Annotated in this window: 406 protein-coding genes, 4 pseudogenes and 1 riboswitch (1 of these 411 only partly in view); of the genes and pseudogenes, 267 read left to right on the top strand and 143 right to left on the bottom strand. The window is 42.8% G+C overall.

Features of this window, described 5'->3' with window-relative positions; all coding sequences use genetic code 11:
• Window positions 1-83: the 5' end (the start) of a TrkH family potassium uptake protein gene (locus ACEN2L_RS08005; RefSeq protein WP_306023856.1), read on the bottom strand. It extends 1,369 nt beyond the left edge of the window; the window shows 83 of its 1,452 coding nt (coding positions 1-83); its start codon is at window positions 81-83; the stop codon falls past the left edge of the window.
• Between the two features lie 283 nt (window positions 84-366).
• Between ACEN2L_RS08005 and ACEN2L_RS08000 the strand changes: the two genes are divergently transcribed.
• The 3 genes from ACEN2L_RS08000 (at window position 367) to polA (ending at window position 6,321) form a co-directional block, all read left to right on the top strand.
• Complete coding sequence (locus ACEN2L_RS08000) at window positions 367-1,707, top strand: M16 family metallopeptidase (RefSeq protein ID WP_441743065.1); 1,341 nt, start codon at window positions 367-369, stop codon at window positions 1,705-1,707.
• The gene (locus ACEN2L_RS07995) at window positions 1,697-3,076 is read left to right on the top strand and encodes a M16 family metallopeptidase (protein ID WP_441743096.1); all 1,380 of its coding nucleotides are present in this window, start codon (window positions 1,697-1,699) and stop codon (window positions 3,074-3,076) included. Before ACEN2L_RS08000 ends, ACEN2L_RS07995 begins: the two co-directional genes overlap by 11 nt.
• A 482-nt stretch (window positions 3,077-3,558) precedes the next feature.
• Window positions 3,559-6,321 (top strand): DNA polymerase I, encoded by a 2,763-nt coding sequence (polA, locus tag ACEN2L_RS07990; protein ID WP_441743063.1) that lies wholly within the window; start codon window positions 3,559-3,561, stop codon window positions 6,319-6,321.
• Window positions 6,322-6,725: 404 nt separating this feature from the next.
• On the opposite strand, the gene yihA is transcribed toward polA, so the two are convergent.
• Window positions 6,726-7,343, bottom strand: a complete 618-nt coding sequence (gene yihA, locus ACEN2L_RS07985; protein ID WP_306023858.1) for a ribosome biogenesis GTP-binding protein YihA/YsxC — start codon at window positions 7,341-7,343, stop codon at window positions 6,726-6,728.
• Window positions 7,344-7,545: 202 nt separating this feature from the next.
• Between yihA and ACEN2L_RS07980 the strand changes: the two genes are divergently transcribed.
• The 6 genes from ACEN2L_RS07980 (at window position 7,546) to ACEN2L_RS07955 (ending at window position 13,327) form a co-directional block, all read left to right on the top strand.
• Window positions 7,546-8,169, top strand: a complete 624-nt coding sequence (locus tag ACEN2L_RS07980; RefSeq protein ID WP_306023859.1) for a c-type cytochrome — start codon at window positions 7,546-7,548, stop codon at window positions 8,167-8,169.
• A 500-nt stretch (window positions 8,170-8,669) separates the two neighbouring features.
• Entirely contained in the window at window positions 8,670-9,197 is a 528-nt protein-coding gene (yihI, locus tag ACEN2L_RS07975; RefSeq protein ID WP_441743061.1) for a Der GTPase-activating protein YihI, read from the top strand.
• An 18-nt stretch (window positions 9,198-9,215) separates the two neighbouring features.
• Window positions 9,216-9,656, top strand: coding sequence for a DUF2489 domain-containing protein (locus tag ACEN2L_RS07970; protein WP_441743060.1), 441 nt, complete (start codon window positions 9,216-9,218; stop codon window positions 9,654-9,656).
• Between the two features lie 224 nt (window positions 9,657-9,880).
• The gene (gene glyQ / locus ACEN2L_RS07965) at window positions 9,881-10,786 is read left to right on the top strand and encodes a glycine--tRNA ligase subunit alpha (RefSeq protein WP_306023861.1); all 906 of its coding nucleotides are present in this window, start codon (window positions 9,881-9,883) and stop codon (window positions 10,784-10,786) included.
• A gap of 2 nt (window positions 10,787-10,788) precedes the next feature.
• Complete coding sequence (gene glyS / locus ACEN2L_RS07960) at window positions 10,789-12,855, top strand: glycine--tRNA ligase subunit beta (protein WP_441743057.1); 2,067 nt, start codon at window positions 10,789-10,791, stop codon at window positions 12,853-12,855.
• 22 nt (window positions 12,856-12,877) lie between these two features.
• Complete coding sequence (locus tag ACEN2L_RS07955; RefSeq protein ID WP_441743055.1) at window positions 12,878-13,327, top strand: hypothetical protein; 450 nt, start codon at window positions 12,878-12,880, stop codon at window positions 13,325-13,327.
• Window positions 13,328-13,402: 75 nt separating this feature from the next.
• Here ACEN2L_RS07955 and ACEN2L_RS07950 read toward each other — a convergent pair.
• From ACEN2L_RS07950 to dnaA, 5 genes and pseudogenes are all read right to left on the bottom strand, one after another.
• Window positions 13,403-14,493 (bottom strand): annotated as a pseudogene (locus tag ACEN2L_RS07950) (integrase core domain-containing protein); the annotation flags it as partial.
• Between the two features lie 135 nt (window positions 14,494-14,628).
• A complete protein-coding gene (gene gyrB / locus ACEN2L_RS07945; protein WP_306022361.1) occupies window positions 14,629-17,049 on the bottom strand; it encodes a DNA topoisomerase (ATP-hydrolyzing) subunit B in 2,421 nt (806 codons plus the stop codon).
• A 4-nt stretch (window positions 17,050-17,053) separates the two neighbouring features.
• Window positions 17,054-18,151, bottom strand: a complete 1,098-nt coding sequence (gene recF, locus ACEN2L_RS07940; RefSeq protein WP_441743053.1) for a DNA replication/repair protein RecF — start codon at window positions 18,149-18,151, stop codon at window positions 17,054-17,056.
• Between the two features lie 27 nt (window positions 18,152-18,178).
• The gene (gene dnaN / locus ACEN2L_RS07935; protein WP_306022359.1) at window positions 18,179-19,285 is read right to left on the bottom strand and encodes a DNA polymerase III subunit beta; all 1,107 of its coding nucleotides are present in this window, start codon (window positions 19,283-19,285) and stop codon (window positions 18,179-18,181) included.
• 18 nt (window positions 19,286-19,303) lie between these two features.
• A complete protein-coding gene (dnaA, locus tag ACEN2L_RS07930) occupies window positions 19,304-20,692 on the bottom strand; it encodes a chromosomal replication initiator protein DnaA (RefSeq protein ID WP_441743051.1) in 1,389 nt (462 codons plus the stop codon).
• A gap of 532 nt (window positions 20,693-21,224) precedes the next feature.
• Here dnaA and rpmH point away from each other — a divergent pair.
• The 23 genes from rpmH (at window position 21,225) to ACEN2L_RS07815 (ending at window position 40,442) form a co-directional block, all read left to right on the top strand.
• Window positions 21,225-21,359 (top strand): 50S ribosomal protein L34, encoded by a 135-nt coding sequence (rpmH, locus tag ACEN2L_RS07925; protein WP_007615483.1) that lies wholly within the window; start codon window positions 21,225-21,227, stop codon window positions 21,357-21,359.
• A gap of 14 nt (window positions 21,360-21,373) precedes the next feature.
• On the top strand, window positions 21,374-21,727 hold the full coding sequence (rnpA, locus tag ACEN2L_RS07920; RefSeq protein ID WP_306022357.1) for a ribonuclease P protein component: 354 nt from the start codon (window positions 21,374-21,376) through the stop codon (window positions 21,725-21,727).
• Window positions 21,697-21,945, top strand: a complete 249-nt coding sequence (gene yidD, locus ACEN2L_RS07915; RefSeq protein ID WP_441743048.1) for a membrane protein insertion efficiency factor YidD — start codon at window positions 21,697-21,699, stop codon at window positions 21,943-21,945. Before rnpA ends, yidD begins: the two co-directional genes overlap by 31 nt.
• Window positions 21,946-22,046: 101 nt before the next feature.
• Window positions 22,047-23,687, top strand: coding sequence for a membrane protein insertase YidC (yidC, locus tag ACEN2L_RS07910; protein ID WP_441743046.1), 1,641 nt, complete (start codon window positions 22,047-22,049; stop codon window positions 23,685-23,687).
• Window positions 23,688-23,800: 113 nt separating this feature from the next.
• Complete coding sequence (locus ACEN2L_RS07905) at window positions 23,801-24,283, top strand: YajQ family cyclic di-GMP-binding protein (protein WP_441743044.1); 483 nt, start codon at window positions 23,801-23,803, stop codon at window positions 24,281-24,283.
• 8 nt (window positions 24,284-24,291) lie between these two features.
• A complete protein-coding gene (mnmE, locus tag ACEN2L_RS07900) occupies window positions 24,292-25,674 on the top strand; it encodes a tRNA uridine-5-carboxymethylaminomethyl(34) synthesis GTPase MnmE (protein ID WP_441743043.1) in 1,383 nt (460 codons plus the stop codon).
• 76 nt (window positions 25,675-25,750) lie between these two features.
• A complete protein-coding gene (gene mioC, locus ACEN2L_RS07895; protein ID WP_441743041.1) occupies window positions 25,751-26,194 on the top strand; it encodes an FMN-binding protein MioC in 444 nt (147 codons plus the stop codon).
• A gap of 19 nt (window positions 26,195-26,213) precedes the next feature.
• On the top strand, window positions 26,214-26,879 hold the full coding sequence (locus tag ACEN2L_RS07890; protein WP_441743039.1) for a DnaT-like ssDNA-binding domain-containing protein: 666 nt from the start codon (window positions 26,214-26,216) through the stop codon (window positions 26,877-26,879).
• A gap of 39 nt (window positions 26,880-26,918) precedes the next feature.
• Window positions 26,919-27,737, top strand: a complete 819-nt coding sequence (locus tag ACEN2L_RS07885; RefSeq protein WP_306022350.1) for an ATP-binding protein — start codon at window positions 26,919-26,921, stop codon at window positions 27,735-27,737.
• Between the two features lie 574 nt (window positions 27,738-28,311).
• On the top strand, window positions 28,312-30,225 hold the full coding sequence (gene mnmG / locus ACEN2L_RS07880) for a tRNA uridine-5-carboxymethylaminomethyl(34) synthesis enzyme MnmG (RefSeq protein WP_441743037.1): 1,914 nt from the start codon (window positions 28,312-28,314) through the stop codon (window positions 30,223-30,225).
• Window positions 30,225-30,863: a 16S rRNA (guanine(527)-N(7))-methyltransferase RsmG gene (gene rsmG, locus ACEN2L_RS07875; RefSeq protein ID WP_441743035.1), complete on the top strand. Its 639-nt coding sequence runs from the start codon at window positions 30,225-30,227 to the stop codon at window positions 30,861-30,863. Before mnmG ends, rsmG begins: the two co-directional genes overlap by 1 nt.
• Before the next feature lie 69 nt (window positions 30,864-30,932).
• Window positions 30,933-31,721 carry a ParA family protein gene (locus tag ACEN2L_RS07870; protein ID WP_306022347.1) on the top strand — a complete coding sequence of 263 codons (789 nt, stop codon included), beginning with the start codon at window positions 30,933-30,935 and terminating at the stop codon, window positions 31,719-31,721.
• Window positions 31,722-31,761: 40 nt separating this feature from the next.
• Window positions 31,762-32,622 (top strand): ParB/RepB/Spo0J family partition protein, encoded by an 861-nt coding sequence (locus ACEN2L_RS07865; protein WP_441743033.1) that lies wholly within the window; start codon window positions 31,762-31,764, stop codon window positions 32,620-32,622.
• Between the two features lie 161 nt (window positions 32,623-32,783).
• Window positions 32,784-33,191: an ATP synthase subunit I gene (locus ACEN2L_RS07860; protein ID WP_441743031.1), complete on the top strand. Its 408-nt coding sequence runs from the start codon at window positions 32,784-32,786 to the stop codon at window positions 33,189-33,191.
• Between the two features lie 45 nt (window positions 33,192-33,236).
• Window positions 33,237-34,049 (top strand): F0F1 ATP synthase subunit A, encoded by an 813-nt coding sequence (atpB, locus tag ACEN2L_RS07855; RefSeq protein WP_306022344.1) that lies wholly within the window; start codon window positions 33,237-33,239, stop codon window positions 34,047-34,049.
• A gap of 133 nt (window positions 34,050-34,182) precedes the next feature.
• Entirely contained in the window at window positions 34,183-34,431 is a 249-nt protein-coding gene (atpE, locus tag ACEN2L_RS07850) for a F0F1 ATP synthase subunit C (RefSeq protein ID WP_008842484.1), read from the top strand.
• A 39-nt stretch (window positions 34,432-34,470) separates the two neighbouring features.
• A complete protein-coding gene (gene atpF, locus ACEN2L_RS07845; RefSeq protein WP_306022343.1) occupies window positions 34,471-34,941 on the top strand; it encodes a F0F1 ATP synthase subunit B in 471 nt (156 codons plus the stop codon).
• 14 nt (window positions 34,942-34,955) lie between these two features.
• On the top strand, window positions 34,956-35,489 hold the full coding sequence (gene atpH / locus ACEN2L_RS07840) for a F0F1 ATP synthase subunit delta (RefSeq protein ID WP_306022342.1): 534 nt from the start codon (window positions 34,956-34,958) through the stop codon (window positions 35,487-35,489).
• A gap of 12 nt (window positions 35,490-35,501) precedes the next feature.
• Window positions 35,502-37,043, top strand: a complete 1,542-nt coding sequence (gene atpA / locus ACEN2L_RS07835; protein WP_306022341.1) for a F0F1 ATP synthase subunit alpha — start codon at window positions 35,502-35,504, stop codon at window positions 37,041-37,043.
• 61 nt (window positions 37,044-37,104) lie between these two features.
• The gene (gene atpG / locus ACEN2L_RS07830) at window positions 37,105-37,965 is read left to right on the top strand and encodes a F0F1 ATP synthase subunit gamma (RefSeq protein WP_306022340.1); all 861 of its coding nucleotides are present in this window, start codon (window positions 37,105-37,107) and stop codon (window positions 37,963-37,965) included.
• Window positions 37,966-37,996: 31 nt separating this feature from the next.
• Entirely contained in the window at window positions 37,997-39,382 is a 1,386-nt protein-coding gene (gene atpD, locus ACEN2L_RS07825) for a F0F1 ATP synthase subunit beta (RefSeq protein ID WP_306022339.1), read from the top strand.
• A gap of 46 nt (window positions 39,383-39,428) precedes the next feature.
• Entirely contained in the window at window positions 39,429-39,845 is a 417-nt protein-coding gene (locus ACEN2L_RS07820) for a F0F1 ATP synthase subunit epsilon (RefSeq protein WP_306022338.1), read from the top strand.
• A gap of 252 nt (window positions 39,846-40,097) precedes the next feature.
• Window positions 40,098-40,442, top strand: a complete 345-nt coding sequence (locus tag ACEN2L_RS07815; protein WP_441743027.1) for a hypothetical protein — start codon at window positions 40,098-40,100, stop codon at window positions 40,440-40,442.
• A gap of 3 nt (window positions 40,443-40,445) precedes the next feature.
• Here ACEN2L_RS07815 and ACEN2L_RS07810 read toward each other — a convergent pair whose 3' ends face one another.
• Window positions 40,446-43,511 (bottom strand): ATP-binding protein, encoded by a 3,066-nt coding sequence (locus ACEN2L_RS07810; RefSeq protein ID WP_441743025.1) that lies wholly within the window; start codon window positions 43,509-43,511, stop codon window positions 40,446-40,448.
• 276 nt (window positions 43,512-43,787) lie between these two features.
• On the opposite strand from ACEN2L_RS07810, the gene ACEN2L_RS07805 reads away from it, so the two are divergent.
• Entirely contained in the window at window positions 43,788-44,135 is a 348-nt protein-coding gene (locus ACEN2L_RS07805) for an MGMT family protein (protein ID WP_441743024.1), read from the top strand.
• Window positions 44,136-44,166: 31 nt separating this feature from the next.
• On the opposite strand, the gene ACEN2L_RS07800 is transcribed toward ACEN2L_RS07805, so the two are convergent.
• Window positions 44,167-44,349, bottom strand: a complete 183-nt coding sequence (locus ACEN2L_RS07800; RefSeq protein WP_306022334.1) for a hypothetical protein — start codon at window positions 44,347-44,349, stop codon at window positions 44,167-44,169.
• A 369-nt stretch (window positions 44,350-44,718) separates the two neighbouring features.
• The gene (locus ACEN2L_RS07795; protein WP_306022333.1) at window positions 44,719-45,582 is read right to left on the bottom strand and encodes a YicC/YloC family endoribonuclease; all 864 of its coding nucleotides are present in this window, start codon (window positions 45,580-45,582) and stop codon (window positions 44,719-44,721) included.
• Between the two features lie 141 nt (window positions 45,583-45,723).
• Here ACEN2L_RS07795 and rph point away from each other — a divergent pair, with 141 nt between their 5' ends.
• From rph to tusA, 3 genes are read left to right on the top strand one after another with little or no spacing between them, the layout of a single operon-like run.
• Window positions 45,724-46,437 carry a ribonuclease PH gene (gene rph, locus ACEN2L_RS07790; RefSeq protein WP_306022332.1) on the top strand — a complete coding sequence of 238 codons (714 nt, stop codon included), beginning with the start codon at window positions 45,724-45,726 and terminating at the stop codon, window positions 46,435-46,437.
• Window positions 46,438-46,466: 29 nt separating this feature from the next.
• The gene (gene pyrE / locus ACEN2L_RS07785; RefSeq protein WP_306022331.1) at window positions 46,467-47,108 is read left to right on the top strand and encodes an orotate phosphoribosyltransferase; all 642 of its coding nucleotides are present in this window, start codon (window positions 46,467-46,469) and stop codon (window positions 47,106-47,108) included.
• Between the two features lie 5 nt (window positions 47,109-47,113).
• The gene (gene tusA / locus ACEN2L_RS07780; RefSeq protein WP_306022330.1) at window positions 47,114-47,368 is read left to right on the top strand and encodes a sulfurtransferase TusA; all 255 of its coding nucleotides are present in this window, start codon (window positions 47,114-47,116) and stop codon (window positions 47,366-47,368) included.
• A gap of 12 nt (window positions 47,369-47,380) precedes the next feature.
• Here the strand turns inward: tusA and ACEN2L_RS07775 are convergent, their stop codons facing one another.
• The 4 genes from ACEN2L_RS07775 to ACEN2L_RS07760 form a co-directional block, all read right to left on the bottom strand.
• On the bottom strand, window positions 47,381-47,563 hold the full coding sequence (locus ACEN2L_RS07775) for a hypothetical protein (protein ID WP_306022329.1): 183 nt from the start codon (window positions 47,561-47,563) through the stop codon (window positions 47,381-47,383).
• A 21-nt stretch (window positions 47,564-47,584) separates the two neighbouring features.
• The gene (locus ACEN2L_RS07770; protein ID WP_441743020.1) at window positions 47,585-48,034 is read right to left on the bottom strand and encodes a hypothetical protein; all 450 of its coding nucleotides are present in this window, start codon (window positions 48,032-48,034) and stop codon (window positions 47,585-47,587) included.
• 86 nt (window positions 48,035-48,120) lie between these two features.
• Window positions 48,121-48,669 (bottom strand): DUF1285 domain-containing protein, encoded by a 549-nt coding sequence (locus ACEN2L_RS07765; RefSeq protein ID WP_441743018.1) that lies wholly within the window; start codon window positions 48,667-48,669, stop codon window positions 48,121-48,123.
• A gap of 2 nt (window positions 48,670-48,671) precedes the next feature.
• Window positions 48,672-49,490, bottom strand: a complete 819-nt coding sequence (locus tag ACEN2L_RS07760) for a DUF3014 domain-containing protein (protein WP_441743017.1) — start codon at window positions 49,488-49,490, stop codon at window positions 48,672-48,674.
• Window positions 49,491-49,731: 241 nt separating this feature from the next.
• On the opposite strand from ACEN2L_RS07760, the gene ACEN2L_RS07755 reads away from it, so the two are divergent.
• From ACEN2L_RS07755 to ACEN2L_RS07745, 3 genes are all read left to right on the top strand, one after another.
• Window positions 49,732-50,970: a sterol desaturase family protein gene (locus ACEN2L_RS07755; RefSeq protein ID WP_441743015.1), complete on the top strand. Its 1,239-nt coding sequence runs from the start codon at window positions 49,732-49,734 to the stop codon at window positions 50,968-50,970.
• 24 nt (window positions 50,971-50,994) lie between these two features.
• Complete coding sequence (locus ACEN2L_RS07750; RefSeq protein ID WP_441743013.1) at window positions 50,995-51,336, top strand: DUF6482 family protein; 342 nt, start codon at window positions 50,995-50,997, stop codon at window positions 51,334-51,336.
• Between the two features lie 95 nt (window positions 51,337-51,431).
• On the top strand, window positions 51,432-51,899 hold the full coding sequence (locus ACEN2L_RS07745) for a CreA family protein (RefSeq protein ID WP_306022323.1): 468 nt from the start codon (window positions 51,432-51,434) through the stop codon (window positions 51,897-51,899).
• On the opposite strand, the gene ACEN2L_RS07740 is transcribed toward ACEN2L_RS07745, so the two are convergent.
• The 3 genes from ACEN2L_RS07740 to ACEN2L_RS07730 all read right to left on the bottom strand — a co-directional run bounded on the left by ACEN2L_RS07740 (window position 51,896) and on the right by ACEN2L_RS07730 (window position 55,117).
• Complete coding sequence (locus tag ACEN2L_RS07740; RefSeq protein WP_306022322.1) at window positions 51,896-52,018, bottom strand: hypothetical protein; 123 nt, start codon at window positions 52,016-52,018, stop codon at window positions 51,896-51,898. The two genes, ACEN2L_RS07745 and ACEN2L_RS07740, sit on opposite strands and share 4 nt — an antisense overlap.
• A gap of 88 nt (window positions 52,019-52,106) precedes the next feature.
• Window positions 52,107-52,622, bottom strand: a complete 516-nt coding sequence (locus ACEN2L_RS07735) for a DUF6702 family protein (protein ID WP_372340915.1) — start codon at window positions 52,620-52,622, stop codon at window positions 52,107-52,109.
• Window positions 52,623-52,627: 5 nt separating this feature from the next.
• Window positions 52,628-55,117 carry a M1 family metallopeptidase gene (locus tag ACEN2L_RS07730; protein ID WP_441743011.1) on the bottom strand — a complete coding sequence of 830 codons (2,490 nt, stop codon included), beginning with the start codon at window positions 55,115-55,117 and terminating at the stop codon, window positions 52,628-52,630.
• A gap of 272 nt (window positions 55,118-55,389) precedes the next feature.
• Here ACEN2L_RS07730 and proB point away from each other — a divergent pair, with 272 nt between their 5' ends.
• From proB to ACEN2L_RS07705, 5 genes are all read left to right on the top strand, one after another.
• Complete coding sequence (gene proB, locus ACEN2L_RS07725) at window positions 55,390-56,484, top strand: glutamate 5-kinase (protein WP_306022320.1); 1,095 nt, start codon at window positions 55,390-55,392, stop codon at window positions 56,482-56,484.
• Window positions 56,485-56,556: 72 nt separating this feature from the next.
• On the top strand, window positions 56,557-57,807 hold the full coding sequence (locus tag ACEN2L_RS07720) for a glutamate-5-semialdehyde dehydrogenase (protein WP_441743008.1): 1,251 nt from the start codon (window positions 56,557-56,559) through the stop codon (window positions 57,805-57,807).
• 14 nt (window positions 57,808-57,821) lie between these two features.
• Complete coding sequence (locus ACEN2L_RS07715) at window positions 57,822-58,298, top strand: HAD family hydrolase (RefSeq protein WP_306022318.1); 477 nt, start codon at window positions 57,822-57,824, stop codon at window positions 58,296-58,298.
• The gene (locus ACEN2L_RS07710; RefSeq protein ID WP_306022317.1) at window positions 58,295-58,702 is read left to right on the top strand and encodes a GFA family protein; all 408 of its coding nucleotides are present in this window, start codon (window positions 58,295-58,297) and stop codon (window positions 58,700-58,702) included. Before ACEN2L_RS07715 ends, ACEN2L_RS07710 begins: the two co-directional genes overlap by 4 nt.
• Before the next feature lie 45 nt (window positions 58,703-58,747).
• A complete protein-coding gene (locus tag ACEN2L_RS07705; RefSeq protein ID WP_441743006.1) occupies window positions 58,748-59,125 on the top strand; it encodes a hypothetical protein in 378 nt (125 codons plus the stop codon).
• 37 nt (window positions 59,126-59,162) lie between these two features.
• On the opposite strand, the gene ACEN2L_RS07700 is transcribed toward ACEN2L_RS07705, so the two are convergent.
• Together ACEN2L_RS07700 and ACEN2L_RS07695 are read right to left on the bottom strand one after the other, a co-directional pair.
• The gene (locus ACEN2L_RS07700; protein ID WP_441743004.1) at window positions 59,163-60,464 is read right to left on the bottom strand and encodes an amidohydrolase family protein; all 1,302 of its coding nucleotides are present in this window, start codon (window positions 60,462-60,464) and stop codon (window positions 59,163-59,165) included.
• A gap of 35 nt (window positions 60,465-60,499) precedes the next feature.
• Window positions 60,500-61,960 carry a M20 family peptidase gene (locus tag ACEN2L_RS07695; RefSeq protein ID WP_441743002.1) on the bottom strand — a complete coding sequence of 487 codons (1,461 nt, stop codon included), beginning with the start codon at window positions 61,958-61,960 and terminating at the stop codon, window positions 60,500-60,502.
• 171 nt (window positions 61,961-62,131) lie between these two features.
• Here ACEN2L_RS07695 and ACEN2L_RS07690 point away from each other — a divergent pair, with 171 nt between their 5' ends.
• Complete coding sequence (locus tag ACEN2L_RS07690) at window positions 62,132-63,031, top strand: DMT family transporter (protein ID WP_306021992.1); 900 nt, start codon at window positions 62,132-62,134, stop codon at window positions 63,029-63,031.
• Here the strand turns inward: ACEN2L_RS07690 and ACEN2L_RS07685 are convergent.
• A complete protein-coding gene (locus ACEN2L_RS07685) occupies window positions 63,026-63,298 on the bottom strand; it encodes a hypothetical protein (RefSeq protein ID WP_306021991.1) in 273 nt (90 codons plus the stop codon). The two genes, ACEN2L_RS07690 and ACEN2L_RS07685, sit on opposite strands and share 6 nt — an antisense overlap.
• 212 nt (window positions 63,299-63,510) lie before the next feature.
• Between ACEN2L_RS07685 and ACEN2L_RS07680 the strand changes: the two genes are divergently transcribed.
• From ACEN2L_RS07680 to ACEN2L_RS07650, 7 genes are all read left to right on the top strand, one after another.
• The gene (locus ACEN2L_RS07680; protein WP_306021990.1) at window positions 63,511-64,011 is read left to right on the top strand and encodes an RNA polymerase sigma factor; all 501 of its coding nucleotides are present in this window, start codon (window positions 63,511-63,513) and stop codon (window positions 64,009-64,011) included.
• Window positions 64,001-64,612: a hypothetical protein gene (locus ACEN2L_RS07675; protein WP_441742999.1), complete on the top strand. Its 612-nt coding sequence runs from the start codon at window positions 64,001-64,003 to the stop codon at window positions 64,610-64,612. The genes ACEN2L_RS07680 and ACEN2L_RS07675 overlap by 11 nt, the downstream gene beginning before the upstream one ends.
• An 83-nt stretch (window positions 64,613-64,695) precedes the next feature.
• Entirely contained in the window at window positions 64,696-65,640 is a 945-nt protein-coding gene (locus ACEN2L_RS07670; RefSeq protein WP_441742998.1) for a sodium-dependent bicarbonate transport family permease, read from the top strand.
• A gap of 63 nt (window positions 65,641-65,703) precedes the next feature.
• Entirely contained in the window at window positions 65,704-66,294 is a 591-nt protein-coding gene (gene can, locus ACEN2L_RS07665; protein ID WP_306021987.1) for a carbonate dehydratase, read from the top strand.
• The gene (locus ACEN2L_RS07660; protein ID WP_441742996.1) at window positions 66,287-66,763 is read left to right on the top strand and encodes a histidine phosphatase family protein; all 477 of its coding nucleotides are present in this window, start codon (window positions 66,287-66,289) and stop codon (window positions 66,761-66,763) included. The genes can and ACEN2L_RS07660 overlap by 8 nt, the downstream gene beginning before the upstream one ends.
• A gap of 65 nt (window positions 66,764-66,828) precedes the next feature.
• Window positions 66,829-68,760, top strand: a complete 1,932-nt coding sequence (locus ACEN2L_RS07655; RefSeq protein WP_441742994.1) for an alpha/beta hydrolase family protein — start codon at window positions 66,829-66,831, stop codon at window positions 68,758-68,760.
• 197 nt (window positions 68,761-68,957) lie between these two features.
• On the top strand, window positions 68,958-70,178 hold the full coding sequence (locus tag ACEN2L_RS07650; RefSeq protein WP_306021984.1) for a multidrug effflux MFS transporter: 1,221 nt from the start codon (window positions 68,958-68,960) through the stop codon (window positions 70,176-70,178).
• Window positions 70,179-70,207: 29 nt separating this feature from the next.
• Here the strand turns inward: ACEN2L_RS07650 and ACEN2L_RS07645 are convergent, their stop codons facing one another.
• Window positions 70,208-71,779 carry an alpha-N-arabinofuranosidase gene (locus tag ACEN2L_RS07645; protein ID WP_441742992.1) on the bottom strand — a complete coding sequence of 524 codons (1,572 nt, stop codon included), beginning with the start codon at window positions 71,777-71,779 and terminating at the stop codon, window positions 70,208-70,210.
• A gap of 259 nt (window positions 71,780-72,038) precedes the next feature.
• Here ACEN2L_RS07645 and ACEN2L_RS07640 point away from each other — a divergent pair, with 259 nt between their 5' ends.
• Window positions 72,039-72,683 carry an OmpA family protein gene (locus tag ACEN2L_RS07640; RefSeq protein WP_441742990.1) on the top strand — a complete coding sequence of 215 codons (645 nt, stop codon included), beginning with the start codon at window positions 72,039-72,041 and terminating at the stop codon, window positions 72,681-72,683.
• Between the two features lie 78 nt (window positions 72,684-72,761).
• Here the strand turns inward: ACEN2L_RS07640 and ACEN2L_RS07635 are convergent, their stop codons facing one another.
• Window positions 72,762-73,094: a hypothetical protein gene (locus ACEN2L_RS07635; protein ID WP_306021981.1), complete on the bottom strand. Its 333-nt coding sequence runs from the start codon at window positions 73,092-73,094 to the stop codon at window positions 72,762-72,764.
• Between the two features lie 341 nt (window positions 73,095-73,435).
• Window positions 73,436-74,911 carry a ketol-acid reductoisomerase gene (gene ilvC / locus ACEN2L_RS07630; protein ID WP_306021980.1) on the bottom strand — a complete coding sequence of 492 codons (1,476 nt, stop codon included), beginning with the start codon at window positions 74,909-74,911 and terminating at the stop codon, window positions 73,436-73,438.
• 123 nt (window positions 74,912-75,034) lie between these two features.
• Between ilvC and ilvY the strand changes: the two genes are divergently transcribed.
• A complete protein-coding gene (gene ilvY, locus ACEN2L_RS07625) occupies window positions 75,035-75,919 on the top strand; it encodes an HTH-type transcriptional activator IlvY (RefSeq protein WP_441742988.1) in 885 nt (294 codons plus the stop codon).
• 136 nt (window positions 75,920-76,055) lie between these two features.
• Window positions 76,056-76,481: a hypothetical protein gene (locus ACEN2L_RS07620; protein WP_441742986.1), complete on the top strand. Its 426-nt coding sequence runs from the start codon at window positions 76,056-76,058 to the stop codon at window positions 76,479-76,481.
• A gap of 6 nt (window positions 76,482-76,487) precedes the next feature.
• Here ACEN2L_RS07620 and ACEN2L_RS07615 read toward each other — a convergent pair whose 3' ends face one another.
• Both ACEN2L_RS07615 and ACEN2L_RS07610 read right to left on the bottom strand, forming a co-directional pair.
• Window positions 76,488-77,369, bottom strand: a complete 882-nt coding sequence (locus ACEN2L_RS07615) for a carbon-nitrogen hydrolase family protein (protein ID WP_441742984.1) — start codon at window positions 77,367-77,369, stop codon at window positions 76,488-76,490.
• On the bottom strand, window positions 77,366-77,551 hold the full coding sequence (locus ACEN2L_RS07610; RefSeq protein WP_441742982.1) for a hypothetical protein: 186 nt from the start codon (window positions 77,549-77,551) through the stop codon (window positions 77,366-77,368). The genes ACEN2L_RS07615 and ACEN2L_RS07610 overlap by 4 nt, the downstream gene beginning before the upstream one ends.
• A gap of 668 nt (window positions 77,552-78,219) precedes the next feature.
• Here ACEN2L_RS07610 and ACEN2L_RS07605 point away from each other — a divergent pair.
• Complete coding sequence (locus tag ACEN2L_RS07605) at window positions 78,220-79,683, top strand: carbon starvation CstA family protein (protein ID WP_441742980.1); 1,464 nt, start codon at window positions 78,220-78,222, stop codon at window positions 79,681-79,683.
• A gap of 30 nt (window positions 79,684-79,713) precedes the next feature.
• On the opposite strand, the gene ACEN2L_RS07600 is transcribed toward ACEN2L_RS07605, so the two are convergent.
• The 4 genes from ACEN2L_RS07600 to ACEN2L_RS07585 form a co-directional block, all read right to left on the bottom strand.
• On the bottom strand, window positions 79,714-81,228 hold the full coding sequence (locus ACEN2L_RS07600) for a YifB family Mg chelatase-like AAA ATPase (RefSeq protein ID WP_441742978.1): 1,515 nt from the start codon (window positions 81,226-81,228) through the stop codon (window positions 79,714-79,716).
• Between the two features lie 74 nt (window positions 81,229-81,302).
• Window positions 81,303-82,520 carry an ABC transporter permease gene (locus tag ACEN2L_RS07595; protein ID WP_441742976.1) on the bottom strand — a complete coding sequence of 406 codons (1,218 nt, stop codon included), beginning with the start codon at window positions 82,518-82,520 and terminating at the stop codon, window positions 81,303-81,305.
• Window positions 82,510-83,442, bottom strand: a complete 933-nt coding sequence (locus tag ACEN2L_RS07590) for an ABC transporter ATP-binding protein (RefSeq protein WP_441742974.1) — start codon at window positions 83,440-83,442, stop codon at window positions 82,510-82,512. Before ACEN2L_RS07590 ends, ACEN2L_RS07595 begins: the two co-directional genes overlap by 11 nt.
• Before the next feature lie 105 nt (window positions 83,443-83,547).
• Window positions 83,548-84,171, bottom strand: a complete 624-nt coding sequence (locus ACEN2L_RS07585) for a trimeric intracellular cation channel family protein (protein WP_441742972.1) — start codon at window positions 84,169-84,171, stop codon at window positions 83,548-83,550.
• A 422-nt stretch (window positions 84,172-84,593) separates the two neighbouring features.
• Between ACEN2L_RS07585 and ilvD the strand changes: the two genes are divergently transcribed.
• The 3 genes from ilvD to ACEN2L_RS07570 are packed head-to-tail and all read left to right on the top strand — an operon-like array spanning window position 84,594 to window position 88,933.
• Window positions 84,594-86,441: a dihydroxy-acid dehydratase gene (gene ilvD / locus ACEN2L_RS07580; protein WP_441742970.1), complete on the top strand. Its 1,848-nt coding sequence runs from the start codon at window positions 84,594-84,596 to the stop codon at window positions 86,439-86,441.
• Complete coding sequence (ilvA, locus tag ACEN2L_RS07575) at window positions 86,442-87,989, top strand: threonine ammonia-lyase, biosynthetic (RefSeq protein ID WP_306021969.1); 1,548 nt, start codon at window positions 86,442-86,444, stop codon at window positions 87,987-87,989.
• A 23-nt stretch (window positions 87,990-88,012) separates the two neighbouring features.
• The gene (locus tag ACEN2L_RS07570; RefSeq protein WP_441742968.1) at window positions 88,013-88,933 is read left to right on the top strand and encodes a glutaminase; all 921 of its coding nucleotides are present in this window, start codon (window positions 88,013-88,015) and stop codon (window positions 88,931-88,933) included.
• 21 nt (window positions 88,934-88,954) lie between these two features.
• On the opposite strand, the gene ACEN2L_RS07565 is transcribed toward ACEN2L_RS07570, so the two are convergent.
• The 6 genes from ACEN2L_RS07565 to ACEN2L_RS07540 all read right to left on the bottom strand — a co-directional run bounded on the left by ACEN2L_RS07565 (window position 88,955) and on the right by ACEN2L_RS07540 (window position 95,508).
• Complete coding sequence (locus tag ACEN2L_RS07565) at window positions 88,955-89,407, bottom strand: BLUF domain-containing protein (protein ID WP_441742967.1); 453 nt, start codon at window positions 89,405-89,407, stop codon at window positions 88,955-88,957.
• Window positions 89,404-91,308: a putative bifunctional diguanylate cyclase/phosphodiesterase gene (locus ACEN2L_RS07560; RefSeq protein ID WP_441742965.1), complete on the bottom strand. Its 1,905-nt coding sequence runs from the start codon at window positions 91,306-91,308 to the stop codon at window positions 89,404-89,406. Before ACEN2L_RS07560 ends, ACEN2L_RS07565 begins: the two co-directional genes overlap by 4 nt.
• 3 nt (window positions 91,309-91,311) lie before the next feature.
• A complete protein-coding gene (locus ACEN2L_RS07555) occupies window positions 91,312-92,442 on the bottom strand; it encodes an FIST signal transduction protein (RefSeq protein WP_441742963.1) in 1,131 nt (376 codons plus the stop codon).
• 288 nt (window positions 92,443-92,730) lie between these two features.
• Window positions 92,731-93,732, bottom strand: coding sequence for a pectinesterase family protein (locus ACEN2L_RS07550; RefSeq protein WP_441742961.1), 1,002 nt, complete (start codon window positions 93,730-93,732; stop codon window positions 92,731-92,733).
• A 70-nt stretch (window positions 93,733-93,802) separates the two neighbouring features.
• The gene (locus ACEN2L_RS07545; RefSeq protein WP_441742959.1) at window positions 93,803-95,341 is read right to left on the bottom strand and encodes a phage tail sheath family protein; all 1,539 of its coding nucleotides are present in this window, start codon (window positions 95,339-95,341) and stop codon (window positions 93,803-93,805) included.
• Complete coding sequence (locus ACEN2L_RS07540) at window positions 95,326-95,508, bottom strand: hypothetical protein (protein WP_441742957.1); 183 nt, start codon at window positions 95,506-95,508, stop codon at window positions 95,326-95,328. Before ACEN2L_RS07540 ends, ACEN2L_RS07545 begins: the two co-directional genes overlap by 16 nt.
• Window positions 95,509-95,605: 97 nt before the next feature.
• On the opposite strand from ACEN2L_RS07540, the gene ACEN2L_RS07535 reads away from it, so the two are divergent.
• Window positions 95,606-97,711 carry a hypothetical protein gene (locus ACEN2L_RS07535; RefSeq protein WP_441742955.1) on the top strand — a complete coding sequence of 702 codons (2,106 nt, stop codon included), beginning with the start codon at window positions 95,606-95,608 and terminating at the stop codon, window positions 97,709-97,711.
• Window positions 97,712-97,788: 77 nt separating this feature from the next.
• Here ACEN2L_RS07535 and ACEN2L_RS07530 read toward each other — a convergent pair whose 3' ends face one another.
• Complete coding sequence (locus tag ACEN2L_RS07530) at window positions 97,789-99,477, bottom strand: RluA family pseudouridine synthase (RefSeq protein WP_441742953.1); 1,689 nt, start codon at window positions 99,475-99,477, stop codon at window positions 97,789-97,791.
• 6 nt (window positions 99,478-99,483) lie between these two features.
• Window positions 99,484-100,929 (bottom strand): molybdate ABC transporter ATP-binding protein ModF, encoded by a 1,446-nt coding sequence (modF, locus tag ACEN2L_RS07525; protein ID WP_441742952.1) that lies wholly within the window; start codon window positions 100,927-100,929, stop codon window positions 99,484-99,486.
• A gap of 161 nt (window positions 100,930-101,090) precedes the next feature.
• Between modF and dmeF the strand changes: the two genes are divergently transcribed.
• On the top strand, window positions 101,091-102,074 hold the full coding sequence (gene dmeF, locus ACEN2L_RS07520) for a CDF family Co(II)/Ni(II) efflux transporter DmeF (protein WP_441742950.1): 984 nt from the start codon (window positions 101,091-101,093) through the stop codon (window positions 102,072-102,074).
• Window positions 102,075-102,080: 6 nt separating this feature from the next.
• On the opposite strand, the gene plsB is transcribed toward dmeF, so the two are convergent.
• Both plsB and ACEN2L_RS07510 read right to left on the bottom strand, forming a co-directional pair.
• A complete protein-coding gene (gene plsB / locus ACEN2L_RS07515; RefSeq protein WP_441742948.1) occupies window positions 102,081-104,516 on the bottom strand; it encodes a glycerol-3-phosphate 1-O-acyltransferase PlsB in 2,436 nt (811 codons plus the stop codon).
• A 135-nt stretch (window positions 104,517-104,651) separates the two neighbouring features.
• Complete coding sequence (locus ACEN2L_RS07510; protein WP_441742946.1) at window positions 104,652-106,580, bottom strand: sialate O-acetylesterase; 1,929 nt, start codon at window positions 106,578-106,580, stop codon at window positions 104,652-104,654.
• A gap of 468 nt (window positions 106,581-107,048) precedes the next feature.
• Between ACEN2L_RS07510 and lexA the strand changes: the two genes are divergently transcribed.
• The 5 genes from lexA to ACEN2L_RS07485 all read left to right on the top strand — a co-directional run bounded on the left by lexA (window position 107,049) and on the right by ACEN2L_RS07485 (window position 112,309).
• Window positions 107,049-107,672 (top strand): transcriptional repressor LexA, encoded by a 624-nt coding sequence (gene lexA, locus ACEN2L_RS07505; protein ID WP_441742944.1) that lies wholly within the window; start codon window positions 107,049-107,051, stop codon window positions 107,670-107,672.
• A gap of 395 nt (window positions 107,673-108,067) precedes the next feature.
• On the top strand, window positions 108,068-109,222 hold the full coding sequence (gene coxB, locus ACEN2L_RS07500) for a cytochrome c oxidase subunit II (RefSeq protein WP_441742943.1): 1,155 nt from the start codon (window positions 108,068-108,070) through the stop codon (window positions 109,220-109,222).
• Between the two features lie 12 nt (window positions 109,223-109,234).
• Window positions 109,235-110,833 carry a cytochrome c oxidase subunit I gene (gene ctaD, locus ACEN2L_RS07495; RefSeq protein WP_441742941.1) on the top strand — a complete coding sequence of 533 codons (1,599 nt, stop codon included), beginning with the start codon at window positions 109,235-109,237 and terminating at the stop codon, window positions 110,831-110,833.
• A 24-nt stretch (window positions 110,834-110,857) separates the two neighbouring features.
• Window positions 110,858-111,415 carry a cytochrome c oxidase assembly protein gene (locus tag ACEN2L_RS07490; RefSeq protein WP_306021072.1) on the top strand — a complete coding sequence of 186 codons (558 nt, stop codon included), beginning with the start codon at window positions 110,858-110,860 and terminating at the stop codon, window positions 111,413-111,415.
• A gap of 12 nt (window positions 111,416-111,427) precedes the next feature.
• Window positions 111,428-112,309: a cytochrome c oxidase subunit 3 gene (locus tag ACEN2L_RS07485; protein ID WP_306021054.1), complete on the top strand. Its 882-nt coding sequence runs from the start codon at window positions 111,428-111,430 to the stop codon at window positions 112,307-112,309.
• A gap of 43 nt (window positions 112,310-112,352) precedes the next feature.
• On the opposite strand, the gene ACEN2L_RS07480 is transcribed toward ACEN2L_RS07485, so the two are convergent.
• Entirely contained in the window at window positions 112,353-112,565 is a 213-nt protein-coding gene (locus tag ACEN2L_RS07480) for a DUF2909 domain-containing protein (protein WP_441742938.1), read from the bottom strand.
• Window positions 112,566-112,606: 41 nt separating this feature from the next.
• Here ACEN2L_RS07480 and ACEN2L_RS07475 point away from each other — a divergent pair, with 41 nt between their 5' ends.
• The 6 genes from ACEN2L_RS07475 to ACEN2L_RS07450 are packed head-to-tail and all read left to right on the top strand — an operon-like array spanning window position 112,607 to window position 117,063.
• Window positions 112,607-113,323 carry an SURF1 family protein gene (locus ACEN2L_RS07475; protein WP_441742936.1) on the top strand — a complete coding sequence of 239 codons (717 nt, stop codon included), beginning with the start codon at window positions 112,607-112,609 and terminating at the stop codon, window positions 113,321-113,323.
• On the top strand, window positions 113,320-113,889 hold the full coding sequence (locus tag ACEN2L_RS07470; RefSeq protein ID WP_441742935.1) for a hypothetical protein: 570 nt from the start codon (window positions 113,320-113,322) through the stop codon (window positions 113,887-113,889). The genes ACEN2L_RS07475 and ACEN2L_RS07470 overlap by 4 nt, the downstream gene beginning before the upstream one ends.
• An 11-nt stretch (window positions 113,890-113,900) precedes the next feature.
• Window positions 113,901-114,878, top strand: coding sequence for a COX15/CtaA family protein (locus tag ACEN2L_RS07465; protein WP_306021058.1), 978 nt, complete (start codon window positions 113,901-113,903; stop codon window positions 114,876-114,878).
• Window positions 114,879-114,887: 9 nt separating this feature from the next.
• On the top strand, window positions 114,888-115,799 hold the full coding sequence (gene cyoE, locus ACEN2L_RS07460) for a heme o synthase (RefSeq protein ID WP_306021059.1): 912 nt from the start codon (window positions 114,888-114,890) through the stop codon (window positions 115,797-115,799).
• A gap of 2 nt (window positions 115,800-115,801) precedes the next feature.
• On the top strand, window positions 115,802-116,437 hold the full coding sequence (locus ACEN2L_RS07455) for an SCO family protein (RefSeq protein WP_441742932.1): 636 nt from the start codon (window positions 115,802-115,804) through the stop codon (window positions 116,435-116,437).
• 11 nt (window positions 116,438-116,448) lie between these two features.
• Entirely contained in the window at window positions 116,449-117,063 is a 615-nt protein-coding gene (locus ACEN2L_RS07450; RefSeq protein ID WP_441742930.1) for a GNAT family N-acetyltransferase, read from the top strand.
• Here the strand turns inward: ACEN2L_RS07450 and ACEN2L_RS07445 are convergent.
• Entirely contained in the window at window positions 117,055-118,110 is a 1,056-nt protein-coding gene (locus ACEN2L_RS07445; RefSeq protein WP_441742928.1) for a polysaccharide deacetylase family protein, read from the bottom strand. The two genes, ACEN2L_RS07450 and ACEN2L_RS07445, sit on opposite strands and share 9 nt — an antisense overlap.
• Window positions 118,111-118,211: 101 nt before the next feature.
• On the opposite strand from ACEN2L_RS07445, the gene ACEN2L_RS07440 reads away from it, so the two are divergent.
• The gene (locus tag ACEN2L_RS07440) at window positions 118,212-119,474 is read left to right on the top strand and encodes an MATE family efflux transporter (protein WP_441742926.1); all 1,263 of its coding nucleotides are present in this window, start codon (window positions 118,212-118,214) and stop codon (window positions 119,472-119,474) included.
• Here ACEN2L_RS07440 and ACEN2L_RS07435 read toward each other — a convergent pair.
• Together ACEN2L_RS07435 and nfuA are read right to left on the bottom strand one after the other, a co-directional pair.
• Window positions 119,437-119,700: a hypothetical protein gene (locus ACEN2L_RS07435; protein ID WP_306021064.1), complete on the bottom strand. Its 264-nt coding sequence runs from the start codon at window positions 119,698-119,700 to the stop codon at window positions 119,437-119,439. The two genes, ACEN2L_RS07440 and ACEN2L_RS07435, sit on opposite strands and share 38 nt — an antisense overlap.
• 14 nt (window positions 119,701-119,714) lie before the next feature.
• On the bottom strand, window positions 119,715-120,293 hold the full coding sequence (nfuA, locus tag ACEN2L_RS07430) for a Fe-S biogenesis protein NfuA (protein WP_306021065.1): 579 nt from the start codon (window positions 120,291-120,293) through the stop codon (window positions 119,715-119,717).
• Between the two features lie 156 nt (window positions 120,294-120,449).
• On the opposite strand from nfuA, the gene ACEN2L_RS07425 reads away from it, so the two are divergent.
• Entirely contained in the window at window positions 120,450-122,996 is a 2,547-nt protein-coding gene (locus ACEN2L_RS07425) for a M14 metallopeptidase family protein (protein WP_441742923.1), read from the top strand.
• Here ACEN2L_RS07425 and ACEN2L_RS07420 read toward each other — a convergent pair.
• Window positions 122,993-123,670: a ComF family protein gene (locus ACEN2L_RS07420; RefSeq protein ID WP_441742921.1), complete on the bottom strand. Its 678-nt coding sequence runs from the start codon at window positions 123,668-123,670 to the stop codon at window positions 122,993-122,995. The two genes, ACEN2L_RS07425 and ACEN2L_RS07420, sit on opposite strands and share 4 nt — an antisense overlap.
• Before the next feature lie 61 nt (window positions 123,671-123,731).
• Between ACEN2L_RS07420 and bioH the strand changes: the two genes are divergently transcribed.
• The 3 genes from bioH to ACEN2L_RS07405 are packed head-to-tail and all read left to right on the top strand — an operon-like array spanning window position 123,732 to window position 125,909.
• Window positions 123,732-124,508, top strand: a complete 777-nt coding sequence (gene bioH, locus ACEN2L_RS07415) for a pimeloyl-ACP methyl ester esterase BioH (RefSeq protein WP_441742919.1) — start codon at window positions 123,732-123,734, stop codon at window positions 124,506-124,508.
• A gap of 60 nt (window positions 124,509-124,568) precedes the next feature.
• On the top strand, window positions 124,569-124,904 hold the full coding sequence (locus ACEN2L_RS07410; RefSeq protein WP_441742918.1) for a hypothetical protein: 336 nt from the start codon (window positions 124,569-124,571) through the stop codon (window positions 124,902-124,904).
• Window positions 124,905-124,922: 18 nt separating this feature from the next.
• Window positions 124,923-125,909: a putative metalloprotease CJM1_0395 family protein gene (locus ACEN2L_RS07405; RefSeq protein ID WP_441742917.1), complete on the top strand. Its 987-nt coding sequence runs from the start codon at window positions 124,923-124,925 to the stop codon at window positions 125,907-125,909.
• Window positions 125,910-125,984: 75 nt separating this feature from the next.
• Here the strand turns inward: ACEN2L_RS07405 and ACEN2L_RS07400 are convergent, their stop codons facing one another.
• The 3 genes from ACEN2L_RS07400 to fkpA all read right to left on the bottom strand — a co-directional run bounded on the left by ACEN2L_RS07400 (window position 125,985) and on the right by fkpA (window position 130,491).
• Window positions 125,985-128,315 carry a Tex family protein gene (locus ACEN2L_RS07400; protein WP_441742915.1) on the bottom strand — a complete coding sequence of 777 codons (2,331 nt, stop codon included), beginning with the start codon at window positions 128,313-128,315 and terminating at the stop codon, window positions 125,985-125,987.
• 389 nt (window positions 128,316-128,704) lie between these two features.
• On the bottom strand, window positions 128,705-129,190 hold the full coding sequence (gene greB, locus ACEN2L_RS07395; protein ID WP_441742913.1) for a transcription elongation factor GreB: 486 nt from the start codon (window positions 129,188-129,190) through the stop codon (window positions 128,705-128,707).
• A gap of 548 nt (window positions 129,191-129,738) precedes the next feature.
• Window positions 129,739-130,491 carry an FKBP-type peptidyl-prolyl cis-trans isomerase gene (gene fkpA / locus ACEN2L_RS07390; RefSeq protein ID WP_306021589.1) on the bottom strand — a complete coding sequence of 251 codons (753 nt, stop codon included), beginning with the start codon at window positions 130,489-130,491 and terminating at the stop codon, window positions 129,739-129,741.
• A gap of 104 nt (window positions 130,492-130,595) precedes the next feature.
• Here fkpA and ACEN2L_RS07385 point away from each other — a divergent pair, with 104 nt between their 5' ends.
• The 3 genes from ACEN2L_RS07385 to ACEN2L_RS07375 all read left to right on the top strand — a co-directional run bounded on the left by ACEN2L_RS07385 (window position 130,596) and on the right by ACEN2L_RS07375 (window position 132,807).
• On the top strand, window positions 130,596-131,582 hold the full coding sequence (locus tag ACEN2L_RS07385; protein ID WP_441742910.1) for a WD40 repeat domain-containing protein: 987 nt from the start codon (window positions 130,596-130,598) through the stop codon (window positions 131,580-131,582).
• A 1-nt stretch (window position 131,583) separates the two neighbouring features.
• Window positions 131,584-131,796 carry a SlyX family protein gene (locus ACEN2L_RS07380; protein ID WP_306021590.1) on the top strand — a complete coding sequence of 71 codons (213 nt, stop codon included), beginning with the start codon at window positions 131,584-131,586 and terminating at the stop codon, window positions 131,794-131,796.
• A 72-nt stretch (window positions 131,797-131,868) separates the two neighbouring features.
• Window positions 131,869-132,807, top strand: a complete 939-nt coding sequence (locus ACEN2L_RS07375; protein ID WP_441742908.1) for an AEC family transporter — start codon at window positions 131,869-131,871, stop codon at window positions 132,805-132,807.
• Window positions 132,808-133,039: 232 nt separating this feature from the next.
• Here the strand turns inward: ACEN2L_RS07375 and ACEN2L_RS07370 are convergent, their stop codons facing one another.
• Window positions 133,040-133,246 carry a YheV family putative zinc ribbon protein gene (locus ACEN2L_RS07370; protein WP_441742906.1) on the bottom strand — a complete coding sequence of 69 codons (207 nt, stop codon included), beginning with the start codon at window positions 133,244-133,246 and terminating at the stop codon, window positions 133,040-133,042.
• 79 nt (window positions 133,247-133,325) lie between these two features.
• Here ACEN2L_RS07370 and ACEN2L_RS07365 point away from each other — a divergent pair, with 79 nt between their 5' ends.
• From ACEN2L_RS07365 to ACEN2L_RS07355, 3 genes are read left to right on the top strand one after another with little or no spacing between them, the layout of a single operon-like run.
• Window positions 133,326-135,230 carry an ATP-binding cassette domain-containing protein gene (locus ACEN2L_RS07365; RefSeq protein ID WP_441742904.1) on the top strand — a complete coding sequence of 635 codons (1,905 nt, stop codon included), beginning with the start codon at window positions 133,326-133,328 and terminating at the stop codon, window positions 135,228-135,230.
• 17 nt (window positions 135,231-135,247) lie between these two features.
• Window positions 135,248-136,297, top strand: a complete 1,050-nt coding sequence (locus tag ACEN2L_RS07360; RefSeq protein WP_441742902.1) for a hydrolase — start codon at window positions 135,248-135,250, stop codon at window positions 136,295-136,297.
• Between the two features lie 35 nt (window positions 136,298-136,332).
• Window positions 136,333-136,527 carry a YheU family protein gene (locus ACEN2L_RS07355; RefSeq protein WP_441742901.1) on the top strand — a complete coding sequence of 65 codons (195 nt, stop codon included), beginning with the start codon at window positions 136,333-136,335 and terminating at the stop codon, window positions 136,525-136,527.
• Here ACEN2L_RS07355 and ACEN2L_RS07350 read toward each other — a convergent pair.
• Genes ACEN2L_RS07350 through nudE form a run of 3 tightly spaced genes read right to left on the bottom strand, consistent with a single transcriptional unit; the run spans window position 136,524 to window position 138,501 of the window.
• On the bottom strand, window positions 136,524-137,105 hold the full coding sequence (locus tag ACEN2L_RS07350) for a YceI family protein (protein WP_441742899.1): 582 nt from the start codon (window positions 137,103-137,105) through the stop codon (window positions 136,524-136,526). The genes ACEN2L_RS07355 and ACEN2L_RS07350 overlap by 4 nt on opposite strands.
• Window positions 137,102-137,938 carry a 3'(2'),5'-bisphosphate nucleotidase CysQ gene (cysQ, locus tag ACEN2L_RS07345; protein WP_306023333.1) on the bottom strand — a complete coding sequence of 279 codons (837 nt, stop codon included), beginning with the start codon at window positions 137,936-137,938 and terminating at the stop codon, window positions 137,102-137,104. Before cysQ ends, ACEN2L_RS07350 begins: the two co-directional genes overlap by 4 nt.
• Window positions 137,938-138,501 (bottom strand): ADP compounds hydrolase NudE, encoded by a 564-nt coding sequence (nudE, locus tag ACEN2L_RS07340; RefSeq protein WP_306023332.1) that lies wholly within the window; start codon window positions 138,499-138,501, stop codon window positions 137,938-137,940. Before nudE ends, cysQ begins: the two co-directional genes overlap by 1 nt.
• Before the next feature lie 100 nt (window positions 138,502-138,601).
• Here nudE and yrfG point away from each other — a divergent pair, with 100 nt between their 5' ends.
• On the top strand, window positions 138,602-139,282 hold the full coding sequence (yrfG, locus tag ACEN2L_RS07335; protein ID WP_441742897.1) for a GMP/IMP nucleotidase: 681 nt from the start codon (window positions 138,602-138,604) through the stop codon (window positions 139,280-139,282).
• A gap of 1 nt (window position 139,283) precedes the next feature.
• On the opposite strand, the gene ACEN2L_RS07330 is transcribed toward yrfG, so the two are convergent.
• A complete protein-coding gene (locus ACEN2L_RS07330; protein WP_441742895.1) occupies window positions 139,284-140,204 on the bottom strand; it encodes a GGDEF domain-containing response regulator in 921 nt (306 codons plus the stop codon).
• A 201-nt stretch (window positions 140,205-140,405) separates the two neighbouring features.
• On the opposite strand from ACEN2L_RS07330, the gene ACEN2L_RS07325 reads away from it, so the two are divergent.
• The gene (locus tag ACEN2L_RS07325) at window positions 140,406-141,509 is read left to right on the top strand and encodes a zinc-binding metallopeptidase family protein (RefSeq protein WP_306023330.1); all 1,104 of its coding nucleotides are present in this window, start codon (window positions 140,406-140,408) and stop codon (window positions 141,507-141,509) included.
• Window positions 141,510-141,511: 2 nt separating this feature from the next.
• Here ACEN2L_RS07325 and ACEN2L_RS07320 read toward each other — a convergent pair whose 3' ends face one another.
• Window positions 141,512-142,258 (bottom strand): peptidase, encoded by a 747-nt coding sequence (locus ACEN2L_RS07320; protein WP_306023329.1) that lies wholly within the window; start codon window positions 142,256-142,258, stop codon window positions 141,512-141,514.
• A 178-nt stretch (window positions 142,259-142,436) separates the two neighbouring features.
• Here ACEN2L_RS07320 and ACEN2L_RS07315 point away from each other — a divergent pair, with 178 nt between their 5' ends.
• The 9 genes from ACEN2L_RS07315 to ACEN2L_RS07275 all read left to right on the top strand — a co-directional run bounded on the left by ACEN2L_RS07315 (window position 142,437) and on the right by ACEN2L_RS07275 (window position 154,777).
• Complete coding sequence (locus ACEN2L_RS07315) at window positions 142,437-143,891, top strand: circularly permuted type 2 ATP-grasp protein (protein WP_306023328.1); 1,455 nt, start codon at window positions 142,437-142,439, stop codon at window positions 143,889-143,891.
• A 2-nt stretch (window positions 143,892-143,893) separates the two neighbouring features.
• Window positions 143,894-144,826, top strand: coding sequence for an alpha-E domain-containing protein (locus ACEN2L_RS07310; protein ID WP_441742892.1), 933 nt, complete (start codon window positions 143,894-143,896; stop codon window positions 144,824-144,826).
• A 27-nt stretch (window positions 144,827-144,853) separates the two neighbouring features.
• The gene (gene gss, locus ACEN2L_RS07305; protein WP_441742890.1) at window positions 144,854-146,743 is read left to right on the top strand and encodes a bifunctional glutathionylspermidine amidase/synthase; all 1,890 of its coding nucleotides are present in this window, start codon (window positions 144,854-144,856) and stop codon (window positions 146,741-146,743) included.
• A gap of 6 nt (window positions 146,744-146,749) precedes the next feature.
• On the top strand, window positions 146,750-147,847 hold the full coding sequence (locus tag ACEN2L_RS07300; RefSeq protein WP_441742889.1) for a hypothetical protein: 1,098 nt from the start codon (window positions 146,750-146,752) through the stop codon (window positions 147,845-147,847).
• Window positions 147,848-147,922: 75 nt separating this feature from the next.
• Window positions 147,923-148,792: a transglutaminase family protein gene (locus tag ACEN2L_RS07295; protein ID WP_441742887.1), complete on the top strand. Its 870-nt coding sequence runs from the start codon at window positions 147,923-147,925 to the stop codon at window positions 148,790-148,792.
• 18 nt (window positions 148,793-148,810) lie between these two features.
• Window positions 148,811-151,030 carry a transglutaminase family protein gene (locus ACEN2L_RS07290; RefSeq protein ID WP_441742885.1) on the top strand — a complete coding sequence of 740 codons (2,220 nt, stop codon included), beginning with the start codon at window positions 148,811-148,813 and terminating at the stop codon, window positions 151,028-151,030.
• A 116-nt stretch (window positions 151,031-151,146) separates the two neighbouring features.
• Window positions 151,147-152,847, top strand: a complete 1,701-nt coding sequence (gene dld / locus ACEN2L_RS07285) for a D-lactate dehydrogenase (RefSeq protein ID WP_441742883.1) — start codon at window positions 151,147-151,149, stop codon at window positions 152,845-152,847.
• Window positions 152,848-152,905: 58 nt separating this feature from the next.
• Window positions 152,906-153,775 carry a mechanosensitive ion channel family protein gene (locus tag ACEN2L_RS07280; protein WP_306023322.1) on the top strand — a complete coding sequence of 290 codons (870 nt, stop codon included), beginning with the start codon at window positions 152,906-152,908 and terminating at the stop codon, window positions 153,773-153,775.
• 201 nt (window positions 153,776-153,976) lie between these two features.
• On the top strand, window positions 153,977-154,777 hold the full coding sequence (locus tag ACEN2L_RS07275; protein WP_441742881.1) for a substrate-binding periplasmic protein: 801 nt from the start codon (window positions 153,977-153,979) through the stop codon (window positions 154,775-154,777).
• Between the two features lie 5 nt (window positions 154,778-154,782).
• Here ACEN2L_RS07275 and ACEN2L_RS07270 read toward each other — a convergent pair whose 3' ends face one another.
• The 4 genes from ACEN2L_RS07270 to ACEN2L_RS07255 all read right to left on the bottom strand — a co-directional run bounded on the left by ACEN2L_RS07270 (window position 154,783) and on the right by ACEN2L_RS07255 (window position 159,995).
• Entirely contained in the window at window positions 154,783-156,438 is a 1,656-nt protein-coding gene (locus ACEN2L_RS07270) for a response regulator (protein ID WP_306023320.1), read from the bottom strand.
• 312 nt (window positions 156,439-156,750) lie between these two features.
• A complete protein-coding gene (locus ACEN2L_RS07265) occupies window positions 156,751-157,530 on the bottom strand; it encodes a L,D-transpeptidase family protein (protein ID WP_441742879.1) in 780 nt (259 codons plus the stop codon).
• Window positions 157,518-158,621 carry a dipeptide epimerase gene (locus tag ACEN2L_RS07260; RefSeq protein ID WP_441742877.1) on the bottom strand — a complete coding sequence of 368 codons (1,104 nt, stop codon included), beginning with the start codon at window positions 158,619-158,621 and terminating at the stop codon, window positions 157,518-157,520. The genes ACEN2L_RS07265 and ACEN2L_RS07260 overlap by 13 nt, the downstream gene beginning before the upstream one ends.
• A 6-nt stretch (window positions 158,622-158,627) precedes the next feature.
• A complete protein-coding gene (locus ACEN2L_RS07255) occupies window positions 158,628-159,995 on the bottom strand; it encodes a C40 family peptidase (RefSeq protein ID WP_441742875.1) in 1,368 nt (455 codons plus the stop codon).
• A 480-nt stretch (window positions 159,996-160,475) separates the two neighbouring features.
• Here ACEN2L_RS07255 and ACEN2L_RS07250 point away from each other — a divergent pair, with 480 nt between their 5' ends.
• From ACEN2L_RS07250 to ACEN2L_RS07235, 4 genes are all read left to right on the top strand, one after another.
• Window positions 160,476-161,636: a DUF819 family protein gene (locus ACEN2L_RS07250; protein ID WP_441742873.1), complete on the top strand. Its 1,161-nt coding sequence runs from the start codon at window positions 160,476-160,478 to the stop codon at window positions 161,634-161,636.
• An 86-nt stretch (window positions 161,637-161,722) separates the two neighbouring features.
• Window positions 161,723-162,505: a hypothetical protein gene (locus ACEN2L_RS07245; protein WP_441742871.1), complete on the top strand. Its 783-nt coding sequence runs from the start codon at window positions 161,723-161,725 to the stop codon at window positions 162,503-162,505.
• A gap of 92 nt (window positions 162,506-162,597) precedes the next feature.
• Window positions 162,598-163,119: a hypothetical protein gene (locus tag ACEN2L_RS07240; RefSeq protein ID WP_306023314.1), complete on the top strand. Its 522-nt coding sequence runs from the start codon at window positions 162,598-162,600 to the stop codon at window positions 163,117-163,119.
• A 206-nt stretch (window positions 163,120-163,325) separates the two neighbouring features.
• Window positions 163,326-164,201 carry a hypothetical protein gene (locus ACEN2L_RS07235; RefSeq protein WP_441742869.1) on the top strand — a complete coding sequence of 292 codons (876 nt, stop codon included), beginning with the start codon at window positions 163,326-163,328 and terminating at the stop codon, window positions 164,199-164,201.
• 8 nt (window positions 164,202-164,209) lie between these two features.
• Here the strand turns inward: ACEN2L_RS07235 and ACEN2L_RS07230 are convergent, their stop codons facing one another.
• Window positions 164,210-165,778, bottom strand: coding sequence for a serine hydrolase (locus ACEN2L_RS07230; RefSeq protein ID WP_441742867.1), 1,569 nt, complete (start codon window positions 165,776-165,778; stop codon window positions 164,210-164,212).
• A 9-nt stretch (window positions 165,779-165,787) separates the two neighbouring features.
• The gene (pbp4b, locus tag ACEN2L_RS07225) at window positions 165,788-168,280 is read right to left on the bottom strand and encodes a penicillin binding protein PBP4B (RefSeq protein ID WP_441742865.1); all 2,493 of its coding nucleotides are present in this window, start codon (window positions 168,278-168,280) and stop codon (window positions 165,788-165,790) included.
• Window positions 168,281-168,642: 362 nt separating this feature from the next.
• On the opposite strand from pbp4b, the gene ACEN2L_RS07220 reads away from it, so the two are divergent.
• The 3 genes from ACEN2L_RS07220 (at window position 168,643) to ACEN2L_RS07210 (ending at window position 174,642) form a co-directional block, all read left to right on the top strand.
• Entirely contained in the window at window positions 168,643-171,654 is a 3,012-nt protein-coding gene (locus ACEN2L_RS07220; protein WP_441742863.1) for a carboxypeptidase regulatory-like domain-containing protein, read from the top strand.
• Window positions 171,655-171,744: 90 nt separating this feature from the next.
• Window positions 171,745-173,613 (top strand): glycoside hydrolase family 3 protein, encoded by a 1,869-nt coding sequence (locus ACEN2L_RS07215; protein ID WP_441742861.1) that lies wholly within the window; start codon window positions 171,745-171,747, stop codon window positions 173,611-173,613.
• A gap of 180 nt (window positions 173,614-173,793) precedes the next feature.
• Window positions 173,794-174,642 (top strand): MurR/RpiR family transcriptional regulator, encoded by an 849-nt coding sequence (locus ACEN2L_RS07210; protein ID WP_441742859.1) that lies wholly within the window; start codon window positions 173,794-173,796, stop codon window positions 174,640-174,642.
• Here the strand turns inward: ACEN2L_RS07210 and ACEN2L_RS07205 are convergent.
• From ACEN2L_RS07205 to ACEN2L_RS07190, 4 genes are all read right to left on the bottom strand, one after another.
• Window positions 174,639-175,829 (bottom strand): exo-beta-N-acetylmuramidase NamZ family protein, encoded by a 1,191-nt coding sequence (locus ACEN2L_RS07205; protein WP_441742857.1) that lies wholly within the window; start codon window positions 175,827-175,829, stop codon window positions 174,639-174,641. The genes ACEN2L_RS07210 and ACEN2L_RS07205 overlap by 4 nt on opposite strands.
• Window positions 175,830-175,836: 7 nt before the next feature.
• Entirely contained in the window at window positions 175,837-176,757 is a 921-nt protein-coding gene (gene murQ, locus ACEN2L_RS07200) for an N-acetylmuramic acid 6-phosphate etherase (protein WP_441742855.1), read from the bottom strand.
• Between the two features lie 67 nt (window positions 176,758-176,824).
• Window positions 176,825-178,417, bottom strand: coding sequence for a sodium:solute symporter (locus tag ACEN2L_RS07195; protein ID WP_441742853.1), 1,593 nt, complete (start codon window positions 178,415-178,417; stop codon window positions 176,825-176,827).
• A 120-nt stretch (window positions 178,418-178,537) separates the two neighbouring features.
• Entirely contained in the window at window positions 178,538-179,914 is a 1,377-nt protein-coding gene (locus ACEN2L_RS07190; RefSeq protein WP_441742852.1) for a Na+/H+ antiporter NhaC family protein, read from the bottom strand.
• Window positions 179,915-180,243: 329 nt separating this feature from the next.
• Here ACEN2L_RS07190 and ACEN2L_RS07185 point away from each other — a divergent pair, with 329 nt between their 5' ends.
• Window positions 180,244-180,387, top strand: a complete 144-nt coding sequence (locus ACEN2L_RS07185; RefSeq protein WP_441742850.1) for a hypothetical protein — start codon at window positions 180,244-180,246, stop codon at window positions 180,385-180,387.
• A gap of 137 nt (window positions 180,388-180,524) precedes the next feature.
• Complete coding sequence (locus tag ACEN2L_RS07180; RefSeq protein ID WP_306022051.1) at window positions 180,525-180,824, top strand: hypothetical protein; 300 nt, start codon at window positions 180,525-180,527, stop codon at window positions 180,822-180,824.
• Window positions 180,825-180,859: 35 nt separating this feature from the next.
• Here ACEN2L_RS07180 and ACEN2L_RS07175 read toward each other — a convergent pair whose 3' ends face one another.
• Together ACEN2L_RS07175 and ACEN2L_RS07170 are read right to left on the bottom strand one after the other, a co-directional pair.
• Window positions 180,860-181,321, bottom strand: coding sequence for a thioesterase family protein (locus tag ACEN2L_RS07175; protein ID WP_441742849.1), 462 nt, complete (start codon window positions 181,319-181,321; stop codon window positions 180,860-180,862).
• 2 nt (window positions 181,322-181,323) lie between these two features.
• Window positions 181,324-181,947, bottom strand: a complete 624-nt coding sequence (locus ACEN2L_RS07170) for a MarC family protein (RefSeq protein WP_441742847.1) — start codon at window positions 181,945-181,947, stop codon at window positions 181,324-181,326.
• A 209-nt stretch (window positions 181,948-182,156) separates the two neighbouring features.
• Between ACEN2L_RS07170 and recQ the strand changes: the two genes are divergently transcribed.
• Window positions 182,157-183,959 (top strand): DNA helicase RecQ, encoded by a 1,803-nt coding sequence (gene recQ / locus ACEN2L_RS07165; protein WP_441742845.1) that lies wholly within the window; start codon window positions 182,157-182,159, stop codon window positions 183,957-183,959.
• A gap of 5 nt (window positions 183,960-183,964) precedes the next feature.
• Here recQ and ACEN2L_RS07160 read toward each other — a convergent pair whose 3' ends face one another.
• A complete protein-coding gene (locus tag ACEN2L_RS07160) occupies window positions 183,965-184,576 on the bottom strand; it encodes a uracil-DNA glycosylase family protein (RefSeq protein WP_441742843.1) in 612 nt (203 codons plus the stop codon).
• A 241-nt stretch (window positions 184,577-184,817) separates the two neighbouring features.
• On the opposite strand from ACEN2L_RS07160, the gene dnaB reads away from it, so the two are divergent.
• On the top strand, window positions 184,818-186,209 hold the full coding sequence (gene dnaB, locus ACEN2L_RS07155; protein ID WP_441742841.1) for a replicative DNA helicase: 1,392 nt from the start codon (window positions 184,818-184,820) through the stop codon (window positions 186,207-186,209).
• Window positions 186,210-186,368: 159 nt separating this feature from the next.
• On the opposite strand, the gene ACEN2L_RS07150 is transcribed toward dnaB, so the two are convergent.
• The 3 genes from ACEN2L_RS07150 to ACEN2L_RS07140 all read right to left on the bottom strand — a co-directional run bounded on the left by ACEN2L_RS07150 (window position 186,369) and on the right by ACEN2L_RS07140 (window position 188,807).
• A complete protein-coding gene (locus ACEN2L_RS07150; RefSeq protein ID WP_441742840.1) occupies window positions 186,369-187,547 on the bottom strand; it encodes an OmpA family protein in 1,179 nt (392 codons plus the stop codon).
• 307 nt (window positions 187,548-187,854) lie between these two features.
• Window positions 187,855-188,319, bottom strand: coding sequence for a chemotaxis protein CheX (locus ACEN2L_RS07145; protein ID WP_306023581.1), 465 nt, complete (start codon window positions 188,317-188,319; stop codon window positions 187,855-187,857).
• 53 nt (window positions 188,320-188,372) lie between these two features.
• Window positions 188,373-188,807, bottom strand: a complete 435-nt coding sequence (locus ACEN2L_RS07140) for a transcriptional repressor (RefSeq protein ID WP_306023580.1) — start codon at window positions 188,805-188,807, stop codon at window positions 188,373-188,375.
• Window positions 188,808-189,123: 316 nt separating this feature from the next.
• On the opposite strand from ACEN2L_RS07140, the gene nudC reads away from it, so the two are divergent.
• Both nudC and hemE read left to right on the top strand, forming a co-directional pair.
• The gene (nudC, locus tag ACEN2L_RS07135) at window positions 189,124-189,954 is read left to right on the top strand and encodes an NAD(+) diphosphatase (protein WP_306023579.1); all 831 of its coding nucleotides are present in this window, start codon (window positions 189,124-189,126) and stop codon (window positions 189,952-189,954) included.
• Window positions 189,955-190,189: 235 nt separating this feature from the next.
• Window positions 190,190-191,260 (top strand): uroporphyrinogen decarboxylase, encoded by a 1,071-nt coding sequence (gene hemE / locus ACEN2L_RS07130; RefSeq protein ID WP_441742837.1) that lies wholly within the window; start codon window positions 190,190-190,192, stop codon window positions 191,258-191,260.
• A 5-nt stretch (window positions 191,261-191,265) separates the two neighbouring features.
• Here the strand turns inward: hemE and ACEN2L_RS07125 are convergent, their stop codons facing one another.
• The 3 genes from ACEN2L_RS07125 to mpl are packed head-to-tail and all read right to left on the bottom strand — an operon-like array spanning window position 191,266 to window position 193,978.
• A complete protein-coding gene (locus tag ACEN2L_RS07125) occupies window positions 191,266-191,763 on the bottom strand; it encodes a GNAT family N-acetyltransferase (protein WP_306023577.1) in 498 nt (165 codons plus the stop codon).
• 35 nt (window positions 191,764-191,798) lie between these two features.
• Window positions 191,799-192,575 (bottom strand): S1/P1 nuclease, encoded by a 777-nt coding sequence (locus ACEN2L_RS07120; protein WP_441742834.1) that lies wholly within the window; start codon window positions 192,573-192,575, stop codon window positions 191,799-191,801.
• A gap of 38 nt (window positions 192,576-192,613) precedes the next feature.
• Complete coding sequence (gene mpl / locus ACEN2L_RS07115; RefSeq protein ID WP_306023575.1) at window positions 192,614-193,978, bottom strand: UDP-N-acetylmuramate:L-alanyl-gamma-D-glutamyl-meso-diaminopimelate ligase; 1,365 nt, start codon at window positions 193,976-193,978, stop codon at window positions 192,614-192,616.
• 243 nt (window positions 193,979-194,221) lie between these two features.
• Between mpl and ACEN2L_RS07110 the strand changes: the two genes are divergently transcribed.
• The 4 genes from ACEN2L_RS07110 (at window position 194,222) to ACEN2L_RS07095 (ending at window position 198,392) form a co-directional block, all read left to right on the top strand.
• Entirely contained in the window at window positions 194,222-195,190 is a 969-nt protein-coding gene (locus ACEN2L_RS07110) for a class 1 fructose-bisphosphatase (RefSeq protein WP_306023574.1), read from the top strand.
• Between the two features lie 234 nt (window positions 195,191-195,424).
• Complete coding sequence (gene ppa, locus ACEN2L_RS07105) at window positions 195,425-195,958, top strand: inorganic diphosphatase (RefSeq protein WP_306023573.1); 534 nt, start codon at window positions 195,425-195,427, stop codon at window positions 195,956-195,958.
• A gap of 221 nt (window positions 195,959-196,179) precedes the next feature.
• On the top strand, window positions 196,180-196,638 hold the full coding sequence (locus ACEN2L_RS07100) for a DUF3299 domain-containing protein (RefSeq protein ID WP_306022877.1): 459 nt from the start codon (window positions 196,180-196,182) through the stop codon (window positions 196,636-196,638).
• 134 nt (window positions 196,639-196,772) lie between these two features.
• A complete protein-coding gene (locus ACEN2L_RS07095; protein ID WP_306022876.1) occupies window positions 196,773-198,392 on the top strand; it encodes a methyl-accepting chemotaxis protein in 1,620 nt (539 codons plus the stop codon).
• A gap of 114 nt (window positions 198,393-198,506) precedes the next feature.
• On the opposite strand, the gene ACEN2L_RS07090 is transcribed toward ACEN2L_RS07095, so the two are convergent.
• Both ACEN2L_RS07090 and uvrA read right to left on the bottom strand, forming a co-directional pair.
• Complete coding sequence (locus ACEN2L_RS07090; protein ID WP_441742831.1) at window positions 198,507-198,899, bottom strand: acyl-CoA thioesterase; 393 nt, start codon at window positions 198,897-198,899, stop codon at window positions 198,507-198,509.
• Window positions 198,900-198,901: 2 nt separating this feature from the next.
• On the bottom strand, window positions 198,902-201,736 hold the full coding sequence (gene uvrA / locus ACEN2L_RS07085) for an excinuclease ABC subunit UvrA (protein WP_441742829.1): 2,835 nt from the start codon (window positions 201,734-201,736) through the stop codon (window positions 198,902-198,904).
• Between the two features lie 198 nt (window positions 201,737-201,934).
• On the opposite strand from uvrA, the gene ACEN2L_RS07080 reads away from it, so the two are divergent.
• The 5 genes from ACEN2L_RS07080 to ACEN2L_RS07060 all read left to right on the top strand — a co-directional run bounded on the left by ACEN2L_RS07080 (window position 201,935) and on the right by ACEN2L_RS07060 (window position 207,270).
• On the top strand, window positions 201,935-203,278 hold the full coding sequence (locus tag ACEN2L_RS07080) for an MFS transporter (RefSeq protein ID WP_441742828.1): 1,344 nt from the start codon (window positions 201,935-201,937) through the stop codon (window positions 203,276-203,278).
• A gap of 11 nt (window positions 203,279-203,289) precedes the next feature.
• A complete protein-coding gene (gene ssb, locus ACEN2L_RS07075) occupies window positions 203,290-203,859 on the top strand; it encodes a single-stranded DNA-binding protein (protein ID WP_441742826.1) in 570 nt (189 codons plus the stop codon).
• A 188-nt stretch (window positions 203,860-204,047) separates the two neighbouring features.
• Complete coding sequence (locus ACEN2L_RS07070; protein WP_441742824.1) at window positions 204,048-204,794, top strand: glycosyltransferase family 2 protein; 747 nt, start codon at window positions 204,048-204,050, stop codon at window positions 204,792-204,794.
• Window positions 204,775-205,497 (top strand): TVP38/TMEM64 family protein, encoded by a 723-nt coding sequence (locus tag ACEN2L_RS07065; RefSeq protein ID WP_306022871.1) that lies wholly within the window; start codon window positions 204,775-204,777, stop codon window positions 205,495-205,497. The genes ACEN2L_RS07070 and ACEN2L_RS07065 overlap by 20 nt, the downstream gene beginning before the upstream one ends.
• Window positions 205,498-205,536: 39 nt before the next feature.
• The gene (locus ACEN2L_RS07060; RefSeq protein WP_441742822.1) at window positions 205,537-207,270 is read left to right on the top strand and encodes an ArnT family glycosyltransferase; all 1,734 of its coding nucleotides are present in this window, start codon (window positions 205,537-205,539) and stop codon (window positions 207,268-207,270) included.
• 48 nt (window positions 207,271-207,318) lie between these two features.
• On the opposite strand, the gene ACEN2L_RS07055 is transcribed toward ACEN2L_RS07060, so the two are convergent.
• Both ACEN2L_RS07055 and ACEN2L_RS07050 read right to left on the bottom strand, forming a co-directional pair.
• On the bottom strand, window positions 207,319-208,968 hold the full coding sequence (locus ACEN2L_RS07055) for a phosphoethanolamine transferase (RefSeq protein ID WP_441742820.1): 1,650 nt from the start codon (window positions 208,966-208,968) through the stop codon (window positions 207,319-207,321).
• Window positions 208,969-209,057: 89 nt separating this feature from the next.
• Window positions 209,058-209,810, bottom strand: a complete 753-nt coding sequence (locus ACEN2L_RS07050; RefSeq protein ID WP_441742819.1) for a helix-turn-helix domain-containing protein — start codon at window positions 209,808-209,810, stop codon at window positions 209,058-209,060.
• A gap of 318 nt (window positions 209,811-210,128) precedes the next feature.
• Here ACEN2L_RS07050 and pilM point away from each other — a divergent pair, with 318 nt between their 5' ends.
• The 26 genes from pilM (at window position 210,129) to ACEN2L_RS06920 (ending at window position 240,281) form a co-directional block, all read left to right on the top strand.
• Complete coding sequence (pilM, locus tag ACEN2L_RS07045; protein WP_441742817.1) at window positions 210,129-211,061, top strand: type IV pilus biogenesis protein PilM; 933 nt, start codon at window positions 210,129-210,131, stop codon at window positions 211,059-211,061.
• A complete protein-coding gene (locus ACEN2L_RS07040) occupies window positions 211,058-211,678 on the top strand; it encodes a PilN domain-containing protein (RefSeq protein WP_441742815.1) in 621 nt (206 codons plus the stop codon). Before pilM ends, ACEN2L_RS07040 begins: the two co-directional genes overlap by 4 nt.
• The gene (gene gspM, locus ACEN2L_RS07035) at window positions 211,671-212,339 is read left to right on the top strand and encodes a type II secretion system protein GspM (protein WP_306022549.1); all 669 of its coding nucleotides are present in this window, start codon (window positions 211,671-211,673) and stop codon (window positions 212,337-212,339) included. Before ACEN2L_RS07040 ends, gspM (ACEN2L_RS07035) begins: the two co-directional genes overlap by 8 nt.
• Window positions 212,340-212,708 (top strand): hypothetical protein, encoded by a 369-nt coding sequence (locus ACEN2L_RS07030; protein WP_441742813.1) that lies wholly within the window; start codon window positions 212,340-212,342, stop codon window positions 212,706-212,708.
• Window positions 212,698-214,353 carry a pilus (MSHA type) biogenesis protein MshL gene (mshL, locus tag ACEN2L_RS07025; RefSeq protein WP_441742811.1) on the top strand — a complete coding sequence of 552 codons (1,656 nt, stop codon included), beginning with the start codon at window positions 212,698-212,700 and terminating at the stop codon, window positions 214,351-214,353. The genes ACEN2L_RS07030 and mshL overlap by 11 nt, the downstream gene beginning before the upstream one ends.
• Before the next feature lie 2 nt (window positions 214,354-214,355).
• The gene (locus ACEN2L_RS07020) at window positions 214,356-215,258 is read left to right on the top strand and encodes an ExeA family protein (protein WP_306022552.1); all 903 of its coding nucleotides are present in this window, start codon (window positions 214,356-214,358) and stop codon (window positions 215,256-215,258) included.
• Window positions 215,258-216,358 carry a tetratricopeptide repeat protein gene (locus tag ACEN2L_RS07015; RefSeq protein ID WP_441742809.1) on the top strand — a complete coding sequence of 367 codons (1,101 nt, stop codon included), beginning with the start codon at window positions 215,258-215,260 and terminating at the stop codon, window positions 216,356-216,358. Before ACEN2L_RS07020 ends, ACEN2L_RS07015 begins: the two co-directional genes overlap by 1 nt.
• Window positions 216,355-218,226, top strand: coding sequence for a GspE/PulE family protein (locus tag ACEN2L_RS07010; RefSeq protein ID WP_441742807.1), 1,872 nt, complete (start codon window positions 216,355-216,357; stop codon window positions 218,224-218,226). The genes ACEN2L_RS07015 and ACEN2L_RS07010 overlap by 4 nt, the downstream gene beginning before the upstream one ends.
• On the top strand, window positions 218,213-219,433 hold the full coding sequence (locus tag ACEN2L_RS07005; RefSeq protein ID WP_441742805.1) for a type II secretion system F family protein: 1,221 nt from the start codon (window positions 218,213-218,215) through the stop codon (window positions 219,431-219,433). Before ACEN2L_RS07010 ends, ACEN2L_RS07005 begins: the two co-directional genes overlap by 14 nt.
• 4 nt (window positions 219,434-219,437) lie before the next feature.
• Window positions 219,438-219,962, top strand: a complete 525-nt coding sequence (locus ACEN2L_RS07000; RefSeq protein WP_441742803.1) for a hypothetical protein — start codon at window positions 219,438-219,440, stop codon at window positions 219,960-219,962.
• A gap of 37 nt (window positions 219,963-219,999) precedes the next feature.
• Entirely contained in the window at window positions 220,000-220,635 is a 636-nt protein-coding gene (locus ACEN2L_RS06995) for a type II secretion system protein (protein WP_441742801.1), read from the top strand.
• Between the two features lie 113 nt (window positions 220,636-220,748).
• Window positions 220,749-221,267, top strand: coding sequence for a prepilin-type N-terminal cleavage/methylation domain-containing protein (locus ACEN2L_RS06990; RefSeq protein ID WP_441742799.1), 519 nt, complete (start codon window positions 220,749-220,751; stop codon window positions 221,265-221,267).
• 82 nt (window positions 221,268-221,349) lie between these two features.
• Entirely contained in the window at window positions 221,350-221,892 is a 543-nt protein-coding gene (locus ACEN2L_RS06985) for a type II secretion system protein (protein WP_441742797.1), read from the top strand.
• Window positions 221,882-222,463, top strand: coding sequence for a type IV pilus modification PilV family protein (locus tag ACEN2L_RS06980; protein WP_441742795.1), 582 nt, complete (start codon window positions 221,882-221,884; stop codon window positions 222,461-222,463). Before ACEN2L_RS06985 ends, ACEN2L_RS06980 begins: the two co-directional genes overlap by 11 nt.
• Window positions 222,463-223,344: a PulJ/GspJ family protein gene (locus tag ACEN2L_RS06975; RefSeq protein WP_441742793.1), complete on the top strand. Its 882-nt coding sequence runs from the start codon at window positions 222,463-222,465 to the stop codon at window positions 223,342-223,344. The genes ACEN2L_RS06980 and ACEN2L_RS06975 overlap by 1 nt, the downstream gene beginning before the upstream one ends.
• Window positions 223,334-223,771, top strand: coding sequence for a hypothetical protein (locus ACEN2L_RS06970; protein WP_441742792.1), 438 nt, complete (start codon window positions 223,334-223,336; stop codon window positions 223,769-223,771). The genes ACEN2L_RS06975 and ACEN2L_RS06970 overlap by 11 nt, the downstream gene beginning before the upstream one ends.
• A gap of 17 nt (window positions 223,772-223,788) precedes the next feature.
• Window positions 223,789-228,000, top strand: coding sequence for a DUF6701 domain-containing protein (locus ACEN2L_RS06965; RefSeq protein WP_441742791.1), 4,212 nt, complete (start codon window positions 223,789-223,791; stop codon window positions 227,998-228,000).
• A gap of 313 nt (window positions 228,001-228,313) precedes the next feature.
• On the top strand, window positions 228,314-229,357 hold the full coding sequence (locus ACEN2L_RS06960) for a rod shape-determining protein (protein WP_068373934.1): 1,044 nt from the start codon (window positions 228,314-228,316) through the stop codon (window positions 229,355-229,357).
• A gap of 60 nt (window positions 229,358-229,417) precedes the next feature.
• Window positions 229,418-230,278, top strand: coding sequence for a rod shape-determining protein MreC (gene mreC / locus ACEN2L_RS06955; protein WP_306020871.1), 861 nt, complete (start codon window positions 229,418-229,420; stop codon window positions 230,276-230,278).
• Window positions 230,278-230,754, top strand: coding sequence for a rod shape-determining protein MreD (gene mreD / locus ACEN2L_RS06950; RefSeq protein WP_306020872.1), 477 nt, complete (start codon window positions 230,278-230,280; stop codon window positions 230,752-230,754). Before mreC ends, mreD begins: the two co-directional genes overlap by 1 nt.
• 7 nt (window positions 230,755-230,761) lie before the next feature.
• The gene (locus ACEN2L_RS06945) at window positions 230,762-231,325 is read left to right on the top strand and encodes a Maf family protein (protein WP_441742788.1); all 564 of its coding nucleotides are present in this window, start codon (window positions 230,762-230,764) and stop codon (window positions 231,323-231,325) included.
• Window positions 231,322-232,785, top strand: coding sequence for a ribonuclease G (gene rng, locus ACEN2L_RS06940; RefSeq protein WP_306020874.1), 1,464 nt, complete (start codon window positions 231,322-231,324; stop codon window positions 232,783-232,785). The genes ACEN2L_RS06945 and rng overlap by 4 nt, the downstream gene beginning before the upstream one ends.
• Before the next feature lie 18 nt (window positions 232,786-232,803).
• On the top strand, window positions 232,804-236,691 hold the full coding sequence (locus ACEN2L_RS06935) for a YhdP family protein (protein WP_441742786.1): 3,888 nt from the start codon (window positions 232,804-232,806) through the stop codon (window positions 236,689-236,691).
• On the top strand, window positions 236,684-237,511 hold the full coding sequence (locus ACEN2L_RS06930; RefSeq protein WP_441742784.1) for a carbon-nitrogen hydrolase family protein: 828 nt from the start codon (window positions 236,684-236,686) through the stop codon (window positions 237,509-237,511). Before ACEN2L_RS06935 ends, ACEN2L_RS06930 begins: the two co-directional genes overlap by 8 nt.
• Window positions 237,504-238,946, top strand: a complete 1,443-nt coding sequence (gene tldD, locus ACEN2L_RS06925; RefSeq protein WP_306020879.1) for a metalloprotease TldD — start codon at window positions 237,504-237,506, stop codon at window positions 238,944-238,946. Before ACEN2L_RS06930 ends, tldD begins: the two co-directional genes overlap by 8 nt.
• A gap of 285 nt (window positions 238,947-239,231) precedes the next feature.
• Window positions 239,232-240,281, top strand: coding sequence for a phospholipase A (locus tag ACEN2L_RS06920; RefSeq protein WP_441742782.1), 1,050 nt, complete (start codon window positions 239,232-239,234; stop codon window positions 240,279-240,281).
• Window positions 240,282-240,311: 30 nt separating this feature from the next.
• Here the strand turns inward: ACEN2L_RS06920 and ACEN2L_RS06915 are convergent, their stop codons facing one another.
• Both ACEN2L_RS06915 and yjgA read right to left on the bottom strand, forming a co-directional pair.
• Window positions 240,312-242,120, bottom strand: coding sequence for a hypothetical protein (locus ACEN2L_RS06915; protein ID WP_441742780.1), 1,809 nt, complete (start codon window positions 242,118-242,120; stop codon window positions 240,312-240,314).
• Window positions 242,121-242,125: 5 nt separating this feature from the next.
• The gene (gene yjgA / locus ACEN2L_RS06910; protein ID WP_306022249.1) at window positions 242,126-242,665 is read right to left on the bottom strand and encodes a ribosome biogenesis factor YjgA; all 540 of its coding nucleotides are present in this window, start codon (window positions 242,663-242,665) and stop codon (window positions 242,126-242,128) included.
• 79 nt (window positions 242,666-242,744) lie between these two features.
• Here yjgA and pmbA point away from each other — a divergent pair, with 79 nt between their 5' ends.
• Window positions 242,745-244,070, top strand: coding sequence for a metalloprotease PmbA (pmbA, locus tag ACEN2L_RS06905; protein WP_441742778.1), 1,326 nt, complete (start codon window positions 242,745-242,747; stop codon window positions 244,068-244,070).
• Window positions 244,071-244,330: 260 nt separating this feature from the next.
• Here pmbA and ACEN2L_RS06900 read toward each other — a convergent pair whose 3' ends face one another.
• Together ACEN2L_RS06900 and ACEN2L_RS06895 are read right to left on the bottom strand one after the other, a co-directional pair.
• The gene (locus ACEN2L_RS06900; protein WP_441742777.1) at window positions 244,331-246,265 is read right to left on the bottom strand and encodes a S9 family peptidase; all 1,935 of its coding nucleotides are present in this window, start codon (window positions 246,263-246,265) and stop codon (window positions 244,331-244,333) included.
• Between the two features lie 101 nt (window positions 246,266-246,366).
• Entirely contained in the window at window positions 246,367-247,482 is a 1,116-nt protein-coding gene (locus ACEN2L_RS06895; RefSeq protein ID WP_441742775.1) for a hypothetical protein, read from the bottom strand.
• A gap of 195 nt (window positions 247,483-247,677) precedes the next feature.
• On the opposite strand from ACEN2L_RS06895, the gene ACEN2L_RS06890 reads away from it, so the two are divergent.
• Window positions 247,678-248,505, top strand: a complete 828-nt coding sequence (locus ACEN2L_RS06890; protein ID WP_441742773.1) for a hypothetical protein — start codon at window positions 247,678-247,680, stop codon at window positions 248,503-248,505.
• A gap of 120 nt (window positions 248,506-248,625) precedes the next feature.
• On the opposite strand, the gene ACEN2L_RS06885 is transcribed toward ACEN2L_RS06890, so the two are convergent.
• Complete coding sequence (locus ACEN2L_RS06885; RefSeq protein ID WP_306022254.1) at window positions 248,626-249,084, bottom strand: NfeD family protein; 459 nt, start codon at window positions 249,082-249,084, stop codon at window positions 248,626-248,628.
• Window positions 249,085-249,087: 3 nt separating this feature from the next.
• Complete coding sequence (locus ACEN2L_RS06880; RefSeq protein WP_306022255.1) at window positions 249,088-250,026, bottom strand: SPFH domain-containing protein; 939 nt, start codon at window positions 250,024-250,026, stop codon at window positions 249,088-249,090.
• A 424-nt stretch (window positions 250,027-250,450) separates the two neighbouring features.
• Between ACEN2L_RS06880 and ACEN2L_RS06875 the strand changes: the two genes are divergently transcribed.
• On the top strand, window positions 250,451-251,185 hold the full coding sequence (locus ACEN2L_RS06875) for a substrate-binding periplasmic protein (protein WP_441742770.1): 735 nt from the start codon (window positions 250,451-250,453) through the stop codon (window positions 251,183-251,185).
• 50 nt (window positions 251,186-251,235) lie between these two features.
• Here ACEN2L_RS06875 and pepQ read toward each other — a convergent pair whose 3' ends face one another.
• Both pepQ and ACEN2L_RS06865 read right to left on the bottom strand, forming a co-directional pair.
• The gene (gene pepQ, locus ACEN2L_RS06870; RefSeq protein WP_441742768.1) at window positions 251,236-252,555 is read right to left on the bottom strand and encodes a Xaa-Pro dipeptidase; all 1,320 of its coding nucleotides are present in this window, start codon (window positions 252,553-252,555) and stop codon (window positions 251,236-251,238) included.
• A 175-nt stretch (window positions 252,556-252,730) separates the two neighbouring features.
• Window positions 252,731-253,855 (bottom strand): S-(hydroxymethyl)glutathione dehydrogenase/class III alcohol dehydrogenase, encoded by a 1,125-nt coding sequence (locus tag ACEN2L_RS06865; RefSeq protein WP_441742767.1) that lies wholly within the window; start codon window positions 253,853-253,855, stop codon window positions 252,731-252,733.
• 158 nt (window positions 253,856-254,013) lie between these two features.
• On the opposite strand from ACEN2L_RS06865, the gene ACEN2L_RS06860 reads away from it, so the two are divergent.
• On the top strand, window positions 254,014-254,880 hold the full coding sequence (locus tag ACEN2L_RS06860) for a LysR family transcriptional regulator (RefSeq protein WP_441742765.1): 867 nt from the start codon (window positions 254,014-254,016) through the stop codon (window positions 254,878-254,880).
• Window positions 254,881-254,903: 23 nt separating this feature from the next.
• On the opposite strand, the gene ACEN2L_RS06855 is transcribed toward ACEN2L_RS06860, so the two are convergent.
• From ACEN2L_RS06855 to ACEN2L_RS06845, 3 genes are all read right to left on the bottom strand, one after another.
• Window positions 254,904-255,671 (bottom strand): substrate-binding periplasmic protein, encoded by a 768-nt coding sequence (locus ACEN2L_RS06855; protein WP_441742763.1) that lies wholly within the window; start codon window positions 255,669-255,671, stop codon window positions 254,904-254,906.
• Between the two features lie 245 nt (window positions 255,672-255,916).
• Window positions 255,917-256,798 carry a universal stress protein gene (locus ACEN2L_RS06850; RefSeq protein ID WP_441742761.1) on the bottom strand — a complete coding sequence of 294 codons (882 nt, stop codon included), beginning with the start codon at window positions 256,796-256,798 and terminating at the stop codon, window positions 255,917-255,919.
• Window positions 256,799-256,918: 120 nt separating this feature from the next.
• Window positions 256,919-258,895 (bottom strand): transglycosylase SLT domain-containing protein, encoded by a 1,977-nt coding sequence (locus ACEN2L_RS06845; protein WP_441742759.1) that lies wholly within the window; start codon window positions 258,893-258,895, stop codon window positions 256,919-256,921.
• 242 nt (window positions 258,896-259,137) lie between these two features.
• On the opposite strand from ACEN2L_RS06845, the gene fadB reads away from it, so the two are divergent.
• The 5 genes from fadB (at window position 259,138) to ACEN2L_RS06820 (ending at window position 266,360) form a co-directional block, all read left to right on the top strand.
• Entirely contained in the window at window positions 259,138-261,306 is a 2,169-nt protein-coding gene (gene fadB, locus ACEN2L_RS06840) for a fatty acid oxidation complex subunit alpha FadB (RefSeq protein ID WP_441742757.1), read from the top strand.
• Window positions 261,307-261,327: 21 nt separating this feature from the next.
• Window positions 261,328-262,491, top strand: a complete 1,164-nt coding sequence (gene fadA / locus ACEN2L_RS06835) for an acetyl-CoA C-acyltransferase FadA (protein WP_306022668.1) — start codon at window positions 261,328-261,330, stop codon at window positions 262,489-262,491.
• Window positions 262,492-262,671: 180 nt separating this feature from the next.
• Complete coding sequence (locus ACEN2L_RS06830) at window positions 262,672-263,379, top strand: hypothetical protein (protein ID WP_441742755.1); 708 nt, start codon at window positions 262,672-262,674, stop codon at window positions 263,377-263,379.
• A 90-nt stretch (window positions 263,380-263,469) separates the two neighbouring features.
• The gene (locus ACEN2L_RS06825) at window positions 263,470-264,336 is read left to right on the top strand and encodes an ADP-polyphosphate phosphotransferase (RefSeq protein ID WP_441742753.1); all 867 of its coding nucleotides are present in this window, start codon (window positions 263,470-263,472) and stop codon (window positions 264,334-264,336) included.
• Between the two features lie 119 nt (window positions 264,337-264,455).
• Window positions 264,456-266,360: a putative bifunctional diguanylate cyclase/phosphodiesterase gene (locus ACEN2L_RS06820; RefSeq protein ID WP_441742751.1), complete on the top strand. Its 1,905-nt coding sequence runs from the start codon at window positions 264,456-264,458 to the stop codon at window positions 266,358-266,360.
• Window positions 266,361-266,367: 7 nt separating this feature from the next.
• Here the strand turns inward: ACEN2L_RS06820 and ACEN2L_RS06815 are convergent, their stop codons facing one another.
• Together ACEN2L_RS06815 and ACEN2L_RS06810 are read right to left on the bottom strand one after the other, a co-directional pair.
• Window positions 266,368-267,261 carry a dienelactone hydrolase family protein gene (locus ACEN2L_RS06815; RefSeq protein ID WP_441742749.1) on the bottom strand — a complete coding sequence of 298 codons (894 nt, stop codon included), beginning with the start codon at window positions 267,259-267,261 and terminating at the stop codon, window positions 266,368-266,370.
• 49 nt (window positions 267,262-267,310) lie between these two features.
• Window positions 267,311-267,760, bottom strand: a complete 450-nt coding sequence (locus tag ACEN2L_RS06810; RefSeq protein ID WP_441742747.1) for a DUF4174 domain-containing protein — start codon at window positions 267,758-267,760, stop codon at window positions 267,311-267,313.
• Window positions 267,761-268,179: 419 nt separating this feature from the next.
• On the opposite strand from ACEN2L_RS06810, the gene ACEN2L_RS06805 reads away from it, so the two are divergent.
• Together ACEN2L_RS06805 and ACEN2L_RS06800 are read left to right on the top strand one after the other, a co-directional pair.
• Window positions 268,180-269,922 (top strand): GGDEF domain-containing protein, encoded by a 1,743-nt coding sequence (locus tag ACEN2L_RS06805; RefSeq protein ID WP_441742745.1) that lies wholly within the window; start codon window positions 268,180-268,182, stop codon window positions 269,920-269,922.
• Window positions 269,923-270,258: 336 nt separating this feature from the next.
• A complete protein-coding gene (locus tag ACEN2L_RS06800) occupies window positions 270,259-270,933 on the top strand; it encodes a YitT family protein (RefSeq protein ID WP_306023546.1) in 675 nt (224 codons plus the stop codon).
• A gap of 55 nt (window positions 270,934-270,988) precedes the next feature.
• Here ACEN2L_RS06800 and ACEN2L_RS06795 read toward each other — a convergent pair whose 3' ends face one another.
• Together ACEN2L_RS06795 and ACEN2L_RS06790 are read right to left on the bottom strand one after the other, a co-directional pair.
• Entirely contained in the window at window positions 270,989-271,459 is a 471-nt protein-coding gene (locus ACEN2L_RS06795) for a Dps family protein (RefSeq protein ID WP_306023547.1), read from the bottom strand.
• Between the two features lie 301 nt (window positions 271,460-271,760).
• Window positions 271,761-272,153, bottom strand: a complete 393-nt coding sequence (locus ACEN2L_RS06790) for a hypothetical protein (protein ID WP_441742743.1) — start codon at window positions 272,151-272,153, stop codon at window positions 271,761-271,763.
• 286 nt (window positions 272,154-272,439) lie between these two features.
• On the opposite strand from ACEN2L_RS06790, the gene ACEN2L_RS06785 reads away from it, so the two are divergent.
• Window positions 272,440-273,666, top strand: coding sequence for a threonine/serine ThrE exporter family protein (locus tag ACEN2L_RS06785; RefSeq protein WP_441742741.1), 1,227 nt, complete (start codon window positions 272,440-272,442; stop codon window positions 273,664-273,666).
• A 90-nt stretch (window positions 273,667-273,756) separates the two neighbouring features.
• Here the strand turns inward: ACEN2L_RS06785 and ACEN2L_RS06780 are convergent, their stop codons facing one another.
• Both ACEN2L_RS06780 and ACEN2L_RS06775 read right to left on the bottom strand, forming a co-directional pair.
• Window positions 273,757-274,203 (bottom strand): VOC family protein, encoded by a 447-nt coding sequence (locus ACEN2L_RS06780; protein WP_441742739.1) that lies wholly within the window; start codon window positions 274,201-274,203, stop codon window positions 273,757-273,759.
• Between the two features lie 30 nt (window positions 274,204-274,233).
• Window positions 274,234-275,610 (bottom strand): aldehyde dehydrogenase family protein, encoded by a 1,377-nt coding sequence (locus tag ACEN2L_RS06775; protein WP_441742737.1) that lies wholly within the window; start codon window positions 275,608-275,610, stop codon window positions 274,234-274,236.
• Window positions 275,611-275,911: 301 nt separating this feature from the next.
• On the opposite strand from ACEN2L_RS06775, the gene ACEN2L_RS06770 reads away from it, so the two are divergent.
• Window positions 275,912-277,546 carry a methyl-accepting chemotaxis protein gene (locus ACEN2L_RS06770; protein WP_441742735.1) on the top strand — a complete coding sequence of 545 codons (1,635 nt, stop codon included), beginning with the start codon at window positions 275,912-275,914 and terminating at the stop codon, window positions 277,544-277,546.
• 45 nt (window positions 277,547-277,591) lie between these two features.
• Here ACEN2L_RS06770 and ACEN2L_RS06765 read toward each other — a convergent pair whose 3' ends face one another.
• A complete protein-coding gene (locus ACEN2L_RS06765) occupies window positions 277,592-278,653 on the bottom strand; it encodes an energy transducer TonB (protein WP_441742733.1) in 1,062 nt (353 codons plus the stop codon).
• A gap of 164 nt (window positions 278,654-278,817) precedes the next feature.
• A riboswitch (cyclic di-GMP riboswitch) is annotated at window positions 278,818-278,921 on the top strand.
• On the opposite strand from ACEN2L_RS06765, the gene ACEN2L_RS06760 reads away from it, so the two are divergent.
• From ACEN2L_RS06760 to ACEN2L_RS06725, 8 genes are all read left to right on the top strand, one after another.
• A complete protein-coding gene (locus ACEN2L_RS06760; protein ID WP_441742731.1) occupies window positions 278,880-279,716 on the top strand; it encodes an AAA family ATPase in 837 nt (278 codons plus the stop codon). It overlaps the preceding riboswitch by 42 nt.
• Window positions 279,676-279,963 (top strand): ribbon-helix-helix domain-containing protein, encoded by a 288-nt coding sequence (locus ACEN2L_RS06755; RefSeq protein WP_441742730.1) that lies wholly within the window; start codon window positions 279,676-279,678, stop codon window positions 279,961-279,963. Before ACEN2L_RS06760 ends, ACEN2L_RS06755 begins: the two co-directional genes overlap by 41 nt.
• Window positions 279,964-280,053: 90 nt before the next feature.
• Entirely contained in the window at window positions 280,054-281,895 is a 1,842-nt protein-coding gene (locus tag ACEN2L_RS06750) for a GNAT family N-acetyltransferase (protein WP_441742728.1), read from the top strand.
• On the top strand, window positions 281,892-282,809 hold the full coding sequence (locus ACEN2L_RS06745) for a histone deacetylase family protein (protein ID WP_441742726.1): 918 nt from the start codon (window positions 281,892-281,894) through the stop codon (window positions 282,807-282,809). The genes ACEN2L_RS06750 and ACEN2L_RS06745 overlap by 4 nt, the downstream gene beginning before the upstream one ends.
• A gap of 108 nt (window positions 282,810-282,917) precedes the next feature.
• The gene (locus ACEN2L_RS06740) at window positions 282,918-283,949 is read left to right on the top strand and encodes a sensor histidine kinase (protein WP_441742724.1); all 1,032 of its coding nucleotides are present in this window, start codon (window positions 282,918-282,920) and stop codon (window positions 283,947-283,949) included.
• Complete coding sequence (locus tag ACEN2L_RS06735; RefSeq protein WP_441742722.1) at window positions 283,942-284,625, top strand: response regulator transcription factor; 684 nt, start codon at window positions 283,942-283,944, stop codon at window positions 284,623-284,625. Before ACEN2L_RS06740 ends, ACEN2L_RS06735 begins: the two co-directional genes overlap by 8 nt.
• A 56-nt stretch (window positions 284,626-284,681) precedes the next feature.
• Window positions 284,682-285,335, top strand: coding sequence for a potassium channel family protein (locus tag ACEN2L_RS06730; protein ID WP_441742720.1), 654 nt, complete (start codon window positions 284,682-284,684; stop codon window positions 285,333-285,335).
• 5 nt (window positions 285,336-285,340) lie between these two features.
• Complete coding sequence (locus tag ACEN2L_RS06725) at window positions 285,341-286,705, top strand: TrkH family potassium uptake protein (protein WP_441742718.1); 1,365 nt, start codon at window positions 285,341-285,343, stop codon at window positions 286,703-286,705.
• 73 nt (window positions 286,706-286,778) lie between these two features.
• Here ACEN2L_RS06725 and ACEN2L_RS06720 read toward each other — a convergent pair whose 3' ends face one another.
• A complete protein-coding gene (locus ACEN2L_RS06720; protein WP_441742716.1) occupies window positions 286,779-289,049 on the bottom strand; it encodes a putative Ig domain-containing protein in 2,271 nt (756 codons plus the stop codon).
• 427 nt (window positions 289,050-289,476) lie between these two features.
• On the opposite strand from ACEN2L_RS06720, the gene ACEN2L_RS06715 reads away from it, so the two are divergent.
• On the top strand, window positions 289,477-290,748 hold the full coding sequence (locus ACEN2L_RS06715; RefSeq protein WP_441742714.1) for an NRAMP family divalent metal transporter: 1,272 nt from the start codon (window positions 289,477-289,479) through the stop codon (window positions 290,746-290,748).
• Between the two features lie 153 nt (window positions 290,749-290,901).
• A complete protein-coding gene (locus tag ACEN2L_RS06710; protein ID WP_441742712.1) occupies window positions 290,902-291,609 on the top strand; it encodes a hypothetical protein in 708 nt (235 codons plus the stop codon).
• Window positions 291,610-291,685: 76 nt separating this feature from the next.
• Here ACEN2L_RS06710 and ACEN2L_RS06705 read toward each other — a convergent pair whose 3' ends face one another.
• Entirely contained in the window at window positions 291,686-293,026 is a 1,341-nt protein-coding gene (locus ACEN2L_RS06705) for an adenylosuccinate synthase (RefSeq protein WP_441742710.1), read from the bottom strand.
• 56 nt (window positions 293,027-293,082) lie between these two features.
• Window positions 293,083-293,271: a DUF2065 domain-containing protein gene (locus ACEN2L_RS06700; RefSeq protein WP_441742708.1), complete on the bottom strand. Its 189-nt coding sequence runs from the start codon at window positions 293,269-293,271 to the stop codon at window positions 293,083-293,085.
• Window positions 293,272-293,465: 194 nt separating this feature from the next.
• On the opposite strand from ACEN2L_RS06700, the gene ACEN2L_RS06695 reads away from it, so the two are divergent.
• On the top strand, window positions 293,466-294,536 hold the full coding sequence (locus tag ACEN2L_RS06695; protein ID WP_441742706.1) for a GGDEF domain-containing protein: 1,071 nt from the start codon (window positions 293,466-293,468) through the stop codon (window positions 294,534-294,536).
• Between the two features lie 29 nt (window positions 294,537-294,565).
• Here ACEN2L_RS06695 and ACEN2L_RS06690 read toward each other — a convergent pair whose 3' ends face one another.
• The 4 genes from ACEN2L_RS06690 to ACEN2L_RS06675 all read right to left on the bottom strand — a co-directional run bounded on the left by ACEN2L_RS06690 (window position 294,566) and on the right by ACEN2L_RS06675 (window position 298,300).
• The gene (locus ACEN2L_RS06690; protein WP_441742704.1) at window positions 294,566-296,050 is read right to left on the bottom strand and encodes an ATP-binding protein; all 1,485 of its coding nucleotides are present in this window, start codon (window positions 296,048-296,050) and stop codon (window positions 294,566-294,568) included.
• Window positions 296,047-296,769, bottom strand: a complete 723-nt coding sequence (locus ACEN2L_RS06685; protein ID WP_441742702.1) for a winged helix-turn-helix domain-containing protein — start codon at window positions 296,767-296,769, stop codon at window positions 296,047-296,049. The genes ACEN2L_RS06690 and ACEN2L_RS06685 overlap by 4 nt, the downstream gene beginning before the upstream one ends.
• A gap of 90 nt (window positions 296,770-296,859) precedes the next feature.
• Window positions 296,860-297,585, bottom strand: coding sequence for a spondin domain-containing protein (locus ACEN2L_RS06680; protein WP_441742701.1), 726 nt, complete (start codon window positions 297,583-297,585; stop codon window positions 296,860-296,862).
• A 10-nt stretch (window positions 297,586-297,595) separates the two neighbouring features.
• Entirely contained in the window at window positions 297,596-298,300 is a 705-nt protein-coding gene (locus tag ACEN2L_RS06675) for a spondin domain-containing protein (RefSeq protein WP_441742699.1), read from the bottom strand.
• A 252-nt stretch (window positions 298,301-298,552) separates the two neighbouring features.
• Here ACEN2L_RS06675 and ACEN2L_RS06670 point away from each other — a divergent pair, with 252 nt between their 5' ends.
• Entirely contained in the window at window positions 298,553-300,688 is a 2,136-nt protein-coding gene (locus ACEN2L_RS06670; RefSeq protein WP_441742697.1) for an alpha-glucuronidase family glycosyl hydrolase, read from the top strand.
• Window positions 300,689-301,206: 518 nt separating this feature from the next.
• On the opposite strand, the gene sodC is transcribed toward ACEN2L_RS06670, so the two are convergent.
• The gene (gene sodC, locus ACEN2L_RS06665) at window positions 301,207-301,743 is read right to left on the bottom strand and encodes a superoxide dismutase [Cu-Zn] SodC (protein WP_441742695.1); all 537 of its coding nucleotides are present in this window, start codon (window positions 301,741-301,743) and stop codon (window positions 301,207-301,209) included.
• A gap of 365 nt (window positions 301,744-302,108) precedes the next feature.
• Between sodC and ACEN2L_RS06660 the strand changes: the two genes are divergently transcribed.
• From ACEN2L_RS06660 to ACEN2L_RS06650, 3 genes are all read left to right on the top strand, one after another.
• A complete protein-coding gene (locus ACEN2L_RS06660) occupies window positions 302,109-303,155 on the top strand; it encodes a serine hydrolase domain-containing protein (protein WP_441742693.1) in 1,047 nt (348 codons plus the stop codon).
• Window positions 303,121-303,867 (top strand): RluA family pseudouridine synthase, encoded by a 747-nt coding sequence (locus tag ACEN2L_RS06655; RefSeq protein ID WP_441742691.1) that lies wholly within the window; start codon window positions 303,121-303,123, stop codon window positions 303,865-303,867. The genes ACEN2L_RS06660 and ACEN2L_RS06655 overlap by 35 nt, the downstream gene beginning before the upstream one ends.
• A 358-nt stretch (window positions 303,868-304,225) precedes the next feature.
• Window positions 304,226-306,217: a methyl-accepting chemotaxis protein gene (locus tag ACEN2L_RS06650; RefSeq protein ID WP_441742689.1), complete on the top strand. Its 1,992-nt coding sequence runs from the start codon at window positions 304,226-304,228 to the stop codon at window positions 306,215-306,217.
• 67 nt (window positions 306,218-306,284) lie between these two features.
• Here ACEN2L_RS06650 and ACEN2L_RS06645 read toward each other — a convergent pair whose 3' ends face one another.
• Entirely contained in the window at window positions 306,285-307,043 is a 759-nt protein-coding gene (locus tag ACEN2L_RS06645) for a hypothetical protein (protein ID WP_441742687.1), read from the bottom strand.
• Between the two features lie 300 nt (window positions 307,044-307,343).
• Between ACEN2L_RS06645 and ACEN2L_RS06640 the strand changes: the two genes are divergently transcribed.
• The 11 genes from ACEN2L_RS06640 (at window position 307,344) to ACEN2L_RS06590 (ending at window position 323,411) form a co-directional block, all read left to right on the top strand.
• Window positions 307,344-308,213, top strand: a complete 870-nt coding sequence (locus tag ACEN2L_RS06640) for an alpha/beta hydrolase (protein WP_441742685.1) — start codon at window positions 307,344-307,346, stop codon at window positions 308,211-308,213.
• A gap of 139 nt (window positions 308,214-308,352) precedes the next feature.
• Window positions 308,353-309,738 (top strand): FGGY-family carbohydrate kinase, encoded by a 1,386-nt coding sequence (locus ACEN2L_RS06635; protein ID WP_441742683.1) that lies wholly within the window; start codon window positions 308,353-308,355, stop codon window positions 309,736-309,738.
• A 243-nt stretch (window positions 309,739-309,981) separates the two neighbouring features.
• Complete coding sequence (locus ACEN2L_RS06630; RefSeq protein ID WP_441742682.1) at window positions 309,982-310,767, top strand: DeoR/GlpR family DNA-binding transcription regulator; 786 nt, start codon at window positions 309,982-309,984, stop codon at window positions 310,765-310,767.
• Between the two features lie 312 nt (window positions 310,768-311,079).
• Window positions 311,080-313,272, top strand: a complete 2,193-nt coding sequence (locus ACEN2L_RS06625; RefSeq protein WP_441742680.1) for a bifunctional rhamnulose-1-phosphate aldolase/short-chain dehydrogenase — start codon at window positions 311,080-311,082, stop codon at window positions 313,270-313,272.
• A 16-nt stretch (window positions 313,273-313,288) separates the two neighbouring features.
• Window positions 313,289-314,578 (top strand): L-rhamnose catabolism isomerase, encoded by a 1,290-nt coding sequence (rhaI, locus tag ACEN2L_RS06620; protein ID WP_441742678.1) that lies wholly within the window; start codon window positions 313,289-313,291, stop codon window positions 314,576-314,578.
• Between the two features lie 75 nt (window positions 314,579-314,653).
• Entirely contained in the window at window positions 314,654-315,610 is a 957-nt protein-coding gene (locus ACEN2L_RS06615) for a glycoside hydrolase family 43 protein (RefSeq protein WP_441742676.1), read from the top strand.
• Between the two features lie 6 nt (window positions 315,611-315,616).
• Window positions 315,617-318,106, top strand: a complete 2,490-nt coding sequence (locus ACEN2L_RS06610; protein WP_441742674.1) for a glycosyl hydrolase 115 family protein — start codon at window positions 315,617-315,619, stop codon at window positions 318,104-318,106.
• Between the two features lie 253 nt (window positions 318,107-318,359).
• A complete protein-coding gene (locus ACEN2L_RS06605) occupies window positions 318,360-318,956 on the top strand; it encodes a class I SAM-dependent methyltransferase (protein ID WP_441742672.1) in 597 nt (198 codons plus the stop codon).
• 11 nt (window positions 318,957-318,967) lie between these two features.
• On the top strand, window positions 318,968-320,488 hold the full coding sequence (locus tag ACEN2L_RS06600; protein ID WP_441742671.1) for a S24 family peptidase: 1,521 nt from the start codon (window positions 318,968-318,970) through the stop codon (window positions 320,486-320,488).
• 464 nt (window positions 320,489-320,952) lie between these two features.
• The gene (locus ACEN2L_RS06595; protein ID WP_441742669.1) at window positions 320,953-322,497 is read left to right on the top strand and encodes a rhamnogalacturonan acetylesterase; all 1,545 of its coding nucleotides are present in this window, start codon (window positions 320,953-320,955) and stop codon (window positions 322,495-322,497) included.
• 71 nt (window positions 322,498-322,568) lie between these two features.
• Window positions 322,569-323,411 (top strand): sugar phosphate isomerase/epimerase family protein, encoded by an 843-nt coding sequence (locus tag ACEN2L_RS06590; protein WP_441742667.1) that lies wholly within the window; start codon window positions 322,569-322,571, stop codon window positions 323,409-323,411.
• Between the two features lie 31 nt (window positions 323,412-323,442).
• On the opposite strand, the gene ACEN2L_RS06585 is transcribed toward ACEN2L_RS06590, so the two are convergent.
• Complete coding sequence (locus tag ACEN2L_RS06585; protein WP_441742665.1) at window positions 323,443-323,574, bottom strand: hypothetical protein; 132 nt, start codon at window positions 323,572-323,574, stop codon at window positions 323,443-323,445.
• A gap of 163 nt (window positions 323,575-323,737) precedes the next feature.
• Between ACEN2L_RS06585 and ACEN2L_RS06580 the strand changes: the two genes are divergently transcribed.
• From ACEN2L_RS06580 to ACEN2L_RS06550, 7 genes are all read left to right on the top strand, one after another.
• Window positions 323,738-326,725 (top strand): TonB-dependent receptor, encoded by a 2,988-nt coding sequence (locus ACEN2L_RS06580; protein ID WP_441742663.1) that lies wholly within the window; start codon window positions 323,738-323,740, stop codon window positions 326,723-326,725.
• A 115-nt stretch (window positions 326,726-326,840) separates the two neighbouring features.
• Window positions 326,841-327,944 (top strand): glycoside hydrolase family 43 protein, encoded by a 1,104-nt coding sequence (locus ACEN2L_RS06575; protein WP_441742661.1) that lies wholly within the window; start codon window positions 326,841-326,843, stop codon window positions 327,942-327,944.
• Window positions 327,945-328,009: 65 nt separating this feature from the next.
• Window positions 328,010-330,160 (top strand): beta-galactosidase, encoded by a 2,151-nt coding sequence (locus tag ACEN2L_RS06570; protein ID WP_441742660.1) that lies wholly within the window; start codon window positions 328,010-328,012, stop codon window positions 330,158-330,160.
• 4 nt (window positions 330,161-330,164) lie between these two features.
• On the top strand, window positions 330,165-330,479 hold the full coding sequence (gene rhaM, locus ACEN2L_RS06565; protein WP_441742658.1) for an L-rhamnose mutarotase: 315 nt from the start codon (window positions 330,165-330,167) through the stop codon (window positions 330,477-330,479).
• Between the two features lie 162 nt (window positions 330,480-330,641).
• The gene (locus ACEN2L_RS06560) at window positions 330,642-332,150 is read left to right on the top strand and encodes a tetratricopeptide repeat protein (protein ID WP_441742656.1); all 1,509 of its coding nucleotides are present in this window, start codon (window positions 330,642-330,644) and stop codon (window positions 332,148-332,150) included.
• Between the two features lie 76 nt (window positions 332,151-332,226).
• Window positions 332,227-333,522, top strand: coding sequence for a rhamnogalacturonan acetylesterase (locus ACEN2L_RS06555; protein WP_441742654.1), 1,296 nt, complete (start codon window positions 332,227-332,229; stop codon window positions 333,520-333,522).
• 23 nt (window positions 333,523-333,545) lie between these two features.
• Complete coding sequence (locus tag ACEN2L_RS06550) at window positions 333,546-334,856, top strand: glycoside hydrolase family 28 protein (protein ID WP_441742652.1); 1,311 nt, start codon at window positions 333,546-333,548, stop codon at window positions 334,854-334,856.
• Between the two features lie 69 nt (window positions 334,857-334,925).
• Here ACEN2L_RS06550 and ACEN2L_RS06545 read toward each other — a convergent pair whose 3' ends face one another.
• Window positions 334,926-335,987, bottom strand: a complete 1,062-nt coding sequence (locus ACEN2L_RS06545) for a CNNM domain-containing protein (protein WP_441742650.1) — start codon at window positions 335,985-335,987, stop codon at window positions 334,926-334,928.
• A 230-nt stretch (window positions 335,988-336,217) separates the two neighbouring features.
• Window positions 336,218-336,964, bottom strand: a complete 747-nt coding sequence (locus ACEN2L_RS06540) for a DUF1961 family protein (RefSeq protein ID WP_441742648.1) — start codon at window positions 336,962-336,964, stop codon at window positions 336,218-336,220.
• 365 nt (window positions 336,965-337,329) lie between these two features.
• On the opposite strand from ACEN2L_RS06540, the gene ACEN2L_RS06535 reads away from it, so the two are divergent.
• The 5 genes from ACEN2L_RS06535 (at window position 337,330) to ACEN2L_RS06515 (ending at window position 345,868) form a co-directional block, all read left to right on the top strand.
• Window positions 337,330-340,035, top strand: a complete 2,706-nt coding sequence (locus ACEN2L_RS06535; protein ID WP_441742646.1) for an exo-rhamnogalacturonan lyase family protein — start codon at window positions 337,330-337,332, stop codon at window positions 340,033-340,035.
• Window positions 340,036-340,166: 131 nt separating this feature from the next.
• Complete coding sequence (gene lldD / locus ACEN2L_RS06530) at window positions 340,167-341,306, top strand: FMN-dependent L-lactate dehydrogenase LldD (RefSeq protein WP_441742644.1); 1,140 nt, start codon at window positions 340,167-340,169, stop codon at window positions 341,304-341,306.
• Between the two features lie 477 nt (window positions 341,307-341,783).
• Window positions 341,784-342,890, top strand: a complete 1,107-nt coding sequence (gene bglB / locus ACEN2L_RS06525; protein WP_306024386.1) for a beta-galactosidase BglB — start codon at window positions 341,784-341,786, stop codon at window positions 342,888-342,890.
• 42 nt (window positions 342,891-342,932) lie between these two features.
• The gene (locus tag ACEN2L_RS06520) at window positions 342,933-344,513 is read left to right on the top strand and encodes an MFS transporter (RefSeq protein WP_306024384.1); all 1,581 of its coding nucleotides are present in this window, start codon (window positions 342,933-342,935) and stop codon (window positions 344,511-344,513) included.
• The gene (locus tag ACEN2L_RS06515; protein ID WP_441742641.1) at window positions 344,513-345,868 is read left to right on the top strand and encodes an oligogalacturonate lyase family protein; all 1,356 of its coding nucleotides are present in this window, start codon (window positions 344,513-344,515) and stop codon (window positions 345,866-345,868) included. The genes ACEN2L_RS06520 and ACEN2L_RS06515 overlap by 1 nt, the downstream gene beginning before the upstream one ends.
• Before the next feature lie 36 nt (window positions 345,869-345,904).
• On the opposite strand, the gene ACEN2L_RS06510 is transcribed toward ACEN2L_RS06515, so the two are convergent.
• From ACEN2L_RS06510 to ACEN2L_RS06490, 5 genes and pseudogenes are all read right to left on the bottom strand, one after another.
• Entirely contained in the window at window positions 345,905-346,828 is a 924-nt protein-coding gene (locus tag ACEN2L_RS06510; RefSeq protein WP_441742639.1) for a DMT family transporter, read from the bottom strand.
• 104 nt (window positions 346,829-346,932) lie between these two features.
• Window positions 346,933-347,640 carry a helix-turn-helix domain-containing protein gene (locus ACEN2L_RS06505; RefSeq protein ID WP_441742637.1) on the bottom strand — a complete coding sequence of 236 codons (708 nt, stop codon included), beginning with the start codon at window positions 347,638-347,640 and terminating at the stop codon, window positions 346,933-346,935.
• A gap of 436 nt (window positions 347,641-348,076) precedes the next feature.
• A pseudogene (gene rsgA / locus ACEN2L_RS06500) lies at window positions 348,077-348,886 on the bottom strand (ribosome small subunit-dependent GTPase A); the annotation flags it as partial.
• A 45-nt stretch (window positions 348,887-348,931) separates the two neighbouring features.
• Window positions 348,932-349,135: a hypothetical protein gene (locus ACEN2L_RS06495; RefSeq protein WP_441742635.1), complete on the bottom strand. Its 204-nt coding sequence runs from the start codon at window positions 349,133-349,135 to the stop codon at window positions 348,932-348,934.
• Window positions 349,136-349,399: 264 nt separating this feature from the next.
• Complete coding sequence (locus ACEN2L_RS06490) at window positions 349,400-350,245, bottom strand: tetratricopeptide repeat protein (RefSeq protein ID WP_441742633.1); 846 nt, start codon at window positions 350,243-350,245, stop codon at window positions 349,400-349,402.
• A gap of 191 nt (window positions 350,246-350,436) precedes the next feature.
• Here ACEN2L_RS06490 and ACEN2L_RS06485 point away from each other — a divergent pair, with 191 nt between their 5' ends.
• From ACEN2L_RS06485 to purD, 7 genes are all read left to right on the top strand, one after another.
• Window positions 350,437-350,868: a hypothetical protein gene (locus ACEN2L_RS06485; RefSeq protein WP_441742631.1), complete on the top strand. Its 432-nt coding sequence runs from the start codon at window positions 350,437-350,439 to the stop codon at window positions 350,866-350,868.
• Window positions 350,865-351,170 (top strand): Mpo1-like protein, encoded by a 306-nt coding sequence (locus ACEN2L_RS06480; RefSeq protein WP_441742629.1) that lies wholly within the window; start codon window positions 350,865-350,867, stop codon window positions 351,168-351,170. The genes ACEN2L_RS06485 and ACEN2L_RS06480 overlap by 4 nt, the downstream gene beginning before the upstream one ends.
• 211 nt (window positions 351,171-351,381) lie before the next feature.
• Window positions 351,382-352,416 carry a tRNA dihydrouridine synthase DusB gene (dusB, locus tag ACEN2L_RS06475; protein ID WP_441742627.1) on the top strand — a complete coding sequence of 345 codons (1,035 nt, stop codon included), beginning with the start codon at window positions 351,382-351,384 and terminating at the stop codon, window positions 352,414-352,416.
• A gap of 28 nt (window positions 352,417-352,444) precedes the next feature.
• Window positions 352,445-352,738 carry a DNA-binding transcriptional regulator Fis gene (fis, locus tag ACEN2L_RS06470; RefSeq protein ID WP_306024374.1) on the top strand — a complete coding sequence of 98 codons (294 nt, stop codon included), beginning with the start codon at window positions 352,445-352,447 and terminating at the stop codon, window positions 352,736-352,738.
• Window positions 352,739-352,867: 129 nt separating this feature from the next.
• Window positions 352,868-354,475: a bifunctional phosphoribosylaminoimidazolecarboxamide formyltransferase/IMP cyclohydrolase gene (gene purH / locus ACEN2L_RS06465; protein WP_441742625.1), complete on the top strand. Its 1,608-nt coding sequence runs from the start codon at window positions 352,868-352,870 to the stop codon at window positions 354,473-354,475.
• A gap of 119 nt (window positions 354,476-354,594) precedes the next feature.
• Window positions 354,595-355,431: a class I SAM-dependent methyltransferase gene (locus ACEN2L_RS06460; RefSeq protein WP_441742623.1), complete on the top strand. Its 837-nt coding sequence runs from the start codon at window positions 354,595-354,597 to the stop codon at window positions 355,429-355,431.
• Window positions 355,432-355,443: 12 nt separating this feature from the next.
• A complete protein-coding gene (gene purD / locus ACEN2L_RS06455) occupies window positions 355,444-356,727 on the top strand; it encodes a phosphoribosylamine--glycine ligase (RefSeq protein ID WP_441742621.1) in 1,284 nt (427 codons plus the stop codon).
• Window positions 356,728-356,880: 153 nt separating this feature from the next.
• Here purD and ACEN2L_RS06450 read toward each other — a convergent pair whose 3' ends face one another.
• The 4 genes from ACEN2L_RS06450 to ACEN2L_RS06435 all read right to left on the bottom strand — a co-directional run bounded on the left by ACEN2L_RS06450 (window position 356,881) and on the right by ACEN2L_RS06435 (window position 366,811).
• The gene (locus ACEN2L_RS06450; protein ID WP_441742619.1) at window positions 356,881-358,524 is read right to left on the bottom strand and encodes a sensor domain-containing diguanylate cyclase; all 1,644 of its coding nucleotides are present in this window, start codon (window positions 358,522-358,524) and stop codon (window positions 356,881-356,883) included.
• Between the two features lie 500 nt (window positions 358,525-359,024).
• Entirely contained in the window at window positions 359,025-364,094 is a 5,070-nt protein-coding gene (locus ACEN2L_RS06445; protein WP_441742618.1) for a DNA repair ATPase, read from the bottom strand.
• A 35-nt stretch (window positions 364,095-364,129) separates the two neighbouring features.
• A complete protein-coding gene (locus tag ACEN2L_RS06440) occupies window positions 364,130-366,133 on the bottom strand; it encodes a flotillin family protein (RefSeq protein ID WP_441742616.1) in 2,004 nt (667 codons plus the stop codon).
• A 33-nt stretch (window positions 366,134-366,166) separates the two neighbouring features.
• The gene (locus ACEN2L_RS06435; protein ID WP_306024366.1) at window positions 366,167-366,811 is read right to left on the bottom strand and encodes an OB-fold-containig protein; all 645 of its coding nucleotides are present in this window, start codon (window positions 366,809-366,811) and stop codon (window positions 366,167-366,169) included.
• Window positions 366,812-367,059: 248 nt separating this feature from the next.
• Between ACEN2L_RS06435 and ACEN2L_RS06430 the strand changes: the two genes are divergently transcribed.
• Window positions 367,060-367,962, top strand: coding sequence for a phosphoribulokinase (locus ACEN2L_RS06430; protein WP_306024365.1), 903 nt, complete (start codon window positions 367,060-367,062; stop codon window positions 367,960-367,962).
• Window positions 367,963-367,992: 30 nt separating this feature from the next.
• Complete coding sequence (locus tag ACEN2L_RS06425) at window positions 367,993-368,973, top strand: Gfo/Idh/MocA family protein (protein WP_441742613.1); 981 nt, start codon at window positions 367,993-367,995, stop codon at window positions 368,971-368,973.
• 80 nt (window positions 368,974-369,053) lie between these two features.
• Here ACEN2L_RS06425 and soxR read toward each other — a convergent pair whose 3' ends face one another.
• Entirely contained in the window at window positions 369,054-369,506 is a 453-nt protein-coding gene (soxR, locus tag ACEN2L_RS06420) for a redox-sensitive transcriptional activator SoxR (protein WP_441742611.1), read from the bottom strand.
• Between the two features lie 220 nt (window positions 369,507-369,726).
• On the opposite strand from soxR, the gene ACEN2L_RS06415 reads away from it, so the two are divergent.
• The 4 genes from ACEN2L_RS06415 (at window position 369,727) to ACEN2L_RS06400 (ending at window position 372,996) form a co-directional block, all read left to right on the top strand.
• Complete coding sequence (locus ACEN2L_RS06415; RefSeq protein WP_441742609.1) at window positions 369,727-370,143, top strand: VOC family protein; 417 nt, start codon at window positions 369,727-369,729, stop codon at window positions 370,141-370,143.
• A gap of 119 nt (window positions 370,144-370,262) precedes the next feature.
• Complete coding sequence (gene ompR, locus ACEN2L_RS06410; RefSeq protein ID WP_306024358.1) at window positions 370,263-370,988, top strand: osmolarity response regulator transcription factor OmpR; 726 nt, start codon at window positions 370,263-370,265, stop codon at window positions 370,986-370,988.
• Window positions 370,989-371,006: 18 nt separating this feature from the next.
• On the top strand, window positions 371,007-372,311 hold the full coding sequence (gene envZ / locus ACEN2L_RS06405) for a two-component system sensor histidine kinase EnvZ (protein ID WP_441742607.1): 1,305 nt from the start codon (window positions 371,007-371,009) through the stop codon (window positions 372,309-372,311).
• A 103-nt stretch (window positions 372,312-372,414) separates the two neighbouring features.
• The gene (locus ACEN2L_RS06400; RefSeq protein WP_441742605.1) at window positions 372,415-372,996 is read left to right on the top strand and encodes a hypothetical protein; all 582 of its coding nucleotides are present in this window, start codon (window positions 372,415-372,417) and stop codon (window positions 372,994-372,996) included.
• Window positions 372,997-373,067: 71 nt separating this feature from the next.
• Here ACEN2L_RS06400 and hslO read toward each other — a convergent pair whose 3' ends face one another.
• Together hslO and ACEN2L_RS06390 are read right to left on the bottom strand one after the other, a co-directional pair.
• Window positions 373,068-373,961: an Hsp33 family molecular chaperone HslO gene (gene hslO / locus ACEN2L_RS06395; protein ID WP_441742604.1), complete on the bottom strand. Its 894-nt coding sequence runs from the start codon at window positions 373,959-373,961 to the stop codon at window positions 373,068-373,070.
• A gap of 46 nt (window positions 373,962-374,007) precedes the next feature.
• A complete protein-coding gene (locus tag ACEN2L_RS06390) occupies window positions 374,008-374,406 on the bottom strand; it encodes an RNA-binding S4 domain-containing protein (RefSeq protein WP_441742602.1) in 399 nt (132 codons plus the stop codon).
• 125 nt (window positions 374,407-374,531) lie between these two features.
• Here ACEN2L_RS06390 and gspC point away from each other — a divergent pair, with 125 nt between their 5' ends.
• The 13 genes from gspC (at window position 374,532) to ACEN2L_RS06325 (ending at window position 386,328) form a co-directional block, all read left to right on the top strand.
• A complete protein-coding gene (gene gspC, locus ACEN2L_RS06385) occupies window positions 374,532-375,467 on the top strand; it encodes a type II secretion system protein GspC (protein WP_441742600.1) in 936 nt (311 codons plus the stop codon).
• Window positions 375,464-377,503, top strand: a complete 2,040-nt coding sequence (gene gspD / locus ACEN2L_RS06380; protein ID WP_306021618.1) for a type II secretion system secretin GspD — start codon at window positions 375,464-375,466, stop codon at window positions 377,501-377,503. The genes gspC and gspD overlap by 4 nt, the downstream gene beginning before the upstream one ends.
• Before the next feature lies 1 nt (window position 377,504).
• On the top strand, window positions 377,505-379,067 hold the full coding sequence (gene gspE / locus ACEN2L_RS06375; RefSeq protein WP_306021617.1) for a type II secretion system ATPase GspE: 1,563 nt from the start codon (window positions 377,505-377,507) through the stop codon (window positions 379,065-379,067).
• Window positions 379,068-380,288 (top strand): type II secretion system inner membrane protein GspF, encoded by a 1,221-nt coding sequence (gspF, locus tag ACEN2L_RS06370; protein WP_306021616.1) that lies wholly within the window; start codon window positions 379,068-379,070, stop codon window positions 380,286-380,288.
• Window positions 380,285-380,719, top strand: a complete 435-nt coding sequence (gene gspG, locus ACEN2L_RS06365; protein ID WP_306021615.1) for a type II secretion system major pseudopilin GspG — start codon at window positions 380,285-380,287, stop codon at window positions 380,717-380,719. Before gspF ends, gspG begins: the two co-directional genes overlap by 4 nt.
• A 49-nt stretch (window positions 380,720-380,768) precedes the next feature.
• A complete protein-coding gene (gene gspH / locus ACEN2L_RS06360) occupies window positions 380,769-381,395 on the top strand; it encodes a type II secretion system minor pseudopilin GspH (RefSeq protein ID WP_441742596.1) in 627 nt (208 codons plus the stop codon).
• Entirely contained in the window at window positions 381,385-381,774 is a 390-nt protein-coding gene (gspI, locus tag ACEN2L_RS06355) for a type II secretion system minor pseudopilin GspI (RefSeq protein WP_441742594.1), read from the top strand. The genes gspH and gspI overlap by 11 nt, the downstream gene beginning before the upstream one ends.
• On the top strand, window positions 381,771-382,391 hold the full coding sequence (gene gspJ / locus ACEN2L_RS06350) for a type II secretion system minor pseudopilin GspJ (protein ID WP_441742592.1): 621 nt from the start codon (window positions 381,771-381,773) through the stop codon (window positions 382,389-382,391). Before gspI ends, gspJ begins: the two co-directional genes overlap by 4 nt.
• Window positions 382,388-383,383, top strand: a complete 996-nt coding sequence (gene gspK, locus ACEN2L_RS06345) for a type II secretion system minor pseudopilin GspK (protein ID WP_441742590.1) — start codon at window positions 382,388-382,390, stop codon at window positions 383,381-383,383. The genes gspJ and gspK overlap by 4 nt, the downstream gene beginning before the upstream one ends.
• A gap of 39 nt (window positions 383,384-383,422) precedes the next feature.
• Window positions 383,423-384,628, top strand: a complete 1,206-nt coding sequence (gspL, locus tag ACEN2L_RS06340; RefSeq protein ID WP_441742588.1) for a type II secretion system protein GspL — start codon at window positions 383,423-383,425, stop codon at window positions 384,626-384,628.
• Between the two features lies 1 nt (window position 384,629).
• On the top strand, window positions 384,630-385,109 hold the full coding sequence (gspM, locus tag ACEN2L_RS06335; RefSeq protein WP_441742586.1) for a type II secretion system protein GspM: 480 nt from the start codon (window positions 384,630-384,632) through the stop codon (window positions 385,107-385,109).
• Window positions 385,106-385,849 (top strand): type II secretion system protein N, encoded by a 744-nt coding sequence (locus tag ACEN2L_RS06330; RefSeq protein ID WP_441742584.1) that lies wholly within the window; start codon window positions 385,106-385,108, stop codon window positions 385,847-385,849. Before gspM (ACEN2L_RS06335) ends, ACEN2L_RS06330 begins: the two co-directional genes overlap by 4 nt.
• 239 nt (window positions 385,850-386,088) lie before the next feature.
• Window positions 386,089-386,328, top strand: a complete 240-nt coding sequence (locus ACEN2L_RS06325) for a hypothetical protein (protein ID WP_306021607.1) — start codon at window positions 386,089-386,091, stop codon at window positions 386,326-386,328.
• 51 nt (window positions 386,329-386,379) lie between these two features.
• On the opposite strand, the gene ACEN2L_RS06320 is transcribed toward ACEN2L_RS06325, so the two are convergent.
• From ACEN2L_RS06320 to ACEN2L_RS06310, 3 genes are read right to left on the bottom strand one after another with little or no spacing between them, the layout of a single operon-like run.
• Window positions 386,380-386,763 (bottom strand): diacylglycerol kinase, encoded by a 384-nt coding sequence (locus tag ACEN2L_RS06320; protein WP_441742582.1) that lies wholly within the window; start codon window positions 386,761-386,763, stop codon window positions 386,380-386,382.
• Window positions 386,764-386,792: 29 nt separating this feature from the next.
• The gene (locus tag ACEN2L_RS06315) at window positions 386,793-388,445 is read right to left on the bottom strand and encodes a hypothetical protein (protein WP_441742580.1); all 1,653 of its coding nucleotides are present in this window, start codon (window positions 388,443-388,445) and stop codon (window positions 386,793-386,795) included.
• A 2-nt stretch (window positions 388,446-388,447) separates the two neighbouring features.
• On the bottom strand, window positions 388,448-389,200 hold the full coding sequence (locus tag ACEN2L_RS06310) for a phosphatase PAP2 family protein (RefSeq protein WP_441742578.1): 753 nt from the start codon (window positions 389,198-389,200) through the stop codon (window positions 388,448-388,450).
• 216 nt (window positions 389,201-389,416) lie between these two features.
• On the opposite strand from ACEN2L_RS06310, the pseudogene ACEN2L_RS06305 reads away from it, so the two are divergent.
• The 7 genes and pseudogenes from ACEN2L_RS06305 to ACEN2L_RS06275 all read left to right on the top strand — a co-directional run.
• A pseudogene (locus ACEN2L_RS06305) lies at window positions 389,417-389,626 on the top strand (hypothetical protein); the annotation flags it as partial.
• A 108-nt stretch (window positions 389,627-389,734) separates the two neighbouring features.
• Window positions 389,735-390,241, top strand: a complete 507-nt coding sequence (locus ACEN2L_RS06300) for a DUF1993 domain-containing protein (protein ID WP_306021603.1) — start codon at window positions 389,735-389,737, stop codon at window positions 390,239-390,241.
• 62 nt (window positions 390,242-390,303) lie between these two features.
• A complete protein-coding gene (locus ACEN2L_RS06295) occupies window positions 390,304-390,537 on the top strand; it encodes a hypothetical protein (RefSeq protein ID WP_441742576.1) in 234 nt (77 codons plus the stop codon).
• A gap of 73 nt (window positions 390,538-390,610) precedes the next feature.
• The gene (locus ACEN2L_RS06290) at window positions 390,611-390,982 is read left to right on the top strand and encodes a YajD family HNH nuclease (RefSeq protein ID WP_441742574.1); all 372 of its coding nucleotides are present in this window, start codon (window positions 390,611-390,613) and stop codon (window positions 390,980-390,982) included.
• A 164-nt stretch (window positions 390,983-391,146) separates the two neighbouring features.
• Window positions 391,147-392,004, top strand: a complete 858-nt coding sequence (locus tag ACEN2L_RS06285; protein WP_441742572.1) for a response regulator — start codon at window positions 391,147-391,149, stop codon at window positions 392,002-392,004.
• Between the two features lie 129 nt (window positions 392,005-392,133).
• Complete coding sequence (locus ACEN2L_RS06280; RefSeq protein ID WP_441742570.1) at window positions 392,134-392,979, top strand: hypothetical protein; 846 nt, start codon at window positions 392,134-392,136, stop codon at window positions 392,977-392,979.
• Window positions 392,980-393,065: 86 nt separating this feature from the next.
• On the top strand, window positions 393,066-393,950 hold the full coding sequence (locus ACEN2L_RS06275) for a hypothetical protein (protein ID WP_441742568.1): 885 nt from the start codon (window positions 393,066-393,068) through the stop codon (window positions 393,948-393,950).
• Window positions 393,951-394,420: 470 nt separating this feature from the next.
• On the opposite strand, the gene ACEN2L_RS06270 is transcribed toward ACEN2L_RS06275, so the two are convergent.
• Together ACEN2L_RS06270 and ACEN2L_RS06265 are read right to left on the bottom strand one after the other, a co-directional pair.
• A complete protein-coding gene (locus ACEN2L_RS06270; RefSeq protein WP_441742566.1) occupies window positions 394,421-397,591 on the bottom strand; it encodes a M1 family aminopeptidase in 3,171 nt (1,056 codons plus the stop codon).
• Window positions 397,578-398,447 carry an ABC transporter ATP-binding protein gene (locus ACEN2L_RS06265; protein WP_441742564.1) on the bottom strand — a complete coding sequence of 290 codons (870 nt, stop codon included), beginning with the start codon at window positions 398,445-398,447 and terminating at the stop codon, window positions 397,578-397,580. The genes ACEN2L_RS06270 and ACEN2L_RS06265 overlap by 14 nt, the downstream gene beginning before the upstream one ends.
• Window positions 398,448-398,667: 220 nt before the next feature.
• On the opposite strand from ACEN2L_RS06265, the gene ACEN2L_RS06260 reads away from it, so the two are divergent.
• Window positions 398,668-400,179 carry a sensor histidine kinase gene (locus tag ACEN2L_RS06260; protein WP_441742562.1) on the top strand — a complete coding sequence of 504 codons (1,512 nt, stop codon included), beginning with the start codon at window positions 398,668-398,670 and terminating at the stop codon, window positions 400,177-400,179.
• Window positions 400,164-400,841: a LytR/AlgR family response regulator transcription factor gene (locus tag ACEN2L_RS06255; protein WP_441742560.1), complete on the top strand. Its 678-nt coding sequence runs from the start codon at window positions 400,164-400,166 to the stop codon at window positions 400,839-400,841. The genes ACEN2L_RS06260 and ACEN2L_RS06255 overlap by 16 nt, the downstream gene beginning before the upstream one ends.
• A 120-nt stretch (window positions 400,842-400,961) precedes the next feature.
• Here ACEN2L_RS06255 and ACEN2L_RS06250 read toward each other — a convergent pair whose 3' ends face one another.
• Genes ACEN2L_RS06250 through ACEN2L_RS06235 form a run of 4 tightly spaced genes read right to left on the bottom strand, consistent with a single transcriptional unit; the run spans window position 400,962 to window position 402,980 of the window.
• The gene (locus tag ACEN2L_RS06250; protein ID WP_306022746.1) at window positions 400,962-401,273 is read right to left on the bottom strand and encodes a cupin; all 312 of its coding nucleotides are present in this window, start codon (window positions 401,271-401,273) and stop codon (window positions 400,962-400,964) included.
• A 59-nt stretch (window positions 401,274-401,332) separates the two neighbouring features.
• Window positions 401,333-401,752, bottom strand: a complete 420-nt coding sequence (gene yiaA, locus ACEN2L_RS06245; protein WP_441742558.1) for an inner membrane protein YiaA — start codon at window positions 401,750-401,752, stop codon at window positions 401,333-401,335.
• A gap of 52 nt (window positions 401,753-401,804) precedes the next feature.
• On the bottom strand, window positions 401,805-402,617 hold the full coding sequence (locus ACEN2L_RS06240; RefSeq protein WP_441742556.1) for a DUF2145 domain-containing protein: 813 nt from the start codon (window positions 402,615-402,617) through the stop codon (window positions 401,805-401,807).
• Between the two features lie 3 nt (window positions 402,618-402,620).
• Window positions 402,621-402,980 (bottom strand): hypothetical protein, encoded by a 360-nt coding sequence (locus ACEN2L_RS06235; protein WP_306022743.1) that lies wholly within the window; start codon window positions 402,978-402,980, stop codon window positions 402,621-402,623.
• Between the two features lie 135 nt (window positions 402,981-403,115).
• Between ACEN2L_RS06235 and ACEN2L_RS06230 the strand changes: the two genes are divergently transcribed.
• Window positions 403,116-403,862 (top strand): helix-turn-helix domain-containing protein, encoded by a 747-nt coding sequence (locus tag ACEN2L_RS06230; protein WP_306022742.1) that lies wholly within the window; start codon window positions 403,116-403,118, stop codon window positions 403,860-403,862.
• Window positions 403,863-403,968: 106 nt separating this feature from the next.
• A complete protein-coding gene (locus ACEN2L_RS06225; protein WP_441742553.1) occupies window positions 403,969-404,439 on the top strand; it encodes a hypothetical protein in 471 nt (156 codons plus the stop codon).
• 65 nt (window positions 404,440-404,504) lie between these two features.
• Here the strand turns inward: ACEN2L_RS06225 and ACEN2L_RS06220 are convergent, their stop codons facing one another.
• On the bottom strand, window positions 404,505-404,930 hold the full coding sequence (locus ACEN2L_RS06220) for a methyl-accepting chemotaxis protein (RefSeq protein ID WP_441743095.1): 426 nt from the start codon (window positions 404,928-404,930) through the stop codon (window positions 404,505-404,507).
• 105 nt (window positions 404,931-405,035) lie between these two features.
• Window positions 405,036-405,800 (bottom strand): annotated as a pseudogene (locus ACEN2L_RS06215) (PAS domain-containing protein); the annotation flags it as partial.
• A 475-nt stretch (window positions 405,801-406,275) separates the two neighbouring features.
• Between ACEN2L_RS06215 and ACEN2L_RS06210 the strand changes: the two are divergent.
• Together ACEN2L_RS06210 and ACEN2L_RS06205 are read left to right on the top strand one after the other, a co-directional pair.
• Window positions 406,276-406,734: a pyridoxamine 5'-phosphate oxidase family protein gene (locus ACEN2L_RS06210; RefSeq protein WP_441742551.1), complete on the top strand. Its 459-nt coding sequence runs from the start codon at window positions 406,276-406,278 to the stop codon at window positions 406,732-406,734.
• A 148-nt stretch (window positions 406,735-406,882) separates the two neighbouring features.
• The gene (locus ACEN2L_RS06205; RefSeq protein WP_441742549.1) at window positions 406,883-408,109 is read left to right on the top strand and encodes a mechanosensitive ion channel family protein; all 1,227 of its coding nucleotides are present in this window, start codon (window positions 406,883-406,885) and stop codon (window positions 408,107-408,109) included.
• Window positions 408,110-408,191: 82 nt separating this feature from the next.
• On the opposite strand, the gene chrA is transcribed toward ACEN2L_RS06205, so the two are convergent.
• Window positions 408,192-409,379 (bottom strand): chromate efflux transporter, encoded by a 1,188-nt coding sequence (chrA, locus tag ACEN2L_RS06200; RefSeq protein WP_441742547.1) that lies wholly within the window; start codon window positions 409,377-409,379, stop codon window positions 408,192-408,194.
• A gap of 26 nt (window positions 409,380-409,405) precedes the next feature.
• Window positions 409,406-411,295 carry a glycoside hydrolase family 13 protein gene (locus ACEN2L_RS06195; RefSeq protein ID WP_441742546.1) on the bottom strand — a complete coding sequence of 630 codons (1,890 nt, stop codon included), beginning with the start codon at window positions 411,293-411,295 and terminating at the stop codon, window positions 409,406-409,408.
• A gap of 235 nt (window positions 411,296-411,530) precedes the next feature.
• Between ACEN2L_RS06195 and ACEN2L_RS06190 the strand changes: the two genes are divergently transcribed.
• From ACEN2L_RS06190 to ACEN2L_RS06175, 4 genes are all read left to right on the top strand, one after another.
• Complete coding sequence (locus tag ACEN2L_RS06190) at window positions 411,531-412,385, top strand: YSC84-related protein (RefSeq protein WP_441742544.1); 855 nt, start codon at window positions 411,531-411,533, stop codon at window positions 412,383-412,385.
• Between the two features lie 182 nt (window positions 412,386-412,567).
• Window positions 412,568-413,461 carry an acyltransferase gene (locus tag ACEN2L_RS06185; protein ID WP_441742543.1) on the top strand — a complete coding sequence of 298 codons (894 nt, stop codon included), beginning with the start codon at window positions 412,568-412,570 and terminating at the stop codon, window positions 413,459-413,461.
• 1 nt (window position 413,462) lies between these two features.
• Window positions 413,463-414,368 (top strand): acyltransferase, encoded by a 906-nt coding sequence (locus tag ACEN2L_RS06180; protein WP_441742541.1) that lies wholly within the window; start codon window positions 413,463-413,465, stop codon window positions 414,366-414,368.
• Window positions 414,358-415,599 (top strand): mechanosensitive ion channel family protein, encoded by a 1,242-nt coding sequence (locus ACEN2L_RS06175; protein ID WP_441742539.1) that lies wholly within the window; start codon window positions 414,358-414,360, stop codon window positions 415,597-415,599. The genes ACEN2L_RS06180 and ACEN2L_RS06175 overlap by 11 nt, the downstream gene beginning before the upstream one ends.
• A 14-nt stretch (window positions 415,600-415,613) precedes the next feature.
• Here the strand turns inward: ACEN2L_RS06175 and ACEN2L_RS06170 are convergent, their stop codons facing one another.
• Window positions 415,614-415,811 (bottom strand): hypothetical protein, encoded by a 198-nt coding sequence (locus ACEN2L_RS06170; RefSeq protein WP_306022733.1) that lies wholly within the window; start codon window positions 415,809-415,811, stop codon window positions 415,614-415,616.
• Between the two features lie 296 nt (window positions 415,812-416,107).
• On the opposite strand from ACEN2L_RS06170, the gene ACEN2L_RS06165 reads away from it, so the two are divergent.
• Both ACEN2L_RS06165 and ACEN2L_RS06160 read left to right on the top strand, forming a co-directional pair.
• Window positions 416,108-416,893 (top strand): DUF2884 family protein, encoded by a 786-nt coding sequence (locus tag ACEN2L_RS06165; RefSeq protein ID WP_441742537.1) that lies wholly within the window; start codon window positions 416,108-416,110, stop codon window positions 416,891-416,893.
• Window positions 416,894-416,927: 34 nt separating this feature from the next.
• Window positions 416,928-417,743, top strand: coding sequence for an SDR family oxidoreductase (locus tag ACEN2L_RS06160; protein WP_441742535.1), 816 nt, complete (start codon window positions 416,928-416,930; stop codon window positions 417,741-417,743).
• A gap of 69 nt (window positions 417,744-417,812) precedes the next feature.
• Here ACEN2L_RS06160 and ACEN2L_RS06155 read toward each other — a convergent pair whose 3' ends face one another.
• The 3 genes from ACEN2L_RS06155 to ACEN2L_RS06145 form a co-directional block, all read right to left on the bottom strand.
• Entirely contained in the window at window positions 417,813-419,234 is a 1,422-nt protein-coding gene (locus ACEN2L_RS06155; RefSeq protein WP_306022730.1) for a sodium-dependent transporter, read from the bottom strand.
• A gap of 112 nt (window positions 419,235-419,346) precedes the next feature.
• The gene (locus ACEN2L_RS06150) at window positions 419,347-420,090 is read right to left on the bottom strand and encodes an SDR family NAD(P)-dependent oxidoreductase (protein ID WP_441742532.1); all 744 of its coding nucleotides are present in this window, start codon (window positions 420,088-420,090) and stop codon (window positions 419,347-419,349) included.
• Entirely contained in the window at window positions 420,087-420,509 is a 423-nt protein-coding gene (locus ACEN2L_RS06145; protein WP_441742530.1) for a thiol-disulfide oxidoreductase DCC family protein, read from the bottom strand. The genes ACEN2L_RS06150 and ACEN2L_RS06145 overlap by 4 nt, the downstream gene beginning before the upstream one ends.
• A 309-nt stretch (window positions 420,510-420,818) precedes the next feature.
• Here ACEN2L_RS06145 and msrA point away from each other — a divergent pair, with 309 nt between their 5' ends.
• A complete protein-coding gene (msrA, locus tag ACEN2L_RS06140; protein ID WP_306022727.1) occupies window positions 420,819-421,364 on the top strand; it encodes a peptide-methionine (S)-S-oxide reductase MsrA in 546 nt (181 codons plus the stop codon).
• Between the two features lie 62 nt (window positions 421,365-421,426).
• Here the strand turns inward: msrA and ACEN2L_RS06135 are convergent, their stop codons facing one another.
• Both ACEN2L_RS06135 and ACEN2L_RS06130 read right to left on the bottom strand, forming a co-directional pair.
• Entirely contained in the window at window positions 421,427-422,554 is a 1,128-nt protein-coding gene (locus tag ACEN2L_RS06135; protein ID WP_441742528.1) for a hypothetical protein, read from the bottom strand.
• 271 nt (window positions 422,555-422,825) lie between these two features.
• Complete coding sequence (locus ACEN2L_RS06130; protein WP_441742526.1) at window positions 422,826-426,053, bottom strand: glycoside hydrolase family 2 TIM barrel-domain containing protein; 3,228 nt, start codon at window positions 426,051-426,053, stop codon at window positions 422,826-422,828.
• Window positions 426,054-426,196: 143 nt separating this feature from the next.
• Between ACEN2L_RS06130 and ACEN2L_RS06125 the strand changes: the two genes are divergently transcribed.
• The 4 genes from ACEN2L_RS06125 (at window position 426,197) to ACEN2L_RS06110 (ending at window position 428,295) form a co-directional block, all read left to right on the top strand.
• The gene (locus tag ACEN2L_RS06125) at window positions 426,197-426,451 is read left to right on the top strand and encodes a hypothetical protein (protein ID WP_441742524.1); all 255 of its coding nucleotides are present in this window, start codon (window positions 426,197-426,199) and stop codon (window positions 426,449-426,451) included.
• Entirely contained in the window at window positions 426,435-426,977 is a 543-nt protein-coding gene (gene fldB, locus ACEN2L_RS06120; protein ID WP_306022724.1) for a flavodoxin FldB, read from the top strand. The genes ACEN2L_RS06125 and fldB overlap by 17 nt, the downstream gene beginning before the upstream one ends.
• Window positions 426,978-426,983: 6 nt before the next feature.
• Window positions 426,984-427,772: a CLCA_X family protein gene (locus tag ACEN2L_RS06115; RefSeq protein WP_441742522.1), complete on the top strand. Its 789-nt coding sequence runs from the start codon at window positions 426,984-426,986 to the stop codon at window positions 427,770-427,772.
• Window positions 427,773-427,887: 115 nt separating this feature from the next.
• Window positions 427,888-428,295: an ExbD/TolR family protein gene (locus ACEN2L_RS06110; protein ID WP_306022722.1), complete on the top strand. Its 408-nt coding sequence runs from the start codon at window positions 427,888-427,890 to the stop codon at window positions 428,293-428,295.
• Between the two features lie 79 nt (window positions 428,296-428,374).
• On the opposite strand, the gene rraA is transcribed toward ACEN2L_RS06110, so the two are convergent.
• Complete coding sequence (gene rraA / locus ACEN2L_RS06105; RefSeq protein ID WP_306022721.1) at window positions 428,375-428,860, bottom strand: ribonuclease E activity regulator RraA; 486 nt, start codon at window positions 428,858-428,860, stop codon at window positions 428,375-428,377.
• Window positions 428,861-429,203: 343 nt separating this feature from the next.
• Between rraA and lptM the strand changes: the two genes are divergently transcribed.
• The 7 genes from lptM to ACEN2L_RS06070 all read left to right on the top strand — a co-directional run bounded on the left by lptM (window position 429,204) and on the right by ACEN2L_RS06070 (window position 436,758).
• Window positions 429,204-429,356: an LPS translocon maturation chaperone LptM gene (gene lptM, locus ACEN2L_RS06100; protein ID WP_441742520.1), complete on the top strand. Its 153-nt coding sequence runs from the start codon at window positions 429,204-429,206 to the stop codon at window positions 429,354-429,356.
• 1 nt (window position 429,357) lies between these two features.
• Window positions 429,358-430,608, top strand: a complete 1,251-nt coding sequence (gene lysA / locus ACEN2L_RS06095; RefSeq protein WP_441742518.1) for a diaminopimelate decarboxylase — start codon at window positions 429,358-429,360, stop codon at window positions 430,606-430,608.
• Window positions 430,609-430,770: 162 nt separating this feature from the next.
• Window positions 430,771-431,601 (top strand): diaminopimelate epimerase, encoded by an 831-nt coding sequence (gene dapF, locus ACEN2L_RS06090; protein ID WP_306022718.1) that lies wholly within the window; start codon window positions 430,771-430,773, stop codon window positions 431,599-431,601.
• Complete coding sequence (locus ACEN2L_RS06085; protein ID WP_306022717.1) at window positions 431,598-432,293, top strand: DUF484 family protein; 696 nt, start codon at window positions 431,598-431,600, stop codon at window positions 432,291-432,293. The genes dapF and ACEN2L_RS06085 overlap by 4 nt, the downstream gene beginning before the upstream one ends.
• A gap of 80 nt (window positions 432,294-432,373) precedes the next feature.
• Window positions 432,374-433,105, top strand: coding sequence for an HAD-IA family hydrolase (locus ACEN2L_RS06080; protein WP_441742516.1), 732 nt, complete (start codon window positions 432,374-432,376; stop codon window positions 433,103-433,105).
• Window positions 433,106-433,240: 135 nt separating this feature from the next.
• Window positions 433,241-435,409: a DNA helicase II gene (gene uvrD, locus ACEN2L_RS06075; protein WP_306022715.1), complete on the top strand. Its 2,169-nt coding sequence runs from the start codon at window positions 433,241-433,243 to the stop codon at window positions 435,407-435,409.
• Between the two features lie 104 nt (window positions 435,410-435,513).
• The gene (locus tag ACEN2L_RS06070; RefSeq protein ID WP_306022714.1) at window positions 435,514-436,758 is read left to right on the top strand and encodes a diguanylate cyclase; all 1,245 of its coding nucleotides are present in this window, start codon (window positions 435,514-435,516) and stop codon (window positions 436,756-436,758) included.
• Between the two features lie 6 nt (window positions 436,759-436,764).
• Here the strand turns inward: ACEN2L_RS06070 and rarD are convergent, their stop codons facing one another.
• Complete coding sequence (gene rarD, locus ACEN2L_RS06065; RefSeq protein ID WP_441743093.1) at window positions 436,765-437,658, bottom strand: EamA family transporter RarD; 894 nt, start codon at window positions 437,656-437,658, stop codon at window positions 436,765-436,767.
• Between the two features lie 217 nt (window positions 437,659-437,875).
• Here rarD and ACEN2L_RS06060 point away from each other — a divergent pair, with 217 nt between their 5' ends.
• The 13 genes from ACEN2L_RS06060 to ACEN2L_RS06000 all read left to right on the top strand — a co-directional run bounded on the left by ACEN2L_RS06060 (window position 437,876) and on the right by ACEN2L_RS06000 (window position 452,021).
• Window positions 437,876-438,805 carry a phospholipase A gene (locus ACEN2L_RS06060; protein WP_441742513.1) on the top strand — a complete coding sequence of 310 codons (930 nt, stop codon included), beginning with the start codon at window positions 437,876-437,878 and terminating at the stop codon, window positions 438,803-438,805.
• Between the two features lie 142 nt (window positions 438,806-438,947).
• Entirely contained in the window at window positions 438,948-441,833 is a 2,886-nt protein-coding gene (locus ACEN2L_RS06055) for a M16 family metallopeptidase (protein ID WP_441742511.1), read from the top strand.
• A 171-nt stretch (window positions 441,834-442,004) separates the two neighbouring features.
• Window positions 442,005-443,009 (top strand): tRNA dihydrouridine(20/20a) synthase DusA, encoded by a 1,005-nt coding sequence (gene dusA, locus ACEN2L_RS06050; RefSeq protein ID WP_441742509.1) that lies wholly within the window; start codon window positions 442,005-442,007, stop codon window positions 443,007-443,009.
• A 226-nt stretch (window positions 443,010-443,235) separates the two neighbouring features.
• Window positions 443,236-443,511: a hypothetical protein gene (locus ACEN2L_RS06045; protein ID WP_306021410.1), complete on the top strand. Its 276-nt coding sequence runs from the start codon at window positions 443,236-443,238 to the stop codon at window positions 443,509-443,511.
• Window positions 443,512-444,088: 577 nt separating this feature from the next.
• Window positions 444,089-444,748 carry a PspA/IM30 family protein gene (locus ACEN2L_RS06040; protein ID WP_306021409.1) on the top strand — a complete coding sequence of 220 codons (660 nt, stop codon included), beginning with the start codon at window positions 444,089-444,091 and terminating at the stop codon, window positions 444,746-444,748.
• 71 nt (window positions 444,749-444,819) lie between these two features.
• A complete protein-coding gene (locus tag ACEN2L_RS06035) occupies window positions 444,820-445,020 on the top strand; it encodes a PspC domain-containing protein (RefSeq protein ID WP_441742507.1) in 201 nt (66 codons plus the stop codon).
• 8 nt (window positions 445,021-445,028) lie between these two features.
• Window positions 445,029-445,373: a hypothetical protein gene (locus ACEN2L_RS06030; RefSeq protein WP_441742505.1), complete on the top strand. Its 345-nt coding sequence runs from the start codon at window positions 445,029-445,031 to the stop codon at window positions 445,371-445,373.
• Window positions 445,374-445,460: 87 nt separating this feature from the next.
• Entirely contained in the window at window positions 445,461-445,874 is a 414-nt protein-coding gene (locus ACEN2L_RS06025; RefSeq protein WP_441742504.1) for a copper chaperone PCu(A)C, read from the top strand.
• 20 nt (window positions 445,875-445,894) lie between these two features.
• Entirely contained in the window at window positions 445,895-446,887 is a 993-nt protein-coding gene (locus ACEN2L_RS06020) for a DUF2333 family protein (protein WP_441742502.1), read from the top strand.
• Window positions 446,888-446,891: 4 nt separating this feature from the next.
• Window positions 446,892-447,650, top strand: coding sequence for a TIGR04219 family outer membrane beta-barrel protein (locus tag ACEN2L_RS06015; protein WP_441742500.1), 759 nt, complete (start codon window positions 446,892-446,894; stop codon window positions 447,648-447,650).
• A 99-nt stretch (window positions 447,651-447,749) separates the two neighbouring features.
• Entirely contained in the window at window positions 447,750-449,558 is a 1,809-nt protein-coding gene (locus ACEN2L_RS06010) for an assimilatory sulfite reductase (NADPH) flavoprotein subunit (protein WP_441742498.1), read from the top strand.
• On the top strand, window positions 449,558-451,288 hold the full coding sequence (cysI, locus tag ACEN2L_RS06005) for an assimilatory sulfite reductase (NADPH) hemoprotein subunit (RefSeq protein WP_306021402.1): 1,731 nt from the start codon (window positions 449,558-449,560) through the stop codon (window positions 451,286-451,288). Before ACEN2L_RS06010 ends, cysI begins: the two co-directional genes overlap by 1 nt.
• Window positions 451,278-452,021, top strand: coding sequence for a phosphoadenylyl-sulfate reductase (locus tag ACEN2L_RS06000; protein ID WP_441742496.1), 744 nt, complete (start codon window positions 451,278-451,280; stop codon window positions 452,019-452,021). The genes cysI and ACEN2L_RS06000 overlap by 11 nt, the downstream gene beginning before the upstream one ends.
• A 41-nt stretch (window positions 452,022-452,062) precedes the next feature.
• Here the strand turns inward: ACEN2L_RS06000 and ACEN2L_RS05995 are convergent, their stop codons facing one another.
• Window positions 452,063-452,962, bottom strand: a complete 900-nt coding sequence (locus ACEN2L_RS05995) for a TIGR03899 family protein (RefSeq protein ID WP_441742494.1) — start codon at window positions 452,960-452,962, stop codon at window positions 452,063-452,065.
• A gap of 208 nt (window positions 452,963-453,170) precedes the next feature.
• Here ACEN2L_RS05995 and ACEN2L_RS05990 point away from each other — a divergent pair, with 208 nt between their 5' ends.
• Window positions 453,171-455,405: a bifunctional diguanylate cyclase/phosphodiesterase gene (locus ACEN2L_RS05990; protein WP_306021400.1), complete on the top strand. Its 2,235-nt coding sequence runs from the start codon at window positions 453,171-453,173 to the stop codon at window positions 455,403-455,405.
• Window positions 455,406-455,659: 254 nt separating this feature from the next.
• The gene (locus ACEN2L_RS05985; protein ID WP_441742492.1) at window positions 455,660-455,974 is read left to right on the top strand and encodes a hypothetical protein; all 315 of its coding nucleotides are present in this window, start codon (window positions 455,660-455,662) and stop codon (window positions 455,972-455,974) included.
• 61 nt (window positions 455,975-456,035) lie between these two features.
• Here ACEN2L_RS05985 and ACEN2L_RS05980 read toward each other — a convergent pair whose 3' ends face one another.
• On the bottom strand, window positions 456,036-457,178 hold the full coding sequence (locus ACEN2L_RS05980; protein ID WP_306021398.1) for an acyl-CoA desaturase: 1,143 nt from the start codon (window positions 457,176-457,178) through the stop codon (window positions 456,036-456,038).
• 152 nt (window positions 457,179-457,330) lie between these two features.
• Between ACEN2L_RS05980 and fabR the strand changes: the two genes are divergently transcribed.
• Window positions 457,331-457,930, top strand: a complete 600-nt coding sequence (gene fabR, locus ACEN2L_RS05975; RefSeq protein ID WP_306021397.1) for an HTH-type transcriptional repressor FabR — start codon at window positions 457,331-457,333, stop codon at window positions 457,928-457,930.
• Here the strand turns inward: fabR and trmA are convergent.
• Window positions 457,927-459,027: a tRNA (uridine(54)-C5)-methyltransferase TrmA gene (trmA, locus tag ACEN2L_RS05970; protein WP_441742490.1), complete on the bottom strand. Its 1,101-nt coding sequence runs from the start codon at window positions 459,025-459,027 to the stop codon at window positions 457,927-457,929. The two genes, fabR and trmA, sit on opposite strands and share 4 nt — an antisense overlap.
• 152 nt (window positions 459,028-459,179) lie before the next feature.
• On the opposite strand from trmA, the gene ACEN2L_RS05965 reads away from it, so the two are divergent.
• Window positions 459,180-460,586 (top strand): DUF5610 domain-containing protein, encoded by a 1,407-nt coding sequence (locus ACEN2L_RS05965; protein WP_441742488.1) that lies wholly within the window; start codon window positions 459,180-459,182, stop codon window positions 460,584-460,586.
• Window positions 460,587-460,656: 70 nt separating this feature from the next.
• Here ACEN2L_RS05965 and ACEN2L_RS05960 read toward each other — a convergent pair whose 3' ends face one another.
• Entirely contained in the window at window positions 460,657-461,112 is a 456-nt protein-coding gene (locus tag ACEN2L_RS05960) for an RNA recognition motif domain-containing protein (RefSeq protein WP_441742487.1), read from the bottom strand.
• Window positions 461,113-461,373 lie beyond the last annotated feature (261 nt).

The following is a 461,373-nucleotide window of genomic DNA, read 5'->3' as shown; positions in this document are numbered from 1 at the left end:
GAAACGATAGCCGGCGGTATCATCGTCACACTGAACAGTGCGACTAATAAGCCAAGAATTCTGACAATGGTGCGGTATTGCATAGTTTAAATTAAACCCACAGCTGTATTTCAATACTATGAACGAACAAGTAAAGAGAGTTTATTGCTAAAGCATCTGTAAATCATTGATTTATTCATCATATTATTAAATAAGCTTAACCTTATACAACATCATGCATATACAACGCTGTTTTATGCTGTTCTTTTATGGGTAAGGATAGGTCAAATAATTTGAAACATATTTGTCCGCGTTTATCTTAGGAGTTTCTTTGTGTACACACACTAAATAGCTACACTGCCCCATGGATAAAAAAGAGAATTTCAAATGAAAAACATGGTACAGGGGTTTTTATGCTCACTCATATTTTACTCGCTCTCAAGTAGCGCGATTACGCAAGTTGAAGACGTACAACAATTTACCCTGAAAAACGGTATGAAAATTATTGTCTTAGAGGACCAATCGATCCCTAATGCTAATATGTATCTTTTTTGGCGAGTAGGCTCACGCAATGAATACCCAGGCATTACCGGACTATCACACTTTTTTGAACATATGATGTTCAATGGGGCTAAAAAATATGGCCCCAAACAGTTTGATCAAGCCATGGAAGCCGCCGGCGGTGCTAACAACGCATATACCACAGAAAACTCAACGGTCTATACGAACTGGTTTCCAAGTGAATCAATGGAGTTGATGTTTGATTTAGAAGCAGATCGCATAGAAAATTTAAGTATTGATGCTGACGTTGTTGAAAGTGAAAGAGGTGTAGTAACTTCTGAGCGCTCAACTGGCTTAGAAAATTCAAATTTTCGAGTAATAAGCGAACAAGTAAAAGCGGCTGCGTTTAGAGCGCACCCTTATAGCTGGTCAGTTATTGGTCATGAGTCCGATATCGCAAATTGGAAATTACAAGATCTGGTGAATTACCACAAAACATATTATGCGCCAAACAACGCTACGGTTGTGGTTGTAGGAGCGGTTAAGCTTAGTGAAGTCGAAAAATTGGCTAAACAATATTTTGAACCAATTCCTGCACAAACACCTCCTCGAGAAGTTCATACTGTTGAACCTCAACAAACAGGAGAGAGAAGGGTTTACGTGCAAAAATCATCGGTTTCAACGCCAAATATAGTATTAGTTTATCATGTTCCAGAGACGCAAAACCCCGACTATTATCCCCTATCCATTCTAAATAGCATTCTAAGTGGTGGGAACAGCTCTCGCTTAGTTGCATCTCTAGTATATAATTCAAAAGTTGCAAGCGAAGTGTTCACTTACTTACCTATGTCAATAGATCCTAATTTATTTTACGTGAGTGCAGTGGCAGCGCCGGGAGTATCAAGCAGTGAATTAGAAAAAGTGTTGATCAATGAAATCAATACTGTCATCAAAAAAGGAATAAGTGAGCAAGAATTACAAAAGGTGAAAAACCAAGCCTTAGTTGATTTTTATAGAGAAATGGCAACCATAAACGGTAAAGCCAATACCATAGGTAGCTATGACTTTTATTTTGGCGATTATAAAAAGCTTTTCGATGTACCTGCGCAGTTATCCAAAGTGAGCGTTGAAGATATACAACGAGTCGCAGCCAAGTATTTGACAAAAGCTAACCGTACAACAGGCATATTAGCATCAGAGGAAGATAGCAGTGAAAATGACCTTTAAATCCATTCTCCTAACCGTTTTTACTGTATTCAATGCAACAGCATTTTCAGCTGAATTCATCCTGCCTAAATACCAGAAAGTTGTGTTAAAAAATGGCTTAACTATTTATTTGATGGAGCAACATGAAGTTCCTTTGATCGACGTTTACATGGTAGTAAAGGCAGGCGCTACAGTCGATACAAAGCCGGGTTTGGCAATAGTTACCGCAGAAAACTTGTTGCTTGGCACAAACAACCTATCTCGCTCTGAGTTTGAGCAAAAAGTTGAATTTGTTGGTACTCAAATTGATTCTGGGGCGTATCAAGAATATTCATTTATTAGTGCTTCAATGGCCAAGACAGACCAAAACTTAATTATGCCCTTATTAAAAGATGCACTTTTAGCCCCGGCTTTTAATGACAACGAATTTATAGCTCAAAAGGAACGGCTAATATCGAATTTAGAGCGCAAAAAAGAAAGTCCTAGAGCAGTAATTGGTGGCTATTTTAATGCGTTACTATTCAACAATACGCCTTATGCAAACGATGTTGACGGAGACCCACTTTCAATCGAACAAATGAAGGTATCAGACTTGCGGCAATTTCATAAAGATTGGTACACGCCTAACAACACTGCGATTGTTGTTGCTGGTGATTTTCAAACGCAAGAAATGGTAAAGGTCTTAACGGGACTATTTGGCCAATGGCGAGGAACCCATAAAGAAATAGCTACTACGTTTACACTTACCCCACCCACTCGCGCAAATGTATTGCTGGTTAACAAGGACGATGCAACCGAAAGCACATTTATGATTGGTGGCCTTGGTATACCGCGTGACAATAAAGACTTTGTAGCTATCTCAGTGGTTAATACCGTTTTAGGAGGACGATTTACGAGTTGGTTAAATGACGAGCTTCGCGTCAACAGTGGATTGACATATGGGGCAAGAAGCCGCTTCGATACCCTTTCACAAGGTGGCAGTTTTGCCATTTCTACGTTTACCAAAACAAGTACAACTTTAGAAGCAATTGATTTGGCCTTAAGTACTTACGCTCGATTGTGGGAAAAAGGAATTGACCTTAAAACCCTAGAGTCAGCTAAATCTTACGTAAAGGGTCAGTTTCCACCCCGTTATGAGACATCACGTGATTTAGCTATGCTGTTGGCAGAAATGTTTGTTTACGACTTTAATGAGGATTACATCAATACCTTTGCTCAACAAGTTAACCTGCTCACTCCAGAGCGTAGTAGACAAATTATCTCTCAGTACTTTCCAAAAGATCATTTGCAGTTTGTTGTCATTGGCAAAGCAGAATTGCTAAAAGATCAGTTAAATCGCTACGGAAATGTTAGTCAAATCGATATTAAATTTGATAAATCCCCTAAGTAATATTTGTCAACGTGGCCATAATTATTGTGGCCACTTTTTTATGTAGGCAATTTAAAAATCGGTCTTCTGATCTGAGTTTTAAAAAATCTTGGTTCAAACCTAGCTGCAGCCTGCACCGAAAATGACTTATACTTTTTACAGGTATAACAACTAAAGTTTATTATAAATTTGTATGAAAAAAGTACTTTAACTAATCCTCTTTTGTGTGTATCTTCATCAACCTGATTTTTAACTTAGTTATTTTCCTCGTAAAGTTATCCACAAATCAGTCAAATAAAACTTGACCTTCAATAAAAATAAACAAACCTTTATTTTTAAAGGTCTGAACTGCTAATAAAATAAGATTTTTCAGCGTAATTTTCATTTCGAATCGCATTAATAAACAGAGTTATCCACAAGCAAGCTGAAACGCAGCATAGATGATCACGCCTCCTTGTGGCACACTATATTCAGGCATTACAATCACTTCGAGCATACCTAAAATGGCATCAGAACAAATCTTACCTAAGCGCTCTCCACTTATTCTAGTGGACGGCTCATCCTATTTATTTCGGGCTTATCACGTTCCATATTTGCAAGCTTTAAAAACATCCTATGGCCAACCCACTGGAGCCATTACTGGTGTTTTAAATATGATAAAAAGTTTGCAAAAAGATTATCCAAACGGAAATGTCGTTGTTGTATTTGATGCCAAAGGAAAAACCTTCAGAAATGATTTGTACCCCGAATATAAGGCCAATCGTCCGCCAATGCCTGATGACCTCAGGTCACAAATCGAACCATTGCATAACATCATAAAAGCTATGGGACTTCCACTGTTAGTCATTGATGGCGTAGAGGCGGATGACGTCATAGGCACATTAGCAAACCAAGCCACTCAGCAATCAATAGAAACCATTATTTCTACCGGTGATAAAGACATGGCTCAATTAGTGAGCCCACACGTCACACTAATTAATACCATGACAAATCAAAAACTTGATGAAGCGGGTGTAGTAGAAAAGTTCGGCGTTGCTCCAAATCAAATTATCGACTACTTAGCGTTAATGGGCGACAAAGTCGACAATATTCCTGGCGTCGACAAATGTGGGCCCAAAACAGCGGTCAAGTGGCTGATTGAATTTGGCAACTTACAAAATGTCATCAACAACGCTGATTTAGTGAAAGGCAAAGTAGGTGAAAATTTGCGAGCTGCAGCAGATAAACTGCCACTATCCTACGAGTTAGCTACCATAAAATTAGATGTAGAACTGCCCTTTTTGGCCGATGAGCTATGTGCTGCACCTCAGGATACTGAATCCTTGATAGCACTCAGTACGCAATACGAGTTAAAACGCTTATTAAATGATGTACAACGGCCCAGCAACACTTCAAATGATAAGACCGACAGTGTATTAAACACCGAAGAATTACCCCCAGAAACAAATGTCAGCAAAGACAAGTACCAGACCATTTTATCGATGTCAGCACTTAAAGCATGGCTAGATAAACTGAACAGTTGTGAATTATTCGCATTCGATACCGAGACAACTAGCTTGAATTATATGGAGGCTGAATTAGTCGGCATGTCTTTTTGTATTGAAGAAGGAGAAGCCGCCTATTTGCCATTAGCGCACAATTATCCTGATGCACCGGAGCAGCTAGACCTACAAGAAGTATTAGCGCTTTTTAAACCCTTGTTAGAAAATCCTACTATCAAAAAAGTAGGTCAACATCTTAAGTATGATAAAAACGTGTTGGCAAATTACGACATTGAATTAGCAGGTATTGCTTTTGATACAATGTTGGAATCCTACGTGCTCAATAGTGTGGGTTCTAGGCATGACATGGACACCCTCGCAGCTAAATACCTAGATCATCAAACCGTGCATTTTGAAGATATTGCCGGGAAAGGCGCGAAGCAGATTGGTTTTAATCTCGTTAATTTAGAGCAAGCCTCGCCTTACGCTGCAGAAGACGCCGACGTAACATTGCGACTTCACAACGTATTGTGGAAGAAGTTATCTGCCGAAACTTCATTGGTGGAAGTGTTAGAAAAAGTAGAGATCCCCCTACTATCGGTGTTAGCTAAGATGGAGCAGTTTGGTGTTTTAATAGATAGTCAAAAGTTAGGTCAGCAAACTCAAGACTTAGCGACTCGAATTATACAATTAGAAAAAGAAGTACACGAACTGGCGGGGCAATCATTCAACCTTGGCTCAACTAAGCAGCTACAAGAAATCTTGTATACTAAAATGAATTTACCCGTTCTGAAGAAAACACCAAAAGGAGCCCCTTCAACTTCGGAAGAAGTACTTCAAGAGCTCGCCCTAGATTATCCTTTACCGAAATTATTGATGGAGTTTCGCGGCTTAACAAAGTTGAAGAACACCTATACAGATAAGTTACCTAAAATGATTAATGCCAGAACAGGTAGAGTGCATACATCTTACCATCAAGCAGTTGCTGCTACAGGCCGTTTATCATCCACTGAGCCTAACTTACAGAACATACCCATCAGAACAGAAGAAGGTCGTCGCGTAAGACAAGCTTTCATCGCGCGTCCCGGCTACAAAATAGTCGCTGCAGATTATTCACAAATCGAATTAAGAATAATGGCGCATTTGTCTAAAGACTCAGGGTTAATTAGTGCATTCGCCGCAGGTACAGATATACATTCTGCTACTGCAGCTGAAGTTTTTAGTGTGCCATTAGAAAAAGTTACAACAGAGCAACGACGTAATGCTAAAGCCATTAATTTTGGTTTGATATATGGGATGTCAGCATTTGGCCTATCCCGTCAGTTAAATATTTCTCGTCAAGACGCACAAAAATACATGAACCTATATTTTGAGCGATATCCGGGTGTATTGAAATACATGGATGAAACGAGGCTGGTCGCTAAAGAGCAAGGTTATGTCGAAACAGTTTTCGGTAGACGCTTGTATCTTCCTGAAATCAACTCAAGCAATGTGATGCAACGAAAAGGGGCGGAACGTGCAGCGATCAATGCACCGATGCAGGGTACAGCCGCGGATGTAATAAAAAAAGCGATGCTTTGTGTTGATAAATGGATTAGTACCTTAGCTAAAGACGAAGTAAGAATGATTATGCAAGTACACGACGAACTCGTTTTTGAAATAAAACAACAAGAATTAGAAATGTATCGGACAAAAATAATCGAGCTAATGGAACAAGCAGTAGTCTTAGATGTGCCATTAACTGTAGAAGCTGGTATAGGTGAAAACTGGGATGAGGCACATTAGCGGTTGGTTATGAAAATTGGTAACTGACCCTCTTTTTTGTAATTAAATTACAAAAAAACATTGGAATTGGTTTCATATTTGAATAAACTTCGCTCTGTAGGGTACAGAGGTTGGAGTTTCCAATCCTTTGATTTGACCTCGGCAAATTGCCGAGGTTTTTTTTGTTAAAAATTTGTGATGCAGTTGAACTTATTGCAAATCAAGTACTCTGATTAATTAGTTTATGTGTGTCCCTATGTGTTTTGCCCCATATTTTATGGGGCTTTTTTTTGTTCAACACTTTTAATGAATAAAAAATAAAAATCTTGAACCTTTTACTTTTAGCACACTCTGAATTAATGGTTTTATGTGTTTTCTCAAAGTCCCTTAGCCCTGCACTTTTGCGGGGCTTTTTTTGAGCGCAATTATTGCGGGACCTGTATTTTGGCTGGATAAGCAAACCAATCATTTAACTTGTTTTCTAAGGTTTCCAAACCAATTCCATTGAGTGATGAAAATACTTCAACACTTACATCACCACAAAATGCCAGAGCGGCTTCTCGAACCATCAAGAGCTGATTTTTACGATTTCCAGACTTAAGTTTGTCTGCTTTAGTTAATAATGCCAACACGGGAATTTGAGCAGCAACTGCCCAGTGTATAAGATCTTGATCAGAGTCTTTAAAAGGATGACGGATATCCATCAAAACAATAATGCCTTTTAGGCTTTCTCGTTTTTGCAAATATTCTCCTAGGGATTGTTGCCATTTTTCTTTTATTGCCATCGGTACTTTGGCGTAACCGTACCCAGGTAAATCTATTAGTCTCCTATTTTCGTCTAATTCAAAAACATTAATTAATTGCGTTCTTCCTGGGGTTTTACTTGTTCTTGCCAGTGCTTTTTGGCGAGTTAACCTGTTTAACGCGCTTGATTTACCGGCATTTGATCTACCTGCAAATGCGACTTCAATTCCTTCATCTTTGCCTAGATGTCGAATATCAGGTGCACTGATACTAAATTTTGCATGACTATAATGGCTCACAACGCGATCCCTATTGGTACTTATACGTAATAACTTTGAAATTTTTGAAAGTATATCAGTAAAACTAAGATATTCTTTGTCTGTAGCGGCACATTTAATCTAACTTAAATTGTGGAAGTTATTTTACTGGCGCTGTAAATGTGTAAAATAAGGCCATGTTAAAAAAGAATAGCCAGCTAATCAAAAGCTTAATGAGAAAATTATGAAACAACTAAGTCTGCTAATCTGTTTGGTATTTGGTGTCAGTGGTGCATCACTAGCGCAAGGTAGTGCTGAGGAAGGTAAAAACAAGTCAGTGGCATGCGGTGCTTGCCATGGAGCTGATGGCAATAGCATGATTGATATGAACCCTAAGTTAGCAGGACAGCATGCCGACTATTTAGTGAAACAATTAAAAGAGTTCAAGTTGGCCAGTCAAACTGGCGGTAAAGAAGGCCGCAACAACGCAGTTATGAACGGAATGGCTGCCGCCTTAAGTGAGCAAGACATGTATGATATTGCTGCTTATTTTTCTAGCCAAAAAGCAACGCCAGGAGAAGCGCCTGAAGACGTGATAGAAGCTGGTCAAAAGCTTTATCGTGGCGGTGACACTGCACGTGGAGTAACGGCTTGTATTGCGTGCCACGGCCCGCGCGGAGATGGGATGAGTTTGGCCGGGTTTCCTGATATTAGCGGCCAGCATGCTACTTATCTAAAAACTCAGTTAGAGTATTTCCGTTCAGGAGAGAGAAACAATTCACACAACGGAATGATGGGTGACATAGCAAAACGTTTAACCGATCAAGATATTGAAGTATTGTCGAAGTATATTGCTGGACTATATTAAACGTAAAAGGTGATATTAAAAAAAGCGACTAAGAGTCGCTTTTTTTAATATCTAAATATTTCTTGAATGTCATTATGTAAACTTTCAATTGTAAATAGATTGTAATTTTTTGTTAATACTGTATTCTGCTGGACGATTAAAACAACAGGGACAACAAACGATTTCGTTTGTCACGGAAGAAAACAGAAATGGTCAAAGACCATTCGGATTTGCTACCTCCTCCAGGGAGTTACAGGGACTACTAATAAAGAGTCAGGAAGACCTTAAAAGACTGATAACTTTGTTAATTATAATAAAAAGTAAAGCGCAGTCGAATTCATTAACTACCTTAATGAATTATTATTGGGAGATGTGTCAGCTGACACTATTATCAAAAAAAGGCGATGGTATAAAAACCATCGCCTTTTTTCTAATTATCAAGTACTCATACGACTATATAGGCGCAGCAACGTAAATTTTAGGTTAGAATAGCGGCATTAAATATACTGTGGTTAAGTTCTATGGCTAGAAAAAAGAAATCTCGTAAGATTGGGCAAATAGGTGTTCGAAAAACCCCTGATTTTAAACGAGTAGAAAAAGACAAACGTATTAAAAAATCCCTCGGTAAACCAGCAGGAAACCGTAACAGTTTGGTTGATCCTGCAAAAGACTCCAACAAAATAAAAGCTAATAGAGATCCCCGTCTTGGTAGCAAGAAACCAGTGGACCTTTATGCCTCTGCAGAAGAAATTACCAGAATTAAAGCTAAACCGGTTATCCGTCATTTTTCACCTGAGAGCGAACTGGCTCAAATTGAAAGTGATGAAAAACTGGCGCAGCTTATTAACGAACTCGATGCCGGAAAAATTTTAGAAAAGTCGGAACAAGCCTACGTCAATGTAAATCTTACTAGGCATAAAGAGTTATGTAAGATTTTAGGTATCGATGAAGATGAGAGTGATGTAGAGCGGGCAACTTTGCCGTTTGACGAAGATGTTCTCTATGATATGTTCGAAAAAATAGATGTAAATAAACTCAATAATTTTTAAGTAGTAAGTGTTTCAGTGATGACCTTTTTAATATTAATTTTAATGCTTGTTATTGTAACGGCTATGGCATTTTATGCAGGCCGTTTGCTTTATAAGCTGCGTGCGCAGAACAAATTAAAAGAGGCAAGAAGAAAAGAACGGCTTACCAATATAATTGAAAGCATAAATACAATTGCCGCCGCTATGGCTCAACAACAATGTAATTTATCAGAAGGTAGTATCAGGTTATATCACTTACTTGAAGCCCTACCCGTTTTAAATAAACCGAATTACGCAGACATTTACACCGGCGTTTATGCCTTGTTTGAACAAGTGAAAGACTTGCCTTCTCATGAGGAAAGAAAGCAACTATCAACAGACGAACGCAAAGTGCAGGACACGTTCAGGGAAGAGTGTGAAGCGAGGTTAGAAACAACTATCTTAAAAGATGTCGCTCAACTAAAACAATTTTCTATATGAGTAAATGAACACCTGGCTCTTTTGCTCATCGTTCAGAACTTCGACAGCACTTTCTAGTTGTTCTTTTTCTTTATATTGTCTGACTTTGCAGTCATTAGAATCTTAGTTTTTAAGTAAATTTCCTATAATTTGTCAGTTAATTAAGCTAATGACCTACATTCGAGAATATACAGAAGGTATACTTATCGCCATTTTTTAGTTTAGATAGAGATTGGCAGAGGAAGATGCAGAAATTTGACTGTAAAACGTTTCAGGGCCTAATTTTAGCCCTTCAGGATTATTGGGCAAGGCAAGGTTGTGTCATTATTCAACCATTAGATATGGAGGTTGGAGCGGGTACGTTTCATCCTATGACATTTTTGCGCTCTATTGGCCCGGAACCGATGAGCAGTGCTTATGTGCAACCATGTCGCCGACCTACTGATGGCCGCTATGGTGAGAACCCTAACCGCCTTCAACATTACTACCAATTTCAAGTTATGCTCAAACCCTCTCCGGATAATATTCAAGACCTGTATTTAAAATCTCTTGAAGAATTGGGATTTGATCCTTTGGTAAATGATATCCGCTTTGTTGAAGACAACTGGGAGTCCCCTACTTTAGGTGCGTGGGGCTTGGGCTGGGAAGTTTGGTTAAATGGTATGGAAATCACCCAATTTACCTATTTTCAACAAGTTGGTGGAATCGAGTGCTCTCCTGTCACAGGTGAAATAACTTACGGTTTAGAACGCTTAGCTATGTATATCCAAGGGGTCGATAGTATTTACGATCTTATCTGGACAAACGGACCGATGGGCACAGTGACCTATGGTGATATCTTTTTACAAAATGAAATAGAGCAATCAACCTACAATTTTGAACACGCTGATGTAGAAGCAATGTTTGCAAATTTCGATCAATATGAAAAAGCCAGTCAACAGCTGATTGCAGAAAATCTTCCCTTACCTGCCTATGAACAGGTTATGAAAGCGTCTCACGTCTTTAATCTACTTGACGCTAGACATGCCATTTCAGTAACAGAACGTCAACGGTATATATTAAGGGTCAGAGCCCTTTCTAAAGCTTGTGCAGAATCCTATTTTAAGGCACGAGAATCTTTAGGTTTCCCATTGTGCAAAAAGGACAATTAGTAATGAATTTTGAAAATCTACTGATCGAAATAGGTACCGAAGAGTTACCTCCTAAGTCGTTGATTAAATTAGCAAGTAATTTTGCACAAGGGATTGAAAGTTCACTCAAAGAAGCTGACATTGATTATTCCGACGTCATTTGGTTTGCAACTCCTCGCCGATTAGCTGTGAATGTTAAGCAGCTAGCTTCAATGCAAAAAGACAGATTGATTGAAAAACGGGGACCAGCGGTAACAGCAGCGTTTGACAGTGAAGGTAACGCAACGCCTGCGGCATTAGGATGGGCAAGATCTAATAATGTAAATATTGAAGACGTGGGTCGTTTAAAGACAGACAAAGGTGAATGGTTATTTTATCAAGGTTCTGAGAAAGGCCAATCGATTACTCAGTTATTACCAGGCATTGTAGAAGCAGCACTCATTAGTCTACCCATCCCTAAACCAATGCGTTGGGGCAGTAATAGCATTCAATTTATTAGGCCAATTCATACTATTACGATGTTATTTGGTTCTGAACTCGTAGCAGGTAATGTGTTTGGCATTGACTCTTCTCGTATGGTCTTAGGCCACCGCTTTTTAGGTGATAAGCGCTTTTCGTTGGCACACGCTGATGAGTACTTAACGCAACTAAAACGTCATTTCGTACTAGCAGATTATGTAGAACGAAAAGAGTATATTCGTAAGGAAGTTAACGCGCTCGCCGCGTCAGAAAACGCAACTGCAGATATGAACGAAGACTTGCTTGATGAAGTAACAGCCTTAGTTGAGTGGCCTGTAGCAATGACAGCAAGTTTTGATGAATCATTCTTGGAAGTGCCTAAAGAAGCTCTGATATATACCATGAAAGGTGATCAAAAATATTTTCCGTTAATTGACGATAATGGATTATTGCTTGCTCGTTTTATATTTATTAGTAATATTGAAACCAAGTATCCTGACTTAATTGTTAGTGGTAATGAAAAAGTAATTCGCCCTCGCCTTGCTGATGCGCAGTTTTTTTATGCGTCTGATAAAAAACACACGTTAGAATCTAGATTGGCGAGCTTAGATACTATCTTGTTTCAAAAGCAACTCGGCACCTTACTCGATAAGTCGAAACGTATATCGACCTTATCCGGCTTAATAGCTAAAACCTTACATCAAGATGAAGTATCTGCAAGTCGCGCTGGTTTACTCAGTAAAACAGATTTAATGACTAATATGGTGATGGAGTTCCCTGATGTACAAGGCATCATGGGTATGTACTACGCGAAACTAGATGGGGAATCAGTTGAAGTAGCTAATGCCCTAAATGAACAATATAAACCTCGTTTTTCTGGTGATTCACTTCCCTTAACACCAATCAGCATAGCGGTAGCGTTGGCCGATAAAATCGACACCTTAGTGGGTATTTTTGGTATTGGCCAGATACCCAAAGGCGACAAAGATCCGTTTGCTCTTCGCCGCGCCGCGATAGGTGTTTTGAGGATAATTATCGAAAGCAAGTTAGCCCTAGATCTGAATGACCTAGTAGAGAATTCTATTGCAGCATTTGGCGATAAGGTTAAAACGCAAGATTTGAAAACAAACGTTGTTGATTTTATTCTAGCTCGATTTAAGGCATTGTATTTAGAACAAGGTATCGGTGTTGATGTTATTCAGGCGGTTTTAGAAATTCGTCCTACTTATCCAGCAGAATTTGCAGCTAGAATTGAAGCAATTAATCAATTTAAGACAAATGACGCTGCAGAAGCGTTAGCAGCAGCGAATAAGAGGGTTGCTAATATTTTAGCTAAAAACCCTATTTCCGCAGCCAATACAATAAATATTGATTTGTTGACTGAAGATGCTGAAGTTCGCTTAGTTGAGGCGCTCAATACCGCTCAGACAGAAGTCGAAGGTTTTACAGATGCATCTGACTATACCAATGCATTAAATGTCTTAGCGACGCTTAGAGGGCCTATTGATAGCTTTTTCGATAGTGTAATGGTTATGGTTGATGACCCGGCAGTACGTATGAATAGACTGAGTATTTTATTAAAGCTCAGGAGCTTATTTTTAACATGCGGTGATATTTCATTACTCAGTTAGAAAATATACAGGAGTGTTAGTCATGAGGATTATTCATCGTTATCTAAAGCTTGCGGTAGTCGGCTTGATGTTGTCAGGTTGTGCTTCCAATGTTATTCCGACATTTAGTGATACACCCGATTACAGCAGTTTATATTTGCGGGGTGTCTTCACTTGGTGGGAAGCTGATGAAAAATATAAATTGGTTGAAATCAGTAACAACAAGTACGCAACATCGATTAGATTAATTGCTGACGGTCAACCTTATGACTTTAGGTTTGCTGATAGTAATTGGTCACCAAATCTGAATTGTGGGTATTTAAAAGCGAATTCAGATCAGATAGTTAAGCTTGGACAAAGCGTTAAAGCTAATTGCGAATCTAAAGATGAAAACTTTAGATTCACCCCTACAGAAACGGGATTATATCAATTCAGTATTGATTTTAGCGGGTATGGTTCACCTATTGTACAAATTTCACTGAAGGATAATTAAAGTAGAATGTCAGGCTTGTGTAGCTATGAGCTAAATTAATCTTTTATTGGCTCGCCCTGTAATAAGTTGACGGTTTTAAGCCAGCGTTTTTCGCTGGCTTTTTATTATATGCACTTCGCTAGGTGTTTTCATCTCTAAACTCAAGTTCGGCCTCTTCTCATTTTAGTTACTTATCGATTCTCTAACCAATATTTGTAACTCACTAAAAGTATTGCATTGATAGAGTAAGAACTCCTGTTTAAGTATCCCGTTTATTCTTTCGACTAGTTCATTTTGACTGCAATCATATCCATCTGTTATTGACGGCTTAGTATTATTTGCCTCAAGGACTGATTGATATAATGCTGAAAAGTATTGCAATCCTCGGTCAGAATGGTCAATTGCACCATGGTCATAGAGTCTATTTTCGATTGCCATATGCCGCGCCTTAAACACATCTGTCACCTTCATTTGATTGCACATGAGTTATATCGCTGACGAAGACTTCGTCAGGTTTGATAGGCCGTTTATTTTTGAGTAAGTTAGGGTATTTTTCATCCAATGTTAACTGACGTGGTTTTAAGATAATTCTTCATAGGCTCCACCAACAGGCTTTCCTAACCTAAATAAGTGAACAGTCCATCTCTACCTAGCTTGATGTCGTGCTCCATTAATTTGGGCTGATGAATTAATACAGTTTTGTGTACCCACTTGAGGCATGTATTGACGTCAATTCATGACTCACTCTTTAATAGGGCTTAATATTACTCACTTAACATCCATTCTTGATGTCGTTTGATAAACAGATTGTCGAGAAAAGTCGGATAGCCGGCACGCTGAAGCCAAGCTTATGTCATTTTTTGCTTGGTTTGCCAAACGTATCAGATAAGAATTTTTTCTTAAGCCCGCTCCATATTATTCTTTGTCCATGATATCAAGCACTTGGTTTTTTAATTTTTCATGTTGGAGTTCACGCTCTACACGCTTAATTTTTCGGGCGGGAGTTTCTGTTGATTTAGTCATAAGTGGATGCTGAAATGGCTTCGAGCAGACCAATTTTCCATGTTTCCTAAGGCAGATTAAAACAATACTTCATCCTTCTATTCCAAAGTGTTTTTAAGCTTGCTTAATGATAAGAGCTCTACGACTCTCAATTTAAAGCCTAAAAAGTAAGTTCGTTGTGAGCGTCAAGCGCTTCTAATGCTTGATGTTTCCATAAAGAAATCCTCTTTCTGTCAACGTGTTTTAAGATGGGGCATATATAAAAAAAGGCGCTATATTTTATAGCGCCTTCTTTAACCAATTTAAATAGAGAACTAAAACTATACGTCTAAGTTAGCTACCTTTAGAGCATTTTCTTCAATAAATGCTCTTCTAGGTTCAACATGATCTCCCATTAAAGTGGTAAACAAGAGGTCGGCGCCTATGGCATCTTCAACAGTAACTTGTAACATACGACGATTCATAGGATCCATTGTGGTTTCCCACAACTGACTTGGATTCATCTCTCCCAGTCCTTTATAGCGTTGAATATATTGGCCACGCTTAGACTCAGCCATTAACCAGTCTATCGCATCAACAAATGAACTTATTGATTTGGTTTTTTCACCGCGCTTAACATAACCGCCCTCTTCAATGAGCCCATTTATCGATATGTTTAACTCCTTAATACGTTTGTATTCTGTAGAGTCTACAAATTCCTGGTCAAGCACGTACTCTGTATCAATACCATGTAAACGAATGATGATGGTGAGGTAATAATTATTTCTTTCACTGTTATGCCTAATTTCAAAAGAATACGTAGCACCATCTATTTCATCTGAGGTTAAGCTACTTACAAATTCTTCAGCAAAAGTCGTTAATTTACTTTGATTCGATAGGTCTTCAATATCTAATACACCGCTGTAAACTAATTTATTGAGAATTACTTTAGGAATTAATCGGCTCATCCGTGTAATCATGATGACTGCTGTTTGATATTGAGCGACTAATTTTTCTAAAGCGACACCAGTAATAGATGGCGCGTGATCATTAACATGAATAGAAGCATCGTCGAGTGCAATTGAAGTCAAATACTTAGTTAGTGATTCATCATCTTTCAAATACTGCTCTTGTTTACCTTTTTTAGCCTTATATAAAGGAGGTTGTGCGATATAGATATATCCGCGCTCAATTAGCTCAGGCATTTGACGATAAAAGAAAGTCAGTAACAAGGTTCTAATATGCGAACCATCAACATCGGCATCCGTCATTATGATAATTTTGTGATAACGTAGTTTATCGGGGTTATATTCGTCTCGACCTATACCACAACCTAATGCAGTAATTAATGTTGCTACTTCTTGAGAAGACAACATTTTATCAAAACGAGCTTTTTCAACGTTAAGAATTTTACCTTTTAATGGCAATATAGCTTGGTTCTTACGGTTGCGCCCTTGTTTAGCCGATCCACCGGCTGAGTCACCTTCCACGATATATAATTCAGACAAAGCAGGATCTTTTTCTTGGCAGTCAGCGAGCTTTCCGGGTAGACCAGCTAAGTCTAAGGCACCTTTTCTGCGAGTCATCTCTCTTGCTTTACGCGCGGCTTCCCTAGCCCGTGCTGCGTCAATTATTTTACCCACTATAATTTTACTTTCAGTAGGATTTTCTAAAAGAAATTCTTGAAGTTTTTCACCCATAACTGTTTCTACAGCAGGCCTGACTTCAGAAGATACTAATTTATCTTTGGTCTGCGAAGAAAATTTAGGATCAGGGACTTTAACCGAAACTACTGCAGTTAAACCTTCTCTAGCATCATCGCCAGTTGTCGTTGTTTTTGCTTTTTTCGCAATAGCTTCTTTTTCCATGTAGGTATTTAGAGTTCTCGTTAACGCACCTCTAAATCCTGCTAAATGGCTACCACCATCACGTTGAGGAATGTTATTGGTAAAACAAAATACATTTTCTTGGAAGCTATCATTCCATTGCATGGCAACTTCAACGGTTATGCCATCATCTCTTTCAGAGTTAAAATGAAATACTTTTTGATGAATGGGTGTTTTGTTCTGATTTAAGTATTCAACAAAGGCTCGTATACCGCCTTCATATTCAAACTTGTCTTTTTTACCATCGCGTTCATCTTCTAAAATAATACAAATGCCTGAATTTAAGAAAGATAGCTCTCTTAATCTTTTTGCCAATATATCGTAATGAAATAGAACGTTAGTAAAGGTATTTTCACTCGGCCAAAACCTAACACTCGTTCCGTTGCTTTGTGAGTCACCAATTATAGTTAATGGTTTTTGCGGGATACCATGTTGATATTCTTGTTCATGCAATTTGCCCGCGCGACGAATTTGTAACATCAATTTCTTTGAAAGAGCGTTTACAACTGAAACTCCTACACCGTGTAGACCCCCAGAAACTTTATAAGAGTTATCATCAAACTTACCGCCAGCATGTAACACTGTCATGATAACTTCCGCAGCAGAAACACCTTCTTCTTCATGCATTTCTGTGGGTATGCCCCTACCATCATCTCTAACTGAAACGGAGCCATCGGTATGGATTTTGACATTTATGTTTTTACAATGTCCGGCAAGCGCTTCATCAATTGAGTTATCTACAACCTCGAATACCATATGATGCAGACCAGTTCCATCATCTGTATCGCCGATATACATACCTGGTCTTTTTCTAACTGCATCAAGTCCTTTTAAAACTTTTATACTTGATGAATCATAAACATTTTCTTGCGCCATTTGATTAAATCTCCTCTATCACTTGGCCATGTTCCACGTGAAACAATTTTTTATCTCTGTATTGAGCTAAATAGCCCAATTGATTTTTATCTATTGCAGTAACAAACAATTGAGAACCAGTATTAATTAAGCTATTAATAAATAGTTGTTGTTTATCTGTGTCTAATTCGGCACCCACATCATCTAGCAAAAAAACAACTGACTTCTCGTTTTTTGAGAACAGATACTGAGCCTGGGCTATCTGCATGGCCGCTACTAACATTCTCAATTGACCGCGAGATAACACTTCGTTTGCGGCTACACTATTTATTTTTATTCTTATGTCGGCTTTATGAAAACCAGAACTGACGAAACCAGTTCTTTTGTCTCTTTCTCTATTTTTGTAAATTGATTCTTTTAGACTTAAGTCTTTCTCCCAGCCTTTATAGTAAGAAAAATCAAAGATAAATTCGGGCAAAAATTCTCGTAAATTATACTGAATAAAAGAAAGAAATTCACCTGACATCAACTCTGTGCGCAAAGAACTTAGTCTTTCACCTACAAGGCATAACTGTTCAATCCAATAATCCTGTTCAGTATTAAGGTTCTCTGAGTATCGCTTATCTTTTAATATGGCATTGAGTTGTAAAAGACATCTGCGATAAATGGCAAACTCTTTAGCAAAACCAGGTTCCACGTGAAACAATACCCAATCAAGATATTTTCTTCTCAGTTTAGGAGAACCGATAATTAGCTCTGAGCTTTGTGGAGTGAATATTTGTACAGGCAATAAACTAACTAATTCAACAGCTGATTTTGTTTTTGCACCATCAATACTAACAGTACAAGAATTGTCTAATTTTCTACTCAGACCGAGCTTATAAATGCTCTCCTTTGCACTCACTATACCGAAGACAGTGAATCCCTCACTGCCCTGTTGAATAACATTTTTATGTGTATTGGTTCTAAAAGAACGGGCAAAACCAAGATAATGAATCGCTTCTAAAACAGAAGACTTACCACTACCATTCGCACCGAAAAATACATTTAAATTTTCTGCAGGGACAATAGAAAGTTCGTTTATATTACGAAAGCTGTTTACCTGGACTAAGTCCAGCTTCATAAACTTTTACTTACCATCACTTTTAGATTACAGCCTCATCGGCATAATGACATACAATGCAGAGTCATCATTTGCATCTTCGATCAAAGCACTGCTATTAGAATCTGCTAAGGTAATTTTTACCTGATTACAATTAGTTAAACCATTCATTACGTCAATAAGATAAGCTACATTGAAACCTATTTCCAACTTATCCCCGTCGTAATCAACATCAACAATTTCTTCAGCCTCTTCTTGCTCTGGGTTATTGGCAGTAATCTTAAGTTCACTACTAGACAGATTTAATCGTACACCCTTAAACTTTTCATTAGACAAAATAGCAGCTCTGGAAAAAGCATGTTTTAAAACGTCCTTGCTCGCTTCGATATTTTTATCACCGTCTTTAGGCAGTACCCTTCTGTAATCAGGAAAACGACCGTCAACCAACTTACTGGTGAATATAAAATCAGTAGAGAAAATGCGAATGTGATTTGAACCAACTTGAACCTTAACGCGTTTATCACTGTCTTCGATAAGTCGCGAAATTTCTAATACACCTTTGCGAGGAATGATTACTTGTCTATTTTGAAGTGGTGAGCTCGTGTATTCTAAACGGCATAATGCGAGGCGATGACCATCAGTTGCCACAGTACGAATAACTGTACCTTCAGTTTCCAAGGACATACCGTTTAAATAATAACGGACATCCTGTTGAGCCATACAAAAATGAGTACTGTCAATTAAGCGTTTTAAAGAACTTTGAGAGATCTCAAACTCAAGCTCACCTTGCCAATCTTCTAAATTCGGATAGTCAGCAGCAGAAAGGGTAGATAAGCTGTATTTACTTCGCCCAGAGCGAATTAGTGCTTTGTTGCCCTCTACAATAAATTCAATCTCGCAATTGTCAGACAAACCCTTGCATATATCGACTAGCTTTTTAGCTGGTACAGTTATTTCACCCTCTGAAAAATCACCTGTTAACGTGACATTTGAAATTAACTCTACCTCTAAATCCGTACCCGTTAGCCAAAGTGAACTATCACTAACTTTAATTAGTATATTTGATAATATAGGTAACGTATGGCGACGCTCTACTGCACCGGATACCAGTTGTAGAGGCTGTAAGAAGTTTTCCCTGCTGATGCTAAATTTCATCTTATTACTCGTGAATTTTTATGAAGATAATGTACGAATTAGATTTTGATAGTCTTCTTTTATATCATGACTTTCTTCGCGTAGCTGAACTATTTTACGACACGCATGTAAGACTGTCGTGTGGTCTCTTCCGCCAAAAGCATCACCTATTTCAGGCAAACTATGATTGGTTAATTCTTTTGATAACGCCATCGCCATCTGTCTAGGCCGAGCCACACTTCTATTACGTCGCTTAGACAATATATCAGCCATTTTAATTTTGTAATACTCAGCAACTGTTTTCTGAATATTATCTATTGTGACTAATTTTTCTTGTAAGGCTAACAAATCTCGTAAGGCTTCTCTTACAAAATCAATAGTAATTGGTCTACCTGTAAAGTTCGCATTTGCTATTACACGATTTAAAGCACCTTCTAATTCTCTTACATTTGAACGTAAACGTTTAGCAATAAAGAAGGCAACTTCATCTGGTAAAAATATTTTATTTTCGACCGCTTTTCTTTTAAGTATTGCCACTCGAGTTTCTAATTCTGGAGGCTCAATAGCGATGGTTAATCCCCAACCGAACCGAGACTTTAATCGGTCTTCAACACCTACTATTTCTTTAGGATATCGGTCAGAGGTTAAAATAATTTGCTGATTACCTTCAAGTAAGGCATTAAAAGTATGGAAAAACTCTTCTTGAGAACGCTCTTTATTCGCAAAAAATTGAATGTCATCAATTAGTAATGCATCAACAGAACGGTAATAACGTTTAAATTCTTCTATCGCATTGTTCTGCAATGCTTTAACCATATCTTGGACAAAACGCTCTGAATGCATGTATACAACCGTCGCATCTTTCTTTTTATCGATGATGCCATTACCTACAGCATGTAATAAATGTGTTTTACCTAAACCTGTGCCGCCATAAATAAATAATGGGTTGTAAGCACCACCGGGATTATCAGCTACTTGTTGTGCCGCAGCTCTAGCTAACTGGTTAGACTTACCTTCTACAAAATTTTCAAATTTATAAGTTAGATTAACATTACTTTTATGTACATTGGCTTGTACTGCTGCTGGCTGTATTTCTTTACTTTGAACATTGTTATAAGCGTTATTTGGTTTATTGCCCATATCATCATTACGTACAAATGCCGAACTAGTACCTCGGGTGAAAGCACTGTCACTACGCTTAACCTCAAAACGCAGCTGTGGAGCATCACCCCCACAAAATTCAGTAAACAAAGAATTAATTTGAGTAAAATATTTATCTCTAACCCAATCAAGCACAAAACGGTTTGGTGCAAACAGCGTCAAATGAGAATCTTTTTGCTCTGCTTGAAGTGGTCTTATCCACATACTGAATTGTTGAATAGGTAAATCTTGCTGCAGCCTTTCTAGGCATTGATTCCATAGTGACATCTAAAAAAAGACCCCAGCCCAATAAATACGTGGACTATTTAAAAGAGATACGAATATCGTGATAAAAAAGAAAAAAATCTTGTCGTTTGTTTTTTAAGCGCTAATTGCATCGGCGACTAATAAGCTGTGAATTATCCCGCTATTCATACACCAAGCGCAACAAAGAATTCAAAATTTAATAGAATATAAAAACACTGTGGTATAACACTCTGTTTAGTATATCTTTTTTATGCTTTTTTCAGACCAAAATTAACGAATCAATAAAACAAATTTAAACCCGCTGTAAATTAAAAAACGGCAACATATATAAAATTACTTAAATAATTAGTATTAGTCTGTGGATAATTATCGCTTTTTCAGTCATTTATGACGTTTTTTCAAAAGCTTCAAAATGTTAAGCCCTCATTAACTCATTAAATACTCAATGTTTGATTGACAAAGGTATAAGTGATCTCTATTATTCAGCGTCATTTTTGAGCACTACACTGTGTGTGTTCGAATTTACATCAACCTTATGTATCAGGACTAGGCCATGAAAAGAACTTTTCAACCAAGCAACTTAAAGCGTAAGCGTTCACACGGTTTTCGTGCCCGTATGGCGACTAAAAATGGCCGCAAGGTTATAGCTAATCGCCGTGCTAAAGGCCGTGCTCGTTTATCTGCTTAATTTAATTATCCAAGGTGGGTGAAAATCATTTTTCTCGGGAGCTAAGACTACTTACTCCCACCCACTTTGAATATGTGTTCAACAACGCTATTCCCTCTGTTTCACCCCAACTTACTTTACTCGCTCGCAAAAATGAAAGTGCAGTACCTCGTTTAGGCATTACTATATCCAAAAAACGCGTCAAGCTAGCGCATGACAGAAATAGACTTAAGCGGATTATTAGAGAAAGCTTCAGACTGCAGAGACAATCGTTACCAAGTATTGATATAGTGGTGGTAGGTAAGAGTGGATTAGATAAACTATCTAATCAAGAGCTGTTTTCTTTACTGAATAAGTTATGGAAAAAATTAGCACAGCGTTGCGCGTAATACCAATAGGGCTAATTAAAAGTTATCAGCTTTTAATTTCTCCAATGCTTGGTCCTCATTGTAGATTCCATCCTAGTTGTTCACATTATGCTATTGAAGCAATAAATGAACATGGAATGGTTAACGGTATCTGGCTAAGCATGAAAAGAATTTCTAGATGTCATCCTATGAATGATGGCGGGTACGATCCCGTGCCCAAAAAAAATAGTGATAAATAATAAACTGCCCTTATTAAAGGAAGGTTAATTTTAAATTTAATTCGACGTGGTTTGTTTTTAAAAAGTCACAAATATCAATGAGTAGTTAATTAGAGTACTTTATGGAATCCCAACGCAGCTTTTTGTTAATTGGCCTAGCAATGGTCAGCTTTCTATTGTGGCAACAGTGGCAAATTGATTACGGCCCTAAACCTGTTGAACAAACGACCCCTTCTACGGTTCAAACCGATGGTAACGGTGCAGTAGTCACAAACAGTGACGCCCCTCAAGTAACTTCACCAGAACAAATGGGTGTTGCAAATACGACGACTATCAGCGAAAAAGTCATTTCAGTGACTACCGACACCTTATTACTTGAAATTGATACCAAAGGTGGAGACGTGATTTCTGCTAATTTAGCCGATTTCCCACTGACCCAAGGCTCTTCTGAATCCTACAGCTTACTTAGGCCAAGTGGTGAGCATTTATATGTTGCTCAAAGTGGTTTAGTCGGTCGTGATGGTACTGACAGTAAAACACGTCCAGTTTACTCCGCTGAACAAGACAGCTACACCTTAACTGGTGATAGTTTAACAATACCACTTACTTACACTACACCAGATGGCATGACGGTTGTTAAAACCTTTAGTTTTATTAAAGGTAGTCATCAGATACATGTAAGTTATGGTATTACCAACAATACATCGTCTAGCAAACAGGTCCAACAGTTTGGCCAATTAAAACAGAGCATGGTTGAAGGTGAAGGCAGTATGTTTATGCCGACCTACCGAGGCGGCGCGTATTCAACAGAAGAAGACCAATATAAAAAGTATTCTTTTGATGATATTACAGACAAAAAATTAAACAAAACCACAAAAGCTGGTTGGGCCGCCATGATTGAACATTATTTTGTGTCAGCCTGGGTACCCCCTCAAGATGAAACAAATTCGCTTTACAGTGCTGTTAGGCAAAATACGAATGCCGTAATTGGTTTTACCGGACAAGTAACAACAATAGAGCCAGGCCAAACGACTGAAATCAGTAGTATTTTATACCTTGGTCCAAAAGATCAAGATACCTTAGCTGGCATTGCCCGCGGTTTAGATTTAACTGTTGATTATGGCTTTTTATGGATGATATCAAAGTACCTTTTTGCGTTACTGCAAATTATCCATAACATCGTTGGCAACTGGGGCTATGCCATCATCATTATTACCATTATTGTTAAGGGCAGCATGTACTGGCTGACTAAAAAGCAATACGAATCAATGGCAAAAATGCGTGCACTTAAACCTAAAATGGATGCCTTAAAAGAACGCTTTGGTGATGACAGGCAGAAAATGCAGCAAGCCATGATGGAGCTGTATAAAAAAGATAAAGTAAATCCTATGGGCGGTTGCTTACCTTTGTTGCTCCAAATGCCAATATTCTTAGCCTTGTACTGGGTATTATTAGAAAGTGTAGAGTTACGTCACGCAGACTTTATTTTTTGGATCACTGACTTAAGTGCAAAAGACCCCTACTTTGTTTTGCCAATTTTAACGGGCATATCAATGTACTTATTGCAAAAACTTCAGCCAATGACAATGACAGACCCTATGCAACAAAAAATAATGCAGTTTATGCCCGTAGCCATGAGCTTATTCTTCTTTATTTTCCCAGCAGGTTTAGTTCTGTACTGGTTAATCAGTAACGTCATTACTTTAGTTCAAGCTAAGTTTATTTATGCCTCAATGGAAAAACGAGGCTTACAAACTAAATAAGAAATAGATAAATAAATATTATCAGGCCCGTTGCATATCGATTAATAAGATATAAAACGGGCTTTTTTTTGCTTACAATAAGCGTACTGTATCTTTAATCAATAGGACCAAGTATGCCCTCTTTTGACATCGTTTCAGAAATAGATCTCGTTGAATTAAAAAACGCGGTTGATAATGCAAACAGAGAAATTACAACACGCTTCGATTTTAGAGGCGTTGATGCTAGCTTCGAACTTAAAGAAAGTATCGTAACTATGGTAGCTGACAATGATTTTCAATTGCGTCAAATGTTGGATATTTTGCGTGGTACCTGTGTAAAAAGGGGTGTAGATACGGCCGCTTTTGAAGAAAAAGACGTGCAACACATTGGTAGAATATACAAACAAGCCATCGCTTTTAAACAGGGAATTGAGCAAGCAACAAGTAAGAAAATAATCAAACTGATTAAAGAAGCGAAAATAAAGGTTCAAGCTTCAATTCAAGGTGAACAAGTTAGAGTCACAGGTAAAAAACGAGATGATCTTCAACAGGTGATGGCTTTAGCTAAGGGTGCAGACTTAGATCAACCCGTGCAATTTACCAACTTTAGAGATTGATTTAAGTCGTGCCTAACTCAACTACAGCTTTCGATACAGAGACCATTGTTGCCCAAGCGACGGCCCCAGGACGAGGAGGAGTGGGGATACTAAGAATATCAGGACATCTTGCTAAATCAGTAGCCCAACATGTATTGGGTAAACTACCAGAAACAAGAAAAGCTGAATATTTGAGTTTCAAAGATCAGGATGGTCAACTCATCGATCAAGGCATAGCCTTGTTTTTTAAAGCCCCTAATTCGTTCACTGGCGAAGACGTACTTGAATTGCAAGGCCATGGCGGTCAAGTTGTGCTCGATATGTTATTACAAGCAATCCTTAAATTAGGCAATATTCGTATTGCCAGACCGGGTGAGTTCAGCGAAAGAGCCTTCTTAAATGACAAACTGGACTTGGCACAAGCTGAAGCGATAGCCGATTTAATAGATGCCAGCTCTGAGCAAGCAGCAAAGGGTGCATTACGATCATTGCAAGGCCAATTTTCACAACAAATTCATCAACTTGTTGAACAAGTCATTCATTTACGCATGTACGTAGAAGCTGCTATTGATTTTCCTGAAGAAGAAATTGATTTTTTAAGTGATGGCAAAATTCAGGCTGATTTATCTGCCATTATTAGTTCATTCGAACAATTAAGACGGCAAACGAAACAAGGCACCTTATTACGAGAAGGCATGCGGGTCGTTATTGCTGGTAAGCCTAATGCCGGAAAATCTAGTTTACTTAATGCCCTCGCCGGCCGTGAAGCAGCAATTGTTACAGATATCGCAGGCACAACTCGAGATGTACTTAAAGAACACATACATATAGATGGTATGCCCCTTCATATTATTGATACCGCAGGTTTACGTGATAGCCCTGATAAGGTTGAAAAAATAGGCATTGAAAGGGCGTGGCTTGAAATAGAACAGGCAGATCGTGTTCTGTTTATGCTCGATAGTACGGATACCCTCCACACTCATCCACAGTTAATTTGGCCAGAATTTTTTCAAAAAATTCCTAGCAATATTGGACTTACTGTCATTCGTAATAAAATTGATTTAACCGGTGAAGCGGTAGGTATTAACGAAGAAGGCGAGTATCCGGTCATATCGATTTCAGCAAATGATGGTAATGGAATTTCGTTACTCACAGGACACCTAAAAGCCTGTATGGGTTTTAACAGCAACAATGAAGGACAGTTTATCGCTCGACGTCGCCACTTAGATGCCATTGAGCGAGCAGCAGAGCATTTGTACCTTGGAAAACAGCAGCTTGAGGAACATCTAGCGGGTGAACTATTAGCAGAAGAATTGCGCTTAACTCAAGATCAGCTTAATCAAATCACCGGAGAATTTAGCTCAGATGATTTGTTAGGTAAGATTTTTTCTTCTTTTTGTATCGGCAAGTAATTATATCTACACCAACATAGTGCCTGCACTTCAAGCAAGGTACAATTAACCAAACAGAGTGTAAGAAGACAAAATAATGGCAAGGTTTGACATCATTGTAGGGAGTGTATTAGGTGCTAGCGAATATGTCGCTGATGCCTTGGCTGAGACATTAAAAGAGCACAGTCACAGTTCACTCATCCATCTCGTCCCAAATTATGCGGATATTGCTAAAGACAGCATTTGGTTAATTTGTACCTCTACGCATGGAGCTGGTGACTTACCCGATAATATCCAGCATTTTGCTACACAAATCAGTGAGCAAGATTTAAACGGGCTCTCCTTTTTGGTGGTTGGTTTAGGCGATAGTAGTTACGATACTTTTTGCAATGGCGCTTACACGCTTGAACAAACATTAATTCAATCAGGTGCCAAATTACTTATTCCTGCACTGCATATTGATGTTTTAACCCATCCCATTCCTGAGGAAGTCGCTATTGAGTGGTTAAATAATATGTTGCCTTCACTAGCATTGTCCTAATGCACATTATAATTACGCAATGAATATTAACCAAGCTGAACAAAGTGCTTTAGAGCAAGCACTCAGTAATGAAGCCAGAGTGCTATATTTATTGGGCTTGAAGGGTTCTGTAAATAATAAAACCGGAATAACTCAAGCTCTAAATTATAAAAATTTAATAAAACTGCTGAATGCAAAAGAAGAAAAATTTACCCTTGGTCGGCAAATAAATAGTTTAATAAAAGAATTACTCAATGTCGGCCTTGTCAGCTTCAAAAGCGAAGTAGAGTTAAATCATAGCTTCAATGGTAAAGTACTGTTGCTACCTTTGATGTTAATAGCACCAGATGATTATGCAAAAATGCACATTGAATGGCAAAGCATGCATACTAGTTGGCAACCAAATGAAAATTTACTCGCTGACTTAGCTAAGTTAATGGGTATTATTGATTATCGCTATTCTGAAGAAGAATTAGGCGAGTTTATCTCCTATTGGCTAAGTCGGCCTGAAAGTCATTTTAGCCAATTTCAATGGACGCAAAAGTTTGTTTTTAATTTAAAGCGAAAACGTTTAGCCCATGGGACTAAAAATGTGCATAAAGTAGGTCAGCAATTGGTACCAGTGAAAGCTGGAATAGTGGCCGACGACAATGCCAAGAAGTTAGTTGAAAAATACAGTAAAACTAGCAATATAAAATCTAACTAAATGCCCTTTTAACCCATTAAATTTTGGATTGTAAATTCTGTGGATAATATCAAGAATAAAATTCAGCAATTAGGTAAAGCATTAGGCCGTCAGTATATCCCTGATAAATATACCGACTACCAATCTTTGCGGACAGAGTACGAAGCGTTAGCCAATCGAGATGTTAGGTTAATGCAACAAGAAAGTAAAAAGCATCGTATCCAGTCTATTCAGGGACGCTCAGATTTAAACTCCAGTTGGACCTTTGCAAATCTAATTGAAGACAGTGAAGACGTTATTGAAGCCGTTAGCATTGCCAAGTCTTTTATTGCTGCTCATGAGGACATCAATTGGCGAAGAAGTGGTTCGCATATGATGATATTTTATGGCGACTACGGCCGTGGAAAATCTCATACTGCAGGAGCCATTGCTCACGAACTCATAGAAAAGTTCGAGATATCTGTATTGTATCGACAGCTATCAAGCATCCTAGAAATGCGCTTTTTTTCATATGACTACAATGCACAAGATAATGTTGCACAAAAATTTCGAGAAATTAACCAAGAACTCTTGGACGTTGACTTATTAATACTCGATGAAGTTTGTGTAAATGAAACCACACTGAAAAAAAATGCGCAAAGTTGGCTTGGTAATTTGTTACGACAAAGACTTGCTAATCACAAAAATTGCATATTAATTACCAACCATAACTTAGCTGAATTAGAACAAGCCTTAGGCAGTTATTGTTTCGAATCAATTAAAGAATATGATACTTACAAAGTTAAGTTTTCTGGTCCCAGCCGTCGAAAAGAGATTATACCTACCCAAGTAGAATCTAAACCAGCTTACAGTGGATACAGACCCAATCAAGTAAGATAATGATCGGTGATCACTGTTAACACGCTAGTATGCTAGCTAATACTGATCACTGATCCCTTCAGTTACATGCACCCTCCTTAAATTTTTTAAGTCAAACCTCGCTGTCATAAGGCTTTACAGTCGTGTGAACTGCGATCATACTTTTAATACTACATCAGCAAATTTGATCAGACGATCACAGTTTACTCACAGCTAGATCACCGCTTATAAAATTATGTGTATAAAAGTATGTATAACACCTTAATAAGCAGTACATATACACTTAATACAATTACTTATAATCTTCATTGTGGATAAAACTACTGGTTACACCCAGTGTATACCGCGTTGATCAAGCTTTACACACACACTTACATGCTAATTAAGTAATTGATTTTAAAAACATATAATGTCTTATCCACAGAAAATCGCTTTACTAATAGTAGTAGTAATAAGTAAAGATCAAATAGATCATATAAAGATTAAAGATGATCGGATCGTTACTTTGAATATTTTTTAAGCATTTCAAAAAAGACTTTTTACATATAGAATACGCGCCCGTTTTGAGTGGGTGAATATTACCAAGAGGCATATCATGTTTTATCAGCAACAATTTGACGTCATCGTTGTAGGTGGAGGCCACGCAGGCACTGAAGCTGCGTTAGCATCTGCTCGCATGGGTGTCAGTACATTATTGTTAACCCACAATATTGAAACATTAGGACAAATGTCATGTAATCCAGCAATTGGTGGGATCGGCAAAGGGCATTTAGTCAAAGAAATTGATGCTTTAGGTGGTGCAATGGCACTGGCGACGGATCAGGCTGGGATCCAATTTCGTACTTTAAATTCAAGTAAAGGGCCTGCAGTAAGAGCAACTCGAGCTCAAGCAGATCGGGCTTTGTACCGAAAAAGCATCAGACACATGTTAGAAAATCAAGCTAATCTCACCTTGTTTCAGCAGTCTTGTGATGATCTGATTGTGGAAAATGATCAGGTTGTTGGCGTTGTTACCCAGATGGGCCTTAAGTTTAAGGCGAAGTCAGTAGTGCTTACCGTGGGAACCTTTCTTGGTGGAACAATTCATATTGGAATGAATAATTACAAGGGAGGTAGAGCAGGTGATCCACCTTCGATCGCACTCGCAGATCGTTTACGTGCTCTACCCTTTCGGGTTGATCGTTTGAAAACAGGCACCCCTGCAAGATTAGACGCAAGAACTTTAGATTTTACTGCTATGCAAGAACAACATGGCGATGACCCCATCCCGGTTTTTTCATTTTTAGGAAAAACCAGTGATCATCCACGACAAGTGCCTTGTTATATTACTTATACAAACGAACGTACTCATGAAATAATTCGTGGCGGTCTTGACCGTTCTCCCATGTATACCGGTGTTATCGAGGGAATAGGCCCACGGTACTGTCCGTCAATTGAAGATAAAATTCACCGTTTTGCAGACAAAGATTCTCATCAAATATTTGTTGAACCAGAAGGTTTAGATAGCATTGAAATTTACCCAAATGGAATTTCAACTAGTCTCCCCTTTGATGTTCAAATGAATTTGGTTCGGTCAATCAAAGGTTTTGAAAATGCGCACATCATTCGCCCAGGTTATGCGATCGAATATGATTTCTTTGATCCTCGGGATCTGAAACAGAGTTTAGAGACCAAGTTTATCAAAGGTTTATTTTTTGCGGGACAAATCAATGGAACAACAGGTTATGAAGAAGCAGGCGCTCAGGGCCTCGTAGCCGGTGCTAACGCAGCTTTATCAAGTCAGGATAAAGATTCGTTCACTTTACGCCGTGATGAAGCTTACATGGGCGTATTAATCGATGATCTGGCCACCATGGGGACCAAAGAGCCTTATCGAATGTTCACTAGCCGTGCTGAATATCGTTTATTGCTTCGTGAAGACAATGCTGACATGCGTTTGACGGCGTTAGGTCGCAAAATAGGTTTAGTTGATGATCATCGCTGGCAAGTATTTAATGAAAAACTTGAAGCAATAGAATTAGAAAGCCAGCGTTTGCGATCAACTTGGATCCACCCTCATCATCCAGCTGTCAATGAATTAAACCAAGTATTGAAAAACCCGGTTACTCGTGAGAATACCTTGGAAGATTTAATTCGACGTCCTGAAATGACGTATCAACGTTTAATGGAAATCGAATCTTTGGGTCCACAAATAGCCAATATTCAAGCCGCTGAACAAGTTGAAATTCAAATTAAATATGCGGGATATATCGAACGTCAAAAAGAAGAAATTGCTAAGACGCTACGAAATGAAGATACCCTCATTCCCTTAGATTTTGACTATAAAGTAATATCAGGTTTAAGTAACGAAGTCGTGGCAAAATTAACAAACGCTAGACCAGAGACCATCGGCAAAGCAGGACGTATATCTGGCGTTACCCCAGCAGCCGTTTCTTTGTTGCTTGTGTATTTGAAAAAACACGGCCTACTTGTTGGCAGTTTAAACAGTAAAAGTAGAATTTCAGCCTAATGGAAGTGTTAAAAGAACATTTAATAGCACAACTCAATACTGTGTTAAAAGACAGCGACATTCAGCCAAATGTTGAACAAGTCGAAAAGTTAGTTGCTTATGTATTGCTGATGCATAAATGGAATAAGGCTTATAACCTCACCTCTGTTCGAGAGCCTGAGCAAATGTTAATCAAACATATCGTCGATTCTATTGTGGTTGCCCCCTTCTTGACCGAAGACAATTATATTGATGTTGGTACAGGACCAGGTTTACCCGGTATTCCATTAGCCATTATGTGTCCTGAAAAATATTTTGTGTTACTTGATAGCTTAGGTAAACGAGTGCGTTTTATGAAACAGGTTGCCTATGAACTTAAGTTAAATAATATTGAGCCAATTCAAAGTCGAGTAGAAGATTATCAACCCCTTATACACATACAAGGTGTAATCAGCAGAGCTTTCGCTTCATTAAAAGATATGTTGCACTGGTGTCAGCATCTGGTAGATTCGCAAGGTGTATTTTTAGCTCTTAAAGGGCAATTACCGAGGGACGAGCTTAAAGAAATTGGTGATGATTTTAACATCACGGAGATTATCGCATTAAGCGTACCGAATTTAGTAGGCGAGCGGCATATTATAAAAATTCAAAAAAAATAATCTCATCGGTTTTATTTTAAGTTTATCAGTCAACGTTGTAGTTAATTAAAAAGTTAGTGGAAAACTATTTTGGGTAAAATCATTGCAATTGCTAATCAAAAAGGTGGGGTTGGTAAAACCACGACCGCTGTGAATGTTGCCGCGTCTATGGCTGCAACTAAACGCAAAGTTTTGCTTATTGATTTAGACCCTCAAGGCAATGCGACCATGGGGAGCGGTATTGATAAGTATGCCGTCGAAAACACCTGTTACGAGCTGCTGATTGAAGAAAAACCCATCGAAGAAGTGTTAATTAAAGAAACCTCTGGTAAATATCACTTAATCGCAGGTAATAGTGATATCACCGCTGCTGAAATTAAATTGATGGAAGTCTTTGCACGAGAAGTTCGATTAAGAAATGCATTGGCTTGCGTTAAAAATTATTATGACTTTATTTTTATTGACTGCCCACCCTCATTAAATCAACTAACGGTTAATGCTATGGCGGCAGCAGACTCTGTTTTGGTTCCAATGCAATGTGAATACTATGCGCTTGAGGGACTTACGGCCTTAATGGATACCATTAAAAAGTTGGCGTCTGTGGTAAATCCCGAATTAAAAATCGAAGGTGTACTACGAACCATGTATGATCCTCGTAATCGATTGGCCAATGACGTATCTGAGCAACTTAAGCGACATTTTGGTGAACAAGTATATCGAACTGTTATTCCACGTAATGTCAGATTGGCCGAAGCGCCTAGCTTTGGGACTCCCGCCATGTACTATGACAAATCATCAACAGGTGCTAAAGCCTACTTAGCTTTAGCCGGTGAGATTCTTCGTCGTAGTAAAGCAAATGTATCAACAAAGGTAAGCTAATTTAGCTGCTAAGTTGTCAATAAATAGAATAGAGGAATCTATGTCGGTTAAAAAACGAGGTTTAGGTCGTGGCCTTGATGCGCTATTAGCAACCAGTCAATCATCTAATAATCAATCCCCTGAACAAGAAGGTGAATTACGTAAGATCCCTGTAGAATTTTTACAGCCAGGAAAATATCAACCCCGAAAGGATATGTCTTCAGACGCCTTAGAGGATTTAGCTGCCTCGATTCGTTCACAAGGTGTTATTCAACCGATTGTTGTGCGGCAAATCAGTGAGCAAAAGTATGAAATTATCGCTGGAGAGCGTCGCTGGCGTGCATCACAAATAGCACGTCTAGATGTGATCCCTTGTTTAATTAAAGATGTTCCTGATGAAGCTGCCGTCGCTATCGCATTGATCGAAAATATACAGCGAGAAGACCTAAATGCGATGGAAGAAGCACAAGCATTAGACCGTTTGATGGTTGAATTTGAATTAACTCATCAAGAAGTGGCAACTGCGGTAGGAAAATCTCGAACCACGGTAACCAATTTACTACGACTCAATAATTTAAATGAAGATGTAAAGTTATTGCTTGAACATGGTGATATTGAGATGGGCCATGCCCGTGCGCTGTTGTCTTTGCAAGGTGAACAGCAAAATGAAGCTGCGCAAATTGTGTCTGGTAAAGGATTGACCGTTAGAGATACTGAAAATTTGGTTAGGCGACTTCTTGAACCGGTCAAACCGAAAGAGCAGACAAAACCGGATCCTGATGTTCAGCGTTTAGAAACTAGCTTATCAGAAAACCTAGGGGCTCCAGTGAGCATTGCTCATAATGCTAAAGGAAAGGGTAAACTGGTGATTAACTTCTCAAGTTTAGATCAACTTGATGGTATTTTAAGCCACATAAAATAAAAAGTGACTCAATTTAAGTTTTCCTTAAGCTAAGTTAAGTTGTAAGTTGCTTAGTAATTATCCAATCACCCTAACAAAACAGGTATAGATGTTGTAAATTGGCGCCAGTAAAGTATACTTTTGGCGCTTTTTGTTAAGGTTTATTTGTTAAGAGGGATCAAATGGCAGTTAGTTTGGTCCTAGAAGGGCAGAAGCTTGCTAGAAAAGTCATTATTTATCAAAGTATTCTAGCCATAGTTATAGCTCTTTTTTTTACCTTTTATGGTGGTAAAAATAGCGGTTTATCAGCAGCTTATGGTGCTGTTTCGGTTATTTTACCCAGTATGATTTATGCATACTTTGCCTTCAGATATGCCGGTGCTAGACAAAATAAACTAGTAGTGCGGAGTTTTAACAAAGGTAGCAAAATAAAATTTATCTTAACCATTGTTTTATTTGTTTTTATTTATCGATGGCAAAATGTCGATATTATGGCTCTCATGGTGAGCTTCACCATCGTATTATTAGGGCAATGGCCCATTATTATTTTAGTAAGTCGCGTTAAAAAAACACGAGTAGTTGAGCGATAACGAGACCGAAGTACCGTTTTTTAACTTTAAAATTTGGATGGAAAAATGGCAGGAACAAGTGGCGAACAAACCATTAGTGGTTATATTCAGCATCACTTGACTAATGCTGCTGTCGGTGAAGGTTTTTGGACTTTTCACATTGACACGCTGGCTTGGTCTGTGATTTTGGGATTTGTATTTATACTGAGCTTTCGCGCAGTAGCAAAAAAAGCAACAACGGGTGTGCCAAGTAAATGGCAAGCTTGCGTTGAGCTAGTGGTTGAATTTGTTGACAACACCGTTAAGAGTACTTACCACGGCAAAAGTGCATTAATAGCCCCTTTAGCGTTAACCATTTTTGTTTGGGTTTTGCTAATGAACTTGATGGACTTAATCCCGGTTGATTTTCTACCAACTGCTGCAGCGCTAATTGCTGGTGAGTCGATGGAAACAATTGCCTCTGGTCAATCTCATGTATACATGAAAGTAGTACCGACCACTGACGTTAACATGACATTTGCTCTGTCTTTAGGCGTATTCGCGTTAATGATTTTTTACTCAATAAAAATTAAAGGCTTTGGCGGCTTCATGAAAGAGTTGTACGCCCACCCTTTCAATACACCATGGTTGTATTGGTTTAACTTTATACTAGAGCTTGTTTCTCTAATTGCTAAACCCTTGTCTTTGTCTTTGCGTTTATTCGGTAACCTGTATGCTGGCGAACTTATATTTATTCTTATCGCAGGCACCATTGGTTTATGGCAATTGCCTTTACACTTTATTTGGGCAGCGTTCCACTTACTGGTTATTCCTTTACAAGCCTTTATATTCATGATGTTGACTATCGTGTATCTAAGTCTTGCTAGTGAAGAACACTAATTACCATTTAATTTATATGACAAGAGTCACCTCAAATACTGGCTGTTTGAGGGTCGGCACGGACGCCTTGCAAACTTTTTTACGTGTTATTTTTTAAACTTTAACTTTAACTTCAACTCAAAGGTGAAAATCTATGGAAATCTTAGGTAATTTATATATCGCAGTAGGCATTTTGATTGGTCTATGTGCACTAGGTCCGGCAATCGGATTTGGTATACTAGGTGGCAAGTTCCTTGAATCTGCTGCTCGTCAACCAGAACTTGCTCCTACCCTACAAGTAAAGATGTTTATCGTAGCGGGTCTTATTGACGCTATCGCGATGATCGGTGTGGCTATTGCCCTTTTCCTATTATTCGTTGAAAGCGCCAAGTTTGCTGTATAAGCACCTTACTACCCATTAACGAATAGAGGAGGAGCGGTTTTGAATATCAATGCCACTCTACTTGGCGAATTAATAGCATTTATATTCTTCGTGTGGTTCTGCATGAAGTTTGTATGGCCTCCCATTATGGGCGCTATTGAAGAACGCCAACAAAAAATAGCAGACGGCTTAGCTGCGTCAGAACGAGGTGAACAAGATCTCGAACTAGCACAGCATAAAGCGGCTGAACAGTTAAAAGAAGCCAAAGTGCAAGCGGCTGAAATTATTGAGCAGGCCAAAAAGCGTGGGTCACAAATTGTTGACGAAGAAACGCAACGTGGTCACTCCGAACGCGAAAAAATTATCGCGCAAGGATACTCTGAGGTAGAAGCGGAACGTAATCGTGTTAAAGAAGATTTGCGCAAGCAAGTTGGTTTGTTAGCGATTGCCGGAGCAGAACGAATCTTAGAGCGTGAAATTGATGCAGCAGCACAAAGTGACATAGTTGAAAAACTTGTCGCTGAGCTATAAGGGGTACATGAGCTATGTCTGAATTGACTACCATTGCTCGCCCTTATGCCCAAGCAGCGTTTGAATATGCCGTTGAACACAAGGCGGTAAGTCATTGGCAAGACATGCTTATGTTTGCCTCTGAAGTAGCTAAAGACGAAAGCATCAAGGGTCTGTTGACCGGTGCAGTTGCTGCTCAGAAATTGGCTGAAATATTTAATGGCGTATGTGGCGAACAACTCGACAAACAGGGTCAAAACTTAATTCAAGTTTTGGCTGAAAACAGACGTCTAGATGCGTTACCAGAAATATTTGAATTGTTTAATCAGCTCAAAGCTGACCTAGATAAAGAAATTGATGTTGAACTTGTGTCAGCAACAAAGCTTTTGAAAGCACAACAAACTTCTATTGGTAATGCATTAGAAAAACGTCTAGCACGTAAAGTTAAGCTGAATTGTAGCGTGGATCCTACACTGATTGCCGGTGCTATTATTAAAGCCGGTGATACAGTTATTGATGGTTCACTACGAAGTAAATTAAACCGTCTCGCAGACGCGTTACAAGCATAGCGGGGAAAGAGCATGCAACTGAATTCCACTGAAATTGCAGAACTGATTAAACAACGAATTGATCAGTTTCAAGTAGTAAGTGAAGCTCGTAATGAAGGTACCATTGTTGGTGTAACCGACGGTATCATCCGTATTCATGGCCTTGCAGATGTTATGCAAGGAGAAATGATTGAGCTTCCTGGTAATCGTTACGCTATCGCATTAAACCTAGAGAGAGATTCTGTAGGTGCGGTAGTTATGGGTCCCTATGCGGATCTTCAAGAAGGCACTAAAGTTAAATCTTCAGGCCGCATATTAGAAGTACCTGTAGGACCTAAATTATTAGGTCGTGTAGTTAATACACTAGGTGCCCCTATTGATGGTAAAGGCGCGATTGAAGCAGATGGTTTTGAACCAGTAGAAAAAATCGCACCTGGCGTTATCGAACGTCAATCTGTAGACCAACCCATTCAGACAGGTTATAAATCTGTTGATGCTATGATCCCTGTTGGTCGTGGTCAGCGTGAGTTAGTTATCGGTGACCGCCAAACAGGTAAAACTGCTTTAGCAATCGATGCCATCATCAATCAAAAAGATTCTGGTGTTAAATGTATTTATGTCGCAATAGGCCAAAAGGCGTCAACAATTGCTAACGTAGTACGTAAATTAGAAGAGCATGGTGCCCTAGCCCATACTATTGTTGTTGCCGCATCTGCTTCAGAATCTGCCGCATTACAATACTTAGCGCCTTATTCTGGTTGTACTATGGGTGAATACTTCCGCGATCGTGGTGAAGATGCGCTAATCGTATATGATGATTTGTCTAAGCAAGCAGTTGCTTATCGTCAGATCTCGTTACTATTACGTCGTCCACCAGGTCGTGAAGCGTATCCTGGTGACGTATTTTATTTACACTCTCGCTTACTGGAGCGTGCAGCACGTGTTAATGAAAAATACGTAGAACGTTACACTAAAGGTGAAGTAACAGGTAAAACTGGTTCTTTAACGGCCTTACCTATTATTGAAACACAAGCCGGTGACGTATCAGCTTTCGTACCCACTAACGTAATATCTATCACTGACGGTCAGATTTTCTTAGAAACTGACTTGTTTAACTCAGGCATTCGTCCTGCAGTTAACGCAGGTATTTCGGTATCTCGTGTTGGTGGTGCAGCTCAAACTAAAATCATCAAAAAACTAGGTGGCGGTATACGTTTAGCCTTGGCTCAGTATCGTGAATTAGCAGCTTTCTCGCAGTTCGCTTCTGACCTTGATGACGCTACTCGTGCTCAATTAGAACACGGTGAGCGAGTAATGGAATTAATGAAACAAAACCAATACGCACCACTTTCGGTGGGTGATATGGGGGTTTCTTTATTCGCTGTTGAAAAAGGGTATTTGAAGGATATCGAACTAGGAAAAATCCTAGATTTTGAAGCTGCCTTACACTCTTACATGAACAGTGAATATGCTGAGCTTATGGGAAATCTTAATAAAACTGGTAATTTCAATGGTGAAATTGAAGCCACATTAAGTGAAGCTTTAACTAAATTTAAAGCAACGCAAACGTGGTAGTCAATTGTTGCTTCTGTGCCTAGCTCAGAAGCAACTCAGTTGAATAATCGGAGATAGAACTATGGCCAGCGGTAAAGAGATAAAAGGTAAGATCGGCAGTATTAAAAATACGCAAAAGATCACCAGCGCTATGGAAATGGTTGCCGCTTCTAAAATGAAAAAGGCACAAGACCGGATGGCTTCAAGTCGTCCTTATGCTGAGAATATTCGCAGCGTAATTGGTCACTTAGCCAATGCGAACCTTGAATATCGCCATCCTTACTTGGAAGAACGCGAAGTAAAACGCGTGGGTTATATTGTCATTTCAACCGATCGTGGATTGTGTGGTGGATTAAACACCAATGAATTCAAATTGGTTATTAAAGATGCAAAGAAATGGCGTGATCAAGGTGTGCAGGTAGATTTTGCAGCACTAGGCTCTAAGGCTTGTGCCTTTTTCAATCGATTTGGAGGTAGTGTAGTTGCTGCTGAATCTGGTATTGGAGATGCTCCTACAGTCAAAGATATTATTGGCTTAGTGCGAATCATGTTGTCGGCATTTAACGAAGGTAAAATCGATCGCTTGTTTTTGGTATTCAATAAATTTGTAAATACCATGAGCCAGGCGCCGCAGATTGAGCAATTGTTGCCTTTGCCTAAATCAGATGAGAAAGCGTTACAACATCGTTGGGATTATATTTATGAGCCCGATCCAAAACCTATTTTAGATAGATTACTGGTTCGTTTCGTAGAATCCCAAGTATATCAGGGCGTAGTTGAAAACTCTGCGTCTGAGCAGGCCGCTCGTATGGTTGCTATGAAAGCTGCAACAGATAATGCGGGTGATATTATTGAAGACTTGCAGTTGATATATAACAAAGCTCGTCAAGCAGCAATCACTCAAGAAATCAGTGAAATTGTTGCTGGTGCGGCAGCGGTGTAGGCAAAGATTTACGAATTTAAGAGGAATTAACATGAGTCAAGGTAAGGTCGTCCAAATCATTGGCGCCGTTGTGGATATCGAATTTCCACAGGATTCGGTTCCAAAAATATATGACGCATTGCGTATCACAGAAGGTGATTTGCAAGGTTTGACCCTAGAAGTGCAACAACAACTAGGTGGTGGCGTTGTTAGAACAATCGCCATGGGTACTACTGATGGTTTACGTCGTGGTCTTGCGGTTGTGAACACTGGTGAATCAATTATGGTTCCAGTGGGTAAAGCAACCTTAGGTCGTATTATGGACGTATTAGGTAACCCTATTGATGAAGCAGGTCCCATCGGTGAAGAAGAGCGTATGTCTATTCACCGAGCAGCGCCTACTTATGAAGAGCAATCAAACTCGACTGAACTACTTGAAACAGGCATCAAAGTTATCGACTTAGTTTGTCCGTTCGCTAAGGGTGGTAAAGTGGGCTTGTTCGGTGGTGCCGGTGTGGGTAAAACCGTAAACATGATGGAGCTTATTCGTAACATCGCTATCGAACACAGTGGTTATTCTGTATTTGCTGGTGTAGGTGAGCGTACTCGTGAAGGTAACGATTTCTATCATGAAATGAACGAATCCAACGTACTTGATAAAGTATCATTGGTTTATGGTCAAATGAATGAGCCTCCTGGCAACCGTTTGCGCGTAGCATTAACTGGTTTAACCATGGCCGAGAAATTCCGTGATGAAGGCCGTGATGTATTGTTCTTCGTAGATAACATCTACCGTTATACCCTCGCTGGAACAGAAGTATCAGCATTGTTAGGTCGTATGCCGTCAGCGGTAGGGTATCAGCCTACTCTTGCAGAAGAGATGGGTGTACTTCAAGAGCGTATCGCATCAACCAAAACAGGTTCAATTACCTCTGTTCAGGCGGTATATGTACCAGCGGATGACTTAACGGATCCATCACCTGCTACGACCTTTGCTCACTTAGATGCAACTGTAGTATTGTCGCGTGATATCGCCTCTTTAGGTATTTATCCAGCGGTTGACCCTTTGGCTTCTACTTCACGTCAACTTGATCCACTTGTTATTGGACAAGAGCATTATAGTACAGCACGTGGTGTACAGTCAGTATTACAACGCTATAAAGAGCTTAAAGATATTATTGCGATTTTGGGAATGGATGAATTGTCTGAAGAAGACAGATTGTCGGTATCAAGAGCGCGTAAAATTCAGCGGTTCTTGTCTCAACCTTTCTTCGTAGCCGAGGTATTTACTGGTTCTCCTGGTAAGTATGTCTCTTTGAAAGATACTATCAACGGTTTTAAAGGCATTCTAGAAGGTTCATATGATCACCTTCCAGAACAAGCTTTTTACATGGTAGGTTCGATAGAAGAAGCCTCTGAAAAAGCGAAAAAGATGTAAAACGTATCCTTAGATACGTTTTTACTCAATCAGATCGGGAGGTTCAATGGACGCTATGACAGTACAACTAGATGTAGTAAGCGCTGAAGATAGTATTTTTTCAGGCTTAGTCGAGTCTATTCAAGTCACTGGTAGTGAAGGTGAACTAGGAGTAAATCCTGGCCACGCACCTTTATTAACTACCTTGAAACCTGGTATGGTTCGTTTAGTAAAGCAATTCGGTGTAGAAGAAATGATCTACATCGCTGGTGGTGTGCTTGAAGTTCAACCTGGCCATATCACTGTATTAGCTGATACCGCGATACGTGCTGAAGACTTGGACGAACAAGCGGCTATCGAAGCTAAAAAACGTGCAGAAGAGCATATTGCTAACCCAAGTGCTGATTTTAATTATGCTGAGGCAGCTATTGAGTTAGCTGAAGCAATCGCGCAGTTACGATTAATTCAAAAACTACGTAAATAATTAAAGTCACTGAGCTTACTCATACATTGTTTCATGTGAAACCCGACTTATGTCGGGTTTTTTGTTTCTAGCATAACGAATGCTCACTTACAATTTTTACGGTAATTCTCTGCCCTTAGGTATTAATAAACATGTCTCATGTATGCGAAGATTAATGACCTAATAAGAACAAATTTTATCTAAATTTAAGAGTAAATTTGTGATATTTACTTTAAGGTAATAGCTAGGCCATAACAGACAGGACGTACTTTTATGAAGATAAAATATTTCTCTTTTCCTACCTTGATTATATTTAGCGGCATTCTTAGTGTTTTTTCCTGTACCAAAACAGACCAACATACAATCGAGAGGATAAACTATTGGGACAAGCAGGCTGAAATTATGATTTTGGTTGGGCCTGATAAAACCAAAGTGTTTGAGTGGGTTTATGCGCTTGATAAAGAAGCGACTTATACTGGTGATGAACTACATGCAAATGTAGAAAAGCTTCACCCAGACAATCAGCGACCTCAATGTATACGATTGTCGATCGAGTTTGATGAGAACGACAGGGTTAAAGACCATGTGGTCACCTTGGTTAAAGACTGTACACCCTAAGTATTACGTCCTATTTTTAGCACTTGTTGAAACAAGGAAGTTCCTTAGTGCTCTGAATTGATTATCTAGTTCGATAACGAGTAAGGTGGATTTCGCATTATCGACAATGTCATTTTTTAATAGAGTTTCTAACTCTTCTAAGGTGACTTTCGCGGCATACAAACCACATTGATCGAGTTTATATTTGAGTTCCGTTATCGCTATTAAAGTACTGCTGACAGCACCCTCAGTTAAGCTTAGTTGAAAATGACTGAGATAGTTGTCAATGTCGTTGCTCAATTGACTTAAGGCCTTTAAGAGCTGCTCTATGCTGTTACTGTGATTGGTGATACCAAGAGGTATATCAACTAAAGGTAAATCAATACATTGCCGAGTTAAACGCATAATTCTCGGTAATTCTCGGGTTACAGCTAACTCATCTTCTTGTGTAGCACTATATTCCAATTCAGCGTATTCTTTTCCGAGTAAATCAAAGCCAAAAGAACTGGCTGAACCACTTATTCTATGAGCCAAAAGCTGAATTTTTTTAATATCTTTTGTTTTCCGAGCTGCCTCAAACTTACTTAACTGTATTCTTAAATCGTTTTGATAATCTCGGGTTAACGCCAACATGTCATTGCGGTTTATTAAAGGTTGCACTGAGTTAGATATAGATAAATATCGACTTAGTACGTCGATAAACTGCGTTCTAGATATCGGCTTGGCTAAATGATCATTAAAACCTAATCGCAAATAATACTGAACTTCATGATTCATACTATTTGCAGTTAACGCTACGACTGGGGTTATATTCCCCAATGCTTTGATTTTTTGAAGAGCAACTAATCCGTCCATTTTGGGCATATGGATATCTAACAAAATAAGGTCAAATTTTTGATGAAAAAGTGCTTCTAGAACTTGTTCGCCATTTTCAACATCAACAACACTGATATTCATGCGTTTTAACATAATAGTGATTAACTCACGATTATTAGCATGATCGTCGGCTAACAGTACTCGTGTGCCGTTGAAGTCAGGTAAGTTATCGGGAGCAGACTTACCCTCAGGCTTAGCGAGACAAATTTCACCTACTGATGAAATCCATATGGTATTTAGGGTTTCACGTAGCGTAAACGACAAGGTAAAACTAGAACCTTTTCGAGGTGCACTTTTTACCTGAATGTCACCCCCTAAGCCTAATGCCAGCCGTTTAGATATACTTAAACCAAGGCCGGTTCCACCTAAACGACGATTAATCGAAACATCAGCCTGGGTAAAGGGTTCAAAAAGTTTATCTAAATGTGACGGTGCTATACCCTCCCCAGAATCACTAATAATAATAACTAAAGCTTGCTCTTCAGTTTTTACCGTTAAACCAACGAAGCCATGCTCGGTAAATTTTATCGCATTATTGGTTAAATTAAATAAAATCTGCTTCAGCCGGGTTGGATCGATCAAAATTTCCGAGGGAAGTGGAAACTGATAGTCAATGTGAAATGCTAAACCTTTGTCTCGAGCTCGTGTTCCTACAACCGACTCTATTTGTCCTAATATAGAAAAAAGCGAGGTAGGAATAAATTCAAAGTCTAACTTATTAGCCTCAATTTTACTGAGATCTAAAATATCATTGATAACACTGAGTAAATGACTGCCATTGTCGCCAATAATCTTTATCACCCTGTCTTGTTCGGCTTTATCAATATCGCCCAATAATATCCCATCTGAATAGCCAATGATTGAAGTTAATGGGGTACGTATCTCATGGCTCATTGAAGCCAAGAAACGTCCTTTGGCTAAACTTGCCTCGACTAATTCAATATTGCTTTGCTCAAGCTCCTTATTCAGTTGTTTAAGTTCGTTTGTCCTTTGTTCAACTGTTTTTTCAAGGTTTAGTGTTAAGTCTAAATTTTGAATAGCCACTTCTCTTACCTTTACCGATATAGCAAAAGCAAACAGCAAGGTTTCAAGACTATTTCCTATTAAACCCATTAAATAGATATTTAAGTTGTATGAAGGTAATACGCCTAGGTTGATAAAGTTACCAACAGCATTAGGCGCTAAAACAGCCAATAAAGCACAGGTAAAGTAACACGCTGTTATTGATCCTCTGTACCAGGCTATTGCCCCTACATATAAGCCTATAAACATAACAACAGAGGTCGATACAGAGGCTAAATATAATCCGATTCCTGGATTGTAGGCGGCAATAAATACTGTTGGAATACAAAGTAATGCCACGGCCTTCAATATAAATGCCGTTTTAGCAGAGGTTTCGTGCATTTTGAGTAACTGAATAAAAAATAAACTATAGAAAACAGCTCCCAGTATAAAACTAGACATCAGCAATGCGGTTGAAACGCCTAAGCCAAGATGCTCAGGTAGACCAAAAATACTCGCCCAGCCGAGAGCAAAACAAAAGGTTGCAAGCGCGTAGTTGAGATATTGATACTGTCTTACCACAAAGAATATGAAAAAATTATAAACTGCTAATGCCATACACACGCCCAAACACAGCAACATGATGACGTTTTCAATATTAAATTGTTGACTCAATTCCTTTAAAGCTCTGATTTGGATTTTGATAGGAGCAAAAAAATACTCGCTTTTAAATAGCATGAGCACGGTTATGCTGTGCCCCTTATCTAAGGTAATAGGAACGCCATAGTGAAAATCTTGTGAATTTAATTCAAGCTGCCCTGTTGAGATTGTTTGGGCCTCTGAATTGAAGGGGAAATGGTTAAAAATAGAGACGTTTATGTGTTCAACAACTGAGCCAAAAGGGTAAATGAACCAAGCGGTTTGGTCGCCATCATTAACTAATGTAAATACTGTTAAATAAGTATCCCCAAGAGCGTTTGTCTTTTTATGTGGCTCTAATCGGCTGAGTAATCTGTTAAGTTCTGGTAGTGATGTGGGTGTTGAATGTTTTTCAGAATTAACACTGTAAAAAGGTAAACGATCACTGATATCCGTTTGCCCAATTTCAGATAAATTGAAGTGGGGGACAGATTGATTGCCAGCGTAGCAAACCGTAAAAATACTAAAAAAAACAGTCGAAAAAACCAAAAAATAAAAGCGAAAAAAAGTCAAAAAACACCAACATCAGTCTAGCTATAGTGTTTATACCCACAACTTGTTTTTGTGTAACACAGAAAAGTTATGTTAAAACTACGCGGATCCAAAATAATGGCTCAAGCATGCCATAAGCAAGGCTAATTTCAAAAAGAATATAAGAGATTTTTTCTTACCTAATTCGCCGCGTTATTAATAGCGCAAAATACTAAAAATTATCGCAAAAAATGTTTGATCTAACTGATTGTTATTAGTAAGTTTTTTCCCTTGATCTACAGAAGGTAACGCGGCGAAATGGTAAACGCGAGCAGCAAATATAATAAAATATGGCTAACGGTGCAGTGTATTCCTTTTGGTACAGTTGCGACCTATGGGCAAATCGCTGATTTAGCAGGCTTACCTGGTAGCGCTCGTTTGGTGGGAAAAGCATTAGGACTTGCACCTAAAAATCTCAAAGTAAACTGGCACCGAGTTCTACGCTCAAACGGACAAATTGCTTTTCCTTCGGGGTCTTCTGATGCTGATACTCAGCGCGACTTGCTACTTGAAGAAAATCTTGCCGTTATAAACTACCGAGTTAATCTCAAGGTTTTTCAATGGCAACCAAATCTGACTGAGATGCTTATTAAACTACGTTTTTAAATCGGTGTTAGCGTCATTAAGCAAATTTTATTTAACGGCTCTCTGCCTGTTTTAAAATGAGTCTAACTTGATCCGTTGTCACATCGGAGGGGCATACTCCCTTACTTACCAAAGCGACCCTGACCCCCTCGGGATCCTGATTAAAAAACTCAGCGCTGTTTTTTTGTAAATAACGACAAAGTTGGTTTTGCAAATTTCGTGTTAAACAAGACATATTATCACCTTAAACATCAAGGAAATTATTCCCACAGCTAAAAAACTAGACTTACTAAACAGGTCTTGCATAAATCAATCCAAAAAATTAAATTGATATATTTCAACATATTAATATTACATTGCCTTTTTAAACTGGCTGCATGTAAATTATTTTGACATTGTTCTTAGTAAAACTTACTGGCTAGTTAGATATAGCAATCCTGACGGCCGTTTAATTCATTACTAGATGTTGGTGTGTACAAAAAACATTCAATGTACTTGTTGTATCGTAAGATTCTTTGACAAGTGAGGTGGTTTATTCATTGCCAACGAAATGTTTTGGTAGGAGATTCAGGCGCTTCTAAATTAGAAGCGCCATAAACCTTTATTATTCAATATTTGCGATCTGCTCGCGCATTTGTTCGATTAGTACTTTTAATTCAACTGCTGATTGGGTGATATCGCTATTGATTGATTTCGAACCCAGAGTGTTAGATTCTCGATTAAATTCTTGCATCATAAAATCCAAGCGACGGCCTACCGCCCCGCCCTTTTTCAGTATTTTATGGGTTTCACCTATGTGTGAATTTAAGCGGTCGAGCTCTTCAGCAACGTCCACTTTTTGCGCGAGCATAATCATCTCTTGTTCTATCCGGCTAGGGTCTAGATCAATTTTTGCTTCTTCAAAGCGTGTTAGTATTTTTTCTCGTTGCCATTTAATGACCTCGGGCATGTGAGCTGTCACTTTAACGACTTCAGCGCTGATATTGTCTAAACGCTGTTCAATAAGGGCTTTTAGATTGCTACCTTCAGTCGCTCGGCTTGCAATAAAGTCTTGCAAGGTAAGATCAAATTCAGCCAATATTTCGGCTTGAATAGCATCCATATCGGTTTCTTCTGCAGCTATAACACCAGGCCATCTCAGCACGTCCACAGGGTTAACCCCACTTGTTTGCCCTTGATTTTGCACCCATTCTGCTGCTTGCATAATTTGTTTGGCTAGATCTTCGTTAATACTCAGCTTACCAACGGCGGCATCATTGGCGATAAAGCGGAGCGAACACTCTATTTTACCGCGCTGGAGCTTTGCTCTGAAACGTTCTCGGAGCAGCGGTTCCATGCTTTTGAATTGTTCAGGTAATCTGAAAAAGGTTTCTAAAAATCGTTGATTAACAGAGCGGATTTCCCATACGGCAGTGCCCCACTTTGCTTTGCACTCTCGGCGAGCGAAAGCGGTCATACTATAAATCATGATAATTCCCTACAACTTAGATGGTGGCATTATAACCTTGTTGTTTGCTTTAGCAGCAAATAATACTCAAGGCTGTATTTTTTCACCCACCCAAGACGCTTTATGGGTATAATTCGCTTAATTATCTAAATGGAGTTCCACATGCGTCCAAGTGGCAGAACAGCAAGTCAAATTCGTCCCGTAACCATCACTCGTCATTACACCTGTCACGCTGAAGGCTCTGTTTTAATTGAGTTTGGCAATACTAAAGTTTTGTGCAATGCCTCTGTAACCGAAGGGGTACCGCGTTTTATGAAAGGCCAAGGAAAGGGATGGGTCACTGCAGAATATAGTATGTTACCAAGAGCCACACATACCCGCTCAGATCGCGAGGCGGCCCGCGGCAAACAAGGTGGCCGTACCCTTGAAATCCAACGTTTAATCGCTCGTTCTTTGCGTGCTGCAGTAGATCTGAAGCTATTAGGTGAAAACACCATCGTGGTTGATTGTGATGTTATTCAGGCTGACGGTGGAACTCGTACGGCTTCAATCACCGGTGCGTGTGTTGCGTTAGTTGATGCACTAACTTGGATGCGCAGCAAAGGTATTATTAAAACCAATCCAATTAAACATATGATCGCAGCACTTTCGGTAGGTATCTACAAAGGTAACGCGGTGGCTGATCTTGAGTATATCGAAGATTCAGATGCTGAAACCGACATGAATATCGTGATGACAGACACAGGTAAACTCATTGAAGTGCAAGGTACGGCTGAAGCAGAACCTTTTAGTTTTGATGAACTTCAAGAAATGTTGGAGCTGGCTAAACAAGGCTTGCGTGAATTATTTGATGAGCAAAAGTCTGCACTTAACTGAGTGAACGAGAACTAAAAGTAGGAGTTGGTATGCAGGATTATCAGCGCGATTTTATTGAATTTGCCGTAGCGCGAAGTGTCTTAAAATTTGGTCAATTTATTTTGAAGTCTGGGCGAACCAGCCCCTATTTTTTTAATGCTGGCCTGTTTAATACCGGTGGAGATTTAGCCAAGCTTGGTCAGTTTTATGCTCAGGCTCTACAGCGCTCAGGGATTGAATATGACGTACTATTTGGCCCTGCATATAAAGGTATTCCGATTGCCACCACAACGGCAGTGGCCTTGGCGGATAAGCATGGTGTTGATGTTCCTTACTGCTTCAATCGAAAAGAGGCGAAAACTCACGGTGAAGGTGGCAATTTAGTTGGGAGTCCATTGGTGGGTAAAATCATGCTGGTGGATGATGTCATCACTGCGGGTACGGCGATTAGGGAGTCTATGCAACTCATTGCTGCAAACAATGCTCAACTAGCCGGTGTATTGATTGCTCTTGACCGTCAGGAGCGAGGTCAGGGCGAGTTATCTGCTATTCAAGAGGTGGAGCGCGACTTTGCAACCAAAGTGGTGAGTATTATAAGTTTGGATGATTTGATTAGCTATTTAGCCGACCGTCCCGATTTGGATGAGCATTTAATTAACATTAAACAGTACCGCCAAACCTACGGTATTTAAGTTTTATGCTTGAAGTAAATACTAGGTTTTCTAATACAGATTTTCAACTTGATGCTACCGGCTTGCGTTGCCCAGAGCCGGTAATGATGGTTCGCTTAAAAATTCGTGAAATGTCAGTTGGACAAACGCTGTTAGTGATTGCCGATGATCACTCAACTACCCGCGATGTTCCGAGTTTTTGCCGTTTTATGGAACATCAGCTAATTGCCACCGATATCAAGCAAAGTCCTTACCGTTATGTTATTCAAAAAGGTCGCTAAGCGGCCTTTTATCTAAACCTTCACCGCTTCTAACAGTAGGTTAAGTAAAATGTGTTTGTGTTGATGATTCTGACAATGCAAATCTTCGGCGCATAGCTTTTGCTGTTGAAGCAATTTGGCTAACACTGCAACCTTAATTTGAATATCTAGAAAATCATCTTGCTCAAGTTGCTGAGCGTTGTTCAACGTAGACATGATCAATCCCCCATATGCACGTTAGTGGCGCATGCGAGCCTCATAACTTAGATTAAAGCGCGATGAAGATACTTCCATACCTTTCGCTAAAGCCTGAATACAATCTGTAATACAAGCCTGTATATCTGACTGCTGCTGATAAAGGCTGAGCTCGGGAATTAAGCGTTGTTGGGCTGACTGAAAAGCTTGCCGACTCAGCCCAAGTTCTCCTAATTTATGCCATGTATCACCTAACAAAACGGCGCAAGAAGTAAAAGTAATCACTGCTGTTGCTTGATTTTTAGTTGATGTATTTAGCACTATTTCTGCGGTTTCAAAAGCGCAGCCTAAGTAAGGTAGAGCTTGTGACCACAAACCCTGCTCTCGATACCACTGCCCAGTATCTTGAGTATCAGACAAATGTGCAATAGCAGCTTTCGGGTTAGATTGCAGCCAGTGGCGATGATTGGGGCATAAAAAGCGAGTCGTCATAATAGTTCTCCTTGGTTAAATTTAATCTAACGCAAATGAGAATCATTATCAATAACTGTTTTTGTTTTTATGTCTTCCCGTTCAGACTAAGTGCATTTCCCTAAACTGAAGGATTGTCCATCGCTTTCAATGACTAAATGGACATCGTTGTCGATGAGGGTTTCTTTACCCAACTGAGCAAGTTGGTAAAAGACGTTTTGATGTAATCTGGCCCATAAATTTCTTCTCACCAGTGCATAAGGTAAAAGCTCGTTATTGACTCTATCGTACATTAGTTTTATTGGATGACTTGACCCGAGTACAAAGCTGTCTTCAAGATTTGTGGTAAAAATGATGTCGCCACTTTGTTGTTGCCATTGAGTGATCAAAAATGGGCTATCAATAACTTTAATACCTACTTTTTCAACCGGTGTAACGAGAAAATAATTGTTGTTTTCTCGTTTTATCACACTGGCAAACATTTTGACTAAGGCGGGTCGAGAAATAGGTGTTCCCATGTAATGCCAGCTTCCGTCATGCTTAACTTCCATGTCAATATCACCACAAAAGGGAGGATCCCATTTTTCTACAGGTGGCAATTTGGCATCCTGAGTGGCTATTTCATGTTGCAACTTTGCAAGGTCAAAATCAGCCATTTTTACAGTGCCTCTTTAATTTCTCGCAATTTTGCTTTTATTCTGCGCATATTTTCTGGCCCGGTACGCAACAATTGTTTTTGCGGTGCTGTTAAAGCCTCTAACTGAGGATCAGCAAATTTTAACATCACGCTGTCATTGTATACTTCAACAGGTACTGGCACCTCAGGCGTATCGAGTAACACGTTAATGGCCTCGGCCAATTTATCGTTAAAATTCTCTGATGGACCGCTAATCTCAGCAAAAATACTATCTAATGCCGGTTTGTATTCAGCGTACAACTCCAATAGTGAAGTACTGTCTATTGAAGTGAGAGCGTCAACATAAGGGGTGTAGCGCTTGTAACTAGCGGGATCGATCCATTGTTTATCAGCTTGTTGAAAGGTTCGGAATGGCTTGTCTGGTTGAACTAAAACCCGATTGTTCGCCGCTATCGTTTCATCCGCTAAGGTATAGGTCATAACAACAAATCTTTTTAATAAAGCGTCGTCAACAATTAAGCGGGCCAATGAATCATAGTCAGATAATTGCAGCAATTTTGTTTTTACCGTGCCGTCACTTGTATCCAATGGTTTTGGCTCAGGGATGGGCAATGGCTCGGGTTCATCTTCCTGCACGACTGGTTCGTCATCAACTGTCACTATTTGAGGCGTTTCTTCAATCTGACGTTCGGGCTCGACTTGCACCATGGCGGGAGGCGTCACTTCAGAAATCACTGGCTCTGGCTCAGAAGGCCAAAAAATAACAACTAAAATGACAACTATTACAATCGCCCCAATCGCAAAATGAGGTACTAATGATTTACCATTTTCGGTTTCCATGATGTCTCCTTTCATGTTCAATTGTTGAAAAATTGAATATCTAGACTACTTAAAATCACTACAAAATGATATGGCAAGTTCACTTAGATTTGGTTCCAATTATTTCCAAGTCTTTTAAAAAACACCATCGATAATCGTTAACGTATTGTTAACATTGCGCTGGACGCTTTTTGTTAGTCAGCATAAACTGCTTAAGTTGCTAGTATGGACTACTTGGTCATAAGCGTAGTTAGGTGTAGAAATGAATTATATTTTATATGCAGTGCCGTTTTTCTTTCTGCTGATAGGGGTAGAGCTCCTATTAGAGAAAGTGAGGCAAACACATTATTACCGAATAAACGATGCGATTGTTAGCCTCAGTGCCGGTGTACTAAGTCGCATGTTGGACATAGTTAAAGCGATGGTTCCCTTTACAATTTATGTAGTAATTTATGAAAATTATGCACTGCTGACACTCCCTGATACCTTCATAATCTGGCTCTCGGTTTTTGTTCTATACGACTTTTGTTACTACTGGAACCATCGTTTTGGTCACGAAATAAGCTTGTTATGGGCAGCCCATGTTGTTCATCACTCCAGTGAAGAATATAACCTGACGACGGCATTAAGGCAGTCAAGTAGCAGTTTTTTGAGTTGGGTTTTTTATCTACCTTTAGCCATTATTGGGGTCGAACCCTTATTATTAATCTCTGTCGGAGCACTTAATCTTATTTATCAATTCTGGGTTCACACGCGGCATGTGCCGAAACTAGGTTGGTTTGAGTTGATATTTGTTAGCCCTTCAAATCATCGTGTTCATCACGCGCAAAACGCTGTGTATATTGATAAGAACTATGGTGGTGTGTTCATTCTGTGGGATCGGCTATTTGGTACATTTCAAGAAGAGTTGGCAACGGATCCTGTTATCTTTGGTATCCGAGGTTCGTTAAAAAGTTGGAATCCCTTGTATGCTAATGTGCAGGTCTATGCACAGCTTTGTCGAGACAGTTGGCACACCAAAAAATTGTCTGATAAGTGTCGAGTATGGTTTGGTCGAACTGGCTGGCGGCCTGCTGATGTGAGCCAAGCCTTTCCTATTGTTAAGACTGACTTAAAGCAATTTCAAAAATTTGATATTAGTATTTCACTGTTAAGCAAGATCTATTGTTTAGTTCAACATAGCTTAACTACGTGTATCGGATTACTGTTGCTATTGAATATCAACTCCTTAGCCACGTATCAGCAGATTGGAATAGTATTTTGGGTGTTGTTTGCTAGTTTTTCTGTGGGAATGATTTTAGAAAATAGAGCTTGGGCACCTTGGTTGGAATGGCTTAAGCATTTGTCTTTGCTTTCGGCGCTCTTTGTATATGTATTACCCTTTTGGATAATGTTGGGCCTCATTTTTAGTTTGCTAACCAGTGTGATTATGTTGGCATGGCTGCAATTTACTTACACGCGCACTCAACATGTGATGTCAACTGAAGCGCAAATGCAGTGATCGTTCTGGCGTAAAATGAGGTATATGAATTACCATCAAACGTCTGGTTTATCTATGCAAGAGTCTAAATTTCAATTATCAGAACTAGTACCACACACTACTGTTATCGATAAATTAACTGTACTGTCTTACGAGATGAATTTGTATTTTGTAAGACTACAGATTGCCGAGCAAAATGGTTTGGTTTTTAATAACGCCAGTCCTATGCGTTTTCATAGTTCACAACATATTCGTGATGTATTTGAACCTTACACAGTTGTGAAGGCAGAAATGCGGCATGACTCTCCCTATGATGAGATGATCGGTAATCCTGAATCTGTTCAATACTTAGGTACATTGCCTTTCTCCATGGAGCAGCCATATTAATCAATTACCAAACCCTTATCTTATTGTGTGCAAGGACATAAAATCGCTTTAGTATGGTAGCCTATGCCGATGCAAAGCGAACATCGAGGGAATATATGATGAAAAAATTAATACTGCTTGGTTTTATGAGTCTGTTAAGTGCGTGTGATAGTAATGAGGTAGGTGATATCTCTTTAGGTATATTTACTACCCAAGATATTAAGCTTGATATTATGGTTGATCCAATTGTAACAGGCGTTACCTGTCATATTGCTAGTATTGAAGCTGATTTAAGCTTGTCTGACCCTTCAGATAGTTCAATTTCTTGCCGTCAAACAGGTGAAATTACCGCTGAGATGATAAAAGCTATCGACTTGTCTGACAGCGGCGAAATTGTGTTCAAAAAATCAAAGAGTATCTTTTTTAAGAATATGAAAATTCGTCGAGTTTTTGATTCCAGATCACAAACTTTAATGTATGTGTCTTATTCAACCAAAGAAACATCAGGCAGTTTCAAACACAGCTTGTCAACGGTTCCGTTGTGGGGGACTCAAGCGTATAACGTCCTACCAAAAGCTGACTAGCGATTTAACTTAGTGTTGTGAATAAACAAATATGCATAGTAACAACACATAGAACAAACAATGCCAATACCGAGTATTGAGCCCCAAGCAACGGGGTCGTGCAAAATAAGATCTAACATGATAACTCTCCTTAAATGAGTTTTTACAGTTCAAGGAGAGTGTAATTGTTTCCTCATTTTACGATCTTGATTCAGATCAAATTCGCATTTAATGATCTTGTTTAGCACCAAATTCCACACTCAAAAGTTCCACCGAGTCGCTAAAAGTTAAGGTTTGAATATCCCCCTTTCCTTCGACATTAATGGTGTTAACTTGCAGTGGCCAGATATCTCTTAGCGCATCATTGCGAATAATCATGTTAGTGAGTTGGGTTGGTTGTTCGGTTTCTTGGTATACCCAAAAAAACTTTCCGTCTTTTTCGAAGCCAACCAACTTTAAAGGGAGCGGTGTATTTTTACTGTTAAATAAATAGAAGCGTTTACTGACATAGTCGCTAAACTGCTGCTGAGTCTCTTTTGAGTCAAGAATATCTGCACCTTTGCCAAATATTTCTTTTACTGCATGTTCGGCATCATGAATGTCAAAACGATGCATGATTTCAATGTTATTACTTCTAGGATTAAACAGTACTGTACTGATGGCGGTTTTCTGTTGATGCGCATAAACAGAAGACGCTGCAACTAGCAGCGTCCCCCAAATTAGCGCTAAGCACTTATTTTTCACAATTATTATTGCTCAACTGCTTCTGCTTTAGATTGATCATCGTTTTTTTCCTCATCTTTTTTCAGCTCAGTTTTAATGTCTTGCATGATGTCGCGAGCCACTTTACTGGTGCTTTTCTTCGATTTATACGCTTCGATACGAGAAGGTATAATTTGACGAGGATAGTGGTTATTATTTACGTTCACGTCTGCGGTTTCCCAGCGAGGGTCAACGGTTACACTAACCAATTCTTTTTCTTTATCCGTAATAATTAACTTGCTCACTGATTTAGCCGAGCGACGCCAAATTTCAGCTGGAATATACTGATTTTCTTTTGTTCCATCAGCAAAGGTTAGCTCCAGTATAATCGGCATAACCAAACCACCAAGATTAGAAAAATCCATTACGTAGTAATTTTTATCTTCTTTTACTGCACGTTCAAAGGCTTCACGTTCCCATGGTTTTAAGTCCTTGAGAAATTTCTGATAGCTGTTGCGCTCTTTGTTAGTCACAGTAAACCGATCGTTGTCATCGTAGAAATCTTTTAAATCGGCAAAACGGTCAACCCAAAGTTCAATACCTTCAGCTTTATTGCGCTCGTCGGTTAACGACATAGGTTTGTCTAATTCTTGTTGACGTTCACGAGCAAAGTCGATGTCAGGATCTTTTGTATCAAGACGCAATTTGTAAACATTGTCTAATGAAATATCAACATGATCGGTGGTGTAAAACCAGCCACGCCAAAACCAATCTAAATCAACACCAGAGGCTTCTTCCATGGTACGGAAGAAATCTGAAGGCGTTGGACGTTTAAACTTCCAACGTTGAGCGTATTCTTTAAAGGCAAAATCAAACAACTCACGACCTAGGATGGTTTCACGCAATATATTAAGCGCTGCGGCAGGTTTGGTGTAGGCATTAGGGCCAAGTCTTAATACGCTGTCTGATTGCGTCATAATCGGTACTTGAACACTGCCTTTCATATAATCAACGATATCGCGAGGTTCAACACCCCAAGGAATTGTAGGATCCCATTCGCGACCCGCTACACCATCTAAAAAGCTGTTAATTCCTTCATCCATCCAAGTCCATTGACGTTCATCTGAGTTAACTGTCATTGGAAAATAAATATGACCAACTTCATGAATAACAACGCCAATTAAAAAGCGTTTTTCAGACTGAGAATACGTACGTGAACCATCTTTTTGTAATTCAGTACGTGGACCATTAAAGGTAATCATCGGATATTCCATACCACCCACAGGGCCATTGACTGACTGTGCAACCGGATAAGGATAATCAAAAGAGAAGCGTGAATAGACCTCTAAGGTATGTACGATGGATTCAGTAGAATATTTTTTCCATAGATCGCCGCCTTCCTTTGGATAAAAAGACATCGCCATTACAAGAGGCTGATCAGAGCCTCCTTGCGCATAGCCTTTGGCATCCCACATAAATTTACGCGATGATGCCCACGAAAAATCACGAACGTTTTTCGCGTTAAACTTCCACGTTTTTTGCTTGTCAGTGCCTTCTTTCTCGTTTTCTAAGGCTTCTTCTTCAGTTACCACAAAAACGATACGGTCTGCTTTTTCAGCCTCTTTTAAGCGTTTACGTTGTGTTGAGGTTAATACGCTACTAGCATTTTCTAAGGTACCTGTTGAGCTGACAATGTGATCAGCTGGAACGGTCATCTCTACCTCAAAATCACCAAATTCTAAGGTAAATTCGCCCCGCCCTAAAAACTCTTTATTGGTCCATGCTTCATAGTCTGTGTAAGCGTGTAGACGAGGATACCATTGCGCTAACAAGAAAATGTCATTACCGCCTTCTCGCTCGTCATCAGGAAAATGCTCGTAACCCGCGCGAGCCGATACCGCGTCTTCTTCGACGATGTTAAAACCAAATTCGATAACAAAATCAAACTCTTTTCCAGTTCTTAACGGTTGGGGCAAATCAACACGCATGTTAGTGCCAACAATCACGTAGTGCAGACTTTTTCCTGATTTGTCTTTTACTGATTTAATGTTGTAACCCAATTCATGGTCATCAATAAAATGTTGACGTCGAATAGCCCCTAAGCTCAATTGTGCGGGTTTATCGTTGCTTGCTGATTGCGTTGCTGGACCTCGGTTACCGATACCGCCAAAGGTATTGGTTTTTGACGCCATAGAATCGGGACGGTAAACATTTTGATCAAGTTGCAACCACAAATACTTCAAGGTATCGGGTGAATTGTTGTGGTAAGTAATGGTTTCTACCCCATCAAGTCGGCGCTTTTCTTCGTCTAACGTGACTTTAATGTTGTAGTCAACACGTTGTTGCCAGTATTTATGGCCAGGTTCACCCGCTGCATTCCGATAGACGTTTGGCGTGGGAAGTACTTCATCTAGCTGACGAAATTTGTCTTCAAAATCACCCTTGGTCTGTTGGATAGCGGCGTGCGATGCAAAAGAACCCAAGGCTGAAACGGTTATTACCGACAGCACTGTTACTCTTAAGAATTTATTGAACATGTTGTTCCCTGATAAGTCGTTATAATTTTTGTTCAGACGAGGCGCGGCCATAATCTGATAGCGATCACCTTACTATAAATTTAAATAGCTGTCAGTGGCATGGTTTTTCGGTCGAAAGCCCTATTTTTAAGACTGATTGCATCTCTATTCCTGATATATGTCTTAATTTGTTCAAATGAGTCAGTATTTTCCACCATAGCTTATAACAACTAGGCCTTGTTTAATGGGCGGTTTATCGTAATCTCAGCGCATAAATTTTATTGGAGACAATCATGCCCCCCTTTGAGTGGAAACGTGCAGTAATAAAAGTTGGTAGTAGCCTCATTGCCCCAGATAATCAGTGCAGCACGCTTTATTTAGCCGCCATAGCGCGTTTCATTAGTGAGAGTCGGAAAAAGGGTAAAGAAGTGATTTTGGTGTCATCAGGCAGTGTGGCAGCTGGAAGAGGTAAAATCGCCCATAAACACCGGCCGTCTATCGCTGAAAAACAAGCGATGGCGGCTATCGGCCAAATGCAGATGATGGCCAATTGGGCCTCGATGTTTGACTTTGATTGTGCACAAATTTTGCTGACTGCTGACGATTTACACAATCGAACTCGTTATGTGAATATTAAGAATACTTTGCGCGAATTGTTGAAAAATCAGGCTTTGCCCATAGTTAATGAAAACGATACTGTTGCAACAGCCGAGCTAAAAGTCGGCGATAATGATAACCTAGCAGCTTATACAGCTTTAGTTGCTGAAGCTGATACCTTGATTATTTGCTCAGATATTGATGGTTTATACGATGCTGATCCGCGGAGTAATCCACAAGCAAAACTGATAAAAGAAGTGCGTGATATTACGCCTGAAATTTATCAAATCGCTGGTGGCGCAGGCAGTAGTGTTGGTACGGGGGGGATGCGTACTAAGATTCAAGCTGCTGAAAAATGCGTTAAAAGTGGTATTCAAACCCTAATTGTAAATGGCCGAAACGCAGCTGTTTTTGACGAATTAGCCGCTAACAAATTGCCAGGTACTTTATTTGTACCTAATCAAAGTCGAGAGCGAGCTCGCGATGCCTGGCTCAAGCATAGCCTTAAGACCAAGGGTAGTATCATCATTGATGAAGGCGCTAAGCAGGCTTTGATAAACAAAGGAGCATCATTATTGCCCTCAGGTATCATTGGCGTTGCAGGCAATTTTGTGGCGGGTGAAGCCGTCAATATAGAGTGCAATCAAGTGGTAGTAGCAAAAGGTCTGGTGTTATATAACGCCGCAGATCTGGCCAGTATTAAAGGCCTCAAGAGCAGTTTAATTGAAACAACGCTTGGGTACTCAGTCGGTGAAGCAGCCGTTCATAGAGATGACCTTGTGTTGATATAAGGTGAAATCCACCAGCTGCTCACCTCAAATAATGATCTTGTTGGACAAAAGATCGATAAATAAGGAAACAATATGTCATTTTCTATTTCTCATTCAGCTGCTTTAGCAAAAAAAGCGGCTCGTCAGGTTGCTAATTTATCAGCAGTCCAAAAAAATGCTTTATTGACCGATATCGCTCACTCACTCATTGAACAAACGTCTCAAATATTAGCCGCCAATGACATTGATTTACGTGATGGTAAAACCAACGGTTTAGACAGTGCTATGTTAGACCGCCTAAGCCTGTCTCCTGAGCGTATTAAAGACATTGCTAGTGCCGTTTTAGAAATCGCAGCACAAGCCGATCCTGTAGGGGCAATCTCGAACATTCAACGCATGCCCAGCGGTATCCAAGTGGGTAAAATGCGTATTCCTTTGGGCGTCATTGCGATGATCTATGAATCACGCCCTAATGTAACCATTGATGCCGCGGCGCTGTGTTTAAAAGCGGGTAATGCGGTAATTTTACGAGGCGGTAAAGAAGCATTACATTCTAATTTAGCCCTCGCAGAGTCTATTAAACTAGCACTAGAAAAACACGGTTTAGATCCAGCTGCGGTAGTGGTTGTGCCTGATACCGATCGTAAAGTGATGAACGAACTCATGACCCTCAATCAATATGTTGATTTAATAATCCCCCGAGGTGGTGAAGGCTTGATTCGATTTGTCAGTGAAAACAGTCGAATTCCTGTTATTCAGCATTTTAAAGGCGTATGCCACTTGTATGTTGACGATGCGGCAGATGAGAGCAAAGCGCTTAGTTTATTGGAAAATGGTAAAACTCAGCGCACCAGCGCGTGTAATTCATTAGAAACCTTATTAGTACACAAAGACATTTCTGCGAGCTACTTACCTAAAGCCGCGAATTTATTGGCACAACATGGGGTAAAAGTGCATGCTTGTGAACGCAGCCTCGGCTATTTTGAAGGTGCCAGCGCAGCCACTGAAGACGATTGGCATGCAGAATATTTGGCCATGGAAATTGCTATTCGGGTAGTAGACGATTTTGAGCAAGCCATAGAGCACATTGAGGATTATGGTTCAGGCCATACTGAAGTTATCGCAACGCAAGACTACTCCAAAGCTCAAACTTTTATTCGACGTATTAACTCAGCAGTGGTGATGACGAACGCCTCTTCTCGTTTTTCTGATGGTGGGCAATTAGGTTTAGGCGCAGAAATTGGGATATCCACCAGCAAGCTGCATGCTTATGGGCCAATGGGAGCGGAATCACTTACTACAGAGAAGTTTATTGTAATGGGCGAAGGTGAAGTACGCGCTTAATACATCGACGCAACATGACAACAAAGCACTATCTGTTTGATTGGGGTAATACCCTTATGGTGGATAACCCCAATTATTCAGGGCCAATGTGTGACTGGCCTCGTCTAGATGTTATCGCCGGTGCTAAAACTTATGTAGAGAGGCTGTCTCAACAAGGTCGATGCCACTTAGCGACTAACGCTCGTGATTCCGGGCTAAACCAAATTCGGCAAGCCCTACAAAAAGCCGGTTTAAATGCGTATATTGATCAGGTGTTTTGCTATGAAAATTTAGGCTGTGGCAAAAACGACACTCATTATTTTCATGCAATTCTTAGGCACCTCGATGTAACCGCATCTGACGTCACCATGATTGGCGACTCATTAGAAAATGATATTTATCCTGCCTTGTCGGCAGGTTTAAAAGCCCTTTGGTACAATCCGCATCGACATCCGATTCCTATTGCGCTAGCCTCACATGTTCACTTTGGGGAAGTTGGTGCGTTTATATGAGTAATACTCTTGCTGGAAGCTGTTTATGCGGCACAGTTACATTCAGTTTAAAGAACGAGTTTAAGTGTTTTTATTTATGTCACTGCCGACAATGTCAAAAAATAACTGGCTCAGCTCATGTCGCACACTTATTCACTCAGCCTGATAACATTCAATGGTTTAGCGGCGAAGAAAATATCACACGTTATGATGATCCCAAACGCAGCTTTAGCAAGGTGTTTTGTGCACAATGCGGCTGTGGTCTGCCCTTTGTGAATAAAAGTGGCAACGCACTCATCGTGCCTGCAGGCGTTTTGGATGACCAACCCACAATAACGCCAAGCCATAATATCTTTTGGGCCGAAAGAGCTGCTTGGTACGATGCAGCTTTATTGGCAAAGCATTGTGTTGGCTTTCCAGAATGAGTTAGGCTAAGGACTTAGCCTAACCAAATAGAGAAAATTACAACAATGCAGAAAAAACTCGCCTTACATAACTCCTTTGACTGGCTAATGGCGCTTCTATCCTGTGTAGGAGCTGTGGCCGTGTTGCAGACCTTTATTATTGGTAAGCACTATATTATTCCCACTGTTATTTTAGTACTCACGGTATTATTTGGAAATCTTGCGTGGTTCGGTTTGCACAAACGTAAGTGGGCTAATTTAGTTAATTTTTGGATTGGCTTTCTACTGACGGCACACTGCTTTTTTGCTTTATTTTGGTCAGTAAAGTACCGAGCCATACTAGGTGATCAATTTGAGTTAGTCTTTGTGCCGCTGACCTTAGTCCTGTGTGGCTTAACGTGGCTGTATGCTAATCACAATAGATTGTTTGAACAGCCGCGTTAACTTGCAGACGGTTGTATAAACCTCGCCTGCTAAGGCTTTATTTTTTTACAAAAACCTTGCCGTCTTTCATAACGAAATCCACATCAAGCAGTTGTTTGATATCGTCTATTGGTGAGCCATCAGTGGCAATCATATCGGCTTGTTTGCCCACCTCCAGAGTGCCTATTTTGTCTGTCATTCCTATTAGGTCAGCTGCGTTGATGGTGGCTGATTTTAAGATATCCACATTGTTCATACCCGCCTCTGCCATGAGCACGGCTTCATAGGCATTAGTGCCGTGTTGTGACACACCGCTGTCTGTCCCAAAGGCTATTTTTACTCCAGCTTTATAGGCTCTAGCAAGGTTACCCTGCATATCACCTCCGACCTTAATGGCTTTATCTTTAATGGCGGGGCTCATAAAGTCGGAGTTTTGCGCCATTTCAACTACGGTATAACCAGCCAGTAAAGTCGGCACTAAATAGGCGCCGGTTTTCTTAAACAATCTAAAAGCTTTTTCACCTGCGTAACTGCCGTGTTCAATACTATCAACACCTGCTTCAAGGGCAGCGATAATACCATCTTCTTGGTGAGCGTGGCTGGCCACTTTGCGACCCATGCGTTTAGCGGCTAACACCACTTCTTTTAGCTCATCCATCTCCATTTGTTGGCCAGTACCTGTTGCGCGATCAGTGAGTACACCGCCGGTAGAGGTGATTTTAATTAAATCAGCGCCATATTTAATTGCATTTCGCGTGGCTCGCCGACAGTCATAGGGGCCGTCACACACTGTTGGTTGGGTATACAGCTCCATAAGTTCAGGCTTAACACCACTTACATCAGCGTGGCCGCCAGTGATGCCAACACCACCCGCTGCAATGATGCGGGGGCCTTCCACCCAGCCATTATTGATGGCATCACGCATGGCGTACATTTCTTGGCTCATTGAGCCTACATCGCGCACGGTAGTAAAACCAGCTTTGAGGGTGCGCATGGCAAACATCAGAGACCGCATTTCGACAAGCTGATCTGACATTTTTAAGCTTTCGCTGTCATTTTTAGGACCCAATTCAAATTGTAAATGCACATGCATGTCCATTAGCCCGGGCATAACAAAGCGATCTTTTAAATCAATAAATTCAACATTTTCGCCAAATGACTCAGGCGCTTGATATCCCTGAATAATTTGTTTAATCACGCTATCTTCAATCACCATGGTTTGTTGGGTGCTGACGGATTTGCCTGGTTCGGCAAGCAGTTTGCCGATATGCAGTACTTTGGTGTTGGCGAGGGTGACGAAATGGATAAGGCAGCTAACAAGAAATAGCCCCAAGGTGAGTCCTTTTTTACGAATATTCATTTGATTTCCTGTTTAGCGTCTTTTGAAAACTACCCTTAGCCTTCGGCGGCCTGTTTTACTATAGCGTAATAAAATTGAATCGCTTGCAAATAGTCTTTTACGCTAATCTGTTCATTTACGCCGTGAAACTGTTTTAGCGTTGTAGGGTTTAAACTGACCATCATAAAGCGATATATATTGTCTGATAGCCCCTGAAAATGACGAGAATCTGTTGCACCCAGTACAAGGTAAGGTGCGACTAAAATCTGGTCATCTAGCCGTCTTATTGTGCTTTCTATAAGCTTAAATCCTAAGGATTCTGTAGATGAAACTGTTGATGCTTCGTTTGCCAATTGTGCCTCTAATTGCACTAAAGGGTTGTCGATCACCTCTTCTAGATGCTGACGAATACTGTCGATTGTGTCACCTGGTAATATTCTGAAGTTGACTACCGCGCTGGCAACGGTGGGTAATACGTTAGATTTATTACTCCCTTGTAGCATGGTCACTGCCGTTGTAGTACGCACGCCTGCAGCTGAACTGGTTTTCGACAATAAGATTTTTTCAACTAGTGGTGAGAGTAGCCATAAGTTGGCTAATGGTAGTCGGCTTGAAAGCGGTGTAGCAAAACCAATATGGGCAAACATTAATTCAAAAAAATCGAGCTTGGTCGAAAAAGGATTATTTTCAATGTTAACAATGGCTTGGGCTACTATACCCGCTGCTGTGTGCTCGGGTGGTTGCGAGGAATGGCCTCCTTCACCTTGAACGCTTAGTTCAAAGTTAACAAACCCTTTTTCAGCAATACCCACCAAGGCGACCGGCTGAGAGGGGCCGGGTATAATGCCATCGGTTACTACTCCTCCTTCATCGAGGATAAATTCAAAACGAACGTTCTGTTCGGCAAAATACCGTGCTACGGCTTTTGCGCCTTCTCCGCCCGCTTCTTCATCATGGCCAAAGGCAAAATAGATACTGCGCTGTGGTTGAATGCCCTCTGAAATTAAACGTTCCATGGCTTCCATTAATGCAACAACACTGACTTTGTCATCAATGGTGCCACGGCCCCAAATCACGTCATCAACTATTTTTCCGCTAAATGGAGGCTGTTGCCACTGAGCTAAACTGGCTTCTTCAATGGGTACCACATCCATATGCCCCATAAATAAGGCCGGTTGTAGTTGTTGGTTTTGACCTTTTAAATGGTAAACAATACTGTAATTATCAATTCGAGTTTGTTCGGTGTGCTGAGTAACTAGTGGGAACGATGTTGCAAGATAATCATGAAATGCCGCAAACGCCTGATGGTCAAACTGACTACGGTCGTCATACGAGATCGTTTTAATTTGAATTGCTTGGCTAAATCTTTCAAGCACCGCAGATTGGTTTAGCTCGATGGGCTCAAGTGGCTGACTAACCTGATACTGCTGATTAGCAAAGTGAGTATTCGCGCGGTAAAGCAACACCGCTGCGACGATAATCAATAAAATAAGGATGATCGAAAAAAATTTTTTCATAGGGAGTAAATCAGCGAGCTAACGGACCGTGATGGCAGTATAGCCAAAGCAAGGAGCAAAAGACTAGCAAGCATTATCGGATGCAAAGGAGGAATTAGCGAAAGGCAGATAGTCAGCACACTTAGCAATTTGTTACTCTACAATCCTTTTTGAAGTAGGGGTTTGGGCGCCGTGTCTAATACAAGTTTATTCACTATTGTTGTGCTTATTTGGGGCTCAACGTGGTTAGCAATTACTTTTCAATTTGGAGAAATCGATCCGATTTTATCTGTGGGCTTACGCTTTTCTTTCGCGGCGGTAATCCTCGGCACTTATTGTTTTTTTAAAAAGTTATCCTTACGGCTTCCTCTGCACATTCACTTTAAAATGGCCTTAGCTGGCTTGTGTCTGTATGCCTTGGATTACACGATGTTGTACCAAAGTCAGCAATATATCATCAGTGCGATTGTGGCTGTAATGAGTTCCTGTATGGTGTACATCAATGTGGTGTTACGCCGTGTTTTGTTGAAAAAGCCCATGCGCAGCGAAGTGATTGTTGGCGCTACCTGCGGCTTAGTGGGCATAGGCTTGATATTTAAACCTGAGTTTGCCCTTATTAGTGCTGACCGTTTGTTGTTATTAGGTATTGGTTTTGCGTTTGTTTCTTTCTTCTTTGCCGGTCTTGGCAATGTCATTTCTGAACGCATTCTCGACCACGGCACCCCTGTAATCCAAATGAACTTTTGGGCGATGAGTTATGGTGTGTTATGCATTTTCGCTTTTGCTTTTTCACAAGATATTGTTTGGAGTATTCCCCGAAATCCTCACTACTATTTTTCGATGCTGTACTTATCTTTATTCGGTTCAGTATTGGCTTTTGGGGCATATATGAAACTGCTCAGACAAATGGGATCTGATAAAGCGGCCTATGTAGTATTAGTCTACCCTATTGTTGCCTTGATATTGTCGACCTTTTTTGAAGGCTATCAATGGCATATAGAGTCAGTTTTTGGGGTGTGTATCGTATTGTTTGGCAACGCAATAGCCATGGGTAAAATCCCTTTACCCATGCTGCATTCAAAACTCTCATAAATTGTTTATTTTTTTATTAAGCTCATAGGCTGGCTCAGTAACAATTTTTTCTAAGGTTTGGATACGTTCTTTAAGTTGACTGATTGTCAGCTCGTTTTCTAGGGTATTTTTAGTTAATGCTGAGGCTTTAGATGGACTAAATGGGTTATCTACAGTGCCATTTATCCACTTACTGAATTGCCAACCTTTGGCATGATCTAGCCAAGCAACAAGTAAAGACATCGCCAACACACCTGATATTATTACGATAATTCCGAGTACGCTCATATTTATTTCCTGTATCAGTAAAGAGTTAAGTTCTGCTTGAAAGTCTCTATACATGTGGCCATAGATCTATGCTGGCGCTCCATACTTACAGAGGACTTAAATGTGGTAGTCAGTTTGTATGATTTTTTATTACACAACGATGTAAGTTTTTTTATTGATGGTTGACTAAGGCTTTACACCCTAATGAACAAGTCGGAAAAGTAGGAAACGGTTTGAGTCAGGATTTTAATTCAATATTAAGCGAATATGGCGCTTTGCTGAGTCGTGTGGCTACAAGTTACGAAGCAAACCATCATTTACGCCAAGAGCTGCTGCAAGAAATATCCTTAGCTGTGTGGCAATCTTTGCGCACTTTCAAAGGGGATAGCAGCCTTAAAACCTATATATTACGCGTGGCACACAACCGTGCAATTAGTCATGTTGCATATCATATTAAAACACCAAAAAGCGCCAGCTATTGTGAAATGACACAAGCTAGTCCCAGTCCTACGGCAAGTTCTGAAACCACGATGGCACAACAGCAACAAGTCACAACTCTGCTCAACGAAGTGCGGAAGCTCCCTATTCAAACTCGTCAAATTGTCACCCTTTCGATGGAAGGCCTGAGCTATCAGGACATCGCTGAGGTGTGCGGTATTAAAGTTACTAACGTTGGCGTGATATTAAATCGAAGTAAGAAAGTATTGCTAGAGGCGATAAAACATGAACAGTAAAAATGAAACTCATGATGAAACCGATATATTGAGTTCGATGTGGCAACAACAGCAAACCGAGGTAGTGGGGCTCGGCTCTGTTAAACAGAAATGGCGAAAAGTGCAGTATAAACAACGTTTGTATTTTGTTTTTGATCTTATCGGTGTGCTTTTTATGTTAGGTGCATTTTATATTGCGTTCGACAAATTGGGCGTGTTTGCCAAAACATGGATGGCGATTCTGACCTTTTTTGCAGGTGTTACCGCGGTATACTTTAGCTATTTACGGCGTTTTGCCTTAAGTTGGTCAAATCTTATTACCGAATCATTTATCGAACAGTTGAAAAAACAGCTTATGAGCAATATAAAAATTGCTAAATTTAATCGCGATTTATCGCTTTGGATGGTACTCGCAATCGTTATATTTTATGCCGGTATGTTTTATGTTGATGACGTGTCATTGGCTGTCGTGGCAAAAAAAGGCGTAATATCGCTGGCTATCTTGGCTGCTTTTACCCCTCTTTTTTGGATTTGGGCCGACAGACGAGCAAAACGATTTAGTAGGGAGTTAGCTGCGCTTGAACAAGCCTTATTAGAGCCAGACTCCGAAACACTCTTATAAAAACATTGCAGCTATTGAAAGCTGCAAAATAGGCTTTATTCTGTAGGCACTTTATTGCACATATAAAATGGAAGCCGCGGTTTATGCCTGATATTGTTGTGATGTTTTTTCTGCTAGGCCTTATTGCGGGCCTAGTGCGATCTGACCTTAAAGTGCCAAAAGCGGCCTATGACACCATGAGCTTATTGCTCATGTTAACCATAGGGTTAAAAGGTGGCATGGCTTTACATGGTAACTTGCATTGGCAATTGGTTCCTGAGTTGTTCATGGTAGGCGCGATAGGTGCCGTGATTCCTTTGGTGTTGTTCCCGTTTTTGACCAAGATAATTCGGCTTTCTTTGGCTGATAGTGCCAGTATCGCTGCCCACTATGGCTCAGTAAGCGCGGGTACCTTTGCTGTTGCCCTCGCCTATATAGAAGCTAATCAGCTTGACACTGCCGCGCAGGTTACTCTGTATTTAGTATTGCTTGAATTACCCGCAATCGTAGTAGGTTTGCTGTTATATCGTCGTTATTCTCAAGCTCAAGCGAGCGGAACTGCCATGACCAATTTATGGCATGAATCCTTTACTAATCGCGGTGTTATTTTGTTGCTTGGCGGTGTGGTGATCGGGTTTATGTATGGTTATCAAACAGGCTCTGAGGTAACTGAGTTATTTACCGGCGCTTTTAAAGCGGTTCTGGCCATCTTTTTATTGGAAATGGGCTTAGTTGCGGCTGAAACATTAAGGCCTCTGCCTGTTCAACATTGGCGTTTGTTGATGTTCGCCTTAATTGCGCCAACGTTACTGGCATTCGTGGGTATTGGTGCTGGGATCGTTTTAGGCTTATCTGAAGGCACTATCGTTATCCTCGCGAGTTTGTTGGCCAGTGCGTCTTATATTGCGGCCCCTGCGGCTATAAAAAGCAGTATCAAGGAGGCGGATATAGGCTTAGCGATGCTGGCTTCTTTAGGTGTAACATTTCCATTTAATGTGATTTTAGGTATTAGTTTTTATCATCAAATTATTAACTGGTTACTTCATTAGGCATATGGTTGGACTTGTTCAAATAATGTGTTTCTTTATACTGCGCGCTCACTGTGAGGGTATATGAACGAAATTAATCAACTGCTTGAAAATAATAAAAATTGGTCAGAGTCGACAAATGAAGCCGATCCCGGTTTTTTTGACCGTTTAGCTAAGCGGCAAAAGCCAGAATATTTATGGATCGGTTGTTCTGACAGCCGTGTTCCCGCTAATCAAATTGTTGGATTAATTCCGGGTGATATCTTTGTTCATCGGAATGTGGCTAACCTGGTTGTGCATACAGACTTCAACTGTCTGTCGGTGCTGCAATATGCGGTAGACGTTTTAAAAGTGAAGCATGTCATTGTATGTGGGCATTATGGATGTGGTGGTATTGATGCTGCGCTGCAAGATCAGCAGTTAGGACTAATTGATAATTGGTTGGGGCATATCAAAGATATCGCCTATAAACATCGAGCCGAGCTGGCCGACCTCAGCGCTCATGACAAATCCGCTCGTTTATGTGAATTAAATGTACTAGAACAAGCCGCCAACGTCCGGCGTAGCAATATTGTAAAAGATGCCATTAAGCGAGGCCAAGATTTAACCATTCACAGCTGGATTTACAGTTTGCGGAATGGCCGTTTAAAAGATTTAGCGAAAATAAATGACTAAGATTTTAATTTTATGCCTGCTGTTTTGTCATTCCCTCAGCAGCTTTGCTGAGGAACAAACATGGTATTTTATTCGTCATTTTGAAAAATTAAGTGGTGATGACCCCCAGCTATCTGAATTAGGTAAACAACGCGCAGAAGCCCTAGTGCAGGCTCTCAACAATAAACCAATTAGTCACATCTATTCCACGGCGTATAATCGTACCTTGGACTCTGTCAGCCCTTTGGCTGTAGATAGAGGCTTGAGCCCTATACTTTATGACCCCACTCAATTGGCTCAGTTAGCCCAGCAGTTAGCGCAACGCAATCATGTTATTGTGGTTGGACACAGTAATACCACTGGGCAACTTATCAGGCTTATGGGCGGCGTGATAGATAACTTGACTGAGCAAGACTACGGTCAATTATTTGTTCTATCTAAGGTGCACGGTAAACTTGAACTGCAGAGTCAAATTTTGCGCGCAAAGTAGGTTCTTGTCGTTAAATTTTGGTGGTACACTTCAGGTTAATATAATGTAAATATTGGAATGTTAGTATGACAAGGAGTGTTAGCAACCTTTGTTTTTTCAGTGCCTTAATTTTTTTAAACAGCGTTTTTTCTGCAGAGCTACCACTCAGTAGCTTTAGTCAATTACCCAGTGTGAGTGGGCTTGATTTATCGCCCAATGGTAGTCAAATAGCCTTTATTGAAAATATTCAAAATCCAGAAATATCGCTTTTAACAACCTTAAATTTAGAAACGGGAGACAAAAAGCGCTTAGTTAAGTCTGACAATGAAGACGTAAAGATAAATTGGTTTCAGTGGGCCAATGAAAAAACCATTATTGTAAGTATCGGCTATGCCAGCAAAACCCGCTCAGTGGCGTTTAAAGAAACTCGTTTATTGGCTATTGATGTCGACGAGAAAGACATTAAGCCTCGTAATCTAATTAGAGCTAACTCAAAAAGTGAGCATGTATCGCAATTTCAAGATGAGGTTGTCTCTTTTTTGCCTGGTGATCCTGATCACATTTTGGTCGCAATAGATTTAGATATACCTAACCTCCCCTCTGTGTATAAGTTAAATATCTATAGCCGCAGAAAAACCCGGATAGAACGCGGTAAAATGGATGTGATAGATTGGACGGCTGATAGGCAGGGTAACTTGCGCTTGGGTAAAGCATTAGATTATAAAACCGGTGAAGCTTCGTTTCGAATTAAAATCGGTGACGATCAAACCTGGCATAAAATGTTCGAATATAATGCCCTAGAAGAGCCTGGAATTAGGCCTTTAGGCTTTGCTAACGATCCCAATATTTTGTATTACAAAGCCTACAACGACGACAAACTTGCCTTGTACAAAATTGATTTAACGACAAAGCTTAGTACCTTGGTTTTTGCAGACCCTGATTATGATTTTGATGGCTCACTGATTTATTCACGAAAAAGTAATGATGTGATAGGCATTCGTCATTCTAATAGTGACGGGGGGAGAATTTACTGGGATGAAAACTACGATAAGTTTCAAAAAGCCATTAATGCTGCAATGCCTGATACCAGCAATTATCTGGTTGATTTTAGCGATGACGAAAATATTTACACGATTTATTCAGAAAATGATTTTACGCCGGGGGCGTATTTTATTGGTGATCGAAAGGAAAGAACTATCCATTTAGCTTTTGAACAATATCCTTCCCTGCCGATTGATAAGCTCAGCGAACACAACTTAGTGACTTATGCCACGCGGGATGGCACAAAAATAGAAGGCTATTTGACCTTGCCTAAAAATACCGAAGGGCCAATTGCTACTATTTTGCATCCACATGGTGGTCCTGGTGCAAGAGAATATGATGGCTTTGACTACTGGACATCCTATTTTGCTGATCGAGGGTATGCGGTGTTTAGACCCAACTTTCGAGGTTCCACTGGTTATGGTCGGCAGTTTGCTGAAAGCCAAATGCAGGCTTGGGGTTTAACCATGCAAGACGATTTAACGGATGCGGCAAATTGGCTGGTGGAGCAAAAAATAGCTGATCCAACGAAGATGTGCATAGTCGGCGCCAGTTACGGTGGTTATGCCGCTATCATGGCCGCGATAAAAACACCTGATTTATTTCAATGTGCAGTGAGTTTTGCCGGCGTAATGGATTTGGACATGTTGGTTAGCAAAAGCCGGTATTTTTTAAATAAAAAGTTTATTAGAAAGCAAATTGGTGAAGATGAAGACGATCTTGAAGCGCGATCTCCTTATTACCATGCTGATAAAATTAAAATCCCCATTTTATTGATGCATGGTGAAGATGATCGCGTCGTTGATGTCAGGCAAAGTCGAGAAATGGCTGAGGAGCTAGAAGATCTTGACGCTAACGTGAAATACGTTGAACTTAAAAGCGGTGACCATTATTTGTCGATTCAACGAAATAGACATCGTGTATTTGCAGAGATGGACACTTTTTTAAAAAAATACCTTAATCCTACAACCCATTAACACCCTTCGAATCGCAGGCTAGTCTGGCTAAGACTGGCCTTTTTTTCGGCATAGATAATAAAAACACTAAAAATAGTTTCGAACCACGGATTATATACGTGTTTAGCCAGCAATAAATTTATACCGAAAGTAAATAAAGTGATGAGACCTAAAGTTCGAAGGTGATAGAATTTGCCCTCAAGAAAAGGGCTATATTCATGTCATCCACCGTAGAAGTAAAAAAGAAAAAAATTAAACCTGCCTTAGGTTTAATCGAGTTTGTGTCGTTAATGGCACTGATGACCTCCCTCGTTGCACTAAGCATTGATGCCATGCTGCCAGCACTCGACCAAATAGGTCGAGATCTCGCTATTGTTGATCCTCAGCAAACCCATTTAATTGTCTCGTTGTTTTTCATTGGTATGGGTTTTGGTCAGCTCTATTATGGTCCTGTGTCAGACGACAAAGGTCGTCGTTATGCCATCATTTCAGGTTTGATTATTTTTGCTATCGGCTCGGTGGTATGTATGTTTGCCGAGACATTAACCGTCATGTTGATAGGCCGAGTAATTCAGGCATTTGGTGTTTCGGGGCCGCGTATCGCTGCCTTGGCCGTCATCCGAGATCAATATGAGGGTGATGCCATGGCGCGTGTTATGTCGTTCATCATGATGGTCTTTATTTTAGTGCCTATGCTTGCTCCTAGTTTTGGCCAAGCTATTTTATTTATGTTTTCTTGGCATCATATTTTTTCTTCATTTTTGGTCATTGGTTTATTAACCGGTATTTGGTTTTTTATTCGCCAACCTGAAACCCTACCAAAAGAAAAGCGCAAACCCTTTAGTTGGCGACAACTTTGGATCTCAAGTAAGTTTATTTTGACCCATAAGTTAGTGATGTTTTATACCATTGCTATGGGGTTGATTTTTGGGGGGTTTTTGGCCTATATCAGTGCTTCACAAACCTTATTTCAGCATGTCTATGACACAGGGGAGATGTTTCCCTTGTATTTCGCTTTATTGGCTTTCTCGATTGGTTTAGCGTCGTTTATCAATGGCACCTTAGTGATGCGACTCGGTATGCGATTACTCTGTAATTGGGCGATGTTTGGCTGGTTGTTATTTTCAGTATTGCTCACTATTTTGTGCTTTATTTATGAGGGAATACCTCCGTTGTGGCAATTTGTTTCAGTATTATTTTGTGCATTTTTCTGTATTGGCATTTTGTTTGGCAATGTTAATTCAATGGCGATGCAGCCACTCGGCGATATGGCGGGACTTGGGGCGGCGATTATTGGCTCGCTTAGTAGCTTGTTCTCTGTACCAACTGCCGTATTAGTTGGCAGTTTTATAAACGATACCATAACGCCGGTTGCCATCGGTTTTGTGGTTTTTGGCGCCTTATCATTGAGTTTTTACTGGTTTGCAGAGCATAAATAAAGCCCCCTCGGATGAGGGGCTGAGTGCTATTACAGTTTACCTAGATTTAAAACAATGAGTGATTTTGCAGGTATGGTAATGGTGGTTTTTCCCTTGGTAACTGCGACAATGAACATAGTGGGGGCAATGTTGTTTGGTTGCTCAAAGGTGTTGTGAGTATCCATCTTATCGCCAGTTAACATCCAACCTTCAGCTTGTTTGATATTCTGGAGTTTGAGCATCATTTCGTTGCTTACACTGGTATTGACCAATGATAAGTAGGTATTGCCATCTTTTGCTTTCGCGGCGGAAGCGCTAAGAGCAGGAATGCTCTCATCGTCAAACTGATATCTAGGCGTGGCACTTAAGCTGACAGGAAGCGATACGGCATCTTGAAAGGGAATGTGCATTTTGAAAGCGTAATACGTCGGCGTTAATACCATTTTTTCTTTATCAGTTAAGATCATCGCTTGTAATACATTTACCATTTGAGCAATGTTCGTCATTTGTACTCGGTCTGCATATCGATTAAATATATGAATGTTCAGACCGGTGAGTACGGCGTCTCTAAGCGTGTTTTGCTGATATAAAAAACCTGGATTTGTACCCTTATCTACGTCATACCATGTGCCCCATTCATCCACATAAAAGCCGATTTTTTTCTCAGGGTCAAATTTGTCCATGATGGCGACATTAGCTTGAATAAAGTCTTCAATTTTTAAGGTATTATATAAAGTTGAAAACCACTCTTGCTCAGAAAAACCGGTCGCTGAGCCTTTGACGTCCCACTTGCCGGTAGGCAAGGTATAATAATGGTGGCTTATGGCGTCCATGCGCAAACTCCAAGACGGCTTCACCTTTTCAAGCAGGGTTTCTGTCCAGATAGTTTGTGTGTCAGTGCCGCCACTGGCGATTATTTTCGGAAAATTGTCAGTTGGAGCCTTCAGAAAGCCAGCATACTGTTTAAAAAGATCGCTGTAATAGTCAGGCGTCATATTACCCCCACAGCCCCATGCTTCGTTGCCGATAGCAAAATAGTCAACTTTAAATGGCTTAGGATGGCCGTTAGCGCGTCTTTGTGCCACTAAGGTAGTATCAGCATCAGATGTCATGTAATGCAGCCACTCAGCCATTTCTCGCGCAGTACCAGTGCCGAGGTTGCCGTTTACATAGGTTTCTGCGCCAAGCATTTCAGCTAACGCAAAAAATTCATGAGTTCCAAAGGCATTATCTTCAATCACCCCACCCCAGTTACTGTTCACTGTTTTCGGTCTTGATTCACGTGGGCCGATGCCATCTTGCCAATGATATTCATCAGCAAAACATCCCCCTGGCCAACGCAACAGTGGAACTTGTAAGTCTTTTAACGCCTGCAACACATCTAATCGATAACCCTCTTTGTTGGGTATATACGAATTTTTACCGACCCAGATACCCTCGTAAATTCCTCTGCCAAGATGCTCCATAAATTGGCCATAAATGTTCTTGTTTAGTTCGCTGCCGGGCTTTGTAATATCAACGCTGATATCGACAACGTCTTCTTTTGCAGTCGCACTTAAGGTCAGTAGTGAGGCTGATAATATAAGGAGCTGTTTGACTTTCGTGGTTATTCTCATCTTCATGCTTTATTTCCTAATCGAGCGTTCGCGTTGTTGTAATCATCGCTTGGAGATTAAGATTAACGTTAAAAAATTGTTACTAAAAGCGGCTAATTTAGCTATGCCTTTACTAAATTTGGTCTGGGAAAATTGCAATCATCTGTTTTGGAACAGTTCGTGCAGTGCTTGCTATGTTCATCTCTGGTTCAGTTAATTAATCAGATACTAATTTCATAAATATTGTTCTTCATAAAGGAGCAATGCGGTTTTATCAGGAGCAAACATGATTAAGCAAGTTAATACAAAGTTGGCAATGGCGTTTGGACTCAGTGCCTTTCTTTTAACTGGGTGTGCAAACACCGCAACGAATACTCAAAAGGGCGTTGGCATCGGTGCAGTAGTAGGGGCTCTGATCGGTAAGGGCACGGGTGATAACGATAAAAGCCGCTACGCATGGGGCGCAGTAGTAGGGGCAATAGCAGGTGGAGCGATTGGTCAATACATGGATAAGCAAGAAAAAGAGTTTCGTGACGAGTTAGCTGACTCTGGTGTTGAGGTGGTGAGAGACGGAGATAACCTTAAACTTTTAATGCCAGGAAATATCACCTTTGAAACGGGCAAAGCCAATATTTCGAGTAGTTTTTATCCGGTTTTAAACGATGTGGCATTGGTAATTAATAAGTATGAAAAAACTACACTGCAGGTGGTAGGACATACAGATAATGTGGGCAGTGATAGTCAGAATCAGTTGCTATCGGAATACAGGGCATCGGCCGTAAAAGGTTACTTAACGGAACATGGTGTAGATAGTAGACGAGTATCGACCTTAGGTATGGGGGAATATCAACCGGCAGCAAGTAACGATACGGACTCAGGCAGACAAAAAAATCGTCGAGTAGAATTGACGATTATGCCCTTACAAAGTTAATCATGGGTTTGGCGCTGTGCTGCAGTCAACCGTATTTCAGTAAGTTGTCATGGCGCCGTTTTACTGCCCGCTACTTGATTATTTTACTAGCCGAATAGTGGGTTTTTGAACTTGGTTTTCAACGATGTCTACCGTCTTAGAGGTCTTAGTACCATTTTTAAAACGATCGTAACTAATATGTTTCATGCCCATTAACTCACAGAATCGATATATGGTCATGAAGTCTTCTTTAGTGAGCTCTTCATTATCAATAGATAAATGAGAATCTATGTAAACTTGTTCGCCATTGGCGGTGAGATTTGCTACTGCTGAGTAGGGTTCGCCATGTTTTCGCACCTTGAGGGCTCTGACCATTTTGACTTCGAAAATCCAGTCATCTAACTGGCATATGCGGTCTAGTGTCTTTTTCATTATTTACCTATATTTTTGAAGGTGTCTAGTGGTGGCCTTAAGGGCGGTAGCAATCTATGCGCCAATCAAGCAAGGTCAATGAACTCGGTATTTTTAGTTGGTATAATTACTCAAACCGTTGCATTTTGGTATCAGATGTCGCTGTGCTTGCTAAATAATATCGAAAATCCATATTTGATTCAGTGAAATCCGGCGATCAAACTTAAAATAAGCCTAAATTGTAACCTAAAACTGTCGCACATGGGCAACTAAGGCAAAATGTCAAAAAAAAGCCCAGCCAATTTGGCTGGGCAAGAGGGCTTGTAACAAGCACCTTTACGACAGAAATCGTCTCAAATTGGTTACACTATGGCTTTCATATCAGTCATATAGCCACGTAAGGTAGCACCGATGGTTTCTACACCGTGCTCACGAATCGCCTTATTGACTTCAACCAACTTTTTATTGTCCACGCTGTTAGATGCAACAGCATAGGCCTTGCCAATTAACTCAGTGCCAATTTTGGGCATTAACTTTTCCTTTAAGATAGGTAAGGCCGCATTTGCAAATAAATAGTTACCATATTCAGCGGTATCAGAAATAACCACGTTCATCTCATATAAACGCTTACGTGCAATGGTATTCGAGATCAAAGGTGTTTCGTGCAATGACTCATAATAAGCTGACTCTGGTAGGATTCCGGCTTCGACCATCGTATCGAATGCCATTTCAACACCCGCTTTAATCATCGCGACTAAAAAGACGCCATGGTCAAAATACTCTTGCTCTTCAATTTTGCCATTGAACTGAGGGGCATTTTCAAAACCTGTTTGGCCGGTTTCTTCACGCCACTTTAATAAGTTTGCATCGCCATTCGCCCAATCTTCCATCATTGTACGAGAAAATTCGCCGCTGATAATGTCGTCTTGGTGCTTGCCAAAAAGCGGACCAAGTAGCACTTTTAACTCTTCAGCTAATTCAAAGGCTTTTAACTTGGCAGGATTAGATAACCTGTCCATCATGTTAGTGACGCCACCGATTTTTAACGCTTCGGTGACCGTTTCTAAACCGTGTTGGATAAGTTCACCAGCGTAGGCTGGATCAATACCTTCATCGACCATAAGGTCGTAGCCTAAAATAGCCGCGACTTGCTGCATACCACACAAGATGGTTTGCTCACCCATTAGGTCAGATTTTACTTCGGCAACAAAAGACGACTCTAATACACCAGCTCGGTCACCGCCGGTTGCAGACGCTAGAGCTTTAGCAATATCCCAACCTTGACCTTGTGGGTCATTTTCTGGATGTACCGCAATTAGCGTAGGAACGCCAAAACCACGTTTATATTCTTCACGTACTTCAGTACCCGGGCACTTAGGTGCACACATCACTACTGTAATGTCACTACGAATTTTTTGGCCTTCTTCAACAATATTAAAACCGTGCGAATAACCCAACGTAGACCCTTTTTTCATTAAAGGCATGATGGCTTCAACTACACTTGAATGTTGCTTATCAGGCGTCAGGTTATAAACGATATCCGCACTAGGAATCAGTTCTTGATAGGTGCCTACCGTGAAACCATTGCTGGTTGCGCGTTGAAAAGAATCACGTTTTTCGTCAATAGCGGCTTGGCGAAGCGTATAAGACACATCTAAGCCAGAATCGCGCATGTTCAAACCCTGGTTTAAACCTTGAGCACCACAACCGACGATAACAATTTTTTTGCCTTTTAAAAAATCACAGCCATTTGCAAACTCAGCGCGCTGCATAAAACGGCAACGACCTAATTGGTCAAGTTGCTGACGTAAAGATAATGTATTGAAATAATTAGCCATTGTATAAACCCTTAAATTCTTTTGCGCTGTTTGCGCTAATTGCGTACAAGTCAGTGACGATCTTGTGATGGCAGAATAGTAGCGAATATGGCATATTGTTTAAAATGATATATTTGCAACGTCATGTTGCAAAATTTGCAACGAAAGGGTTTTATGGATATTCGCAGCTTAGAACTGTTTCAACATCTGGCCACTAGCTTACATTTTGCTAAGACCTCTGATGCCTTGTTTGTTAGTCCTTCTACCCTGAGTCGAGCCATACAACGGCTTGAAGACGAGTGTGGAACGGCGCTTTTTGTGCGCGATAATCGTAGCGTCAAAATCACTGCCGCAGGACTTAAGCTGCTTAACTTTAGTCAACAAACCCTTAGTGAATGGAAAAAGGTAAAGTGGGAATTACAACAAGATCATCAATTGTTGCAAGGAGAGCTTAGCTTGTTTTGCTCGGTGACGGCCAGCTATAGTCACCTACCCAAGCTGGTGAATAATTTCAGACATAAATACCCCAGAGTTGAAATTCACTTATCAACAGGTGATCCTGCGTTGTCAGTTGCCAAGGTCATGCAACAAGAGACAGACGCCGCTATTGCGATTTACACCCCAGACTTTCCTGTGGAGCTCCATTTTTTACCGCTTGAAGATGTGCCACTGGTATTGATAGCACCTAAAGATACTTTGTTACAGCATTTGCATCAGGTGGATTGGCGCAAACATTCGATGATATTGCCTGAATCAGGACCAACTAAACGAATCGTGCATCATTGGTTTGCTGAAAAAGGGATTCGCCCCAGAGTTTACGCCACGGTGGGAGGCAATGAAGCCATAGTCAGCATGGTTGCATTGGGTTGTGGCTTGGGGATCGTGCCGCAAGTTGTATTGGATAATTCGGTGGTAGCCAACAAGGTAAATCGCATTGAAATCCCTGACATTGAACCTTATAAGCTTGGTTTGTGTTGTTTACAAAAGCGGGCTGCAGAACCGGCTATACAGGCCCTATTTAGCTGCTAACTTACCCCAACGTTGGACAAGCTTAGTCTTACTGCCCTTATCGTTTTTTACATTTCGCACATTAATCTTTGACTAATATCCTGTTGCCTTGCAAAAATAGCGCTTAACTTCATCCAACATGGGTTGTTTTTTTTGCATGAAAAAATCTATGCCAGCCTTAGTGCCTATTTTGGTGGGGATCGTGCTTTTTCCGATTGTGTTATTTGCTGGTTTTTCTTTTTGGAAAACGAATACCTATGAAGATGCCTTAGCAATTTTAGCTCGTCTTACTGTCCCTCAAAAAGTGGAGATACTCGATACGTGCAATGCACTGATGGCTACTATTGAGTCGTCAAAAAAGATGATTGAAAAATCCCCCTTTGCATTTATGTCTATCGATTTTATTCGGCTCAGCCATAAAACCTGCGAAGTGTTCTTGTATAAAGGTCCCGGAAAGGGCGTGGGATTTGTTGTCAAACAACAAGCAGAGCAAAACCCCGGATTTTATTGGTTTAATGATTATGAAAGTTGGGATCGTCATCCAGTTGAATTACAAAACCTTCCTTCTACACTACCTAAATGATGTAGCTTAACTGGCCAATTTAGCTGCATGTTGTTTATTCCAGTCTCGGTGGTTAAGCACTTGGCCTTGCTGGCGAATATGGGATAGCTCAGCCAAATCTATCTCAGCGTTTAGCCATTGGGCTGAATTATCTTTAATTTGCAGCAAAATTCCATTTTCAGGAAATCCACGGTCGACAGGGGTATAGATGCTGGCATTACCAGTATTGCAGTCAACGGCAGGAGACCACTCTGCCCGGCCAACAGTAGGCGAATGCAAGACATAACATTGGTTTTCAAGGGCTCGAGCTTGGCTACCTATGCGTACTCGATGAAATCCTGCCAATCCGTCGGTGCAACTTGGTACTAACAATAAGTCAGCGCCCGCAGACACTTGTTGTTGCGCATATAGCGGAAACTCGGAGTCATAACAAATGTTGACTCCGACTTTACCAATATCAGTACTGAACACTTTAAGTTCATCGCCTGGATTAATAATCCATTGCTCATTTTCAAAACGCGTCATCATTAATTTATCTTGATAGCCAATTAAACCATCCGGTCCGAAGAGATTCGCCCTATTGCGAAACGTTTTATTCGCTAAAAGTACCGGAAAGCTGCTGGCAAGAACGATGCAGTTATAGCGCTTTGCTAACTCAATATAGCAAGCTTGATAATCTTGATAGAGGCCTTGCATCGCATACAGTTGCTGACTTAAATCACTATAAACGGTTTCATCAAAGAGTGATGCAAGCTCCATACTGCCATACTCTGGGAACACTAATAACTGTGCGTTTTGGGTGTAAGCTTGTTGAAACCAACTTTCCAGTTTGCTCGTAAATTGGTCAAAATGCGTAAAAAAACTAATATCATATTGAGCAACAGCAACCTTACATTTTTTTTTGATCATGTTTTCATCCAATAAGCCAGAAAATTAGGGTTTTCAATGGTTTTACCCATCTCTCGCCAAACGAAGCTCGTGATTATCTCAGTTATTTTCTGGTAATCCTGACCGCGATATTGAGGAAAGCGAACGGCTTCGCCACAGTAAAATACTGTTTCTGTGGCATAAGCACCATTCATCAGAGCCATTGGTACCTCTTCTGTACGCCAATGTATGGGTATTTCGGTCTATGCTCCACGATTTTTCTATCATCCTTGATCATAACAACAGGCCTTGCTGTGCAGTAAAATGGGATGATACATAGCGTGACTCACAAGTAAGCGCCCCTAGATACAAATAAGGGCATTCAAAAATCATCTATATTTTTAAAGCGGCTAGCTCGGGTACATACTGTTGTGCACATCTTCCATTCATTGACTTTGTGCTGATCATGACTCTCCAAAAGTTGGCCCTCCTAGGCTATTTCACCCTCTAAGTTATCTTCACAACGTTATCCTTGTTATCTGCTTGCATTAACAAGCAACCAATACAGGGACCTTGTGTAAGGAGTATTTTATCTACTTTCTACTGCTAATAGTTAGAAAGCAACAAATATGCCTGAACAGATAATTATGCGGGTTTTGTACAAATGGCTTTCCTGAAACACAGGCTCTCCCAACAAACTGATAGTGAAGCCTCTAATAAAATGACAAGACACTTAAGCCTAAAAAGTGGCTGTAAGTCACTACTATTGTGCATGCCAGTCAAATTTGTTGCTATCTGTTGTTGGTAAAGCGCTTCTGTTAATCTAGCGGCGTAAATTAAAGACAATCCTAGACACTTGTTTAAATAAGTACGCACAGAGATACCTAACATTATGATCATCTTCTTTATCTGTATTACTATTTTGCTCATTGGTTATAAATTTTACAGTCCTTTTGTTGAAAAACAGGCGGGTATTGACCCAAATGCTATCACCCCGCAATCACGTTTTAACGAGGGGGTTGATTATGTTGCTATTCATCCTGTCAGAGCCTTTTTGATTCAGTTTTTAAATATTGCCGGTGTTGGGCCGATTTTCGGTCCCATCCTAGGGGCACTTTATGGTCCGGTTGCATTAGTATGGATTGTATTGGGCAATGTATTAGGTGGAGCCGTTCACGACTATTTTTCCGGTGTAATGAGCATCAAAGAAAATGGAAAAAGTTTACCTGAAATAGCCGGGCACTATTACAACGTGGTATTCAAAGGACTAATGTTGGTTTTTACCGCGATGTTGCTGTTTTTTGTCGGCGTGGTATTTATCATGAGTCCGGCGGGTCTGCTGAGTAACCTTGACTCATTTGAAGGTACGATTCTGGCGAACAATACCTTTTGGGTCTTAGTGATTTTGGCATATTACTTTTTAGCCACTTTGTTACCCATCGATAAAATCATCACCAAGTTTTATCCAATCTTTGGTTTGTTGATGATAGTTATGACCAGTATGATCGCCATAGCCTTACTGTTAGATGCACCACATCTTCCCCTTGCTGGCGATTTTTGGGCCTATTTTGAAAGCGAGCACGCCCATGACTTTTTAGCGCCAAATCCCGACGGTTTGCCCACTTGGCCGCTGTTATTTATCACAATAACCTGTGGCGCGATCAGTGGTTTTCACTCTACTCAAGCGCCGATCATTGCACGTTGTTTAACTAACGAAAAATACGTACGTCCAGTCTATTACGGCGCCATGATGTGTGAAGGTATTGTTGCTTGTGTGTGGGCTTTGGCAGGGATTGCTGCGTTTCCAGAAGGATATGCGGGCCTTAAAGCCATGTTAGATATTGGTGGGCCGGGCTTGGTCGTTAACCATATTGCAAACAGCTATTTGGGGCTGTTTGGTGGCATAATGGCTATTATAGCCGTTGCGGTTTTCCCCATTACATCTGGTGATACCGCCTTTCGTTCACTGCGCTTGACCTTAGTAGACGCCTTTAATATTCCACAAAGTATCCGTAACCGTTTGTTATTGTCTATCCCGATTTTGACCATCGCTTTTCTGATGACCAAACTAGATTTTACGCTTATTTGGCGCTACTTTGCTTTTTCAAATATGTTGTTATCCACCAGCGTGTTGTGGCTTGCCACTAAATATGTATTTGATCGCGGAAGCTTTCATTGGATTGTGAGTATTCCTGCGGTAATCGCCTCTGCTATTACTCTGTCATACATCATGACAGCGGCAATTGGCTTTAATTTGTCCAGTGAATTAGGCAAACCTATTGGCGTCGTTGTTGCGGTAATTGGCTTCGTTGGATTGGTATTTTTTCATAAAAAAACATCGGCGAGTCTGAAGTAGGTCGCCTCTCAACCTTGAGGCTTTAATTGCTTAGTTATTCGCCAATTGGGCCAACATTCTATCAAAGGCCCGATAATGCAAGGCTTCTGCTAAATGTGGGCGTTGTATATGCGGGCTATTCGCTAAATCAGCAATACTGCGCGCCACCTTTAGTACGCGGTGATAGGTGCGCAGTGATAAACCAAGTTTTTCTACAGCCCGCTGTAAAAAGAGTTGATCTTCAGTGCTAAGTTTGCAGTGTATGTCTACTTCTTTGCTCCCTAATTGAGCATTGGTTTTTCCCGCTCTAAACAGTTGCTGCTGGCGTGCAGCGAATACTCGCTGGCGGACTTCACGGCTGCTTTCACCTCGTTGTTTTACTTGTTCTGAAAAATCATTAGCGGGCAATTTGGGCACATCAACTTGTAAGTCTATTCGGTCTAAAAAAGGCCCTGAAATACGGTTTAAATACCGTAATACTTGGTCTGATGTTGAGCGGCCATCATTAAGGCTGCCTGTGGGGCTCGGATTCATAGCTGCGACAAGCTGAAATTGCGCCGGAAATTGCGCTTGCCGTGCTGCTCGTGAAATTGACACGGTGCCTGATTCAAGGGGTTCGCGCAGCACGTCGAGTACCTTTCTATCAAACTCAGGTAATTCGTCTAAAAAGAGTACGCCATGATGGGCTAGGGATATTTCACCTGGGCGTGGAATGCTGCCGCCACCTACTAAAGCTACCGCAGAGCTAGTGTGGTGGGGATGGCGAAAAGGGCGCTGCTTCCATGTCGCAGGGTCAACCGGTTTACCCACAATTGAATGTATGGCCGCACTGGCGAGTGCTTCCTCGTCGCTCATGGGTGGCAGTATGGTAATCAAGCGACTGGCTAACATGGTTTTGCCAGTACCAGGTGGCCCAGTAAACAATAAATTATGCGCCCCCGCTGCAGCGATTTCTAAGGCGCGTTTGGCGGTACTTTGGCCTACGACATCTTGTAAATCGTTGTCGTACTGTGCCTCTTGTGTTGCAGTATTAACTTGAAAGTAAGCAAGGGGTTTTTGCCCCATAATGTGGTTAAACACATCCACTAGCTGATGTGCTCCAATGATTTTAGCGTCTTTAATCAGTGAGGCTTCAGCGGCGTTATCAATAGGTAATATGGCATGACGTTTCGCTTGAGAGCAGGCATAAGCAAAGGGTAATGCACCACTGACCGCACGAATTTCACCAGATAAAGCTAGCTCGCCGACCAGCTCTAATTGCTGCAGTTGCGCAGCGGGTAATTGATAAGTAGCGGCAATAATACCAATAGCAATGGCAAGATCAAAGCGTCCTCCATCTTTGGGTAAGTCAGCAGGGGCAAGGTTAACGGTGATACGTTTAGCCGGAAATTCAAAGCCAGAGTTAACGAGTGCGCTGCGTACCCGATCTTTTGCTTCTCGTACCGACGCCTCTGGTAACCCGACTAAATTGAAACAGGGTAGGCCATTAGCTAAATGCACTTCTACATTAATAAGGGGGGCGTCGATGCCAACACTGGCTCGCGAAAAGACAAGGGCTAAGGACATAAGCAACTCCATTTGCAGGCACACACTGTAGGGATAAGGCTAGCCAATCCTTGGCAAAATGCGAATTTAAAGCTTTAGCCGGTCGAACGATCGCTAATCGTCCAGCTCATCATTTGTTTCATTGATGGCTCTTTACCATACATGTTCATGCCCATTTTAAAGAGTCTGCCCGCGGCGCCCCTCAGCCACAGGTTTAACATGAGTAACATGGCACATGATAAGAGTGGTTGCCACAGTGGTACGTCAAGTACCGACATTCTCACTGGCATAGCCGCAAAAGATGTCAGCGGAAAATAACTCAAAAACTGCAAGGCCCAGCCTGATGGGCTATCCATGACCAAAAAAGTTAAAATAATCGGCACTAAGGGTAATAACATGATGCTGGTTTTGGCGCTGTGATTTGGATCGTCGATGGCAGCAGCAATAGCTGCCATGAAGGCTGTACACAAGTAAATCCCGCAGAGTGAAAATAAGGCAAACCAGGGCAGCATTGCCCAGTCGATAACACGCATATCAATGCTATTTCCACCGATAATGACAGAGAAAAAGGCATAGCCCAATAAACCAGTAAGTGCGGCGCTGGTCATGGCTTTTATCGCGTGCAACATTTGTCCGAGGATCTTGCCATCAATCCAAGTTTGTGGACTCATGCAGGCATAAAGCTGTTCAGTAACCCGCTGTTGTTTTTCTCCCGTAACACTGGCAAACAGTTGGCCAAATGAGGTAAACATGCCTGCCAGTAGTAATACTAAAATACCCACTGCGGTGGCACTGCTGGTTTTTTCATCTGATTTGATACGTTCATCTAAATAGCTGAAATCAAAACGTGCTGGCGCGTTTAATACGGCTAACTGTTTTTCTTGTAAACCTAAGCGAGTGGCGAAGTTGAGAGTGTAGTGTTTTATGAGTTGCTGTTGCAGTTGTTCAAGCCACGCCTGTTTATCTTGGCTGTAGATACTCACTTGTTTACTGCCGTCAGCAAGGTCCTGTTCAATGAGTATAGCGTCCCAATTTTGTTGCTCGCTTAACTCGATTTTTAGCGTCTGTAAATCGAGACTGGTATGAATAAACTGAAAGTTATCAGTGTTTTGCGGCAGGTTGATATGCTCAGATACGGCAATGCGATACATGTCCTGGGTGTCGTCTTTAACCTGTTGCCATACAAAAACCAGTAGCCCGATACCAAGCATAATGAGTTTTGAAACCAGTTCTTGTTTCCATTTAAAAAAATGGGTGAATTCCCAAGACGTAACCAACCATGTTTGCGCCCATTTACTTGGTTTATTTATCACTGTTGGCTTCTCCATGGTTAGCAATCGCTGATAGATATAGCTGGTGAAGATCTAATTTTTCACTGTGCAAACTGACTAGCTCGCCAAGTCCAGGCAAAATGAGCAACAGGTCGTTTAAAACATGTTGATTACTCAAATTAATACGTAAAGTGTGTGAATCGATTAACTGATATGCAGAGTCTTCAAGTAAGCTGGTGATACGCTTTTCATCTATGTTTTCAGAAAATTTTGCGGTTAATACGCCTGACACCTTAGCCTGTTGGCGGATGGCATGTAGTGTGCCGTAAAAAACGCACTGGCCCTTATTGAGTAGCAACATTCTATCAGCTAGCTTTTCCACCATGGCCATTTGATGAGCGCTAAGTATAACGGTCATACCTTTGGCTTTTAATTCAGCCAAAAATTGTACAACCTTTTCTTGATTAATGGGGTCGAGCCCTGAAAATGGCTCATCCAATATGACCCAACTAGGTTGATGAATGACCGCGGTAATTAACTGTACTTTTTGTTGATTACCTTTGGATAAGGATTTTAGCTGTGCGTCGATACGATCTAATAAATCAAAGCGTTCTAACCAATACTTAGCTTCTTTAATGGCGGCCATTTTATCTACCCCATTGAGTTGGGCAAAATAGACAATGTTTTTGAGCACTGACTTTTCGGGGTATAAGCCACGATCTTCTGGTAAATAGCCTAAGGCGTGAGAAGGGATATAGGGATAATAGCGATTGCTTATGCTGACTTTAATTTGTCCGGAGTCGGCTTGGGTAAAACCACTCAGCATGCGGATCAGTGATGACTTGCCAGCCCCATTTGGCCCTAATAGTGCAAATATCTCGCCTTTTTTAACACCAAACGATAATCGATTAATCGCCTGCACCTGAGCGTACTGTTTACAGATTTGCTGAACTTCAAGTTCCATTTGCTATCCTCTTTTTAAATGACGGCATTGATTGAGACCAAGATAGATCGCAATACTCCATAGTCAGCATTATTCGAAATTTATTACATGCAAGGGCAATAGTACTTATTCTACTTTGTCATGAGCTTGGAAAACGGGCAAATGCCAATGCCATTTCATGGCGCCAAGACGAAAAATAAGCGTAATGGCAAAACCGGTACTTAAGCACAAAACCGGGCTCAAATTTAATGACATCGCACCCATGTAGCAGGCGCCGCCAAGAATGCAGGCAGTGGCGTATAATTCGCCTTTTAGCACCAGAGGGATTTCACGACAAATAACATCACGAATTAAACCACCGAATACTCCGGTCATGGTACCCAGCGCAATGGCAATAAGCGGCGATGCGCCGTAAGTCAGCGCTTTTTGCAAACCCATCACGTTAAAAAAAGCTAAACCAATAGCATCGGCAAATAACAGATAGCCTAAGGGGAAGGTATTTTTAGTACGTAACCAAATAATGGTAATCAGGGCTGCCGCGAGTATGGCGTAAAAGAAACTGGGATCTTGAACCCAGAACACCGGTAAATCGAGTATCATGTCGCGCAATGTGCCACCACCAATGGCCGTTACAGATGCAAGAACAACAACTCCAAAACCATCCATATTCTTTTTATAGGCCATCAATGTGCCTGATACAGCAAAAACGGCAACGCCGACTAAGTCTACCCAATGTAACCACGTGATCATATTAACCCCACCTCTTTGCGGCGCTCATCATACGCGCTTAGATTAATGTGTGGCAAGTCACGGGTATAATTGGCCATTTTGAATATATACTCCTTCAAAAAAGCATATAACAGAGCTTGCTTGCTAGTTTAGGTTCGTGTTACCAATACATGCAGTGACGATTTATTATTTTTAAAGCCCTATACCCAGCTCTCAGGAGTGCGATCTTGTGCCCAACTTATTCATAACAGCGTGGCTGAGAATAGTAGTTGTGATTATTTCATTGCGGGGATAGTGCTGACATAAAGGTTAGCTAACTAGACCCCCGCACCACCGTCCGGGGGTTTTTTATTGGTGGGCATTATCCGCACCACCAATAAAAATTCTAAAGGTTTTTAGGCAGATATTACTGCTTCCATTACAGATTATAAAAGGTGTCAAACATGCCAAAGTTACGTTCAGCAACCTCCACCCAAGGCAGAAATATGGCTGGTGCCAGAGCCTTATGGCGCGCCACGGGTATGACTGATAAAGATTTCACTAAACCGATTATTGCGGTGTCTAATTCTTTTACTCAGTTTGTGCCGGGCCATGTTCACTTAAAAGATATGGGACAATTGGTTGCGCGCAGTATTGAGGCGGCGGGCGGTGTGGCAAAAGAATTTAACACCATCGCTGTAGATGACGGTATTGCCATGGGCCACAGCGGTATGTTGTACAGTTTGCCTTCTCGCGAAATTATTGCCGATGCCGTGGAGTATATGGTTAACGCTCATTGCGCTGATGCCATCGTATGTATCTCGAACTGTGACAAGATTACTCCGGGGATGTTGATGGCCTCAATGCGCCTGAACGTGCCAGTAATATTTGTATCAGGTGGTCCAATGGAAGCGGGTAAAACCAAGCTATCTGACAAAATTATCAAACTTGATCTGGTTGATGCCATGGTAGCGGGTGTTGATAGTAATGTATCAGATGAAGAAAGTGGTGAGGTAGAGCGTTCAGCTTGTCCTACTTGTGGCTCATGTTCTGGTATGTTTACCGCCAATTCCATGAACTGTTTAACCGAAGCTTTAGGTTTGTCTTTGCCCGGCAATGGTTCAATGTTAGCCACCCATGCCGACCGCGAAAGTTTGTTTATTAAAGCAGGTCAACAAATTGTTGAGCTGTGTAAACGTTATTATGAACAGGATGATGAAAGCGTATTACCTCGCAACATCGCTAATTTTAAAGCCTTTGAAAACGCGATGACACTCGATATTGCCATGGGCGGCTCAACCAATACCATTTTACACTTGTTAGCTGCTGCGATTGAAGGTGAAGTGCCCTTTACCCTTGAAGATATCGACCGTTTATCGCGCAAAGTACCACACCTATGTAAGGTTGCGCCTTCTACACCACTTTATCATATGGAAGACGTACACCGTGCGGGTGGCGTGTTGGGTATATTAAATGAGTTGAACAAAGCGGGTTTATTGCATGGCGACAGCATGCATGTACTGGGTAAAACCATGGGCGAAGTGATCAGTGAATGGGATATAACTAATCCGGCCAATGAGCACGCCTTAACTTTTTACCGAGCGGGCCCTGCTGGCATTCGCACTACCAAAGCCTTTAGCCAAGATTGCCGTTACCCGACTGCCGATACAGACCGCGAAAATGGCTGTATTCGCGACCGAGCACATGCCTTCAGCGAAGAAGGTGGTTTGGCTGTTTTATTTGGTAATATTGCTGAAGACGGCTGTATTGTTAAAACGGCAGGCGTGGATGAGTCAATCCACAAGTTTACCGGGCGTGCGCGTATATATGAAAGTCAAGATGAGGCCGTTAGCGCTATTTTAGGTGATCAGGTGGTAGCAGGTGACGTGGTCGTTATTCGTTACGAAGGTCCTAAAGGCGGCCCTGGTATGCAAGAAATGCTGTACCCAACAACCTATCTTAAAGCCAAAGGCTTGGGCAAGAAGTGTGCGCTGATCACCGACGGGCGTTTTTCGGGTGGTACCTCAGGTTTGTCTATTGGACATTGTTCACCAGAAGCCGCAAGTGGTGGTGGCATCGGCTTAATAGAAGAAGGTGATAATATTATCATTGATATTCCTGCTCGTTTTATCGGCGTGGATATTTCAGATGAGGTATTGCAACAACGCCGTGAAAAAATGAATGCCAGCGACAAACCATGGAAGCCTCTTAATCGTGAGCGCAAGGTCAGCTTAGCCCTGAAAGCTTATGCCTTATTGGCCACTAGCGCTGATAAAGGCGCAGTGCGTAATGCTGCGATGTTGGAAGATTAAATGAGTCTGTCAGCCAACGATTATTTAAAACGCATCTTATTGGCACCCGTTTATGATGTGGCAGTCAAAAGTGATTTGGTCAAACTTGATAAGTTGTCGGCTACTTTAGGCAATGAAATTTGGTTAAAGCGTGAAGATCAACAACCCGTTAAGTCATTTAAATTACGCGGTGCCTACAACAAGTTAGCCAGCTTATCTGATGAGCAGTTGCAGGCTGGCGTGGTGGCTGCCTCTGCCGGTAACCACGCGCAAGGAGTGGCTTACTCGGCACAACGGAAAAAAATACAAGCGCATATTGTGATGCCAGAAACCACGCCTGACATCAAGGTAGATGCAGTGCGTAGTTTCGGCGGTGAGTATGCCAATGTGATTTTGCATGGCACCAGCTTTGACCAAGCCAAAGATGAAGCCCTACGCTTATCGCAAGTCCATGGGTATACCATGGTGGCCCCCTTTGATGATGAAGATGTTATCACTGGGCAAGGCACCATTGGTCGTGAACTCCTCGAGCAAAACCCTCATATCGATACCCTATTTATCGCGGTAGGTGGTGGTGGTTTGGCAGCGGGTATCTCGGTATTTTTGAAGCAACTTAAGCCCGATCTAAAAATTATTGCCGTAGAATCAGACGAATCCGCTTGTTTGCAAGCCGCTATCAAAGCGGGTAAGCCTGTGCCATTGCCCTCTGTAGGCATCTTTGCAGATGGCGTGGCAGTAAAAACCATCGGAACTGAGCCTTTTCGTTTATGCCAACAATACATCGATGAGGTGATCACGGTTTCTACTGATGAAATTTGTGCGGCAATTAAAGATATTTTTGATGACACCCGCGTGATAGCTGAACCTGCAGGCGCATTGTCGATTGCTGGTATTCGTAAATATTTACAGCAAAATCCGATGCAAGGGCATACCTTCGGCGGTATTTTGTGTGGCGCTAATATTAACTTTCATACCTTGCGTTATGTGTCTGAACGCTGCGAGTTAGGCGAGCAAAAAGAAGCGGTATTTGCGGTTAAAATTCCAGAGCGTGCTGGTGCGTTCAAGCAGTTTTGTGAGTTATTAGGTGGTCGTATCATTACCGAATTTAATTACCGCTATGCTACCGAGGGCGAGGCCCATATCTTTGTGGGTATTAAGTTGCGTGGTGGTAGGGCAGAGTTCAAAGAATTAAGCACGACATTGGCTCAGCATGACTACCAATGTTTTGATCTGAGTGAAAACGAGATGGCTAAGTTGCACGTGCGTTATATGGTGGGTGGTCGCCCAGCACATTTGCAAAACGAACATATTTTTTCATTTGAATTTCCAGAATACCCCGGCGCCCTGATGAAGTTTTTAAATACCTTGGGTGAAACGTGGAACATTACCTTGTTTCATTATCGCAATCATGGCGCAGCCGCGGGCTTAGTGTTGTGTGGTTTTGAAATTCCACCTGAGCAACGTACTGATTTTGATCAACACTTAGCCGCGCTAAATTATCAACACGAAGAGCAAACCCATAATCCGGCCTATCGTTTCTTTTTATCTGATTTGAAAGGTGTGTTTTAGTTAAGTGTCATCCGGAGTTGTCTGTGCAAACTATTATAGATGATATCGCTGCGCAGATGGCTTTGGTGCCTAACAAGGGCACTGTCGCATCCTATATTCCGCAGCTTGCAAGTGTTAACCCAGACCAGTTCGCCATTAGTATCGCCCTGACAAATGGCGAGGTTTACCACGCGGGCTGCGCACACACCCTATTCTCCATACAAAGTGTTTCTAAAGTTTTTACTCTTACCTTAGCACTAGGCAAACTAGGGGAGCGGGTTTGGCAACGCGTTGGTCGTGAACCCTCAGGTGACCCGTTTAATTCCATTGTGCAACTGGAACACGAGCACGGTAAACCCCGAAACCCTTTCATTAACGCTGGCGCCATCGCGATTGCTGATGCCATTATGCAGGGCCATCAACCCAAAGAAACCTTGGCTGAAATTATACAATTTGTGCGTTTTTTAGCGAATGATGACAGCATTGCCATTGATGAAAAAGTGGCGCGCTCAGAGTTAGAAACCGGTGACCGAAACGCCTCTTTAGCACATTTTATGGCGTCTTTCGGTCATTTTAAAAACCCAGTTGATGCGGTGCTCGGCACGTACTTTCATCATTGCTCTATCGCCATGAATACTCAGCAACTTGCCACAGCGGGTTTGTTTTTGGCTAATAACGGCATCAATCCACATACGGGTTATGCCGTTGTGTCACCAAATCGTGCGAAGCGCATCAACTCATTGATGTTGATGTGCGGTCATTATGATGGTTCGGGTGAGTTTGCATTTAGAGTGGGTTTACCGGGTAAAAGTGGCGTGGGCGGTGGTATATTGGTTATTGCACCGGGTAAAGCATCAATAGCGGTGTGGTCGCCTGGACTTGATGCAATTGGCAACAGTAAGTTAGGCACTCATGCCCTTGAGATATTGGCGCAAAAGACCGGATGGTCAATCTTCGGTGAGTAGTTACTCGATTAGCTGGATGGCCTAATTAGTGTTGGTTTGTCTAAAGTAATCGAGTAATTCTAAGGCAAAGTTTTTATGTTCAACAAAGTGATTAATATTTGCATCTTGGTGCATGAATTCTGAGAAGCCTTGCACCTCGGGCATAGGCACATCATCGAGTAATTTAAATCCCATTTGCCAATCAGCAAAGCAGCGTTTGCTGATTGGTCGATACGCTAACTGATACACTTGGTCATGGCGTTGGTCTTGTTTGATTTTGTCGAACAATAGATTAATCGCTTTTTCAGGGCCTTCTATGGCTTGAATAAAATTGCCTTTATTGTTGTATAGCAGCAAACCAGAAATATCGTTTATGTAATTATTTTTTCGCGCGATTTTGAGGATTTCAATAAGATCTTGGTGAGTAAAGTCGACACTGGCGACACTGACATACACTAATTCAACTAATGGTGGTGTTGTTTCGAGCTTATTCATAACATATCACCTAATTCAGTGTGTAGCTTAGGTAAAAGTGGCGTTGCTGCTTCTGGCATCATTGGCTTGTGTAAGAAAAACCCCTGGCCGATGTTACATTTATGAGCCGTCACATAGTCCAACATAAACTGGTCTTCAATTCCTTCTGCAATAACACTTAATCCCAAATTATGACCAATATCAATAATGGTTTTAGCGATAGTTGATGATTGCGCATTGGACTGAATGTCTTGTAAAAACGCCTTGTCGACTTTTAAATAATGCAGCGGTAAAAACTGTAAGTAGCTAAAGGAAGAGTAACCCTTACCAAAGTCATCTAAAGCGAAGGTAATGCCAAGCTTATTTAACATCAGCATCGTCTCTTTAATACTGTCTTTGTCTTCCATAAAAATAGACTCGGTCAACTCAATAATGAGCTGGCTACCCTCAATATTAAAACGTTCTAGGCTGTCGATAAGATGCTTAATGAGTATTTCGCTTTGAAACTCTAAGCTGCTTAAATTTATCGACACTGTCGTCTTACAAATATCCAATTGATTCCATTTAGCAATTTGCTGACAAGTTTTTGTAATCACCATTTGGCCGATGTCAGTAATTAAGCCCGTCTGCTCTGCTATCGCAATAAAAACATCAGGAGATACTCGGTCGCCATTTGGCCGTTGCCATCTGCACAGGGCCTCAAGACTACTTATTTGCATACTCGCTAAATCTACCTTGGGTTGGTATTCCAAGTGCAGTTCGCCGTTGCTGACAGCCTTGCGTAAGGCTTGTTCGATGGCTAGCTGTTGCAGTGCATTACTTTCAACTTCGTGGCTGTAAAAATGCAGGCCATTTTTTCCGGCTGCTTTTGATTGGTACATGGCTAAGTCAGCCTTTCGAATCAGGGCCGATGCGTTATCGTCATCGCTTGGGTAGACGGCGATACCAATACTGGCAGTGACGTAGTGCTGGCGTGTAGCAATATCAAAAGGCATTTTTAACAAGGCTAGGATATCTTGACAGATGGAGGTCACGGCGTTTTCGGACTGGATGTTTTCGAGTAAAATAACAAACTCGTCGCCGCCCTGGCGCGAAAGTGTATCTTGCTCTCTTAGTCTCGTTTGCAGTCGCCGCACAACTTCTTGCAACAATTTATCGCCTGCTTCATGACCTTCGCTATCGTTAACCTTTTTAAAATTGTCGAGATCAAGAAACAATATCGCTAATTTATTTTTCTCTCTTTTAGCAATCGCGAGGGAATGTTTAATCCGATCAAGTAGTAGGGCACGATTAGGTAAGCCAGTTAAGCTGTCGTGATAAGCTTGATACTGGATGGTGGCTTCGTGTTGTTTTTGCAGCGTAACGTCGTGAAAGCACCATACACGGCCAGTGAGTTTCCCTTCTTGAATTTGGGGTAAAGAGCGAAAACTAAAATATCGAGTATCACGCATTGCTAGGGTGCCCGATAAATCTTTTAACGGGTCTTCTTTGAGTTCTTCTACCAGCAATAAGAGCTGATCTCTGTCTTGCAAATAATCTAAAAAGGCTTTCCAGGTGGTGACTTCTGTCAAATTAATGTCGTTAAAAAAGGCCTTACCCATACTGTTAAACGAAATCAACTCTCCTTCTAAATCATACACTAAGACTATTTCGCCAGTTGAATCAAAGGTGGCTTGCAATAAACCGAGTGAGTGTTTGAGTTGAGCTTGCACGTGTTCCATGGACGCAAGTTGGTTTTTTAGGGTTTCATTGCGTTCATTTAGCTCATTTGAGGTCAAAAATAATGAGCGCTCAAGCATTTTGAGGGTTTGTTCGTTTTGACTATAGGCATCGGATATGGATTGCAACAAAACATTATTTTCTGTTTCAAATGCCTCATCTTTTAGTGTGCGCTTAAGTTGTCGCTGTAACAATTTATGCATAGGTTAGTTTTCTGAAAAAAGCGTGATAGTCATGGTCTGATTGTGCAAACCACAGCGGCCAATCGCCTTAATAGGCGATATTTCTCCGTAAGAATAAAACCCGCTAAAAGCGCAATTTGAAGGAAAGGTGTCTTCAATAATCTCCAACTCCTCTTCCACTCGCTGGCCCAGAACCAATCGTCGTCCAACGCAGCTAATGAGGATGGCGAGTTCTGGTTTAATTTGTTCGTTTGACGATAACGCTTGCTTGGCGGCCATTTGAGCGCCATCGATTAAGTCTTCATAATTAGATTGCATTAATTGACAGCTTGAGCCCTCTGGCATATTGCCAGCAAAAACCATGCTTTTGCTTTCTTCGTCGATCGATAGAATAGTGCGAACAAGTTGCTCTGACTCTCCCTCTAATTGCAGTGCTAAAGGATAAAGTAAGGCTGAGGCGGGTAAACCGTCAGCAAATTCACCTAAAAAGTTTTTGTATAAATCTAAAGCGGGTTGATTGTCTATCTCCAACAGTACATTGGCTTGTGACTTCGTTATGATGCGTTTAGGACCGAAGGGATGCCAGCCACCTAAGTTGCCATGCCCTATGTTTAGGTTGTCACCGTAGAACCCAGCCACCACAACTAAACCGTTTTCAACTCTATCGTTATGCCACACGGTAGTTTGTTCAAATTTGTCACCGTCACCAGCTAATCCGCCTGTTGCGGTAACGCCTTCAGGTAAATGACGCTGCAAACCATCGACTAATTCGCTACCATTAACTAACTGACCATCACTAACAATAAAAACATGCTTTAGCCCGTCATCGGGTAATTGGCAGAGTAAGTGGCTAATAAGGTCATCGGAATTTTTGTAGTTCCCAATCGCGTCACTAACCACGTGTATGTTTGAACTAGAAAATTCCACTGCGGTTAAGCAAATGCTGTTGTCAAAAATAAGGTTGCCTTGGATTTCTCCACTTGTTGTACAGCCAATAATTTGCGCCTGAGGGAAAGCGCTTTTTAACTCTTGGCGAAAGTCATCAGATGACATGGCATTATGATCACCGAAAGCCAGCAACCACTGGGCTTTAGCGCTTTGTGGCAAGGGTGAATGCCAGTGTTGATTTTGATATACAGATTGAAAAATTTTCAAGCAAGCTCACCTCATTTAGTTAGTATCTCACGTTATTTTGCCAAGAATAACAAACTCCAGATCTAGGCTTTTTATCTTGTACCTAACCGGTCAATACTCACTTTTAAAGCGCTAAGTACTGCTTAATAGTAGCTAAACTACCTCGTTAGTCTATCTAAATATTGCTAATAATTGAGTGGGAGTCTTGAGCTTTTAATTCGTCAATCTGGGCTATTAATAATGAAACTGCAGCAAACAAGATTAGCACGTTTCGAGTCGCTTAGATTTGTAAACGTTATCCAAGCAAGGCTATTTTTTATACCAACTTGGATGATGAGGTGAGGCCAGTAGAGTCGACAATTGATATTGCTTGGCTTGTTCACGCGTTAATTGATGTGCCCAATTCACCCGACCTTTGGGGTTTGCGCCTGGGCCATGATTATTAAATTCTGCGTAGTAGCTATTACGATGAGCGGCTTGATTGCTCCAATCATCCCACCCTTTAGGCGTGATATGCGAACCAAAATCAGAGTTTATGAATACTGTTTTAGCAAAGGTGCGCCAAGGGCGACCTAAATACACCTCGTTTACCCCCTCTTTAGCGGTTAAACGACAGTTTAAAAACACCAAACCGATGTCATTATGCGCCACCGTCGAGGCCGCAGTAATAAAAGAATTACTCAGAGATTTTATTTCGCAGTGATCAAATACTGCTGTGGCGTTGCCAAAAATAAAATCAGTGGTGCCTTCAATATAACAATCCTTAAAGTACTGACGAGTGTTTTCACCGCTGACATACACCGTATCTTGATGGCCTAATAAACGCGTTTGGTAAAAACTTGCGCGGTCTGCAGTAACAGCAAGAGCGATAGCCTGTCCTACCGGACCGGCCGTATTGCGTATCGTGAGGTTGCGGGCATGAAAGTCATTGCCGTCTACCTGTAAGGTTGCCGTATGGAAGGTACTGTTGCGGCCTTTAGCGATTTTATTAAAGTGATCATCAAAACTGATGATGGTATTTTCGGCGCTTTCGCCAATCAGGTTTACACGAGGATTCCATTCATAGACATGCACTTTTTCTTGGTAGAGGCCGTTTTTAATATTAATGGTGATGGGTTTATCAGGAAACGTTTTGCTAGCATCAATTGCAGCTTGAATAGACCTGAAATCACCGCTGCCATCTTGTGCAACAGTCATATGATAGCGAATGTTTTCTGCACTAATTGAAAATGAAAATACATAGACACTGAGAAAAATAGCAAGGGTGTGGCGCATACTCAAACCGACTGAATAAAACCCTAAGGCTAGCATTGGTGATACTTAACCACCAAGGCCGTTAGCGGTTTAGTTCAAATAGCAAGCATTGCCGCCTAAACATTACTTAACTGGCTGATACGGTTTGGATGATCTTAAGTAAGGTAAATTCAGCTGGTTTGCGCATAGAGATGCCAAGTTCAACGATTAAGTGACCTTTTTGAATATCGGTGTAGGTCATGGTCTGATTGATGCCTACTCTAACAAAATAAGCGTCGTCAGGCTTGGCGCCTGCTAAAGCACCTGTCCGCCAAAGTTGCATGAGGTAGTTGTCTATCATGGTACGAGCAGTAGTCCATAGGTTGTGATCATTAGGCTCTTGTGCCAGGCCTTTTAAAGCCTCTTCAATAGATTTTTCGATCATATTCATGGTGCGCCTGATATTGATATAGCGCCATTCATTGTCATTACCTGCAAGGGTTCTCGCCCCCCAAATCAGCACACCCTGACCGATAAAGTAGCGGATAGCATTCACTGACTTACCCGACGGCGTGACTGTCATGTCTTGTTGAAGTTGATTATTCACCAACTGGCATGGACTAATAACTGAGGTTAGCGAAATATTGGCCGGAGCTTTCCATACCCCTGTGCTTAAGTCAGTGAAGACATAAGCCCCACACACCGCGCCACTTGGCGGCAAAAGGCTCAGTTTTTCAGCCATAGTGGTGAATAACGCCTGATAAAATGGGCTAGCACTAAGTAGCATTTGATGTGCTTTTTGAGTTTGAGCGCTCTGTTTTTGTTTGTGAGGGTCAAGGCCGTTTTCTGGCAACATATCAATTATCCCTTGGACGTATTGCCGCATGATGTGCTGTTTTTTGTCTCGTTGTGAATACTGTATATTTAGCTCCGCAAATAACAATGTTTTTAGCTTGGCTATAGCTTTAATAGCAGTGAAATGAAGGTCGTTGGCGCCAACTATGCTGGTATTTATCCAAGGATAATAGGCGGCTGCATAACTGAGATTTTGGCTGCCTATGTTGTGGCAAAACGAATCGATACAGTCGTTTTGATTGGCTCGATTTGATGCTAAATAGCCTTGATAAATATCTACGATAGCAAAGCGTTTAGCAGATTTTTGAGAGCAATGGCTGAGCAGGGCGTGTTGCACTGCCGTGCAGTCATTTTGATTATCTAAGGCTACCGCGTCAGGTATTAACACAATCGATGCTGGTATATCGTGAGTGATAGCCTTTAATCCATTTAGCAGCGAGTTTGGGCTTATGTTTGCACCATAGTGACCTACAGAAACCACGTAACATGTGCTACCACCATTGTTAAAAAATAAGACGATGCTGCGATACAGTAAAAAATTTTGACTGCATTGATTCAGGCTGTAACCCTTATTTGCTAGGGTTAGATCAGGAACCTGAGCCCCTTGCGTGGTATCGATGTCAAATTGGTGGAGGGCATCACCCCCAAAAAAGCGTTCGAATTCAGGCAGTGAGTTGATTTTAGTGGGTACGTTCAGTAGAGAAAGGCCGTTTAATTTCTGTCGCTCTGTATAACCAATAAAGATCGCAATATGACTTGAAGCTGAAACGATGTGTGGCGGCAGACGAGGGGTTTCGTTGATGAAAACCCCAGGCGTTAAATATTCTGGCATTGTCCTATCCTTTTGAGCTGAATGAGCAGCTGAACGTGTAAATTTTCGTTTGCGAAAACCACCATAAATCCGTGTATATAGCCTAGTTCATAGTCAATTAAGTGCCATACAAAGCCATTTTTTTTGACATTTTTAAGGTTGTTAAATTTATTTTCATTTTTTTGCATCCAGTCACCTACCTGAGTCGTTTGGCTTTTTGAAAGGCAGCGTTAGTGCAGTTCGTCTGCTGGTACTACTCACTTAATTTGTAATTGGAGAGGAATAATGAAAACAACTAAAAATCAAGGGTCTATGCCCCTTACAGCAACATTTTTAAGGACTTTGTTAGGTGTGTCGATTGCATTTGCACTAACGGCTTGTAACGGTGACGATGGCGATATGGGGGCACCCGGCATGAACGGTCAAGATGGGATGAATGGCCAAGATGGCGCAAATGGCAGCCCGTCTTTTTCGCCAGCAACCTTCTTTATATCGAATAATGGGGCAGACAATGCTGGAACAGTCAGTGTCGTGGACCAAAACGCAGGCCTGTTAAAAACCCTAAGCTCTGCAAACAACGAAGGTATCGACTTAGATCCTTTATCTAATTTGGTTCACGCAGGGGATAGCAGTTTAGGCAGTGTGAGAACCCTATGTCATGTAGCCAGTCGTAGTGATGGTGCAATGTATCAAGCCAATACTGATCGCGATATTACTGGGGCAGCGACAGGCCTGACTAACCCCAAAGGTATTGAGGTTGTGCAAGGTGCTGGACTGATTTTGATTGCTGATTTTAATGGTATGCGTATCAGTGTATTTGGCTCGGCCGCCGCAGGTAATGTTGCCCCACTTGCTGAAACGATGACAACGGCGAAACCATGGGATTTAAGTTATGACGAAATTAATGACCGTCTATTTGTTGCTCTTACTGACGGTACGGTAGCGGTTTACGACGACTATGTTGCTGGTGGTTTTATGGCGATGCCTGCACGGGTCATCACTCCGAGTGATGAAACGCAAATGGCAATGTCTGTAAATATTCACGGTATTGTTTATGACCGCTCAAGGGATAAATTAGTGTTGAGTGATGTGGGTGATGCGGCGTCAGCCAGCGATGGAGCTATTTATGTCATCGGTAACGCCTCTAGTGTTGACGGTAATGTCACGGTAGAACGCTCAATTTCTGGCGCTTCAACCCTATTAGGTAACCCAGTCGATATCGTCTTGTCTGGCAGTGATTTACGAGTTGCTGAAAAATCAAACGATGCTATTTTAGTCTTTTCAAACATATTTTCTGGACCAAGCGGTGATGTGGCTCCTTCTCTCGTGACTCCTGCCACTAAGCCAGAGTCTCTGGTAGAAATGTCTGCTTCAATGACCTATTCAGATGTATCAGATATCTGGGAAGCAAACACCACATTGCGAGGTGTTGCCGTGAGCAGCAACCCAAGTTCAGCTAGTGCCACTACGGGTATGGTAGGACGTTTTAGCTCAGCGCTAAATGCGCAGCTCACTCGTTTTGACCATGGCATTAGCATTGAAAGCGTGACCTTCGATTTAGCAGGTGACAGCTACACTACCTTTGACGATACAACTACAGCAATGGGCGGCATCGCTATTGCGAACCGAGTCGCAACCCTTAGAGATGATGAAAGCTACACCCCTTCTCGTGACCGCATGATTGCAGGTGCTAGCACGGGTTTAATCGCACCAAAAGGATTAGATGTGTCTTCCGAAAAAGGCCTGATTTTTGTAGCTGAGAATAATGCTACCTCACCAGGGATCTTAATCTTTTCAAGTTGTGCTGCTGGCGACATAAGCCCACTACTAAGCTTGGTTCCATCAGGTTCTGCCCGCCCTTGGGATGTGGATTATGATACCTTGACTGACAAAGCGTTTGTCGCTCTAACCAATGGCACAGTGGCGGTATTCGACCAAGTGAGCGCTAAAATTGCTGCAGGTACCACCACTATTAGCGGTGAAGATCGCTTAATTACACCAGCCGTATCAGGAGTCGCGATAGCGGCACCGACTAATATTCATGGTATTGATTATGATCCTGCGAGTGATTCATTGATTTTATCGGATGTAGGCAGTGCAGCAGATGCCACTGACGGCAAGCTGTACGTATTACCTGCGGCGAAAGCGGCCTCTGGTTTAACCGATGTTGCAGTGAATATTGCCGGTGCTAATTCGATGTTGGGTAATCCAGTGGATATTATGTTTGATGGTAAAAACCTATTCGTAGCAGAGAAATCAAATGGATTAGTCATGCGTTTCGACAACATCTTAGTTAGTGCAGGTGGTGATGTCAGTCCAGACGTAAGTATTGCCTACCCAGCGCCGGAGTCAGTTGCCATTATTCCGACTTACCTCTATCGCACTGAATAAGCGGTTTACGCAATCATTTTCGTAAATGGGCAGCATTAGCTGCCCGTTTTTTTGTCTGTTGTTAGGGTAAGCAACCGCTAAAATTCAGCTGCCACATTAAATGACATGGTTTTGTTGCTCAGGGGATGATTCAGGGTTAACTGCTCTGCATGTAAGTGTAGGCGATTAGCTAAAGTCCCATAAAGATCATCGCCTACAATAGGCATATTAAGACCTAAGGGATGAGCGCAATGTACCCGCAATTGATGCGTGCGTCCGGTATGTGGTTTTAAGCGGACTTTGGTTTGTTGCCTAACGTGATCTCGGCTAAGCACTTGCCACTCGGTCAAAGCCGGTTTGCCGTACTCCTGACAAACGAGCTGGCGCGGCCTGTCATATAAGTCGCCTCTTAGGGGCAGTTCAATCACGCCATCATCCTGTTGCACTATTCCTGTAACCAAGGCGATGTAGGATTTTTCAATTGTGCGCTGAATAAATTGCCGTTGTAACGATTTGTGTGCTTGTGGGTTAAGGGCAATGACCATTAAACCAGAAGTTGACATATCTAATCGGTGCACAATCAATGACCCCGTTGCCTGCGGATATTGGGTTTTCATGCGGGCATAGACTGAGTCATGCACGTCTTTGCCGGGTACCGATAAAAACTCAGCGGGTTTATTGATGATCACCATGTCTTCATCTTGGTAGATCAGGTCAAGGTGTTTTCCTTCGCCTTGATTTACTAACATGGGATTGGGGTCGAGTGCCATGCCCTCTAACATATGGGCTAGTATGGGCTGGCACTTGCCTAAACAAGCGGGATAATGATGTTTATGCTGCCTGATTTCAGACTTAGGTGAGGCGCCCCACCAAAATTCCGCCAACGCCAAAGGCTGCATTTGGTGTTTAAAGGCATATTGCAATAACTTAGGTGCAGCGCACTCACCTGCTCCGGCTGGCGGCGTGCGCAAAGCGGTTTGACTAAAAATTTCTTGCAAACTAAGGCTCTTACCTTGCGCATTTAAAAATTGATATTGTGCAAATATTTGTTGTTGCAGCGCCGCCGACGCTTGTTTACGCTGGTTTTTAAGATCAACGAGGGGTAAGTGTAACTCATCATATTTAGCTTGGGCGTGAGCCAGTTTTCCGTCCCATTCTAAGGTCACGGCTTTAAGCTGTAGTTTATCGCTGATGCTTTGCTGATTAAGCTGGTGCTGGAGTGCTGCAAAGGCCTCGCTCGATAGCGCATTTTGTCCTGCCATACGCTGCGCTTTGCGCATTTGGCGCTGAACTATCATATCTGCTCGCTGCGTGGCGATGTGCTCATCTCGAGCCGCTTTAGCCGCGGCCAACCGGTGTTTTAATAAGATTAAATCTGAATTATTTTCATGGGCGTGTATCTGTTCATTGAGCTGATTGATATGCACTTGCTGGGTAAGAAAAAAATTATCTTGTACCAACAAATCAAATACCGGAGGTACAAAGCCATCAATGTGATTTTGTTCGGCTAATTTCCCAGAGAATGCTGCTAAGTATCCCAATTCCCCTTGCTGATTGTTAACCAATAACACACCAAACATTTTGCCGATGATGTTATTCGGATCGTCAGTTAATCCAAAGTTATGTTGCCAGGTTTGCGGTGCGCTGAGTCGTTGTTGCAGCTCATCAGCGGCGATAATACACAGCGGATGGGGTTGATAATAAAATGGAAACGTAAAACGCTCCGGCAAAGCGATGCCATCGATAGCCTGACTAAATTTAATAAAACAGGTGGGTTCAAGCGACATAACAAATTAGGCCTGAAAGTCGGTCATACACAGATGATGTTCAATACTGGGTATTGCATCTTCTTGATGATGATTAACGTACAGTAATGTCGTGTTGCCTTCGCGGGCGAGTAAGTCAATCAAGGCTAATACTTTTATGCGATTAATATCATCTAAGCCATTGCAGGGTTCATCTAAGATCAGCAACGCGGGGTGTTTTACCATCGCGCGGGCGATTAAAGCCATGCGTTGATCACCAAAAGACAGTTGCAAAAAGGGGGTGTTTTCAAGATGAGTGAGCGACATCAAGGCTAACCATTGCTGTGCCAGCGCTTTTTGTTTGGGACTTGGGGTTTGGTATAACCCGATGCTGTCGTAGAAGCCAGACAAAATGACCTGTAACAGCGAGCAATTAACCCGATAGTCTAAATGCAAGGCATTCGACATGTAGCCAATGTATTGTTTAATCTGCCAAATACTCTCGCCACTACCACGTTTAAAACCAAATACGTGAATGTCATTTACGTAACATTGGGGATGGTCGCCGGTAATTAAATTCAGTAAACAGGTTTTGCCTGAACCATTGGGGCCAGTGATCTGCCAATGTTGGTTTGGTCTAATGGTCCAGTTCAGTCCTTGAAAAACGATGTGATCGCCATAACTGACTTTGACCTGAGTCAGTTTGACTAAGGGCGCAGAAGCATCAAGTGGGTGCGGGGCAAAACGCTCTTCATCGCGTGAGGGTAAGCTCAAATCACTTTGCTGCATGTGCCGCACTTGTTCAATATGGCGAATGGTTTCGCTTAAGCTACTATTACTCGATGATTGCCACTGGATCTCACCTGCCTGCATTAATACCACTTGTTGGCAGTACCTTGGTACTTCGCTTAGTCGATTTAATACAAAGACCAAGGTGGTGTGCTCGGCCAGGGTATTAAACAAGACTGATAATTCATGGCAGGCTTGCTGATCTAAACCGTCCCACGGCTCATCGAGTATCAACAACTGCGCTTTACTGAGTATGGCTTTGGCCAGCAGCAACTTACGGGTTTCTCCGGTCGAAAGCGCGCGAAATGGTCTTTTCAGCATGGTATTGAGTGAAAACAGTGAGAGTACATGTTCAAGCAAAGCGGGATCTTGATAAGGCAAATCAAGGCCTTCAAATAAGATTTCTTCTACTGAGCTGGGGATGGGGATGATATCGAGTATATCGCTGCAGTCTTTTTGGCGCTCAGCCGCGATCAAGGCCTGTTGTTGCTCAACCGACACCCACGCATGAGGTGCGTTCACTGCTCGTTCGCCACTGACATATTCGCCCTGCCCAGCAAGACATGCCGCTAAGGCTGATTTGCCGCTGCCATTGGCACCTAAGATAACCGTATGTTGTAAGGCCTTAATCGTGAGGTACTTGATGTGTAATGAGAAATGTTCAGCAAAGATGCATTGGTATTGTGCGAGAGTAACAAGAGACATAGGACGAAAAAAGACTGACGGATTTGTTGACGATTCTAGCAGAATTACAGATGAAATGATTTTATCAAAACGCTAAATAGTCATTTAATTTCTGTAGCAACTTGCCGCGTACTCGAGCCTCGATTAAGGTGGCAGGTATGACAGCCTGACACGAATTTACTATGCAAGCCGAACAACATTCGCACTTACAACACGATCACACATTTGAGCAAGATAAAAAACGCGCTGGTGAAAATCGCTCCATTTTGGTCATTGCGATTACCGTGGTAATGATGTTGGTAGAAATTATCGGCGGCATTGTATTTGGCTCTATGGCCTTGCTGGCAGATGGTTTGCATATGGGCTCACATGCGGTAGCCCTAACTATTACGGTATTTGCTTATATTTATGCGCGGCGCAATGCTAAAAATCGAAAATTTAGTTTTGGCACAGGCAAAGTGAATGCCTTGGGTGGTTATTCAGGGGCGATTTTACTTGGTTTGTTTGCGGTGTTTATGGCGGTTGAGAGTGTGCATCGTTTACTCAACCCGGTAGAGATTGTGTTTAATCAAGCCATATTGGTGGCCATTGCCGGTTTAGTGGTTAACGGTATTTGCGTATTTATATTGGGCGGCGATGAACATGATCATCACCACGGTCACTCTCACTCTGATGACCATGGGGAACATCACAGGCATGGCCATGCTCATAAACCAACTTCAGTGGCACACTCCCATGATCACAATCTTAAATCTGCTTACCTGCATGTGATAGCCGATGCGCTGACCTCGGTGTTAGCGATTGTGGCACTGCTTGCTGCTAAATACTTTGGTTGGGTATGGATGGACCCTATTATGGGGATAGTGGGTGGTTTGCTGGTAGCGCGTTGGTCAATTGGTTTATTAAAAGAAACCAGTAATGTACTCCTAGATCATCAAGCGGCCACACCGCTTACGCAGCAAGTGACATCTTTTATAGAAGAAGACGGCGACAGCCAGATCACCGACTTACATGTTTGGTCTATCGGCCCCAATATTTATTCTGCGGCGATATCGGTGGTGACTCATCAACTGAAAACCGCTACCGAATACAAGTCGCAATTACCTGATGATCTGGGGCTGGTGCATGTAACGATTGAAGTTCAGCACTGCACGCAAGCCCATTGATATGCATTATATTTGTTGAATACGCTGCGCAATTTCAGGTGAAATTAAACTGATCACGTCTAATCGCAAGGCCTCGCTAACATCACAATGTTGCAATTGGCCTTCTTCGTTGCTTTGTACAAGGTGATTTTCTTTTAAGGCATTGATAAAGGTGCCCAGTACATTTTTATCAAAAAACTCCGGTGAGCTAATGCCATGTAACGAGGATAAACGCTGAGCAAATTGCTGGCTGCGTTTTTCTAACACGGCGCGGCTCATCGAACCCTCACGCTCAAGCAAGGTGAGTACCACGGCGTAACGATGTAAGGTTTCTTGAATACTGCGATTGAGTAACCACGCTGAATAATAGGCCTTACTACTTGGTGCTGGTGGAGTCAGTTGGTCATCCAGGTTGCTGAGCAAGCCCATATCTAACATGCTTTCAATAAGTGAATCTGAATAGTCGATGGCGTGTTCAAGAGACATATAAATAAATAATTCGCGTTGCAACAATGGGTAGAGCTTAGCAATGAGCTGCTTTATATCGCTGCGGCTGATACTGTGGCGTGCAAAAATTATGGCGGTGATTAAGCCCGGCATCGCGAATAAATGCAGAATGTTGTTGCGATAATACGTCAGCGGTACTGCGTTTTTATCCCTTAGGCTAATGATGCGCCCAAAGGTATCTTCACTGACTTCAAATTTTTTCAGCTTCAGGGTGTTTTCCAACAGCTGTTTGGCACTGATATCTGGAATGGTAGACACCTCGCTGTAGGGCGACTTCGCCAACAGAGTAAGTAGATGTTCGATGGCAAGCAGTAACTCATCCTCTGTCATGGCGTGTTTTTTGGCAGACAATAAACAAATTGCACACAATGACATGCCGCTAATGGCTGCAGCTTGGTTGATGCGCTCCATCACATTATTTGCCAAATCGTTTACCACCGGAGTCAACCACTGCGGTTTTTTATCGGGCTCAGCTTGTTGCAGTTCTCGCCAGTTGGTCACGTTTTTATCTAAGTAATTGCTGAGGTTAATTGGGTCGCCAAAGTTGAGATAACCGTAGCCATAGTTTTTTAATTTACGGATAGCAGAAAATATGTGAAAGATAGACTCTTTCTTTTTGGCAGAGCCCGTGAGCTCTTGCAAATAGCTTGAGACTTCCATGACATGTTCGTAACCAATGTACACAGGTACGATACTAACGGGTCGATTAATCCCTTTTATGAGCCCTTGTAAGGTCATGGCGAGCATACCTGTTTTAGGTGGCAATAAACGCCCGGTGCGACTGCGCCCGCCTTCGGGATAATACTTAACCGAATAGCCTTTGTTAAATAGCAACTCAAGGTATTCGCGAAATACCGCAGTGTACAATTTGTTGCCAGCAAAACTGCGGCGCAAAAAAAACGCCCCGGCTTTACGCAGTACTCCGCCTATTGGCCAGAAGTTAAGGTTAATGCCTGCTGCAATATGTGGGGTAACAAGGCCTTCGTGATAGATGACATAGGTCAGCAACAAATAATCCATATGACTACGATGGCAAGGCACATAGATAATCTCGTGGCCATTTTGCGCTAAGGTACGTACTTTTTGTGCGTGTTGTACTTCTATGCCGTTATAAATTTTATTCCAAATTTTTGTCAGTACTCGATCGCCTAAGCGAATTAAGCCTTCTCGGTAATCACCGGCTATCTCATCGATATATTTTTTTGCTTGGGTCTGCGCGCTTTGATAAGTGATATTTTTACTGGTGGCTTCATCATTAATGGCCGAACGCACTGACTGCGAACCGAGTACGGTGTTGTACAGTTCTTGTTTTTCAAGCAAATAAGGACCGGTAATGCCTTGGCGCCTGCGATGAAAGTGCGTACCAGCCAAGCGAATAAGCTTGTGGGCGAGTTCGGCATCTGTGCCCGGTAAATCGGCCATCGATCGGGATGAAACGGCTTTGCTATAACAAACAAAGTTGTCTCGGCCTAAAAACAACACAATAAAAAATTTGCGTAACCAACTGGGCGATACTTGATTAGCAATAACGTCTGACCAACCTGAAAACTTTTTACCTGGTGCTCTACCCCAAAAGATTGAAACAGGTACGATTTGGATATCAAGGGCGGGATCGAGGCGATGAAGTTGAAATAAATGGGTAAATTGTTGAGCAATATCGGTGTTTTTTACTTTTCGCGTTAATACTGATTTTGGTTCGAGTAAAAATAAACAGGATCGATGCTGCTCACCTGCGATGGCGATACGGCTATTGGGCTTGGGCAAATTAAGCGATTCAGCCGACATACTCAGGGCAATTTGATCGGTAGCTGAGTGGCTGCGTAATAAATAAAGAATAGGCTTGGTCGGATCAATACCAAGCTCTTGGGCTAAATCCGAGGGGATAGTGTTGGCTTTAACCAGCCATTTTACCGGTATTGAAATCAGAACCAGCAACAAGTTATGCAGCCATGCCATTCAAACCAATCCTTAATGTATATGTGAAAAAAGACGGAGAATATTACCATGCTACATTATTTATTGCGTGGTTCTACTGATGCATTCGATTGCAAACGCTCAAAGCCTGAGCAAATCAAGCGGCCAAGCCATCGCTTACAATGGGTTTGTACTCACTTTTTCATCAAAAGGCACTGCCGGTAGTTGTTCGCTATTGTACAAAGCCGCATCCGGATTATCACCCCACGCATAGCGAACTCTTACCGGCTGTTTGATATTAGGGCTTGAAAGACGAATTTTATCATTAATCAAAGCAGCGTTGGCCCATTCAAAGTGGCCGTCTGCACCAGCAATCGCAAAGCTGTGGTCATCAGTGCTTTTAAGAACTAAACCATCAGCAATATGTTTAAAGCCTAGCAGTAAATCATTATTTTGGACCTGTATTGATGCGACTTCAGGTCCTTGGTAAACCACGTCTTCGCCTAAAGCCAATGCTCGTGCTGCCAACGCTAGGCGCTTACCTACGGTCTTTTTATTGGTTGGGTGAATGTCGTTCCACTCGCCAATATCAATGGTGACTGCCATCGCGGTGTTGGGTTCGCTGAGGGTTTGGCTTTGGGCTTGGCGTAATTGTGCCCAAGCACTGTCAATTGGTTTCGCTTGTTTCTCCATAAAATTGGCTAGCTGAGCAAAAATAAAGGGAAAGTCACCTTGGCCCCACTTTGTGCGCCAATCTTGAATCATGGTGCTGAATTTTGTGTGGTAATCATGCCACTGCCCTACGTTAGACTCACCCTGAAACCAAATGACGCCTTTAATGGGCAAATGGGTAAGGGGTGCGGTTAGGCCGTTATACAAACCCATGGGCTTCCAACGAATAAACGTACCACCTGCTAAAGGTGGCATTACAGCAGCGGTTTTTACCTTCCAGTCGCCCGCGATATCAATATGCTGTTGGTCTGTACCCAACCAATAAGGTTTATCAGCGACAAATTCGCTGCGCCCGCTGTTAGCAATTACACGCACAGCAAGGGTGTTTTGACCCTCTTTAAGTAAGTCTTTTGGAATTGAATAACGCCGAGGTGGATATTGATAGGTAGTGTTACCCACCTTGATGCCATTGATGTAGGCTTCATCTGCATCAACGATTCGACCTAAACGTAAGGTATTGGCGTTGGCGACTTGCTCGGCAGTGAGTGTGATGGTTTTGCGAAACCACCAAACACCGTTGAAGTTCTCTCCTTCTGTCAGCAGTCTTTTACCTGGAATGGTGAATTTATCCCACTCACTGTCGTCAAGTTCAGGACTATACCAAGGAGTGCTTGCCACTAAGCCTTGGTCTTTTTTATTCAATTCAGTGTACCAACGTCCATCCTTGGCCTTATCGGCGGCGGTAATTGTGGCAATTAGCTCATCGTCTCGAAAGCGTATGCCTTCGGCAAGTGATTCGGGGAATTTTTGTAAGGCTTCTTCACTCATCCATGCTTCCACCGGTGAGCCGCCCAATGCATTGTTTAATATACCAATGGCAACGCCATTATGTTTGTACAGCGCTTTAGCGAAATACAGGGCAACAGCAGATACGTCGCTGATATTGTCTTGTGTAACAGGCGCCCAAGAGCCTGAAGCAAAGTCTTCTTGCGGCGTTTTAAAATTATATATTTGCGGTATTTTAAACTGGCGTATTAAGGGGTAGTCAGCGTCGGCAATATCCGCAGGGTAATCTTCTGCGACCCGTCTCATGGGTAATTCCATATTGGATTGGCCCGAGGCCAGCCAAACATCACCGAAATACACGTCTTTGATGGTGAGGCGATTATTCGCGATGATGTCGAGTTGATAAGGGCCACTGGCAGCTTGGGCTGGTAAACTGATTTGCCACTTCCCCTTATTACCTATGGAATTTCCAATAGGTTTTCCGTTTAGTTTAACTAAAACAGACTCGCCATCATCAGCATAACCCCAAATAGGAATAGTGATATCGCGTTGCAACACCATATGATCGCTAATGAGTTTGGGTACGCTAACATCAGCAACGGCGCACTGACTAACAATAATACACAGAACAAGTAGTGGTCTTAGCATGTGACTCTCACTCGATTATTTTTAAGCAGTCTATCACTGTCTATCGGAGGCTGAGCCAGACTGATAATAATGATTAGTGTTTTGGAAGATTTCGTAAATGGTCGGTGGATTATTTTTGATAAAAATTATCAGGTCAAAATCAGTGCTCACAGCCTTTTGCAATAATCAAATAATGACCTAAGTTCAGCGTTTGATTTGAAGACTATGTTGAAACTTTTTTTGCCCGTTTAAGGTTTGGCTTTTCCTTTGTGTTAAGTGTCTCGGTGTTTAGAGTGTGGATAGATATATCTTTACTGTGTATGGCGTGATACTCGCTTTTGTAGTCATCTCGTCTTACAAGATTAATTTATCAGCCGATTAATCACGCCGGATTTTTTAAAAATAACCCGGATCCCACAAACGCAAGTATTGAGATCCACAAGTAACTGTATATACTGACAGTTCACTGTATAGAAAAACAGGCTGTTTATGCGTCCACTAACATCGCGACAAGAAGAAGTTTTACAACTTATTAAAGACACTATGCAAGCAACGGGAATGCCGCCTACTCGCGCAGAGATTGCACTTAAACTGGGGTTTAAGTCTGCCAATGCTGCCGAAGAGCATTTAAAGGCATTAGCCCGAAAAGGTGTGATCGATATTTTGCCCGGCACATCCCGTGGTATTAAGGTGAATGTTCCTTTAGACGAACAGCTTGAAGAGTTGGGTTTGCCTTTGATTGGTCGTGTGGCAGCTGGAGAACCGATTTTAGCGGCCGAGCATATAGAAGGGCATTATCGTGTAGACCCAGGTTTGTTTAAACCCAGCGCTGACTTTTTATTGAGAGTAAGCGGCATGAGTATGAAAGACATTGGTATTCTTGATGGTGACTTATTGGCGGTGCATCGCACCACTGACGTACACAATGGCCAAGTCGTTGTAGCTCGCGTTGAGGATGATGTAACAGTAAAGCGGCTTGAGAAAAAAGGCCGACAAGTGCTATTACATGCTGAAAACGATGCTTTTGCGCCAATTAAAGTGGATTTGGCCAGCCAAGCCTTTGCTATTGAAGGAATTGCGGTAGGTGTTATCCGCAGTTCTGATTGGATGTAAGAGACAGCGTATTGAGTGGCTAAATAAACAGTTTGTTATAGTTTTAGCTGCTTTTTTAGCTCTTTGGTTGACCTCGACATAATTTGACTAAGTTTAGGTCAACGGACTTTTCTTTTGGTTTTCAAACAGATCAACATAATAAACCCTCCTTCCTTGCACTATTTTTAAGCAATACGCATATTTTAACAAAATAATGTTCAAAAAACACCCTGTTGAATAACTTTTGAACAAAAAAGCTAGACTATTGCTCATAAAATAAGTAATTCTTATCATTCTATTAACAATCCAGTAACAGCCGCTTGTCTTATAATTGTTTAAAAAGTGCTACGTACTTGGCTTTTTAAACTATTAAGTAAATGGAATAAAAACAATAGGTTTGGCAGATGGGGTGTCGTGTGAAGAGAACTTTATCCAAAATGAGCTTGGTATTTGCTAACGTTTTAGCTTTACCTGCATTAGCAGAATCCGCCACAAAGGTTGAACAATACCAACTTAACTTAACTAAAGGTGTGACAGACATAAGCGAAAAAGTGTATGACCTGCACATGCTGATGTTTATTATATGCGTGGTTATCGCCGCTGGTGTATTCGGTGCGATGTTCTGGGCTATGTGGTTTCATCGAAAATCTAAAGGGGCGAAGCCCGCTAACTTTCATGAAAGCATCAAAGTTGAAATTGCTTGGACTGTTATTCCCTTCATCATACTCATTGTTATGGCTGTGCCCGCTGCTAAATTGCTTATCGATATGGAAGATGCAAACCAACCTGATTTAACTATTCAGGTCACCGGTTCTCAATGGAAATGGCACTATAAGTACATGGACGATGGGGTTGAATACTTTTCAAAACTAGCCACTCAGCCAGAACAAATTCAAGGCAAATTCGAGAAGGGTCATAATTATTTACTCGAAGTTGACCGCCCTCTTGTTATTCCTATTGATAAGAAAGTTCGTTTTTTGATTACTTCAGATGACGTCATCCATGCGTGGTGGGTGCCTGATTTTGCGGTAAAACAAGATGCCAATCCTGGATTTATTAATGACGCATGGGCAAAGGTGAATGAACCGGGGATCTATCGCGGTCAATGTGCTGAGCTATGCGGTAAAGACCATGGTTTTATGCCCATTGTGGTTATTGCTAAAACGCAAGCTGATTATGAGAGCTGGATAGGTGAGCAAAAAGATATCATTGCAAAAGCCAAAGCGGAAGAGCAACGCCTGCTGTCGATGAATATGACGATGGATGAAGCAATGACGACGGGTGAAAAGGTTTACATGGCCAATTGCGCAGCTTGCCATATGCCAAATGGCGAAGGCTTACCGGGCGTGTTTCCGGCTTTGAAAGGCAGTCAAATAGCCTTAAAAGATCAACCTGCTCATATCGATCGTGTCGTGTTCGGTGTAGCAGGCACAGCCATGCAAGCGTATGCAAAACAATTATCGATGACCGATATGGCGGCGGTGATTACCTATGAACGTAACGCATGGGGTAATAACACCAATGATCTCGTTCAAGCCAAAGACATTAACGCCGCGATAAACGGTAAATAGGAGGAGATGGATATGAACACAACCACCAGTGAACATCATCATGAGAGCCACGACCATCATGAGCATCATATTCCTAAGGGCATTAAGCGATGGTTGTATACCACTAATCACAAAGACATAGGCACACTTTATTTGTGGTTTGCGTTTATTATGTTTTTAACCGGCGGGGCAATGGCTATGGTCATTCGCGCTGAGCTATTCCAACCTGGTCTACAAATCGTTGAACCTAACTTTTTTAACCAAATGACCACCGTTCACGGCCTGATAATGGTGTTTGGTGCGGTTATGCCGGCTTTTACTGGCTTAGCTAATTGGTTAATACCTATGATGATTGGTGCGCCGGATATGGCTCTACCACGCATGAATAACTGGAGTTTTTGGATCCTCCCTTTTGCTTTTATTATTTTATTGTCATCGTTATTCATGGAAGGCGGCGGCCCCGCCTTTGGTTGGACGTTTTACGCCCCACTATCAACCACTTACAGTAATGACACTACCGCTTTATTTGTATTTTCGGTGCATATTATGGGCGCCTCATCCATCATGGGCGCCATTAACGTTATTGTGACTATTTTCAACATGCGTGCCCCTGGCATGACGTGGATGAAAATGCCGCTGTTTGTTTGGACCTGGTTAATCACCGCCTTTTTACTGATAGCCGTCATGCCAGTATTAGCTGGCGCGGTGACCATGGTGTTAACCGATAAGTTTTTTGGTACAAGCTTTTTTGATGCGGCCGGTGGTGGTGATCCCGTGATGTTCCAACATATATTTTGGTTTTTTGGTCATCCGGAAGTGTACATTATGATTTTGCCAGCTTTTGGCATTATCTCGCAAATTGTACCGACCTTTTCGCGCAAACCCCTCTTTGGTTATGCCTCAATGGTGTACGCCACAACGTCAATAGCGTTGTTGTCGTTTATTGTTTGGGCTCACCACATGTTTACCACGGGCATGCCAGTGTTTGCCGAGATGTTCTTTATGTTAGCCACCATGCTGATATCTGTACCGACCGGGGTAAAAGTCTTTAACTGGGTGGCAACTATGTGGCGAGGTTCACTAAGTTTTGAAGTGCCCATGTTGTTTGCGCTCGCGTTTATCGTGTTGTTTACCATTGGCGGGCTGTCCGGTCTCATGTTAGCCATCACGCCCGTAGACTTCCAATATCATGATACCTATTTTGTGGTAGCTCACTTCCATTATGTTCTGGTGACTGGGGCGATATTCTCAATTATGGCAGCGGTTTATTACTGGCTGCCTAAATGGACCGGCAAGATGTTTGATATCACCTTAGCTAAATGGCACTTTTGGTGTTCATTAGTCTCCGTCAATGTCTTGTTTTTCCCTATGCACTTTGTGGGTTTAGCGGGTATGCCGCGTCGTATACCTGATTATGCTTTGCAGTTTGCTGACTTTAATAAATGGATCAGTATTGGTGGTTTTGCCTTTGGTTTATCACAACTCATTTTCTTGGCATTGTTAATTAAAGCGTGCCGTAAAAAGGGTGAGCCTGTATCAGCGCAAGTATGGGAAGGTGCAGAAGGTTTAGAGTGGGAAATTCCTTCTCCAGCCCCTTATCACACCTTTGAAACTCCACCCGTTGTTAAATAAACCAGACAAGAAGAGTGGCACGTGATGACCGATCAAACCAAACAGAACAAAAGTTTAATCCTTAAGTTATTGGCCATCGTGCTTGGTATGTTTGGTTTTGGCTTCGCCCTAGTGCCACTTTATGACGTCTTTTGTGATTTAACTGGTCTTAACGGCAAGACGTCTAATACTGCAGCGGTGTACGAGGCGGTGGATATTGATGAAAGTCGATATGTCACTGTTGAGTTTATTACTCGGATCAATACGGGCATGTCGTGGCAGTTTGAAGTAGAGACCCAGCAGGTCAAAGTGCATCCTGGAGAGATGAATCAGGTTAATTTTAGCGCTAAAAATCCTGGCGCTAGAGCGATTGTTGGACAAGCGGTGCCTTCTGTTTCGCCGGGCACAGCCGCGATATATTTAAATAAAACAGAATGTTTTTGCTTTGAACAACAAATTTTGCAGGCCGGTGAAAAAATCATTATGCCAATGCGTTTTTACGTTGATCCGCAAATTCCCAAAGATATGACCTATTTTACTGTGCAATATACCCTCTATGACGTGACAACTGCTGAACAGCAAGTTGCTCTTAATCGCGGGTAAAAGGAGAGCAAGATGTCAGAAAAAGAATATGAAAAATACTATGTTCCTGCCCAAAGTCCTTGGCCGTTCATGGGAGCCTGCGCTTTATTTTTATTAGCTGTTGGTGCGGGTAACGTAGTCATTGAAACGACTCGTGGCAAAGAAGGGTTTGGCAGTTATATCTTGATCGCTGGTTTTGCAACCTTAGTGTTTATGCTGTTTGGTTGGTTTAGAAATCAGATACATGAGTCAATGTCGGGTTTGTATAGCGAGCAGTTAGGGCGTTCATATCGACAAGGTATGGCGTGGTTTATCTTTTCTGAAGTGATGTTTTTTGCGGCGTTCTTTGGTGCCTTGTTTTATGCCAGAGCAATCGCAGTACCTTGGCTAGGTGGTGCCTCAAATAATCAAATGACAAACGAGGTACTGTGGCCTTCTTTTCAAGCGATGTGGCCTTTAGTTGAGACCCCAGGTGGTATTACCACAGAAGCCATGCCTTGGACAGGTTTGCCCTTATACAACACCATTATATTGTTGGCGTCTTCGGTTACTTGTCATATGGCTCATGTGGCGCTCGAAAAAGGCAAACGTCAGCAAATCCTTGGTTGGCTTGGGCTTACGGTGTTGTTGGGCTGCTTGTTCGTGTTTATGCAAGTGGAAGAGTATATCCACGCCTACACTGAAATGGGTTTAACCCTACAGTCCGGCGTTTATGGTAATACCTTTTTCATGTTGACCGGTTTTCATGGCTTCCACGTTACCGTCGGTACTTTAATCTTACTCATTTTATGGTTGAGAGTCGCCAAAGGTCACTTCACTAAGGAGAATCATTTTGCATTTCAAGCGGGTAGTTGGTACTGGCATTTTGTGGACGTAGTGTGGGTAATGCTATTTTTCTTTGTTTATATTCTTTAACAGAAATAAGCTCAGGGGGTAAGCGGCGCTTGGTCCTTGGGCTTTAATATGGCCGAGGGTTCGGCGTAATGAGGCCAGTGGCTATCGCAACTAAAATCAAACTGATAATGATGACCGAAGCAATGAGTCTGCGCCCAATATACTTTGACATTGGCGGGCTATCGGGGTCGTTTTTTAACATGACAACCATCGCTTTAAATAAATTGAACACCATGAACAGTACTAATCCTGCTATGAGTATTTTAATCAATAACATCTTGCCGACCCCATCTCTGAACGTAGAGTTAAGGTAAAGCGGTGACACGACATTCACGCTTACCTATTTTCTCTACCTTAGTCACTTTTTTGGCCGTTGTCATTATGTTTGCATTGGGTCTTTGGCAGTTACAACGAGCAGATGAAAAAAAGCAAAGATTAATGGCAATTGAACAAGCAGCTGTTTCAGCGCCCTTAACCCTTAGTGCCGCCAAAGAACTACAAAAAGCTGCTCGGGATTATCCCATTCAATTATCAGGACTTGCTGACGAGCAGCGATATTTTTTGTTGGATAACAAAATACAACAGGGAAAAGTGGGTTATGAGGTGGTGGTGCCAGTGACAACTTTACAAGGTCGTGTATTGGTTAATTTTGGTTGGGTAGCTGCGCCACGTCTGCGGGCAGAATTACCTGATGTAAAGTTGCCCATAATTGAGGATGAGTATAGTGGTAGGGTATCGATGCCTTTGAATAACAGTTTAGTCAAAGAAACAGCGCGTTTTAATCAGCAGTGGCCAAAGGTTATGCAACAAATGGATATTGCCTTAATGGCGCAACATTATCAGCAAGACTTTTTGCCTTTTGTGGTCTTACTTGACCCACAAGAAAATGTGCCGTATCTGCGCAATTGGCAGCCAGTTGTCATGCCCCCGGAAAAACATGTTGCCTACGCCATACAGTGGTTCTTACTGGCTTTTGCCGCCCTTATCACTTTTGTTTTCGCTCAACGTCGAAAAATAACCAGAGAAACTCAATGACTGAAACTCCAAAAATAAAAAATAAAGGCCTCATTTTTCTTTTTATCGCTGTTTTTGCCTTACCAGTGGTATTGGCAAAATTTGCTCTTGAATATAATTGGTTTAACCAAGCTGCCACCAATAAAGGTCAATTATTAGCACCAAGCTTAGATATGACGCAATGGCACTCTGCTGATTACCCACCGAGTTGGAAATTTTTATATGTCATACCGAGTGAATGCCTTAATGAATGTCAAAATGCCATTTATAGTCTTAATCAGCTTTGGAGCGCCTTAGGGAAAGAGCAAGATAGAGTGGAATCTGTTGTGGTGGCAATGCCGAGCAGCGATTCAGCTGCACTGGGTAAAGTTGCCGAATATAAAAATATTCGGATTATTCACTCAGATGAACAAAGTGTTAACCAAGTGTTTAAAGATGTTAAAACTAATGGTATTTTCATTGTAGACACCTTAGACAACATTATTTTACGTTATCAAACACAGAACGACCAACAGCAAGCAGTACTCCACAGTCGAGATATCTTAGCTGATATGCGAAAAGTACTTAAATTGTCGCGTATTGGTTAGAGGGTAAGCTAATGAAGAAGCTAGTTTTTATCAGTATACTGCTCGCTGCGGTGGTAATAATATTGGGTGCATACGCTCGATTAACTGATGCTGGCTTGGGGTGTCCTGATTGGCCCGGCTGTTATGGGCATTTAAGTTTAGCGAACACCTCAAAACACATCGAAACAGCTCAACAACATTTTCCAGACCGCCCTTACGAGGCTCACAAAGCAAGAAACGAAATGGTGCATCGCTATTTTGCTAGTGGGTTAGGGTTTGTCATTCTGGTTATCTTTATTATCAGTGTTTGGCAAAGGCGTCATGGTGTGCCGCTTAAATTACCCTTTTTTCTACTTTGTTTGGTGTGCTTCCAAGGTGCATTGGGGATGTGGACGGTTACACTTAATTTATTGCCTGTGGTGGTGATGGGTCATCTACTTGGTGGCTTCAGCGTTCTGAGCTGCCTATTTTTATTGTATTTACGTTTAACGCCTTATCGTATACCTGGTGGCGATCATCGCATGCGCTCGTTTGGTAAGTTTACGCTGTTCGCCATCTTTGTGGCGACCTGCCAAATAGCACTGGGCGGCTGGACATCAGCCAATTATGCCGCCTTAGCGTGCACAGAGTTACCGCTGTGTGAGGGGGATTGGTATGCGAGGCTCGATTTTGCTGGCGCTTTTAGTGTTCCTCATGCGGATAATTACGAATACGGCGTGCATGACTATGATGAACGTATGACGATGCATATCATGCATAGACTGGGCGCCATCATCACGTTTATTTATCTGAGTTGGATGGCGCTGGGTCTATACAAAGCTGCGACCGCTAATTTAATCAAGCGACTTTGCATTTTGTTAATGTTGATACTAGGAGTGCAAGTGATTCTGGGTGTAAGTAATGTGGTATTTAGTTTGCCCATTGCCGTTGCTGTTATGCATAACTTTGTAGCAGCTTGTTTACTACTAGTGTTGGTGACCTTGAGTTACACGCTGTATCGAAAAACATAGGAGAGAGCAATGGATAAAGCATTAGCAACCGGACAAGCAAAAAATACCGCTTCATTGCTGAGTACTTGGCATGATTATTACGAAATGACTAAGCCAAAAGTAGTGATGTTACTTTTGCTTACTGCATTAGTGGGGATGTGTTTGGCAAGTGAGACGTGGATAAGCTGGCAGATTTTGGTTGCTGGCTTGACTGGGATCGGCTTTTTGTCGTCAGCCGCAGCAGTGGTAAATCATGTTGTTGATCGGCGTATCGACAGCCAAATGGCCCGAACTTTTAATCGCCCGATGCCTAAGGGTAAAGTCACTCCACAAAAAGCGCTGATATTTGCAGCAACGTTGAGTGTACTAGGGTTTTTGATTTTAGAGTTGTGGGTGAACCGTTTAACGGCCTTATTAACACTGGCCAGTTTGGTAGGTTACGCGGTGGTATACACCATGTATTTGAAGCGAGCCACTCCACAAAATATTGTGATAGGTGGTTTAGCCGGAGCAGCGCCCCCTTTGTTGGGTTGGGCTAGCGTGACCGGTCAAATTAACCCTGAAGCGTTGTTGTTAGTGTTGATTATTTTTACTTGGACTCCGCCGCACTTTTGGGCTTTGGCTATTCATCGTGAAAAAGATTACGCGCGGGCACAAGTGCCTATGTTGCCTGTGACTCACGGTATCGAATTTACTAAAACCTCTATTTTGTTATATACCGTGTTGTTAGGCGTCGTGTGTTTACTGCCATACCTAATTGGCATGACGGGTCTAATCTATCTGATCGGCTCATCCCTACTCAATGTAGGTTTTTTGTATTATGCGTGGAAACTCAAATTTGCCAGTACCGATGAAACCGCGATGCAAACCTTTAAGTTTTCTATTATTCATTTGATGGTATTGTTTGTCGTACTACTTGTTGACCATTACCTTAAATTTTAATTATGACTAGATTACAAGCAGGTCTCGTTGCCTTTATCGCCTTAGTTATCGGTATTGTTGCGGCCCTAACCATTAGCCCAAAACAAAGCGCTGAAGAGCAATATTTGAGTCGCTATCCTCAGCCTAGAGCCCTACCGGATTTTCAGCTAACAGATAACCTTGGCCAATCCTTTACTTCAGCTCAGCTCAAAGATCATTGGAGTTTGGTGTTTGTTGGTTATACCTTTTGCCCCGATGTTTGCCCAACTACTTTAGCTGATCTTGTTAGGGTGTACCCACAATTGAAAGCCATGTCGAGTGATTATCCAATCCAAGTGGTGTTTTTATCGGTGGATCCAAAACGCGATACGCCAGAACGTTTAGATGAATATGTTAATTTTTTTGACCCTGAATTTATTGGTGTAAGTGGTGATCACAAGTATTTATTTCCTTTGGTTAAAGCCATGGGCATGATGTATTCCATGAGCGATAGCACGGATAATCCCAATTATTTGGTGGATCATAGCTCGTCAGTGGTATTAGTGAATCCTCAAGCACAAGTTATTGGTCGTTTTAAGGCGAAGTTTGAACCTGGTAAGATAGCCCTCAGTGATAGCCAATTGATCTTGGCTGATATGGCAATTGTGACCCGTCATTAAGGTTGGCTTTTATGCTTGTGCGCCGAGCAATCCAGAGCGATAGCCAAATACTCAGTGAATTGATATTTGCTTCAGGCGGGCAAAGCTTAGCGGCTATGTTTAATATTGCTCCTCAGTTCAATAGCCAAGGTTTTTTACGCCATGCCTTATGCCAAGGTGGTGGTCAGTTTGGTTTTGCTAATCATTGGGTAGGTGAGCTAGACGGTGCAGTTGTCGCCTGTATTTCAGCGTGGCACACCGAGTTAGGCAATGCCTTCCACCAAGCCAGTCTACAAAGCGTTATTCAGTATTATGGCACTGAACATAGCATGAAGGTACTAAGCCGCAGTATGGTTGTACAAGACTTTATTCCTAAGCCTCAATGTCATCAATTGTGTATCGGTCATTTAGCGGTATTACCCCCTTATCAAAGGCAAGGTTTTGCCACTTATTTGCTAAATGACATGAGTGAAAAAGCCAAAGCCTTAGGTAAATCAGAAATTACCTTAGATGTTCCTGTCAGTAATCATCAAGCGATTCAATTTTACCAGTCCCTTGGTTTCACTTTAGGACAACGCTCAATTGAAAGTGATGCCATGAAAGCCCTAGGCTTCGCTCAACATTTACATTTGTTTAAATCAATCTAACCACTGTCCATCTGCTGTAGGTACAAACCAAGGCTGCGAAAACCAGTAGTAGCGCCCCGACTCTTTTATACTGGGTGCGGTGCAGTTGACGCGTTGACGTCCGGCTTTTTGCTGCGCTTTAAAAGGAACCGTGACCGTGTTTTTTGTGAAGCTAAGCTTTACCGTTTTATCAGCGACAAAACAGCTCAGTTGACTCAATCGCAAGTCTTCGGTGCTCACATCAAATATCAGGTCAATGTCAGGGATAGGTAAGGTGATCAAAGGCTCGTCAGGTGTAATATTGTTAACAGGCATGGCGAGGCTATCTAATTTGGTTTTTAGACTATTAATATTGCTATAGATACCAGCCGCAGGATAACGCGGCAATGCACCAAAGTCGCTGTAACTGGCAACTGCACCAGAAATTTGTGCAAAAGCCACGTAACCTTGTTGGCGTAACGCTTGTTTGAGAGGGACATTAAACTCGCCATAGGGATAAGCGAAATATTTTAAGCTGTAGCCAAGTTGCTGCGCTAAGGTTTGCTCTGCTTGATTAATGTTGTCCATCACTCTACTAAGCCATGCTTCATCACTCTCGCCAGGTAATCTACCTAACATATGCTCGTGGGTGTTGCCATGATTAGCGAAGGTCGCACCTTCTTGGGCCATTTTTTTAATCTGTGCCCAGCTTAACTGGTAGTTGGCTTTGCCTATTAAAGGCGGGTTAATAAACACCGTGTAAGGAAAACCAAATTCTTTTAGTAAAGGATGTGCCTGCTCAAAAATATTGTCATAACCATCATCAAAGGTAATTACAACGCTCTTGTCCGGTAAGCTTTTGCCTTGTGTAATCGCTTTGATGACCGTTTCTAATGGCAGTACCTGATGATGGGCAGACAAGTATTCTAAGTGTTGTCTAAATACCTTAGGAGAAACAGAGGTCACCGCAGGTGTTTGTTCAGAAACATGGTGATAGAGTAAGATCACCGCATTGTCTTTGGCCTCAATGTCGTGTGCAAAGAACACAGATACAAGTAACAGTAAGTGCCACAAACCCTTGTTAATCATGAAGTAATCCAATCTGTCTGAAAGTGAGTTAATCGGTGTCCAGTCTATCAAAATTTTTTAAACCCAGCTTACATCAGTCGATACTTTTTATCGCAGGGCCAATGATATTAAGTAATTTGACTACACCTATAATGGGCTTAGTGGATACTGCTGTACTTGGGCATTTAGACTCGACCTACTATTTAGCGGGGGCTTCAGTTTCTGCCTTGTTTATTACTCAGCTTTATTGGCTTTGTGGTTTTTTACGTATGACCAGTACGGGCTTAAGCGGCCAAGCATTGGGTGAAAACGACGTAGCCAAGGCAAACAAAACCTTAGTACAAGGTTTGTATTTAAGTGTATTGCTGGCAGTTGCGATTTTGTTCACACAAAATCTGTGGCTGAAGTTGGTGGTATTACTCGCCAACGCACAGCCGGCGGTAGTGGATGTAATTCAAGATTATTTTTCCGTGCGTATTTGGGGCGCGCCCGCCGCTTTAGCAAACCTCGTATTGATAGGGTGGTTAATTGGCCAGCAACGTGCCGGTGTAGTGATGTGGATCCAAATTCTTGGTAATTTGATTAACGCGGTATTAAGTGTTTATTTGGTGGTGTATTGGCAACTCGATGTGCGAGGAGTCGCGCTTGCAACCATTATTGCAGAATATGCCATTATGGGTTTAAGCCTACGAGCATCCAAAAATATAGTTGGACAACTGAGCTTCGAACCAAGCTGGTTTAAATTAACCTCGCTACGCCAATTACTCGCCTTGAATGGCCACTCCTTTGTGCGCAATATCACCTTGCAGCTTTGCTTAGCATTTTTGGTGTTTCAAGGCATGCGGTATGGCGCCACGAGCGCTGCCATTAACGCCATCCTTTTACAGTTTTTTAGTCTTATTGCCCTTGGGTTAGACGGCGTGGCGTATAGCGCTGAAGCGTTGGTGGGCGAGCAACTAGGTAAAAAAAGCGCTACTGGCATTGCACGAGTAACCAGTCAAAGCCTGGTGTGGTCATTGGTATTCGCCATGGGCTATAGCGCGGTATTTTATGTTTTTGGTAATGATATTATTGCCATGCTGACTACCCACACCGACCTACAAATGGCTGCCAGCCCTTATCTACCTATCATCGCACTACTGCCTTTATTTGCTCACTGGTGTTTTTTACTCGATGGGGTATTTATCGGTTTGACCCGCGCTAGAGCCATGCAGAATTCAATGTTAATCAGTGCTATAGGTATCTATGTACCCTTGTGGTTATTATTTAGTTATCAACAAAATCAAGGAATGTGGTTGGCTTTATTAGGATTTTTATTAGCCAGAGGCATGACCTTGGGGGCCTATTTTATTTATCTGTATCGAATAAAGAAGCTGGTGGTTTAGCTTTATTAAAACTGCCAGTAAGTCGAAATACTAAAATACCTAGGTAACCCCGTGCTGCAACTAGGCCACCAACGACTAACAACAGAAGTCCTGGCACTTGCAACCAGATCCAATCCTGAGCACCAACTAGAATCAATATTGCTCCAGCGGTAAATATGCCAAGACCGAGTTTAAACTCGGTCCAGCGTCTAGGTGTGTCATTTGCAAAACGGTGTAGCCAATTCAACAGCAATATCCTAGTTAATAATAAGAGTGCTCACCGGCTTGGTGCTCTGTTGCATCCTTGACGCCTGTTAGTTCACCAGAGAACTTGGCTAACATTTGCTTTTCAATACCGTCTTTAAGGGTCACATCAACCATTGAGCAACCATTACAACCACCACCAAATTGCAAAATAGCCACTTTGTCTTTGGTCACTTCTATCAAGGACACTTTACCGCCATGACTCGCCAACTGAGGATTAATTTCAGACTCGATCATATAGCCGATACGCTCGATTAACGGTGCGTCATCTTCTACTTTGCGTGCTTTAGCGTTGGGTGCTTTAAGGGTTAATTGTGAACCCATTTGGTCAGTAGTGAAGTCAATTTCTGCGCCCTCTAAAAATGGTGCGCTTTCTAGGTCAACGACGGCGTCAAAGCCGTTAAACTCTAAAGTGGTATCGCTGGACTCCACTGCATCAGGTGGACAGTACGATACACCACACTCAGCACTTGGCGTACCTGGATTGACCACAAATACTCGAATATTTGTACCTGCTTCCTGCTTTTCGAGCAATTTACAAAAATGCGCTTGTGCGGTTTCAGAAATAGAAATCATTGTTTTACCTACAGTCTTTACTTTGCTTAATATCATAACAAATATTACTTGAGTAAAACACTCAAGTAATAGCTTTTCCTTATGTTAATTTTTGCTAAAACATGCGACTCTTTTACCTTATGCAATACGATATCTAGATTTATTGGATTTTACTCTATGTCTTATGTATTTAACTTATTGTTTTTAAGTCTTATTTTCTTGAGTCAAAGCAGTTCTGCCGTTCAAGATAAGGACTACTTACCAGCCGATACGACTTATCTTCCGGCGGTGACAACGCCTACACAAGCGCTCGGCAGCGAAGTTGGCGAATGGCATGTACGTCATGATCAGTTAGTAAGCTATATGCGCACCTTAGCAGCGCAATCTGAGCGGGTAAGCTTAGTTGACATAGGCCGAACACATGAAAATAGACCTTTAGTTTTACTGGCCTTTACCTCAGCCGCCAATCAACAAAACTTAGCGAATCTTCAAGCTGAGCATATTGCTAGTCTTAACGGAAAGTCGGTATCGAATAGTCCCCTCATAATATGGATGGGTTACAGCGTGCACGGTAATGAGTCGTCGGGCAGCAATGCTGCCCTATTAATAGCTTATTACCTAGCGGCCGGGCAAAACGAGCAAATAGAGCAATTGTTAAAGGATAATATCGTTTTGCTTGACCCTAGTCTTAATCCTGATGGTTTAAGCCGATTTGCTCAATGGGCAAATATGCACAAGAGTCGACATTTAGTGACCGATCCGCAAAATCGTGAGCATCAAGAAGCGTGGCCGTCATCGCGTACTAATCATTACTGGTTTGATTTGAATCGCGATTGGTTATTGCAGGTTCATCCAGAATCAAAAGCTCGAGTTGCGCAATTTCATCAATGGCGGCCTCACGTGTTAACAGACTTTCATGAAATGGGCTCTGACAGCACCTTTTTCTTCCAACCAGGTATTCCTAGTCGCAAAAATCCTTGGACTCCTCAAGAAAATGTTGAGTTGACCGATGCCCTGGGGCAGTTTCATGCGCGCGCTCTGGACAAAAATAAACAACTGTATTTTACCCAAGAAAGTTACGATGACTTTTATTACGGTAAAGGCTCTACTTACCCTGACGCCCTTGGCAGTATTGGTATTTTATTCGAGCAAGCCAGTAGCCGAGGTCATTTGCGTGACACTGCCAACGGCGTGCTATCTTTTGCTGATACTATTCAAAACCAGGTCACGACGTCTATCTCGACCTTTGCAGGCGCTTTGGCTAATAAAGATGGGCTGTTGGCCTATCAACAAGCTTTTGATAACAACACCCTTAAGTTAAGCAAAAAAGACGCACTGACCGGCTATGTGGTCCAAGAAGCCCGAGATTACACTCGCATGCAGGATTTTTTAACCGTGTTACAGGCGCATCACATTGATTACAGGCCTTTAAAGCGTGATATCGAGGTAGATGATGTACCTTTTAAAGCCGTCAGCAGTGTATTTATCCCTGTGCAGCAAGCCCAATATCGTTTAATCAAATCACTATTTTCTACCCGTAAAAGTTTTGATGACAATACGTTTTATGATGTATCCAACTGGAATTTAGCCTTGGCCTTTAATCTGCAGTACGCGCCGGTTGAATCGAAAGTTGATTTTGATACAAACCGAAATTTCACTGGCAAAACGTTCCAATCAGAATTGCTTGATAAAGCTTACGCCTATGCCTTTTCGTGGGATGACTCTAGTGCAGCGACCTTACTTAGTCGCTTACTAAAAGCCAAGGTTAAAGTTCAGGTGGCGGGCTCGCCATTTGTTGCGCAAACGAGTCAAGGTGCAGTAAATTTCACTGCTGGCAGTGTGGTGATCCCTAGTGCTTTTGCACAGCCAGAAAACTTGATCGGATTACTGCAGGACATGAGTCAAGATTTGCCGATAACCTTATGGAGTATTGATTCTGGTTTGACCAAGCAGGGGATCGATTTAGGTAGTCGACAGATGCATAATTTGAGTTTACCAAAAGTGCTGTTGGTGGGCGGCAAAGAAACCTCACAATATGAAGCGGGTGAGGTATGGCATCATTTTGATCAGCAACTAGAATTGCCTCTGACTATTGTTGACTTAGATAGATTAGCAAGCCTTGATTTGACTAATTACAGTCATATTATTTGGGTGAATGGCACCTACAAAAATGTCAGTGAAACCAATGTGAAATCTTTAAGTTCATGGCTTAAAGATGGTGGGGTGTTGATTGGTCAAAAAAATGCTGTGGCGTGGTTTGCTGATAAAGGTTGGTTAAAAGCCCGTACTAAAACAGCCAGTGATATTGCCCTTGCCTTTGATAGTAAAGGATTACAATACTCCGATTTAGAATCATTCAGTGCTAAGCAGCGCATTGCAGGTGCTGTTTTTACGACCAATTTAGACGTCAGCCATCCTCTTGCTTTTGGCTTTGAGCGCGAGGCTTTGCCTATGTTTAAAAACAGTAATCAGATTTTACTAAGGCCAGATGCCCCTTTTATCACTGTAGCTAAGTACACTGACAAACCCCTTACGGCTGGGTATGCGGCGCCTGAACTGCAAGACCTCGTAGCTAACAGTGCGGCTATTGTTGCCCATCAAGTTGGCAAAGGTCGGGTGATCGCTTTCAATGACAATATGAATTTTAGAGGCACATGGCAAGGAACCAGTCGATTGTTTACCAATGCGATTTTTATGGCGAGTTTTATTAATGTGCCTGGTTAGTGCACTAAGGTGACACAAATGCTCCAAATATCGATCTTTAACTGAGGAAACGTGTTTTTTAAACACCGATAAGCAGCATTTGCTGTTGCCCCTGTGGTGGTGACATCGTCAAATAGCGCGATATGATCGATATTCGCTAACTGTGAAAATCCCGAAGATGAAATTTGAAAGGCCTGACGTATATTCACTTTTCGTTGTGCGGCTGATAATTTAGTTTGTGCAAGGGTCGCATTTTTTCTGGTCAAGACTGAGTGTAAACTGGGTACCGAGGTTAACTGACTTATATGGCGGCAGATTTCTACACTTTGATTGTATTTTCGCCATAAAAAACGATTTTTGTGTAAGGGAATTGGCAGAATAGCCTTGGGTAAAACAAAGTGTGTATTGACATTATGTTTAACAAACAGCTCAGCCAAAGCGCGTGCGTTGGGTAACTTAGCGCCAAATTTTAATGCTGTTAGCAACTTAGAAATGGGCCACTGGTAGTCACAAACAGCATATAGCGTTTTAAACTCAACCTGTGCCAAGCCCTTTGCCACATTGGGTAAAAGCATCAGGTTTTTATCCGTGCCGGGTGGCTGTAATGTAACTAAATCTTGTTGGCAATAAGTGCAAATCAAACGCTTACTTAATTGCCGACAAATGAGACAATCTTGCATGATTAATGACTGCATTACCTATCTGCCTTTTGTAAAATGCTTTCCCTTTAACCACAAGCATAGAAGAAAAATCACATTGAACTTAGTTTCTACAACAGTGGGTCATGGCCCGAACTTAGTATTACTGCACGGCTGGGGCTTAAATAGCGGGGTGTGGCAGCCTGTGATTGATGAATTAATTGAACACTTTACGGTGACGACAATTGATTTACCTGGTTTTGGTTTAAATCACGACAAAGTTCCTTCACCTTATACCCTCGAAAATGTGGCGAGTTGTGTGATTGAGGAAATACCTGAAAATTCTATCTTATTAGGATGGTCATTAGGGGGATTAGTGGCCCAGCAAATAGCCTTAAGCGCTGCGCACAGAATAGATCAACTTGTTTTGCTTGCAACGAGTCCTTGTTTTATTGCTGGCAATGATTGGCCTGGTATAAAGCCGCAAATATTAGATAATTTTAAACAACAATTACTTGAAAATCAGGGTGCCACTATAGGTCGTTTTTTGGCTATACAGGCTATGGGTAGCCCGAGTGCTAAAAAGGATATAAAAGTAATTAAAGCACAAGTAGAAGCCTACCCCGCTGCAAACCCTCAAGCTTTGAGTGCAGGGCTAACGCTACTTGCTACGAGTGATCTTAGGGCTAGGCTGATTGATTTACTTATGCCTTGCCAGCTGTTACTTGGACGATTGGATAGTTTAGTGCCAATTAAAGTCGCCCAGCATATCGCCAAATTCATGCCTTCAATATCGATAAGCGTTTTTGAACATTCCTCCCATGCCCCGTTTATCTCCGAACAGTCGTCTTTTGTTGATTTTATGCTCAATTACTTGAACAAAGATACCGGTTAAGCTTTGCAAAAAGCGCGAAATGGTTAATAATTAGTCGCATGAGGCTGGGGGGCCACAAAGATGTCTGTTAATTTCAGTAGTAATGTAAATGCCGCGATCGTGAATGGCCAGCTTGGTTTATCGCGTGCGTCTGCTGGTCTCTCACAAAATGCCTTGAACATCGCTCAATTGTCTACCCAATCTCAGTCTCAGTCATCTCAAAGCCCCCAAGAATTTTTAGCTAATGCAGTCAAAACTCAGCTTGGCACCATAAAGCAAACTCTACCCCCTATAGCCGGTGGAATAAGCTCTGAGTTGGTTGGCTTATCGGTCAATAGTATTAATGCACAAGCGTCTGCCAAAGTGCTCGATACGGCCAATGATTCAATTGGCACTATCCTTGATATTCTGGCTTAAATTTAGTCGTCATTAACGATGAATATCTTCCCACCCATTCCCACCACCATTACCTTTAATACCGGTACTGTTAATAACGAAGCAGCACGCAGAGACAACACACTCAAAGACACAATACCTGCGTCTACGCAAAGTGAAGGAAGCAGTGCAGAGAAAGGCCTTGGTTCTGAGTTTGATCGTGCTAGAACCCCTGGGCAGGCTCCTGGGCCCTTAACATATGAAAAACCCCAGCTGGCGCAAAGTCAGGTCTTTGATGGTCAGCAAGCGGGACAAAACAAAGATAATGGCAGTGACGAAAGTGCAGGTCGTGAGGATGCCGAAAGCCGTCAAAGGGAACAGCAGCAAGCCGAAGACAAGCAAATTCAAGAATTAAAACAACGAGATCTTGAAGTCAAAGCGCATGAGCAGGCTCACGCCGCCATGGGTGGTCAACATGCTGATTCGCCTAAATATGAGTATCAAACGGGCCCTGATGGTCGTCAATATGCGGTTGATGGTGAGGTGTCGATTAATATTTCTGAGGGTTCAACTCCCGAAGAAACAGTGCGTAAGATGCAACAAATTAAGGCTGCGGCACTGGCACCCACAGAACCCTCACCACAAGATTTACGGGTCGCTGCTGAAGCCACCCAAAAATCCGTTGAAGCACGTAATGAGATAGCGAAAGAAAAAGCCGAGCAAGCCAAGCCAGTACTTGAACAAAATCAAGGTATTACTGCGCAATCGACTATTTCAAGTGAGAGTGCACAAAAAGCCACTACTCAGCCGCCAACGTTGGACGAAACGGCTAAGGGTATCGATATTAGTGCTCCTACTCGCTCTCTTGAAAAAGGCAGTGAGGAACTGAGTAATACATCTGTTGAAGAAGATATAGCCTTAGCTGAACAAGCGACATTGGCCTATGCTAATCGTGATGAGAAAATGGTACGTCGCCTAGCCGTGATTGATAGTTTTTATCAGCAAGCAACGATGCCTAAAGAGCAAGGTTTTAGGCAAATAGCCTGAAGCTGAATATATTTTTATCGACAAAACGCCCATGTTCATTGGGCGTTTTTGTATCCTAGCTTAAACTATCAAGACTTATTTTTTCTTTGCTTTAGCAAAGGCATCAGCAAAAGCATTTCCCATTAATGGGTTAGCTGGTGCCTGTTGGCGAGATTGCTGCTGTTGGCCAGGCCTTTTCCCTTGACCTTCTTTTTTACCCATTGGTCTTTGCTGCTCTTTCGAAGGAGGGGTTTGATTGGGGATATCATCCAAACGCATCGTAAAAGAGACGCGTTTTCTCGCTACGTCGACTTCCATCACTTTGACTTTAACAATGTCGCCAGCTTTAACAATTTCTCTTGGATCTGAGATGAATTTATTCGTCATTGCGCTGATATGGACTAAACCGTCTTGATGTACGCCAACGTCGACAAAAGCGCCAAAGTTAGCCACATTACTTACCACGCCCTCTAACACCATACCCACTGTTAAATCGCTTAATGAGTGCACGTTTTCATTAAAGTTAGCTGTTTTAAATTCAGGACGAGGGTCTCGTCCTGGTTTAGTTAATTCGCTAATTATATCGGTGACCGTGGGTAGACCAAATTTGTCAGTAACAAACTCTTCTGGCTTGAGCATTCTGAGCAGTGCGGCATTACCAACAATATCGTTTACGGCTACGGCAGAACGTTGCACGATATTTTGCACAATGGGATAGGCTTCAGGATGCACAGCCGAAGCATCTAAGGGATCAGAACCATTCATAATCCGTAAAAAGCCCGCCGCTTGCTCATAGGCTTTTGGCCCAAGACGCTCAACATCTAACAAACTCTTTCTGGTTTGAAAGGCGCCATTTTTGTCACGAAACTGCACAATGTTATTTGCTAACGTTTTATTCAAACCAGATACATGGCTTAACAACGCGATAGAAGCAGTATTGACATCAACACCCACCGCATTTACACAGTCTTCAATAACAGTATTTAGCGACTTACCTAAGTTGCTCTGGCTGACATCATGTTGATATTGACCAACACCTATAGCTTTGGGTTCGATTTTTACGAGTTCTGCCAACGGATCTTGTAAACGTCTGGCAATTGATACTGCACCGCGCAATGAAACGTCTAAACCAGGTAGTTCATTAGAGGCCAGTTCTGAAGCTGAATATACTGATGCACCTGCTTCACTAACAACTATTTTGCTAACCCCAAGTTCTGGGTGGGCTTTTATCATTTCAGCAACGAGTTTATCGGTTTCTCTAGAACCAGTACCGTTACCAATGCTGATTAATTTCACTTTGTGTTGTTGACACAAAACCGCCAAGGTACGTAAAGATTTATCCCATTGGTTTTGTGGTACGTGAGGAAATATGGTGCTAGTAGCCAACACTTTGCCTGTTTCATCAACAATAGCTACTTTCACCCCGGTTCTTAGGCCGGGATCGAGCCCCATGGTTATTTTGGCGCCTGCTGGAGCAGCCATTAATAAATCATTTAGGTTTTTAGCAAATACGCTGATGGCATCGTGTTCGGCTTTTTCACGTAAGGTGCCAAACAATTCATTTTCCATGTGCAACATGATTTTTACCCGCCATGTCCACTGCACAACGCTAGCAAACCAGGCATCACTTGCTAATCCGTTAAATTTTAGGCCCAAATAGTCAGCAATAATTTGCTCGCAATAAGAGCTTTTCTGCCCTTCTTCTTTTTGCGGGTCTGCGTCTAAGTTGACTTGCAATATACCTTCATTGCGGCCTCTGAACATTGCTAATGCACGATGTGAAGGCGTATTAATAAGCAGTTCTGAGTGAGAAAAGTAATCACTGTATTTGCTGCCATCTTGCTCTTTACCTTTGACTATTTGGCTTTTGATATGAGCATTTTTAGTCAGGTATTGACGGATTTTTTGCAACAAACTGGCATCTTCAGCAAACCGTTCCATCAAAATGTATTTTGCTCCCTCTAGCGCGGCTTTTTCGTCTGCGATCGAGAAAGTTGGATTGACATAAGCCTGTGCCACTGACTCTGGATTTTGACTACGATCATCAAAAAGAGAATTAGCCAAAGGCTCTAAGCCTGCTTCAATTGCAATTTGGCCCTTGGTACGCCTTTTCGGTTTGAAGGGTAAATAGATATCTTCTAGTTCAGTTTTGTTTTCAGCAAGCCTTAGACTTTTTAGTAAGGCATCTTCCATCTTGCCCTGCTCAGTAATTGATTTGATAATCACGGCACGACGGTCTTCTAAATCACGCAAGTACGTGAGCCTTTGTTCTAAGGTGCGCAATTGAGCATCGTCTAAACCGGCTGTAGCTTCTTTACGATAGCGCGCAATAAAAGGGACGGTCGAGCCCTCATCAAGCAAATTGACCGCCGCTTTGACTTGTTCTGCTTTAACTTGCAGTTCTTGCGCAATTTTTTCAATTATCATGTATTTACCTTAATTTTTTCCAAGTGCATATATAGGGATGAGCACGCCCAATTTCCAGCTAAACTAAAAGAAAACAGCTAATACTAGGGCGTGTTGACCTTTGGTGTATGAATTTTGTTCAAATCCAAAGTGTTTTGATCGCGACGACGGATTACAGGCCTAGTGGGCTAAGTCAAAATCCGGCAACAAAGAGCAAAACGCTTTGGGTTGAACCCTTCGGGCAGCGTTTGTGCAGCATTTCTACTGCTTCATCACTCGCTCATGTAGAATAACTACACCGCGCTCGTGCTTTATTGTATAAATACCGCACAACCCGCTGCAAAAACACACACCAAAGGTCAACACGCCCTAGTTTGTTTGCTGTGAAAAGAATCCAATCCAGTATGTTGTTATTCAAATGGTAAAGGGTATCGGATAGCGTTGATATACCATTCTTTCTCACCAGAGGGGGTATTAACCACAGCACTATCGTCAACTTGTTTTTTTAAAAGTGCTCGGGCCATGGGGGAATCAATAGAAATGAAGCCCTTTGAGTCTCCGTAAATTTCGTCAGGGCCCACAATACGAAATTGCTTTTTTTCACCTGCAGCGTTTTCTATCTCAACCAAGGCGCCAAAGAATACCTTGCCTTCTTGTTGTTTCGAGTAACTGACAACCTGTAAGTCAGGCAGTAACTTTCTTAGATAGCGAACTCGTCGGTCAATTTCTCGTAACTTGCGTTTGTTGTATTGATAATCTGCGTTTTCGCTACGATCCCCTAAGCTCGCTGCCCACGTGACAATTTTAGTAATTTCAGGACGTTGGTTATACCAGAGTTCGTCATGTTCATCTTTGAGCTTTTTATAGCCTTCAGGAGTAATTAATTTTGTTTTCAAGCCTGAACCTAATTATATGTAAATCGAAGAAGCTCATTTTGACTCGCATAGCAAACTAAGCAAGCAGCACTTGCACCGGTAATGCATTTTCACGTCATTATGAAAGTATATTGGAACAAAAAGCGCTATTAAAAACCAACTTTTAATCACCATTTATTACTAAAATAAATAGACTAATTGCAGCTAAGTTTATATTTTCTACTATGCTTTATTTAAGCAAAATGCTGGGTATTAAAAAACAGTACCTGATTTTGCGTAGGCCTTCGTTTTGAAAATTTGCCGTCAAAACGCTGTGGATTTTAACTTAATTTTCTGAAGCACCAAACGTATTCATTTTGGCAATAATGACAATACAAAGAGGTAAGTTGAATCGTTTTTCATTGTTTTACAGACAAATTGTTATTTTCACCCAGTTAGGTCTGGGCTAATCGACCCTTTTGAAGGGTAACAGCAACGAGGGAATAAGGTTCAGCATGGAAATAAGCTGGTTGACTCAACAAAAAGCCGAATGTAAAAAATTCGGCTTTTTTTATGAATTTTGTTTTGGTTTATTCTGTGGCTTCTGCCGGTGTCACTTCAAGTAGTTCAACTTCAAAAATGAGGGTTGAGTTACTTGTTATTTTACCGGTGCTACGGTTACCGTAAGCCAGTTCGGACGGAATGTAGAACTTGAACTTAGAGCCAACTTTCATTAACTGCACGCCTTCAGTCCACCCACTGATTACTCTAGATAAAGGGAATACTGCAGGTTCATTACGCGCGTATGATGAATCAAACTCAGTGCCATCTAACAGTGTGCCCCGGTAATGCACTTTAACTGTATCTGCTGCTACTGGCTGTACGCCATCACCTTCAACAAGCACCTCATATTGCAACCCAGAATCGGTCACAATCACGCCTTCACGTTTGGCATTTTCAGCTAAGAAAACCTCGCCAGCTGCAATGTTTTCAGCGCCGATTTTGGCTGCAGACTCTGCTTGTTTTTCACGTATTTTGGCTTCAATGCTCTGAGTGATGGTTTGCATTTCTTCCATGCTTAACTGTGATTGCCCTTGGATTGCAGCAATAAAGCCTTTAGCCATGATAGTTTTATCATATTCAACGCCTAAGTCTTCTTGAACCAGTATTTTACTTTCAATAAATTGACCGACACTTGCCCCCATCGCATAAGCTTGTTTTTGCTCGTCAGTTTCGAGTTTTAACTCTTCGACTTTTAACATATCAACTGGTTCTGGAGCAGGTTGACAAGCGCTCAAGCCTAAAGCTGAGCCTATTAAGATAGCGATTAACGCCTTTTTCATTATAATTCTCCGATAGATGTAAAGACTTGAGTTAACTCAAGTAAACTGGGACAAGTTAGTAAACGCCTAGTCTAAACGTAGCTATAACAAAGAGAAACCCATAGATGAGCCATCTTTTCAAAATTCGCTACTATTTTATGTTACTTATTGTGATGTTAGTGGCTTGTGGTGAATTAACCGATGAAGCACAGCAAACTTTTCATCATGATGATGGTGGTGTTGATGCTGCGAGCATTTCCGCTGATGGAACATTGGCTATCGTTTCTAATCTTTCAAACGGTATTTCAGTCTGGGACTTGAAAACTAATACAAAGCGTTATGGATGGAACCAAGGCGAAGAAGGCAATTTAGTGGTGAATATTCATATTGCTTTTGATAACACTTATGCCGTTACCTCGGATCAAGATGCCTTTGTTTTATGGAATTTAACTAATGGAGAGCCTGAAGGTTTTTGGCGTATTGACGAGTCTAATATTCGAGATATTGCCGTTGCTAACCAAGGTCAAGGTATATTGGTTGGACGCAGTAATGGCAAGGTGATGTATTTTGAACCACAAACGGGACGCCGACTTGAGTTCCTGGGGCATAGCGAAAAAATCAACAGTATTGATTTATCACCAAACGGGTTTTATGCCCTCAGCGGTGGTAATGACTATGTCGCTTATCTTTGGGATACTCGCAGTGGACAGGTGATCCATAAGTTTGAACATTCTAGCCGGGTAACGAAAGTTGCGCTTGATGACGAAGGTCGTTTTGCTTTTACTGCAGATAGTAAACGAGACGCACGAGTTTGGGATTTACGCACAGGACAATCTATAAGCTATTTGCATTATTTTGAGCGGCAGAAGATTTTCAGCACAGCGGTTTTCTCAAAAGACGGTAAATATCTACTGACCGGCTCTCCAGCTAGGCGGCTTAACTTGTGGGATGTGCAAACTGGCAATGAAATAAAGTCATGGCGGGTGACACCTAGAGCAGGCACTCGGCCGCAAACCGCTGTAGTATATGCAGTCGGTTTTTGGGATGACAATCGGGTGATTTCAGAAAGTAGCAGCGGTTTAGCAGAAATATGGCCCATACAGAGTAATTAATATGCAACAAATCATAGATGATATCGAACAACTTCAGATGAAAGTTGCCTTTCAAGAAGACACTATAGAAAGCTTAAATAAGGCCCTCATTGCACAGCAAAAGCAGCTGGAAGATTTACAGTTTTCCTTTAAACAAATGGCAAATAAAGTCCGTTCTATAGAGCCAAGTAATATGGCTGAAGAACATGAAGAGTCACCGCCCCCTCATTATTAAGTGCGGCATATTTGTCAAATATAATCCAAGTTTGTTAGGTGCTAGATTTACCGCCAAGGTGGCCATTCAAAAATGATCGTAGAGTCTTTATTTTTTGCTATTGATGTCACGTTACCTATTAGTTTGATCATTGTGTTGGGCGTGGTGTTGAAACGGATAGGCTGGATCAACGATGAGTTTGCACAAGTGGGTTCGCGCTTAGTCTTTAACTTGACCTTACCTGCTTTGTTGTTCGTGAATATTGCTACCACTGATTTAACCAGTCATTTTCCACTTTTTTTAATTATTGTGGCTGGGCTCTTTATGCTTGGCTCTTTTGTTTTAATGCATGGCATTGCCTTATATATACCTACTCAATTTTCTCGAGGAGCTTTTGTACAAGGTGCCTGCAGAGGTAATATGGCAATTGTAGGTTTAGCCTTGGCTGCCAATGCCTTTGGAGAACAAGTCCTACCATTAGCGTCAATGTATCTCGCGGCATTAGTGATACCGGTCAATATCTTTTCGATCCTGACCTTGTACTATCATCAGTCAGCTGCACCCTCAGGGAAAACAGTGCTATTGAGTGTGCTAAAGAACCCTTTAGCCATCGCCATTTTTATTGCCATAATTATTGCTTTGCTTTCGATAAAACTACCTAAGGTGCTCATCGACACAGGTGATTATCTGGCGCGTATGACCTTGCCCTTAGCCTTGTTATGTGTAGGCGCTTCGATTCGACTGCATGAGTTCAGAGCTTCACAACTTTTATATGCTGCAATTAGTAGTAAGATCGTTTTTTTGCCAGTAGTGGCAACCGTGATTGCATATTATTGTGGCATTAGAGGTGATGAACTGGGTGTTTTATATGTAATGACGGCAGCACCGACCGCAGCTGCTGCCTATCCTATGGTTAGAACGATTGGTGGTGATTATCACCTCACTGCTGCGATTATTGCGGGAAGCACACTATTTTCAATGTTTACTTCAACCTTTGGGCTTTTTGTATTGCGTTATATAGGTTGGGTTTAGTACCAATCAGGTGACAATGTATACTTCATTCATTGCCGTCGGACGCGCTTTAGTGTCCCGTATTCAGCGTTACTCAAAACTAAAAGATCCTTACTTTTGTTGTAATTAAGTGCCCCGCGTGGGATGCCCCGCATGGGATGCCCCGCATGGGATGCCCCGCATTAGCGGATTTCTATATTCTCGCAAAGTGGTAAACGATGACGCCTAATTGAAATCGACAGGCAACACGGGGTTATTCAGGTTTAAACACGCCAATTACGCCAGTGCTACCTTTACTAGCACTGCTTACTTTTTTGTCTACCTGTGACTCGTGATAGTCACAATGAACACATTCAATTTTTTCTACGTTGTTTTCAAAATACAGCATAATGGAGTCTTGAGCTTTGCACTTAGGACATACAGCACCTGCAACAAACCGTTTTTTTATTTTATTAACCATGATTTTAGGAATAATTTAGCTCGCCATCTTGGTATCATAACCCGTATCGAACGTAAGTGTTATTAGTAAACAGGCTAGCATGATTCAATTTTCCGACCTTTCTTTAATGCGCGGCAGTAAAATGTTGTTGCAAGACGTTAACGCAGTGGTATACCCAGGTCATAAGGCTGGCTTAATTGGTGCAAACGGATGCGGAAAATCCAGTTTATTTGCTTTGATCAGGGGAGAATTACACCCCGAACAGGGCGATTTCGCTATTCCAAAAGACTGGCAAATTGTTTGGGTAGCGCAAGAAACTCCTGCAGTAGAGCGCAGTGCCTTGGATTATGTTATTGATGGTGATAGGCGTTATCGCGCGCTGCAGGCGCAATTAAAAGAAGCTGAAGAATCACATAATGGCGAGCAAATAGCAGTTTTACACGGTTTGTTAGAACAGGCCGGTGCCTATGATATTGAATCAAGAGCTGCCACCATATTGGCGGGTTTGGGATTTGCTAATGATGTCATGAATAACAGCGTAAATGCATTTTCTGGTGGCTGGCGTATGCGTCTTAATTTAGCCCAAGCATTGTTGTGTTATTCTGATTTGCTGCTGCTTGATGAGCCCACAAACCACTTGGATTTAGATGCGGTTATCTGGTTAGAAAAATGGTTGCAACGTTATACAGGTACTTTATTACTTATTTCTCACGATAAGTCATTCTTAGATAGCACCGTGAATGAAATCATTAGCGTTGAGCAGCAAAAATTAGTCAGTTACACCGGTAACTACGATGCTTATGAAATTCAACGTGCAGAGCGTTTACGATTACAAAGTTTGCAATATCAAAAGCAACAAGACCAAATCGCCCACCTAGAATCTTTTATCAATCGCTTTGGTGCCAAGGCAAGTAAGGCCAAACAAGCACAGAGTCGGGTAAAGCAATTGGCGAGGATGGAAACCTTGTTACCGGTCATGGCCGATTCACATTTTACCTTTCGCTTTTTGGTCCCGCCTAAGTTGCCTAATCCTCTTGTTAAGATGGAGCAGGTAAAAGTTGGCTATGGCGATAAGGTTATTTTGGAAAAACTCCAACTTAACTTAGTGCCAGGTAGTCGTATTGGTTTGTTGGGTAAAAATGGCGCGGGTAAATCCACATTAATCAAATTGTTAGCAGGTGAAAATGCCCCTTTGCATGGCGTATACGAGACCTCAGCAGGTTTAAGTATTGGTTATTTTGCTCAACACCAACTCGAGTTTTTACGCGCTGACGATTCACCTTTAGCTCATATTCAACGTCTAGACCCTAAGGCATCTGAACAAAGTTTGCGTGACTTTTTAGGTGGTTTTGGTTTTCGCGGCGATGATGCCTTAGCTAAGGTGGCTCCTATGTCTGGTGGCGAAAAAGCTCGCTTAGTATTGGCCCTGACAGTTTATCAAAAACCTAACTTGCTGCTCCTTGATGAACCAACCAACCATTTAGATCTGGATATGCGCCACGCATTAAATATTGCTCTGCAAGGGTTCGAAGGTGCGATGGTGTTGGTGTCACACGATCGTTATTTGTTATCGTCGGTTTGTGATGATTTTTATTTAGTTGATAGCGGCCAAGTTCAAGTTTTTAACGGTGATTTAGATGATTACAAAGCATGGATTTTAAAGCCAGAGCAAAGTGCCAATGCCACCGATAGCCCAAAAGTAAAACCAGAACGTAAAAACATTAAGCGGCTTGAGGCTGAGTTTAGGCAAGCTACACAAGGCTTACGAAAAACCATCACAATGTGTGACAAAACCATGGCAGATTTACACAGTAAGTTAGCTAAAATGGAAACAGAATTGAGTGAAACTGAAATTTATAACGCTGAAAATAAAATGCAGTTAAAACAAATTTTAGCCGAGCAGGCAAAACTTAAAGGGCAACTTGAAGAGACTGAAATGCAATGGTTAGATGCGCAAGAGCAACTAGAACTACAACAAGCTGAGTTTGACCTATTACTCAATTAACACAAAAGTTTAAGTCGATGTCTGTAGATGAAACTCAAGCGCAAGCTCCTTATTTCGGCGTGGTCACACACAGTAATTTTGTTGCCCCTTGGTGGGCAAAAAACCGCCACGTGCAAACTATTTTTCCACGGTTTTTACAGAAGCGTCAGGCTTTAAGGTATCGCGTAGAAAACTTCGTTTTGCCTGATGGAGATTTCGTTAAGTTGGCGTGGGTTGGCGATATCAATACCGCAAGCAGTCTGATTATTATGTTTCATGGTTTGGAGGGCTCTATCCACTCTCACTATTGCCATGATATGGCGGCTGACTTAGTCCGCCAAGGTTACGCTGTTGTTGTGATGCATTTTCGCGGCTGTGGTGGGGAACTAAATCATCGCACTCGGGCTTATCATTCTGGTGAAACCTCTGACCCTCTGGCATTTCTAAATTGGTTGCAAAGTCACTATCCCGAGTTGCCAAAATTTGCCATTGGTTTTTCTTTGGGCGCTAATATGCTGTTAAAATTGCTCGGTGAAAATCCCCAGCAAACCATACTAAAGGCTGCTGTGGCGGTCTCGGCACCGCTGCAGTTAGCTGAGTGTGCAGAAAGTATAGGTCGCGGTTTTTCAACGTTGTATCAGCGCTATTTGCTAAAAAGTATGCTGAATAACTTGCAACGCAAAATGGCAATCATGGACTATGGTAAGCAACTTAATATCAAACAGAATGAATTACACCGCCTTAAAACCTTCAGAGATTTTGATCAGCATGTGACGGCTCCCTTGCACGGCTTTAGCGATGCGGATGATTATTATCAGCGTTGCAGTGCCATGGCGTATCTAAAGGAGATACAAACACCCACCTTGATATTGCATGCCAAGGATGATCCCTTTATGAACGAAAAAGTGTTACCTAATTCACAGCACCTTTCGGCTTCTGTCAGGGTCGAGTTAAGTGAACAAGGTGGGCATGTTGGTTTTTTACAAGGCAGTCCTTGGCGTCCCAAAATTTGGATGCAGCAAAGAGTGAGCGATTTTTTAAAGACTGTGTCCGCTTTACAGCAGCAATCTACAAGTGAGAAAAAATGATTATTCCGATTCAGGATGTTGGACAAGAAACACTTATGAATATTATTGAAGCGTTTGTGCTGCAGGAAGGTACGGAATACGGAGAGCACGACGTTGGCTTAGCTGAAAAAGTACAACAAGTTCTCACCCAACTTAAGTCGGGTGAGGCATTTTTAGTTTATTCTGAGTTGCACGAAACGGTCAATATTGTGGCAAAAGGTCATCTCAGAACGGATGAAGGTGACCGTTAATTAAGGACTAAATTAAAGGTGACTGGAACAGATAAACCGATACTAGATAAACCAGCTATTTTTTGTAAGGCCTCAACCCCTGCTTGTAAACCAAGGTCTGCAGCGCTCAATAAAACCGGTTTAGCGCTCGTTACCACAAACTGACCTTCAGTGGTTTTAGTTACAACAACATTCAAATTCAGACTTTTTTCTATACCCATCAAGGTTAAAGTGGCGGGTAATTCAGTGTGTAAGGTTTCACCCTTGGCAAGGGCCATTATATTTTCTGCAAGGGTGGCGCTAATCTTTGCCTGTGGAAAAGCATCAACCTTAAATAACATTTCACGCATTCTTTGATTGCGAATATCAATACCTGTTTCAACCGTACTTAAGTCTATGCTCGCAGTAAATTTTCCGTCACTGCTGAGTTTGCCTTCAACACGGTTAAAAGAATGTACTTCACTGGTATTGAGGTTTTTGGTTGAGATAAAAAACACTTTTGATTGTTCACTGTCTACTGCCCAATCTGCCATCGCGGCAGTGGATATCATACTTGCCGCAATCAAATAGCTTGGCAGTAATTTTTTCAAATTGATCATATTAGGTTTCCAAGTTTGTATTTAACAATCGATGGCCAATCTACATTTTGATCGCCCATCACGATAAAGTCGGGGTTATTGACGCTTTTACGCCGGTTGTAACTTAATGGCTCAAAATCGTGCGCTAATATTGAACCGCCAGCCTCGCCTACGATGCATTGTGATGCACCCGTATCCCACTCACCTGTTACGCCTATTCGTAAAAACACATCTGCCTTACCCTCAGCGATGAAACAGGCTTTGAGTGAGCAACTGCCTAATGGCAATGTATGATAAACTCGATGGTCGCTCATACTGTTCATGACCTTCTCACGGGCTTGGCGACGGCTAATAGCAACCATGACGACGCCTTGTTCAGTATCGTCAAACGAGCGTACATGTATTTGTTTGTTTTCAGAAGGACTCTCTTTAAACGCTCCTTGCCCCTTTGATGCATAATAAAGTGTGTCACCAGGAGGCCAGTAAATGACTCCAATCACTGGAATATTATTTTCTACCAGCGCTATGTTGACCGCAAAATCACCACTTCGTGCAATAAATTCCTGCGTACCATCGATGGGATCAATCAACCAGTAGCGTTTCCAGTCTTTACGAGTGGACAACTTCGCGTTGTCGGTCTCTTCAGACATAATAGGAATGTTGGGCGTTTCTGCTTGTAACAACGCCAAGATAATTTCATTTGCTTTGTAATCTGCGCTGGTGACGGGGGAGTCATCTTCTTTCTGATAACTGGCAAAATCACCGCTATCATATATTTTCATGACTTCTTCACCTGCTATACGCGCAGCGCGTTTTGCAAGTTCAAGTAGGCTATGGTGATCATCATTTACCATTAGCGTGTCCTTATCCATTTTAATGCAAGAAACAGTGCTGCGTAGCATCGTGCTTCTGTAAAATCTTCTCTGGCCAGAAGAGCATCTGTGTTATTAATTGACCAAGGGATCACTTCCATTGGTTCTGGTTCATCGCCCTCTAACTTTTCGGCGTAAAGTTGATGAGCAATAAAAATTTCCATTTTGGCATCAAAAAAAGCGGGAGCCATGCTCACCGTCTCTAAAGAGTGTAGCTGTTTTGCACCAAAACCGACTTCTTCTTTTAACTCGCGGTTAGCGGCCACCACAGCGGTTTCACCTGGGTCAATCAGTCCTTTTGGAAAACCTAACTGATAGGAGTGGTTACCCGCAGCATATTCCCTGACTAGCAAAAATTCATGTTCATTGATAAAAGGAACGATCATCACAGCACCACGACCACTGCCCGCCATGCGCTCAAACTGACGTTTTTCACCGTTTGAAAACTCTAATTCAAGTTGTTCAACTTTAAAAAAGCCACTCTGTGCAATGATTTTGCGCTGATGGATCGTCGGCAAGGTTTTATTATTGTCTATTTTGCTCATGTCTTTTTCACGTTACCATTACTGCCAATCGAGAGTTCAAATTTTAGGGAAAGCCTAAGCTTGTTGCTTAGTCTATCCTGTTTAAACAAGAGTCATGCCATTGTCAATTATAGCTTGGAACCAAATTGAAACCGTCTTGTTAGATATGGATGGTACGCTACTGGATTTGCACTTTGATAACCACTTTTGGTTAGAACATTTGCCAGCTAAGTTAGCGTTAATGAACAATATACCAATTGCTCAAGCGAAAGAAGACATGTTCGCTGAATATAGTAAAGTTCAGGGCACTATAGATTGGTATTGCTTAGATTATTGGCGTCAAAAAATCGGATTAGATATTGTTGCAGCGAAGCGAGAAATTCAGCAGCTCATCAGTTTACGTCATGATGCGCTGCCCTTTATTGACGCGCTAAAAAAGTCAGGTAGACAGGTTATCTTATTGACCAATGCTCACCCCGATAGCCTGTCGTTAAAAGTCGAACATACTCAGCTCGACCAACATATTGACCAGTTAATTTCAACTCATGAATTTGGTGTCACCAAAGAATCACAATTATTGTGGCACAAGCTTCAAGCGAAAATAAATTTTGCCAATGAGTCGACACTTTTTGTTGATGACAGCTTAGCGATATTGCGTTCTGCCCAGCAGTTTGGCATTGCACATTTGCTAGCTATCAGTAATCCCGATAGTAAAAAGCCGGTGAATGATACAGAGGATTTTGTCGCGGTTTCAGATTATTCCGTTTTATTGGCAGACATTATTAATAACCCAGTAACTTGAGTTAACAAAGGCGATCTCGCCCCGCGCGTTTTGCTTTAAACAGATTTTTATCTGCTTGGTTAATCAATTCTATCGGGCTGATAGTTTGCAGGGGGTCGAACTTTGGCGTAATTGCAGCCACGCCAACACTGACGGTGACATGTTCAGCGTTAGCGCTTTTGGCGGCTGGGATTTTTAACTTTCTCACATTATTAAGAAGTTGCTTGGCTACCCGTTTGGCGCCGGATAAGTTGGTGTAGGGCAGAAGTAAGACAAACTCTTCGCCCCCAAATCGAGCAGCAAAGTCTTCTTCTCGCGATTTGGTCTGCGCAATCGCCGTGGCGACTTTTTTCAGGCACTCGTCACCCTCTATATGACCAAATTGATCGTTGTAGTCTTTGAAATGATCGATATCTATTATTAATAAACCGATAGAGTGCCCCCCGCGAATAGCCGCATGCCAAAGACGATTAAGGGTGGTGTCGAGTTGCATTCTATTGGATAAACCGGTTAAACCATCGGTACACGATACATATTCTAACACTTTCTGTTGCTCGACTAATCGCATGTGATTTTGCACACGAGAATAGATAATTTGCGGTGGTACGTGTGTATTGATGTAATCAATTGCGCCTATTTCGAGGCAGGCTTGCTCTTCTTCTATAGTCGAAGATTGCGTCAATAGAATGATAGGAATATGCTGGGTCAATGGATTGCTTTTGACCAAGACGCACAGTTCTTGTCCGCTGATAGTGGCGGCATCCACTGCGCACAAAATCAAATCAATATCAAGGTCGTAAATTATATTTACTGCTTGCTGGCCATCCTCGGCAACTTCCACAATGTATTTTTGCTCAAACATTGCGCGTAAGCTATCCAGCGTCGTTTTATTGGACTCAACCAACAATAACGTGGAACGTGGCAACGTATGATTTAAATTCATGGCTTCCTAGAAATGCATCCGTTCATTAGAGTGACATCTTATCTTAGTAGAGTGAGTTTAATCGATCTGTTTTTTCATATTTTGTGATTAAAATTCATACTACAAGATGAGTTTATAACACTATAAATAGCATTGCTATGCTCTATCAAATGGCTCATTATGTTGAGTTCGCTGAACCAGCGAGTTAGCCGAGGGATTTGTTTGAAAACTTTTGTTTGTCAATGCGGTAATAAACTTTATTTTGCTAACAATACATGTGTTGTTTGTGGCTTATTACTCGGCTTTATATCTGATGAGTTGCAACTTAGCGCATTTACCACTAACCGTTCTGGCCAGCTGCAGTCTTCTGCCAACGGTCAAATATATCGTCCCTGCAAAAATTATCTGACCCACCAAGTTTGCAATTGGATGATTCATATTGATGACCAACATGAGTTTTGTTCTGCCTGTCAATTAAATGAAGCGACCCCCAAATTAGAAGTTAAAGGTAATAAGTTACTTTGGTATAACCTAGAACAAGCCAAACGCCGCCTTCTCTATACGTTGTACAAGCTGAAGCTACCGGTACAAAACCGTGCGCAAGAACCGCAAAAAGGCTTGGGGTTTGAGTTTTTAGAAGACGAAATAACCGATGAATTTGGCAACGAGTTAACCGTTAAAAATTATGTTTCAACAGGTCATGCTGCCGGTATAATCACGATTAATGTCAAGGAAGCGCAGACCAGTATTCGACATCAGGTACGGGAAAGTTTAAACGAAAGTTATCGCACATTAATTGGTCACTTCAGACATGAGTCTGGTCATTATTATTGGGATCGCTTAGTTAAAAGCAGTCAGCACATTGAAGAATTTAGAACATTGTTTGGCGATGAACGGATGGATTACGCTAAAGCATTGAATGATTATTACAAACAAGGACCTAAAAAAGATTGGCAAAACGTTTGGGTCAGCGCGTATGCCAGCATGCACCCTTGGGAAGATTGGGCTGAAACCTGGGCGCATTACTTACATATGGTAGATACCTTAGAAACAGCCAGCGATTATGACTTTAGTATTTCTGGCAACAAAGTTGCCAACCCCTTAGTTGCTGGCGGTCAACATGACTATATTTACACCGCTACCAGTTTCACCCATTTATTTAATGATTGGTGCCGTTTAACACAAGTATTAAATGGCTTAAATCGCAGTATGGGGCTGGATGATGCCTACCCCTTTGTTATATCAATTTCAGCACTAAATAAGTTACGGTTTGTACATAAAGTCATTATGCAAAACGACGAAGTCAGTCAAATCAGTCCGAGTTAACCTTATTTAGTAGATGGTTTTTCCCATTCAAAGCGTGGCAGTTTATTGAAAGCACGCTTTAATCCTTCATTCCAATGTTTTTGCACAGACTTGTACATCACACTATTGGTATTAAGTGACGTGCGATAAGGTGCTTCAAAGTGATTATTTGTATGAATCGCTAATTCGATTGGCGGGCCTACAGAAATATTACTTCTAATGGTTGAGTCTAAAGAAACAATAGCGCAACGCGCTGCATCTTCTAGTGAAGTATTGGCAGCGATAATCCGATCTAAAATAGGTTTACCGTATTTGTTTTCGCCTATTTGTAAATACGGAGTCTCAGGTGATGCCGCAATATAATTGCCTTGGGGGTAAATTAAAAAAATCTCACACGGTTGACCGGCAATTTGCCCTCCTAATATAAAACTTGATTCCGCACTAGAGTTCGACCTTTCTAACGCAGCAGCGTGCTGTCGTTGTTCCCGTTGACTCAGCTTGCCAATATATTTAGCTACTTCGTGCAAGTAGTTGCCTTTGCGCATATTAAACTCTGCATCAGGGTCATCTATATCAGTCTTAATCGCATTAATCACGGCTTGAGAAGTGGCTAAACTGCCCGAAGTCAGTAAGACAAAACTTCGCTCTCCTGGAAATACAAAAGTGGTCATCTTGCTGTAGGTTGCAACATAATCGACACCCGCATTGGTACGCGAGTCAGACGCAAAAACCATACCTTTGTTTACATTTATGGCTAAACAGTAAGTCAACGTTAATCTCTCTTTGCACTATTGTTGGGCTCAATAGTGACCCAACATTGAACACGTAAGGGCAGTATTTTGTCTGGGCGAGGCTATAAATACAATTATTATTTTTGGCATGAATACCGCTTTAAAACTATTGAGTTATCCGTATACTAAAAATTAAAACAATCCAAAAGGGGTGTTCATGGCAATTCGATGGGGAAATTACAAAGTTGCAAATTTGCACGATGAGTTGCTACGGGCAAGTGGCAAACCAAGGCCTTATGCAGAAGATTTGTGCGAGTATCTGCGCAATCTAACTGACGCTGAAATTTTGGAGTACAAAGCCGGTGCTGATTCAGCCATTCAAGTCATGGGTATTACCTTTCGGGTTTATAACGATGAAGAAGGCTCTATTGACCGCGCATGGCCCTTCGACATTATTCCTAGATTAATTGATAAAAAAGAATGGGAAAATATCGAAGTGGGTTTAAAGCAGCGTGTTAAAGCCTTAAACATGTTTATTGATGACCTATACAACGATCAGAACATTATAAAAGACGGTGTTTTTCCTGCCGACCTACTGGATAAATCAAAAAATTTCTTAAACGAATGTAAAGGCTTTAGCCCGCCTTTAGGCGTTTGGGCGCATATTTGTGGTTCTGATTTAGTCAGAGACAACAAGGGTACGGTATATGTGCTTGAAGATAACCTACGAGTCCCCTCTGGTGTTTCATACATGTTAGAAAATCGCCAGGTAATGAAACGAGTTTTTCCTGAAATGTTTGAAAAACTGAATATCATGCCCGTAGATGATTACTCTTCTGATTTATACGATATGCTGGCCGCTATGTCGCCTCGGGATATTGCTGAACCAGAAATCGTGGTGTTGACCCCAGGTATTTATAATTCCGCCTATTTTGAACATGCTTATTTGGCTCAGCAAATGGGCGCTGAATTAGTCGAAGGCAGTGATTTAGTGGTGGGTGAAGACGACTGTGTTTACATGCGTACCATCAATGGCTTGTCGCGGGTAGATGTGGTGTATCGTCGAATTGACGATTGGTTTCTTGACCCTGAAGTCTTCAATCCTGAATCGACACTCGGCGTTCCAGGCATTATGCGAGCATGGAAAGCGGGCAATGTGGCCTTGGCAAATGCACCAGGCTCAGGCGTAGCAGATGATAAGGTGGTGTATGCGTTTGTGCCTGACATTATCAAATACTATCTGAATGAAGAGGTCATCTTACCTAACGTACCGACTTATAAATGCGTGAATGAAGACGAACGTGCTTACGTATTAGAAAATATTGCTTCTATGGTAGTGAAACCGGCCAATGAATCCGGTGGTTATGGCATGTTAATTGGTCCTCATTCAAGTGCGAAAGAGCATGATAAATTTCGTAAACTGATACAAGAAGATCCCCGCAACTATGTGGCTCAGCCCATGTTAATTTTATCGACGGCGCCGACGATGGTCGATACCAAAGTAGAACCTCGTCATTTAGATTTACGGCCGTTTATTTTAAGTGGTAAAGACGTAAAAGTAACAACCGGTGGTTTAACCCGTGTAGCCATGATTAAAGGCTCAACAGTAGTAAATTCATCACAAGGTGGCGGCAGTAAAGACACCTGGATTGTTGACATGGAGGGGTCTTAATTATGTTGTCAAGAGTCGCAAATAACCTATGTTGGTTAGGCAGATATTTAGAGCGTGCTGAAAATACCGCGCGTATTATTAATGTTAACTCCAATCTTCTCCTTGATTTGCCCAAAAGTATCTCTCTGGGTTGGGAGCCTATCGTCGATATTCTGTCCTATCGTGAGTTGTTTTATTCAAATCACAAAGAAGCGGTGGAGCGCAATGTGATTAACTTTATGGTGGCTGACCGAAAAAACCTCGGTTCAATTATCAGTGCCTTAAGCGCCGCTCGTGAAAACGCCCGTACTATTCGTGAAATTATTCCTCGCGAGGCGTGGGAAAAAATCAATGAGTTATACTCATACGCCAAAGAAAATTGTCAAAAAGCCCAAGCGCGCCGTTCTCGCTATGCTTTTTTAAGTGAAATTATTCAATGTAATCAAACGATTACCGGTATATTGGCTGGCACCATGACCCATGATGAAGGGTATGCGTTTTTGCGTATTGGCCGAAATATTGAACGAGCAGATATGACCACACGGATTATCGATGTGCGCTCTGCGTCCCTACTACAAGAAACTGAAACCTCACAATCGGCCTTTGAAAATTTACAATGGATGAGCGTACTTAAATCACTCACCGCTTATCAAATGTATCGTCGAGAAGTGCGCTTGCGTATTCGTCGCCCTGACGTATTGAAGTTTTTGCTGCTGGAAAACCGTTTTCCACGTTCGTTACTGCATACCTTGCAGCAAGTTGAGCACTGCTTAAAGCAACTACCGAATCACGAAGATGTGATTATGCAAATTCGGGTTGTCGAAAATCATTTGTTGGAGGCCAACCCGCAATCCTTGATCCAAGAAAAGTTGCATGACTTTATTGATGATATGCAGTTGGGCTTAAACACGATTTTTGACAAGATAAACGAAACGTATTTTTATCATCAACAATAGGTTATTTTTCTTACTACAAGGAAATCTATGCCGCCTAAATTAGAACTAGGTTCTACGCCGTTTGGCACTTTGCTGGGCACTGCACCCGGCGGAGTTGCTTCATATTCCAGCGATTATGACACCGCTGATCAAGCCCTTTACCCCAATCGCAGTGCTTATCGAAGCTATTTTGACGGTATCTATATGGGGTATAAATGGCAATGTGTCGAGTTTGCTCGTCGCTGGTTGTATGTTAATCAAGGTTACATTTTTAATGATGTTTCCATGGCCTATGAAATTTTTAATTTACGTAGTGTTAGAGAAATCGCCAGTAATGAACTCCTGCCTTTGCAGGCCTTTAAAAATGGTGCCCAGCGTCATCCTGAAGTGGGCAGTTTGTTGATTTGGGAAGAAGGTGGCGAATTTGTTAATACCGGTCACGTCGCAATAATCACTGAAGTTAGCGATAGCTATGTGCGTATTGTTGAACAAAATATGGACTTTGTGCCATGGCCTGATGGCCGAGATTATTCTCGCGAAATTAAGGTAAAAATAGGGCGTGAAGGCGACTTTTGGATCGAATGCTCTTTCAGTGATGCCACCATATTAGGTTGGATGATTCAAACAGCCGATACTACCCATGCAGAGTTGTCGGAGCCTGAACAAACAGAATTGTTTAACCTTAAACCGGCTACCGCGCACTCCTCTTCCCATGCCTTTAAACCATGGCTCAACATAGCTAATGATGATGAAGCGGCTTATGTAGATATGATGAAAGGGCATTGGCTTACTTCGGTAGAAGACGATCACCTTAGTTATTACATGATGTCACAAAGTGCACAAGAAGCCCTTGAATCAGCCACGGATGAGCTGCATGGCTTATTTATGCATGCAACTGACTACGTATTACAACATGATGAATTACTGCATTCTTTTGGTCTACCAGACTCAATTTTGCCTCGCATTAGGCAATCGTGGGATAACCGACTGAATCAATTAATTACCAGCCGATTTGATTTTTCATTGTCTGAGCAAGGTCTTAAAGTCTACGAATACAACTGCGATTCAGCCTCTTGTTACATGGAAACAGGCAAAGTCCAAGGTAAATGGGCCAAACATTTGGGTCTTAAACATGGCGAAGATGCAGGGGCCGAGTTATTTGCTGAATTAGTCAAAGCGTGGCGCGAAAGTGAAGTAGAGGGCTTAGTACACGTTCTGCAAGATACTGATCCTGAAGAAGACTATCATGCCCTATTTATGCTTTCTGCTATTGAGGCTGCCGGTCATAAATGCGTGCGGGTGGTTGGTTTGTCTTCCCTTAGTTGGAATGAGCAGGGTGATATTGTTGATACCCACGGTAACAAGGTTAAGTGGGTATGGAAAACATGGGCCTGGGAGACCGCTCTTGATCAACTGCGCACGGAACAAGATGAGCAACAAGCGATCACCGATAAAATTCGTCCTCCTGGCAGCGTACCTAATTTGAGCGATGTATTGCTGCGCCAAGAAATCATGGTGTTTGAACCTCTGTGGACCCTCATCCCCAGCAATAAGGCGATACTACCTGTGTTGTGGTCACTTTTTCCAAATCATCCTTTATTGCTCAATACCAGTTTTGAACTCAGTCCTGAACTTGAAGCCAGCGGTTATGTGGTCAAACCCATCGTAGGGCGTTGTGGAGCCAATATTCAACTTATCGATAAAGATAATAAGGTCTTGGCTGATAAGGGCGGCGCTTTCGGTGACAGAACCCAAATATACCAACAGCTTTTTCCTTTGCCCAAAGTGGGTAAATATTATGTGCAAGTTTGTACGTTTACGGCTGCAGGTAATTACGCCGGCAGCGGTGTAAGAGTCGAACGTTCAATGATTATTGGTAAAGACAGCGATTGCATGGCATTACGAATAGATGATGATTTATCCTTTTTAGATGAGTAGTACATTGTGAATACAAGCCAAAAGGCCTTAGAGCAAATAGTAAATTGTCAATCAGACCTGCCCGAGTCGTTTATTGAGCTGTTGCGCACCTTAATGCGAAGCCCGAGTGTAACTGGCGCAGAACATTCTTTTTTTCGGGTATTGCAACGAGAATTAGAAGAACGCGGAGCCAAAGTAACTTGGTATGAAGGTTTGCTGGTGGCTCAGGGAAGTAAACCAGATTCGCGCATGTTTTCAGCGCATATAGACCGTCATGGCTTGGTATGTACTGGGCCGAACGAATTCCAATATGCCGCATTTGTTGCAGGTGCACGCTCTGATTTGCTGGGTAATTCGGTCAGCGAGTCTTTAATGCAAAAAATTGTTGATCGCTTTGATGCAGAAAGCGTGTATGCCTTCGAACCTTGGTCCGGGGCGTATCGCGGTCGCGGAAAAATCACTGGCGCATACATTTGTGAGTTTCGTAATAACCTAATTTTTCAAGTTGATGGGCTTGAACATTTAGTCGCGGGTACGCCAGTCGCTTTTACCGATAAACTTAATATTACTGAACACGCTTTGGTTGGGCAGCTGGATAATGTGCTTACTACGGCCGCATTGGTACACCTATTTGAAAATGGTTTTGAAGGTACGGCGTTTTTTACTGCGCAAGAAGAGGCAGGAAAAAGTTGGCGCTATCTGCTTGAGTGGTTTAGGCGCTTTGGTGGCTCAACTAACAATCTGATTGTTGTTGATACCAGCCCATATCCCGACTTAAACACAGCGAAACAACAGCAACTAGTACTGCGCAATAAAGACGCTAACGCTGATTTTAATGAAGAATTGAATCAAGAGCTGGTAAAAATTTGTCAGCGTCTTGGTGTGAGTTATCAATTTAAAGATGAATATGTTGCCGCTCAGAATCGTATTCACGAACAAAAAGGCGAGCCACTTTCGTCATACGGATCCACTGAGATGGGCCGGATTATTGCTGCTTCAAACGGCTTGGTAGACGGTACCACTTTGCAAATACCCTCAAGTGGTTACCACACCATGTCTGAGTCTGCACCCTTAGGATCGGTAAAAGCATTTTTGAGTATTTTGAATGAGTTAGCCAATATTTGATCATCTCAACGTAACGTTGTTGAGCCTTTAGTTAACGCGTTAATTTGTTAGCGCACAATTCACTTAAGATAAGTCATGAAACTAAAGATAAGCCATGTCAATATTTACTGTTACGAACGTCCGGTGGAACTGACCAACCATCAGCTTATGCTACGGCCGGTTGAAAGCCATGGGCTACGAATTTGTACAGAAAAGCTTGAAATTTATCCGGCACATAACGTGAGTTGGAAACATGATGTGTTTAACAATTCGGTCGCACAGGTTTATTTTACCGGCAAAACTGAGGAGTTACGGATTACATCAGAATACACGGTCGAACAGTTTAATATTAATCCGTTTAACTTCTCTTTGGATCTTTACGCGAACCTTCTTCCTTTTGATTATCAGGGTGAAGACCTCATCGATTTAGCCCCGTTTTTAATTCGTCAATACCCCGCAGATCAAGCAGTACTTGACGAGTGGCTAGGACCTCGCCTCGAGCCTAGTGGAAAAACAGAAACCTTACCGTTTTTACTGGCATTGAACGAACATATCGCCAGCCACTTTATCTATGGCCGCAGAGAAGAGCCTGGTGTGCAAAGTCCAGCTCAAACATTGGCATTAGGCAGTGGGACGTGTAGAGACTTCGCATTGCTGCTGATGGAAGCGGCGCGGCACTTAGGGTTGGCTGCTCGATTTGTCAGTGGTTACCTATGTAGCTCAGACAACGAAGCGGTAGATATTGCGGCCAATGCAACCCATGCGTGGGCCGAAATCTACCTTCCTGGTGCTGGCTGGAAGGGATTTGATCCCACCAGCGGCATTCTCGCGGCAAGTTTACATGTACCTGTGGCGACAACTAGAAATCCAGAACAAGCTACGCCAATTCGCGGAAGTTACCTTGGCGATGCTAAACTTTTTAAAGAAATGCGTGTTTGTATTGAAGCCCATATCATTGAATCTTAATTATTAGTGGAAAAAAACGTGAAAGAGAATATCAATATCCAAGGATGTCTGGCAGACGCTAAACTCGCTGCGCAAAATTTGATTTTGACTCAGGGGGGCGAGCCTACTTTTGTGCCTTATGACACGACCGCCCCAGAGTGGAATTTAGCCGCATTAGGGCCACAGAAGCTAAAATTTGCACGGTTAATGGCGCAAGAATTAACGTCGACCCTGTTTAAAGGGGCGGTGGTGATGCAATCGTTTGGTAAACACTATCCGGGTGAACCCTTGCCTCGATGGCAAATAGGCATCTATAAATCTCGTAGCCAGGCCCCCTTATGGAATGACCTTAATCGATTGCGCTTAGGGCAAGAAACCATAGCACCGGGTGATCCTGCCATGCCAAAACAATTTATTGCTGATTTGGCAGCAGAGTTAGGTCTAGCAGATACGAGTTTACCCGCTTACGAAGATTTGGAAGCTAAACTTAAGTCCATTGGTTCTGATGAAACCACCCACTTATTACCACGTTTCAGTCGCAGTAAACGCGCTTTTATTTCACGGCCTTTACCGGATGACCTCGATCAAAAATGGCAAAGCTACTTTGAACCCGCGGGCTGGGTATTACCGCTAGATCATGACGATGAAAAGTGGTCAACCGGCGAATGGAACTTGCCAGATGGCGATGACCTCACTTTATATCCTGGTGACAGCCCTGTAGGTTTGCGTTTACCCTTGCATCGCTTACCCGAAGGCGCTATTCGTCGTGGACTTTCGGTAGAATTAAGAGATCAGGAACTGATTGTTTTTCTTCCTCCTTTGCCCAGTTTTGCTTGTTTTGCCGAGCTGGTAAGAACGATTGAAAAACTGACCGTTAAGCTTAATCTGCCACCTATCCGCTTAGAGGGTTACACCCCGCCTCGTGATGAAGATTTAGAATCGATGGCACTCACCTCTGACCCAGGCGTGTTGGAAGTGAATTTACCTCCTGCAGATAACTGGCCTGACTTTGAGCGTGTGATCCGTGGCATGTATCAAAGTGCAGAATCTATTGGGATGCGCGCGCTCAAATACCAACTCAGTGGTCGCCAAGTAAGCACGGGCGGGGGGGCACACATTGTAATGGGTGGGCCAGACTTAGATCATAATCCCTTTATCGAACGCCCAAATTTATTGAGCAGTTTTTTGCGGTTTTTACAGCAGCATCCCTCCCTGTCTTATGCATTTAGTGGCTTGTTCATTGGTCCTTCAAGTCAAGCACCGCGTGTCGACGAGAGCGCCCATGAGCTGCCCTATGAGCTGGAAATAACCCTCAAAGGGATTGAAGAAATGAGTCAACCGGGTCAGCCATGGATGATCGATGCGCTGTTACGTAACTTGCTTATGGATTGGAACGGTAATACCCATCGCGCTGAGTTGAGTGTAGATAAATTTTATAACATTAATACGGGCAATGGCAGGAGCGGCTTAATCGAGTTTCGTGCGTTTGAAATGGTACCCGAGCCTGAGCCATTACTTGCAGCCAACGTGTTGTTGCGTGCTTTGGCGGCCTGTTTCGCAGAAAAGCCTTTCACCTCGCCTCTGATTGATTGGCGTGAGAGCTTACATGACAAATTTATGCTGCCTTATTTCTTACGTCAGGATTTGCACTCAGTCATCGCTTACTTAAATGAGCATGGATTTTCATTCGAGCAGAATGTGTTCGAAGCTCAACTTGATTTTCGATTTCCGCTAGTGACTCAATTTAGCAGCGGTGCAATTAAGTGGACCCTGCGTCATGCGATTGAACCTTGGCCAGTTATGGGCGAACACGAAGGAACAGGACGAGTAGTTGACAGTACAACCGATCGCTTAGAATTATTGGCCGAAGGCGATTTTGCTCAGGCCGGTTTGATTGCCAGTGTGAACGGTATTCGCATACCCCTCCAACAGGTCTCTGAGCATTCAGCTGTAGCGGGGATTCGGTATCGCTTGTTTGATAATCCCTGGGGGCTGCAACCCCATATTACTGCGCATTCACCCCTTAATATTCTTATCATTGAACAGGCAAGCAATAAAGTTGTGCATGCCTTTGATTATGTGAACTGGAAATTATGGGGCGAAAAATATGATGGTTTACCGAGCAACCAGCAAGAAGCGCGAGCAAGGGTCGGTGAACGACTTATCGACCGCTCAGACTTAGTTGGTTCTGAAGCCTCTGTTAGGGATTTACCGCCATCTGCGCGCTTACTTTACACCCTTGATTTGCGCAGACAATAAGGTTTTAAGCTACACCTAGCCTGTAAGCAACATGATCTGATTACAGGCTAGAGCAGATATTGTTTAGTATCGTTGTTTGATATCTGATCACCTCTTTTCCTCAGGAAACACGGACAATGCCACATTCTCTATTATTACAACAGCTGCAATCCATTGCTGGCCAGCAGTTTGTTTTAAGTGATGAAAAAAAATCGCGCCCATATCGATTGGGGTGGCGATCTGGTGGCGGCACTGCCTTAGCCGTGGTGCTGCCTCAAGATTTGCTTAGCTATTATCGTGTATTAAAAGCCTGTGTTGAGTACAAGGCCATTATTATTATGCAGGCGGCTAATACGGGGTTAACCGAGGGATCAACGCCAAGTGGTGATGATTACGACCGCCCTGTTGTGGTCATTAATACTCTCGCCATGGACCAAATAGTGTTACTTGAACAAGGACAACAGGTAATCAGTTTTCCGGGTACAACCTTGTTTAGTTTAGAAAAGAAACTTAAACCACTAGGACGAGCGCCACACTCGGTAATTGGTTCTTCTTGCCTTGGTGCATCAGTGGTTGGCGGTATTGCGAATAACTCAGGCGGCGCACTGATAAAACGCGGCCCTGCCTACACAGAATTGGCCTTATTTGCGCGGATTAACGAGCGAGGAGAATTGCTGTTAGTTAATCACCTAGGCATCGAGCTAGGCAATGAACCTGAAGAGATATTACAGAATTTAATGGCCGGTAAGTTTGCGACCACAAATTTAAAAAAAGGAGTGGCCTTGGCCTCTGATCAAGAGTATCAGGAGCGAGTTAGAGGGGTAAACGAGAACTCACCAAGCCGTTTTAATGCAGACCCAAGGCGTTTATTTGAAGCCAGCGGTTGTGCAGGTAAATTAGCTGTATTTGCCGTGCGTTTAGATACCTTTGCCATGGCCAAACAAGAAAGGGTTTTTTACATTGGTAGCAATGACCCGCTTGTTCTAGGTCAATTACGCCGGGACATATTGCAACATTATCGTCACTTACCTGAGGTGGGTGAATACTTGCACCGAGATATTTTTGATATTTCCGCCAAGTATGGCAAAGATACATTTTTAAGCGTGAAACATTTAGGTACAGACCGCTTACCTGCTATGTTTACCTTAAAAGCTCGAATCGATGGCTGGCTTAAGGACTTACCGTGGTTGCCTGGCCACCTTACTGACAAAGTAATGCAACTCATTGGGCGAGCGTTTCCACAGCATTTACCTAAACGAATGCTGCAATTTCGGGATAAATACGAGCATCATTTAATTCTAAAAATTAGTGACCTCGGTATTGCTGAGGCGCAAGCTCACTTAGCGCGCTTTTTTCAGCAACATCAAGGTGACTATTTCGAATGTGATGCCACCGAAGGCGCCAGCGCCTTATTGCATCGTTTTGCCGCAGCGGGCGCAGCCATGCGATATCAAGTGATGCATCAAGATTCGGTGGGCGAGTTGTTATCATTGGATATCGCGCTGCGACGCAATGATATCGACTGGTTAGAAACACTGCCACCTGACCTTAATCAGATAATCGATAAAAAACTCTACTATGGGCATTTTTTCTGTCACGTCTTTCATCAAGATTACATTTTGAAAAAGGGTGTGGAGGCGAAAAAAGTCAAACAATACATGCTAAAGCTCTTAAATGAACGTGCAGCCAAATACCCCGCAGAACATAACGTGGGGCATTTGTATGAGGCTGAGCAGAGCTTAAGAGAATTTTATCACCAGCTTGACCCTACCAATAGTTTTAATCCCGGCATTGGCAAGACGGATCGCCAGCAGCGTAACTGCAGCTGCCAAGTATAAATATCGTGTCAGAATTTGAGGCTATGCTTAACACTGACTGCAGAACACTGAGACAACCATGAACCTAACTGAAATTATCGCCTTTTTTAATGAACCCTTATTTAACGTTCAAGACAAAGCGATTTCCCTCGCCGATCTTTTGCTCATGCCCACCGCTTTGTTTATTGGTTACTTGCTGATCAGCTGGACCATTAAATTAATCACTACTCGCATGCGCAGTAAAGGTGTTGCGCCTGATGTTGTACATTTAGTTAGACGTATCCTCTTTATCCTGGCCTTTTTAGCGTTATTTATCACTACCCTCGATTTAATTAACGTACCGATTACCGCCTTTGCATTCTTGTCGGGTGCGGTGGCTATTGGTTTTGGCTTTGGGGCGCAAAATATCATTAACAATTTCATCAGTGGTTGGATCTTAATGTGGGAGCGTCCGATCCGCATCGGTGACTTTTTAGAAGTGGGTGATGTGAAGGGCAATGTTGAAGCTATTAATACTCGCTCGACCCGCATTCGCCGTACTGATGGCGTACACATGATGATACCCAACAGTGTGCTATTAGAAAATACCGTGGTCAATTGGACTCTGGTAGACAATATGACGCGCACAACAGTAAGTGTGGGCGTGGCTTATGGCTCGCCGTGTCGTAAGGTGGCTGAGTTAATTGCCCAAGCCGTGGCAGAACAACAAGACGTGTTAACCACACCAGCACCCGTCGTCATTTTTGATGATTTTGGTGATAACGCCCTCATGTTTGTGGTGTATTTTTGGATGAATGCGAGTGTTGAAGGGCATCTACGCATGATCCGTAGCAACATTCGTTACCGTTTAGATGAGCTATTTAATGAGCACGACATTTGTATTGCCTTCCCGCAACGGGATATCCATGTGGATGGGAAGTTAACCATACAAAAGGCGCAAGAGTGTTAGTGTTACTTCTACTTGTCTGAGACCACTATTACTCAGCAAGTAGCTGCTTAGTGCTGCTATACATGGTCCTAAAACAAGCCATTTTAGCCGATTGAACAGGAAATCAGCGGTTAAACACAAATTAGGTAAAAATTAGCGGCTAATTTTAGCTTTTTGGTTATTATCCGTTTTAGTCGAAATGATGTGGTTTAAGGAGGAACGTTGTACAGAAGAATAATATTGATAGGGTGTATCGCACTTTGCGGGTCAATCTTAACCGGTAAAGAAGTTGTCGCCGAACCAATTAAAACCCTGACCTTCGCTGTTAACTCTCCGGGTTCACGCCCCTATGCGTATTTTGATAATGAAGGTCAGCGTTACCACGGTTTAGTGGCTGACTTTTTTGCTTTTACTGCACGAAAAAACCTGCTGAGAGCAAATTTTGTCGATTCTAATCGAACACGAAGTGAGCAGTTTTTAAACGAGGGCAAAATCGATATTTTATTAGCGAATACCAATTGGTTTGCTAATAGTGAAAATTTAATATCGAGTATGCCTATTATGCAGCACCAGTCATATTTATATGGCTTACGCCCATTTTCTGAAAATTTTTCTCTTGAGTCGCTAAACCATAAACGAATATGTACCCGCACTGGTTTTGTGTATACCGGATTGGCGCCTTTCTTTCAGCAACAAAGCCTGATTAGAGTGGATTCAAGTAATCAAACTGCAATGGCGGCTATGTTGGCGAAAGGCCGCTGTGATTATGCTGTCATGAATAACTACAATGCAGCGTTGACCTTTTCAGACGCCCAGTTTTGTACTGTTACTATTTATCAATCACCGACGCCAACAAGTGCTGTGCCCTTGTCTTTCGTCATTCGTCGGGATATGCAGTCGGTTAAAACGATCATTGACCAACAATTACAGGCTTATATTGACAGCGGAGAGTTTACTGAGTCTCTTAAGTTTCACTCCAAAGACCTACACTTTCCCACAACAGCGACTTGCAGAGCAAAGTAATAGGCCTACGCTTTTTTGGTTTTTTGCTTAAATATGGGGTTAAGTATCTGATCATACTCATCTATTTTAGCGACTTGAGCTTCAGTTAAAGGACAGTCACTTACTAAGCTTTTGCACTGCTCATACACGTTAACGTGCTCATCTTCCAAGCGTATATCAACCGCGATTTTAGCAATGACTTTAAGCAAACTTAGCGCAATATTGGTATTTTTAGGCGTTAATACGAGAGCTTGTTTTAATAGTTCGTAAGACGGTTTGTAACGTTTACTGCGATAGTGGGCTGAGGCCATATCAACCAGTTCTTTGGGCGAATAATGAATTGAGGCTCGTTCTTTGCTCTCTTGTTCTATGTATTCGTTTATTACTTGGGCAGTAAAAGAATCACCTTCTATTTGCGTTTTAATATCGTCTAACAAGGCCAAAGACTGTTCCCAGTAGCCGAGTTCGTGAAACGCCTTTACCTTGTCTAAGGTATCTTCAATAGAATGATGTTGTTTGATATTGAGCAACTCTGAAACAATGGCTTCGGCGGCTTTTTTGTCATTTTTTAAATTAAGCATACGGGCGCTAATTACACTGAGTTGCTCGCCCAGTTGGTTTTGTGCGCCAAAGTCACTTTGTAACTTAACAAGGTCTCGCTCAGTTTTACTTAGTAATTTAATACTTTCAGGCCCTGACAGCGTACCGGCTAAATCGATAGCTGCCCGGATTACATTTAAGCTTAAATGAGGTGAATCGTGTATCGAATTTTTGGCATATTTGGCCATATTCTGAGTGGCCATATACTGGCCCTGGCGATCATGATTTAGTCGGGCTAAGTTCCATGACTTTTTATTTCTGGCAATATTACGAGGAGCAAGTTTGGTTGCCTCTTTGATAATTTCGTAGCCTTTTTCGTAGTTTTCTTTTTCGATGTAGTACTCGGCTAATACATCGTAGGCCGTAAATCGGGTGTCATCTCGCTCTAACAGTTGATTGAGTAGCGCTTGTGCCTCTGCAAATTTATCTTGTTTGAGTAAGCTGCGTGCTAAGTTGACTGAAATCCAGCCGTATTTATATTGCCCAAGTAGTTTTTTATACAGGTTTTCGGCCTGCTCAAATTGTAAAAGTGATAGCAGACAATCGCCAATCACTCGATTTATTTGTGGATGGAACTGAGCCAGCACGGGGTCAGCAAGTTGACGCTCAGCATAATAAATGGCTGTGGCATATTCTTGCTTGTCTACGCAAAAATTCAGGCGATAGAGGCGTTTTTTAATTTCGAATAAATAACTAAAACGTTTTTCAATCTTATGGCGATCTAAGGGCTTAACCCAAAAATCACTGGGTTGTAGTTCAACGACACAATTAACTAAACCAGAGGACGTGTCGGCACTTAAAAATACCACAGTGGTGGTTTTAGTAATAAAACCCTTGAGTTTCATTTCTTCTAATAAGTTAAATCCGTCTTTGTCACTTTTTACGTCAAATGAAATAAGCACCACATCAAAAGTCATTTCTTCACATAAACGAAGCGCAAAATAGGCATTTTCAGCACTTTGAACATGTTTGATATTCAGTTCCATCAACGCTGACTTGATGACATCGTGCACAAGTGTTTGTCCGTCGATAATCAAGACCTTTTGTGCTTCAAGGGGCTTTTGTGGGGGTATTTCTATCACGTCTTAGTTTTCCAATTTTCTTCGGTTTTTAACAACTTCCAGTGAGTGCCAATAGACTCAACACTAAGACCATCAATTTATGGGCAAGTAATCGTGTAACTTAGCCCTTAACTTTACTCAGCGCAATACATCGATTGTTAAATTGTAATATATGAAAGGACAACATGAAAATCGCGCGCTAACTGGGTATGGCGGGTGCTATCTCGGGCTTGTTGCTCGCAAAGCGCAGGGTTTGAAGCAAAATCAACTGCTGACGACAAACAATAGCGGATGCGGCGGGATATACCTAATACACTCCCGCACTCGTGACAGTTAGTTAATGATAGGTAGGCCCCATGCTTGTTGTTTTGCCAAATACTCTGCTTTTGGCAAGGCGACATAGCGAGGGCTTTTTGTCGGATCTAACCAAGCCAAGAGGCGGTCCATGTCGGGCTCTGACATCGCAGTACAACCTGCTGTTGCCACACCAGGACCAAACCACATATGCAAAAAGATACAGCTACCTTGCCCACTAATATTGGCCACATTGTGGTCAAGTACAATGCCCTTTTTGTAGATGTCTTGATTATTGTTATGAATATCGCGGCGCATGGGTTCAGTCGAGTCTTTAACCGCGTCTTTACCCACCAAATTCTCATCAACTATTTGGTTATAAAAAGAAGAACCATTCACATCAATGCAATAGTTACTGGCGGTCATAGGGGTATAAGGCATAGCAGTATTTAACTGTTCTAGGTAGCCAAAGGTATGGCTTAGATCAAAAACACCAGCAGTGGCTTTACCATCTCCTTCTTGTTTGTAATAGCCCTTTTGCGCTGAGTGCAATCCTAAGCCCCAAGCGAGTCCGGTGCGACCGATATTGACAGCAAAGGCTTCATCAACCGCTTGCCAGTGATTATTTTGCCACTCAAATTTCTGTAAGGTGGCCGTGTTCGCTTCCCAATCATCCGCAATAACTAATACAAGTTGCTGGGTATCAACACGCTGCAGCAGGGGCAAGTCAGTTTTAGGCTGACTTACGCAGGCGCTAAGTAAACTTGCCACGCTAAGGCTTAGCATAATAAGGGTGTTGCGTAAGGTTAAAAAGGCCATGTTAACTCCTGTAAACCGTTAATTCCGTCAATGCCTAAACCGTGGCCTTGACCTAATTGAATATGTGAGTGGTTAAAATTAACGCCACCTACAACAGGATCATATTTACCCAGTGTCGGGCCGTCTAAGTCAATCAAGGTAATACTAGACGCTTTGGCACTTGCTAAATGTGCAGCAGCAGCAACACTGATACTACCTTCAAGCATACAGCCAATCATACAGGGAATGGCGTACAATTCTGCCAAGTCAGCGATTTTAATGGCATTGCTCAGTCCTGCACTTTTCATCAGCTTAATGTTAATGATATCTGCCGCACCTGTGCGGATCAGTTCGATGACCTGCAGCGCAGAAAAAGCGCTTTCGTCGGCCATGACTGGTGTAGTAATACGTTCGCTAATATAACGCAAACCGTCGATATCTTTATTTTTCACGGGTTGTTCAATCAGTTCAAGCTCAACTCCGCGGTGCTCTAATTTTTGCATCGCATAGACGGTCTGCTTGGCAGTCCACCCTTGGTTTACATCAAGTCGCATAGTCGCTTGTTTGTGCAGGGCTTGATAGAGGGTACTGACTCTGTTGATGTCGTCTTCGATATCAGTACCAATCTTAATTTTAAGTATGTCAAAGCCTTGGGTGATAGCGAGGTGGGCGTCAGCCAACATTTTATCGATATGATCAACGCTGATGGTTACATCTGTACGAAGTTGGGTTTTTCCGCCGCCTAAGACCTTATAAAGAGGCGCTTGAAAGTGCTTTGCCCATAAGTCGTATATGGCGATTTCGATGGCCGCTTTAGCGCTACTATTACCGATGATGGCATGTTGGATACGTTGGCATATCGTATTAAGCTCTTCGATATCCATACCAATAATTCGCGGCGCGATCACATTGGCGATGGCATAAAACATTGAGCCATGAGTATCGCCGGTAATCACTGGTGTGGAAGGGGCCGCACCATAACCAACTTGGCCACAGTCGGTTTCGACTATCACCACTAAGTCACAAATATCTTGTACGGTGCGAACGGCCGTTTTAAACGGTGTTTTTAATGGTACATCTAACTTAGCAAAGCGAACTGCGGTGATTTTCATAGACGTTTAACGCTCTTGTTTGCTGGTCAGGGTAATGCGTTTAATATTATAGATTTTGTCTAGATAAGTCGTTTGTTTGTTTAACTGTAATTTAATTAAAGGCGTAACCGATACGGCGTTTAAAACACCACTGTAATAATCGCCATCGGGTGTCCAATAAGCTAAGCCTTTAACATCATGGATGACAAAAGGTTGACCGTTTTCTTTGCCTAAATACACCATAACATGACCAGGAATATAGATGAGATCGCCAACCTGTAATTGATCGATAACCGCCATTTTTGCTGCAACTTCAGTTGAGGCATTGAAACGAAAATTAGTACCGTATTCTCCCTTGCCTTGTTGGCCTGAATTACGGGGCATTAAGATACCGAACGTTTTATAAATTTCGCCTACAAAGCCGGTGCAATCGCGGCCATTATAGTCGTGTCCCCAGCCATAACGTTCTCCTAAAAACTTAAACGCCTGAGCAATAACATGCTTTGGGGTAAACTCAAGGTAACCTTGCTGGACATCTTGAGTGCGCCCAATTAATGCGGTTTTAAAACTAAGGCTGCCGTCCTCGTTTCTGGTGGGCAACTCAACTTCATAATTGCCCGCGGTACTTTGTCCGTATAATTCTTTGTGCTGTTGTCCAGCACTTAGTAGTGGCAATTTGACGCCCATATCCAATTGTACTTGCGAGATTTTTGGCTCATTAGGCACATAAGAGGTGAAGACTTTTGCCCCTGTTATCATTAAAAAGTCGCTCTGATCAGTGTACTGAATCAATGCTTGTTTATCACCAATGGCAATAGCCTCTTGCTCTACCCACGCGAGATAGTTGTAGTTTTGCACCAAAAACCACTTATTGTCGGTACTGCTAAGCAATATAGCGACCGCTTCACCCGGGAACACTGCGGTTTCTTGAAAGCGGTCTAGATCAAGATCCATTTGCTCGTTGTAAACTTTATCGAGGGTGGGAAAGGTGCGCATGGCTGAGCGTTTCACTACCAGACCAAACTGCACCGCATTCATTTTTTTTATGGATTGAGTATTAAGGTTGTCGAGATAGTGTTGAAAATGCGATTGGGTCAGTTGTGTGCCATCGGCGTAAAACCTTGCACTGCTTGGCACTGCGCTTATACGGGATAGTTTTCCTAGCAGCTCAACCTTACTAAGACTATCTGCTGTTTGTAGAGGTTGTACCATGTGTTCATTGTGGGTAAATAGTAGCTGATTAAAGGCTTTAACTTGGCTGTTTTTCATCGACATCCATTGATCCTGTGTCAGCTTTTGCTGCCAATATTGCGCATTGAGTTGTTTATCGGAGATATCTGGAATGTTGCTCGCACCATGAGTCATGTAACTGAAACAACTTAACGTGAGCATCATGACTACTCGACGCCAAATGCCTTTGTAGCAGGGCGTTACATTGCGATTTGTTCTTAATGCACTGAACATATTTTTTTACTCATTTTGGTTAGGCGTGTGGGCACAGATGCAGCTAAACCCACGATTAATGCTTTTGAACAGACAAATTAGCCTTACAGTAAAGTAAGTATGCAAATCGATTGCCTAAATAATATAGTATTCTGGTAATAGGTTATCATAGGAATATTTATTTCAACAAGGCTTAGCTGCAAATAGTGTTAGTCGCTCAAATTGGTTTTAAAGATTGACTATCAACAGGCTTACTTGTTTACTAATAAATTATTCTTTATTTTCTGTTATTTTTGAATAGAGTAGCTGATTCGTTAGCAACTTAGTGCGCGTCATTCAGGCCTAAAAGGGATGCAAAATGCAATGTTTGTTCACTTACCAATGGGGTGAGTTATTTCACCTATGTCAAGTACACAATAAGGAGAAGGCAGCTTGATTACTTCATCGTTTATCTACGTTACGGCATTACTCGTCATTGCTGCTTCGCTTAAGTTACTGGAAACCAACACTCGTTGGCGTTTATTTGAGTATTTACCTGCCATCGTGTCGTTATATTTTGTTGTCATGTTGTGCTCGACCTTTGGCGTGTGGGAAAAAACCGAAGAGATTAACAACGCCTATAAAATGTTGCGCAACAATTTGTTACCGGCCATGATATTTTTGATGTTATTGGATGCTGACTTACGGCAAATCAAGCAATTAGGCGGCAGAATGTTGCTGGCCTTTGTTATTGCCGCAGTGAGCATCGGTATTGCCTTTGTGATCGCATTTACCGTTTTTCAAGGGTATTTGCAGCCTGGAGCTTGGAAAACCCTGGCAGCCTTAAGTGGCAGTTGGATGGGGGGCACCGGCAACATGGTTGCGATTCAATTGGCGTTAGACGTACCGGATTCAAGTATGGGCTATACCCTGTTGATCGATTCTATCGATTACGCCATGTGGGTCATGTTCTTGTTGGCCTTAGTGCCTCATGCAAAACGGTTTAACCGTTGGGTAAAGGCAGATAGTCAGTTTCTCGAAAAAATTGGCGCTAACATCGAGTTGGACAACGAACAAGGTCCTGTTAATGCTGGCGGATTATTAATTTTACTAGCCATTGCTTTGTTAATGTCAGCTTTAGCACAAAGTGCTGCTCAGCTTTTACCGACGTCTGCGTACTTTACCAGCACAGCCTGGACGGTGTTAATTGTGACTTTGGCTGGTGTCATCTGTGCAATAACGCCTTTGGCTAAAATCGCAGGCGCCAGTCAGTTGTCGATGTTAATGCTGTATTTAATTATTGCGCTGATTGCGTCACGGGCTAATTTTGCTGAACTCACACAGGCTCCGGTTTACATTATTTTGGGCCTCGTCATACTGGCGATACATGCTTTAATTATGGTCGTGATGGCCAAATGGTTGAAGCTCGATCTGTTTACTTGTGGTGTGGCTTCTTTAGCTAATATTGGTGGTGTGGCGTCAGCCCCTATTTTAGCTGCATCTTATTCCAAGGCCTTGATCCCAGTTGGCGTATTGATGGCCATGGTGGGCTATATAATAGGTACTGGTGGCGGCTTGCTGGTGGGCAAAATTCTATCTTTTATTGCCAGCTAAGAGGTTCAAAAATTCTGTTGCAGCACTAGGGCTTTTCTTGTGGCACACTGCGATATTTTCCCTAGTACTGCTTTTAAAGGATAACCATGCACCAGCCATCAGCAACAGAACAGGCAGCATCAATACTGCTGGCAAGGCGTCTAAACGCACAAAAAGGTGAGGTGCTAGCTGCTCATTGCCGCCCTACTGACAATCAAAGCGCCTTTGCCATACAGCAGGCAGTCACGCAATTATGGTGCGAACAATGCAAAGACAGTGTAGGTGCATGGAAGTGTTTGCAGCCCATTGAGGGTAATTGGGTCGTTGCGCCTATTTTTACCAGCACCATTGATACTATCGCACCTGTTAGTTTGTGGCCTGACAACAATGTGGCGCGGATTGAACCTGAGTTAGCCTTCTATTTTGCCCATGCCTTACCTGTGCGCGCAGAGCCTTATTTACCCGCTGAAATTGATGCTGCTATTGGCCGTACTCATATGGCCTTAGAGCTTATTTATAATCGGTATGTGCCCACTGCCCCTATTCATCACTTTGATAAATTAGCAGATGGTTTGGTTAATCAAGGTTTGTATGTAGGCCCACAAGTTGATGCTGAATTGGCGAAACAGGCCAGTAATATTGATATCACCCTTAGTTATGCCGATCAAATTCAGCCCTACAGCGCTAAACACCCTAACGTAATCCCGCGCGCACCCTTGTATTGGTTGGTAGAGTTTTTACGTCAGCAGGGCATCGGTATCGAGGCCGGGCAAGCTGCCATTACAGGCTCTTATGCAGGGGTGTTTGATGCACCTATCGCATGCGATATGACGATCAAGTATGCAGGCTTAGGCGAGATGCACGTGCATTTTAAAGCGAAAACCCAATAGTCTTTCAATGCTAATGGTCGATTGAGCTGCGAGCAATCAAACTTATTCTTGCATCGCAACGTATATCCACTAAACGTATGAAAGGACGACCAATGAAAAATCTTATTCTGGCTTTGTTTTTGAGTATTGGCTTGATGGGGTGTTCAAGTTATGAACACCCTGGCCAGCTTGCAGTTGGTGATGCCATGTTAGTGGTGACGGGGCAAAGTCTAGCGGGTGAAAAGGTCACTATTCCCGATGATTTCAAAGGCAGCAAAACGTTGCTGTTATTCGGTTACAAGCAAGACAGTCAATTTGATATCGACCGCTGGCTTATCGGTTTGGACATGACAAACACAGCCCTTAATGTGTACGAGATCCCCACCATTCAGGGCATGTTTCCCCGAATGTTCAGCACCTTTATTGACAGTGGTATGCGCTCAGGTATTCCAAAAGAGTTATGGAAAGGGGTCGTGACGGTGTACGAAGACGGCGACAAAGTGCAAGAATTCACCGGAAATCAAAAACCCAATAATGCCCGGGTGATGTTATTAGATGAACATGGCACTATTATCTATTTCTATGACAGGGGGTTCGCGGTTGATGCCTTAAATGCTGTCAGGGCACTGCTGTAAAGAATCGACCAGAAAACTTAATTGTTAGTACTTACTTACTTCTAAATTCGACGTAAATCTATTTTTAGCACGATCGGCTTCTTATTTAAGGAGCGGGTTGATTGCCTCTTTCTCTCATCCAGACGTTTCTTATTTCGTTTTGTGATGCGACAATCCATTCATCATACCGATACAACTAAGGTCCATGTGACCAACACCGGATATTCATGACTTGGGTAGTATGTACCGTTTTTGCCACGTTTATGCAGGCGTGGCGCAATGCCTTTCAGAGTCAACTCGGGCAAACCGTTAAAGTCACGGGGGTAACGCTTGCGCGTTTTATTTGGGCGGGACCCATAGCTGCGATCTATCTTGGTTTGCTGTATGCCTTTGAGCCCGTTGCGATGCCGATTTTTAACACTCAATATTGGCTGTACATTATTGGCGCAGCGGTGACGCAGATCGTTGCAACTAGCTTAATGGTTAGGCTTTTTAAGATGAATAACTATGCGATAGGCGCTGGACTGGCAAAAAGCGAGGCCATTGTTGCTGCTGTGTTGGGGATGTTGTTTTTTGGTACAACCTTGTCATTTTTTGGATGGCTAGGGGTTTTTATCGGTGGCTTGGCGGTATTTTTGATGAGTGCAGTCAAGGGTGTTAAAGGGCTATCACTAGCAACTGTTGCGATGGGTTTAGCGTGTGGCAGTGCCTTTGCGTTAACTTCACTGTGGGTTAGAGAGGCCAGTTTGCAGCTAAATTTATCCTTTCCTTACAGCGCCGCTTGGGTATTAGTTATGGTGATCAGTCTGCAAACATTGGGCTTGGTCAGTTACTTATGGCTCAATGACAAGGGGACATTACGGGCCCTAATGCAACGGCCAAAATTAACCTTACTGACCAGTGTTAGCAGCTGTTTAGGCTCAATCGGCTGGTTTAGTGCAATGTCGATTCAAAATGTGCCCTATGTAAAAACCTTAGGGCAAATCGAAATCTTTTTCACCTTACTGATTTCAAGCTATTGGTTAAAACAAAAAGTGCAAATCAAAGATGCCTTTGGTTTGGTTTTAATTGCCTTAGCTGCATTATTGGTTATCTGGGGATAGCTCGCCTTTCATTCAGATTCAATGATTTTAGTAAAGTTTAAGTCTTGAAAATCATAGCTAAAATCGATGTCACTTGACTCTGGTAACATAGTCATGCCACTTACCTCACCTTTTTGATTGCGGGTAAAGTGCATTATCGCATCCGCTTCTAAGCTGCGATCGTGCCAACGGATAAGCAACGAGTCATGGCCAAGGCGGTACAAACTGCCGATTAATTTTTCTACTCGTTGTGAGTGAATCAGCAGACTGCCATCGGCTTGCGTTGCTATAACAAAGCGGCCTAACCATGGATCGACATAGGCACCAAGAAAGTCCCTGTTTTCTGACTGATTTATGTTAGCTATGGGGTAGCTCTCTAGGGGGGGAGTATTCGTTTTTTGGCTGGCTTGAGGCGAAGGCTTTGGGCTAAATTCGGCCATCCAATCGGTTTGTGTATCACCCAAAAAAGGTTTCATGATGGAATACATCAGAGCACTGCGTGCCGCGCTCGACTGCTGGTTGGTTAGCACAACAAAGCCTAAATCTAATTCGGGAAATAAACTCACAAAAGAATACATACCGGCCAAACTGCCCGTATGATGCACTTGCAATGTACCGTTCATATCATTCACCCGCCAACCTAATGCATAAGCACTAAAATGGCTGTTATCTCGGCGTTTACTGCTGGCAGACAAGGGCATAATGGTTTGAGGTTGCCACATCATCTTATGCTGCGCTTGACTAAATAAACCTTGCTTGGCGTCAATTTTGCCTTCAGCTAGTTGCACTGTTACCCAGCGCAGCATATCGTTGAGGCTACATTGAATACCACCAGCAGGCGCTGATACGCTTGGCTTGCTGTAATCAATCGCGCGTATTATGGCCTGTAGCTTGCCGTTAACCATGCCATGTGGGGTGGCAAGGTCTTGTTGTTTGGCTTCGCTCACTTGCCCAGCAAAACAGTGGTTCATGCCAAGAGGGCGCATAATGCGCTGCTCAACAAATTGCTCCCAACTTTGTCCAGTAACGGCAGGAATGATTTCTCCTGCAACGATATAAAGTAAATTGTCGTAGGCGTAATCTGCGCGAAATTCACCAGCGGGTTTCAGATAACGTAGATTATGCATTACTTCTTGGCGGCTAAAGCTGGAGGGTTCTGGCCACAACATTAAATCGCCTGCGCCTAAACCTAAACCACTACGATGAGTTAACAAATCGATAAGGGTAAATTGCCGACTGACCCAAGGGTCATATAGCTTAAAATCCGGCAAATAACGTTGTACCTTGCCATGCCAACTAATTTTACCTTCGTCGACCAAAATCGCTAAGGCAGCGGTGGTAAACGCTTTGGTATTAGAGGCTATTTTGAAAATACTGTCAGCGTCAATAGGGTCGGGTTTACCAAGGGTTTTGAGCCCAAAACCTTTGGCGGCAATCACTTGGCCGTTTTGAACAATACCAATGGCCGCGCCTGGTACTTGAAAATGCTGCATGATAGCGTTAATTTTATCTTCGTTTATTGCCTCTGCCTGACCATTCATGGTGATACACCCAGCTAACAAGAATAGGGCTATACGAACCTTATTTCGCTTAATCATTTGTAACTCCTATGGACGTTCAAGTAAGGCTTCATAGACCAAACTGATCACGCTACCGTATTTACCCGTTTCAAATAACTTGCCGTTAAACTCGCGGCCCTTACCTGCTTCGCGCTCAACAATTTTACTGTGCCGAGCATTAGTCAGCAAAATAATGGCTAGATCGTATGCGGGGTCGATGACTGTCACCGTGCCTGTCCAGCCGGTGTGACCATAGGCATAAGGGCTAGCATAGGGCCCAAAGTGCCACTTACTTTGACCTTGATCAGCTCGGCGCCAGCCTAAACCAAAACTACTGTCTCCCTCTTCTGGTTTAGTGAATTTAGCTAAAACTGCGCGGTCAAATACCTTAACACGGCCGTAACCACCGCCATTTAATAGCGTTTGAGCAAGAACGGCTAAGTCGTCTACGTTAGAGAATAAACCGGCATGGCCAGCAACACCTGCAAAAGAGTGAAAGGCTTTTTCATCATGCACCTCACCTTGTAATACATGCTTTCTCACATTAGTAAAGTCTACTGAGCCGTCACGGGTATTCCCCTGAATTTCAGTGGCGGCAAACTGCTGTGGTGCAAAGCCCTTATGCAAAGGGTTAAACAAGGTATTGCTTAGATTAAGTGGATGATAAATATCTTGTTCAACGTAGCGGTCTAGCGACATTTGGGTCACCCGTTCTACAAGTAAACCTAACAACATGTAATCTGTGTCACTATAAATTGCTTTGGTTTGACGCCCGGTTTCAAAGGGCACACGACTGAGCAATAGGTGCTCAGTTTGTGCTTTATTTTGCGAGAAAAAGCGCGAACCAAGCTCGTTATCCTTGGTAAAAAAACGCACTTGAGGCGAATACCCCGCGGTATGAGTTAATAAATCTCGCACTAAACGGCTTTCTCGTCCCTGGCCTTGGTATTCTGGCAAGTATTCACTTAAGGGGCGAGTGACATCTATCTTACCTTCTGATACCAACTTCATTAGGGCAAAGTTGGTGGCAAACATTTTGGTGTTTGAGGCTAAATCAAATAGCTGGTTAGTCTGCATCTTTACGGCTTGATCAAGGGGCAATCCACCATCAGCAAATTTGCGGGCATAACCATAAGCACTGCGTTTTATAATCTTGCCTTCTTTTACTACCAACAACACTGCACCCGGAAAACCGTCGGCGACATCTTGATTAATAAGCTCATCCACTTTGGCAAATGTAGTTAGGTACTGTCCAGTGGCATCGTGCAAGGTCGGATAGGGGATCATGACCTTAACCGAGCTCCCTTCTGGTCGTACGTTTTCTACTTTTAAGGTGTTTTCACCTGTTTTTGTGCGCCTCGCTAAGCTGTATTCATAACGTTGATAAGGCTGTAGCGCATTTTCTATATTGAGTTTTTGACCATTGATATAGATGTCGGCACTTTGTGCATCAATATTGTCAATAATGATCTGACCTTCACCTTTGTATTCCTTAAACACCGTGCGATCGTTTACCCATTCTCTGGTGCTGCGATCCACAGTGGGAAACAACTCGTTTACCTGATAATAAGCTAAGGTACGAGGTGCTACAGGCGGCATTTTTTCTGCTTCGTAGCGTTTCATCAGGGCGTCGATACGACTTGGAAAATACTTTTCAATTAATGCAAATAGCACTGCCGCGGTTTTGCTATCTAACTTACCGCTAACTGACCAAGGCAAAAAATGCATCTGAAAGGCTGATAAAGTATCGAAGGTCGCGCTATCAATTATCCCCGTTTCGGTTATTCCGTAACCATAGCGGTTCAAGGCATGCTGCATTAAGCCAATGCTGATGGGAGACTGATTAAATATCTGCCAATATTTTTGTAAGGTATCGTTGTCGTACCAGGCACCAATACCTGCTTGATATAATTGGTACCATGGAAACCGAGGGCCAGGGTCATTTTTACGGGTTGGTGCAATATCAGAATGACCCACTACCGCAGTGGGTGAAATATCTGGGTTGCGAGCCAGAATATCTTGGGATAGCTTGATTAATAATTCGATTTGTTTTGGATCGTAGTCAGGAAACACACACAGTCTGTCAATGGAGTTTTCCCGCTTTGAGCCAAAATTGCTGGCTTCGTCGCGCATACAATGAGGCACATTGACGATTTCGATGCCGATACTTTGGTCGTTTAAATCTTCACGCCCTTGCCAATAACTATTGCCAGCGTGCCATGCTCTGCCTGACTCTTCCACTAACTGAATGACTTTTAATTCACTGTCTTGATAACTCGGATCGTTACGCTCAGGAATTAGGTAGTGTGAACTTAAGCCCCCTTCTTCTACTAAAGCCTTGACCGATTTTTGATAATCAATCGCCGTATAATGCATGACTAAAAATTTAATACGCTGACTGTAATTTTTAGACTGCATGTAAGATAAAGGCAGGCTTGAACAACTTACCACTAAACACAGTAAGGCCACGAGTCCTAATGATTTACCACTAGTCCCTCTGCTCATTAAACCAAACAAGGTTAATAATGCGCGCAATTGCATGATAAAGCCCACCTAAAGAATAAAAAATTATAAAAAATATATCACTTGTGAATAAATATTCTACACAGAATTGCAGGCTGATTGTAACTGATTATTGCAAATATTCTTGGATTTTAAGCTGTTAAACACTGTTATTGCCTCATTTCATAAAGAATTATGTATTCCCTTATTATCAATTCAAATGAAGTTATAATTTATTACTATATTTAACTCTAAGTGGAAAATATTATTCTTGACCTGATTGGCTAATATTTGTTAAATGAGGTGGCTCCTAGCAAAAAAGGAGTCAGTAAAAGTAAAGCGGATCGAAATAAGCAGGTAAGCCGCTCAAAGCATAATTAAAAAAATACCAGGTGGAACACATGTCAACACAACACATACATTTTATGAAAAGACGCCTACATCAGGCTGTACGCAGAGCATGGAGTGCTCCTGCCGCATCTATTTCAGCTGTTATGCTGACAGGAGCGCTTATGAGTGCCCCGGCTATCGCCCAGCAATCGGGTAGCATAAAGGGTAAAGTGACAACTGAAGTGTCAGATATTTCGGTTGCTAATGTGACGGTGACCGCCAGCAGCAGTGTTATGCCAAAACCCCGTACAGTCACCACCAAAGCGGATGGTTCATACAATTTGCCCGCCCTAATGCCGGGTGAATACACGCTTACATTTACTTCTGCTGATGGCACTGTTCGTCAAACTACAGTGCAAGTTTTGCTTGAGCAATCTTCTAGCGTGAATGTGGCGTTTGAGAGTGCGCCCGCAAGCAATACTGAAGTTATTTACATAACAGGCTCTAAAGTTATTCGCGAAGGTGATTCGTCGTTGACTAACTCTTTAGGTCAAGATGCGGTATCTAAAATCCCGTCTGGCCAAGATTACCGTGACCTGTTGTCGTTGATCCCAGGTGTTCAATATTCCGAATATTCTACTCTTGGTCCATCAGCCGGTGGTTCTGGCCGAGATAATAAATATGGATTTGATGGCGTAGATGTTTCATTACCGATGTTTGGTAACTTAGCATCAGAACCATCTACTCATGACATAGCTTATGTATCGATTGACCGCGGTGGCGCTAAAGCAATTGGTTTTAACCGATCTGGTGGTTTAGCCATTAATACGGTGTCGAAATCGGGCACCAACGAATTTCATGCAAACATAGAGTACCGTACTCAGCCTAAAAGCTTTGTTGCAGATAAAGATGATGCTGACGGTACGAAATATACTGATGATAAAACATGGATTACAACCAGTTTAAGTGGTCCACTAATCCAAGATGAATTGTTTTTCTATGGTTCATATTATCGACCCGAAGTAGAGCGGGCTAACAAAGAAACGGCCTATGGCCCAGTCAAAGACTATAAAAGTGTACGTGAAGAATACTTCGGAAAATTAACGTGGGCGCCTACAGACGATTTACTGTTTAATTTAAGCTTACGGACTTCTGACAACGAAGGGAAAGGTGAGTCGTTGGGCTCATTTGACCAAGACTCTACTTCGTCGGGCTCTTCTGCTAATCAGGATATCTATACCTTTGATGGTTCGTATTTAATCGATGATTACACTACGTTAACATTTCAGTACAGCGACTACAGTTATGAAACAGCAAGCCGCGCAGATAATTTAATTCCTGATGTGACGCCTCGTATTGGTGAATCTCTTGATCTTACTGCGCTGGATACCTTAGGTCAGTTTAGCGTTCCAGATTTACGTCCTGAGATTGCCGGTTTTGATAACGATGCTGCACAGACGCTGATTAACCAATATGGCTATATTAATGATGAAGGTGTGTTAACCGGCGGAGGGTATGTAGGGGTAGGTGCAGGGATTGCAAATCAAGATTTTTACCGCAAAAGCTTCGAAGTTAAACTAGATCATGAAACCGAACTAGCGGGTATGCAGCATACCTTACATGTAGGTTTCCAATGGAAAGAAGGCAAAGAAGTCTTGTCTCGTTTATCCAACGGTTGGGGAAATATTAGTTTTGCTGGCGGTTTGAGGCCTGACAATTTTGAAACTGACATCCCAATTTACTATACCGCCGTTGTAGAACAAATGAGTTTGGAGAGCAGCGCGGGTGATGTCGTACCACCTATCACCTCTGTAGCTAAATCCTACAACTTAGAGTTTAACGATACGATCATCGATGGAAACTTTACCTACAATGTTGGTTTTATTCTTAGCAATGACATTTGGTATGGCCAAGGTCTTAAGGAAAACTCAAGCACCCCTTCTGGCTATGAGCTTGCGCCGGGTCATCAATACAAAATGTATGAACTAGATTTTACCGACATGATTCAGCCACGTTTGGGCATAACGTGGGCATATAACGGCGAGGATACAGTATTTGCAAACTTTGCGAGTTATAACCCTGAAGCATCTTCATTGGCACGTGCAGCATCATGGGCAAGAAACAGCCAAGCAACCCAATTAGTTTACTTTGATGAAAATGGCGACTATGTGGGTAACACAGGGGCCTCTGGCTCTTCAGGTAAGTTTTTCCAAGATGACCTTAAAGCCAGACGAACTGATGAGATTACTGTAGGGGTTAATCAAACCATTACTGATGAATTTGTCATGCGCACTCACGTACGTCAACGTAAGGCATTTCACCCATGGGAAGATATGCCAAATGATGCGCGATTATACGGTGAATATGGTCCTTTTGGTGGCGTTCCAGCGAATATAGCAGCTAATGGATTGTATATTCCTGACTTACAAACCTACCGTGATGATGTTGGTGGTTCTTCTTACGTTATTGCCGAATTAGATGGAGCTAAAAATACCTATTATGAATTCAGTGTTGAAGGTGAGTACGTCGGAGACAATCTATATTTGAATGCCTCTTATGTATGGAGCCATTATTTTGGTAACTATGATCAAGATATAACGAGTACTGCATCTGACGGTAATTTATTCATTGGCTCGTCTAACTTAGGCGATGGTAAGGGGCGGATGTTGTGGGATGGTAAATACGGTAAATTACACGGTGATAAACCACACGTTTTTAAAACGATTGGTTACTATACGACTGATTGGAATGCCGATATTGGCTTTAAATTTCTCTACCAATCAGGTGACGTTTGGGAAGCATGGGATGGCACGGTATATGGTTATTCTAGTTCAACTATTCGTTATTCAGAGCCTGCCGGTAGCCGTAGAGAGCCAAGTCATTGGCAGTTGGATTTAAATTATGCACAGAATTTCAATCTAACAGATGACATTGTGTTGAAGTTTAAAGCCGATCTATTTAACGTATTTGATAACCAAACCGGTTACAACTACAACCCAGTGGTTTCAAGCTCTACCTTTGGTGAAGCGCGTAACTTAATCAATCCCCGTAGACTGCAACTGTCGGTCAACATTGGTTTTTAATTTACGACAATAAGCTGTTTTGTGGCTTATATCATCAAAAAATCCCCGCACTTTGCGGGGATTTTTATGCAACATAATAGGAACGTTAAGGTGATAAATTCATCAATCTCACAAAAACTAATCGCAGTATTACTTGGCGCACTATCTTGCGTTTCTTGTGCTGTTAAGCAACCCGCTGATACGCAACTAAGGGAGTATGTGGCCCAAAAGTTGATGTTAGATCTGCGTTATTATTGTGATGATGAGCTCGATACCAGCTGCAACACACCGCTGACAACCTTGCCCAAAGAGTTGAGCAAGATGATCAGTGATACAGGCATTGGTGGAGTCGTGTTGTTTGCTGATAATTTAGATAACACCGAACAAATGCTGAGGCTAAACTATGCTTTACAACAAGCGGCGCAGCGTGGTGGTCACTCACCCCTATTTATTGCCATTGACCAAGAAGGTGGGCGAGTGGTGCGTATTCCGCAAAACCTAGCGACCTCGTTTGCTGGCAATATGGCTATCGGCGCTACCTATGCGCAGCATGGCGATTATTTTGCGCGCCTCAGCGGTGAAATTATTGCTAAGGAGCTGCTCTCGCTTGGCTTCAATGTAAACTTTGCACCTACAGTAGATGTAAATGTAAATCCGCTTAACCCAGTGATCAACGTGCGCTCGTACGGCGAAGATGCAAACATAGTGGCAGAATTAGGCACTGCACAAATGGCGGCGATGCAGGCTCAAGGTATGATGGCAACCTTGAAGCATTTCCCTGGACACGGTGATACCAGCGTAGATAGCCATACCGGTTTGCCCCGGGTTGAACATGGTTTACAGCAAATAGAGGCATCGGATTTACTGCCTTTCCAATACGCGATTGACCAAAATGCACCTGCCATGATCATGACCGCTCACATTCAATATCCGCAGCTAGACAATACGCTATTTACCACCAAAGAAGGTGAAAGCACGATTTTACCGGCGACAATGTCGCGTAAAATTTTGACGGATTTGCTGCGTGATAAAATGGCATTTAAAGGCCTTATTGTCACCGATGCCTTGGATATGGCGGGCATATCTCACTTTTTTGATAAAACCGAAGCGGTTATTCAAACCTTTGCTGCTGGCGCTGATATTGCCTTAATGCCGATTGCTATTCGACGCCCTGCAGATATTGGCAAATTAGATGCACTCATTGATGATGTGGTAAAAGCCGTGCAAACCGAGCGCTTAGACAAACAAGAAATCACTCTCTCGGCACAGCGTATTGAACAGGTAAAAAATCAATATCAACTTGCTCAGCGCAATACTTTGCCCTTAGAGCAAGCCATTGAAAACGCACAAGCCACCTTAGGTAATGCCCGTCATCGGCAGGTGGAACAAGCCTTGGCTGACAGTGCCATTGTTCAAATCAAAGATGCTGGTGTATTGCCTCTCAAGCAAACCCTGAAGTCAGTCTATTTAAGTATGCCCGATACGACCAAATGTATGGCCTTGACCTTAGCGCTTACAACACGATTACCCAAGGTAAACATTCAGTGTGGCAGTGTAGCGAACGGTAACCAGGGGTCAGATTTTGATATGCGCGAGCAAGCGGATGTGATTATTGCTGCAGATATCTCACCGGATCAAAGTTTAGTTGAACTAGGCGGTATGGACGACATTCAAACGTGGCGTGATAGAGCACCTAAAGAGCAGCAATTAAGTCAACAGCTAGCCCTACTACAGGCAGCCAAAGCCCAAGGAAAAACCACCATTTTTATTAGCCTGCGGGCACCTTACAACGTTAATGTTTTTGCGCATTACGCAGATGTTATATTGGCGAGTTTTGCTTATAACAGCAATAAAGTGGAATACATGGACAAATCTGGCCGTTTAATCACGCAGTTTGAGGGCGCCATTTTTAACGCGTTAGCGGATGTTATTACCGGTAATAAAGTGGCCACAGGTACTTTGCCTGTGACCATTGACTGATAAGCGACATATAGCAAAATAATAAAACGAGCTATAAATAAAATATTGCTGCCAAGAGGAGTGGATATTCCATTTCTGTTGATTATGTAAAACGCTGATTTTAGATATTTTAATGTATTTATTCACATGCTATGGGCTACAATTATTCGCAATGTTTAAATAAAATATTTATGAGTGTTAATGTCAACATTTAGCAAAATTAAAGCCCTTAAAGGCTCTTTATCGAGCAGTGAATTAAAATTAGCCAAATTCGCTCTCGACTCATCCAATGCAATCCGCGAGTTATCATCACAAGAATTAGCCAATGTGGTAGGCGTCAGTCAATCTAGTGTCGTTAAATTTGCCCAGAAACTCGGGTATAAAGGCTATCCCGCCTTTAAATTGGGCATTATTGATGCGCTAAATACTGCGCCCAGTGGCGGTACCTTGCATGGTAAAATCACCATTACTGATAGTTTTAGTCAAATGTCAGATAAGCTTCTTAGTAGCAAAATGGCAGTGTTAAGTGAAACCCAAAAACTGAATGAGGAAACGGCCTTTTTAGCCGCAGTAGACATCTTGAAATCTGCCAAACGTATTTTAATTTGTGGCTTGGGTGGGTCGGCTTTAGTGGGGAAAGATTTTTCGTATAAGTTACAAAAGTTAGGCATGCTGGCCATTGAAGAGCCCGATGCCCATGCTCAGCTGGCTTTTGCCGCGACGTTGTCTGACAACGATTTAGTATTTGCTATCAGCGAATCGGGCAGTACTAAAGAAATCGTCAATGTAGTTAGTCAGGCCAAAAAGAATCAGTCAAAAGTGATTTCCATTACCCGTTACGGCAGCAATCCTATTTCAGATCTGGCTGATGTAAAACTGTTTTCAGTTGCCGATGAAGAGTCAGCACGTTTGTCGTCCATATTAGCGCGCACCGCTCAGGAGTTTATTATTGATATTCTGTTTATCGCGATAACTCAGTCTTCTCGCCAAGGTCGTCAAACCTTAGAGAAAACTAACGCGGTAGTGAGCGAATTTAGACGGATGTCTTAATAATCTGGATACAGTAAGTAGGGCTTACGTTGTTGTTTAAAGGTAAGTAAGTCAGTTTGCCATGCCGCTTTGATTTGCTTAGCAGTTTGGCCTTGCTGTATGGCCAAGCGTAAACTATCGGTACCCGCTAATTTGTCCATAAAATCAGGCCGTTCAAAAAAACCAAATCCGGCTTTTTTGAACTGAGAAAAAGCCTGAATAAATAAACTTAAATCTAAGCCTTGTATTGTACTAGCACGTAAATCAGTACCAAACAGGAGTTGGTTTTCAAGTTTTGGATGCAAAGCGCTGCCTGGCTTCGATACTGGCGTAAATTCAAAGTCACCCAAGGAAATCATGTCGTGGCCCATGACCTGAAAAGGGAAATCGGTACCTCGGCCAATACTGACAGGCGTTGCTTCAAAAAAACACAGTGAAGGATAGAGCTGAATTGATTGGCGATTAGGTAAATTAGGGCTCGGTGCGACGGGCAATTCGTAGGGCATATCCCGCTGATAGTGCTTATTGGCAATAGTGACTAGGTTTAGAGACTCAGCTTGGTTTATCCAGCCCTCTCCTTTAATCATGCGGGCAAGTTCAGCCAAGGTCATGCCGTGTAAAATAGGAATTGGGTGTATACCAACAAACGACTGAAAATCAGGTTCAAGAATAGGCCCGTCTACAAAGCTGCCGTTAGGGTTTGGACGATCAAGTACCATAAACTGGGTACCTGATTCTGCTGCCGCTTCCATCATGTAATGCATCGAACTAATAAAGGTATAAAACCTGACGCCCACATCTTGAATATCAAAGATTACGACATCTAACTCATCCATTAATTCAGGGCTAGGCTTTTTGTGCTTACCGTAGATGGAACTGATTGCCACCCCTGTTTTAGCGTCTATAGTATTTTTAACATGGGCACCTGCGTCATAGTCGCCTCTAAAGCCATGTTCAGGCGCAAAAATACGCAGCACATTAATCTTATTGGCCAGTAAATAATCAAGTAAATGTTGGTCGTGGACTAAGGACGATTGGTTAACGACTAACCCCACCTTCTTATTTTTAAGTAAAGGCAGGTAGCGCTCACCCTGTTCGGCGCCCACTTGCAAAGTGGCTGGTGGCTGTATGTCAATTGTGGAGCAGGCGCTAGCGATAAACACCAGACAGAAAACGACGAGAGTTTTCGTTGAAAATGTAAGTGTCACCCTCTCATTACCCTTTACTTTGCACGGCTTTGCGTAAAAAACCGTGGTGTTGCTGTAAGAGCTGTGTTGCCTGTGCTGCATCAGATTGGGTGAGTATCATCAAAATCGCTAATTTGGCTTCGTTACCTGCTTCTTTTAGAGCCAGTGTCGCGGTTTCTTCGCTGCAGTCTGTGGCTTGCATCACAATTAGCAAAGCTCTGGCATAGAGTTTTTCATTGCTGGCACTGACATCAACCATAAGATTTTGATAGGTTTTGCCAATTCTGATCATACTGGCGGTACTTAACATATTTAAAATGAGTTTTTGCGCCGTGCCTGACTTCATGCGGGTGGAGCCTGTGAGGATTTCTGGGCCGACGGCAGCGCAAATTTCGATATCTGCCGCTTTACCGATTGCAGAATTGGGATTACAGCTCAGAGACACTGATTTTGCGCCAATTTGTTTTGCATATTTTAAAGCCGAAATTACATAAGGTGTCCGACCGCTTGCTGCGATACCAACGACAACATCCTTAGCATTGAAGTTGACGGCGTTTAAGTCTGAAATGGCTGCAGCTTGATTATCTTCCGCTCCTTCAACGGCTCGTTTAATGGCTTTTTCACCGCCGGCAATAATACCGATGACCATATCTTCCGACACGCTAAACGTTGGGATGCATTCAACGGCATCGAGTATACCTAAACGTCCGCTTGTACCCGCGCCAATGTAGATTAAACGGCCTTGATTTTGAAAGGCTTCAACAATGCAGTCTACAGCTTGGGCAATGAAGGGTAAGGCCGGTTTAATGGCTAAAGCAACTTTTTGGTCTTCCTCATTGATTAAATTCAGAATCGCTTCTGTTGAGAGCAAATCGATATCTAAAGTGCTGCTATTGCGAGTTTCAGACAATATAGAATGGAGCTCGTTTAAAAGAGGATTTCGGGTCATGGTAATTTTCACATTTTTTATTTAATGAACATCGGCAATTTGGGTATGTTTTATATACCAAATCCCTTTAGTTATCTTGTATAAATTCATTTTGTTCACGATCGGGTTCAGACTGATTTGAACCACTACTGCAAATCGCAAACGCCAAGGCACTGCCGATGCAAAGTTGCCATGTAAATCCTAAGTCAAACAGCCACTCTTGCGGGAGGACCAGCGCCATGACATAGGGCTGAAAAAACAAGGTCAGCATAAAACCTCCTAACAATGCTGCTAATACACTGCGGTGATTACCACGATGCGTAAACAGCACAGTAAAATAGACGCCAAGCAAACCGCTGTAAGAAAACACCATTACACTGAGTGCAAACTGCAAGAGGGGCATGTCAGAGTGTTGTTGCCAAAAATAGCATAGGCAAGCCATGGCACTGAGTGCTACCGCCACCACCAGCATGCCTATTCTACCGGCCTTTACATAGTGCAGATCACTAATATCTTGCCGACGACGCATTAACCAGGGTCTATAGAGGTCTTGCACAACTACGGATGACATCGAGTTAAGGCCGGAATTTAAAGTAGACAAGGCCGCAGCGATAATCCCTACTGTGACGAGGGCTTTTATGCCAGCTGGGATTTCATTAAGTACATAATACATGAAGATCGTAACCGATTCGCCTTTAAAGCTAGGCACGACATTACTAGAAGACCCGTTATTCATTATGTCAGGTCGATCATAGAAAATAAAAAGCAGTAAGCCGATACTGATAAAAACGAGCATGACGGGTACCACCATGACCACGGAATACAGCATGGCTTTGCTCCCTTGACGCGCATTTTTACACGTTAGTACTCGTTGGGTCATGTCTTGATCTAGGCCAAAAGCTGCGATGTTTAGCAGCACAAAGCCGGTGATGACCGACCAAAGGTTAAATACTCCCTTAGCGCTAAAATCGAGATCAAAGTGAAAAAAGGTAAGTTTAGAGGCTGCCCCAGGGCTTGGCTCAGATAAGGCGTGTAGGATAGTGTTAAAATCTGCAGGTATAGCAGCATAGAGGTAGTACACAACTGCTATTGCCGCTCCTACATAAATGCCACATTGCAGCACGTCACTGTAGATGACCGAGCGAATGCCGCCATAAACGGTATACAGTAGTCCGCAACCAGCAATAATGAATACTGCAATAACGACATGCATTGCAGCAATATCACCAAACAAAATCATCGAAATCGCTATTGCCGCCATGTATAAACGGGCACCGCTAGCAAATATACGACCAAATAAATACATCATGCCTGAATATTGTTTAGCTTTTGTCCCAAAGCGTTTTTCTAGTAGTTCGTAAACGGTGAACACCTTAAATTGATAAAAGCGCGGGATGAGAAAATAAGCAACAAAGAGCGCGGCAATAAAAGCGCCTATGTTTGAAGTAAGATATGAAAAGTCGCCACGATAGCCTTGATCGGGGCCGCCTAAGAATGTGGCAGCAGATTGGGATGTGGCAAGAACAGAAATCGCTACTACCCATACTGACATGGAATTTCCACCAAGAAAGTAATCTTGGCTGTTAGCTGATTTACGATTAAAAAACCAGCCAGAACCTAATAATACCAAGCCATACGTAGCAAAAACTAACCAATCTAAGCTTGAGTATTGATCTAACATTGAGCGCTCTTGTTATTGTGGTTTATCAATGTTTTTAGAATAGTTTATTCTCAATTGCTTGTATATAAGAAATAATAATTCAGCTTTCACCATCGCACTAAAGACCTTGTTGCCATCGTTTTATGCAATCATCACAATACTCGCAACAGTGTAAGCAACGATGCTCAACGCACCTGCAAATAAGGCGTATGGCATTTGTGTTTTAACGTGTGTGAGTAAGTCGCAACCTGCCGCAATAGATGAAATAGCCGTTGTATCAGAAATAGGTGAACAGTGATCACCAAACACGCCACCACCGAGTATTGCTGCAATCACTAATGAAGGTGGCAATCCTAGGGTTTGAATGAGTGGCACACCAATGGGTACGAGTATGGCAAAGGTACCCCAGGACGTGCCGGTGGTGAAAGACATAATACCGCCAGCAATAAATAGCATCGGGGCAACCAACACTAAAGGTAAGTAATCCCCCACGAGTCCAGCGACATAAACACCGGTTCCTAGCTCTTTTAGGCTAGCACCAAGGGTAAGTGATAAAAGGACAATGGTAACAACGGGTAGAAGTTCACCAATTCCTTTGAAGCCTAACTGCACAACTTCATGATGAGTAAAACGTTTGTGCCATAGCAATAATAGATAGGCGACAACACAAGCTAAAAATGTGGAATACAGTACGGATTTAGTGCCACTACCCTGAATTAAGTTACCTTGCCCCGTCCACAGCATAAATGCAATCATACCAAATATCATGACGCCTAGCGGCAGTAGCATAAAACGCGCTTTCGTGGGAGCTGTGTTTTCTAAACTCTGATTAGAGGTTTCGCACAGTTTTTCGGCCTCTTTCATCGGACCGTGCACTTTATCTTTGGCTATCGTGTAAGCCACCACAAATAGCGTAATAAGTGCGTAAAAATTTAAGGGAATGGTGCCTACTAAAATGCTAACTGGCGTTTCAGTGAGTTCATAATTGCTAAGCAAGCCTAATACTAAAGACCCCCAGCCATTGAGTAGTATTAAAATACACACCGGGGCGCTCGTACTATCAATAATATACGCTAAACGCGCCCGGCTCATTTTGTATTTGTCGAATAAACCGCGGGCTAGAATTCCAGCTGTAAGCACACTTAAATTTGACTCAATGAATACCGCAATACCCGTAAACATGGTCAAACTACCCACTTGCCTTTTGCTTTTACCGATGCCTTTGTTGATTAAAAAATTCACTGTGGCCGCTACACCACCGGAATCCCGTATAAAGGCCAAAAGAGCGCCAACTAATAAACTAAATAACAACACTCTGGCATTGCCGGGATCACTGACAATACTCACAATTTGCTCAATGGTATTAATGGGCGTTAGCCATAAAGAGGTGTCGGGGCTGGCAAACAGGCTAATAAACTCGGCACTTAATATAGCTAGAAATAAGGCGAGGATGACTTCCTTTTTCCAAAAGACCACCACGATGGCGACGATGGGTGGAATGATTGAATAGATGTCCATCTTGGGTTCCTGTTTTAGTATTGCAATTTGCACATTGCTATTTTTTAGCGATTATACTGGGCTATTCACCTGAGTAGGTCAATATCAGGGCAAGCTTTGTAGCAAGAAAAATAATATTTTATTCGTATAATTAATATTAACTGCAATAACTAATGCCTTTTTAACGGCATGTTTCAAGGTAATTCTTACAAGTACATCGGAAAATAATTCTTAAGACACCGTATCAATCTGCTTGCTTCAAAAAAATTACCAATAAAAACAGTAGGTTATTTTTTGGCATTGATTTAGCTAATTGACTGCAGTCACTCAATTTAAAGCAGAATTTACGTATGAAAAAAACTCATGATTTTCAAATAAACCAACAACAAGGCAACACAGGTTCACTCATGCTGGGCAAGTCTATTCATCGTTTTAATTGGTTTGGTTCTTTAGCCTACGCAACCCAGTGTGTAAACGTGTGGCTTAAGTCTTAGCTACATTTGGTGGACTAATAGTGTAGAGCTGACGAATGCCAACATGCATTCAGAAAGATAATGAGTTAAAGACAGTTTTGTTCATTTTTACCTAACAGCAGGGCTACTTTTAAGCCTTACGGAATGAGGAGAATACGATGAAAGCGATATCAATCACACTTTTACTGGTGTTGTGCTCAGTGGCTTCTATATTTGCAATCAGTGAGCCGCTACAACACCAACAAGCTACTCAAAAATTGCCCCCAGAATTGATTCAGTTAGGGGTGAAAATCAATGGGGTCGCTATCCTACCTGTCGCACGAGACCCTCGATTACGCTTTGAGCGCGCACAACATTATTATCAGCAAGCGCACAAACATCTTGAACAAAACTGGAAAAAACGCGCGGTGGAAGATGCTAATCGAGGGCTCTCATTACTGGCGATGAATGAGGTATAGGGCAGCCTGACAACACAGCGTAAGGGCGCTACCACTTAAATAATATAGGTAGCGGTGCCGGTGGCGATGTGCACGTTGGCTTCATTGTGCAAATCCATCCGACATACAGCAACTTTGTTTCCACGCCGTATCACTTGCGCGCTAGCGATAAACTGCTGACCTTTTCCCGGCCGCAAATAATCAACGCGCATGTCCAAGGTGCCACCATTGGCAAGTTGGGCGTAGAAGGTTTGAATCTCAGCTTCAGAACGCAAGCTCTTTACGCCATATAAGAGAGCAGCAACACTTCCGACGGTATCTAGCACTGCAGCAGTGACTCCACCATGTAATATTTTGTGAACCGGATTGCCCATTAGATTATCGTGCCAATTTAATTTTATCTCTGCTTGAAAGTCATCTAAACGGCTAACTTGCATGCCCAACAGTTGATTGAAGGGCATATTTTCATTGAAAAAATGCGTAATGTGATTTGCTACGTCCTGAATTAATTGACTCATCGTTAAGTTCCAGCAGCCAAGTTAAAGAAGCTGCTTATGCCATGTAACACCGCACTAACGGCAATGGACGCCAATATCATGCCCATTACCCGACTTACTACACTCGCACCGGCCTCGCCAATCACATTGAGAATGCGGCTGGCCAGAAGCATAAAAATAAGAGTAATGAGCAGAACACTTAAAATGATGAGTGTTGTCACGCCCTGATGAACCCAAGAAAATCGATGATTGTCTGTAAGGAGTACCGCCGCCATCATCGCCCCAGGGGATGCAATAGAGGGGATCGCAAGTGGAAATACATATTTGTGCATATTGCTCTCCACTAGATGTAACTCAGTTTCAGGTTTGCTTTCACCAAAAATCATGGTTAACGCGAAGAGGAATAAAATTATGCCGCCCGCAATTTGAAAGGCGGATAGGGGAATTTGCATGGCATCTAACAGATATTCACCTACCAATACAAAAAATATCAGCACGATAGCCGCAACTAACGTCGCTTTAATGGCTACTTGGCGCACAAGTTTGCCACTCATACCGATGGTGACAGCGATAAAAACGGGAATAGTGCCGATGGGATCAATGACAGCCCACAGTAATACAAATTGTCTAATTAAATCGTCCATCATGTCCTTCCGTATTCAGTATGGGGATGCTCTATCGCTTCCAGCGCCGATAGTACCTTGAATCGTCTCTGCGTGTCATGTAGAGGTAAATGAAAACGACGCGATAGACTTTTATTCTTAGTCTTTGTGCACATTTTTATTACTAAGCTCGTGAAGCACAGCTAAAAAACCTTTAGACTTGCGGGCCTTAATTTATGACGATGAGTTGATATTTGACTGCCCCTATTTCTTTGATGCAACAAGCCACCACCTTACTCAATAACATTTTTGGTTATACCGAGTTTAGAGCTGGGCAAGCAGAAGTCATTGAACAGGTGTTAGCGCAACGCGATACCTTAGTTTTAATGCCCACTGGCGGCGGCAAATCGCTCTGTTACCAAATACCAGCGCTTGTTTTGCCGGGTTTAAGTATTGTTGTATCACCGTTAATTTCATTAATGAAAGATCAAGTTGATGCATTAAATGCATATGGCGTTGAAGCCGCGTACATCAACTCTAATCTCAATTCTGAGCAGTTGTTAAGTGTTTTTCGTGGCATGCAAGATGGACGTTATAAATTAGTATATGTGGCTCCAGAGCGTTTAATGAAACTCGACTTTATCGAACGTTTGCATAACTTAACTATCAGTTTATTTGCGGTAGATGAAGCCCACTGTGTATCGCATTGGGGCCATGATTTTCGTAAAGATTATCGTCTATTAGGGCAAATAAAACAGCAGTTTCCTCATGTTCCAATACTCGGTTTGACCGCAACCGCCGATTTAGCCACCCGCGCCGATATCGTTCAACAGCTTAACCTAGTGCAGCCCTTTGTGTTCAAGGGAAGTTTTGATCGGCCAAATATCCGTTACAACCAAGTGACTAAATACAAAGCAACAGAGCAAGTGATACAGTTTGTAAAACAGCAAGACGGTAGCGGCATTATTTATTGTAATAGCCGTAAGAAAGTAGATGATTTGACCTTAGCCCTAGCGAAGCAAGGGGTAAATTGCGCGGGTTATCATGCGGGTTTAGAAGGCGGCGTTCGAGATCTCATTCAGCGTGATTTTATTCAAGACAAAATTGATATTATCGTCGCGACAGTCGCTTTTGGCATGGGCATTGATAAGTCAAACGTACGGTTTGTTGTGCACTTTGATTTGCCTCGTAGTATTGAGTCTTACTATCAAGAAATTGGTCGCGCTGGGCGTGACGGCATGCCTTCTGAAGCCTTATTACTATACGATGAGAAAGATGCAGCACGTATTAGGCAGTGGATCGCTAGTGGTGAAAACGAAGCGCGTAATGAAGTCGAATTACAAAAATTTGCCGCGATGGAAGCCTTTGGTGAAGCGCAAACTTGTAGGCGACAAATTTTACTTAATTATTTTGCTGAATATTCCGCCGGCCAATGTCAAAACTGTGATATTTGTTTGGATCCCCCTAAGGCGTTTGACGGCACTATTGATGCGCAAAAGGTGTTGTCTTGTGTCTATCGTTTATCCCAACAGGTTGCCAGTCAATACTTAATTGATGTGTTACGAGGGAAACAATTAAAACGCATTATTGACTTGCAGCACGACAAACTGAGTACCTTTGCCATAGGAAAGGAGCAAAGTGATGCTTATTGGCACAACATTATCAATCAACTGATCCATAGGGGCTTTCTTCGGGTGGATATCACGCAACATTCGGTGCTTAAGTTAACTGAAGCAGCTCGCCCCGTTTTGCGTCAAAATCAGCATGTAGAATTGGCTGTGCCGCGTTTGACAATAGATTTAAGCAATAATAAGCGCGCCATTGAGCAAGACTACGATCGAGCACTGTTTGCCAAACTCAAACATTTACGCAAAAACATTGCCGAACAAGATGATGTTCCGCCCTTTGTGGTATTCAGTGATGCAAGCTTGGCTGATATGGCAGTAAAATGCCCGCAATCAAGTCATGAATTTTTAGCAGTTTCAGGAGTAGGTCAAACCAAACTAGAGCGCTATGGCCCACGATTTATTGACGCTATTGCAAGACATTTAGCTTAGTATAGTCATGAGTTAGTCGGATTTAGATAGTTTTTTACCTGCATTTGAATCATCGGCACCATCTCCTTTTCAAACCAAGTATTGCGTTTGAGCCAACTATTATTGCGTTTGAGCCAACTATTATTGCGTGGGCTTGGATGCGGTAAGGAAATTATCTGGCTGGGATTTTTTAACCAGCTCTGCGCTAATTGGCTTACTGAGGCAGACGGTTTGTTTAGGTAATAAGACTGTGCATATTTTCCGATTACCAGGATCAATTCTATCTTGGGTAGGGCCGTCAAAATTCGCTCATGCCATGTAACAGCGCATTCTGGTCTTGGGGGTAAGTCGCCACTGCGGCCCTTACCGGGATAACATAGCCCCATTGGTAGAATCGCTATCTGAGTTGCATCATAAAACTCTTTATGCTCGACACCTAACCAGCTCCGCAGACGCTCTCCACTAGGATCATTAAAAGGTCTACCCGACAGATGAGCCTGTTTACCAGGTGCTTGCCCCGCCAGTAATATCTTAGCTTTCGGGTGTATCTGTAAAATGGGCTTAGCGCCAAGGGCTAAAAATGGACTACACACTTGGCAACGTTTTATTTCGCTTAGCAATGAATTAAAAGGAGACATGTATTGAGTTGGGTTTCCGAGGACTTAAAACATCAGCACAGCCTACTACCATGTAAAAAAAACGCTATAAAATAATGAGCCAAAAGCGGTTTTCAAGCGATTGTTTTATATATAAAAAATTATGATTGAGGCAAGTTAAAAGAAGCTTTTTGTGCATGGCCTGCCTTAATACTTAACTTCCTATGTCGGTGATTTTGACGCATACTTATCGGCCATTATTCACCTAATGACCTGCAAATTCGTGAAAGATACATCGAAAAAAAATGCCGATCCAAAAGTTGAGCGCTTAAAAATACCCCCCCATTCTATAGAGGCTGAGCAGTCTGTACTCGGTAGTATGTTAATTGCTCCTGATGCGTGGGACAAAGTAGCTGAATTAGTCAACGATGAAGATTTTTATAATCGTTCTCATCAAATCATTTTTCGCGCAATTTTACGTTTATTAAGCAAAAGCCAGCCAATTGATTTAATTACTGTTTCTGAAGATTTAGAAGAGCGTAATGAATTAGAAGACGCTGGTGGCTTTGCTTATTTAGGTGAACTTGCGCGTAATACGCCAAGTGCCGCAAACGTTACAGCCTATGCACAAATTATAAAAGAACGCGCAGTAACCCGTGAATTGATTGGTGTAGCACATGAAATTGCTGAAGCGGGATATAATCCGGAAGGCCGCAATAGCGGCGAAATTCTGGATATGGCAGAAAGCAAAGTATTCGAAATTGCTGAAAAACGGACGGGCAAAGATGAAGGCCCAAAAAACGTAGAATCTGTGCTGGGTAAGACCATTGATCGTTTAGAAATACTGGTAAAAAGTAATAAAGAAGTGACTGGTGTTTCTACTGGTTATACGGATTTAGATAAAAAAACCAGTGGTTTACAGCCTTCTGATTTGATCATTGTAGCAGCGCGTCCTTCAATGGGTAAAACCACCTTTGCCATGAATTTATGCGAAAACGCGATGTTACTCGAAACGAAACCTGTATTGGTCTTTAGTTTAGAGATGCCTTCTGAACAAATCATGATGAGGATGTTGGCTTCATTAAGTCGAGTAGATCAAACGAAAATTCGTACCGCTCAGCTTAACGATGAAGATTGGGCGCGTATTTCTAACACGATGGCGATGCTCAAAGATAAAGATAATTTATTTATCGACGATTCATCAGGCTTAACCCCCATGGATGTGCGCACACGTGCTCGTAAACTTGCTCGAGATCGTGGCGGTATCAGTCTTATCATGATTGACTATTTGCAACTCATGCGGGTTCCCAGTTTAAGTGATAATCGTACCTTGGAAATTGCTGAAATTTCTCGTTCACTCAAGGCCCTAGCAAAAGAGCTTGAAGTGCCAGTTGTCGCTTTATCTCAGTTAAACCGTGGACTAGAGCAACGAGCCGATAAAAGACCGATTAATTCAGATTTGCGTGAATCTGGTTCAATAGAGCAAGACGCGGATTTAATCATGTTTATTTATCGTGATGAGGTGTACCACGAGGAAAGTACTGATAAAGGTGTTGCGGAAATCATTATTGGTAAACAGCGTAATGGTCCCATTGGTACCAGTAGATTGACTTTCCAAGGTCAATTCTCGCGCTTTGATAATTACGCAGGACCGGCTGTTGCCGATGATTATTAAACCTTGAAAAAGGTTAGAAGTAAGCGCTTGTAAAATTTACAAGCGCGGTGACTTTTTTACTGGGTAACTCTCTTCGTAAGGCTGATAAAACTCGAATTTAAGCATAAAAAAAGGAGATGCAATGCATCTCCTTTTTGTTGTTCGTCTAATATTGAAAGACTATTTTTCTACTTTAACGCGTTTGCTAGCTGACACCTTTGCAGTAATGCGACGGTTTTTAGCATTAGCTGCTGGTGTATTAGCAGTATCTAATAATTGCGTTTCACCAAAACCTACAGCAGTGATACGTGAAGCATCGATACCATATTTAGTGATCAGTAACTTTCTTACTGCATCCGCACGCTTCTGAGACAGTTGTAAGTTATAAGCCGCTTCACCTGGAGCTGAAGCATGACCTTCAATTACAGTGTCAGTGTTTGGATAACGATTCATGAAATCAGCAAAGGCTTGTAAGTCACTTACGTGGTTTACAATCACCGCACTGTTGTTAGCAAAAGTGAATTTCAATTCTTGGCTAACTTCTTCTTCCATAAAGACGCTACAACCTACTGCATCTACTTTATCTGTTATTGGTGTATTAGCACATTTGTCATCGGCATCAGCAACACCGTCGCCGTCTGCGTCTGCGCCGATTGCACAACCATTACTGTTGACTTTTGTGCCAGCAGGAGTGTTAGGACATAGGTCTAAACTGTTTAACACGCCATCTTTATCTTGGTCAATATCACAGCCTTTGGCATCAACTTGTGTACCTGGCGCCGTGTTAGGACACATATCTAGGGTGTCATTAACACCGTCGTTGTCGCTATCTTTTGCCTTAGCAGGGCCGCTTTCACCGAATGAATAAGCTAGGCCTAACTTAAGACCAATATCTTTGTTATCAGTATCGACATCGTTGTAAGCGGCAATCTCAGTTATTAGCTTAAACTTGTCATTTAGGTCCCAATGTTTACCTAGACCGATATTGATAAGCATTGCATCTTCAACGATATCATTACGCTTAATTCCACCAAAAACGTAAAGTAGATCATCAGGTAAGAAATATAAAATATCTGCTCCAACACGATTACTTGATGAGTCTTTACCTTCAGGGCCTGCATTTACACTTAAATGTGAAAACTCTAAACGAGCAGCCCACTCTGGTTTGAACCTAAAGCCAAGCTCAGCGCCTAAACCAACTGCGTCACTATAGTAATAAGGAAAGCCAGAAATTTCTTGATCAGTTGAATAATATTCACCGAAGCCAGCAACCCATTTGTCGCCCTCTTTGCCCGGTTCAGCAAAGGCTTGAGTCGAAAGAGCTAGCAATATACTTGCTGCTAATGTAATTTTTTTCATGTTTACGTCCTTTTGAGTGTGTTCTGTGTTTAACTAAAATTGTATCATCAAATAGCATTAGACTTAACCTTCCTTATGAAGTGAATTGTATCAATTCAGCAACTACGAAGGAATTGAGTCTCTGCGATATTCTTATTTAATTTTAAAAATTCGTTTTATACCTCCTTTTAAAGGTGTTAGAAAACGAACTATTTCATGTTAGCGATGCTCGCTAAAGCAAAGCATCGATCATGCCAAAAACGAAATTCTAATTACAAAAAACAAATATTGCGGTTTTGCAAGTTAGAACGTTCGCCATTTTCTGTATTTAATCGTTGAAACACATTTCTAAATACAGATTTCCCGATGCATGACTAAACGGAAGAATTATTTTTTTGCCATCCACTTGATGATCTACGGTGTGGTTTTTTCCTGAAACTACCATTGGGGTAGCCATCCCAAATTCAAAACCTTTTTGACTTAATTCATTTTTAGCGCCACCACAAATCATATTAGTGATTTCACCGACCATATCTTTAACGTCAGCATTGATGGTTGTAGGTTTTTCACCAAGCATCTTATGCATTATTTCAAGCACTAAGCCTTCTTCAAAAGAGATGGATAAAGAGCCTTGGATATTTTCACCAACCATGCCAATGAGTCCTGATATATCTCCGCCTGCCTTATCGTCACTTTTACGTTTTGGCTTACCCGGTTTCAGCTCAGTTTGAGCCATGGTGCTCATCACGTTCATTAAAGCGCTGATAAAAGGATTAATAAATTCGGCATTCATAAGTCACAGAGTCCTCGGATATTCATGAAAAATTGGATAAATTAGCACATCATCTATTTGCATGAAGAGCAAATGCCATGAGCTTCGATAGTTTGCGTTACGACATTAAATCCAACCGATTGAGCTTGTTTATCTAATGTTTCTTTTAAACCTTCAGATTGGATTTCTTGGACTTCACCGCAGGTATCACAAATCAAAAATTGAACAGGGTGGTTGCAATCAAAATGATGGCACGCTACAAATGCGTTAGTTGACTCCAACTTATGAACTAAACCAAATTCAAGTAAAAAGTCCAACGTTCTGTATATTGTGGCGGGTTTCGCGCCCGGTTCACTAAGCTTTAAAGAATCTAATAATTCATAAGCGCCAATAGCGCCTTCTTGCTGTAGCAATAATGCGTAAACTTTTTCTCGTAACGACGTAAATCTTGCGCCTTTTTTTTCGCAAAAAGCGCGGGCTTTACTTACATGTACATCAAGACCAGTCACTGATTATTCCTAAGATATTAACTAGTGAATAATACCACTTTTTTACAAAAAACTTAGTCATTTTTGCTAATTCATACTTTTGTATAGTTGCCGATACTTTTTCAGTGTAAGTTTCTTACTGATATGTTGCAAATAAAAGACATAGTTAAAACATTTCAGTGAAAAAACAAAATATTACAGGCTGCAAGGCATGAAAAATAACCCCAAATAAACTGTCGCAAATTACAGACTTAAGAGCAATTCTAAGTATTTCAAGGTCATTAACCTATGTGATATTTATGTTAAACTGTCACTCTCACAATATAAGAGCAAGGTTATGGTAGAGCAAAATATTCGGATTCAAGCTGAGCAAGTCGCTATTTGGATAATAATAGTTGGAGATAAATTAATTCAACTCAATCAAGAATCTGGTTATCTCAAAAAAGCGTGGAGCGATTTGTCTTTTGTCCATGCTTACCAAGAACAAATTGTGAAGATTGGCGATTATGAAGGCCATCCTTGTTTTTTGATTGACATGGGCAATGAGCAAATAGATGACGACACATTTGCTTTAGTGAGTATGCGCTCAATCTTGACCGAAGTTGATAATGCTTTTTTTGGCATTGCAGCTCGGGCTTGGCAAGTTGCATTATTTATGCGGACTCACCGCTATTGCGGACAATGTGGAACAACCATGCAACAGGTTGAATGGGAAATGGCCATGCATTGTTCTCGCTGTAATCATCGTTGTTATCCTCGTATTTCTCCCTGCATTATTGTGGCGATCAGGCATAAAAATAAGCTGCTATTAGCACAGGGCAAACCCCATCAATCTCGTCAAATGTACTCAACCCTCGCAGGTTTTGTTGAGAGTGGTGAAACCCTTGAAGAGGCCGTACATCGAGAAGTGATGGAGGAGGTGGGCGTTAAGCTCAGTAACTTACGTTATTTTAATAGTCAGCCATGGCCCTTTCCTCACTCATTGATGGTAGGATTTTTAGCCGATTATTTAGAGGGCGATATTGTAGTAGACGGTCATGAGATCATTGATGCTCAATGGTTTGATATTGATGCGTTACCGGTTATACCACCAACCTTCTCAATTGCTGGCCAGTTAATCCAACACACAATAAAAGAAATTAAACTCAATCAGAAGATTGAACCTTAAGGTAGAAGCAATAAAAAACCCCACAAAATGTGGGGTTCGAATGTTTTAGCGTCTTGGTCTCGTTAACGAGCTTCTTATTGTTTAAATGCTTTCGCAACACTTTTATAACAAGGTCCAACCAGCTTTGCAAGTTTTTAGGGCATTTAACCAATATAAGCCTGTTTAACTCCGCTAAAGTCGCTACAATACCCGCCTTTTATTGCTTTTTTAGCAAGTAGTTCCGGTAGAGGATGCAATGCAACAATTACAAAATGATCGTTATTTAAGGGCTTTACTTCGTCAACCTGTGGACATGACACCCGTGTGGATGATGCGCCAAGCAGGTCGATATTTACCAGAATATAAGGCAACTAGGGCTGAAGCAGGCGACTTTATGTCTTTGTGCAAAAATGCTGAGCTTGCCTGCGAAGTGACCTTGCAACCCTTACGTCGTTTTGAGCTAGATGCTGCGATTTTGTTTTCAGACATCCTAACCATACCTGATGCAATGGGTTTGGGTTTGTACTTTGAAAATGGCGAAGGACCTAAATTTGAGCGTCCTTTAAGCTCGATGAGTGAGGTTAAACAGTTACCTATACTTGATCCAGAAGTAGAGCTGGGTTATGTGATGAATGCCGTGCGCACTATTCGTAAAAACCTTAAAGGAAGCGTACCGCTGATTGGTTTTTCTGGCAGCCCCTGGACCTTAGCCACTTATATGGTGGAAGGTGGTTCAAGCAAGGCTTTTACCAAAATCAAAAAGATGGCGTTTAGTGATCCCGCAACCTTACACGTTTTGCTAGATAAGTTAGCGGACTCAGTTATTCTTTATCTTAATGCTCAAATTGCTGCTGGTGCCCAATCCGTCATGGTATTCGATACTTGGGGTGGGGTTCTTTCACCTCGAGATTATAAAGATTTTTCATTGCAATATATGCATAAAATAGTGGATGGTTTAACGCGAGAAAATGACGGACGCAAAGTACCGGTAACCTTATTCACAAAAAATGGTGGGATGTGGTTAGAGGCCATTGCGGCAACTGGCTGTGATGCAGTGGGGCTTGATTGGACGATTGATATCGCTGATGCTAAGCGCCGAGTTGGCGACAAAGTGGCTTTACAGGGAAATATGGATCCTTCCATGCTGTATGCTGACGCGCCGAGAATTGAACAAGAAGTACAAACGATTTTAGAGGGCTTTGGTCAAGGGCCAGGGCATGTTTTTAATTTAGGTCACGGTATTCATTTAGACGTACCACCTGAAAATGCCAAAGTGTTTGTTGATGCTGTGCATAAATTGAGTAAACCCTTCCATCTTAAAAACTAAGTGCGTTAAGTTAAAATTCCTTGCCAGTAAGCGACATCAATCCATCGGTTAAATTTTCGGCCAACTTGTTCAAAGTGGCCGACTTTCTTCATATTAAATTTTTCATGTAAGGCTATACTGGCTGGGTTTGGTAGCGCAATTCCTGCAATGACCACATGTACACCCTTTGCTTTCAATAAAGTAAACAGGCGTTGATACAAATTTGAGCCCCAGCCTTTACTCTGACATTCCTCTGTTAAATAAACAGTGATCTCAACTGATTGAGCGTAAGCACTGCGAGTTTTCCATTGGCTTGCATAGGCGTAACCTATGATATTAAGGCATTCATCAACAGCCACGAGCCACGGCAAACCTAAAGCCTGAATGGCTTTGATTCGACTTGCCATGATAGAAGGTTCGACAATTTGCTCTTCGAAGGTAACGACAGAATTCAACACGTACTCGTTATAAATTTCGGCAATGCCTTTGGCATCTTCTTCTGTTGCCTGTCGAATCCGCCCCATGTCTTGCTCCTATTTTTTTCAAGCCTAACTACAACCTACTCTAGTACTTCATTTAGGTAGGCCGCTATTCGTACACCACCCATCTGTAAGCGTTGTTGCACGGTTGGCATGTGCTGATACAAGTAGTCCCATGATAATTTATTTGAACTTGGGTATACTGAATCTCTGAGTACGCTGCTTTCTTTGATCCACACTTGCGGATCGGTAACTGACCATTCTTTCAACTGTTTTTCAGATATTTTTCGGCTTAAAATTGTCGTCCATTCAGTATATGAAAGCTCTCTTTTGTCCATTAATTCAGAGTCCCATACTCGATGCAGATTTGAATCCTGCCAAAAGAACTCGAGTTTCACCTCGTTACCACCCTTGTCTGTACCGTTACCTACATGTAAAGGCTGATGTAAATCGCCAATAATATGTACAATAAAACGCAAGGCCAACTGCTTGTCTGCCAAACTTGCTTTTGGATCTTTCAAAGTCGAGGTAAAGCTATTTAAGGCAGTTAATGCATCACCTTCCTTAGGTGGTTCAACTTCGTGATAACTATGTCCAGCTGGGACTGTCACATAATGCCAAGGGTTTGCAGTTTTTTTCCAAAACTCACTGGGATCTGAACGCATTTCATCAGGGTAAGTTGATGCCTCAGCTAAATCCTCATTACCCAGCATGTTCGCTATGGCTTGTTTAGCTTGTGGTGTTAAATACTGTTCGGCAATGGCACCAGTAACACGATGCCCATTTTGACCCCAAGCTACAGCTTGGCCACTTAATAAAATGGAAGTTACAGCAAATACAATCGTTTTTAATTTCATGGTTATTCTTAATATAAGTTATCAAAAGTTGGTTAGAGTTAGACGCTGGTTAATTCAAGGTTTGTGATTTTATCTAATAATAATTGGTGGATTCCACCAAAGCTACCATTGCTCATCACCACAATGTGGTCGCCGGGTTTTACATAAGCGATAATCGATTTTACTAACTTATCCATGTCTTTATACATTAAAGCGGTTATCTCACTTTGTGCTAATAAATCATCCATAGACCAGGTTAAATTACTGGGCTCAAAAATAAACACTTGGTCAGCGGCGGACCATGACTGTGCCAAGCTATCTTTATGCACACCGAGTTTCATGGTGTTTGAACGGGGTTCGAGTACAGCAAGAATACGCTCGCTGCCAACCTTGGCTCGTAATCCTTTTAGTGTCGTTTCGATGGCGGTGGGATGATGGGCAAAGTCATCATAGAGCGTTATACCTTTGACCTGAGCTTTCACCTCCATGCGTCTTTTTACGTTCACAAACTGCCCCAAGGCTTCAATGGCAATATGGGTCGGTACACCGACATGGTGGGCTGCAGCAATGGCCATAACCCCATTACTAATATTGTGATGGCCTAATAAGTTCCAGCTTACCTTACCTTGACTTTGTCCTTTCAACATGATTTCAAATTCACTTCCGTCATCGGCGACATGGCCTAGCTGCCAATCTTTCCCCACCATCTGGACTGGAGTCCAGCAGCCCATATCGAGTACGCGAGTTAGATTTTTATCTGATTGAGGGATGAGCACTAAGCCGTTGTTTGGGACGGTACGCAACAAATGATGAAATTGCTTTTGAATGTCTGCGAGGCTGTCAAAAATATCTGCGTGGTCAAACTCCAAATTATTAAGGACGACAGTACGCGGATGATAATGAACAAATTTAGAGCGTTTATCAAAAAACGCACTGTCGTATTCATCTGCTTCAATAACAAAAAAAGGACTTGCGCCTAAACGTGCTGACACGGAAAAGTTTTGTGGAATACCACCAATTAAAAATCCAGGATGCATATCAGAAAATTCTAATATCCAAGCTAACATACTTGACGTTGTTGTTTTGCCGTGCGTGCCAGCAACAGCCAAAACCCAGCGGTCTTTTAGCACGTTTTCTAATAGCCACTGAGGGCCGCTGACATAGGAAATGTTGCGATCGAGTACATATTCAACGGCGCTATTGCCTCTAGATAAGGCATTGCCAATAATAACGAGATCGGGTTCAGGGTTGAATTGCTCGATTGCAAACCCTTCTGTCAAGGTGATACCAAGTGATTCCAATTGTGTGCTCATTGGCGGATAAACATTACTGTCGCAGCCAGTAACTTGATGTCCAAGTGCTTTTGCGATGGCTGCAATACCGCCCATAAATGTGCCACAAATACCCAGAATATGAATGTGCATAGTTTAAGTAGTCAAATTAAATATGACTGGTAGCCTATCAGAACAGCAAGCCTCAACCCAATCACTAGTTAAAAATTAATTGTTTCAAAAAAGGAATTTTCACTTTATAGATTGTGATTTTTCGGTATCGTTAGCACAGTTTTTCCTTGTAAGCGTTATGAGCGAAAAAAACTCGCAGCAATCAAAACAATAATAAGCTGTTAACCCTCTACCCTACACAAATAAAAAAGGTATACACGTACTATGAAACGTTTGAACTCTCAACTTCAGGATGATGGGGCTCCCATGGAGCTCATATTGTTGATAAGAACTTTATTGGCAGGCTGTAAAGAAATTGCCTTTAGGGTTAGCCAAGGTGCTTTAGCTGGTGTGCTAGGCTCAACTTTGAGTGAAAACGTACAGGGCGAAACTCAAAAAAAATTAGACGTTATTTCTAATCAAATTTTAAAAGATATTTTAAAAGATTCGGGATATGTGAAAGCCATTTCATCTGAAGAAGAAGATGACGTAGTGGCCTGTAATCCAGAAGGTAAATATTTAGTGAGCTTTGACCCACTTGATGGTTCATCAAATACAGATATCAACAGTTTGATTGGCACTATTTTTTCTATCAGTCATGCGCCCCAGTGGATGAAACCTGATGACCCTTCGGCTTTTTTACAGCCAGGTACGCAAAGTGTGGCAGCGGGATATGTGCTTTATGGTCCCTCGGCGATGTTAGCCATGACTACAGGCCGTGGCACTCATCTTTATACCTTAGACAAAACTCATGGTGGCTTTTTGTTGACCAAAGCCAACGTCAAGGTGCCAGAACAAACCAGTGAGTTTGCGATTAACACATCTAATCAACGTCATTGGGAAGAGCCTATTCAACGCTATGTTAGCGATTTAATCGCAGGTGAAGATGGCCCTCGTGGTAAAGATTATAATATGCGGTGGGTTGCTGCTATGGTGGGCGATATTCACCGTGTACTGAGTCGTGGTGGTATTTTCTTGTATCCTTTTGATAAACGTAATCCGGAAAAACCAGGTAAATTACGTTTGTTGTACGAGGCAAATCCTATGGCCTTTTTGATGGAGCAAGCGGGCGGTTTAGCAGACACTGGCGCTGGTCGTATAATGGAAGTGATGCCAACTGAAATACATCAAAGAGTACCGGTTTTATTAGGCTCCAAAGAAGAAGTGGAAGCCTGCTTACACTATTACAAATAGTCTTGCATAAACCTCGTAACAAAAACCATTGTTTTAGATTTTTGTTACGAGGCGAATACGTGGTGTCGCTTCTTCACTAAAGTACTAGGCCAAAACCTAGTGCGGTATAGAAAAAGTGACTTAAAACCCCGCTTAAAAAGTGATTTACCCTACATTATTCATGACTTGTCATTTCATCTTCATGCTCTAGCCTTTATAATCCGGCGCAATTATTCGCAAAATATAGGAAAAACTATGAGTTTAAATGACGTGCCCGCAGGTAAAAACTTGCCTGATGAAGTCAATGTTATCATTGAAATACCCGCCCATTCTGACCCAGTAAAATATGAAGTAGACAAAGATACCGGAGCCATCTTTGTTGATCGGTTTATGGCGACATGTATGCACTACCCAACGAATTATGGGTACATCAATAATACCTTGTCTGAAGATGGTGATCCCGCTGACGTATTGGTGATGACTCCATTTCCATTATTAGCTGGTTGCGTTATTAAATGTCGTCCTGTGGGCGTATTAAAAATGACGGATGAGTCTGGTACCGATGCTAAAATCTTAGCGGTTCCAGTTGACAAGTTGTCTACTATTTATCGTGGTATTACTGATATCGATCAGGTGCCTGAATTGACTAAGCAGCAAATCCAACATTTCTTTGAGCATTATAAAGATCTTGAGCCGAATAAATGGGTCAAGATCGATGGCTGGGAAGATGCTGCCGCTGCAAAAGCTGAAATTGTTGATAGCCTTAAGCGCTACCAAGAGACTAAATAATACCAATCGCGTATTGTTTTAGTGAAAGCCGACATCAGTCGGCTTTTTTGTGTCTACTTCATTCGCTTTACATAGCATTGCAAGTGATACTATCGTGATGAAAAATAAATCGTTAATTGGGGACAGTCATTTTAGTGGGAGCTTTAGGACTTGAAATCCGTTTGTCTATTGACAGATGTAAACGAAGATTGCTAAATAAAAGCGTATTAAAAGGTCAAAAAATGAAAAAAATTCTTATTATGCTGTGTTTTATAGCCATGAACGCGCACTCAGAAACCTTAGAGTTATTCTGGGAAGATATGGTCCCTAAAGATTATATTGCTCCGCAACAACAAGTGCAGCATGAGGGCAGTATGGCCCAGCAAAATTTAGATGCGCCTGTGGTCACATCATTAAATGGTAAGCGCGTAAAAATCCCTGGTTTTATCGTGCCTCTTGAAGGGGACAACGAGCTGACTCGGGAATTTTTACTGGTGCCTTATTTTGGCGCTTGTATTCATGTTCCCCCTCCTCCGCCTAATCAAATAGTATATGTGAAGTTTTCTCAAGGTGTGCCGATAGATAACCTATATGACGCGGTCTGGGTGACTGGCATTTTATCGACAGATGCATGGGAAGGTGAACTCGCTAGCGTTGGTTATAGTTTAACGGGTATAAGTGTGACACCTTATGATGGATAATAGTGTTTGCGTGTAATTGTTTATAGATATTTCAAGTTGCTTTGCAGGGAAATCTGGCGGTTTGAAGTTTTGTGGTATAGCTTATTTATAAGCAAATTTAATCTAATAGTTTGATATTACAAAAAGGTAGCTCGATGAATTTCTTAACGAAAATGTCCATAGCACAAAAGTTATTTCTCATCCCAATCATCGGGACCGTTGGATTCTTGTTGTACTTGGGGATCACCACCGTAACAGGCTTACGAAATGTCGAGTTATTAGATGATATTATCGAGGTGCAGTACCCCGCTTTAGATGCTACTAATAGTGCCTTAGTCAAAATTGAAAAGGTTCGAGATACTCTCAGCAGTGCAGCGATCACCGGTGATGAAGACGCATTAGATACCGCAAAAACTATTGCGTCTGATACCGAAGCGTTACTCAAAAAAATCAAATCGATTAATCCCAATTTAGCCAACGAAGCGAATGACATTCTCGAATCCTTTGATCGTTATTTTCAGTTTGCCTTTGATATTTCAGAATCCATGGTCAATCAAACGGCAGACATGTCGAAATTAGGTGAAAGCTCAGTTCGTATGAATAATAACTATTCTGACGTCGCCAAAGCGCTGACTTCATTCAGAGATGCTCGCATCAAAGCGTTCCAAACAGGTATCAATGCATCCAAAGACAGCGGTACCAATCTAATCACTGTTGGTGCCATTATGGCGGTGTTTATTATCGTATTGTTGTTTGCCACTGCTATTCCTATCGTAACAGGACTGCGCGGCAGCATTGTTCAGGTTGTGACTTCTTTAAAAGATATTGCACAGGAAGATGGGGATTTGACAGTACGTTTGGTCACCAAAAATAAAGATGAAATTGGCGACTTGGTTTATTGGTTTAACCAATTTATGGAAAAACTCCAAGGCGTGGTAAAAGACATTGTTAATGCGTCTTTGCCCTTGTCTGAATTAGCGCAAAATTTAAATCAATTAACTGACGATACCAACAAAACCATCGATGTGCAGCAACGTGCTGCTGGCGAGGCAAAACGCGCGGTCGACGACATGACCGCCAGCGTGAGTGCCGTCGCAACAAGCGCAGCTGAAGCGGCAAGCGCTGCCGGAGACGCATCTTCAGCGGCTGATAACGGGCAGTTAGTCGTCAATCACACAGTGCAAAGTATTCGTCAGTTGGCGGCTAATGTTGAAGAAACCGCAGAGGTTATTCGTAAATTAGAATCTGATTCTAATCAAGTCGGTGTGGTCTTAGATGTGATCAAAGGTATCGCCGAGCAGACAAACTTATTAGCCTTAAATGCAGCTATTGAGGCGGCTCGTGCCGGAGAGCAAGGTAGAGGCTTTGCGGTGGTGGCAGATGAGGTGAGAACCTTAGCTTCACGTACACAGCAATCAACAGAACAGATTCAAAAAACCATTGAGCAGTTACAAAACGCCGCTCGTTCGGCAGTAAATGTGATGTCAAAAGGTACTGAGCAAGCAACTAATAGTGTGGATACAGCTAACAAGGCAGGCCAAAGTTTGTCAGTTATTACTGAAACCATTAGCCGAATTACTCGCATGAATGATCAAATAGCACACTCAACCGGCGAGCAACAATCGGTGGCTAACACGATCAGCACCAACGTTGATGAAATCCATTTACGCACAGTAGAAACATCGAATAGCTCAGGTAAACTGGCTTCTGTTAGTGCTGAATTAGCTCAGTTAGCCCAACATTTAGAAGGCATTACCAAACAGTTTAAGGTGTAATTACACGCTTTAGGTAAAAGCCGTTCTATTTGTACAAGACTCAAGCAAGTCAGTGTGCAAATAGAACGGCTTTTTTGTACTTAACAACTAGCCCACCTCACCACACTTTGGACATTAGACTTTAAAGTGAGCCTGTAATTGTTGTCTAACCGTTTCATTGATGGTTTGCGTTTTTGATAAAGTAAAGTCGAAGTGAACTAGGGTGGTGACGCCGGTCGCACAATGTTGCTCATTTTGCCAAAGCTCTTGATAAATATCGAAGGAGCTATTGCCAATACGACTGACAAATGTGCGGACTTCAACTAATTTTCCGTAGTATATTTGTTGCAGAAAATCGACTTTGTAACTGGCCAAGATCAATGGCCAGTTTTTTAAATCGAGCTCAGGGTTAAACATCCTAAAAATAGGCTCACGCGCTGTTTCAAACCATTGTACCAGCACGGTATTACTCACATGTGCAAGGGCATCCGTTTCACAAAAGCGCACTTTTATTTCTTCACGTAACATTCCTAGCCTTCTTTAAACAACAATGGCTTAAGAAAACGTCCGGTATGCGAAGCGTCGACATGACAAATATCTTCAGGGATGCCCTGTGCGATAATTTGCCCCCCGCCAGAGCCCCCTTCAGGCCCTAAATCAATGACCCAGTCAGCGGTTTTAATCACATCCAAATTATGTTCAATGACCACCACAGTATTGCCATGATCGCGAAGTCTATGCAGTACCGCTAGTAGCTGCTTAATATCGTGAAAATGTAAACCCGTAGTGGGCTCATCGAGTATGTAAAGCGTTTGTCCTGTGTCGCGCTTAGATAGCTCTTTTGCAAGTTTAACGCGCTGGGCTTCACCACCAGAAAGGGTGGTCGCTGCTTGACCCAGACGTACATAAGATAAACCCACATCGATCAGAGTTTGTAATTTACGCGCGATGGCAGGAATGGCATCAAAGAACGGTCTGGCTTCTTCAATGGTCATCTCTAATACTTGGTGAATGTTCAATCCTTTGTACTGAATTTCAAGGGTTTCGCGGTTGTAGCGCTTACCTTTACACACATCACAAGGCACGTACACGTCAGGTAAAAAGTGCATTTCTACTTTGATAACACCGTCACCTTGGCACGCTTCACAACGTCCGCCTTTTACATTAAAGCTGAAACGACCGGCTTGGTAACCTCTTGAGCGAGACTCTTGCGTACCTGCAAATAATTCGCGAACTGGTGTGAATATGCCAGCATAGGTAGCCGGGTTAGAACGAGGGGTACGACCAATTGGGCTTTGATCAATGTCGACCACTTTATCCAGATACTGCATGCCATCTATGCTGGCGTAGGGTGCAGGCTCACCCGTCGTGGCGCCGTTTAATTCACGATGTGCAATACGATAAAAAGTATCATTGATTAAGGTCGATTTACCTGAGCCCGACACACCGGTTACACAGGTCATTAATCCAATTGGGGCGCGAAAAGTGACATTTTTTAAATTATTGCCAGTGGCGCCCGTCATCTCGATCCATTTGCTTTGGTCGATGGGCGTACGAACCGTTGGAATTTCAATTCGCTCTCGGCCAGATAGGTATTTACCGGTTAATGAGTGCTCACTGTTTTTAATATCCTCAATCGTGCCTTGAGCAACAATTTCGCCTCCGTGTACCCCTGCTCCAGGACCAATATCAAGCACAAAATCGGCAGCGCGTATGGCATCCTCATCATGTTCTACCACGATAACGGTATTGCCCAAATCACGTAAGTGAATCAAGGTTTTTAACAAGCGCTCATTGTCTCGTTGATGCAAACCAATGGAAGGTTCATCCAGCACGTACATAACACCCACTAATCCTGCGCCAATTTGACTAGCCAGACGGATTCGCTGCGCTTCACCGCCGGATAAGGTATCGGCGCTGCGTGATAATGACAGGTAATTTAGCCCCACGTTTACTAAAAAGGTCAGTCTGTCGTTTATTTCTTTAAAGATTTTTTCAGCAATCTGCTCACGACTACCGGTTAAGGTGACACTGGCAAAAAACGCTAATGCCTCGGCAATAGACATATCAGTGATCGTAGGTAGGGGCGTGTCACCGATAAACACATTGCGAGCTTCTAAACGTAAACGGGTGCCGCCACAGCTAGTGCAGCTTTGTTGACTCAGATATTTGGCTAATTCGTCCCGAACCGCATTTGATTCCGTTTCTTTATAGCGGCGTTCCATATTAGGAATTATCCCTTCGAAAGGATGCTTGCGCTCCATAATATCGCCACGGTCGTTGATGTACTTAAATTTCAGCGAAGTCCCTTTACTACCAAATAGAATCAAATCTTTGGCTTTGGCATCGAGCTCTTTGTAGGGCTTAGTTAAATCGAACTTATAGTGATCAGCGACCGCTTGTAACATCTGAAAATAATAATAACTGCGCTTGTCCCAGCCACGAATAGCGCCACCAGACAAACTTAACTCGTCATTGCCAACAATTCGCGTCGGATCAAAAAACTGCTTAGTACCTAAGCCATCACAAGTTTGACACGCGCCAGCCGGATTATTGAAAGAAAATAAACGAGGTTCAAGTTCGGCCATGCTGTAGCCGCAATGCGGGCAGGCAAAGTTGGATGAAAACACCAGTTCTTTTTTACTCGGATCGTCCATAAAGGCAATTTTAGCGGTGCCGCCAGATAAATTCAGCGCGGTTTCAAAGGACTCAGCCAGTCGAAGTTTTAAATCTTCTCTTACTTTAAAGCGATCGACCACCACTTCGATGGTGTGTTTTTTATGTAAATCTAATGGTGGCGGGTCAGATAAGTCACATACCTCACCGTCAATACGAGCACGAATAAAGCCTTGAGCAGATAAATTTTCTAAGGTTTTAACGTGTTCTCCCTTACGATCCTGCACGACTGGGCCGAGCAACATTAATTTTGTTTCTGGCTCCATATCCAATACACGATCAACCATTTGACTGATGGTTTGGGCGTTTAGTGGCACGTGATGGTCAGGACAACGTGGCTCACCTACCCGAGCGTATAACAACCGTAAGTAATCATATATTTCAGTGATTGTGCCCACTGTTGAGCGAGGGTTGTGTGATGTGGATTTTTGCTCGATGGAAATGGCGGGTGATAAGCCTTCGATGTGATCCACATCAGGCTTTTCCATCATTGATAAAAATTGTCTAGCGTAAGCAGACAATGATTCCACATAACGACGCTGACCTTCTGCATACAGGGTATCAAATGCCAGTGATGATTTACCTGAGCCTGATAAACCAGTAATAACGGTGAGTTTGTCTCGTGGGATGTCTAAGCTGATGTTTTTCAGATTGTGGGTGCGAGCACCACGTACTTCAATTCTGTCCATTTTTAACCATATTTGCGGGCAAAAGAGTAGTATTACATACTCTGCAAAGTAGCTCTACGGCAACCGTGATTATCTTTTGTAGCGCTAGCAAATTAGCTGGAATAGACAGTTTAAGCTATCGGCAAAACTGACTTGCTGTGATATTATAGCGCGCTAAAAACGCCTCTAATTAACGACTTTAACCGAATAGTAATTACTTTGAATTCAACTGAACTTCGCGCGGCTTTTTCGCTCGCATTTATCTATGTTCTGCGCATGCTAGGCTTATTTATGATTATGCCTGTCATGGCCGTTGCAGCCCGAGATTACCCTGATTACTCTGTTATGTTAGTCGGCTTAGCCATTGGCGGTTATGGTTTAACCCAGGCGATGTTGCAAATACCTATGGGAGTATTGTCAGACAAAATTGGTCGCAAACCCGTTATTATTATAGGTTTGGTGTTTTTTGCCCTTGGAAGTTTATTAGCTGCGTTTTCTGATAGTTTAATGTGGATAGTGCTTGGTCGTTTTCTACAAGGGGCGGGGGCGATAGCCGGAGCAATTATGGCTTTGGCAGGAGATCTAAGCCGTGAAAAGCAGCGGCCCAAGGTCATGGCAATTATCGGCATTGCTATTGGCTTTTCATTTTACATAGCACTTCTATTAGGACCTACCATCGCTAATGCATATGGCCTAAAAGGCATCTTTTTAGCCACAGGTGTACTCGCCATTTTATGTATGTTGTTAGTTTGGTTGGTGGTGCCGAACCCTTATGATGTCGCACCTAAAGGCGACACGCTGCCTGTTATCAAAGACATTAAGAGATTGCTTGCCCATCCTCAGCTTATGAGGCTTGACCTGAGCGTCTTGGTGCTGCACATGCTAATCACCTTATTGTTTGTGCACATTCCAAAGTTTTTTGTGGCCTTGGGCTGGCCAATGTCGCAGCACTGGCAGTTATATCTAGGTATTCTATTGGTTTCTATTGCGGGTTTGGCGCTTATCATGGGCCTTGGCCGTAAGATTAATCAGGTCAGCTTAATGGTAGCCAGTGTGATGGGCCTCGCAATTGTTTTTGCTTTACTGAGTATCGAACACGTATCACTACTGTGGTTATTGGTTCTGGTAAGTGTGTTTTTTACTTGCTTCAATTACTTGGAAGCGAATTTTCCGGCTATGGTGTCTAGTGTGGCGCCAGCGGGTAAAAAAGGCTCTGCAATGGGTATATACGCCAGTTGCCAGTTTTTTGGAGCCTTTTTAGGTGGTATGTTGTCGGCTTCAATCAGTCAATTTTTTGGTAGTCAGTGGGTATTTGGTCTTGCCGCGGTCTTATGTGTAGTGTGGGTATATTTAATCAAAGGTTTGCATAGTACACAGCGCTTAAAACGTTATACACTTAAGGTTAACAGTCAAACTGCTGAGCACGCCATGCAACAAATAGCCGAATTGGATGGTGTTGAAGATTTAACCTTCATGCCAAGTGAACAGGTTATTTATATTAAAGTCGATGGGCAGAAATTTGATATTCAGCGGGCTCGCAATTCCCTGAATTTAGAAGAATAAGAGGAGAAAAAATGGCGACTAAAGGTGTAAACAAAGTAATTTTAGTGGGTAATTTAGGGCAAGATCCTGAAGTTCGTTATATGCCTAACGGCAATGCAGTGGCAAATTTAACCTTGGCCACCAGTGAAAGTTGGAAAGATCAAGCGGGACAATTACAAGAACGCACTGAATGGCACAGAATTACCATGTACCGTCGCTTGGCAGAAATTGCCGGTGAATACTTGCGTAAAGGTTCGCAAATTTATATTGAAGGAAAATTGCAGACTCGTAAGTGGCAAGATCAACAAGGTCAAGATCGTTACACCACAGAAGTCATTGCCGATCAGTTACAAATGTTGGGCGGTAAAGGTGGACAAGGTGGTGGTCAATCTGAAGGTGGTTTTCAGCCTCGTCAAGCACCTCAAGGTAATCAAGGCGGCTACAATCAGGGCCAACAACCGAGTTATCAGAAGATGCCTAATCAAGGTGGAGCTAATCAAGCGCCAGCAAATCAAGGTTTCAATCAGGCTCCAGCAGGTCAAAAAAATCAGCCTCCTATGGTTGAGCCAGACTTTGATTTTGATGATGACATCCCTTTTTAAATTAGATGAACAGTATGTATGAGCCTCTAACCTTTAGGGGCTTTTTGTTGTTTAAGTTGCAAGAATATCTACAGATAGTGCAATAAATGAACTGGCGATAATCATACGATTAAGTTACATACTGGGTTAATAGTGACTTAAGTTTTGTTATATATTGTATTGATTAACTTAAAATTTTTGAGCAAAAAATGAATAAAAAAACGTTGGATGTTTCAGTCGTAATTCCGGCCAAAAACGAGGAGGAAAATGTCGCTCCTGTTATTGAAGCCATTGTCAGTGCCTTAACTGACAAAGTGTCTTTTGAAATTGTCTACGTAGATGATGGCAGTGATGACCAAACCTACGGTGAACTTCAACGTTTAATCGCCCAAGGTATTGAGCAAATTACTCCAGTCAAACATCGTTATTCTGTGGGTCAAAGTACGGCTATTCATACAGGCGTTCAGTTAGCTCAAGGCCAACTGATTGTTACCTTGGATGCTGATGGCCAAAATGACCCAGCGGATATTCCCAAACTAATCGATCAAGCCATGTTACAACCATTCGGCACTGATTTTTGTATTGCCGGGTTTCGTAAAAATCGGAAAGACACCAGTTGGAAACGATTTCAATCTAAAATTGCGAATAAAGTGCGTAGTACTCTGCTTCATGACGGTACCCCAGATACTGGCTGCGGCCTAAAAGTGTTCCCTAAATCGACATTTTTAAAACTGCCTTATTTTAATCATATGCATCGTTTTTTACCTGCCTTGGTGCGCCGTTTAGGAGGTCATATCGTGGTGGTAGAAGTGAATCATCTTGACCGGCAACATGGCGTATCAAAATACAACATGTTAGGTCGTTTGGGTGTAGGTTTAATTGATATGTTCGGGGTGATGTGGCTGCAGCGTAGGGTAAAAATAGCTGAGGTTGTTAGTGTCAACCAAGACAACTAGTACAGGTCTTTTTGCTGCACCTTGGTTTAAGAGTAGCTTAATACTGCTGGTGGTTTGTGCCTTAGTCGGCTTTTTAGTCAGTTTACTGCCTTACAATGAAGTGCTAAATAAAAACTGGGTTGATGTGCATATCCGCGATAGCGGCATGACAGGTATGTTGGTATTTTTAGTGATTGGAGCGACCGCGACTGCGCTTGGGGCCCCGCGACAAATGATCGCCTTTTTAGGTGGTTATGCTTTTGGCTTTGCTCTTGGTTGCTTATTGTCGACCTTGGCGACTGCTTTAAGTTGTTTTTTTAGTTTCTACTTTTCTCGCCTTTTAGCCAAGCGGTTCATTCAGAAACGCTTTGCGCACAAAATTAAACGCATCGATCAGTTTTTGCACAAAGACCCACTCACTAAAACAATTGTAATCCGTCTACTGCCGGTGGGTAACAACCTAGTAACTAATCTAATTGCGGGTGTCACTCATGTTAGAGCCAGTCGCTTTGTGTTTGGCTCTTTTATTGGATACATACCACAGATGGCGATATTTGCTTTGATGGGCAAAGGTATCGTGGTGTTATCAGCGTGGAAAATAGCGCTCAGCGTAGTGCTGTTAATCATCTCTGGGGCATTAAGCTTGCGATTGTATAAACAATATAAGGCAGCACGTTTATTGGATGATGAATCTGCTGATGTTATTGGAAATACCCCCGTTTAGTTTGTTAATCGTCCTACTCTCTTATTCAAGGTGCAGCCAATGAAACAACCTCTCCCCTACTTTAATGCTGACTTTGGTCAAAACCACTTGAGTAATATGTACTGGCTTTTTGGTTTAGCGGTTTTTATGATCTTTATAGGGCTCGGTTTACGCGATCCTTGGCCTGCTGATGAACCTCGTTTTGCCCAAATTGCTATGGAAATGGTGCATTCAGGGCAATGGTTTTTCCCTTCTAGAGCGGGTGAATTATATCCAGACAAACCCCCTATTTTTATGTGGTCAATTGCTTTTTTCTATTGGTTGACCGGCTCAATTAATATCGCCTTTCTATTGCCCTCAGCCCTGTCGGGCTTAGTGACAATGTACTTAGTGTATAGTCTTGGTCGTCGTTTGTGGTCTAATCGGATTGGCTTTTACGCTGCGATACTTTTAATTTTTAGTGTGCAATTTACCTTGCAAGCTAAAACGGCACAGATTGATGCCATGGTTTGCATGTGGATCACATTAGGATGTTATGGCTTATTGCGTTTTTTATTGATTGACGGTCTTTGGCGCTGGTATTTCATGGCGTGGTTTTTTATGGGAATAGGTGTAATTACCAAGGGTGTCGGTTTTTTACCTTTGTTAATGTTGTTACCCTTTGCTTTACTTCGAGGTTTTAAAGTACAAAATTCTCATATTGCAGCCCCTCAAATTGAAGGTGGTTGGCGTTGGTGGCTGGGTCCATTGGTGATGTTAGGCGCAATCAGTTTGTGGTTTTTACCCATGTTATTACTGGTAGAACATAGCCAAAATCCCTTATTTGAAACCTACCGCGACAATATACTGTTTAAACAAACCGTAAAACGGTATGCGGATTCATGGCATCACATCAAACCCTTTTATTATTATGTCACGTCGGTTGTGCCGGTGTTTTGGTTACCTATTTCCTTGCTGTTACCCTGGTTATTTTCTCATTGGAAATTAGCGTTTAAAGAGCGAGATTTTCGTATTATTTTGCCCCTAGTATGGGTAGCTTTGGTGCTAGTGTTTTTTAGTGTTAGCCCCGGTAAGCGTGGCGTCTATATTTTGCCAGCTTTACCCATGTTGGCCTTAGTAACAGCCCCTTACCTAGCGGCAGTACTTAAACATAAATGGCCAAATCGTTTGCTATTTTTACTAGTTAGTTTTATTTCAGTTATCATGTTACTCGCCGCGCTAGCCGGTTGGATGGAAATTAAGGCGGCCAGTAAATTGGTTGAAAAATATCAAGTTGAGCCTTGGGGTTTTTTAGCGACTATTGGCCTGACTGGCCTATTAATCATTGCTTTGACATGGTTGAAAAAAACCCAGTTAAAACTGGCGAGCTGGCCACTATTTATCATGGCCCTATGGATTATATATAGTACGTGGGGCTACGCACTCTTAGGTCCAGTAAAAACGCCAAAATCGGTGTTTGACGCTATGTCTGACTCAGTACCAAGTGACGCTGAACTGGCCTTAGTAGACTTCTCAGAACAATTTATATTATTTTCTCCCTACTCTATTACACATTTCGGCTATCACACCGACAATCAAGAGCAAGTCAAGGCCGCTTGGCATTGGCAAGGTGATGATACTAAGCGCTTTATATTAATAGACGAAAATGAAGTGACCCTATGCTTTGATCCTACAAAAGCCTTAGACGTGGGTTATGCCCACCGAGTGCATTGGCTTATTTTAGGCGTTGAGAGTCGGTTGGTACAATGTGCTGTACCAAATGATGATGTTCACCAATATCATCTTGCTAAGTAATTCAACAAGGTGACTGGCGGTTTAAGGCCAATCACCTTTAACTAACCTTTACGGGCGTTGTTTAAATTTAAGCAAGTTGTTTGCATCATTGAATTTCACATCAGTTTCCAGTTCAAATAAAGTGATCAGTGTTTTTGCTATGGCATCGTGAGAGTTTTCTTGCTCAGCGAGTTGCCGTGTAGCTGCAATATCGATGTCTGAATTGACATCAGTCCAGACTACAAGCGGCACTTTAGTTTGACTATCTGGTGCAAATGAGTAAGGCAGACCATGCAGGTAAATACCATTTTCTCCCATTGACTCGCCATGGTCGCTGACATAAATCATGCTGGTTTCAAATTGTTCAGTGTTGTTTTTAAGTAAAGCAATAACCTGAGATAAAAAGTAATCGGTATACACAATAGTATTGTCATACCCATTGATGATTTCTTCATCACTGCATTGAGAGAGCTCTGCGGTTTGGCATGCAGGGCGATATATTTCAAAGGCTTTTGGATAGCGTTTGAAATAAGCGGGTCCGTGACTGCCCATTTGATGAAGTACAATAAAGATGTCTTTCGCTTGCTGGTCTATGTACTCTTGTAGACCCACTAACATGCCTACGTCACGGCATTCGTCATCGCACAGGGTATTGTTCTGTGATGTCCTAAAATCTTCAAATTGTTGACGAATAGCCACACCTTTAGAGTCAGAGTTATTGTCACGCCACAGCACACTCAATCCTCCCTTGGCTTTGGCTAAAACATCAAAGGCATTTTCAGTCTTGGCTGAAGTATCCACGTCAAAATTATCACGGCCTGAAAACGAAAACATGCAAGGCACTGATATGGCAGTAGAGGTGCCGCAAGACGAAATATTGGGGTAATTAGTGACATTTTCTTCCTGGCTAAGTAATGGCGTAGTGTTACGCTTGTAGCCGTTTAGGCCCCAATGATCGGCTCTCACTGTTTCACCTACCACCATAATAACGAGTTCTCGATGTATATCGCTAAGGGGGATTTGTGAGTTATTAGACAAAGTTGAGTAGGGTTGCTTACCTGAGGTTTTAAATTGGCCCCCAAGGTACTTGCCGGCAGAGTAGATAGCCTGAATAGGGTTTATGTAATAGCGTAATTCTTTATGTTGGCGAATAAAGCTGCTGAACTGGGCGCTAAAAACACCCATGCTTAAGGCAATCAAAAGTACTGAGACTGCCAACAAGCCCGCGACTGTTTTTACTTTTCTAAGCCAAGCTGCAGAATTTTTTGCTGCGTTAATAGTCACTGAATTGATCAGAACTATTGGTACTACGCCAAGTAAAAGCAGACGCATAACGAGGTTAAGCGAGAGTAAGTCAGATGCCTCGGCCGCATTGGTTTGAAGGCTATTCCGGATCATTTCAACGTCAATGACTACGCCAAAATTGTCCGCGAAATAGGCACAAGTCACACTCACCAACAAGATAATTGCAAGGGCCCATCGCAGCGGTAAAAGACTATATACAATAGCGATAATCACAGTGTTCAAGGCCCAAATAATCGTCATTAAGGCCACTAAAAAAGCAACATTGTTTTGCACAATATATTCTTGCGAAAAATGCTCGATAAAACTGAGGTTGCTGGTCGCCGTGATAAACAGGCTAGCAAGCAAGATTAAGCTAAAAGGGCTTATGGTTATTTTGGTGAATACTGACCAGATAGACCTATGATTTAAATACATATTTTATTACTTATTAAGAGCTGCACTTTAGAAGGCTAATCTACTGCGCGATGCTTAAGTCAATCTTAAAGTATAGTAGAGATAAGGTTTTAACTGTCTTTATGAAGGGTATCGCGTAATTGTGAAGGCAAGGTGCCAAAAAGGGCTTTGAACTGGCGACTAAAATAGCTGTGTTCAGAAAATCCGCAGCGATAAGCCACCTCAACAATAGGAAGGCGAGTTTCAATTAACAGACGTCTAGCATTTTCTAAGCGGATTTCATTGATAAATTGTTTCGGGGTTTTTGACAAATATTTTTTGAAGCGACGTTCTAACGCACTGACAGATAAAAAGGCCGTTTGGGCGAGTTGCTCTACACAAATATCTTTGTGGTAATTTTCTCGCACAAATTCTACCGGTGCCTTAATTGCATCAATGCTTGATAACACCTGTGAGGTTTTATTCATTAGTTGAGTGAAACCATAAGACCCAACAATGTGTTGATTATGATCATAAAGAGGCCGCTTTGAGGTAGAGAACCACGCAAAGTCGCCGGTTTTCAACATATTTAACTCAATGCGGTCCGTGATCACTTGCCCACTCATAACGCTTTTATCATCGTTGATAAATTGTTTGGCAATATGAGGCGGGAAAAAAGCAACATCTGACTTACCATAAACCTGTTGCAGTGAATGAAGACCAATATGCTCAACAAATTTATTATTTGCATAAATGATTTCACTGTTGGCGTTTTTAATCCAAAAAATGATGTCAGGCAAGAGATCAAACATCGTTAATATTTGTTTTAAACCTAAAACGTTTTGCAGAAAATCTTGATTTTCTAAGGCTAATTTATCATTCATAACGCTTTGTTTATATGTTTATACACCGAGTTAACGGGCGTAGTTAAGCACCCATAAGAGAGAGCTTCAAGGATCTTTTGTCTGTCTCATTAGATTCAAACAGATTTGATAATGAAGAACAGCAAGTGCACAAAGCCATTTACGCTTTTCGTAAAAGTGCGCTTTAATCAAAGTGTCATACAGAGCATGTGTCCATGATTTTTTCATGAATTGAACTATTATTTTAGCCTGTATTCTTTTTCTAAGCGGCTGATATATCTGGCACTTCTGTATAAACTTTGCTGTAATGTTGAAAATTTTCGAGGGCTATCAATACAAATGCGTATAGGTTGGCGAGAGTACATAAAACGCCGGTTCAAAAGAGCCTCCAAGTACCACAGTGTTGGTATTGAATTTGGTATTGAAGAATTACAAATCAGCACATTGCAATTGATTGAAGGCAAATTGAATTGGGTAAAACAATCGAAAATTCATATAACAGATTGGGCAAACCAATTAAAACACTATGTTGACAAACATGAGCTTCACAACACGCCGTGTCGAGTTACCTTATCTATTGCCAAATATCCCCTTTTACAACTTGATAAACCAGCCGTTGAAGAGAGTGAAATTAATCAAGCTCTACAGTGGGTTGTAAAAGAGCAGCTTGGCCAAGATATTGAACTGGCAATCGATCATTTTGAATTACCCGCATCGCCAGCAAATGCTAAAAAACTTTATGTAGTAAGCCTCCCGAAAGACGAAGTAAAGGTCATTCGAAATGGAATACTGGCGGCTGAACTGAACTTAGAAGCAATTACGATAGAGGAATTGTCAGCCTGTCAGCTTCTGCCAAAGTCTGAAGAAGCCAGCGTCTTTTTACACCAAGATCTTGGTGATCAAATCAACCTTAGCATTGTTAAAAATGGCCTTCTGTATTTTTCGAGAAGACTAAAAGGCTATGAAAACCTATCTAGTTTTTCAGAGCAGGAATTACAACTAGGCATCGCTGATAATTTAGCCTTAGAAATTCAACGTTCTCTTGATTATTTTGAGAGTCAGCTGCGTCAAGCGCCGATTAAAAGAGCTTATGTTGCCCTCGATTCGCCATTTCAACAGACAATCGTCAACTTAATTAAACGCGAGATTTTAATCGATATGGTATTGCTAAGCCCTTCGCTAGCAAAGGCTGATAGCATTTCCGCCAAAACTACCCATTTTGCAAGTTTGGGGGCGGCCCTAGGGCTAAGCAAAGGTAGTAATATCTCATGAAAACGACAGTAAACTTATACAGTTCAGAGTTTCATCCTAAGTTACAGTTGCTGTCTTTACCTTTAGCACTATCAGTTTGGCTAATCTTATCGCTAGTATTACTTGGTATTTATCTATTTGATTATTTTAAACACGATGAACTTAAGGCGACACTGAGCAAAATAGAGCAACAACAAAAAGAGCAAGCTATAGTGCTAAAAAGCATGCAAACAGAGTTTGCCAGTATTAAAGCGGATGAAAAGCTGAATCAACTTGTTGATGAGCAGCAGCGCAATTTGGTTTTTAGAAAACAATTATTGCGAGACGTGCTCGGTCAAGAAGACCTAAAATCTAAAACGTTTTCTACCTTAATGCTCGACTTGGCTAATCACCACCAAACTGGGGTGTGGTTAACGCATATATTAATTGATGGCTATGACGTTAAATTGGCTGGCTCTGCTACAGAATCATCCCTTGTACCTAGTTGGCTAAGTGGCTTAAGTGCAACAGAATATTTTAAAGGGCAGCAATTTTCAGAGGCGCGGTTATTCAGAGACGCAGAGCAAACCCTTAACTTTGTCATTTCTAGTGAGGTTCAAAGTAACGACTCAAGTAAAGGAGGGCAAGCAATTGAGTAAGGCTGTCAATACCTCTTTTCTGAAGATCTACAGAGAGTTTGAAAAACTATCTGTTCGAGAACAAGTGCTACTTCTGTTGTGCGGCTCAGGGGTGGTGGTGTTTGTTTTTTACATGCTTTTGATACAGCCACAATCAGAAGCGACGGAAAAAACCCTCCAGCAAATTGAGCGTAAATCAAAGGACTTGAATACCATTGCTGCTCAAATGGCTGAGTTAACTGACGGGTTAGCTATTGATCCAAATTTTGCTGCTCAAACAAGGCTTGCCGATATTCAGCAAGCACTCTTACAAACAGATGAGGCTTTGGCCCAGCAAACAGCGAATTTAGTCCCCGCAACTAAAATGCCGCAAGTACTCGAAAGTGTGTTAAGCAACTCCAAGAAGTTAAGGTTACTAAGTTTGCAATCCATTGCGCCTGTCGCGCTTAATGCAAGTCAGTCTGATGCAGAGAATAGCCAGCTGGTGTTATATCGACATGGGGTGAAGCTGGTGTTATCGGGCAGTTTTTTTGAGATCCAAGGTTATTTGCAAGCGATTGAGTCATTGCCCTGGCAATTTTATTGGAAAAAGTTTGATTACCAAGTAGAGCAACACCCCAATGCCAAAATTGAATTGGAGTTGTACACTTTAAGTACCAACAAAGCTTTTATAGGGGTATAGATGAAAGCTCATGAAATGTGCGTAATGATTTCATTGCTATTTTCCGCTGAGATAGGGGCTGAGACGGCGTTTGCAAAAAATAGTGTTATACAAGAATTACAGGACCCAACTAAACCTGCTAAATCCCAGCTGGGCCTAAATGACAATGAGCAACATAACCGTACCATGTCTTTGTCTGCTATCTTTATCAGTGAAAACGGTAAACACGCTATTATAAATGGTGAAACGTGTATTGTAGGGCAAACAATTTCAGGATTTGAAGTGCTAGAAATTAGTGCAGATAAAGTCGAATTGCGTGGCCCTGAGGGCACTGAAACGCTTTTCTTTAATAACATTTCGATTAAAAAAGATGCATATAATGGCTTTTAGGAAAACAGTTTTATTCACCTTAGGTGCCTTAGTGTGTGCATGCCAAGCACCGCAAAAAAAATCGCAATCCTCAACCGCGATGGATGCGGCCATTGCTGAATATGCCCAAGAAGTGCCAAACGCACCTAACAAACTAGATACCTTGCCTGCCGCGGTTACTCAGGCCTTATTGCCGGACTTAAACAACGCAGAACAACCTTTTTTTAGCGAATCAAAGTATGACATTAGCGCTCACCAGCTTGATGCCGCAACATTTTTTTCGGGGATTGTGCAAGGCACACCATACAGTGTCGCGATTCATCCTGAGGTGTCGGGCACCATTTCTTTAGAGCTAAAACAAGTGGCTTTAGCTGACATTTTTGACTTGGTTTCTGATTTATATGGCTACGACATTCAGCGCAAGCAAAATATTTACCGTATCTATCCGGCTGGTTTACGCACTGAAACGATACCTGTTAACTATTTACTCATGAAACGTGATGGTTCAACCCAAACCAGTATTACCTCTGGTGGTGTTTCCCAGGGGCAAAGTAACAACAATAATACCAGCAACAGCCAGAATAATTTTTCTGGCAATTCAAGTAGTCGCAACAGCAGTAATAACAATAATAATATGGGTACAAACAACAATGGCACCAATATCGCTACCAGCACTGAAACTGATTTTTGGAAAGAGTTGCTCAGCACCTTAAAAACGATGGTTCCTGAAGAGCAAGGTAAAAATGTAATGGTAACGCCACAAGCAGGGCTTGTTACTGTACGAGCCATGCCTGATGAAATTCGGGCGGTGAAGAACTTCTTAAATGTGTCCGAAGAAATTGTCCAACGCCAAGTTATTTTAGAGGCGCGCATTATCGAAGTGTCATTAAGTGATGGCTATCAGCAAGGGATAAACTGGAATCAAATACTGAGTCATGTTGGCAGTACCGATGTACAGTTCTCAACTACCTCAGGCAGTATTGGCGATAACATCAGTGCCGCTTTAGGCAATATCACTAGCTTGTCATTTATCAATAAAGACTTCTCTGGGGTCCTTTCTTTATTGTCGACACAAGGCAATGTGCAAGTACTGTCTAGCCCCAGAGTGACTGCAATAAACAATCAGAAAGCGGTCATTAAGGTGGGTGACGATGAGTATTTTGTAACCGATGTCTCTAGCCAAAGTACTATTTCATCTAGCACAACTTCCGTAGTACCCAATATTGAATTAACGCCATTTTTCTCTGGTATTGCTCTAGATGTAACACCGCAGATAGATAAAAACGGCGGCGTCTTGTTACACGTTCATCCCTCTGTGATTGAAACCCAAGAGCAAGAGAAAATCGTTACCTTAAATCAAGAGCAATTTATCTTACCCCTGGCGCAAAGCAATATTCGAGAATCTGACACCATTATTCATGCTAAATCAGGCGAAATAGTGGTAATCGGTGGTTTAATGCAATCTATTATTTCTGAATCAGAATCTAAAACACCATTGCTGGGTGATATTCCGTTTTTCGGCAATCTGTTCCGTTCGAAAAAAGACTCAGAGATTAAAAAAGAATTGGTTATTTTGCTTAAACCGACGGTCGTTGATACTCAAACGTGGCGCAAGCAGTTGCAGCGCAGTCGTGACCAAATGGCAGATTGGTTGCACGTGGAGTAACTATGTACCTTTACCATTTTGGTATCAAAGAGCTGCCCTTCACACTCACGCCGAACACCAGCTATTTTTTTGGTCTGCCCAGTCATAAAGAGGCCATTGCGGTGTTAATGACAGCACTCAAATGTGGAGAGGGTTTCATTAAAGTGACGGGGGAAGTGGGTACAGGCAAAACCTTAATTTGTCGCAAGTTATTAAACGAGCTACCCGATCACTTTGTGGCCGCTTACATTCCCAACCCTTCTTTAACACCAGTCGAATTAAGACGGGCAGTGGCCAGTGAGCTCAATGTGGAATTGACCGCCTTAGTGGATCAGCAAGAGTTTACGCATCGGATACAGCAACGGCTGATTGAAATTCATCAGCAAAACCGCTCAGCAGTATTGATTATTGATGAAGCACAAGCTTTGCCTATAGAAAGCATCGAAGCCCTGCGGTTGATGACTAATCTAGAAACCGAGTCTCGCAAACTCTTGCAAGTGGTCTTATTTGGTCAGCCTGAATTAGACCAAAAGTTAGCGTTGCCGGAGTTAAGGCAACTGAAGCAGCGAGTGACATTCTCTTATACCTTGCGTTTGATGGATGCTGATCAAGTGTATCAATATGTCAGACATCGCATGAAAATTGCCGGTTATAGTGGCGTAGACATTTTTTCTGCAAGTTGCAGTAAGTTACTATTTAAAGCCAGTAAAGGTACCCCTCGAATCGTGAATATACTGTGTCATAAAGCGCTGATGCTTGCATTTGGAGAAGGTACTTATCAAGTATCTACTGAGCACCTTAAACTGGCTATTAAGGATACAGAAGCCACGCAAAACCTGCGAGGTGTAAGTTTTTATGCGCCACTAATAGTGGGTGTGATGGCGATATTAGTAGTGACGTTAATTGTGTTTGAGTGGCCACTATAATGAGTGTAGTGAATAAAATGCTGCGAGACTTAGAGGCTAGGCAGAGCCAAGATGAAACAACGCCAGCCAACTATGTGCCTAGGGTGAAACCCGCAAAAGCGCAGATGTGGTTGACTGCGCTAGGTGTGTTAATCCTCATTGTTTTGCTCTACATAGGCTTCAACTTAATTAAGAACTCGACTCATCTGCTTAACAATACAAATGTAAGCAATGAGGTAAGCCATGTTGAAATGCTCACCACTACTCGTTCTTTGTCAGCGGATGAGGTACTACAAAATCAAAAGGCTGACGTTGAACCACCGGTTTTACTAAGCCCCGATAAGGTCAGATTATTGGCCGCGGTAACAGAAGAAGCTGCTGGCTCTCAAAAGGTAATTCAAGTCCTCAGTGATGAAAAGCCAGTTGTATTACCTATATCAGCAGCACCAGCACAGACACAAGCTGAGATTACTCCGCTAGTGAGCAAGGAGAGCCCGTCAATCAGTGAGGGCAAAGGCGCGTTCACGATAAAAGACAGTACTCAGGCTAGTCAGTCAGTTAATTTTAAACAACGAACACAAGATGCTATTACTGCAGGTGACAGTGAGTTAGCCATTCGTTTATTAAAAACGTTAGTGCAGCAAGAGCCCGACAACATTGACGGTGTTAAAAAGCTCGCCTCGTTATTATTTGCTCAGGGTAATAGTGTTGAAGCGAGTCAGTTATTGCAACAGAGTTTGCAAAACGATCCCTCGAGAAATGATTTACGCTTGATGCTTGCCCGCTTATCTGCCAGTCAAGATAAGCCTAGCGCTGCACTAGTTATCCTCAAAAGCACGCCTGACGAACGCCTATTAGACGAGAGTTTTTTGGCGTATCGTGCTGCATTGGCTCAGCAGCTTGGGGATGCCGAACAAGCCCAGTCAGACTATCTGAGATTAACTGAAATAGATAAGCAAAATGCACGCTGGTGGCTTGGCTTAGCGATTACACATGACAAATTCGGCGCGCAGCAAGAAGCGCTAAAAGCTTATCAAGCAGCACTCGGTTTAGCACAGCTAGAGTCAACGGTTAACGATTTTATACGGCAGCGACTCAAGGTTTTGGAGGGGGCACAGTGAGCGCAATAAGTCCAAAAATAAAAATCCGCTTAGGCGACTTATTAGTCAATCAAGGGGTTATTTCTGAAGAGCAATTGATGCAAACCTTGGCTGTGCAAAAGCAGTCAGGTCGTAAGCTTGGGGTTGAACTTATTGAATTAGGGTTTGTAACTGAAAAACAAATCCTTAGCTTATTATCTCAACATTTAAATGTGCCATTAGTGGATATTGCCAAGTACAACATCTCACCTAGTGCCGTAGCTTTATTGCCCGAAGTACAAGCCCGCCGTTATCGCGCCATAGTGCTAGATGACAAAAGTGATCATCTATTAGTTGGCATGAGTGACCCTGCAGACTTAGCGAGTGTCGACCTGTTGTCCGGTTTGTTTGCCAAACCGATTAAGCTAGCGGTAGTCAGTGATAGCCAGTTATTGCAAGCCTACGACACCTATTATCGACGGACAGAAGAAATTGCGTCATTTGCCCAAGAGTTAGCGGAAGAATATGAGGAAGGCAATGACTTTAATTTAGATGCCGGCGTCATGGGCGAGCAAGATACCGCGGTTGCACGTTTGCTCTCTTCTATTTTTGAGGATGCAATGCAAGCTAAAGCCTCTGATATTCACATTGAGCCAGACGAACACTTACTGCGCATTCGGATGCGAGTTGATGGGGTATTACAAGAAAACGTCATCAAAGAGAAGAACGTTGCCTCAGCGTTAGTACTTCGTTTAAAACTGATGTCAGGGCTGGATATTTCTGAAAAACGCTTGCCACAAGACGGTCGCACGCACATTAGAATTAAAGGGCACAACGTTGATGTCAGAGTATCCACGATGCCGATTCAAAATGGTGAATCGGTGGTGATGCGATTGCTCGACCAGTCTGCTGGTATATTAACTCTTGATCAAACGGGTATGCCGGCTAGTTTGTTAAACCGTTTTCGACGTTTATTAAAACGCCCCCACGGTATGATCTTGGTAACCGGGCCTACGGGCTCAGGTAAAACCACCACACTTTATGGCGCCTTAAGTGAACTCAACAGCGCCGCAACTAAAATTATTACCGTTGAAGATCCGGTGGAATATCGTTTGCCCAGAATTAACCAAGTGCAAACCAACAATAAGATTGGCTTGAACTTTGCCAAAATACTCAGAACCACCTTACGCCAAGACCCCGATATTATTATGGTGGGGGAGATGCGTGACCAAGAAACCGCTGAAATTGGTTTACGCGGCGCACTAACCGGTCACTTAGTGTTATCAACCTTACACACCAATGATGCGATCAGTAGCGCAGTTCGTCTTATCGATATGGGGGCGCCGGGTTACTTGGTCGCTAGTTCTTTAAGGGCTATTGTTGCGCAACGATTAGTCAGAAAAATCTGTGAAAACTGCAAGGAGCCTTACCGGCCCGACAAAGAAGAGCTGTTGTGGTTGAATAGTTTAGACAGCAAGGCAGCAGACCTTAACTTTAAACATGGCAAGGGATGTTCAAATTGCAGTCATACCGGTTATCGGGGACGGCTTGGCGTATTTGAGTTGTTAGAAATGACCGAGAACATGATGAACGCATTGAAGCTCAACAACACCAGTTTGTTTGCCGATGTCGCTAAACAAAGTCCGGGTTTTGTGCCCTTAGCAAAAGTGGCCTTAACATATGCCAAGATGGGCATTACCTCGGTGCATGAAGTGCTTAAATTAAGTGAAATGATAGTAGAGCAAGTGAATGAGGATACTACTCAAGCAACAACTGTTTCATTGGAGCAAGAGCTTGCAGAAGTTGCCCATGTTAAAAAAGAGGCACCAAATGACACTTCATTAACGCAACACCCAAGCTTTGAATTGGAGCCAATACCCAAATCGGATGACCACAATGGCCCAGTTTAACTACACTGCTCGTAAAAGTTCTGGTGAACTTGTATCCGGTATATTGGAGGCCGGCGATGCCGCCACCGTCGCGCAAGTACTGGCAGGTAGAAGCTTTGTACCCTTGACTATTTCTGAACAACAGCAAGATGTTGTGACCTTAAATAGCGAACTTTCTTTTTTTACCCCCAAAGTGACGTTAGATGATTTGGTGATTTTTTCGCGGCAAATGCACTCCTTAGTCAAGTCAGGTATCCCTATTTTAAGGGCTGTAAAAGGGCTAGCTGATACAACGGCTTCTAAACGAATGGCTCTTGCCTTGGACGATGTAAGTTTACAGCTTGAAAGAGGTCGAACTCTGTCTGCAGCGTTAAACATGCATAAAGATACCTTTAGCCAGTTATTTATCAGTATTGTTCATGTGGGCGAAAATACAGGCAGGCTTGATGATGCCTTCATACAGCTATCGTTTTATTTAGAACGTGAGCAAGAAACCCGTAAACAGATCAAGGCCGCCACCCGTTATCCTTTGTTTGTTATTTTTTCCATCATTATTGCTATGGTAATAATGAATATTGTGGTCATTCCCATTTTTGCCAATATGTTTACGTCATTAGGGGCAGAACTGCCCCTAATGACGCGTGTTTTATTGGCCACGTCGCATTTTTTTACGACACAATGGCATGTGTTATTACTGGGTACGTTGGCCGGAGCGTTTTTATTACGTCGTTATCTGCACACGCCCTCAGGACAGTACAGGTGGGATAAACTGAAACTCCGTTTACCCATCGTCGGTAATATATTTGAACGAACCCTACTTGGGCGTTTCTCACGAAGTTTTTCCATGATGTTAGTGGCTGGCGTTCCCATGACAAGCGCGCTTAACTTAGTTGCAGAGGCCGTTAACAATACTTTCATGGCCGAGCGTATTATCGCGATGCGAAAAAACATTGAAAAAGGTGAGAATCTCTCTCGTGTAGCAGCGGGCAGTCAGTTATTTACTCCGCTCGTGTTACAAATGATCAGTGTGGGAGAAGAAACCGGACGGGTCGATGAGCTACTAGCCGAAGTGGCAGAATTTTATGAGCGCGAAGTCGATTATGATCTAAAGAGTTTAACGGCTAAAATCGAACCAATTTTGATTTCAGTTGTTGCAGGCATGGTCTTAGTATTAGCCTTAGGCATTTTTACGCCCATGTGGGATATGATGGGGGCGATAAAAGGCTAACCTTATGCAAAAAAATCAAGCGAGTGAGGAGCGTAATCGATCCGTCTTTTTTAATGTCAGTGTCGTTTTTGTGTTTGTGGCATTGATGGTGATTTTTATTGTGTATTTTTATGTCACGGCCCCCAATATAAAACGGGTAAATTTAGATAACTTAGCCAATAGTTTTACCACCAGCGTAAACAGTGCGCATTGGCAGTGGCAAGCGCAAGGTCGGCCAGAAATTATTATTATGAGTACCTTTGCGCCGCGGTTGGATGATGAAAAAACCCTGGTTGAAGTCGACAAACACCCTGTTTTCATGAATGCCCAAGGCTGGCCCAAGGCCGAATTTACTGGCCAAGGCTGTGAAGAAATTTGGAGTATGGTGTTAAATACAGCCCTGGAAAGCGAGGGATTTAGGGTGATCGCAGAGTTTTACGACGGTGTAAAACTCAGTGGTGATACTCTGCAAAGCCGGTGTCGGTATCGGCTATCAACGGGGCAGTATTTCGAATATAAAGTGTTCACCGGTGAAGTGATCAAGCATTAGTCAGTAACAGTAATTTAAAACGTATTCAGAGGTTTAAATGAATAACATTCAACATAGTAGTGCAGCAAGGTTTATGTCAGCAAGGCAACACACAAAAGGTTTTACCTTAATTGAGTTGGTGATTGTGGTGGTGATTTTGGGCTTGTTGGCCGCCACTGCGTTGCCCAGATTGTTAGATGTTACAAAAGATGCTGAAGATGCTACCGTCGATGGTGTTGCAGGTGGTTTTGCTTCTGCTGTTGGCCTTGTGCGAGCACAGTGGGAGTTGGAAGGGCGCCCGCAAGAAAATAACGGGACTAATTCTACTTTTGTTTCTATCAACGGTATTCAGATTGGGGTAGACAAGGATACGGGTTATCCCACAGGCCAGTTAGATACCGATAGTAGTTCGGAAGACAATCAAGTGAGCACCTTGGACTGTGAAAGTATTTTCAATTTGATTATGCAAAGTGCACCAACTATTTCTTCAGATTGGGACAATAGACCCTTTGACAATTATCGTTATTTTACTAATCTTCGAGCGGGGACTGGCGCAGGGGGGAATGACGTTTGTTATTATTATTTAACGCAAACGATCAAAAACCAAAGTAGTGAACCCAATGACAATTTAAGTGGCAATGGCTTTATTTATGATCCACGAATAGGCCAAGTCATTGTGTTTAGTAATAATTAATCATACCTTTGGATAAGACGAGATAATTATAGATGCTGGTATACGCTAAGCTTTTAGTGTTATAAACCAAGGTTATAGCTGAAAATATTAAAATTTCTTTTGAGGACAGCAACATGCAACAGCAAAAAGGTTTTACATTAATCGAACTTATTATCGTCATTGTGATTTTAGGCATCTTAGCCGTCACTGCTGCGCCTAAGTTTCTTGATATTCAGAATGATGCCAAAGGTGCGACCATTAGCGCAGTAGAAGCGTCATTAAAATCAGTAAATTCAATCGTGTATGGTAAAGCCCTAATTGCTGGCGAAACAGCAGCAGCTGGCACTGTTGCCGTAAATGGAAGTGACTACGATTTAGTTAATGGTTATTTGGCTGCAGACCAAACGACATCTGGTAGTAATATTCTTAATCTGTTAGAGCTAGACGGTGAATTTGCTCCAAGCTCAACCTTAGGAATAGACAGCGCAGGAAGTGGAAGTCCAGCTGCAGGTTCGATAGCGTTGACTTTTTACGGTTTTGATGACACCAGTTATGACTATTCTAGCTCTGATGCAGGCTGCTTTATTTTGTATACCGATGCTGCTTCTGGTGCAACCCCCACTATCACCGCCAAGACTGATGGATGTAATTAACCGTCATCAATCTTGATATTTTTTAGGCCATTAAAGTGATTTTAATGGCCTTTTTGTTAAATACGACAAACTCGTGATGTGTATGGGACCTAAACCAAGGGCTGGTCAACAACGTGGTTTTAGTTTGGTTGAACTTATTACTGTCGTTATTTTGATAGGTGTACTGTCGGTTTTCGTTGGCAGTCGTTTTATTGGTGGTAATGGTTTTGCTGAGTATGTTTATCAAGCGAAAGTTATTGCAGTATTACGAGTCATGCAAACCCGAGCAATGCATGACACCCGACCTGGTTATTGCTTTCAAGTGAATTTTGATTCCTCGCCTTCTTCCTTTGGGCCGCCATCATTAAATTACACCGGTGGTGCCAGTAGTGATACCTGCAGTACTATCATCGACACCACCAATCCAGATAATCTATTCACTAGTGACGCTGAAATGTTGGCCAATAATGTGTCTTTTAGCGCCGTCACAGATGGTAGTGTTCCACTTGATTTTATTGGTTTTGATAACTTGGGACGGCCTTTAACTGCAGAAACAAACTGTGCAGCGGGTTGTAAAATTGATGTCCTAGGCGAGAAAACGGTGTCAGTGTGCGTAGAAGCCCAAGGATACGTGCATGCTTGTTAGCCATTCACGCCTTGATGGCGGATTTAGCTTAATCGAATTAATAATAGGCATTGTGGTTTTTGCTGTAGCCTTAAGTCTGTTTGCTGCTTTGATTGTGCCGCAAGCGAGTCGAAGTGCAGATCCTATATTGCAAGTTAGAGCGACTGAACTAGCGCAATCGATGATGAATGAGATATCGAGTAAATCATTTGATCAACAATCTTCTAGAGTAGGCGGCGAAGCCCGCTGCAATGAAAACGCCAATCCCTGCACAGCGTCTAACAGCTTAGGTGCTGATGGCAGTGAGTCGCGGACACATTATAATGATGTTGATGATTACAACGGCCTTGACGAAGAGGGCGCTGATATCAAAAATAGTTTCGGAACAGAGGTAAGCCTTGACGGTGATGCCCTTTATCAGGGCTTTCGTGCTCAGGTTGTGGTTTATTATGATGACAACATGGATGGCGTTGATGATGCTATCAGTTCAGGTAACAGCAATTATGTGGGTAATACGAAGTATATCCAAATTTCTATCACAAGCCCCAGTCAACAAGCCCTTATCTTTAGTAGTTACCGGAGCAACTACTGATGCCCAGAGTTCCACGTTTTCGTGATAAACAATTCGGTCTAACACTTATTGAATTAGTCACGGTCATTGTAGTGTTGGCGATAGTATCGATTGGTATTTCCGCTTTTTTACGCAAAGGGTTTGAAATCTATGCGGGTACAACTGAGCGTGATCAATTGTTGAGCGAAAGTCGCTTTGTGATAGAGCGCTTAAATCGAGAACTGCGTAAATCGATCCCTAACAGTTTAAGAATAAAACATGATCTCAGCCAAGAGGTTCAGTGTTTAGAATTTGTACCAGCCGAATGGGTGGCGTTTTATACACGGATACCCGTTTTTCCGGATACCGATTTGCGTGCAAGAGTGGTGGAGATAGCGGGCAATACCGCGCAGTTTAATTTACAAGCGAATGATTACGCCTTTGTTTACCCCACAACTGATGCTGATATTTACGCTAGCGCCAGTGAAAAACGCCGTTCTATTTTAGCTTGCTCATCTAATATTGACGCTGATAATGACGGGCTAGCGGATGGTGACGGCAACTGCAATACCGTAGGCAGCAGCAGTAATGTAGTAGAGTTAACAGTGGATGATAGTTTTCAAGGTCAGTCGCCCGCATCTCGGATGTACTTTGGTCGCAAGAGCGTCAGTTTTTGTGTGAATGATGACACTATCTCTCGTCATGAAGATACGATTAAAACCGAGCAAACCTTATATTTAACAGGGGGGGACGTGATGGCTGAAAAAATCAAAAATGATCTAAGCCAGACAACTCAACTACCTTTTGCAATGTCCGGCGCAACGGCAGATCGCAATGGTCTAGTGAATATTAAACTGGCTTTTGAATTGAACAAAGAGCAGATTAATTACAATCTTGAAGTGCATATTCCCAATGCGCCTTAACATAAGATACTTACATGGTCAGAGGGGCAGTCGCGGGAGTATGTTGGTCTTGGCCTTGTTTGTTATTGTGGTTATGGCTTTTTTGGGCGTGGCAATGACAAAATTGTTATCCACAGCGAGTGAAGCAGTGAGCTATGAAGTGTTGGGTCAAAGAGCGCTAAATGCCGCTAGAACAGGCATTGAATGCCAATTGGCTGTCACATTTCCCTTATCAGATCCTCAGCCAGCTTATTGCGTAAGCCCCGCATCTTATTCTTTTGGCGATGTGCCAGGCCTTGAAAATTGTGCCTACAATACCTCGGTGGTGAGTAAAGTGGTACAAGATGATTTAATTATAAAAAACTACTATCAATTTACCAGCACCGGACAATGTATCGTGGGCAAGATAGTGGTTAGTCGCACACTTTACATCGATGCGATGCTGTAAAAGGCGGAAGGCTTAAGATGCAGAATCCAGCTTGGCAAAAGAGATTTCAACGAAACTTAAACAACGCCTTATCGCTTTTGTTGCTGTCACTCTTTTGGTCAGTATTTGCTGCTGCAAGCTCAATCAAAGGGTATCTGACGGCAGACAACCGATTTGACGTTTATTTTAGCACTGATGATAGTGTGCGCGGGGTTTATCTGGGGTCTGGAAGTGACTGGCGTACGACATATACCTTCGATTACAACTTAGATAATAATAAAAACTATTATCTGCATATTGTCGCTAGAAATGACGGCGACATTGCTGGATTTATCGGGCAGTTTAATCTCAGTGGCAGTGGACACGTCTTTGGTAATGGGCAATCTGCGGTTAATAGCGATGTTAGCAATTGGAAAGTGAGTAAAACGGGTTGGGGTAATTATACTGCCCCTTCGCGTATTCAAGGTACTAATGGAGTCAGTCCGTGGGGAACCAGACCCAGTATATCATCCAGCGCCAGCTGGATTTGGACCTCGGCCCCTTATAGTGACAGCTTAGTGTATTTTAGCTTGCCTATCAGAACCCAATCGACTACGCCTAGCTTGCCGCAATGTAATTCGGTTTTTCCTTCTGTGGCGCAAAGTCATGTGTCGTCAGGGCAGTTGTATATTGATGTTGGGGCTAAATTTATTGCGCCACCTTCCACAGCTTTACCTTTTTATCGCGTTAATGTGAATAGTCCCATTGGGACAAGTTGTGACACTGCTGAATGCAGCGCAACAGGCTCTGCCGCTGCAAGTTTAACCTTGCCCAGCTTTCCTGCTAATTCCAGTACACGTAACTATATCGTAACAAATGGTACCTTGGGGCAAGGGATTGCTGATACTAATTTCTTTGGTGATATTTATATTGATGGCGGTTATGGTCGATTTTCGTCTGATTTTTCGACGTATTATATCAGGAAGCTGATAATTCAAAATCGTGGGAAATTGTATCTAAAACCGGGTACCTATTGGGTTGAGCAGCTTACAATGGATGGAGCGAGCAACCAAGGCGACCTTCAAATAAATGTCGAGGGAGCAGGAGAGGTTTATTTATATATAAAAAATAGTGCGGTATTAGGCTCGAAGACCGAAATTAATGGTTTGCGCGAGAATGCAGCACTGAGCTTAAATTTGTATAACAATTTTACCCTGAACAGTTATGCAAAAGCGTCTGGTTTGATTTACGTTAATGGCAATATGATTGCTGGAAGTAGCACTGTAGTAAGTGGGGTAATGTCGAGTAACAATTTACAGTTAAATCCGTATGTCCAGGTACGGTACCAAAGCAGTACTTTAAACGATTTTGATTTTGCCAAGGTTTGCGAAAAAGCGTCTAGCAGTAACTTAATCGCATTTTACAAATTTGAAGCGAGCGATTGGCAAAACAGCAATAGCGTACAAGATTCATCGTTGAACGCTAATCATGGCTCACCTTTGGGCGACGTTAGTTCTCAGTTTCCGATGGGTGATCAAAAATCCTGTAGAGTGTTAGATGTGCCGAGCAGTTCATCTGTTATTAGTAATACCGCGTTAAACACCAATATTAATGTAAAAAATGATATTGGCTCCAGAGGAACAATCTCCTTTTGGTATCGCAGTAATGCGCCTTGGAACGACGCAATCGCCCGGCAACTCTTTGACGCTTCAACTTGGCCTGCCGATGACGTTGTATCAGCCAAGTGGTTTTACATGAGTTTGAGCAGCGGTATCTTACAATTTGGCATTGAAGATACCAATGATGATGATTTAGTGGTCAGTGCTACCGGCCTGAACTACGCCGCTGATGACTGGGTACATGTCGCCGCCACGTGGGACATGCAAGTAGGCAAAGTGCAGCTTTATCTCAATGGCAATCGTGTTGCCACACGGATATTATCAAATTTAAGTGGGCAACTCCCCCCACTAAACACCTTGTACATAGGCGATAACCGAAGTAATTATATCTTTGTTTATCCTGAATACACGCCCAGTATCGTCAGCACACAAAACTCTGCCAACGGGCAATTTGATGATGTCAGAATTTATAAAACTGTGCAGGCAGACAGTGACATTGTTGGTGATATGAACAGCTTGGCGCCCTGCGATTTTGTTGACCATTTTCGGATTGAACATGATGGTCAGGGCTTAACTTGCGAAACAGAAGTTGTCACTATCAAAGCATGCACAGACAGCGATTGCACCGATGCTGCACTCTACGACCAATCGACCAGTCTAACTTTGTCGCCGGGCACATGGAACGGAACAGATACCGTCGACTTCGTTGGTTCTACAGCAGTAAATTTAAGCATTGTGACCGCGGGCAGTTATACTTTGAGCAAAACGGGATCATCAATAGACGCCCCCTTACGCTGCTTTAAAGGGAGCGTTGAAACCTGTGATATCGAGTTTGTTGACGCTGGTTTTGAGTTTATTGGTGCTACTGCAAACGATAAAATTTTACCCGATCAGGTAGCTGAAACTAACTTTAGCAATATTCAACTGCGAGCGGTGCAAAATACCAATGGTGTGTGTAAAGCGGCACTTAATGGCAGTCGGGCGATTACCTTTGGCTATGATTGTGACTCGCCTAATACTTGTTTAACACCATTGGCCGCTATTCCCATTAGTAATGCGAATGGCGAAAGCACAGGCAGCGTAAATTTGAGCTTTAATTCTGATGGTATAGCTTCGTTGAGTAGTCTCCAGTATGGAGATGCAGGCCGCTTAAAACTCAGTGCTCAAACCACCTTAAATGGTGCGCAGATTATTCGTGGCACAGGATTTGTTGATGTGTATCCAGCCTATTTACAGCTTAACGTTTCACCAAATACTCTGATATTAAGCGGTGCGGGTGACTCAGGTGTATTTACTGCGGGTGCGCCCTTTGAATTTCACATTGGTGCCTATGGTGCACTAGATAATCTTTTACCCAATTACCAACCTGAGCAACTGAAACTAAAAGTCCAGCGGCTTGCACCGCTGGCTGTAGGCACAGTCGATGGCCAATTCAAATACGGTGGAAGCGCCAGTGCTGTGATTAACAGCAGCCTTGATGCGCAGGGCTTTAGCGCACTTGATTCGCTCGAATTTAATCAAGGCGTGTATGCTTTTAATGGGGCCTACTACACAGAAACAGGCCAAATAAGCTTAAATGTCATGGATGTCAGCTATCTCGGTAACCCTATCCGTGCTCGCAGCGAGGTGACTTTAGACCCCTTTATACCGGCGTATTATGCAGTCGAAGCGCTGTCTAGCTCGCCTAGCTTGCTTAATGTGCAAACGCATTTTACGTATGTAGGCCAAGCTATCTCATTTTCACAAAATCCAATTGTCAAAATTGCCGCTAAAAATGCATTGGATGACACCACTCTCAATAATGACTCTTCAGCGTGGTTACTGCGTCCTTCAGCACTTGATTTGACTTACATTGATAAGAGCGTTTATGGCGGTGACTGGACCGTTAACAATAGCCCTACACCTTTAATCGTTGGAGATAATAATTACGATGGGTCGGTGTTCGTTGAAGTATCCGGTACCACTATTACCTACAATAAAGTAGATGAAAATGGGGTTATGCATAGCCCCGTAGATCCCTTTGGTGCACTACTAGATATCGTATTAACTGTGCCATTTTTTACCGATATTAACGGGGTATGTTTTCGTGATAATTATGCGGATAACACCTGCAACGATTTTACGTATAGCGATGTGAGTGGCGCTGATTTACGTTTTGGTCGATTTAATATGAATGGGACGCATGGGCCGGCTGCCGATTCTTTAACGGTGCCGTTCTCTGCGCAGTATTATCAAGGTGGACAGTGGCTGACGAACACCTTAGACAGTGATAGCCTCATTAATTTTAGTGAAGCCAATGGGCAATTATTGTTAAGTAAACGCGGTAATGCCAGCGCAAATGATCTGACCGGCTTAATTGACTCCGTAAGTAGCTCAGGCTCATTGTTGTCGGGTGTACCAATGAATAATAACGATTTTACTCTCAGTGCCCCGGGCCAAGTCGGTGAGGTGCTATTGAGGCTTAATCCAGTGCTTACTCCTTTGGCGTGGCCGAGTTATCTTAACTATGATTGGAATGCCGACGGTTATATTTGCAACGAAGCCAGTACTTGTCTGGGTTCAGAAGGGGTAGATTATCCCAATGCCGTGATTACCTTTGGGCAATTTAGGGGGAATGACCGGGTTATCCAATGGCGTGAGATATTCAACTGACATTGGTATCAGCTTTGTGAATGTTATTAAGTTAAAAGGCTCCGGCGATACTCGTATGGCCAGAACAAATTTAATATAGCGTGACCTTAATGAGCTGCTCAGTCGGCCCGTCGTCATTATCATGTAATAAACACAATAGCTTATTATTTCACCAGTCTTGCTGCGGATTGGGCTGAATTTCTAGAAACTAGTTAATTTATTTGCTCAAACCCCGCTTTTTATGTTTTTGTTTTACCTGTTTGCTTGCCCATTCAGGGGGCTATTGGTAAAGTTGCTGATTATCTCTCTCACCAACTAGGATGCGGTTTCTTCCATGTTCAAAAAGCTTCGAGGAATGTTTTCCAACGATTTATCAATCGACCTCGGCACAGCCAATACGCTTATTTATATCAAAGACAAAGGTATCGTCTTAAATGAGCCTTCGGTTGTGGCAATTCGTCAAGAAAGAGCAGGGGGACCGAAAAGTGTTGCTGCTGTGGGGACTGAGGCCAAACGTATGTTGGGTCGAACGCCAGGTAACATAAAAGCAATTCGTCCGATGAAAGATGGGGTAATTGCCGACTTTTATGTGACTGAAAAGATGTTACAGCACTTTATCAAACAAGTTCACGATAATAATTTCTTACGTCCAAGTCCTCGTGTTTTGGTATGTGTGCCTTGTGGCTCTACCCAAGTAGAGCGCAGAGCGATTCGTGAATCAGCATTGGGTGCCGGTGCGCGCGAAGTATTTTTGATTGATGAGCCAATGGCCGCTGCAATCGGTGCAGGTTTACCTGTATCAGAGGCAACAGGTTCCATGGTAGTTGATATAGGTGGCGGTACCACTGAAGTCGCTATTATCTCGTTGAACGGTATTGTGTATTCGTCATCAGTGCGTATTGGTGGTGATAAATTTGATGAAGCCATTATTTCTTATATTCGCCGTAACTTTGGTTCACTTATCGGTGAAGCAACGGCCGAGCGCATTAAACACGAAATCGGCGCAGCTTATCCTGCTGAAGAAGTCAAAGAAATTGAAGTACGCGGACGTAATTTAGCGGAAGGTGTACCCCGTAGTTTTACCTTAAACAGCAATGAAATTCTTGAAGCCTTGCAAGAGCCTTTAACGGGTATTGTTTCAGCGGTTATGGTGGCATTAGAGCAATCGCCGCCTGAATTAGCCTCTGATATTTCTGAGCGCGGCATGGTACTCACCGGTGGTGGTGCCTTACTGAAAGACTTAGATCGTTTATTAATGGAAGAAACGGGTATTCCTGTTGTCATAGCAGATGATCCGCTTACCTGTGTAGCACGAGGCGGCGGTAAAGCTTTCGAAATGATTGATTTACACGGAGGCGATTTATTTAGCTACGAATAACTTCTTAATCAAGGTGGCTTGATAGCCAAAGAGTTCAAGTCACCTAACTGGCATTACTTTATGAATCCGATTTTTTCTTCAGGTCCCTCGTTACAAAACAAGCTTGCCTTTGGCTTGATTTTATCTGTTTCGCTTATCATTTTTGATCATAAATTTAACGGGTTTGGGACCACCCGTGTCTACCTCAATTCTTTGGTTAGTCCCTTGCAGTATCTAGCCAATTTGCCCGGTGAACTCATTGATGCCAGCCTAACCCGCTTGTCTTCTCATGAACAACTCCTTGATGAAAATGCCCAATTGACCTTGCAAGCAACCTTAATGAGCCAAGAGTTGCAGCGCATGACATTTTTAAAAGAAGAAAATAGCCGTTTACGGCGCTTGTTAAATTCTCCTGCTAAGCAACACACCCGTAAAGAAGTAGCTGAACTGATGGCGGTAGATAACAATCCCTATAGTCATCAGATCTTGATTAATAAAGGCGCGTTAAATGGCGTCTACGAAGGCCAAGCGGTACTGGATGAAAACGGCATTGTTGGTCAAATCATGCAAGTTAGTTCAACCAATAGCCGAGTATTGCTGATCGCAGATATCACCCATGCTATTCCAGTGCGAGTAGCACGCAATAATTTGCGTTTGGTCGTATCAGGCTCTGGTAGTTTAGATGAGTTGCACATTCAGCATGTATCGCACAGTGCCGACCTCAAAGAAGGGGATTTACTACTTTCTTCCGGTCTAGGTAGAGTGTTTCCTGAAGGGTATCCCGTAGCAGAAATTACCTCGATTGTACGTGATGAAACCCGACCTTTTGCGGTTGTACGAGCCAAACCAGTAGCCCAACTTGACCGTTTAAAATATTTGCTGCTTTTATGGTCTGAAGACGACGAAAATAGCCAAATAAGCGCTGAGGAGGAAGCCCCCTAATGCAATTTAGAGCATATGCCATTGCCCTTAGTCTGCTGTGTGCATTGGTATTACAAATTATGCCCATGCCTGCATCCGTTGACCTGTATCGTCCTGAATGGGTATTGCTGGTATTGAGTTATTGGACCCTTGCCCTGCCCCATCGCGTTAACATCGGTATTGCGTTTATCAACGGTCTTATTCTTGATATTTTATTGGGCTCTAGCCTTGGTGTTCACAGTTTAGCGATGTGTGTCAGTATCTATGTATTGGCAGCCAACTATCAACGTTTGCGCAATTATTCGGTCTGGCAACAAGCTATTGTTATCGGGGTGACATCTGCTTTTTACAACCTGATCGTATTTTGGTTGCAGCATATGCTCACCGATGTTTATTTTCTCATTACCTACATGTGGCCTGTAGTGAGCTCGATGGTGATCTGGCCTTGGCTATTTTGGTTATTGCGTAAATTGCGCCGCCAGTTACGCTTAAGTTGATTTGCCTATGTTATTACTAGCCTCACAGTCTCCCCGTCGAGCTGAATTGTTACAACAAATGGGTATCGCGTTTCACACCTTGCCCATAAACTTAGACGAAACACGGTTTACTCATGAACCACCCCAAGATTACGTCATGCGTCTGGCTTGTGCTAAATCAGCCCTAGGCTGGCAGAATTCAGCGCAAGACATGCCGGTGCTTGGTGCTGATACTATCGTGGCAATTGGTCAAGAGGTTCTGGGTAAGCCGCAAGACCAAGCCGACGCTCAGCGTATGTTAAGTTTACTGTCTGATAATACCCATTATGTGTACACCGGACTTGCTATTACTACGGATACTGGGCAAGTTCATTGTGTGGTGTCTACCGAAGTTAAATTTGGGCCCTTATCAGCGCAACAAATTAGCGACTATTGGCATTCGGGTGAGCCTGTGGATAAAGCGGGTAGTTATGCAATACAAGGCATAGGTGGCCAGTTTGTACAAAGTATCACAGGCAGTTATAGCGCAGTGGTAGGTTTACCATTGTTTGAAACCCGCCAACTATTAAATAAAATAGGGTATAAGCCATGAGTGCAGAACTACTGATTAATGTGACGCCATCTGAGTCTCGTGTTGCTCTAATTGAAAATGGTATTTTACAAGAAATTCATATTGAAAGGCACACCAAACGTGGTCTGGTGGGCAACATCTATCGCGGAAAAGTAAGCCGTGTGTTACCTGGCATGCAGGCCGCTTTTGTGGACATTGGCCTAGATAAAGCCGCCTTTTTACACGCTTCGGACATTGCGATACACAGTGAAGTAGAAGAAGAGGTGTCTACCAGCCACATCATTAAACGCGATATCCGTGAGTTAGTCAGAGACGGACAAAACATTGTGGTGCAAGTGGTCAAAGACCAAATTGGCACCAAAGGTGCGCGCTTAACCACCGATATTACCATTCCTTCCCGTTATTTGGTGTTTATGCCAAGTGTCACTCATGTTGGAGTATCACAACGTATTGAAGACGAAAATGAGCGTGAACGTTTAAAATCCTTAGTACAGTGTTTTTGCAGCGAAAATGGTGGTTTTATCTTACGCACCGCTGCCGAAGGCGTAAAAGAGCAAGAGTTAGTGCAAGATGCCGATTTTTTGCGCCGTTTGTGGGAAAAAATCCGTTCAAGAATGAAAAACAAATCGCACATTTTGTATGAAGATTTGCCCTTAGCTCGTCGTGTTCTGCGTGATTTTGTGGGCACAACCCTTGACCGTATTCGTATTGACTCGAAATTGTCTTTGCAAGAGTTGCAACAATTCACTAAAGAATACGTGCCAGAGCTGAATCGTTTACTTGAATACTATCCGGGTGATCGCCCTATTTTTGATCTGTACGATGTAGAAAACGAATGTCAGCGCTCCTTAGAACGTCGAGTCGATTTAAAATCCGGTGGCTATTTGATTATTGATCAAACTGAAGCCATGACGACCATCGATATCAATACTGGTGCTTTTGTTGGTCATCGTAATCTCGAAGAAACCATCTTTAACACCAATATTGAAGCCACCTTAGCCATTGCTCGACAACTACGCTTACGGAATTTAGGCGGCATGATCTTAATCGACTTCATTGATATGACAGACCAAGATCATCAACGTCGCGTGATGCATAGTTTAGAGGCAGCTACCGCAAAAGATCGGGCTAAAATTAATATCCATGGCTTTACTGCGCTGGGCTTAATTGAGATGACCCGCAAAAGAACACGCGAAAGTTTAGAACATATCTTGTGTGGCGAGTGTCCTGTCTGTAAGGGGCGCGGCTCAATCAAAACAGTCGAAACAGTTTGTTTTGAAATTATGCGAGAAATCGTTAGAGTGAATCGCGCCTACGACGCTGACAAATTTGTGGTGTACGCCTCACCTGCAGTAGCAGAAGCCTTGCTAGGTGAAGAATCACACATGTTGGCCGAATTAGAAGTTTTTGTGACCAAACAAATTAAGGTACATACTGAATTGTTATATAACCAAGATCAATTTGACGTTGTGATGATGTAAGGAAACTCATAGAGCAACATGCGCAAGCCTTCATTTTATGTCGCCTACATAGTCAGAAAAATCTGGGCTTTATTTGCTCTGAGCTTAGTCGTGGTCGCCGTAGCGCTCAGTTTATTACGCTTTTCGTTGCCTTACCTCGATGAACAAAAACACGTTCTTGAGGACTATCTAAGCAAACAGTTTGAAACAGAACTTAGCATTGGCACTATCACCGCTAAATGGCAAGGTACGGGCCCAGCTATTGTGTTGAAAGACGTGATATTAGTGCAAGACCCAGAATCTCCGGTGCAGTTGGATATAGCCGAAACGGTGATTGAATTAGACTTTTGGGATTCAATACTACAACGGCAATTTCAGTCTAATAAGTTTGATTTACAAGGCATGCGGATCACCCTTAATTTAGGCTCGTTACGACAAGAAAACAGTGACTATCCCATTGTTGCGGCACTCGAAAAACTATTTTTGCAACAACTGCAGTCGTTCTCTATTAGTGATAGTAGTTTTGTTCTCATTACCCCAAATGACAGCCAAACCGTGTTGATTGACCAAGTGTCGTGGATCAACAAAGAAGGGCGGCACCAAGGTAAGGGGCAAATGCAAGTAGAAGAAATTGCCCGGAACTCAGCTTCATTTATTCTTGATTTGCACGGCAAAGACGAAGACTTGTCTGGAACCTTTTTTGCTAAAGGTGAAGAGTTAGATTTATCACCTTGGATTAATCAATGGTTACTCACCCCATATCAATTAACTGAAAGTCGTGGCAGCTTTGTTATGTGGGCCAGCATTGGGCAAAAAGCGCTCACCTCTATCCAGTTAGATTTGTCGAATAGTCGTTTTAGTTGGGCGGTGGATGACGAAACGATTCAAGCTGCGGTGCTGGGCGGACAAATAAACGCCGCGCCCGACGGCAGTGATTGGGTCATGAATTTAGACCACTTTATGCTGCAAATTAATGATCAACTGACAAACACCAATTGGCTGAGTAAGGTAGATGAGCATGGCAATGTCACGATTGCTAACGCAGAGCCAATTGATTTAAGCCCTTATGTGGCGCTCACTCCGCTGTTATTAGATTCAGCAACCAGTGACTTGATTAAAAAATTGCAGCCTAAGGCCCAACTCGACAACCTGCAGTTAGGCTTGAGTTTACGGGACGGGCTCAATTTACAGGCCGATTTAAGCACAATTTCTTGGCAGCAACTCACTGCGGTGCCTGGTTTGACTGGGGCTAAAGCGAATATTACATGGTCAAATAATAAGGGCAAAATACGTTTGCAAAGTGACGACAGCACTTTGGCTGTAGACCAACTTTTACCGCAGAATATTGATTTTTCGACGTTAACGGCCACCCTGTTTTTAGATGCTAGCAATGATGGCATTGTTCTTAGCAGTGAAGATATTAAGCTGCAGAGCAAAGAAATCAATCTCAGTCCGCAGTTTTACTTTAACAGTAAAAACCAGTTTTTAAGCGTTAGTGCCAATGTGGCCAAAATGGACGTGGCAGACCTTCAGCATTATTACCCCGCAGAATTGATGGGTGCAGATACGCAAGCGTATTTAACTGATGCCCTGAGAACAGGCACAGTAAAAGGCGCACAAGTGCTGTGGTTTGGTCAATTGGATCAATTTCCGTTTAAACAGCAGCAAGGTATTTTTCAGACTAGCGTGGATATTGAAGACGGTAATTTGCGTTTTGCCAGTGAGTGGCCAGCTTTAAGCGAATTAGATATTAATCTGTTATTTGAGAATGAAGGGCTGTGGATGACAGGCCGCAAGGAATCTGCTGTACATGGCAAATTACTGGATGTGAAGTTAGCCAACTTGTATGCCGCAATACCCAGTTTATCCAAAGGTGCGGTGTTAACTATTGATGCCAAAGGCTTAGCCAGCGGTCAACATGTTCGCGATTTAATGGCGCAAAGTAGCTTGGCGAATAGTTTAGGGCAAGCGCTGCAACAAGTGCAGATAGATAATCAGTTAGAGGCGACACTGAAGCTGGTTATTCCTTTAGCTGAGCCAAATGTGGTGGCCAGTGGCAAGGTTAAACTCGCTGATAGCAACGTTATTATTACCAGTTTAGGTATGGAATTAGAGCACGCACAGGGCCAGGTGAGTTTTATTAATGACAAGGTCACATTTACGGATTTAAACGCTACATTGTTGGGGCAAGCAGTCAAGGCGTCTTTTACCGGTCAACAGCGAGATGAGCAGTATCAGGCCGATATTAAACTACGTGGAAATTGGCAGGCACAAGCCTTATTTGATGAGACATTTCCAGCCATTGCCACTTACCTTAAAGGTCATAGTCAATGGCAAGCTGATGTTGCCCTGAGCTTGCCGGAAGAGGGCTATGAATATAGTGCTGTCATAAAATCTGATTTAGTTGATCTGAGCTCGTCTTTTCCTGCCCCTTTTGATAAAAAAGCCAGTCAATCTCGCTCTCTTATACTGGAAGCGAAAGGGAATAAACAAGCCACTACAGTCAAACTAAACTTAGGTGATAAGGTCAGTTTTAGCGGCAATTTACCCCATGAGAGTATGCAGTTTTCACGTGCGCACTTGGCTATTGGGGAGTCGGATTTAGTCGGCATGGGCTTAGGTTTTAGTATTTCAGCAAAAGTTGAACAACTGGATGCCGATGCTTGGTATCAAACCATCAGCGACTTACTGTCTCAAACCGAACAGTTAGGCGATTCTTCACCGGTTTTAGACGCTCCTAAACGTGTTTTTGTCAGTGCAAACACGGCCTTGTTGGCGGGACAAAAAGTAACAAATTTAGAAGTCGTAGCCAAAAACACCAATGACAGTTGGTTACTTGATATCAATGCCAAAGAAACACGCATGGAAGTGGCTTTATACAAAGATTGGTTAGGCCAAGGCGTGAATATCAATGCTGACTTTATCGATGTTGCAAGCTGGCAAAGCACGAGTGAAACTGACGAGCCTCAGGTTAAGCCAGAGCTTGACCCAAATCGCTTCCCGCCCATCAATTTCTCTTGTCAGCGATGCAGTATATTAAACAACGATTTGGGCAAGATAGATTTTGTGTTACAGCGCAGTGCAAATGGTATGCATATTGATAGCCTAAGGTTGAATAATAGCAATGGTGTGTTGTATGCCGAAGGTGATTGGTTTATCAATCAAGGGCAAAGCAGTACACGCTTAAAAGGTGAGTTAAGTAGCAGCGATTTTGGTGCCTTGTTAAAAGGTTTTCAATTTAATTCGGGCATCAAAGATTCAAATGCATCAGCTAAATTTGATTTAAGTTGGCAGCAAGCGCCCTATGAATTTAATTTTGCGACCTTAAGTGGCAATATGGATTGGCGTTTAAGTGATGGCTATTTAACTGAAATTACGGATAAAGGCTCGCGTATTTTTAGCATTCTGAGCTTGGACTCTTTGGTGCGCAAACTAAAGCTCGACTTTAGAGACGTGTTTGCGAAGGGCTTTTTCTACGACAAAATGACCGGCTCATTTCAAATTCAAAATGGCCTGGTGGATACTCGCGATACTCTGGTTGACGGTGGTGCGGGAGAAATCACTATGTTGGGCTACACCGATTTAAATAGCCAAGAATTAAATTATCATATTTCATTTGTGCCCAAAGTAACGTCAAGTTTACCTGTCATTGTGGCGTGGATGGTCAACCCGGCAACGGCCTTAGCAGCATTAGCACTGGATCAAGTGTTAACCTCTGCAAAGGTGATTTCAAACATAAAATTTTCGTTAACGGGTACCTTTGATGAGCCGGTGATTGAAGAATTAGGCCGCGACAGTAAAGAAATTACTTTGCCCGCGCGCACTGCGCCAACTAGCGGTGAATCAAACCCCAGTATTCAAGGCAGCAATATTGATAGCCAGCCGGTTAGTTTGCAAATAGTGCCAGAGGAGTTAATCAGTGGCTAAACTTGTTGCCGTACAAATGACCTCAAGCCCTGTGGTGGCCGACAATTTAAGATTTGTCGAACAACAATTACAGCAACTTGAAGTAAATGAACCGACTTTAGTGGTATTGCCAGAATGTTTTGCGTGTTTTGGGGCTGGCGATAAAGCCATCTTAGGCATCGCTGAAACACCGCATGATGGACCTGTGCAAAGCCAGTTATGTGCTTTGGCAAAAAAGTATGGCATTTGGCTGGTGGCAGGCAGTTTTCCTCTTAAATGTGCGACATCAGATAAGTATACCGCGTCAAGTTTGCTGATTGATGACTTGGGGCATGTGCAGGCCGAATACCAAAAGATCCATTTGTTTGATGTGCAAGTAGCAGATAATACCGGTAGTTATTTAGAATCTCGCACTACTGAGGCTGGACAAAATGTAGTGGTAGTGGATACCCCCTTTGGTAAATTGGGTTTGGCTATTTGTTACGATATCCGTTTTGCCGGACTGTTTCAGGCTATGAGTCAATTAGCACAGCTTGATATGTTGGCCTTACCTGCTGCCTTTACGCAGTTAACTGGTCAGGCACATTGGCACGCATTGATAACTGCCAGAGCGATTGAAAACCAGTGTTATTTAATCGCAGCTAATCAAACGGGTGAACACGCTAACCAACGGCAAACCTATGGCCACTCCAGTATAATTTCACCTTGGGGTGAGACCTTGGCGCAATTAGCCACAGAAACAGGTACAATTAGCACCATTATCGATACTCAGGCGCTAACGACAATTCGTCGCAATATGCCTATTGCTCAACATAACAAATTCAGGAGTTACCTTGTCTAACTTGGTAGAAGCAAACTTACTCGACGCCTCAAATCTCAATCGTTCATCATTGTCTTCAGCTCTGGATATTATTTATCAACATGACAACGATTTTGCTGATCTGTATTTTCAGTCAAGCCAGCATGAAACTTGGGCATTGGAAGACGGCATTATCAAAGAGGGGAGTTATAACATCGAACGGGGCGTTGGTGTACGTGCCGTGAGTGGTGAAAAGACCGGCTTTGCCTATTCTGACGATATTTCGCCTGAAGCCTTGATAAAAGCAGCGACAGCAGCGCGTACTATCACGGGCGCCGGTGGTAAACATAAAGTTGCACCCATCAAAGAAACTAAAATCGATCCCCGCTATTACCAACAAAACCCATTATTGGGTATGCAAGAACAAGAAAAAATCGCTCTGTTACGCGCAGTTGATGAGTACCTGCGTAGAGAAGAACCCGGCCTAACCCAAGTTAGCGTGAGCATCAGTGGTGTATATGAAGAAATCCTGATTGCTGCTACTGACGGTACTTTTTGTACCGATATTCGCCCGTTGATTCGTTTGAATTGTTCAGTGTTAATGGAAAAAGACGGCCGCCGTGAAAAAGGCAGTTCTGGCATGGGTGGACGTTACGCATACGATTATTTTGTACAGCAAGAAGATGGCCGTAAACGCTACGAACAATTAGCCGATGAAGCGATTCATATGGCAAGAGTGAATATGCAAGCTATAGCCGCACCGGCTGGACAAATGCCAGTTGTGCTGGGTAGCGGCTGGCCAGGTGTTTTACTGCATGAAGCAGTCGGCCATGGTTTAGAAGGTGACTTTAATCGTAAAGGCGCCTCTACCTTTAGTGGCCGTATTGGCCAGCAAGTGGCTGCGCGAGGTTGTACTATTGTTGATGATGGCACTCTGGCTAATCGTCGTGGTTCATTGAGTGTAGATGACGAGGGAACGCCAAGTCAGTACAACGTATTGATTGAAGACGGTATTCTTAAAGGTTACATGCAAGACAAACTTAATGCCCGTTTGATGGGGGTGAAACCCACTGGTAATGGTCGCCGTGAGTCTTATGCGCAGTTGCCCATGCCGCGGATGACCAATACCTACATGTTAGCAGGTCAGTACTCGCCAGAAGAAATCATCGCCTCTATCGATAAAGGCATATACGCACCTAATTTTGGGGGTGGGCAAGTCGATATCACCTCAGGTAAATTTGTCTTCTCTACTTCAGAAGCGTATTTAATCGAGAAGGGAAAAATTACTAAACCTATTAAAGGCGCAACCTTAATTGGCAATGGCCCAGAAGCCATGCAAAAGGTCTCAATGATAGGTAACGATTTGTCATTAGATAAAGGTGTAGGCGTGTGTGGTAAAGATGGTCAATCAGTACCTGTAGGTGTGGGGCAGCCTACCCTCAAGGTTGATGAATTGACTGTTGGCGGTACTGCATAAAGTTAAAGCGGCTTTACATTATCCGTATTATTGCGGCTATCAATCTACGTTGCTTTTGAGCCACAAAGATAGCCGCACATTCTTCAAGTCCACGAGTTTCTGGCGAAAATAACCACACTTGATGTCTACCGGCACAAAGTGCTTTTATTGCTAATTTTACCCTATGAATACCACTTTCACTGCGATTGCCCAGTGAGTTTGGCAGGGTTTATTGACAAAAAAGGATGAAATGCAGGCACGACCGTTTTAAAGTGATGCAAACCCCTTCTAACTAAGCTATTTGCTATGTTCACTTTGTTTATTTCAATTAATCAAAACAAGGCTTTACTACTGAGCGCGTTAGTCGCAATGTTAATGAGCTCTGGGTCTGTTGCTCAGGATATTGACGACGCTTGTATTCTAAAAATAGTCAAAGAAGCAAGCGATACCTTAACCGTGGCCGAAATAAGACGACAGTGTATTAAAGCGACAATTGCTGAAGTTGAAATTGCAGATACCACATCTGTAGAACCTTTAATTATGACTGGTGCGCTACACGATCGGATCATGGGCGAAAAAAAGACTGAATTAAATCCCTACGTTATTACGCCCCATCGCATGACCTATATTCTTCCAGCCCTGACCACAAACTCGATTAATAAACATGCTTACCGCAGTCTTGAAGGCTTTGAAGAGAATTTAGAAGATATTGAAGCCAAGTTTCAAATCAGCCTCAAAGCCCCGCTTAATAGAAACGACCTATTTATTGAAGGCGACGGCGTGTACCTTGGTTTTACCCTACAAGCGTGGTGGCAAATATACGCCCAAGGTATATCAAGGCCATTTAGAGAGACTAACTATCAACCTGAAATATTCTATGCAGCGCCATTGGGTTTTCATCCATTAGGCGGTAATACCGGAGTGATGGTTGGCATTGAGCACCAATCGAACGGCAGAGGCCAAGGCTTATCGCGAAGCTGGAATCGCATCTATAGTAATTTTCTCTTTGAAAAAGAAAATTTTGCGCTCTCCTTTAGACCTTGGATAAGGCTGTCAGAGAGTCAGAAGCAGTATGAACTCGATCCAGATGGTGACGATAATCCTGACATTGAAGATTATATGGGCCATTTTGAATTAGGCATGGCGTATAAATGGGACACCATTGAAGTCAGTTTTTTGGGTAGGCGGAATGTTGATACTAACAAAGGTTTTATAGAGATTGGTTTCACCTTTCCATTATTGGGAAAACTAAAAGGCTATGTTACCGCGTCTGATGGTTATGGAGAGAGTTTGATTGATTATAATTATCGGCAAACGCGTTTTGGCCTGGGTATTGCCTTAAACAATATTCTATAGCGCCCTGATGATTGCAGCCCGCGTTACCCCTTAAAGTAAGTTTATTGACAAGGTTAAACTTGAACTGTTTTGTTTCGGTGTTGTTACCGTAACGCTGACTGTCGCTTCACTTGCAGGGTCCTCATCAGTTAGCGTGTTTGTTAATTCAAATCTTGTGATAGTGCCGCCAGGCACAGAGGTATTAGCTACAGTTTGTCCCTCGATGATTGCTAAGGAGCCTTTATTTGTCGTCATGCTAACGGTGGTATTTACCGGCATAGGGTTTGCGTTTTCATCGGCAATAAAAACAACAAATTGGGCTGTTTCCCCTCGTGCTATAGAATCTTTTGGCGAGTGCGTGACTGCGCTATGGTTGCTCGCTAGGGTGTCGTTGTTTTTATTTACGACATCAATATGGGCGTCTTTACCCGACATCACCAATACCAGTGCTTTGCGCACATGTATGGTATCTGCACGTAGTTGACATAAATTTGAGGCTGCACATTGAGGCCCGCTAAACAGTGAGTCTGCTTCGTCAAAGGCGCCATTATTATTGTAATCATAAAAGAATTCATTGCTAGAACGTAAATTATCTTCGTTGTCATCCCGCCACGATTCAGACATGTCGATAAACCCAGAACTGATATTTTGATAGTTGCCTAAGCCACTGGATACATTTTGAATAACCACAGCGCTGCCATCTTCATCGTCAAATGTGTTATTTCCATTACTGTCAATAAACGATTCATGCCCAACCGAAGTGGCCAATATACTGACTCTGCCGTCATGAGGTCTTGGCGCTGCGCTGGTCCAAGTCACACTACACGAGCCATTAGTGATTAAGCATTGCGAGCTTATTTGGCCGCCTTCAGCAGTGAAAAGAACTGCAGTTCCATCGGGCGCGGGATTACCAAACGTGTCGGATAATCTCGCCGTAATGGATATTTGCTCACCATCAAAATGGAGTGACTCACTGTTGAATAAATTGCTACTAAGTGAAAACCCGCGTTGAGTTGGGAGGCCAGTGCTGACTGTTATTAGCTCGGATTGTGAGGTAATAATTTCGCCATTTGCCCCGATAATGCTGGCGTTGATTCTAAGTGAAGTAGGCACAGTGCCGGCAGTAAGCTCAACACTTACTATGCCATTTTCATCACTTAAAGCGGAAGTTTTATTGAGGCTAAGTCCACCAATCTGAGTTGATAATGAAAAATGCACCTCTTGGCCTGCCAAGGCAATATTATTGGCACTATTAATGGAAAACGTGGCAATGGTTTTTGCTTGAGTGGTGTTATCGGCGGTATTGAACATAACAATTTGGGCAGCACTAAGCGCCGAAAAACGAATACTGCCGATTGCATCGGGCAAAATGTCGACATACGCGATGGCCGTGCTGGTGGTATCGTCAATAGTCACTGAAGCCGTAATCTGATCGCTTGTGCCACTATTACCGCCGCAACCTCGGTCAATAAAGGTATTGCTGACCTGACCATTGACGGTAACTAACGACTGACTTAGGCTTGCCAAGTTGGATTCAAGACAGTTAGAACTAAAGCTAACGGGAGTGGCCTCTTGCACTCTAGCAAAATTGGCATCAACCAATACCGCTGTGACATCAATGGCACCGCCTGCACTTGTTTGCGCAATACCATTGACGTCAAAGCTGATGCCTAATTTACCTTCAACAAACTGTCCATCAGTATCGAAATAACCAAGCTTGTAAGACACAAGATCTAAATTGTTGTCAGCACCACTATTATTAAAAGGATCGGTGCCATTGTCGCCAGAAACACCTCCTCCGCAGCTCAATAAACCGCAAGTGATGATAAGCATCAAAAAATGCTGTGCGTACTTCATCATGCTATTTAACCATTAATGGCTTGCTGTAAATATTTGAAAAGCTCTCTTGCAGCTTTTGGCGGCTTGTTACTGGCCTTTTCTTTGTTTGCCTGACGTGACAATTGACGTAACTTTTGTCTATCAAGTAAGGGGTACTTTTCAACGGCCTCTGCGATTTTCTCATCGCCAATGTTGATGATGTTATCACGCAGCACTTCTATTTTGTGAAAAGCAGCGCTTGAGGTTTGATGAGCCGATTTGATCACCTGAACCGCTTGCTCAATAGCCACATTGTCACGCTGGCGCATCATCTTGCCGATGAGTTGCAACTGGCGGCGAAACCCTTCTTTTTTACCGGTAATTCGACGAGCTAACATCACCGCATCTAACAGTGCCTCGTCCATGGGGATCTTTGCCAATTCAGTGGGGCTTAACTCAATTAGGGATACACCTAATTTTTGCTGGTCAAGCATTTGCTGTTTTAACTGGGTTTTACTCAGAATTTCCGTTTCGTCGTCTATTTGAAAATCGCTTTCTACATCTTTGTGCTTTTTAGGGGCGGCCATGGCATGATCTTTAGTGTTACACTATGGGTAGATTGTAACCTTGAAAGCACTATTAATATAGTTCGATAACGCAGGTCGTATGCAACAACAATTATCTGAAATTCAAAATATCGTCGAAGATGTCTTAAAATTAGCCAAAAAAATGGGCGCAAGCCAAGCTGAAGCCAGTATGTCTAAGGTTCAGGGCATAGCCGTGTCTTCACGCCTAAAAGAAGTCGAAACCGTTGAGTTTACCAATGACGGAGGTTTAGGCATCACGGTGTATCACGGTCAGAAAAAAGGCAGTGCTTCTACAGCTGATTTGTCGCCTCAAGCGCTTAAATTAACCGTTGAAAAAGCCGTCGAAATTGCTAAACACACCAGTGAAGATCCTTATTCAGGCTTGGCCGATAAAACCTTAATGGCCTTTAATTACCCCGATTTAGATTTATTTCATCCTCAAGAACTCGATACCGAGCTTGCCATCAAACAAGTTATTGCCGCGGAAGAGGCCGCATTGAGTGTTGATAAGCGCATTACCAACTCTGATGGCGCGTCATATAATGCCAATTTAGGCACTAAGGTTTACGGTAATAGCCATGGCTTGAATGCCGGTTACAACAGCAGCCGTTATAGTTTAAGCTGTGTAGTGATTGGCGAACAAAACGGCGATATGCAACGTGACTACAGCTATACCGTTGATCGCGAAGCAAACTTGTTGTTGTCGCCAGAGCAAGTGGGCCGTGAAGCCGCACAATTTACCCTTGATAGACTTGGTGCTAAAAAAATTAAAACCGCAAAAGTCCCGGTTTTGTTTCATCGCGAAATCGCCTCGGGCTTATTTGGTCATTTTGTCAGTGCCATTAGTGGTGGCAATTTATATCGTCAATCGTCTTTTCTACTCGATAAATTAGGTGAGCAAGTCTTGCCTAGTTGGCTCAACATCGTCGAAAAACCCCATGTTTTACGCGGTCTAGCCAGTTCGCCTTTTGATCATGAAGGGGTGATAACCAAAGATCTTGATGTGGTAACTAATGGCCGATTAAATACCTATTTGCTTACGAGCTACTCAGCTCGAAAATTGGGTATGCAAACCACTGGGCATGCAGGTGGTATCCACAATTGGTATATCAAACATACCGGCGAATCCGATAAAGAAATGTTGGCCAAACTCGGTACTGGTTTATTAGTGACTGAACTGATGGGCCAAGGCGTGAATGTGGTGACCGGAGATTATTCACGGGGTGCAGCGGGCTTTTGGGTAGAGAACGGCATTATTCAGTATCCTGTGCATGAAATCACCATTGCCGGTAACTTAGCTGACATGTTGAAAAATATTGTTGCCATTGGTGCGCAAACTGAAACACGTGGTGCGATTCAAACTGGTTCAATCCTGATTGATAACATGCAAGTGGCGGGTGACTAAGGTTTTTAAGTCATATCGTTCGATTGTTTTTCTTTTCTGCGCGGGGCTTGCCGCGCAGAGTTAAAATTGACAGTGTGACCTTATGGGGCGTGGACGACAGCATGTCGTGGAAAACACTTACGCCATTCCTAATCGAACTCATTCCCTTCCTACTGTGTAATCATGATGGGTCTGCAAAACCTGCTTTACCAGTGATTTTAACCATTCTTGAATAAATAATGACAGTTCTTGTGTCTAACCCAAGTGCTGCGCCTTTGAGGTTACCGTTCTTCTGCTAAATGTTGTTTTAAGAAAGCAGCAACTTGTTGATAAAAGGTAATTCTATTGGCTAATTTAGCAATGCCATGACCCTCGTCAGGAAAGCGTAAATACGTCACGGGTATATTTTTATCGCGTAAGGCCTGAACCATAGTGTCTGATTCGGTAACCGGGTCACGTGGGTCGTTAACGCCATGTTCATAAAACATTGGCGCTTTGATTTTATGCACGGTATTAACCGGTGAGTTTTTAGCGTAAAAGTCTATCCAGCGTTGTTCGCGAATATCGCCATATTCAATCCGATCTGAGGCTTTAAGCGCAGGTGAAGCGGTTTGTAAGGCTTTTACCCAGTCAGCCACACCAACAAAGGACAAACCTGCTTTAAAGGCGTCAGGATAAGCACCCATAACAGCATTAACCATGTAACCGCCGTAAGAGCCCCCCATTACCGCCGCTTCATCAGCATTAACCTTGCCTTGCGTTTTTAACCATGCCAGTGCATCTACTAAATCACGTACACTGTCTAAACGCTTCTCTTGGTTATCTAGCCGCGCATAGGTTTTGCCAAAGCCCGTTGAGCCTCTTACGTTGATATCGAGTACTGCTATGCCTTGGCCTAACAAATATTGGATCAATGGCCCCCACGAAGCTCGAGACTGACCCGTTGGGCCGCCATGTACGTCAATCACAATGGGTGGCAGTTTGGCTGTTTCGATAGCCGGTAAATACAACAAACCGCTGATAGCTAACCCGTCTCTGGCGGGAAATTCGATAACCTCTGGAGTAATCATCTGTTGAGAATCAATACCCGCCATATCAGGCGCCATCAGCAAGCGCGTTTGTTGCTTCGTTAAGTCGACTAAATACAAACTGCCGGGCGTCGCTGGCCCGCTTATACGTACTACTAGTTCCTTACCCACTTCACTGCATGAAAGTGAGTACACACCATCGGGTAACGCCACTGTATTCAGTGATTTGGTTTGTTGCTCATAGACATGTAATGTGTCAAAACCGTATTCATTGGTGGTCCAAACAAGATATTTTTCTTGCATACAGCTTTGTACATTTTCAATGTCAAACTGATGACTAAATAAGGTTGTAGTGGAGCCTGTGTCGAGTTGGTGTTGGCGTAATGATTTCATTTCGCCATCTTGGTCGGAGGTGAAATAGAATGCCTTACCCGATGCAGACCAGACGAACTGACTGTAATCAGAGGAAATTTCGGGTTTGAATATATTCTCCATTTTACCTGATTGTGTATTAAGCAAATACACATTTGCGCCATCTTCGCCCACCACTTCAGTCACTATCGATAGTTTACCCTTGGGCTGCCATTGACGTGGATAAAAGCCAAACTCAGATTGATAAATCATTTTGGGTTTATTGGTGCTTGCGTTTAGATCCAACAAGTAGATATCAAAATCTCGACCGTTTCGTTCAGTAGAAGCATAAGTAAATTGTTGACCTTGTTGGTCAAAGTCGCCGAAGACACGATAAGCGTTGCTGTGTTCAAGAAGCACTTCCTCGCTAAGTCCATCCTTTGCGATCAGGTAATAAGCTTCGCGTTCATTACCTTCATTATCTGCGCCATAAACAATATGCTCACCATCTGGATGCCAGCGATAAAATGTCACACCATTGCCATAGGTTAGTTGGGTGGTTTGCCCCCCTTCTAAAGACAATAACCACACTTGAGGCACACCAGTCACATTGCTGATGTAAGCGACTAAGGAACCTTGCTTATTCATGGTGGCGCGTGACGGACCACGGGCTTGCAAAAAACGTGAAATATCCACCGGGCGATCGCTCGCCATACCCACATTAATGGGTTTTATTTGCGGTGTATCTTGCGGGTAAGGCCACTCTGAGCTGTGGACCAGTTTTGATAAAAAAATAAAAGACCAAGAGATAGAAACGATTAAAGATACATACTTCATGCGAATATCCATATTAAGCGATGATAATTTATACAGGTTAGTCTTAGTCAGCTTATCTAACAACTCATATCCGTCCTACCCGAGCCAAATGGTTGCCAAGCCTATTGTGCAATCAGGTCATGGATCTCATTTAGCGACGGCAATATGTGCGACTCTTGATAAAACAAACGATTAAGCCGGCCTAGCAAATTAACTGAACGTGAGGGATCGTGCGCCTTACGCCGGTGTAAGCTGCTGGTTTGTAAAAACTCCCAGGGTTTGAGGTTCCATTCAAGTAACTCCTCTAAGGGAATATCCAGTTGGCTCACGGTACTGAGTATTCGCTCTGTTTTACTCTCGTTTATGGGCAAAATAATAGCTTGATAGAGTTCAGTTAGAGGTTGACTAATGACATCAATGGTATGGTTAATAGCCAGCCAAATATCATCGTGGCTATGGTGCACTCCCTTAGGTGCATAGTAGCCCATTACTTCCCACTCTAACTCGGCATTGCCTACCGCTATCGAACTGCCGACTCGTGGTGAATATGACAAATCAGGCCGTGCGCCAATGTTATAGGCATCTACCGACAAGCCAACGATAATCGCGATGTCGCCCATCACCGATTTATTGATATATATGGCTTCAAAGGCACTGCGTTTAACGCCCATCCAGCCGTAAACCACCGGTTCTAAGGCCGCAAAGTCACGCACATCGTCGGGTAAATCTTCACCGTATTTATCGATAAATAATGGCGAGGGATCTTGCTGCAGATTTTCGTTAGGTACCCATACTTCGTATTCTTGGCGGGCATCACCTTTACCACGGCTTTTTATGCCGTAGGATAGGTTGATAGGCCGACATATATTTCTATTTTCACCCTCTTTATGAAAAAACTCCGAACGAAAACGTTTAATAAAGGGGGCGTCAAGTCCGGCAATGGCGGCTGTAGGATAACGAAAGCCGATATCACTTTTAGCGACAATATTAAAACCGGGAATGTGTTGTTCGAGTAAACGTTTTACCCCGCGTAAGTTTTTAAAACTGGGTACCACAATACTGCGCTCAGGCTCAATTGTGAGTCGTTGACCCTCAGGAGTCACAAACTTTGGTGTTTTATGATAGTCATGATGCATCAAACCAAGGGTGTTAGCGAAATCATTGCGAATCATCGCAAGTTCAGTAAACAGGGCATCGTGATCACGAATATGTTTAAACAAAGGACGGTGAATGGCCATATAAATGTCTCTCCCTGAAGATAAGGTTTAGCTAATACGCGACGGTATTTAATCAGCCATTTTGTTGAATAAAGTAACTAAGCTTGCAGGTATTCGCAATGGGAATCTGCCGATTAACTCAGCGACAATAAATAAAAAACGAAGGGAATGATTATGATGCGCCAATTTTCTAGAAGGCCAATCACATGTTCAATTATGATTATTTTTTCAATTTTGCTAGTTGCTTGCCAAGCGCAACACCGGCCAGCAGAACCACCCGCTGTAATCGGAAAATTTAATTCACAACGGGATTTGTTGTTAGCTCAGTTCGATAGTAAAACCGATGTAGACGACATTCATAGTATTGCTGCGGTAGCCAGTATTTTACGACATCCCGAATTTGCAAAAATTAACTATCATGCCGTTGCAGGCGCTTATGGTATGCAAGAGGGCGAATATGTGCCGTCCCCCGCGTTATTTAAATTAGCCTTTGCTAATCACTGGTCAGATGCTCATGCGAATCAAAAGCAAGCTCTTGAAGAAGTTTTTAGTTTAGCAATGTCAACCTTGCAACAAGGAGGAGATATCTGGATAGCAGAAGCGGGTCAATCCGATTTTTCAGCTTTGTTGATTAAAGCCCTATTAAGTCACGATCCTAATATAGCCACTCGGCAACGAGTGCATATTGTGCAGCACAGTGACTGGAATCAAAACAACACCTCGGTTGAGGCGTTAAACTATGTTAAAGCCCACAGTGACTACCACAAAATTGCTGATGGCAATGCCCTTAATAATGGCACGGCAGGTTATAAGTCTGATGATGCAAGTGCGTGGGAAGTCGCTTTGACGCATAAAGACCAGGGTGCATTGTGGCAAACTGCACAACAAATAGCAGATAAATACAACGGTCAAGATGGCCGTTATAACAACGAATCAATTGCCTTAGGTGGCTTTGATTTTTCTGACGCAGCAGAAATGACTTGGATCTTTGATATCGAAAACGCACAAGATGTGAATGCTTTTTTTGCCAAGTTCTTACCTTGATCAGCCGGATTAGTGTGTTTCCTTACTGGTTGTAAGGTGGTTTATTGTGCGATGTTAAAAAGTAACCCGCTAAGGTAGCGGGTTACGACAAGAATACGATGTTGCATTAAAAAGAGGTGTTTAATTTACGACCTTATCGATGTGAAATACGCCAACATCAGCTTCAGTAACTTCAACCTTGCTACCAGCGGGTATAAGCTCTGTGCTGACTAACTTCCAATCAATGCCTGAGTACCGATACGTTGGGTTTTCAGTGGGACTTACGGCTGCATCCACCACAAAACGATGACCGACTAAATCGCCTTTAGCTTTTTTGGTATCTACTTTGTTCTGCATGTTCTTTAAGGGTTTCCACAATAATATAGCGGCTAATGCTGTAATCACGGCTACAGACAATGACGCGCTTAATAAGGTTTCAGGTATCGCACCGATAAAAATGAGTACTCCTGATAGTAGTGCGGCTACACCGACAAAAAACAGTACAAAAGTTGAAAAGCCTAACACCGCAATCTCGATAGCCAATAAGGCTAAACCGAGAATAAATAGGATTTGGCTTAGGTTGTTAATTGCCCAATCCATGACTTAAACCTTTTTATTTAAGGTGTTAATGATGGTCATGGCTTGCGCTACTATGCTCGCCGCTTCGGTTCCTCCATCGGGCAAAAGCACCACAGATGATTCTTTGGCAATAGCGCGTTTGGCTTCAATCGCTTTGCTGGCCAAATCGAGTTGTATGGCTTTTTGGCCTTCTTCCGTCGCAGCAGCTTCACCTACTTGGCGTAACGCTTCGGCTTGGGCCGTGGCTACCGCAATAATTGCCTTCGCCTCACCTTCAGCACGCAGCACGGCTTCGGCTTTATCGGCTTCAGCAGCTAATACGACGGAGGCTTTTTGACCTTCAGCGCGGTTAATGGCAGCTTGTCTGTCACCTTCTGATTCAAGGATCTGTGCGCGTTTTACCCGCTCAGCTTTCATCTGTGCTTCCATGGCTTCCATCACAGAATGTGGCGGTACAATGTCTTTTATCTCGTAACGCAGTACTTGAATGCCCCAAGGGCCTGAGGCTTGATTGATGGCGGCAACAATATTGGTGTTAAGAATATCACGCTCTTCAAAGGTTTTATCTAGCTCCATCTTACCCAACTCTGAACGCATAGTGGTTTGGGCAAGTTGAGTAACAGCAAACACATAGTCGTCTACGCCATAGGTGGCTTTGTAAGGGTCGAGCACCCTAAAGTACAATACGCCGTCGACGTGCAAGGATATGTTGTCTTTGGTGATAGCACTTTGTTCTGGTACATCTACAGCTTGTTCTTTAAGCGAGCGGTCAGCTGAAATACGGTCAACAAAGGGCAAAATAAAATTCAGTCCTGCTTCTTTGGTTGATTGATATTTACCAAATCGCTCAATCACATAGGCACGGTTTTGTGGCACAAATTTAATAGATGTTTTTAGTAGGACAATTACAAAAACCAAAACTAAGGTTTGTGGGCTCAATAGATATTCGAATATTAATTCCATGTCATTCTTCCTTACAGCGGGTGGCACGATCAGCCACGATTTTACTATCTGTGCAATTACACATTAATTCAACTAAGCATAACGTATATTTGAGCAATAAAGATTGTTCAATTTTATATAAATTTCTGACGCGTGAAAGAAGCGGTTGTCGCGGCATTACTTTGAGTTCATCGTTTGATCTTCGAGATAAAAAGTAGGTAAACAAAGTGTAGATTTTGCGTCACTAAATTAGGTTTAGTTGCTGAATGATAAAGCGCGCAATGACCTGTGTGGTGAAAGCTGTTACCATTTTCAATATAGCGGCTCTTTTCCTTCATTGAGCATATTTTTTCTTGTACAGGGCGTGACTGGTATGCTCCCTGTTTTGTTAATTAGTTTTGGGTATCAGGATGACACTCTATTTTGTACTTGCTAAGTGGAATTAATGGGTATTAAACAATTCATTCTACTATTTTTACCTTACTTGATGCTTTGTGCTTGGCCTGCAATTGCTGAAGACGACACAGTAAAAGAGATGGTATGCCTCACTACACATTATCCGCCTTACACCATTTACCGTGAAAAACAACGTGATTTTGTGGGGCGAGATATGCACTACCTTAATCAGTTGGCCAGTAGATTGAATTGGCATCTGACAGTGCTTAATTTTCCATGGGGTCGGGTCAAACTTGAAATTGAAAAAGACCAATATAATTGTATTTTTTCACTCGCCTATAATCAGCGACGGTCTGAGTTTTTAGACTATACCGCTCACCCTTTGCATGTGACGCAATACGCAGTATTTTATGCAAAACAGAATGCGCAAATACAACAGAAAAACTTGGCTGGCAAAGTCGTTGCGGTGCTACGAGGCATTCCATTAGATGAACACGTATTAAATAAATATGGTCTTGGCCAAGCTACCATCATTTATTTAGATTCAAATGAAACCTTACTGGAAATTCTCACTACTGGTCGAGTTGATGCTTCCGTATTAAACGATGAAGTGGGGCGGTTTTTATTAGAACGTAGTTCATTTAAGCATAATATCGATTCATTTGTCGTATCAGAATTTGAGTTGCCAGTTTATTTGGCTTTTCGCAAAGGAACCGTAGATATGCCAGTCATCGATGCTACCTTAACGCAAATTATGCTTGAAGAAGGCCACGTTAAGCCGTAAGGAAGGGGCAGCTTCGCCCCTTTTATTGACTTAATTTAGCTAAGGCATACTTAGTTCAAACCCAAATCTCGTGTTAAATTTTCATTGCGTTCTCGGTGCACCACAATATTGTCTTCGATTCGAATACCACCGTAAGGCTTAAGTGTGTCAATCACATCCCAGTTGATAAATTTAGACTGCTCAGTGGCTTTTAAATCGGCCAGTAAACTATCAATAAAATATAAACCCGGTTCAATGGTAAAAACCTGGCGGGGTTCAACTAAACGAGTGGTACGTAAAAAAGGATGGGCTTGTGGTGGTGGATTAGGTGTACCCCAATCGTCTGCAGAATGGCCTGCTACGTCATGCACTTGCAGTCCTAAAAAGTGCCCTATGCCGTGCGGAAAAAACGTGCTTACAATACCTTGTGCCACGATATCGTCTGCGTTTAAGTTAACGATACCAAAATCTGCCAACATCTTAGCAATTTGTCGGTAAGCGCTTAAATGGATCTCTGTGTAAGCAATGCCTGGTTTAAGCTCTTCAGCTAACGCTAAAGTCAGTTTATGCATGGCCTTAATAAGTTCTGCAAACACGCCGGCGTGTTGGGTATAGGTTCGCGTGATGTCTGCCGCATAACCATGAAAGCTGGCGCCAGCATCAATCAAAAATGAACGACTTTGCGCAGGCGCCACTTTGTCTACCTGCATATTATGCAGTATCGCGGCATTCTCATTTAAGGCCACAATACTGTTATAAGGCACCTCATTTTCACCTTGCCCTACAGCGCTTAGGTAAGCCAAGTTGATCTCAAATTCGCTTAGGCCTTGCTCAAATGCTATTTTTGCCGCGCGATGGCCGGTTACCGCCAAGCGATTCGCTTCGCGCATGCAGTGCAATTCATAGTCGGTTTTGTAAGCGCGTTGATAATGCAAGTAGTGCATGACACGATCAGGATTGACCAGCTCAAACCCTAAGGCTTTAGCGACTTCAATGTATTCGCCTACATAAGCATGACGACTTTTATCAAATGGCAGGTGTTTTTCAACTAAATTAGCCTGAGTTAAATACACAATATCAAATTGATCGACCCAAAATGCGCTGGGTTTCGCAGGCACTTTATGCCAAAAATCTTTGGGCCGATAAAAAATCAACTTAGGTTTATCGACACCGTTTACAACTAACCAGCAATTGGGGTTATCAACGATGGGTAGCCACGCTTTAAACTGCGGGTTTACGTGAAAAGGGTAATTATTGTCATCAAGGAACAGACGTTTTCCCTGGCCCGAGTGGATAATCAAACCGTCGATTCCTTCACGGGCTAAGGCATCGCGAGTACGATGCTGCAATTCTTGAATATGTTGAGGGTAGGATTGCGCAAACACAGACATGCAAAAATCTCTTCTAAATCTTAATTGACCATAGCCTACCATACGCGCTAGGTGACTTGCATCTGGGCTTGAGACAAATAAGCTTAGGCTGTCATTATATATTTACTATTGAGACTCTTAGCCCTGACTGTTAATCAGTAAGGGCTAAAGTGCTCGTTTAGCTTCCACCCACGAATTAGAAGTGAATGACGGTGCGAATACTTTCGCCTTTGTGAAGCAACTCAAAAGCATGGTTAATGTTGTCTAGTGGCATGGTGTGAGTGATAAAATCATGCAATTTAAACTCGCCTTGCAGATAACGTTCAACATAATCGGGTAATTCTGAACGACCTTTAACACCACCAAAAGCAGAGCCACGCCATACTCGGCCCGTGACTAACTGGAAGGGGCGCGTAGATATTTCCTGACCCGCACCGGCAACCCCAATTATTACTGATTCACCCCAGCCTTTATGGCAGCATTCTAGCGCTGAACGCATCACGTTCACGTTGCCAATGCATTCAAATGAATAATCCACTCCACCGTCCGTCATCTCAACGATTACGTCTTGAATGGGTTTATCTAGGTTCTTAGGATTGATGCAATCAGTTGCACCTAACTTTGTGGCTAGGGCAAATTTACTTTCGTTAATGTCAATGGCAATGATGCGTGAGGCTTTCGCCATGGTTGCGCCAATGATAGCTGATAAACCAATGCCGCCTAAACCAAAGATAGCCACGCTTGCACCTTCTTCTACTTTGGCAGTGTTCATTACTGCGCCCATACCAGTGGTAACACCGCAACCTAATAAGCAGACTTCTTCTAAGGGTGCGTTAGGATTGACTTTAGCTAAGGCAATGTCAGGTAATACTGTGTATTCAGAAAAGGTAGAGCAGCCCATATAATGAAAGATGGGTTTGCCATCTTTGTAAAAACGAGTCGTACCATCGGGCATGAGACCCTTACCTTGAGTTGCGCGGATTTTTTGGCAAAGATTGGTTTTACCCGACAAACAAAATTTACACTCGCCACACTCCGGTGTGTACAAAGGAATAACATGGTCGCCAACTTGAACACTGCTTACACCTTCACCGACTTGTTCAACAATACCGCCACCTTCATGGCCCAATATGCAAGGAAATAAACCTTCTGGATCTTCACCTGACAACGTAAACGCGTCAGTATGACACACCCCAGAAGCGAGAATTTTAATCAGCACTTCACCTTTTTTGGGCAACATTACATCCACTTCTTCTATGGACAAAGGCTGATTGGGTCCCCAGGCAACGGCGGCTCTAGATTTTATAAATTGCTCAGACATTATGTATCTCGTGTAATTAAAAAAAGATTGGTTTGCAGGTGACGACCAAGCGTTAACGATTTTCATCAAACTTGATAAGTGAGTGACTATTATATCTGTTACTTAATCGATGATAATATCGTGTAATTGTAATTCAGTTTTACATATAGGTAATAATCATGGCTTGGGATGGGATCAGTGAATTTGTGTCTGTGGCTGAAACACAAAGCTTTACCAAGGCTTCGCAGCAAATGGGGATCTCTACCGCCCAGGTCAGTCGCCAAATCAGTGAACTTGAAAAGCGCCTCAAAACAAGACTTTTTTATCGCACCACGCGAAAGGTCACTTTGACAGAAGAAGGGCGTCTGTTTTATCGCCATTGCCGTGGCCTTGTAGACAGTTTAGAGGCTGCAGAGCAGGCTATCACCAACTTGCAAGTGAAGCCGCAAGGTAAAATTAAGATGACAGCACCAGTTACTTACGGTGAACGGCATATTTTACCCTTACTAAATGACTTTATGAGTTTATATGAAGAGGTACAAATTACCGTTAATCTAAGTAACGACAAACTCGACTTATTAGAGCAAGGCTACGATCTGGCTATACGGTTGGGCAAGTTAGTGGATTCCACCCTAATGGCTAAAATGCTCGGCCAGCGTACCAATTATGTGTGTGCATCACCGAGCTATTTAGCACAACACGGCAGCCCTGTTTCACTGTCTGACTTGCACAACCACAGTTGTTTACTGGGAACCTTAGATTACTGGCGATTTAAAGAAAAAGGTAAAGACCGACACATTCGAGTCAGTGGGACCCTGCGTTACAACAGTGGTTTTGGTTTGGTGGATGCGGCGTTAAAAGGCTTAGGCATTGTGCAATTACCTCACTACTATGTTGAAACCCACTTGCAAAGTGGAGATTTAGTTGTCTTGTTAGATGAATTCAGTGAGCCTGATGAGGGTATTTGGGCGGTTTATCCACAAAATCGCCACCTGTCGCCCAAAATACGCTTGCTGGTGGATTATTTAAGCGAGCATTTAAAATAAACGAATCACTTTGGACAAAGGCCCTATTGATATTGAATTTTGATTTGCTGCGCCAACCACGCACGATTTTTGGTATCTGCCAATGCCTTATCTAACGAAGCAAGAAACTCAGCAGCCCAGGGTAATTTAGGTGAAAGTGCTAAATAAAATGGATTTTGTGATAAACAACCTAAGGATTGAAAGGGGGCTTTTTGTCTTTGTTTTAAATGCCAATCAATAACATGTGAATCTGCAACAAATGAGTCTAGTCGGCCTTTCTCAAGCATTGCCACTAAACGTTCTAAGCCGTCACTGCCTGCCAGTTTTACCACATTGGTATTGCGGTAGTTACTGACAAAGCTGTCTAAGGGTTCGCCGTAGCCGTAGTTTGCCATAACCCCAAAAATAGTTGAGGACAGAGAAGAATGACCTTGGTAACGCCAAGTGGCATCAGCTAAGCCGTAAAAACACATTTGATAGGCCATGAGGGGTTGGCGAGTAAATAATAAGTTTGGCGCTTCAGCGGGAACCGCAGTCAACAAACCGTGGTTATTACCATTATTAACTTCTTGAACGGCTCTGGCCCAAGGAAGAAAAACCAATTCTAGATTACGATTTTGTTGGGCGACAAGGTGCTCTATATAATCATGCACAATGCCCTTTTTAATTGGCTCTTTTTCACAAGCGTAGGGGCACCAATCAGTTGTTGCTAATATAATTGTGCCAGGTATGTCTTGAGTCTTAGCCTGAGACGCAGGTAACCAAAAGTAAAGTGAAAGACCTATGAAAAGAAACCTTAAGCTAGTTTGCAAGCATCGTGCTCCTGAGCAAAAACTTCATGCATTATGGTATATTTATACGCAGGTGAAGCAAAAAGTGCAAAGTTACGTATTATAAAATCTAACAATTGCGCGTGGGTCGTTCCCGTTTTGCTGGGTGCGTAACATGCATGGGATGATCACAGCGCAAAATCACCCGCGAAAACAGCAAATAGAAGAATGTGGCTGCAAAGTTGAACCTTGTTATTTGCTCTTGCCTTGTAAGGCGTTATCACTCTCTAGGGTTGAATGATCAACACATCCGTTTTGAGTAAGGCTAAAACACTCTCAGCGGTATTACCCATAAGTTTGGCTCTCACACCTTTGCGCCCTACGCTTCCAATTACCACCAGTTCAGCTTGCACTTTAGAGGCAAGGCTTGGAATTACGGTACTCGCATCGCCGGCTTTTATATGAATTTGCTCAGTGGATACCGCATTCTCCCCTAGCATTTTTTGTAAGGCAGGCATGTATAATTCTTTGGCTCTTTTCAGGGTTTTATTTTTATCAATTAAGCCTAAATCTTTTAATACTGGCGATATCGCTACGCTACAGCAGTAATGCACAGGCATGCCGGTGATTGTGCCAAGTGTTGCTGCGGCATCAACTAATTTTTGGTTGAGCGCTTGTTTCGATTTGACTTGAGTCGCCATATCTAGGGCCACCATGATAGCGCGTTTTTTGCGCCACTTTTTTTCTGCAACCAACATTACTGGTGTTACACCATTACGCATTAAATGCCAATCAGTGGGCACATAAAATGCGCCTTCACTGCGGTGTCCGGTTTTGACAATCAAATCATAGTGTGTGGTTTTACTTTGTTGCTTGACCCAGCGGCTGATGTCCTTTTCCCATACCACTTCAGACGTAAGGTTTGCGTCGATTTTTAACTCGGTTATTTTATGGTTTAGCCATTGTTGATGAGCGAGCAGTAATTTAGCTTTGATGTCGTCAACTTGAGTGCTATCCAACTCTTTAGCAAGACTGGCCAGGTCTTCATAAATAAAAGCGACAATATGCAAACTGGCGCCAAATTTAGCAGCCATACTTGCGCTGTGTAACAAGGCTTTTTGTTCAGCATTTTGTTTGTCGGCGATGACTAAAATAGAATCGATTTTCATACAGGCCCTTATTTTTTAAATTTCGCTCACGTTGTGGGTGACCACATACTTATCTCTTGAACTTGAGTATAACAATGATTTCTAAAGATAAACTTGAGTTAAAACAATAAAACGTCAGGTTTAGCTTTTGGGTAAAATTTGCATGTTGGCGAGTTCTTTAAAGCGATTCTCGCGGTGACCTAATTGCTCACGGTAAATTTGTTGGTATGCCAACACCGCTTTTACGTAATTACGGGTCTCCTTATACGGGATGGTTTCAACCCATAAATCCATCGGCATACTGTCTTTTTCTGGCAACCAGTTTTGTACCCGGCGCCAGCCAGCATTATACGATGCAGTGACTAGGATAGGATTGTTATCCATTTTGTCCATTAAATAACGCATGTATTGGGTTCCCAATTCAAGGTTGGTCTCTGGATCGAACAAGCGCGAGCTGTTGAATTTTTCTTTAGCCAAATAACGCGCGGTACTAGGCATTACTTGCATCAATCCTCTCGCTCCGGCGCCTGAGTTTGCATCTGGCATAAAGGAGCTTTCTCGTCTCACAATGGCAAACGCCCACGCTGGGTCGATATTATTTTTCTCGGCATTGATTTTTAACGTTTGATCAAAAGCCATGGGAAAACGTCGTGGTAGATCATCTAAATATCCCGCTTTTGAAAAAGTGAAAATCGCTTGGTCGTGCCACCCTTTTTGATCGGCAAGTACTGCAGCAATTTTAAGTTGCTCATCACTGAGTTGCGATTGCAGAAAAAACCACTCTCGTCTCGCACTAACGTTACGTCCTAACTCACGAAATTCAAAGGCTCGCTGAGCAGCCGGCATAGTTGCAACTGAGTCTAATTCTTGTTGGCTATAAACCAATGGCGTATTGTTTAAATTGGTTTGGCGAGCTAATTTACCGCTGGCCATAAAGCCATAATAGTGACGATGATCAGCTATTTTTTCATAATTGAGCTTGGCTTGTTGCGGCGCGCCCATTTCATCAAAAGCTCTCGCTTGCCAATACTGGAACAAATAATCTTTGGTCAGAATGTCTGGGGCAAACTCAATCACATCTAAAGCATGTTTCCAGTCTTTTTCCCGCAATATATGGGCTAGATGCCACCGCACTAACTCTTCGTCTTGACTGGTTGCACTGGCTCTTTCTAACCATTCTTCTGCATCGGGATGGTCGATGATAGTTAAAGCAAGTGCAAATTTGGTGGCAATGCTTTGCTGCTGCTCTTGAGTGAACTCAAATCGAGTGGACAGTTTATGCCAACTGGTTAGTGCAAGATCACGATTATCCCAAACGAGGCGGGTTAAACCGTAAGTGATTATTTGCGTTTCGTACGCTAGATTGCGCCCTGGAAAATTCGATATACGGCTCACTTGGCTAGGTGAACGTCTCACTTTTAACCATAGATCAGCTAAATACTGTTGTTCTTTTGGCAGCAAAGATTTTAAATACGGAATCAGGGTGGTACTGCCGCCATCTGCCGCTAACGATAAACGTTGCCACACCAATTCGTCAGTGCGCATACCTAAACGTTGCCATGCTAAAAACACCTTATCGCAGGCTTTGGGTTGTGATTCTCCTACTACCCAAAGCTGCTCAATGAGTTTGAGAGCCTCTGCTTGTTGATTGGGATTGGCCAACATAAATTCAGCTTTTTGACAAGCCAGCTCGGCATCGCCAGTATCGCGATAAGCGGCTAAAAATATATCTGCTTGGTTTTTCTGTCCTAAGTAATTTAACCACTTGGCCCGTAAAGAGCGGTCAAGGGGGGAGCCAGCATAGTCAGTTAAAAACTGTTCGATCATGCTACGGTTAGCCATGTAAGGAAAAGCGATAAGCGACTTTTGCTGCAAGTAAGGCTTGAGTGGATAATCAGCCAGTTCAAGCATTAATGCTTTGAAACGATTACTATTAGGTTGGTCTGCCAGGCGTTCCGCTTCTAAAAAGTAAGCCCGCTGTAATTCTAATTTACTTTGCGTGTTTGGCTCTGCTGCACACACAACAGTAACAAGCGTTGTTAGGAGGGTAAAACTGAGGACAAAAGGAAAAATAATTTTTACTGTCATACCATTGGTTGAATAAAAACCGAAACTCATCTTAGCAAATTAATACCCGCTACTGCCTAGCTATTTTAGATAAATTGTAAAAAATGTCAGATTTAACTGGAATGACCAGTTGAAAAGAAGTTAACTACCCACATGTTAGTATGTTGCAGCTTATTTGTTAAAAGTTAGGTTGATCTTTGTACAATCTTTAATAAGAATCAGCCTCACCCTACACCGAGAAGTGGTATTCACTTTTCTTTTCATCGCTCTGGCTTAAGCCACAGGAGATAATAATGATATATGCAGGTTCAAGCCTTAAGGTTAACTTGTTGCAAGATGGTATTGCAGAAGTTGTATTTGATGCTCAAGGCTCAGTAAATAAATTCGATCGACAGACAGTGACTGAATTGGCCGAAGCTACTGAAGCATTAAAAGCTAAAGCAGACGTAAAAGGGGTCATAGTGCGTTCAGCAAAATCAACCTTTATTGTTGGTGCTGATATTACCGAATTCACTGGTTTATTTGATATGCCTGAGTCAGAAATACTCACTTGGGTTGCCCACACGTCGCAGGTTTTCGATCATTTTGAAGATTTACCTTTCCCAACTATTGCCGCGGTTAATGGTTTTGCTCTAGGTGGCGGTTGTGAAATGACCTTAGCCTGTGACTTACGTGTGGCGGATACCACAGCAAGTATCGGTTTACCCGAAGTAAAATTAGGTTTGATGCCAGGGTTCGGCGGAACCGTGCGTTTACCGCGTTTAATTGGTGCCGATAATGCACTAGAGTGGATGACCACTGGCCGTGATCGTAAAGCAGCTAAAGCATTGGCTGAAGGCGCAGTAGATGCGGTTGTTGCCCCAGATAAACTGTTAGATGCCGCACTCAGTATGCTCAAAGATGCGATTGCGGGTAAGTTTGATTGGCAAGCGCGCCGCGCGCAGAAACAAGCCCCGCTTAAGTTAAACAAAAATGAAAGCATGATGAGCTTCTCAACAGCAAAAGCCATGGTGTTTGCGCAAGCAGGTAAGCACTACCCTGCGCCTCATATGATGGTAGATACCGTTGCAAAAGCAGCAGGTTTAGATCGCGATGGTGCCCTGAAACTAGAAAACCAAGGTTTTACTACGTTGGCTAAGAGCGATGCAGCTAAGGCCCAAGTGGGGATTTTTTTAGCTGACCAATTAGTCAAGTCTAAAGGTAAAAAACAAGCTAAAGCCGCCACCAAAGCCATCAAGCAAACGGCGGTATTGGGTGCAGGCATCATGGGTGGTGGGATTGCTTATCAGTCGGCGGTCAAAGGCACGCCAGTTATCATGAAAGATATTAATCAAGCTGCTTTAGACTTAGGGTTGAAAGAAGCGGCCAAAATCCTCGGTAAAGGCATGGAACGCGGCAAGGTTGATGCTAAAACCATGGCGTCGACTCTAAACAATATCGTGCCTACGCTAGAATACAGTGCGATAAAAGATGTTGATCTCGTCATCGAAGCCGTGGTTGAAAACCCGAAGGTCAAAGGTATTGTTTTAGCCGAGACTGAACAACATGTCAGCGACGATACCGTCATCTGCTCAAACACCTCCACGATTTCAATCAATCAGTTAGCTAAGAGTTTGAAAAAGCCAGAACGTTTTTGCGGTATGCACTTTTTCAACCCTGTACACAAAATGCCATTAGTAGAAATTATTCGTGGCGAAAATACTTCACAAGACACCATATCAACCGTTGTTGCTGCCACACTAGCCATGGGTAAAACCCCTATTGTTGTGAATGATTGCCCAGGCTTTTTGGTGAATCGCGTTTTGTTCCCTTATTTTGCCGGTTTTAGCAAGTTAGTCATGGACGGTGCTGATTTTACTGCTGTTGATAAAGTCATGGAAAAAGTCTTTGGTTGGCCGATGGGGCCTGCTTATTTGCTTGATGTTGTGGGTATGGACACGGCTGATCACGCTTCTAGTGTGATGGCAGATGGTATTCCACAGCGCATGCAAAAAATTGAAAACGACCCGGTTACTTTGTTATACAAGGCGCAGCGTTTGGGTCAAAAAAATGGTAAAGGTTTCTATAATTTCAGCGTAGACAAACGAGGTCGTCCCGCTAAGGCCGCAGCACAAGAAGCCTACGAATTGTTTGCAGGCCACTGTGCGGATAAACGTGAGTTTGACGCTGACGAAATTATTGCTCGCGTGATGGTACCCATGGCTAATGAAGCGATCCGTTGTCTAGAAGAAGGTATTGTTGCTAGTGCAGCAGAAGCGGATATGGCCTTGTTGTATGGTCTGGGCTTCCCTCCTTTTAGAGGTGGTATTTTCCGTTACATTGAAACATTAGGCTTAGATAAATTTGTCGTTATGGCCGATAAGTATGCGCATTTAGGCCCTATTTATCAGATTACTGATGGTGTTCGTGCTATGGCCGATGCCGGTAAATCGTATTTTTCCGCCGATGTTAAATCAGCATAATCCCAACCTGAGGATCAGAACATGAAAGAAGTAGTAATAGTCGATTGTATTCGTACCCCAATGGGTCGTTCTAAGGGTGGGATTTTCCGTAACGTTAGAGCTGAAACACTGTCAGCTCATTTGATGAGTCAGTTAGTCGCACGTAACCCTGGACTTGATCCAAGCGAAATTGAAGACATTATTTGGGGCTGTGTACAACAAACTAAAGAGCAAGGCTTTAACATTGCTCGTAATGCACAGTTGTTAACGGACATTCCCCGCACTGTCGCCGCCGTCACAGTAAACCGTTTATGCGGTTCATCCATGCAAGCCTTACATGATGCAGCTAGTGGCATCATGAGTGGCCGTGGTGACGTGTATATGATTGGTGGGGTTGAACACATGGGCCACGTACCCATGGACTTTAACTTAGACTTTCACCCAGGTATTGCTCTGCACGCGGCACGCGCCTCTGGCAGCATGGGTATGACTGCTGAGTTATTAGGTCGTCAAAACGGTATTACTCGTGAGATGCAAGATGCCTTTGGAGCGCGTTCACATCAAAAAGCCCATGCTGCTACTGTTGAAGGTCGTTGGGCTAATGAGATCGTGCCTACCCTAGGCCATGATGCTGATGGCGTTTTAAAGCTCATTGATATTGATGAAGTGATTCGTCCTGAATCAACCGTTGAAACTATGGCGACCTTACGTCCGGTATTTGATCCAGTTAATGGCACCGTCACCGCAGGAACGTCTTCCGCACTATCAGATGGCGCATCAGCCATGTTGTTAATGTCTGCTGAGCGCGCTAAAGCCTTGGGTTTAAAACCGCGTGCAAAAATTCGCTCAATGGCGGTCGCAGGGTGTGATGCGGCGATCATGGGTTACGGACCTGTACCAGCCACCAAAAAAGCCCTGCAACGTGCGGGTTTGAGTATGGCTGATATTGAACTTGCTGAATTTAATGAAGCCTTTGCCGCGCAAGCCTTGTCGTGTATTAAACAGCTTGGTTGGATTGATACCTATGAAGATAAAGTCAATCTTAACGGTGGAGCTATCGCACTTGGTCACCCATTGGGTTGTTCTGGCTCGCGTATATCCACCACCTTGATTAACTTGATGGAAGCGCAAGATAAAACGATTGGTTTGGCCACCATGTGTATCGGCTTAGGCCAAGGTATTGCCACGGTGTTTGAACGGGTATAAACCTTATAACATGATAAAAAAGGCGCCTACGGCGCCTTTTTTGTGCCCGATACCATCGGATAGTTTAATCAGGTTTTCAGTCACAATATACCTTGCTAGTAAGGCGCATTGTAATGCCAGTGCACATCGTTCACTATTTACAGTAAAGTAGCGTCATTAAGGATATTGCGCTGTTATTTCATGAATAGAAAAGTACTAAGAGTTGCCCGTTTTATCCATAAATGGGCGGGTTTATTGTTAGCCATTCAATTACTGTTTTGGATACTGGGTGGTCTGGTCATGAGCGCGATTCCGTTAGAGAAAGTGCATGGCAAACATTTAGCCACGCTGCACTTAGCGAATCCCTTTAAATTGCATGAGTACACCTACTCCCTTGACGCGCTTGTTAAAGACACGCCAGCGTTGATCCATGCTATTCACTACAGGTCAATCTTAGCGCGTCCGGTATATTTGTTTGATACGTCAAAAGGGCAGCGAGCCTACGATGCGCAAACCGGTGAATACCTAACACATTTTGACAACGACACCATTGGACACATTGCGCAACAACATTATTTGGGCTCTGGTGTAATAAAAATGGTTACTTTACTTGAGCAGTCACCTCAAGAGGTGGGTAAAGCTAATGAGCCTATTTGGTCGGTCGAGTTTACTGATGCGTGGACAACAACCCTGTATGTATCACCTAGCACAGCGCAAGTGGTAAAAGTGCGCAGTGACATTTGGCGCATTTTTGATTTCTTCTGGATGCTGCATATTATGGATTATGATGAAAGAGAGAATATCAATAATCCACTGCTCATTGGTTTTTCGGCCAGTGCCCTACTCTTTACTATCACTGGCATTGTGTTGTTGTTTCATTCATTTCGTCTTAAACGTCGTGTTAAATAAGGCCGTCTGAGGGTAAACCATGACTTGTAAATCTCGCTTGATAGGTATTCACTGGTAGCACTACTTTTTGACTCTCACGCAGGATGAATAATGAAATTTGATATCAGCGACTTTAGGGTAAAAGAGGGGCATGAGTGCGATCTCAGCCAATGGCCAACCTTAACCGAAGCCTTATATGACTCTAAAAAACATTATCATAAAAAACTGAAAAAACAGATTAAGAAATTAAGTAAGTTACAGCGTCTGTTGTATGCCACCAATGAGCACTCGGTGTTATTGATTTTTCAGGCTATGGACGCCGCCGGTAAGGATGGAGCAATTCGTCATGTGATGTCGGGGATTAACCCTCAGGGCTGTCAGGTCACCAGTTTTAAACATCCAACCGCCACCGAGCTTGATCATGATTTTATGTGGCGTACTAATCAGGCACTGCCAGAGCGCGGTCGCATCGGCATTTTTAATCGCTCTTATTATGAAGAGGTATTAATTGTAAGAGTGCATCCTGAAATTCTTGAAAGTCAGCGTATTCCCGACCAAAAATTGGACACTAACCATATTTGGCAAGAGCGTTATCAATCTATCGTGCAGTCCGAGCAGCACTTAAATAGAAATGGCACTACAATTTTGAAGTTCTTTTTGCATTTATCCCAAGAAGAACAACGTCAACGTTTTCTTGCACGCATTGATAATCCAAATAAAAATTGGAAGTTTAGTGAAGCTGATATCAAAGAAAGACAATTTTGGCCTAAATACATGGAAGCTTATGGTGCCTGCTTGAGCGCTACCAGTAGCGATAATGCGCCTTGGCATATTATCCCAGCAGACGATAAAAAAAATGCTCGTATCATCATAGCTAAAATAATCGTTGAAGCATTTAAATCTTTGGATATGCACTATCCAGTTAGTGACGAAAAGCGCATTGCGGAATTAGAAAAGTTCCGGAAAAAACTCGCTTAGCAGGAGAGTATAACGTTTACAACTGGCGGATAATTGTTGTACTTTTGTTAATATGTAGCACGGTTTAGTGGCGTCGACACAATGGAATTGGAGTCTTTATTAAAATCTTAAAGTACCTGATGCGCTTGGCGGATGGCGGGGCGAGAAGCCCGCAAGTTGTCTTTGCGCAATTTAATGAACTCATTACAAAAGTCCCTTTGTTGTATGCCATATTACTGGTCAACTCCCTTAGTTTGGCTTACACCCATTATGCGATTGCACCCGATTATTTGACTATTTATGTTTCGGCATTTTTGTGTGTAACCTGTGTTACGCGGGCTATTCGCTGGTATCGATTTAAAAATCTCACTTTCAGTTTAGAGCAGGCAATACATCAAATAAGAATGACGGTGTTTTTCGCTAATGTTATGGGAATAGGCTTCTCGTGGTGGGCCTATACCTTATATCAATATGGGGATTTCGCGCTGCAGTCCCATGTGGCTTATTATCTATCCATCACGGTCATCGGAATTATTATTTGCTTGATTCACTTGCCTGCTGCCGCGTGGTCAGCCTCAGTGACAGTCGGCGTTCCCTTTGTGATATTTTTCACGTCTTCAGGCGAGCCGGTGTTTATTGCTATTGCTAGTAATTTTATCATGGTCGTAGCGGTATTAGTCATGATCACCCTGAGTTATTACCGCGCCTTTTCTAGTGTTATTGACGCCAAACAAACCTTAGAACTCCAAAATAGGCAAACCCGAAAACTGAATGCGCAAAATGAATTATTAGCGAACCAAGACGGTTTGACTAAGTTGGCAAATAGGCGCAGTTTTGCCAACTTTTTAAATAAAAAATTAGCCGATGAAAATCAGCAAGATAGTTTTATAGTGGGGTTAATTGATTTAGACGGGTTTAAGCCGGTCAATGATATACATGGCCATGCAGCAGGTGACCGAGTGTTGACGGAAGTCAGCGCTAGACTCAAAAAATTGCTGCCAAAGGACATTATGTTAGCCAGAATCGGCGGTGACGAATTTGCCTTAGTGATTGACCACAGTACGGATCACAAAGAAATCCAACTCTTAGGTAAAGGGATAACCGAAGTACTACAGAAACCTTTCACTATGCGCACCGGCCTTGTTCAAATATCCGGTTCATGTGGTTTTGCCATATACCCAGAAGCAGGTAACACCGCCGATGAATTAATGGATCGAGCAGACTTTGCCTTGTATGAAGCAAAAAGCAGGGCACGAGGTTGCTCTATTATTTTTTCTACAGAACACGAGCAACTTATTAGGCAAAAATCACAAGTCGAATTAGCCTTAACCCAAAGCGTCAGTAGTCAGCAAATGACCTTGCACTACCAACCTATTGTGGATGGCAATACCGGAAAAATAGTGGGTTTAGAGGCTTTAGCTCGCTGGTTCCACAGTGAGTTGGGCCATATTCCACCCGACCAGTTTATTGCCATTGCAGAAAAAACCGGTATCGTCACTGAAATCACGCTCAGCTTATTTGAACAAGCTATCCAACAACTGAGTTTATGGCCGGAACCCTTGTACCTATCCTTTAACTTATCGGTACACGACGTGATTAATCGTAAAACATTGGTTCAACTCAAACATATTCTCGATAAGCATGGAGTTGCCAGCTCCAGAGTGCAGTTTGAGATAACCGAAACCACCATGATGTCGGACTTAGAACATTGCTCCAACATCACCAGAGAATTACAACAAATGGGCTTCAAAATAGCCCTTGATGACTTTGGCTCGGGTTATTCAAGCTTAAGTTATTTGCATAAATTAGCATTTGATACCCTAAAAATCGACCGTAGTTTTGTACACAACTTACATGTTGATCAACGCAGTCAGGGCATTGTTAAAACCATACTCGCCTTGTGCGAAAGCTTCAATGTTAGCTGCACCGTTGAAGGGGTGGAAAGCGAAGAGCAAAAAGATTTGTTATTAGCACTAGGTTGCACACACATGCAGGGCTACTATTTCTATCGCCCTGCTAACATTGAACAGTTTACTCTGCGTTAAGTTTTTCTTACCCGACTAAGTGGCTGGCAAAAAAGTGTAGCGTGCGCTCCCACGCAAGTTCTGCGGCCGCTGCATCATATCGACTAGTAGAATCATTGTGAAAACCATGTTGAGTGCCGGGGTAGGTAAAAGCCTGAAACTTAACCTTGTTGGCTTCTAGTACAGATTTGTATTGTGGCCACGTATCGTTAACCCGTTTGTCTTGTTCGGCAAATTGTAAGAGGATAGGGGCCTTTACGTGTTTAACTAAGTCGTCGCTTGCCGGTGTACCGTAAAAAGGGACGGCGGCATGAATGAGTTCAGGCACTGCCGCGGCCAAATAATTACTGATGTAAGCACCAAAACAAAATCCTACTACGCCTAATTTGCCATTGGCTAGCTCGTGGTTTTTCAAAAATCCAGCGCCAGCAATAAAGTCTTGTTCAATTTTACTGCGCTCAAGTTCACGTTGCAGGGCTCTGCCTTCGTCGTCGTTGCCAGGATAACCTCCCACTGGAAATAACGCGTCTGGCGCAAATGCAATGTATCCCTGTTTAGCCAGTCGCCTCGCGACATCTTCAATATAGGGATTGAGTCCGCGGTTCTCATGCACAACCAACACGCCAGGTAACTTTTTGTCTAGTTGTTTAGGCGTCACTAAATAGCCACGACCTTTCCCATGACCATGAGGTGACAAAAACTCATGATATTGCGCTGTGATATCTGGGTCATTAAAAGACACTTGCTCAGCCAATGCGTAGTTAGGTGTTAACGCTTGCGTTAACGTGCCTAAAGTCAAACCTACCACCGATAAAGAGGCTAAGCGGCTCAAAAAAGTACGGCGATCGATATCGCCATGGGCATATTCGTCATACCAGTCAAAGGCCTGTTGTGGAATTTTTGCTACATTTTTGTTGCGCATATTTTGATCTCCGTTAAGCCTGATCTAAACGAGTATTGAGTTGAAAAGATCAATTGTGCTTTTGCATCTCTTGTTGGCGCATAGGCATGCTATCAATACGCTGCAATACCTCGGCAAGTGTAAACGTTTGGCGGCGTAATTTTATTCCACCATCTTTACCAATCAAAACAACATTGGAGCTAATAAGTTCATTGCGTATTTGTTGTTTAGCGGTAATAGATAATGGGCTGATAAAATTGCTATCGAGCTGCTCGCCGTCGAGCCAAAACCAAACTATTTCACGTTCAGCGATAGCTGCGTCTTCTGTAGCTAATAGAGTCATGGTTTCTTTTGGTAACACGCTGCCGTTTAGCAATATAAGCCGATTTTGCCATGCTAATGCTTCTAAAGTATCTATAGTTTGCGGCTGTGCATTTGCAATATTGAACGAGAATGAAGCAGTGCAGAGACACAAATAAGCGCTAAGGTTACGGGGAATTTTCATGTCAGGTTTTACCATGCTATTTTGTACCTATGACTTACAGTATGGCGTTATTTATTAAGTATCAAGGAAAAGATAATTCACCAAACTTTCAGTCCCATAACTCTTAGTGTTAGCTAAAATAAGGTAAATGAGTAGATAAATCCTGTTGGTTATATAAGCTAATATTGTTATTGCTACACAGATAGGACTTACGGGTAATGCTAACTCGCCAGAGTAAAAATATGAGGGGTTAGTGTAGTGGCATGCCATACAGGTGTTGGGTGGACTAAATTGGATACGGAATAGTGAAAATATCATCGAAATTCTTATGTTGTTTAATCCTCGGTTGCCACCTTTTTATTTGCCTTAAAGGATATGCGAATACTGAATTTTTTAATGAAACTCAGCTTCTTAAAGAGCTTGAGGCTTTACGTAATAACGCGGGCAAGTCACCTGTGGATAAATTATCCCAGACACAAAATTATATCCAAAAAAGCACTCATAACGATTGGCAATTAGCCAATTTGACCGCCAATGTACTTAAATTTGAGTTGCTCCATAAACTGGATGAATCTGGTATTTCGTCGGCTGAGCTTAAGTCTCTTAAACAGCAGGCAAAGTTACTTAACAGTGGCAACAACCTTATTCGACTTGATCTTCTTGAGCTTAATTCACTGTCTTTTCATGACAACACCAAGGTCACGGTGACAAAACAACTTTATCTTCTTGAGGAGGCTGTAAAGATTGAGGACAAGCGTCTTGCTGCAGATATCTACAGTGAGGTTGGCCGAAGTCAAATCGTGCTTTCTAACTGGACAGGGGCAATTTTATCGTTAAATAAAGCTCACGATCTGTATTTACAGAGCAATGATTTAGAGGGGCTAGGCGGGGTGCTAAATATGCTAGGCAGCATCAATATTTCGCTCAAAAACTTCGAATCCGCGGTTAAATATTTCCAAGAAGCCATCGATATAGCTAACAAACAAGGGGATGTTTTTAGAGCATCTATTATTTATTATAATATCGGCGAAGCCTACTTTGAGAGCAAGGATTTAGTGGAGGCTTTACGTAATCACGAGGCTGCATTAGCACTGAGTGTCTCATTGAAAGATGAGAGCGGTATCGCCTATTCGCAAGCAGCCTTGGCTGATATTTTTGCGGTAAACGAAGAATGGCAAACTGCCATTGAGTTGTATAAAAAAAGCTATGAAAAATTTGTAGAAACCGGTAATTATCGCCGTCAAGTTGTTATTTTAATCGGGCTGAGTAAGTGTTATCTGGGATTAAAGGATGATGTTCGTGCCATGCAAACGATAGAAAAAATAGCAATGCTCCTCGCCAACTTAGATGACCCTTATAATCAAGTTAAATACAACGCGGTGCTGGCAGATGCTCTGTTTTTACAAGGTGAGCATGCTTTGGCCTTTGAAACCTTGAAAAAGAACGTACAGCTAATGAGTGAATTGAAAATCTTAGAGCAAGAAAAAGAAATTCAAAAATATAAAGTGCAGTTTGAGTCTCAACTGACAGAAGAGCAAAACGCTGCCTTGCGCATGCAAAATCAACTGAACTCATTAACTATCGAGCAGCAAAAAAAGCAAGCCAACATTTGGCTGTTAGTCATTGCGTTAACCGTAGTGTTATTGCTTTTCATGCTGTGGATCTTGATGACGAAGATTAAACACAGTAATCGTTTTAAGGCGATGGCATTTGTTGACCCACTGACGTCGTCGCCAAACCGGCGGTATATTCTTGAGCACGCTAAGCGCATATTTGACAACGCGCAGCAGGACGAAAAAAATACCTTAACCATCGCTATTATTGATATAGACAAGTTTAAAGTGATCAACGATAAATTTGGTCATAATACCGGTGATAATGTGCTAAAAGCGTTCGCGCAAGTGTGTAAAGAGAATTTGCGAGGTACGGATGCCTTTGGACGCTATGGCGGTGAAGAATGGCTGATAGTATTTCAACATGGCAGCCAAGGGGCAATTAAGTCTGCATTTGAGCGCCTGCGTGAAGCCTTAAATTCGCAGCTAATTATTGGTTTACCCGATAGCGAAAACGTGACGTTTTCAATGGGGGTTGCACAATTTGACCCGAATACCGACATTAGCTTGCAAGGGCTTATCAGTCGTGCCGATGAAAATCTCTACATGGCAAAAGAACGTGGGCGTAATCAGCTAGTATGCTGAATGTTTTGCATCTCTTTGCTGCTTCAACCCTTGTTTTCCGCCTTTTTAACCGCCTAAGTTTAGCCCTTATTTATGCTCGTTCAACATGAGTGCCTTGGCAAATTTCGGGCGCGATAACAATCCGTCAACACCCTGTTTACCATAGTGTCGAAAGTCGTAAAGCTGTGTGAACAGTGCTGTATAAAATAGCAGCAAGTGTCTTGCTGAGCAGACTATTAAAATGAGTCTGGTTCGGTAAACTGCGCACCCTTGAAACCGTCTTGTTTCACTTAGGGCTTGCTGGCCGTGACACGGTCAGTGATTTCGTTCATTACGCAGCTAAAGGTGTTTCTTTTCATGCAATTTCCTACCCACCGATTTTATGAAGATGTCATGGCTTTATTCTGTGCAGGTGTCATGGTGTCTTTTGGCGTAACCCTGTTTAACAGTCATCAGCTGATCACCGGAGGAACAGCTGGATTAGCCATTATCGGTATGCACTTTACCTCGTTAAGTTTCGGTGCTCTATTTTTCTTAATTAATGTGCCCTTTTACTTTATTGCATGGACTCAGCTTTCAAAGCGCTTCACCATCAATACCTTTATTTCGGTGACTATGGTGTCATTAATGACCGAGTACATGCCGATGTTGATTAAAATTGAAGAGGTACATCCGGTCTTCGCGGCCACAGTAGGCGGCATGTTAATTGGGGTGGGTTTACTTATTATGTTCAGGCATAAATCGAGCTTAGGTGGTTTAGGTATTTTGGCGCTTTTTTTACAAAATAAGTATTCAATCCGCGCCGGCAACTTTGGTTTGTTAGTTGACACTTTAATCTTGAGTTCTTCGCTATTGATGTATTCTTTTGATGTGGTGCTGTTATCCGTAATGGGGGCGATTACCTTAAACTTGCTAATAGCGGTGAATCACAAACCCGGTCGTTATCAAGCCTTTGTTGAAGTCAAAGCGAAAAAACCAAGCGAGCAAAAAGATATTGAGTTACATGAGTCGGTGTGCAGCACCTTTAAATAAACCAAGTTCAATAAAAAAGGTGCAATCAATGCACCTTTTTTAATTTTTAAACCGCTTATTGCGTTAATGCACGTAACATCCAAGCGGTTTTTTCATGCAAGCGCATGCGGTCAGACACTAACGCGGCAGTTGACTCATCGTCAGCTTCTTGTGCTGATTTCAACACTGTTCGGCAGGTTTTCACCACTGATTCATGGCTTTTAACTAATATCTGCACCATTTCTGCTGCTTGCGGAACACCTTCAACTTCTTCAATTGAGCTTAAACGTACAAACTCTTTATAGGTGCCCGGTGCTGCTACATCTAAGGTACGGATACGTTCTGCTATGTCATCTACCGCTACCGCTAATTCGGTGTAGTGCTCTTCAAACATTAAATGTAGTTCACGGAAACGTGCGCCTGTTACATTCCAGTGGAAGTTATGGGTTTGTAAGTACAGAGTATAGGTATCAGCCAGTAAGCGTTTTAGACCCTCAGCAATAGTTTGACGATCCGCTTGATTAATTCCAATATCAATAGTGCTCATAGTTAGCTCCTTAATTAGATTAGTTTACGCTCTGATGCTTGAGGCATTTCACCACATTCAAGTTCAACTTAATGTTGCTAATCTTGACGTGCCAGCCCAAAACAAAAAAATTGATGTCGTAACAAGACATGAGGCTAAGTTAACATTAATCAAGTGCTTAGCGCTAAGCAGTAAAAACGATTGTAGTAATCTAGTTTTGCCATGAGTTAGCAATTAATGAGGGTGAGCGAACGGTGACGTATTTTCGGTAAGCGCGAGTAGCTATGTTATGTTTTGGCGTGGAACGCGAGCTTTTTTGTCTTTAGGCTAATGTGTTATCTCGTAAAATATCGTGTAAATAAGCCATTAACACTTTTTCATCTTTGTGAATGTGTATTGGCATTGTAAGTGGCCCATCTTTAGGGAAATTACCTGCTCGTACAAAAATACTGTTATCCACTATGCCAACCCCTAAACAGCCGGATTGCTGTAACTTGATATAACCTCGGTACATGGTTTCTATGGCGTCACTGGTAATACCCGCACTTGGCTCAGGGCGCTGCAGCATAACCCATTGTTTGACTGGCTCGGCGACTCTGAGCATTTCCTCTGTAATGGCAATCACCCCTGCTTTATTAAAGCCATGAGAGTAATCACAATACACAATATTGCCGATTAACTTAATTGAATATTCGCCATGAATAGGTTCAAACATAGAGCAATCTCGTTTCAGTTAATGCTTAAAATGATCTGTGAAAGTCAGTGCTATCGAGTTTAGCTGGCTTGGAAAATTTTACCATGACGCCTGCTGGAGTGGTGCTCTTTCCTGTCTAATTACCATGCCTTAACTATTGCTTACTGAGTCACCAGCTTAGTCTTAAAAGCATTAGTTTTTATAATTCGATTGAGCAAAAATTGTGCATTGCTCAAACCTACTGCAAACACTACAATCCGCGCTTTAATGACATCGTGTCAATGGCTTATATACAGAGTACAAAGTAGTGAACAAAAGCGAGTTTATTCAAATACGTCGATTTATCGTTAAGCTTGGCAAAATGTTGCATAAGTACGGGACGCCTGCGTTTCGTCTTGAGGCGTATTTGCATGAAGTTGCTGCTTACTTGGGTGTGCATGCCTCGTTTTTATCAACACCGACGTCTCTTACCTTTGTTATCTGGAGTGATAAACACGAAGACGAGTATAATCATGCCGCGCGAGTTGAGCCCGGTGATTTAGATATGAATTTACTTTCGCTCACCGATGAATTGGCGATTCAATTATTATCCGGTGAATTATCGTTAACGGAAGCGGATAAACGTTTAGACGAGATCAGCTTAATGCCAAGCCCCTACGGTAAGTTACTTACTGGTTTGGCCTTCGGTTTGTCGACCGGCGCTTTCGCTATGCTGATGGGGGCGAGTTTGCGAGAAGTCATTTGGTCAGGCTTGTTGGGCTTAGTGGCGTATATCTGGACCTTATGGGCGCAATATTCTAAACGCGTTAACTTGATGTTAGAGCCTGTGACGTCTTTTGTGGCTGGTTTACTTGCCTGCGCCATTAGCTACTATATTGCGCCGGGTATCAATATCCCCTTGATGGTGTTGTCATCGGTCATTATTTTAGTGCCTGGTTTGTCTTTGACCATGGGCTTGGCAGAGCTGTCTTCTCGCAACTTAATGTCAGGCACTGCACGGGTAATGGACGCGATGATGCAGCTATTCAAATTGTATTTTGGTGCATTTTTGGGGATCAGTGTTGGTTTTAGTTTGTTTGGCACAAATGAATTTTTACCTGAAGCTTCTCTGCCTTTTTGGGCGACTTGGCTTGCGGTATTTTTGTTGTGTTTTGCTTTGGTTGCCATCTTTCGTACACGGGTCAAACACATTCCCTGGGCCCTCCTTTCTGCTTTTATTGCTTATGGTGCGTCAACGTGGAGTTCGGCTTATTTAGATTTTGGCTTGGGTACCTTTGTAGGTGCTTTTGCGCTGGGCGTATACGCCAACTTATTTACCAAGTTTGCTAATGCGCCTTCGGCGATTGTTGCCATGCACGGATTGATTGTGCTGGTGCCAGGCTCAAAAACCTATATTGGTTTAAACTCCTTTATTTCGGGCCAAGATTTTGTACAAGCTGATCATATTGGCCAAGAAGTGTTTTTAATTTTCATGTCGCTAGTCGCAGGGCTTATTTTTGCTAACGTAGTGATGCCAACAAAAAAATCGCTTTAATGAATAAGGCTTAAGGTTTTAAAAAGGTGAATGTCAGCCAGCTTTTCACTGTAATCTAAACAATCTACTGGCTACTGATAGCGCAACACATTATGGATTGTTACCAGTGGTGTATGATGAGTGAGCAAACAATTGAGACATGTCTTTAAACGCTTTAAATTCCAGAGCATTGCCTGCGGGGTCAAGAAAAAATAAGGTGGCTTGTTCGCCCACTTGGCCTTTAAACCGAATATAAGGTTCAATAACAAACCTTATCTGTGCTTTTTGCAGCTTATCGGCCAACTGTTGCCAAGTTTCCCAGCCTAGCACAACGCCAAAGTGCGGAACGGGTACCGCATGCTCGTCGACTTGATTATGTTTAGGGGCACTGGGCATTTGCTCAACCAAATGCGTCACCAATTGATGTCCAAAAAAGTCCCAGTCTATCCATTGTGCAGAGCTACGCCCTTGCTGACACCCTAACAACTCACCATAAAAGGCGCGCGCGTTATCTAAACAATCTACTGGAACGGCAAGATGAAAAGGCATGATAGTCATGTAAGTTTGTTTCCTTATCAGTGAGTGAAATTACAGCAACTTTTTAAGCCAGTTTAACTTAGTGCTGTTAAATGGTGGGTAGCGTAAAGCCACATCAAACCAAAAACTGCGTTTGAGAACGGTTTTTAAATGACTAAAGGTATCAAAACCAAATTGGCCATGATAAGCGCCCATGCCACTGTTGCCCACGCCGCCAAAGGGTAAGTTAGGGTTAGCCATAAACATCATGCCATCATTAATGCCCACGTTTCCGGCACTGGTTTGCTGCAATACCGCCTGTTCTAAATTTTTGTCTTTGGTGTAAAGATACAAGGCTAATGGTTTAGGGCGATCGTTAATGATATCAATGGCTTGTTGGATTTTATCCACAGTTAGAATAACCAAAATCGGTCCAAATATTTCTTCTTGCATCACAGGGCTATCAAGTTTAGGTGACATGACAATAGTGGGGGCAATATAGTGGCTTACAGGGTCTACGTCACCGCCATAAATAACATTCTGTCCCTCTAGATAGTGGTTCAAACGTCTGTAATGTCGCTCATTAATGATACGGCCGTAGTCGACATTTTGTTTGGGGTTGGCGCTATAAAATGCTTCAATTTTTGCAGTTAAAGCAGCAACAAAGGTATCGGCAAAGTTTTCTTCAACTATCACGTAATCAGGAGCTACGCAGGTTTGCCCTGTGTTCATCCATTTACTCCAAGCAATTCGAGCCACCGTTACCGCTAAGTCAGTATGGCTGTCGACGATACAAGGGCATTTACCACCTAATTCAAGGGTAACAGGCGTTAAGTATTCAGCCGCAGCGCGCATGACAATTTTGCCGACCTGTTCACCGCCGGTATACAGAATATGGTCAAAACGCTGTTTAAGTAATTCAGTGGTTTCTTCTACTGCGCCTAAGACAACTTTATAAGCACTACTATCTAAATATTGCGGAATCAGATTCGCTAATAATTGAGCAGTCGTAAACGATAACTCAGAGGGTTTGAGTATGGCGCAATTTCCAGCTGCAATAGCCGCTACAAGCGGTGCGAGCACTAGCTGCAGTGGATAATTCCACGCGCCAATAATCAATACGGTACCCAACGGTTCGGGTAACAGATAGCTCTTGCCAGGTTGCACAAATAACGGCGTTGATACCTTTCGTGGTTTCGCCCAGCTCGATAAGTTGTGTAAGGTATGGTCGATATCACTGAGGGTAAAGCCGATTTCAGAGGTCCAAGCCTCTTGTTCGCTTTTATGCAGATCTTGTTGCAAGGCTCTGACAAACTCAGCTTGGTGTTCTGTTATTAAAGCCTTGAGTTTAATAAGTTGTGATCTGCGCCAGCTTAAGTCTTTTGTGCGCCCTGAGCGAAAAGTTTGTTGGAGTTCATTTACCGACTGGCTAATACTAAAACGCTGCATAATCTCTCTTTTGAATCAAGATGCAAAGCCGAACTATACTCTTTACTAACTGAGTTTTCATGGCTTTTTCGGCTATAAATATTGCTTAAGTTGACCTAAAATCAAGTAGTTAGCCACGCAATAGTGCCGCTACCTAGCGTGTTGCAGCTACGCGCTCGCCTGTCAAACTGCATTAATAAATATCAGTATTATGGCGTCGATGCCGTTATAGAATGACAACCGTGGCGCCGTCATTTAAATGTCAACGCCGCCTTACATACTACAGCCCATTTTATATTTACAATTTGAAGGATTTTTAATCATGAAGCTGATCCGCTATAACATCAGAAATAAGCTACTACTGCTATTTGTTTCTGCTTTGGTCATTATATTGGCTGCGGTATTTACTGGCTTTTCAGTGCTCAATAAAGTGATTAATGAATACAGTAATGCCGTTGAACACGATGTGAATTTTGTGGTGCAAGTAGGTGCCCTCAATGTAGATTTTAAAACGCAAGTTCAAGAGTGGAAAAACACCTTAATACGCGGTAAAAACCCTGAAAATCTAAGTAAATATTGGGGAAACTTCAACAAGCTTGCTCAGACTATTCAAACGCACTATCGCGACTTGCTAAATGACATGGAGCCGAGTCATCCTGCATATCAACACCTTAGTGCTTTTGCTAACAGCTATCCTCTTATGCTCGAAGCCTATACTGCTGGTTACCAGGCTTTTATAGCAGCAGACTACGATATTACCGTGGCTGACCGCAGTGTAAAAGGGATTGACCGTGAACCGACACAGCATTTAAATGAAGCAGTTAACTCGGTTAATACCAAGATCAGTGCTTTGCAAGCTAAGCTAGCAAGTCAGGCTGAAACTGCCGCTTTGTATACTAACTTGCTGCTTTTGTTTGCTGTGGCAGTGGCCTTATTACTCGTCAGTTGGTTTGTTAATACGCGTATTTTACAGCCCTTAAATAGCATGGCGGCCACCTCAAAGTATATTGCTAAGGGCGACTTTACAACACCGGTGAACAAAACAACCGAAGATCAAATTGGCCAAGTGGCAGACAATTTCACCGCTATTCAAGTAGGTTTAAGTCAAGTTTTATCGGGCATATTCAATGATGTGAAACAATTAGGTGTGATCATTGAAGAGATGTTTGTTGCCTTCGATTACTTTAAAACGGGTATCACTGCGCAAATTAATGAAACTGAAAAACTCAGTGGTAGCATGCAGCAAATGACCCATTCAAACGATTCAGTTAATGATGCCATCAGTCAGGCCAATTCATTTGTGAATGATTCAAATGCGCTGGCAGACAAAGGCCAGTTAATGTTTGATGAAAATGTAAAAACCAGTCAAATCATGTTGCAGGCAACCAATCATGCCTCTGACATTATTGCCGCTTTGAAAAAAGATACCGATAACATCGGTAATGTGGTGAATGTGATCAACGGTATCGCTGAACAAACTAACTTATTAGCCTTAAATGCGGCAATTGAAGCTGCCAGAGCGGGAGAGTCAGGCCGTGGTTTTGCTGTTGTTGCTGACGAAGTCAGAAGCTTAGCAAATAAAACCCAAGAATCGACTAAACAAATATCACAAAATATCAGTAAATTGCAGCAAGAGGCAGATAAGGCTGTACAAGCCATGAGTGAAGGGAAAGAGCAGGCTGAAATTAGTTTAGAACAGTCAAAACGCTCACAAGAATTTGTCGATAAGTTGCACGCGGCGTTTAACCAAATTAGCCGTTTAAATCAGGTAGTAGAGCGAGAAATGATTCAGCAAGATCAGCAAACCAAGGATATCAATTCCGCCCTCAGTGCCTTAGAGTCGCAAAGCGCGGTGTCGGTGCAACAAGTGAATAAAATGGATGAATCTTCAAAATTGTTAGCGAAAATTTACCAGCATATCAATAACTCAACCAAAGACTTCAAAGTGAAATCTTAAAACGGTTTATAGCAGCCTTACTCGATTAAGCAAGGCTGCTAAAGCTTAAATTTCGCCGGTGTAAGCGCCTAATTCAATTATATTAAATTGGGTATCAGGTGAGCCGGTTACAAACAATGTGCATTGGCCCCACGCCTCAGGAATGCGCCATTCAGAGTTTTCAGAGGCAGTAAAACGAGAACGTTTATTCGCGCAGCGCACTTCGACCTCATCAAGCACGCCATCGTCTTTTATCTGTAGGGCAAAACTGCTGCGGCTTAAATAATGGTTTATACCGCCACTGCTACCCATCTGCAGTTCACGCGTCATAGATTCAGAGCTGTGCAATAGTTCGTTTATCTTATCGGTGAAGGGTTTTATTGATGCAGAGTACGTACCCTCTTCGTCTTCTTTCACTAATTTTTGATAGGAGTTTAGCGCATTGGCGTATTGCGTATCATTGATGAATAGCACCGTTTGCCTATTTAACAAATAAAGACGAGTCGGGCGTTTAAAAGCGTCGTCGTTAGATGATAATGCTCGACTAACGGATTTTAATTCTCGTTTACTATCACCAACGTGTTTTGCATACATTGAATCAGCCAGCCAAAAATAGCCACTTTCGGTATGATTCCATAATTTATCCTGCTCTAACTCGTCGAGTTGCACGGCGGCGAGTTCAAGGTTTTGTGCTTCAATCGCATCGATAACATCTTTATATTTTCTAAGAAACTGGCGTGTTACCCCTTGTTTGCCATTGAGCATAAAATCTAATTGCACAGACACTTGGCATTGCTCTATGGCTTCACCGTTTTGTAGGGCGGGGCTGTATTTCCATCTTTTCACTGCTCTTAAGGATTCTTTTTCAAAGGCATCTAATCCACTAGAGTCCATAATTATCGGATCGATGACATTACCTTCTTTGTCGATAACAAAGCTGACTCTAGCCCAGCCTTCTTGCCCTTTTTTAGCGGCAGATATTGGATAACTGGGCGGTACCCGTTTTATGGGCTCGGCATTAATAATGGTTTCGATATGTTCCGAAAGTTCGGTGTTTTGGGCAAAAGTAGTTAGGCTAAGCAATGATACAAGGCTGCCCAATAGGGCAATAGAGGCATTAATTTTCATCAGTCTTCCCTGATAATATAAAAACGAAAAGCATAATAAACTACCCGGGCCAGCATTTCAAACGCTTAAATTTGCCTGGTTAAGGTATTAATATTCATGCCTTGGCATTAACTGCCATGCCTCTAACAGGTGGAAAAATTCACTGAGCAGTTTTACTGTTAGCCACATGAAAAAGGCAAAATTGTTGAAAAACAATGACGCAAAGCTTCCGGTCTAAGGTTTATTGATGTCTTCATCATACATGAACTACGATAGCGGAGTTGCCAGAAGGGAGCGTTGTTTCACGCCCACTTTTTCATATTCTTACCCATATTCAATAGCAGTACACGATGGCTTACTTTGGCGCTTAATTCGTGTGATTGAGGAAGCAGATATGATTATTTTAGTTGGTGGCGAAAAAGGTGGCAGTGGTAAAAGCTGTCTTGCACAAAATATAGCGGTGCATTTACGTGTTGAGAAAAAGTCTACGGTCTTGATGGTCGACTGCGATCCTCAGCGTACCACATCAGATTGGATACAAGAACGAGGGGCTAATACGCAGTTGAGCAACATAAACTGCGTTCAACTCTACGGTAAAATACGTAACGAATTACTGAGTTTAAACAACCACTATCAATATGTAATTGTTGACTGTGGTGGCCAAGACAATATGGCGCTACGCTCGTCAATGTCGGTAGCAAACCATGTGTTAATTCCCTTGCGACCCAAACGTCGTGATTTAAAAACAGTGCCCCACATGGAAGATATTATCTCGACCTGCAAAATGGTTAACCCCAAAATGAATGCGGCTTTTGTTATTACCCAGTGTCCGTCTTTGCCGTCTTTGGCCTCTCGAATATTAGAAGCAAAAGAGGTATGCCGTTCTTTTGAAATTGACGTGCTTGATGCCATTACCTTTAGTCGCAACATGTATGACGATAGCGAAGAATCAGGTCGTTCTGTGATGGAAATCGAGCCTGATGGCAAAGCCGCAGGTGAAATACGAGCCATTGTTGAAGAACTCTTTAGTAAAGGACAGCAAGATGTCTCTGAGCAGTTTGAAAAAATCCGCGCCGTCGGCTGAAGTTAAAAGAGTCACGGTAGACGAGTTTATTCAAGGCGCTGAGTTATATGCATGCGGTTTGGCCTTAGTACCCAGCACAGAAAATAAAGTTGCGACCCAAGGGCCAATGAAAAAGGCCACGTTTACCTTGGGTAAGGTCGCTATTGCCAAACTTAATGCGCTATCTGCCAATACTGGTATCGCTAAGTCTCGCTTAATTCGGATTTGGTTAGATAATCAGGCGGCGCATTATACCGAAACTCACTAGCTGATGTTTCCACGTTATAGACCATGGTCTTAATGCTCCGGCCAGATTCCTGTGGCATAGTAAAGGCAATACTATGCTGCTGGAGTTGTTATGAAAGTTGCCTTACCCAACCGTCCTGACTGGCCGGAAATACTGAAGTCAGGTAATCGTATTTATATTGGCTCTAACGCTGCAGTGCCTAATGCCCTCATTGAAGACTTAATTGCCAACAGCAAAGATCTGCATGATATCGAACTGGTGCATATCAATACGTTATCAGAAAGTCGTTGGGTTGAGCCGCAATTTAGCGACTTGTTTAAGGTCAATGCCCTTTTTATTGGTGGTGAAAAAATTCGCCAGGCCGTGGCTGAAGGACGAGTGGACTATACCCCGTGCTTTTTGTCTGAAGTGCCCTCTTTGTTTGAGCAAGACATCATGCCCTTAGATGCGGCGCTGGTAATGGTTAGCCCTCCAGATAAATATGGCTATTGCTCTTTGGGGGTGGCGGTTGATGTTAATTTAGCCGCAGTGAAAAAAGCCAAATACGTGATTGCGCAAATTAACCCTTTGATGCCGCGTACCAGTGGCCAAACGTTTATCCGCGTGGATGACTTTGCTGCGTGTATAGTAAAAGAACAGGTTCTGCCTGAATTACCCCATTATGAACCTGACAAAATCACCGAACGTATTGGTCAATATGTGGCCATGTTGGTAGAAGATGGTGCCACTTTACAGCTAGGCGTAGGCAAAATTCCGAACGCGGTTCTTCGCTACTTGCACCATCACAAAGATTTGGGTGTACACAGTGAGTTAATCACTGACGGCATCATCGACCTCATTGCCAAAGGGGTGATTAACAATCGGAAAAAAACCTTCCATCCCGGTAAAACGGTGGCCAGTTTTTGTCTAGGCAGCAAGCAACTATACGACTTTGTAGACAATAATCCGCACGTTGAATTTTATCCTAGTGACTATCTCAATTCACCTTCAAACATTGCGCGCAATCATAAAATGGTTGCCATCAATAGTGCCCTAGAAGTGGATTTAACTGGCCAAGTCGTGGCTGATTCTATTGGGTATCAGTTTTACAGTGGCATTGGTGGCCAAGTGGATTTTATTCGCGGCGCTGCTATGTCAATGGGCGGTAAACCCATCATTGCCATTCCTTCTACTGCTAAAGGCGGCACTATTTCGCGTATTGTTCCCACCATTACTGAGGGTAGCGGTGTCGTTACTTCACGAGGTCATGTGCATTATGTGGTCACTGAATTTGGCGTAGCCTCGTTAAAAGGACGCAGTATTCGTGAGCGGGCCTTGGAGCTCATTCGTGTGGCGCATCCTAAATTTCGCGAGCAATTATTAGCCAAAGTACGAGAACATTATTGGGTACCTCATTATCAAAAAAACTATCCCCGTGATGTGCCTGAGCTCGGAGCAATAGGCTTTCTTACCCTTACTGTTGATAACCAAGCTTTTGACTTACGGCCATTGAATCCTGCAGATGAGCGCCGTTTACAGGAGTTTTTTTATTCCCACACCAAAGAGACTTTATTTTATCGTTATAACCACTATCCGACCCAAATGACCCGCGAAAAGTCATGCAACTTAGTGAGTGTCGATCAAAGTCATGACCTTGCTTTATGTATTGTTAGGCAGCAGGGCTCAGTCGCTGAGATCCAGGCTGTGGGCCGATATTATTTATGTGGCGATAACCAAAGTTGTGAAGTGGCCTTTGTCACCCGTGAAAAATTTCATGGCAAAGGCATGGCAAAACAGCTGCTGACAGAAATGATAAGGATTGCTAAACAGCGGGGTTTAAAATATATGTTGGCAATGGTCAGAGCGGATAATCGTAATATGCTAAGAGTGTTCGAAAGTGCAAAATTTGAACGCAAACCATCGGAAGAGCCTGGTGAAATCAACTTAGTCTTAACTTTGGACACACCCCAATGAGTTTTGTATTTATTAGCCATCCAAGCTGTGGTTTGCATGATATGGGCAATGAGCATCCAGAGAGCCCAGCTCGTTTACACGCCATTAATGACCGGCTGATTGCGTCGGGTTTAGATTTTGTTATCGACAAACAACAAGCGATGAAAGCAAATAAGCAACACCTTTATCTAGCCCATGCAAAACAGTATGTGGATGAGGTGTTTGCCAAAGCGCCACAACAAGGTCGAGTGGAATTAGACCCCGATACTTTTATGGCGCCGCCCAGTTTAGAGGCAGCCTTGTATGCCGCGGGTGCTAATGTAATGGCTGTTGATTTAGTGATGCAAGGCAAGGCTGAGCAAGTATTTTGTGCGGTACGCCCACCCGGGCATCATGCTGAAAAAGACCAAGCCATGGGCTTTTGTATTTTTAATAATATTGCGGTCGCGGCGTGTTATGCCATGGCTGAATATGGCTTAGCGCGTATTGCGATAGTGGATTTTGACGTGCATCACGGCAACGGCACCGAAAACATCTTTTTTGATGATCCGCGGGTGCTATTTTGCTCGTCTTTTGAATCGCCTTTTTATCCCTACAATGTTGGGCCTGGAAATGAGCATATCTTGAATTTGCCTTTACCTGCGGGCACCTATGGTGATGAGTTTATGCAAAAAATTACTGAGCAATGGTTAGAAAAGTTAGATGCGTTTGCCCCCCAGCTTATTTTAATTTCAGCAGGTTTTGATGGCCATTATGAAGATGAAATGGCCCATTTTAATTTAGTCGAAACGGACTACCATTGGATCACCGCAGAGCTGAAAAAAATCGCCAATAAACATAGTCAAGGCAAGATGATTTCTACTTTAGAAGGTGGTTATGCTCTTAGCGCGTTAGGGCGCAGTGTAACGGTACATATCAAGGCCATGATGGAGTAGCTCTGGGGGCTAGCAATAAAATAGCGTCAAATTTTATGTAAATTTAACGCTATTTTTTTATCCGCATCGTTACAATGCATCCATAGTGTTCAAATTGGCATACTGTGGATGTTCGAAAAATTAATAAAAAACAAAGTGTATGCCTATATTTTTTCTTTTGGCGTGGTATTTGTTTTTTCTGTTTTAGCTTTATTGCTACCCGCCACTATTTTACCCAAAAGTGGTGTACTGCTCATTTTGCAATTGGCAGTGGTGTTGGTTTCGGTAACATCGAGTCGCAGTGCTACTGCTCTGGCAGGCATACTATGTGCGCTTATCTATAACTACTTTTTTACCTACCCCTTGTATTCGCTGCATATGTTTGAACTGGAGGATATTATGAACTCCATTATTTTCATTTCAGTTGCCATTTTAACCAGCGAATTTTCAATTCGTTATCGTAAAAAAAGTGAGGCCTTAGAGCAGGCTGAAATCCGTTCTAACGTGTTGCTGTCGGTTTCTCATGACTTAAGAACGCCACTCGCCAGTATTATTGGCTCACTTAGTACCTTTCAAGAATACAAACACAAAATCAGTGAACAAGAGCAACATACCCTTATCAACAGCGCCATTGATGAAAGTCACCGCCTTCACAATTACGTTGAAAACTTATTGCAGTTAACGCGTTTAAAAAATAATGCCTTTAATTGGGTGTTTGTCCGCCAGTCACTTTGGCCGGTGATAAAACGACTCGAAAGCAGGTTTTCTGACCAGCGTTTAAGCATCAGGAAAAGTGCCCCCTTGCATGCAGTGAATATCCAAGATGCCCTGATCGAACAAGCTATTTACAACATTGTTGATAATGCCCTGAAATACTCACCCAAAGAGCAACAGGTTGTTGTCGAAGTAGAGAGTGATCAGCAATTTACTCGTGTTCAGATAAAAGACAAAGGGCCAGGCATCCCGCCAGAAAAACGCCTCAAGATTTTTGACGCGTTTTACTCAGGGCGTATTGGTGATGCGGGCGAAGGGGGCAGCGGTATTGGTTTAAGTGTAGCCAAAGGAATTGTAGAAGCTCACGGCGGACGTATTGCAGTTGTTGACGGTGAAATCGGTTGTACCATTGAGTTGCTGTTGCCTATTGGAGAAGAGAATGTTTAAGCCTAAGGTATTGCTGATTGATGACGAGGCCAAAATTCACGACTTTATCTCGATTTCATTGGCGGCAGAGGGTTTTGATTATATTGGCTCGTTTACGGCTATGGCGGGTCTCGAATTATTTAACCAAGAAAAGCCGAATCTCATCATTTTAGACTTAGGCTTGCCTGACCTTGATGGTCGGGCGGTGTTAAAGAAGATCCGAGAAATGAGCCATATACCGGTCTTGGTATTAACCGCGAGAGATCAGGAAGCCGAGAAAGTTAGATTACTTGACGCTGGCGCTAACGATTATTTGAGCAAACCCTTCGGTATCAGAGAACTAATATCGCGCATAAAAGTACTGTTACGAGATATCAAATACGACGTCATGCCGGCTGAGTTACGATTTGACTCCTTAGTCATAAAAACAGAAGAACCCCTTGTTTATCAAGACAAAGCGATTGTCCACCTGACTAAAAAAGAACATCAATTACTGGTTAAGCTCGCCAGCCAACCTCATGTTCTTGTTAATCAAAAAAAACTATTAATCGATATATGGGGGGCTTCCCATGCTGATGATTCTCACTATTTACGGGTACTCGTCACGCAGTTACGAAAAAAGCTAGGGGACGATGCTGAAGAGCCGCATTTTATAAAAACCGAGCCCGGATTAGGTTACCGCTTTATTGGTAACTAAGGCACTTAATCGCATACGTTTAAAGGCTATTTAGCGAGATTGTTGGAGTAGAGAACATGGCGCATTTTACGGTAATTGGTTTAGGGCGTTTTGGTGTTTCTGCCTGCCAAGAACTGATCCACTTAGGACACACTGTCACCGGCGTAGACAGCGACCCTAAGGTGGCAGATAAGTATGCAGATCACTTAACGCAAGTGGTGATTTGTGATTGTACTGATGAAAACGCCCTAAGCGAGCTGGATTTGCAAAACAGTGACACCGTGCTAGTTGCTATTGGTGAAGATATGCAATCGAGTATTCTGTGTACTCTGAGCTTAAAAAATATTGGGGTTAAAAATATCTGGGTCAAAGCCAGTACTAAGGCCCATCACACCATCATATCTAAACTTGGCGTATCTCGAATTGTTCATCCCGAAGAAGAAATGGGCATGCGTATCGCTCAAGCTCTGAACTACCCCATGGTCAACGACTATATTGCTTTAGGTGACGGCCTTTATGTGGTTGAAATCCATATCAAAGTCCACCTACATGGCCATCAGCTGAGTAAATTATTAGCAGACACCAAAGGCGCCATTGATACCTTGCTCATTAAGCGTCAAAGCAAAACTTTTACCCATATTGCGCCTGATTTTGCCGTGCAGGAAAACGACATACTGCTGCTTTGTGGTAAACGCGCGGCGCTTAAACATATCGCCCCCAAATTGGCTTGATCAGTATGGTACTTTGGCATCCTTCTCAAGCGCCCATTGACCGCAAAACCACCTCGTCCAAAAAAATTAATGCGGCCCCCCCTTTTATATTAGCGGGTAGTTTTGCCTTATTGATTTTATTGGGCACCTTACTGTTAATGTTGCCTTTTGCGACGACGTCTTCGATAAGCTGGGAACAAAGCTTATTTACTGCTACATCCGCTGTAACGGTTACGGGATTAGTCGTACTGGACACTGGCAGTGTGTTTACCGTATTTGGACAAACTGTCATAGCGCTTTTGATTCAATGCGGTGGCATTGGTTTGATGACGTTTGCGGTGGTTACGCTTATTGCCCTTGGCGGAAGAGTGGGTTTTATGCAAGGGGTGGTGGCCAAAGAAGCCTTTAATCAAACCAGTGCTTCCACCCTGATAAGTGTGGCTAAATCAGTGCTGTTTTTTTCAGTCATAGTGGAATGCATCGGCTTTGTTATTTTGTCGGTGTATTGGCATCAAGAATTAGGCTGGCAGCAGAGCGTTTTTCACGGTTTTTTTTATACCATCAGTGCCTTCAACAACGCCGGTTTTGCCTTGGCTCCCAACAGTCTGATGCCCTACGTAGACGACCCGACGATTAACTTCACCATCACCGGGTTGTTTATTGCTGGTGGTTTAGGATTTACGGTGTGGATGGACGCACTTAAGTCAAAATCATGGAGGGCGATGACCCCTTACAGCAAAACCATGATATTGGGCACAGTGATCATTAATACCCTTGCGCTGTTTGCTATCTATGCCATTGAGTACAACAACCCCAATACCATGCAGCCTTTAAGTGAAGGGGGCAAATGGCTAGCGGCTTGGTTTCAAGCTGTATCACCTAGAACTGCAGGCTTTAATACTCTTGCTATTGAGCACTTAGAAGAGAGTACCAGTGCCTTAATGTTGCTACTGATGTTTATTGGCGGCGGCTCCTTAAGTACCGCCAGCGGAATCAAGGTTGTGACCTTTATTGTGCTGATTATGGCCACCTACAGTTATTTACGTAGAGACAAAGCCATTACCTTGTATAACCGAGAGGTGGCTAAAGAAAGCGTGTATAAAGCCCTAGCCTTGACCATGATATCCGTTGGCGTTACGTGGATAGCTATCTTTATTTTATTACTCAGTGAAGATGCGCCATTTCTTGATGTGGTGTTTGAAGCGGTATCAGCGCTGGGTACAGTGGGTTTGTCTAGAGGCCTAACCGGCTCTTTATCCGGAGTCGGAGAGTTTATTATTATTTTATTGATGTTTATGGGTAGATTAGGGCCATTAACCTTAGCGTATTTTTTAGCGAGTCCTCGGAAAAAACGCCTTAGGTATCCTGAAACACAATTGACTATAGGCTAATATAATTTTCAATAGTGTAAAAAAGGGTTGATAACGTCATCAACCCTTTTGCGTTTTTACAGCGGACCAGTATTTACTGTTTGTAATACTTTTGCTGTATCGCTCGTGATTTCAACCCCGATTTTTTATACATCAATTGAGGCGTCACGCTCTGAGGTTGTTGAACTCTGCCACTAAAACCAGATATCCATTGATCGACTTCTTCGATGGTGATGTTGCCCGCAGTATCCACTACAAAATCAAATGCGTGCCAGTAGTTGGTGATGTTCCCCTCTGAGGGCGAGAAAATTCGTGTTTGGGTGCCTACTTTTACTTCTACTCTTGCGGGAGAAATCAAAATATTGCCTGAACCACTGTATTCATGCACTACATATTGGTAACGACCAGCAAAGGGGAACGTTGGAATAGTAATAATTTCAGGACCATAGCTGCTCGTATCATCGACGTCTAAATAGATGGTCGAATCTTCTACCGTAACCTCATCATTCGAGTAATAAACGTGAAATTCAGAGCTAGCTTCGGCATTGGCCGGCCCATAAAAATGGCTGTCTAGATCACGAGGCTCTTCACCCCATGTTAGCGTGACGGTTGCAGTAGCAGCAGAAAGTTCTAAACACGAGTCAAGTACTTCGTTGGTGTTACCGACATTTACCGTTAGGGTTCGGCTTTGATTGCCGTTAGAGCTATACAGTAAAACGGTGCTGTCCATCATCACTGGGATCGAAAAATTTCCGCTGGCGTCAGTCCTTGCTGTCGATTGGCCATTGTAAGTTCGACCAGTCGAACGAACTGTCGCATTTTCCAAAGGCGAACCGTCAAGATCTACCACACAACCTTCTATGAAAATCGTGGAGTAAACTTGATCTGCGTTCCAAGTGGTAAAGTGCCCCACGGTACCTGCATAAAAGGTTTCACCATTTTCAGTAGTCAGGTTCGCCGTGCCCTCTTCAACCCACGCGCCAGTTGATGAATCAAAGTAATAGAGAGGGATAGTGGCAGGTGGTGTAGTTGAGCTTTCACTCAACGGAATGCGAATGGTAACGGTTTGTCCGCTTTGCACATCAACAGCTGCACCAGCCGCGTCAGTTAAGATAACATCCATAGCGCCGAACGATTCTATAGGGACCAATTCATCACCATCTGTCGTTAACATATCCCCCGGCATCACGCTGATATCTCGGCTTGGGTCAATGACGGTTACTTGTGCGGTCACTTGTCCTTCGATTGGCATACCATCGGTACGTTCGAGCGTATTGGCTAAAAATGCTAATAGGTCGATTCCTTCATGAGTTAACGTGAAAGCTTGAGTTGGATCAAAGTTCATCGTTACATCGCTCGGTACCAAGGAAAGGAACTGATTAGATAAATCTGATCCACTGTTTAGCACCAAAGAGTAACTGGCAAATCCCGTACTGCTGGCTGATAGCGTCATCCGATCCGCTAAAAATCGATCAACTACACTAATGACATAGTCGCCATCAACTGTACTAGTTGCGGGGGCGCTCATTGCAGAGCCATTAGCCAATACTAACTCAGCTGCTTCGATAAAATCACCTGTGAAATAGTTGGCTACTTTACCGCTAATTTGTTGGTATACGAGCGCATCAACAGCAAAACTAACAGGCACAGCGACGGTGCCATCTTCACCGCCGTCAGTAACATTGATTGTCACATCATATTTTGTTGATTGCGCTAATGCTGGAGTCCACTCAATTAATCCAGTTGACGAAATAGTCATACCCGTTGGAGCACCTACTAAGGTGTAGGTAATATCACTACCATTATTTTCATCATCGACATCGCTAACCGCGAGTTGTTGACTGAATGTTGCGCCGTTGTCCAAAGTGTAATCTGTGGCCAGGGCTTGAACGCTTAGTTGATCATTTACAGGGGTCACGGTGATCGTAAAACTTTGTTCAACATTTAAGGCGGTTGCGCTTGCGTCTTCAGCGACAACTACACTGACCTCACCAGAGCTTAATACACCCTCGGTTGGCGTCCAAGTGACTAAGCCTGAAGTGTCAATACTCATACCAGTTGGTGCATTGTTGAGGCTGTAAACCAAGACTTGCGCACTGTTGTCTGGATCGGAGGCACTTACTTGGTAAGAATAAGCGGTATCTTCAGTAGCAGATAAGCTTGGATTAGACGATATCGTGGGTGGATTATTTGTTGGTGTTGGTGTTGGTGTTGGTGTTGGTGTTGGTGTTGGTGTTGGCGTTGGTGTTGGCGTTGGAGTTGGAGTTGGAGTAGAGTCACCTCCACCACAGGCTGACAGCATTATTAGGGTAACGGCCACGGCCGTTGTTTTAAGAGCAAATTTATTTACTGATGGCATATCCATATGTAAATCCTTTTAATTAATTGACAGTTTACTATTTGATCAGCTTCTTCCTACAACAGAAAAACTGCTGGCTAATCGCGCCGCTTATTTACGGCTGCCTAATTATAATAGCCAGCAGTCGCTTACTTGTCGATGATTAAGTCGCTGCCTTATACGATCGACTTTAGCCATTTTTGGAGTGAGAAAAACGTGGTTTAGTGATGTTTTCAAATGCCGCATCTAACAAGCAACACTTATGTATCACTTATTGATGTAATGACTTCACCAAAACGAGTTGTAAAAGGGATTTGTAAAGAATGCATATTTGATAAGCAATAGTGACTAATTTTTGCTTATAACAATGAGTAAAACGGATGATAAATAAAATTTTATTTGTTTTACACTTAGCTAAATCGGGACCTAAAAGCGTAATAACAGGAACATTCAAGTGCAGCAAAACCAACATGCCAGCTCTCATTCAGGCTCTCCTTTTGCCAAAATAATTCAATTACTCGGCCCAGGAGTTTTAATGGCTACAGCGGCGGTGGGAGGGAGTCATTTAGTGGCATCGACCCAAGCAGGTGCAAAATTTGGTTGGCAATTAGCGGTGCTTATTTTTTTGGTTAATGTTCTAAAATATCCGTTTTTTCGTGCTGCAGTCAGTTACACCATCAGTACCAAAGAAACCTTGCAGTTCGGCTATTTTCAAATGGGAAAGGGGTATTTAGCCACGAGCTTTATTCTAAATAATGTTGCGGCAGTGGTGAACTCCGCTGCGTTATTGATGTTCTCTGCAAGTTTAATGGGATATTTTTTGCCCGTTTCATTACCTATACCTTGGTTAGCGGGCATTATTTTACTGGTGATTTTAGTGGTATTAATAGCGGGGCATTTTGTGCTGCTAAATAAAGCCGCAAAATTAATCATGGCGGTGTTGGTACTGACTACCTTAACAGCAGCATGTATGGCTTGGTATCAGGGGCCTGTCGCGCCAATAGACTATATATCGCCTTCGCCATGGACCTTAGCCACTATAGGTTTTTTGGTCGTCACTATGGGTTGGATGCCTGCTCCTATTGAAATTTCCTGTATTACGTCTTTGTGGTACAAACAGCAGTGTCGTAGCCAAGAAGTAACGGCTAAATCAGCCTTATTTGATTTTAATTTAGGCTATATCACCACCTTGTTGCTCGCCCTCGTTTTTCTCGCTTTAGGTGCATTGGTTTTACACGGCAGTGGTGAGCAGCTAGCCAATGGCGGGATCGGTTTTTCGCATCAACTAGTGAATTTATATGCCCACACCATGGGAGAATGGTCTCGTTATTTAATTGCCATTGTAGCTTTTCTTTGTATTTTTGGCTCTGCGATCACCGTATACGACGGATACTCTCGGGCGTTGGCTGAAGGCTTTAGCTTACTCAAAGGTAAAAAACAGGTCAGCAATGCCTTATTTGTGCGATGGTTGTTGCTGGTGGCCATAGCGAGTTTTACCATTGTTTTATTTTTTCAATCAGCCTTACTACCCATGCTGGGTTTTGCAATGACCTTGGCTTTTATCACGACCCCGATGTTTGCCTGGCTAAATCATAAATTAGTCTACAGTGCTGAGATCCAAACTGAGCTCAAGGGGGGCTTCGGCCTGCGCTTGCTCAGTTATGCCGGACTACTCTATTTGTTTGGTTTTTTGTTGGTCTTTATTGTGTGGAAGTGGTTTTTATAGGATTGAGCCACGCGTCTTTAACCAGACCTGAGGCGAATGCACATGACACCATAGGGGATGGGGTTCCTGATAACATTGTCCCAAGCGATTTTGCACTCTTGCTGATTTACTTGTTAGTATGACTAAGACTCTTAGGTACTCGCGAATAAAATCATGTTTGTATTACCATTATTGCCCTTAGTTTTTCTTGTTTTGGTTACCGTATTACCGTGCCATGCTGACGAGCAAAAACGCCCCAAAGATATGATATTTTCATATGTTGAACATCCTACGATGGTCAATTTTTTGATTCCTTTAATCAGAGCAAGCTACAAAAAACTCGATATTGATACCCATTTTGTGCCACAGCCTTCGAATCGCAACCTGCGTTTGGTAGAAGACAACAAAGTTGATGGTGATGTGGGTTACATGCGTATCGTACTTAACGATTATAAAAATCTCATTACCGTTGAGCCACCAGTTATAATGGGTATTTTTACCTTGTTATGTCAGCCACACATCCCTTGCACCGACGAAATTTTGGCTGATGAAAATCAAACATTAGTCGTCACCTCGGCTACGCAAAAAGGCTTGGAACAGGGGTTTAAAGGAGAGTTAAAAACGCAGTTTTACACGGTGAATAATATTTCTCTTATTCCTGAATTTATAAGCATGAAACGTTTTAAATACGCGATTTATCCCACCAGTGAAAAAGATTTATGGCGTATAAAAACAGCTGACTACCAACATGTTAAGTTGTTTGAATCGAGTCTCTATCATGTGCTTAATAAAAAATATCAGTTTATGGCAGATGATATTAGCCAAGCCCTGCAACTTACCTTAAATGAATTTGCTGCTAAAAATCAGACAAAAGCACCGTAAATAAATGGTATTACAAGGCCTATAAAACAAAAAACCGGTCAAATGACCGGTTCTGTATGCAATATGAAATCACAGATTACACATCAAAAGGATGGCGCAATACGATAGTTTCGTTGCGGTCAGGGCCGGTTGAAATAATATCAATGGGTACGCCAGTAATTTCTTCTAAGCGTTTGATATAATTTTTGGCCGCTTGGGGTAACTTGTCATAGTCGGTTACACCAAAGGAGTTTTCACTCCAGCCTGGCATTTCTTCGTATATTGGTGTGATCACGTCATAGCCGTCGGCAGCCATTGGTGGGACATCTTTAACTGAACCATCAGCTTGTTTATAACCGATACATATTTTTAAGCTTTCTAAGCCGTCTAATACGTCTAACTTGGTTAAACAAAACCCAGTGATCGAGTTAATTTGTACGGCACGTTTCATAGCAACGGCATCAAACCAACCAGTACGACGTTTGCGTCCTGTGGTCGCACCAAACTCATGACCTTTAACACCTAAGTGCTCGCCAACTGCGCAGTCAAGCTCAGTAGGAAATGGGCCAGAACCCACACGAGTGGTATAGGCTTTAACAATACCAAGTACATAGTCTAAGTGAAGTGGTCCAAAGCCGGCACCTGTTGCTACACCGCCCACTGTTGTGTTGGATGACGTAACGTAAGGGTAAGTGCCGTGGTCAATATCTAATAAGGTGCCTTGTGCGCCTTCAAACATAATACAATCACCGCGCTGACGAGCTTGGTCTAGCACGTCGGTGACATCAACCACCATGGCTTTGAGTATATCGGCTACCGCTAAGGCGTCAGCCAGCACTTTTTCATAACTGACCGCTTCAACTTTGTAATATTGGGTCAAAACAAAGTTGTGATACTCAAGGATTTCTTTCAGTTTAACGGCAAAGTCTTTTGCATTAAATAAATCACCCACGCGTAAACCACGGCGCGAGACTTTATCTTCATAAGCGGGTCCAATACCGCGACCTGTCGTGCCAATCGGCTTGTTGCCACGGGCTTTCTCACGGGCTAAGTCAAGCTCAACGTGATAAGGCAAAATCAATGGGCAAGCTTCGCTGATGCGCAAACGCTCTTTAACCGGCACGCCTTTCGCTTCAAGCATCGCCGTTTCTTTTAACAACGCTTCTGGGCTCAATACCACACCATTACCAATAACGCAGGTCACGTTTTCACGTAAAATACCGGATGGAATAAGATGTAAAACGGTTTTTTCACCGTCAATAACTAGCGTGTGGCCCGCATTGTGTCCGCCTTGATAACGAACGACGTAAGTTGCTTGATCCGTGAGTAAATCAACAACCTTACCTTTACCCTCATCACCCCATTGGGTGCCGAGTACAACAACATTTTTAGCCATGAATAGTAGGGAGTCAGAAAAATTAGGCGGGGATTCTAACAAAAAACAACCAGCATCTAAATAGCAAAATCAGGGTAATTAGATGTAAAAATAACAAACTACCAGAGAAGGTAATAAAGGCTGACGATGCCTATGGTCACGAGTACACCACCCATGGTGCGCAGTTGACTAGAGGGTTGCTGTGCTAGCTGAGTAATAAACTGTTGCCACTTGTTTGGAAACAGCATCGGTCCAATACCTTCAAATATAAGCAGCAAAGCCATGGCGGTAAATAGTACATCTAACATAATGCATCCAATTTCATAGGGCAGGCATCAATAATAACAGGAAGAGACCGAGTTAAAATCATAATCAAATTGAAACGAAATTTTTTTAAAACGATGTCAAAACAGTTTGAGTTATGGAAGGCTTGAGCTACAACTAGATATTTAGCCCCAACTGCTAAGGGGTAACGCTTTAGGCGATAGGATAGAGTGAAAATATGGTAAAAGAACACCAATCCATTAATTTACTACATTTAAGGCTCATCATTTTAATTGGTGTGGTCATATTGTGCAGTTTTATTTTGACTGACTTAGCCTTACTGCCAAATTCGCTCCATTCACTGTATTTAGATTCGCGTTTATTCATGCAACTTCCGATTTGTTTACTCCTGTTTGGACTGACTTTTTTACCGAGATACATAAAAATTCATAGCTTAGTGGTCAGCGTATCGATGTTGCTGCTTGTTTACATTAACTATTGGCTTATTTTGCAATGCTGGCAGTTGGCGAATTTTGCTTTCCCTTATGAAGGCACCGTTATTTATAGTCTGTTTACTTTACTGGTATTTAGGATCCGCTTTGATTTTGCAGTGGCCTTTAGTGCTGTGGCATTTATTGGTTTTTTAGTTTTAGTGCTGAATTACCCTGTCTATGGTAAACAAAATGGGGTGAGTATTGGCTTTGTCTTAGCGGCGTTAGTCGTAGGTTTAATTGGGGTGTATGAAGTTAAAAAAGCGTTCGATCGTTTGACCATCGCCAATGAAAAATTGCTGGTTTTAAACGAAATTGACCCACTCACTAATATTTTAAACCGTCGCAGTTATGAAAAACGGTTTGCAGAACTGCTTGAGCTAGGTAAACGCAATGGCACGACAGTGGCGGTGTTTTTAATCGATTTAGACTCGTTTAAATCATACAACGATGGTTACGGCCACGTGCAGGGTGACGAAGTAATAAAGCTTCAAGCCTCTTTGTTAAGTAAGGTGTTTCGCCGCACTACCGATATAGTTGCGCGTTACGGTGGTGAGGAGTTTATCGTCGTAGCAGCTAATTGTGAGCAAAGTCAGTGCATTGAATTAGCGCAGCAGATACTAGCCGAATGGGCACGTGAAAAAGTCCCTCATGGTAAAATTCTCGGCCAAGACTATGTCAGTTGCTCGGTAGGCTTTTGTTTAGAAAAACTCGATTTACAATCTGATGCCTTAAACTTAGTAAAAAAAGCCGATAAAGCCTTGTATCAAGCCAAAGCACAAGGACGCAATTGTTATGTGCAAAATCGAGATGCCTAGTCAGGGTATCAGCGCTGCCGATTTTTCTGCTAGTGAGCCGTTTTTAACTCAAAACTAAAGCAGGTTCCTTGCCCTAATTGACTTTCTACGGTTAATTTAGAATTTAGCAAGGCCATTAATCTGCAACTGATGGCTAAGCCTAAGCCAGTATGAAGGGTGTTGTCTTTAGCGCTATTAGTGGCCTGATAACGAGCATCAAAAATGTAGGCAAGTTCTTTATCACTGATGCCAATACCCGTATCTTTAATATTGACCCGTAAACTCTCTTTTTGTGGCAAAACCTGCAGCGATATTTGCCCCCCGTGCGGCGTGTGGCGGATTGCATTGTCAATTAGATTACTCAAGACACGTTCGAGCTTGTCAATATCCGCAAACACGCGGTAATTGAGTGGCATGTCACTCACGTTTATTGCAATGCTTTTATGGTTGGCTTTTATGGCAAATTTTGCGGCTACATCTTGCAATAGCTCAGCTAAGGGGAAAGATTCTTGGTTAAGAGTGACTTGGCCGCTTTCCAAATAAGTGAGTTCAAATATTTGGTCAATTAAGTGTTTGAGGTTTTTAGCATTTTTTAAGGAAATGTCGATAAAACGCTTACGCTCATTCGCACTTATTGAGTCAGGGTTTAAGGCTAAGGTTTCAATATAACCTTGCAAGCTAGCCAAGGGCGTACGTAAATCGTGAGATAAATCGGCGAGTAACATGCGGCGCTGGTCGTCGATATGTTGCAGAGCACTAAATTGTTGTTCGATGTGACTTAACATTTTGGTAAACGACTGCCCCAAACGGTGAACTTCGTTGTGACTGTCTTTATCCCATTTGGCTAAATTATGTGGCAGTTGCTCTCGCTTAAAATCAGCAGCGCAAATGGTTTCCATATCTTCACTCAATAACTGCAAAGGTTTAGTGAAAAATTTAAACAACACTAAAATCATCACCAGTAAAAATATTAAGCCTGCCGCCATAAATAGCGCGAGTTCTCGCATTTTATGATTGTTTTGAATATTGGCGAGTATGGAGTCGTAAATTTCGCCCCCAATAATGACGTAAAGATAGCCTTGCAATTGCTCTGCACGATAAACGGGTGCCGCAGAAAATATTTTTTTCCGCTGTAGTTGTCTAGGGTCATCACCTACAAGAGGCAAGGCGGTGTTACCGTCAATAAGCTGCAAAATAGGCTTAAGCCCCACTTGTTTGCGTAGAATTTTTTGTGGTTCTGCTGAATATGCCATTATATTTCCTTGTGGATCTAAATAGTAAAATTCAAAATTAGGCCCCATGATCATCAAGGTATGAAATAAATCTTTTAAAGTACTGAGTTCATAATTGCCTTCTGCGAGCAATGGCGCATCCACTAATAAGTGTTCTGCTAATCCCAGGTGAAGTTTTTGCTCTGCTTCTAGTTTGGTTTGGTTTTGCAATTGTCCGATTAACCAAAATAAACCAAACATGACACTCATCATGACTAACACCACCGAAAGGGATAAACGCTGATAAAAACACAATTTCATCATGCTACTCCTTGCGGATTGAATTTATACCCAATGCCCCATACGGTTTGTACGATGACGGGCTGGGTAGCATCGCTTTCGATTTTGGCCCTGAGTCGATTAATGTGTGAATTTACCGTGTGCTCATAACCACTGTGGTGATAACCCCAAACTGATTCTAATAACTGGCTGCGACTAAACACTTGATTGGGATGACTTGCTAAGTGCAATAACAGCTCAAATTCGGTAGCGGTTAAGTCAATTGTTTCGGCTTTCATTTTTACCTGATGATGCAATTTATCGATGTGTAGTATGCCGATGTCAATAACCTGAGACTGATGAGTGCTGCGCTGTTCTTCAATGACTTGCTCTAAGGCACGGGCTTTGCGCAGTTGCGAACGGACTCGTGCTTGAAGCTCTCTGACACTAAAGGGCTTCGTCATATAATCATCTGCCCCAAGTTCTAAACCCAGTACCCGATCAAGTTCAGAATTTTTTGCGGTTAACATGATGATGGCCTGTGCCGGCTTACGTTCACGTACACGTCGGCAAATATCTAGCCCGTTTATTTTCGGTAACATCACATCCAGTAAAATAAGCGAATAATGCTCTTTTAAAGCGGCTTGCAAGGCGGACTCACCTTCTTGTTGATGGTCAATTTCAACGTCTAACTCCATCAGGTTTACGCGTATCAGATCAGCAATGTCGGCATCATCCTCAACGATTAAAATTCTGTCTAACATGTTTATTCCCTGATGAGTGTATGTAATAAAACACAAGCAGCCCTTATAAAAAGGGCTGCACATTTGCCTTAAAGCACTAAGTGCGCAGGCCTATTGGCTGCGCATCACGGTTATCCGTAGCGCCGGATTATCAAACTTATGTTTGGCAGTCAGTACTGATGACGCTAACGCATCATCACTGGTTACTACGCCAGGATGCATCGCCACAAAGCCTGTATCTGCGCGCATAGCGTTAAAACCTTCGCCACCATCAGCAGGCCCTGGAATAGTGCCGGCAAGTTCTGAGTTCACCTCTGTACCTGCGTCGTACACGCCCAAGGTCGTAGTCCAGCTTTCGCCTACCGCCAAATTATCTAAGTGCCAAGCATTAAGACCGCTAAAGCCGTCATTTGTATTCACCAACATGCTGGCAACCGACAAATAGGCGTCTGTTTTGTCTTGGATCGTAATTTCAACGGTTTCATTTGCACCCGGTCCAATCGGTGCTGCACCTGATGCGCTGACTAAGCCTAGGCTCAGCAAACCGCTGTTATCACCCCCTTCTGCCATCCTCTCTAATTCAACTGACGGCACACCACCAATAGTCCACAAATTGCCTGAATCATGCAGCACCACAGCAAGTGGAGATAAGGGTTGATCGTGAGTGAGGTTTGTCACGGTGATTTGATATCTGACATCCACCGGCGTAGGCACAGGGGCAGGCACTTCTACAATCACCTCGACTTCTTTGGTGTCATCACCGCAGGCAACCAGCAAAAACGGAAAACTGAGTAACAGCGCGAGTTGTCCCCGAGCCAATGTATTTGGTTTAAACATACTGAGCTCCTTACTTAACCGTAATGGTGACTTTAGCGATAGGATTTAACCAGCGATGCACCGTGTTAGTGACGTCACTTTTGCCACCAGTTGCGTTGTCATCACCGATATTGCCAGGGTGAATGTGCACTGTCGTATTGGCATCAGTCGCGGCCATACCACTACCACCTGTGCCAAGTGCAGGCTCTAAGGGCGGTGGTACTGGCATACCGGGCATACCTGGCGCGCCGCTACCGCGTATTTCGTCATTCGCTTCGGTGCCGGCATCGTAGGCGTTGAGATAAACGGTGTAAGTGCCTGCCTCTGTAGGAATAGCCCAATTATCGAGGCCAACAAAGCCATCGTTGGAAGGTAAAATCATGGCAACAATTGATAGCACAGTATTGCCATCAGCCGTCATTAAGTCACCACTGGTTTTCATCGTAGGGGCCAATAAGCCCCCCGCCGGATTAGCTAACACATCAGCATTAATCGCGGTGGCAATAGTGCTTAAACCATCTAAGCTGCCACCCTCTGCCATCATTTGTATTTCAGTGCTGGCGGTTTGACCGACTTCAAACAAGCTGGCATCTGGCGTATGCGCCACAACAGCCAAGGGGGTAAAATAAATGCCTTGCGTTAAGTTTTGTACTTCAATGCTCAAGTCGGCGCTTACTGCGTGTCCAGACAACATGGCCATAAGGCCAGTACTGCAGAATAAAGATAGTTTTTTCATGGAAGGTTCCTCGTTATTTATTAGTGGGCTAACGAGAAAGAGTCTGAATGGCAAACATCACGGAAGTATCACAAAAGCCAAACAATTTTATCAATTACTCAGTTTGCTGTGCAGATTGGAAAATTTCACTCTGCGATTATTAAATTGGGTAATGTTACTCACTACCGTGACAGGGTAAGCTGACTCCATACGTTAAATAGTTGTTAAAGCCTAATGTGGTTGGTTTTACAGATAAGTAGGATGAAACAAAAAATGAATCGTTTTTGTTACTGGTGTGTGGCTATTATTTTTAGTGGGTTTATTCAGCAAGCCAATGCGTCGATAGCTGATTTCAAAGGAGAAGATGGTTATCGTTTATGGCTCAAATATGACTTACTCAGCGACGTTTCTTTGCGTAAAAACTACGCTAAGCAGCTTGGCAGTATCTACATCGATACGCAAACAGACACGGGCAAAGTCATCATGCAAGAGTTACAACTGGCTTTGCCAGGGCTATTAGGCCAAGAGCCACGCTTTACTGACAGCGCCCAGCAAGCAACACTCGTTATATCCCTTAACCCTTCGTTACAGGCTGATGCAACTGACGAGGCCTTCGCTATCCAGACTCAGCAAGGCAAGATTCAAATTTTAGCACAAAATCCTGTGGGCTTGTTGTACGGTACCTTTCATTTATTACGATTAGTGCAAACCGAGCAGTCATTGGCCAAACTCGATATACAGCAAGCACCTAAAATTAAATTGCGCATGTTGAATCATTGGGATGACTTAGACCGCCACACTGAACGTGGCTTTGCCGGTGAATCAATTTTTGATTGGCACAAATTGCCTGATTACAAAGAGCAGCGCTATTACGATTATGCACGTGCCAATGCCTCTGTCGGTATTAATGGCATAGTGCCCATCAACGTGAATTCTAATTCCCTTATTTTAACGCCTGCCTATTTACGTAAAGTGCAGGCCTTAGCTGATATCTTTCGCCCCTATGGCATCAAAGTGTACCTATCAATTAAGTTCAGTTCACCGCAGCAGTTGGATGGTTTACCTACTTCTGACCCTCTCGACCCACAAGTGCAACAATGGTGGCAAGCTAAGGCAGCTGAAATCTATCAACTTATTCCTGACTTTGGCGGTTTTTTAGTTAAAGCTAATTCAGAAGGTCAGCCCGGTCCGGGTGATTATGGGCGCACCCATGATATCGGGGCCAATATGTTAGCCAAGGCTTTGCAACCCTTTGGTGGTAATGTGCTGTGGCGTGCGTTTGTGTACGCCCATGATTCTGAGCACGAACGTTCGTTGCAAGCCTATAACGAATTTGTACCCCTTGATGGTCACTTTGAATCCAACGTCAGTGTACAAGTAAAAAATGGCCCAATTGATTTTCAACCACGGGAACCTTTCAGTCCTTTGTTTGGCGCGATGCCCCAGACATCGTTGGCTATGGAATTTCAAGTAACTCAAGAGTATCTCGGCTTTAGTACTCATCTTGCGTATTTAGGCAGCATGTATAAAGAAGTCTTAGACAGCGATACGCATACAAACGGTGAGGGCTCAACGGTAGCCAAAGTGATCGATGGCAGTTTGTCGAAAGCGCCGCTGACGGTCATGGCCGGAGTGGCCAATATTGGCGCAGATAGAAATTGGACAGGCCATATTTTTGGCCAAGCCAACTGGTATGTATTGGGACGTTTAGCGTGGGATCACGACTTAAGTGCAGATAACATTGCCCGTGAATGGGTGGCCATGACCTTAACTCACGACCCTAAAGCCAGTGAGCAAATAGTGGCGATGATGATGCAATCTCGGGAAAACATCGTTAATTATATGACCCCTCTCGGTTTACACCATTTGATGGATACGGGGCATCATTACGGCCCAGGGCCATGGGTAGACAACTTAGGTCGAGATGACTGGAACCCAACTTATTATCATCGCGCTGATGACAAGGGTATTGGTTTAGATCGTACAACAGATGGTACCAATGCCGTGTCGCAATATGCACCTTACTGGCAAGAGATTTTCAATGATCCCAAGAAGACCCCTGATAATTTACTCTTATGGTTTCATCATCTTCCATGGGATTACACCATGGCCTCAGGTAAGACCTTGTGGGTTGAGCTGGTGGAACATTATTATGCTGGTGCAGCGGCAGTTGAGCTGATGCAAGCGCAGTGGCTGGGACTAAAAGACAAGATAGAGCCCAACCAATTTAATCAGGTGCGCATGGCGCTGGCGATTCAGGTAAAAGAGGCGAGATGGTGGCGTGATGCCTGTGTTTTGTATTTTCAAGGCTATTCAAACATGGCTCTACCCGCAGGCCTTGAAAAACCACAGCACAGCTTGGAATATTACCAATCTCTCACATTCCCATATGCACCAGGACAGGGGTGAAACGGAATTATTTAGTAGCATAGCTTCGCGTAGGTTAACGCTTCACATGGACGTGAAGCCCAAGTAACGATCATCGTGAACGTGTTTCTGACTCGACTCATTTTCGGGCGCCATCCTTGTCGCTCGACCTTACTTCTTTCCAACAGCCGAAAGAAGTAGGCAAGAAAGGCCGCTCTGCAGCCAAACTCTCGTCCCTACGCGCTCTGACTAAGTAGATTCAGTTTTGTCCTTGTCCAACAAGGTTGGAGGGTCTCACTTTGGCACTGCAGAAGAAGAAAAATCGCATGCTTTTCGACACTCATGATCGGGTGGTTCACTATTAGTCGGCATCAAATCAAGCATTTGCTGTGGCTACGACACTACTCTGATGTATCCGGCCATAAGGCAAACAGGGCATGAATTAATTTCCACTTTACAGAGAACAAAGTGACCAACCCAGAGTGAGGTAATTACCGATTAAATAATCTGCAAAACAGGTGGGAATTGGGTCAGGTGATTTGCCTGACCCTCTGATCTGACTACTTTTCAATAACGCCACAAGCGACTCGTTCACCGCCACCGCCTAATGGCTTGGGGGTATCAGAATAGTTATCACCACCGGCATGGATCATGATGGCGCGTCCTTGAATGTCTTCAAGTTCAAGCTCTGGCGCAAAAACTGGATGAGTGGCATTACCATCTTCGTCTACAAACAAAGTGGGTAAATCACCTTCGTGACCTTCTTCAGACCAAGGAACACTGTGTTTACCGGTATCTTCAGGATCAAAGTGTCCACCGGCAGCACCACCTAGGACTTTTTTTCCGTCTTTCATGCTAGCTGAACAATCACCATGTTGATGAATGTGAAAGCCATGAAGTCCAGAGGCTAAACCGCTTAGATTGGGTGTAAACACCACACCATCATCGTCATAGTCACTGACCATAATGGTGCCGATGCTTTTACCGGTTTTTAGATCGTTCATGGTTACCGATGTGGCATGGTCGTCTGCGTAACTTACGCTGCTTAATGCCAAAGAAATGGAACCAACTACTGCAGATAGTACATATTTGTTCATAATGTTCTCCGTTGTGGCCGCGATTATCTTACCGCTAAGCAAGGGTGAAATAGCTGTCGCTTACAAGGGAGCACAAAGCACACCAGAATGAGGGCTTGGGCTAGTAAAATTCTCGGAAGGCTTATAATCATTGGCCTAACAAGATGTGTTAAGAAAAAAATACTTGGCTGATTGTTTTGTTGAAAATGGAGTTTAGTTTCCATCTCTGAAAATATTACTGATAAACTTTGAAGAATTAACACAGTACCAATATCCGGTTAGAGGTGCATTGCTATTGATTTATTCAAGCTGACAAGCAGTGCTGACATTGCCCTTTAACGGCGAAGGTCTTTAGATAATTGCCTGTCAAAAATAAAGAGAAAAACGTGAAAAAAGCACCACTGACTACTCGTATTCTTCGCATTATTATGCCGCTGATTGCAGTGCTGTGTATTTACCTTTGGGCCCCGTGGCAAGCGGGCTTGATGTACCTAAGTCCTTTGCCTGATTCGATCCAAGAGCAGCTAGATGATGCCATTAAGTATGACTTAGACGGTATTGTTGTCTATGTGCAGCAGGCTGATAATGCGCCTGAATTTTATGCAGCTGGCTTCAACAACAGAGATACTAAAACCCCGGCTGATCCCCATGTGTTATTTAAAATTGCCAGTATTAGCAAACTCTACATCGCCGCAGCAACGGCTAAGCTGGTTGCCGCGCAGCGCCTATCCCTTGATGGCACCCTAGCAGAGTATTTACCAGAGTTGGCTAATAGAATAGAGCATGCACAGAGTATTACCCTTCGTATGTTGGTACAGCACCGTAGTGGTATTTTTAATTTTACCGATGATCCTGATTTTCCTTGGGACAACATGCCAACCCATAGCAGTGAGTTGTTAGAGTTTGGTTTAGATAAACCCGCTGAGTTTGCACCAGATGAAAGCTATCAATACTCCAATACTAATTATTTGTTGATTGGTAACATTTTAGATAAAACCTTGGGTTACAGTCATCATCGCTACATCACCGAGCACATACTCATGCCGCTTGGCTTAAGTCGTACGTTTAATGGGCCCAGTGAAGTGAATATAGCCGAGCTTTCGAGTGGGTATTCCATTGGTTACGATGGCGATTTAAAAACTCAGCCTCATGTAGGTGCGAGCGGTTCAATGATTGCCAGCGCAGAGGACGTTGGCACGTTTTTGCGGGCCTTAAATGACGGTTCATTGCTGAACGAACAAGAGCAAGCCATTTACGCTTCAATTTACGTGTTTGAGCATACTGGCTTAGTGCCGGGCTACTCCAGTATCGCCCGTTATCATCCTGATATTGATACGGTAGTGATTCAATTTGTTAATACCAGCGGCGGTAACTCGTGGACCACCACAGAGGTCATTTATGGACGAATTATCAAACTCTTGCACCAGCGCTAAAGGTCCCGGCAGCATGACAAACCAAGCGATTGTTGACGACTTTGTTGCGCCTCCGTGCAAGGGGGTAGTTAGGATCCTCTATCAAGATAACGATATTTTATTGATTAACAAACCCAGCGGTTTATTGAGTTTATCAGGTAAAAACCCCCTTAATTGGGATTCTGTTCATCACCGTTTAGTGCACGGCCAACAGGGCGAAAGTCCCGCTTTTTTACAGGCCAGTTTGCCGCACCGACTCGACTTTGGTACCTCCGGTATTATGGTGGTGGGTTTGCACCGTGCAGCAACCACACATCTGAACAAACAGTTTCAAGCTGGCAGCATTACAAAACGCTATGTTGCCATGTTAGAAGGCTGGCTTGAACATGAGCATGGGCAAATAAGCGCTGCTATCGCCAAAGATGTGCACCATTTTCCCCGTGTTAAAATTTGCCATTCAACAGGTAAAACAGCGATAAGCGACTATGTAGTGCTACAGCGTTTTGATAAGCCTCGTCGTACCTTGGTTGAGTATTCCCCCCTAACGGGTCGCACCCATCAATTGCGCATTCATAGTTTATTGATAGGCCACCCAATAGTGGGCTGTGACTTGTATCACGCAGAGGGGAGTCAGCACATGGCAGAGCGTTTGCTGCTGCACGCCCGTGATATCGATTTTTTGCATCCAAGCAGCGGTGAGCTAACGCAAGGGCAATGCCCTAGCCCTTTTTAACCTCGTGTTTGCTAAGATAAGGTGGTTTTCACTATGCGTGTATATTGCGTAAGTGTAGGGTGGAATAACAAACTCTTTTTTGGCCCAGAACATTCCCTTCATCTACGCTAAGTAATCGACTCAACTACATTTTTTGTTGGCCTGTACCTAAACTATTCTTTAATTGAGATGCATGACTAAACATTTGTCGACATGGGTTTTTATGCTATTTATTAAGATAGTTGTTGATTTTTTATCCTATTTTGTCTGTCTCTGCCGATAGAAAAAGCGTTACATTTGATGTGTTACACCTTGTTGGCTAAACGCCGCGTTACCGATAAACCAATACAAATTCACCCAAAAAATAAAGGCGATAACTATGGATAAAAAAGCGTTATTAATATCGAGTAAAGCGAGTTTTCTCAGTGCAGGTTTACTTGTGACCGCCATCGTACTCATTTATGTGGTGATGCAAACGCTTGCCCTGCCACTGATGCAAAAAGAGGTAGAAAAAAAAGAGTTACTGCGGGTATTAGCAAGCGCAAACGAGGTGAGAACTGAGCTGAGCAAGGGAGCCGTGGTAACGCAAAGTATCGCTGCGCTGGCGCAAACAGTGCCATTACAAGAATCGGCGTTTTTACAAATATTCCCCACTATCATTGACCATTTTGGCAACACTAATATAGCGGGAGGTGGCATTTGGCCTGAACCCAATATGTTCAGTAACGGTGTAGAAAGAAATGCATTTTTTTGGGCGCGCAACCAGACAGGGCAGTTAGAAAAAGTGGATGATTACAATCAAGCCGATGGTAATGGTTATCACAATGAAGCTTGGTATACCGTGGGGCGCACCTTAAGAGCAGGGCAATGCGCTTGGTCAGAAGCCTACGAGGATACTTCCAGTGGCACCGCGATGGTGACTTGCACCGTACCCATTAATCGAGAGGGTCGTTTTTGGGGAGTGGCTACGGTGGACTTAATGTTGGCCGGATTAGACCAGTTGTTTCAACGTCAAAATCAAGAATCCGGTGGCTTTAGTTTTGTGCTAGGACAGGGCCAACAAATCATCAGCTTTCCTAGCATCCGCTCTAACTCGTTGGATATGTTGAAACTTGATGAGGTTGCAGCCAAAGACAGTAGTTTAAGGCCACTGCAAACGGCAATAAATAGCGGCCAAGCGATAAGTGAGCTGCCAAAGGGAGTGGTTAAAGGTAGTGCGTCTTTGTTAGCTGTATTGGATATGCCCGACGAAGGTTTAAAAATAGGGATAGTACTGCCAGATGAAATTATTCAAGAGCCTGTGAACAATTTGAGCTTGAGCCTGTACGCTACCTTAATTCCAATGATTTTGCTCTTTGTGGGTATCTTGATTTTTAATGCTAATAAGGTCATGGCTTGGGTCAATGAAACGACTGAGCAAATACGCATGCTCATTAGTGGAGGAAGTACTGCAAAACTGCGTATTGAACGCTTGGATGAAATCGGTAAATTGAAAGAAGCAGTCAACCTATATGGCGAGCATTTAAATGGTTTGTTAGGTCAAATTGCCGAAGAGGCTTCTGAGTCAAAAGTACGGGCTAAACAATTAAGTGATATGGCATCAGTATTGAAAGGGCGAGCAGAATCACAACTAACCGAAAATAATATGTTAGCAGCCGCCATCACTGAAATGTCTGCCAGTGCAGCTGAAGTAGCACAAAATACTAAAGCCACCTCTGAATCTGTGGATGAAACACAAGGTTTGGTCCATCGTCGTATGGATGACGTCATCGAAAATAGCAAAGCCAATGAAGCCTTGTCAGCGGTGTTGCAGCAAACGGCGGATATTATCAATCGATTGGCGTCAGATGCTCAACAAATGGGAGCAATGTTAGACGTGATAAAAAGCATTTCTGAGCAAACCAATTTACTGGCTCTGAATGCCGCAATTGAAGCAGCACGAGCAGGTGAGCAAGGCAGAGGATTTGCTGTCGTCGCAGATGAGGTGCGTACCTTAGCAGGACGCTCACAAGAGTCAGCCAATAAAATAGAAGGAATGATTGCCCAACTTCAATCTTCTGCGGCGAAAGGTGTGGAGGTGATTGTCAGTTCACAATCGATGTCAATTGAGTCTTTGAAGCGTAGCGAAAAGGTTATCGCCGGATTCAGAGAAATTATTGAGGTGTTTACCGGTATTGGGCAAAGTACTTCGCAAATCGCAGTGGCGGCCAGTGAGCAATCCAGTGTGTCTGGTGAGATTAATCACCTCGCAGAGAGTATCAGGATGAGTAACGATCTGAATTCAAAAGATGCGAGCGAATTAGCCCGAGTGAGTCAATCGTCTTCAGAGTTATCTAATCGTTTGTACGAATTAAGTAAAGGTCACCGTTAAGCTTATTATTCACCTTTGACGATAGGCTCAAGATCGTTGTCTTGAGCCTATCTTTCGTCAACAGAGCTTATAACGCGAGTAACTTGGCTTTTATCTGCTCTTGATAGATGCGATCACCTAACAGTGCGTGGTCAAACTCGGGGCAGTGTTTAATCTCATCTTCGCTTAAAGTGCACACTACCTTTTGCTCTAACCAATTGATCTCTTTGATGTGTTTAGGAGCAATTAGCACTTTTTTACCACCGGGCAGTAATTGATGGGTGTCAACAATAATCAAGGGGATCTCCCAGTTGTTGGTGTCGAGGATAAGATCGTGTATTTGCCCAAATTCCCCGTCACTCGCTTTGATGGTATAGCCCTGAAGTTCGTCAATAGAGCGAAGGTGATTACTTTCGACGCCCTCCACTAATACAGAACGAGACAGCTCCTCCGCGCTACGAGCGGGGGTAATTTGTGACAGTGCAGTAGGATGAGCGTATTCACCCCACGCGCCGGGGCCTGTCCAATAATAGCCATAACCAAAATATCTGTAATACAGTTCTTCGTATTCTCGTGAAACGGTTAAATGGTCATCAACAGAGGGGCTGTCTTTGACCATTTGCTTCGTTAAGTTCACTTCGATTTTTTCATTTTCGATATCAAAACGACTCAACGAGATGGGAGAAATTAATACTTTATCGCCTAATGGCAGCCATCTGTGCGTGTCGGCATACATATATCGAATTGTCCACGCTCGGTCGTCAAATAGAAAATCTTTACTTACTCCAATGTCGCCATCAGTAGCGGCAATAGTGAATCGTTTAATATCTCGTAATCCTGCATACATAGTATTTCTCCACAATGAAATGACTTAAGTCTCTCAAAATTTTTACTCACCAAGTAATGCAGCAAAGTTCAGACCACACTCAGCATAAGCTGATTTACAAGGCTTGTGGGTGCTAAGAGTTGTTTTAGATGAGCGATACGGGGTAAATATTTCCATGGGCTGTGTAATATTTTCAGGTAATAAAACCTCTCGTTGTTGGTATTGTGATAAAAATGACTTTCACTTCTTGCCGCTTATTCGATTGATTCTGTGCTGCAGCTTCTTTATTTTAGGGCTACCCAGTTGAAACAAGAGCGAAAAATGTCTTTCTCTAAATCCGATACTTGCTTTGTTATAAGTTGCATTTTAGCCATGATGACCATGGTAGTTTCCCTTGACGCAACGAGCGCCGAACAGCAAGTGACCTTAAAAAACGGCCTGCTTGCTATACATAATGATGGCGTAGTTACGGGGCAGAATACCAAGGTTAAGGGTGCTGTGCTGCTGATCCATGGTTGGGCGAGTCAGATGAACGAAGTGGGTGATATGTTTCAGCACTTAGCTGCTGAACTTGCTGACCACGGTTACGCTTCGCTTCGTATCAATATTCGCGGAGAAAGTGAACGAGAACTCACGCAATATACCTTAACGAGCACCTTTGCCAGTCGTATCGACGATGCACAAACTGGTTTGAACTATTTGCGCCAAACCTATCCACAAGAGCAAATTGGTGTTGTGGGATTTAGCCTAGGCGGGTCCACCGCATTGGCTTTGGTAGGAAAGAATCCGCAAGCCATAAAAAGTGTGGTGCTGTGGTCTAGTGCCGGTGATCCTGCAGATTTAATGACAGAAATGTCACCTGCGTTAATTCAACAGGTATTAAAGGAAGGTGAAGGGAAAATGCAATCTTGGGTAGAATTAACTATCACGCGTCAGCACCTATTAGGTTTGCTGGGTTATGATGTTTTTACGCCCTTAAAAAACTATTATGGCGCACTGCTGTCGATTCGCGGCAGCGATGATTTTGTAAAACCACAAGAAAATAGCATTTTTGCTGCCTCTCACGCCCAGCCTCAAGAATTTTATTTACTCAGTGGGGCCGACCATATATTTCGTGTGTTCGACCCTCAAAAGGATTATGCCAAAAGGGTCATTACTCACACCCTGCATTGGTTTACACAAACTCTGTAAGACAAAGACGAATAAATGCCACAGACTTTGGCGCATTTTTAACGCACTGAGGCTGACCCGTCTTTTAATAGACAAATTGTGAAAACAATGTAAACATTCGAATATTGATTGATTTTGACTGATTATGGTTGGTGTTGAAGTGAGTGAGCAAGTTACCTTAGTATTTGATATTGGTAAAACCCATGTGAAATTGCAGGTTGTAGATTGTAATTTGCAGCCGCTGATTGAGGCTAAGACAAAAAATCAGGTGCTTCAAGGGCAGCCTTATCCGCAGGCTGATGTTGAGGGCATTTGGCATTGGTTAGTCGCCACCTTATCTGACTGGACGATAACCGAGTCCATCACTGATATCGTAGTAACCACACATGGTGCGACTGCGGCCCTAGTCAATCCCGCTTTATCACATGAACGCGCGCTCACTTTGCCTATCCTCGATTATGAATATAACGATATCAACGAGTTTGCCGCTGAATACAATCAGCTTAGGCCTGATTTTTCTGAGACCTTTTCACCTGCTCTGCCCGCAGGCTTAAATCTGGGGCGACAATTGTTTTGGTTGAGCCGAAAGTTTCCTCATGAATTTGCGCAAGCCAGCCATATTCTTATGTACCCGCAATATTGGATTTGGCGCTTAACCGGCCACTGCAGCACAGAAGTCACGTCTTTAGGCTGTCATACCGATTTGTGGGCGCCGGCCACCAAGCAGTATTCTTCGTTAGTGAAAAAATTGGCTTGGTCGAAGCGATTAGGTAAACCTACTAGTGCGTGGTTAGAGGTCGCAAAGGTGCAAGCCTCCGTGGCCCATTTAACAGGTTTATCAGCTCACTGTCGTGTGTTTGGTGGATTGCATGATAGTAACGCCAGTTATTTACGCTATCTACAGTCTCAGAATAAACAAGATTTCACTGTGATCTCAAGTGGCACATGGACCATATTGATGTCATCTGCACAAGGAGTGAGCTTAGACGAGAGCAAAGACATGCTAGCCAACGTCGACGTCAACGGTCATCCTGTGGCGTGCGCGCGCTTTATGGGTGGCAGAGAATACGAGACTATTTGTGCCAAGTTGGGCGGTGATGTTGTGCAAGATGAGTCCGAGCAGGCTTTACTGCACGTACTCCAACAGCAGTTTATGGTAACGCCTGATTTTAGCGAAGGTAATGGCCCCTTTGGAGGTAAGATTCCGGTGATTCAAGCGCCTGCTAAGAGTCAGTATGCCCAAGCGATTGCAACGCTGTACTGCGCTTTAATGATTGATTATCAATTAAGTCGGCTTAATGCCTGCGGTAATATTTATATTGAAGGGGCGTTTATCCAAAACCGGCTGATGTGCCAATTAGTTGCGCAGTTGCGCCAAGATCAATCTCTGTACTTGTCGTCAGATGGCAGCGGCACAGTGCAAGGCGCTGCCATGCTAAGCCAATGGCACAAAGCCAGTGCGGCTTTACATCACGACAGGTGTTATGCCAGTGAGTTTGATGAACTTATCGCTTATAAACAGCACTGGTTAACTTTACTTAGTTGATTTTTATCATGCGTGGTTTGCACATCTTTTTGATTTAATTTGAGTCTTAATCAATCAAAAAATTATAACTTGATTGATTATGATGATAATGTTGTATACTTTTGTAACTTATGCAGGAATTTTGATTTTAACTGAGTAAATGAGGCTGTATTGTGCCGTTGGCTAGTTACCTTATTATCGCTTCTTGCAGCCATTAGGATATAGCGGTTAGTGTCTCGTTAGCCGCACGACTGGAGAGTGTTTATGTTAGAAAAACAGCGCCAACAGCTTATTTTAGATTTGCTTGAAGAAAATACCTTTGCCAGTGTTAAAGTGTTGTGTGAACAACTCAACTCCTCTGAAGCGACCATTCGACGTGATTTAAATAAACTGGCCGAAACCAAACAAATCAAGAAAATTCGTGGCGGCGCCGAAGTCCTTGCAGCAAAAGACAAAGTCGTTCGGAAAATCTCTGGTAGTGCTTTTTTAGCCGCCAAAGAACGCCATCCCAATACAAAACGCCGCATAGCGCAAAAAGCCGTTGAGTTATGCGCTGACGATGAATCCATCATCATCAATGGTGGCAGTTCTACCTATATGATGGCAGAGTTTTTACGCCAGCGGCGCATGAATATTTTGACTAACTCTTTTGTATTAGCGCAAGAGTTACTAGAAAACAGCGACAATCAGATTACCTTGCCGGGCGGTGAAATTTACCGTAAACAAAGCATCATCTTGAGTGCTTTTGAAAACGACACTATCCAGAATTATCACGGCAGTAAAATGTTCATGGGTACGCCAGGTATAAGCGAATATGGCGTGATGGAGACCGATCCGCTTCTTATAAGAGCAGAGCAAAAACTGCGCAAGCGCGCGGAAAAACTAATTGTATTGGCTGATAGTTCTAAAATAGGCATCAAAGGCAATTTAATCTTTAGTGCCCTAAGTGACGTGGATATTGTGATAACCGACAGCCATGCCGACCCAGAAATTCTCGCCATTTTTAAGCGTGAAGGCATTGAAGTTATCATTGTTGAAGCTTCAGATTAAGCATCTAAACCCTCTCACAACTCCATAGCGAGTTACCCCTTTCTGTTGGCCACCAACCTATCATCTGATGTTGGTGGCTCAGGGCTTTTGCTGTTTACTCAATTCTTTGCAGTCATGTTTGTCCTCACTCTTTGAGTCTGATGGCTAGCCTAGGCTTTGCTGCCTGATTCATAATTTTCATTTTCAGCATAAAATCGTCATTCAGTGATTGAATATGATTGACAAAGATTAAATCAGATGTATATTGATTGTTAATGTATTGTGTTATTTTTTATGCACGTTATTTTTAGCCCTAGCAATCAGGAATCATCAATGGCATACCAACCAAGCGAATTTAGACACGTAAAGTATCTTTGGGAAGATGAAGTCGCAGACAAACTCGAGCCAGTAGAAAACTTGGTCTATCGCTCTAATAAATTAGGAGAAGACCAGCGTATTACTAATACGGGTGGTGGTAATACCTCAGCAAAATTGATGGAAACCGATCCTTTAACAGGTGAGCAAGTAGAAGTGCTCTGGGTAAAAGGCTCAGGGGGTGACTTACGTACCTCGAAAAAAGAAAATTTTTCTTCTTTATACGAAGACAAATTACATTCCCTAGACACCATTTATCAAAGCTTGCCAGAAAAAGGCTACAAATCGGCTGGCGAAGACGCCATGGTGGGCATGTTTAAACATTGTAATTTTTGTTTGAACCCCCGTGCCTCTTCTATTGATACGCCCTTGCATTCGATGATTTCTGAAAAGCATATCGATCATTTACATCCAAATGCCGTCATCGCTGTGGCATCTTGTAAAGACCAAGAAGCCTTAACCGCCAAAATTTGGGGTGGTAAGTTAGCGTATGTGCCGTGGATGCGCCCTGGTTGGGAAGCTGCCAAGGTATGTGAAGACGCCTATGCCGCTAATCCACAAATTGAAGGTATTTTACTGGGCCAGCATGGCCATACTAACTGGTCATCAGAAAGTAAGTCATGTTACGAAACCTCTTTGTGGGTAATCGAAACAGCCGCTCGCTACATTGAACAACACGACAAAGGCGAACAGACCTTTGGTGGGCAAAAATACCAAAGCATGAGCGTCACACAGCGGAATGCCTTATTAGTGGAGTTTTTGCCAGTAGCTCGTGGTTTGTTGTCAGATAAAGTGAAGTTTATTGGTACGGTGCAAACCGATGATACCACCTTACGTTTTGTAAATAGTCATGATGCCAAACGACTTGCTGCCTTAGGCACCTCGTGCCCTGACCATTTTCTTCGCACTAAAATTAAACCACTGTTGGTTGAATTTGATCCACAAAATGACAGTTTCGATACCCTAGTCGCCAACTTTAAAGCTGGTTTGGCACAGTATCGTGACGACTATGCCGAATACTATAATCAGTGTAAACGCGATGACTCTCCCGCCATGCGTGACCCCAGCCCTACGGTGGTGTTAATTCCGGGTGTAGGTTTAATTGCATGGGGTAAAAACAAAAGTGAATCTCGGGTTACTGCTGAATTTTATAACTGTGCCATTGAGGTGATGCGTGGCGCTGAAGCCATTAGTGAATATACCGCTTTACCCGTACAAGAAGCCTTTGATATTGAATATTGGGCTTTAGAAGAAGCCAAGTTACAACGCATGCCTGCAGAAAACCCCTTAGCCCGAAACGTGGTTGTGGTGATTGGCGCAGGTGACGGGATTGGAAAAGAAACCGCACATCGCGTAGCAAAAGAAGGCGCTCATGTGGTTTGCGCTGACTTACGTACCGAGGCAGCTGAAGTGACAGCCGCTGAGTTGACGGCAAAATACGGGCAAGGCATTGGGGTGGCTGGTTCAGGTATTTCAAGTTGTGGCCCCGCCATTGCGCTGGGTGTTGACATTACCAAGCGCGAAAGCGTTAAAGCGATGTTCGACCAAGTCATTTTGGCTTATGGCGGTATTGATAATGTGATTGTCACCGCAGGCGTCTTTATTGCTGAAGGCGATGATTACACCAAAAATGACCAAATTTTTGATTTGAGTTTTGGGGTTAACGTCAAAGGCGGGTATGTTGTTGGGTCTGAAGCAAATCACATTTGGCAGCGTCAAAATATGAAAGGCTCTATGGTGCTTACCACCAGCGTTAATGCGGCCGTTTCGAAAAAAGGCTCATTGGCCTACGATACCAGTAAGGCAGCAGCAAACCATTTAGTGCGCGAGTTGGCCGTGAGTTTTGCACCTCTTGTTAACGTCAACGCCCTTGCACCCGCAACTGTTGTGCAAGGAAGTACCATGTTTCCTCGAGATCGCGTGATTTCTTCACTCAGTAAATACAATATTGCCTTTGAAGAAAGCGAAGACACAGACGCCCTACGCACTAAATTAGCCAATTTTTATGCGCAGCGTACCTTAACCAAGCAAGCTATTACCCCAGCAGACCAAGCTGAAGCTGCCTATTTATTAATTTCAGGGCAATTAAGCAAAACAACCGGTCAAGTCATAAGCGTAGATGGTGGCTTACATGAAGCCTTCTTACGTTAATTAGGAATAAGTGAACATGCAAAGAATTGAAAAAAGTTTTATTGAAGAGCAAAACCAACGCCATATCGATGATTTAAACAAAGATTTCTCGTATTTGGGTGAAAAGTTATCACGCAGTGGTATTGATATTGAAACCGTCACGGCGGCGGCCGAAAAATTCCAAATTGCCGTGCCTTCATGGGGTACGGGCACTGGTGGTACGCGCTTTGCGCGTTTTCCAGGAGTGGGCGAGCCGCGCAACATCTATGAAAAACTAGAAGACTGTGCAGTAATTAACGATATGTCGGCCTGCACTGACAGTGTTTCGCCGCATTTTCCTTGGGATTGTGTAGATGATTTCAGTGAGTTAAAACAGAAGTCTGATGAATTTGGTTTGTCATGGATTGCGGTCAATTCAAATACCTTTCAAGATCAACAAGGTCAGGCTCATTCTTATAAATTTGGTAGTTTAAGTCATACTGATGCAGCAACGCGCCAACAAGCAATTGAACATAACCTTGATGTCATCAAATGGGGGCAAGCGTTAGGCGCTAAGAGTTTAACGGTGTGGGTGGGTGATGGCTCAAACCATCCTGGTCAGCAGCATTTTCAACGTTCTTTTGAGCGCTATTTAGAAAGTATGAAAAAGATTTATGCTGAGTTACCCTCAGACTGGGAAATGCATATCGAACACAAGATGTTTGAACCGGCGTTTTACTCAACGGTTATTCAAGACTGGGGCAGCAATATCTTAGCCGCCATGGAGCTTGGACCTAAGTGTAAATCGTTGGTTGACCTAGGCCACCACGCGCCAAACGTCAATATTGAAATGATAGTATCGCGCCTGATCCAGTTTAAAAAGTTGGGTGGATTCCATTTTAACGACAGTAAATACGGCGATGATGATCTCGACAGTGGCTCGTTGCATCCCTATCAGCAATTCTTGATTTTCAATGAATTAGTGGATGCCGAAGCCCGCCAGCAAGAAGGCTTTGCTCCGGCTTACATGTTGGATCAATCACACAATGTCACCGATCCAATTGAAAGTTTGATTAACTCTGCTGCTGAAGTACAACGCTCGTATGTTAAAGCACTATTGATTGACCGTGACGCACTTTACGGCCATCAAACTGCCAACGATGCCATCATGGCCAGCAACGAACTTAAAAAAGCCTTTAACTTAGACGTGTCACCCATATTGGCCATGGCACGTTATCGGGCTGGCGGCGCGATTGAACCGATTGCCACCTATCGTCAGTCCGGTTATCGCCAGTTAGTCGCCAAATCACGTCCTTCAACGGGCGGTAATACCTCAGGTATTGTGTAAAGCGTTTTGTTCAATGTGTCCTGTCAAAGGCTGGCTTTTCGTCAGCCTTTTTTTATCAGCAGAACGGAAGTGAAAATGGCTAAGATATTGCGTTTTGCCACACTTTTGGTGGCCATACAGGTGTTGTTCGCTTGTGGAAAACACGATCAGCGCTTACCGGCCGATGATGTGTATTTATTTTCGTCTTTTCGCGGTAATGGCGAGGATGGCTTGCACCTAGCCTACAGTCATGATGGCTTGGTATGGCAGGCTTTAAATAATGAGCAAAGCGTATTAACCCCGCAAATTGGTGGCAAGTTGCTGCGAGATCCATGCATTATTCTTGGCCCCGATAATATCTTTCACATGGTATGGACCACCGGATGGGAAGATAAGGGCATCGGCCTTGCGCACTCTAGCGATCTTATTCATTGGTCTGCACAACAATACCTCGCTGTTATGGCTGACTTTCCTACTGCCCGCAATGCGTGGGCACCAGAAATAACCTGGGATGAGTTAACACAACAATATTTCATTTACTGGGCATCAACGATACCTGGTACTTATCCGCAAACAGAAGCGAGTGCAGACAAAGGCTGGGATCACCGTATATACGCAACCACCACCCAAGATTTTACGCACTACACCCCCACAAAACTTTTTTATCAGCCTGATTTCAACGTCATCGATGCCACCATTGCCAAGGTTGCTAACGATTATGTGATGATCGTCAAAGATGAAACGCGCTATCCGCCGGCAAAAAATATGTTAATGGCAACTGGCCCATCCATGGAGGGGCCTTGGCTCCTCAATGCAATTCCATTTTCGCCCAAAGACACATGTGTTGAAGGCCCCACCATGTTAACAACCCATGAAGGTCACTACGTTTATTTTGACCAATACACAGAGCATCGTTATGGCGCTATGTACACCAAAGATTTTCAGCAGTGGCAAAATGTGTCTGAGCACTTAGTCATGCCTGAAGGGAGTCGTCATGGCTCAGCTTTGCGTGTGTCCGCAGTCCAGTTCAACGCATTGCAACAGCTTAGGTAACTATCAATGAATCAAACCTATTTTAAGCCCATATGTCTGCTAATTTTTGCCTGTTGTTATTTACCTTTTTTATCGGTGTTTGCTCAACATAAGGCAACTAAACCGCCAACTACATTTGAGTTTGTCGGCTTACAGCAGGTGAGCGAGTTTTACATTGATAACGAGGCTGACCCGCTCATTAAGTGGGCGGTTAATCAATTGCTTGACGATATCCATACCATCACTGGGCGTCGTCCAACCTTAAATCAAGTGAAACAGATGCCAGCAGAAGGCGTACTGATAGGTCAGCTAAATGATGACATAGTGCAGCATGCAAATTTACCCCGTGACCAGCACCAAGGCTTACAAGGCAAGTGGGAACATTTTACCTTCACCCTTGGTGCAAAAAATCTTCTCATCGTTGGCAGTGATGTGCGCGGTACCGTTTATGGGGTATTTGAACTAGCCGAACGCTTGGGAGTGTCACCCTGGCAATGGTGGGCCGATGTTACGCCTACGCCGCAAAAAATCCTCACTGTGGATTTTGCTGATATTCAGACAATTCAGGGCCCGTCGGTACAATATCGTGGGGTATTTTTAAATGATGAAGACTGGGGCTTGCGACCATGGGCAGCCAAAACTTTCGATCCAGATTCAGCAAATATAGGCCCGCTCACCTACGAAAAAATATTCCAATTACTGCTGCGCCTTAAAGCCAACACAGTGTGGCCTGCCATGCATCCAGGTACGGAAGGATTTTTTACCGTCAGTGGAAATCCGCAAATGGCGGCGAAGTATCATATTGTGGTGGGCAGCTCTCATGCCGAACCGATGCTACGCAATAACGTAGCAGAGTGGGATCACGCCACGCAAGGCGACTATAACTACTTTACCAACAAGGCCAAAGTGGATACCTATTGGCAGCAACGCATCGAAGAAGTAAAAAGCACCGATACTCAGATCATGATGACTTTGGGTATGCGTGGCGTGCACGATAGCAAAATGGAAGGCGCCGAATCACAAGCAGACTCTATTGCCATATTACAAGATATTTTGCGTACTCAGCGTCAGATGCTGGCATCGACCCTAAACAAGCCTATCACTGATATTCCGCAGGTATTTATTCCCTACAAAGAAGTGCTGCCACTATATGATGGCGGCTTACAGGTACCTGAAGATGTGACCTTAATGTGGACCGACGATAACTACGGTTACATCCGCCGTTTAAGCGAAGGCGCTGAGCTGCAAAGACCGGGCGGCAGTGGCGTTTATTATCATCTGAGTTATTGGGGGCGGCCCCATGATTACTTGTGGTTAAGTACCACACAGCCAGGCCTTATTTGGTACGAAATGACCCGAGCCTATGCAAACGGCGCTGACAAAATTTGGATAGCTAACGTTGGAGATATCAAACCGGCTGAATACACCACAGAGTTTTTTCTTGATTTAGCCTGGAACATCGAAGGCATTAGCGCTGAAAGTATTGCCACTCATTTACGCAATTGGGCCGCGCGGGAGTTTGGCGACGCCGTAGCTGAAGAAGTGAGTGACATGATGAGCGAATACTATCGTTTGGCCATGTTACGTAAACCTGAATACATGGGCTGGAGTCAAACCGAACCCACCACAAAAACGCAAATCAGTGAATTTAGCGACATAGAAGCACAAACGCGTATTAGCGCTTATCATCGGCTCACACAGCAAGTTGCTAAGCTGGGTAAACGTATTCCTCAACACCGGCAAAGCGCCTGGTTTGAACTAGTGGCATATCCTGTTCAGGCCGCCGCGGCGATGAACAACAAGTTTTTATATCAACAACTCCTTGCCAACAGTGCATCGCCAACACAGCGCGAGGTGTATAAGCAAGCTGCTCTGCAAGCTTATACACAGATACAACAATTAACTGAACACTATAATCAGTTAGCGCAAGGTAAGTGGCAATATATGATGTCGATGGCCCCGCGAAACCTACCGGTGTTTCACGCGCCTACCTTTGATTTTGTGAAAAGCGCCACTGAGCAAACAATAGACAAAAGCCAAACTGTGTATCTTAACGCCAAAGAGTATGCCCGACACTCTCAACAGCCAAAGGTGCAATGGCAGGCAGTTCAAGGGCTGGGCTACAGCAATGCAGCAATGACATTAAGCCCATTTAAAGCGGAATATTTTGAGCAGCAACAACCTTGGTTGGAATATGACATCAATATCAAAGAGCCTGGTGATTATCAGCTCGAACTGCGTTTTTTGCCCACCCATGCGAATGACTTTAATCATCAAGTAAGCGTTGTTATAAACGGTAAAGCACTAAGCAGTAGCAAGCTTAATACCCAAGGCAGAAGCGAAGAATGGAAAACCAATATATTGCGAAATAGTCAAAACCTAGGCTTACCCTTTACTGTTAAGCAGCCAGGTTTGCACACCATCCGTTTAGCGTTTAATCAAACCGGTATAGTGTTAGACCAACTAGCGATTTATCCGGCCAGTCAGCGGCCTTTTTATGAAATTCCTGCTGCATAATAGTATCTGTACCGCCCTATACCAACCCCTGTTGGGCGGCCCATCAACAGCGATAATCATCCAATAGTACAAGGCCCTTGTAACCGTGTTACTCAGGGCCGAAACATTCAACAACAAACAGTCTGATTTTGAGTTAGCGTCGAGCGTAAAATACTGGGCTAGATTATTTCACAGTGATATCGCCAATAAATAGTTTATACCCAGTAAACAGCCGTGTTAGATTTAGTTAACTGTTGCTATCAAAAGCTGAATAATGTTCGATAAAACAATCGATTACTACAACCTACATGCCGATAGTTTTGCCGCGTCTACGGCTTTGCTGGATATGTCTGCCTTGTACGCTGAATTTTTACCGCTGCTAAAACCTAAAGGCCATATTTTGGATGCTGGCTGCGGCAGTGGGCGTGACGCCAGCTACTTTAAACAACAGGGTTTTACCGTTATCGCCTTTGATGCCAGCCAAGAATTAGTCAATATAGCCAGCATAAACCTACAGCAAAAGGTTGAGTTAACAACCTTTCAGCAAATAGAATCACAAGAGCAATATGACGGTATTTGGTGCTGTGCCAGCCTGTTACACGTTGCCAAAGCAGAATTGTCCGACGTTTTTGCCCGCTTACAACGGGCCATGCGGCCCAGCGCAGTGCTGTACGTATCGTTTAAATACGGCACGGCAGAGCGCGAACAAGACGGCCGTTTATTTACTGATTTAAACCAAGAATTATTAAACACGCTGCTGGCCACTCAGAGTCGTCTTAAACTACTTAAAAGTTGGCAAACTCCCGACATTCGCCCCGAGCGCAGCCATGAAAGCTGGTTAAATGCTCTTATCCGTAAAGAGCCCATCTAGACGTGGCGGGCATGCAGCAACAACTCGATTTTATTGCCTACATTCAGCGCATGCTGGCAGAAGGCGATTTTGCTGCAACCTATAAATTTGCACTGCTGCACGCCATTGCCGACATGTGTATTGAACACCCGCTGCAAGATTCAAACAGTGAGTTAGTGATTACCTTAGATGAATTAGTCGATAAGTTTATTGTGCTTTACTGGCATCATGCAGCGCCATTTTCCCCTGCAAAAAGTGGCGATGGCGGCTTGTTAAAACAAAATAGTGGTAGGCAGTCTAAAGTAATCAGCGTGTTATATGAGAGCCAGCAAAATAATATCCGCAATATTCGTCAACTAAAACAAAGTGCTTACTGGCCACAGATTTATCGCGCTACGCTGACAACCATTAAAACTGGGCCCTTGTGGCGTTTGCAAATTTTATCCAAACAGGCAGAATGTTTTTTGTATCCGCACACCAACAACAGCAAGTTTATTAAACTCAATGCTGGTATAGCGTACTCGTTTCGCCGTTTTTATGACTTGGTGGTGCATCTGACTAAAAATGCTTGGCTGCAAAAAATTCAAAATATCAAAGAAAATCAGCAAGTGTTAGGCGCACAAAGCCAGCTTCATGATTTCTTGTTTGGGCTTGACCGCAACGCGCTCAACAAAGCTCGTCCAGTACTAATCGAAATCCAGCGAGGCCAATGTTTTTATTGTCATAAACCCTTAAATTTAAAGCAAACGGAGGTTGACCATTTTATTCCCTTTGCCCGTTACTCTACTGATCTTGGTCATAATTTTGTGGCGGCTCACAGCGCATGCAATAACAGTAAGCGCGACCATTTAGCGGCGCGCGTTCATCGTGATAATTGGCAAGAACAAAACTTGGTTAAACATGCGGCGCTGTTAAATACCGAACTAAGCGCTTACTTTTACTGCGATGTCAAAAAATCGTTGGCTGTTAGCGACTGGGCCTATTCGGTGGCGCAAGTTAACGGTGCCAAACTGTGGTTAAACAAAGCACAATTTGTGCTTGCTAGTAGCGGCTCAGCGGTCATTCAAACCGCTGTACCCAATACTACAACTATAACGGCGGCCAACGACAGTCTTGAAACTGCTGATAACGATGGGGCTGTACTCCTTAGCTATTACCCAAATATCAAAATCGCTTGTGGGCATTTTAAAACAGGCGATGCCAGCGATGCTGAGCAGTGTGTCGCGCCAATAGGGCATGGCGAGCTCAACCCGCAAAAGCATTTTTTAGCCCGTGCTAGCGGTAATTCGATGAACGGTGGTAAAAACCCGATTGAGGATGGCCAATTATTATTGCTAGAACTGATCAGCCCAGTCAGCGCAGGCTCGTTGCAAAATTGCACCGTGGTTATCGAAAATCAAGATCAAAGTGGCGATGATCAATACCTGTTGCGTGATGTTAAAAAAGTCGCCGAAGGTGAGTATCTATTGATTGCCAAAAACCCCGATTATGCGCCACTACCAGCCACCGAGAGTATGCGAACCTTAGCAAGATTAAAGGGCATAGTTGAGTGACCTCTTAGCGCAGTTCGGCACTGGCTATTGCCTATTGCTTTGCAGCAATGACCTAGCCTGAAAGCTCAGCCAGATAACGGTGGGCTTCGGCGTTTTTTTATACATGTCACCGTTTTGATGTATAGAAAAAGTGATTTTGCTTATCTATTCCCTACGTTTCATCATCATTCCAATTAACAAAAACACGCGCAATCACCACTAGTTTTACTGAGTTCATTCAGCACCCCATCTGTACTTTTGTGTTGATATGACTGACTTAACTGCATCTAACGCAGCATAAGATGTGTTGCATCAATTCTATTTAACTTTTTCTTACCCTGTTAACAAGTTTGTAATAACAGTGTTGAATCGGCACTTTCACTCATATACAATCAAAAATAATCATTATTGTGAATTTTCATCCAGCCTGGTGGCTTTATATGCCGAGTGTTACGTTTTAACAGGCTTAATCGAGAGTAAAATATATGCCGCGTTTTTTTGCCCCATTTATTGTTGCCGTAAGTTTGTTATGCCTGATTAATCTGGCATGGGCTGAGCAGCCAAAGCCCGCATGGCAGCCTCATACTATCTTTGTGGCGGGTGATTCAACGGCGGCCACTTATAACGATCCGCAGCATCAGGGCTGGGCAGCCGTATTGGATAAGTACTTGGACAGTAGTGTGGTTAAAGTGGATAACCGCGCGCGGGGTGGCCGCAGTACGCGCACGTTTATTAGCGAGGGTTTGTGGCAAAAGCTGATTGACGATGTGCAGCCTGGCGATGTGGTGTTAATTCAGTTTGGCCATAACGATGCCAGTGCAGTGAATGACGATAGTCGCGCGCGAGGTACCTTGCCGGGTCTTGGTGATGAGAGTGTAGATATTCATAATTTGCTGAGCAAACAAGATGAGAGGGTCTATACCTTTGGCCACTATATACGCCAAATGGTGGCAGAGGTAAAAGCCAAACATGCTACGCCTATTTTATTGTCGCTTACGGCTCGAAATATCTGGCAACAAGGTCGTATCGAACGCGGTTCAGGTCAATACGGTGGCTGGATGTATCAATTATCATGGGAGTTAGACACTGCGTTTATTGACGTAAGCAATCCGGTTGCTGACGCACTTGAAGCTATGGGCATGGAACAAACCGCTGCACTGTACACCAAAGACCATACCCATTTTAATGCCCTTGGCGCCGAGTTACATGCATCGACCATTATCGCTGCGTTAAAAGGGCTAAAACCTACCTTAGATGACCAGTGGTATTCAGAATTGGGCCGCAACGTCGCAGCTGCGCAATATACGTGGTTACGCCAACCTTTTGTGACCAATGCTCATTTACCGAGCATTTTTATGGTAGGTGATTCTACCGTGCGCAATGGTGCCGGAGATGGTGCTAACGGCGAGTGGGGCTGGGGAGATTTTATCAAAGAGCACATTAGTGACAAACAGTTCAACCTGGTTAATCGGGCAATTGGTGGTCTCAGTAGTCGTACTTTTGTGACAGGCGGTCACTGGCAACGGGCTTTAAATATGATGAAGCCGGGTGACTATGTACTCATTCAATTTGGGCATAACGACAATGCGCCGCTAAATGACGATAAACGTGCACGGGGCACGATCAAAGGCCTTGGCTTTGAATTTGAAGTGATTAATAACCTGGTTACGGGTGACGTTGAAACCGTGCATAGTTATGGCTGGTATTTACGAAAAATGATAGGCGAGGCGCGTGCACTAGGAATTACCCCGATTATTTGCTCGCCCGTACCACGTAAAATATTTCAAGATGATGCACCGCGCATTGACCGAGCAGTCAATAGCTATCCCCAATGGGCGCAGCAAGTAGCACGGCAAAGTGGCACTCTGTTTATCGATTTACACAGCCTTATCGCCCAGCAATATGACGTATTAGGTCAGGCTAATGTCGCGCCCCTGTTTGCTGACAAACATACGCATACCAGTGAGGCGGGTGCCAAACTGACTGCGGCAACGGTAGCGAAAGAGCTGCACTTCATCTTAGGACGCTAGCCCTAAAACTCACTTATATTTCAGGGTAAGCAGGTGGTTGCTGCCCTGCATCACTTTGGAAGAATATTGTTATGCTTAATATCGGATTACGCGCCCATGATTATGGCCAAGGCACACCTACTGAAATTGCTGCAAAACTCGCCCCATTCGGCCCCTCTTGTATTCAATTAGCCCTCGCTAAGTCCTTTCCTTTTATTGGTGAGCAGCCGGGTCAACTTAGCCCAGGCTTGGCTAATCATGTGCGTGATGCCTTTGCCGCACAAGGTATTAATATAGCGGTGCTGGGCTGTTATATTAATCCGATTCATCCTGATCCAGTTATTAAAGAGCTGTCACTGCAGCGCTTTGAAGAGCACCTGCGTTTTGCCCGTGATTTTGGTTGTGCCATTGTGGGTACCGAAACAGGCTCGCGTAATGCCGATTGTACTTATCACCCTGATAGCCAAAGTGAAGAAGCGTTCTTGGAGTTGGTTGCATCGGTAAAACGCCTAGCGATTACCGCTGAAAAATACGGCAGTATTGTGGGTATTGAAGGCGTGGCCCATCATCATGTGGTTCACTCGTATGCCAAGATGGTGCGAATGCTGGACTTGGTTAACTCCCCTAATGTGCAAATAATCTATGACCCCGTTAACTTTTTTCCGCTTGAAGAATGTGCACAACAAGAACAGTTGATGGACCAAGCCTTTGAATTGTTTGGTGAGCGTATCGTTGCCATTCACTGTAAAGATTTTGTGCTGGTGGATGGTTTAAAATCCGGTGACTTACCCTCTGGTACTGGTCTAATGAATCATCAACATTTAATTAACTTAATAAAAAAACGTAAGCCTTTTATTCATACCATATTAGAAAGTACTCACCCTGAAAATGTCGAAAAAATAATGACCTTGCTCCACAGCCTCGCACAAGACTAATCACTTCCCTCAAGCCAAATGTCAACGAAGGTCATTTTGTCGTCGTCAAAATGACCTCGGTTAAGGTGTTAATTTCTGGCTTAAACCCTGTTGGTAAAGGCGTTTCAGACTTTCTCGACGCATGTAAACGTTTAACCAGACCATCGAGAAAAACAATATTCATATATGAACTTAGTGATTATTAATGGCTGTTAATGATTGCTAATGATTGATTGTTGTTGACGTTGACATTTAGGGCAATTAGGATACGCCCTGTAAACAAAATATTAACAATCGTATTTTGTAAATAACAATTAACCCAACCTGCTAACATCACAGAGGCGACAATGACACACATCAAGCAGCGTATTGCCCTAGGCTCGCAAAGTCCTTTAATCCCCTTTACTAGAAAGGCAATTGCGAGTCACATTACTTCGATTCTTTTTGCAACGGCGACATTTGGAGCCCTTGCTGCAAATTCGGCTTATGCACAAGAAACGACTGCAGTTACCAGTCAAACCTCTGCTGAGCAAAGCAAAGAAGAAACTGAAGTGATTGAAGTCACCGGTATTCGGTTTAGTCAGCGCAGTGCGCTGGATCGTAAAAAACAAGCCGGAACCATGCAGGATTCTTTGGTGGCTGAAGATATCGGTGAATTTCCAGATAAAAACGTAGCAGAAGCATTACAGCGCATTCCCGGTATTCAGCTAGCCCGGGATCAGGGCGAAGGTGCGTCTGTCAGTATCCGTGGTGTTGACCCACAATTGTTACGCGTTGAAGTGAATAGTGTCGGTGCCTTGGGTATGGGCGGATCACGCGCGGTCGATTTCCGTGATATGGCCTCTGAATTAGTTAAATCTTTGGACGTAATTAAAGGCTCTGAAGCACGTCTGACCGAAGGCGGTATAGGCGGTACAATTCAAGTTAATACCCGTAAGCCTAACGAATTTAAAGAAGATTTTTTCTCGGTGTCAGGCGAAGGCCAGTATAACGATTTGATTGGTGACGTTATGCCTAAATTCAACCTGACCGGTGTACACAAATTCAGTGACGATTTTGGTGTTTTACTGAATGTGACCGGCGCGGATAAAACCACGCTGACTCATGCCTTGCGAAATACCGAATGGGCACGTTTTGCCGACTATGATAACTCGCCTGAAAAAACTGTAGTTGATCCAAGCTTTGCATCGGTCACTGATAAAGCCGATTGTGCAACCAGTTCTAATCAAGCTAACTGTGAAGCGCAGTGGTTAGATTTTAACCCTTATTTACCCCGCTATGGTATGTGGCAGCGTCAGGAAGAGCGCATATCTGCCAATGCCATGGTGCAGTATGCGTTTAATGACATGTTCTCGGCCCATGCCAGCTATACCTACAACATGCGCGATAAAACAGCCAAAGACATTAACTTACAGTTCGAAACCCAGTCTACTGCCCGGATCAAACCCGAATCAGTCGTGGTCGATGACCTGCATAACGTGCGTTATTTTGAAACTGCCAATGCATCTATCAGTAACCGAGTATTAGAATTTGACTGGGACCAAAAATCAACCCAGTTTGAAACGGGTTTCCAATTTAGAAACGATGCATGGAGAGTAGAAGGAGTATTGGCACGTTCTACCACTGATCAAGATATTGATTCGCGCAGTGTCAGTGCCTGGGCCGGAGGTCTGGTTGACATGAAAGTCAGCTTAAACGACGAAGGTTTGTCAGCGCTGGATTTAACCGATGCTTATATCCGCAATCCCGATGATTTAACAGATACCTCCAACAAACTCGATATTAACGACCCCTATAGTTATGTCGGTGGTACCAGCTTCGATTACCGTCCTGCTAAGGACGAAAGTGAAGAAACCATGGGTAAAGTTGATGTTACCTATATTCCCGATTCTGATTTTTGGGTACTACTGCGCTCTGGTTATCAGCGAACAGAACAAAAATTTGCCAACTGGAATTACCGCTATGACATTGACCGCAACGTAGGCACAGCATACAACGGTGTGGTGTGGACCATTGAGGATCAGGCAGAACTGTTGGGCGGCAGAATGGTTGAAACCGACGAGTTTTTTAAAGGCTACGATTTAAGCGTTGACTCATTAGGTTCTTGGCTGGCGTTGGACTCACCGGCGGTATTGGAAGCGCTGCAGGCGGTTTCTGCTGACAATACCACTCGTGAAGACCTGAATGTTCAAAACGGCAACTATGATGTTTCAGTAAAAACACAGGCAGTCTATCTGCAGGCCAATTTTGAAAGCGAACTGATGGGCTTTACTTACTCGGGTAACTTTGGGATACGAGCGGTAGAAACTAAAAATGCCACCAACGGAAATGTGCGAATTAACGTCATCGTTGATGAGCTGGATGAAAATGGTGATCCAATCTTTAATGAGACCACCGGCACTTACCCATCGCGTCAAGTTCTTCCCGATGAAGAACATCCAGACTTTTTTCTTGGGCGTAAAACCATTGAATCTGACTACACGGATTATTTGCCCAGTTTTAACCTGAATGTTTCGTTGATCCCAGACGAACTGGTGTTTTATGTTGGCGTGGCAAAAGTGATGGCGCGTCCAATCATTACTGACATGAACGTAAATGCAACCTGTACCTTGCGTAAAAATACTCAGGCGCAAATTGACAATACGCCAGATAACTGTACGGCAGGTAATCCGGCACTTGAACCTTACCGCGCTAACCAGTTTGACCTGGCGCTAAACTGGTATCCGGATGAGGAGTCGATTGTATCGGTAGCGTACTTCACTAAAGATATCACTAGCTGGATCATTGACCCTGATACTCGCTTTGACGTGGACTTTTTTGGTGACGGAAGACTGTGGGATGTGCGTCAGAAATTGAATGGTAGTGGAGTAAAAACCAAAGGGCTTGAGTTCCAAGCTTCTACGGTATTTTCAATGTTACCCGAACCCTTTAATGGCCTTGGCGCAACGGCTAACTACACCTATATGGAAGCAGACAATGTTGGTCTTTTCAACCGTTTGACCGGAGAAGAGCTGGAGTTTCCCTCTCAATCTAAGGACAGTTACAACTTGACTGGCTTTTATGAAAATGAAAAGTGGAGTTTTAAATTATCGTATAACTTCCGCAGTGAATATTTAAGAAATGCGGCAGACCGTTCAGGTAATCCGGCTTATGTTGATGACGCAGGTTACCTTGACAGTAAGCTGACTTATACCGTGTCGCCTAATCTGAAAGTGTACGCGGATGCCCGTAACCTTACCGGTGAGGTCTATCATGTCAACGCAGGTCCTGGCCGTTCGTCAGATTTGCAATGGGCAGGTCGTGAGTACTCAGTTGGTTTTAGCTACAAACTGTAAAGGTTGAAAAACAGCCGCTTACTAACAGCCAGCCAATTCATGGCTGGCTGACAATGTATAACACCCTCTGCCGGGCCTAACTCATGTTGGCTCGGTCTGTTTTTGAAGATAGCCGATGAAATCAAAAGCTTGTTATGGAAAGTTAGGTGCATGGGGTTTAATGCTGGTGTGGCACTTAGCATCAGCCCATTCTGAGCCTGTTGTATTACCTGTCAATATTCCCGCTTCTTCGGTTCCTGAACGTAACATTCATCATATCGATACCTTGAATATCCACGATCCGGCGATACTGGCCGATCCGGTATCAAAAAAATATTACGTGTATGACAGTTTTCACTATGGTCACCCGCAGGAAAATCTCGATGCGCCGAATAAGCGTGCCGGTGTAGAAGCTTACTGGAGTGACGATTTAATCAGCTGGCACGGACCCAAACTGATTTATGACATTGAGCCTGATAGCTGGGCGCAAAGTGAACATGCACCATGGGCACCAGAAGTGGCGTATTATCAGGATAAATATTACTTGTTTCTGACCTTCCATCACTATCACAACATTCTTGAAGTACAGGACGGTCGTCCGCCAATGGTCACACGCGGTTCGCAGATTTTGGTGGGCGATTCGCCTCTTGGCCCGTTTAAACGGTTTAGCAATCAAAGCCATACACCAGCCAACGAAATGGCCTTAGATGGCACCTTGTGGATTGAAGATGGCCAGCCGTGGATGATTTATTGTCAGGAGTGGATCCAAACCGGTGCTGGGTTATTTAAAGCCATTCGTCTGACGAGTGATTTGTCCGGCACCATTGGTCAGCCCATTACCTTGTTTAGTGCTGCGGATGCAGACTGGACTGCCAGAACGACGCGCTTTGACGGCAAAGACATTGAGGCAGTGGTATCCGATGGCCCGTGGCCTTACATGAGCAAAACGGGTCAGCTGATGCTGTTATGGTCGAGCTGGAACAAAGATAAAACCAAGGCTTATACCACCTCTATTGCCTTTTCTGACAACGGCAAACTCAGTGGAAACTGGACGCAGCGCAATGAGCCACTTATTAGTGGCGATCGGGGTCATGGCAATATTTTTACCACCTTTGATGGTCAGTTAATGATGGCCCTGCATCGCTATTTTAAACAGCCCCATACCCGCCTGCAGATTTTCAATATGGAAGATATGGGCAATGATTTGCAAATGAGTAAACAGGTACTAGGCCATCCATAAGCTTAGTAGCGAAAGACGGCGATATTACAAGGTAAAAACTGCCACTACGAATAAGGAAACGAATAATGAAAATGACCCGACGTGAGATGTTTAAATTCAGTGGCTTGGGCGTAGCAACAGCAACATTAGGGTTGGGCGCGACCAGCCATTCTACTTTATTATCTGCCGCTCAAAAACCGAGCAAGCAACGCTCGCCTTACACCATGAAAAAACTGTTTCATGGCGTGTGTTATTATCCCGAATTATGGCCAATAGCAGAGATTGATCGCGACATTCAAGAAATGCTCAAGCTGGGTATTAACGTGGTTCGCATGGGTGAATTCAGCTGGTCAACAACTGAGCCCGAGCAAGGTAAAATTTCCTTAGACCTGTTTACGATGGTGATGGACAAGTGCCATGCCGCGGGTATTGATGTGATCATGTGCACGCCGACGGCAACACCGCCCATCTGGCTGACCCATGGCCATCCCGAACGCTGCTTTAAAGATGAAAACGGTGTGATCATGAGTCATGGTGCGCGCCAACACGCTAGTTATGAACACCCTGAAGTGCAAAAAGCCTGTTTTACTATTATTAAAGCGATGGCCAAGGAATTTGGTCAACACCCTGCGTTGATTGGCTGGCAAATAGACAACGAAATGAAAGCCCACGTGGCTGAAGATTTTAGTGATGCTGCGGTAGCAAACTGGCATCAATGGTTGAAAAACCGTTTCGGACGTATTGAAAAGCTCAATGATGCGTGGGGCACCCATATGTGGAGCCAACATTATCAGCGATTCGAACAAGTGCCTGCACCGGTTAAAACCCCCTTTCTACACAGCGCGTCGTTAAGTACCGCCTACAAAATGTTCTGCCGTGAAAGTATCGCAGATTTTATGAAAGCACAAAGTGACATACTGAATCAGTATTCTGCTGCGCCCGTTACCCACAACGATAATCCGGCGTTTAATATTCATCACGAACGTTCGATGCAGGCTCTAGACTTTGCCTCTTTCGATGCCTATCCCAGCAGTGAACAGTGGGCAGCTCTGGTGTTTCGCTCGGATATGTATCGCTCAGCTATACCGGGGCGCCCGTTTTGGTTAATGGAAACCAGCGTGGCACATAACGGCTGGTTAGGTAACCACCATACCCTGCATCCTAAGGGATTTTTGGCCGCAGAATCGGCGTTGATTTACAGCTTAGGTGGTGAAGGTTTTAGCTATTGGTTATGGCGCCAACAGCGCAGCGGTGCTGAATTACCTCATAGCGCCATCATGAGTTCATGGTTTCAGCCTTCGGTGGGGTATTCGCAGGTCAAGCAGGTTAATGAAAGCCGCCAAAAGCTAGAACCTTTGTTGGTTAACAGCACAGTGCAGGATGCTGCGATTGGGATCACGTATTCCGATCATGCCCGTGCGATGATTGAAACCGAAGGCCTTGATAAACGTCAAGGTTTTCCACGTCGTTACCGTGATGTGGTTGCAATGTGGCACAGCTACATTATGGATTTGGGTTTCCACCGAGATGTGCGTTTTGAAAACGCGGCATTAGATGGATTGCAAGTGTTGATTACCCCCGCGATGCCCTACGTAAGCGAAGACTTTATGCAGCGCACTTTAGCCTTTGTTGAACAAGGTGGTGTGTGGTTAGTAGGCCCAGTCACAGGAACGCGTGGAAAAGAACATACCGTCCCCACTACTGCCGGTTTAGGTTTGTTGGATAAATTTGCTGGGGTAAATACTGAGTTTGTAGTGCCATTGACCGATACGGGATCCAAGGGCACGGCCTTTGGTATCACCGCTGAGTTAAGCGGCTGGTGTGCCGCCATGCAAGTTAAGAGCGGTACGCAGGTCATAGGTCGTATTGACGATGGCGCTGCCGCCGAACGGGCCTTCATTACTCAGAGAAAAATCGGCAAAGGACATATTGTGGTACTGGGGGTTCAACCCTTTGGTGATAACGCACAAGCTATGATCGATGCGGTACTACAACATTGTATCGAACTAGCCAAAGTGAAAGGCCATTATCAAGTTAGCCAAGGTACGATTGTTGCGCCTCGTGTAGAGGCTGATGGCCGAATCTTATGGATAGTCACCAATATGAACGGTGAAGGTGGTGAACTTACTTTGCCAAACGGTGGGACAGATGCACTTACTGGGAAGGCGATTGCCAGTGGCAAGCTCAGCATTGAGCCCTTCCTTTGGCGCGCAGTGTATCCCAAGATTAAGGAGTAAAAAGATGGAAAAAATCGCATTTGTGATGCAGCTCAATGCAGGCTGTGAAGCCGAATATAAAAAACGTCATGATGAAATCTGGCCAGAATTGGTAGATGAACTCAAACAGGCTGGGGTAGAGGATTATTCAATTTTTTTGCATCCGCAAACGTTGCAATTATTCGGTGTTTTGTGGCGTAAAGAGGATCACACCATGAGTGAACTGCCGGCCACTGCTGTAATGCAGCGCTGGTGGGCGTACATGGGCGACATTATGCAAGCCAACCCGGATAACAGCCCGGTGGCGGTTGACCTGCCTCAGGTTTTTCATATGCCTTGAGGTAAAATATTTGCACTACTGCTGTGGGCTACCCGGCTGTACTTGAATATATTGCATAACGACTCGCTTATTGAGCGGCCAATTCTCCCCTAAAGGACTCGGCAGATCGCGCAGTTAAAATTTGCTTGGTTGATAATTAAGGTTACGACAAGGATTTACGTGATGACTAAGATGATAAAACAACTGTGTGCTTTGGTTTGGGTGGGCAGCTTAACTGCGCTGCCACTGCGAGCGATGGACATATTTCAGGCCAATGAACATTTTCAAGTGGGGCAATATGAACAGGCGCTCAATGACTATCAGCAACTGGCAGAACTGGGTAACGCGCAGGCGTTTTATCAACTTGGGTTGATGCATTATCAGGGTTTGGGCACAGAAGTAGACCGCTTTAAGGCGCTAATGTGGTTTAGCTTGGCTGCAGAACAACAGTTTAGCGATGCGCAGCAAGTCAGCGCAGACATACTGGCCTTGGCCACCGAAGAACAACGCCCTGCTATTGAGCAAGTACTAACCGCTATCAAAGCCCAGTATGGCATGGCGGTGGTGCAGCAGAAATATTTTCCAACGCTTAAATCAGTGCCTGGCGAGTATAAAATTGAGTTTGTGGATCCTGATGGCAGCACAGCCTCAGTGGATTTTCACGACAAGTACGATATTAATATAAGTGAAGCCCTTGTCACGACCGGGCTTTCACAGGAGTCTGCATCTATTGACTATCTGCTATTGGGCCGCCCAAACGCGGTCACTGCACAAGACCGCAATTATTTTGCCGTGGTAGATTATGAGATTGGCCGTGATGGGTCGGTACGTAATCCACAGCCTCTGCAGGTCAATGGCTACATTAAACCCGCGCTGAGTTTACTCATCACAAAACGCTTTGCTCAGCCCAAATTTGACGATCAGGCCGTGAGTTTTTTTCAGCGCAGTTACCTCGGCATGTCTGGCTACAACCGTGAATTCATCCGCACTGAGCAGTTTCAACGCTTTTATAACGGCTTGAACAGGCGGGTGAAAAAACTTAAAAGCAGCAGTACGATTGAAGATCAGTATCAGTATGCCGTCGCACTAATGACCTTTCCGTGGCTGACGGCTGATAAACAAGAGTTGCAAGGCGTTCTTGCGCGATTGTCAACGGCCGGACATCCGCTGGCGCAATATGAACTGGGATCATTGTTGTACCGTGAACAGCAGGATATTAGCGCTGCAGTGCACTGGCTAAATGAAGCCAGCAAGGCTGGCGTGACAAAAGCCCGCTATCGCTTAGGCCGCTTGTTGCTGGACAGTCCTTATGTGGAGCGCGACGAACACAAAGCCTTGTTTTGGTTTGAGCAGGCCGCCGCTGATACTTATACTCCGGCTTTGTTGGGCGCCGCCGAGATTACGCTGCTGGCAACAGAGCCTAGCCTGCAGAATGCCGAACAGGCCCGTGACTTTCTTGCACAAGTGCCAGAGAACGAACAACGCAATCCTGACTACGAATTTTTGCAGGCCATGCGCTTTTATTCTCAGCCCTCGCGGGACCTAGCCAAGGCAGTTGATCATCTGCGCGATGCGATCAGTTTGGGTAACACCTTTAACTGGGACGTAACTGACTGGGAAAAGCGCCTCAGTGCTTGGACGTCAAACGGTAAAGTGCTGGTTACCGACGTAGATAAACCGGCTAAAGATTAATATTAATATTCACTCGCTGGAAAATCGCCATTGCCGAGGCCAGCGATTTTTTAATGTGGTAATAGGTAAACTGGTGATGATGTTGCGTGCCTTTTTTTCGTTTATTTTCATGTGCTTATTTACGACAAGCACCGTTGCTGGGATTCGCGTTTTTGACTTAGGTAGCCAAGCGTCTGACGTTGATGCCACCGCCCTTACTCAAGCTGTAAAATACAACCAAGGCCGTGGTTTTGGTTTTGATTTTAATACTGCTGCTCAGGCGATACTTGAATCGCACAGTGTGGTAGCCCAGCAAAGCCTGTATTTTTCAGTGGATTTGCCACAAGGGCATTATCAAGTTGAACTGACATTAGGCAGTGATCTTGCTGCGTCTACTAATACCGTAAAAGCAGAATCGCGGCGCCTGATGCTCAATCAAATTAAGGTGGCCAAAGGCCAACACATCACACGTAGGTTTATGGTGGATGTGCGCAGCCCGTTTATTTCAAGTGAAAAACGTATTGCCCTAAAGGAGCGTGAACGTGACGATGTAAACTGGGACAACAAACTGACACTGGAGTTTGCCGCTGGCTCTGCAATGAGGCGCATTGCGATTACGCCGGTGGCTGATATAACGACGATGTATTTAGCCGGTGATTCCACTGTGACCGACCAAGATGTTGAGCCTTGGGCTTCGTGGGGGCAGTTGATTACCCAATACCTTAAACCGACTATTGTGGTGGCAAATTATGCGGTATCGGGGGCGTCGTTATATTCATTTAAAGCTGAACATCGCCTTGAAAAAATTCTGTCGTTAGTCAAACCCGGTGATTATGTCTTTATTCAGTTTGCTCATAATGATGAAAAACGTCGTGGTGAGGGCATTGGTCCGTGGCAATCGTATGCTGACTTATTAAATGAATATATCGAACGGGTGCAAGCAAAACAGGCCATCGCGGTATTGCTCACGCCGGTCCAGCGACGCTTTTTTAATGCCGACGGAACCTTGAAACCTACCCATGGTGACTATCCTGCGGCCATTAGAAAAGTCGCAACTGACAAACAGGTTCCGCTGATAGACTTAACTCAATTGACCACTGAGTTATACGAAAGTTGGGGGGATGAATCTTCTCGGCAAGCTTTTGTGCAATATCCGGCTAATACCTTTCCAAGTCAGCCACACGCCCTTAAAGATAATACGCATTTCAATTATTTTGGGGCCAATGAAATCGCCTTGTGTGTTATTAAAGGCATGCTTGACATCAGGCTGCCTTTGACTGATTACCTCATTGACAACCTGCAGGCTTATGGCCCTGCAAACCCCAATCAATTTGAACATTGGACCGTACCGATGAGTCCTCGCTTTGTCGCCATCAAACCCGATGGTAGTTAAACTGACTAAGGCCCTTTAGCGTTATGCAAACAGAAAATATACAACTCTCTGCGCCTTTTGATATGCCGATGATTGGTGTTCCAGATTTTAGCGATTGTCCCCTCTTTGATATTGTTGATTTTGGGGCGCAACAGGGCCGTGATGATCTAGCAAAGGCGGCCAATAACCAGGCTATTGCTCATGCTATAGAGGCGGCAAATGCCCAAGGGGGCGGTACGGTTATTGTTCCTGCAGGGACCTGGTTATGCGGTAAAATTCACTTAAAAAGTTATGTAAATTTGCATGTGGCACAGGGGGCAACGTTGCTGTTTTCGGCCTTGCCGACAGACTACCTACCAGCGGTATTAACCAGTTGGGAAGGTATGGAGTGTTACAACTATTCGCCGCTGATTTATGCCTTAGCGTGTGAACATGTGGCTATTTCGGGCAAGGGTACGTTGCTGGCACAAATGGATGTGTGGACACCTTGGGGTGCAAGGCCCAACGCCCATATGGAAGCGTTGGCCGGTTTGTATCATCAAGCGGCTAAATATGAACCTGTCGAGCAGCGCCAGATGGTATTTGACGGGGCGCATCTGCGGCCCCATTTTATTCAGTTCAATCGCTGTAAACATGTTTTGGTAGAAAACATTCAAATTGAAAATAGCCCCTTTTGGGTGCTGCATCCTTTTTTATGTCGCGATGTGGTTATTCGCAAAGTGAGTGTCAGGGCTCACGGCCATAACAATGATGGGGTTGACCCCGAAATGACCCAAAATATGCTGATAGAAGATTGCATATTCGATCAAGGGGATGACGCTATCGCACTTAAGGCGGGGCGTAATCAGGATGGTTGGCGCTTAAATGTGCCCAGTAAAAATATCGTGATCAGGCGCTGTCATATCAAGTGTGCTCATCATTTAGTTGCCATTGGCAGCGAACTGTCAGCGGGCATCGAGAATGTGCTGATTCAGGATTGCCAATTTGATGGTCAAACCGATTACCAAGATGCAGGGAATTTGCTGTATATCAAAACCAATGAGCGCTGTGGTGGAGTGATCAAACATATTTATATGCAGAATATCCGCGCGCAAAAATTAGGTGGCGCAGCGCTAGTGATAGAAACCGATGTGCTTTACCAGTGGCGAGAGTTAGTGCCTACTTACGAAAGGCGGTTAACCATCATTGAGCAGATATACCTTGATACTATTCAAGCCCAACAAGCTGAGCATCTGTGTCGTATCGAGGGACAACAAGAGGCGCCGGTGCAGCAGATTACCTTGAGCAATATTAATATGAGCACCAAGGCAGAAGCGGTTGTAAATCGGCATGTAGAACGCTTTATTTTACAATGACGAATGATCTTCTGGGCGTAAAATAGAGCGCCGACACACTGAGCGCAACGCTTATTTGCCCCTGCGTTTTTATGGTTTGTTGCTGGTCTCTTGTGCCGACTTTTTCTTAGCCCGTAACCGATCACGGTAATTATTGCGAGCTAAGGCTTGCATGTCGGTCACGGTGTCGCTTTCGTCAATGATTTCACGACCTATAAGGGTTTCGATGGCGTCTTCCAAAGACGCCACACCAGCCGTTTGGCCGTATTCGTCTTCGACTAATACCAAATGGGTCCGATTTTTAATAAATAAGTCAAGCAGCTGCTGCACAGGGAGTTTTTCAGACACCCTAATTAGGGGTTGCATAAAATCGCTAATCGCTTGGTCACCATAACCAGCGCGCTCAGCTTCGAACAATTTATTACGTAGGACCTTGCCTTTAATGTCGTCAATATTTTCACCGTAAACCGGAATGCGGGTAAATTGTTGAGTGCCTGCTAAATCAAGCGCCTGTTTGACGGTTAGGGTTTGATCTAAGGTATGCACCACCGAACGGGGCGTTAATATTTGCTCGGTTTTAAACTCTCTCAGTTTTAACAGATTTGATAGATACTCGTTCTCTTGGGCGAACAAAGTGCCATCTCTGTGCCCAAGAGATGCCAAGGCGATAATTTCTTCACGGGTAATTTCATTTTCTTTGTTTGCACTAAACAAACGAGTGATACCAGTAGCAAGCCACACCAAGGGATAAACCAGCTTAATTAACCACGAAATAATGAAGGCTGAAGGCGTGGCTAGCGTGCGCCAGAAGGTTGCGCCTAAAGTTTTAGGGATGATTTCGGAAAAATATAAAATCACTAGGGTTAACATGACGGCAATGAGGGTTTCCCATTGCTCACCAAAAATACGAATCGCTTGCGAACCCACACCTGCTGCACCCATGGTATGAGCAAAAGTATTGAGTATAAGAATGCTTGATAAAGACTCGTCTAAATTGTCTTTTACTTTGGTCAAGACCTTACCTGAGCGCGGATTGGATGCTGAAATTTGTTCAACATAGCTAGGCGTGATTGAAAGTAGTACGGCTTCCAATACCGAGCACAAAAATGAGACTCCGATAGCAATTGCTAGATATAAAAATAACAAGGTCATGAATGATTCCAAAGCGTGTACAAACAAATAAAGGCTTCTAGAGTCTGAACTCAGCGCCCGATAATGGCTGTTACAGTCATATACATGGTGGTGTTAGAGTAATTTGCCAATACATCAACTCAATATAACGCCATGTTTGATGAGGTATCTTACACGATTTACGCCAAAATCAATGCCCCGAAGCAGATCTTCTGTGGTGTAACGCATTTTGTTTGTTGACGCCTTTATTGTCACTTAACGTTTTGCGCCAGTGCCCAGACCTTAAAATCACGATACTGAAATTTGGTCCACTGCATTTGCCTAAAACCAATTTTTCCGGCGCCTAAGGGCTTGCCGATATTAAGCCCATCTACGACTGCCTGATTGTCGGTGTAATCAATGATCTTGCGCTCGTCAATGTACATTTGAATATGCTGAGCATTTTTAATTAAGGTAAGTGTGTGAACCCTGTCAGATAGGGTAGGAATGCCTTTTTCACCCTCTTGCAACAAACTAAAAGTGTTGTTTTTACGTAAGTTAGCATGGGCTCGGTCAGGGTTATGGGCGGCGTTGGCGTAATATGAAATGTGGTAACTATTGATTTCGCCCAAGGTGTATTGCGTGAAGGTGCCGTCTCGGGCTGGAAGGTTGGGGTCAAAAATATCTTCGCCTCCTGCACCCTGAGCAGCAAAAAATACGATAACCAACCCCGCATCAAATTTCAGGTTTTGTACTTGCCACTGAGCAATAAACGCATCAGGAAAATCGTGTGGGCACCACAATACATGATGCCCTTGTTCATCAGGTGAATACATTTGCATCCAGCCATCATTAAACGTCAGCTCTCCTGCTCCTTCCATGCGCCAGTTTGCCAACTCTGTCGCACTCGTTAAGCCATTGCTATACAACAGCTCACCCTTGTTTGGCGCGAATAAAGAATCAGCCCAGGTTGGCGTGCTTAGCAAAACTATGCATAAACTCATTATCCTAATTAGCATCGAGATCCCCCTCTGGTTTGATTGAATATGATTGAAAAGGCAATTTAACATAATTTTTATATATATCGATATTTCTTATGAGGCTTAGCATTGATGCATGTATTATGTAATTGATTTATATTTGTTTTTATCTTTTATGGAATGACGGTATACGTACTGAATACTTTTGGCTGACGATTAATACTCGTTAATTTTTATCTGATTCGTTAGTAATACACGGGTTGATAGATGATTTTTAGTGGCAATGAGAATCAAATGTAATCATAACTGGTCATTGTATGATGGCTATGTTATAAAAAGGTGAATTAAGGTTAATCAAACGTACTAGCAGATTGATCTTTGCTCAACCTGATTCGAGACCCAACATGAACAGACGCGATTTTCTCATTAAAAGTAGCATGGCAGCTTCCTTACCCTTGGCAATGTCTACCTCTGGCCAAGCCCTTAGCATGCCAAACCAAACAAAACAGGCCGCTGTTAGTCGCCAAGCGGGTAGCTTGACTTGGCTGGATGGACAGGCGCCTCATCTGAATGCTGGGCAAACGTGGGGACAGCCTTGGCGCAAAGGCCAATTGCAAAAAAGCCAGCCCTTGTGCTTGGTTAATAAGCAAGGTAACAAGGTGGCTGTGCAATCTTGGTCCACTGCTTATTGGCCCGACGGTAGCGTTAAATGGACTGCCCATGCCGTTGCCGCCAACGCTGATCTTGGCGAGAGTTTTAAGGTGATGGCGGGCAAGGGGCCTGCCGTTGAACTCCCTGTAAAGGTGAGTAATAACAGTCAGCACATCGTGCTTGAGAATGGTGTGTTTAGCTGCCTTATTCCGCGGTCTGGCCAATACATCATTAAAAAGCTTGAACGTAATGGCAAAGTGATTGCGCAAAACGCGACCTTAGTGGGGCTGCGTCAAGATCAGCCAGTTAATGAGCCTGACTCTCAGGCCAAGGTTGAGTCATTTGTGTCGCGCATTGAGCAAGCCGAAATTGAACAAAGCGGGCCCATTAAGGCCGTTGTCAAAATCAGTGGCACACAACGCACCGAATCAGGACGAGATTGGTTGCCTTTTACCCTGCGCTTAACGGTGTACGCCGGTGGTGAAAGTGTACAACTATCTCATAGCTTTATTTATGACGGTGATGACCAAAAAGACTTTATTTCGGGTTTAGGTTTACGTTTTGACGTGGTGCAGCGGGATGAGTTGTATAACCGACATGTGCGGTTTGTGGGCCAAGGCGAGGGCTTGTGGGCGGAATCGCCGCAAGGAATTACTGGCCTACGACGAGACCCAGGTAAGCTTGTGCGCGACGCGCAAATAGCAGGTATTGCCACGCCGCCCTTAAATGAATGGGACGAGCGTGTTAGCAGTCGCATGCACTGGATCCCCGTTTGGAATGATTACACTCTTTCGCAGTTAAATGCTAACGGATTTAATCTTAAAAAACGTACTAAAGCCGGACATGCATGGATTGATTCAGATCAAGGGCTGCGCGCCAGCGGTGTGGCTTATTTGGGCGGTGCATCGGGTGGGATCTTATTTGGCATGCGTGATTTTTGGCAATTGCATCCGGTGCAAATTGATATCCGTAATGCAGGCGCCGATATTGCACAAGCTACCCTTTGGTTTTGGTCGCCTGAGGCCCCCGCTATGGATGTGCGCTTTTACCATGATGGCATGGGCCAAGAAACACATGAACAACAACTCGATGCATTAAATATTACTTACGAAGACTACGAGCCTGGTTTTGGCAGCGCTTACGGCGTAGCTCGTACCTCAAGCTTTAGTTTGTTTGTATTAGATGCGACACCAAGTCGAACCGATACTATTGCCATGGCCGATACCATTCGTCAGCCTGCGCAAATTGTAGCTGCGCCACAAGACTACCTTGCCTCTGATGTGTTTGGGGGTTTATTCGGTTTACCTGATCGCACTAATCCAGAAAAAAGCGCGATAGAGGATCGCTTAGATTGGCAGGTGGATTATTATCACAAGCAAGTAGAACAACGCCATTGGTATGGGTTTTGGAACTTTGGCGACATCATGCACACTTACGACACCGACCGACATGTTTGGCGTTATGATGTGGGTGGCTATGCTTGGGATAATTCTGAACTGTCTCCTGATTTATGGTTATGGTATTCATTTTTGCGCACTGGCGATGCGACCACGTTTCGCTTAGCTGAAAACATGACACGGCACAATCGTGATGTTGATATGTATCACGCCGGCAAATTTAAAGGCTTGGGCACTCGGCATAATGTGCAACATTGGGGATGTAGCGCAAAGCAACTGCGCATTAGTACCGCAGCCTATCGACGTTTTCATTACTACCTAACCGGTGATGAGCGTACGGGCGATGTATTAAACGAAGTGATTAATGCCGATGAGGCGCTCGCAGCGCTAAATCCAACTCGCAAAGTAGCGCAACACAATCCCTTACCCGGAAAAGCGAAGATAGGCGTAGGTACCGACTTTGGGTCAGCTGCGGCGAATTGGCTAACGGCATGGGAGCGCACTGGTGATAAAAAGTATCGCCAGTGGTTAGAACGCGCCATGCGGGTTATTGGCGATCATCCACTGGGCTTTTTTGCTGGAGCCTTTGGTTATGAGCCGAGTACCAAAACGCTATTACCTTATCCTAACGTTGAGCCTTCACTATCCCACCTTAACTCAGTATTTGGTTTGATTGAGGTGTGTACTGAGTTGAATCAACTGATTGATGTTCCCCAGTTTAAAGCGGCTTGGCTCAAGTATGGCCGTTTGTACAGTGCGCCTCGAGCGGAGCAAGAAGCCGCTATGGGCGTGGCCTTTAAAGGAAATAGCTTAACGGTTGCACACTCTCGTTTAACCGCTTATGTAGCGCAGCAAGAAGGGGATAGAGCCTTGGCTAAACGCGCATGGCACGAATTTGCTAAAGAATGGGGCGGTAAGCATCAACCGGGTACACAGCATATTGCTGGTCCGCAGGTGCTTAACCCAATTGATGAGGCGCCTTGGCTATCTACGAATGATGCGGCGCAGTGGGGCTTGGCTGCCATTCAAAACCTGGCCTTAATTGGTGAAAGCTTGGACTAAGTGCATACTTTCAATAGACAACAAACGCGCAGCTATTCTTAGTTGCGTAGCAGTAAAACAAATATCCCTTTGCCCTGACTCATTGAGAGACAGGGCAAAAAACTGATTAACCATTACATAGAGATTTGAACGTGATCCCTGCCAATATCGATGACTACCGACTTCTAGCCAAAAAACGCTTACCCAAATATTTGTTCGAGTACATCGACGGCGGCGCTTTTAGTGAAACCACTTTGCGTAATAATACCGCTGACTTGCAGCAAATTGCTTTGCGACAGCGAGTATTACGAGACATCTCAAGTGTGAGTACTGCATGCAGTTTATTTGGTCAGTCTTATAAGCTGCCCGTTGTGTTGGCGCCAGTGGGAATTGCCGGCTTAAATGCACGGCGCGGTGAAGTGTTAGCGGCGCAAGCAGCAGAAGAAAAAGGCGTGCCCTTTTGTTTATCCACTGTATCCGCTTGTTCAATCGAAGAAGTGCGTAAAGGCGTACAAAATCCGGTGTGGTTTCAACTTTACATGATTAAAGACCGCGGTTTTATGAAAGCCATGTTAGAGCGTGCGCAGGCAGCGGGCACAGATACCTTATTATTTACGGTGGATATGCCCGTACCCTCAACACGGTATCGGGATATTCGCTCAGGCTTGTCAGGCGGCAGCGTATTTCGCCGTCAAAGCGCTCGCTTTATTCAATCCGCTTTAAGCCCTCGCTGGGCTTGGGACGTTGGGGTGATGGGGCGACCTCATACCCTTGGTAATATTGCTCCGGTATTAGGTGAAAATGCCGGTATCGATGATTTTTGGGCGTGGTTAAATCAAAATTTTGATGCCAGCGTAACGTGGAAAACCTTGGAGCTTATTCGTGAAAACTGGAAAGGAAAGCTCATTATCAAGGGCATTTTAGACGCTGAAGACGCTAAAGAAGCGGCGCAACTTGGCGCCGATGGCTTGATTGTGTCTAACCACGGTGGACGTCAGTTAGACGGTGCATTGTCATCTATCAAGGCCTTACCTCCCATTGCCGATGCAGTGCAAGGCGATATTAAAATCTTGCTCGACAGTGGCGTTCGCAGTGGCTTAGATATTGTTCGCGCCATCGCCTCTGGTGCAGATGCGGTTATGATAGGCCGCCCTTGGGTATATGGCTTAGCCGCCGCCAAGAAAAAAGGCGTATTAGATGTGTTGTCGATTCTTGAAAATGAAATGCGCGTAGCGATGGCACTAGCGGGTTGCACCAGCTTGGCTGATGTAAATAAAAACATCCTCGCCTAATGTAGGCGCTCCTTCAGAGCTGAACAAACCAACCCTCGAAGCTAAATAACACCGCTTACCGGCAGCGCGACAATAACAAACCTCTGTCCTGGTAGGCGCTCCTTCAGGGCCGACTAAACCTCATATGGCCGCATAGCTGTTCTTTATCTAGTTATTTTTCGCTTAAGCTCTCATCGCTTGGCTTGTTTTGGCTTTCTCTATACTGAAAATACTGTGTTTTACCAGTGGTTACTCGCCTCTAGTTCTTAGTCTCTGCTTTATTTGCGATATTCAAATATGAAACATCTGGTTTATATGTCACATGATCAGGGCTTTCGCTGGATAAAACACACAAATCAGTCCGTTTTTACTTGTCATAGATATGTTAATGTGACGTAAAATGATTTAATATGACGTAATATTATTAAAGTTGAGTGAAGGTTGAACATGAGTCGACACTCAATAACTCCATCATTATTGTGTAAAAAGGAACCAACTATGCCAGCGTTAGCCCATGATATCGCTTATTCCACGATCCGCACCACCATTGATAAATTGATTAATAACCTCGTTAATATCACCGATGATAGTGGCGAGTTTTTATTAAAACTCGATGATGGCCGCGTGATTGATACTAAAGGTTGGAATGATTGGGAGTGGACCCACGGTATTGGTTTATATGGCTTAATGAAATACTGGGATATCACCGGTGATGACAGCGCTAAAGTGATCATTGAAGAGTGGTTTAAAAACCGCTTTGCCGCCGGAACCCCGACCAAAAACGTTAACACCATGTCGCCGTTTTTAACCTTGGCTTATATGCAAGAGCGCAGCGGTAATCGCAGCTACTTACCTTATTTAGACGTATGGGCTGAGTGGATCATGGACGGTATTCCTCGCACCGAGGAAAATGGCATTCAGCATATTGTATTCAACTCAGTGAATTATCAGCAAATGTGGGATGACACGCTGATGATGAGTGTCTTACCACTGGCTAAAATCGGTTTGCTATTAGACCGCCCCCATTATGTAGAAGAAGCAAAACGTCAGTTTATGCTACACATCAAATATTTAGCTGACCGTAAAACCGGTTTGTGGTTTCACGGCTGGACCTTTGACGGTCGTCATAATTTTGCAGACGCATTATGGGCTCGCGGCAATTGCTGGGTGACTATCGCTATTCCGGAATTTATTGAGTTGTTGGATTTACCGGCAGACGATGGTTTACGCATGTTCTTGTTAGAGACACTCGAAGCCCAAGTGAAGGCCTTAGTTAAAACTCAACATAAAGATGGTTTGTGGCACACCTTATTAGATGATCCCGATTCTTATCTTGAAGCGTCTGCCGCAGCCGGTTTTGCCTACGGCATATTAAAAGCTGTGCGTAAAGGTTACCTCGACAGCAAATATGAAGACTGCGCTATTAAAGCCATTAAAGCGGTTTTAGCAAACGTTGATGAAAGTGGTGAATTACAGCAAGTTTCCTTTGGTACGCCAGTATTTGATGATCTGCAAGGTTACCGCGACATCCCCCTTACCTCTATGCCTTATGGGCAGTCGATGGCGATTTTAGCCTTTGTGGAGTACATGAATCGCTATATTTAATGTGGCGATGTCAGCAAGCAGAATAATAACAAGAGAGTTAACATGAAAGAACGTAAAATTGGTTTTATAAATTATACGGCTTACGGTTTTGGGGATGTGCTCGGTGCGGGTTCGATGGCCGTTATCAGTACATGGGTGCTATTTTTTTATACCACCTACTGTAATTTAGGCCCCTTGCAAGCCGGTATTATTTTCGCTTCGGCCCGTATCATAGATGCAGTAGCCAGTCCTTTGATTGGCTATTTGTCGGATAATGCTGATGCTACTCGTCTTGGTCGCCGTTTTGGCCGACGTCGTATCTTTTTGTTAATCGCTATTCCACTGTTACCCAGTTTTGCGTTGATGTGGGTCAGTGGTCAGCATTTCTTGTATTACTTATGTACCTACATCTTTTTTGAATTGGTTTATGCCTCAGTATTAATTCCTTATGAAACCTTGGCCGCTGAAATGACCAAAGACTTTCGTAAAAAGGGCATGTTTGCTGGGGCGCGTATCTTGGTGGGGCATATGTCGGCCATTGCCGCTACGATACTGCCCGCTTGGATAGTCTCTGCCTTAGGTGGGCAAGATTCGCCCGATACCTTTTTAATTATGGGCGGCATTTTCTCTATCGCCTTTATGCTGGTGGTGACCTTCGTGTACTTGTTTACCTGGGAGCGAACTAAAACCTCGGCAGAATTGGCTCACGAAAAGGCCGAACGTACTTCGTTTGTTAAGGCCTTTACTAAACTGTATAAAGGTCTTGGATTTACCTTCAAAATTAGGGCATTTCGTTTACATTTAGGCATGTATTTGGGTGGTTATATCAGCCAAGATATTTTCAACGCAGCCTTTACCTACTTTGCGGCGTTTGCCTTAGGTGGCATGTTTGCCTATAGCGCCAGTGAATCCTTAAGTTTGACCTCGTATCTGATGGCTTCTATTTTTACCGTGCAAACCCTGGCCGTTGGTGCGGTGTTTGCTTGTGTTGCGTTGTTGCCTAAGTTTTTTCCTGCCTTAACTTATCGCTTTGCGGTGGTGTCCTACATTGTGGGTATTATCGGCTTATCGTCTTTTTATTATTTTGCCCCCGAAAGTCAAACAGGCCAAATAAGCTGGATGGCCATTGCCTTAATCTTTGCCGGTATTGGTCGCGGTATTCTGAATTACATTCCTTGGAACACCTATAATTACATGGCCGATGTGGATCAAATCGTCACCGGTCAGCGCCGCGAAGGCAGTTTTGCAGGTGTCATGACCTTTGTTCGCAAAGCGACACAAGCCAGCGCCGTATTTGCCGTGGGGGCCGCACTTGAGTTAGGTGGCCTCATCAAGGGAGAAAAAGTTCAAAGTGCCGATGTAATGCAATCTATCGTGATGATTATGACCATCGGTCCGATAATCGTATTGATACTTGGTTATTGGGTATCCACTAAATTCCATCTTAACACCGACACTCACACCATTTTAATGGACGAAATTGCCCGTTTTGAAGCTGGCGTGCGTGAACCTTCATCTGCCGCCAATCAAGCCATTATTGAAGATTTAACTGGTTGGAAGTACGAGCAACTGTGGGGTAATAACGCCATTTCAGGTGATAGTGAGTTAACTAGAAAAGATTCAACGTTAGCAGGTAAAGTATAATGAAGCACAAGCATTGGCTGCTACCTGCAAGTTTGTTACTCAGCCTATTTTTAGGCGCCTGTGCGGCACAACCAGACAGCGCAAAAACCGGTGTTACAACTATCCCTAAAAGTTGGATAGATGCTGATACGGGGCATAAAATTGTGCGTTTGTCTGACGAGCCTGGTTCGCGCTCTTTGTATTTTCATCAAAATGCCTACGCTGCTAGCGGAGATAAATTGCTTATCTCGGTGGATAATCCAAAAGGCGTTGCGGTAGTCGATTTAACGAGTCTTAAAGTAACGCGATTATATCAAGATCCGAATATCGGTATTTTGTTTATGGGGCCCAAAGGCCGAGAGGTTTATTTAACCCATATCCCGCCACAAGACGGCCAAGTGGTGCATCCGCAAAACGAACTGCAAAGCCCCACGAAAATTTTAGCTGTGAATATAGATACCGGAGCAGTACGCGAAGTCGCGACCATTGCCAGAGGCAAAATCCATTCTATTAATAGCGACGAAACCCTGCTGATAGGGGCCTTTGCTGAAGAAGAACATAACTTAGAAACTGGCCCTCGTGATAGCCGCTTTGAAGCCCGATATGAAGCGGTAGATGCCAACGGGCAGCCATTAAGTTTTGCGGACGCCAAAGAGGTGCGCATGGATGAACGCTTAGAAAAACGCATCCCCATGCAAATGTTTACGATTAATATCAAAACGGGTGAACAGCGCACCATCATGCATTCCACCGATTGGCTAAACCATATTCAATTTTCGCCGGTGGACCCTGAGCTAGTGATGTATTCTCATGAAGGTCCTTGGCATAAAGTGGATCGCATTTGGTTAACGGATATTCATGGCCTTACACCACAAAGCATTCATACCCGTATGATGAATATGGAAATCGCTGGGCACGAATTTTGGAGTTTTGATGGCAGTAAAATTTACTACGACTTACAAACACCTCGTGGCCAAGATTTTTGGTTAGCCAGTTACGATATACAAACGGGCGAGCGAGTTTGGCGGCACATGGAGAGGGATGAGTGGTCGGTGCATTTTAATGTGTCTCGTGACGGCAGTATGTTCGCTGGTGACGGCGGCGACAGTGAAATGGTGGCCAAAGCGAAAGACGGCAAATGGATCTATTTGTTTGATTCACAGGCCGTGAATGACGTCGCTGGGATCAGCGCTCGCAATGCCAAAGACTTGATAAAACCCGCTACGCTCAAAGCCACTAAATTAGTTAACATGCAGCACCATGACTACCGATTAGAGCCTAATATTACCTTTACCCCTGATGGTAAATGGCTGGTCTTTCGCTCAAATATGCACGGCCCCGTACATGTGTATGCGGTAGAAATTAGCAAACACTAAGTGAGAGGCGTGGTCTATTGAAGACGAAAATATGCCTTAAACCAGTGCTAAATTTTGTGATTTAACGGGTTTGTTTGTTATTTGTAGTAGCAAACAAACCATGATTAAGCCGATACCAAACCAACCAATGGCGCTAAAGCGCTCTCCTACAATTAATACTGCCATAAGAGTGGCTACCGCCGGCTCTAATAAAGTGATGAGGGTTGCCTGGCTGGCTTCAACATAATTCAGTCCATAGCCAAACAGCACATATCCTAAAAACATCGGCACGATTGCCATATAAAAAACAACCAATGTATTACCTGTTGACGTGAAGAGGTTGTCACCGGTTAACAGCAATGAAGGTAACAAAACGCAAGCTGCCAAGCCAAACATGCTCGACATAGCCGACTTTGAATTAATACCACCCTCTATCATGCATTTAGCCGCCCAAGAATAGAGGGCATAGCTTAATCCAGCTACGAGGCCAAGTAACATTCCCAGATAATGACCCAGTAAGGGAGTATCGAGCTCTGTGTTGCGTATTTTGCCCAAAGCCAATAGCACTATCCCTAGCACGCCAATGGCAAAACTCACAAGCCATCGTTTAGACATGGTTTTTTTGCTAATAAGGCACTCTAAGAGCACGGTGAAAAAGGGAGCACTGGCGATAGATAACACCGTACCGATAGCTACTCCAGAAAGACGCATTGAACTGTAGAACGCTAGAGGATAAATCGCTACCGATAAGCCGCCGACCAGCAATAATTTATACTGAGCCGCCAACTTTGCACTGTCTAACATTAAGGTTCGAAAAGCGCTTAGCACCAACAACACTCCGCCAATTCCCATGGCAAATGCTCCCGTCGCCAATGGGCTGACATTGGGTGTAAAGCTCGCTGCGGTACCTGTTGTGCCCCATAAAAAACTGGCGATGACGATGGCGAGGCTTCCACGAAAAACGTGGTTTTGATGATGCATTATCTGCCTTAATCTTTGAATAGAATACTGAGTGAAGTGTAGCGTGTTTAAAAAGTTAATAATGTGCAGAAAAGACGCTTTTGTTGGCTGTTTAGCCGTTTGTTTTATTGTGAAAATGCTCTAGGCGATAAACCGAAGTAACTTGAAAAACGTCTGCTGAAGGCGGAAACATCATGATAACCCACTTGCTCCGCAATAATTTGAATAGGGTAATCGGTATTGATTAACAGGGCTTTGGCTTTTTCTAGTCGCTGTTGCGTGATGTACTTAGACACACTGAGGCCTAATTGCTCGGTAAAGCATTTTTTGAATTGGGTTTGGCTTAAGCAGGCAATCGTTGCCAGATGTTTAATGGGCAAGTTTTCAGCGAGATTGTCCAGAATATGAGCCACCACAGCGCGGATACGATGGTCGAGTTGCTTAGTTTGAGCCTGCTCTGCTAATAGTAAAAAAAAGGTCTGAAACATGGCGTGTTCTAATGTTGAGTTGGCTTGGTTTTCGAGCTGTTTCTCAATAAAACTAAGATATGCGTTTAAGGGGGGCGTAATTGAAAACACCACACTATCTGAGTGCAATAAATTTTCAGGCAAAATCGCCATGTCAGCCACTACAAATCTAGCCTCTTGGTTGGCCGTAAAATGATGGTATTGTGTCTGCTTGATTACCACGCATTCCCCAGGCGCAACTTTGCCAGAGTAAGCTTCAAGTTCGATATTGATGACGCCACGAAGTGGCAATACTAATTGATGGAAATCATGTTTATGCCCCTTACGCATGCGACTGTATGAGCGGATAGAAAGCAAATTTGGCATGTAGTCATTGTGAAGTCGTTGGCCTTAAAAAGGACTATAACATTGTCAGGGCAATAAGGTCGCGTTGGCAAACAGAGTAGCAGATAAATTTGCGGATATTTACTGATTGGTTAAGGTCAACATTTTCGTATACCGCTCAGGCTATTTTGAAAAAGAGGAGGAGCATCTCAGTGCAACCTGAATCCTTAAGTCATTGGACAGACTGGTCGCCACTCTTTAAGGCCTGCAGGGGTGATTTAAACCCACATTAGGTATCTTTTCGATGAGAATAGATTATCACGATTGATCCTGATTAAGGGTATTGAGGCTCAGAATTGCTATATACACTTTGCTTTCAGTCATTCTGCTTGATTCGATTATTTTGTATTAAATATAAATTGAAAAAGTATGGCCCTTTACGCTGCATTGCCTGAACGCTTCATACCCAAGCAAAAGTTTATTGATCATCCCAATTTCGTTTGGCCTTTTTACCTTTTACCGCTTGGCGTATTTTTTTGCCAAACTTTCTGCCCTGTTCATGGTGTTCCTGTTTACTTTGTTTTGCACGTAAGGCCTCGCTCAGCAGTTTTTGGTAGTTTTGCCAGCGGCGTAACGCTAACCTGCCTGAAGTGAGGGCGGCTTGTATCGCGCAGCCTTTGTCATCTTCGTGATGGCAGTTGCTATACTTGCACTGACGTTGCAAAGCATCGATGTCGTCAAATACTTCTGCAACGCCATCTATGTCCTCATTCAAGCGAAGTTCACGCATGCCTGGCGTATCTAATACCCAGCCCCCTTGTGGCATGGCAAACAAACTGCGGCCTGTTGTGGTATGACGGCCTTTAGCATCGTCCTCGCGGATCCCTGCCGTATGTTGAACTTGTCGCTCGAGCAAGGCATTCGTTAGGGTTGATTTCCCTACGCCTGATGAGCCTAAAAAGGCGATGGTTTGGCCTGCACCCGTCCAGAATTTGAAAGTTTGCTGAATATCATCCACCAGCGCATTCACTTTAATGACCGGTACGTCGTGATGTATGGCTTGAGCCTGTTGGACAAAGCTATCCGCATCGTCACACAAATCACTTTTAGTCAGGACAATTACGCTAGGAATATGAGCCGCCATAGCTAAACTTAAATACCGCTCGATACGGGAAACATTAAAATCTTGATTGCACGAAGAAACGATAAATAAAGTATCAATATTGGCGGCAATGAGTTGGGTTTTTGCTGCGCTGCCCGCTGCAGTACGTTGCAGTAAATTAAGACGTTCAAATAGTTTTAGCGGTTTATTGCTATGATTTTCAAGCCAAAGTCAATCACCAGTTGTGGGGCGGTTGACCGGATCATCATGCGCAAGAAGCCCTGTAATGGGTAAGCTAATTTCACTGCTGAGTGTAGTAACTTGAATGCGGTCTCGAAACACCGCAGACACTCGCGCAGCATAACCATGCTCTAGCTCATCTAAGCTGACTTGCTGTTGCAGCATCGGCCGCCAACCTAATTCCGTTAACGTCATTGCTTACTGTCCTAATCAATCTGAACCATGATAAGAAGTGTCGTTATCATTTCAATTACATACGAAAGATTAACGGTTCCCACCCGAGCTGATATTCACTCGATGACGACATTTTTGTGGATAGAAAACCCAACGCCGCTAGGCGCAATAAGAGCGATATTCAGCGCCACGGCTTATGCAGCGTTTAGGTTAATCAGGAAGATACCAGTTTGCAATAGTAAGCGAGCGCCCCGCGCGGCGCAATGCGCCGCCTCATGAACTATTTTAATACAGCAAACTGTAAACTTTACGACGATATTTCGATTTTAGTGGGTCGCCATCGGGCAGGGCGTTGATCATGTCTAAGGTGAGTTTTTTTGCATCGCCAAAATTTAAGTCTTTAATCAATACCGCTAATGCCAGATCTAAGGCTTCTTCTATTTGATTGGCCTGATGCAATTGAACCGCTAGCCTGACTTTTAGATCGAGATTATCAGGGTCGTTGGCTAGCTCTTGTTGTAAGGCGATGATCTCTGGCGACTCTGCTGCTTGCTCGGCTAATTCTATTTTGCCTTGAATACTTTTATACAAGGCATCTTGGTCGACTAAACCAATAGTGGCGAGCATCGCTTTAGCTTGATTGACTTGGCCTAACTCTATCTGGCAATCGGCTAATAATAATTTGATATCAGCACGACTGCTGTCAAGGTCATAGGCTTGTTTAGCTAAGGTATAGGCTTGTTGATAGTTACCTGCACTTATTAATTCTTGTGCTTGAGCAACTAAACCGTCTTCTGCTTTAGGTAAATGTTTGTTCAACAGCTCAATGATTTGTGCCTCACCTTGAGGCCCTGCAAAACCATCTACGGGTTGACCTTCTTTTACCAAAATCACGGTGGGCAAACCACGTACACCAAACTGTTGGACAATTTCAGGTTGGGCTTGGCAATCTACGCGAGCATGAATAAGGGTGTCTGGGTATTTTCTAGCCACGCTGGCCAATACCGGAGCAATTTCATCACTTGGAGCATAGCCTTGTGCCCAAAATTCGATCATCACGAGTTTTTCTTGCGAGTCTTGTAAAATGACTTGCTCAAAGTTTTCTAAGGAGATATCTACGCTAGTATTCATTTATGTTCTCAACAAAAATCTGTTTTGCTTGTGTTGGGGCAAGTTTATCAAAAACAAGCGAGTTCATCTGCATTTGAAAGACTTTAACTGTGCATTAGTGCCAGACAAGGTGCCTTATCAACAAAACAAATTGGTAATGTTATCAATTTGTTGCTAGTTTATGGCACCTTTAAAATTACAGCAGCGTTTTCATGGAACTGCACGTTTTAAAATTTGCCAAAATATCAATTCTGCGAGCCGATATCGCAGAAGTGATTATTAATGATGATGTCGTAATGACCTTGGCAATGGTAAACGAATATCATGGCTTCTTGCAAAAGCACCTCAGAGCGCCGTTTTCCTTATTGGTGAACAAAATTAATGAATATGGCTACGAATTTCAGGCGCAGTTAGCCATCGGTAATATTCCTGAAATACATGCAATGGCTGTGGTGAGTTATACCCGTAAGTCAAATTTAACAACACATTTGTTAGCCCACACCACCCCGCGAACAAAAGCATGGAATATTGATTTTTTTAGTCAACGAGACATGGCGTTAGAATGGCTAGAAACTCAGCAAGATGCTTTAAAGGAACACGGAAAAAGAGCAGTTTCTAATGCGATAACGGCGTCTTTGATATGAGCCAAAAATACCCCAGTTTTGCAGCCTTTTATCCCTATTATTTATCCGAACACCAAAACCCGACGTGTCGGCGTTTACATTTTGTGGGTTCATCATTGATTATTGTGCTTTGTCTCGCGGTCTTGGTGACGCAGAATTGGCTCTGGTTGGTGGCCTTACCCTTTTTGGGTTACGGATTTGCCTGGATTGGACACTTCTTTTTTGAACACAATAAACCGGCTACTTTCACCTACCCATTTTACAGCTTTTTAGGCGATTGGGTGATGTTTAAAGATATTCTGATTGGCCGCATTCGCTTTTAATTCCTTATTTTTCACCACTACTTTTCCTTTTATTAACTAATCATGATCATTCAAGGTCGCTAAAAAGCCTTTTCTGTTATTGTCAACCGTCTTTGTTTAAAAAAAGTACAAATTTGTTGTTGATCTAGCCTTTCCAAGAGGTACAAAAACTCGTAAACTTGCGCCCCTTTTTGAGCAATGGACGTTTTTTGCACGATTTTGGTCTTAGATAATGATGCAGATTGGTCCTTATGTATTAGATAATAATTTGATTTTAGCGCCGATGGCTGGCGTGACAGATCGACCCTTCAGACAACTTTGTACGCGTCTTGGCGCAGGTTTAGTTGTTTCTGAAATGTTGTCTTCTAATCCTCAAGTGTGGGAACGAGATAAGTCCAAGCATCGCATGGACCACCGTGGTGAAACGGGGATAAGGGCGGTGCAAATTGCTGGGGCTGATCCTGAGTTGATGGCGCAAGCCGCACAGTTGAACGTCAGTAATGGCGCACAAATTGTGGATATCAATATGGGATGTCCGGCAAAAAAGGTGAACAAAAAGTTAGCGGGTTCTGCCTTATTACAAAATCCTGCCTTGGTTGAACAAATTATCAAGGCGGTTGTTAATGCGGTAGATGTGCCGGTTACCTTAAAAATACGCACAGGTTGGGATACAGAAAACCGTAATGGAATCGCAATTGCCAAAATTGCCCAGGACAACGGTATTCAATCTTTGGCGGTGCATGGTCGCACCCGAGCTTGTATGTACAAAGGCGATGCCGAATACGACACCATTAAGGCCATCAAACAGGCTGTGTCGATACCGGTGGTCGCAAACGGGGATATTACAGATGCCTTTAAAGCTAAGCACGTACTGGAATATACCCAAGCAGATGCGTTAATGATCGGTCGCGGGGCTCAAGGTAATCCTTGGATATTTCGCGAGATCTTACACTATTTGCAAACTGGCCAAATGTTAGCTGCTCCCAGTATTGGTGAGGTGAGTAGCATATTGCTAGAGCATGTTGCCAATGTTCACGAATTTTATGGTGAGTATTTGGGAGCGAGAATTGCTCGCAAGCACGTTGGTTGGTATTTAGCTGAGCATGACAAAGAACGAAAGTTTCGTGCCCAGTTCAACATAATTGAAGATGCTTCACAGCAACTTGATGCGTTAAACCAGTATTTTGAAACCTTTAATGTGGAATCAACTTACTTCGACAGATTGGCAGATGAAACGGTATTAAACCAGAATTCGCCTGCCGCTTAATGATGACTAACTAAAGAGCACGATGTATATGTTCGAACAAAATGTAACTTCTCCGTTTACCACTACGGTAACCACGCCTTCACAAACTCAGGCGCAAAAGCCGCTACGTGATTCTGTTAAACAAGCGGTAAATAAATATCTAAAGCAATTAGATAATAACAACATCGAAAACTTATATGAGTTAGTTTTGGCTGAAGTTGAAGCGCCATTATTAGAAGAGATCATGACCTTCACTCGCGGCAATCAAACACGCGCCTCAACCATGTTGGGTATCAACCGCGGTACATTGCGTAAGTTGTTAAAGCAATACGGTATGAACTAAGCCGAGTATTTTGTAAAGGAGCACCATAGGGTGCTCTTTTTGTTTGTACCCCCAGAGAATAGCCCTGCAAATTGGCGAAAAATGTTAGACTAAATTTAGCAAAATATTACCTTTGATAGTGGATTAAGTATGCAAAACACAACGACCGCAAACCCTATTCGTCGCGCTTTGTTAAGCGTATCTGATAAAACCGGCATTCTTGAATTTGCCCAGTTTCTTGCAGCACAAGGTGTTGAACTCATTTCAACCGGCGGTACGGCTAAACTACTCAGTAGCCATGGCCTGACAGTAATTGAAGCCTCTGACTATACCGGACATCCAGAGATAATGGATGGGCGTGTTAAAACCTTACATCCTAAAATTCACGGTGGTATTTTGGCGCGTCGCGGTCAAGACGATGCGGTAATGGCACAAAACAATATCCAAGCAATTGATTTAGTCGTAGTGAATTTGTATCCCTTTGCTGCAACTGTCGCTAACGATGATTGCACGCTAGAAGACGCGATTGAAAACATCGACATCGGTGGGCCAACGATGGTGCGCGCTGCAGCGAAAAATCACAATGCGGTAACGATTGTGGTCAACCCTGCTAATTACGCCCGAGTAATGGCAGAAATGTCCAGTGCGCAAAATAGTGTAAGTCATGCTACCCGTTTTGATTTGGCCATTGCTGCTTTTGAACATACTGCTGAATACGATGGCATGATTGCTAACTATTTTGGCGCCATGATTGACTCAAGCGAATGTGAAGACGATTGTGACCACCATCACAGTGAGTTTCCGCGTACCTTCAACATTCAGTTAAGTAAAAAGCAAGACTTACGTTACGGTGAAAACAGCCACCAAAATGCTGCATTTTATGTTGAAAATACTGTTCAAGAAGCCTCTGTTGCCACTGCTACTCAACTGCAAGGCAAAGAATTATCGTTCAACAACATCGCTGATACAGATGCGGCCCTTGAATGTGTGAAAGAATTTGCTGAACCTGCCTGTGTTATTGTTAAACATGCTAATCCTTGTGGCGTGGCCTTAGGTGACACCATTCTTGATGCTTATAACCGTGCGTATCAAACGGATCCTACTTCTGCCTTCGGTGGCATTATTGCCTTTAACCGTGAGCTAGATGCCGCAACAGCGCAGGCTATCGTCGATCGCCAATTTGTTGAAGTGATTATTGCTCCTACCGTTAGTGACGATGCGATAGCCGTTGTGGCTGCCAAGAAAAACGTGCGTTTACTTGCCTGTGGTGATTGGCAAGGTCAGCTCACAGATGGTTACGATTTCAAACGTGTTAACGGTGGCTTGTTAGTGCAAGAACGTGATTTTGGCATGGTTGAAGTAGAAGACTTACAGGTTGTGACTAAGGTCAAACCCACAGAGGCTCAAGTTAAAGACTTGATGTTTACATGGAAAGTGGCGAAGTACGTCAAATCTAATGCCATTGTCTACTGTAAAGACGGTATGACTATCGGTGTAGGTGCGGGGCAAATGAGCCGAGTATATTCAGCTAAAATTGCTGGTATTAAAGCCGCTGATGAAGGCCTGGTAGTGCCGGGTTCAGTTATGGCTTCTGATGCGTTTTTCCCTTTCCGCGACGGTATCGATGCTGCTGCCGCTGCCGGCATTTCAGCCATTATCCAGCCTGGCGGCTCAATGCGTGACCAAGAAGTGATTGATGCAGCAGATGAGCACGGGATTGCCATGGTCTTTACTGGCATGCGTCACTTCAAACATTAGAGTTAAGGTGTATTTACCAATAAACGGGGTCAATTGACTCCGTTTATGGTTACGTCTCGCTTAGATAGCCGTTACAATCTTAGCTGAACTTTAACAAATAAAATGGGTGAAATATGTTGATGCATACATTAGTACGTTCTATACAAAAATCCGTAAAAGTCCTTGTTTGTACCTCTCTTCTTAGTTCCTCGTATGTTTTTGCTGATGCCTTGCAAGATGCAGTAGGCTCAGATGCGCGCTCTTCTGCTGAGCGTTTACGTGACGAATACCGTCATCCACAGCAAACTTTGCGATTTTTCGATATTCAAGCAAATATGGCGGTAGCGGAAATATCACCTGGCGGCGGCTGGTATAGCAATATTCTTGCACCCTTATTAAAAGATAGTGGCACTTATTATGCGGCGCATTTTTATGTAGAAGAAGGTGGCCCGGCATATTACAAAAAGTCATTGGATGCATTTAACGCCAAAGTCGCTGCGGATGAGAGTTTTAGTAACGTTAAAGTCACTGCTTTTCATCCCACTAAAGCCTTAGATTTTGCGCCAGCTGGTAGCCTTGACCGTGTTTTGACCTTTAGAAACGTGCATAACTGGTATATGGGGGATGATCAAGCTGGCATCGATAATGCGTTTTCAAGTTTTTTTAAGGCTCTCAAGCCTGGCGGTATTTTAGGCGTGGTTGAGCATGCTTTACCTGAAAATTTTGATGACGAATTTCAAAAGAAATCAGGTTACATGAAACAGTCTAAGGTTGTTGCAGCAGCTGAAAAAGCCGGCTTTACCTTGATTGCAACAAGCGATGTCAACGCAAATCCCTTAGACAGTGCCGATCACGAGAAAGGCGTATGGACGCTTCCGCCTAGCTTACGTTTAGGTGATGTTGACCGAGCCAAATATCTTGCCATTGGCGAGAGTAACCGTATGACCTTAAAATTTATTAAACCTACTACCAAGTAAGAACCACAACACATGAATGTATTAATCATCGGCGGCGGTGGTCGCGAACATGCTTTGGGCTGGAAAGTGGCACAGTCAAACAAAGTTAAACAAGTGTTTATTGCCCCCGGTAATGCCGGTACGGCTTTAGAAGCTAATCTCTCTAACGTGGATATCGCTGTTGAAGATATTCAAGGCTTAGTGGACTTTGCTAAAACAAACAACATTGAATTGACGATTGTTGGCCCAGAAGTGCCACTGGTACTTGGTGTGGTTGATGCATTTCAAGCCGCTGGTTTGGCGATTTTTGGTCCAACTCAAGCGGCTGCTCAGCTTGAAGGTTCAAAAGCGTTTACTAAAGACTTTTTAGCTCGACACGCTATTCCCACAGGTAGCTACCAAAATTTCACTGAAATAGAGCCTGCCTTGGCCTATGTCAAAAAAATGGGTGCGCCGATTGTAATTAAAGCCGACGGCTTAGCTGCAGGTAAGGGCGTTATTGTTGCAATGACCTTAGCAGAAGCAGAAGAGGCTATTCGCGATATGCTTGCTGGTAATGCCTTCGGTGAAGCTGGCAGTCGCGTGGTAGTTGAAGAGTTTTTAGATGGTGAAGAGGCCAGTTTTATCGTCATGGTTGATGGGAAAAATGTATTAGCCTTTGCGACCAGTCAAGACCATAAACGGGTGGGCAATGGCGATACAGGTCCTAACACTGGCGGCATGGGCGCTTATTCACCGGCTCCCGTCGTTACGCCAGCCATTCATCAACGTGTAATGGATGAAGTGATTTATCCCACGGTCAATGGAATGGCGGCAGAAGGCAATACCTACGTAGGCTTTTTATACGCTGGACTAATGATTATGGCTGACGGTACGCCTAAGGTCATTGAGTACAATTGCCGCTTTGGTGACCCTGAAACCCAGCCCATTATGCTACGTTTACAGTCTGATTTAGTCACATTAGTCGAACACGCGTTGGCAGGAACCTTAGATACTGTTAGCGCTGAATTTGACTCACGCGCTGCGGTCGGTGTGGTACTTGCCGCTGGTGGTTATCCGGGTAATTACGCTAAAGGTGATGTCATTAAGGGCTTAAGTTTAGGTAACAGTGACGCGAAAATATTTCACGCTGGAACGAAAGATATTGATGGTCAGGTTACCACCAATGGGGGGCGTGTATTGTGTGCCACTGCTCTTGGGAATACGGTAACTGACGCCCAGCTCAATGCCTACAAACTGGTTAACGATATCAGCTGGAATGGCATGTTTTATCGTGATGATATTGCTTATCGTGCTATTGCTCGTGAGCAACAGTAGAGCTTAAGCTTACAGACAATAAAAAGGCGCTTCGGCGCTTTTTTTGTTTGCTGTTTGGCTAACAAAGTCTGTAAACAGTCAGGGGCCGATTACCGTTACTGCGTATTATCCTCTGCAGAACACAGGACTTAACTCTTATAGTACCTGAGGTATTCAGACTTGTTCTACTCGGTTGCGGCCCTGTTCTTTCGCCATATACAAGGCCTTATCTGCCCGTTTCAAACAGTCAGCAAAATTCTCATTTTCTAGACTTTGTGCTACGCCAATAGAAGCCGTTATGGGGTACTTAAGTTGCTCAGATAGGTCATTTGACAATTTTATCCGGATTTTTTCTGCGAGTATCTTGGCACCGTTTTTATCCGTATTGGGCAGAATTAATACAAACTCTTCACCGCCCCAACGTGCAATTAAATCGTGTCTACGAATTAATGTTTGCATGATAGCGCTGCCCTTTGCCAAAGCAGTATCCCCTGCATCATGACCTAAGGTATCGTTAAGGCGTTTAAAATGGTCGAAGTCAATTAACAGCACGCAAAAATGCGCTGAAGTCTGACGTTGTTCAGAGACGATATGGTGTATAGCATCCATCAATCCACGACGATTTAGCAGCATGGTCAAGGGGTCATGATTTGCTTGTACCGATAAGGTCTTCATGGCCTGACTGTCTTTTATGAACCTGACATACGTCAGATAGTTTTGGCATAGCGCGAATGACAATAAACCTAAGCTGGCCATCGAGCCCGTATCAATTATCCTCAGGCTATATAAAATATCGTTAATAGAAAGCGCAAATAGTAACAAAGAGCCAAGGGCAATTAAGCGTGCACCTATACGACGCCGGTACGCAGCCAACATGATTGAATACAATCCATATAACAACACCACCAAAGCAAAACCTTGAAAATAGACTAGGTACTGGGTGAATACGGCGGTCGAGCTAAACAGCACATGCAGACTAAAGGCTGCACTGATCGAGCAAATAATAAGGAAAGGCCAGAAACGAAATTCCTTAGGATAAGTAATGTGAAAATAACTGGTGAATAAGGGAATGGAGAGATAAAACGAGAGCAAGTTAATCCGCACGACAGTGCTAAATCCTAAAGAAACTGCATCTGTAAAATAAATCAAATGACTGGTTTCAATTTCACGAACACCCAAACAAATACAACTTAAAGCCAGTAAAAAAGGCAATAAATCTGAAGGTCTCAAGGCAAAATGAAATAAACTCAGAACGGCAATCGTAAAAAAAATGGCTGCAATAGTGACGCTGCGCAGAAGTTTTATTAACTCAGTTTGAAATTGTTTGTCCGCCGAGCCAAGGGTAATAGGGAACCATTGACCTCCCCAAGCAAGGTCATAATTTGAAATCTGTAAAATCAAGTCGAGTTGTTCACCAGGGTTGTCAATAACCACAATTTTAGGTGAGTAATTGGGTATTGCCTTGGACTTGTCAGTACTTATTTGGCCCACTTCGTCGACTAATTGCTGATTTATGTATAAACGATAAGCGCTACCCATTACCGGTAATGATAGGGCTAATGCTTCATTTGTCGTTTTGATATTGACCCGTAGACGATAAGTGGCAAAGCCCTCTGAGGGAAGAGGCTCTGCTAGGTATTCTTGTCTTTCCCACGACAGAGGGGTTTGTATAAAGTCATGTGTTGCGGGTATTTCAGTGGCAACGTTTTCTGATACAACAAATTGCTGCCAATAGAATTGCCATTTTCCCCTTAGTGGTACAGGCTCACTTTGGGTTAAATCTAGGGCGCTGAGGTCTAATCTACCCTCAGTCGCCATAATTTGCTCTTGAAAGAGATTGCTTTTAATTTCAACTACAACACTGAATAACAACGCAAACAGACAGATCGCAAGCAAGCTTACTGAGATCAAGGGCAAGGTTTTGGTTTTGTTAGCCTTGGAAATTGGCCTTAGCGATTGCGTCTTATTATGCCTGTTAGAAATAAATAACTCCTTGTTATCAACGCTATACATGCAAGCGAAGATGGTAATTTTGACACTTCACTGACTACCTTGGCAACTTCCTGCAAACGAAAATCTGTGCTTTTATGTAGGGCCTGTTGATCTTTTTTGTTCATTTATACAGCATTCTGGGTGCCATTTAGGCGAGGCGCATGTTTACAGGTCGAGTGGGCCTAAATCAAAATGTCCAACGCTGCAAAATTGGCACCTAGGCGCCTAACATCCGTTGCGGACCAAAACTCGTATACCAAAGGTCAACACGCCCTAGTCTATCTCAGTAAATTGCCAGAGACACAAGACCATCAGCATTGTCGGTACTATTCTTCATTATGCTCTATCTTACGGTCAGAACCGGTCCACACTTTACTTAATAAATGCATGGCAGTGGCGACACGATTAATGGGTTTAATTAAGTCGCTGGTGTCCGATTGCTGCATATCGAGTTTAATCGCTTCTAAACTGGCGGATATCTGGCCTAATTCTCGCACTGCTTGAAGGGTAGGATCGCCTTCGATACTCAACTGCTTTTTGCCGCTAAATGCGCTACAAATATGTTGCCAGCGCTGTTGTTGTGCTTCGTTCATTACCCCACGTAACATCGCTAACTTAAGCACGTTTTCTTCGGCACCAGAGGTGAGGGTTTGTGCCTCGCCGGTATAGTGATCGCCAATTAATTGCATGAGTTCAGCGTGGTTCATTACTGCAGAAACTTTTTCTGCCATTTTGTTCATGTTGCGATAACTGCCTTGCAATTTAAAAGGCGGTTCTTGGCGATAGTCTTCAGCGGTGGCCGCTGATTTGATGTACTCTAAATTAACTTTTAGGATGACATCTTGAATCACTACCAGATGTTTAATAACGCTGACAATTTCATTAATTTCCGCACCGCTATAAGCATGACTGAGCTCATTCGTTGCAACTTGTTGACCCTGTGCCATCGCAATAAATTTATACACATCCTGCATATCCCGCAGCGCCAGTGGTGCTAATACTGCGTTAGAGGTCAGCGCATTTTCAATGTAACTTAGGGCAAACTGTTCTTCTTTACCACCAAGTACGTCGCCCAAGTTATATATATCAGCACGGTTAGCTAGCATATCAGGCACGCTAAATACATCACCAGATTCAGTGTAAGGGTTGCCCGCCATCACCACGCAAAACTTTTTACCACGCATATCATAGGTTTTACTTTGGCCTTTCCACACACCTTCTATGCGCCTGGTGCCATCACATAAGGCGATAAATTTTTGTAAAAACTCAGGGTGAGTATGTTGAATATCATCAAGATACAACATGACATTACTGCCCATCTCTAAACCTAAATTGAGCTTTTCTAATTCTTGTTTAGCAGTGGCGTTAGGCGCATTCGCGGGGTCAAGTGAGGTGACATCATGACCAAGCGAAGGGCAGTTTATTTTCATAAACACTAAACCCAGGCGCGCTGCTACGTATTCCATTAAAGTGGTTTTGCCGTAACCTGGTGGAGAAATGAGTAACAGTAAGCCCATTAAGTCAGTGCGTTTACTGTCACCTAGTGCGCCCATTTGTTTGGCTAAGTTATCGCCGATAATGGGTAGATACACTTCATTAATTAGGCGGTTTCGCACAAAAGAACTGAGTGGTTTGGCATTAAAACTCTCTAGTTGCAGTTCAAGTTTACTGCTTTGCATCACTTGTTGGCGCACCGTGTGGTAAAGCGTAAAGTTAGGCACATCAACTTGCTCATAGTGATGTAATCGTTGAATAAATTCATCAAGAGAAAAGCGTAGCTGGCCGTTTTTGATACGCTGGTGTTCACTGAGTAAACCCTCTACCTCAATATCAAGGTTAATCTTGCTGGCGCGGGTTTCTATGGTGTGTTGGCATATAATCAGTGCGGCTGTTTCGGCTAAATAGTGTCGCGTTTGTGGTTTGTTAGTGGTAGCTAACATTGCACTAAGCCAGGCCTGACATAAACTCCATTGTTCGTTGAGGCCTAACACCCTGTCTTGTTTACCATCAGCCTTTTCTATTTGTTGATTAAACTGACTGATGGCAGTGCTGAAATCTCGTGTATGACCAAGCTCTTCCAAGGCGGTATTAAACGCTTGGTTGAGGGTGTTGGCACTTGGGCTGGTGATAAAAGCAAACTTGGGTAAGGCCAGTTCTAAACTTAAATAATGTGCCGCTTGGGTGATTTCTCGAGCTGTGAATGGCAGCAAAAAACGCTGAATAAAGGCCCCTATGTGGGTTTCAAGATTTAGCTGCAATTGCAAAAAGCCTTGCTGACTGTTAAAGGCGTTAGCTAATAGTTGTGCGCTAAAAGCATGGCTTTGCCAAATTTGTTGCTGGGCTTTATTGATGCCCGCATAAGCCCAGAACAGCATCGCAATCGCACGGGTTTGTGGGTCAAACCGCAATAAGTCTGCTTGCTCGTGCACATTGAGTAAAGCCTGTAGCACTTTAACGGTATCGCGATCGTGCACCCCTTTTTGATAGCCTTCTTGATAGCGAGACGTCATGTACGTGCGGACGAGTTTTTCAAGTTCACTGGCTTGATTAACCATGGCATACAGTTGAGTTATATTCAGTTGGTTACGCTGCTGCTGTGCATCTTGAATAATACTGTACGCTAGGTATTCAATGCGGCTAATGTTTTGGTTTTCCGAAATCAAGGCCTGTTGCCAATAAGGTTTGAGTTGGTTTAATTGAGCATGTTCGAGTGGCTCAAAAAAATCAGTGCCAATGAGATGGCGATACAAACCGTCTTCTTTTGGTAGTAAGGTCAGCTCAAGGCCTTGGGTATTTACGCTGAATTTATGTTTACCCAGTTTGATGACTCTTCCGCCATCTTCAAAGATATCTTGTTTGTCTCGTTGCCCACGGATGCCTGCTTCTTTTGCTGCTTTGAGCTGGGCTTCTAGATCATCCGCTTTGACCTGATCGTTCAGCTCACGTAGTTGTTTGACAAGTTCACTGAGCTTTAAAATCATCGGGTCAGAGGCAAAATAGGTGTTGAGTTCATCAAGTTGGTTAAAACTCAATGCCCGTTTTTTCACGCCATTGATAATGCGCTGGGCGGCGCCAAACACATTTTGTGCACGGCGCTGTTGTTCTTCAATCAAGCTCTGCTTACGACTCGCGAAGGCGCTGTGTAGCTCTTCGCGCTTATCCATGATGTCACTTAAAAACTGATCGTACTCACTGAATTTAGACTCTAATTCTTCTAACTGAACACTTAAGCGCGAAAGTTGTTCATCGGCTTTTTCAGGTGTATCAGCCATGGCGAGAGCGCTGCTGATACTCTGTGAAAATAAGCGAAACTGAGCGGCAAATTCGGCACTGGCTTCACCTGAGCCAAGTTGTTTTAAGCGCTGCTTACCTTGAGCTTTAACCTGGTTGAGCTTGGCGTAAATCTCAGAAATGTCATCTAAAATTTTGGTGCGCACAGTGGCATCGTCGACCTTTAAACCGTTGAGTATATCAGTCAGTAAATCCAGACCTTCTGATAGGGTGTCGAGCTGTTGATTAATGGGTTTCAAATCAACCACTAATTCAACTTGAGCAATGGTGTTTTCTAAGGTCGTGATATTGTCATGATAAGGTTGCAGTGCTTGGTCACTGGCTAAGAACGCGACGGTGGTATGACTTAGTTCTTCAAAGTGCTGGGTGATTTCTGTGTCTAGCTGTTCTAGCCGTTCTTTATTGATGTAGCGCTGCTCTTTAAGACTAATTAGATGACCGCGTTGTTGGCGTAACGTGGTTAAGCAGGCCACATATTGCTCTGGGGTATGCCAATCACTCACACGAATACTGTCGATAAGTTCTAGCTGTTTTCGTTCGGCTTGGCTTAGTGCATTATTAGCCTGCTGACGTATTTGCAGCACTTTTTCAAACTCATCAATCACCAGTTCCGCGGTTGTGGTGATGTCTTTTACTACCGCCCCTAACTCACTGAAATCTAATTCGTTTAACCAATAAAAACTATCAAATAAGGTGGCGCAGGTTTTAATTAAATCTTCATAGACTTGTCGGCTGGGGTTGGGATTAACAATATTACGATGTACTGCGCTTAATTCAGCTATACCGCGCACTAACTCTTTGTTACCAATACGGCTATATAAGCTATCTGTGGTGGGTTGTTTGGCGGCAAATTCATTACTGAAATAGGGGGTTTGCCAAATTTGCATCGGATGCACACGGGTCGCTTCGTTTTCAGCTTGAAACACCACCATACTGCCATTATCAAACACACTATAACCATGGGCATAAATCGGGTTTTGCAACTCTTTGCGAATAAGGTTGTAAGAATATAAACCGCTCAAACCCGATTCAGGTTCGTGAAAGATATAAAGTACGTCTTCACCATTAGGTGAGCGCACACTGCGTCTAAACTTAAGCCCAGCAATTTCATCAGGAAAGGACTTGGTTTCACCGTTTTGCAGATAATAACCACCAGGAAAAATAATACCGTGGTCTTCGGGTAAAGACACACAAGCCAAACCAATCGCATCGATACGCTTAACTTGATTGGTGCGGGTATTTAACACTAAATACCGATAGGTTTTTTCACGGTAGGGCAGGATCTTAAACAGGATCAGGCTGCCGACTTGCGCATAGTGAATATCGGCATCGGCTAAGCTTTGCGTACGATCTTCGACAGGCTCGTTATAAACGCCCAAGCCATCTTCGGTGTTGTTTTCTACCTTAATGGTTAAGGTTCCACCAATGGTTTCAACAAAAGCCATATCCAATACACTGATATGTGGATGCTGACCGCTTACATGTTGCTCACGGGCGGCTTTTTGCCATTCAAAATCGTGGGAAGGTGCCCGTTTTAGCGCCCTTTCGCCACGATTGTCGATATAGCTGGCACTACCGTCTTTATTCACACGCCATTGAAATACACGAGTATCATTAATTTTATGGCCAATTTGAAACACTGCAAACAAGGTTTGCTCTTGCACTTTAAGCTGCAACAACCGGGCTTCTTTATAATAAACGTAAAGCTCGTTAAACTCTTTTTGGAAATTTGCATCTGCTAAGAACGTGCCAGCTATGTCACGAGGATTGAGCTCAAAGCCCTGATCGTTTTTGACCAGCCGATATAATCCAAACACATCGTTAATTTTCGTTTCTTTTTTTAAACCAATAAAGACGTTATAGCCAAACAGTATACTGTCGCCAACCGGCACGATGTCGCGGGCAATACAGTTGTTTTCAGTGCGTACGCGCACCCTGCCTTGTACTTCAAGCTTGGTTTGGCCAAATTCGGCGATACGTTGCTGATTGTGGTGATCGAGTTGCTGTTTAAGGCGAACAGCTTGCTCAGTTAAACGCCGACGAATAACGTCATAAGCGCCACCTTCTGCGACTGCTTGATCAACTTGTGTTTGCTCTGAAGCCATCGGTAGTTCCTTGTTAGAGCGCTAGTGCTTACCCACTACTTTTTAGGACTTAATGCACTACTGATAACATCGAGCAACTGGGGATTAGACTGACCTTCTTTTAATAATTTGGCCACCAAGGCCGTGATGGCGGTGTCTTTTACACTGCCACTGGCGCTACCAAAACCTGCGACAAGCTCTTTGGCATCTTCAACAAAACTGGCGTCGCCGTTTAAGTGATCTTTAAATGCCGTTTGCAAGGTTTGGCTCTTGTTCATGGTGCCATCAATTGCTTTACCTACCGAGATAGACTTAACAAAGCTGTCTAAGTAGCTGCTGTCACCGCTGACAATATCAATTTTTGCCGCCTTGAGGGCAGCAGAGAGCACAGACGCTTGTTCTTTGGCAATGTCCACATTGGTTCGAATAGACTCCATGATTTCAGCATGGCCATTATCCAATTGCATTCTGAATTCTTCATGCGCCCGTTGTTGTTCAGACATAGTGCCCATGGCAGCGAATTTAAGGGTCATGCCTTCAGCTTCTGCCGCGGCTTTTTTAGCGGTCACTTGCGCTTCGGCCACGCCAGTTTTCTCCACTGCATCGGCCATGGCTTCTTGCACACGTACTTGCGCCATGCCTTCTTGTTCTTTGGCCATCGCTTGTGCTTCCATCACTCGGGCAGCGGCAAGACCTGCGGCGGCTTCTAGCGCTTCTTTACCCTCTGCTTCTTTACGCTGACTCATGGCACGTTTTTCTGCAACGTCTAAGTCTGCTGCAGCATCAATGCCTTTTTGTTTAGCAATGTGGCTGGCCGATTTCTCAGCGGCCTCGGCGGCTTTGATATCTTTGACTAAGGCTTCTTCTGCTTCTGCCTCAGCAGCGATTACCTTGGCTTTACGATGACGCTCAGCGTCAGAAACCATGCGCAATTCGTTAATTTCTTCTTCACGCTGCGCTACAGTTTTGTCGACTTCTATGCGCGAACGGATCACATCAGCGATTTCACGTTTTTCGTGCTCAAGCAGTTTTTCATTGGCAATGCGTTGTAAAGAGGCCTCTTTTTCGCGATCGATTTGCTCTAACTCGCGGGCACGGATAACACGCTCTTCTTCAATTGCCACAGCACGTAAGCGATTGTTTTGAGCCATTTCCACTTCTCGTTGTTTGTTTTGTTCTTGTACTTCAATTTCTTGTGCCGCGGTTACGCGAGCTTGTTCTGATTTGAGTTTTTCTTCGTGTTGTACGCGTTCTGTTTCAGCACTTTCCCTGGCAATAACGGTTTCTATTTCACGGCGCTGTTTTGCTTCTGCATCCGCTTGTTGGCGCTCCAACTCAAGTATTGCTTCACGGGTTTCAACGTCTTTGCGCTTGATTTTCATCTCTTCATCACGGCGAAATACGTTGGTTTGGATGTGTTGTTCGGCGGTTAATTCGGTAATTTTACGAATACCTTGCGAGTCTAAGATATTATTAGGGTCGAGTTTTTCGATAGGTGTTTGTTCTAAATAATCTATCGCCACGTCTTCTAGCACATAGCCGTTTAAGTCAGTGCCGATGTTATCGATAATCAAATCACGGAATTTGTCGCGCTTGGCATACAAATCTTCAAAATCTAAGGATTTACCCACTGTTTTTAGTGCTTCGGAGAATTTGGCGCTGAATAAATCTTCCAAGGTGGCAATGTTTGATGCCCGTTCACAGCCAATAGCTTGGGCGACTTTTAGCACATCATCGCGGTTTTTGTTTACCTTCACAAAAAAGCCGACTTTAATATCAGCACGAATATTATCGCGGCAAATCAAGCCCTCGGAGCCGCTGCGGTCAACTTCGATGGTTCGTAAGGATATATCCATGATTTCCATTTTATGGAAAACCGGCACCACGACTGAGCCAGTGAAAGTCACCTTGGGCTCATCACGCATGGTATTGACGATCATGGCGCGGCCTTGTTCAACTTTTTTATACAGCTTTGCCATCATTAATATGGCTGCCATGATGAATATAAAAATACCAACTGCGAGTGATATCCAAAATATTAGATCACTTGGCTCATTCATTAAGTCGCTCCTGATTTAGGGTTATAAAGGGGTTTATAAAGAACGTGATGACATAGCCATCAATTCAGATTCGGTGACAACAGAATAACTATCTTGTGCCACGAGATAGTCAATTAATACGATTTTACTGCCTTTGCTTATGGTATTCGGGGTGGTGGCTCTGACACTTAAAATCATGCCGTCAGGCGTAACAGCCTGCCCAAAGGTTTCGTTCACTGTTAGGGTTGTTAAGGTACAAATTGTGCCAATCAGCTCACTTTTTGCCACGCCTTCATGGGTAGCAAAAAAACGTCGCAGAGGTTTAATACACAAAGCAGACAGTGGCAGTGCAATGACAATAGCAAAGGTGGCCACAATCGCGCCTTGTGCGGTAGCCGTTAGTGCGCCATCAAATAAAGGTGCAGCATATTTGCGGGCTAAATAAGTAAATGAAAACGCATAGATATCAATCAGTGTCAGTGAAACTGTTAACGGAACACCATCTAAGCCAAGTTTTTCGAGCCACGACACGCTATTGGTTTCACTTCCAGCATCGCTACTGGTGTCAGCATCAAAATCAAGAATATCTAAGTCGAGCAGCCCAGCAAATGCCATGAGCCATAATAAGGTGAGCACTATCAAGGGAACGGTGAAAATGACGGTGGGAAAACTGAATATATCGTTTAAAAAAGCATCCATTTATACTACTCCATTACCGCTTAGACTTATTCAGGCGTGACGAAAATTACTCACTCACTGGCGATTTGTCAATCATTCCGTCTTACAGTAAAGCCACTTCGAGGTTAATTATTTGTAATAATTTTCTTATCTGAATAGGAGGATTACTCATCGCTAGCTTAATTTTATCTGATAAAGCGTGTTAGGGTCTTGACCCCTTGCCTTTGCTTGCTTATAACTGTTGTCCGTTTCACGACTAAGAATATTCAATGTCAGTAAAACATCCAATAATTGCGATAACCGGCTCATCTGGAGCTGGCACTACCTCTACCACGAATGCGATTCGCCATATTTTCCGAAATCTATCGGTTAATGCCGCTATGGTTGCGGGTGACAGTTTTCATCGATTCACTCGACCTGAAATGGAAGTGGAAATTCGCAAAGCCCAAGAACAAGGCCGCCACATCAGTTATTTTGGGCCTCGTGCTAATGATTTTGAAATGTTAGAAAGCTTGTTTAAAGAATACGGTGAAACAGGCCGCGGTAAACACCGTCAATATCTGCATACGTTTGATGAGGCTGTACCCTTTAATCAAATGCCTGGCACGTTTACGCCTTGGCAGGATTTACCCGAAAACACTGACTTATTGTTTTATGAAGGTTTACATGGCGGTGTAGCCAACGATGATGTGAATGTGGCTAAACACGTGGATTTATTAGTGGGTACAGTGCCCATAGTCAACCTTGAGTGGATCCAAAAAATCGTACGTGATACCACCGAACGAGGCCATTCTCGTGAAGCGGTGATGAGCAGCATTGTGCGCAGCTTAGATGACTATTTTAAATTTATTACCCCGCAGTTTTCGCTAACACATGTCAATTTTCAGCGGGTGCCTACGGTTGATACCTCTAATCCGTTTAGCGCGCGTGAAATCCCCAGCCAAGACGAAAGTTTTGTTGTGGTGCGTTTTCGCCGCGAAATGAAAAACGTCGATTATCCTTATTTGCTCAAGATGATAGATGGATCATTTATGTCGCGTATCAATACCTTAGTAGTGCCGGGCGGCAAAATGACCTTAGCCATGGAGTTAATTATCTCGCCCTTACTTGAAGAAATTCTCGATAAAAAACGTCGTGCTGGTTTTCAGATGGATTGGGTTACTGAAAAATAAGTTATCGCATTAAGTAAATAAGGAATTTGTATGGCGATATCAGCCGACTATCGTTGGGGCATCATTGGTTGTGGTGATGTGTGTGAAGTTAAAAGTGCGCCTGCCTATCAGCAAGTTGCAGGATTTGAGCTAGTGGCAGTAATGTCACGTACCCTAGCCAAAGCGCAAGATTTTGCCAAACGCCACGGCGTGGCCAAATATTATGATGATGCTGAGGCCTTAATCAACGACCCTGATATTAACGCCATCTATATCGCTACTCCACCTGATAGTCACTACGAATACGCCTTACAAGTTGCTAAAGCGGGCAAGGTTTGTTGCGTAGAAAAGCCCATGGCCTTAGATTTCAATCAGTGTTTGGGCATGCAGCAAGCTTTTGAACGGCAAAACTTACCCTTGTTTGTGGCTTATTATCGTCGCTCTTTACCGGCTTTTACCCAAATAAAACAATGGTTAGACGATAAAGAAATTGGCCAGGTCAGGCATATCGACTGGCAGTATATTCGCCCGCCCAGTGCGACTGATTTAAGCCAAAAATCGAATTGGCGTACGCAAAAAGAAGTGGCCAAAGCCGGCTACTTTGAAGATATTGCCAGTCACGGCTTAGATATGATGTGTTTTTTGTTAGGCAATATAAAACAAGCACAAGGTGTCGCGAGTAATCAACAAGGGTTATATACCGCTTATGATGCTGTGGCAGCCAGTATGTTGTTTGAAAACGGCGTGACTGGCACCGGCCATTGGAATTTTGCTGCAAGCAGTACTGCAGACAAAGTCCTTATTATTGGTGAACGCGGGCAGATTAGTTTTAGTATTTTTGAAGACAGTCCTGCCGTGTTGACCTCAGCAGACAAATGCATTTCTCAAGCTATGCCCAAACCCTCGCCCATTCAAGGCGACTTTGTACAAGCCATGGCTGACCATTTAAGCGGTAAATCAGTCCACCCCTCGATGGCACAAAGCGGTGCCCATACTAATTGGGTGATGGACGCGATCTTACAAACTAGCTAACCTACAACTAGCGTGGATTGTGGGTAACGAATACCGGGTAACGAAAACCGCGTACTGCCGTTATAATTGCTTAGCCTTATTTATTCACCCACTCGTTTATTTAACAACACAGCACCACTGCCTTCTTTTGCTAATGCATCTTCTGCGTTATACAAGGGGCATACTTTCATCGACAAACAACCACAACCGATACAGCCAGTTAGGTAATCCCTTAAGCCCTGTAAATAAAGAATTCGATTGTCTAATTGTTGTTGCCAATTTTGCGCCAATAGGCTCCAGTCTTCATGATTGGGTGCGCGATTATTGGGTAAGGTCGCTAGGGCTTGTTTGATCTCTTCGAGGCTCACGCCCATCTTTTGTGCTGCTTTAATTAAGGCTACTCGCCTGAGTACTTCGCGGGCATAGCGGCGCTGATTGCCAAGATTTCGGGTACTGTTAATTAATCCCTTTGTTTCATAAAAATGTAGCGTTGATACCTTTATTCCGCAGCGTTTAGCGACTTCTCCTATTGTCAAAGCTTGTTCTGGCAACATGCTTTACTCCCAATTCAAAAATAGTGAAAAAACACTTTACCTCAACTTAGCTTGAGGTTTTAGCCTTGTTTGTAGTTTTTTATAAGCCGGTAACTAGGAGCCACTATGCCAAGACAAACTGAAGTTCAGACAGCCCTTCAATCGGGCCATAAGCAAAAACTGATGGGTGTATTGCGGGCAATATTTAATCAAACCATGTACTACAAATAAGGAGAGCTATATGTATTTAGAACACGTTAATTTGGTGGTAAGGGATATTCCAAGGGCACTTAGCTTTTATCAAGCGGCCTTTCCTGATTGGTATGTTAGAGGAAGTGGCGAGGGAGAGTGGTTTGGCAAACCTCGTAAGTGGTTGCACTTTGGTAATGAACACCAATATATTGCCCTAAGCGATCATGGTGAAGGCAGTAATCGAGCGCTCAATGGGCATCAAGTAGGATTCGCGCATTTTGCTTATGTAGTTAATAATCTTGCGGCGCTCATTAGTCGCTTGAAAGAGGTAGGCTTTGAAATAGCCAAACCTGGTGTTGCTACGTTGCATCGAGACAATGTGTATTTTGTCGACCCCGATGGTTTTGAGGTGGAGTTTGTCGTGTATTACAGCGATGTTGCCTCTCAGCGTAACCACTATGATTAACTGGGCAGTAAAAGTGACAAACTTTGTAACAATCCAGACGAGGGTGTTTTTGAGCGAAGCTTTGGAATTTCATCGCTTTCACTTATAGTGCTCACATTGCTTGTTAATGGATAAATATCATGGGTCAAGAAACCACTAAAATTCTCGTTGTCGATGACGATATGCGCTTGCGCAGTTTGCTTGAACGTTATTTAGTTGAACAAGGCTATCAAGTTAGAGCCGCAGCTAATTCTGAGCAAATGGATCGGTATTTAGAGCGTGAAAATTTTCATTTAATGGTGCTTGATCTCATGTTGCCCGGTGAAGATGGTTTGTCTATTTGTCGGCGTTTGCGCCAAAAAGACAATCAAATTCCGATTATTATGCTCACCGCCAAAGGCGATGAAGTTGACCGGATTATCGGCTTAGAAATGGGCGCAGATGATTATTTACCTAAGCCTTTTAATCCGCGTGAATTATTAGCCAGAGCAAAAGCGGTACTTCGACGTAAAACGAATGAAGCGCCGGGTGCGCCGTCGTTAGAAGAGCAAATCATTACTTTTGGTAAGTACTCACTTAATTTAGGTACGCGAGAAATGACTACCGAAGGTACACCCATGACCTTAACCAGTGGCGAGTTTGCGGTATTAAAGTCTTTAGTCACTCACCCTCGTGAACCACTTTCACGGGATAAGCTAATGAATCTAGCTCGTGGCCGTGATTATAGTGCTCTTGAGCGCAGCATTGATGTACAAGTGTCGCGTTTACGGCGCATGCTTGAAGAAGACCCTGCCAACCCACGTTATATTCAAACAGTGTGGGGCCTCGGTTATGTCTTTGTGCCTGATGGCGGTCAAAACGCTTAATGTTGAAATAAGCTACAAGTGAGACTCCTTCCTAAAAGTGCCTTTGGTCAAACGGTTTTGTTGATTGGCATGTTATTGCTGATCAACCAAATCGTGTCTTACTTGTCGGTTACGTATTATTTTATCCGACCCAGTTACCAGCAAATTAATAACTTGTTGGCCACCCAGATCAAATTGGTGTTTATCGAAGACCGTAAACACTTTGACCCTGAAATGAGCCGTCGCTTTTATGCCGCAACCGGTATTCGAGTTTATACAGAACGACAAGCCGAAGCGCAGGGCTTAGATCAGGCGATTCAATATGTCTTTTTATCAAATCAAATGTCGCAGCGTTTAGGCGGAAAGGCCGAGGTTAGGATCACACCAGGTGAGCCCTATTTATTTTGGATAAAACCGCCACAAAACCCGAACTTATGGATCACTATTCCGATGACGGGCGTGGGTGAGGCAGATATTTCCCCCTTAACTATTTATTTACTGGTTATTGGTATTTTAAGTGTGGCTGGTGGTTGGATATTTGTGCGGCGACTAAATCGACCACTCAAAGCCCTGCAAGATGCCGCGATTCAAGTGGGCAAAGGCCAAGTGCCAGAACCTCTTGAACAAGAAGGCTCAACCGAGTTAATGGCGGTGACTCAGGCCTTTAATCAAATGGCCAAAGGCATAAAACAGTTAGAAAACGATCGCGCTTTGCTTACTGCTGGGATTTCCCATGACTTGCGTACGCCCCTCACTCGCATACGCCTGGCCACAGAAATGCTGCCCGATAGCCAAGATTGGATTAAAGAAGGCATTGTGCATGATATTGAAGACATGAATGAAATCATCGACCAATTCATTGATTACGTGCGCCAAGATCAGCAAGAAAAGCTGCGCGAAGGTGATATTAACGATCTGATTAAAGAAGCTGTCCAAGCCAGAAATATCGAAGAAGATCATAATATTAGGTTGAATTTAGGCGCACTACCGTGGTGTATGATGCGCCGGGTAGCGATAAAACGCGTGCTAGATAACTTAATTGAAAATGCCTTTCGTTATGGCAGTAATGATATTGAAATCACCTCGTACTTTAATAAAAAAGACCAATGCCTTTGTTTTGCAGTACGTGATTTTGGTCCAGGCATTCCAGCAGAACAGATTGAGCGTTTGTTTGTGCCGTTCGCTCAAGGTGATATAGCTCGCGGGAGTCTAGGTTCAGGGCTGGGTTTGGCGATCATTAAACGTATTGTGGAAATGCACTCAGGAAAAGTGGTGCTGACCAATCATCCGCAAGGTGGCTTAATTGCCACTGTTAGTATCGCTTACCAAGCAATTAACGCATAGAAATCAACTCGCTTCATTTCTGTCTCTTGCTTGCTATTTTATGCCGGATTACTATCGCCAAAAATGCTTTTAATGTGTGTATGAGTTTAATAAGGAAATATTCATGAACAAAAACGCAGTGTTATTAGGTTTCGCTTTTTTATCGATTTCAGCAATAAGTATCCCTGTCTGGGCAGAAGATTCACCCAAAGACGCCTGTAATAAAGCCGCCACGCTATTTGCAGATGACGACTTAGACAGCGCCTTAGAAGAAGCCAAGTGGTGCGTCACCTTGCTCGAGCAGTTGCAGCAAGCTCGTACCGGACAGTTTTTTAAGGATACGATCTTAGGTTATGTTGGCGGTCAAATCGAAAGTCAAAATATGATGGGTTTTTCTTCGACGCAGCGCGAGTATCAAAAAGATGATGCTTTTATTAATGTCACACTCAACGGCATGGCCTCTTCTGGTGGCATGGATGCGTTGTCAGCATTAGCCCAGCTCGGGATGAACGCGGGCGGTGGTAAAAAAGTTCGAATTCAAAAAAGAACCGCGGTGGTTATCGATCAGGACGGCCAAGTTGAAATAATGATTTCCATGAAAAAAGGTGGCACCTTAGCGTTTGAATCTAACAACGTATCTGCCGAAGAAGTCCAAAAGTTTGCCGAGGCTTTTCCTGTGGAAGCATTAGACGACTCTAGAAATTAATGACTGATATACAAAAAAGGCGCCGTAACATAACATTCGGCGCCTTTTTTATTGGGTAAGCGAGGGGTGTTTTACGAACGTTGCTGCTCGTTGTAACCAAAGGTACCGGCATGGATTGTTTCAACGTCAATGGCATCAAAACGGTATTCGGTATGGCAGTACTGGCAATTCATCTTAACGGCGCCTTCTTCTGCCACTATATTCAGTAGCTCTTCTTTACTAATAGCAGAAATCGCTGATGCTGTGCGCTCACGGCTACAACTGCATTTAAATACCACGGGTGTAGGGGTAAATATTTCTGCATTTTCTTGATGGTACAAACGATAAAGCACGTCTTCCGCTGGCAGATTAAATAGCTCTTCCTCTTTGATGGTGTCTGTCAGATGGCTCAAGTGCTCAAAGTCGGTGTCAGCTGCATTGGTTGCGGCACTGCTGGTGGGTAATATTTGTAGAAACAAGCCACAGGCTTTAGGCGCAGCCGGACTTGTTTGCGTACGAATAAGCACTTTAGTGGCCAGCTGTTCTGACTGTGCAAAATACGTTTCAATGCATTCTGCTAAAGTGGGTTTATCTAAGGCGACGATGCCTTGATAGCGCTCACCTTCTTCGGGACTTATCGTGATTACCATAATGCCTTTGGGAAATAATTCACTAAAACTGTCGGGCAATTCAGTTAGGGTTTCATCCCAGCGTGCTACTCCACGTAACTGTTGATTGTGCGTGCCATTGATAACCGCGTAACTCACTGGCCCATCGCCTTGTAATTGAATAGCGATATCGCCTTCAAATTTTAAGGTGGCGGTGAGTAAGCTGGTGGCTACCATTAACTCGCCTAATAACGCTTGAATGACAGGGGGATAATGATAAGAATTTAAAATGGCGCAAAATGTGTCTTCTAGGCGAACGAGTTCGCCGCGCACATTGCCTTCATTAAAAATATATCGATGTAATTGATCAAAAGCCATGGTTGTTACCTTATGTTTAGCGTGTTGGGTAGTCGTTTATTAATGACTATTGCTGCTTAAATTGTATAATTTGACGACGTTGTTTTTTATCGGGTCGGTGATCAGGTTTAGGACTATGAAAGGCATGTAAGCGCCTCGCTTCAGCGTTTTTTTCTCTGAGTTGTTCACTTTCTGCCGTTTCTTGATACATTTGTCTTGCTAAGGGGGCACTTAAGCGCTGATGCTTAATTTGCAGTACCTCAATTTCTACCAGGTCATAGCCCATGGGAACTTTTATAATAGCGCCCAGCTCTATAGTACGGCTTGGTTTGCAACGCTGAGAGTTGTATTGTACTTTACCTCCAGCAATGGCATCACGAGCTAAGCTTCGAGTTTTAAAAAAACGCGCGGCCCACAGCCATTTATCGATACGGACTTCTTCGCTTGGATCAGATTGTTGGGGCATAGTGAATAGTTAACCAAGTTAGTATTGTAATTTTTTTGTAACCTTTACTTAATACAGTTGTGACCCCACCAGCTAGTCGTTATGATTGGCAGGTATCGCTTTTTTCAAGGTCCCACCGAGAGACAATGACAGTCGTAAATTATAACGTTAATCACCTGTGGCTCCAACTGGTCAAACATCAGCGCGGCATAAATATGCTGATAGTGGTGCTATTGGCCTTGTTTTTATTGGCCTATGCGGCAGAAATTACTTGGCGATTATTACCAGTTCCACAAAATAACAGCTTGCAGACGCCCACGAATCAAACTGGCGTAGTGGCTACAGTTAGTAAAAATGCCAAATTGGACTTATCAACCGTCAAGCGTCTCAATTTATTTGGCGACTTAGCAGCCCCTGTGGTGGTGGTTAAAGAAGTCACCGAAGCTCCAGTCACAAAACTAAATTTAACCTTAACCGGAGTGGTTTCTAGCTCAGATAAAGAAGCAGGCGCCGCCATTATTGAAAATCGCAATCAACAGCAAACCTATGGTTTAGGTGAAAAGATTGATGGGACTAATGCCACCTTGGCGGAAGTCTATGTTGATCGTGTCATCATCAAAAATGGTCCGAGTAAAGAAACCCTCATGTTAGACGGAGTGGATTACAGTAAACCTTCTAAACAGAGTATTGTCCCTGTTAATAGCAGAGAAACCTCCCCCAGTGACAATGAAGTACGTCGTACGTTGTCTACTGAAGCCGTGCAAGCCACTCGTGAACTCCAGCAAGCGCCGGCTAATTTTACTGATTTTATTAATATCTCTCCCCATCGCCCTGATGGAGAGCTACTTGGTTACAAAGTTGCACCAGGCAAAAAAGCCAGTTTGTTCAAAGCTGCGGGCCTGCAAGCGGGTGATGTGGTTACCGAGTTGAATGGCTTGGATTTAACTGATATGCAACAGTCGCTCGAAGCGATGAATGCCCTACGTGAGGCAGAGTCTATCCAAATGACTGTGGATCGTAGTGGTGAATTATTGACTATTTATCTGGATTTACCCGCAGGGGATGAGGAAGCTTTAGAATGATGTTTAATAGGCGAACCCGTTTAATCAAGCACCTAGTAACAGTCATAGGTGCAGCTTTGCTCGCCATGTCTACTTTGGTCGCTGCAGCTGATTATTCTCCTAATTTCAAAAATACTGAAATCAGTGAATTCATTAACATTGTGGGAAAAAATCTGCAAAAAACCATCATCGTTGATCCTAACGTGCGCGGTAAAATTACCGTACGCAGTTATGACCTTCTTAATGAAGAGCAGTATTACCAGTTTTTCTTGAACGTGTTGCAAGTCTATGACTTTGCCGTAGTAGAGATGCCTAGCGGCGTGATCAAAATAGTGCGCGCGAAAGACGCCAAAACATCCAATATTCCAGTAGTAGAAGGTGAGCGTTTTAACGGTGATGAAATTATCACCCGTGTTGTGCCCCTGTACAATGTTCCTGTGCGTGAACTCGCTCCAATACTACGTCAATTAAGTGATTCAGCCGGTGCGGGCAGTGTGGTGGGCCATGATGCGTCAAACGTGATGATGTTAACTGGCCGTGCGGCGGCGGTAAATCGCTTAGTTGAAATCATTGAACGCGTTGACCGTGCAGGGGATGAAGAAGTTGAAATTGTAAAACTTAAGTTTGCTTCTGCCTCAGAGATGGTACGTATTATTGATAGCATTAATAAGTCGACCGGTGCGGCGAATAATGCCGGTGGAAAATCGGCTCCGCGTGTTGTGGCTGATGATCGCACCAACAGTATTATTGTAAGTGGCGACACCAAGGCGCGCGCTCGTTTAGTGAACTTAATAGAGCGTATGGACCAAGAGTTAGAAACCAGCGGAAATACTCGAGTCATCTTTTTAAATTATTCTAAAGCCGAAGATCTAGTCAAGGTACTGCAAGGTGTGAGTGCCAGTATTCAAGCTGAAGAGCAAGGTGCAGCCAAAGGTAAAACGGGTAAAAATCGTGAGGTCAGTATTGACTCTCATGAAGACTCTAATGCCTTAGTGATTACCGCTGAGCCCGACATGATGCGCTCTTTAGAAGAGGTCATTCGTCAATTAGACATTCGCCGTGCCCAGGTTCAAGTTGAAGCCATTATTGTTGAAGTATTCGAAGGTGATGGCACCACTTTGGGTGTACAACTTGGCAGTGAAAAATTTGGTGCAACCCAGTTTACCAATGGTGTAGTAGGCATTGGCTCATTAGCGGTAGGGATTAAAAACGCTGAAGGTACGACAACCTCAACTACTGGTTTTGATGATAACGGCGAGCCTTATTCATATGACACCACCACTGCAGGCGACTACACCACTCTTGCTTCGTTACTAGGCGGCGTAAATGGTTTACTCACTGGTGTCGTTCGTAATGGTTGGGCTGCGGTTGTGCAGGCAGTCAGCACGGATACCAACTCTAATGTGTTAGCAACACCGCACTTGACTACTTTAGACAACGAAGAAGCGTTTTTTATTGTGGGTCAAGAAGTCCCCATTATTACCGGCTCTACTACCGGCTCTAATAACGCTAATCCTTTCCAGTCCGTTGACCGAAAAGAAGTGGGTATTAAGTTAAAAGTCACGCCACAAATTAATGAAGGTGATGCCGTTCAGTTAACGATTGAGCAAGAAGTCTCTAGCTTAAGCGGTGCGACCTCCGTGGATGTCTTGATTAATAAACGAGAAATTAAAACCTCTGTTATCGTGGATGATGGCGGCACCATTGTTCTAGGCGGTTTAATTGATGAAGACGTGCAAGAAAGTATCTCAAAAGTGCCGTTGTTAGGTGATATACCTATTCTGGGCAACTTATTTAAATCCACAACGACAAGCAAGCGCAAGCGTAATTTGATGGTGTTTATTCGTCCTACCATTGTGCGTGATGGGGTGACCATGAATGAAATCAGCCATCGCAAATACAACTACATCAGAGCCGAACAGTTGAAGCGTCAAGCCGAAGGGATCCCGTTGATGCCATTCCAAGAAGGGCCTTCGTTGCCTGAGTGGGATGATAAATTGGTATTGCCTCCTAGTTTTGAAGAATACATTGAAAACAAAGGCAAGGATAAAGACTGAGATGGAAACGACTCACCTCAGCGCCGTTGATGCCGAAGAACAAGCCTTAATTGAAGCGGGAACTGACATAGATGCGCCAGTCGATGAGCCAGAACACAAACAGCTCGCTTTTAGTTTTGCTAAACGTCATCAAGTGTTACTTGATACCGGTGAAACACCTGCGGTGCTGTATCATACTGGTGAAACACAAATTGCAGTATTTGCCGAAGTACGCCGTTTTTTAGGGGCAGAGTTTCGTTTACAAGAAATCGAACTAGGGCGCTTTGAAACCTTACTGACTCAGGCGTTTCAGCGCGATTCGTCAGCGGCTAAACAGTTGATGGAAGACATCGGTAATGAAAGCGATTTGTTCAGTTTGGCTGAAGATTTACCCGATACTGAAGACTTGTTAGAAAGCGAAGACGATGCGCCCATCATTAAGTTAATCAACGCTATGTTAGGCGAGGCGATTAAAGAAGGGGCTTCGGATATTCATATCGAAACCTTTGAAACACAGTTGTTAGTGCGCTTCCGAGTGGATGGCGTATTGCGAGAAATTCTTAAGCCGAATCGTAAAATGGCCTCGATGTTAGTATCGCGTATCAAGGTTATGTCGCGCATGGATATCGCTGAAAAGCGCGTGCCGCAAGATGGCCGTATCACGCTGCGGATTGCAGGTCGTGCGGTTGATGTGCGGGTGTCTACCATGCCATCAAGCCATGGCGAGCGGGTCGTACTGCGATTATTAGATAAAAACAATGTACGCTTGAATCTATTAGATTTGGGTATGACCAAAGAAAACCGCGCGCATTTTTCTGAACTTATTCGCAAACCTCATGGCATTATTTTGGTTACCGGACCAACAGGTTCAGGTAAATCAACCACCTTATATGCAGGTTTAAGCGAATTAAACTCAAAAGATCGCAACATATTGACCGTTGAAGATCCTATCGAATTTGACTTGCAAGGCATTGGCCAAACGCAGGTGAATCCCAAAGTCGACATGACCTTTGCTCGCGGTTTACGCGCCATACTTCGTCAAGATCCTGATGTCGTGATGGTGGGTGAAATTCGAGATTTAGAAACCGCACAAATTGGTGTGCAAGCCAGTTTAACCGGTCACTTAGTGATGTCGACACTTCACACCAACACTGCTGCAGGCGCGATTACTCGGTTAGAAGACATGGGTATCGAGCCCTTTTTGCTCTCTTCCAGTTTGTTGGGGGTTTTGTCACAGCGCTTAGTGCGTACTTTGTGTGACCATTGCAAAGTGAGTCATCATCCCTCTGAGCAAGAATGCCAAATTTTGGGAGTGAAACCTAAAAAAGCCGATGATATCGTGATTTATTCACCCAAAGGCTGTGCTGCATGTAATCAAACGGGTTATCGCGGTCGAACGGGAATTCATGAATTACTTTTAGTGGATGAAGGGATACGTGACCTTATTCACAATGGCCGCGGTGAGCAAGCTATCGAAAAATACATTCGCAAAAATACGCCCAGTATTCGTGATGATGGCTGTAAAAAAGTGCTCCTCGGCTTTACTTCACTTGAAGAAGTGTTACGTGTAACACGGGAAGACTAAATGGCCGCTTTTGCTTATAAAGCCATGGATAAAAGTGGCAAAAATAAATCCGGTGTATTAGAAGGTGATAACGCCCGTCAGGTACGCCAACAATTGCGTGAACAGCAACTTATTCCCATGGAAGTCAGCCAAGTTGCCGAGAAAGAACGTCAGTCTCAGCAAGGTTTGCAACTGTTTAAAGCTAAAATATCTGCGGCCGATTTGGCTTTATTGACTCGCCAGTTAGCCACCTTAGTTGAAGCCGCGTTGACCATTGAAGAAGCCTTGCTGGCAGTGGCCGAACAATGTGAAAAACCCAGACAAAAAAATATGATGATGGCGGTGCGTTCTAAGGTGGTTGAAGGCTACGCTTTAGCTGACGCCATGGCAGAATTTCCACATGTATTTGATACCTTGTACCGCGCGATGGTGGCCGCAGGGGAAAAGTCCGGCCATTTGGATACGGTTTTGAACCGCCTAGCAGATTACACTGAAAAACGTCAGCAAACTCGCAGTCAAATTACTCAAGCCTTAGTTTATCCCTTGATTATGTTATTTTTTGCCTTTGCTATCGTGATTTTGTTGCTGACCATTGTTGTACCTAAAATAGTGGGTCAGTTTCAAACCATGGGCCAAGAGTTACCGACCATTACGCAAGTCTTGATTAACATTAGCGAGTTTTTGCAAGACTACGGTTTGGTATTAGCAGCGGTCATTGTTGTGGCTATTGTCATTACTGTTCGGGTGTTACAGCAGCCGGTGATGAAAAAACGCTACCATGCTTTTATTTTGACCTTGCCGCTAATAGGTAAGGTATCAACTGGCCTGAATACTGCGCGCTTTGCTCGCACCTTGAGTATTTTGTCTTCTAGTGCGGTCCCTTTATTAGAGGGCATGCGTATTTCTGGTGACGTATTAGAAAACTTATACATCAAAGATGCAGTCAAAGAAGCCTCAGTGCATGTAAAAGAAGGTTCCAGTTTGCGTGCAGCTTTGGATCAAACCAAAATTTTTCCGCCGATGATGATGCATATGATCGCCTCGGGTGAACGTAGCGGTGAGTTACAGCAAATGTTAGGCCGTGCGGCCGACAATCAAGACAGGCAGTTTGAGTCTCTGGTCAGTGTGTCATTAAAAGTTTTTGAGCCCCTGCTTATCGTTTCGATGGCAGGCATAGTATTGTTTATTGTATTAGCAATACTGCAACCTATCTTAGCATTAAACAATATGGTGAATTTATGAGTAAAGGAAGTAAACAACAAGGTTTCAGCTTAATCGAAGTGATGGTGGTGTTGTTGATCATCGGCATTATGGCGGGGCTTATTGCGCCATCTATTTTAGGCAATCAAGCTACTGCGCAAATTAAAAAAGCGGCAGTCGATATTCAGCAATTAGAAAGCTCTTTGGAGCTTTACAAGCTCAAAACCAATACTTTTCCTACGACTGAGCAAGGTTTAGAGGCCTTAGTAACCGTGCCCACTATTGACCCAATCCCACGTAATTACCAAGAAGGTGGTTTTATTAAACGTTTACCAGAAGATCCTTGGGGCAATCCTTACCAATTACTTAGCCCAGGTGAATTAGGGGTTATTGACATCTTTTCTTTTGGCCCTGATGGTTTAGCTGGCACTGAAGACGATATTGGTAACTGGAATCTAAACGACTATTTATAAGCACACAGTGAGTCAATTAATTTTGTTACTCTCTTATCACTGCTAACTGATGACTGCTTTTCGTCCTACTTATACAGCTTTTCGCGGCTTCTCTTTGCTTGAGGTGATGCTCGTGTTGGTGATCATGGGGCTGGCTGCTAGCGCTATTGTGTTTAATTTTTCCGGTAAAAGTCGCGTTGACGAAGTAAAAAAGCTCAGCCAGCGCTTTGAGGTCGTTTTTAATATGGCCTCAGATTTTGCTGTGTTAAACCAACAAACTCTTGGTTTACGAGTTGAAGCAGATAAAAATGAATATCATTTTTTGCGCCTAGACGATCAGCAGCAGTGGCAAATTTTAGATGGGGATCCTACCTTCTCAACCTTTACCTTACCCGAAGAATTTGTGGTAGAGCTCTTGCTCGACGACTTACCTTGGGACAGTGATGATAGTTTGTTTGATAATCAAGTGTTTGATGAAGAGCTGTCGGTATCCACAGATGGCGTTGAAATTGGTGATGAAGAAGAAAAAAAGCCTGAGCCCCCGCAAGTGCTAATTTTATCCAGTGGCGAAATTACGCCTTTCTCAATGTTATTTAGCTTTGAGCCCGAGTTTGGTAATGAATCCCCAGCGTATTTTCGTGTCAATGGCGAAGACTCAATACCACTTACGCGGGAAGGACCTTTGGATGCGCCTTAATCAAACGACTAAACAACATGGCTTGACCCTGCTAGAGGTGATGGTCGCCTTACTGATTTTTGCTGTGACCGGTTCTGCCATCCTTAAGGCCGCGGGTGACCATTTAAGCGGTGTGCGTTTAATTCAAGATATGACTTTTGCCACTTGGGTGGCCAATAATCGTTTAACGGCTTTGCAGTTGGAAGACACTTGGCCACCTAAAAACAATGCTAAAGGTTCGCAAGAGATGGCGGGCACCATGTGGTATTGGTCACAACGGGTAGAAAAAACCACAGATGAAGATTTAATGCTCGTGGAGGTTACGGTGGCGACAGAAGCGAATACCAAAAATTCGATCACTTCAGTGAGTACCTATTTGGCGAAGAAACCGCAGTCATGAGTACCTTAAATAACCATCAGTCACAAGGTTTTACCTTGTTAGAAATTTTAGTGGCGATGGCGATTTTTACACTTATAGGCATAGCAAGCACGGGTTTGTTAACCAATGTACTAGACGACGACAAAGCCTCTAGTGAACGTTTTGCCCAGCTCGAAAAATTACAAAGAGCCATGTTGACCATCGAGCGGGACGTGCTGCAAGCCATGCCTCGTGCGGTAAGAATAAATGGTGAGTTGAATCAAGTGGTGATGCGCGGCGGCGAAGACGAACTAGGCGGCAGTGCTGATAGCATTGGGTTTGTGCACGGAGGCTGGCACAACCCGCAATTCATGTTGCCCCGTTCGACCTTGCAACTTGTTGGCTACCGCTTACAGGATGATAAATTACAACGACTCTACGGGAATTACTTAGATAATGTTATTGGCTATGAACCCAAAACCAAGGATATCCTCGATGGGGTCAGTAACTTTCAGGTGGAGTTTTTGCTGAGTAGTGATGAAGAAGCCCAATGGCAAGAATCATATACCGGCGTGGAGCTACCCATGGCCGTGGCAATTACCCTGACAACGGAAGTATTTGGTGAAATCCGTCGCGAATTTTTGTTGGCCAGTCAATGATGAAATTACGCTCAAAGCAGCAAGGTGTAGCGCTTATTATCGTTTTGCTGATCGTTGCCATCGTCAGTGTATTAGCCACGGAAATGGGGGCTCGTTTACAGTTACAAGTTAAACGCGCCAGTAATATTAAAGAAAACAATCAAGCCTATTGGTATGCCATCGGCGCGGAACAATTTGCCCGTAAGTCGATTGCAACCTTGATAAACAACAGCAACGGCGTGATTCATCTCGACCCGCTTTGGTCTGACGAATTCGTCTTTCCGGTTGAAGGCGGTGGCATCAAAGCACAATTGGTTGATATGCAAGCGTGTTTTAATTTAAATGGTTTACGCGATACCCCCAGTGATTCTGCAAATGCTTTTACTCGGTCTCCTGAATTGAGTGCGCGTTTAACGGCCTTTGACCGCTTACTTGCTTTGATCGAGCCAGAGATACCGTCATTTGAGGCGGAAACGGTCAGAGATTCATTGGCAGATTGGTTGGACGCCGATGACAACATGAGTCAATTGGGCGCCGAAGATAGCATTTATGAAAGTATGCAGTTTCCTTATATGGCCGCTAACAACTACATGGCAGACAAAAGTGAGTTGCGCTTAGTCAACGGTGTGCAGCAAGCATGGCTTGCTCCTCTTATGAAGTGGGTGTGTGTGTTACCGGCCGATAATGTATTTAAACTAAATGTAAACACGGTGACCGAAGAAAATGCTGCCATCCTTGGTGCAGTAAGCGGACTGAGCTTAAGTGATGCAAGTACCATTATAGGCAGTCGCCCACCAGAAGGGTTCAAAACAGTGGCTGATTTTTTAGCACTCAGTCAGGTGCAAGCTTTGAATTTAAGCACTGCGCAGCAAGCCTGGTTTGATGTGACAACGCAGTATTTTATGTTAACAACCAAGACAGGTTACAATAATGCCACATTTTCTATGCAGACCTTATTTAAAGTAGATGGTCAGCAGGTTAGGGTTATGAAACGTCAATTTGGTATCCAATAGTGAATAGGATGATCCCAGTCCAACAAGGTAATAATTAGTATGGAACAATTAGTCGTTCGTCTTGGTGCCTATGCTGACGAAGCTGTGCATTGGATAGTCTGGTCGAGTCAACAAAATGAGATCATTGCCTCAGGTGTTTTAGAAAATGCCGATCAGTTACCCAGTTTAAGTGAAAGAGCAGGACGTCGGCCTATTACTGCCTTGGTGCCCACCAGTGACGTACTCCTAAAGTGGGTAGAGTTACCTGCAAAAGCCGGTCGCAAGGCCTTGTCAGCTATACCCTATATGCTTGAAGACGAAATTAGTGGTGATATTAACCAACAGTTTTTTGCCATGGGGCCGCGTAAAGAGAATTTGCAAGCAGTAGCCATCGTCAATAAACAAAAGCTTCAAGAATGGTTGGACATGATTAGCCAAGCAGGTTTGCTATGTGACCAATTAGTACCTGACGTACTGGCAATACCACAAGCCCAAGAGGGCTGGGCAGTGCTTGAATTAGGCCAGCAATTATTAGTTAGGCAAGACGAATGGGCTGGCTTACAAGGCGAAAAACAATGGTTAATGCCTGCTCTTGGCTTGCATGCTCGCCAATACAAAAACACCCACGCCAAGGCTTTGCTTGTTGATAATTATTCTGAATGTCAGTTTGATGAAGCCAGTGAAATAGACTCACGCAGTATGCCCTTAGAGCTTCCAATGAAAGTGCTTGCCGAAGGCGTTGCGGCTGCAAAATTTAATCTTCTACAGGGGGATTTTAAGCTCAAAACCTCTAAAGGTGAGGGCTGGAAGAAGTGGCGGCTGGCAGCCGCACTTGCAGTGTTCGCGTTATTTACCAGCGTGATTGACAAGGTTATCGAGCAACACCATATTCAAAGTCAATTAGCGCAACTTAAAAGCGACATTGACAGTGAATATCGTCGGGCGTTTCCTAACGCCGGCGCCTATCGCGATGTGCGAGCGACCATGACCAGTAAAATGAAAGTACTAGAACAAGGGGGGGGCGGTGCATCGATGTTGGTGATGCTTAATCAGCTCTCTACTGCCTTCGCTGATTCAAAAATTAAACCGCAAACTCTACGTTTTGACGCCAGTCGCGGTGAATTACGTATGCAAGTGATAGCCAATAACTTTGAAGCACTAGAGCAGTTTAAACGTTTAGCTCAAGCTCAAGGTTTTGTGGTAGAGCAAGGTGCGATAAACAATAAAGATAATCAAGTTATCGGCTCGTTGGCGGTACGGAGTTAATATGAATAAAGTCAAAGCTTACTATACCCAGCTGAGTGAAAGAGAACAGCGCTTAGTGCTCATTTCTGGCGTTTTATTGGTGGTAGCCGTATTTTATTGGGGTATATGGTCGCCCTTAAGTCAATCTGTTGAGCGTGGGCAAGCTGCCCTCAATAGCCAACAAGAATTGCTATTGTGGGTGCAAAAAAATGCCAACCGAGCTAAACAATTACAAGGCAGTGTGGGTCAAAACACCACGTTTACAGGTTCATTGGCGCAGGAAGTCAATCAAAGTGCTAGCCGCTTAAATATTACTATTTCACGTATGCAGCCCCAAGGGGATGAGTTGCAAGTGTGGGTTGAGCAAGTACCTTTTAACGATGTCTTAAGCTGGTTACAAAGCATGGAGACAAAAGGGGTGTTGATTCTTGATGTAGATGTGGCAGAGACTTCTGCGCCCGGACAAATAAAAATTCGCCGTTTAAAATTAGGTAAAGCATGAAGAAACAATTGAGTTGGGTCATTTTCGGAATACTTGTTTACCTGATATTTTTACTGATTAAGTTACCCGCTACGCAAGTATTGAGTCGCTTAACCTTACCGCCAGATGTGAATTTACAAGGAGTCAGTGGGACTATTTGGCAAGGCCAAGCGATAAGTGCAACGGTACAAGGCTTACCCTTGCAAAACGTACAATGGTCGCTGAATTTTCTACCCTTGCTGATGGGGCAGATAAGCGCTGATGTGAGTGCGGGCAATATGCGTCAAACCGATCAAATTTCATTATCAGGTTCACTTAATATTGCCCGTGAACGCGTTCAAATGAATGACGTTCAAGCCTATTTACCCACGAACTTAGTGATATCCATGTTACCCCTTCCATTCCCTGTAAAGGCCGAAGGCCGTTTTAAACTGCAAGTAAGTGAATTGGACTATGCACAAGCTTGTCACACGTTGGTAGGTCAAGGTCAGTGGTTGAACGCTAAGGTAGAAGGTTTACAAGGTTTGATTGACCTAGGAAATTTCAACGCGGATATGCGCTGTGAAAGCAACAATATTGTGCTGAGCGTGAAGGAGCCTAATCGCTTTGGCTTAAGTGCCGATGCCGTCGTCAGTGCAAATTTACAATACAGTATCAATGGTCGTTTCAAACCGGATACGGAATTACCTGAAGAAGTGCACCAAGCGGCACAATTTTTTGGCCAGAAAGATAAAGACGGTTACTACCAGCTAAAATTTTAATTAAGACCTTGAATAGTATATTAGGTATGTTTAACGATATGTTAACAACTCAGGCATGCTCTTGAACCCAATGGATATGCACTGTATGGGTGCATCAGGTCGTTACGGGGACTATTATTTGATTTTGTGACAAATTTGTTGCAATAAATCAAAAAATAATTGGTATGTTAATTAATTGTTAGGTATTCTTACTAATAAGTAAGTAGTACCCAAATTCATACTATCTGAGGACAAGACTCATGCAAAAAGCACTTAAAAATACGATTGCCGACATTAAATTCAATTTAGATCGTTTGGTGCGTAGCCAAGATGCGAAAGAGCAAACTCAGAGTCTGTTTTTATTAGAGAAAGCATTAGAACTGGTGCAATTAGCAGAAGACAGAGCTGAAACCACAAACCAACAGGTTGAATCGGGTGCAAATACCATCGCTATGGTGCAAACCCTATTAAACTCAGATTCAAGATTTCATCTTAATTAATAAAAATGCCTGAGATACAGAGAAAGGATAGTGTTCATCACTATCCTTTTTTTATGCCAGTAGTCGCCACAATGCCTCAGTCCATACTGTTGTTACTACCACTAAAGAAATAAATACCACTGCCGAGCCCATGTCTTTGGCTCGCCCTATAAGTACGTGATGTTCCAAGGTAATGGCATCTGCTAAGGCCTCTATTGCCGAGTTGATCATTTCAGCGAATAATACCAACATCAAGCTGCCAAATAACAACAGCCAATGATTGCGCGATTCGCACAATAAAAATGACAAGGGCAACAATATCGCCACCAGCACCAGCTCTTGCCTGAAGGCAGATTCGTAGCGCCAAGCGGCCTTAAAACCAAGAAAAGAACAACGTGTTGCTTTTAAGATACGGCTTAAGCCAATGCCATTGGGCTTATTTATTTCTACTGTCATTTTAACTTCGCTTGACTGAATTAAGAGATTTAAAAACTTTGCTTAACTTGTAAACGCCATTCCCAACTATCTACGCTGTCAGATTGAGTCAGAGGTTTAACAATATCTACATGAATAACACTACGATGGCTAGAACGATTTGAATACAAACGCGCTCCTAGACCTATACTGCTTAAAATTTGGTCACTTTCATTTAATTGCGCTTCTTGACCATTCCAAGCACGGCCAATATCAAAAAAACCGGCAAAGCCAACATCGAGCAATTTATAAATATTATAGCCCGTGTATAAGCGCGCCTCGAGGGTAGCCGATGCACTTCTTTCTCCATGCTGATATTGTAAAGGGTAACCACGTACACCTGTTTCATCACCAATAGATAGAGGAAAATCAAGGTAGGGATTTTTTTCATTGTCAGCGGCTACACGGGCATAAAAACCGACTAGCTCAGTATAACGTTTAAAATATTCAGCTTTGGCAGACAGAAGGTAGTGGTCTCCATTGATGTGATTAAATACACTTTGCGCCGCTAAAGACACCAGTAGTAAACCATTATCAGCCTCCCAGCCTTTATCGACATTTGCTTCAACATGATAGGCTAAACCTTGTTGCCCGGGATTGTTGGCAAAGTCGATACCGAGTTTCGCCTCATAATGCCAGCCAAGATTGATGTCTTCAGCTTGTTGGATCAGATAAATATCTGACAACACACGATAGTCACGTTCTAATGATTCAAACCCCAACCAAAGATATTGAAATTGTCTATCTTGCGGCAACAGTTCATTAGCAAAAGGTTTATCAAATACAGGTGTAAATAAGGCCTCTTCATCCACTAAGCCCACTTTGATGCGCTGACTGTGTAAGGCGTTTGAGTCGATTTGCCAACCCGTGGCAATTTCATAGCGGTGACTTTGATTAGCAAAGGTATTACGAACGCGACCATTTTGAAAAATATCGACGTCTTTTTCATCGCTTAAATAGCTAGCAAAATACATCCTTTCAGTGCGAGCGTGATAAAAAGGACGATCAAACTCAAGATTAATTAAATTGCCATCGTCATTATCTAAGTAATCGAGCAATAAAGTTGAATAGGGCATTAAGTAAGGGGTGGCTGATTTTAAGGTTAACTGATAGCCACTGCGCTGTTCGTCTGTGTTGTATTTAAATCGAGTCCGGATGCCAAGACCCAGCAAATTGTCTTCTTTTAAACCAATGGAAAACTTGTTTTCACCGCCTTTTCGTCCAAAACTCACGGTGGGGATCATGGACCAATTATCCCAAGTTTGAACTTGGATCTCGCCGGGGTCAGTAATTTGGCAACCTGCAATATATTTTATTTTAGCATCGCGAATATAAGCTTGTTTTCGAATAATACGTTCTGCTTCAGCTAGGTCGTTGACATCAATAGTATCGCCAATCGTAAAAGGTAGACGTTCAGCGATGACGTCTTCTTTAGTATTTATATGTAACCAATTCGCGAAGCGGTGCAGGGCAATCGCTTCCTCATCATCTTCATCAAAAATAGGATTAGTAGTGATGTTTAGGTTTTTAACCACAAACTGGCTTTGGATTTGGCTTTCTTCATTGCCTTGTTCAGCAGAAGGTGTGGTACAAGTGGCTAATTCTTCGGCAACACTACACGTACTGCAAAGGGCTAGGAGGCTAAAAGCAAGGCTATGTTTCATCTTTACTTTCCTAGCCAGTTTAATGTTTTGAAGGTAGGAAGGTTTGTACGTTCCATGCTCGTTGCTTGAGCTGGCGCGAGCTTAAACCAACGAGTAAAACTGAGCCATAAGCCAAAACTGCAATACCAGCACAACAAGGCGGTGCTCAGATCATGAGATAAAAAATGTGCACCTCGTAGTTGTTGTGCTACACCAAATAAACCACCTACTACCATGCCCGGTAACAACCAATAAAAATTTATTTTTTGCCCTTTATCTGCACGCCACAGTTTCAAACAAAAATACAGGCTAAATAAGGCGTATCCACCGGAAGCGTGACCAGCAGGGTAACATTGTGGTCCGGCATCGCTACTTGAAAACATTTGATGTAAATACACATACGACTGTGAGCCACCAAGACCGTTTACATCCCAAGGACATGGCAACATGGTAATTTGTTTTAAACCTGAAATTAGCACAACAGAAAAAATAGTGGCACACAAGGCGTATAAAATGGCAATGCGCTGCGTTTTGGTAAACAGCTGACAGGCAAAACTCAGACAAGTGAGGATGAGTAAAGCCACCACCCACATTGCTACAAAAGAGCGTCCAGCCTTATGCAAGACGGTTTCTAGCAACCAACTGTCGCGCCAGTTCCAACCATGATTTATGTCGTAAATTTGACTCGCTAACCAATTGTCAGCGCCGCTGTATTGCAAAACGATGATGGTTAAAATGCCGTAAATGGCGGGTGTATACCAAGCTGAATGTCGCACAGTAAAAGCCTACTACTAGATTGTATAAATCAAGAGTAAACTCCGTGGCTTAAGTAATTCTTAACAAGTGGGCTTGGTCGAAAATATCTACTTAAAGCGCTTAAGCCGCGCTGAATGTAAGGACGCTAGTTTGAGTGTTCATTAGTCTTTGTAGAGCAGCCCATGAAGAATTTACCTCTAAATGCCATGCCCGAAGTGACATGACTATTTTGGTTAGTCAAAATCTTAGCAACAACGTTAGTAGAAACCGCCGGTGATGCTGTTTCGATGTCTCTGGGGTTTGGCTATCTTCTTAGTAGTGGCCTTTTTTTCGCGCTGTATATTTTGGCTGTTTTCGCCCAAATTAACGCAAACAAGTTCTATCCAGCCATTTATTGGTTCACCATCATTACCACTACGACCTTGGACCCAACCGTCAGTTACTGAAAAAAAGTGGGGCACTGAAGCCCTTGGATGAATTTACTCGGGGGCTATTGAATCTCGCCATTTCGACGGCATGTTACTGTTGCCAATCTCTCCTTTAAGGAAAATGCTATGTACTACCAATTAACCGTTGTTCAATTTACCAAAATGCTCAAAAACCTTAGCGCCATACTTGAAAAAGCCGAAGGTTTTGCCGCGCTTAAAAAAGTCGATATGTCGGTGTTGCTTAATTCTCGCTTATCAGTGGATCAATTTAATTTAACGCGCCAAGTTCAAATTACCTGTGATATCGCAAAATTAGCAGTTGCTCGATTAACGGCAAAAGAAGCGCCCAAACATGAAGATAACGAAACCACCCTAGCCGAATTACAAGTTCGAATACAGTCAGTTATTGATTTTTTAGCGACGTTTTCTGAGGCTGATTTTAGTGAAAGCGCTGAGCGTTCAATCTCACAACCACGCTGGGAAGGTAAGTATTTAACCGGCCATGAATTTGCGATTGAATGGGCGATACCCAATGTGTATTTTCACACCACCACCGCTTACTCCATTTTACGCCACCTAGGCTTAGACGTGGGTAAAAAAGATTATTTAGGCGAAATGCCATTTAAGGCCTAAAGCATCGAGTGGCGGTGCTATGCACGCATTGTCACTCAACTTGGCAACACAGGGATAAGTGTATGGAAGAATTGGGTGAAGGACTAGTTAGAGTAATATTACGAGTACTGCGTACCATTTTAATTGAAGGCATTTGTGAATCACTGTGTTATTGGCTTGGCCGCTGGTGTTTATTGATATTAACTCTAGGACGTTATCCTCAATATAAGCAATTAGAAAAACACCAAGGGCGCATCACACTTGTTGGGATCATCGTGTTAATAACGCTTGTATTAGTTATTTCAGTTTATGTATAAGTAAATTAAAGCTCACCGAAGCCCAATCAACACTGTTACGCTATTAGCCCATTTACCGCAGGCCCAATATCCAATGTCTAAACATAAGAGTCCGACCGGCAGTTACGAGCAAGTGTTTGCCCAGCAACAAGAATATATTGCCAAACGAGCCTCAGGTTATCGAGAACAAGCCCTTAAAATCTATCCTTGGATTTGTGGTCGGTGCCGGCGCGAATTTACCCGCAGAAACCTGTCTGAGCTCACTGTGCATCACGTAGATCACAATCACAGCAATAATCCTACTGATGGCAGCAATTGGGAGTTATTGTGTTTATATTGTCATGATGAAGAACACAGTAAATTTGAAAATTTAGTGCGCTATGGCAGCACCCAAGATGATGAAGTAAAAGCCAGTACCTACAACCCTTTTGCTGATTTAAAAGAGCGGATGAAGGGTAAAAATTAAAAACCTAATTCACCGTAAGATGTTGAAGGATTATGGTCTTTGCTAACTAACGATAGTGTTCATAACTGCGTTCTTGATATTTTTATACTAGTTAATATTCGACTTGTTCAATCGTATTTGTTTAATTACATTATTGTTACATCGATTATGAGCTTACATTTCATATGCAATACCAATTTGACCATTTTTCGTTAGACACGACTCAATTTCGATTAACAATAAATGGTTCATTGGCAAATGATGATATTCGAATTATTAGGCTCCTAGCTTTAATTATTCAGACTTCCCCTAATACCTGCAGTAAGTCTACTATTCGTGATTATATTTGGCCCAATACGGTTGTATCAGATTGGTCAGTGTCACGTTTAATGGCGGATACTCGCAAATTATTTAAACACTATGGTTATATAGGACCACTAATACAAACTGTTCATGGTCAAGGGTATCGCTTAGATGTCAACTTATTTGACCAACTTAAAGATATTGAACTTTCACCATATAGTACTCCCGTATACCGTAAGTTAAATCTTATGCAAAAATGCGGGATCAAGAGACCAAATATATTACTAGTAACAGTTTTGTTTGGTGTTGCCATTTTTGTTGGAATAACGACTAACTACAAGTTAGCTGCAAATAGTGTCGTTTACAGTGAATCGAGCACTGTTGTTGCTCGAATATTATGGGTTGATGATCATCATCAAAATAATCAACAAGAGCAGCAGTATTTTGTTGAAAATAATATAGCGGTATACAGTGTAGTTTCTACCGAAGAGGCTATTTTGCTGCTTAAGATTTATAAATATACAGCAATCATTTCTGACATGGGTAGAGATTCTGACCCTCTTGCTGGTATTAAATTATTGGACGCGATTCGGGAAACGGGCATCACAACACCTTTTTATATTTACACTATTGTCAGCAGTCCGGATTTGGAAATTGAAGTAGCTAAACGTGATGGACAAGGCGTTATTACTCAGCAGATAAACTTATTTAGCTCTGTTCTAAATCACGTTAATCAGTAAACCGTTCCCTCTTTCTAGATTTTCACAACGTTTCAAAAGATTTCACATCTATTTTCCTTGAATTTTGCATAATGTTTAAAGCGGCGAACAGTGCAATTTACTAGCTTAGTAACGCTATACAAGGAGGTAATGATATTCATCACCATCCATAGATATTTCTATTTAAAATTTTTAGAGGTAATCATGAAAATCAATAAGTTGATATGGATTATTATAGCGGCACAATTGCTGTTTGCTTGTGGAGGATTTGGAGGGGATGATGATAACGACGAGCCAGACCAATTTGCTATTGGAGGAATTGCCCAAAATCTCAATGGTACGGTTTATTTAGGGTTTAAAAAAAATGGGGCGCAAAATTATTGGGAAACGGTTGGAGTTACTTCAACGGCTGGTGAAGTGAACTGGCGTTTTATCGAAGAGCATGATGTTGGCACTCAATTTGACGTAAGTGTATATGTGCAACCAGAAGGGCAGTTGTGTAATGTAGAAAATGGCAGTGGATCGCTGAATGCCAGTAATGCTAATAAAATTATCGTGACCTGTGAAGATACTAATGAAAATTTGGCTGTTGGGGTAGAAATAAGCAATCTAGTTGGTGAGCTAACCTTACAACTTTCAGTTGATAATGTAGCAGTCGAAACAATTACATATAACCTAGGTGGACAAGCCACTTTCTATTTCAACGAAAAACAAGCTGCGGGTGTGAATTTTGCCATCGACATCCTGACGCAGCCAGCCGTTCAGCAGTGCACTATTACTTCGGCTAGCGGTAACCTTAACAGTGGCAATGCAAGTACAGCTAAAATAGTGTGTACTGACAAGCCAACTGAGCCAGTTATATTAACAGGGATTTTTGTTGACAGCCCTGTGACTAATATTAGCTTCAGTACGCTGACACAACAGGGGGTAACTAATATTAATGGCGAATTTTCCTACAGTGAAAATGAACAAGTAACCTTTACTGTCGGGGAATAATATTTCCCAGTGTATCCGCTGGGGAAATTCTGACTCCACTTGATATTGCGGCTACCAATAATTTTAATGCGCCGAGTCTCATTAATATGCTGCGCTTGCTGCAAACCTTAGATATCGACGCCGATCCTACTAATGGTATTAATATTAGTGATGCCGCTTTAGCCAACGCCACAGCTGTTGATTTTAACCTACCAGTTATAGAGTTTGCGGCACAGCCTGCTATTAGTCATTTATTAGCAAATGCAGGTTTGGAATCTTTGGTAAGCGAATTAGTGAGCGCCGAACAAGCTCAAACACATTTTCTACTTACATTGATCGAACTAGGTATAATTGAACGACCTCCAACGGCTTGCAATGAGGATGTAAGCTATTCATTAACTGGTCAGGATCTCATTATGGGAACTAACGAGTCATTAAGTACTTCCCCTCTTTCAGGCACTCTGACTATCTCTAATACTGGCGCATGTCAACTTAGCGCTAATGAAGGCTACGAGACTGCGTGCACCATAACGGATGGCGTATTTAGTGCCTTTAACGGTCGGTTAACAGGCACAATTGCTAATTCGGAAGTGACTATCCTAAATCAATCAACATTTAGTGATGATGAGTACGTTAGCGCCTACTTAAGCGGTAATTCAACCACGAGTTGTGTTGATGAACCCGTTGCTGATGGTACTTACCGTTTTTCAGGCCTTGAATCAGTCTCTCAGAATTCTGTTACTAACGGCGCTTCGCCAGCAAACCAAGTGTATCCAGTTACCGGAACCGTAACGATTAGTGGAAGTAGCTGTTCGGTTACTTCTAGTGAAGGCGACTGGAATTGCATAGTTAATGGTAACTCCTTTCATGGAGTTGGTGATTTAAGTGTTATTCAAGGCACAATAACCTACTTTAGCGTTAGTTTTTACCTGCCACCTACCAGTGATGGTGAAGAGACTGTTTTTGGTCAATATAGTGGTAAACGTAATTAAGACTTATTAAAAGTGCCAGACTAAATAAATAGCCTTCAAATTACTTTGAAGGCTATTTAGAAACGTTGGTGATGCTATGGCAGCACCCAAGATGATGAAGTAAAAGCCAGTACCTATAACCCTTTTGCTGATTTAAAAGAGCGGATGAAAAACAAACCGTGATATATCGTGGGCTGACTGAATATGAATAGCACTCTTATTTTATGGGGCTTACTGTTTAGCGCCATTGGCTTTGTTTATTTTATGTATGGCAAAAAACGCGATAATAGGGTTATTTGTTATACAGGCCTTGCACTCTTTTTATTTCCTTATTTTATCAATGAAACCGTGACATTAGTTTTAGTGGGGTTAACACTAATGGCGCTGCCTAAATTGATCAGTCGTTGTTATTGAGGCATCGTTATGGCTTGTCGCTAGAGCGACTGAGCGTATAAAACCGCATCTCGCTGCCAGTAAATTCAAAGTAAGTTCTACAATAAATTCGCAATATCGGTACCAATTAATAACTCATCCACGAGTCTTTTATCTTCTTCATTTACTAAGGCTTTTAAACTGCGCACGAAGTCCATCGAGGTGGCGGGCGTATTTGGATAGGAGTGCCGTTGCCATAGCTGTCGCAAGGCCGCGGTAATCACCTTATCACCCAATTGTTCTCGTAAAATCGCAAAAACTAAGGTCGCTCGTGAATATAAATCATGGCTTTGTGAGCTATCAACTAAGGCCAGTGTTTGCTCTGTACTTTGCATGACAGCGACTTTGTATCGCTGACGTTCATAATCAAGCAAGGCCAGCATGGCTGATGTGCCGCCTCGCTGTTCGACTAATACCAGCTCAATATACTTAGCTAACGATTCCACCAAAAAAGCACTATCTGCTAATACGCCATTACCGAGATCATGGCCAAACCATTGATGCGCTGTTTCGTGTACAGCGCGCCGATAGCGTTGATCAAAACCGGCATTTGGGGCGGGCTGTGCACGAAATCCTACGCGATGGTTGATCAACATGATTTGGGGAAGAGCATACCCAGTGGGACCAATGTTGGGTATGGCGACTAAGCTTAAGCGAGAGCCACGATAAGGCGCGATGTTGTCGCGCATCCAGCTAAGCGTATCCTGCATGGCTTGCAGGTTAACTTGCGTGGCGGGTGAGTCTTCAGGGCTGTAGACCTTAAGTAAGCTTGAGTCCCAGTTTTTTTGAACCTGATGTTGTGGCACTGAGAGCCACACCGAGGCATTGCGAATTGGCTCCATGGTTTTAAATTCAGCGTAATTACGACCGTTTTGCTGCCACTCGTTTACCAAATCACCTTGAGCTAAGGGCACCTGCTGATCATTGGTCGAAACGATCGAGTGCATACTGACCCAATCATACTGCTTTGCCGTTTGTGGTAATTCGGTTTGTGTAAACAAGTCAGAAGGTAATACGATATCGAGCGGCGCTAGACCATATTTTTGGCGAAGCGAGGGGTTTAGCAGCTGATACTGTGGCTGAAAACCCACGGTGGGTAGCATGGGGACACCACGTAAATAACTAAACGTAGGCTTCACAAATTGATGCATCACCGCTGGCCAATGTTGTGGCTGTTTAAATGTAAACTCTGTTGATAAGTGCATTTGTTCACCAGGATTAAGTGCTTCGCTGAGTTGCACAATATATTGGCCCAGTTTTTTATCATAGTGATAAGTGTTAGCCAGTGACACTTCAAGTTTATCTAAAGGTGTGGCCAAATGATGGCCAATCAGAAGCTTATTGATTGCCTGATCAGTGCGGTTTTTTAGTAGGTAATTGACGCTAAAATGGGCTTCACCGTTTTGTGGAAAGATAGCGACAGTTGAGCTGATATGGTGAATGTGGGGCTGAGCGCTATGGGTCCATTCAGCGTAGTGAGTCTCGTAGTCTGCCCGCCACCGTTCTCGCATATCTGAATTTAATAAGGGCCTTTCCTGAATAATATTAAGATGAAGATTCAAACCTACTGCCAGGGTCAGAACTGTCAATGTGGCAGAAGAAAAATTGAATTTCCAACGTTGATGGTTGAAAAAACTACTGGTTCGGTGAGACCAACTTGCCGCTAACGTTAATAGCGTGATAGACACAAGCAACCAAAATGTCATAAAAGGCCAGTACAGCGAAAAACTTTGTTCTAATCCCCAAAATGTGTCGGCGGGCTGCAATGGAGAAGCGGCAATATTCCATAGGGTATGCGTTAGGCCTAGCTTGCCACTGAGTGGGGTGTATTTCATTGCTAATATTACAATACACCACGCAGTAGCAACTAAAGGTGAACGACACACGGTGTGCAGCGCAGTAAATATTGCCCCAAGCAATAGCAAAGACAAGGCCACTATACTGAGTTGCGAGAGATAGGGCTTAAGCAAGAGCTCACTGTTGGCAACGAGTTCAGCAAATAAGTTAGCCAAGGCTGTCAGTAGCATTAACATCAAAATTAACACACTCAGGGCGATAACTTGGCTTAACATTACGATGCTTGAACGCACTGGCGTGACGGCAATTAATTCTGCCATAGCAGTGTGCCGATTACGCCAAGCTAGCTGCCAAGACCAAAACAAAACTAACAAACTGCCTATGAACGGTAAAACATCGTCGGAAATACGATTGAGAGCATCGAGGCTTGTGGGTAGTAAAACTGACAAGGGCTCCGCATAGTCAATACTTGAGAGTACTTCATTAAACATCAGTAAGGTCCAGCCGCACAAAATGAATTGACTCAATCGCTGTTTAAGTAGCGTACTTAAGGCCATATGACTGAGGTGCCACAATTGTAAACTTGCTTTGGGAGATGTGTTAATACAGCGGTAGGTCAGTGGCGTTTGGGGTAGCGGCACCTGTTCTTTGATCGCTTGAACATGGTTAGAATGTTGAGGTTTTAGTTTGAGGCTAAGTGCAAATAAACCCGCGGCAGCTAAGCAATATAATAAACGATTAAGGTAAAACAGCCTATCACCATAAAGCCTTGGCTCAGCGTTTTGATAATAGGCTAACAGCGCGGTGTTCCCAAAGGGGTCGAGCAGACGCATACTGTCAAACAGCCATGGACTGGCGATGGAACTACCCGCTAGCATAGGGGATCCTGTCATGCTGGCAAGCACTAGATAGGCCAAGAAAATAACGCTAAAAAGTACATATATTACTGTACTAGAGGCAAAACGTTGGGCTAAGCAACAAGCCAAGGCACTAAAAAAAGCACAGGCTGGTAGCGCCATCAAGGCAAAATTCCATAGGGTCAATAAGAGTGAAGAGATTTGAAATCCGCTGCTTTGACTTACGACCAACCACATCACCATAAAGCTCAATAGTAATAAGGCTGCGCAAGCCAAGAAAAGGCTTTGTAGACGCAAAAACAAGCGTTTAACGGGGCTTTGCGGCGTCACTAAGATGAGTTCAGCCATGTCATTTGCTTGGTCCCGTAACATGATTAGCGGGGCCAAAGTGCCACTCAGCAAAGGCAAACTCATCATGAGTAAGGTCATGTGTAATGCTTGCAGGCGTTTATCCGCCAAGGTATCAATACCGCCAATGCCTACGGCAAATAGGTAGGCAACTAAGGGCATGATGATACATGCCAGCCCTAGCAAAGGTTGGCGTATTAGGTAGCGGCCTTCATTAATGAACAGCATCACTGTGACCTTTTTTAGCTAATTCGTAAAAGTAACGATCTTGTAGATTGGCTTCCACTGGCATGGCTTCGGCGTTAGGTTGTTGTTGGGCAAGTATGCGATAAAGGGGTAAGCCAAACCGATAGCTTTCACTCAGAATGTGCCGATCGCTACTAGGCCGACGCGGGCTTTGCCATACGCTTCCTTGTAAAGGGGCGAGTAAACTTTGCACTGCGCCACTTTCAACAATATGCCCCTCGTTGATCAAGGCCACAAAAGGGCACAGATTTTCGATATCTTCAACGATATGGGTAGACAGTAAGATTAATTTGTCTTGGCTAATGGTAACCAGCAGCGCATGTAAGCGTTCTCGTTCAGCGGGATCAAGCCCTGCTGTGGGTTCATCCATGATTAACAAGCTTGGGTTGCCCAATAAAGCCTGAGCAATGCCAAAACGCTGGCGCATGCCACCAGAGAAAGTTGATACATGCTTATGGGCAACCGTACTGAGATTAGTGAGTTCGAGCAGGGCATTAATTTGTTGTTTTTGGTGGGTTGAATCATTAATCCCTTTTAGTATGGCCATATGTTGTAGCAAGGCATAACAACTCATATTGGTATAAACACCAAAATACTGCGGCAGATAACCTAATTGCTGCCGCACAGCCATGGGGTGTTTGAGCACATCGATATTGGCAAAGTGGATACTCCCTTTGTCAGGGGTTTGCAAACAGGCAAGGGTGCGCATTAAACTCGATTTACCTGCACCATTGGGGCCCAATAAACCCACCATACCTGTGGGCAGCTGCAGGTTAATGTCACACAAAGCTTGGGTGCCATCAGCGTACGAGAGAGAGAGTTGTCTAATACAAAGCATGGTTTTTTCCTTGAGAATCTGTCCACACCTTAAAAAGCTAACCCTATCCAAACAAGCAAAGGATGATGAACTGCCCAGATAGAGTGATGACAGGGTTGTTTGGCTTTATTCGCGTCCTGCTTTGACTTTTGTCAGCCAAAAACAACTGTTTGTCATGTAATCACAGACTTATACTGTCTTAACCCTCAAGCTAGGAGTTTGCGTTTATGGGGACCGTATTATGCTAAAGCATTGGGCAACAGGCCTTAAACAGCATTTTTCTGCGTTTGCAGAAAATCAGCTAGCCATGATGGCTGCTATCTTGCTCGAATCTTCAATTCGACAATTCTCATTCCAAAGCGCCGACGCTTTCACGTTTTTATCTATTTGGGCACAACTGATACTTGAAAGCTTACCCTTGCTTGTTGCGCATTATTTGATGTTTAAGGCTCAAGGTTGGCGAGCACTACTTATCTGGACTGTAGGCTTTTTACTTTATCCTATGCTCTGTTTTAGCATGGCTGATTTTGACTCAGGTTATGCTGATTGGTCGTTATTTTCGGTGCAAGGCTGGCTACTGTTGTTGGGGGCTAGTCTGGGATTTGGCTTAAGTAGATTAGTGGCTAAAGGAGATCACAGTCGCTACTCACAGTTTGTAACCCGTTTATTTTCGCTTAATTCAGTGCTGTTGCTCTTGATGATCTGCTGGGCGGTTTTGTGGTCAGCAATCTTTGCTTCTACTGATGATCCGGTGCGTAATCAACCCATTAAAACGGTGATAAATAGCGACACCCTCATAGTAAATTTTTACTACTTTCTTGATTATTTGTGGCAGTTTTTAGTCATGGGAATTTTAGTTTTATGGGTCTATTGGTGTAACCGTTATCTCTTAATTCGGCGTGTTTTAGCTCGAAGTGGAGTATTTGCTTATATGACCGCTTGTTTAATTTTTATTATTGTAGGCACGCCAATGTTAGCGACAGTGGTGTTGTGGCTGCCGATGAATATAGCTGACTGGACATTTTTACCTTCCGAAGACTACAACATATTTGCGCCCATTAACTTTCGGTTTATAGGCTTATTATTGGCTGTAAGTACGCCAATTATATTGGCCTTTGAGCGACAGCAGCAGGGTAAAGCCATAGCTGAGATTGCTCAGCGCCAAAGCCAAACCGAACTCCAATTGCTACAACAACAAGTTAACCCCCACTTCTTATTTAACACCTTAAATAATTTGTATGCTTTAACCCTGACGGGCGCTAAAGAAGCCCCGGCGGTGATCATGCAATTAGCTAATTTACTGCGTTATACTGTCTATGAGGGACAAAATCAGCGTGTAAGTCTCGCGCAAGAAATCCAGTACATTCAAGATTTTTTAGCCCTGCAAGGCATACGTAGCGCTAATAAATGCCAGCTTAAGGTGCATTTTCCAGAGCAAACGCAGCATTGGCAACTTGCACCCTTGTTGTTAATTATTCTTGTTGAAAACGCCTTTAAACATGGGGTTGAGCCAAGCCAAGAGCTTTGTTTTGTGACAATTAATATAGACATTGAGGGGGCTACTTTAATAATGCGATGCAACAATACCTTACCTAAGCGAGCCACCTTCGGTGAAACAGGTATTGGTTTAGATAATCTTAAACGGCGTTTAACCTTACTCTACCCGGGCAAACATCACCTTCGTGTTCAGAAGCAAAACGCTGAGTGGCAAACAGAGTTACGTTTGGAGTTAGAGCCGTGTACCGCACCTTGATTATTGATGACGAACCTTTAGCCCATGAGGTGCTTCAGCATCATTTGCAAAGGCACCGCGATATTGAAATAGCGGGTCATTGTTACAACGCGACTCAAGCCTTAAGTTACTTAGCTAACCAGCAAGTAGACTTATTATTGCTGGATATCAATATGCCCGCCCTTAGTGGTATTGAATTACTCAAGGTGCTGAGTAAACCGCCATTAGTTATTATTATTAGTGCCTATCAAGAGTATGCAATTCAAGGTTTTGAGTTGGACGTAGCCGATTACTTGCTTAAACCGGTGAGTTTTGAACGCCTTTCACAAGCGTTAACTAAGGTACGTAAACGCTCAGACGAGCAGCATTCAGTGATGCCAAGTTTCATTGTATTAAAAGTCGATCGTGAGCGGCGGAAGTTTAATTTTGATGACATTAGCCTAATTGAAGCTTATGGAAATTACCTAAAGGTGTGGCAAGGTGAGCAAGTGACTCTGGTCAGTAGCACCTTAAAACAGTGTTTACAGCAACTTCCAGCGCAACACTTTGTGCAAATCCATAAATCATTTGTTATCAATAAAAACGGCGTCTGTGCCGTGGATAATGAACACGTATTTCTTGCAGGCGGCAAAGCCATTAAGGTTGGTAAGTCGTTTAAAGCCTGCTTGTTGAGCCTGCCATAAAGAGGACTAAATTGGTAACAAGCTGCTGATGACGCGACTCGGCAACTGTTGCTATTGTCTGCGGCCGTTAATAATTTGTCATTTATCGTCGAACTAGGCGATGTTGAAATTTCTCATTGCTCATATACTGCCTTGTTTTTCGATAACTAAAATTCTGGCTTCACCTTGTGGGTGAGCAAGATGTTCGGTGCCTACTGTTGCATAAAAAATATCGCCAGCTTGTAAGGTGGCGCAGTGCTCGTTGCCAGCGCGGCGGTAATACATGTCGACCACACCACTCAACACCACAAACACTTCTTCACCGTCGTTAATGTGCCATTTATAGGGTTTGTCGGTCCAATGTAAACGGGTTGTAATGCCATTCATATTGGCGATATCGAGTGCTCCCCATGCTTGAGGAGCACTAAAGTTTTTACTTCTGATGATTTCCATCGTTACGCTTTATCAACGAATTTTGTGACAAGTATAAACCTTGCTTCCTTGACCACAAGCTATTCAGTTGCTGCAACTTGAGGCGCTGAGTTGTCAGACTGAACATTGCCCTGTTGTTTATCGCGTACGTTCTTTTGTACTGTAATTGCAGCAAAAAGACTCAGCGTGTAAGCCATGGCGTAAAAGCCTTTTTCACTCAATGTCATATCGGCGTTAACCAATCCGATGGCAATAGCAGTTGAAATCCACGAAATCATGAAATACAGGTTGGTAGTTGGAATGCCTTCTGCTTTGTCGCGAATGGTCTTTTGTAATGAGATCACTGAGTACAAACCGTAAAGTAAGGTGATGAGGTAATAGCCTTTTTCATTTAATGCCATGATTGAATTCAGTAAGCCAATGCCATAGGCGCCAGTGCCTATGATTAAAGCGGCAATAGAAGCAAAATTATACGGTTTAGTTGGGGCGTGTAATGTCATGTTGAAATTCCTTATTGCACTTGCATTATTAAAATTGGGGTGTCAGCTAACACTAGCCTTCGATTATTTGGGTCGTGCCATCGCTGTAAAAAGTGACCATGGTATCGACCAAGCCATACTGATTTAAATATTTCGCGATAGTGGTAAAGGTAGCAGTGGCAACTTTGCCTTTGTGATCTTTGGTGCTAATGTCGTCTTGAAACATTGAGCCTAACATTAACTTAAAGCCGCTAGTGTGCACGCGTTGTGCCGTAAAATAAGCCGAGGCATTGGCTTTTAATTTTTGAATATCAGTTGTTTGATAAATCGCGGCGTTGAGTAAATCCAAGGTATATTCAGTGCAATTTTGAAATTGCGAATTAAAAGGGTTGGCCAATACTGAATATCGTTCGTTGTGTAATACCTTATCGTCTCCAGCGCTGATTAATGCAATCAGTCGAGTTTGAATTTCTTGGGTCGGAATTATGATCCCAGCTTTTAAGTCATGGGCACCCCAGAAAAAGTCTACCGGATAGTCGGTGATTAATTGACTTTTATCTACTTCACCGTCTTTTTGATACAAGTTATGAATCGCATATCCTTGGATGACCTCACCGCTGTCTAAGGTGATATCTGAATATATCGCCACAGCGGTATGGGTAAACTGAATGCCTTTGGGTAAGTCTTTTTGGGGACGGCCTACTCTGGCTATAATAAAGGCTCGCGCGCCTTGTGCTGCAGCATATTTTTCAACATCTTTGGCAAAACTCACTATTTGCTGTGGTTCGTGGCTTGGCGCTTGATTTGCTTTGCTGCCTGCTTCGGCTAGTGGTGACAGAGTAGTCACCACTAAGCCGGCAAACATCACAAGATGTTTGATATTCATCACTTACTCCTTACCAGTGTGTTGAGTCGTGGTGTTTTGGATAATGATAACTTGGTTGGGGGCAGGATCTGCGGTAACAGTTGTTTCACTGATAACTAGTGGGCCTTGGTGGGCATGGCTGCTTTTAATCTTATTGCCAGATTCAGCGATAAGACTGCCGGTAGCCAAACTGGCCCCGCCGGCAATTACTAAAGGTGCTGCCACTACTACACTGGCGACTTTAGCTGTTGACGCTACGCCCTCTGTGACAGCTAATACACTGTGTTTGCTCGCTTGAGCGCTGTGATTGACTGAACCCTCAGCGTGTAAGGTAAAGGTGCTACAAGAAAGGCTAAGAACAAATAATGCGTTAAACAATTTCATGGTAAGTCCTTGTTAAGTTGCGTCTGACATCAGACGAAACAACAATATGCTTAGGTAGCACTACTGTAAACGACCTTGAAATATGTATACTAAAGCAACACCAAAAGTATAGTAATACGCTACTAGTGAGTAAAAATGAGCCAAATTAATCAAATTCGCAATACCTTAAAGCAGTTGCTTCGTGAGCGCCAACTCACCTATAAAGATATTGCTGAAAAGCTCGATATGAGCGAAGCCAATATTAAACGGATATTTTCCACCAATAGCTTTACCTTGGAGCGGCTTGAGCAAATTTGTGAATTACTGCAAATGAGTTTGTCTGACTTATTCATCATTGCGCAAAAACAAACCCAGCAGTTAAGCCAGTTAACTAAAGAACAAGAGATGGAACTATTAGCCGATACCAAGCTTCTGCTGGTGGCTGTGTGCGTGCGAGATGCTTGGACCTTTGATGAAATAATTGACTATTATGCCATTGATAAACATGAGTGTATCCGCTTACTCGCTCGCTTAGATAGGCTTAAAATTATCAGTTTATTGCCCAACAATCATTTTAAATCCCTTATTGCTCAGGATTTTCGTTGGATCCCTGGCGGCCCTTTAGAAAAATTTATGGAGCAAGAGGTGATGGTTAAATTTATGGCACCCAAAAAAGAAGAGCCGTGGACCTTTCGCTTTTATTTACGTGGGCGGTATTCACAAACCTCTATCGATATCATTCAACGCAAACTCAATCAGCTCACTAAAGAAGCCGCTGTGCTTAATCAAGAAGATGCTGATTTGCCTTTACACCAACGACAACACTTTGGTTTGCTGATGGCCATGCGCCCATGGGAGCCTTCGCTATTTGAAAATTTGCGTAGGCCGCAAAAAGCGACATGAAGCAAAAATAATAAGCGGTATTGAAGTCATAAACAGGGTAATATTTATAACCTATCTCTCGTTTTTTAAGCATATTGGTCATTATCTATTGCCAAAAAGGATGTTCATGACGTTTATTGTAAAGTCGCTTTCTATTATTTCTCTGCTGTTAGCTGCGGGCCAGGCCAATGCCGCTGGCTCTTATTCTTTTGGGCTAGGTTTAGGCACACTGTACAGTGGAGTCGGCGCGAATGTCAGCATGCTATCTGATGTTGATATGAAGTACCTATCAGTAGGGTGTTTAGGTTATAGCACTTATGCGGGTTATACCTGTGGTGCTGGTCTTGGCTGGATTAAAACCGATTTATTTGGCGCAGACTCCAATAACCATGGTTTAGGTGTTTATCTTGGCGCTGTAGGGTCAGAGCGCACAGATTATAATCAAAGCGAAATCGTCAATGGGGTAGGCATTGGGTATTACTATTTTTTCAATGGAATATCCGCAGGCGGTACCAATTTGGGTATTGCTGCGGTGACCGGTAATGGAAAATACGATTCTGGAAGCGGCCTTATATTTCAACTAGGTTATCAATTTTAATATCATGGGATGACGAACTACATTTGCCTGTCCAGAAGCAACAGGCAAATGTAGTTACTACCTACTTACAGTAATTTAGATACCGTCTTAGAAACGTTTAATGCTCCCTCTCTTATCTCGCTAATAACATTTGATACTTGCGATATTTGGTTGTTATTGAGCTCTGTACTGGATCGCACTTTAGCCATAAAGTCGTTCACTTTTGATGTTAAACCCTCGTTTGTTTTAACAACCTGTTCAATTTCAGCGGTCGATTTACTGGTTCGGGCTGCCAGTTGTCTGACTTCGTCTGCAACAACGGCAAACCCTCTACCTTGTTCACCCGCCCGAGCCGCTTCAATCGCCGCGTTCAACGCTAGCAGATTAGTTTGATCCGCAATGCTACCAATGGTGGAAACGATGGCGACAATATTTTTAGATTGCTCGTTTAATTGTTCTAATAACTGATTAGTTTGATTAACTTGCTCTACAATCGCATTTGAGTCATGCACTGATTTAGCCAACAAGTCTGCCCCACTACTGGCTATTTGTGCCGTTTCTTCGGCGGTCGAAAATGAAAGTTCTGCAGCTTGAATAACCGCTTTATTGCGGCTTTCTCGCTCGGTGGTATCTGCAGCAAACTTAATGATTTTGCATACTTGACCATTATCATCAACGATGGGGTTATAAGTTGCTTCAAGCCAAATTGTATTGCCACTGGCGGTGCGGCGTTCAAATAAACCGGTATTGAGTCTGCCATTGGCTAATTCAGACCAAAAGTTGGGATTATCTTGGTAGAACTTGTCATCACAAAACATACGGTGATGTTTGCCAATAATGTCATTCAAGTTATAACCCATGGTTTTTAAAAAATTATCGTTAGCCGTAATTATTTCGCCTTTTGGCGTAAACTCAATAATTGCCATCGAGGCATTCAGCGCAGCATCCACTCCACGCAATCGGTAATATTCTTGTTGCTTTTTAGTCACATCTGAAGCGATCTTATAGATGTATAACAATGAACCGGAGTCATCAGTGACAGGAAAGTAAGTTGCTTCAAGCCATAAATCATCGCCAGCTTTGGTTTTCCTTAGAAAGGTGCCAGACAATTGATTTTTCTCTCGCAATTTTCGCCAAAAATCTTGATATTGCAGGGTATTTGTCACACTAGCAGGGCAAAACATACGGTGATGTTGATTGGTAATTTCTTCTAGGCTGTAACCCGTCGCTGCGAGAAAGAGAGGGTTAGCTGAAATGACTTTTCCTTCAGGAGTGAATGAAATTGTCGCAACATAATTTTCAATCGACTTAACTAAATATCTTAAGGCTAGATGGTTTGGATCTAACTCTGGTGGGGTGGCTTTGGCACGGTTGAAAAACATATTGACCTCATTCATTCAATAAATAAACATAACTTGGTTAAATGTGACAAATAAGACACTTGTGACATGTAGTGTGCTGTAGATAAAACGAAATTACAAGTGAATTAGATCAATTTCGATCTTACAAGCGGGTGGCTTATGCGGCCCTATGGATGCGTGTCAGTAAGGTAACGCTTAAAAAAATCCTGCGTTGAAGCGTTAACTCGGGGTAAAAAGCGTTATTTTCTGATCTGCAGTGGAGGGTATAGGAGCCATCTGCTCTTTCGAACTTACGACGCCACTCTGTAAATTTTTCACGTTCCGCCCATCATTAAAAAGCGTATTTAATTGGCTTCAATCCTAATTCTCTTTATAAGTAATTGTATTTTATGTTTATTTTTAATTTAAAAATGGCTGGATCGCTTTGTGCAGTTAGTTATCTATGGGCCTACGTAAAGGCCATTATTGTCAAAACTTAAAATGAGAGGAGTACGATATGTCGAACGAACTTAAAAAAGAGTTATGGGATAATATTGCTGAGCAAGGTTTTGTTATGGTGGGTTTAAGCCAAGCTGACCAACATAGTGAGCCAATGCACGCGCACGTCGATAAATCCAAGCCACATTCACTGTGGATCTATACCACCAAAGACAACAGAGTCGCCACGGGTGGCAAATCCATGATTCAATTCGTTAGCAAAGGTCATGATCTCTTCGCTTGCATGTTAGGCCAACTGTCTGAAGAATCAGATACCTCACTGATAGATAAGTTTTGGTCAAGCGGTGTTGAAGCATGGTATGAAAAGGGCAAAGAGGACGACAGTTTATTAATGATGCGCTTTGACCTCAACAATGCTGAAATCTGGACCCAAGACGCAAGCATCACAGGCAAAATAAAACTGGCTACTGGCGCCACTATTGAACCTGAAGACCTCGGTGAGCATGCTGTGGTTTAGCAAAACAGGCATTGCTGTGCCTTACGCGCTGCAATGCTAAGCCTCTATCACGTTGAGAACGAGGGCTGTACCATCGATAATGTAAATAGATTATTGTGCTCGAAATTGATTTTCGATCTCTATGCGTATTTCTTTAGGAAGCAACACCATGCTTAAGCCTCTGCCATTACTTTTGTTATGTGTTTTAATCACTCAGTCCTTGTTTGCGCAGTCACTGCAACTGTTCGATACGACAAACTCCATTCAAACCCAGACACTTGATGGAGATCAGCAGAATGAGACAAATGACACAAAAGAAGAAGGTAGTTTATTTACTCCTCTTGGCGACCCGTCTGTCACGGAAGAAACCAGCCTAATTTGGCACGACATGCAATTAAATTGGCAGCTTTTTTTACAAAAGTTACCGATGATAGGTGTTGGGCTGGCGATGTTCATTTTGATTTTTATACTTGCCCGCCCACTTTCAGAATTGTTAGTTAGACCAATTTCTTTTGTCAGTACCAGTCAATTGATCCGCTTAGTCACACGGCGGCTGATTAGCATCCTGTTTATTCTCTTTGGATTTTATTTATTTTTACGATTTGCTGGTTTAAGTGAATTTGCAGTAGCCGTGCTTTCGGGTACTGGGGTGATTGGCTTAATAATTGGTTTTGCTTTTAAAGATATAGCCGAAAATTTTATTTCAAGCTTACTTTTGAGTATTCAGAAACCCTTTAAAATTGATGACGTTATTGAAGTCGAAGGTCGTATAGGGGTGGTTAAACAGGTAACGGCAAGAGCAACGACCTTGGTGGATTTTGATGGTGATCATATTCAAATTCCTAACGCCACAGTGTATAAAAATATTATTCGCAATCTCACCGCTAATCCTAAGTCTCGGGGCAAGTTTGTGATTGGTATCGGTTATGACTCCAGTATTATTGAATCGCAAAAAATTGCCATGGACGTCCTAAACAATACTGATGCAGTGTTGCAAGACCCAGAGCCACAGGTGCTGGTTGACGTATTGGCTTCATCGACAGTGAACCTTAAAGTGTATTTTTGGATTAATACCCATAGTCATAGTTTGTTGAAGGTCTCATCGTTTTTAATGCGAACCATTATGCGAGAATTCGAAAAACGTGGCATAAGTATGCCTGATGATGCCCGCGAGATTATATTCCCCCAAGGCATTGTGGTGCATCAAGCAACTGAAGCCGACAAAAGTCTTAATGTGAAACCTACACCGATGATTAGCCACGAACCTATCATCGACGATTCGTCCATTGATTTACAAGACAATGAGCATGAAGAAGATCTCGCCAGTGATGCCGATGATATCCGTCAGCAAGCTAAAGAAGCGCGGGATCCCGAAAAAGGTCAGAACATTTTATAATGATTAGATCGTTGAAATTAGCCGATTCGTTTACATGAGAGTAGGGCTTACTATGCTGCACGGCGCTTGCTACACAGGAAACTTACCGCAAGATGGAGGTATAAGCACAGGCCAGCAGCATTATCAGTAGTACCGGCCATTTTAAAAAACGGTATAACACCAATAAAACGAGGATAAGCAGCGCATCACTGTATTGTTGCACTGCGTGACTTACCATTGGGTTGACCCAAGCACTAAACAGTAAACCAACAACGGCAGCGTTAATGGCGGTCATTGCGCCATTAAATGCGGGACGAGCTGACAATACCGCCCATTGTTGATGCAGGGCATACATGAGTAATAAGCCAGGCAAGAATATGCTTATTGTTGCCACGCAGGCTCCTGTTAAAGGAGAGTCCGGCATCATGTTCGCCCCTAAAAACGTGGCAATACTAAACATCGGGCCTGGCACTCCTTGCGCCGCCCCGTAAGCAAGTAAAAATGAATCAGGCGTAACGCTAGTCCCGAGGTTTTGTTGCAATAAAGGTAACACCACATGTCCACCACCAAATACTAAGCTACCACTTTGATAAAACCGCCCCGCGATATCAAAAACACCGAGGGCCATATCGGGGTAAAAATAGCGAACTAAAGCACTGGCAATAAATAATATGACAAATATCGTCAATGCAATTGTGGTCTTAACATAACGGCGCTGCACGGGCGCCAAAATTGCACCCCTGGCAAAATGCCTTTGCCCAACGAATCCGATAAATGCGGCCACACTCAACAGCACAATTTGTGAATAAACACTATTAAAACACAAGAGAATTACAGCAACAGTCAATGCCATCCATCGCGTAACAACAGTACGGCAAAATTGTTGGGCCATGGTCAATATGGCGTCAGCAACCACAGCCACGGCAAGTAACATGAGGCCCGCAATGATATTGTGAACCCACTGAGCTGCAGTGGGTGAGTGCATGTAATTAGCAAGTGCCAACATGATACAGAATGAGGGTAAGGTAAAACCTAAAAAAGCAGTGAGGCCTCCAGCTAGACCCGCTCGGTGTAAGCCAATTGCAAAACCCACCTGACTGGATCCTGGGCCGGGCAAAAATTGACTGGCGGCCACAAGCGTGGCGTAATTTTCTTGGCTTAGCCATTTTAAACGTTTAACAAAGGTCGCTTGAAAATAGCCAATATGCGCCGCGGGGCCTCCAAAGCTAATACAGCCCAAAGCAAAAAAGCGCCAAAAAATGTTGAGAAGATTACTGAGCACGCCGTCCATCAATTAAGCTAACATGACAATTGTTGCTATTTTGGCTGACATTCCAACATTAGCCAAGCCCGCGCAGGAATACTGACTTCGTTTAGCCCAGAATACTGTTGGCCGCTCAGAACATCAGTAAACAAACAGGTATCAGGTGCAAGCTCTTCATAGCGAGCGCTATCAAGGGCCACTGGCTGGTCATTTTTACTCAAAAACACCCATAGCTGATTATGTGTTGAACCGTGCTTTTCCCCTCGAACATAGCTATAAACGCCATCTTGTGGAAAAAAATGCGTCATGCTGCCATGACTAATTGCAAGATTATTTTTACGATAGTTTAAAAGGCGGCTTAGCAAAGATTGTGCTTGGCGTTGTTGTGCACTTAAACCTTGGCCTGTAAAGGCACTCCTTGCATCTTCATCCCAACCACCTGGAAAGTCACTGCGCACCAGCCCATCATCTCGTTGTTTGGGGCTTTGCATCAGGATTTCTGTGCCATAAAAAAACTGTGGAATACGGGGTAAGGTCGTCATCAATACCATGGCTTGTGCGAATTTGTGGACGTCCTCATCGAGTAATGAAAAGAGTCTGGCAGTATCGTGATTGCCTTCAAATAGCACCAGTTTTGTAGGGTCTGGATAAATACCGTCATTAGCTAATGATTGATAAAGTTTAATCCAGCCTGTATCCCAGCTTTCTTCTTCGTTTAGCGCAGCCAACATCCCATAGTAATTCGGAAAATCCATCATGCTGGGCATTGTGCCCTCATATCCATCGATGTTTGTTTTGTCTTGTTGCCAATAAGCCACAATCAGCGGATTAGCACTCCACTCTTCACCAACCATAGTAAAATTAGGGTATTCGTTCAGTATGCTATTGGCCCACTGACTCAAAAAGGTTTTGTCTGCATAGCTATAAGTGTCTTCGCGTATGCCAGATAGTCCGGCGTATTCAATCCACCAAATACTATTTTGGATCAGGTAGGTGGCTAACAAAGGGTGCTGTTGATTTAAGTCGGGCATGGTGGGCACAAACCAACCTGCGACAAAAGCGCTTTTATCGATGTTGGCGCTGTAAGGATCTTGCACGGTCTGACGAGCATGATTAGTAGGGCTAAAAGCAGCGTTGTTATTGATCCAATTGGCGTCGGGCACATCTTTCATCCACCAGTGTTCGATACCAATATGGTTCAACACTATATCTTTAATAACGCCAATGCCCTGTACTTTCGCTTTACTAACAAAGTCGCGGTATGTGGCATTGTTGCCAAAGCGAGGATCAATGCGATATAAATCGGTTGCGGCATAACCATGATACGAATATGCGCCACTATTGTTCTCTGTTAAAGGCGTTGACCAGATCTGGGTAAACCCCATATCGTGAAGATAACTCAGTGCATTGCTTATACCTTGAATATCGCCACCATGGCGACCATTCGGTTCACTCCTGTTGGGCAACTCAAGGGTCTCTTTACTGGCATCGTTTGTGGGATCACCGTTGGCAAATCTGTCAGGTACCAACAAATAGATGGCATCGCTTTGATTAAATCCCTGTCTCTCAGCGGAACCAGCTTCGCGGGCTTTTAGTTCATATAAATAGCGAAATGGGCTGCTACTTGTCGGGCTATAAAATTCCAGAGTAAGTTGTCCAGGTTGAGTGTCTGGGGCAATATCTAAGGTGACAAACAGATAATTCGGATTGTCCACCTGCTCGGTATTGAGAATAGTGACATTTGAATAGGAGGTTGTGACCGTGGTTCGACCAATGTTTTCACCGTATACCATGAGTTGCACTTGTTGATTTGCCATACCGGTCCACCAAAAGAGCGGTTCTACTCGTTCAATCGGTGTGGCTGAAGCCGCCGAGCTATAAGTAATTAACCCATATAAAAGGGCACTTTTTATCATCCTGAAATAACCGTTAAATTGGCTCACTCCGTTTTTCCTGATTTTTTATTACATTGAAGCCAGTGTAATCGTAGCGACTATCAATGGCGATTTGTTGCAAACGTATGTAATGAAATAACGTGATATTGGGGCTAGCAAGTACATACATAGCGAGCTAGAAAAAACGTCAACGCATCTGTGTAAGATTTACCTTTATCCGTAGTGAAAAAGTAACAATATCAAGAGTGATGCATAGCGTGGTACCGAATAACGCGGCAGAAGCGTGTTGGCGTCACGCTACTATGAGCCTCTATGTGCCTATGCTCTAGCCTTTATTTGCATCGCTGAGTTTAGCTTCACTGCCACGCAAAGCCAGTATTTATCCGCTTGTCACACTGCATTTTCCGGTCGGGGTGAAGCGGCGCACTTAGATAATCTGCAAACTCAGCAGGGTTTACATAAAGCTTGGATTGATAATTGCTTCTGCTTGGACAAAGCGGATTTTTATTCATGCCAAAACAATGTTGAGTCATGGTTGAAAAGCGCCAAACCCGAGGAGAAGAGTATGCAAGTAGTAAATTGTTATCGTAGTCTAGCTTTTGTTTTGATGTGTTTAGGCCTATCGAGCTGCGCAAGTAGTTCAGGTGAAAACGTCAATCAGCAGCGCCAAGTGGTACTGGAAATGCGGGCTAAGGTCCTTGATGAGTTGTTTGTGTTAAAGCCCAGTGTTGAACAGCAAATTATGAGTGCTGCAGGATATGCGGTGTTTGATAACACTAACGTTAATGTGCTGTTAGCCAGTTTTGGTGGTGGTTATGGTGTGGTTAAAAATAATGCTACAGGTGCGCAAACGTATATGAAAATGGCAGAAGTGGGCCTAGGTATAGGCGCAGGCGTTAAAGACTTTCGCGTTATCTTTATTTTCCACAATCAAGCGGTGTTAGATCGATTTGTAAATCAAGGCTGGGCTTTTGGTGCTCAAGCGGATGCAGCGGCAAAAGCGGGAGAAAAAGGCGGCGCTGCAGGTGGTGAAGTAACGGTGGACAATATGACCATTTATCAAATCACTAAAAATGGATTAGCCTTGCAAGCAACGATAAAAGGAACCAAATACTGGCCTAATGACGAACTAAATTAGATCTTTCGGATAATTCGCTAGCCAAATGTCTTAAAGATTTTGGCTACGCACTCGTCTAGCCGTAACTTGTCTAAAAACAAGCAATAGCATCCTGCCTCAGATGATTTTTTGCTACTGCTTAAACACCGTTTTGGTTTACACTTGCTGCTGTTTTTGACGAAGTTAGGTTATTTTTGGCAGTTATGCACGTATTTATCGGAATTTTATCATCCCTCTTTTATTTTATTAATACTGTTTTTTGGGTTACGCCAATCTTGATCATGTCGATTTTGAAGATTATCCCCATTAAGCCTTGGCGTACGTTTTTATCGTATTTCTTAGACGGCTGCGCTACTGCTTGGATCAGTATTAATAAGCTCAATCAAAATCTATTTTCGAGAACCCATTTTAATGTCAGCGGCGTTGATGGTTTAACCCATAAAGATTGGTATTTGATTATTGCGAATCATGCCTCTTGGGTTGATATTTTGGTATTGCAGCGAGTTTTTAATCGTAAAATTCCATTTTTAAAATTCTTCCTTAAAAAGGAACTCATCTGGGTGCCATTTTTAGGTTTGGCGTGGTGGGCCTTAGATTTTCCATTTATGCGCCGCTATAGCAAAGCTTTTATCGCCAAGCATCCCCAATTAAAAGGCAAAGACTTAGAGGCAACGCGCAAGGCCTGCGAGAAATTTCGTTTCAAACCCGTCAGTATCATGAACTTTGTTGAAGGCACGCGTTTTACACCCCAAAAAAATGCGGCACAAAACACCTCTCTGGAATGTTTGCTAAATCCTAAAGCGGGGGGCATGGCCTACGTTTTAAGTGCAATGGGTGATAAGTTACATAAGTTACTAGATATCACGATACACTACCCACATGGGATCCCGAGTTATTGGGATTTTGTATGTGGCAGGGTGCCCCAAATCAATGTTCATGTGGCGGTCTTTTCAATAGAAGAGCTGGTAAATAGCGGCGTATTTGGTATGGATTATTTTGACAATCCAGAGCAACGTGAAATATTCCAAGTATGGCTTAGCCAATTGTGGAAGCAAAAAGACCAAGAACTTAAAAAACTAGCCATGAGCCAAAAGTAGTATGTTGCGTTTCCTACCTGCTTTTTTGTTATTTCCTTTGCATCTGTGCCTGCAACTAATCAATATTGCTTTTTGGGGCGTGTTGATTATTTTATTCGGCATAATCAAACTGCTCTTACCCTTCAGTGTGGTGGTTAAACCGGTTAATTTATTAATTAATTTTATGTTGTGTGCGTTTGGCAAGCTCAGTGTGAAATTGATTAAACAGACCAATCGTATCCAATTTGACTATGTGGTTGAAGGCAAGCTGAGTAAAGACGAATGGTATTTGATGATGCCAAATCATCTAAGTTGGTTGGATATTGTTATCTTGACTGAATTTGCCGCCGATCGGATCCCGGCACCTAAATTTTTTCTTAAAAAAGAGCTGATTTGGCTGCCCTTTGTGGGCTTAGGAGCATGGGCCTTAGATATGCCTTTCATGCGCCGCTATAGCAGTGCGTTTGTTGCCAAAAATCCGCATTTAAAGGGCAAAGATATTGAAACCACAAAACAATTTTGTGAAAAATTTAAAAAGATGCCGACCACAGTAATTAACTTTGTTGAAGGCAGCCGCTTTACCAGCGAAAAACATCGTCTTCGGCAAAGCCCCTATCAAAAACTTTTGCCGCCAAAAGCAGGGGGGATTGCGTTTACCCTAGCGGCTATGGGGGAGTTGTTTACCAGTATTTTGGATGTGACCATTGTGTATCCCAATACCAAAGGTAGCGCCATGTTGGCGATGTTAGGCGGTAAGCTGAGCAAAGTTGTATTAAGAGTTAAAGTGTTAGATGTGCAAGAAGGCATTATTGGTGACTATTTTGAGAATGAGCAGTTTCGCATAAATTTTCAGTCATGGCTAAACCACGTATGGCTCGAAAAAGATCAATTAATTTGCAACCTAGATGGAAAACCCAGTGAAAGCTAACGACCTCATAACGCAAGCCTTTATCGATAGTTTTGCCTACTTTGGCATTAAGGTGACGCAGACTGGTTTGTTATTTCAGCTTAGCGCCTTGTTTGTTATTTTCTGTCTTGCTTGGCTTAGCTTTAAAATGACCCGCGTGTTTTTAAGCGGCAATGTGACGCAGTTGATACTGCGTACTAAAAATACTTTCGATGACGAATTACACAAACATAACTTCTTTCGTCGGGCCAGCCATTTAGCACCTGCTTTATTGATCCACACGCTTTGCCCTTTGTTTATTAGTCGTCCGCTTTTACTCAACTTCTTGCAAAAAGTAGCGATTATTTATGCGCTGATCACCATGGTGAGAATGATAAGTGCGCTGTTAAACACCATCGAAGATACCTATAACGCGTCGAACTTAGCCAAAAAGGCACCTATTACCGGCTTTATTCAAGTAGGTAAATTGTTTGTCATCATCGTTGCTTTGGTACTGGTGATATCCAGTATACTTGATAAGTCGCCCTTATTACTTTTGTCTGGTTTGGGTGCAGTCACTGCTATATTACTGTTACTTTTCAGAGATACGATTTTAGGTTTTGTTGCAGGTATTCAAATAGCGGCTAATCGCATGGTCAATACCGGCGATTGGATATCGATGCCAAAATTTGAAGCCGATGGTGAAGTGCTACAAGTGGGTTTAACTACGGTTAAAGTACAAAATTGGGACAAAACCATCACCACCATCCCGACGTACGCGTTAATCGCAGAGCCAGTCAAAAACTGGCGAGGAATGAGTGAATCCGGTGGACGGCGAATAAAACGTGCGATCAATATTGATGTGCAAAGTGTGCAGTTTTGCGATGAGCAGATGTTAGAAGACTTCGCGAAAATTCGCTTTATCAAAACCTATATCCAAAAGAAAAAAGATGAACTGCAAGCCTTTCATAGCGAACAAAAAATCGATACACAAGACTTAGTCAATAGCCGACGCTTAACCAATATAGGCACGTTGCGCGCCTATGTGCAGGCATATTTAGCCAATCATCCTAAATTGAATCAAGACATGACGTTAATGGTTAGGCAGTTGCCACCTACCGAATTGGGTTTACCTTTAGAGATCTATTGTTTTAGTGCAGATAAAAATTGGGTTAACTATGAAGGGATACAGGCTGATATATTTGACCATCTATTGGCTATTTTGCCTGTTTTCAAACTAAGAGCCTATCAACGTATGAGCGACAGGCCCTAGAATAACGCTAAAAGCTAAGCGATGGCTAAAGCGTAACTAAATACCGCGCAAAGCACTAAACCAGTCAAACCGAAAAAGCCGTATTCAACTTTGGTTTTCATCGATGCGGTAGCGGCAGGCTGAGCAAATACGCCCATAATAATACTGCTAACACCTAGTACAAATGAAATTACCATTAACAAAAAAATCAGTGGTTCGACCCAGTTACTCATTAAATTTACCCTTAAGACGCTAGTGCCTATGAATGTACGTCAAATTGTAAGCTATCTTCAGGGCCTATGACAATTTTTTCCCATATTTTTAGCGTATTTAGCTGCCATCTATATTAAAACCAAGAGTATTGTCTTTTACACTAATAATTCGTCAATTACGCTACTTACTTTAATGTTTACAGCAAATATAAGGTAATGGCGCAGGGCAACTTATTGATAAATATGAATAAAAATAGTTGGCTTAGGCTTTGCTCTAGTTAAGTCATATTAATCAAAAAACGCTCTTGGAGAATATCATGCGTACCTTATTACTGGCTGGCTTATTGACTTTAACCACTACTACTTACGCTGCGGCGAACGAATGCGACATTAGTTTTGAGGGTAGCCTTCAATTAGAAAAGAGTGTGTTGAGTATTGAAACTGACGATCACAGCAAAATCGTGATTAATCAAGCCAACCAACTTTTTGTTAATGGCGAAAAAATTGCGTTATCTCGTTACCAACAAAGTTTAGTTTCTGATTATTATGCGGGTATTTATGCTGCAGCTCCTCAAGCGGCCGCCATAGCGAGCGATGCTATAAAATTGGCCAGTGTCACCGTTAACGAGGTTTTCTATGAGTTGCTTGGTGGTGAAAGTGATGCAATTCATGATTTAACTAGCAAACTGGATGAGTTAGGCGATCAAATTCACATGAATTTTTACGCCAGTAATGGCGAAATACGTTTAAATTCGGATAGTTTCAATGACGGTAATTTTTTAGGGCAAGACTGGGAGGACGAATTTGAGAATGTCATAGAACAAGTAGTCTCAAACTCTATGGGCCACCTACTCATTTCTATTGGTAGTGAAATATTATTTAGCGGCGGCGATATGGATGCTTTTGAGCGTAAAATGGAGCGGTTTGGGCAAAGCATTGAACAGCGAGTAGAGTTTCAAAGTAGCGCATTAGAAGCGAGAGCTGATTCCTTGTGTTTAAGCTTGGTAGCCATTGATGAAGTAGAAGAAAAATTACAGGACTCAATAAGTGCACTATCTGACTTGGACGTGGTGCAAATTAAGACAAGACCACAGGCCATGTGATAATTTAGGGCTTTAGGGTCTAAGTCATTATGTCATGCAAATATCTATCGTGGGTTGCGGTTGGTTAGGCCAACCTCTTGCTCAACAATTATATCAATGTGGTCACAGTATTGTGGCCACAACTCGTTCTGAAGAGAAGCGCTTTGTTTTTCAGCAGCAAGGTTTTCAAGGGCTTATCTATCACTTAGGTGATGCATGTCAAAGTGACGGCTTTTCGTTAATTGTTCAATCTTCTTTGCTTATCGTTAACTTGCCTCCGGGTGGTCGACAAATTCAAGCAGCATCATATATTAAAAACATCTGCCAGCTCATTACTCAAGCTCGCCTACAAGGAGTGAGTAAGCTTATTTTTATCAGTACAACCGCAGTTTATGGCGAGTTAGAAGGTGAGCTCAATGAGCGGAGTTGTATAGCGCCAGTCACTGAGTCAGCCAAGGCCCATAAGATTATCGAGCAACATGTAGTGGCCGAGTTTGCGCAGCAGGCCTGCATACTCAGGTTAGCCGGACTGGTAGGCCAAGACCGGCATCCCGCTAAGTACTTAGCGGGTCGTCATGATATTGCTCTTGGTTCGCAACATGTTAATTTGGTTCATCAACAAGATGTCATCCAAGCTATTGAAAGTATCATTCGTAATGAGGCTTATGGGCATATTTACCACTTATGTGCTCATGATCACCCTAGTCGCCGTGATTACTATCACTGGGCATGCGCTAAACTTGCATTGCCTTTGCCCGAATTTATCGAAGAGTTGCACCCTTCAACTGGAAAACAAATTAACGCAAGCTGGACCTGTCAAACCCTAGGGATCGTGCTCAACTATCCCAGCCCTTACGACATGCTTAATTAGGGATTTTGCTCAGGTACAAACAACAAGGCCAAGCAAAAGCTTGGCCTTGTTGTTTGTTATGTTGAGTGCTTAACCAATTAGCGCGGTACCAAAAAATTTCAGCGCCACCGTATTGATAAAAATGACAAATAAAATGAATGGAATAAAGGTGCCAACAGAGAAGTTAATATAACGTTCTAACAGGCTGCCTTTGAAGCTTGGCGCACCTTGTTCAAGTTCTTCATTAAATCCTTTTTTCTTCCAGCGATAGCGCACAAATAAACAAATCAACAAACCGTTTAAGGGCAAGATAGTGTCGTAAAACACATCATAAACTAAATCAAAAAATGACTTAGATGAGCCGGCGTAATGCATAAAGTTAGAGAAAAAGTCAAAAAAGCCGAAAGAAAATGCGCACATCAAAGAGAATATCACCAGTAGCGCGCCACATAATAATAATGACCCTTTTCGACTGTAGTTTTTCTCACTCATAAGGGACGCTACAGGCACTTCAAAGATTGAAACTAAAGAGGTAATTGCAGCAAAAAAGACCAATAAAAAGAATAAGCTAGCGACGATGCTTGCGCCTACATAACCTAATGAATTTTGCAGTTCTAAGAAGATTTGTGGCAAATAAGAGAAAATCATCGAGATAGACGATTCGCTTAGTTCATCTGGGTTTACATTAGGATTAAACGAAAAAATAGCAGGTAAAATCATTAAACCGGCAGCAAAGGCAACGGCGGTATCCGTCAATGCAACCAGCTTAGCAGAAGTGGGTAAATTGGCTTTTTTATCAATATAGCTACCATAAGTGACCATAATCCCCATACCCAAAGACAAAGAGAAAAAGGCTTGTGACAACGCGCCGTTTACCACTCCAGCATTGATTTTATCGAAATCCGGAACAAGATAATATTCAACCCCCGCAAAGGCGTTGTCGCGAGTCAGGACAAATACAACCAGCACCAACAGCATGAAAAATAAGGCAGGCATTAAAATTTTTGCTGCTTTTTCGATACCTTCTTTTACGCCCCCTTGTAAAATTAAATACACCAGCGCCAATACACCTGCCATGTAAGCAAATAAACTATTGCCAGAAATAAACGCGCCGAATGTGTCGGCTTGGGCCAGCACATCTAAATTACCTAGAACGGACTCAACCAAGTAGCCAAATATCCACACGGTAATAACTAGATAGAACACAGCAATCATGAAGGGCGTTATAATGGATAACCAACCTGCTAAGCGCCAACCGGGGCTTGCATTAGATAATGCAGTGTAGGCACCAAGAGGATCTTTTTGGCTCGCGCGGCCAGTGGTCATTTCGGCGATCATCACAGGTAAACAAATAAAAAATACAAATAGGGCATACATTACTAGAAATGCACCACCACCATTTTTGGCGGCACCAACGGGAAATCCAACGAGATTTCCAATACCCACTGCTGAGCCTGCAGCAGCTAAAATAAATCCGAGGCGAGAGCCAAATTGTTCGCGAGAAGCGCCCATGTAATTACCTGTATTATTATTGTAGTTGGCGCTGATGTTAACAGCACCCAATAAAAAAGTCTTTTGCTTCAGTAATCGCGTTTAAAAAAAATAGCAAAAAAACTTTACAGGCCTACCAAGGTATCGTTTTTCCTTGCCAATCAAGGTAGTAAGGGCCATCTTGTGCATGCAAATCATCAAGTTGAGACAATAATTGCTGAGCGGTAAAGTGTGCACTGAAGAGTTTTTCAGCTTTAACATTTGACTGAAAGGGCTTAGATAATGAGGTATCTACTGTTCCTGGGTGATAACTCACTAAGGTCACGTTTTTTGCACGTCGTTGCAGCTCAATTTGAGCACTTTTAATCAACATATTTAAGGCTGCTTTTGAGGCGCGATAGCCATACCAACCTCCAAGGCGGTTGTCGCTGATACTGCCTACTCTTGCCGTTAAAAATATGACTTTGGCTTGATGTTGACCTTTCACAAGGGGCTCAAGTGCTTTTAACCAAAGCGCGGGGATAATTGTGTTAACGTGGAAGTAATGGTGCAATTGCTCAGCATGTACGTCCTCTAAGCGTTTTTCCGGCTGAATGTTCACCCCAGAAACGGTTTTGTCATGCAAGGTGCCAATGCAGCACACAACCGTAGAAAAGAGGCCGCCTAATTGAGCTAGCTTGTGGCAGCATGCGCTAATGCTGGTTTCATTGTGCTCAGCGATGCCGTGGTAGTTTACCTCTTCAATAAGGTTCGCTGGTAAAGAGCGAGAGATACCGTGCACTTCAGAGTGTTTTTGGGCTTTTACAAGTTCACCCAATATTGCTTCACCAATTCCCCCTGAGGCACCGATGACCAAAGCTTTGTGTTGGATATTCACGGTCTCTCCTCCTTGTTTGGTCGGCACACTTCACAGTCATTGGCAGCGACAGATCGTCGTTTGCCAGTTAACCAGAAAGACAGAGTGTAGCGGTGTTTAGCAAATACCAAATAAGCCTTATCTGCAAACCATCGAATTACAGGCCAGCGCAGTGGCGCATAAATCCAACCTTTACCAACTAATTTCCACGCTAGATAGGTCACATCTAAGCCGCTAATTAAACTGCCATCCGGCAACTGCGCATGAATCCGAGCGTTCAAGGCTGACCAGCTTAAATGGGGATAGTCACGGGCAAAGGCCGGCGTTTGAATATCCACAAATCCGAGGGTAGCGTGTTTATCGAGCTGCTTTAACTTGTTCATTTCTGCCATACAAAGTGGACAATAGCCATCGTAAAACACGGTTAATTGAGTATTCATTTGCTGGGGTCACTTAACTGCTATTAGTTCTACTGGTGTTTACGCGCTAAGCTCAAATTAGATTAGTTATTTAAAAAAAACACTGTGGCTAAGATTGGTGACTAGGTCATGGCTATTCGAAACGTTTTAAAATTTTCACAAGCCTATCTTAAACCGAATGAGTCTAGGGTTATAATAGGTCTTAACTATCTCGTTGATTGTGCACTTTTGGATTCAACAGTAGTAGGATAAATTTTTGTTTATGCTGGTCTTGATGTATCGAGACCGCGTAACTACATTGCGTCAGTAGTCATTTTTTAAGGAAACATTATGGCAAATATTCAACATGCAACCTTAGCCGGTGGCTGTTTTTGGTGTATAGAATCAGCCTTCAATAGTGTTGAAGGGGTAGAGTCTGCGTTTTCTGGCTACGCAGGTGGTCATAAAGTCGATCCTACCTATGAAGAGGTGTGTGAGGGTACAACGGGCCACGCCGAAGTGGTGAGAGTGAATTTTGATGCAGACAAAATTAGCTATCGAGATATTTTAGAAGTGTTCTTTGCCCTGCATAATCCCACGCAAATGAATCGTCAGGGTAATGATGTGGGTACGCAATACCGCAGTGAAATTTTTTATCATGATGCTGAACAAAAGAAAACGGCAGAGCAGATCATCGATGAAATCGAGTTAGAAGAGATCTGGTCTAATCCCGTGGTCACTGAAATTACTGAGCTGAAAACCTATTACCAAGCTGAAGATTATCATCAAGATTATTTTACTAATAATCCACAAAACCAATATTGCAACATGGTCGTGGCACCTAAATTAGCCAAATTTAAGAAAAAATTTGCCAGTTTACTAAAAAGCGCAGAATGATAGCTTGCTGCTTGACTCCATAATCAAGCAGCAATACGCATAGGTGAGCCCCTCAGTCTTGCCTATTCAAACCAATGAGCTTGGATGGGTAATCTAAACAGCAGTGGCGAAAAATTCTGGTAATTCTCTTTGTTTTGTAAGCACAAGATATTTTTAGGATAGGCCTCTTTCCAAGGGTCGTTGACCATCCATATAGTTTGTCCGATTACGGCCACTCCCTCTATCGAGGCATTGTCCATCTTTTCCCAATCTTGGCAGTTATCAGTCGAAGACGTAAGTTGCGCATAAAATTCAAGGGGGAGAATACGGGTTTCTTTGCTACCACTTAAGTCGATGAGCCATAATTTAGAATCATTGCGAGCTGAAGCAATCAGAAAATCTTGGCCCTCAGTTGTTTGATAATAATCCATGCCGTTAATGGGGTGATTACCCTTATCAAACTTGGGTAATTTAAGTTGTGGATCGTCAACACCGGCAAAGTCAGTACTCTGCCAAAAATGACTTGGCATGTTCAAAGAGAAAATCCGCGCTTGTTTGTGACTGTCTCGTTCAAGTCCTAAATATAACGTGCGGTTTTTCCCAAAAGCCATGGCTTCGATACCATCATTTGGCGTGTTGCCCACTTGCATTTCATCAGTAAATTGCAGCGGGCGAATATGCGTTATCAAAGCGCTGCTGTTGTCTTGGAGGGCAATGCGAACGAGCAAAAAAGGATACTGGCTTGTGTCTGTCTGCTGAAACGTATCACGGCATTGTGCGCTTAACTCGTCGTCATACGTGGCATCTTCAGTCACCATGTACAAAATAGTGTCGTCATCGGGATCAACTACTAGGGATTCTAAATCGGGGTTACGGCTCACATATCCGGCAAAACAATTTGCTTTGACCTCATCAGCCAATCGCAATTTTATACCACTATCAGGCATTTGCGCCGTGTTTGGCTCAATCGTTCTCAGACGCAAACGATGTTGTTCTAACGCGCTTCTGTCACTGAGTATCATTAATTGCTGACGCCAATTGACCAAGCCTGAGGGTTGAGAATCGAGCATGACACTACCATCAGGCTCAGTAATCCACTGACCATATACGGGAAAAACGGCAGCTTGTTTGGCAACGGGAGCTTCCACCTTAGCCGGTGAACACGAACTAAGCAGTACGCTTGCTAAAAGCGTCGTTACGATAAATTTCATCATCTTCCTAATAATAATCGAGCGTTTTCAACTGCAGAGTGTGCAGAAATGGTGGTGATGGCTAACCAACAGAACAGAAATTCTTGTTGAGCGCATCTGAGTCAACTCATATTAAAAGCCATTTTCCAGCAGGTCTATAGCTTAGAAAGTGAAATATTCAATTAAATCACGGTAGCAATGAAGGGGCCATGAAAGTACCTTGACCGCAAGGAAACGTTTAACATAAAAAACTGATACGAAAGGGCATGCCTCTTTCGTATCAGCCTATCAGTTACTTATTGGTATAAATGGGTTTGATGCTGAATCCATAACGATAATCGCGCCAAGGTAAGGTGTACTGATAAAGAGGGGAAGAGCCCCAAGAATCTGTGCCCGCTATACCTCGTTGTTTGTAATCGATATTGATAAAGATATGCTCTTTTTTGGGCAAATCATGCGGATGAAGCCCTTTTTTGTCAAATTGGTCGTAATCGTGTACATCATAAAACTGCGCGCCAAAACCAATCATCGGAAGACCTGTGACTTGCAAACCTTGTCCATCTTTGTTGGTAAAACTGACTTCACGCACGTCGCTGCGATAGCCATTCTCCTGAGGTCTGACATAAGGGAAGTACAATTCGTCAACCGACATGCTGTATCGACCCACTAGTGCGGAGGTTTTTCTGTCCCAGTAGTTTTCATGAGGCCCACGACCAAACCAGCTAACTTGGTCAAATTCACCGGGAATTTGCATTAAGTTCCCGATACGTGGCAGGGCTGACTGAAATTTATGCGGGGCAGCATAAAACCAATGATCAACGTCAACTTGGCCAGACGCTGACACAAGGTAAGTAGACAAATAACGACTTTCAACATCAGCAAGGTAATGCTCTGTTTTTATTTCAATTTGTTGGTCATTTAGTTGTTTCCAATTGAATTGAGTTAAGGTGCTGTGTTGACCTGCTAATTTCCAGACCTCTGCTTTTTTCGGGAACTGCTCACCGAAGTCATTATCGGTTGGCGCGCGCCAAAACTCAGGACGCAAAGCTGCTACAAGCATGTTTTTACCGGCTAAATCATAGCGGCTCAACCAGCCAGAGGTTTTGTCAAAGGCGATGGACGTTTTATGATTGTTGGATGTTGTTGCAATAAGCAGCTGTTGTTCGTTGTCTTGCACGTCAATAATGCCAGAAGCGAGTGCGGGTGATTCACTTCTCGCTGCGGGTTTTAAGGCCAGTTGGCTGCTAGCAACACTGAAGCCGGCAGGCAAGGCAACCGTGGCTTGTTTCGTTTTCCAAACAAAAATAGCAAAGTACTCGGTATTGGGGTTGGCTTTAAACTTCCAAGGCAATGTCAGCATAGTTTGCTGCTGAGGCGCGACGTTGACGGTATCAATTTTGCCAGACTCAATCAGCTCACCGTTCCCCTCAATACGCCATTCTAAATAAACGTCCGACAAAGACGTAAAATCTCGTTTATTGATGATGTTCACTTGGCCTTTTGACAAATCTTCAGCGGATACATCGATATACTGATATACCTTTCTGACTTCAAAAGCGTGGGGATTAGGCGAACGGTCAGCTGCCATCATTCCATTTGCGCTAAAGTTACCATCGTTGTACATGCCTTCGGTTTCCATGTCCCCGCCATAAGCCTTGTAAGTGCCGCCATCTGGCGTTGGCATGGCGAACGTTTGGTCAACCCAGTCCCATATAAAGCCGCCTTGCAACACCGGGTATTGTTCAATCAATTGCCAGTAATCGGCTAGGTTTCCCATAGAATTACCCATGGCGTGTTCGTATTCACATAAAATCAGAGGGCGCTGATAAGGTAACTCTGATTCAGTTAAGGCATAGTGTTTTAGGGTATCGATACTGGCGTACATTTGGCTGTACATATCAGTATGGCGGCGTGTCTGCGCTTGTTCAGACATAACCGGTATCGATGTTTTGGTTTTAAGCCAGTCGTACAAGGCTTCAATATTGGGGCCATCCCCACTTTCATTTCCAATAGACCAAATAACGACTGAAGGATGGTTTTTATCGCGTTCATACAGATTTTCTACCCGTGATAGGTAGGCCGCTTTCCACTCAGGCATATTGACCATGTGCTTACTTGGATCGTAAGAGTGCCCTTGATTAGACGCACCTATACCATGTGATTCAATATTGGCTTCATCAACCACATACATGCCATATTCGTCTGCAAGTTCATACCAGTAAGGGTCATTAGGATAGTGAGACGTTCGCACTGCATTGATATTAAATTGTTTCAGTAAGGCCATGTCTTGGCGCATTGATTCTCGGCTAATAACGTGGCCTGTATGCTCATCGTGTTCGTGACGATTAACGCCTTTAAACAAAACAGGTTTGCCATTAATTAGAACATTGCCATTTTTTAGTTCACTGCGTTTAAATCCGAGGCGAGTTCGCACGACTTGTTGCGTGCCACCTTGGTCATCTAACAAAGTTAGTGTTAAACCATAGAGGTGAGGCTGTTCGGCATTCCATGGGCTTACTTTACTAATACGTTGTTCAAAATTGACTTGCTGCTCTTGATCGCGAGTAAAGGCATCAATATTGATTGTTTTACTTAACACCGAAGCATGAGTAGCGTCACTTATATCCACTTTCAACTGATAGCCTTGCGCGGTGTTAGCGCTGTGGTTTTTGATAAGGGCGTTAAATGTCAGGTCGCCGTCAACAAAATCGTTTGTTAATCCTGCATCAGCATGAAAATCAACCAAGCGAACTTTGGGCGTTGCATATATATATACGTCACGTTCGATTCCGCTCAAACGCCACATGTCTTGAAGTTCCAGATAAGTGCCGTCGGACCATCGATATACTTCTAAGGCAATCTGATTTTTTCCAGCCTGCACATAGGGTGTGATGTCAAATTCAGCAGGGCTTTTAGAGTCCTGTGAGTAACCCACTTTTTCACCATTCACCCAAACGTAAAAAGCGGATTTTACGGCGCCAAAATAGGCAAATACCTGCTTGTCTTGCCAGTTGTCAGGAAGCTCAAACTCGCGTTTGTATGAGCCAACGGGGTTATTATCATTAGGCACCTCACCGGCCACAGGTTTGTCAGTAAAGTCCACCCGCATATTGATATAATTTGCTACGCCGTATCCTTCAAGTTGCCAATTTGACGGGACCTTAAGCTCTTTCCAGCCAGATACGTCATAGTCATTTTTATAAAAATCGATTGGTCTGTCGTCAGGGGCAGTGACGTAATTAAATTTCCACATGCCATTGAGGCTTAAGTAATTATCTTGTTCCCACGGTTCACTCACAAATTGGCCTGGGTCTTGTAAAAAGCTGTAAAAATGCGCGCGGGGGGCAAGCTTATTTTTTTGAAACACTTGCGGATTTTGCCAATCAGGTAAAGCCTTATTTGTTGTTGAAGTCATTGGTTGAGTTGCCTTGTCATGTGACGATAATTGAGGTGTTTGCTCACCGCAGGCTAGGAGCGTTAGCGCGGCCGAAAGTAATAAGCCTAGTTGAATTTTTTTCATTGGAGTCGCATTCTATTCTCAGGTAACGGGTTACGGTTAAGAATACTATTTATAGTATTATTAGGATCTCCTTACTTTAACGAATATTTGAATGCACATAAAGAGCAGCTAAAGCTTAATTTTTTCTTTCTATATAAAAATTGTTGGGGCAAACATCAAAGGATGTTGAAGGTGTAGGACTGGCTTTTCAATTTACCATCTATGATCAAGTTGACGAAGAGCAGCGTACTGAAAGTACTCATTACTCTTTTTCTCACCGTGATGGTGGCTTTCCCAATAGTTTAAAGGAAGTGGATAAGTTGGTCATATCCAAGGGCAGTGATAAGATCATGCTCTTGCAGCGTTTAGTTCCTTTAATTTTAAAATTAAGTACCTTATTGAATGACAACAGCGACTAATGACATCGGTTTATTTTACGGCTCTAGCACCTGTTACACGGAAATGGCAGCCGAGAAAATTCAGGCTAAGTTAAATGATTTACTCGCCCCAAGGCACATACAACTGTTCAACATAAAAGATGTTGCTTTAAAACAAGCAGAGCAATTTACGACTTTGATTTTTGGTATCTCGACATGGGATTTTGGTGAGTTACAGGAAGACTGGGAATCGAGTTGGGATGACATCGCAGAGCTTAATCTACAAGATAAAACCGTCGCACTTTTTGGCTTAGGCGATCAACTTGGCTACGCCGATTGGTTTCAAGATGCCTTAGGGCTGTTGCATGATGAGCTGGCCATACTGGGTTGTCAGTTTATTGGTTATTGGTTTAACGAAGGCTACGAATTTAACGAATCAAAAGCTTTGATTGCAGACGATGAATATTTTGTTGGTTTGTGTCTAGATGACGAAAATCAATATGAATTAAGCGATAGCAGGATAGATCAATGGTGCCAGCAACTTGTTGCCGAGTTAGCGGAAATCTAACTTTTCGTGGCGGCTTATCCTCGTTCTCGGCTACAGCAACCTTATTATCGTAACGGTGCCTCTCATCGAGATGGGGCGGATGTTAGTTTTCAAGATATTAGAAAAATGTTTGGCTTTCGTACTATCACAATTGGTAGTTGGGTTAACAAGCAAGAACAACAAACCGCTGCCAACTTATTTTTTGATGCTCTATGCGACCTAATGGATATTTTAGCGGTGCCTGAACAGGTCATATCTTTAAACGGTACCTTATCGCTGGCATTTGGTAGAGGCGGGCGAAAACACAGCAGTGCTCATTATGAGTCCAATACACGTATTCTGGCTTTAGCAAAAAATGCCGGAGGTGGATCACTTGCACATGAATGGATGCATGCCTTTGACCACTATATCTGTGATAAATTGTTTTTGACTAGTCGTCCCAATGAGTTCGCCTCGGCCGTTTGGCTTGGTGACCGCGACATGCGTGTCCATGCACTAAACACCAAACTTTCACAGTGTTACGCAAGTATTTTTTTAACTACCGACGAGGGCGCCCCTAATGAGTTTGTCAATCGCAGTGTGCTCGCTGACCAACATCTGAATTGTTTTTACTATGCTCAGCCGCAAGAGTTAGTAGCTAGAGCGTTTGAAGCCGCCATACAGGACCATCGAATTAAAAATGCGTTTTTGGTACAAGGAACCAAACAAAGTCCTGAAGCAAAGCTTGGAATTTATCCTCAAGATCAATTAAGACAAACTATTTCGCATAAGCTACTGGATTATTTTTGTCATTTGGGGCAGGCTATAAGCAAATAAACACGACTTTATTTTTGAGCTTTGGATTAATTCATAACGAATTAATAGATGCTCTCAGGCAAAACTGTCTTTATACTAGGCAGATTCATATTCAACTTATTGGCGATTAATACCGATGAAAAGAAAAAAACACGGCTCCTCTGACGACGAAGCAGCAATTGATATGACGCCCATGTTGGACATCGTGTTCATCATGCTTATCTTCTTTATCGTAACCACTTCGTTTGTTAAAGAAACAGGTTTGGAAATAAACCGCCCGAAAGATACTAATACTCCACCACCTCCAACTAATGTGAAATCATTATCTATTCGTGTAAACGAAGACGGTACGATTGTTGTTAATGGCCGTGAAGTAGACATTCGACGCGTTGAAGCAAACATTCAAAGTTTCTTGGCTGAAAACAACCAAGATTCTGCTGCCGTTCAAGCTCATCCAAAAGCGAAACACGGTATGGTGACTGAAGTTATCAACGAAGTGAAAAAAGCAGGTATCGACAAAGTGTCGGTATTGGTAGCGAAATAAACAATACTTCATTTAAATACATACAAAAAACGCCGCTTGTTAAGCGGCGTTTTTATTTGAATCGAAAATTATAAAGCAGCTATTCAAGATCCAAAGGTTCAGGCGATAAAATTATGCCTGTACGGTCGGCGTAAATATGATCTTCGGGTAGAAAAGTAACACCACCAAAATTGACGGCAATATCGACTTCGCCAATTTCTTGGTCATCGGCCCCCACTGGAATAGACGCGATGGCATGAATACCAATATTAATTTCTTCTAACTCGTCTACTTCACGAACACTACCGTAGCACACGATGCCTTCCCAACCATTTTCATAAGCGAGTTGAGCCGCACTGGCATCTATGAGTGCGCGGCGCATTGAACCACCACCATCAATAAGTAAGACTTTGCCTACGCCGGGCTGAGTAATGGCTTTTAACACGAGGCCGTTGTCTTCAAAACACTTAATTGTTGTCACTATGCCACCGTATGACGGGCGGCCACCAAAGCTAACGAACATGGGTTCAACCACGTCTACACTGTCAGCAAATAAATCACACAACGCAGATGTATTGTATTCCATTTTAATTCCTTCAGGTGGCAACATCGGTATCCAGTATACTGCGCCTACTTAGCAATGCTATAAAATAAAAAGTAAATCGCTTAATTTTTATCCTCTAAGCGGTTTTAATTTAATTCGGGATTTAAGCTGTGCAAGGGCGTTCTTGATGAATACCTCATTAAGATTTTCAATCGTTCAAGCCTTTTGGTTTGTTTTCAGATATGTACAGATTGCAACAGTCAGCGAAATGAATATCAACGGGTTTATCTATATCAAATAACTAACTTATCGCATCAAGGCGCTTTGTTTTTTGTCTGGCAAATGACATCATTAGTCATACTCTGTTTTTACTGTTTTGATATTGATGTTAAAAAATCCTAAGTTATTTATTTTACTGCTTATTGGCTTGGTTGGTCTTAGTGCGTGTGGCCAAAAAGGCCCTTTGTATTTACCTGAAGAGCCAACGAGCAACAAGAGTGAAACCCTACCGCCACCTAACCAACAGGAACCCCGTTGAGATGGATCATTTTAGTTATAAAGGTCAACAACTTTTCGCCGAAGATGCTTTGCTTAGTGACATTGCCCAAAAATTTGGTACACCCTGTTATGTCTATTCTAAGGCAACGATCGAACGCCATTGGTTAGCGTTTGATAAGGCCGCAGGCGACCATCCTCATTTAGTGTGTTACGCGGTAAAAGCGAATTCTAATTTGGCAGTATTAAATGTCATGGCTAAGTTAGGCTCGGGCTTTGATATTGTCTCTGGCGGTGAATTAACTCGAGTTTTAAAGGCGGGGGGTGATCCTGCTAAAGTCGTATTTTCAGGGGTAGGCAAAACAGAAACAGAAATCGCGCTCGCGCTTACCCATAATATTAAATGTTTTAATGTCGAGTCTTTACCGGAGCTAGACCGAATCAATCAGGTTGCTGCATCCTTAGGTAAGGTGGCGCCTATTTCTTTGCGGGTAAATCCGGATGTTGATGCTAAAACCCATCCCTACATTTCTACCGGTCTCAAAGACAATAAGTTTGGTGTTGAGCGTCAGCAAGCCGTTGCAGTGTATCAATATGCTGCTTCTTTGGATAATTTGCACATAGTCGGTATGGACTGCCACATCGGTTCTCAGTTGACCGATTTAACCCCCTTCGTTGATGCGTTGGACATTATGTTAAGTCTCATCGATGAGCTTGCCGCACTGGGTATTGAAATCGCCCATTTAGATATTGGTGGTGGACTGGGCGTAACCTACAAAGGCGAAAAACCGCCTCATCCTGATCAGTACGCGCAAGCGATTGCCCAGCGCATGCAAGGCCGTGAATCTTTACAATTGATCTTTGAACCGGGGCGGGCCATTGTCGCCAATGCAGGTGTTTTATTAACCAAAGTCGAATTTATCAAGCAAGGTGCTGAAAAAAACTTCGCCATTGTTGATGCTGCGATGAACGATTTGATACGGCCTGCTCTCTATTCTGCTTGGCAGGACATTATTCCTTTGGCTATCGACAATACTAAGCCTGCTGCAATTTATGACGTTGTGGGTCCAGTCTGCGAAACCAGTGATTTTTTAGGTAAAGAACGTGAACTCGCTATCACCGCAGGTGACTATTTAGCGGTGAGAAGTGCAGGCGCATATGGCTTTGTGATGGCCTCAAACTATAACAGTCGTTGCCGGGCCGCTGAGGTAATGGTGGATGGCGTACAAAGTCATATTGTCAGAGAGCGAGAAAGCATCGAGCAATTATTTGCTGGCGAGCATATTTTAGGATAAAAATCCTCAAAATCCGGTATTTACTCCTACGTAAATGCCGGATTTTTTCTCTCTAACTGATTAAAGACATAGTCAGTTATTCAGCGAAGTGATATAAATTGTACATGTTATCTAAGTTCTGAAACGATGGGCTTAGAGTTCGAAATTAGCTAAGTAGTAATAATGCAAATTCAATTTTCAAAAATGCACGGTTTAGGTAACGACTTTGTTGTTATTGATAATGTCACTCAGAACGTATTTTTCTCAAAGGAGAAGATTCAGCAGTTGGCTGATCGGAATTTCGGCATTGGCTTTGATCAATTATTGCTAGTAGAGCCTCCTTATGATCCAGAGCAAGATTTTCATTATCGCATTTTTAATGCCGATGGCTCTGAAGTCTCGCAATGTGGTAACGGCGCTCGGTGTTTCGCCCGTTTTGTCAAAATGAAAGGTCTTACCAATCGTAATAAGATAACCGTCAGCACCAAAGCGGGTAAAATGGTGTTGTACCTTGAAAAAGATGGGATGGTTACGGTGAACATGGGCGTGCCTAATTTTGACCCCGTGCACATTCCTTTGAAAGCAAATAAACAAGAAAAAACCTATATTATTCGTGCTGACGACCACACCTTCTTCTGTGGGGCGGTTTCAATGGGGAATCCACATTGTGTCTTGTTAGTTGATGATGTCCAGCAGGCTGACGTTGAGACTTTTGGCCCCCTGCTTGAAAAACATGAGCGTTTCCCTGAAGGCGTTAATGTCGGATTTATGCAGATAATAAATCCAAGTCACGTTAAACTACGAGTATTCGAACGCGGTTCTGGTGAAACCCTAGCATGCGGAAGTGGTGCTTGTGCTGCAGTTGCAGTAGGTCAATTGCAAAATCGTCTCAGTAAAGATGTGAGAGTTGACCTACCAGGCGGAAGTCTGCGAATCAAGTGGCCTGGAAAAGATGCGGTATTAAAAATGACCGGTGCAGCAGAACATATTTTTGATGGAATAATAAACTTATGAGTGATGTGATGGGACAGCAAAAAAGTGAGTTAGAAATCGGCCAAGGCTTTGACAACAATGCTTTGAGTGATACAGAAATCGCTGACTATTTACTTTCCCATCCGGATTTTTTTATCAAACATGCCCATCTTTTAGAAGACTTAACTATTCCCCACACCTTGAAAGGCAGTGTATCGTTAGTCGAATTACAAAGTGAACAACTGCGTAAAAAAGTGAGATTATTAAATTATAAACTCAATCAATTGATTTCAATCGCGCGACAAAATGAACAAATTTACCGCGTCTATGCCGATCTAAACTTGCGTTTGTTAGCGGCAGAAAGCATGGAAGAGCTTGAGCTTATACTTGAAGAAATTATGCAAGAGCGTTTAAAGTTAGAATCGGTAGTGATTAAACCTTTTGTTGGTGCTAATGCTTTTCCTGAGATCCAACGTCGTTTATTCATCGAAAAACGTTTTCGTCGTGATAAGTTCTTTTTCGGACGTTTAAGCGAACATGAACGAAAACTATTGTTTTCTGATCAAGAAGCAAACTCAGTTGCCTTGTTGCTACTTGGTGATCTAGGCGAATTAGGTATGCTGGCAGTGAGTAGTAAGGACGCTAGCCATTTTAATCCTGATATGGATACCCTATTGATCACACAGTTACAGCAGTTTCTCAGTATATTAATTCCCAAATTATTAAAATATTAATACTAAGTCTGTTGGTTAGTTTACTGAATTTAGGTGCCTAATATGCGCTTTGAGTCATAAATTAAAACAGATGGTTAAAAATGAAATTCTACAAAAAGCTTAAACCTTTCCAAGCCATTACCTTTGATTTAGACGACACCCTGTATGACAACAACGTGCATATGCCTGTGGCTGAAGCAGCATTTTTAGCTGATCTCAAGCAAGCCTATCCCGCTACAATGGCTATTGAGAAAAGTCATTGGCTTGCGTTTCGTCAGGCTGCACTGGGGAGCAACCCGAATCTTAAAAACGACATGGGAGAGTTACGCAAGCAAGTACTTGATTTGGTTTTTCAATCAGTGGGCTTTTCAAATTCAGAATTGCACAGCGCTGTTGAATATAGCTTCCATCGTTTTTACTTCCATCGCAGTAATTTTACGGTAGAAGAAAATATTCATTCTTTATTAAAAGCCCTAGCCATTCGCTATCCACTGGTTGCGATTACCAACGGCAACGTTAACTTGCAGCAAATAGGTTTAGAACCGTATTTTTGTCATGTTTTCAAGGCGAACCTCGAACAGCCGATGAAACCTCATAGGGCGATGTTTGATGCTTGTAAAGAAGCGTTAAATCTGGCTCCTGAGCAGATTTTACATGTAGGTGATAATTTACATAATGATGTATATGGCGCGATTAAAGCTGGATTTCAAAGTGCTTGGTATGCCCATGACCGAGCAATGTGTTTAAAAAAAGAATCTTTATTCTTACTTCCTGATCTACAACTTAATAGCTTGCATGAGCTCCTAACACTTGCGACTGTTAATGAGCGGTAACACCATCTTTTTCCTTCAATCAGAATAACAAGTTATCCCATTCTTGTATTAATTCCTTTTAGCAAAACTGTAGTAGTGTATTTAAATACAGTAATACTGGTATACTGCGAAAAAAATATAGACAAGTAAATTGTAATGGATGTATCTCGACTCTTAGATCAACTAAACGATAAGCAACGCCAAGCGGTGGCCGCTCCAGCATCTGACATGCTAATTTTAGCGGGGGCGGGTAGTGGTAAAACCAGAGTACTGGTTCATCGTATGGCGTGGTTGATGGACGTCGAAGGTATTGCACCCCATAGTATACTTGCTGTTACTTTTACCAATAAGGCTGCCCGCGAGATGCGCGGTCGAGTGGAGCAGTTACAAGGATCGGCTCTGCGGAATATGTGGATAGGAACATTCCATGGTATTGCCCACCGTTTATTGCGTGCCCATTATGCAGATGCAAAATTACCAGAAAATTTCCAAATTTTAGACTCAGATGATCAATATCGTTTAGTTAGGCGAGTATTAAAAAGTCTCAACCTCGATGAAAAGCATTGGGCTCCTAAACATGTTCAGTGGTATATCAATGGTAATAAAGATGAAGGCTTAAGGCCAGAACACATAGAAACGCATGGTGATGCAAGTCAACAAAAAATGCGTGAGATATATCAGGTATATCAACAAACTTGTGATCGAGCAGGCCTTGTTGATTTTGCCGAATTATTGCTGCGCGCCCATGAATTATGGTTACACAATCCTGCAGTTCTGAAACATTATCAGCAACGTTTCCGCACTATTCTGGTTGATGAGTTTCAAGATACCAATAATATCCAATATGCTTGGTTGCGTTTATTAGCCTGCCCGACCAACAATATGATTATTGTGGGCGACGATGATCAGTCTATTTACGGTTGGCGCGGGGCAAACGTACAAAATATTCAGCATTTTCTTAGGGATTTTGGTGGTGCCACCACCATTCGTCTTGAACAAAATTATCGCTCGACTGGTAATATCCTAAACGCAGCCAATGCGGTCATCAGTAATAACGAAGGGCGCTTGGGCAAAGAGTTATGGACAGAAGACGTTGAAGGGGAGTTGATCTCCTTATATGCAGGTTTTAATGAACTCGACGAAGCTCGTTTTAATGTTTCTCGCATAAAAGATTGGCGGGATAAAGGGCATGCACTGTCTGATTGTGCCATTTTGTATCGTAATAACGCTCAGTCTCGAGTATTAGAAGAAGCCTTGTTGCAAGAGTCTATCGCCTATCGTATTTACGGTGGCTTACGGTTTTTCGAGCGCCAAGAAATTCGTGATGCATTAGCTTATTTAAGGATCATTAACCAGCAGATTGACGATGCAGCATTTGAACGGATCGTGAACACCCCGACCCGAGGCTTGGGCGATAAAACCCTAGTTGCTGTGCGTGATTTGGCCAAAGAGAACGAGCAATCTTTATGGGATTCGGCGATACAACTGATTAATGAAAAGCGTCTAAGTGGCAGGGCTTTAAATGCTCTCGATGGTTTTGTTAAGTTAATCAAGCAATTAGCGAGTGATATTGCGGAATTGTCTTTAGAGCAACAAGCTGACCACGTGATTAAACATTCTGGTCTATTTGCCATGTACCAGGCTGAAAAGGGTGAAAAAGCTCAAGCACGTATTGAAAACTTAGAAGAACTTGTTACAGCGTGTAAGCAGTTTTCAGCGCCTGAAGAAGCTGAAAATATGACGCCGTTGTCCGCATTTTTGGCCCATGCCACTTTAGAGTCAGGTGAGACGCAAGCAGACAGTCATCAAGATGCAGTTCAAATGATGACCATTCACACCGCTAAAGGCTTAGAGTTCCCTCTGGTGATTTTGGCTGGTGTTGAAGAAGGTATGTTTCCAAGCCAAATGAGTAATGAAGAGCCAGGCAAAATCGAAGAAGAGCGGCGACTTTGTTATGTGGGTATGACCCGAGCAATGCAGAAGTTATATATAACGTATGCAGAAAACCGTCGACTTTATGGTCAAGACAAGTACCACACACCTTCACGATTTATTAAAGAAATACCCAGTCAGTATATTGAAGAAGTACGTCTGAGAACGACGATTTCAAGGCCAGTACAAAACCGCTTTACGCCCACTACAGGCCACACTGCGTTTGAATCTACGGGGTTTAAATTAGGTCAGCGTGTTGCCCATCCTAAATTTGGTGAAGGCACTGTGCTAAATTATGAAGGGGCTGGCGAACATGCTCGCATTCAAATTAATTTCGAAGACTTTGGAAGTAAATGGTTGGTGATGTCATTTGCAAAGCTGACGCAAGCTTAAGTGTGTTGCTGATACCAATCATAAAAAGAAAGCGCAGAGCGTTTTGTCTTTGGCACTGCTTCTGGTAGATTGCTACTTAATAATTTAGGTGGCTCAAGGTCGTTATGCCTCAAAGTGTGTTGATCATTGAAGACAATTCTCACAGCATGGATGTGATGCGAGAGCTGATCTTAAAGGCAAAGTTGAACCCCGTTTGTGCCCGTAATCTCATTGAAGCGAAAGTCATTTTTTCATCTTCCGCCCCTGAGTCGTTTTTATGCGCCATCGTCGATTACGATCTACCTGATGCGCCCAGAGGCCAAGCGATTGATTTTACTATCCAGTCTTATTTGCCCACTATTGTTGTGGCGCGGTATTTAGACGACGAAACCAGACACACCATTCTTCAAAAAGACATTGTTGATTACATCACCAAAGAGAACGAACAAGTTTTTGATTATTTAAGTCGCTTATTATCCCGATTAGAAAAAAACAAAAAGGTTGGTGTGTTAGTCGTTGACGCCCTACGAGCACGCCGGGCTTCTATGGTTGGCTTACTGCGTCGTCATAACTTTTTGACCTATGAAGCAGCCGATGCGGAATCGGCTTTCACGACCTTACAAAACTGCAATAGTATAAAACTCCTTATTGTTGACGATGAGGGGCTGCCAAGAGTGACTGGCATCGAACTGCTCAGTGCTGTACGAAGAGAATTTAAAAAAGAAGACTTGGCGTTTGTTGGTATGACGTCCCCGAAAAAGTCCGGCTTATCGGCCCGATACATTAAAAGCGGCGCTAACGATTTTCTGCTCAAACCTTATTGCCATGAGGAATTTTTTAGTCGTGTAATGCAACATATAGAATATGTTGAAAACATTGAATTAATTAGGCGTGCCGCGGATTCTGACTTTTTAACAGGCTTACCAAACCGCCGCTACTTTTTCGAAAAAGTCGAAACCTTGCAAAAGCATAAGCCAAAACAGCAAAGTTTAGCGATCCTCGATATCGATTATTTTAAGCGGATCAATGATACCTATGGCCATGATTGCGGCGATTATAGTTTAAAAGAAATTGCAAAATTAGTGGCCAAACATTTTGCAAACTTTACCGCTGCCCGATTTGGCGGCGAAGAGTTTTGCATCTATTTTATCAACGAAGAGCAAGCAGATGTGCATCAAGCGCTAGAAGCATTTCGTGTCGCATTGGCAGACAAAAAGTTTGTGTTTGAAAAAGTACAATTTAATTGCACGGTGAGTATTGGTTTGACCCATTTGGCTCAAGGCGGCATCAGTAGGATGATCCGCCAAGCAGACAAACACTTATACCAAGCTAAAAATCAAGGACGTAACCAAATCGTCAGCGACCAATAAAGGCGATTATCGTACAGGAATAGTTGCATTTATCGCGGCTTGCTTTTTGCTCGAGCGATAAGCACGGTAAGAGTCAAAACTAAACATGGCTAATGCCAACCACACAAAAGCAAAGGTGGTAATTTTCGCCATATCCAAAGATTCGTTAAACCACCAAACAGCTATAACAAACATGATGCTAGGACCTAGATATTGGAAAAAGCCAAGAGTTGAGTAACGCAATCTTCGTGCTGCACCAGTAAAACAAAGCAATGGAGCCGTAGTAACAATACCTGCACAGATTAAACTAACATTTAGGGATAAAGAGTTGCTAGTAAGGTCGCTAAGTTCACTACTAAAGCCAAACCAGTAGATTAGCGCAAAGGGCAACATCATCATTGTTTCTAGTAATAAGCCTGGCAATGAGTCTACCGCCACTTTTTTGCGCAATAAACCGTAAATGCCAAAGGTCGCGGCCAAAGACAAAGCTATCCAAGGCACTTGACCAAAAGAAATGACGAGAATGGAAACCCCAATAAAGGCTAACGCAACCGCGGCTTTTTGTAGCGGCCGTAAGCGTTCTTGCAGAAATAACCGACCTAAAAATACATTGAGCAAGGGATTAATATAATAGCCTAAGCTGCCATCGAGTAGGTGCCCGTTGTTAATCGCCCAAATAAAAATCAGCCAATTAACCGCGAGTAATAAACCCGATAAAAGCAAAATAGACATCACTTTGATATTTTTAGCTGCAATTTTTACTTGCGTAAATTTACCTGTAAAGATCACTAAAATACACAATACCAATACTGACCATATGACTCTGTGCATCAAAATTTCTTGCGCTGGTAAAGCTTGCAGCAATTTAAAGTACAGTGGTGCAAAACCCCACATCGCATAAGCTGCTAGCGCAAATAGCACTCCAGATTTTATGGTTTTATCGTTCAAGGTAAGGCTCAGTACAAGAGGGCGGTAAGACGACACAAGTGTGTAATAGTCGTTGGTTAAAATCAATCAAATAGCTGATTAGTTTGATATTTTATCAATCCATAAGTCGGTATTGTGGGTATAAGGCCTCGACGTTAACTGCTAAAATACGACAAAAAATTACATTAGGGCGCAAGTAAGGGTGAGAGACATGGTAATCAAGTACAAACGAGGGGCTATTTGGTGCTTGAAAACACTGATACCGGTTTTATCTTGCACTTCAATTAATGCCCAAGAAATTGAGCAATCAGAGGCACAACAAACTCAAGCGGGTGAGTCAATTTTAAACGTGCGAAGTAAGGCAGACAATGCCGCAGTCGCCAATCCGTTTTCTATCGCACAACATCGTCTTAATTATTTGTTGCCTGTATCTTGGGTGGGGCAACCAAATGATATTTCTGCAGATGGCATCAATGACGGAAATTTGGATTCTTTTGAAGCAAAGTACCAAATAAGCATGAAATTGCCTTTATACCTGCATGATAAAGATTCCTCCGGTTTATATTTTGGTTTTACCGCCATGTCATTTTGGCAGGTGTACAACAGCGAAGTATCAAAGCCTTTTCGGGAAACAAATTATGAGCCTGAAATTTTTTATTCATGGCAAAAAGAAATAAAGCTATTGGGCTTTGAGTTTAATCAGCTACAAGCTGGTTTTAACCACCAAAGTAATGGCCAAAGTGGCTTGCGCTCACGCAGCTGGAATCGCTTGTTTGTTTCAACGCTATTTAGTGATGAAAATGCGTTTTATTATGTAAAAGCGTGGTATCGCATACCCGAAGATGCCAAAGAAAATCCAATGGACACAAATGGTGACGATAATCCTGACATTACGGATTTCTTGGGGCATGTCGAGCTAGGTTTTGGAACTAAAATAGCAAATATCGATGTTCTGACCTTACTACGTAATAATCTTAAAACCAACGATAATAAGGGCAGTATTGAGCTCAATCTCTCTTACCCGATTAACGAAAGATACAACGTGTTGTTGCAATACTTTAACGGTTATGGTGATTCTTTGATTGACTATAATCACCACCAACAACGTATTAGTTTGGGTTTCCAACTAGCATTTTTCTAGTCTCAAATACTCCAGCGACAATAATGATTTACGCCAACACTGCCGCTATTTGCCGTGTTTGGACCTTAGGGTTTATTCCATCGCGAGAATCCCGCATGATTCGTTCTGTATAATTAAAAAAGCAAAAGAGGGTAAAATAAAAATGAAAAAACGCTTTATTATCGCCACGGGAATGGCTGCACTATTAAGCTTAAGCGCCTGTGATAGCAAAAAACCAGACGAGGTTGGGAGTTCAATCTCATCAAAGGCCAGCGCCTTACCTGACGGCTTTAAAAAAATTAGCTCGGTAAGTAAACAGGGCGATGAAATCCTTATCCCCTTCACTAAATACGAATTAGACAATGGCTTAACAGTCATATTGCATCCTGATAATTCTGACCCACTAGTGCACGTAGACATTACCTATCATGTTGGCTCAGCTCGTGAAGAAGTTGGAAAATCAGGTTTTGCTCACTTTTTTGAACATATGATGTTTCAGGGCTCCGAGAACGTAGCAGATGAACAACACTTTGGTTTGATTACGGAATCAGGCGGAACCTTAAACGGTTCAACTAATACTGACCGCACTAATTATTATGAAACGGTGCCATCAAATCAGCTTGAACGCATGTTATGGCTTGAAGCCGATCGCATGGGTTTTTTCCTTGACGCAGTAACAGAAGAAAAGTTCGAAAATCAGCGCGAAACAGTTAAAAATGAACGAGGCCAAAACTACGACAATCGCCCTTATGGATTATTACGTGAGCGTGTAAATGAAGCCTTATTTCCTGAAGGCCATCCTTATTCATGGCTTACTATCGGCTATATTGAAGACCTAAACCGAGCTGATCTAAACGACTTAAAAAAGTTTTTTTTACGTTGGTATGGGCCAAACAACGCCACACTAACCATCGGTGGTGATTTGAATGAAGCTCAAACCCTAGCATGGGTGAAAAAATATTTCGGTGGCATCCCCCGAGGGCCAGAAGTCGCTGCACCAGAATACACAGAAGTTGTGCTCAAGGAAGACCGCTATATCTCCATGGAAGATAATGTTGGTTTGCCGCTTATGTATATGACATATCCAACAGTCCATGCGAACCATGCTGATGAAGCCCCGCTTGACGTATTGATGTCGATTTTAGGCTCAGGTAAAACCTCACTGTTGTATAAAAATATGGTTAAAAATGGCAAAGCGGTGCAAGCACAAGCCGGTCACTCCTGTGGTGAGTTAAGTTGCCAATTTACCTTGTTAGCTTTGCCTACACCGGGCAATTCATTGGCAGAGCTTGAGCAAATTGCCCGTGACTCGCTAGCTGAATTTGAAACTCGAGGTGGTGCCAATGACGACGATTTAATACGTGTGAAAGCAGGTATTGTGTCTGACATGATCTATGGCTTAGAAAGTGTTAGTGGCAAAGTCAGTCAATTAGCGGCTTACCAAACTTACCGCGACGATCCTAACGCTATTGGTGATGATATCGCACGCTACGAAACAGTAACGAAAGAAGATGTGATGCGTGTGTATCAAAAATACATCAAAAATAAACATGCCGTCATTATGAGTATCGTCCCTAAGGGACAAGTTGATGCCATTATAAAACCAGATACATGGCAGCGTTATACACGCACCATCCCTGAAAAAACGGATGAGAGTGCGTTACAGTTGCGCCCTGGAACGTCTGATTTTGACCGTTCAGTTATTCCGCCTTCTGGTAAAAATCCTAGTATCAAAATACCTGACATTTATAAAGCCAAAACCGAAAATGGCATTGCAATTCTTGGCGCAGTGAATGACGAAGTACCTACTACCACCATTCGTTTGAAAATTCCTGCTGGGCAGACCCATGAGCCGCTCGACAAGTTAGGGTTGGCTGCACTAACGGCTGCAATGATGGAAGAAGCGACGCAGAAATCGAGCGCTGAGGCACTATCCAATGAGCTGCAAAAGTTAGGCTCTAGCGTTGATTTTAGCGTGAATGACGAACACACCACGATGAGTGTGCGATCCTTAACTAAGAATCTTGATAGTACCCTCGCGATTGCGTTGGAAAAACTGACTTTTCCCAAATTTGAGCAGGACGATTTTGCCCGTCTCCAAAAGCAACAAATTGAAGGGCTAAAAAATGCCAAGAAAAATGCGAGCGCTACGGCCACCGCAGTGTTTAACCAGTTGGTGTTTGGTGCAAACAACAGTTTTGCTTACCCGAGTAATGGCACTATCGATACGGTGGCCTCTTTAACCTTAGAGGATGTAAAAGCATTTTATAAGGCCAATTACGGGCCTTCGCTTGCTGAATTGATTGTGGTGAGTAATTTGGATGAGTCTCACGTTAAAGCCTCACTTAAAGGGTTAGATCAATGGCAAGGCAATAGCTCGCCAGCACCGAGTTTAAACGGGTTTCCTGAACTAGCCGGGGGTACCTTGTATTTTGTTGATAAGCCTGGAGCTGCTCAATCTGAAATTCGTATTGGTAAAAGGGCGTTACACTATGACGCAACGGGCGAATATTACCTAGCCGATTTAATGAACTATAACCTAGGTGGAGCTTTTAACAGTCGTATAAACCTTAATTTACGAGAAGATAAGGGTTACACCTACGGAGCGCGTTCATTCTTTTTTGGTGACAATAAACATGGTTTTTACCGCGCTCAAGCTGGTGTACGTTCTGATACCACGGCTGACTCAATCGTGCAGTTCAGAAATGAGATTTCAGGCTTCGCTGATGCTGGTATGACTGACGACGAACTACGTTTTATGAAAAATGCCATTGGTCAGCGCGATGCTCGCGCTTATGAAACGCCTTATCAAAAGCTTGGCTTTTTGTCAGAGATTATTTCTTATGATTTAGACAAAAGTTTTGTGGATAAACAAAACGCTATTTTGTCTGACGTGTCAAAAGATGAGCTAAATGCCTTGGCCAAGAAACATTTGCAATTAGACGAAATGATTACGGTGGTTGTGGGCGACAAAGCCACGGTGCTAGAGAGTCTTAAACCGCTATTTAACAACATTGTGGAATTAGACTCAGACGCTAAAGAGCTTTAATTAGTAAAGAGACATAACAAGCCTCGATGAGTTGACTTGTCGGGGCTTTTTTTAACGCCGTTTTTAACTCAAGTTCACTGGCTAAAGTAAGGGGTGGTAGGATCTATAGTGCCGGATGGCAAAATCAGCTAAAATGCGTGCCCTTTGAATAGCTAAGTAATCAGGTAAATCGTGACACAACAACTCAATCGCACAATCTCTGTAGCTCCAATGCTTGATTGGACTGATAAACATTGCCGGTATTTTTTGCGGCAGATTTCTCAGCATGCTTTGTTGTACACAGAAATGGTGACAACTGGCGCGATTATTTTTGGCAAGGGCGATTACTTAGGGTTTAACCAAGAAGAGCACCCTGTTGCTCTGCAGTTAGGCGGCTCTGATCCAGTTGATATGGCTAAATGTGCGGTGTTAGCCCAAGAACGGGGCTACGATGAAGTTAATATAAATGTAGGCTGCCCTTCTGACCGGGTCCAAAATGGACGCTTTGGTGCGTGTTTGATGGCTGAGCCACAAACGGTTGCCGCATGTATTAAAAGTATGCAAGCTTCGGTAGATATTCCTGTGACAGTCAAAAGTCGCATTGGTATTGACGAGATGGATGAGTATGAGGATTTAACGCGCTTCATCGATGTTGTCGGACAAAGCGGCTGTGATACCTTTATTGTACATGCCAGAAAAGCGTGGTTAAAAGGTCTGAGTCCTAAAGAAAACCGTGAAGTGCCGCCACTCCTGTACGATCGCGTTTATCACTTAAAAGAGCAGTTTCCACATTTGCACATCAGCCTAAATGGTGGAGTAAAAACCTTAGACGATGCAGCCTTACATCTAGAAAAGTTAGACGGGGTGATGATAGGTCGTGAAGTGTACAGCAACCCCTATATTTTAGCTGAGGTCGATAGACGTTTTTATGGAGATGAGGCGTTTGTTAAAGAGCGGGCCGATATCGTTTTGGCTATGCTGCCATACATTGAACAACAGATAAGCCAAGGCGCGCGAGTGTGGAATATTGCACGGCATATGTTAGGGCTTTTTCAAGGTCAACCTGGTGGCAGAGTATGGCGGCGCTACCTAAGTCAGCAAGGTACAAAACCAGGTGCGGGTCCCGAATTATTAACTGACGCACTGGATCTACTGCTAGAAACGCAAAATAAAGCGGCAACATTTCTTAAATATTAGTCAGTTTGCTAAATTGACCAATTCGTTGGTCAATTTAGCTAAAACTTAATTGACAAACTTTTTATTGTTCCACTGCAAGCAATGGGCTTTGTGTAAATATCCATATAAAACAACGTCTTAAATATTTTTTCCTTTTTGGCACAACTATCGCAATAGTGATAGCGACTTAAGCAATAACACTTTAATAAGGCTTAAGATGATTCACTTAACTAAAAAGGAAATTACTATGTTTACTAAATCTAAAATTGCTATTGCCGCTTTAACTACTAGCTTGATTTTTACTAGCAGCGTAAGTGCTAAAGAAGTTAGCGTTGAACAAATCCTAACTAGCCTTGTTTCACAGGCTATGACGGTGGCCCAGCAAGAAGTGCATTACAGTGTTCAAGAAGCAGTGTTAAACGCTACGCATTCAGTGAGTCTGAATGAAGAAAAAACCTATGCAACTAAAGTCACTATTACTGACGTAAAAGCGTTTGAGGCAGATAAAAATAGTGCTGAGTGAGGAGTCAATGATGATCAGTCATACCTCTTTACTGATAATGAGTTTGGCGCCAGTTGTGGCATATTTTGCAGGAGCATTAGTTTTTAGCCTGATAGGCTTAGTGCAAAAATCTGCGATTTGTAGGCGCTCAAATGCATTTTTTAATTATCGAAACGGTCTCTAATAGTTGTATTGACCGTTCCCCCCTGTTGGCATGTTTTTGCTCACCCCTTTTTATGCTGTTCACTCCATGCCTGTTTGAGTCCTTTCGTTGGTCTACATCCACCACTCTATTTTTCCACGCTACATTTACTGGTCAGCAATTCCTCGTCTATTGGCTGTTTACTTCGCTTGGGGCTTAGCGCCTATATTGAGACAATAGTTTTCTGATTTATTTTTTAGTCAAAACCACGAATCCGAGTGTGTAATTGACCAATCACACTCTGGATATTTATCTCTAAATTTGGGTGAAGAATTAAAAAGTTATATTTATCAATTGGTTAATGTTTGTTGTGGGGTTGGCATGCCAATTGTAATAACACAGTACTGGTCAGTGTTTTACTACTAGTGACTCATAAACTTAATTGGAGAACGTACCATGGGATTAATTTCAAGAATGTCAGATATCGTGCAGGCTAACGTGAATGCGATACTCGATAAAGCTGAAGATCCAGCAAAAGTATTAAAATTGTTAATTCAAGAGATGGATGAAGCGTTAGTAGAATTGCGTTCTGTCGCAGCGTCTAACTTAGCAGAGAAAAAACGCATCCAACGTAAAAGTGAAAAGATGGCGCTTCAAGTTGAAGCATGGCAGGCAAAAGCCGCTTTAGCGATGGAAAAGCAACGTGAAGATCTTGCTCGAGCAGCCTTAGCTGAAAAGCATCAATGCCAGCAAAAACTATGCAGCTATGAAGCTGAACTGAGCTGCGTAGAAACATCGCTAACAGATTTACAAGCCGATACCGCGAAGTTACACGAAAAGTTAACTGAGGCGAGGCTTAAGCAAAACTCGTTAGTGATTCGGGAGCGTTCAGCAGCGGTGCGTTTGCAAGTTAAAGCCAATACTCATGCTGATCGTATCGAGGCGGCTATTGGTCGATTTGAACACTATGAACGTCGTATTGACGATCTTGAATCACAAGTTGATGCTTATGATTTAGTGAGTTCATCACAAGATTTAAACAGCCAGTTTGTGCAATTAGAAGCGGCAGAGAAAATTGAACATGAACTTGCCATGTTACGGAAAAAAGTAGCGTAAATAAGCAAGGTTCGAGTAAGTGGCAACCATTGGCTGCCACCGATAATGTAAACAAAGATAAGGGGTAGGTAATGACACAATATATCGAAGTAAATAGGCTTCATAAAGACAAGTTACATGGCAAAATTTCAGGTGTTTGTGCAGGTCTTGCAAAGTACTGGAACCAACCAAGATGGTTAATTCGAGTTGGTGCGATTGTGGCTTTATTTTGTTTGCCAATGGTCACTTCTGTCGCTTACGTGACAGCCGTTCTTCTTCTTCCCTCTCGATAGGCAGGGTTATGTTTAAGAACCTATTGCTCGCAATCTTAATCGCTGTTGTGCTGACCTACACAGTCGGCACCATGGCGACACAATGGTTAGATTTAAGAATTCAAGTTGATCAACAATGGATAGAGCCGTTTATGACTATTTTAATTATTACCGCTGTTGTTGCGGTCCTCATCGTGGTGGGTTTTGTGGTTGCGCTTAGTGTGGTAGGGGCGATTATCTTTGCAGTATGTGCAGGGATGTTTGCTTTGTTTGTAGCAGGCGTGAGTGCATTTTGGCCCATTTTAGTATTTGGACTCATTGTATATTACTTGGTAAAAGACAAAAGTAGCGTAAGCCAGCAACGACATTCTTGAGTGTTAAAAAAGTCTGATGAAGCATTGGTAAATTGAATCGATTTGCTGAATAATTCAAATCAATGATTAGCAGTGTAGGGATAAGTAATGCGTCGAAGTCTAATGTTGGCAATGGCACTTTTTGTTTTTAATTGTCACGCGCAACTTGTTGTAAAATCAGCTCAAGTGAGATTGTTACCACCCGGAATGCCTAATACCGCAGGCTATTTTCAAATTGAAAATACCGGAGACGAACCTCAGATATTGGTTGGGGCTGGCAGTGATATCGCGCGCAGTGTTGAAATACACGAGCATATTATGACAGCTGAAACGATGAAAATGGTTCATCTCACAGAGTTAGTTATCCCAGCTAAAGAAACAATCCAATTTACACCTGGCGGTTATCATTTGATGATATTTGGCTTAATAAACCCATTAGTTGAAGGTCAAAGTGTTAAACTTTATTTGCAAACTCAAGCGGGTGAAAAAATTGAGTTTGTCGCCGACGTGGCTAGGCCTTAATCAGACATAAAGGAAATACCGTGCAACGATTTCTAAGTACTAAATGGATCGCTCTTTTTTGTGGAATTCTTCTTTTATTAATGTGGCTTATTTCAATTTTTTGTAGCGTAGAGCCCGATTTGTTTGAGCCGGCAGAATTTTCGCAACAACAAGCACAGTCAAACAATGAAAAACTCGTACCGGGTTACATCATGACCACTACGTTAATAGCGGTAAGCGAATCCTTATTAAATAAATCAGGTGGTTACTTATCAAATGATGTGATGCCACCAAGCGTTATGATGGATGACATGCCGAGCTGGGAGTTTGGCGTATTAGAAATGACGCGAGACTTGGCCTTAGCCATGCGTAAAGATTTAAGCCGTTCTCAATCTCAATCCATAGAAAATAGCTATTTAACCAAAGCGCAACCTCTTTTCAATAATAACCATTTAGACTGGATATTGCCGTCGGCCGAATCACGCTATCAAGAAGGTATTGATTATTTGTATCAATATCGCGCTAGCTTATCTGACGTGAGTCAAGGCCAGGGCCAATTTTATGCTCGCGCAGATAATTTACGTGATTGGCTTAAGCAGGTCGAGAAACGTCTCGGTAGCTTATCTCAGCGTCTCAGCGCCAGTGTTGGGCAAGAACGGTTAGATACGAGTTTAGCAGGAGACGCTCAGGCTACTCAGTCTACGCCTACCGCAAAACAATTGGTTGATAAGACCAGTTGGTGGCAACTCGACGACACATTTTATGAAGCTCGCGGAGCAAGCTGGGCACTATTACATTTTTTAAAAGCGGTTGAGGCAGATTTTGGTGACGTTTTAGAGAAAAAGAATGCGCAAATCAGTTTGCAGCAAATTGTACGTGAACTAGAGGCAACGCAAGAGCCCATTTGGAGCCCCTTTATTTTAAACGGTAGCGGTTTTGGTTTGTTAGCAAATCATTCTTTGGTTATGGCGAACTATATTTCTCGTGCCAATGCTGCTTTAATTGAACTTTCCGAACTTCTCAATCAGGGTTAATAAAATGAAAAAACACACATTAGCTATAGGAATGGCTGGACTAATCACTTGCTTTTCGAGTCAAGCTGACACTTTGTTAGGTTTGTACGCGGGTGCTCAAGGTTGGAATATGGAAACAACAGGTGGGTTTTCAGATGATGGCAGCAACATTGCCTTTAATTTTGACGATAAAACAAAATCCAGTTTTTATGTTGCGTTAGAACATCCTATTCCATTAGTACCGAACATTAAATTACAAAGAACGGCGATGGATACCGCAGGTGATGTATTAGTTAGCGCTAGCTTTACCTTTGATGATGAAATCTTTACCGCCAATTCTACTGCACTAAGCGATGTAAAGCTCACCTCAACTGACGCCATTTTATATTATGAAATTTTCGATAATGACTTACTGAGTTTCGACTTAGGGATTAACGCAAAATATATCGATGGTGAATTATTTGTAATTGATAAAAATGATCCTACAAATAGCGGTCGTGAAGCGTTTTCTGGTGTGGTGCCAATGGCCTATTCTCGAATCGCAATTGGTATTCCTGCAACAGGTTTGGGCGCCTATGTTGAGGGGAGTTTCCTTAGCTTTGATGACCAAACCTTAAGCGATTATCAGGCAGCAATCACTTATAGTTTAATGGAAAATTTTGCGATTGATCTTACGTTTCAAGTGGGCTACCGCAACGTGAAATTAGATCTAGATGACCTTGATGGTATTTATTCAAACCTGGAATTTAAAGGTGCATTTGCAGGCTTAGAAGTCCACTTTTAATCATTCAGGCTTTTAAGTAATAAAAAATCAGTATTTATTCTTTCCGGTTATGTTCATAAATCGCTAACCTAATGTGGTATCAATAAGGGTTAGTGATTTATGTCTTCAGAAGCAAACAATCGTTCCAATATCGCGGTCGGACTTAACGACCCTCAATGGTTAGCTATCAACCAAGTCACTGCTGCGTTAAATCCGTCGCAATTAAATTGGTTAAGCGGCTACTTTGCCGGCTTGGCGCAATCTAGCCAAGGGCAAGTTGTACCTGCGCCGCAAGCCGCCGTTGCGAAAAGTCTTACTATTTTATTTGGCTCTCAAACCGGTAACGCCAAGTTGGTTGCTACCGAACTAAAAGCCAAATTAGAAGCCAACAATATTTCTACGTCTTTAGTTAGCATGGCGGATTATAAAGCCAAGCAGCTTAAGTCTGAAAGCCATGTGGTGGCCATTGTGAGTACCCATGGTGAGGGCGATGCGCCAGATGATGCGGTAGAATTACACGGCTTTCTGGCCAGTAAAAAAGCGCCTAAGTTAACGGAATTAAAGTTTGCGGTGTTAGGGTTAGGTGACAGCAGTTACGAGTTTTTCTGCCAAACAGGTAAAGACTTTGACCAGCGTTTATCTGATCTAGGCGCACAACGCTTGCTTGACCGTGTTGATTGCGATGTGGATTACGATGCGACGGTTAGTGCATGGTCTGATGCCTTGATGGCTAAAATTGCCGAAGAAATGGTACAGGCAGAATCGGTCGTTGCGCCTACTGTGTCCGCTGGCCAAGGTAATGAACTAACTGTTGTTGAATACAACAAAAAATTCCCGTTTAAAGCGTCTTTATTGGCAAGTCAAAAAATTACTGGTCGAGATTCTGTTAAGGATATTAGGCATATTGAGGTTTCTCTTGAAGACTCTGGTATTCAATACCAGCCAGGTGATGCGCTAGGTGTGTGGTTTGCTAACGACAGCCAATTAGTGGAATCCTTACTTGAATTACTTGGTATTGATAAAAATGAGTCAGTTAAATTCGCTGAGCAGTCATTTACTATTTTCGATGTATTAGTTGAGAAATTAGAACTCACTCAAAGTTACCCTACCTTTGCCAAAGCCTATAATGAATATGCTAATAGTGACGAACTTGCTGCAAAATTAGAAGACAAAGCCGTATTGCGGGTATATTTGGCTGAACGTCAAATCATTGATGTGGTGCGTGATTATCCGGCTACATTGAGTGCTCAACAGTTGGTAGATGCATTGCGCGGTATGACGCCGCGTTTATATTCTATCGCTTCTAGCCAAGCAGAAGTCGAAGACGAAGTACACCTAACAGTTGCTGTGGTTGAATACGATGCTCATGGGTATCGTCATCAGGGTGGTGCATCAGGATTTTTAGCAAAACGCCTTGAAGAAGGTGGCGAAGTGAGAGTTTTTGTCGAGAAAAATGATAATTTCCGTTTGCCCGAAAATCCAGATACGCCTGTAATTATGATTGGTCCTGGTACCGGCATCGCTCCTTTTAGAGCTTTTATGCAACAGCGTGAAGCGGATGAAGCGCAAGGCAAAAACTGGTTGTTTTTTGGTAACCCGAATTATACCCAAGATTTTCTTTATCAAGTTGAGTGGCAGCGTTTTGTAAAAGACGGTGTCGTCGATAAGGTCAGTTTAGCGTTTTCGCGTGACCAAGAAGAAAAAATTTATGTTCAACATCGTTTATTAGAGCAAGGCGCCGAGGTATACCAATGGTTGCTAGATGGCGCCCATATATATGTATGTGGTGATGCTGATCATATGGCGAAAGATGTGAATGACGCACTATTATCTATTGTCCAATTACACGGTGACAAGAGTGCCGAGCAGGCTGAGCAATTCATCATGGAATTGCGTCGAGCTAAACGCTATCAGAAGGATGTTTATTAATGACAACCAACAATGACAAACACGTCGTACAAGGCAAATTAGCTGACAACGAGCGTATGAAAAGCCGTAGTAACTTTTTACGTGGCACGATTACCGAAGATTTAAAAAATGATCTCACTGGTGGTTTTAGCGCAGACAACTTTCAGCTTATTCGTTTTCACGGCATGTATCAGCAAGATGACCGCGACATCAGAGCAGAACGTGCGAAACAAAAACTTGAGCCTTTACAAAATGTGATGCTTCGTGCTCGCTTGCCTGGCGGTATTATTACGCCCACGCAGTGGTTAGCTATTGATAAATTTGCCCAAGAGCAGACTTTGTACGGCAGTATCCGTTTAACAACGAGACAAACTTTTCAGTTCCATGGTGTTTTAAAACCTCATATTAAATTGATGCATCAAACCTTGAACAAGGTCGGCATTGATTCGATTGCTACCGCGGGTGATGTAAACCGGAATGTACTTTGTACATCAAACCCAGTTGAGTCCGTTGTTCATCAAGAGGCCTACGAATGGGCTAAGAAGATCAGTGAGCACTTGCTTCCTAAAACTAGAGCTTACGCTGAAATATGGTTAGACGGTGAAAAGTTAGAAACCACTGATGAAGAACCTATTCTAGGGAGTAACTACTTACCCCGTAAATTTAAAACAACAGTAGTTATTCCGCCGTTAAACGATGTAGACGTACACGCTAATGATTTAAACTTTGTGGCAATTGCTGAAAATGGCAAGCTGATAGGTTTCAACGTATTGGTGGGTGGTGGCTTGGCGATGACTCACGGCGACACTTCTACTTTCCCGCGCAAAGCCGACGACTTTGGTTTTATTCCTCTTGAACACACTTTAGCAGTTGCGGCTGCAGTAGTGACCACTCAACGTGATTGGGGTAACCGAGTTAATCGTAAAAATGCGAAAACCAAATATACCTTAGAGCGAGTTGGCGTTGACGTATTCAAAGCCGAAGTAGAAGCGCGTGCTAATATCACCTTCGAAAGCAGCCGGGCGTATGAATTTACTGAACGCGGCGATCGTATTGGTTGGGTGGAAGGCGTAGACGGTAAGTATCACTTAACGCTCTTCATCGAAAACGGCCGTATTCTCGATTATCCCGGTCAAACGTTAAAAACCGGTTGTGCTGAGATAGCAAAGATTCACCCTGGTGATTTTAGATTAACCGCTAATCAAAATTTAATCGTAGCGGGTGTGCCTGCTGAGTTAAAAGACAAAGTTGAACAGCTTGCTCGTGAACATGGATTGATCAGAGAAGAAGTCAGTGCGCAACGTTTGAACTCGATGGCTTGTGTGGCGTTTCCTACTTGCCCATTAGCGATGGCTGAGGCAGAGCGTTATTTACCGGGTGCGGTAACAGAGCTTGAGTCCTTGCTTACTAAACATGGTATCGCCGAGCAAAACATCATCTTTCGCGTCACTGGCTGCCCTAATGGTTGCGGAAGAGCGATGCTGGCTGAGGTGGGTCTAGTAGGTAAAGGTCCAGGTAAATATAATTTACACCTTGGTGGTAACCGTGAAGGTACTCGCATTCCGAGAATGTATCGTGAAAATATCGACGAAAAAGAGATTATGCGTGAGCTAGACGTTTTGATTGGTCGTTGGGCGCAAGAAGCTGAATCAAACGAAGCATTTGGTGATTTTTTGATCCGCGCCAAAGTGGTTAAGCCAGTCATAAATTCTGCCAAGGATTTTTATGATGAGCCTGAATATGCCATCTAATTCTGTGCACACTAAGAACGACAGCTTTGCACCCAGTCCTGACGAGCTGGCACAAATAAATGTGCAGCTCGAAAAGGCCAGTGCACAAGATAGAGTGGCTTGGGCTTTAGAGCATCTGCCCAGTAACTTTATGCTGTCTTCTAGTTTTGGTGCGCAAGCCGCAGTGATGTTGCACATGGTTTCAAGCCAGATGCCAGATATCCCTGTTGTGGTGACAGACACGGGTTATCTGTTTCCTGAAACGTATCAATTCATTGATGAGTTGACTGAACGGCTGAAGCTCAATTTAAAGGTGTATCGCGCGCCAATGTCTGCTGCATGGCAGGAAGCCAGAATGGGTAAGCTTTGGGAGCAGGGCATTGACGGGATTACCCGTTACAATCAACTGAATAAAGTTCAGCCGATGCAACAAGCACTCGAAGACTTGTCAGTTAAATCTTGGTTTGCTGGTTTGCGTCGCAGTCAATCTGATATGCGCGAAACGCTACCTGTTGTGCAACAACTAAAAAATCAATTTAAGATTTACCCGATAATAAACTGGTCAAATAAAGACATCCATTACTACCTAAAAGAGCATAATCTTCCATACCATCCTCTATGGGAAAAAGGTTATGTGTCAATTGGTGATTGGCATACTACTCGTTCGCTTGAAGAAGGTATGAACGAACAAGATACGCGTTTCTTTGGTATGAAAAGAGAATGTGGTTTGCACGAATTTGGCGATGGAATTTAAGTCTTTAAGGCTTAAATTCTGTTTTCTATCCCACTTTATTTTTACGAGCTAATGTTGAACACCGCAGACAGTTGCTGTCTCAGCGCCATGACGTAATTATCTTGTTTTTGACTATTCACTAATTTACTGAGCTCTGTGCCTGTACTGGTAAACTTAAAATAGACTAAGGTTAGTCCTCGACGCTTTGCCGCTAAAGTCATATTATGCCCTGCCACCCGCCATTCAAGGGCGTCACCTAGTGTAATTTCACCTGACTCAATTTCACTGTGGTGAATTAAACCCAAATCCATCAAAGCAAGCAAATCAGGATAGCTCAAGCCGAACTGAGCGAGATTAAGTTGATCACCATTATGAGGACTCAAGAACGACCAGAGCGTTTTTTTACGATAGTAGCCAATAAGCAATTTGGGGCTATGATCGCCTTTTTGTCGACTAGCAAAATTCAGCGCTCGGCGAAATACCAACGCATCTTTCTGTGTTAGACATTTTAATAACTGCAAGGTGTTCAAAGAAAAACTCCCTGGTTTACTGCTTTCAACTGCAAAAATTTTCCCCCATAAATCTTGCATCGAGGGCGAATAAATTTCTTCGGCCATTTTAATAAAGCTGAAAAACCAATCGGGATCGATGTCTTCTGAATAGCCATCTTCAAGACAAAAATTGATTGCCTTGTTAAGTATATTTTCTAAATTGGTAATTTTTCGTCGTTCTTTTAATTTTAGTCTGTCTGTAATTTTTTCATCGATAGTCTTTTTCAGTTTGCTATTGCCTAACGAATAGATACCAGCCTGACTGAACCATTTTGCGATCCGTCCCGAGCCGGCAACTTTATCAACATGTGGCTTTTTTTCAGTTGTAGTTTTAGTACTGCTTTGAGCTTTAACTGGCTCAAAATCAGACTGTACTGGCTGAATTGTGCTGTTTTCTATTTTCATCGACATGAATTAGCTTGTACTTATAGTGTAAGTAATTGACCATGGCAGACATCAAACCTTTGCTTGAGGTCATAATTTGATCTTAAGCTACTATCAATAACATAAATTTTCAGCATTGTGCACAGGAGTCTTTTGCTGCACTAAATATTGAGTTAATGTTAATTGGTATTACACTTAGTCACCACTGCAACACTTCGGAGTCTTCGATAAATAAATGAGCCAGAATAACTATGAAAATGATGAACTGATTTTTTTATCTGAAGAGAAAGGTTCTGAAATAAAAGAAACAACAGGTTATTGGAATATTTTAGTTGTTGATGATGATGAAGAGATTCACTCAGTAACGCGTTTAGCTTTGTCTGATTTAATTGTAAATGACAAGGGGCTGAGATTTATCCATGCTTATTCGGGTGCTGAAGCCCTTAAAGTCATTGCTGATATGGGGGCGAGTATTGCGATAATATTACTTGACGTTGTGATGGAAGAAGACGACTCAGGTTTGCAAGTTGCCAAAATAATGCGTTCAGAAATGGGCTTAGAAGAACCCCGTATTATTCTTCGGACTGGACAACCAGGCTATGCTCCTGAAGAACAAGTTATTAAAGATTATGATATTAATGACTACAAAACAAAGACTGAGTTAACCCGCAGTAAACTCGTCACCACAATTATTGCCTCCCTGCGTTCTTACCAGCAAATTTTATCCATTAATCAAAGCCGACTTGGCTTACAAAAAATTATTATTTCTGCTGCAAACCTTATGGAAGAGCATTCAGTTAAAAATTTTTGCGAAGGCGTTGTGACGCAAATTAGCTCTCTCATTGGTTTAGACGCAGGTGGTGTTGTATGTGCCAGAGCCGGGTCGGTATTAGATCAAGATGACGATGGCGTTTACATACTCGGTGCAGCGGGTGAATTTGCTGCATATATTAATGCCAAACTTGAAAGCATCCATAATGCTAAAATAGTTAGTTTTGTAAATCGTTGTTTGGCCATCAAACAGCATATTTTTGAACAAGATTTTTCTATTTTATATCTTAACAGTTCAGGTTATGAAGCTGCGGTCTATTTGCAAATTGGCAAAGAAATCAGTTTAGTTAACCGTCAACTTTTAGAAGTGTTTCTGTCCAGCGTTTCTGTCGGATATGAAAACGTCAATTTATTTCATCAGTTGCGTAATGCTGCCTTTAGGGACTGGCTAACCAAGCTGCCTAATCGTAGTGAGTTCATAAATATGTTAGATGATTTTGGCAGCGGTAAAAAAGCCGGTAATGAAATCATCGTGGCGTCTGTTGATATAAGTCATTTTTCAGATATCAATGATGGATTGGGGCAAGATGTCGGTAACAGCGTTTTACTCTCTGTCGCTCATCGCTTGGAAGAAACGTTCAAAGACAAAGTGAGTTTAGGTCGCATCGGTTCAGACGTGTTTGGTTTGATCGGTCCTGAATTTTTTGTTAACCCACAAACCTTACAAGAATTGTTTATTGCACCATTTAAGGCAGGGGAGCATTCTCTGCATTTAAGTGCATCCTTTGGTTTAGTTAGGCTTAATACTAAGGTGCAAAGCGGCATCAATATTCTTAAGCAAAGTAATATAGCCTTAAACGAAGCGAAGAAAGATCTCAATACAAACTATGAATACTATCAACCGGAGATGGAAGAGCAAACGACTTGGCGGCTAGATATGATCCGCAAGCTTTCGAGCGATTTCAAAGAGCGGAAGTTAAAGCTGTGGTATCAACCACAAGTGGATCTTGTCACCGAAGACGTGGTGGGTATGGAAGCCTTATTGCGCTGGCCGACTTCCGACGGAGGCTTTATTTCGCCTGATGTTTTTATTCCTTTGGCGGAATATTCCGGCTTAATTATCGATATTGGAGCATGGGTGTTAGAAGAGTCTTGTCGCCAGCTTAGTGTGCTTTCAAGTCACGGTTTTACCGAGCTTCGCATGGCAGTAAATATCTCTATGCCGCAGTTTCGAGATCCTGCTTTTATTAATATAGTAAAAGATGTTATCACTCGAGAGGGGATAAAACCGGAAAGAATCGAATTAGAGATAACCGAAAGTATCGTCATGGATGAACCGCAAATAGTGGTTGAGGCTCTGCACGAACTCAAAGCTTTTGGCGTAAAAGTGGCTATAGATGATTTTGGTACTGGTTTTTCATCGATGAGTTATTTACAGCAACTCCCTCTCGATCGCTTGAAAGTAGATCGTTCTTTTGTGAATGAAATTACTCCTGGTAAATCTGCTTTCATCGCAGAAACGATTGTAACGCTTGGCAACAAGCTTGGATTATCGACCATTGCTGAAGGCGTCGAAAAGCGTGAGCAAGCGAGCTATATGTTGAAACTTGGTTGTGACGAAGCCCAAGGATACCTTTTTGCTAAGCCTATGCCTTTTGAGCAATTGTTGACATTTTTGGTTGAACATAGGGATAAGTAAACCTTAACCGCAGTTTCGCTAATCGAAGGCAGTCTCTTGGCTGCTTTTTTAATCTGCTATCTTTAAAGTGAAAGATTCAGATTCTTATCTCACTCCCATTTTTACCGCTAGATAGCAATAGAAATGCCCAAACATATTTAAAAATTATTTGGCTTTGTCATATTATTGTAATAATTGTGTGATTTTTAAAACTTGCTGTAACCTTAAGAACAGTGTAAGTTCAATGCATACCAGCAGTTTAAAGGTGATGTATTATGCGAATGAAATCTGTGTCTATCGGCATTCTATTATTAAGTTCAGGCTTGGCTTTCGCTGAAGCCGATACTAAGAGTATGTTTACGTGTATGGACTTAAAAAATTATGACGTAAATAGCCAATGCGCCTCTTCTTTGATTTCAAGTAAGACCCAATTTCAAAATATGCAGAAAGAGTTTGAGACGAAGTTAGCGTTACAAAGTCCTAATGTAATGGCCACTACGCAATTTTTTCCTAACAAAATGCTTATTAAAGTGATTGCGCAAAAAGAACAAAACAGCGAAGAAAACGAGTTATTAGCGTCCGTAAAATAATTGTTCTGTTTGGATTAATAAAAGATATAAAAAAAGCTGCTTAACGCAGCTTTTTTTCTACTTAATTTTCTTCTATGAGTGATGGTAGGTATACCAACTGATTTAACTTAAGCCATTTCTCTTTTTGTAGCGCTAAGTTTACTTTAAGTTCTTTGTAGCGATGTAACAGCTCTAATTTGTCATAACTGCGCTGTAAGTCGCGCTTTTTTATTTCCATAATACGTTTTTTGGCCGCGTAATATTCCGTCATTTTTTGCACGAGTACCTCATACTCAGTCTGAAGCTTTTGCATGACTTCCTCGCCATGCGCAAGGCTAGCGATACGAGTTTTAGAGCGTTGTAACTGCATCACAACTCGGGCTTTCTCAATGCGCTCTTCGGGGCAACGTCGTAAATTCTTGGTGAGTCCAATATACGATAAACCACTGATTAGCCATTTTGTGGGGTCAAATTGCCACCATCTGATACCATTCCGATAGTCGTACTCAAAAATGTGATGGAAGTTGTGGTAGCCCTCTCCAAAGGTGAAAAAAGCTAAAATATCATTATCTCTAGCACTATTTTTATCGGTATAGGGCTGACGACCCCATATATGAGCCAAGGAGTTAATAAAAAATGTGACGTGATGCACAACAAAAAGTCTGAATACACCGGCTAAAAGTAACATTCCCCAAATGTCATCATTTAACCAACCAAGTAAGACAGGCACACCAAAATTAGCACTTAACATAATGCTCAAATAATGGCGATGTTGCCACATGACGACTTTATCCTTCTGTAAATCACGGCAATTACTGTAGTCACTGTATCGATGAACTTGGTACTCCCTCAACATCCAACCTATATGTGAATACCAAAATCCCTTATTAGCAGAATAAGGATCCGATTCATTATCATCTACATGTTTATGATGGATTCGATGATCAGAACTCCAGTGTAAAATACTATTTTGCAGAGCCATTGCGCCACCAATGGCTAAAATAACTTTTACTACAGGGTTAGCGTCATAGGTCTTATGTGACCAAAGTCGGTGGTAACCGGCGGTGATAGACATGCCTGAAAAATAAATTAAAACAATGCAGGCAACTATCTCAAGGCTATCAAAGCCCTGCGTCAGCGCCACGTATGGAACTACCAATAAAGAGATAAAGCCGGTGATTAAAAATACGGCTATATTGACTAATAACAAGCGGGGTTTTTTCATGATAATTTTTTTTGAGCTTACAACTGTACGCTAATTTAACTTTGAGTTAGCACTTAAGCAAGAAATATCTTGGTAAAGTGAATGAAATCATGGGCTGTGACCTAAGCTATTTTCAGGTTAAACTGAATTATTAAACCAAGGTAGAAATCATTTTGAGTCGTCAATTACAAAAGCTTCGCACCCGTCGTAGCATCATAGATGCAGCCTTTTCATTGTTGGATGAACAGCGTAGTTTGTCTAGCATTAGTTTGAGAGAAGTAGCGCGTGTCGCAGGAATTGCTCCCACTTCTTTTTATCGTCATTTCAAAGATATTGATGAACTCGGTTTAACATTAGTCGATGAGGCAGGCCTAGCGCTGCGGCAACTTATGCGTCAAGCCAGACTACGTATCGCCTCTGGTGGTGGTGTTATTAATACGTCCGTTGAAACGTTTATGGAGTTCATAAACGACAATAATAATGTATTTAGATTATTGCTCAGAGAGCACACGGGCACATCGGTGGCTTTCAGAGCAGCAGTACTCCGTGAGATTCAACATTTCAATGTTGAATTGACAGATTACACTATGGCTACCACTGGACTAAAAAGTACGATTGCAAATCTGCAGGCTGAGGCCATGGTGAAATTGGTATTCAGTACAGGGGCCGAGGCCTTAGATGCCGCACCAGAACGTAAAAAAGTCCTAGCTGAAAGACTTAAATTACAATTAAGATTTATTGTTGATGGGGCATTGAAAGCCTCACAATCCTAATATTTTCGGCTCAGAAACAAACCACACTCTGCATGATGGGTATAAGGAAACTGGTCAAACAAAGCGAACCTTACCACCTGATGACTTTTACAGAGTGTTTCTAAGTTTTGTTTTAATGTCTCTGGGTTACAAGAGATATACACGATGTTTTCATAAGCCTTGATCATTCCAAGTGTCTCTTCATCTAAGCCAGAACGAGGTGGGTCAACTAAAATAGTGTTACAGTCAAAGTCTTGTAAATTGATGCCTTCTAACCGTCTAAACTGTCTCTTTTGCTGCTGAGCCTCAACAAATTCCTCACTCGACATTCGAAGCACGGTTACATTGTCGATTCTGTTCAGGGCAGTATTATATTGCGCCGCTGCAACCGATGACTTTGATATTTCAGTTGCTAAAACCTGCCTAAAGTTTTGCGCTAAAGGCAGGGTGAAATTACCCAGTCCACAGTAAAGTTCTAACAGATCGCCTTGACAATTTTGGGTAACATCAAGTGCCCATTCGATCATTTTCACATTCACTACAGCATTAGGTTGGGTAAAACTATTTTCTATGTGTTTAAACTGAAAGGGCTTTTGATTAACGGTTAACTCTTCAATCAAGTAATCTTTGTCTAAATCGAATTTTTGTTTCTTTGCCCGACCAATAATATCAATACTGTATTTTTTTCGAAGGCGCTTTAGGATGGATTTTATTTCCAGTTGCCATTCTTCATCCAAGGCCTTGTGATAAAGTAAAGAGACGATTATATGCCCGCTAAGACTGCTTAAATAGTCGATTTGAAACAGCTTGCGCCTCGCTTTTTCACTTGGCTTTAGTTCGTTTATCAAATCACGCATAACCTGATTAATTAATTGGCTAGCAGGGGGGAAGTGCTCAACTCTGTATTTTTGTTTTGTCTGCTGGTCAAACATAATATGATATAAATCATCACCTTCGTGCCAAACACGAAATTCAGCACGCATCCGATAATGAAGGGAAGGTGACGAGCAAATCTCAAGACTAGGCATATCGAAATTATCGAAACATTCTTTGATAAGCTCTGCTTTACGCTGTAATTGTACAGGGTAGTTTTCAGCATTTATCTCAGTAGGGCGCATAGTCTTGTTCCACCATAGGTTTGTAAAACCGCGCAAGGTATCGGGTTTTAAGTAATACTTCAAGATTGCTGTATTAACTATTATTTATCTATAGCCTAAATTATAACCATTGCCTGCCGATAGCTACTAATGAGGGAAGTGAGGTAAATAAAATGAATGTTAATCAATTAAAAGCTTTTTTAGGTGACAAGCCGGCTCATTTAGGTGCTGATACTAGCCTTAAGAACCAGTTACGCGAATCGGGTTTGCGCCAAGCCGCAACGTTACAGGCAAATCAAGCTCAAGGTACCGCTGATAAATTTAGCTCGAGTGCATCTTTTGGTGCCCGCGTGTATGCCAATGCTCTGAATACAACTCTTGAAGTTGATGCAAAGAAACCTGATTTTTCTGCAAAAAAGAGTGCTCAAGCAACTCAGCCTTTATTTGACTTTGAAGAAGTGGCAAAGAACGTTTTAAAATTTGTCGGTGGAGCTATCAAAAATGCTAAAAACAATGGCGCTGATGATACTCAGCTGAATAAGTTGTTTGATCAAGCCACAAGCGGTGTACTCAAAGGCATTAAAATGGCCGAGAAAGATTTGGCTGGGTTAATGAATGAAGAAATCCGTGCGGGTATTGATAACAGTAAAAAGCTTATCGACGAGGGCATTGAAAGCTTGCGAAAAGACATCTTTGCAAACGCTGAGGCTTTACAAGCCAAAGAAGCGAAATCGGTAAGTAATACCACACAAATTTCTGTGACCCAACAACAATCAGGCCAGTTACTAATTAAGACCAAAGACGGTGACGAAGTCACCTTAGCTTTTGAAGATTTTAAGCAATTTGAACTTAATCAAAAAGTAATGCTTCAACAGCAACGGGTTGCTGCTAATGTAAATGATCAGGTAGAAGTTAAACCTAAAGAGAATCGCAGTGCTGAAGTAGACGATTTAGCAGGAACAGAGTCTGAACTATCACAATCTTCATCTGTAGGTGAAGAGCCCAATTCAAATCAAACGACGTCGAACATTAGCCCTAATAAAGAGAACGCTACCCTGACGCTTGAGCAAAAGAGTTATTACTATGAAACTAATAGTTTAAGCTTTAGCGTGACGGGTGAATTAGATGAGGCCGAGTTGAAAGCGATAGGGCAATTAGTATCTGATGCGAATAGTCTAGCAGATGATTTTTTCAATGGTGACATCGAAAGTGCCTATAATCAGGCCTTAAAATTAGGCTTTGATGATAAAGAATTAACCAGTTTCGCCTTACAATTAACTAAAGTAGAAAACACTCAAGTTATTAAAGCGTATGAAACGGTTTCTCACTATGGGCAAACTAATAGTGAGAGTGAGCCTTCAAAAGCCGTTAAACCCGTCGCGCAATACTTAGATAAAATGCTATCAGTAGTTGAAGGGAGTCGTCAGCAATTACAAGGAGCTGAGGATTACGAAAATATGGTGAATTCACTTATTAATAGAATGGGCGAAGTCCACACACCTGATTTAATAACAGCACTAAATAGGTTTCATGCCTTTAACCAAAAACTTATTGAAAATTTGCCTTTAGTTAGCCGATAGCTTCGACCTGGTCAGCTGAACAAAAACGCCTACATTAAGTAGGCGTTTATTTAATTACTTTCTTGTTGTTTTATTCTTCTTCAGTTTTATCTTTTGCTAAACGAACTTTAAGTGTTCTTTCCTGGAAAACTGAGTCATTTAAATTCTTAATTGCTTTGTCTGCGCCTTTTGCATCCATTTCTACGAACCCATAACCTTTTCGCTTACCGGTACGTCTATCTTTCATTAAACGAACTGAGTTAACGACACCATGAAGTTCAAAGTGCTCTTGAACAGCTTGTTCATTTGCTCTGTAAGGTAGGTTGCCTACGTACAAGGTACTTAGTTCTGAAACGTGAGCCGTTTCTACACCTGTTGAAGCGCTTTTAAGTTGAGTTAATAAAACAGTGGCGATGCCACCAATGATAATACCTAATGCTATTGAAATTGCGGGTGATAATGCAATATTGAAAGAGTTGAAAACAAAATAACTGGCAATTGCTAATACTAAAACACTAATAATGTTTGTGATTAAAGATGAGTTCATGATCAAAAGTACCTAAAAGTTGTATTTATAATAATAAGGAAACGCCACTCTATGTTACTTACTTATCAATAAATCGCCAATATAAACAACAAGCTGGATATTAGTAAGTTGCATTTTATTATTGTTTTTTCATCAATTTAGTCGATTACTGAGCATTTTGATGGATAAAGCACCACTTAAACAAGTATTTCAAAAAAGGTGTTGCAAGTCGAAACGGGATCTCTATAATGCGCCTCCTCGCTTCGGGACAGACTTTAAAAG

Source organism: Flavobacterium sp. W21_SRS_FM6, assembly GCF_052119645.1.
Taxonomy (GTDB): Bacteria; Pseudomonadota; Gammaproteobacteria; order Enterobacterales; family Alteromonadaceae; genus Paraglaciecola.
Note: the sequence above shows the minus strand (reverse complement) of the source record. Positions and strands in the feature narration are given on the sequence as shown.

Coding starts and splice junctions, on each gene's coding strand:
- ACEN2L_RS07805 (WP_441743024.1), top strand. CDS start 43,788: ATGGTAAACGCGAGCAGCAAATATAATAAAATATGGCTAACGGTGCAG.
- ACEN2L_RS07740 (WP_306022322.1), bottom strand. CDS start 52,018: ATGTTAGATCTTATTTTGCACGACCCCGTTGCTTGGGGCTCAATACTC.
- pmbA (WP_441742778.1), top strand. CDS start 242,745: ATGCAACAACAATTATCTGAAATTCAAAATATCGTCGAAGATGTCTTA.
- ACEN2L_RS06960 (WP_068373934.1), top strand. CDS start 228,314: ATGTTCAAAAAGCTTCGAGGAATGTTTTCCAACGATTTATCAATCGAC.
- mreD (WP_306020872.1), top strand. CDS start 230,278: ATGCAATTTAGAGCATATGCCATTGCCCTTAGTCTGCTGTGTGCATTG.
- ppa (WP_306023573.1), top strand. CDS start 195,425: ATGAGTTTAAATGACGTGCCCGCAGGTAAAAACTTGCCTGATGAAGTC.
- ACEN2L_RS06265 (WP_441742564.1), bottom strand. CDS start 398,447: ATGCTTTGTATTAGACAACTCTCTCTCTCGTACGCTGATGGCACCCAA.
- ACEN2L_RS06515 (WP_441742641.1), top strand. CDS start 344,513: ATGAAGCACAAGCATTGGCTGCTACCTGCAAGTTTGTTACTCAGCCTA.
- ACEN2L_RS07100 (WP_306022877.1), top strand. CDS start 196,180: ATGAAAAAAATTCTTATTATGCTGTGTTTTATAGCCATGAACGCGCAC.
- ACEN2L_RS07760 (WP_441743017.1), bottom strand. CDS start 49,490: ATGGAAACCGAAAATGGTAAATCATTAGTACCTCATTTTGCGATTGGG.
- ACEN2L_RS07210 (WP_441742859.1), top strand. CDS start 173,794: ATGTCAACATTTAGCAAAATTAAAGCCCTTAAAGGCTCTTTATCGAGC.
- ACEN2L_RS06315 (WP_441742580.1), bottom strand. CDS start 388,445: ATGAAACATAGCCTTGCTTTTAGCCTCCTAGCCCTTTGCAGTACGTGT.
- nudC (WP_306023579.1), top strand. CDS start 189,124: ATGGTAGAGCAAAATATTCGGATTCAAGCTGAGCAAGTCGCTATTTGG.
- ACEN2L_RS07640 (WP_441742990.1), top strand. CDS start 72,039: ATGATTAAGCAAGTTAATACAAAGTTGGCAATGGCGTTTGGACTCAGT.
- ACEN2L_RS06845 (WP_441742759.1), bottom strand. CDS start 258,895: ATGAGTTTCGGTTTTTATTCAACCAATGGTATGACAGTAAAAATTATT.
- ACEN2L_RS06070 (WP_306022714.1), top strand. CDS start 435,514: ATGCCTCAAAGTGTGTTGATCATTGAAGACAATTCTCACAGCATGGAT.
- ACEN2L_RS06555 (WP_441742654.1), top strand. CDS start 332,227: ATGATGTTGCGTGCCTTTTTTTCGTTTATTTTCATGTGCTTATTTACG.
- yidC (WP_441743046.1), top strand. CDS start 22,047: ATGGAATCCCAACGCAGCTTTTTGTTAATTGGCCTAGCAATGGTCAGC.
- ACEN2L_RS06000 (WP_441742496.1), top strand. CDS start 451,278: ATGCCATCTAATTCTGTGCACACTAAGAACGACAGCTTTGCACCCAGT.
- ACEN2L_RS07020 (WP_306022552.1), top strand. CDS start 214,356: ATGTACCTTTACCATTTTGGTATCAAAGAGCTGCCCTTCACACTCACG.
- ctaD (WP_441742941.1), top strand. CDS start 109,235: ATGAACACAACCACCAGTGAACATCATCATGAGAGCCACGACCATCAT.
- ACEN2L_RS07585 (WP_441742972.1), bottom strand. CDS start 84,171: ATGATCACGTGGTTACATTGGGTAGACTTAGTCGGCGTTGCCGTTTTT.
- ACEN2L_RS07615 (WP_441742984.1), bottom strand. CDS start 77,369: ATGATCAAAAAAAAATGTAAGGTTGCTGTTGCTCAATATGATATTAGT.
- ACEN2L_RS06035 (WP_441742507.1), top strand. CDS start 444,820: ATGACACAATATATCGAAGTAAATAGGCTTCATAAAGACAAGTTACAT.
- ACEN2L_RS07970 (WP_441743060.1), top strand. CDS start 9,216: ATGACCTTTTTAATATTAATTTTAATGCTTGTTATTGTAACGGCTATG.
- proB (WP_306022320.1), top strand. CDS start 55,390: ATGCCCCCCTTTGAGTGGAAACGTGCAGTAATAAAAGTTGGTAGTAGC.
- ACEN2L_RS07185 (WP_441742850.1), top strand. CDS start 180,244: ATGAAAAAAACTCATGATTTTCAAATAAACCAACAACAAGGCAACACA.
- ACEN2L_RS07120 (WP_441742834.1), bottom strand. CDS start 192,575: ATGAAATTAAAAACGATTGTATTTGCTGTAACTTCCATTTTATTAAGT.
- lptM (WP_441742520.1), top strand. CDS start 429,204: ATGTTAAAAAATCCTAAGTTATTTATTTTACTGCTTATTGGCTTGGTT.
- cysQ (WP_306023333.1), bottom strand. CDS start 137,938: ATGGTAAATGATGATCACCATAGCCTACTTGAACTTGCAAAACGCGCT.
- ACEN2L_RS06025 (WP_441742504.1), top strand. CDS start 445,461: ATGCGTCGAAGTCTAATGTTGGCAATGGCACTTTTTGTTTTTAATTGT.
- fadB (WP_441742757.1), top strand. CDS start 259,138: ATGATATATGCAGGTTCAAGCCTTAAGGTTAACTTGTTGCAAGATGGT.
- ACEN2L_RS06155 (WP_306022730.1), bottom strand. CDS start 419,234: ATGGGCGCTTCTCGCGAACAATTTGGCTCTCGCCTCGGATTTATTTTA.
- ACEN2L_RS06485 (WP_441742631.1), top strand. CDS start 350,437: ATGGAACTGCACGTTTTAAAATTTGCCAAAATATCAATTCTGCGAGCC.
- ACEN2L_RS07715 (WP_306022318.1), top strand. CDS start 57,822: ATGACAACAAAGCACTATCTGTTTGATTGGGGTAATACCCTTATGGTG.
- ACEN2L_RS06755 (WP_441742730.1), top strand. CDS start 279,676: ATGTCTCTGAGCAGTTTGAAAAAATCCGCGCCGTCGGCTGAAGTTAAA.
- ACEN2L_RS06015 (WP_441742500.1), top strand. CDS start 446,892: ATGAAAAAACACACATTAGCTATAGGAATGGCTGGACTAATCACTTGC.
- ACEN2L_RS07510 (WP_441742946.1), bottom strand. CDS start 106,580: ATGCTAAGACCACTACTTGTTCTGTGTATTATTGTTAGTCAGTGCGCC.
- glyS (WP_441743057.1), top strand. CDS start 10,789: ATGAATTTTGAAAATCTACTGATCGAAATAGGTACCGAAGAGTTACCT.
- purH (WP_441742625.1), top strand. CDS start 352,868: ATGCAAAACACAACGACCGCAAACCCTATTCGTCGCGCTTTGTTAAGC.
- ACEN2L_RS06875 (WP_441742770.1), top strand. CDS start 250,451: ATGGGTATTAAACAATTCATTCTACTATTTTTACCTTACTTGATGCTT.
- ACEN2L_RS06180 (WP_441742541.1), top strand. CDS start 413,463: ATGTTGCGTTTCCTACCTGCTTTTTTGTTATTTCCTTTGCATCTGTGC.
- ACEN2L_RS06545 (WP_441742650.1), bottom strand. CDS start 335,987: ATGACCTTGTTATTTTTATATCTAGCAATTGCTATCGGAGTCTCATTT.
- ACEN2L_RS07050 (WP_441742819.1), bottom strand. CDS start 209,810: ATGAATGATAAATTAGCCTTAGAAAATCAAGATTTTCTGCAAAACGTT.
- dmeF (WP_441742950.1), top strand. CDS start 101,091: ATGCAAGCCGAACAACATTCGCACTTACAACACGATCACACATTTGAG.
- ilvA (WP_306021969.1), top strand. CDS start 86,442: ATGAGTCTGTCAGCCAACGATTATTTAAAACGCATCTTATTGGCACCC.
- pilM (WP_441742817.1), top strand. CDS start 210,129: ATGCGTATAGGTTGGCGAGAGTACATAAAACGCCGGTTCAAAAGAGCC.
- ACEN2L_RS06540 (WP_441742648.1), bottom strand. CDS start 336,964: ATGCTAATTAGGATAATGAGTTTATGCATAGTTTTGCTAAGCACGCCA.
- ACEN2L_RS06185 (WP_441742543.1), top strand. CDS start 412,568: ATGCACGTATTTATCGGAATTTTATCATCCCTCTTTTATTTTATTAAT.
- ACEN2L_RS07095 (WP_306022876.1), top strand. CDS start 196,773: ATGAATTTCTTAACGAAAATGTCCATAGCACAAAAGTTATTTCTCATC.
- nfuA (WP_306021065.1), bottom strand. CDS start 120,293: ATGATTTCTATTTCTGAAACCGCACAAGCGCATTTTTGTAAATTGCTC.
- ACEN2L_RS07860 (WP_441743031.1), top strand. CDS start 32,784: ATGGCAGTTAGTTTGGTCCTAGAAGGGCAGAAGCTTGCTAGAAAAGTC.
- ACEN2L_RS06260 (WP_441742562.1), top strand. CDS start 398,668: ATGCTAAAGCATTGGGCAACAGGCCTTAAACAGCATTTTTCTGCGTTT.
- sodC (WP_441742695.1), bottom strand. CDS start 301,743: ATGAACAAATATGTACTATCTGCAGTAGTTGGTTCCATTTCTTTGGCA.
- ACEN2L_RS07040 (WP_441742815.1), top strand. CDS start 211,058: ATGAAAACGACAGTAAACTTATACAGTTCAGAGTTTCATCCTAAGTTA.
- dusB (WP_441742627.1), top strand. CDS start 351,382: ATGATGCAGATTGGTCCTTATGTATTAGATAATAATTTGATTTTAGCG.
- ACEN2L_RS07410 (WP_441742918.1), top strand. CDS start 124,569: ATGTCTGTTAATTTCAGTAGTAATGTAAATGCCGCGATCGTGAATGGC.
- ACEN2L_RS06085 (WP_306022717.1), top strand. CDS start 431,598: ATGAGTGATGTGATGGGACAGCAAAAAAGTGAGTTAGAAATCGGCCAA.
- ACEN2L_RS07470 (WP_441742935.1), top strand. CDS start 113,320: ATGACTGAAACTCCAAAAATAAAAAATAAAGGCCTCATTTTTCTTTTT.
- ACEN2L_RS06585 (WP_441742665.1), bottom strand. CDS start 323,574: ATGAATATTGTTTTTCTCGATGGTCTGGTTAAACGTTTACATGCGTCG.
- ACEN2L_RS06695 (WP_441742706.1), top strand. CDS start 293,466: ATGGTAAAAGAACACCAATCCATTAATTTACTACATTTAAGGCTCATC.
- ACEN2L_RS07765 (WP_441743018.1), bottom strand. CDS start 48,669: ATGGCTGATTTTGACCTTGCAAAGTTGCAACATGAAATAGCCACTCAG.
- ACEN2L_RS07070 (WP_441742824.1), top strand. CDS start 204,048: ATGAATAAAAAAACGTTGGATGTTTCAGTCGTAATTCCGGCCAAAAAC.
- ACEN2L_RS07645 (WP_441742992.1), bottom strand. CDS start 71,779: ATGAAGATGAGAATAACCACGAAAGTCAAACAGCTCCTTATATTATCA.
- polA (WP_441743063.1), top strand. CDS start 3,559: ATGGCATCAGAACAAATCTTACCTAAGCGCTCTCCACTTATTCTAGTG.
- fadA (WP_306022668.1), top strand. CDS start 261,328: ATGAAAGAAGTAGTAATAGTCGATTGTATTCGTACCCCAATGGGTCGT.
- ACEN2L_RS06580 (WP_441742663.1), top strand. CDS start 323,738: ATGACACACATCAAGCAGCGTATTGCCCTAGGCTCGCAAAGTCCTTTA.
- nudE (WP_306023332.1), bottom strand. CDS start 138,501: ATGAGCAAAATAGACAATAATAAAACCTTGCCGACGATCCATCAGCGC.
- rhaM (WP_441742658.1), top strand. CDS start 330,165: ATGGAAAAAATCGCATTTGTGATGCAGCTCAATGCAGGCTGTGAAGCC.
- ACEN2L_RS06230 (WP_306022742.1), top strand. CDS start 403,116: ATGAGCCAAATTAATCAAATTCGCAATACCTTAAAGCAGTTGCTTCGT.
- ACEN2L_RS07720 (WP_441743008.1), top strand. CDS start 56,557: ATGTCATTTTCTATTTCTCATTCAGCTGCTTTAGCAAAAAAAGCGGCT.
- gspD (WP_306021618.1), top strand. CDS start 375,464: ATGATGTTTAATAGGCGAACCCGTTTAATCAAGCACCTAGTAACAGTC.
- ACEN2L_RS06425 (WP_441742613.1), top strand. CDS start 367,993: ATGGCGATATCAGCCGACTATCGTTGGGGCATCATTGGTTGTGGTGAT.
- ACEN2L_RS05990 (WP_306021400.1), top strand. CDS start 453,171: ATGAGCCAGAATAACTATGAAAATGATGAACTGATTTTTTTATCTGAA.
- ACEN2L_RS07590 (WP_441742974.1), bottom strand. CDS start 83,442: ATGGAACTTGAAGTTCAGCAAATCTGTAAACAGTACGCTCAGGTGCAG.
- ACEN2L_RS06325 (WP_306021607.1), top strand. CDS start 386,089: ATGCAAAAAGCACTTAAAAATACGATTGCCGACATTAAATTCAATTTA.
- ACEN2L_RS07450 (WP_441742930.1), top strand. CDS start 116,449: ATGCTTGTGCGCCGAGCAATCCAGAGCGATAGCCAAATACTCAGTGAA.
- ACEN2L_RS06920 (WP_441742782.1), top strand. CDS start 239,232: ATGTTCACTTTGTTTATTTCAATTAATCAAAACAAGGCTTTACTACTG.
- ACEN2L_RS06590 (WP_441742667.1), top strand. CDS start 322,569: ATGCTTAATATCGGATTACGCGCCCATGATTATGGCCAAGGCACACCT.
- rraA (WP_306022721.1), bottom strand. CDS start 428,860: ATGGAATACAATACATCTGCGTTGTGTGATTTATTTGCTGACAGTGTA.
- ACEN2L_RS06460 (WP_441742623.1), top strand. CDS start 354,595: ATGCATACATTAGTACGTTCTATACAAAAATCCGTAAAAGTCCTTGTT.
- gspH (WP_441742596.1), top strand. CDS start 380,769: ATGACTGCTTTTCGTCCTACTTATACAGCTTTTCGCGGCTTCTCTTTG.
- lexA (WP_441742944.1), top strand. CDS start 107,049: ATGCGTCCACTAACATCGCGACAAGAAGAAGTTTTACAACTTATTAAA.
- ACEN2L_RS06320 (WP_441742582.1), bottom strand. CDS start 386,763: ATGACAGTAGAAATAAATAAGCCCAATGGCATTGGCTTAAGCCGTATC.
- modF (WP_441742952.1), bottom strand. CDS start 100,929: ATGTCTCTTGTTACTCTCGCACAATACCAATGCATCTTTGCTGAACAT.
- rhaI (WP_441742678.1), top strand. CDS start 313,289: ATGCAAAGAATTGAAAAAAGTTTTATTGAAGAGCAAAACCAACGCCAT.
- ACEN2L_RS06685 (WP_441742702.1), bottom strand. CDS start 296,769: ATGTTAGACAGAATTTTAATCGTTGAGGATGATGCCGACATTGCTGAT.
- ACEN2L_RS06280 (WP_441742570.1), top strand. CDS start 392,134: ATGATATTCATCACCATCCATAGATATTTCTATTTAAAATTTTTAGAG.
- ACEN2L_RS05980 (WP_306021398.1), bottom strand. CDS start 457,178: ATGAAAAAACCCCGCTTGTTATTAGTCAATATAGCCGTATTTTTAATC.
- ACEN2L_RS06800 (WP_306023546.1), top strand. CDS start 270,259: ATGCAATTTCCTACCCACCGATTTTATGAAGATGTCATGGCTTTATTC.
- fldB (WP_306022724.1), top strand. CDS start 426,435: ATGACAACAGCGACTAATGACATCGGTTTATTTTACGGCTCTAGCACC.
- ACEN2L_RS06225 (WP_441742553.1), top strand. CDS start 403,969: ATGACGTTTATTGTAAAGTCGCTTTCTATTATTTCTCTGCTGTTAGCT.
- ACEN2L_RS06505 (WP_441742637.1), bottom strand. CDS start 347,640: ATGCCAAATTTGCTTTCTATCCGCTCATACAGTCGCATGCGTAAGGGG.
- dnaA (WP_441743051.1), bottom strand. CDS start 20,692: ATGTCACTATGGAATCAATGCCTAGAAAGGCTGCAGCAAGATTTACCT.
- soxR (WP_441742611.1), bottom strand. CDS start 369,506: ATGTTGCCAGAACAAGCTTTGACAATAGGAGAAGTCGCTAAACGCTGC.
- ACEN2L_RS06670 (WP_441742697.1), top strand. CDS start 298,553: ATGAATCGTTTTTGTTACTGGTGTGTGGCTATTATTTTTAGTGGGTTT.
- ACEN2L_RS07565 (WP_441742967.1), bottom strand. CDS start 89,407: ATGAATAAGCTCGAAACAACACCACCATTAGTTGAATTAGTGTATGTC.
- ACEN2L_RS07620 (WP_441742986.1), top strand. CDS start 76,056: ATGAAAAAATCTATGCCAGCCTTAGTGCCTATTTTGGTGGGGATCGTG.
- ACEN2L_RS07480 (WP_441742938.1), bottom strand. CDS start 112,565: ATGTTATTGATTAAAATACTCATAGCAGGATTAGTACTGTTCATGGTG.
- ACEN2L_RS06935 (WP_441742786.1), top strand. CDS start 232,804: ATGCGCAAGCCTTCATTTTATGTCGCCTACATAGTCAGAAAAATCTGG.
- ACEN2L_RS06510 (WP_441742639.1), bottom strand. CDS start 346,828: ATGCATCATCAAAACCACGTTTTTCGTGGAAGCCTCGCCATCGTCATC.
- ACEN2L_RS07315 (WP_306023328.1), top strand. CDS start 142,437: ATGGCAATTCGATGGGGAAATTACAAAGTTGCAAATTTGCACGATGAG.
- ACEN2L_RS06055 (WP_441742511.1), top strand. CDS start 438,948: ATGAAAAAACGCTTTATTATCGCCACGGGAATGGCTGCACTATTAAGC.
- ACEN2L_RS07955 (WP_441743055.1), top strand. CDS start 12,878: ATGAGGATTATTCATCGTTATCTAAAGCTTGCGGTAGTCGGCTTGATG.
- atpG (WP_306022340.1), top strand. CDS start 37,105: ATGGCCAGCGGTAAAGAGATAAAAGGTAAGATCGGCAGTATTAAAAAT.
- ACEN2L_RS07770 (WP_441743020.1), bottom strand. CDS start 48,034: ATGACGACTCGCTTTTTATGCCCCAATCATCGCCACTGGCTGCAATCT.
- ACEN2L_RS06795 (WP_306023547.1), bottom strand. CDS start 271,459: ATGAGCACTATTGATATTGGAATTAATCAAGCGGATCGTCAAACTATT.
- ACEN2L_RS07280 (WP_306023322.1), top strand. CDS start 152,906: ATGAACCTAACTGAAATTATCGCCTTTTTTAATGAACCCTTATTTAAC.
- recF (WP_441743053.1), bottom strand. CDS start 18,151: ATGAAGCTGGACTTAGTCCAGGTAAACAGCTTTCGTAATATAAACGAA.
- gspI (WP_441742594.1), top strand. CDS start 381,385: ATGCGCCTTAATCAAACGACTAAACAACATGGCTTGACCCTGCTAGAG.
- rph (WP_306022332.1), top strand. CDS start 45,724: ATGCGTCCAAGTGGCAGAACAGCAAGTCAAATTCGTCCCGTAACCATC.
- ACEN2L_RS07655 (WP_441742994.1), top strand. CDS start 66,829: ATGACAAGGAGTGTTAGCAACCTTTGTTTTTTCAGTGCCTTAATTTTT.
- ACEN2L_RS07610 (WP_441742982.1), bottom strand. CDS start 77,551: ATGGCTCTGATGAATGGTGCTTATGCCACAGAAACAGTATTTTACTGT.
- ACEN2L_RS07310 (WP_441742892.1), top strand. CDS start 143,894: ATGTTGTCAAGAGTCGCAAATAACCTATGTTGGTTAGGCAGATATTTA.
- ACEN2L_RS07235 (WP_441742869.1), top strand. CDS start 163,326: ATGACTTGGGTAGTATGTACCGTTTTTGCCACGTTTATGCAGGCGTGG.
- ilvY (WP_441742988.1), top strand. CDS start 75,035: ATGTTGCAAAATTTGCAACGAAAGGGTTTTATGGATATTCGCAGCTTA.
- ACEN2L_RS06390 (WP_441742602.1), bottom strand. CDS start 374,406: ATGCCCCAACAATCTGATCCAAGCGAAGAAGTCCGTATCGATAAATGG.
- ACEN2L_RS07180 (WP_306022051.1), top strand. CDS start 180,525: ATGAAAGCGATATCAATCACACTTTTACTGGTGTTGTGCTCAGTGGCT.
- gspL (WP_441742588.1), top strand. CDS start 383,423: ATGGAACAATTAGTCGTTCGTCTTGGTGCCTATGCTGACGAAGCTGTG.
- ACEN2L_RS06435 (WP_306024366.1), bottom strand. CDS start 366,811: ATGGATGCTTTTTTAAACGATATATTCAGTTTTCCCACCGTCATTTTC.
- ACEN2L_RS06625 (WP_441742680.1), top strand. CDS start 311,080: ATGGCATACCAACCAAGCGAATTTAGACACGTAAAGTATCTTTGGGAA.
- trmA (WP_441742490.1), bottom strand. CDS start 459,027: ATGCGCCCTACTGAGATAAATGCTGAAAACTACCCTGTACAATTACAG.
- ACEN2L_RS06645 (WP_441742687.1), bottom strand. CDS start 307,043: ATGTATGCAGGATTACGAGATATTAAACGATTCACTATTGCCGCTACT.
- ACEN2L_RS06295 (WP_441742576.1), top strand. CDS start 390,304: ATGGAAGAATTGGGTGAAGGACTAGTTAGAGTAATATTACGAGTACTG.
- ACEN2L_RS07375 (WP_441742908.1), top strand. CDS start 131,869: ATGATCGTAGAGTCTTTATTTTTTGCTATTGATGTCACGTTACCTATT.
- ACEN2L_RS06575 (WP_441742661.1), top strand. CDS start 326,841: ATGAAATCAAAAGCTTGTTATGGAAAGTTAGGTGCATGGGGTTTAATG.
- ACEN2L_RS06130 (WP_441742526.1), bottom strand. CDS start 426,053: ATGAAAAAAATTCAACTAGGCTTATTACTTTCGGCCGCGCTAACGCTC.
- ACEN2L_RS06655 (WP_441742691.1), top strand. CDS start 303,121: ATGGACGAATTATCAAACTCTTGCACCAGCGCTAAAGGTCCCGGCAGC.
- ACEN2L_RS07905 (WP_441743044.1), top strand. CDS start 23,801: ATGCCCTCTTTTGACATCGTTTCAGAAATAGATCTCGTTGAATTAAAA.
- ACEN2L_RS06630 (WP_441742682.1), top strand. CDS start 309,982: ATGTTAGAAAAACAGCGCCAACAGCTTATTTTAGATTTGCTTGAAGAA.
- atpA (WP_306022341.1), top strand. CDS start 35,502: ATGCAACTGAATTCCACTGAAATTGCAGAACTGATTAAACAACGAATT.
- ACEN2L_RS06900 (WP_441742777.1), bottom strand. CDS start 246,265: ATGAAGTATGTATCTTTAATCGTTTCTATCTCTTGGTCTTTTATTTTT.
- ACEN2L_RS07360 (WP_441742902.1), top strand. CDS start 135,248: ATGTCTGTAGATGAAACTCAAGCGCAAGCTCCTTATTTCGGCGTGGTC.
- ACEN2L_RS06235 (WP_306022743.1), bottom strand. CDS start 402,980: ATGAAATTGTTTAACGCATTATTTGTTCTTAGCCTTTCTTGTAGCACC.
- tusA (WP_306022330.1), top strand. CDS start 47,114: ATGCTTGAAGTAAATACTAGGTTTTCTAATACAGATTTTCAACTTGAT.
- ACEN2L_RS06880 (WP_306022255.1), bottom strand. CDS start 250,026: ATGGAATTAATATTCGAATATCTATTGAGCCCACAAACCTTAGTTTTG.
- ACEN2L_RS06400 (WP_441742605.1), top strand. CDS start 372,415: ATGAACAAAAACGCAGTGTTATTAGGTTTCGCTTTTTTATCGATTTCA.
- rpmH (WP_007615483.1), top strand. CDS start 21,225: ATGAAAAGAACTTTTCAACCAAGCAACTTAAAGCGTAAGCGTTCACAC.
- ACEN2L_RS07145 (WP_306023581.1), bottom strand. CDS start 188,319: ATGAATGCCGAATTTATTAATCCTTTTATCAGCGCTTTAATGAACGTG.
- ACEN2L_RS06445 (WP_441742618.1), bottom strand. CDS start 364,094: ATGGCTTCAGAGCAAACACAAGTTGATCAAGCAGTCGCAGAAGGTGGC.
- ACEN2L_RS06895 (WP_441742775.1), bottom strand. CDS start 247,482: ATGGCCATTCACCGTCCTTTGTTTAAACATATTCGTGATCACGATGCC.
- rng (WP_306020874.1), top strand. CDS start 231,322: ATGAGTGCAGAACTACTGATTAATGTGACGCCATCTGAGTCTCGTGTT.
- yihI (WP_441743061.1), top strand. CDS start 8,670: ATGGCTAGAAAAAAGAAATCTCGTAAGATTGGGCAAATAGGTGTTCGA.
- ACEN2L_RS07370 (WP_441742906.1), bottom strand. CDS start 133,246: ATGGTTAATAAAATAAAAAAACGGTTTGTTGCAGGTGCTGTATGTCCT.
- ACEN2L_RS07550 (WP_441742961.1), bottom strand. CDS start 93,732: ATGCTAGCCTTAGGGTTTTATTCAGTCGGTTTGAGTATGCGCCACACC.
- ACEN2L_RS07820 (WP_306022338.1), top strand. CDS start 39,429: ATGGACGCTATGACAGTACAACTAGATGTAGTAAGCGCTGAAGATAGT.
- ompR (WP_306024358.1), top strand. CDS start 370,263: ATGGGTCAAGAAACCACTAAAATTCTCGTTGTCGATGACGATATGCGC.
- ACEN2L_RS07330 (WP_441742895.1), bottom strand. CDS start 140,204: ATGAATTTAAATCATACGTTGCCACGTTCCACGTTATTGTTGGTTGAG.
- bglB (WP_306024386.1), top strand. CDS start 341,784: ATGCCAGCGTTAGCCCATGATATCGCTTATTCCACGATCCGCACCACC.
- ACEN2L_RS07775 (WP_306022329.1), bottom strand. CDS start 47,563: ATGTCTACGTTGAACAACGCTCAGCAACTTGAGCAAGATGATTTTCTA.
- ACEN2L_RS06765 (WP_441742733.1), bottom strand. CDS start 278,653: ATGAAAATTAATGCCTCTATTGCCCTATTGGGCAGCCTTGTATCATTG.
- ssb (WP_441742826.1), top strand. CDS start 203,290: ATGGCGACTAAAGGTGTAAACAAAGTAATTTTAGTGGGTAATTTAGGG.
- ACEN2L_RS06700 (WP_441742708.1), bottom strand. CDS start 293,271: ATGTTAGATGTACTATTTACCGCCATGGCTTTGCTGCTTATATTTGAA.
- dld (WP_441742883.1), top strand. CDS start 151,147: ATGCCACATTCTCTATTATTACAACAGCTGCAATCCATTGCTGGCCAG.
- ACEN2L_RS06745 (WP_441742726.1), top strand. CDS start 281,892: ATGAGTTTTGTATTTATTAGCCATCCAAGCTGTGGTTTGCATGATATG.
- ACEN2L_RS06735 (WP_441742722.1), top strand. CDS start 283,942: ATGTTTAAGCCTAAGGTATTGCTGATTGATGACGAGGCCAAAATTCAC.
- ACEN2L_RS06790 (WP_441742743.1), bottom strand. CDS start 272,153: ATGTTTGAACCTATTCATGGCGAATATTCAATTAAGTTAATCGGCAAT.
- mioC (WP_441743041.1), top strand. CDS start 25,751: ATGGCAAGGTTTGACATCATTGTAGGGAGTGTATTAGGTGCTAGCGAA.
- ACEN2L_RS06970 (WP_441742792.1), top strand. CDS start 223,334: ATGCGCCTTAACATAAGATACTTACATGGTCAGAGGGGCAGTCGCGGG.
- ACEN2L_RS06450 (WP_441742619.1), bottom strand. CDS start 358,524: ATGGCGACTGAGGGTAGATTAGACCTCAGCGCCCTAGATTTAACCCAA.
- uvrA (WP_441742829.1), bottom strand. CDS start 201,736: ATGGACAGAATTGAAGTACGTGGTGCTCGCACCCACAATCTGAAAAAC.
- ACEN2L_RS07060 (WP_441742822.1), top strand. CDS start 205,537: ATGAAACAACCTCTCCCCTACTTTAATGCTGACTTTGGTCAAAACCAC.
- ACEN2L_RS06965 (WP_441742791.1), top strand. CDS start 223,789: ATGCAGAATCCAGCTTGGCAAAAGAGATTTCAACGAAACTTAAACAAC.
- ACEN2L_RS07220 (WP_441742863.1), top strand. CDS start 168,643: ATGTCAACACAACACATACATTTTATGAAAAGACGCCTACATCAGGCT.
- ACEN2L_RS07015 (WP_441742809.1), top strand. CDS start 215,258: ATGAGTGTAGTGAATAAAATGCTGCGAGACTTAGAGGCTAGGCAGAGC.
- ACEN2L_RS07240 (WP_306023314.1), top strand. CDS start 162,598: ATGAAAAATCTTATTCTGGCTTTGTTTTTGAGTATTGGCTTGATGGGG.
- ACEN2L_RS06240 (WP_441742556.1), bottom strand. CDS start 402,617: ATGAATATCAAACATCTTGTGATGTTTGCCGGCTTAGTGGTGACTACT.
- ACEN2L_RS07800 (WP_306022334.1), bottom strand. CDS start 44,349: ATGTCTTGTTTAACACGAAATTTGCAAAACCAACTTTGTCGTTATTTA.
- rsmG (WP_441743035.1), top strand. CDS start 30,225: ATGGAAGTGTTAAAAGAACATTTAATAGCACAACTCAATACTGTGTTA.
- ACEN2L_RS06605 (WP_441742672.1), top strand. CDS start 318,360: ATGTTCGATAAAACAATCGATTACTACAACCTACATGCCGATAGTTTT.
- ACEN2L_RS07170 (WP_441742847.1), bottom strand. CDS start 181,947: ATGATGGACGATTTAATTAGACAATTTGTATTACTGTGGGCTGTCATT.
- atpB (WP_306022344.1), top strand. CDS start 33,237: ATGGCAGGAACAAGTGGCGAACAAACCATTAGTGGTTATATTCAGCAT.
- ACEN2L_RS06080 (WP_441742516.1), top strand. CDS start 432,374: ATGAAATTCTACAAAAAGCTTAAACCTTTCCAAGCCATTACCTTTGAT.
- ACEN2L_RS06570 (WP_441742660.1), top strand. CDS start 328,010: ATGAAAATGACCCGACGTGAGATGTTTAAATTCAGTGGCTTGGGCGTA.
- pyrE (WP_306022331.1), top strand. CDS start 46,467: ATGCAGGATTATCAGCGCGATTTTATTGAATTTGCCGTAGCGCGAAGT.
- ACEN2L_RS06040 (WP_306021409.1), top strand. CDS start 444,089: ATGGGATTAATTTCAAGAATGTCAGATATCGTGCAGGCTAACGTGAAT.
- ACEN2L_RS06440 (WP_441742616.1), bottom strand. CDS start 366,133: ATGAATGAGCCAAGTGATCTAATATTTTGGATATCACTCGCAGTTGGT.
- hemE (WP_441742837.1), top strand. CDS start 190,190: ATGCAACAATTACAAAATGATCGTTATTTAAGGGCTTTACTTCGTCAA.
- ACEN2L_RS05965 (WP_441742488.1), top strand. CDS start 459,180: ATGAATGTTAATCAATTAAAAGCTTTTTTAGGTGACAAGCCGGCTCAT.
- ACEN2L_RS07660 (WP_441742996.1), top strand. CDS start 66,287: ATGACTAAGATTTTAATTTTATGCCTGCTGTTTTGTCATTCCCTCAGC.
- pepQ (WP_441742768.1), bottom strand. CDS start 252,555: ATGTCTGTGTTTGCGCAATCCTACCCTCAACATATTCAAGAATTGCAG.
- ACEN2L_RS07750 (WP_441743013.1), top strand. CDS start 50,995: ATGAATTACCATCAAACGTCTGGTTTATCTATGCAAGAGTCTAAATTT.
- ACEN2L_RS07365 (WP_441742904.1), top strand. CDS start 133,326: ATGATTCAATTTTCCGACCTTTCTTTAATGCGCGGCAGTAAAATGTTG.
- ACEN2L_RS07245 (WP_441742871.1), top strand. CDS start 161,723: ATGCACCAGCCATCAGCAACAGAACAGGCAGCATCAATACTGCTGGCA.
- ACEN2L_RS07485 (WP_306021054.1), top strand. CDS start 111,428: ATGTCAGAAAAAGAATATGAAAAATACTATGTTCCTGCCCAAAGTCCT.
- ACEN2L_RS07445 (WP_441742928.1), bottom strand. CDS start 118,110: ATGATTAACAAGGGTTTGTGGCACTTACTGTTACTTGTATCTGTGTTC.
- ACEN2L_RS06820 (WP_441742751.1), top strand. CDS start 264,456: ATGCGCTTGGCGGATGGCGGGGCGAGAAGCCCGCAAGTTGTCTTTGCG.
- ACEN2L_RS06740 (WP_441742724.1), top strand. CDS start 282,918: ATGTTCGAAAAATTAATAAAAAACAAAGTGTATGCCTATATTTTTTCT.
- ACEN2L_RS06160 (WP_441742535.1), top strand. CDS start 416,928: ATGCAAATATCTATCGTGGGTTGCGGTTGGTTAGGCCAACCTCTTGCT.
- ACEN2L_RS08000 (WP_441743065.1), top strand. CDS start 367: ATGAAAAACATGGTACAGGGGTTTTTATGCTCACTCATATTTTACTCG.
- ACEN2L_RS06975 (WP_441742793.1), top strand. CDS start 222,463: ATGCCCAGAGTTCCACGTTTTCGTGATAAACAATTCGGTCTAACACTT.
- ACEN2L_RS06980 (WP_441742795.1), top strand. CDS start 221,882: ATGCTTGTTAGCCATTCACGCCTTGATGGCGGATTTAGCTTAATCGAA.
- ACEN2L_RS07355 (WP_441742901.1), top strand. CDS start 136,333: ATGAATATTATTGAAGCGTTTGTGCTGCAGGAAGGTACGGAATACGGA.
- ACEN2L_RS07670 (WP_441742998.1), top strand. CDS start 64,696: ATGCCTGATATTGTTGTGATGTTTTTTCTGCTAGGCCTTATTGCGGGC.
- ACEN2L_RS07695 (WP_441743002.1), bottom strand. CDS start 61,960: ATGAAAAAATTTTTTTCGATCATCCTTATTTTATTGATTATCGTCGCA.
- ACEN2L_RS07125 (WP_306023577.1), bottom strand. CDS start 191,763: ATGGGGCGGATTCGACAGGCAACAGAAGAAGATGCCAAAGGCATTGCC.
- ACEN2L_RS06490 (WP_441742633.1), bottom strand. CDS start 350,245: ATGAATACTAGCGTAGATATCTCCTTAGAAAACTTTGAGCAAGTCATT.
- ACEN2L_RS06860 (WP_441742765.1), top strand. CDS start 254,014: ATGGCTTGGGATGGGATCAGTGAATTTGTGTCTGTGGCTGAAACACAA.
- ACEN2L_RS07530 (WP_441742953.1), bottom strand. CDS start 99,477: ATGTCGCTTGAACCCACCTGTTTTATTAAATTTAGTCAGGCTATCGAT.
- ACEN2L_RS06030 (WP_441742505.1), top strand. CDS start 445,029: ATGTTTAAGAACCTATTGCTCGCAATCTTAATCGCTGTTGTGCTGACC.
- ACEN2L_RS06770 (WP_441742735.1), top strand. CDS start 275,912: ATGAAGCTGATCCGCTATAACATCAGAAATAAGCTACTACTGCTATTT.
- ACEN2L_RS06135 (WP_441742528.1), bottom strand. CDS start 422,554: ATGAAATTTATCGTAACGACGCTTTTAGCAAGCGTACTGCTTAGTTCG.
- ACEN2L_RS07090 (WP_441742831.1), bottom strand. CDS start 198,899: ATGTTACGTGAAGAAATAAAAGTGCGCTTTTGTGAAACGGATGCCCTT.
- ACEN2L_RS07730 (WP_441743011.1), bottom strand. CDS start 55,117: ATGTTCAATAAATTCTTAAGAGTAACAGTGCTGTCGGTAATAACCGTT.
- ACEN2L_RS06285 (WP_441742572.1), top strand. CDS start 391,147: ATGCAATACCAATTTGACCATTTTTCGTTAGACACGACTCAATTTCGA.
- ACEN2L_RS06250 (WP_306022746.1), bottom strand. CDS start 401,273: ATGGAAATCATCAGAAGTAAAAACTTTAGTGCTCCTCAAGCATGGGGA.
- ACEN2L_RS06710 (WP_441742712.1), top strand. CDS start 290,902: ATGTTTGTATTACCATTATTGCCCTTAGTTTTTCTTGTTTTGGTTACC.
- ACEN2L_RS07425 (WP_441742923.1), top strand. CDS start 120,450: ATGTCTTATGTATTTAACTTATTGTTTTTAAGTCTTATTTTCTTGAGT.
- ACEN2L_RS06430 (WP_306024365.1), top strand. CDS start 367,060: ATGTCAGTAAAACATCCAATAATTGCGATAACCGGCTCATCTGGAGCT.
- ACEN2L_RS06995 (WP_441742801.1), top strand. CDS start 220,000: ATGAATAACATTCAACATAGTAGTGCAGCAAGGTTTATGTCAGCAAGG.
- ACEN2L_RS07815 (WP_441743027.1), top strand. CDS start 40,098: ATGAAGATAAAATATTTCTCTTTTCCTACCTTGATTATATTTAGCGGC.
- cyoE (WP_306021059.1), top strand. CDS start 114,888: ATGGATAAAGCATTAGCAACCGGACAAGCAAAAAATACCGCTTCATTG.
- cysI (WP_306021402.1), top strand. CDS start 449,558: ATGACAACCAACAATGACAAACACGTCGTACAAGGCAAATTAGCTGAC.
- ACEN2L_RS07795 (WP_306022333.1), bottom strand. CDS start 45,582: ATGATTTATAGTATGACCGCTTTCGCTCGCCGAGAGTGCAAAGCAAAG.
- ilvD (WP_441742970.1), top strand. CDS start 84,594: ATGCCAAAGTTACGTTCAGCAACCTCCACCCAAGGCAGAAATATGGCT.
- can (WP_306021987.1), top strand. CDS start 65,704: ATGAACGAAATTAATCAACTGCTTGAAAATAATAAAAATTGGTCAGAG.
- ACEN2L_RS06885 (WP_306022254.1), bottom strand. CDS start 249,084: ATGGATTGGGCAATTAACAACCTAAGCCAAATCCTATTTATTCTCGGT.
- ACEN2L_RS06600 (WP_441742671.1), top strand. CDS start 318,968: ATGCAGCAACAACTCGATTTTATTGCCTACATTCAGCGCATGCTGGCA.
- ACEN2L_RS06595 (WP_441742669.1), top strand. CDS start 320,953: ATGCCGCGTTTTTTTGCCCCATTTATTGTTGCCGTAAGTTTGTTATGC.
- ACEN2L_RS06750 (WP_441742728.1), top strand. CDS start 280,054: ATGAAAGTTGCCTTACCCAACCGTCCTGACTGGCCGGAAATACTGAAG.
- mnmG (WP_441743037.1), top strand. CDS start 28,312: ATGTTTTATCAGCAACAATTTGACGTCATCGTTGTAGGTGGAGGCCAC.
- pbp4b (WP_441742865.1), bottom strand. CDS start 168,280: ATGCAATTGCGCGCATTATTAACCTTGTTTGGTTTAATGAGCAGAGGG.
- ACEN2L_RS07545 (WP_441742959.1), bottom strand. CDS start 95,341: ATGCCAGAATATTTAACGCCTGGGGTTTTCATCAACGAAACCCCTCGT.
- ACEN2L_RS06060 (WP_441742513.1), top strand. CDS start 437,876: ATGGTAATCAAGTACAAACGAGGGGCTATTTGGTGCTTGAAAACACTG.
- ACEN2L_RS07400 (WP_441742915.1), bottom strand. CDS start 128,315: ATGATAATTGAAAAAATTGCGCAAGAACTGCAAGTTAAAGCAGAACAA.
- yiaA (WP_441742558.1), bottom strand. CDS start 401,752: ATGACATTACACGCCCCAACTAAACCGTATAATTTTGCTTCTATTGCC.
- ACEN2L_RS06210 (WP_441742551.1), top strand. CDS start 406,276: ATGTCGAACGAACTTAAAAAAGAGTTATGGGATAATATTGCTGAGCAA.
- msrA (WP_306022727.1), top strand. CDS start 420,819: ATGGCAAATATTCAACATGCAACCTTAGCCGGTGGCTGTTTTTGGTGT.
- ACEN2L_RS07000 (WP_441742803.1), top strand. CDS start 219,438: ATGCAAAAAAATCAAGCGAGTGAGGAGCGTAATCGATCCGTCTTTTTT.
- ACEN2L_RS07440 (WP_441742926.1), top strand. CDS start 118,212: ATGATATTAAGTAATTTGACTACACCTATAATGGGCTTAGTGGATACT.
- ACEN2L_RS06640 (WP_441742685.1), top strand. CDS start 307,344: ATGTCTTTCTCTAAATCCGATACTTGCTTTGTTATAAGTTGCATTTTA.
- ACEN2L_RS06110 (WP_306022722.1), top strand. CDS start 427,888: ATGAAAAGAAAAAAACACGGCTCCTCTGACGACGAAGCAGCAATTGAT.
- glyQ (WP_306023861.1), top strand. CDS start 9,881: ATGCAGAAATTTGACTGTAAAACGTTTCAGGGCCTAATTTTAGCCCTT.
- ACEN2L_RS06535 (WP_441742646.1), top strand. CDS start 337,330: ATGAACAGACGCGATTTTCTCATTAAAAGTAGCATGGCAGCTTCCTTA.
- ACEN2L_RS07405 (WP_441742917.1), top strand. CDS start 124,923: ATGAATATCTTCCCACCCATTCCCACCACCATTACCTTTAATACCGGT.
- ACEN2L_RS06205 (WP_441742549.1), top strand. CDS start 406,883: ATGCTTAAGCCTCTGCCATTACTTTTGTTATGTGTTTTAATCACTCAG.
- ACEN2L_RS07265 (WP_441742879.1), bottom strand. CDS start 157,530: ATGGCCTTTTTAACCTTACGCAACACCCTTATTATGCTAAGCCTTAGC.
- gspC (WP_441742600.1), top strand. CDS start 374,532: ATGACAGTCGTAAATTATAACGTTAATCACCTGTGGCTCCAACTGGTC.
- ACEN2L_RS07005 (WP_441742805.1), top strand. CDS start 218,213: ATGGCCCAGTTTAACTACACTGCTCGTAAAAGTTCTGGTGAACTTGTA.
- ACEN2L_RS06290 (WP_441742574.1), top strand. CDS start 390,611: ATGTCTAAACATAAGAGTCCGACCGGCAGTTACGAGCAAGTGTTTGCC.
- ACEN2L_RS06730 (WP_441742720.1), top strand. CDS start 284,682: ATGGCGCATTTTACGGTAATTGGTTTAGGGCGTTTTGGTGTTTCTGCC.
- ACEN2L_RS06300 (WP_306021603.1), top strand. CDS start 389,735: ATGTACTACCAATTAACCGTTGTTCAATTTACCAAAATGCTCAAAAAC.
- ACEN2L_RS07150 (WP_441742840.1), bottom strand. CDS start 187,547: ATGAAAAAAATTACATTAGCAGCAAGTATATTGCTAGCTCTTTCGACT.
- ACEN2L_RS07600 (WP_441742978.1), bottom strand. CDS start 81,228: ATGTCCTTAGCCCTTGTCTTTTCGCGAGCCAGTGTTGGCATCGACGCC.
- ACEN2L_RS06825 (WP_441742753.1), top strand. CDS start 263,470: ATGAAATTTGATATCAGCGACTTTAGGGTAAAAGAGGGGCATGAGTGC.
- mreC (WP_306020871.1), top strand. CDS start 229,418: ATGAATCCGATTTTTTCTTCAGGTCCCTCGTTACAAAACAAGCTTGCC.
- ACEN2L_RS05995 (WP_441742494.1), bottom strand. CDS start 452,962: ATGTCGATGAAAATAGAAAACAGCACAATTCAGCCAGTACAGTCTGAT.
- ACEN2L_RS07540 (WP_441742957.1), bottom strand. CDS start 95,508: ATGCAAAAAAATGAAAATAAATTTAACAACCTTAAAAATGTCAAAAAA.
- ACEN2L_RS06775 (WP_441742737.1), bottom strand. CDS start 275,610: ATGCAGCGTTTTAGTATTAGCCAGTCGGTAAATGAACTCCAACAAACT.
- gspE (WP_306021617.1), top strand. CDS start 377,505: ATGGAAACGACTCACCTCAGCGCCGTTGATGCCGAAGAACAAGCCTTA.
- ACEN2L_RS07710 (WP_306022317.1), top strand. CDS start 58,295: ATGAGTAATACTCTTGCTGGAAGCTGTTTATGCGGCACAGTTACATTC.
- ACEN2L_RS07995 (WP_441743096.1), top strand. CDS start 1,697: ATGACCTTTAAATCCATTCTCCTAACCGTTTTTACTGTATTCAATGCA.
- ACEN2L_RS07295 (WP_441742887.1), top strand. CDS start 147,923: ATGAAACTAAAGATAAGCCATGTCAATATTTACTGTTACGAACGTCCG.
- gss (WP_441742890.1), top strand. CDS start 144,854: ATGCCGCCTAAATTAGAACTAGGTTCTACGCCGTTTGGCACTTTGCTG.
- ACEN2L_RS06675 (WP_441742699.1), bottom strand. CDS start 298,300: ATGAAAAAACTATCTTTATTCTGCAGTACTGGCCTTATGGCCATGTTG.
- ACEN2L_RS07190 (WP_441742852.1), bottom strand. CDS start 179,914: ATGGACATCTATTCAATCATTCCACCCATCGTCGCCATCGTGGTGGTC.
- ACEN2L_RS06165 (WP_441742537.1), top strand. CDS start 416,108: ATGCGTACCTTATTACTGGCTGGCTTATTGACTTTAACCACTACTACT.
- ACEN2L_RS07110 (WP_306023574.1), top strand. CDS start 194,222: ATGAAACGTTTGAACTCTCAACTTCAGGATGATGGGGCTCCCATGGAG.
- gspF (WP_306021616.1), top strand. CDS start 379,068: ATGGCCGCTTTTGCTTATAAAGCCATGGATAAAAGTGGCAAAAATAAA.
- ACEN2L_RS07745 (WP_306022323.1), top strand. CDS start 51,432: ATGATGAAAAAATTAATACTGCTTGGTTTTATGAGTCTGTTAAGTGCG.
- ACEN2L_RS07175 (WP_441742849.1), bottom strand. CDS start 181,321: ATGAGTCAATTAATTCAGGACGTAGCAAATCACATTACGCATTTTTTC.
- ACEN2L_RS07465 (WP_306021058.1), top strand. CDS start 113,901: ATGAAGAAGCTAGTTTTTATCAGTATACTGCTCGCTGCGGTGGTAATA.
- ACEN2L_RS07385 (WP_441742910.1), top strand. CDS start 130,596: ATGAGCCATCTTTTCAAAATTCGCTACTATTTTATGTTACTTATTGTG.
- ACEN2L_RS05985 (WP_441742492.1), top strand. CDS start 455,660: ATGCGAATGAAATCTGTGTCTATCGGCATTCTATTATTAAGTTCAGGC.
- purD (WP_441742621.1), top strand. CDS start 355,444: ATGAATGTATTAATCATCGGCGGCGGTGGTCGCGAACATGCTTTGGGC.
- ACEN2L_RS07055 (WP_441742820.1), bottom strand. CDS start 208,968: ATGTATTTAAATCATAGGTCTATCTGGTCAGTATTCACCAAAATAACC.
- ACEN2L_RS07195 (WP_441742853.1), bottom strand. CDS start 178,417: ATGTTAGATCAATACTCAAGCTTAGATTGGTTAGTTTTTGCTACGTAT.
- ACEN2L_RS06520 (WP_306024384.1), top strand. CDS start 342,933: ATGAAAGAACGTAAAATTGGTTTTATAAATTATACGGCTTACGGTTTT.
- chrA (WP_441742547.1), bottom strand. CDS start 409,379: ATGGACGGCGTGCTCAGTAATCTTCTCAACATTTTTTGGCGCTTTTTT.
- ACEN2L_RS06330 (WP_441742584.1), top strand. CDS start 385,106: ATGAAGAAACAATTGAGTTGGGTCATTTTCGGAATACTTGTTTACCTG.
- ACEN2L_RS06680 (WP_441742701.1), bottom strand. CDS start 297,585: ATGTTTAAACCAAATACATTGGCTCGGGGACAACTCGCGCTGTTACTC.
- ACEN2L_RS07685 (WP_306021991.1), bottom strand. CDS start 63,298: ATGAGCGTACTCGGAATTATCGTAATAATATCAGGTGTGTTGGCGATG.
- ACEN2L_RS07650 (WP_306021984.1), top strand. CDS start 68,958: ATGTCATCCACCGTAGAAGTAAAAAAGAAAAAAATTAAACCTGCCTTA.
- ACEN2L_RS06890 (WP_441742773.1), top strand. CDS start 247,678: ATGATTATTTTTTCAATTTTGCTAGTTGCTTGCCAAGCGCAACACCGG.
- gspJ (WP_441742592.1), top strand. CDS start 381,771: ATGAGTACCTTAAATAACCATCAGTCACAAGGTTTTACCTTGTTAGAA.
- ACEN2L_RS07980 (WP_306023859.1), top strand. CDS start 7,546: ATGAAACAACTAAGTCTGCTAATCTGTTTGGTATTTGGTGTCAGTGGT.
- mshL (WP_441742811.1), top strand. CDS start 212,698: ATGGCTTTTAGGAAAACAGTTTTATTCACCTTAGGTGCCTTAGTGTGT.
- fis (WP_306024374.1), top strand. CDS start 352,445: ATGTTCGAACAAAATGTAACTTCTCCGTTTACCACTACGGTAACCACG.
- ACEN2L_RS07455 (WP_441742932.1), top strand. CDS start 115,802: ATGACTAGATTACAAGCAGGTCTCGTTGCCTTTATCGCCTTAGTTATC.
- atpH (WP_306022342.1), top strand. CDS start 34,956: ATGTCTGAATTGACTACCATTGCTCGCCCTTATGCCCAAGCAGCGTTT.
- ACEN2L_RS06815 (WP_441742749.1), bottom strand. CDS start 267,261: ATGCGCAACAAAAATGTAGCAAAAATTCCACAACAGGCCTTTGACTGG.
- gyrB (WP_306022361.1), bottom strand. CDS start 17,049: ATGGCGCAAGAAAATGTTTATGATTCATCAAGTATAAAAGTTTTAAAA.
- ACEN2L_RS06945 (WP_441742788.1), top strand. CDS start 230,762: ATGTTATTACTAGCCTCACAGTCTCCCCGTCGAGCTGAATTGTTACAA.
- ACEN2L_RS06145 (WP_441742530.1), bottom strand. CDS start 420,509: ATGAATACTCAATTAACCGTGTTTTACGATGGCTATTGTCCACTTTGT.
- ACEN2L_RS06550 (WP_441742652.1), top strand. CDS start 333,546: ATGCAAACAGAAAATATACAACTCTCTGCGCCTTTTGATATGCCGATG.
- ACEN2L_RS07535 (WP_441742955.1), top strand. CDS start 95,606: ATGAAAACAACTAAAAATCAAGGGTCTATGCCCCTTACAGCAACATTT.
- ACEN2L_RS06810 (WP_441742747.1), bottom strand. CDS start 267,760: ATGGTAAAACCTGACATGAAAATTCCCCGTAACCTTAGCGCTTATTTG.
- yjgA (WP_306022249.1), bottom strand. CDS start 242,665: ATGGCCGCCCCTAAAAAGCACAAAGATGTAGAAAGCGATTTTCAAATA.
- ACEN2L_RS07255 (WP_441742875.1), bottom strand. CDS start 159,995: ATGATGCTCACGTTAAGTTGTTTCAGTTACATGACTCATGGTGCGAGC.
- yidD (WP_441743048.1), top strand. CDS start 21,697: ATGGAAAAAATTAGCACAGCGTTGCGCGTAATACCAATAGGGCTAATT.
- ACEN2L_RS06985 (WP_441742797.1), top strand. CDS start 221,350: ATGGGACCTAAACCAAGGGCTGGTCAACAACGTGGTTTTAGTTTGGTT.
- ACEN2L_RS06045 (WP_306021410.1), top strand. CDS start 443,236: ATGTTTACTAAATCTAAAATTGCTATTGCCGCTTTAACTACTAGCTTG.
- ACEN2L_RS05960 (WP_441742487.1), bottom strand. CDS start 461,112: ATGAACTCATCTTTAATCACAAACATTATTAGTGTTTTAGTATTAGCA.
- ACEN2L_RS06415 (WP_441742609.1), top strand. CDS start 369,727: ATGTATTTAGAACACGTTAATTTGGTGGTAAGGGATATTCCAAGGGCA.
- ACEN2L_RS07560 (WP_441742965.1), bottom strand. CDS start 91,308: ATGCATAAATTGTTACAGCGACAACTTAAGCGCACACTAAAAGATGAG.
- ACEN2L_RS06760 (WP_441742731.1), top strand. CDS start 278,880: ATGTCTTCATCATACATGAACTACGATAGCGGAGTTGCCAGAAGGGAG.
- ACEN2L_RS06010 (WP_441742498.1), top strand. CDS start 447,750: ATGTCTTCAGAAGCAAACAATCGTTCCAATATCGCGGTCGGACTTAAC.
- ACEN2L_RS07705 (WP_441743006.1), top strand. CDS start 58,748: ATGCAGAAAAAACTCGCCTTACATAACTCCTTTGACTGGCTAATGGCG.
- ACEN2L_RS06560 (WP_441742656.1), top strand. CDS start 330,642: ATGACTAAGATGATAAAACAACTGTGTGCTTTGGTTTGGGTGGGCAGC.
- ACEN2L_RS06780 (WP_441742739.1), bottom strand. CDS start 274,203: ATGACTATCATGCCTTTTCATCTTGCCGTTCCAGTAGATTGTTTAGAT.
- ACEN2L_RS06170 (WP_306022733.1), bottom strand. CDS start 415,811: ATGAGTAACTGGGTCGAACCACTGATTTTTTTGTTAATGGTAATTTCA.
- lysA (WP_441742518.1), top strand. CDS start 429,358: ATGGATCATTTTAGTTATAAAGGTCAACAACTTTTCGCCGAAGATGCT.
- ACEN2L_RS07675 (WP_441742999.1), top strand. CDS start 64,001: ATGAACAGTAAAAATGAAACTCATGATGAAACCGATATATTGAGTTCG.
- plsB (WP_441742948.1), bottom strand. CDS start 104,516: ATGGCATGGCTGCATAACTTGTTGCTGGTTCTGATTTCAATACCGGTA.
- murQ (WP_441742855.1), bottom strand. CDS start 176,757: ATGACCCGAAATCCTCTTTTAAACGAGCTCCATTCTATATTGTCTGAA.
- atpE (WP_008842484.1), top strand. CDS start 34,183: ATGGAAATCTTAGGTAATTTATATATCGCAGTAGGCATTTTGATTGGT.
- ACEN2L_RS07755 (WP_441743015.1), top strand. CDS start 49,732: ATGAATTATATTTTATATGCAGTGCCGTTTTTCTTTCTGCTGATAGGG.
- dapF (WP_306022718.1), top strand. CDS start 430,771: ATGCAAATTCAATTTTCAAAAATGCACGGTTTAGGTAACGACTTTGTT.
- gspK (WP_441742590.1), top strand. CDS start 382,388: ATGATGAAATTACGCTCAAAGCAGCAAGGTGTAGCGCTTATTATCGTT.
- ACEN2L_RS06610 (WP_441742674.1), top strand. CDS start 315,617: ATGAATCAAACCTATTTTAAGCCCATATGTCTGCTAATTTTTGCCTGT.
- ACEN2L_RS07230 (WP_441742867.1), bottom strand. CDS start 165,778: ATGATTAAGCGAAATAAGGTTCGTATAGCCCTATTCTTGTTAGCTGGG.
- ACEN2L_RS07260 (WP_441742877.1), bottom strand. CDS start 158,621: ATGAAAATCACCGCAGTTCGCTTTGCTAAGTTAGATGTACCATTAAAA.
- ACEN2L_RS06850 (WP_441742761.1), bottom strand. CDS start 256,798: ATGAAAATCGATTCTATTTTAGTCATCGCCGACAAACAAAATGCTGAA.
- ACEN2L_RS06830 (WP_441742755.1), top strand. CDS start 262,672: ATGAATAGAAAAGTACTAAGAGTTGCCCGTTTTATCCATAAATGGGCG.
- hslO (WP_441742604.1), bottom strand. CDS start 373,961: ATGGCTTTTGATCAATTACATCGATATATTTTTAATGAAGGCAATGTG.
- ACEN2L_RS06650 (WP_441742689.1), top strand. CDS start 304,226: ATGGATAAAAAAGCGTTATTAATATCGAGTAAAGCGAGTTTTCTCAGT.
- ACEN2L_RS07865 (WP_441743033.1), top strand. CDS start 31,762: ATGTCGGTTAAAAAACGAGGTTTAGGTCGTGGCCTTGATGCGCTATTA.
- ACEN2L_RS06480 (WP_441742629.1), top strand. CDS start 350,865: ATGAGCCAAAAATACCCCAGTTTTGCAGCCTTTTATCCCTATTATTTA.
- atpD (WP_306022339.1), top strand. CDS start 37,997: ATGAGTCAAGGTAAGGTCGTCCAAATCATTGGCGCCGTTGTGGATATC.
- ilvC (WP_306021980.1), bottom strand. CDS start 74,911: ATGGCTAATTATTTCAATACATTATCTTTACGTCAGCAACTTGACCAA.
- ACEN2L_RS06725 (WP_441742718.1), top strand. CDS start 285,341: ATGGTACTTTGGCATCCTTCTCAAGCGCCCATTGACCGCAAAACCACC.
- ACEN2L_RS06615 (WP_441742676.1), top strand. CDS start 314,654: ATGGCTAAGATATTGCGTTTTGCCACACTTTTGGTGGCCATACAGGTG.
- ACEN2L_RS07635 (WP_306021981.1), bottom strand. CDS start 73,094: ATGAAAAAGACACTAGACCGCATATGCCAGTTAGATGACTGGATTTTC.
- dnaN (WP_306022359.1), bottom strand. CDS start 19,285: ATGAAATTTAGCATCAGCAGGGAAAACTTCTTACAGCCTCTACAACTG.
- ACEN2L_RS06865 (WP_441742767.1), bottom strand. CDS start 253,855: ATGTCTGAGCAATTTATAAAATCTAGAGCCGCCGTTGCCTGGGGACCC.
- gspG (WP_306021615.1), top strand. CDS start 380,285: ATGAGTAAAGGAAGTAAACAACAAGGTTTCAGCTTAATCGAAGTGATG.
- fkpA (WP_306021589.1), bottom strand. CDS start 130,491: ATGAAAAAGGCGTTAATCGCTATCTTAATAGGCTCAGCTTTAGGCTTG.
- ACEN2L_RS07605 (WP_441742980.1), top strand. CDS start 78,220: ATGATCATCTTCTTTATCTGTATTACTATTTTGCTCATTGGTTATAAA.
- ACEN2L_RS07420 (WP_441742921.1), bottom strand. CDS start 123,670: ATGCAGTCATTAATCATGCAAGATTGTCTCATTTGTCGGCAATTAAGT.
- ACEN2L_RS07160 (WP_441742843.1), bottom strand. CDS start 184,576: ATGTCTCCTTTTAATTCATTGCTAAGCGAAATAAAACGTTGCCAAGTG.
- ACEN2L_RS07490 (WP_306021072.1), top strand. CDS start 110,858: ATGACCGATCAAACCAAACAGAACAAAAGTTTAATCCTTAAGTTATTG.
- ACEN2L_RS06720 (WP_441742716.1), bottom strand. CDS start 289,049: ATGGATATGCCATCAGTAAATAAATTTGCTCTTAAAACAACGGCCGTG.
- mpl (WP_306023575.1), bottom strand. CDS start 193,978: ATGCACATTCATATTCTGGGTATTTGTGGCACATTTATGGGCGGTATT.
- ACEN2L_RS07890 (WP_441743039.1), top strand. CDS start 26,214: ATGAATATTAACCAAGCTGAACAAAGTGCTTTAGAGCAAGCACTCAGT.
- ACEN2L_RS07350 (WP_441742899.1), bottom strand. CDS start 137,105: ATGATCAATTTGAAAAAATTACTGCCAAGCTATTTGATTGCGGCAAGT.
- ACEN2L_RS07030 (WP_441742813.1), top strand. CDS start 212,340: ATGAAAGCTCATGAAATGTGCGTAATGATTTCATTGCTATTTTCCGCT.
- ACEN2L_RS06270 (WP_441742566.1), bottom strand. CDS start 397,591: ATGCTGTTCATTAATGAAGGCCGCTACCTAATACGCCAACCTTTGCTA.
- ACEN2L_RS06915 (WP_441742780.1), bottom strand. CDS start 242,120: ATGATGAAGTACGCACAGCATTTTTTGATGCTTATCATCACTTGCGGT.
- ACEN2L_RS06690 (WP_441742704.1), bottom strand. CDS start 296,050: ATGATGAAATTGTGTTTTTATCAGCGTTTATCCCTTTCGGTGGTGTTA.
- ACEN2L_RS06275 (WP_441742568.1), top strand. CDS start 393,066: ATGCTGCGCTTGCTGCAAACCTTAGATATCGACGCCGATCCTACTAAT.
- uvrD (WP_306022715.1), top strand. CDS start 433,241: ATGGATGTATCTCGACTCTTAGATCAACTAAACGATAAGCAACGCCAA.
- ACEN2L_RS07700 (WP_441743004.1), bottom strand. CDS start 60,464: ATGAATATTCGTAAAAAAGGACTCACCTTGGGGCTATTTCTTGTTAGC.
- ACEN2L_RS06495 (WP_441742635.1), bottom strand. CDS start 349,135: ATGACGTTAACGGAATTAGGTTGGCGGCCGATGCTGCAACAGCAAGTC.
- gspM (WP_441742586.1), top strand. CDS start 384,630: ATGAATAAAGTCAAAGCTTACTATACCCAGCTGAGTGAAAGAGAACAG.
- ACEN2L_RS06990 (WP_441742799.1), top strand. CDS start 220,749: ATGCAACAGCAAAAAGGTTTTACATTAATCGAACTTATTATCGTCATT.
- ACEN2L_RS07380 (WP_306021590.1), top strand. CDS start 131,584: ATGCAACAAATCATAGATGATATCGAACAACTTCAGATGAAAGTTGCC.